The sequence below is a fragment of the Mesobacillus jeotgali genome, assembly GCF_031759225.1.
In the GTDB taxonomy this organism is placed as follows: domain Bacteria; phylum Bacillota; class Bacilli; order Bacillales; family Cytobacillaceae; genus Mesobacillus; species Mesobacillus jeotgali_B.
In genome coordinates this window covers 3179400-3640772 of sequence record NZ_CP134494.1, presented here as the reverse complement: position 1 = coordinate 3640772, position 461373 = coordinate 3179400, and the positions used below count along the sequence as shown (strand labels likewise).

The 461373-nt window shown below is 42.8% G+C and carries 447 protein-coding genes, 2 tRNA genes, 1 other RNA gene, 1 pseudogene, 1 riboswitch and 9 other annotated features (2 of these 461 running past the window's edge); of the genes and pseudogenes, 364 read left to right on the top strand and 87 right to left on the bottom strand.

All coding sequences use genetic code 11. From position 1 onward, the window contains the following. A protein-coding gene (gene pulA, locus RH061_RS18275; protein WP_311072260.1) for a type I pullulanase crosses the window boundary here: on the top strand, positions 1 to 2025 show its 3' portion. 126 nt of this gene lie to the left of the window's left edge; 2025 of the gene's 2151 nt are visible here — the last part of the coding sequence; its start codon lies beyond the left edge, outside the window; it ends in the stop codon at positions 2023 to 2025. 271 nt (positions 2026 to 2296) lie between these two features. Further along, the gene (locus RH061_RS18270; RefSeq protein ID WP_311072258.1) at positions 2297 to 3070 is read left to right on the top strand and encodes a phosphotransferase; all 774 of its coding nucleotides are present in this window, start codon (positions 2297 to 2299) and stop codon (positions 3068 to 3070) included. A 7-nt stretch (positions 3071 to 3077) separates the two neighbouring features. Here RH061_RS18270 and RH061_RS18265 read toward each other — a convergent pair whose 3' ends face one another. Beyond that, on the bottom strand, positions 3078 to 3356 hold the full coding sequence (locus tag RH061_RS18265) for a YtzH-like family protein (RefSeq protein WP_041964692.1): 279 nt from the start codon (positions 3354 to 3356) through the stop codon (positions 3078 to 3080). A gap of 147 nt (positions 3357 to 3503) precedes the next feature. On the opposite strand from RH061_RS18265, the gene trmB reads away from it, so the two are divergent. Continuing rightward, positions 3504 to 4148, top strand: coding sequence for a tRNA (guanosine(46)-N7)-methyltransferase TrmB (gene trmB, locus RH061_RS18260; RefSeq protein ID WP_311072255.1), 645 nt, complete (start codon positions 3504 to 3506; stop codon positions 4146 to 4148). A gap of 304 nt (positions 4149 to 4452) precedes the next feature. Further along, positions 4453 to 5292, top strand: a complete 840-nt coding sequence (locus tag RH061_RS18255; protein WP_311072252.1) for a YtnP family quorum-quenching lactonase — start codon at positions 4453 to 4455, stop codon at positions 5290 to 5292. A gap of 35 nt (positions 5293 to 5327) precedes the next feature. Here the strand turns inward: RH061_RS18255 and RH061_RS18250 are convergent, their stop codons facing one another. Continuing rightward, the gene (locus RH061_RS18250) at positions 5328 to 5642 is read right to left on the bottom strand and encodes a PepSY domain-containing protein (protein ID WP_311072251.1); all 315 of its coding nucleotides are present in this window, start codon (positions 5640 to 5642) and stop codon (positions 5328 to 5330) included. Positions 5643 to 5848: 206 nt separating this feature from the next. Between RH061_RS18250 and RH061_RS18245 the strand changes: the two genes are divergently transcribed. The 8 genes from RH061_RS18245 (at position 5849) to murC (ending at position 16119) form a co-directional block, all read left to right on the top strand. After that, positions 5849 to 6922: a M42 family metallopeptidase gene (locus tag RH061_RS18245; protein ID WP_311072249.1), complete on the top strand. Its 1074-nt coding sequence runs from the start codon at positions 5849 to 5851 to the stop codon at positions 6920 to 6922. A 66-nt stretch (positions 6923 to 6988) separates the two neighbouring features. Next, positions 6989 to 7516, top strand: coding sequence for a DUF84 family protein (locus RH061_RS18240; protein ID WP_311072247.1), 528 nt, complete (start codon positions 6989 to 6991; stop codon positions 7514 to 7516). A 666-nt stretch (positions 7517 to 8182) separates the two neighbouring features. After that, positions 8183 to 8686, top strand: coding sequence for a hypothetical protein (locus RH061_RS18235; RefSeq protein WP_311072246.1), 504 nt, complete (start codon positions 8183 to 8185; stop codon positions 8684 to 8686). A 120-nt stretch (positions 8687 to 8806) separates the two neighbouring features. Next, positions 8807 to 9121, top strand: coding sequence for a thioredoxin family protein (locus tag RH061_RS18230; protein WP_311072244.1), 315 nt, complete (start codon positions 8807 to 8809; stop codon positions 9119 to 9121). Between the two features lie 84 nt (positions 9122 to 9205). Next, positions 9206 to 10000: a DUF1444 domain-containing protein gene (locus RH061_RS18225; RefSeq protein ID WP_311072242.1), complete on the top strand. Its 795-nt coding sequence runs from the start codon at positions 9206 to 9208 to the stop codon at positions 9998 to 10000. A gap of 204 nt (positions 10001 to 10204) precedes the next feature. Beyond that, positions 10205 to 13339 (top strand): DNA translocase FtsK, encoded by a 3135-nt coding sequence (locus RH061_RS18220; protein WP_311072240.1) that lies wholly within the window; start codon positions 10205 to 10207, stop codon positions 13337 to 13339. Positions 13340 to 13422: 83 nt separating this feature from the next. After that, on the top strand, positions 13423 to 14523 hold the full coding sequence (locus tag RH061_RS18215; protein ID WP_311072239.1) for a nicotinate phosphoribosyltransferase: 1101 nt from the start codon (positions 13423 to 13425) through the stop codon (positions 14521 to 14523). 294 nt (positions 14524 to 14817) lie between these two features. After that, on the top strand, positions 14818 to 16119 hold the full coding sequence (murC, locus tag RH061_RS18210) for a UDP-N-acetylmuramate--L-alanine ligase (protein WP_311072238.1): 1302 nt from the start codon (positions 14818 to 14820) through the stop codon (positions 16117 to 16119). A 42-nt stretch (positions 16120 to 16161) separates the two neighbouring features. On the opposite strand, the gene RH061_RS18205 is transcribed toward murC, so the two are convergent. After that, positions 16162 to 17277 (bottom strand): aminopeptidase, encoded by a 1116-nt coding sequence (locus tag RH061_RS18205; RefSeq protein ID WP_311072237.1) that lies wholly within the window; start codon positions 17275 to 17277, stop codon positions 16162 to 16164. Positions 17278 to 18123: 846 nt separating this feature from the next. On the opposite strand from RH061_RS18205, the gene RH061_RS18200 reads away from it, so the two are divergent. From RH061_RS18200 to ytxJ, 3 genes are all read left to right on the top strand, one after another. After that, complete coding sequence (locus tag RH061_RS18200) at positions 18124 to 18603, top strand: DUF948 domain-containing protein (protein WP_167834588.1); 480 nt, start codon at positions 18124 to 18126, stop codon at positions 18601 to 18603. Between the two features lie 17 nt (positions 18604 to 18620). Then, entirely contained in the window at positions 18621 to 19100 is a 480-nt protein-coding gene (locus RH061_RS18195; protein ID WP_311072235.1) for a YtxH domain-containing protein, read from the top strand. A gap of 304 nt (positions 19101 to 19404) precedes the next feature. Beyond that, a complete protein-coding gene (gene ytxJ / locus RH061_RS18190) occupies positions 19405 to 19734 on the top strand; it encodes a bacillithiol system redox-active protein YtxJ (RefSeq protein ID WP_311072234.1) in 330 nt (109 codons plus the stop codon). Positions 19735 to 19760: 26 nt separating this feature from the next. On the opposite strand, the gene pilM (RH061_RS18185) is transcribed toward ytxJ, so the two are convergent. Further along, the gene (gene pilM, locus RH061_RS18185; protein ID WP_396654816.1) at positions 19761 to 21914 is read right to left on the bottom strand and encodes a pilus assembly protein PilM; all 2154 of its coding nucleotides are present in this window, start codon (positions 21912 to 21914) and stop codon (positions 19761 to 19763) included. Positions 21915 to 22269: 355 nt separating this feature from the next. On the opposite strand from pilM (RH061_RS18185), the gene RH061_RS18180 reads away from it, so the two are divergent. Then, positions 22270 to 23343 carry a bifunctional 3-deoxy-7-phosphoheptulonate synthase/chorismate mutase gene (locus RH061_RS18180; RefSeq protein WP_311072233.1) on the top strand — a complete coding sequence of 358 codons (1074 nt, stop codon included), beginning with the start codon at positions 22270 to 22272 and terminating at the stop codon, positions 23341 to 23343. Positions 23344 to 23632: 289 nt separating this feature from the next. Further along, positions 23633 to 24631: a catabolite control protein A gene (gene ccpA / locus RH061_RS18175; RefSeq protein ID WP_311072231.1), complete on the top strand. Its 999-nt coding sequence runs from the start codon at positions 23633 to 23635 to the stop codon at positions 24629 to 24631. A 926-nt stretch (positions 24632 to 25557) separates the two neighbouring features. On the opposite strand, the gene RH061_RS18170 is transcribed toward ccpA, so the two are convergent. The 3 genes from RH061_RS18170 to RH061_RS18160 are packed head-to-tail and all read right to left on the bottom strand — an operon-like array spanning position 25558 to position 28047. Continuing rightward, entirely contained in the window at positions 25558 to 26730 is a 1173-nt protein-coding gene (locus tag RH061_RS18170; RefSeq protein WP_311072230.1) for an acetoin utilization protein AcuC, read from the bottom strand. After that, positions 26727 to 27374, bottom strand: coding sequence for an acetoin utilization AcuB family protein (locus RH061_RS18165; RefSeq protein WP_311072228.1), 648 nt, complete (start codon positions 27372 to 27374; stop codon positions 26727 to 26729). The genes RH061_RS18170 and RH061_RS18165 overlap by 4 nt, the downstream gene beginning before the upstream one ends. A 40-nt stretch (positions 27375 to 27414) precedes the next feature. Continuing rightward, complete coding sequence (locus RH061_RS18160; protein ID WP_311072227.1) at positions 27415 to 28047, bottom strand: GNAT family N-acetyltransferase; 633 nt, start codon at positions 28045 to 28047, stop codon at positions 27415 to 27417. Positions 28048 to 28270: 223 nt separating this feature from the next. Between RH061_RS18160 and acsA the strand changes: the two genes are divergently transcribed. Continuing rightward, positions 28271 to 29989, top strand: coding sequence for an acetate--CoA ligase (gene acsA / locus RH061_RS18155; RefSeq protein ID WP_311072226.1), 1719 nt, complete (start codon positions 28271 to 28273; stop codon positions 29987 to 29989). 103 nt (positions 29990 to 30092) lie between these two features. Here acsA and RH061_RS18150 read toward each other — a convergent pair whose 3' ends face one another. Further along, the gene (locus RH061_RS18150; RefSeq protein WP_311072224.1) at positions 30093 to 33017 is read right to left on the bottom strand and encodes a transglycosylase domain-containing protein; all 2925 of its coding nucleotides are present in this window, start codon (positions 33015 to 33017) and stop codon (positions 30093 to 30095) included. A gap of 142 nt (positions 33018 to 33159) precedes the next feature. After that, positions 33160 to 33380: a binding site (T-box leader), on the top strand. A 70-nt stretch (positions 33381 to 33450) separates the two neighbouring features. Here RH061_RS18150 and tyrS point away from each other — a divergent pair. Next, positions 33451 to 34710 carry a tyrosine--tRNA ligase gene (gene tyrS, locus RH061_RS18145; protein WP_311072222.1) on the top strand — a complete coding sequence of 420 codons (1260 nt, stop codon included), beginning with the start codon at positions 33451 to 33453 and terminating at the stop codon, positions 34708 to 34710. A gap of 370 nt (positions 34711 to 35080) precedes the next feature. On the opposite strand, the gene RH061_RS18140 is transcribed toward tyrS, so the two are convergent. After that, on the bottom strand, positions 35081 to 36226 hold the full coding sequence (locus RH061_RS18140) for a tyrosine-type recombinase/integrase (RefSeq protein WP_031540525.1): 1146 nt from the start codon (positions 36224 to 36226) through the stop codon (positions 35081 to 35083). Positions 36227 to 36307: 81 nt separating this feature from the next. Beyond that, positions 36308 to 37240 (bottom strand): hypothetical protein, encoded by a 933-nt coding sequence (locus tag RH061_RS18135; protein ID WP_065429129.1) that lies wholly within the window; start codon positions 37238 to 37240, stop codon positions 36308 to 36310. Positions 37241 to 37537: 297 nt separating this feature from the next. Between RH061_RS18135 and RH061_RS18130 the strand changes: the two genes are divergently transcribed. The 4 genes from RH061_RS18130 to RH061_RS18115 all read left to right on the top strand — a co-directional run bounded on the left by RH061_RS18130 (position 37538) and on the right by RH061_RS18115 (position 41839). Beyond that, positions 37538 to 37810 carry a hypothetical protein gene (locus RH061_RS18130; protein WP_031540527.1) on the top strand — a complete coding sequence of 91 codons (273 nt, stop codon included), beginning with the start codon at positions 37538 to 37540 and terminating at the stop codon, positions 37808 to 37810. A gap of 300 nt (positions 37811 to 38110) precedes the next feature. Further along, complete coding sequence (locus RH061_RS18125) at positions 38111 to 40819, top strand: DUF927 domain-containing protein (protein WP_311072221.1); 2709 nt, start codon at positions 38111 to 38113, stop codon at positions 40817 to 40819. A 412-nt stretch (positions 40820 to 41231) separates the two neighbouring features. After that, a complete protein-coding gene (locus RH061_RS18120; RefSeq protein ID WP_031540529.1) occupies positions 41232 to 41600 on the top strand; it encodes a DUF2538 family protein in 369 nt (122 codons plus the stop codon). A gap of 101 nt (positions 41601 to 41701) precedes the next feature. Beyond that, complete coding sequence (locus RH061_RS18115; protein ID WP_155986811.1) at positions 41702 to 41839, top strand: hypothetical protein; 138 nt, start codon at positions 41702 to 41704, stop codon at positions 41837 to 41839. A 155-nt stretch (positions 41840 to 41994) separates the two neighbouring features. Here the strand turns inward: RH061_RS18115 and RH061_RS18110 are convergent, their stop codons facing one another. From RH061_RS18110 to RH061_RS18100, 3 genes are read right to left on the bottom strand one after another with little or no spacing between them, the layout of a single operon-like run. Further along, a complete protein-coding gene (locus tag RH061_RS18110) occupies positions 41995 to 42234 on the bottom strand; it encodes a thioredoxin family protein (RefSeq protein WP_311072218.1) in 240 nt (79 codons plus the stop codon). 39 nt (positions 42235 to 42273) lie between these two features. Continuing rightward, positions 42274 to 43281, bottom strand: a complete 1008-nt coding sequence (locus tag RH061_RS18105) for a permease (RefSeq protein WP_031540531.1) — start codon at positions 43279 to 43281, stop codon at positions 42274 to 42276. 25 nt (positions 43282 to 43306) lie between these two features. Continuing rightward, the gene (locus RH061_RS18100) at positions 43307 to 43663 is read right to left on the bottom strand and encodes an ArsR/SmtB family transcription factor (RefSeq protein WP_042354773.1); all 357 of its coding nucleotides are present in this window, start codon (positions 43661 to 43663) and stop codon (positions 43307 to 43309) included. A gap of 191 nt (positions 43664 to 43854) precedes the next feature. Between RH061_RS18100 and merR1 the strand changes: the two are divergent. Then, a pseudogene (merR1, locus tag RH061_RS18095) lies at positions 43855 to 44249 on the top strand (mercury resistance transcriptional regulator MerR1). Between the two features lie 56 nt (positions 44250 to 44305). Then, the gene (locus RH061_RS18090) at positions 44306 to 44764 is read left to right on the top strand and encodes a putative iron-sulfur cluster-binding metallochaperone (protein WP_031540533.1); all 459 of its coding nucleotides are present in this window, start codon (positions 44306 to 44308) and stop codon (positions 44762 to 44764) included. A 111-nt stretch (positions 44765 to 44875) separates the two neighbouring features. Here the strand turns inward: RH061_RS18090 and RH061_RS18085 are convergent, their stop codons facing one another. Then, positions 44876 to 45832 (bottom strand): arsenic resistance protein, encoded by a 957-nt coding sequence (locus RH061_RS18085; RefSeq protein ID WP_031540534.1) that lies wholly within the window; start codon positions 45830 to 45832, stop codon positions 44876 to 44878. 230 nt (positions 45833 to 46062) lie between these two features. Here RH061_RS18085 and RH061_RS18080 point away from each other — a divergent pair, with 230 nt between their 5' ends. The 12 genes from RH061_RS18080 to RH061_RS18025 all read left to right on the top strand — a co-directional run bounded on the left by RH061_RS18080 (position 46063) and on the right by RH061_RS18025 (position 59078). Next, complete coding sequence (locus tag RH061_RS18080) at positions 46063 to 46407, top strand: ArsR/SmtB family transcription factor (protein WP_031540535.1); 345 nt, start codon at positions 46063 to 46065, stop codon at positions 46405 to 46407. Further along, on the top strand, positions 46407 to 47717 hold the full coding sequence (locus RH061_RS18075) for an arsenic transporter (protein ID WP_031540536.1): 1311 nt from the start codon (positions 46407 to 46409) through the stop codon (positions 47715 to 47717). Before RH061_RS18080 ends, RH061_RS18075 begins: the two co-directional genes overlap by 1 nt. A 15-nt stretch (positions 47718 to 47732) precedes the next feature. Continuing rightward, positions 47733 to 48152, top strand: a complete 420-nt coding sequence (arsC, locus tag RH061_RS18070) for an arsenate reductase (thioredoxin) (RefSeq protein WP_031540537.1) — start codon at positions 47733 to 47735, stop codon at positions 48150 to 48152. A 96-nt stretch (positions 48153 to 48248) separates the two neighbouring features. After that, the gene (gene arsD / locus RH061_RS18065) at positions 48249 to 48611 is read left to right on the top strand and encodes an arsenite efflux transporter metallochaperone ArsD (protein ID WP_031540538.1); all 363 of its coding nucleotides are present in this window, start codon (positions 48249 to 48251) and stop codon (positions 48609 to 48611) included. Between the two features lie 24 nt (positions 48612 to 48635). Continuing rightward, positions 48636 to 50399: an arsenical pump-driving ATPase gene (arsA, locus tag RH061_RS18060; protein WP_031540539.1), complete on the top strand. Its 1764-nt coding sequence runs from the start codon at positions 48636 to 48638 to the stop codon at positions 50397 to 50399. Between the two features lie 18 nt (positions 50400 to 50417). Then, the gene (gene trxB, locus RH061_RS18055) at positions 50418 to 51365 is read left to right on the top strand and encodes a thioredoxin-disulfide reductase (protein ID WP_042354774.1); all 948 of its coding nucleotides are present in this window, start codon (positions 50418 to 50420) and stop codon (positions 51363 to 51365) included. Between the two features lie 13 nt (positions 51366 to 51378). Further along, positions 51379 to 51807, top strand: coding sequence for a protein-tyrosine phosphatase family protein (locus tag RH061_RS18050; protein WP_031540540.1), 429 nt, complete (start codon positions 51379 to 51381; stop codon positions 51805 to 51807). A gap of 24 nt (positions 51808 to 51831) precedes the next feature. Next, the gene (locus RH061_RS18045) at positions 51832 to 52107 is read left to right on the top strand and encodes an iron-sulfur cluster assembly accessory protein (protein WP_031540541.1); all 276 of its coding nucleotides are present in this window, start codon (positions 51832 to 51834) and stop codon (positions 52105 to 52107) included. A 277-nt stretch (positions 52108 to 52384) separates the two neighbouring features. After that, positions 52385 to 52960 carry a recombinase family protein gene (locus RH061_RS18040; RefSeq protein ID WP_031540542.1) on the top strand — a complete coding sequence of 192 codons (576 nt, stop codon included), beginning with the start codon at positions 52385 to 52387 and terminating at the stop codon, positions 52958 to 52960. A 45-nt stretch (positions 52961 to 53005) separates the two neighbouring features. Next, positions 53006 to 54784 (top strand): type I restriction-modification system subunit M, encoded by a 1779-nt coding sequence (locus RH061_RS18035; RefSeq protein WP_311072210.1) that lies wholly within the window; start codon positions 53006 to 53008, stop codon positions 54782 to 54784. Further along, the gene (locus RH061_RS18030) at positions 54777 to 56042 is read left to right on the top strand and encodes a restriction endonuclease subunit S (protein WP_031539228.1); all 1266 of its coding nucleotides are present in this window, start codon (positions 54777 to 54779) and stop codon (positions 56040 to 56042) included. Before RH061_RS18035 ends, RH061_RS18030 begins: the two co-directional genes overlap by 8 nt. Further along, positions 56043 to 59078, top strand: a complete 3036-nt coding sequence (locus RH061_RS18025; RefSeq protein WP_031539229.1) for a type I restriction endonuclease subunit R — start codon at positions 56043 to 56045, stop codon at positions 59076 to 59078. A gap of 113 nt (positions 59079 to 59191) precedes the next feature. Here the strand turns inward: RH061_RS18025 and RH061_RS18020 are convergent, their stop codons facing one another. Beyond that, positions 59192 to 61684 carry a Spaf_1101 family AAA-like ATPase gene (locus tag RH061_RS18020; protein ID WP_031539230.1) on the bottom strand — a complete coding sequence of 831 codons (2493 nt, stop codon included), beginning with the start codon at positions 61682 to 61684 and terminating at the stop codon, positions 59192 to 59194. Positions 61685 to 61889: 205 nt separating this feature from the next. On the opposite strand from RH061_RS18020, the gene RH061_RS18015 reads away from it, so the two are divergent. Then, positions 61890 to 62111 (top strand): DUF7695 domain-containing protein, encoded by a 222-nt coding sequence (locus RH061_RS18015; RefSeq protein ID WP_035416658.1) that lies wholly within the window; start codon positions 61890 to 61892, stop codon positions 62109 to 62111. Positions 62112 to 62696: 585 nt separating this feature from the next. Here the strand turns inward: RH061_RS18015 and RH061_RS18010 are convergent. Beyond that, positions 62697 to 63341, bottom strand: a complete 645-nt coding sequence (locus RH061_RS18010) for a hypothetical protein (RefSeq protein ID WP_051641008.1) — start codon at positions 63339 to 63341, stop codon at positions 62697 to 62699. 202 nt (positions 63342 to 63543) lie between these two features. Here RH061_RS18010 and RH061_RS18005 point away from each other — a divergent pair, with 202 nt between their 5' ends. The 3 genes from RH061_RS18005 to RH061_RS17995 all read left to right on the top strand — a co-directional run bounded on the left by RH061_RS18005 (position 63544) and on the right by RH061_RS17995 (position 64691). Continuing rightward, positions 63544 to 63762, top strand: a complete 219-nt coding sequence (locus RH061_RS18005) for a hypothetical protein (RefSeq protein ID WP_031539232.1) — start codon at positions 63544 to 63546, stop codon at positions 63760 to 63762. Between the two features lie 131 nt (positions 63763 to 63893). Beyond that, positions 63894 to 64112: a hypothetical protein gene (locus tag RH061_RS18000; protein WP_031539233.1), complete on the top strand. Its 219-nt coding sequence runs from the start codon at positions 63894 to 63896 to the stop codon at positions 64110 to 64112. 330 nt (positions 64113 to 64442) lie between these two features. Continuing rightward, the gene (locus tag RH061_RS17995; RefSeq protein WP_231512590.1) at positions 64443 to 64691 is read left to right on the top strand and encodes a hypothetical protein; all 249 of its coding nucleotides are present in this window, start codon (positions 64443 to 64445) and stop codon (positions 64689 to 64691) included. 512 nt (positions 64692 to 65203) lie between these two features. Here RH061_RS17995 and RH061_RS17990 read toward each other — a convergent pair. From RH061_RS17990 to RH061_RS17970, 5 genes are all read right to left on the bottom strand, one after another. Beyond that, complete coding sequence (locus RH061_RS17990) at positions 65204 to 66199, bottom strand: replication-relaxation family protein (protein ID WP_031539235.1); 996 nt, start codon at positions 66197 to 66199, stop codon at positions 65204 to 65206. An 889-nt stretch (positions 66200 to 67088) separates the two neighbouring features. Continuing rightward, the gene (locus tag RH061_RS17985; protein WP_311070899.1) at positions 67089 to 67325 is read right to left on the bottom strand and encodes a DUF5348 domain-containing protein; all 237 of its coding nucleotides are present in this window, start codon (positions 67323 to 67325) and stop codon (positions 67089 to 67091) included. Beyond that, positions 67322 to 68122 (bottom strand): ExeA family protein, encoded by an 801-nt coding sequence (locus RH061_RS17980; protein WP_311070901.1) that lies wholly within the window; start codon positions 68120 to 68122, stop codon positions 67322 to 67324. The genes RH061_RS17985 and RH061_RS17980 overlap by 4 nt, the downstream gene beginning before the upstream one ends. Then, positions 68115 to 69470 (bottom strand): DDE-type integrase/transposase/recombinase, encoded by a 1356-nt coding sequence (locus tag RH061_RS17975; RefSeq protein ID WP_311070902.1) that lies wholly within the window; start codon positions 69468 to 69470, stop codon positions 68115 to 68117. Before RH061_RS17975 ends, RH061_RS17980 begins: the two co-directional genes overlap by 8 nt. A 44-nt stretch (positions 69471 to 69514) precedes the next feature. Next, on the bottom strand, positions 69515 to 70045 hold the full coding sequence (locus RH061_RS17970; protein ID WP_311070903.1) for a DUF6431 domain-containing protein: 531 nt from the start codon (positions 70043 to 70045) through the stop codon (positions 69515 to 69517). A 361-nt stretch (positions 70046 to 70406) separates the two neighbouring features. Between RH061_RS17970 and RH061_RS17965 the strand changes: the two genes are divergently transcribed. The 6 genes from RH061_RS17965 to RH061_RS17940 all read left to right on the top strand — a co-directional run bounded on the left by RH061_RS17965 (position 70407) and on the right by RH061_RS17940 (position 75505). Then, on the top strand, positions 70407 to 71063 hold the full coding sequence (locus tag RH061_RS17965) for a CadD family cadmium resistance transporter (RefSeq protein ID WP_019381804.1): 657 nt from the start codon (positions 70407 to 70409) through the stop codon (positions 71061 to 71063). Positions 71064 to 71236: 173 nt separating this feature from the next. Next, complete coding sequence (locus RH061_RS17960) at positions 71237 to 71605, top strand: ArsR/SmtB family transcription factor (protein WP_019381805.1); 369 nt, start codon at positions 71237 to 71239, stop codon at positions 71603 to 71605. Further along, the gene (locus tag RH061_RS17955; protein WP_081836702.1) at positions 71598 to 73730 is read left to right on the top strand and encodes a heavy metal translocating P-type ATPase; all 2133 of its coding nucleotides are present in this window, start codon (positions 71598 to 71600) and stop codon (positions 73728 to 73730) included. Before RH061_RS17960 ends, RH061_RS17955 begins: the two co-directional genes overlap by 8 nt. A 163-nt stretch (positions 73731 to 73893) precedes the next feature. Then, entirely contained in the window at positions 73894 to 74514 is a 621-nt protein-coding gene (locus RH061_RS17950; RefSeq protein WP_019381807.1) for a class I SAM-dependent methyltransferase, read from the top strand. Between the two features lie 93 nt (positions 74515 to 74607). Further along, positions 74608 to 75003, top strand: a complete 396-nt coding sequence (gene merR / locus RH061_RS17945) for a mercury resistance transcriptional regulator MerR (protein ID WP_019381808.1) — start codon at positions 74608 to 74610, stop codon at positions 75001 to 75003. A gap of 43 nt (positions 75004 to 75046) precedes the next feature. Further along, positions 75047 to 75505 carry a putative iron-sulfur cluster-binding metallochaperone gene (locus RH061_RS17940; protein WP_019381809.1) on the top strand — a complete coding sequence of 153 codons (459 nt, stop codon included), beginning with the start codon at positions 75047 to 75049 and terminating at the stop codon, positions 75503 to 75505. A gap of 166 nt (positions 75506 to 75671) precedes the next feature. Here RH061_RS17940 and RH061_RS17935 read toward each other — a convergent pair whose 3' ends face one another. The 3 genes from RH061_RS17935 to rpsD all read right to left on the bottom strand — a co-directional run bounded on the left by RH061_RS17935 (position 75672) and on the right by rpsD (position 77549). Continuing rightward, a complete protein-coding gene (locus tag RH061_RS17935) occupies positions 75672 to 75890 on the bottom strand; it encodes a hypothetical protein (RefSeq protein WP_031539237.1) in 219 nt (72 codons plus the stop codon). Between the two features lie 368 nt (positions 75891 to 76258). Then, positions 76259 to 76726, bottom strand: a complete 468-nt coding sequence (locus RH061_RS17930) for a hypothetical protein (protein WP_031539238.1) — start codon at positions 76724 to 76726, stop codon at positions 76259 to 76261. 220 nt (positions 76727 to 76946) lie between these two features. Beyond that, positions 76947 to 77549 (bottom strand): 30S ribosomal protein S4, encoded by a 603-nt coding sequence (gene rpsD / locus RH061_RS17925; RefSeq protein WP_079510073.1) that lies wholly within the window; start codon positions 77547 to 77549, stop codon positions 76947 to 76949. 454 nt (positions 77550 to 78003) lie between these two features. Between rpsD and RH061_RS17920 the strand changes: the two genes are divergently transcribed. Together RH061_RS17920 and megL are read left to right on the top strand one after the other, a co-directional pair. Then, positions 78004 to 79899, top strand: coding sequence for a sensor domain-containing diguanylate cyclase (locus RH061_RS17920; RefSeq protein ID WP_311072199.1), 1896 nt, complete (start codon positions 78004 to 78006; stop codon positions 79897 to 79899). Between the two features lie 137 nt (positions 79900 to 80036). Further along, the gene (gene megL, locus RH061_RS17915; protein WP_311072197.1) at positions 80037 to 81248 is read left to right on the top strand and encodes a methionine gamma-lyase; all 1212 of its coding nucleotides are present in this window, start codon (positions 80037 to 80039) and stop codon (positions 81246 to 81248) included. A gap of 58 nt (positions 81249 to 81306) precedes the next feature. On the opposite strand, the gene RH061_RS17910 is transcribed toward megL, so the two are convergent. Next, on the bottom strand, positions 81307 to 81789 hold the full coding sequence (locus RH061_RS17910) for a GAF domain-containing protein (RefSeq protein ID WP_311072195.1): 483 nt from the start codon (positions 81787 to 81789) through the stop codon (positions 81307 to 81309). A gap of 153 nt (positions 81790 to 81942) precedes the next feature. On the opposite strand from RH061_RS17910, the gene refZ reads away from it, so the two are divergent. After that, positions 81943 to 82578, top strand: coding sequence for a forespore capture DNA-binding protein RefZ (gene refZ, locus RH061_RS17905; RefSeq protein WP_311072194.1), 636 nt, complete (start codon positions 81943 to 81945; stop codon positions 82576 to 82578). 25 nt (positions 82579 to 82603) lie between these two features. Here refZ and hisJ read toward each other — a convergent pair whose 3' ends face one another. Continuing rightward, positions 82604 to 83401, bottom strand: coding sequence for a histidinol-phosphatase HisJ (gene hisJ, locus RH061_RS17900; protein WP_311072192.1), 798 nt, complete (start codon positions 83399 to 83401; stop codon positions 82604 to 82606). 204 nt (positions 83402 to 83605) lie between these two features. Between hisJ and ezrA the strand changes: the two genes are divergently transcribed. The 9 genes from ezrA (at position 83606) to RH061_RS17855 (ending at position 93810) form a co-directional block, all read left to right on the top strand. Then, positions 83606 to 85297 carry a septation ring formation regulator EzrA gene (gene ezrA / locus RH061_RS17895; RefSeq protein ID WP_311072190.1) on the top strand — a complete coding sequence of 564 codons (1692 nt, stop codon included), beginning with the start codon at positions 83606 to 83608 and terminating at the stop codon, positions 85295 to 85297. A gap of 141 nt (positions 85298 to 85438) precedes the next feature. Then, positions 85439 to 86584 (top strand): cysteine desulfurase family protein, encoded by a 1146-nt coding sequence (locus RH061_RS17890; protein WP_311076448.1) that lies wholly within the window; start codon positions 85439 to 85441, stop codon positions 86582 to 86584. Next, a complete protein-coding gene (gene thiI / locus RH061_RS17885; protein ID WP_311072189.1) occupies positions 86581 to 87789 on the top strand; it encodes a tRNA uracil 4-sulfurtransferase ThiI in 1209 nt (402 codons plus the stop codon). Before RH061_RS17890 ends, thiI begins: the two co-directional genes overlap by 4 nt. Before the next feature lie 91 nt (positions 87790 to 87880). Continuing rightward, positions 87881 to 88087, top strand: coding sequence for an alpha/beta-type small acid-soluble spore protein (locus tag RH061_RS17880; RefSeq protein WP_023626976.1), 207 nt, complete (start codon positions 87881 to 87883; stop codon positions 88085 to 88087). Positions 88088 to 88272: 185 nt separating this feature from the next. Then, positions 88273 to 89853: an acyl-CoA synthetase MbcS gene (gene mbcS, locus RH061_RS17875; RefSeq protein ID WP_311072185.1), complete on the top strand. Its 1581-nt coding sequence runs from the start codon at positions 88273 to 88275 to the stop codon at positions 89851 to 89853. A 119-nt stretch (positions 89854 to 89972) separates the two neighbouring features. Next, complete coding sequence (locus RH061_RS17870; RefSeq protein WP_311072183.1) at positions 89973 to 90293, top strand: iron-sulfur cluster biosynthesis family protein; 321 nt, start codon at positions 89973 to 89975, stop codon at positions 90291 to 90293. A 487-nt stretch (positions 90294 to 90780) separates the two neighbouring features. Continuing rightward, complete coding sequence (gene rarD, locus RH061_RS17865; RefSeq protein WP_311072182.1) at positions 90781 to 91716, top strand: EamA family transporter RarD; 936 nt, start codon at positions 90781 to 90783, stop codon at positions 91714 to 91716. A 313-nt stretch (positions 91717 to 92029) separates the two neighbouring features. Beyond that, a complete protein-coding gene (locus RH061_RS17860) occupies positions 92030 to 93388 on the top strand; it encodes an IS1182 family transposase (protein WP_311072181.1) in 1359 nt (452 codons plus the stop codon). A 215-nt stretch (positions 93389 to 93603) separates the two neighbouring features. Continuing rightward, positions 93604 to 93810, top strand: coding sequence for a hypothetical protein (locus RH061_RS17855; RefSeq protein ID WP_311072178.1), 207 nt, complete (start codon positions 93604 to 93606; stop codon positions 93808 to 93810). An 81-nt stretch (positions 93811 to 93891) separates the two neighbouring features. Here the strand turns inward: RH061_RS17855 and RH061_RS17850 are convergent, their stop codons facing one another. Then, positions 93892 to 94692, bottom strand: a complete 801-nt coding sequence (locus tag RH061_RS17850; RefSeq protein ID WP_311072176.1) for an NAD kinase — start codon at positions 94690 to 94692, stop codon at positions 93892 to 93894. A 145-nt stretch (positions 94693 to 94837) separates the two neighbouring features. Between RH061_RS17850 and sppA the strand changes: the two genes are divergently transcribed. From sppA to RH061_RS17800, 10 genes are all read left to right on the top strand, one after another. Further along, positions 94838 to 95848 carry a signal peptide peptidase SppA gene (gene sppA, locus RH061_RS17845; RefSeq protein WP_311072175.1) on the top strand — a complete coding sequence of 337 codons (1011 nt, stop codon included), beginning with the start codon at positions 94838 to 94840 and terminating at the stop codon, positions 95846 to 95848. A gap of 162 nt (positions 95849 to 96010) precedes the next feature. Beyond that, the gene (locus tag RH061_RS17840; protein WP_396654902.1) at positions 96011 to 96541 is read left to right on the top strand and encodes an RDD family protein; all 531 of its coding nucleotides are present in this window, start codon (positions 96011 to 96013) and stop codon (positions 96539 to 96541) included. A 70-nt stretch (positions 96542 to 96611) separates the two neighbouring features. Continuing rightward, a complete protein-coding gene (locus RH061_RS17835; RefSeq protein WP_311072173.1) occupies positions 96612 to 97310 on the top strand; it encodes a DUF2953 domain-containing protein in 699 nt (232 codons plus the stop codon). An 18-nt stretch (positions 97311 to 97328) separates the two neighbouring features. Then, the gene (gene ytfJ / locus RH061_RS17830; RefSeq protein ID WP_311072172.1) at positions 97329 to 97835 is read left to right on the top strand and encodes a GerW family sporulation protein; all 507 of its coding nucleotides are present in this window, start codon (positions 97329 to 97331) and stop codon (positions 97833 to 97835) included. A 157-nt stretch (positions 97836 to 97992) separates the two neighbouring features. Beyond that, complete coding sequence (gene tpx, locus RH061_RS17825) at positions 97993 to 98493, top strand: thiol peroxidase (RefSeq protein ID WP_167832681.1); 501 nt, start codon at positions 97993 to 97995, stop codon at positions 98491 to 98493. Positions 98494 to 98706: 213 nt separating this feature from the next. Then, positions 98707 to 99702, top strand: coding sequence for a class I SAM-dependent methyltransferase (locus RH061_RS17820; RefSeq protein ID WP_311072170.1), 996 nt, complete (start codon positions 98707 to 98709; stop codon positions 99700 to 99702). Positions 99703 to 99949: 247 nt separating this feature from the next. Then, positions 99950 to 101137 (top strand): acetate kinase, encoded by a 1188-nt coding sequence (locus RH061_RS17815; RefSeq protein ID WP_311072169.1) that lies wholly within the window; start codon positions 99950 to 99952, stop codon positions 101135 to 101137. A 162-nt stretch (positions 101138 to 101299) separates the two neighbouring features. Continuing rightward, positions 101300 to 102136, top strand: coding sequence for an EcsC family protein (locus RH061_RS17810; protein WP_311072168.1), 837 nt, complete (start codon positions 101300 to 101302; stop codon positions 102134 to 102136). A gap of 4 nt (positions 102137 to 102140) precedes the next feature. Beyond that, positions 102141 to 102653: a MogA/MoaB family molybdenum cofactor biosynthesis protein gene (locus tag RH061_RS17805; RefSeq protein WP_311072167.1), complete on the top strand. Its 513-nt coding sequence runs from the start codon at positions 102141 to 102143 to the stop codon at positions 102651 to 102653. 664 nt (positions 102654 to 103317) lie between these two features. Further along, positions 103318 to 103842 carry a GNAT family N-acetyltransferase gene (locus RH061_RS17800; protein ID WP_311072165.1) on the top strand — a complete coding sequence of 175 codons (525 nt, stop codon included), beginning with the start codon at positions 103318 to 103320 and terminating at the stop codon, positions 103840 to 103842. A gap of 201 nt (positions 103843 to 104043) precedes the next feature. On the opposite strand, the gene RH061_RS17795 is transcribed toward RH061_RS17800, so the two are convergent. Next, a complete protein-coding gene (locus RH061_RS17795; RefSeq protein WP_311072164.1) occupies positions 104044 to 104361 on the bottom strand; it encodes a hypothetical protein in 318 nt (105 codons plus the stop codon). A 200-nt stretch (positions 104362 to 104561) separates the two neighbouring features. Between RH061_RS17795 and RH061_RS17790 the strand changes: the two genes are divergently transcribed. Beyond that, positions 104562 to 105767, top strand: coding sequence for an argininosuccinate synthase (locus RH061_RS17790; RefSeq protein ID WP_311072163.1), 1206 nt, complete (start codon positions 104562 to 104564; stop codon positions 105765 to 105767). Further along, positions 105764 to 107134, top strand: coding sequence for an argininosuccinate lyase (argH, locus tag RH061_RS17785; protein WP_311072161.1), 1371 nt, complete (start codon positions 105764 to 105766; stop codon positions 107132 to 107134). The genes RH061_RS17790 and argH overlap by 4 nt, the downstream gene beginning before the upstream one ends. A 61-nt stretch (positions 107135 to 107195) precedes the next feature. Here argH and RH061_RS17780 read toward each other — a convergent pair whose 3' ends face one another. Continuing rightward, positions 107196 to 107645 carry a universal stress protein gene (locus RH061_RS17780; RefSeq protein WP_214780695.1) on the bottom strand — a complete coding sequence of 150 codons (450 nt, stop codon included), beginning with the start codon at positions 107643 to 107645 and terminating at the stop codon, positions 107196 to 107198. Between the two features lie 105 nt (positions 107646 to 107750). Between RH061_RS17780 and RH061_RS17775 the strand changes: the two genes are divergently transcribed. The 3 genes from RH061_RS17775 to RH061_RS17765 all read left to right on the top strand — a co-directional run bounded on the left by RH061_RS17775 (position 107751) and on the right by RH061_RS17765 (position 110456). Further along, complete coding sequence (locus tag RH061_RS17775) at positions 107751 to 107906, top strand: hypothetical protein (RefSeq protein WP_311072159.1); 156 nt, start codon at positions 107751 to 107753, stop codon at positions 107904 to 107906. Positions 107907 to 108230: 324 nt separating this feature from the next. Next, positions 108231 to 109352, top strand: coding sequence for an alanine dehydrogenase (gene ald / locus RH061_RS17770; RefSeq protein ID WP_167832692.1), 1122 nt, complete (start codon positions 108231 to 108233; stop codon positions 109350 to 109352). A 174-nt stretch (positions 109353 to 109526) separates the two neighbouring features. After that, a complete protein-coding gene (locus RH061_RS17765) occupies positions 109527 to 110456 on the top strand; it encodes a manganese-dependent inorganic pyrophosphatase (protein ID WP_311076446.1) in 930 nt (309 codons plus the stop codon). Positions 110457 to 110507: 51 nt separating this feature from the next. On the opposite strand, the gene RH061_RS17760 is transcribed toward RH061_RS17765, so the two are convergent. The 3 genes from RH061_RS17760 to deoC all read right to left on the bottom strand — a co-directional run bounded on the left by RH061_RS17760 (position 110508) and on the right by deoC (position 112386). Next, the gene (locus tag RH061_RS17760) at positions 110508 to 111122 is read right to left on the bottom strand and encodes an AmiS/UreI family transporter (protein ID WP_311076444.1); all 615 of its coding nucleotides are present in this window, start codon (positions 111120 to 111122) and stop codon (positions 110508 to 110510) included. Positions 111123 to 111253: 131 nt separating this feature from the next. After that, a complete protein-coding gene (locus RH061_RS17755; protein WP_226085486.1) occupies positions 111254 to 111676 on the bottom strand; it encodes a cytidine deaminase in 423 nt (140 codons plus the stop codon). Between the two features lie 35 nt (positions 111677 to 111711). Beyond that, on the bottom strand, positions 111712 to 112386 hold the full coding sequence (gene deoC / locus RH061_RS17750) for a deoxyribose-phosphate aldolase (RefSeq protein WP_311072157.1): 675 nt from the start codon (positions 112384 to 112386) through the stop codon (positions 111712 to 111714). Positions 112387 to 112795: 409 nt separating this feature from the next. On the opposite strand from deoC, the gene queF reads away from it, so the two are divergent. Further along, positions 112796 to 113293: a preQ(1) synthase gene (queF, locus tag RH061_RS17745; RefSeq protein WP_167832694.1), complete on the top strand. Its 498-nt coding sequence runs from the start codon at positions 112796 to 112798 to the stop codon at positions 113291 to 113293. 280 nt (positions 113294 to 113573) lie between these two features. Here the strand turns inward: queF and RH061_RS17740 are convergent, their stop codons facing one another. Next, positions 113574 to 114671 (bottom strand): M24 family metallopeptidase, encoded by a 1098-nt coding sequence (locus RH061_RS17740; protein WP_311072154.1) that lies wholly within the window; start codon positions 114669 to 114671, stop codon positions 113574 to 113576. Positions 114672 to 114885: 214 nt separating this feature from the next. Between RH061_RS17740 and RH061_RS17735 the strand changes: the two genes are divergently transcribed. The 3 genes from RH061_RS17735 (at position 114886) to RH061_RS17725 (ending at position 117372) form a co-directional block, all read left to right on the top strand. Next, positions 114886 to 115566, top strand: a complete 681-nt coding sequence (locus tag RH061_RS17735) for a metal-dependent hydrolase (RefSeq protein ID WP_311072152.1) — start codon at positions 114886 to 114888, stop codon at positions 115564 to 115566. Positions 115567 to 115671: 105 nt separating this feature from the next. Then, a complete protein-coding gene (locus RH061_RS17730; RefSeq protein ID WP_311072151.1) occupies positions 115672 to 115920 on the top strand; it encodes a hypothetical protein in 249 nt (82 codons plus the stop codon). A 132-nt stretch (positions 115921 to 116052) separates the two neighbouring features. Continuing rightward, positions 116053 to 117372, top strand: a complete 1320-nt coding sequence (locus RH061_RS17725; RefSeq protein WP_311072150.1) for a DRTGG domain-containing protein — start codon at positions 116053 to 116055, stop codon at positions 117370 to 117372. 383 nt (positions 117373 to 117755) lie between these two features. Here the strand turns inward: RH061_RS17725 and RH061_RS17720 are convergent, their stop codons facing one another. Next, positions 117756 to 118052: a YtpI family protein gene (locus RH061_RS17720; RefSeq protein WP_167832698.1), complete on the bottom strand. Its 297-nt coding sequence runs from the start codon at positions 118050 to 118052 to the stop codon at positions 117756 to 117758. Positions 118053 to 118216: 164 nt separating this feature from the next. On the opposite strand from RH061_RS17720, the gene RH061_RS17715 reads away from it, so the two are divergent. Further along, complete coding sequence (locus tag RH061_RS17715; protein WP_311072148.1) at positions 118217 to 119152, top strand: DHH family phosphoesterase; 936 nt, start codon at positions 118217 to 118219, stop codon at positions 119150 to 119152. A gap of 48 nt (positions 119153 to 119200) precedes the next feature. On the opposite strand, the gene RH061_RS17710 is transcribed toward RH061_RS17715, so the two are convergent. The 3 genes from RH061_RS17710 to ytrH all read right to left on the bottom strand — a co-directional run bounded on the left by RH061_RS17710 (position 119201) and on the right by ytrH (position 121244). Then, positions 119201 to 119524, bottom strand: a complete 324-nt coding sequence (locus tag RH061_RS17710) for a hypothetical protein (RefSeq protein ID WP_311072146.1) — start codon at positions 119522 to 119524, stop codon at positions 119201 to 119203. Positions 119525 to 120358: 834 nt separating this feature from the next. Next, positions 120359 to 120874, bottom strand: a complete 516-nt coding sequence (gene ytrI / locus RH061_RS17705) for a sporulation membrane protein YtrI (protein WP_311072144.1) — start codon at positions 120872 to 120874, stop codon at positions 120359 to 120361. Next, positions 120867 to 121244, bottom strand: coding sequence for a sporulation membrane protein YtrH (gene ytrH, locus RH061_RS17700; RefSeq protein ID WP_311072142.1), 378 nt, complete (start codon positions 121242 to 121244; stop codon positions 120867 to 120869). Before ytrH ends, ytrI begins: the two co-directional genes overlap by 8 nt. Before the next feature lie 121 nt (positions 121245 to 121365). Here ytrH and dnaE point away from each other — a divergent pair, with 121 nt between their 5' ends. From dnaE to RH061_RS17650, 10 genes are all read left to right on the top strand, one after another. Further along, positions 121366 to 124716: a DNA polymerase III subunit alpha gene (gene dnaE, locus RH061_RS17695; RefSeq protein WP_311072140.1), complete on the top strand. Its 3351-nt coding sequence runs from the start codon at positions 121366 to 121368 to the stop codon at positions 124714 to 124716. Positions 124717 to 124917: 201 nt separating this feature from the next. Next, positions 124918 to 126156: an NADP-dependent malic enzyme gene (gene ystJ / locus RH061_RS17690; RefSeq protein ID WP_311072138.1), complete on the top strand. Its 1239-nt coding sequence runs from the start codon at positions 124918 to 124920 to the stop codon at positions 126154 to 126156. 67 nt (positions 126157 to 126223) lie between these two features. Beyond that, positions 126224 to 126787 (top strand): FadR/GntR family transcriptional regulator, encoded by a 564-nt coding sequence (locus RH061_RS17685; protein ID WP_396654901.1) that lies wholly within the window; start codon positions 126224 to 126226, stop codon positions 126785 to 126787. A gap of 174 nt (positions 126788 to 126961) precedes the next feature. Beyond that, positions 126962 to 127840, top strand: a complete 879-nt coding sequence (gene accD, locus RH061_RS17680) for an acetyl-CoA carboxylase, carboxyltransferase subunit beta (protein ID WP_311072134.1) — start codon at positions 126962 to 126964, stop codon at positions 127838 to 127840. Further along, positions 127825 to 128802, top strand: a complete 978-nt coding sequence (gene accA / locus RH061_RS17675) for an acetyl-CoA carboxylase carboxyl transferase subunit alpha (RefSeq protein ID WP_311072132.1) — start codon at positions 127825 to 127827, stop codon at positions 128800 to 128802. The genes accD and accA overlap by 16 nt, the downstream gene beginning before the upstream one ends. A gap of 298 nt (positions 128803 to 129100) precedes the next feature. Further along, positions 129101 to 130060, top strand: a complete 960-nt coding sequence (gene pfkA, locus RH061_RS17670; RefSeq protein WP_311072131.1) for a 6-phosphofructokinase — start codon at positions 129101 to 129103, stop codon at positions 130058 to 130060. Positions 130061 to 130092: 32 nt separating this feature from the next. Then, positions 130093 to 131853, top strand: a complete 1761-nt coding sequence (pyk, locus tag RH061_RS17665; RefSeq protein ID WP_311072129.1) for a pyruvate kinase — start codon at positions 130093 to 130095, stop codon at positions 131851 to 131853. A gap of 93 nt (positions 131854 to 131946) precedes the next feature. Next, positions 131947 to 132513, top strand: a complete 567-nt coding sequence (locus RH061_RS17660) for a hypothetical protein (protein ID WP_311072127.1) — start codon at positions 131947 to 131949, stop codon at positions 132511 to 132513. A 118-nt stretch (positions 132514 to 132631) separates the two neighbouring features. After that, entirely contained in the window at positions 132632 to 133018 is a 387-nt protein-coding gene (locus tag RH061_RS17655) for an FxsA family protein (RefSeq protein WP_311072125.1), read from the top strand. A 118-nt stretch (positions 133019 to 133136) separates the two neighbouring features. Further along, positions 133137 to 133694, top strand: coding sequence for a thioredoxin family protein (locus RH061_RS17650; RefSeq protein ID WP_311072122.1), 558 nt, complete (start codon positions 133137 to 133139; stop codon positions 133692 to 133694). 454 nt (positions 133695 to 134148) lie between these two features. On the opposite strand, the gene ytvI is transcribed toward RH061_RS17650, so the two are convergent. Further along, positions 134149 to 135276 (bottom strand): sporulation integral membrane protein YtvI, encoded by a 1128-nt coding sequence (gene ytvI, locus RH061_RS17645; RefSeq protein ID WP_311072120.1) that lies wholly within the window; start codon positions 135274 to 135276, stop codon positions 134149 to 134151. A gap of 357 nt (positions 135277 to 135633) precedes the next feature. Between ytvI and RH061_RS17640 the strand changes: the two genes are divergently transcribed. From RH061_RS17640 to thrS, 23 genes are all read left to right on the top strand, one after another. Further along, positions 135634 to 136092: a DUF441 domain-containing protein gene (locus RH061_RS17640; protein ID WP_311072119.1), complete on the top strand. Its 459-nt coding sequence runs from the start codon at positions 135634 to 135636 to the stop codon at positions 136090 to 136092. Between the two features lie 372 nt (positions 136093 to 136464). Then, positions 136465 to 137580, top strand: a complete 1116-nt coding sequence (gene citZ / locus RH061_RS17635) for a citrate synthase (protein WP_311072117.1) — start codon at positions 136465 to 136467, stop codon at positions 137578 to 137580. 197 nt (positions 137581 to 137777) lie between these two features. Further along, positions 137778 to 139046 carry an NADP-dependent isocitrate dehydrogenase gene (gene icd / locus RH061_RS17630; RefSeq protein ID WP_311072116.1) on the top strand — a complete coding sequence of 423 codons (1269 nt, stop codon included), beginning with the start codon at positions 137778 to 137780 and terminating at the stop codon, positions 139044 to 139046. A 91-nt stretch (positions 139047 to 139137) separates the two neighbouring features. Continuing rightward, positions 139138 to 140076: a malate dehydrogenase gene (gene mdh, locus RH061_RS17625; protein ID WP_226646424.1), complete on the top strand. Its 939-nt coding sequence runs from the start codon at positions 139138 to 139140 to the stop codon at positions 140074 to 140076. Between the two features lie 115 nt (positions 140077 to 140191). Then, positions 140192 to 140668 carry a MaoC/PaaZ C-terminal domain-containing protein gene (locus RH061_RS17620; protein ID WP_311072113.1) on the top strand — a complete coding sequence of 159 codons (477 nt, stop codon included), beginning with the start codon at positions 140192 to 140194 and terminating at the stop codon, positions 140666 to 140668. Positions 140669 to 140796: 128 nt separating this feature from the next. Next, entirely contained in the window at positions 140797 to 141513 is a 717-nt protein-coding gene (locus RH061_RS17615) for a response regulator transcription factor (protein ID WP_311072112.1), read from the top strand. Further along, positions 141510 to 143279: a two-component system histidine kinase PnpS gene (gene pnpS, locus RH061_RS17610; protein WP_311072110.1), complete on the top strand. Its 1770-nt coding sequence runs from the start codon at positions 141510 to 141512 to the stop codon at positions 143277 to 143279. Before RH061_RS17615 ends, pnpS begins: the two co-directional genes overlap by 4 nt. A 248-nt stretch (positions 143280 to 143527) precedes the next feature. Further along, positions 143528 to 145083 (top strand): IS3 family transposase gene (locus RH061_RS17605; RefSeq protein ID WP_311071301.1). Its coding sequence is split into 2 segments (ribosomal slippage): positions 143528 to 144167 and positions 144167 to 145083, totalling 1557 coding nucleotides; the frame shifts between segments, so codons are not numbered across the junction. A 217-nt stretch (positions 145084 to 145300) separates the two neighbouring features. After that, positions 145301 to 146269, top strand: a complete 969-nt coding sequence (gene hflK, locus RH061_RS17600) for an FtsH protease activity modulator HflK (RefSeq protein WP_311072109.1) — start codon at positions 145301 to 145303, stop codon at positions 146267 to 146269. Continuing rightward, complete coding sequence (gene hflC / locus RH061_RS17595; protein WP_311076442.1) at positions 146262 to 147194, top strand: protease modulator HflC; 933 nt, start codon at positions 146262 to 146264, stop codon at positions 147192 to 147194. The genes hflK and hflC overlap by 8 nt, the downstream gene beginning before the upstream one ends. A 55-nt stretch (positions 147195 to 147249) precedes the next feature. Continuing rightward, on the top strand, positions 147250 to 147435 hold the full coding sequence (locus RH061_RS17590) for a hypothetical protein (RefSeq protein WP_311072106.1): 186 nt from the start codon (positions 147250 to 147252) through the stop codon (positions 147433 to 147435). 177 nt (positions 147436 to 147612) lie between these two features. Continuing rightward, positions 147613 to 150243 (top strand): DNA polymerase I, encoded by a 2631-nt coding sequence (polA, locus tag RH061_RS17585; protein WP_311072105.1) that lies wholly within the window; start codon positions 147613 to 147615, stop codon positions 150241 to 150243. A 38-nt stretch (positions 150244 to 150281) separates the two neighbouring features. Next, positions 150282 to 151112, top strand: a complete 831-nt coding sequence (gene mutM / locus RH061_RS17580; RefSeq protein ID WP_311072103.1) for a DNA-formamidopyrimidine glycosylase — start codon at positions 150282 to 150284, stop codon at positions 151110 to 151112. Positions 151113 to 151412: 300 nt separating this feature from the next. Beyond that, entirely contained in the window at positions 151413 to 152045 is a 633-nt protein-coding gene (ytaF, locus tag RH061_RS17575) for a sporulation membrane protein YtaF (RefSeq protein WP_311072102.1), read from the top strand. Between the two features lie 25 nt (positions 152046 to 152070). Beyond that, entirely contained in the window at positions 152071 to 152679 is a 609-nt protein-coding gene (gene coaE, locus RH061_RS17570; protein ID WP_311072101.1) for a dephospho-CoA kinase, read from the top strand. A 222-nt stretch (positions 152680 to 152901) separates the two neighbouring features. Continuing rightward, complete coding sequence (locus RH061_RS17565) at positions 152902 to 153933, top strand: glyceraldehyde-3-phosphate dehydrogenase (protein ID WP_311072100.1); 1032 nt, start codon at positions 152902 to 152904, stop codon at positions 153931 to 153933. Positions 153934 to 154330: 397 nt separating this feature from the next. Continuing rightward, complete coding sequence (gene speD, locus RH061_RS17560; protein WP_041967626.1) at positions 154331 to 154711, top strand: adenosylmethionine decarboxylase; 381 nt, start codon at positions 154331 to 154333, stop codon at positions 154709 to 154711. A gap of 105 nt (positions 154712 to 154816) precedes the next feature. Further along, a complete protein-coding gene (locus RH061_RS17555; RefSeq protein WP_311072099.1) occupies positions 154817 to 155221 on the top strand; it encodes a hypothetical protein in 405 nt (134 codons plus the stop codon). Between the two features lie 126 nt (positions 155222 to 155347). Continuing rightward, positions 155348 to 155809, top strand: a complete 462-nt coding sequence (nrdR, locus tag RH061_RS17550) for a transcriptional regulator NrdR (RefSeq protein ID WP_102265147.1) — start codon at positions 155348 to 155350, stop codon at positions 155807 to 155809. Between the two features lie 129 nt (positions 155810 to 155938). After that, complete coding sequence (locus RH061_RS17545) at positions 155939 to 157348, top strand: replication initiation and membrane attachment family protein (RefSeq protein ID WP_311072097.1); 1410 nt, start codon at positions 155939 to 155941, stop codon at positions 157346 to 157348. Positions 157349 to 157353: 5 nt separating this feature from the next. After that, positions 157354 to 158286, top strand: a complete 933-nt coding sequence (gene dnaI / locus RH061_RS17540; RefSeq protein WP_311072096.1) for a primosomal protein DnaI — start codon at positions 157354 to 157356, stop codon at positions 158284 to 158286. Positions 158287 to 158420: 134 nt separating this feature from the next. Next, a complete protein-coding gene (gene ytxC / locus RH061_RS17535) occupies positions 158421 to 159296 on the top strand; it encodes a sporulation protein YtxC (RefSeq protein WP_311072095.1) in 876 nt (291 codons plus the stop codon). A 357-nt stretch (positions 159297 to 159653) separates the two neighbouring features. Further along, positions 159654 to 161585 carry a threonine--tRNA ligase gene (thrS, locus tag RH061_RS17530; protein WP_311072093.1) on the top strand — a complete coding sequence of 644 codons (1932 nt, stop codon included), beginning with the start codon at positions 159654 to 159656 and terminating at the stop codon, positions 161583 to 161585. 85 nt (positions 161586 to 161670) lie between these two features. Here thrS and RH061_RS17525 read toward each other — a convergent pair whose 3' ends face one another. Beyond that, positions 161671 to 161874, bottom strand: coding sequence for a hypothetical protein (locus tag RH061_RS17525; RefSeq protein WP_311072092.1), 204 nt, complete (start codon positions 161872 to 161874; stop codon positions 161671 to 161673). A gap of 253 nt (positions 161875 to 162127) precedes the next feature. Further along, positions 162128 to 162254, top strand: a sequence feature (ribosomal protein L20 leader region). A 132-nt stretch (positions 162255 to 162386) separates the two neighbouring features. Between RH061_RS17525 and infC the strand changes: the two genes are divergently transcribed. The 5 genes from infC to RH061_RS17500 all read left to right on the top strand — a co-directional run bounded on the left by infC (position 162387) and on the right by RH061_RS17500 (position 164493). Further along, positions 162387 to 162890 (top strand): translation initiation factor IF-3, encoded by a 504-nt coding sequence (infC, locus tag RH061_RS17520; protein ID WP_144477486.1) that lies wholly within the window; start codon positions 162387 to 162389, stop codon positions 162888 to 162890. Positions 162891 to 162906: 16 nt separating this feature from the next. Beyond that, positions 162907 to 163107, top strand: coding sequence for a 50S ribosomal protein L35 (gene rpmI, locus RH061_RS17515; protein ID WP_023627047.1), 201 nt, complete (start codon positions 162907 to 162909; stop codon positions 163105 to 163107). A 37-nt stretch (positions 163108 to 163144) separates the two neighbouring features. Then, positions 163145 to 163504 (top strand): 50S ribosomal protein L20, encoded by a 360-nt coding sequence (rplT, locus tag RH061_RS17510; RefSeq protein WP_102263819.1) that lies wholly within the window; start codon positions 163145 to 163147, stop codon positions 163502 to 163504. 83 nt (positions 163505 to 163587) lie between these two features. Then, positions 163588 to 163863 carry a DUF1294 domain-containing protein gene (locus RH061_RS17505; RefSeq protein WP_311072089.1) on the top strand — a complete coding sequence of 92 codons (276 nt, stop codon included), beginning with the start codon at positions 163588 to 163590 and terminating at the stop codon, positions 163861 to 163863. Positions 163864 to 163920: 57 nt separating this feature from the next. After that, on the top strand, positions 163921 to 164493 hold the full coding sequence (locus RH061_RS17500; protein ID WP_311072088.1) for a TVP38/TMEM64 family protein: 573 nt from the start codon (positions 163921 to 163923) through the stop codon (positions 164491 to 164493). A gap of 59 nt (positions 164494 to 164552) precedes the next feature. Here RH061_RS17500 and RH061_RS17495 read toward each other — a convergent pair whose 3' ends face one another. Next, a complete protein-coding gene (locus RH061_RS17495; RefSeq protein ID WP_311072086.1) occupies positions 164553 to 164954 on the bottom strand; it encodes a sigma-w pathway protein ysdB in 402 nt (133 codons plus the stop codon). Between the two features lie 290 nt (positions 164955 to 165244). Between RH061_RS17495 and RH061_RS17490 the strand changes: the two genes are divergently transcribed. The 3 genes from RH061_RS17490 (at position 165245) to RH061_RS17480 (ending at position 167498) form a co-directional block, all read left to right on the top strand. Beyond that, complete coding sequence (locus RH061_RS17490) at positions 165245 to 165508, top strand: hypothetical protein (protein WP_311072085.1); 264 nt, start codon at positions 165245 to 165247, stop codon at positions 165506 to 165508. 337 nt (positions 165509 to 165845) lie between these two features. After that, positions 165846 to 166337, top strand: a complete 492-nt coding sequence (locus RH061_RS17485) for a dUTP diphosphatase (protein WP_311072083.1) — start codon at positions 165846 to 165848, stop codon at positions 166335 to 166337. A 75-nt stretch (positions 166338 to 166412) separates the two neighbouring features. Beyond that, on the top strand, positions 166413 to 167498 hold the full coding sequence (locus tag RH061_RS17480; protein ID WP_311072082.1) for a M42 family metallopeptidase: 1086 nt from the start codon (positions 166413 to 166415) through the stop codon (positions 167496 to 167498). 121 nt (positions 167499 to 167619) lie between these two features. Here the strand turns inward: RH061_RS17480 and sspI are convergent, their stop codons facing one another. Further along, on the bottom strand, positions 167620 to 167835 hold the full coding sequence (sspI, locus tag RH061_RS17475; RefSeq protein WP_023627056.1) for a small acid-soluble spore protein SspI: 216 nt from the start codon (positions 167833 to 167835) through the stop codon (positions 167620 to 167622). A gap of 123 nt (positions 167836 to 167958) precedes the next feature. On the opposite strand from sspI, the gene RH061_RS17470 reads away from it, so the two are divergent. The 3 genes from RH061_RS17470 (at position 167959) to pheT (ending at position 172557) form a co-directional block, all read left to right on the top strand. Then, complete coding sequence (locus tag RH061_RS17470; RefSeq protein WP_311072081.1) at positions 167959 to 168714, top strand: TrmH family RNA methyltransferase; 756 nt, start codon at positions 167959 to 167961, stop codon at positions 168712 to 168714. A gap of 70 nt (positions 168715 to 168784) precedes the next feature. Beyond that, positions 168785 to 169030 (top strand) — a binding site (T-box leader). Between the two features lie 55 nt (positions 169031 to 169085). Next, positions 169086 to 170123 carry a phenylalanine--tRNA ligase subunit alpha gene (gene pheS / locus RH061_RS17465; protein ID WP_311072079.1) on the top strand — a complete coding sequence of 346 codons (1038 nt, stop codon included), beginning with the start codon at positions 169086 to 169088 and terminating at the stop codon, positions 170121 to 170123. A gap of 19 nt (positions 170124 to 170142) precedes the next feature. Beyond that, a complete protein-coding gene (gene pheT, locus RH061_RS17460) occupies positions 170143 to 172557 on the top strand; it encodes a phenylalanine--tRNA ligase subunit beta (RefSeq protein ID WP_311072078.1) in 2415 nt (804 codons plus the stop codon). A gap of 48 nt (positions 172558 to 172605) precedes the next feature. On the opposite strand, the gene rnhC is transcribed toward pheT, so the two are convergent. Further along, a complete protein-coding gene (gene rnhC / locus RH061_RS17455; protein WP_311072077.1) occupies positions 172606 to 173535 on the bottom strand; it encodes a ribonuclease HIII in 930 nt (309 codons plus the stop codon). Between the two features lie 142 nt (positions 173536 to 173677). Here rnhC and zapA point away from each other — a divergent pair, with 142 nt between their 5' ends. From zapA to polX, 3 genes are all read left to right on the top strand, one after another. After that, positions 173678 to 173938: a cell division protein ZapA gene (gene zapA, locus RH061_RS17450; protein ID WP_192471538.1), complete on the top strand. Its 261-nt coding sequence runs from the start codon at positions 173678 to 173680 to the stop codon at positions 173936 to 173938. A 7-nt stretch (positions 173939 to 173945) separates the two neighbouring features. Further along, a complete protein-coding gene (locus RH061_RS17445) occupies positions 173946 to 174488 on the top strand; it encodes a CvpA family protein (RefSeq protein WP_311072076.1) in 543 nt (180 codons plus the stop codon). Positions 174489 to 174716: 228 nt separating this feature from the next. Continuing rightward, positions 174717 to 176438 (top strand): DNA polymerase/3'-5' exonuclease PolX, encoded by a 1722-nt coding sequence (gene polX / locus RH061_RS17440; protein WP_311072074.1) that lies wholly within the window; start codon positions 174717 to 174719, stop codon positions 176436 to 176438. Between the two features lie 146 nt (positions 176439 to 176584). Here the strand turns inward: polX and RH061_RS17435 are convergent, their stop codons facing one another. Further along, positions 176585 to 176791 (bottom strand): hypothetical protein, encoded by a 207-nt coding sequence (locus RH061_RS17435; protein WP_311072073.1) that lies wholly within the window; start codon positions 176789 to 176791, stop codon positions 176585 to 176587. A gap of 86 nt (positions 176792 to 176877) precedes the next feature. On the opposite strand from RH061_RS17435, the gene RH061_RS17430 reads away from it, so the two are divergent. From RH061_RS17430 to RH061_RS17345, 18 genes are all read left to right on the top strand, one after another. Further along, entirely contained in the window at positions 176878 to 179235 is a 2358-nt protein-coding gene (locus tag RH061_RS17430) for an endonuclease MutS2 (RefSeq protein WP_311072071.1), read from the top strand. A gap of 114 nt (positions 179236 to 179349) precedes the next feature. Beyond that, positions 179350 to 179754 (top strand): DUF350 domain-containing protein, encoded by a 405-nt coding sequence (locus RH061_RS17425; RefSeq protein WP_192471451.1) that lies wholly within the window; start codon positions 179350 to 179352, stop codon positions 179752 to 179754. Between the two features lie 587 nt (positions 179755 to 180341). Then, a complete protein-coding gene (locus RH061_RS17420) occupies positions 180342 to 182045 on the top strand; it encodes a long-chain-fatty-acid--CoA ligase (protein WP_311072068.1) in 1704 nt (567 codons plus the stop codon). Between the two features lie 219 nt (positions 182046 to 182264). Further along, positions 182265 to 182867: a fatty acid metabolism transcriptional regulator FadR gene (locus RH061_RS17415; RefSeq protein ID WP_102263803.1), complete on the top strand. Its 603-nt coding sequence runs from the start codon at positions 182265 to 182267 to the stop codon at positions 182865 to 182867. 128 nt (positions 182868 to 182995) lie between these two features. Beyond that, the gene (locus tag RH061_RS17410) at positions 182996 to 183769 is read left to right on the top strand and encodes an enoyl-CoA hydratase (protein ID WP_311072066.1); all 774 of its coding nucleotides are present in this window, start codon (positions 182996 to 182998) and stop codon (positions 183767 to 183769) included. Between the two features lie 89 nt (positions 183770 to 183858). Further along, the gene (locus RH061_RS17405; RefSeq protein ID WP_214740293.1) at positions 183859 to 184632 is read left to right on the top strand and encodes an electron transfer flavoprotein subunit beta/FixA family protein; all 774 of its coding nucleotides are present in this window, start codon (positions 183859 to 183861) and stop codon (positions 184630 to 184632) included. Between the two features lie 38 nt (positions 184633 to 184670). Then, positions 184671 to 185648: an electron transfer flavoprotein subunit alpha/FixB family protein gene (locus RH061_RS17400; RefSeq protein WP_311072063.1), complete on the top strand. Its 978-nt coding sequence runs from the start codon at positions 184671 to 184673 to the stop codon at positions 185646 to 185648. A gap of 161 nt (positions 185649 to 185809) precedes the next feature. Then, positions 185810 to 186124, top strand: a complete 315-nt coding sequence (gene trxA / locus RH061_RS17395) for a thioredoxin (protein ID WP_023627075.1) — start codon at positions 185810 to 185812, stop codon at positions 186122 to 186124. Between the two features lie 243 nt (positions 186125 to 186367). After that, complete coding sequence (locus RH061_RS17390; RefSeq protein ID WP_311072061.1) at positions 186368 to 187582, top strand: hypothetical protein; 1215 nt, start codon at positions 186368 to 186370, stop codon at positions 187580 to 187582. Between the two features lie 90 nt (positions 187583 to 187672). Continuing rightward, positions 187673 to 188623: an NAD-dependent epimerase/dehydratase family protein gene (locus RH061_RS17385; RefSeq protein ID WP_311072058.1), complete on the top strand. Its 951-nt coding sequence runs from the start codon at positions 187673 to 187675 to the stop codon at positions 188621 to 188623. Continuing rightward, positions 188607 to 189527, top strand: a complete 921-nt coding sequence (locus tag RH061_RS17380) for a lysylphosphatidylglycerol synthase transmembrane domain-containing protein (protein ID WP_311072057.1) — start codon at positions 188607 to 188609, stop codon at positions 189525 to 189527. The genes RH061_RS17385 and RH061_RS17380 overlap by 17 nt, the downstream gene beginning before the upstream one ends. Further along, positions 189524 to 190999: an alkaline phosphatase family protein gene (locus RH061_RS17375; RefSeq protein ID WP_311072055.1), complete on the top strand. Its 1476-nt coding sequence runs from the start codon at positions 189524 to 189526 to the stop codon at positions 190997 to 190999. Before RH061_RS17380 ends, RH061_RS17375 begins: the two co-directional genes overlap by 4 nt. Next, the gene (locus RH061_RS17370) at positions 190986 to 191765 is read left to right on the top strand and encodes a glycosyltransferase family 2 protein (RefSeq protein ID WP_311072053.1); all 780 of its coding nucleotides are present in this window, start codon (positions 190986 to 190988) and stop codon (positions 191763 to 191765) included. Before RH061_RS17375 ends, RH061_RS17370 begins: the two co-directional genes overlap by 14 nt. Before the next feature lie 50 nt (positions 191766 to 191815). Next, on the top strand, positions 191816 to 192568 hold the full coding sequence (locus tag RH061_RS17365; protein WP_311072051.1) for a hypothetical protein: 753 nt from the start codon (positions 191816 to 191818) through the stop codon (positions 192566 to 192568). A gap of 35 nt (positions 192569 to 192603) precedes the next feature. After that, positions 192604 to 193533, top strand: coding sequence for an FTR1 family iron permease (locus RH061_RS17360; protein ID WP_311072049.1), 930 nt, complete (start codon positions 192604 to 192606; stop codon positions 193531 to 193533). A 102-nt stretch (positions 193534 to 193635) separates the two neighbouring features. Then, a complete protein-coding gene (locus RH061_RS17355) occupies positions 193636 to 195243 on the top strand; it encodes a glycosyltransferase family protein (protein WP_311072047.1) in 1608 nt (535 codons plus the stop codon). 15 nt (positions 195244 to 195258) lie between these two features. Then, positions 195259 to 197031, top strand: a complete 1773-nt coding sequence (uvrC, locus tag RH061_RS17350; protein WP_311072046.1) for an excinuclease ABC subunit UvrC — start codon at positions 195259 to 195261, stop codon at positions 197029 to 197031. A 69-nt stretch (positions 197032 to 197100) separates the two neighbouring features. Further along, positions 197101 to 197278: riboswitch (Lysine riboswitch) on the top strand. Positions 197279 to 197429: 151 nt separating this feature from the next. Further along, positions 197430 to 198662, top strand: a complete 1233-nt coding sequence (locus RH061_RS17345; protein WP_311072044.1) for an aspartate kinase — start codon at positions 197430 to 197432, stop codon at positions 198660 to 198662. A 271-nt stretch (positions 198663 to 198933) separates the two neighbouring features. On the opposite strand, the gene RH061_RS17340 is transcribed toward RH061_RS17345, so the two are convergent. Then, on the bottom strand, positions 198934 to 199392 hold the full coding sequence (locus RH061_RS17340) for a YslB family protein (protein WP_311072042.1): 459 nt from the start codon (positions 199390 to 199392) through the stop codon (positions 198934 to 198936). A 456-nt stretch (positions 199393 to 199848) separates the two neighbouring features. On the opposite strand from RH061_RS17340, the gene RH061_RS17335 reads away from it, so the two are divergent. The 30 genes from RH061_RS17335 (at position 199849) to yihA (ending at position 233012) form a co-directional block, all read left to right on the top strand. Further along, positions 199849 to 200457 carry a succinate dehydrogenase cytochrome b558 subunit gene (locus RH061_RS17335; protein ID WP_311072040.1) on the top strand — a complete coding sequence of 203 codons (609 nt, stop codon included), beginning with the start codon at positions 199849 to 199851 and terminating at the stop codon, positions 200455 to 200457. Positions 200458 to 200555: 98 nt separating this feature from the next. After that, on the top strand, positions 200556 to 202313 hold the full coding sequence (gene sdhA, locus RH061_RS17330; RefSeq protein ID WP_311072038.1) for a succinate dehydrogenase flavoprotein subunit: 1758 nt from the start codon (positions 200556 to 200558) through the stop codon (positions 202311 to 202313). A 6-nt stretch (positions 202314 to 202319) separates the two neighbouring features. Next, entirely contained in the window at positions 202320 to 203081 is a 762-nt protein-coding gene (sdhB, locus tag RH061_RS17325) for a succinate dehydrogenase iron-sulfur subunit (RefSeq protein ID WP_311072036.1), read from the top strand. A gap of 113 nt (positions 203082 to 203194) precedes the next feature. Then, complete coding sequence (locus RH061_RS17320; protein WP_311072034.1) at positions 203195 to 203776, top strand: class D sortase; 582 nt, start codon at positions 203195 to 203197, stop codon at positions 203774 to 203776. Positions 203777 to 204011: 235 nt separating this feature from the next. Further along, positions 204012 to 206309 (top strand): DUF8508 domain-containing protein, encoded by a 2298-nt coding sequence (locus RH061_RS17315; protein WP_311072033.1) that lies wholly within the window; start codon positions 204012 to 204014, stop codon positions 206307 to 206309. 112 nt (positions 206310 to 206421) lie between these two features. Further along, the gene (locus RH061_RS17310) at positions 206422 to 206889 is read left to right on the top strand and encodes an acyl-CoA thioesterase (RefSeq protein WP_311072032.1); all 468 of its coding nucleotides are present in this window, start codon (positions 206422 to 206424) and stop codon (positions 206887 to 206889) included. A gap of 138 nt (positions 206890 to 207027) precedes the next feature. After that, positions 207028 to 207252: a spore germination transcription factor GerE gene (gene gerE, locus RH061_RS17305; RefSeq protein WP_019154738.1), complete on the top strand. Its 225-nt coding sequence runs from the start codon at positions 207028 to 207030 to the stop codon at positions 207250 to 207252. A 187-nt stretch (positions 207253 to 207439) separates the two neighbouring features. After that, positions 207440 to 207898 (top strand): MarR family winged helix-turn-helix transcriptional regulator, encoded by a 459-nt coding sequence (locus RH061_RS17300; RefSeq protein ID WP_311072026.1) that lies wholly within the window; start codon positions 207440 to 207442, stop codon positions 207896 to 207898. A 10-nt stretch (positions 207899 to 207908) separates the two neighbouring features. Beyond that, complete coding sequence (gene racE, locus RH061_RS17295; RefSeq protein ID WP_311072025.1) at positions 207909 to 208706, top strand: glutamate racemase; 798 nt, start codon at positions 207909 to 207911, stop codon at positions 208704 to 208706. Positions 208707 to 209127: 421 nt separating this feature from the next. Continuing rightward, the gene (locus RH061_RS17290) at positions 209128 to 210198 is read left to right on the top strand and encodes a GerMN domain-containing protein (RefSeq protein WP_311072023.1); all 1071 of its coding nucleotides are present in this window, start codon (positions 209128 to 209130) and stop codon (positions 210196 to 210198) included. A 124-nt stretch (positions 210199 to 210322) separates the two neighbouring features. Beyond that, on the top strand, positions 210323 to 211078 hold the full coding sequence (gene rph, locus RH061_RS17285; protein ID WP_311072022.1) for a ribonuclease PH: 756 nt from the start codon (positions 210323 to 210325) through the stop codon (positions 211076 to 211078). Between the two features lie 13 nt (positions 211079 to 211091). After that, positions 211092 to 211697: an XTP/dITP diphosphatase gene (locus RH061_RS17280; RefSeq protein ID WP_311072021.1), complete on the top strand. Its 606-nt coding sequence runs from the start codon at positions 211092 to 211094 to the stop codon at positions 211695 to 211697. Next, positions 211690 to 212214: a metallophosphoesterase gene (locus tag RH061_RS17275; protein WP_311072020.1), complete on the top strand. Its 525-nt coding sequence runs from the start codon at positions 211690 to 211692 to the stop codon at positions 212212 to 212214. Before RH061_RS17280 ends, RH061_RS17275 begins: the two co-directional genes overlap by 8 nt. A 122-nt stretch (positions 212215 to 212336) precedes the next feature. Further along, positions 212337 to 212413 (top strand) — tRNA-Arg (locus RH061_RS17270). Between the two features lie 371 nt (positions 212414 to 212784). Further along, entirely contained in the window at positions 212785 to 213687 is a 903-nt protein-coding gene (gene ilvE, locus RH061_RS17265) for a branched-chain-amino-acid transaminase (protein ID WP_311072019.1), read from the top strand. Between the two features lie 33 nt (positions 213688 to 213720). Further along, positions 213721 to 213974: a binding site (T-box leader), on the top strand. An 85-nt stretch (positions 213975 to 214059) separates the two neighbouring features. Beyond that, positions 214060 to 215769: an acetolactate synthase large subunit gene (gene ilvB / locus RH061_RS17260; protein ID WP_311072018.1), complete on the top strand. Its 1710-nt coding sequence runs from the start codon at positions 214060 to 214062 to the stop codon at positions 215767 to 215769. Then, positions 215766 to 216281: an acetolactate synthase small subunit gene (ilvN, locus tag RH061_RS17255; RefSeq protein WP_102263773.1), complete on the top strand. Its 516-nt coding sequence runs from the start codon at positions 215766 to 215768 to the stop codon at positions 216279 to 216281. Before ilvB ends, ilvN begins: the two co-directional genes overlap by 4 nt. A gap of 146 nt (positions 216282 to 216427) precedes the next feature. Further along, positions 216428 to 217450 (top strand): ketol-acid reductoisomerase, encoded by a 1023-nt coding sequence (ilvC, locus tag RH061_RS17250; protein ID WP_311072017.1) that lies wholly within the window; start codon positions 216428 to 216430, stop codon positions 217448 to 217450. Further along, positions 217437 to 218975 carry a 2-isopropylmalate synthase gene (locus tag RH061_RS17245; RefSeq protein ID WP_311076441.1) on the top strand — a complete coding sequence of 513 codons (1539 nt, stop codon included), beginning with the start codon at positions 217437 to 217439 and terminating at the stop codon, positions 218973 to 218975. The genes ilvC and RH061_RS17245 overlap by 14 nt, the downstream gene beginning before the upstream one ends. A 33-nt stretch (positions 218976 to 219008) precedes the next feature. Next, entirely contained in the window at positions 219009 to 220121 is a 1113-nt protein-coding gene (gene leuB / locus RH061_RS17240) for a 3-isopropylmalate dehydrogenase (RefSeq protein WP_311072016.1), read from the top strand. An 84-nt stretch (positions 220122 to 220205) separates the two neighbouring features. Continuing rightward, positions 220206 to 221615, top strand: coding sequence for a 3-isopropylmalate dehydratase large subunit (gene leuC / locus RH061_RS17235; protein ID WP_311072015.1), 1410 nt, complete (start codon positions 220206 to 220208; stop codon positions 221613 to 221615). Positions 221616 to 221876: 261 nt separating this feature from the next. After that, positions 221877 to 222473 (top strand): 3-isopropylmalate dehydratase small subunit, encoded by a 597-nt coding sequence (gene leuD / locus RH061_RS17230; protein ID WP_311072013.1) that lies wholly within the window; start codon positions 221877 to 221879, stop codon positions 222471 to 222473. A 140-nt stretch (positions 222474 to 222613) separates the two neighbouring features. Further along, positions 222614 to 223636: a tetratricopeptide repeat protein gene (locus RH061_RS17225; protein ID WP_311072011.1), complete on the top strand. Its 1023-nt coding sequence runs from the start codon at positions 222614 to 222616 to the stop codon at positions 223634 to 223636. A gap of 157 nt (positions 223637 to 223793) precedes the next feature. Further along, positions 223794 to 225083, top strand: coding sequence for a trigger factor (gene tig / locus RH061_RS17220; RefSeq protein WP_311072009.1), 1290 nt, complete (start codon positions 223794 to 223796; stop codon positions 225081 to 225083). A gap of 55 nt (positions 225084 to 225138) precedes the next feature. Then, positions 225139 to 225324, top strand: a complete 186-nt coding sequence (locus RH061_RS17215) for a hypothetical protein (protein ID WP_311072008.1) — start codon at positions 225139 to 225141, stop codon at positions 225322 to 225324. 354 nt (positions 225325 to 225678) lie between these two features. Next, complete coding sequence (gene clpX, locus RH061_RS17210; protein ID WP_311072005.1) at positions 225679 to 226941, top strand: ATP-dependent protease ATP-binding subunit ClpX; 1263 nt, start codon at positions 225679 to 225681, stop codon at positions 226939 to 226941. A 98-nt stretch (positions 226942 to 227039) separates the two neighbouring features. Beyond that, the gene (locus tag RH061_RS17205) at positions 227040 to 227306 is read left to right on the top strand and encodes a hypothetical protein (protein ID WP_311072003.1); all 267 of its coding nucleotides are present in this window, start codon (positions 227040 to 227042) and stop codon (positions 227304 to 227306) included. A 757-nt stretch (positions 227307 to 228063) separates the two neighbouring features. Next, positions 228064 to 229731, top strand: a complete 1668-nt coding sequence (gene lonB / locus RH061_RS17200; protein ID WP_311072002.1) for an ATP-dependent protease LonB — start codon at positions 228064 to 228066, stop codon at positions 229729 to 229731. Between the two features lie 372 nt (positions 229732 to 230103). Continuing rightward, a complete protein-coding gene (lon, locus tag RH061_RS17195) occupies positions 230104 to 232431 on the top strand; it encodes an endopeptidase La (RefSeq protein ID WP_311072001.1) in 2328 nt (775 codons plus the stop codon). Continuing rightward, positions 232428 to 233012: a ribosome biogenesis GTP-binding protein YihA/YsxC gene (gene yihA, locus RH061_RS17190; protein ID WP_311071999.1), complete on the top strand. Its 585-nt coding sequence runs from the start codon at positions 232428 to 232430 to the stop codon at positions 233010 to 233012. Before lon ends, yihA begins: the two co-directional genes overlap by 4 nt. 52 nt (positions 233013 to 233064) lie before the next feature. Here the strand turns inward: yihA and RH061_RS17185 are convergent, their stop codons facing one another. Beyond that, a complete protein-coding gene (locus tag RH061_RS17185) occupies positions 233065 to 233550 on the bottom strand; it encodes a LiaI-LiaF-like domain-containing protein (protein WP_311071997.1) in 486 nt (161 codons plus the stop codon). 258 nt (positions 233551 to 233808) lie between these two features. Between RH061_RS17185 and hemA the strand changes: the two genes are divergently transcribed. From hemA to ysxE, 8 genes are all read left to right on the top strand, one after another. Beyond that, positions 233809 to 235155, top strand: coding sequence for a glutamyl-tRNA reductase (gene hemA / locus RH061_RS17180; protein ID WP_311071996.1), 1347 nt, complete (start codon positions 233809 to 233811; stop codon positions 235153 to 235155). Positions 235156 to 235169: 14 nt separating this feature from the next. Then, entirely contained in the window at positions 235170 to 236003 is an 834-nt protein-coding gene (locus RH061_RS17175; RefSeq protein ID WP_311071995.1) for a cytochrome C assembly family protein, read from the top strand. A 12-nt stretch (positions 236004 to 236015) separates the two neighbouring features. Continuing rightward, a complete protein-coding gene (gene hemC, locus RH061_RS17170; protein WP_311071994.1) occupies positions 236016 to 236951 on the top strand; it encodes a hydroxymethylbilane synthase in 936 nt (311 codons plus the stop codon). Further along, complete coding sequence (locus RH061_RS17165; RefSeq protein WP_311071993.1) at positions 236948 to 237724, top strand: uroporphyrinogen-III synthase; 777 nt, start codon at positions 236948 to 236950, stop codon at positions 237722 to 237724. Before hemC ends, RH061_RS17165 begins: the two co-directional genes overlap by 4 nt. 3 nt (positions 237725 to 237727) lie before the next feature. Beyond that, positions 237728 to 238708, top strand: coding sequence for a porphobilinogen synthase (gene hemB / locus RH061_RS17160; protein ID WP_311071992.1), 981 nt, complete (start codon positions 237728 to 237730; stop codon positions 238706 to 238708). Positions 238709 to 238777: 69 nt separating this feature from the next. Next, entirely contained in the window at positions 238778 to 240070 is a 1293-nt protein-coding gene (gene hemL, locus RH061_RS17155; protein WP_311071990.1) for a glutamate-1-semialdehyde 2,1-aminomutase, read from the top strand. A gap of 514 nt (positions 240071 to 240584) precedes the next feature. Further along, positions 240585 to 241748, top strand: a complete 1164-nt coding sequence (gene spoVID, locus RH061_RS17150; RefSeq protein ID WP_311071988.1) for a stage VI sporulation protein D — start codon at positions 240585 to 240587, stop codon at positions 241746 to 241748. 153 nt (positions 241749 to 241901) lie between these two features. Next, positions 241902 to 242939: a spore coat protein YsxE gene (ysxE, locus tag RH061_RS17145; protein ID WP_311071986.1), complete on the top strand. Its 1038-nt coding sequence runs from the start codon at positions 241902 to 241904 to the stop codon at positions 242937 to 242939. A gap of 18 nt (positions 242940 to 242957) precedes the next feature. Here ysxE and RH061_RS17140 read toward each other — a convergent pair whose 3' ends face one another. Further along, entirely contained in the window at positions 242958 to 243152 is a 195-nt protein-coding gene (locus tag RH061_RS17140) for a hypothetical protein (protein WP_167832796.1), read from the bottom strand. 179 nt (positions 243153 to 243331) lie between these two features. Next, positions 243332 to 243576: a binding site (T-box leader), on the top strand. A 58-nt stretch (positions 243577 to 243634) separates the two neighbouring features. Here RH061_RS17140 and RH061_RS17135 point away from each other — a divergent pair. The 3 genes from RH061_RS17135 (at position 243635) to RH061_RS17125 (ending at position 249451) form a co-directional block, all read left to right on the top strand. Next, the gene (locus RH061_RS17135) at positions 243635 to 246274 is read left to right on the top strand and encodes a valine--tRNA ligase (RefSeq protein ID WP_311071984.1); all 2640 of its coding nucleotides are present in this window, start codon (positions 243635 to 243637) and stop codon (positions 246272 to 246274) included. Between the two features lie 63 nt (positions 246275 to 246337). Further along, on the top strand, positions 246338 to 247651 hold the full coding sequence (locus tag RH061_RS17130) for a bifunctional folylpolyglutamate synthase/dihydrofolate synthase (RefSeq protein ID WP_311071981.1): 1314 nt from the start codon (positions 246338 to 246340) through the stop codon (positions 247649 to 247651). Positions 247652 to 247744: 93 nt separating this feature from the next. After that, on the top strand, positions 247745 to 249451 hold the full coding sequence (locus RH061_RS17125) for a sensor domain-containing diguanylate cyclase (RefSeq protein ID WP_463675600.1): 1707 nt from the start codon (positions 247745 to 247747) through the stop codon (positions 249449 to 249451). Positions 249452 to 249488: 37 nt separating this feature from the next. On the opposite strand, the gene RH061_RS17120 is transcribed toward RH061_RS17125, so the two are convergent. Genes RH061_RS17120 through RH061_RS17110 form a run of 3 tightly spaced genes read right to left on the bottom strand, consistent with a single transcriptional unit; the run spans position 249489 to position 251325 of the window. Then, entirely contained in the window at positions 249489 to 250463 is a 975-nt protein-coding gene (locus RH061_RS17120; RefSeq protein WP_311071977.1) for a hypothetical protein, read from the bottom strand. A 12-nt stretch (positions 250464 to 250475) separates the two neighbouring features. Then, the gene (locus RH061_RS17115) at positions 250476 to 250904 is read right to left on the bottom strand and encodes a PilW family protein (RefSeq protein ID WP_311071975.1); all 429 of its coding nucleotides are present in this window, start codon (positions 250902 to 250904) and stop codon (positions 250476 to 250478) included. A 4-nt stretch (positions 250905 to 250908) separates the two neighbouring features. Further along, positions 250909 to 251325, bottom strand: coding sequence for a type IV pilus modification PilV family protein (locus RH061_RS17110; protein WP_311071972.1), 417 nt, complete (start codon positions 251323 to 251325; stop codon positions 250909 to 250911). A 206-nt stretch (positions 251326 to 251531) separates the two neighbouring features. Between RH061_RS17110 and RH061_RS17105 the strand changes: the two genes are divergently transcribed. The 27 genes from RH061_RS17105 (at position 251532) to pheA (ending at position 275923) form a co-directional block, all read left to right on the top strand. Beyond that, entirely contained in the window at positions 251532 to 252881 is a 1350-nt protein-coding gene (locus RH061_RS17105; RefSeq protein WP_311071971.1) for a VanW family protein, read from the top strand. A 24-nt stretch (positions 252882 to 252905) separates the two neighbouring features. Beyond that, entirely contained in the window at positions 252906 to 254567 is a 1662-nt protein-coding gene (locus RH061_RS17100) for a GspE/PulE family protein (protein WP_311071969.1), read from the top strand. 13 nt (positions 254568 to 254580) lie between these two features. Then, positions 254581 to 255621: a type IV pilus twitching motility protein PilT gene (locus RH061_RS17095; RefSeq protein WP_311071967.1), complete on the top strand. Its 1041-nt coding sequence runs from the start codon at positions 254581 to 254583 to the stop codon at positions 255619 to 255621. A 2-nt stretch (positions 255622 to 255623) separates the two neighbouring features. Then, positions 255624 to 256829 (top strand): type II secretion system F family protein, encoded by a 1206-nt coding sequence (locus RH061_RS17090; protein WP_311071965.1) that lies wholly within the window; start codon positions 255624 to 255626, stop codon positions 256827 to 256829. Between the two features lie 125 nt (positions 256830 to 256954). Further along, positions 256955 to 257401, top strand: a complete 447-nt coding sequence (locus RH061_RS17085) for a type IV pilin protein (RefSeq protein ID WP_311071964.1) — start codon at positions 256955 to 256957, stop codon at positions 257399 to 257401. A gap of 36 nt (positions 257402 to 257437) precedes the next feature. After that, on the top strand, positions 257438 to 258187 hold the full coding sequence (locus RH061_RS17080; protein ID WP_396654900.1) for a prepilin peptidase: 750 nt from the start codon (positions 257438 to 257440) through the stop codon (positions 258185 to 258187). A gap of 12 nt (positions 258188 to 258199) precedes the next feature. Beyond that, positions 258200 to 259195, top strand: a complete 996-nt coding sequence (gene pilM, locus RH061_RS17075) for a type IV pilus biogenesis protein PilM (protein ID WP_311071962.1) — start codon at positions 258200 to 258202, stop codon at positions 259193 to 259195. Next, a complete protein-coding gene (locus RH061_RS17070) occupies positions 259195 to 259833 on the top strand; it encodes a PilN domain-containing protein (RefSeq protein ID WP_311071961.1) in 639 nt (212 codons plus the stop codon). The genes pilM (RH061_RS17075) and RH061_RS17070 overlap by 1 nt, the downstream gene beginning before the upstream one ends. After that, positions 259830 to 260645, top strand: coding sequence for a hypothetical protein (locus RH061_RS17065; protein ID WP_311071959.1), 816 nt, complete (start codon positions 259830 to 259832; stop codon positions 260643 to 260645). The genes RH061_RS17070 and RH061_RS17065 overlap by 4 nt, the downstream gene beginning before the upstream one ends. Positions 260646 to 260763: 118 nt before the next feature. Next, the gene (locus RH061_RS17060) at positions 260764 to 261885 is read left to right on the top strand and encodes an SPOR domain-containing protein (RefSeq protein ID WP_311071957.1); all 1122 of its coding nucleotides are present in this window, start codon (positions 260764 to 260766) and stop codon (positions 261883 to 261885) included. 172 nt (positions 261886 to 262057) lie between these two features. Further along, positions 262058 to 262630, top strand: a complete 573-nt coding sequence (locus tag RH061_RS17055; RefSeq protein ID WP_311071955.1) for a Maf family protein — start codon at positions 262058 to 262060, stop codon at positions 262628 to 262630. A gap of 83 nt (positions 262631 to 262713) precedes the next feature. Continuing rightward, on the top strand, positions 262714 to 263385 hold the full coding sequence (radC, locus tag RH061_RS17050; protein WP_396654899.1) for a RadC family protein: 672 nt from the start codon (positions 262714 to 262716) through the stop codon (positions 263383 to 263385). 160 nt (positions 263386 to 263545) lie between these two features. Continuing rightward, positions 263546 to 264568, top strand: coding sequence for a rod shape-determining protein (locus RH061_RS17045; RefSeq protein WP_192471515.1), 1023 nt, complete (start codon positions 263546 to 263548; stop codon positions 264566 to 264568). Positions 264569 to 264643: 75 nt separating this feature from the next. After that, positions 264644 to 265534: a rod shape-determining protein MreC gene (gene mreC, locus RH061_RS17040; protein WP_311071951.1), complete on the top strand. Its 891-nt coding sequence runs from the start codon at positions 264644 to 264646 to the stop codon at positions 265532 to 265534. Then, complete coding sequence (gene mreD / locus RH061_RS17035) at positions 265531 to 266049, top strand: rod shape-determining protein MreD (protein ID WP_311071949.1); 519 nt, start codon at positions 265531 to 265533, stop codon at positions 266047 to 266049. Before mreC ends, mreD begins: the two co-directional genes overlap by 4 nt. 363 nt (positions 266050 to 266412) lie before the next feature. Continuing rightward, positions 266413 to 267093, top strand: coding sequence for a septum site-determining protein MinC (gene minC / locus RH061_RS17030; protein WP_311071948.1), 681 nt, complete (start codon positions 266413 to 266415; stop codon positions 267091 to 267093). Next, positions 267094 to 267897, top strand: a complete 804-nt coding sequence (gene minD, locus RH061_RS17025) for a septum site-determining protein MinD (protein WP_311071947.1) — start codon at positions 267094 to 267096, stop codon at positions 267895 to 267897. 201 nt (positions 267898 to 268098) lie between these two features. Continuing rightward, positions 268099 to 268878, top strand: a complete 780-nt coding sequence (locus tag RH061_RS17020) for a peptidoglycan DD-metalloendopeptidase family protein (protein ID WP_311071945.1) — start codon at positions 268099 to 268101, stop codon at positions 268876 to 268878. After that, positions 268871 to 269737 carry a M50 family metallopeptidase gene (locus RH061_RS17015; protein WP_311071944.1) on the top strand — a complete coding sequence of 289 codons (867 nt, stop codon included), beginning with the start codon at positions 268871 to 268873 and terminating at the stop codon, positions 269735 to 269737. The genes RH061_RS17020 and RH061_RS17015 overlap by 8 nt, the downstream gene beginning before the upstream one ends. A 63-nt stretch (positions 269738 to 269800) precedes the next feature. Beyond that, positions 269801 to 271255, top strand: coding sequence for an Rne/Rng family ribonuclease (locus RH061_RS17010; RefSeq protein WP_311071942.1), 1455 nt, complete (start codon positions 269801 to 269803; stop codon positions 271253 to 271255). 88 nt (positions 271256 to 271343) lie between these two features. Then, positions 271344 to 271424 (top strand) — a sequence feature (ribosomal protein L21 leader region). A gap of 15 nt (positions 271425 to 271439) precedes the next feature. Then, positions 271440 to 271748 carry a 50S ribosomal protein L21 gene (gene rplU, locus RH061_RS17005; protein WP_023627147.1) on the top strand — a complete coding sequence of 103 codons (309 nt, stop codon included), beginning with the start codon at positions 271440 to 271442 and terminating at the stop codon, positions 271746 to 271748. Between the two features lie 15 nt (positions 271749 to 271763). Next, on the top strand, positions 271764 to 272096 hold the full coding sequence (locus tag RH061_RS17000) for a ribosomal-processing cysteine protease Prp (protein ID WP_214906371.1): 333 nt from the start codon (positions 271764 to 271766) through the stop codon (positions 272094 to 272096). A gap of 12 nt (positions 272097 to 272108) precedes the next feature. Then, positions 272109 to 272399, top strand: a complete 291-nt coding sequence (gene rpmA / locus RH061_RS16995; RefSeq protein ID WP_079509900.1) for a 50S ribosomal protein L27 — start codon at positions 272109 to 272111, stop codon at positions 272397 to 272399. A gap of 180 nt (positions 272400 to 272579) precedes the next feature. After that, a complete protein-coding gene (locus tag RH061_RS16990) occupies positions 272580 to 273122 on the top strand; it encodes a Spo0B C-terminal domain-containing protein (protein ID WP_311071936.1) in 543 nt (180 codons plus the stop codon). Positions 273123 to 273170: 48 nt separating this feature from the next. Then, positions 273171 to 274463, top strand: coding sequence for a GTPase ObgE (obgE, locus tag RH061_RS16985; protein WP_311071935.1), 1293 nt, complete (start codon positions 273171 to 273173; stop codon positions 274461 to 274463). 135 nt (positions 274464 to 274598) lie between these two features. Continuing rightward, positions 274599 to 275051: an ACT domain-containing protein gene (locus RH061_RS16980; protein ID WP_167832824.1), complete on the top strand. Its 453-nt coding sequence runs from the start codon at positions 274599 to 274601 to the stop codon at positions 275049 to 275051. Between the two features lie 29 nt (positions 275052 to 275080). Further along, entirely contained in the window at positions 275081 to 275923 is an 843-nt protein-coding gene (pheA, locus tag RH061_RS16975; protein WP_311071932.1) for a prephenate dehydratase, read from the top strand. Positions 275924 to 275961: 38 nt separating this feature from the next. Here the strand turns inward: pheA and RH061_RS16970 are convergent, their stop codons facing one another. Both RH061_RS16970 and RH061_RS16965 read right to left on the bottom strand, forming a co-directional pair. Further along, on the bottom strand, positions 275962 to 276501 hold the full coding sequence (locus tag RH061_RS16970) for a transcription repressor NadR (protein ID WP_311071930.1): 540 nt from the start codon (positions 276499 to 276501) through the stop codon (positions 275962 to 275964). 57 nt (positions 276502 to 276558) lie between these two features. Beyond that, a complete protein-coding gene (locus RH061_RS16965) occupies positions 276559 to 277698 on the bottom strand; it encodes an IscS subfamily cysteine desulfurase (protein ID WP_311071929.1) in 1140 nt (379 codons plus the stop codon). A 348-nt stretch (positions 277699 to 278046) separates the two neighbouring features. Here RH061_RS16965 and nadB point away from each other — a divergent pair, with 348 nt between their 5' ends. The 13 genes from nadB (at position 278047) to yajC (ending at position 290931) form a co-directional block, all read left to right on the top strand. Then, positions 278047 to 279657, top strand: coding sequence for an L-aspartate oxidase (gene nadB / locus RH061_RS16960; protein WP_311071928.1), 1611 nt, complete (start codon positions 278047 to 278049; stop codon positions 279655 to 279657). Beyond that, complete coding sequence (gene nadC / locus RH061_RS16955) at positions 279626 to 280507, top strand: carboxylating nicotinate-nucleotide diphosphorylase (protein WP_311071927.1); 882 nt, start codon at positions 279626 to 279628, stop codon at positions 280505 to 280507. The genes nadB and nadC overlap by 32 nt, the downstream gene beginning before the upstream one ends. Continuing rightward, complete coding sequence (gene nadA / locus RH061_RS16950) at positions 280479 to 281585, top strand: quinolinate synthase NadA (RefSeq protein WP_311071925.1); 1107 nt, start codon at positions 280479 to 280481, stop codon at positions 281583 to 281585. Before nadC ends, nadA begins: the two co-directional genes overlap by 29 nt. Positions 281586 to 281752: 167 nt before the next feature. Then, complete coding sequence (gene safA, locus RH061_RS16945; protein ID WP_311071923.1) at positions 281753 to 283816, top strand: SafA/ExsA family spore coat assembly protein; 2064 nt, start codon at positions 281753 to 281755, stop codon at positions 283814 to 283816. After that, positions 283806 to 284786, top strand: a complete 981-nt coding sequence (locus RH061_RS16940) for a phosphotransferase (RefSeq protein ID WP_311071921.1) — start codon at positions 283806 to 283808, stop codon at positions 284784 to 284786. The genes safA and RH061_RS16940 overlap by 11 nt, the downstream gene beginning before the upstream one ends. Positions 284787 to 284885: 99 nt before the next feature. Then, complete coding sequence (locus RH061_RS16935; RefSeq protein ID WP_311071920.1) at positions 284886 to 285596, top strand: YhcN/YlaJ family sporulation lipoprotein; 711 nt, start codon at positions 284886 to 284888, stop codon at positions 285594 to 285596. Between the two features lie 130 nt (positions 285597 to 285726). Next, on the top strand, positions 285727 to 286284 hold the full coding sequence (locus tag RH061_RS16930) for a BofC C-terminal domain-containing protein (protein ID WP_311071919.1): 558 nt from the start codon (positions 285727 to 285729) through the stop codon (positions 286282 to 286284). A 147-nt stretch (positions 286285 to 286431) separates the two neighbouring features. Further along, positions 286432 to 287040 (top strand): Holliday junction branch migration protein RuvA, encoded by a 609-nt coding sequence (gene ruvA / locus RH061_RS16925; RefSeq protein WP_311071918.1) that lies wholly within the window; start codon positions 286432 to 286434, stop codon positions 287038 to 287040. Between the two features lie 67 nt (positions 287041 to 287107). After that, the gene (ruvB, locus tag RH061_RS16920) at positions 287108 to 288109 is read left to right on the top strand and encodes a Holliday junction branch migration DNA helicase RuvB (RefSeq protein WP_311071917.1); all 1002 of its coding nucleotides are present in this window, start codon (positions 287108 to 287110) and stop codon (positions 288107 to 288109) included. After that, positions 288106 to 288312: a DUF2905 domain-containing protein gene (locus tag RH061_RS16915; RefSeq protein ID WP_167832836.1), complete on the top strand. Its 207-nt coding sequence runs from the start codon at positions 288106 to 288108 to the stop codon at positions 288310 to 288312. Before ruvB ends, RH061_RS16915 begins: the two co-directional genes overlap by 4 nt. Positions 288313 to 288356: 44 nt before the next feature. Next, positions 288357 to 289385 (top strand): tRNA preQ1(34) S-adenosylmethionine ribosyltransferase-isomerase QueA, encoded by a 1029-nt coding sequence (queA, locus tag RH061_RS16910; RefSeq protein WP_311071916.1) that lies wholly within the window; start codon positions 288357 to 288359, stop codon positions 289383 to 289385. Positions 289386 to 289444: 59 nt separating this feature from the next. Continuing rightward, positions 289445 to 290584 (top strand): tRNA guanosine(34) transglycosylase Tgt, encoded by a 1140-nt coding sequence (gene tgt / locus RH061_RS16905; protein WP_311071914.1) that lies wholly within the window; start codon positions 289445 to 289447, stop codon positions 290582 to 290584. Between the two features lie 71 nt (positions 290585 to 290655). After that, positions 290656 to 290931: a preprotein translocase subunit YajC gene (yajC, locus tag RH061_RS16900; protein WP_311071912.1), complete on the top strand. Its 276-nt coding sequence runs from the start codon at positions 290656 to 290658 to the stop codon at positions 290929 to 290931. Between the two features lie 193 nt (positions 290932 to 291124). On the opposite strand, the gene RH061_RS16895 is transcribed toward yajC, so the two are convergent. Continuing rightward, positions 291125 to 291511: a TIGR04086 family membrane protein gene (locus RH061_RS16895; RefSeq protein ID WP_167832839.1), complete on the bottom strand. Its 387-nt coding sequence runs from the start codon at positions 291509 to 291511 to the stop codon at positions 291125 to 291127. 187 nt (positions 291512 to 291698) lie between these two features. On the opposite strand from RH061_RS16895, the gene RH061_RS16890 reads away from it, so the two are divergent. Continuing rightward, positions 291699 to 292361, top strand: a complete 663-nt coding sequence (locus tag RH061_RS16890) for a DUF421 domain-containing protein (RefSeq protein ID WP_311071911.1) — start codon at positions 291699 to 291701, stop codon at positions 292359 to 292361. A 31-nt stretch (positions 292362 to 292392) separates the two neighbouring features. Here RH061_RS16890 and spoVB read toward each other — a convergent pair whose 3' ends face one another. After that, the gene (gene spoVB, locus RH061_RS16885) at positions 292393 to 293946 is read right to left on the bottom strand and encodes a stage V sporulation protein B (protein WP_311071909.1); all 1554 of its coding nucleotides are present in this window, start codon (positions 293944 to 293946) and stop codon (positions 292393 to 292395) included. Positions 293947 to 294069: 123 nt separating this feature from the next. Here spoVB and RH061_RS16880 point away from each other — a divergent pair, with 123 nt between their 5' ends. From RH061_RS16880 to dtd, 8 genes are all read left to right on the top strand, one after another. Continuing rightward, positions 294070 to 294366, top strand: a complete 297-nt coding sequence (locus tag RH061_RS16880) for a post-transcriptional regulator (protein WP_311071907.1) — start codon at positions 294070 to 294072, stop codon at positions 294364 to 294366. 618 nt (positions 294367 to 294984) lie between these two features. Next, positions 294985 to 297249, top strand: a complete 2265-nt coding sequence (gene secDF / locus RH061_RS16875) for a protein translocase subunit SecDF (protein ID WP_311071905.1) — start codon at positions 294985 to 294987, stop codon at positions 297247 to 297249. Positions 297250 to 297412: 163 nt separating this feature from the next. Next, positions 297413 to 298336 (top strand): cation diffusion facilitator family transporter, encoded by a 924-nt coding sequence (locus RH061_RS16870; RefSeq protein WP_311071903.1) that lies wholly within the window; start codon positions 297413 to 297415, stop codon positions 298334 to 298336. A gap of 21 nt (positions 298337 to 298357) precedes the next feature. Next, positions 298358 to 298672 carry a LapA family protein gene (locus RH061_RS16865; RefSeq protein WP_311071901.1) on the top strand — a complete coding sequence of 105 codons (315 nt, stop codon included), beginning with the start codon at positions 298358 to 298360 and terminating at the stop codon, positions 298670 to 298672. A gap of 155 nt (positions 298673 to 298827) precedes the next feature. Next, entirely contained in the window at positions 298828 to 301194 is a 2367-nt protein-coding gene (gene recJ, locus RH061_RS16860; RefSeq protein ID WP_311071898.1) for a single-stranded-DNA-specific exonuclease RecJ, read from the top strand. After that, entirely contained in the window at positions 301185 to 301697 is a 513-nt protein-coding gene (locus RH061_RS16855) for an adenine phosphoribosyltransferase (protein WP_167832846.1), read from the top strand. The genes recJ and RH061_RS16855 overlap by 10 nt, the downstream gene beginning before the upstream one ends. 405 nt (positions 301698 to 302102) lie before the next feature. After that, positions 302103 to 304295 (top strand): RelA/SpoT family protein, encoded by a 2193-nt coding sequence (locus RH061_RS16850; RefSeq protein WP_311071895.1) that lies wholly within the window; start codon positions 302103 to 302105, stop codon positions 304293 to 304295. Between the two features lie 33 nt (positions 304296 to 304328). After that, positions 304329 to 304769, top strand: a complete 441-nt coding sequence (gene dtd, locus RH061_RS16845) for a D-aminoacyl-tRNA deacylase (RefSeq protein WP_311071893.1) — start codon at positions 304329 to 304331, stop codon at positions 304767 to 304769. 416 nt (positions 304770 to 305185) lie between these two features. On the opposite strand, the gene RH061_RS16840 is transcribed toward dtd, so the two are convergent. After that, entirely contained in the window at positions 305186 to 306955 is a 1770-nt protein-coding gene (locus tag RH061_RS16840; protein ID WP_311071892.1) for an N-acetylmuramoyl-L-alanine amidase family protein, read from the bottom strand. Between the two features lie 427 nt (positions 306956 to 307382). Further along, positions 307383 to 307620 (top strand) — a binding site (T-box leader). 176 nt (positions 307621 to 307796) lie between these two features. Here RH061_RS16840 and hisS point away from each other — a divergent pair. The 3 genes from hisS to ssrS all read left to right on the top strand — a co-directional run bounded on the left by hisS (position 307797) and on the right by ssrS (position 311113). Next, positions 307797 to 309074, top strand: coding sequence for a histidine--tRNA ligase (gene hisS / locus RH061_RS16835; RefSeq protein WP_311071891.1), 1278 nt, complete (start codon positions 307797 to 307799; stop codon positions 309072 to 309074). A gap of 13 nt (positions 309075 to 309087) precedes the next feature. After that, on the top strand, positions 309088 to 310863 hold the full coding sequence (gene aspS, locus RH061_RS16830) for an aspartate--tRNA ligase (RefSeq protein ID WP_311071890.1): 1776 nt from the start codon (positions 309088 to 309090) through the stop codon (positions 310861 to 310863). A gap of 62 nt (positions 310864 to 310925) precedes the next feature. After that, a non-coding RNA gene (ssrS, locus tag RH061_RS16825) (6S RNA) lies at positions 310926 to 311113 on the top strand. Positions 311114 to 311179: 66 nt separating this feature from the next. Here ssrS and RH061_RS16820 read toward each other — a convergent pair. Beyond that, a protein-coding gene (locus tag RH061_RS16820) for an IS3 family transposase (RefSeq protein WP_311070725.1) occupies positions 311180 to 312360 on the bottom strand; the annotation gives its coding sequence in 2 pieces (ribosomal slippage) (positions 311180 to 312072 and positions 312072 to 312360; 1182 coding nt in all). 425 nt (positions 312361 to 312785) lie between these two features. Here RH061_RS16820 and RH061_RS16815 point away from each other — a divergent pair. After that, positions 312786 to 313547: a tRNA threonylcarbamoyladenosine dehydratase gene (locus tag RH061_RS16815; protein ID WP_167831662.1), complete on the top strand. Its 762-nt coding sequence runs from the start codon at positions 312786 to 312788 to the stop codon at positions 313545 to 313547. A 34-nt stretch (positions 313548 to 313581) separates the two neighbouring features. On the opposite strand, the gene RH061_RS16810 is transcribed toward RH061_RS16815, so the two are convergent. After that, a complete protein-coding gene (locus tag RH061_RS16810; RefSeq protein WP_311071887.1) occupies positions 313582 to 314856 on the bottom strand; it encodes a replication-associated recombination protein A in 1275 nt (424 codons plus the stop codon). Positions 314857 to 315065: 209 nt separating this feature from the next. On the opposite strand from RH061_RS16810, the gene cymR reads away from it, so the two are divergent. From cymR to recD2, 5 genes are all read left to right on the top strand, one after another. Beyond that, complete coding sequence (gene cymR, locus RH061_RS16805) at positions 315066 to 315488, top strand: cysteine metabolism transcriptional regulator CymR (protein ID WP_041967745.1); 423 nt, start codon at positions 315066 to 315068, stop codon at positions 315486 to 315488. Positions 315489 to 315768: 280 nt separating this feature from the next. Beyond that, positions 315769 to 316923 (top strand): cysteine desulfurase family protein, encoded by a 1155-nt coding sequence (locus RH061_RS16800; RefSeq protein ID WP_311071885.1) that lies wholly within the window; start codon positions 315769 to 315771, stop codon positions 316921 to 316923. 62 nt (positions 316924 to 316985) lie between these two features. Next, entirely contained in the window at positions 316986 to 318101 is a 1116-nt protein-coding gene (gene mnmA, locus RH061_RS16795; RefSeq protein WP_311071884.1) for a tRNA 2-thiouridine(34) synthase MnmA, read from the top strand. 159 nt (positions 318102 to 318260) lie between these two features. After that, the gene (locus tag RH061_RS16790) at positions 318261 to 318920 is read left to right on the top strand and encodes a tetratricopeptide repeat protein (RefSeq protein ID WP_311071883.1); all 660 of its coding nucleotides are present in this window, start codon (positions 318261 to 318263) and stop codon (positions 318918 to 318920) included. Between the two features lie 31 nt (positions 318921 to 318951). Beyond that, positions 318952 to 321411, top strand: coding sequence for an SF1B family DNA helicase RecD2 (gene recD2, locus RH061_RS16785; RefSeq protein WP_311071881.1), 2460 nt, complete (start codon positions 318952 to 318954; stop codon positions 321409 to 321411). Positions 321412 to 321461: 50 nt separating this feature from the next. On the opposite strand, the gene RH061_RS16780 is transcribed toward recD2, so the two are convergent. Beyond that, positions 321462 to 322472, bottom strand: a complete 1011-nt coding sequence (locus tag RH061_RS16780) for a LysM peptidoglycan-binding domain-containing protein (RefSeq protein ID WP_311071880.1) — start codon at positions 322470 to 322472, stop codon at positions 321462 to 321464. 199 nt (positions 322473 to 322671) lie between these two features. Between RH061_RS16780 and RH061_RS16775 the strand changes: the two genes are divergently transcribed. The 16 genes from RH061_RS16775 to RH061_RS16700 all read left to right on the top strand — a co-directional run bounded on the left by RH061_RS16775 (position 322672) and on the right by RH061_RS16700 (position 337887). Further along, a complete protein-coding gene (locus RH061_RS16775; protein WP_311071879.1) occupies positions 322672 to 323148 on the top strand; it encodes a PRC-barrel domain-containing protein in 477 nt (158 codons plus the stop codon). Positions 323149 to 323157: 9 nt separating this feature from the next. After that, positions 323158 to 323349 carry a hypothetical protein gene (locus tag RH061_RS16770; protein ID WP_023627194.1) on the top strand — a complete coding sequence of 64 codons (192 nt, stop codon included), beginning with the start codon at positions 323158 to 323160 and terminating at the stop codon, positions 323347 to 323349. 33 nt (positions 323350 to 323382) lie between these two features. Continuing rightward, entirely contained in the window at positions 323383 to 323508 is a 126-nt protein-coding gene (locus RH061_RS16765; protein WP_251027810.1) for a YrzQ family protein, read from the top strand. A 412-nt stretch (positions 323509 to 323920) separates the two neighbouring features. Beyond that, positions 323921 to 325000 (top strand): AI-2E family transporter, encoded by a 1080-nt coding sequence (locus tag RH061_RS16760; RefSeq protein WP_311076438.1) that lies wholly within the window; start codon positions 323921 to 323923, stop codon positions 324998 to 325000. A gap of 64 nt (positions 325001 to 325064) precedes the next feature. After that, positions 325065 to 325277: a binding site (T-box leader), on the top strand. Positions 325278 to 325352: 75 nt separating this feature from the next. Then, positions 325353 to 327986, top strand: coding sequence for an alanine--tRNA ligase (gene alaS / locus RH061_RS16755; RefSeq protein WP_311071877.1), 2634 nt, complete (start codon positions 325353 to 325355; stop codon positions 327984 to 327986). Positions 327987 to 328065: 79 nt separating this feature from the next. Then, a complete protein-coding gene (locus RH061_RS16750; RefSeq protein WP_023627198.1) occupies positions 328066 to 328335 on the top strand; it encodes an IreB family regulatory phosphoprotein in 270 nt (89 codons plus the stop codon). Position 328336: 1 nt separating this feature from the next. Beyond that, positions 328337 to 328753 carry a Holliday junction resolvase RuvX gene (gene ruvX / locus RH061_RS16745; protein ID WP_251612193.1) on the top strand — a complete coding sequence of 139 codons (417 nt, stop codon included), beginning with the start codon at positions 328337 to 328339 and terminating at the stop codon, positions 328751 to 328753. A 17-nt stretch (positions 328754 to 328770) separates the two neighbouring features. Beyond that, entirely contained in the window at positions 328771 to 329058 is a 288-nt protein-coding gene (locus RH061_RS16740) for a DUF1292 domain-containing protein (protein WP_311071875.1), read from the top strand. 579 nt (positions 329059 to 329637) lie between these two features. Beyond that, the gene (gene mltG, locus RH061_RS16735) at positions 329638 to 330780 is read left to right on the top strand and encodes an endolytic transglycosylase MltG (RefSeq protein ID WP_311071873.1); all 1143 of its coding nucleotides are present in this window, start codon (positions 329638 to 329640) and stop codon (positions 330778 to 330780) included. Positions 330781 to 331088: 308 nt separating this feature from the next. Continuing rightward, positions 331089 to 331727, top strand: a complete 639-nt coding sequence (locus RH061_RS16730) for an O-methyltransferase (RefSeq protein ID WP_311071871.1) — start codon at positions 331089 to 331091, stop codon at positions 331725 to 331727. Between the two features lie 5 nt (positions 331728 to 331732). Continuing rightward, complete coding sequence (locus tag RH061_RS16725) at positions 331733 to 332662, top strand: peptidase U32 family protein (protein WP_311071870.1); 930 nt, start codon at positions 331733 to 331735, stop codon at positions 332660 to 332662. A 27-nt stretch (positions 332663 to 332689) separates the two neighbouring features. After that, a complete protein-coding gene (locus RH061_RS16720) occupies positions 332690 to 333958 on the top strand; it encodes a peptidase U32 family protein (protein ID WP_311071868.1) in 1269 nt (422 codons plus the stop codon). A 4-nt stretch (positions 333959 to 333962) separates the two neighbouring features. Then, positions 333963 to 334598, top strand: coding sequence for a uridine kinase (gene udk, locus RH061_RS16715; RefSeq protein ID WP_311071867.1), 636 nt, complete (start codon positions 333963 to 333965; stop codon positions 334596 to 334598). 205 nt (positions 334599 to 334803) lie between these two features. Next, positions 334804 to 335280: a transcription elongation factor GreA gene (gene greA / locus RH061_RS16710; RefSeq protein WP_311071865.1), complete on the top strand. Its 477-nt coding sequence runs from the start codon at positions 334804 to 334806 to the stop codon at positions 335278 to 335280. 56 nt (positions 335281 to 335336) lie between these two features. Then, positions 335337 to 337121 carry a peptidoglycan D,D-transpeptidase FtsI family protein gene (locus RH061_RS16705; RefSeq protein WP_311071864.1) on the top strand — a complete coding sequence of 595 codons (1785 nt, stop codon included), beginning with the start codon at positions 335337 to 335339 and terminating at the stop codon, positions 337119 to 337121. Positions 337122 to 337206: 85 nt separating this feature from the next. Then, complete coding sequence (locus tag RH061_RS16700; RefSeq protein ID WP_311071862.1) at positions 337207 to 337887, top strand: DUF1510 family protein; 681 nt, start codon at positions 337207 to 337209, stop codon at positions 337885 to 337887. A gap of 38 nt (positions 337888 to 337925) precedes the next feature. Here the strand turns inward: RH061_RS16700 and RH061_RS16695 are convergent, their stop codons facing one another. Continuing rightward, positions 337926 to 338132, bottom strand: coding sequence for a YrzA family protein (locus tag RH061_RS16695; protein ID WP_311071859.1), 207 nt, complete (start codon positions 338130 to 338132; stop codon positions 337926 to 337928). 159 nt (positions 338133 to 338291) lie between these two features. On the opposite strand from RH061_RS16695, the gene RH061_RS16690 reads away from it, so the two are divergent. From RH061_RS16690 to RH061_RS16675, 4 genes are all read left to right on the top strand, one after another. Further along, on the top strand, positions 338292 to 339587 hold the full coding sequence (locus RH061_RS16690) for an amidohydrolase family protein (protein ID WP_311071857.1): 1296 nt from the start codon (positions 338292 to 338294) through the stop codon (positions 339585 to 339587). An 84-nt stretch (positions 339588 to 339671) separates the two neighbouring features. After that, positions 339672 to 340379 (top strand): 5'-methylthioadenosine/adenosylhomocysteine nucleosidase, encoded by a 708-nt coding sequence (locus tag RH061_RS16685; protein ID WP_311071855.1) that lies wholly within the window; start codon positions 339672 to 339674, stop codon positions 340377 to 340379. A gap of 254 nt (positions 340380 to 340633) precedes the next feature. Further along, the gene (locus RH061_RS16680; RefSeq protein ID WP_311071854.1) at positions 340634 to 340888 is read left to right on the top strand and encodes a YrhC family protein; all 255 of its coding nucleotides are present in this window, start codon (positions 340634 to 340636) and stop codon (positions 340886 to 340888) included. A gap of 355 nt (positions 340889 to 341243) precedes the next feature. Continuing rightward, complete coding sequence (locus RH061_RS16675) at positions 341244 to 341381, top strand: YrzI family small protein (RefSeq protein WP_214778704.1); 138 nt, start codon at positions 341244 to 341246, stop codon at positions 341379 to 341381. 455 nt (positions 341382 to 341836) lie between these two features. On the opposite strand, the gene sigK is transcribed toward RH061_RS16675, so the two are convergent. Beyond that, positions 341837 to 342559 (bottom strand): RNA polymerase sporulation sigma factor SigK, encoded by a 723-nt coding sequence (sigK, locus tag RH061_RS16670; RefSeq protein ID WP_023627218.1) that lies wholly within the window; start codon positions 342557 to 342559, stop codon positions 341837 to 341839. A 269-nt stretch (positions 342560 to 342828) separates the two neighbouring features. On the opposite strand from sigK, the gene RH061_RS16665 reads away from it, so the two are divergent. The 4 genes from RH061_RS16665 to RH061_RS16650 all read left to right on the top strand — a co-directional run bounded on the left by RH061_RS16665 (position 342829) and on the right by RH061_RS16650 (position 345362). Continuing rightward, the gene (locus RH061_RS16665; protein WP_167831642.1) at positions 342829 to 343230 is read left to right on the top strand and encodes a DsrE/DsrF/DrsH-like family protein; all 402 of its coding nucleotides are present in this window, start codon (positions 342829 to 342831) and stop codon (positions 343228 to 343230) included. 120 nt (positions 343231 to 343350) lie between these two features. Further along, positions 343351 to 343590, top strand: a complete 240-nt coding sequence (locus RH061_RS16660; protein WP_023627220.1) for a sulfurtransferase TusA family protein — start codon at positions 343351 to 343353, stop codon at positions 343588 to 343590. Between the two features lie 60 nt (positions 343591 to 343650). Then, positions 343651 to 344787, top strand: coding sequence for an NAD(P)/FAD-dependent oxidoreductase (locus tag RH061_RS16655; protein WP_311071851.1), 1137 nt, complete (start codon positions 343651 to 343653; stop codon positions 344785 to 344787). A gap of 14 nt (positions 344788 to 344801) precedes the next feature. Next, positions 344802 to 345362: a helical membrane plugin domain-containing protein gene (locus RH061_RS16650; protein WP_311071849.1), complete on the top strand. Its 561-nt coding sequence runs from the start codon at positions 344802 to 344804 to the stop codon at positions 345360 to 345362. 38 nt (positions 345363 to 345400) lie between these two features. Here RH061_RS16650 and RH061_RS16645 read toward each other — a convergent pair whose 3' ends face one another. Together RH061_RS16645 and RH061_RS16640 are read right to left on the bottom strand one after the other, a co-directional pair. After that, on the bottom strand, positions 345401 to 345757 hold the full coding sequence (locus RH061_RS16645) for a group I truncated hemoglobin (RefSeq protein ID WP_311071847.1): 357 nt from the start codon (positions 345755 to 345757) through the stop codon (positions 345401 to 345403). A gap of 91 nt (positions 345758 to 345848) precedes the next feature. Then, entirely contained in the window at positions 345849 to 346520 is a 672-nt protein-coding gene (locus RH061_RS16640; RefSeq protein WP_311071846.1) for a response regulator transcription factor, read from the bottom strand. Positions 346521 to 346695: 175 nt separating this feature from the next. Between RH061_RS16640 and RH061_RS16635 the strand changes: the two genes are divergently transcribed. Together RH061_RS16635 and RH061_RS16630 are read left to right on the top strand one after the other, a co-directional pair. Then, the gene (locus RH061_RS16635; protein ID WP_167831637.1) at positions 346696 to 346842 is read left to right on the top strand and encodes a hypothetical protein; all 147 of its coding nucleotides are present in this window, start codon (positions 346696 to 346698) and stop codon (positions 346840 to 346842) included. 202 nt (positions 346843 to 347044) lie between these two features. After that, positions 347045 to 348826, top strand: a complete 1782-nt coding sequence (locus RH061_RS16630; protein WP_311071845.1) for a M3 family oligoendopeptidase — start codon at positions 347045 to 347047, stop codon at positions 348824 to 348826. 86 nt (positions 348827 to 348912) lie between these two features. On the opposite strand, the gene pssA is transcribed toward RH061_RS16630, so the two are convergent. Continuing rightward, positions 348913 to 349452, bottom strand: a complete 540-nt coding sequence (gene pssA, locus RH061_RS16625) for a CDP-diacylglycerol--serine O-phosphatidyltransferase (RefSeq protein ID WP_311071844.1) — start codon at positions 349450 to 349452, stop codon at positions 348913 to 348915. Positions 349453 to 349642: 190 nt separating this feature from the next. Here pssA and RH061_RS16620 point away from each other — a divergent pair, with 190 nt between their 5' ends. Beyond that, positions 349643 to 350431, top strand: coding sequence for a phosphatidylserine decarboxylase (locus tag RH061_RS16620; protein ID WP_311071843.1), 789 nt, complete (start codon positions 349643 to 349645; stop codon positions 350429 to 350431). 82 nt (positions 350432 to 350513) lie between these two features. Here the strand turns inward: RH061_RS16620 and sda are convergent, their stop codons facing one another. Then, a complete protein-coding gene (gene sda, locus RH061_RS16615) occupies positions 350514 to 350654 on the bottom strand; it encodes a sporulation histidine kinase inhibitor Sda (protein ID WP_102265137.1) in 141 nt (46 codons plus the stop codon). A gap of 422 nt (positions 350655 to 351076) precedes the next feature. Between sda and RH061_RS16610 the strand changes: the two genes are divergently transcribed. From RH061_RS16610 to RH061_RS16575, 8 genes are read left to right on the top strand one after another with little or no spacing between them, the layout of a single operon-like run. Beyond that, positions 351077 to 351592 carry a YqeG family HAD IIIA-type phosphatase gene (locus RH061_RS16610; protein ID WP_311076436.1) on the top strand — a complete coding sequence of 172 codons (516 nt, stop codon included), beginning with the start codon at positions 351077 to 351079 and terminating at the stop codon, positions 351590 to 351592. A 3-nt stretch (positions 351593 to 351595) separates the two neighbouring features. After that, positions 351596 to 352699: a ribosome biogenesis GTPase YqeH gene (yqeH, locus tag RH061_RS16605; protein WP_311071841.1), complete on the top strand. Its 1104-nt coding sequence runs from the start codon at positions 351596 to 351598 to the stop codon at positions 352697 to 352699. A gap of 58 nt (positions 352700 to 352757) precedes the next feature. Beyond that, on the top strand, positions 352758 to 353588 hold the full coding sequence (gene aroE, locus RH061_RS16600) for a shikimate dehydrogenase (protein ID WP_311071840.1): 831 nt from the start codon (positions 352758 to 352760) through the stop codon (positions 353586 to 353588). Positions 353589 to 353591: 3 nt separating this feature from the next. Further along, a complete protein-coding gene (gene yhbY, locus RH061_RS16595) occupies positions 353592 to 353885 on the top strand; it encodes a ribosome assembly RNA-binding protein YhbY (protein ID WP_311071838.1) in 294 nt (97 codons plus the stop codon). Positions 353886 to 353903: 18 nt separating this feature from the next. Beyond that, entirely contained in the window at positions 353904 to 354473 is a 570-nt protein-coding gene (locus tag RH061_RS16590; RefSeq protein ID WP_311071836.1) for a nicotinate-nucleotide adenylyltransferase, read from the top strand. Beyond that, positions 354463 to 355029, top strand: a complete 567-nt coding sequence (gene yqeK / locus RH061_RS16585) for a bis(5'-nucleosyl)-tetraphosphatase (symmetrical) YqeK (RefSeq protein WP_311071834.1) — start codon at positions 354463 to 354465, stop codon at positions 355027 to 355029. The genes RH061_RS16590 and yqeK overlap by 11 nt, the downstream gene beginning before the upstream one ends. Before the next feature lie 4 nt (positions 355030 to 355033). Further along, a complete protein-coding gene (rsfS, locus tag RH061_RS16580) occupies positions 355034 to 355387 on the top strand; it encodes a ribosome silencing factor (protein WP_311071832.1) in 354 nt (117 codons plus the stop codon). After that, positions 355387 to 356133, top strand: coding sequence for a class I SAM-dependent DNA methyltransferase (locus RH061_RS16575; protein ID WP_311071831.1), 747 nt, complete (start codon positions 355387 to 355389; stop codon positions 356131 to 356133). Before rsfS ends, RH061_RS16575 begins: the two co-directional genes overlap by 1 nt. Before the next feature lie 92 nt (positions 356134 to 356225). Here RH061_RS16575 and comER read toward each other — a convergent pair whose 3' ends face one another. Continuing rightward, positions 356226 to 357047 carry a late competence protein ComER gene (gene comER, locus RH061_RS16570; protein WP_311071829.1) on the bottom strand — a complete coding sequence of 274 codons (822 nt, stop codon included), beginning with the start codon at positions 357045 to 357047 and terminating at the stop codon, positions 356226 to 356228. Between the two features lie 88 nt (positions 357048 to 357135). Here comER and RH061_RS16565 point away from each other — a divergent pair, with 88 nt between their 5' ends. The 3 genes from RH061_RS16565 to RH061_RS16555 all read left to right on the top strand — a co-directional run bounded on the left by RH061_RS16565 (position 357136) and on the right by RH061_RS16555 (position 360645). Next, positions 357136 to 357753 (top strand): helix-hairpin-helix domain-containing protein, encoded by a 618-nt coding sequence (locus RH061_RS16565; protein WP_311071828.1) that lies wholly within the window; start codon positions 357136 to 357138, stop codon positions 357751 to 357753. Positions 357754 to 357863: 110 nt separating this feature from the next. Further along, positions 357864 to 358277 carry a deoxycytidylate deaminase gene (locus RH061_RS16560; RefSeq protein WP_311071827.1) on the top strand — a complete coding sequence of 138 codons (414 nt, stop codon included), beginning with the start codon at positions 357864 to 357866 and terminating at the stop codon, positions 358275 to 358277. Positions 358278 to 358299: 22 nt separating this feature from the next. After that, positions 358300 to 360645, top strand: a complete 2346-nt coding sequence (locus RH061_RS16555; RefSeq protein ID WP_311071825.1) for a DNA internalization-related competence protein ComEC/Rec2 — start codon at positions 358300 to 358302, stop codon at positions 360643 to 360645. A gap of 108 nt (positions 360646 to 360753) precedes the next feature. Here the strand turns inward: RH061_RS16555 and RH061_RS16550 are convergent, their stop codons facing one another. Next, on the bottom strand, positions 360754 to 360888 hold the full coding sequence (locus RH061_RS16550; protein ID WP_023627242.1) for a YqzM family protein: 135 nt from the start codon (positions 360886 to 360888) through the stop codon (positions 360754 to 360756). A gap of 350 nt (positions 360889 to 361238) precedes the next feature. On the opposite strand from RH061_RS16550, the gene holA reads away from it, so the two are divergent. Continuing rightward, positions 361239 to 362261, top strand: a complete 1023-nt coding sequence (gene holA, locus RH061_RS16545) for a DNA polymerase III subunit delta (RefSeq protein WP_311071822.1) — start codon at positions 361239 to 361241, stop codon at positions 362259 to 362261. 70 nt (positions 362262 to 362331) lie between these two features. Here holA and rpsT read toward each other — a convergent pair whose 3' ends face one another. Beyond that, entirely contained in the window at positions 362332 to 362592 is a 261-nt protein-coding gene (rpsT, locus tag RH061_RS16540; protein WP_214704594.1) for a 30S ribosomal protein S20, read from the bottom strand. A gap of 223 nt (positions 362593 to 362815) precedes the next feature. Between rpsT and gpr the strand changes: the two genes are divergently transcribed. From gpr to RH061_RS16525, 3 genes are all read left to right on the top strand, one after another. Next, entirely contained in the window at positions 362816 to 363940 is a 1125-nt protein-coding gene (gene gpr, locus RH061_RS16535; protein ID WP_311071820.1) for a GPR endopeptidase, read from the top strand. 106 nt (positions 363941 to 364046) lie between these two features. Beyond that, a complete protein-coding gene (gene spoIIP, locus RH061_RS16530; protein WP_311071819.1) occupies positions 364047 to 365252 on the top strand; it encodes a stage II sporulation protein P in 1206 nt (401 codons plus the stop codon). A 21-nt stretch (positions 365253 to 365273) separates the two neighbouring features. After that, positions 365274 to 365606: a YqxA family protein gene (locus tag RH061_RS16525; RefSeq protein WP_311071817.1), complete on the top strand. Its 333-nt coding sequence runs from the start codon at positions 365274 to 365276 to the stop codon at positions 365604 to 365606. A 594-nt stretch (positions 365607 to 366200) separates the two neighbouring features. Here RH061_RS16525 and RH061_RS16520 read toward each other — a convergent pair. Beyond that, entirely contained in the window at positions 366201 to 367106 is a 906-nt protein-coding gene (locus RH061_RS16520; RefSeq protein WP_311071816.1) for a nuclease-related domain-containing protein, read from the bottom strand. A gap of 192 nt (positions 367107 to 367298) precedes the next feature. Between RH061_RS16520 and lepA the strand changes: the two genes are divergently transcribed. The 9 genes from lepA to mtaB all read left to right on the top strand — a co-directional run bounded on the left by lepA (position 367299) and on the right by mtaB (position 378888). Beyond that, positions 367299 to 369134, top strand: coding sequence for a translation elongation factor 4 (gene lepA / locus RH061_RS16515; protein WP_311071815.1), 1836 nt, complete (start codon positions 367299 to 367301; stop codon positions 369132 to 369134). A 94-nt stretch (positions 369135 to 369228) separates the two neighbouring features. Beyond that, positions 369229 to 370371 (top strand): radical SAM family heme chaperone HemW, encoded by a 1143-nt coding sequence (gene hemW / locus RH061_RS16510; protein WP_463675595.1) that lies wholly within the window; start codon positions 369229 to 369231, stop codon positions 370369 to 370371. Positions 370372 to 370447: 76 nt separating this feature from the next. Continuing rightward, positions 370448 to 371479, top strand: coding sequence for a heat-inducible transcriptional repressor HrcA (gene hrcA, locus RH061_RS16505; RefSeq protein ID WP_311076434.1), 1032 nt, complete (start codon positions 370448 to 370450; stop codon positions 371477 to 371479). A 163-nt stretch (positions 371480 to 371642) separates the two neighbouring features. Beyond that, entirely contained in the window at positions 371643 to 372230 is a 588-nt protein-coding gene (gene grpE / locus RH061_RS16500; RefSeq protein ID WP_311071812.1) for a nucleotide exchange factor GrpE, read from the top strand. 35 nt (positions 372231 to 372265) lie between these two features. Then, a complete protein-coding gene (gene dnaK / locus RH061_RS16495) occupies positions 372266 to 374098 on the top strand; it encodes a molecular chaperone DnaK (RefSeq protein ID WP_311071810.1) in 1833 nt (610 codons plus the stop codon). Between the two features lie 446 nt (positions 374099 to 374544). Beyond that, positions 374545 to 375672 (top strand): molecular chaperone DnaJ, encoded by a 1128-nt coding sequence (gene dnaJ / locus RH061_RS16490; RefSeq protein ID WP_311071809.1) that lies wholly within the window; start codon positions 374545 to 374547, stop codon positions 375670 to 375672. A gap of 19 nt (positions 375673 to 375691) precedes the next feature. Continuing rightward, a complete protein-coding gene (prmA, locus tag RH061_RS16485; RefSeq protein WP_311071806.1) occupies positions 375692 to 376630 on the top strand; it encodes a 50S ribosomal protein L11 methyltransferase in 939 nt (312 codons plus the stop codon). Positions 376631 to 376780: 150 nt separating this feature from the next. Further along, on the top strand, positions 376781 to 377530 hold the full coding sequence (locus tag RH061_RS16480) for a 16S rRNA (uracil(1498)-N(3))-methyltransferase (protein ID WP_311076433.1): 750 nt from the start codon (positions 376781 to 376783) through the stop codon (positions 377528 to 377530). A 5-nt stretch (positions 377531 to 377535) separates the two neighbouring features. Continuing rightward, positions 377536 to 378888 (top strand): tRNA (N(6)-L-threonylcarbamoyladenosine(37)-C(2))-methylthiotransferase MtaB, encoded by a 1353-nt coding sequence (gene mtaB, locus RH061_RS16475; protein ID WP_311071805.1) that lies wholly within the window; start codon positions 377536 to 377538, stop codon positions 378886 to 378888. A 51-nt stretch (positions 378889 to 378939) separates the two neighbouring features. Here mtaB and RH061_RS16470 read toward each other — a convergent pair whose 3' ends face one another. Further along, a complete protein-coding gene (locus RH061_RS16470) occupies positions 378940 to 379863 on the bottom strand; it encodes a Na/Pi symporter (protein ID WP_311071804.1) in 924 nt (307 codons plus the stop codon). A 210-nt stretch (positions 379864 to 380073) separates the two neighbouring features. Between RH061_RS16470 and rpsU the strand changes: the two genes are divergently transcribed. From rpsU to RH061_RS16340, 26 genes are all read left to right on the top strand, one after another. Continuing rightward, a complete protein-coding gene (gene rpsU / locus RH061_RS16465) occupies positions 380074 to 380247 on the top strand; it encodes a 30S ribosomal protein S21 (RefSeq protein WP_015595024.1) in 174 nt (57 codons plus the stop codon). Positions 380248 to 380263: 16 nt separating this feature from the next. After that, positions 380264 to 380710, top strand: coding sequence for a GatB/YqeY domain-containing protein (locus RH061_RS16460; RefSeq protein ID WP_214704579.1), 447 nt, complete (start codon positions 380264 to 380266; stop codon positions 380708 to 380710). 213 nt (positions 380711 to 380923) lie between these two features. Then, positions 380924 to 382261: an NfeD family protein gene (locus RH061_RS16455; protein ID WP_396654812.1), complete on the top strand. Its 1338-nt coding sequence runs from the start codon at positions 380924 to 380926 to the stop codon at positions 382259 to 382261. A 153-nt stretch (positions 382262 to 382414) separates the two neighbouring features. Then, complete coding sequence (floA, locus tag RH061_RS16450) at positions 382415 to 383410, top strand: flotillin-like protein FloA (RefSeq protein ID WP_311071769.1); 996 nt, start codon at positions 382415 to 382417, stop codon at positions 383408 to 383410. Between the two features lie 34 nt (positions 383411 to 383444). Continuing rightward, complete coding sequence (locus RH061_RS16445; protein ID WP_311071768.1) at positions 383445 to 384017, top strand: hypothetical protein; 573 nt, start codon at positions 383445 to 383447, stop codon at positions 384015 to 384017. Positions 384018 to 384133: 116 nt separating this feature from the next. Then, positions 384134 to 384418 carry a sporulation protein YqfC gene (yqfC, locus tag RH061_RS16440; RefSeq protein WP_167831603.1) on the top strand — a complete coding sequence of 95 codons (285 nt, stop codon included), beginning with the start codon at positions 384134 to 384136 and terminating at the stop codon, positions 384416 to 384418. A gap of 15 nt (positions 384419 to 384433) precedes the next feature. After that, positions 384434 to 385672, top strand: a complete 1239-nt coding sequence (yqfD, locus tag RH061_RS16435; RefSeq protein WP_311071765.1) for a sporulation protein YqfD — start codon at positions 384434 to 384436, stop codon at positions 385670 to 385672. Then, positions 385623 to 386582: a PhoH family protein gene (locus RH061_RS16430; RefSeq protein ID WP_311071763.1), complete on the top strand. Its 960-nt coding sequence runs from the start codon at positions 385623 to 385625 to the stop codon at positions 386580 to 386582. The genes yqfD and RH061_RS16430 overlap by 50 nt, the downstream gene beginning before the upstream one ends. 583 nt (positions 386583 to 387165) lie before the next feature. Then, a complete protein-coding gene (locus tag RH061_RS16425) occupies positions 387166 to 389349 on the top strand; it encodes an HD family phosphohydrolase (RefSeq protein ID WP_311071761.1) in 2184 nt (727 codons plus the stop codon). Then, a complete protein-coding gene (ybeY, locus tag RH061_RS16420) occupies positions 389346 to 389816 on the top strand; it encodes an rRNA maturation RNase YbeY (RefSeq protein WP_311071759.1) in 471 nt (156 codons plus the stop codon). Before RH061_RS16425 ends, ybeY begins: the two co-directional genes overlap by 4 nt. After that, positions 389806 to 390183 carry a diacylglycerol kinase family protein gene (locus tag RH061_RS16415; protein WP_311071757.1) on the top strand — a complete coding sequence of 126 codons (378 nt, stop codon included), beginning with the start codon at positions 389806 to 389808 and terminating at the stop codon, positions 390181 to 390183. The genes ybeY and RH061_RS16415 overlap by 11 nt, the downstream gene beginning before the upstream one ends. A 272-nt stretch (positions 390184 to 390455) precedes the next feature. Next, a complete protein-coding gene (era, locus tag RH061_RS16410; RefSeq protein WP_311071755.1) occupies positions 390456 to 391385 on the top strand; it encodes a GTPase Era in 930 nt (309 codons plus the stop codon). 170 nt (positions 391386 to 391555) lie between these two features. Then, a complete protein-coding gene (locus tag RH061_RS16405) occupies positions 391556 to 391699 on the top strand; it encodes a YqzL family protein (RefSeq protein WP_311071753.1) in 144 nt (47 codons plus the stop codon). 31 nt (positions 391700 to 391730) lie between these two features. Further along, positions 391731 to 392483 (top strand): DNA repair protein RecO, encoded by a 753-nt coding sequence (gene recO, locus RH061_RS16400; protein WP_311071751.1) that lies wholly within the window; start codon positions 391731 to 391733, stop codon positions 392481 to 392483. A 110-nt stretch (positions 392484 to 392593) separates the two neighbouring features. Further along, positions 392594 to 392764: a binding site (T-box leader), on the top strand. 105 nt (positions 392765 to 392869) lie between these two features. After that, positions 392870 to 393760 carry a glycine--tRNA ligase subunit alpha gene (gene glyQ / locus RH061_RS16395; RefSeq protein WP_311071749.1) on the top strand — a complete coding sequence of 297 codons (891 nt, stop codon included), beginning with the start codon at positions 392870 to 392872 and terminating at the stop codon, positions 393758 to 393760. After that, entirely contained in the window at positions 393753 to 395828 is a 2076-nt protein-coding gene (glyS, locus tag RH061_RS16390; RefSeq protein ID WP_311071747.1) for a glycine--tRNA ligase subunit beta, read from the top strand. The genes glyQ and glyS overlap by 8 nt, the downstream gene beginning before the upstream one ends. Positions 395829 to 396077: 249 nt before the next feature. After that, entirely contained in the window at positions 396078 to 396710 is a 633-nt protein-coding gene (locus RH061_RS16385) for a transcriptional regulator CcpN (protein ID WP_311071745.1), read from the top strand. 29 nt (positions 396711 to 396739) lie between these two features. Then, a complete protein-coding gene (locus tag RH061_RS16380) occupies positions 396740 to 397558 on the top strand; it encodes a pyruvate, water dikinase regulatory protein (RefSeq protein WP_311071744.1) in 819 nt (272 codons plus the stop codon). 261 nt (positions 397559 to 397819) lie between these two features. Continuing rightward, positions 397820 to 398305: a YaiI/YqxD family protein gene (locus tag RH061_RS16375; protein WP_311076430.1), complete on the top strand. Its 486-nt coding sequence runs from the start codon at positions 397820 to 397822 to the stop codon at positions 398303 to 398305. Positions 398306 to 398320: 15 nt separating this feature from the next. Next, entirely contained in the window at positions 398321 to 400126 is a 1806-nt protein-coding gene (dnaG, locus tag RH061_RS16370; RefSeq protein WP_311071741.1) for a DNA primase, read from the top strand. A 44-nt stretch (positions 400127 to 400170) separates the two neighbouring features. Next, positions 400171 to 401301, top strand: coding sequence for an RNA polymerase sigma factor RpoD (gene rpoD / locus RH061_RS16365; RefSeq protein WP_311071739.1), 1131 nt, complete (start codon positions 400171 to 400173; stop codon positions 401299 to 401301). Between the two features lie 106 nt (positions 401302 to 401407). Then, positions 401408 to 401938, top strand: coding sequence for a hypothetical protein (locus tag RH061_RS16360; RefSeq protein WP_311071737.1), 531 nt, complete (start codon positions 401408 to 401410; stop codon positions 401936 to 401938). 98 nt (positions 401939 to 402036) lie between these two features. Then, positions 402037 to 403176 carry an acyl-CoA dehydrogenase family protein gene (locus RH061_RS16355; RefSeq protein ID WP_102263620.1) on the top strand — a complete coding sequence of 380 codons (1140 nt, stop codon included), beginning with the start codon at positions 402037 to 402039 and terminating at the stop codon, positions 403174 to 403176. A gap of 183 nt (positions 403177 to 403359) precedes the next feature. Next, on the top strand, positions 403360 to 403722 hold the full coding sequence (cccA, locus tag RH061_RS16350) for a cytochrome c550 (RefSeq protein ID WP_311076429.1): 363 nt from the start codon (positions 403360 to 403362) through the stop codon (positions 403720 to 403722). Between the two features lie 117 nt (positions 403723 to 403839). After that, positions 403840 to 404550, top strand: a complete 711-nt coding sequence (locus RH061_RS16345) for a tRNA (adenine(22)-N(1))-methyltransferase (protein WP_311071734.1) — start codon at positions 403840 to 403842, stop codon at positions 404548 to 404550. Then, entirely contained in the window at positions 404547 to 405662 is a 1116-nt protein-coding gene (locus tag RH061_RS16340; RefSeq protein WP_311071733.1) for a Nif3-like dinuclear metal center hexameric protein, read from the top strand. The genes RH061_RS16345 and RH061_RS16340 overlap by 4 nt, the downstream gene beginning before the upstream one ends. 74 nt (positions 405663 to 405736) lie before the next feature. Here the strand turns inward: RH061_RS16340 and RH061_RS16335 are convergent, their stop codons facing one another. Next, a complete protein-coding gene (locus RH061_RS16335; protein WP_311071731.1) occupies positions 405737 to 406690 on the bottom strand; it encodes a 4-hydroxy-3-methylbut-2-enyl diphosphate reductase in 954 nt (317 codons plus the stop codon). A 108-nt stretch (positions 406691 to 406798) separates the two neighbouring features. Further along, positions 406799 to 407356, bottom strand: coding sequence for a VrrA/YqfQ family protein (gene vrrA / locus RH061_RS16330; RefSeq protein ID WP_311071729.1), 558 nt, complete (start codon positions 407354 to 407356; stop codon positions 406799 to 406801). A gap of 325 nt (positions 407357 to 407681) precedes the next feature. On the opposite strand from vrrA, the gene RH061_RS16325 reads away from it, so the two are divergent. The 3 genes from RH061_RS16325 (at position 407682) to RH061_RS16315 (ending at position 411955) form a co-directional block, all read left to right on the top strand. Continuing rightward, positions 407682 to 408998 carry a DEAD/DEAH box helicase gene (locus tag RH061_RS16325; protein ID WP_311071728.1) on the top strand — a complete coding sequence of 439 codons (1317 nt, stop codon included), beginning with the start codon at positions 407682 to 407684 and terminating at the stop codon, positions 408996 to 408998. A gap of 21 nt (positions 408999 to 409019) precedes the next feature. Beyond that, complete coding sequence (locus RH061_RS16320) at positions 409020 to 409910, top strand: deoxyribonuclease IV (RefSeq protein WP_311071726.1); 891 nt, start codon at positions 409020 to 409022, stop codon at positions 409908 to 409910. Between the two features lie 491 nt (positions 409911 to 410401). Then, positions 410402 to 411955, top strand: a complete 1554-nt coding sequence (locus RH061_RS16315; RefSeq protein WP_311071725.1) for an IS1182 family transposase — start codon at positions 410402 to 410404, stop codon at positions 411953 to 411955. 126 nt (positions 411956 to 412081) lie between these two features. Here the strand turns inward: RH061_RS16315 and RH061_RS16310 are convergent, their stop codons facing one another. Further along, a complete protein-coding gene (locus RH061_RS16310; RefSeq protein ID WP_102263613.1) occupies positions 412082 to 412336 on the bottom strand; it encodes a DUF2624 domain-containing protein in 255 nt (84 codons plus the stop codon). A gap of 144 nt (positions 412337 to 412480) precedes the next feature. Here RH061_RS16310 and RH061_RS16305 point away from each other — a divergent pair, with 144 nt between their 5' ends. The 3 genes from RH061_RS16305 to RH061_RS16295 are packed head-to-tail and all read left to right on the top strand — an operon-like array spanning position 412481 to position 414533. Beyond that, the gene (locus RH061_RS16305) at positions 412481 to 413272 is read left to right on the top strand and encodes a metal ABC transporter ATP-binding protein (protein ID WP_311071724.1); all 792 of its coding nucleotides are present in this window, start codon (positions 412481 to 412483) and stop codon (positions 413270 to 413272) included. After that, positions 413265 to 414107 carry a metal ABC transporter permease gene (locus RH061_RS16300; protein WP_311071723.1) on the top strand — a complete coding sequence of 281 codons (843 nt, stop codon included), beginning with the start codon at positions 413265 to 413267 and terminating at the stop codon, positions 414105 to 414107. The genes RH061_RS16305 and RH061_RS16300 overlap by 8 nt, the downstream gene beginning before the upstream one ends. A gap of 12 nt (positions 414108 to 414119) precedes the next feature. Beyond that, positions 414120 to 414533: a zinc uptake transcriptional repressor Zur gene (locus RH061_RS16295; protein WP_311071722.1), complete on the top strand. Its 414-nt coding sequence runs from the start codon at positions 414120 to 414122 to the stop codon at positions 414531 to 414533. A 45-nt stretch (positions 414534 to 414578) separates the two neighbouring features. Here the strand turns inward: RH061_RS16295 and RH061_RS16290 are convergent, their stop codons facing one another. Next, positions 414579 to 415148, bottom strand: coding sequence for a 5' nucleotidase, NT5C type (locus RH061_RS16290; protein ID WP_311071720.1), 570 nt, complete (start codon positions 415146 to 415148; stop codon positions 414579 to 414581). Between the two features lie 403 nt (positions 415149 to 415551). Between RH061_RS16290 and RH061_RS23100 the strand changes: the two genes are divergently transcribed. After that, positions 415552 to 415854, top strand: coding sequence for a hypothetical protein (locus tag RH061_RS23100; protein ID WP_396654898.1), 303 nt, complete (start codon positions 415552 to 415554; stop codon positions 415852 to 415854). A 63-nt stretch (positions 415855 to 415917) separates the two neighbouring features. On the opposite strand, the gene ispG is transcribed toward RH061_RS23100, so the two are convergent. The 3 genes from ispG to RH061_RS16270 form a co-directional block, all read right to left on the bottom strand. Next, complete coding sequence (gene ispG / locus RH061_RS16280) at positions 415918 to 417006, bottom strand: flavodoxin-dependent (E)-4-hydroxy-3-methylbut-2-enyl-diphosphate synthase (RefSeq protein ID WP_226646815.1); 1089 nt, start codon at positions 417004 to 417006, stop codon at positions 415918 to 415920. Between the two features lie 126 nt (positions 417007 to 417132). Then, complete coding sequence (locus RH061_RS16275) at positions 417133 to 417483, bottom strand: hypothetical protein (RefSeq protein WP_311071716.1); 351 nt, start codon at positions 417481 to 417483, stop codon at positions 417133 to 417135. Between the two features lie 277 nt (positions 417484 to 417760). Further along, on the bottom strand, positions 417761 to 418537 hold the full coding sequence (locus RH061_RS16270; protein ID WP_311071714.1) for a DUF1189 domain-containing protein: 777 nt from the start codon (positions 418535 to 418537) through the stop codon (positions 417761 to 417763). Between the two features lie 219 nt (positions 418538 to 418756). Here RH061_RS16270 and RH061_RS16265 point away from each other — a divergent pair, with 219 nt between their 5' ends. Next, positions 418757 to 420388, top strand: coding sequence for a Na/Pi cotransporter family protein (locus RH061_RS16265; protein WP_311071712.1), 1632 nt, complete (start codon positions 418757 to 418759; stop codon positions 420386 to 420388). 64 nt (positions 420389 to 420452) lie between these two features. Continuing rightward, positions 420453 to 420932, top strand: coding sequence for a DUF456 domain-containing protein (locus tag RH061_RS16260; RefSeq protein ID WP_311071710.1), 480 nt, complete (start codon positions 420453 to 420455; stop codon positions 420930 to 420932). A 377-nt stretch (positions 420933 to 421309) separates the two neighbouring features. On the opposite strand, the gene RH061_RS16255 is transcribed toward RH061_RS16260, so the two are convergent. After that, positions 421310 to 422002: a Crp/Fnr family transcriptional regulator gene (locus RH061_RS16255; RefSeq protein WP_311071708.1), complete on the bottom strand. Its 693-nt coding sequence runs from the start codon at positions 422000 to 422002 to the stop codon at positions 421310 to 421312. 421 nt (positions 422003 to 422423) lie between these two features. Here RH061_RS16255 and RH061_RS16250 point away from each other — a divergent pair, with 421 nt between their 5' ends. From RH061_RS16250 to phoU, 8 genes are all read left to right on the top strand, one after another. Beyond that, positions 422424 to 423032 (top strand): superoxide dismutase, encoded by a 609-nt coding sequence (locus tag RH061_RS16250; protein WP_311071706.1) that lies wholly within the window; start codon positions 422424 to 422426, stop codon positions 423030 to 423032. A gap of 129 nt (positions 423033 to 423161) precedes the next feature. Continuing rightward, the gene (locus tag RH061_RS16245) at positions 423162 to 424382 is read left to right on the top strand and encodes an MFS transporter (protein ID WP_311071705.1); all 1221 of its coding nucleotides are present in this window, start codon (positions 423162 to 423164) and stop codon (positions 424380 to 424382) included. A 320-nt stretch (positions 424383 to 424702) separates the two neighbouring features. Beyond that, entirely contained in the window at positions 424703 to 426880 is a 2178-nt protein-coding gene (locus RH061_RS16240) for a peptidoglycan D,D-transpeptidase FtsI family protein (RefSeq protein WP_311071703.1), read from the top strand. A 221-nt stretch (positions 426881 to 427101) separates the two neighbouring features. Further along, complete coding sequence (locus RH061_RS16235; RefSeq protein ID WP_311071701.1) at positions 427102 to 428055, top strand: PstS family phosphate ABC transporter substrate-binding protein; 954 nt, start codon at positions 427102 to 427104, stop codon at positions 428053 to 428055. Between the two features lie 113 nt (positions 428056 to 428168). Beyond that, entirely contained in the window at positions 428169 to 429143 is a 975-nt protein-coding gene (pstC, locus tag RH061_RS16230) for a phosphate ABC transporter permease subunit PstC (protein WP_311071699.1), read from the top strand. A gap of 1 nt (position 429144) precedes the next feature. Further along, on the top strand, positions 429145 to 430029 hold the full coding sequence (pstA, locus tag RH061_RS16225; RefSeq protein ID WP_311071697.1) for a phosphate ABC transporter permease PstA: 885 nt from the start codon (positions 429145 to 429147) through the stop codon (positions 430027 to 430029). A 63-nt stretch (positions 430030 to 430092) separates the two neighbouring features. Continuing rightward, the gene (gene pstB / locus RH061_RS16220) at positions 430093 to 430866 is read left to right on the top strand and encodes a phosphate ABC transporter ATP-binding protein PstB (protein ID WP_225649973.1); all 774 of its coding nucleotides are present in this window, start codon (positions 430093 to 430095) and stop codon (positions 430864 to 430866) included. A 38-nt stretch (positions 430867 to 430904) separates the two neighbouring features. After that, a complete protein-coding gene (phoU, locus tag RH061_RS16215) occupies positions 430905 to 431564 on the top strand; it encodes a phosphate signaling complex protein PhoU (RefSeq protein WP_311071695.1) in 660 nt (219 codons plus the stop codon). Positions 431565 to 431640: 76 nt separating this feature from the next. Here the strand turns inward: phoU and RH061_RS16210 are convergent, their stop codons facing one another. Both RH061_RS16210 and RH061_RS16205 read right to left on the bottom strand, forming a co-directional pair. After that, the gene (locus RH061_RS16210) at positions 431641 to 432117 is read right to left on the bottom strand and encodes a hypothetical protein (RefSeq protein ID WP_311071694.1); all 477 of its coding nucleotides are present in this window, start codon (positions 432115 to 432117) and stop codon (positions 431641 to 431643) included. Continuing rightward, entirely contained in the window at positions 432114 to 432488 is a 375-nt protein-coding gene (locus tag RH061_RS16205) for a hypothetical protein (protein ID WP_311071693.1), read from the bottom strand. Before RH061_RS16205 ends, RH061_RS16210 begins: the two co-directional genes overlap by 4 nt. Positions 432489 to 432817: 329 nt before the next feature. Here RH061_RS16205 and RH061_RS16200 point away from each other — a divergent pair, with 329 nt between their 5' ends. The 9 genes from RH061_RS16200 to RH061_RS16160 all read left to right on the top strand — a co-directional run bounded on the left by RH061_RS16200 (position 432818) and on the right by RH061_RS16160 (position 440118). After that, on the top strand, positions 432818 to 433261 hold the full coding sequence (locus tag RH061_RS16200; protein ID WP_311071691.1) for a DUF4912 domain-containing protein: 444 nt from the start codon (positions 432818 to 432820) through the stop codon (positions 433259 to 433261). Next, positions 433258 to 434469, top strand: a complete 1212-nt coding sequence (locus tag RH061_RS16195; RefSeq protein WP_311071689.1) for a glycosyltransferase family 4 protein — start codon at positions 433258 to 433260, stop codon at positions 434467 to 434469. Before RH061_RS16200 ends, RH061_RS16195 begins: the two co-directional genes overlap by 4 nt. Beyond that, positions 434466 to 435098 carry a hypothetical protein gene (locus RH061_RS16190; RefSeq protein ID WP_311071687.1) on the top strand — a complete coding sequence of 211 codons (633 nt, stop codon included), beginning with the start codon at positions 434466 to 434468 and terminating at the stop codon, positions 435096 to 435098. Before RH061_RS16195 ends, RH061_RS16190 begins: the two co-directional genes overlap by 4 nt. Before the next feature lie 56 nt (positions 435099 to 435154). After that, on the top strand, positions 435155 to 435304 hold the full coding sequence (rpmG, locus tag RH061_RS16185; protein WP_084221782.1) for a 50S ribosomal protein L33: 150 nt from the start codon (positions 435155 to 435157) through the stop codon (positions 435302 to 435304). Between the two features lie 139 nt (positions 435305 to 435443). Next, the gene (locus tag RH061_RS16180; protein ID WP_311071685.1) at positions 435444 to 436013 is read left to right on the top strand and encodes a 5-formyltetrahydrofolate cyclo-ligase; all 570 of its coding nucleotides are present in this window, start codon (positions 435444 to 435446) and stop codon (positions 436011 to 436013) included. After that, positions 436003 to 436791 carry a DUF92 domain-containing protein gene (locus tag RH061_RS16175; protein WP_311071683.1) on the top strand — a complete coding sequence of 263 codons (789 nt, stop codon included), beginning with the start codon at positions 436003 to 436005 and terminating at the stop codon, positions 436789 to 436791. Before RH061_RS16180 ends, RH061_RS16175 begins: the two co-directional genes overlap by 11 nt. A gap of 129 nt (positions 436792 to 436920) precedes the next feature. Continuing rightward, positions 436921 to 437865, top strand: coding sequence for an L-lactate dehydrogenase (locus RH061_RS16170; RefSeq protein ID WP_311071682.1), 945 nt, complete (start codon positions 436921 to 436923; stop codon positions 437863 to 437865). 369 nt (positions 437866 to 438234) lie between these two features. After that, positions 438235 to 438432 (top strand): hypothetical protein, encoded by a 198-nt coding sequence (locus tag RH061_RS16165; protein WP_311071680.1) that lies wholly within the window; start codon positions 438235 to 438237, stop codon positions 438430 to 438432. 138 nt (positions 438433 to 438570) lie between these two features. After that, the gene (locus RH061_RS16160; protein WP_311071679.1) at positions 438571 to 440118 is read left to right on the top strand and encodes a rhomboid family intramembrane serine protease; all 1548 of its coding nucleotides are present in this window, start codon (positions 438571 to 438573) and stop codon (positions 440116 to 440118) included. On the opposite strand, the gene RH061_RS16155 is transcribed toward RH061_RS16160, so the two are convergent. After that, positions 440090 to 440971 carry a hypothetical protein gene (locus tag RH061_RS16155; protein WP_311071678.1) on the bottom strand — a complete coding sequence of 294 codons (882 nt, stop codon included), beginning with the start codon at positions 440969 to 440971 and terminating at the stop codon, positions 440090 to 440092. The genes RH061_RS16160 and RH061_RS16155 overlap by 29 nt on opposite strands. Positions 440972 to 441233: 262 nt before the next feature. On the opposite strand from RH061_RS16155, the gene RH061_RS16150 reads away from it, so the two are divergent. The 4 genes from RH061_RS16150 to RH061_RS16135 all read left to right on the top strand — a co-directional run bounded on the left by RH061_RS16150 (position 441234) and on the right by RH061_RS16135 (position 446412). After that, entirely contained in the window at positions 441234 to 442694 is a 1461-nt protein-coding gene (locus RH061_RS16150) for a spore germination protein (RefSeq protein WP_311071676.1), read from the top strand. A gap of 361 nt (positions 442695 to 443055) precedes the next feature. Then, positions 443056 to 443262, top strand: a complete 207-nt coding sequence (locus tag RH061_RS16145; RefSeq protein ID WP_167831552.1) for a YqgQ family protein — start codon at positions 443056 to 443058, stop codon at positions 443260 to 443262. Between the two features lie 16 nt (positions 443263 to 443278). Next, on the top strand, positions 443279 to 444256 hold the full coding sequence (locus RH061_RS16140; RefSeq protein ID WP_311071674.1) for an ROK family glucokinase: 978 nt from the start codon (positions 443279 to 443281) through the stop codon (positions 444254 to 444256). A 272-nt stretch (positions 444257 to 444528) separates the two neighbouring features. After that, a complete protein-coding gene (locus RH061_RS16135) occupies positions 444529 to 446412 on the top strand; it encodes an LTA synthase family protein (protein ID WP_311071673.1) in 1884 nt (627 codons plus the stop codon). A 67-nt stretch (positions 446413 to 446479) separates the two neighbouring features. Here RH061_RS16135 and RH061_RS16130 read toward each other — a convergent pair. Then, positions 446480 to 447660, bottom strand: a protein-coding gene (locus RH061_RS16130; protein ID WP_311070725.1) for an IS3 family transposase whose coding sequence is annotated in 2 segments (ribosomal slippage) — positions 446480 to 447372 and positions 447372 to 447660 — 1182 coding nt in all. Because the reading frame shifts where the segments join, the coding sequence is not laid out codon by codon here. 311 nt (positions 447661 to 447971) lie between these two features. On the opposite strand from RH061_RS16130, the gene RH061_RS16125 reads away from it, so the two are divergent. Next, a complete protein-coding gene (locus tag RH061_RS16125; RefSeq protein ID WP_311071671.1) occupies positions 447972 to 449132 on the top strand; it encodes a YqgU-like beta propeller domain-containing protein in 1161 nt (386 codons plus the stop codon). Between the two features lie 25 nt (positions 449133 to 449157). Further along, positions 449158 to 449475 carry an MTH1187 family thiamine-binding protein gene (locus RH061_RS16120; RefSeq protein ID WP_311071669.1) on the top strand — a complete coding sequence of 106 codons (318 nt, stop codon included), beginning with the start codon at positions 449158 to 449160 and terminating at the stop codon, positions 449473 to 449475. A 45-nt stretch (positions 449476 to 449520) separates the two neighbouring features. Here the strand turns inward: RH061_RS16120 and RH061_RS16115 are convergent, their stop codons facing one another. Together RH061_RS16115 and RH061_RS16110 are read right to left on the bottom strand one after the other, a co-directional pair. After that, positions 449521 to 449694, bottom strand: coding sequence for a DUF2759 domain-containing protein (locus tag RH061_RS16115; protein WP_311071668.1), 174 nt, complete (start codon positions 449692 to 449694; stop codon positions 449521 to 449523). Between the two features lie 111 nt (positions 449695 to 449805). Next, the gene (locus RH061_RS16110; protein WP_311071667.1) at positions 449806 to 450285 is read right to left on the bottom strand and encodes a hypothetical protein; all 480 of its coding nucleotides are present in this window, start codon (positions 450283 to 450285) and stop codon (positions 449806 to 449808) included. Positions 450286 to 450472: 187 nt separating this feature from the next. On the opposite strand from RH061_RS16110, the gene RH061_RS16105 reads away from it, so the two are divergent. Together RH061_RS16105 and RH061_RS16100 are read left to right on the top strand one after the other, a co-directional pair. After that, positions 450473 to 451108 (top strand): MBL fold metallo-hydrolase, encoded by a 636-nt coding sequence (locus RH061_RS16105; RefSeq protein ID WP_311071665.1) that lies wholly within the window; start codon positions 450473 to 450475, stop codon positions 451106 to 451108. 168 nt (positions 451109 to 451276) lie between these two features. Then, entirely contained in the window at positions 451277 to 452368 is a 1092-nt protein-coding gene (locus RH061_RS16100; protein WP_311071662.1) for a class I SAM-dependent methyltransferase, read from the top strand. Between the two features lie 67 nt (positions 452369 to 452435). On the opposite strand, the gene RH061_RS16095 is transcribed toward RH061_RS16100, so the two are convergent. Together RH061_RS16095 and RH061_RS16090 are read right to left on the bottom strand one after the other, a co-directional pair. Then, positions 452436 to 452681, bottom strand: coding sequence for a DUF2626 domain-containing protein (locus tag RH061_RS16095; RefSeq protein WP_023627332.1), 246 nt, complete (start codon positions 452679 to 452681; stop codon positions 452436 to 452438). Between the two features lie 79 nt (positions 452682 to 452760). Then, positions 452761 to 453462 carry a helix-turn-helix transcriptional regulator gene (locus RH061_RS16090; protein WP_311071656.1) on the bottom strand — a complete coding sequence of 234 codons (702 nt, stop codon included), beginning with the start codon at positions 453460 to 453462 and terminating at the stop codon, positions 452761 to 452763. A 193-nt stretch (positions 453463 to 453655) separates the two neighbouring features. Between RH061_RS16090 and RH061_RS16085 the strand changes: the two genes are divergently transcribed. Continuing rightward, positions 453656 to 454009 carry a Spx/MgsR family RNA polymerase-binding regulatory protein gene (locus RH061_RS16085; protein ID WP_311071654.1) on the top strand — a complete coding sequence of 118 codons (354 nt, stop codon included), beginning with the start codon at positions 453656 to 453658 and terminating at the stop codon, positions 454007 to 454009. Between the two features lie 35 nt (positions 454010 to 454044). Here RH061_RS16085 and RH061_RS16080 read toward each other — a convergent pair. Next, positions 454045 to 454116: transfer RNA gene (locus RH061_RS16080), tRNA-Gln, on the bottom strand. A gap of 135 nt (positions 454117 to 454251) precedes the next feature. Here RH061_RS16080 and comGA point away from each other — a divergent pair. The 9 genes from comGA to RH061_RS16035 are packed head-to-tail and all read left to right on the top strand — an operon-like array spanning position 454252 to position 459007. After that, positions 454252 to 455328 carry a competence type IV pilus ATPase ComGA gene (gene comGA / locus RH061_RS16075; RefSeq protein WP_311071652.1) on the top strand — a complete coding sequence of 359 codons (1077 nt, stop codon included), beginning with the start codon at positions 454252 to 454254 and terminating at the stop codon, positions 455326 to 455328. Beyond that, positions 455315 to 456346 carry a competence type IV pilus assembly protein ComGB gene (gene comGB / locus RH061_RS16070; RefSeq protein WP_311071650.1) on the top strand — a complete coding sequence of 344 codons (1032 nt, stop codon included), beginning with the start codon at positions 455315 to 455317 and terminating at the stop codon, positions 456344 to 456346. Before comGA ends, comGB begins: the two co-directional genes overlap by 14 nt. A gap of 39 nt (positions 456347 to 456385) precedes the next feature. Continuing rightward, positions 456386 to 456712, top strand: coding sequence for a competence type IV pilus major pilin ComGC (gene comGC / locus RH061_RS16065; protein ID WP_311076428.1), 327 nt, complete (start codon positions 456386 to 456388; stop codon positions 456710 to 456712). A gap of 20 nt (positions 456713 to 456732) precedes the next feature. Continuing rightward, positions 456733 to 457149 carry a competence type IV pilus minor pilin ComGD gene (comGD, locus tag RH061_RS16060; RefSeq protein ID WP_311071648.1) on the top strand — a complete coding sequence of 139 codons (417 nt, stop codon included), beginning with the start codon at positions 456733 to 456735 and terminating at the stop codon, positions 457147 to 457149. After that, positions 457133 to 457468: a hypothetical protein gene (locus RH061_RS16055; RefSeq protein WP_311071647.1), complete on the top strand. Its 336-nt coding sequence runs from the start codon at positions 457133 to 457135 to the stop codon at positions 457466 to 457468. The genes comGD and RH061_RS16055 overlap by 17 nt, the downstream gene beginning before the upstream one ends. Continuing rightward, on the top strand, positions 457350 to 457895 hold the full coding sequence (gene comGF / locus RH061_RS16050; protein WP_311071646.1) for a competence type IV pilus minor pilin ComGF: 546 nt from the start codon (positions 457350 to 457352) through the stop codon (positions 457893 to 457895). Before RH061_RS16055 ends, comGF begins: the two co-directional genes overlap by 119 nt. A 59-nt stretch (positions 457896 to 457954) precedes the next feature. After that, positions 457955 to 458266 (top strand): competence type IV pilus minor pilin ComGG, encoded by a 312-nt coding sequence (gene comGG, locus RH061_RS16045; RefSeq protein WP_311071644.1) that lies wholly within the window; start codon positions 457955 to 457957, stop codon positions 458264 to 458266. A gap of 16 nt (positions 458267 to 458282) precedes the next feature. Further along, entirely contained in the window at positions 458283 to 458783 is a 501-nt protein-coding gene (locus RH061_RS16040) for a shikimate kinase (RefSeq protein ID WP_311071642.1), read from the top strand. Between the two features lie 41 nt (positions 458784 to 458824). Further along, complete coding sequence (locus tag RH061_RS16035) at positions 458825 to 459007, top strand: YqzE family protein (protein WP_311071641.1); 183 nt, start codon at positions 458825 to 458827, stop codon at positions 459005 to 459007. Between the two features lie 52 nt (positions 459008 to 459059). Here RH061_RS16035 and RH061_RS16030 read toward each other — a convergent pair whose 3' ends face one another. Together RH061_RS16030 and RH061_RS16025 are read right to left on the bottom strand one after the other, a co-directional pair. Beyond that, on the bottom strand, positions 459060 to 459848 hold the full coding sequence (locus RH061_RS16030; protein ID WP_311071639.1) for a YqhG family protein: 789 nt from the start codon (positions 459846 to 459848) through the stop codon (positions 459060 to 459062). Further along, a protein-coding gene (locus RH061_RS16025) for a DEAD/DEAH box helicase (RefSeq protein WP_311071637.1) crosses the window boundary here: on the bottom strand, positions 459826 to 461373 show its 3' portion. It continues 141 nt past the right edge of the window; only the last 1548 of its 1689 coding nucleotides appear in the window; its start codon lies off the right edge, out of view — the gene reads right to left on this strand; its stop codon occupies positions 459826 to 459828. The genes RH061_RS16030 and RH061_RS16025 overlap by 23 nt, the downstream gene beginning before the upstream one ends.

Genomic DNA, 461373 nt, shown 5'->3' with positions numbered 1-461373 from the left:
TTGCCATTGGCGATCCAGGAGAAGGTATTGCTTGAGGATGCAGTAAAATACATTTGCTTGTGTAGTATCAGCCCTGATTTAGGAAAAACATATACGATTTTAGATGAGCACGGCGGTCAAACGGACCTCCAAATCGGAGCAGTCATCCGAACGGAGGAATTTGATTCATTATTTTTTTACGGCGGGAATGACCTCGGTGTCAGTTACACCCCTGAAAATACAAGTTTCAAGTTATGGGCTCCCACTGCTACAAAAATAAAACTGAGGCTTTTTAAGGAAGATGCCCAAAACCCCGAGATATTCGAGATGGACCGGGGAGATAAAGGCGTATGGAGTGTAAAGGTAGATCGGAACCTGGAGCTGTATCGGTATTCATTCCTCGTTTGTATCAACCTGGAATGGAGAGAAGCAGTCGATCCATATGCAACGGCATTATCGGTCAATGGGGAATATGGTGTTGTCATCGATCCAGCAAAAGCGAAAGTAAACGTTGATAATGGCCCGAATTTACTGCACCCTGTTGATGCTGTCATCTATGAAGCCCATATCAGGGATCTGACGATGCACCCGGGCAGCGGGGCTGTCAGGAAAGGAACTTATCTGGGCGCGGCAGAAACGGGAACCCAAAGTCCAATTGGGGTGGAAACTGGCCTTTCCTATATTAAAAATCTCGGTATCACACATATAGAACTTCTTCCATTCCACGATTTTGAGGGAGTGGACGAATTGGATAGGGAACGTGACTATAACTGGGGATATAACCCTGTTCATTACAATGTCCCGGATGGGAGTTATGCGTCTGATCCCAGTGCCCCCTATAACCGGATCATCGAGCTGAAGCAGTTGATTTCTGCGATACACTCGCACGGGATGGGCGTTATTATGGACGTGGTCTATAATCATGTTTACATCCGCGAGGAATCTCATTTTGAAAAAGTCGTACCCGGCTACTTTTTTCGCCACGATGCACATGGCCTTCCTTCGAATGGAACCGGAGTGGGGAACGATATTGCCTCTGAAAGGCTGATGACGAGAAAATACATTGTCGACTCTATCATGTACTGGCTGAATGAATTTCAAGTCGATGGCTTCCGCTTTGATTTGATGGGTATTTTGGATATCGACACAATGACGGCAGTCCGGGATGCAGTGAATAGCGTGCGGCCCGATGTGTTGATCATAGGGGAAGGCTGGGACCTGAATACTCCCCTCCCCCCTGATCAGAAGGCCAATATCTCGAATCAGGGAAAACTCCCTGGAATCGGCCAGTTCAATGATTGGTTCCGCGATTGTATCAAGGGCAGCACCTTTAACATTTATGATAAAGGCTATGCTTTAGGAAATGAGCGTTACCTGGAGGCGGCAAAGCAAGTAATGGCTGGCAGCATAGGAATAGGCAAGGTGAAACAGGGACTTTTCTTGCAGCCGGGACAATCCGTCAACTACATTGAATCGCATGATAACCATACATTGTGGGATAAGCTGAAAATCATCGAACCTGACCAAGATGAAGCTTTTTTAAAGAAGCAGCACAGGCTGGCGACTTCGATGGTCGTGCTGGCCCAGGGTATTCCCTTTCTGCACAGCGGCCAGGAATTTTTCAGGTCGAAAAAAGGAGTTGGCAACAGCTATCGGTCACCTGATGAAATAAACTGGCTGGATTGGGACCTGCGGGATGAAAATCTTGATAATGTCGAATACATTAAAGGGATCATCGATATTCGAAAATCGAATGAGGCATTCCGCCTTCAGGATAATGAACAAATCCGCAGGCATATGGAATTATTGCAAGTGCCGGGCCCGCTAGTGTGCTATTCGCTGAAGGATATAAATCAAAAAGGGCATTGGGAAAAAATATTGGTGTTCATTAATCCATCACCGGATCAACAGCTTGTCGAGCTGTCGGAGGATGGAAAATGGAATGTTCTCGCTGACCATGAAAAAGCTTCAGCCCAGCCATTTCGCCATATTGAGGGCGATAAGGTCCTGCTTGAGCCATGCTCGTTGTTTGTGCTGGCAAAATGATAAGCAGCCGCTGCTGAGAACATGGGAGTTGAAGTATTCCAGATGAAAGGCTTAAGCTTTATTTCTTGATAACTTTTTCACAATATTAATTTAGACACGATGGGGTTGACGTACGAAGCCTCTAGGAGATAAAATTTATAAGATAGCTATTGTATGTATTTTACTATCAATAGCTGTCTTTTTATTTCCGATAATAAAGACAACAGTGATTATAGAATCCATTTCCGGTTTTTAGCATAAGGGAAATAGTGATAAATGAAGGTGACTAACTTTGGAACATTTATTTGGACAGGATTGGGAGATCGTTCCTGCAGGCGGTGCAACCGGTGCCGCTTATTTTGCGCAGCATGAAGAACAAAGGCTGTTTCTAAAACGTAATTCATCCCCTTTTCTTGCTGTTCTCTCCGCAGAAGGAATTGTACCCAAGCTTGTTTGGACGAAAAGGTTAGAAAACGGAGATGTCATTACGGCACAGCAATGGATGAACGGACGAGAGCTGAAGCCCGGGGATATGAACAATGACCGTGTGGCCAAGCTATTGAAGAAAATCCATGCGTCGGAACCCCTTCTTGGGATGCTTACCAGGCTGGGGAAAAGTCCGCTGAAACCTGAGATGTTCCTTCATGCCCTGAACGAGGAATTGGATGAGGAGCTTCGTACGAAGCAGGCTGTCATAGATTCAATGGAGTTTTTGACTGCAAACGTTGGACAAATTGATGTTGACGAAAAGGTTGTCTGCCATTGCGATGTGAATCATAACAACTGGCTGCTTACTGAAGACAACCAGTTGTATTTAATCGATTGGGATGGAGCGATGATCGCCGACCCTGCCATCGACCTTGGACTTCTACTGTATTCGTATATACCTGTAGAAGAATGGGAGGAGTGGCTGGATAAGTACGGCATCATCCTGACCGAAAATCTCAAGCAGCGCATGAAATGGTATGCACTTGCACAGTCACTTTCAGCGATACAATGGCATAAAAACCAGAATCGCATTCCAGAAATGGAAAAATGGATTGATTTTTTAAAAGCACTTATTTAATCTATTTTCAAGAAAATTGTCCAATGTCATTTACCCATTGGGATAACTGGCCCTGATTGGTCTGGATATGCTGTTCCAGGTCAGAGGCATTGACGCCATTTTGACTATACTGGTAAACATCCTGCAGAATCGATTTGATGTTGCCGTCGACATTCGTATTGACCATCAAAGATTTGATCAGGCGCTCCAATTGCTGATACTCCGCAACAGAACCGCAGCAGTCAGTCTGCTGGTTGCTTAATATATCCTTTAATAAATTTACCTGGTCATGGTGGCTTAAAGGCACAATGATCACCCTTTCTTTTAAAAGGAATTCACCTATAGATTGTGGATTCCTTTTTGTGTTTATGCAGCGCCGATAAATTTCACCTTGAAAACATATGGGTTGCATGATATTGTTTGAAACGAATGAAAATAGTACAGAGGTGTCAGTATGAGACTAAGAAACAAGCCTTGGGCTAAAGATAAATTACTTCAGTATTCGAATTTTGTAATCCATGAACCTGAACAGCACCGTGGAAATTGGGGAAAAGTATTTGAAAAGGATCAGCCCCTCCACATTGAGATTGGTACGGGAAAAGGGCAGTTCATCACAGGAATGGCAAAAGCCAATCCGGACATTAACTATATTGGCATCGAACTGCAGGAAAGTGTCATCGTCAGCGCGCTGGACAAGCTGATTGAAGAAGATTTGCCAAACTGCAAGCTGATGAGCGTTAATGGAGCAGAGCTTGCCAAGTATTTTGAGAGCGGAGATGTCAGCCGTGTCTACTTGAACTTCTCTGATCCTTGGCCAAAAACCCGCCATGAAAAGAGAAGATTGACATTCAAGTCGTTCCTTGAAGTATATGAATCCATCCTTGTGAAAAATGGAGAAATCCACTTCAAGACAGACAACCAGGGATTATTCGAGTACTCCCTTGTCAGCTTCTCACATTACGGAATGAAGTTGAACTATGTCAGCCTCGACCTTCACAACAGTGATTATGAAGGCAATATCATGACCGAATACGAAGAGAAATTCTCCTCACTCGGCAGCCGCATTTACCGCTGTGAAGTACAATTCATTTCTGAATAAGAGAGACGAACTAACCGGCCGATTCTTTTGCATCGACCGGTTTTTTTATTGAAAAAAAAGAGCGATAATTTCCAGTTCGCCAATAAACATGTGAAAATCGCCAGAAAAAGAGATTTTCGCCAATAAAATCTTATTATCGCCAATAAAAATAAAATATCGCCAATAAAATTGTGAACTTCGCCAATAAAATAGAATTCATGATAAAAGTATGGCCTTATTGTTCTGTGACTGATCAAAAAAGAAGCTGAATTATTTAAAAATTTCAAACTCGAGTGGTACAATCAAGAAAAAAGGAGGCTGAAAGATGGAAAAGCTTGAACTTCGGAATGTAAAACTGCAATGGTTGAACGGCGGGGTCACTCATCTTGATGGCGGCGCGATGTTCGGGGTTGTCCCGAAAGCATTATGGTCGCGAAAATATGCTGTGAATGACAAAAACCAGATCGAGCTGCGAACGGATCCAATCTTGATTCAGGCGGAGGGAAAGAATTTCCTTGTTGAAAGCGGCATGGGCAATGGAAAACTGAATGAGAAGCAAAAACGCAATTTTGGGGTCCTCGAGGAATCAAGTTTGATCTCTGAGCTGGAAAAGTTGGACTTGAAGCCAGAAGATATCGATTACATATTGATGACCCATATGCATTTTGACCATGCCTGCGGGTTGACCAAGGATTCAGGTGGGGAGCTTGTTTCTGTTTTCCCGAACGCGAAAATCATCACTTCGCAGGTCGAGTGGGATGAGATGCGCAATCCGAATATTCGGTCCAAGAGTACATACTGGAAAGAAAACTGGCAAGGTATAGAACATCAGGTCGAGACTTTTGAGAAGGATTGGTCTTATGGTCCAATCAGAATCATTCATACCGGTGGCCATAGTGATGGTCATTCCATCCTGATCATTGAAGATGAAGACTTAACAATTGTCCATATGGCTGATATCATGCCTACCCATGCTCACCAAAACCCTCTTTGGGTAATGGCGTATGACGATTATCCGATGGATTCGATTTTTGCCAAGCAGAAATGGCTTGAATTCGGAATCAGCAATGACGCCTGGTTCACTTTTTACCATGATGCAGTCTATCGTGCAGTAAAGTTTGATCAGGATGGGAAAATAACGCAAACAATTGAACGAAAAAAATAGACCTGCGCTAAGCAGGTCTCGAATTTCAACTGATATTAATTTAGCGGATAGGCATCAAGAATGGCTCCTGTGGCAGCATCCGCGATGAATTCATATTGTTCCACCTTGCCGTCGACATTGCGGGAAATACCGCCTTTGTATACCTGGTAATCAATAGGTGCTTTTGAATAAGGTTCAGCCGTCATATTAATCCATGAGCCACTGATTGGCCCTGATTTTTTAAACGCTGCCTTCGCTTGATTGAGTACTTTATCAGCTGAAACGGTTTCTTTTTGTGACGCAAGTTCCTTTACAGCATACGCACCAGCCAGTCCGGCGCCAACGCCAATGAAAAAGGCTTTCCAGTTCATAGTCAAGGACCTCCAAGGTTATATATATGGAATTTCAAGTTAACTTCATCATAACAAATCACACACTTGGAGCAAAGGGATAATGCCCGCAAAAAATGCGTATCGCAGGAATAAGACTGGCAAGCATAATGAATGTTCTGTAAAATGGAATTTATAAATACATAATCTTTAGTAAAACTAAATTTTTCGCGAGAAGGAGAAGTTAAATGAACGAGCAAACTTTGAGTCTGTTTAAAACACTGACAGAATTACCTGGGGCTCCAGGCAACGAGCATGCAGTCCGCAAATTCATGCGCGAGCAATTGGAACAGTATTCTGATGAACTGATCCAGGATAAACTGGGCAGTGTGTTCGGCGTTAAAAAAGGTGATCCCAACGGTCCGAAAATCATGGTTGCCGGTCATATGGATGAAGTTGGCTTCATGGTCACATCCATTACAAAAAACGGGATGATCAGATTCCAGACTCTTGGCGGATGGTGGAGCCAGGTGCTTTTGGCACAGCGCGTGCAAATCATTACGAACAATGGACCGGTAACAGGTGTAATCGGTTCGATTCCGCCTCATCTGCTGGATGAGTCAAAGCGCAATAAGCCGATGGAAATCAAGAACATGCTGATTGATATCGGTGCAGATGATAAAGAAGATGCCATCAAGATCGGCATCAAGCCTGGCCAGCAAATCGTGCCAATCTGTCCGTTCACTCCAATGGCAAATGAGAAGAAGATCCTTGCTAAAGCCTGGGATAACCGATATGGCTGCGGACTGGCAATCGAGCTATTGAAAGAAACGAAGGACATTCAGCTGCCAAACATGCTGTACTCAGGCGCGACTGTCCAGGAAGAGGTCGGCTTAAGAGGTGCGCAGACAGCGGCTAACATGATCGATCCGGATATCTTCTTCGCACTGGATGCAAGCCCGGCTAATGATATGTCAGGCGATAAGAATGAGTTCGGCCAGCTGGGCAAGGGAACTTTGTTGAGAATCCTTGACCGCTCGATGGTCACGCACAGGGGCATGAGAGAATTCATCCTCGATATGGCGGAAACTCATGATATTCCTTACCAGTACTTCGTCTCCCAGGGCGGAACGGATACAGGAAGAGTTCATACATCCAATCAGGGAGTTCCGAGTGCCGTAATCGGCATCTGCTCACGCTACATCCATACAGCAGCATCCATGATTCATGTCGATGACTATGCAGCTGCCAAGGAACTTCTAGTCAAGCTTGTAAAAGCAGCTGATAAAACAACTGTGGAAACAATCAAGAATAATAGCTAATAAAAATAGGAATGAGGGGCAGGTGAAAACTGCTCCTTTTTCATGGAATGAAAGGCGGCACAAATTATGCGAGTTGCAGTAGGTTCAAAGAATCCAGCTAAAATCAACGCGGTGAAGGCTGCGTTCATGGACGATCCGTACGAAATCGTTCCTGTTGATGCTGAGTCAGGTGTCAGCGAGCAGCCGATGTCTGATGAGGAAACCATCAAAGGAGCGGTCAACAGGGCCATACAGGCTGCAGAAAGAGCTGGAGCTGATATAGGAATTGGCTTGGAAGGCGGCGTCCAGCAGACTCCATACGGACTGATGCTTTGCAATTGGGGAGCTCTGGCTGTCAAAGGGATGGACCCCATCATTGCCGGCGGCGCAAGGATTCCTCTTCCTGACGAGATTGCCAGGCAGTTATTGCTGGGTGCCGAACTGGGACCTGTGATGGACGAGTATGCCAAAAAACAAAATGTCCGCAAAAACGAAGGGGCAATCGGTATTTTCACAAATGGACAAATCAACAGAAGTGACATGTTCACACATGTCATGAAATTGCTGGCCGGACAATATGAATATCAAATGGGGCAAGGGAAAAAGACAGTCTAAACAGGCTGTCTTTTTTGGGTTTACTCCTTTTACTGCATTCAGACTCTTGATAAAAGCTCCGAATCCGTATTGGTGCCCTAAAAATCCGGATAATGAAAAAACAGGTCACCAATGAGGCGTATTGGCGCCCTAAAAATCCGGATAATGGAAAAACAGGTCACCAATGAGGCGTATTGGCGCCCTAAAAAATCCGGATAATGGAAAAACAGGTCACCAATGAGGCGTATTGATGCCCTAAAAACCCGGATAATGGAAAAACAGGTCACCAATGAGGCGTATTGGTGCCCTAAAAACCCGGATAAATGAAAAACAGGTCACCAATGAGGCGTATTGGCGCCCTAAAAACCCGGATAATGGAAAAACAGGTCACCAATGAAGCGCATTGGTGCCCTGAAAAACCAGATATCGGAAAAACAGGTCACCAATGAAGCGTATTGGTGCCTAAAATATCCGGATGATGGAAAAACAGGTCACCGATGAAGTCAATATTGGAAAGTGAACTCTAACAGATTTTCCAAAATAGTCCCCTAAACGAAATTTCTCGACAAATTTCTGAAAAATGTCTTAATTTCCAACAAAAAATGCTTGCGAAGCCTTGTCACCCATCAAATAAGAAAGGTATGATAGAAAGGGAGTGGTTAAGTCCTTAGCAAGGGGGAAAATAGTATGATAAAGTTCAGAAGGGCATTTGGGCTTATTATTGCAGGAGTATTCCTGCTGAGCGCCTGTTCTGCCTCATATTCCGAACAAAAGGCTGAAATAAAAAAAGAAGTAAGTTCTACCTTTGAAAGCCAACCAGAAAAAACAAACAATAGTACAAAAGATATAGAATATTACTTGCCGTCAGGTGTCAATGTTGAAGAAGAAACGCCTAATAATGTATTGCTCAAAGATGGGGCAAAAACATATATCCTTTTTTATAATCAGCATGAAAGTGAAGACAGTAAAGTCGTTTATGAGTCTACTGTAGTGCAGCAAAAGGAATGGGACGCTAACGAGACCTTCAGCAAAGATGGTAAATTCGGCTATATGCTTGTTAAGCAGCTGAAAGAAGACCAATATCAGCTGATCGTCGGAATTGGCGGAGTTAAATTGACTACCGAAACGGAGAACGTTAAAGAAGACGCAGAAGCGATGATGGAAATTGCCAACTCTGTAAAAATCAAGTGACGCCCATTCAATGATGGCGTTTTTTTTCATTCTTGGCCTTTAGGTCAGATTAGTTTCTTTTTTGACAAAGCATGGGTAAAATAAGTGAAGTAAAATGAGATTTTCCCAGGAGGATTCGTAATGAAAAACTTAGAAACAATGGAACAGTTTGAAGCGTTGAAAAACGACGGTAAACATATATTTTTATTTACGGCGGGCTGGTGCCCGGATTGCCGTGTGATCGAACCAGTGCTGCCTGAAATCGAAAGCAAATACAGTGATTACGAATTTGTATCCGTTGATCGTGATGATTTTATCGATCTTTGCATACAGCTTGATGTTTTCGGGATCCCAAGCTTTGTCGCTTTTGAAAATGGCAAAGAGCTTGGCCGTTTTGTCAGCAAGAACAGAAAGACACAGTCTGAAATCGAAAACTTCATTGAAGGTCTTGCTTAAATCTTTCCCTCCATCTTTTGAGGTGGAGGGAAAATTCATGTAAAATGAGTGGCAGAAACTCCTGAAGAAATGGAGGGGAGCAGTATGGATAGCAGAAAAATGCGAAAAGAGCTGGAAAATCGCCTTCAACATCCCGACCGTACTTTTTCCTATGACCGGGAAAAGGACCAGCTGAGAATTGAAAATAAAAATACGGGTCGCGGCATCACCATCGCCTTGCCTGGGATTGTTGCCAAGTGGCAGGATCAGAAGGAAAAGGCGATTGATGAGGTGGTCTATTATGTATCAGAGGGCCTGAATGCCATGGAAAGCCAGCTCGAGCTGTCAGGAAAGGAAAAAAACATTTTTCCTGTCATCCGTTCGACGTCATTTCCATCGGAAGCCGAGGAAGGGGTCCCTTTCCTCTACGATGATCATACCGCGGAAACTAGGATCTATTATGCTTTGGATTTAGGCACAACATATAGGCTGATTGATTCAAAGCTATTGAAAAAAGAAGGATGGACAGCGGACCAGGTTCGCGAGACAGCTTTGTTCAATGTCCGTTCACTCTCCGTCAAACTGAAAGAGGACCGTGTGGCAGAGAACACCTTTTATTTCCTCAATTCAAATGATGGTTACGATGCGAGCAGGATTTTAAATACGAGCTTCTTGAATGAAATGAAGAAAAGGATGAAGGGAACTATGGCTGTGGCCGTTCCCCATCAAGATGTCCTGATCATTGCGGATGTGGAAAATAACACAGGCTATGATATTTTGGCCCAGATGACAATGAGCTTTTTTGCGAGTGGAAGAGTCCCAATTACGGCCCTGAGCTTCCTATATGAAGATGGAGAATTGGAACCGGTCTTTATTTTAGGAAAAACAAAAAAGGAATAGCAAGAAAAGAAGCGAAAGCCCGGAATTAACGGGCTTTTTTCCTTTTTGTCCATCTGATGGCATGTTTTGTAAAAAACTGAGCCTAAAGTTGATTGTTCCAATAAATTTCTTCTCGTAAAAAATGCTCATTCTTTCAATTTATCTCGAAAAATATGGATTTACTGTTAAAATAATAATGAAATGCGAAAGAAAGAGTGATTTAAATTGAGTTGGATTAAAAAGATATTTACCATGTTCCAAAATGATAACGAGGATGAATTTACTGATATCGATCAGAATAAGCCTGCCTCAAAGCCGTTAAAAAGAGAGCAGAGTGAAAAAAAAGATATAGAAGCAAAAGTATTATACCAATATCCAAAAGGGCAGTTTCGCTTCCCATTGATTCCGGATGAAAAACCGAAACCCGCTCCAGAAAAAACAAAACCGAGAAAAGGGCGACAGGAAAAAGCCAGCCAAGTTGATGAAATCAAGCCTTTCACTAAAGAGCAAGGCTCATTGAGAATGATGAATGAACGTCAATCTAAAAATGATGGATTTAAAGATTTGCACCGGGATCCTATCGTGGATACTAGAAGCACTTTCAAACGTGAACCTGTCAGGAAGAAGAATGATGCATCCCGCCCGAAAAAAACCGAGGACCCTGCACCGAAGTTCCATTACGAAACAAGGAAGGACAGCGGTCCTAAATTCCGGCAGCCCTTCAAGCCAACTGAAATTCCGTCACCAATTTATGCATTTAACAGGCCTCCTAAAAAAATTCAGACTCAAACAGACCTGGAGGATGTTGAGTATGAACTGACAGGTTTTGAAGGAAGTCAGGCCAGTCTGGTTGGACCATCCATTCAAACTAATAACCATAGCATGACGCCAGCTCCTGCTATTCAAACTAATACCAATAGCATGACGCCAGCTCCTGCTGTAGAGGAACATCCTCAATCAACTCAATTGCACAATGAGGAACTGACGCAAGAAATATACATAGAAGATGATCTTGCTGAAACACAGGATCCAGCAGTCAGTGAAATTGAGGAACAGCTAGAACAGGCAGACCTGGAAACTGGGGCACTCGATCTCATTCTCAATGATGATTTTGTGATTAGTAGTGAAGAGCCACAAATGGAAACACCGAATGTTGCCGAAAATGAGTTATTGGTCAAAGAGCCAGAAACAATAACCTATCAACATGAACAGGAAAAGATAGAAGTGATTGAGCCACAATATGAATCGGAAGAAACTGGAGTAATTGGCGCTCAGCAAAGCGGGATAGAGTCAGGTGCGAACGGGTCTCAAGATCGTCTTGGGAAACCAGAAGTGAATGACTCCCTGCAAACCGAAGTAATCGAAACAATAGATTTCCAACAAACCGAGAAAGAGCAAGAAACAATAGACTACCAACATAGCGTGGATGAAGAAGCAGAAGATATTGACCACCAACAAACCGAGGAAGATGTAAATGTCCAATCTTCAAATGGGAATACTGAAGAAATTCAGGAAATAGAAGTTTCAAATGAGGAGCCACAAACAGAACAAAAACTTGAGGCTGAACCATTAGAAACCAAATCTGCAGAACCAAAAAGGCAGCTTCCTTTTAATGTCCTCATGCTTAAGCAGGACAAGAGGAAGTGGGAAGCGCGTAATATGTCTAAATATCCGTCTTTTATGACGGAAGAAAGAAAGTCGGGGGCAACTGAACAGCCAGAAAAGGGTCATCATTCTGATATTGAAGAGACCTCAGTTATGGATCAGGAGCATTCATCTGCAGGCAAAAATTCATCAGATGTTCAGCCTATTCAGCATGAAGAGCCATCAATGGCAGGTCCGTCTGCTGTACCAATGAAAACTAAGATTGAAACAGAAGAAATCGGTTCATATACTCAAGCTGAGGCGCTGCATACAGAAGTACATCCAGCTGCAGTATACGATTTCCCGCCACTGGATCTATTAAGCCCTCCTGTGTTCAAAGCACCTGATCCTGAGTGGCTTTCGGAACAGGAGCATATGCTCAATGAGACCCTGAGGAATTTTAACGTAGGCGCCAGGGTGGTCAATGTGACACAGGGACCATCTGTTACCCGTTTTGAGGTACAGCCGGAGCCTGGAGTGAAAGTCAATAAAATTACCAATCTATCAGATGATATTAAACTAAGCCTGGCGGCGAAGGATATCCGGATCGAAGCACCAATTCCCGGAAAGCATACCATCGGGATTGAAGTGCCGAACCATTCGAGCAGGCCGGTATTATTGAGTGAGATTTTACAGTCTGCAGGCTTCATGGACCTTGAATCACCGTTATCGGTGGCCCTGGGACTTGATATCGCCGGAAATCCGATTGTCACTGACTTGAAAAAGATGCCTCATGGATTGATTGCCGGTGCCACTGGATCGGGAAAAAGTGTCTGCATCAATACGATGCTTGTCAGCTTGCTTTATAAAGCACATCCAGATGAAGTGAAGCTGCTGCTGATCGATCCGAAAATGGTTGAATTGGCACCATATAACCGAATTCCGCATCTTGTCAGCCCGGTCATCACGGATGTAAAAGCAGCGACAGCTTCGTTGAAGTGGGCGGTTGAGGAAATGGAACGCCGATATGAATTGTTCGCTCATACCGGTGTCCGTGATATCAGCAGGTTCAATGAACTTGCCGAGAAGCATCGCAGATTTTCTGATAAGCTTCCATATGTCGTCATTGTGATCGATGAGCTTGCAGATCTGATGATGATGGCGCCAGGTGATGTAGAGGAAGCTATTTGCCGGATCGCCCAAAAAGCACGTGCCTGTGGCATCCACCTGATCATAGCGACACAGCGTCCATCCGTTGATGTCATAACTGGATTGATTAAAGCGAATGTTCCTACAAGAATTGCCTTCTCTGTTTCCTCACAGGTGGATTCAAGGACGATCATAGATATCAGCGGGGCAGAAAAGCTTCTGGGCCGTGGCGATATGCTGTTCCTGGAAAATGGATCATCCAAGCCATTCCGTCTGCAGGGAACCTATGTGACCGACAATGAAATTGATGATATTGTTGCCTTTGTCAGGGAGCAGCGGGCACCGCAATACTTGTTTGAACAGGATGAACTGCTCAAGAAGGCTCAGGTGACGGAAGACGAAGATGAACTTTTCTATGAAGCCTGTGAATTTGTCATTGATCAGGGCGGCGCTTCCACTTCAAGCGTCCAGCGCCGCTTTAAAATCGGTTATAACCGTGCGGCGAGACTGATTGAAATGATGGAGCAGCAAGGATTCATTTCTGAAGGCAAGGGAAGCAAGCCTAGGGATGTCCTGATCACTGCCGCTGACCTGGAGGCCCTCCAGGAAACTAGTGCATTCAATTAATAAATGGTATTCTTTATTTGCATGTACTTATAATAAAGATAAATGCCTATAGATGTTGGGTTGTTATTGAAGGAGCTTTTTGGATGAAAGAAATAGAATTGAAAATGCAGGGGAAAATCAGCCGCCTGACCAATCATACATTTAAATTTGATGAAAGGATCCGGGATGGCTGGTTCTCAGCTGTGTATTTTCTGAAGACTCGGGAGCTTGTGAAGAAATACCAGGAAGACAATGTCATCACCATGCAGTTTTTCCAGAAGGACGAAGCTGTTTTGTGCGGCACAGATGAAGTGATCGCCCTGGTAAAAACATTCGCAGATTCCCCCGAGGAACTCGAGATCCATTCACTTAAGGATGGAGATAAAATCTCTCCATTTGAAACGGTTTTGACCATTACAGGCCCTTATCAGAGTTTTGGCTATCTTGAGGGAATTATCGATGGCATTCTGGCCAGAAGGACTTCTGTCTCGACGAATGTCTATAATGTCGTCAAAGCAGCGAGTTTTTCAGGCCAGCAAAAGCCGGTCATTTTCATGGGAGACCGTGACGATCATTATACTACGCAGGCTGGTGATGGGTATGCTGCCTATATTGGCGGCGCTACTGCCCAGGCCACACATGCGATGAATGAATGGTGGGGCAAGCATGGTATGGGAACGATGCCGCACGCTTTGATCCAAATGTTCAATGGTGATATCGTGGCAGCAACCCGTGCTTACCACGAAACCTTTCCGAATGATGATTTGATCGCTCTTGTTGATTATAATAATGATGCGATTACTGACTCCTTGAAGGTGGCAAGAGAATTTGGAGCAAAGCTGAAGGGTGTCAGGGTAGATACATCCCGTACTCTGATCGACCAGTATTTCCTGCGCAACCAGCACTTGCTCGGAACATTCGACCCTCGCGGTGTGAATGCAGAATTGATTTTCGCGCTAAGAAAAGCACTAGATGCCGAAGGTTTTGACCATGTGAAAATTGTGGTCAGCGGCGGCTTCAGTGAAAAAAGGATCCTTGAGTTTGAAAAGCAAAATGTGCCTGTCGACATGTATGGGGTAGGCGGCAGTCTGTTAAAATTACAAATAGGCTTTACTGGTGATAATGTCATGTTAAACGGAAAGCACCAGGCAAAGTCAGGCAGGAAGTTCAGGCCGAATCCGCGACTTGAAAAGGTCGAAATTTAATAAGTTTGAAAGCAACTGACAAAGGGAATATGTACTTTTATTCATGATTGCGGTTTTAAACGGTGAGCATTCCCATTATTGGATATGATTCGGCAGAAAAGCTGAACCATTCGGAAGCAGCAAGGATGAAACTGTGTTATTTACCGTAATGATGTTATAATGATTCAATACATGAAAGACAGATACAAATTTTCATTGAATTTGCTCTGTTTGATACAGTGAACAGGCGAATGAGCAAATCAGGATATCTGTCATATACTGTGTTACATACAGACGTTGTTGGAGGTTCTTTATATGACTATTTACCATTTTGTAGGTATAAAGGGGTCTGGAATGAGTGCGTTAGCTCAAGTTCTCCATGATATGGATTATCAGGTACAGGGCTCCGATTATGATAAGCACTTTTTTACCCAGGTAGCCCTTGAGAAATCTGGAATAAAGATCCTTCCGTTTAATAAGGAAAATATACAGCCTGGAATGACGATCATTGCAGGCAATGCCTATCCGGATACACACGAGGAGATTCAGGAGGCAATGAATCTTGGCCTTCCAGTCATCAGATATCACCGATTCCTGGGTGATTTCATGCAAAACTTTACGAGTGTGGCGATTACAGGGGCTCATGGAAAAACTTCGACTACAGGATTGCTTGCGCATGTTATGAGGGGCGCAAAGCCTACATCCTTCCTGATTGGCGATGGAACAGGAAAAGGTGACAAAGATGCTCAATACTTTGTGTTTGAAGCTTGTGAGTATCGCCGTCATTTCCTTTCCTATTTCCCGGATTACGCCATCATGACGAATATCGATTTTGACCACCCGGATTACTTTGCCAATATCGAGGATGTTTTCTCTGCATTCCAGGAAATGTCATGGCAAGTCAAAAAGGGTATTTTCGCATGTGGTGACGATGAGCAGCTGCAAAAAATCCAGGCCAAGGTACCGGTAGTATTTTATGGCTTTGGCGAAGAAAATGATTTCCAGGCTCGCAATATCGTCAAATCCACTGAGGGCACTACATTTGATGTTTTTGTGCGGAATACATTCTATGATACGTTCTCGATTCCGGCTTATGGTGACCATAATGTCCTGAATTCACTGGCTGTTATCGCTTTATGCCATTACGAAAACATCGAATCCAGAGTGATCCAGGCCCAGCTTGAAACATTCGAAGGCGTGAAAAGGAGATTTTCTGAAAAGAAAATTGCCGACCAGGTCATCATTGATGACTACGCGCATCATCCTACAGAAATCAAAGTAACAATCGAAGCGGCAAAGCAGAAATATCCTGATCGTGAAATCGTCGCGGTCTTCCAGCCGCACACCTTCACGAGGACCCAGGCATTCCTGAATGAGTTTGCAGAAAGCCTGAATAAAGCCGATAAGGTGTATTTGTGTGAAATCTTCGGGTCAGCCCGTGAAATTCATGGGAAGTTATCGATTACCGATTTAAAAGAAAAAATCGACGACGCAGAAATCATCGCTGAGGAAGATACATCACGTCTTAAAGAGCATGAAAATGGCGTCATCCTCTTCATGGGCGCTGGTGATATCCAGAAGTTCCAGGAAGCATATGAAAAGCAATTACAAGTTTAAAACAAAAAAGGATGCGGCCTTGTGGCTGCATCCTTTTTATATTTACTTTAAGTTCTCAGGGTTCAATCCTTCAAGTTCAGCAATGACAAAGCGTCCATCTTTACGAATCAGTACGTCATCGAAATAGATCTCACCGCCGCCGTATTCAGGGCGCTGGATGTTGACCATATCCCAATGGATATTTGAATGATTTCCATTGAAAGCATCGTCGTAGCACTGACCAGGTGTGAAATGGAAGCTTCCATCGATCTTCTCATCGAACAGGATGTCCTGCATTGGATGGAGGATATATGGATTTACGCCAATCGCAAATTCTCCGATAAAACGAGCCCCTTCATCTGTATCGAAAATCTTATTGATGCGCTCTGAATCATTTGCAGAAGCTTCAACAATTTTTCCATCCTTGAAAGTCAGCTTCACATTTTCAAAAGTGAATCCCTGGTATGGGGACGGCGTATTGTAGGTAATGACACCATTGACTGAATCACGGACAGGGGCAGTGTAAACTTCGCCATCAGGGATATTTAGCTCACCGGCACATTTCACAGCCGGGATATCTTTGATGGAGAAAGTCAAATCAGTACCAGGTCCGGTGATGCGGACCTTATCTGTACGGTTCATGATGTCTGCCAGGCTGTCCATTGCCTTATCCATTTTTCCATAATCAAGGTTGCAAACATCGAAGTAGAAATCTTCGAAGGCTTCTGTACTCATCTTGGCAAGCTGTGCCATAGCTGAGTTAGGGTAGCGAAGGACAACCCATTTTGTTTTTGGAACACGAATGTCCCTGTGGACTTTTTTGCCGATCGTATTGCCGTGGATTTTCATTTTGTCAGCCGGAACATCCGCATGTTCATTTATGTTATCTCCAGAACGAAGGCCTATGTAAGCATCCATTTTACTCATCACATTTGCTTCAAACTCAGCTATCATCTCGAATTGCTCCTCCTGGGCACCCATGAGCAAGGAACGATCCACCTGGTGGTCCTTCAAGGACACAAACGGATAGCCGCCAGCTTCATATGCTTCTTTCACAAGAGCCGTAACAAGCTCGCGCTGAAGTCCAAAATTCTCAATCAGGACTTTTTCCCCTTTTTGAAGCTTGACCGAGTAATTGATCAGATTCTTAGCCAATTTTTGAATACGAGGGTCTTTCATCGAAATCACTCCTATGTAAAAAAATAAAACACATAACCATATTGTAACCGAAACGGTGATGTTTGTACTCATTTCCTTAAGTACATGGAGAATAATCATTTTGGTTAGCTTCTAGAAGCAATGATCGATTGGTGGCCGGGGAAAGAAAAATTATGGAAAAACAGTTTAACTTCAATAAGGGGACTGTTCAAGGAGAAAGATCCCCTTATGCGAGCCCTTTTGCCTCTATAAGGGCCCTGTTCAAGTGGAAAGATCCCCTTATGCGAGCCCTTTTGCCTCTATAAGGGCCCCGTTCAAGGAGAAAGATACCCTTATGCAAACAATCCTGCCTCTATAAGGGCCCCGTTCAAGGAGAAAGATACCCTTATGCAAACAATCCTGCCTCTATAAGGGCCTCGTTCAAGGAGAAAGATACCCTTATGCAAACAATCCTGCCTCTATAAGGATCCCGTTCAAGGAGAAAGATATCCTTATGCAAGTAATTCTGCCTCTATAAGGATCCCGTTCTAGGAGAAAGATACCCTTATGCAATCAATTCTGCTTCTACTAATGAAGTTGATTTGTGCCAGTAACAATGCTCTAGGAAGCATGGATGTTTACTAAGTATGAGAGGAGACTTAGTTAGTATTGGTTGTGCCAAGAAACTGCGGGCCATCGAGCTTTTCCATCAGATTTACTAAACCATCCACTATAAAGGCTATGAAATGCTGGACTTATAAATTGTAGAAAGATATTCTTATTCAGGAAGGAAAAGGGTATGATTATATTGAAATACATATTAGACAAGGTGGTTTATGTCGCTAACTGCGGGGTAAAATGTACATATGCTAACGGAGGTGTTTAACAGTGGAAATTATTTTGTATTTAAGTGTTGCTGTTATAGCAATCGCATTTTTGGTTTTGGTAGTGTCATTGTCCAAAACTCTTAAATCTTTACAAACAACTTTAGACAGTGTATCAGGCACACTTGATGGCCTTGAGAAGCAGTTGGATGGAGTGACTCGTGAAACGACGGAGCTTCTGCACAAAACAAACAATTTGGCAGACGATATATCCAGAAAATCTGAGAGCTTGAACGGTGTTGTTAATGCTGTTAGGGATGTAGGGAATTCTGTTCAGAGATTCAATCAATCTATTCATAATGTCCAAACAATGGTGGATCTTCAGATTGACAAGAATAAGGACAAGATTTCACAGGTTGTTCAGTGGAGCAACGTATTCCTTGAGTTGAAGGATAAGTGGCAATCAAAAAAAACAGCCAAGATTGACCATCAGCTAGAAGGCGAAGAGATGGTTACCAGGCAGCGTGAACGTGTTCGGTATTAATGAAAGGTGGAGATAATATGAACAGAGAACAAAGCCAGTATGATGTAAATGGATCAATGAGGGAGACAAACAGCAATTCAAAGGATTTTGTAGCCGGAGCCATTGTTGGCGGGCTAGCCGGGGCACTGGCAGCACTATTGCTTGCTCCTAAATCAGGAAAAGAGTTAAGAGGCTCTCTCAATGAGCAAACTTCTACACTCAAGAACAAAAGTGTGGATCTTGCTTCTGTAGCCAAGGAGAAGGCAAGCGGCTTAAAAGACACTGTTTCTCAGCAGTCTTCTACCATTGTCAACAAAGTGAAGGATATGAAGAGCAAGAGTGAAAATACTTCATCGAATCCAGATGGCGATGCGGAAGTGCTTGAAGAAGTACCAACTTCAATGGCAGAGACAAGCTCTATGGAAAACACGCATACTGCCACTGGCGAAGAAATCCAAAAGAAACTTGAAGAAACACAAAAAGCTTTCGATGAAACTGAAAGCAAGCTGAATCAGTAAAATTGTCAATGAAACGGTGAAGTGGTAAGATAACTTCACCGTTTATTTTTTTCTTGGGAATCGTTCACGAAGGAAAAATAACAATATTATTATAAAGGCTCTGTTATAGCAAAATGTTGTTTTCAATTCCTGTTGATTGTAGTGGAAGGCGCGAAGACTCCTGCGGGATGAGCAAGTCATGGGGAGACCCCGCAGGCGCATAAAGCGCCGAGGAGGCTCCCCGACTGCCCGCGGAAAGCGAAGCGCCTGGAACGAAAATCAACAGCCGTGTTTAACAGAGCCATTTTAAAAAGGAGGAATTGGGATGAAAAAGATTGATTCAATTGAACAATTTGACCAGCTTGTCGATTCTGGTGAAACATTCTTTATGCTTAAGCACAGCACGACTTGCCCAATCAGTGCCGCAGGGCATGATGAATTCGCGAAGTTCGAAAACAATGGAAACGATAATTTATACTATTTAACAGTCCAGGATTCACGTGACCTATCCAACCATATTGCTGAGAAATTCCATGTTAAGCATGAGTCTCCGCAGGCTATTTTATTTGTGAATTCCGATGTTGCCTGGCATGCTTCCCATTTTAAAATCACCGCAAAATCATTGGCGGCAGCTAAAGAAGAAAATGCAAAGTAAAAAAAACATCCGTGCTGGATGTTTTTTTACTTTAGGACTATAGGGCTTTCAAAGGTAATATTCAGTTCATCGCCCGGTGCCAGCCGATCGTCAAAAGCCGCTTTTTCGCCATTTCTTGATAAGGAGAATCCCCGGCTGTCCTTTGGGATGTCAAACTGAACAAAGTTGAATACATCCTGGAAGATGAAGTGCTGAATATCCTTCAGTTTAGTGGATATCTCGTCCCCGCTATGTATGCGATCGTCCATTCTGAGTTTAATGCCCTCTCGGGTGAATTGGATTAATTCCTGCTGAAGCTGGATCTGCTGGCCGTTGAAAAAGATCGGCATGGATTCAGAAGCCTGTATCCCCAATATTTTTACTAGACTTCTAAGTGAAGGGTCCATTCCTTTTTCAATCCGGATATCGTCGAGATGGTCTATTTTAGTTTGCAGATTTGCTGCCAAGCCGTTTACATACATTTTGCCCATGAAATCTGCGAGCTTATGTTCAGTTCCATCGATCTTCATGAAAAATGGGCGAGCGTCACTTAGCATTTCTGCGAGGTTCAATTCCTTCAGGACGCTTTCAATTGTATCTGGCATTTCAAAAATGATCTCATCCCTATCCTCAATAGGCTTTGACAAAGATGCAGGGAGGCTATTGCAGGTCATCTTCGCGCTGACTTCATACCTTTGGCCATTGATTATCACCGTTTTGGATGGAAGTTCGCCGATTAGCTCGCCAAGAGTCAATTCCGGTCTGACTCCATCCTCTCCCTTTTGGACAGTCAGTTGATCTCCTCCATCCACATGATCATCGAATGAGCAGGGAATCCCATTTTTCAATAACATAGGCTGCTGTCCATGCTTGCCTGGTATCGTCACATTTTTTCCGTTCAGGCTGACGATCATGGCGAGTCCAGGCCTGCCGTAAAGCCTGTTCATTTTTATTCCGGCAGCGAGCAGACAGTCACCTACAGTCAATTTGTTCACTTCGAAAAGCCTTACCGGCTGGCCATTCACATAAACAGTATGATATTGGACAGGGGATTGCTTGGCGGCAATGGCGATTCCGATTGGGGTGACAAGTTCAGGCCCTTTCGTAATATGTTCTGCAAATGAAACCGAGTTTATGGCATCAAGCCCTCGGATGGCGGCCCTGTTTTCCGGGAGGTTCAACATAGCGGCAAGCCTCCTGGGTAAATCGGGCGTAAGGCTTCCCCCACCCACAAGCATGACTGCTTTAGGGGGCTTATTGCCATTCAACTTCAGGATTTCTTCTCCAATAGTTGCTGCCAAACGGTCAATCGCTGGGGCGATTCGTTCAACGGCTTCATCTTTGCTGACCATTGTTTGAAAGCCTAGTATGTCTGTAATCGTGATTGATTGGTTTTCTAGCAGATCCCGCTTTGCTTTTTCAGCAAGAGGGAAGTCAAGCAAAAACTCATCACTGACAGCTTCAGTGATTTCATCTCCTGCCACTGGGACCATTCCATATGCAATCACTGTTCCAGAGTCGGTAATCGCGATATCGGAAGTCCCGGCGCCAATATCCACAAGAGCAACATTCAATCTCCTCATCGAGGCAGGGATCAGAACATTGATCGCAGCAATCGGTTCCAGAGTAAGTGCGTCCATTTCAAGTCCGGCCCTGTCCAGAGCAGCCAGCAATGATTCAACGACTACTTTAGGCAGGAAGGTGGCGATGATTTCCACAGAGGCTTCATTTCCTCGCTGATCAATCAGGCTTCCAATCACTTCTCCATCAAGCTGGTAATAAAGAACGGAGTATCCGACACAATAATAGTGATGCTCATTGTTTTTTTCACCAGCAACTGTGGCTTGTGCCTGTTGGACTGCACTTAATTCTAGATGGAGGATATCTTGCTTCGAGAACATCGGCTTACCGGAAATATCGATTGCTGCTTTTGTCTGTTCTGTTTTCAAAGCGCGGCCGGCCGCAGCGACACAGACCTTATTCAAGGGACCATGTGTAACTTCCAGGGCCTCTTTAATTTCAGTGATGATTTCCGATACTGACAAAACATCATGGATCTGGCCGTCCAGCATCGATCTTTCCTTATGTTCCCGGACCACTATGTCGACTGCTTCATAGTGGCCATCTGATTCTTCCAGGATGATGCCTACAACAGACCTGGTTCCTATATCCAACGCAAACAACTTATTATTCACATGCACTTCATGCACCCTCTAACTTAAGTTCTCATACGATGCTTTATCACTTAAAAGCGTTTAATTATTAAAGAATTTTACGTGACAATCCAAATTATTTCAGATATAATTACCCTTATCATATTATACAGCTTGATTTATCGCACTGTAACTGCATTCTTTCACCCTTGGCTACTATTCTAATATCGGCTTTGCGTGTCATTGCTTTAGGCTGGAGCCAGAGAAAGCTGATTTTTAACTCGTGATGCGAAAAAATCAGGTTACACAATATTCCTTAGTGCAGTTAAAGTATTTCGTACCTCTTTGTTTGAAAAGTCTTGGTGTCAGGGCTAAAATGTAATCCGAAAGGACGGGACAGAAAATGAGTAAAAATCTTGACCAGCTTAGAAATCGTGTGGATGAATTGAATTTAGAGCTTCTATCATTAATTAATGAAAGAGCCCTGCTCGTCCAGGAAATTGGCCGTGCAAAAGAAACTCAGGGTGTGTACCGTTATGACCCTGTGCGTGAGAGGGAAATGCTCGATTTGATCAAGGAGAAGAATAACGGTCCTTTTGAAAATTCGACAATCGAACATATTTTCAAAGAAGTTTTCAAGGCAGGGCTGGAGCTTCAATCTGATGACCACCGCAAGGCACTTCTCGTTTCCAGGAAGAAAAAGCCGGAGGATACCATCATTGATATTAAGGGGTTAAAAATCGGCGATGGAACACCAGACTTTGTTTTTGGTCCTTGTTCAGTTGAATCGTATGAACAAGTGGCAACTGTGGCTGAAGCAGTTAAAGCGAAGGGCTTTAAATTGCTGCGTGGCGGAGCCTTCAAGCCTCGTACTTCACCATATGACTTCCAGGGACTAGGTGTAGAAGGACTTAAAATTTTGAAGAGAGTCGCAGATGAGTATGATCTTGCTGTCATCAGTGAAATTGTCACTCCTGCTGATATTGAAATCGCTGTCGACTATCTTGATGTTATCCAGATCGGTGCCCGCAATATGCAGAATTTCGAGCTTTTAAAAGCTGCTGGAGCCGTGAATAAACCCATTTTACTAAAACGTGGACTTGCCGCTACAATTGAAGAGTTCATCAATGCGGCTGAATATATCATGTCACAGGGCAATGGCCAGATCATCCTGTGTGAACGCGGAATCCGGACGTACGAAAGGGCTACACGGAACACACTTGATATTTCTGCAGTGCCAATTTTGAAAAAGGAAACACATCTGCCAGTCATGGTTGACGTTACCCACTCAACAGGCAGAAGAGACTTGCTCCTGCCGGCTGCCAAAGCTGCACTTGCCATTGGAGCAGATGGAGTCATGGCAGAAGTTCATCCGGATCCTGCAGTTGCATTATCCGACAATGCCCAGCAGATGGACCTAAAACAGTTCGATGAATTTTTAGAAGGATTAAAATCCACTCCATTCGTGAGAGTATAAAGTTTTGGAACCTTCCTTTTATAAGGAAGGTTTTTTTATGGCCTATTTCAGGGTAACTTAAAAGAAGAGGACAAAACTGCAGGGGAGTAGTTGGGTTTTAACAGGCTTTTATAATAAAAAAAAGCATTTATTTAAGATGTTCAGATTGCGGGATTGATAAGGATGTCGTATGATTAATAACATAATTATCCTTGTACATATAATCACAAACTTAAAATATGATTATTGTGGCAATATTTGCTGTAAACTAACTGAAAAGCGCCGTTTATTACCTGAAGGAGTGAAATAGATGAATATTACAATATATGATGTAGCACGGGAAGCGAACGTTTCAATGGCAACGGTTTCACGTGTTGTCAACGGAAATCCCAATGTGAAGCCAGCTACAAGGAAGAAAGTCATGGAGGTCATTGACCGTCTCGGATACCGCCCTAATGCAGTAGCAAGGGGACTTGCCAGCAAAAAGACAACGACTGTCGGCGTCATCATCCCAGATATTGCGAGCCCGTTTTTTGCTGAGCTGGCAAGGGGAATTGAAGATATCGCAACGATGTACAAATACAATATTATCCTGAGCAACTCTGACCAAAATATCGAAAAAGAACTTCATTTGCTGAACACAATGCTTGGCAAACAGGTTGACGGAATTGTCTTCATGGGCGGCAATATCAAGGCCGAGCATGTGGAACAATTCAAGAAGTCTCCTGTGCCAATCGTCCTGGCTGGATCAATCGAGGAAACAGGTGAAATCCCATCCGTCAATATTGATTACGAGCAGGCAACTTTTGACGCTGTATCCACTTTTATCGAAAAAGGCCATAAGGATATCGCCTTCGTTATTGGGCCGCAGCTCGAGCCAATCAACAAGGATAAAAAGCTCGAAGGCTATAAGCGTGCATTAAAAGATGCGGAAATTCAGTACAACGAAGAGCTTGTGGTCGAAGGAGATTACACATATGACTCAGGTCTCGAGGCAATTGAAAGGATCCTTGAGCTTGATACGAAGCCAACAGCCATTCTTGTCGGTTCGGATGAGATGGCACTTGGAGTCATCCATGGAGCATTTGACCGCGGCTACAGCGTCCCTGATGATTTCGAAGTAATCGCTTCCGACAACACTAGACTTACTCTTATGGTACGTCCACAGCTTACAACAATTGTCCAGCCGTTATATGATATCGGAGCAGTTGCCATGCGTTTATTGACGAAGTATATGAACAAAGAAAATGTAGATGAGAATATCGTCGTCCTTCCGCACCGAATCGAAAACAGGAATTCAACGAAATAACAGAGCAGCCCCTTGCAGATGATGCAAGGGGCTTTTTACGGGGGAGCAACGATCATAATTAGGAAAACAGTAGAACCTGATGTCACTTAATAAATCAAAAGGTGAAGCCGTAACTTTGTTGAACCAGTGATGACTTCGGACAAAATCAGGAGGGAAACCCGTAATATTGTCCGAACTAGTAGTCCCTTCGGACAAAATCATTAGGAGAGGCCGTGATTTTGTCTGAACCTGGGATCACTTCGGACAAAATCAAGAGTAAAACTCGTAATGTTGTCATAACTTGGGGTCACTTCAGACAAAATCAAGAGGAGAATCCGTAACTTTGTCTGAACCTAAGGTCAATTCAGACAAAATCAAGAGGAGAAGCCATAATTTTGTCTGAACCTGATGCCACTTCAGACAAAATCAAGAGGAGTAGCCGCAACTTTGTCTGAACTCGATGCCACTTCAGACAAAATCAGGAGGAGAATCCGTAACTTTGTCTGAACCCGGGGTCACTTCAGACAAATTTGGGAGGGAAACTCATAATTTTGTCTGAACCCGGGGTCACTTCAGACAAAATCAAGAGGGGAATCCGTAACTTTGTCTGAATCTAAGGTCACTTCAGACAGAATCAAGAGGAGAAGCCATAATTTTGTCTGAACCTGATGCCACTTCAGACAAAATCAGGAGGAGAATCCGTAACTTTGTCTGAACCCGGTGTCACTTCAGACAAAATCGGGAGGAAAACTCATAATTTTGTCTGAACATTGGATCACTTCGGACAAAATCAAAAGGAGAAGCCGTAACTTTGTCTGAACCAATGGCCATTTCGGACAAAATTAGCAGGGGAAGCGCAACTTTGTCCGAACCCAGTACGACTTTACTGCCCCTTTTAAAAACAAACATAAGAAAACCGGGCCCAAGTAATGCTCCCGGTTTAAAACTTACACAGTTTCTGATTTTTTATTAGAACGGATCGGATACAATGCTTTCTCCACTGTCTGCGCATTCTTTTCCGTGATTTCAGGTTTTCGCGGGATCGGCGGATACAAATCTTCAGGATCGTCCCATTCCTTTGGCAGTTCGACTGGTGCCTGATCCTTCCATTGATCTAGCCATTCCTGCGGCAAGCTGCCATAACAGTTTGAGTTTTCAATCATTTCAAGCCAGATCAGTGACCAGGCTCTTGGGACTACACGCCAAATATCGTAGCCGCCTCCGCCTACGGCAATCCATTTGCCGCCGCAATATTTATGTGCGACTTCATGCGCAAGCTTGGGGATTTCCCGGTAGATTCTCATCGTACTCGATAAATGCGTCAATGGATCGAGATAATGTGCATCTGCGCCATTTTGAGTCAGAATCACGTCGGGTTTGAAAAACTCAGCCACTTCCATCAGTGCATGTCTATAGGCATCCAGCCATGAGTCATCCTCTGTGAAGGCATCGACAGGGATATTGAATGAATATCCATAGCCTTTGCCCTGGCCGCGCTCATTCACATTGCCAGTCCCCGGGAAAAGGTAGCGTCCCGTTTCATGAATCGAAAGAGTGCAGACATTAGGGTCATCGTAAAATGACCATTGGACACCGTCGCCGTGATGGGCATCTGTGTCGACATATAATACGCGGGCATTGTATTTCTCCTGCAAATACTTTATCGCCACAGAGCTGTCATTATAAATGCAAAAGCCTGATGCTTTTCCACGGAAGCCATGATGGAGGCCGCCGCCAAGATGAAGTGCGTGATTGGCCTTGCCGGTCATGACATAGTCTACGGCTGTCAAGGTACCCCCGACAAGCAGAGCGCTTGCTTCATGCATATTTGCAAAAATCGGTGTGTCTTCCGTTCCCAATCCATAGCCTTCCGCTGATTCACCCTTAAGCTTTCCCTGGCCAGCAAGCTTAACAGCGTTTACAAAATTGGGATCATGAACGAGGTGCAGTTCCTCATCCGTTGCCATCCGAGGCGCAACAATCTGTTGATCTTCAATTGCGCCAATCTTGCGCAGCAAATCCAGCGTAAGCTTCAACCGCATCTGGTTGAAGGGATGGTGGCTGCTGAAGCGATAGTTCAGCAGCTCTTCTGAAAAGACGAATACAGAGCGGTCGCTCATGATGAGACACCCGGCAGATTCGGCCAGAGTACATGATGTCCGGCTTTCTTCAAGTCCTTGATCACCGCGATTGGATTCATCGTCTGGATCCTCACAACGAGGATTTTGTAACGTTCATCCTTTTGGTCAGGGTATACAAGCACGCTCTGGATATTTGCTTTCCTCATGCTGATGACAGATGCGATTTCACAAAGCATTCCCGCTTTGTTTGGCACTTTTACTTCTATTTGCGATCCCGGCTGGTGGGCACCTGTAAGCTCAACAAGAGTATGGAGCAGGTCTGTTTCAGTAACGATGCCCACCAGTTTCTTATCCTTGATGATTGGCAGGCAGCTGATATTATGTTCATAAAAGATTGCCGAGATTTCCTCGACAAAATCGAGTGGATGTCCAGTGATTACATTAGTCGTCATAATCGACTTGACTGGGTTCTCAAGTTCACCCTTATGCTCATCCCAATGGAAAACGGACGGAGCGGCATCCTTGATGTCCCGGTCAGACACCAGGCCGATGACACCCTGGTCCTTATCTACAATCGGGATATGGCGGATTTTTTTATCTGCCATTAGCTTGATTGCATCCGCGATTGTATTCTCAGGGAAAAGCGTCGTGACCTCTCTTTTCATAATTTCCTCGACGATCATGATTCCTTCCTCCTTGCATGATGAGGCTTCTTATTAATCATCAATACATAAAACGGTTCATGAACCGCAGCTGGTCGAATTTTTGGACGGACTCAGGCGGAATTCTTTTTCCGATACGTGCCATCAGGCAGTTTGCTGGATGGGAACTGATTTCGGGATCGTCTGTCGCGTACCAGGTAAGGCCGCCGGCATTCATCATTTTTTCCATGACCTTGCGATATTCCCAAACATTCAAGCCGGTTCCTTTTAGGTCCCAATGCCAGTAGTATTCAGTCGTGATAATGATATAATCTTCCATTGCGTCATCCATCATGGAAACCATCAACAAATTCTTGCCAACTCGGCTGCCGCGGAATTCTGGAATGACCTCAATTGCACCAAGTTCGATTAAATCTTCCATTTTTCCTTCAGACCATCTTTCGAGTGGGTCAGGATATAGATAAGTAACATAGCCGACAATCATATGGCCTGAGCGAGCTACGATGATCCTGCCCTCCGGCAGTCCGGCAATCTCAACCAATGCCTTGTGCTGCTGGGCAGGGGGACGGAATGCCACTAAATCTTCGTGGAATTCATAGCTTGCCAGTTTTTCCGGAGAAATAGGGCCTTCAATGATCAAACGGCCATGAGGAGTCTTTAATTCTTTTGCGTTATAAGTCTTTTTATGTTCCATTCAGTCACCACCCGTCAACATTTCAAACGATAATTCTATTATACATAAAATCTAACAAATAAAAGCGCTTTCACAAAATTTTCTGTATTTAGTTTATGACTTTTCGGTGGGGGATAGCAAACCAAAAATAGTCTTTTATCTTCTATTAATATTTTAAAAATTGAGAAAATCGAATTTTTATACTATAATGTATTTTAAATATAAAGCCAAGGGGGATGGATATATGAAAGTGGAAGCGCTACCAGTTACACAAGGGGATCATAACTTAAAGAATTATCAAGAGCTTCATGGCCAATTTGATTGGAGTGAAGCGGAGAAAGAGTTTTCCTGGTCTGAGACAGGCAGAGTCAATATGGCTTATGAAGCGATCGACCGCCATGCTGAAGGATTCAGGAAAAATAAAGTTGCGCTTTATTATCAGGATGGGGTGCGCAAAGAAAAATATACTTATAAAGAAATGAAGGAGCTTTCCAATAAAGCGGGCAATGTGTTTAAAACTTATGGTGATGTCGAAAAAGGCGACCGCGTGTTCATCTTCATGCCTCGTTCTCCAGAACTATATTTTGCTGTTCTCGGGGCGGTCAAGCTAGGCGCAATTGTTGGCCCTCTTTTCGAAGCATTCATGGAAGGCGCTGTCCGTGACAGACTTCAGGACAGCGGGGCAAAGGTACTAGTAACGACGCCTGAGCTGCTTGAGCGTGTTCCTGTGGATGAACTCCCTGACTTGAAGCATATTCTTCTTGTTGGTGACAATATTGAAGAAAACGATAAGTATGTTGATTTCAAGGAAAAGCTAGCTGAAGCCAGCAAAAAGCTTGATATCGAGTGGGTTGACCGTACAGATGGCCTGATCCTGCATTATACTTCCGGTTCGACTGGAAAGCCTAAAGGCGTACTTCATGTACATAATGCGATGGTCCAGCATTATCAAACGGCCAAATGGGTACTTGATCTTAAAGAAGATGATGTCTACTGGTGCACCGCGGATCCAGGCTGGGTAACAGGAACATCATATGGGATTTTTGGCCCGTGGCTTGCAGGAACATCCAATGTCATCATTGGCGGGCGTTTCAATCCGGAGACATGGTATAAGATGATCGAAGAGTACGGAGTGACTGTTTGGTACAGTGCTCCTACAGCATTCAGGATGCTAATGGGTGCAGGGGATGAAGTAGTGAAGAAGTTCGACCTTAGCTGCCTTCGCCATATCCTGAGTGTCGGTGAACCGTTGAACCCTGAAGTTGTAAGATGGGGAATGAAGGTGTTCAACCTGCGCATCCATGATACATGGTGGATGACGGAGACAGGAGCACAATTGATCTGTAACTATCCAAGCATGGAAATCAAGCCTGGATCAATGGGTAAACCAATCCCTGGCGTAAAAGCTGCGATTGTCGATGATCAGGGCAATGAATTGCCGCCATACAGAATGGGCAATCTGGCGATTAAAAAGGGCTGGCCATCGATGATGCATACAATCTGGAACAACCCGCAGAAGTATGAATCTTACTTCATGCCTGGTGACTGGTACGTTTCCGGTGACTCAGCGTATATGGATGAAGATGGCTACTTCTGGTTCCAGGGACGAATTGATGATGTCATCATGACTTCTGGTGAGCGTGTCGGACCATTTGAAGTTGAAAGCAAGCTGGTTGAACACCCTGCAGTAGCTGAAGCTGGTGTCATTGGCAAGCCAGATCCGGTCCGCGGTGAAATCATCAAGGCGTTCATCGCATTGCGTGACGGTTATGAGCAGTCGGACGAATTGATCGAAGAGATTCGCCAATTCGTTAAAAAAGGCCTTGCTGCACATGCTGCTCCACGTGAAATCGAATTCCGCGACAAGCTTCCTAAGACACGTAGCGGTAAGATCATGCGCCGTGTATTGAAGGCATGGGAACTTGACCTCCCAACCGGTGACCTTTCTACAATGGAAGACTAATAGGAAGGTTGAAAGAGCGTGAAACCAGGTTTCACGCTCTTTTTGCGCCTGAAAAAAATGAACACCGCTCCAATAGGGAAGCGGTGTTCTTCTTGCTTATATGCTAATTTCCATTGCCATTCCCGTTTCCATCGCCATTACCATTTCCGTCACCATCACCATCACCATCACCATCTCCTGGAGGTGGCGGCGGTGGTGGCTTAGGTGGATCCTTTGGCTTAGGGTCAGTTGGCGGAGGATCTTTCGGTTTAGGGTCGGCCGGAGGATCCTTAGGCTCTGGCTTCTGTCCAATTTCAATGATATTGGAAGGTGCTGATTCTTTCCCGGCAATATCGACTGCCGTTACATAGAATGATCCGTCACCTGCATTGAAACTCAGAGCTTCCCCTGCCTTGATGCTGCCGACTTTCTTCTTGTTGTTATAGACCCTGTAGCCGACAATGTCATTATCCGGGTGCTTGCCCCATGTGATGGTCTTGCCGGAAAGCTTGATTCCCAATGCTCCAGGAGTCTTGCCATTTTCACTCAGCTTATCATTCGCAACAAGAATCTTGTTCCATGCATCCTTTTTAGGGATCAACTGCTGAGGGTTCCTGATTTTATGGCCGATAATGCTTTCCATATACTCTGGATTCAAAATGACACCTGTATCTGTGAATTCTGCTGGTGTGGAATCAAGGGCAATATAGCGCTTGTCTCCTACAGTAACAAATTTATTTTCAACCAGGCTGTCATCTACCTTAGTTGGAGCATATTTGGCAATAAAGTAATCCGATTCAACAAGTCCTGCTTTCGAACATGCACTTGAAGGCAGCAAACCGGAAACTGCACAATATGATCGCTTGACGATTCCGCCAGGCATCTTGAATCGTTCTTCAGGGTCGACTAACTGAGGAGCAACATCATAAGCGTCATTCATCAGGTCTGCCCAGATGTATTGGGTTCGGACTCCGTAACTTAGCCCTTTGTAACTTCTTTCAAGTGCTTTTGGCGTATCGTATCCAAGCCACACACCGAAAGACACATTAGGGTTGGTAGCTACAAACCACGAATCTATATATTCATGACCTGTACCTGTTTTACCAGCCCAATCAGAACCGAATTTCAATCTGCTTTTAACAGCTGTAGCTGTACCTCTGTTAATAACGTCACGCATCATATCAATCGTTAAGTAAGAAGTCTGTGGACTGAACACATCTACTGGTTCAGATTTATGCTGGAATACGACTTCACCATTTTTGTCGACTATTTTCTCAATCATATAAGCATCAATGAACTTCCCGCCATTAGCGAATGTACCGAATGCGTTGGTGTTTTCTTCGACAGTAACACCTCCGCGTAATGAACCGATAGCGGTAGCTTTGTTGGTATAATCATCTGGTTGCAAATTCGAAAATCCCATTTTATCAAGGAAGTTAGCAGGTCGCTGATTCAGTATATTTTTATATGCAAGAACCGCTGGTACATTATAGGATTTTGTTAGTGCATGTCTTGCTGTTGTCAATCCGCTGTATCTCATATCATAGTTATTAGGCCATGCCTTGTTAGGTCCATTTAAAAATACCTGCACGTCTGGAAGGATTGAACCAGGATGCAATGTCCCGAGCTCCATAGCCGGAGCATAAACCAGAAGTGGCTTCATTGTAGATCCATTTTGTCTTGGAGCTCTTGAAGCATGGTTCGTCTGTTCACGCTTAAAGCTTCGGCCACCAACAAAACTAATGATTTTACCCGTTTTGTTCTCAATCAGAGTAGCACCGATTTCCACCGGCTCTTTGACAACGGTTGTTTTATTCGGATCATCCGGATCCGGAACTTCCTGAGGTTTGTCGCTTCCATAGTAAGGGTAATTCTTTGCAGTTTCCTGCATCTTTTCATAAATTTCTTTATTGATGGTCGTGTAGATCTTATAACCATTCTGGCGGATATCACGGTCTGCAAGCGCCTCGTATTCTGCCATCAATTTATCGTCTTTTTTCAAATCTTGCAGTTCATAGCCATCACGCTCGGCTAAAATTTTCGCCAGGATCTCAACAGAACGGGCCTCAATTTCAAACGTCAAGAAAGGATATTCTTCAACGGTATTATCACTTGGGACCTCTTTTACAAAGTCTTTAGTGATATCATAGTTGATCGCTTCCTTAAACTCTTGATCAGAAATAAATCCAGCTCCATGCATTCTCGAAACAACTGTCTTGTACCTGGATAGGCCAGGCTCAAGCCCAGCTGGGTCCTTCAGCTTGCCGTGGTCGCTGCTGAATGGCGTATAGCCGAATGGACTTTGTGGAAGTCCGGCAATGAAAGCGGCCTGAGGCAAGGACAGATCCTTCGCGTCTTTACCGAAGATTCCTTTTGCTGCAGCCTGTACACCGGCAATGTTGCTGCCGTTCGCGTTGCGTCCAAATGTAGCGACATTCAGATAGGCTTCAAGGATTTCTTTTTTATCAAAGAATTTCTCGAGACGAAGTGCGAGCAGGATTTCTTTCGCTTTTCGCTCGAATGATACTTCATTCGTCAGGATTTGGTTCTTGATTAGCTGCTGTGTCAATGTACTTCCCCCGGAAGATGTCGCTGAGTTTGTGACCTCCTGGAAAAGTGCACGCAAGATAGCTTTTGGAACAACTCCATCATGCTCGTAAAAATACTCATCTTCCGTTGCGACTACAGCATTTATCAAATGCTTTGACATATCGTCAAGCTTGACTTCCTCACGGTAGAGATCTGTTCGGAGCTTGCCAAGATAGACATCATTATCAAAATATAAATCCGAGGTTTCTTCATAGTTGTAAATATCTTTCCTCATGTTTTCATAAGGTCGGATTTGTTCATCTTTGACAAGGGATGCGAAGTAGCCGGCACCTGCTCCTGCGGCGAAGCCGCCGCCGAGAACCAATACAATGATCAATAACAACAGCATGTTCCAGACAACCGAATAAGTAATCCGGGCTCCTTTTACGGTCTTTTTATTCGTAAAAAAAGCACCAAAGGATTTAAGCTTCTCTTTCCAAGCCTGTTTTCCTTCATGCATTCATATCATTCCCCCTAAAATCACATACATTATAGCATAAACATGCTGTCGAATAGATGTTAATCTGAATTTTTCTGAAAATTTATGTCGAATTTGACAACTATTAGTCCTTTATGGTAAAAATGCTTTATTAACTTTATAGCAAAAAGCTGTGAAGGGAATGAGTAGTGCTTCTGTCAATGTTCCAGAAAGCCGGCGGGTGCTGTGAGCCGGTACAAACAGAAGGACGAATTACCTCCCCGAGCGCCGCAGTGAACAGAGAACTTAGTAGCCGCGGACGGTTTAACCGTTATTTTATTGAGTGGAAGACATTTTTTATTTTGTTTTCAAGCCGGGTGGTACCGCGCATACAGCGCCCCTGCATTTATTGCAGGGCGTTTTTTATTGGGCGAAAATCCGGTTGCGAAATATATTTTGAATGGAGGAAGAAGAAATGGAATTACTTAAAGATCTCGAATGGCGCGGGATTATTTACCAGCAAACAGATGAAGAGGGAATAAAGGACCTGCTATCCAAGGAGAAAATTTCACTTTACTGTGGTGTTGATCCAACAGCGGACAGCATGCATATTGGGCATCTTCTTCCGTTTCTAACATTGCGCCGCTTCCAGAATGCAGGTCATCGCCCGATCGTCCTGGTTGGAGGAGCGACTGGTCTGATTGGTGACCCAAGCGGAAAGAGTGAGGAACGTAAGCTGCAAACCCTGGAACAGGTTCAGTTGAATGTAGACGGAATCAGAAAGCAGTTGGAGCAAATTTTCAGCGTGGAAGGTGAAAACGGTGCGCTGATGGTCAACAATTACGATTGGGCCGGGTCCATGGATGTCGTTACATTCCTGCGTGACTTCGGTAAGCATGTTGGCGTAAATTACATGCTGGCCAAGGATACAATCGCTTCAAGGCTTGAAACAGGTATTTCGTTCACAGAATTCACTTACACGATCCTGCAAGCGATGGATTTCTTCCATTTATATGAAAAACACGACTGTAAGCTCCAGATTGGAGGAAGCGACCAGTGGGGCAATATTACGACTGGTCTCGAATTGATCCGTAAAATGTCTGCAGAAGGATCAAAGGCTTTCGGCCTGACAATTCCGCTTGTCACGAAAGCAGATGGAACGAAATTCGGTAAGTCAGAAAGCGGCGCTGTATGGCTTGACCCGGAAAAAACGTCACCATATGAGTTCTACCAGTTCTGGATTAACACAGCTGATGCTGATGTTGTGAAGTACTTGAAATTCTTCACTTTCTTAGAAAAAGAAGAAATCGAAGCGTTGGAAAAAGCGGTAGAGGAAGAACCACATCTTCGCAAGGCTCAAAAAGCTCTTGCAGAAGAAATGACACGCATGATCCATGGTGAAGAATCCCTTCAGCAGGCAATCAGGATTTCAGCAGCCCTTTTCAGCGGTGATATCAAAAACCTGAGCGCTGATGAAATCAAGCAAGGCTTCAAGGACGTTCCCTCTTTTACAGTTGAAGGGGAAGAAGAACAAGGTCTAGTCGACTTGCTCGTTGCAGCAAAAATCTCGCCATCCAAGCGCCAGGCGCGTGAAGATGTATCAAACGGCGCTGTCTCCCTGAACGGAGAGCGTGTAACCGATACGGCATATGTACTTGGCGGTGCAGACAAGATCGATGGACAGTTCACGATCGTTCGCCGCGGCAAGAAGAAGTACTTTATGATTAAATACTAGAGTTTGATGTGGAAAACCAGCTATATATATGAAGAAAACAGCCATCCTGGAACCCAGGTGGCTGTTTCTTTTATAAATAAGATATCAGTTTTTAGCTTTTTCGATCACATTTTCGAATATATCAGCGGATTTTCGAATATATTGACCACTTTTTCGAATATATCGACCACATTTTCGATTATATCGACCAACTTGGAAGAACAAAGGCTAGGAGATGAGGAATAGAAAAAAACAAAAACCCCAGCCAAATCGGCTGGGGTTCTTTATGCACTCTATTAACGAGAGTAGAACTCAATAGTCCTACAAACCCTAGTGTTTTCAAGGCTTGAGGCGGTTATATTGAAAACCTCCCCCAAAACCTCCCCCAATATTAGAAATGTAATGCTTGGCTGAATGCAATAACTGATTCTTCTTCCATCTCTTTAAAGATGTGACCGTAAGTATCCCAAATCATTTGGGGTGTATTACCTAACCGATCAGCAATAACATTAACAGGTTGTTTCTGGCTAATCAAAATAGTTGCATGGGTATGACGTAATCCATGTGGAGTAATTCGTTTTAACTTCGTTTTTTTGATGATTCGGTCAAAACTATATTTTAATGTGTTTTCTCCGGTTGGAGTACCAGATTGATATGAGATAAAAACAAAGTCATCGTCTGAAATGTGTTTACCGAATGATAGCTTTGTCATCTTGCACCAAGTACGGTACAGTTTTAATTGGCTTACTAAAATATTATCAACTCTGATAGTCCGGTAACTATTTTTCGTTTTAGGAGTACGGGCCCCTTTTTTATCTCTAGTACGTTCAACGGTAATTTTATTATTTTCTAAGTCTATATTATTCCACTTTAACCCTAAAGCTTCACCTTTCCTCACACCTGTATATGCTAAAAGTAAGATGAGTGTGTAATTAGTAATATTCTCTAATTCCTTAGCAGCTTTAAGAAATTCATTCAATTCCTTAGCTGTGAGAAAGTTATCGTTTACCTCTTCAACTGGAATGGTTATTTTCTTGAAACGATTGCGTGGAATAATTTCATCATCCACTGCTGCGTTAATCGCAACCTTAAAGAGCCGATGAAATAATTGTACTGTACTAGGTTCATAATAATCCAAAAGTTTATTAATATATACTCGTTTATAGGTGGTCTTGTCTAATTCGGCTAACTTATATTTTCCAAGCATCGGCTTCATTTGATATTTAATAGCATTTTCTCGTTGCAATTGTGTTGTAATTTCCCAGTCATTTTTATGAGTTTCAAACCAAATATCCAGCCACTCTGAGACTGTTAAATTCGAATTCTCCACTTGCTTTACTTCACCATTGAGAATACTAGCCTTTACTTCAAGTAAGGCACGGTATGCAACTTTTTCGGACTTTAATCCCTGTTGAGACTTTTCTCTCCTTTTTCCGAGAGCATCATAATATCGATAACGGTATCCCCATAATTTTTCATTTTTAACATTAAAGTAATAGTATAAATCATTATCTTTTTTGGACTTGTATTTTTTCATGAATATCTTCCCTTTCAAACGTGGACAGACGCTTATGGGGGATTGATATTAAACGGCATCACCTCCTAAAATTTAATAATGTCATTCAAAACCATTTTCATTAACTTTTAGATTAATGGCTTTAATAGCATTTTCAATTATATTTATTATGTTTTCTGCGGTCTTTTTTTCTGTTTTAGCTAAAGGGTTAGCAGGTTGCTTCCTTAGTTTAATAATGTTCACTAAATCCGTATAAAATGATTCAGCAGTAATATCATAACCTAAATGTATTTTTAGATCAGACTCAAGCTTTTCTCTTAATGAAAGACCTTCAATGTATTCTGTAGCCCATTCAGGTTCAGCACCGTTTCTTATTATAGAGTTTGCTATTATTTGGTCTAATCTTAATTCAAGGGCATGAAAGGCTTCTGTATATACATTAAAGAATGTAACATCATCTAGTAGTTGGTCAGGAGTTTTATTTATAGTTTTCTTAGCATGATCTAGATAAGCCTCATATAGATTAATTTGAATAACTTTTCCCTTTTCTAATGGTGGTTCTTCTTTATATATTTCCTCATATTCCTCTTTTGATATAGGGTTTTGATTCTCTTTTTCTATGCCTTCAATAAAAGCTCCAAATAAATCGTAAAACTGCTTAAACTCTTCGGAATACATAATCTCTTTGGTAAGATTACTACCTTTATATTTACCCTCTAAAAATCCGGGGAATTTTTCTTCTACTTTTAATAGAGAAAACATTAATGGATTTTCTACTAAAGTAAAGAACCTTTTAACATCTTCTGGCGCCTTTTCAACAAATGAGGCCCACTGTAACTTTTTGGCATCTCCATCTGTGATTTCTGCAAGTGCCTGATTCAATTTATCACTTGCTGGAGGGGTTTTTCCATTTTGAAGTTTACTTAAATAAGGTTTTGTTGCTGCTATTCCTTGTTGTCTAAGTTTTAATGATATTTCATCTAAAGTTAATCTTGATTTTTTAATATAACATCTTAATAAATCTGCATAATTCATATCCCCACCTCTTTGATAATTATTATCTAATATTGATATAAAAATAGCAACTTTAAATGTTTGAAAAATTTCCGAGGGTTATTTTTTGCCTGATAAAACAAAGTGTTGTTATTATAAGTTTAACAAAAGTTTGATTTGTTTGTTTAATAATTAACGAATGCATTAAAAATCAATCAGAATGTTAAACAAACTATATTAACTTACGAATATGAAACAAATTAAGTCCATTTAAAGTTTTACGAGAAAATGGAGAAATAATTTGTTTTAACAAAAAAACAAAAAGCGGAGGAAGATTACATGCAAATGGCACAGATAAAAGTTGATGTTAATCAAGATGAGGTTAGAAATTATATTAATCAAAAACTAGAAGAGTCTATAGAAGAAGCGTTATTTATTTGGGATGTTGATCAAATGTCTAAACGAACATGTATGAGTAGATCAACCTTAGAAGTTGAGTTTTTACGTGATCCACGAATGAAATTATTGGAAAGAAGAAAAGAAAAAGGTAAGAGGTACTGGTTTTATGAAGAATCGAAACGTGTGATAAGAGAAATTATGAACGAATGGTAAAAAGAAGTATAGACAACTAGTTATAGAGGTAAATAGATAAATAAAAAAATAGTAGTGGACAGACGCTTAATCTATTTGCTAGTTTCAACCATTTATACTGAAAAATAAACTAAGTTTTTAACCGAATTTAATTAATTGTAATCAAGCAGAACAACAGATTATTACAAAGGTCGAATTCAATGCTCCAACATTGATTTTTAAAAATTAATACACTACCAATATATCAAAAGACCATAATTTTGATCTAGAAAATTTAAGTAGATTTTAACAATTAATACTGTACGAAATGATGGTGATATTATGAATGAAAGCCAAAGCATAAAACTAGCAAGTGATTTTTTTAATGCTTTATATGGCAAAATTAATAATGGTTTTCTACCTTTGTGGACTTCTGAAAATAAAGAAACTAAATGGTATGAAGTTAAGGAAATAGAAACAGCTGCTTTTGATTCAACGATGTTAGCTAAGGAATATAACGTATATATTGGTGTGGGTTTACGAAAAGAACGACTTGGTAAGTATGAGAGAGGTAGAAACACGGATATTTTATATTTACCCGGTGTGTGGGTGGAAATTGATATAAAGGGTGGAAAACATGCAGCTAAGAACCTTCCAAATGAACAAGAAGCAAAAGTTATATTAGATACATTTCCTTTAGAGCCGTCTATTATGATTAATAGTGGTGGTGGATGGCATTGTTATTGGTTGTTTGATGAAGCAGTACGTATATTAACGGAAAATGATCGTGAAAGTGCTGATAGAATGCTGAAGAGATTTCAATCAGTATTCATTCGATTAGCAAAAGAAAAAGGACTTCACATTGATAATACAAGTGACTTAGCAAGGGTTTTGAGGGTTCCGGGTACATATAATCGTAAGGAACAACCGAAGTTAGTAAGCACCTTGAAAATGTCTGATCACCGCTATTCATTAATGGAATTGCGCAATGCAATCGAAGAATTGGAAATAAAAAACCCTTCAAATAACAATCATGGGATAAAAGATAGAAAGCCTCAACTGCCAGATGCAAAAGTTAAACCCATTATAGAAGGTTGTAATTTCATTCAATCTTACTTAGATAACAAAGAGAGTGCTACATATTCCGAATGGATGGCTGCACTTTCAATCGGCGCTTATTGTGAAAGTTATGAAAAGATTTGTCATGAATGGAGTGTGGGACATCCAAGTTACACAGAAAGTGAAACGAATCGAAAAATAACAGAAATTCGCTCAAAAATGAAACCAAGAACCTGCAGTTCAATTAACGAAGAGTTTGGTGTATGTAACGGTTGTAAATATTCTAATATCATTAACAGTCCTATCGCAATCGGAATGAAAAATAATATCGCTGATGCACATTCTTCCAATACAATGGTCCCATTACCTTATTTCATAGCTGGTAACAAGCTATTTAAGACTGTGACCAGAAAAGTAAAAGGGGTGGAAGTTGAAGAAGAGGTAATAGTTTCACGTATGGCTCCAAAGATAATAAAAGAGTTTTCAAATATCGAAAGAAACAGCGTTCATTATGAGATAACGTGGATGAATCGGGGGCAAGAAAAACATGAAATTGTACCGGCCAGTACTCTATCCACTAGAAAAGAACTACTAACATTAGCAGATAAAGGTTTTTCTGTAAACGATATAAATTACAAAGATTTGATTAACTATTTTGATAAGTATTTATCATTCAATGGGTTGGAACATTGCCATATGGTTGAGAGGTTAGGCCGTATTAAGAATAACTTTATTCATCCATTAGAGTCTTGTGGTGTGGAGATTGTACCTAACGACATTGGAGAACGCCAGTTACTTGAAGGGTTCGAAATAAAAGGGACTCCAGAAACTTGGAAAAATGAAGTATTGGATCGAATTAAGGCGTACCCCAAAGTGCTATTTATTGTTTTGGCTTCTTTTGCATCAGTTATTTTACACGATTTAGAAGTAAGTCCTTTTATTATAGACCTATCCGGGCCAACTTCACAGGGGAAGTCAACATCCTTACAGGTTGCTAGAAGTGTTTGGGGCAGTGAGAGCTTAATAAACGAATGGAATGCAACCAGAGTTTCCATAGAGCGTAAGGCTGGGTTCTTAAATAGTTTTCCTTTATTTATGGACGATACTCGAAAGGCTGATGAACGAATATTACAATCAGTTATTTATATGTTTAGCGGTGGTCGCTCTAAAGGTAGAGGAAGTCTAAAGGGATCACAAAGAGAAGCGACTTGGAACAATATTTTGATAAGTACTGGTGAAGTTTCCTTAGCGGATTACGCTGCAAAGGCGGGGGGTGCGGCGGCAAGGATTATCTCAATTGTAGATCAACCGTTTGTTAAAGTCGATCATCAATTTTTTTCGGATATATATAAGGCAATGAACGAAAATCATGGGGCTATTGGTGTTGAATTTATAAAATATTGGCGGGAGAAAAGGAACATTTTCATTCGCGAGTTTTATAAATTCAAAGAATTATATATGAAAAAATCGAAGGATAACGAAGTTTTAACAAGGTTAAGTCTATACTATGCATCTGTTCATTTTACAGGTTCAGTTTTAAATAAAGGTTTTAATTTTGATATAGATTTAAATACACTAGTCTGCCTTTTTGATGAAATAGCAAAGGAAAATCATGCACTGGATAAGCCTAAAGAGATACTTGAACAAATGTTATATGAGTTAGATAGTACAAGAAATGATATCTATTATGATAATCTACCTAATGATATAAAGGCCGTTTATCATCACAACACGATTTGCTTGATGCCAAGTTTCTTAAAGAAATTTCTTGGACCTGAAGAAAAAATGATTAGGCGTGAGTGGGCAAAGAGAGGGTATACCCAACAGTTTACACGAAATGAAAAAGTTGTTGATTATAAACAAATCAAGCATGGTAATAATAAATTCACTGCAGTTGTTTTGAATCCGTCTTGTATTAAGGAGTTAGGGTTTGATTTTACAATTGAAAATCCTTGCAGTACCCAAAGTACGCAAATGATTCAACAAAGTTAGATTCTGTGTACTGCAATAGATGTTGATAAATAAAGTATTTAAACATATTGGTACTCAAAGTACTCAAAGTACTCTAAATAATAATGTACATGTAATTCTCCGGAAAATGTTCTAATAAAATAATATTTTTTTATTTAGTAGAGTGATAATTAAATTAGAGTACTCTGGGTACTTTCTGTACTTTGACGAAGAAAGACTGTAACAAAAGGGTTTCATAATACTAAAATAATAAATGACTGTGTACTTTTGTGTACTCAATAGTGAATTTTAATTATTCCCAGAGAAAGTGTAATGGTAGTTTGTGGATAATTAATAGAATTGTAGCAAAGTCATTTTTATATAGAAGAAATGAATTGATATTTTTGTTGTCGGTAGTAGTTATCTTATTTTTGAATAAAGGAAGGGGAATAATATGTATTTTGCTAACGATGAACATTTAGAAAATTATAAATGGCTGATGCAATTATATGCTTTAAGCCACGGTAAAGATTTAGAGTATGAAGCAAATATTTATATCGCTTCATACCCCGAAGTATTTAAATGTTTTTGTAAGGATAATATTGATCTAAGCTGTGGTCCCCTTGCTGATATTTTTGACGATGAACGTGGTCATAATGCTGCTGCGTTGACAGGTTCAACCATAAGAATGGTTGATTTAGGAATGTCTCTTTATAATGATTATAAGGTTTCGGTAGCGGAAATCATTTGTGCTGTGAACGATGAAAAGTTAGTAGATGTATGTATTGAGGCTATACGTATTAGAGCAGGAAAGTATCGATAATGACTTTATAACAAGGAATATTAATAAAGCTTTTTATATAAAAAGTAAGCGAGATTTAGAGACACGTTTTGAAAACTTTATGATTAAGGAGTTGTTTTAAAATGATTGTTATTGTTGATAAAATTGGAACTGGTTCTGAATGTGATCCAATCAGACCAGACACAACTGCTTCTGATTGGCAAGTTGTTGAAGAGCTTGAGACAAAATTTGTTATTGAAATATTAGATGATAACGTCTGACTAACGGATTTCATTATAAGAGGGGGTTAATTATGCCTTGTGTAAGCTTAGCTCATTACAGAATCACAATTACTCCCCCAGACCATTTACTCATTAGAAGGATAAAAAAGGATCGGTTGTTTATTTTTACGAATAACCGATCCTTTTATTTAAATCTATTGTAGATACTTTTTTATTTCCTCAGATTTAGGCACTTTTCCTGAAACTATTAACTGTTCGTCAACAACGAGTGCAGGTGTACTCATAACCCCATATTTTGCAATTTCCTTAAAATCTGTTACTTTTTCAATAGCAGCATCTATACCAAGTTCTTCAATTGCTACTTCTACATTGTTTGCTAATCTTTTACAATTTGCACAACCGGGTCCTAATACTTTAATAATCAATTTAAGCATCTCCTTAACAATATAATATGGTGAAAAATATGGTAATCCCTATGAAAATAGGAAATCCAGCGAATTAAATGTGTAACCAATAATAATAATTCCTAAAGCACATATAGCGATAAAAGTAGCTAATAATTTTGGCTTCACTACTTTACTTAACATAATTAGAGAAGGCAGGGATAAAGCTGTAACGGCCATCATAAAAGAAAGGATGGTTCCTATTTCTACACCTTTTCCAAATAAAGCTTCTGCAATTGGTAAAGTTCCAAAAATATCAGCATAAATAGGTATGCCAACAAGGGTTGCAATTAAAACAGCAAATGGGTTGTTCTCTCCGATAACTGTTTCAATAACCGATTGTGGAATCCAATTATGAATCAATGCACCAATTCCAACACCAATAAGAATGGCGTACCAAACCTTTTTATAGATGGACTTTACCTGTTCAACAGAATAGTTGATTCTGTCCTTATAAGTTAACTCTTCTATTTGTCCATCTATGTTGCTGTGTCCTGATGTTACAAAGGATTCTACCTGATTTCCTAAATTCAATTTATCAATAAGTGTACCGCCAATTACGGCAAGGATTAAACCAACAATTACGTAAATGGCAGCGATTTTCACTCCGAAGAATGACGTTAATAAAAGAAAAGAAGCAAGGTCTACCATCGGTGAAGAAATTAAAAAAGAAAAAGTGACACCTAATGGTAAACCTGCAGATGTAAAACCGATAAAGATGGGTATACTGGAACAACTACAGAAGGGAGTAATCGTTCCAAGTAATGCACCGAGAATATTTCCTTTTATCCCTTTGATCCCGCCCAAAAGTTTTTTTGTCCTTTCAGGTGGAAAATAACTTTGGATATAGGATATGAAAAAGATTAAAACAGTCATTAAAATAAAAATTTTAATGGTGTCATAGATAAAAAAATGTATACTTCCTCCGAGTCTTTCTTCAATAGGAAGTTGAAAAACTCTTTGCACAAGCAATTTGACTAGATCAGAAAGCCATTCCATTTTGAGAAGCTGGTCATTCAGCCACGAAAATATCTCCATAATATTTTCCTTCTTTCTATTGTTCTTACCTTAAATAAGGAAGAACCTTTTCTCTTTGCAGACGATAGACGGTGAAACGTCCTTCTTTCCGAGACCTAATCACATTTCCTCTTTCTAGGAGTTTCAAATGATGTGAAACAGTAGAGGTTGGAATATCCAAACCAGATACTATTTCACACATACATAAGTCATCAATCGCTAACATCCCAATAATTCTTAATCGCGTCTCATCCCCCAACGCTTTGAAAAACTCTGCTTTTTCCATTCGTTTATCATTTTCTTTTAAAAATGGTAGTTCTTCTTCAGATTGATTTACAATGTTTTTTGTTTCTTGATTATCTTTTACAGTTGTTTTTGTTGAAAGTGGTATTTCCATATGCATATGTTTCAACCTCCTACTATAAGTATAAAACTAGTTTTATAGTTTTGTTGTTTTTTATTATTAACTTTTTGTGAACAATAATTAGGTTTATTGAAAAATAGCAGTTGGAAGTGGTCGATACTATAGTAAATAGAACTTCCCTTGACCCTGTACTATGGTACAGGGTTTATAATATATTTGAGGTGAGATAGATGCGATATCGTATTGGGGGACTAGCTGAAAAGTGTGGTGTTAACAAGGAGACTATTCGGTATTATGAGCGTTTAGGTTTAATTCCAGTGCCAAATCGTACCGAAAAAGGATACAGAATGTATTCTCCACAAACGGTTGATCGATTACATTTCATAAAACGGATGCAGGAATTGGGTTTTACCTTAAATGAAATTGACAAATTGCTAGGGGTTGTTGATCACAACGAAACAAAGTGCCGTGACATATATGATTTCACTGTTCTTAAATTAGGGGACATCCAGCGTAAAATTGAAGATCTAAAAAAAATGAACAAATGTTGATAGACCTTAAAGAAAGATGTCCTGAAAACAAAAATATTTACGAATGTCCTATTATCGAGGCTTTAATGAATTAAGAAAAGAAAACAGTAGAAAATTTACGAAATAATAAATTTTTAAAGGTAGAAGTATTATGGGGGATTGTTGTAGTAACGTCAAAGAAATAAAAGTTGAAAATAATGGTAGTTGTCCATCATGCAAAAATAAGGCTAAGAATGTAAAGTTAATTACACTAAAATCATTACTTAAACCATCTGCATTAGAAACATTAAATGCTAAAGAAAATCATTATTTTTGTTCAAATAAAGTCTGTGATGTAGTCTATTTTGATACGAATAATAAAAAGTACCTTGTATCTGACTTGAAGGTAGCTGTACATCAAAAAGATGAATCAGCAACTACACCAATTTGTTATTGTTTTGATTGGACAAAAGAAAAAATTAAACAATATGTGGAAAATGGACTTACTCCTAAACCAGTAGAACATATTCGCGAAAACATAAAAGAAAACCGATGTGGCTGTGAGGTAAACAATCCACAAGGTAGTTGTTGTTTAGGGAATGTTACAACTTATATAAAAAACATATCTTAATAAAAAGAGCTAGATATAAATTTTCACTGCTTTCGTTTTCAACAAATAAAACAAGATGCAGTAATAAAACATAAAGCACACATCTATTTAAAATGATATGTGCTTTTATGATTATGATGTTTGTTTATCTTTGGAAATAAATAGTAAAAGCTGAGTAACAATAGCAAGAATAGGCAACTCTAACAGAGGACCAATAACGAGTGTTAAAGCAATTAAAGGTTGGTCTGGGAATGCAGTCATGGCAATTGCTAAAGCGATTGGAGAATTTCTTGCTAGAGTAGTTAAACCCAGACTTGCTCTGTCCTTGTATGGAAACTTCATAAGCTGTCCAACCTTTTGGCCAACAACAAAATTAATGATGAAAAATAAAAGGATCGGAATGGTGATTTGCCACATTAAATCTAGGTTATCAAGCAATAGTTGTCCTTGCGAAGCAAACATCGCAACGATAGCAAGACTAAGAAAAATAATAGGTAACACGCTGAGGTTAGAGATAAGGTTGTCTCTTAACTGTTGTTTGTTTCTCAAGACCATTTTTGTTAGAAAAGCTAAAACTAAAGGTAAGAATAGAGCAATTAAAATACTATCCATCAGAAATGAAAATTCTATAACCCCTGTTGTTCCCCCAAAAATAAGAAGATAAATAGGCAACAAAATGACCTGTAAGATTAAGTTTAGAGGTAAGATAGCTGTTGATAATGCAACATTTCCTTTTGCGATCCCTGTGAAGATTAAGTACCAATCAGTACATGGTGTAACCATCAGCATAATGAATCCAATATATAATGCTGGATTGTCACCTAAAAAACCTAATGCTAGTAGCCATGCTAAAATAGGTGTCCAAACAAAGTTTATAATGATTGAAGTATATGTAAACTTAATGTTTTTAAAAGCTATCCATATTTCTTCAATAGGAATTTGTAAGAAAGTAATATACAACATAGCTACTAGTATAGGGACAATAAAACTTTCCGCATTAGCTCGTATTAGTTCTACTTGTCCTATGCTTAAACCAATAATTACAGCTAAAAAAATAATAAAAGTATATAACTTTTCGATTAAATTCATTGTAATCTCCTAACAATAATAAATAAAATACAATCGTTACTTTATCATAAATTGATGCGTATAAGAATTAATTGTTTTGATATTACAAAGGTTTTTGTTTTCATTTTTTCTTAATAAATTAATAAAAAAACAGTTGCAAAACATATATAAGTGAAATATTATATAAGTAAATTATTATATAAGCGAATTGTTATTTGTTTATATTTAGGTCAATGTGGGAGGTGTACATCTTGCAATTAGCCACGGTAGAGATTGAAAAAGTTGCAGCTATCTTAAAGCTCTTAGGTGATAAGACAAGATTAACGATGGTAAAAATGCTGGCCACGAATGATTATTGTGTTTGCGAATTTGTTGAAATTTTTAAAGTGAGCCAACCTGCTATTAGTCAGCATGTTCGTAAATTGAAGGATCTTGGAATTGTTACGGAAACTAGAAAAGGGCAATGGATTATTTACTCATTGAATAAAGATAGTGACTATTATCCATTAATCACAGATTTACTGCAACGTCTTCCCAATCAAGATTATAAACTACAGGAATTAGAGGAACAGGGGTTACGTATCTCGTGTGACTAATGGAGGTAAGGAATTTGATAACTGCAATATTAGCATCAGTCATTTTTTTGGCAACACTCATTTTAGTTATTTGGCAGCCTAAAGGATTGAATATCGGTTGGTCTGCCTGTGGTGGAGCCATCCTAGCTTTACTAGTGGGTGTAGTCGGTTTTAACGATGTGTTCGAAGTTATCGGCATTACTTGGAACGCAACATTATCTTTTGTCGCTATTATCATTATTTCATTAATCTTAGATGAGATTGGATTATTTGAATGGGCCGCACTGCATATGGCAAGAGCTGCTAAAGGTAATGGAGTAAAAATGTTTGTCTATGTCAGTATTTTAGGAGCGATTGTTGCTGCATTATTTGCTAATGATGGCGCTGCCTTAATCCTGACACCGATTGTCCTAGCGATGGTGCGTAATTTGAATTTTAAAGAAAAACTAGTGTTTCCTTTTATTATGGCAAGTGGATTTATCGCAGATACAACTTCATTGCCATTTGTTGTCAGTAACTTAGTTAACATTGTATCTGCCGATTTCTTTGGAATTGGGTTCGTAGAATATGCTTTTAGGATGGTTATACCGAACTTATTCTCATTGCTTGCAACGATTACGGTGTTATTAGTGTATTTTAGAAAAAACATTTCAAAAACGTATGATTTATCTAAATTAAGACAACCGATAGATGCCATTAAAGATCCAAAAATGTTTCGTCTCTCATGGGTTGTTTTGGGGATATTACTAATTGGATACTTTTCAAGTGAATTCATTAATATTCCTGTTTCAATTGTGGCAGGGATAATTGCTATTGTCTTTTTATTGGTGGCTCGAAGGAGTAAAGTCGTTAATACAAAAGCAGTTATTAAAGGCGCTCCGTGGAATATCGTGTTTTTCTCAATTGGAATGTACATTGTTGTATATGGTCTAGGAAATGCATGGCTAACCAATTCATTAGCTAGTGTTATTCAGGCAACTGCCGAGCAAGGGTTATTTGTTGCGACGATAGGAATGGGCTTTATTGCAGCTTTCCTATCATCCATCATGAATAATATGCCAACGGTTATGATTGATGCATTAGCCATTGCTGAAACCAATACTTCAGGTGTTATCCGAGAGGCGCTGATTTATGCGAATATCATTGGATCTGATTTAGGTCCAAAGATTACACCAATTGGTTCTCTTGCAACTTTAGTGTGGCTCCATGTTCTATCTCAAAAAGGGGTTAAAATTTCATGGGGAACTTATTTCAAGACGGGTATTGTTTTAACAATCCCAATCTTATTTATCACTTTACTAGGTCTGTTTTTAACTTTATTAATTATCTAAAAGGAGAATGATATTATGTCTAAAAAAACAATTTATTTCTTATGTACAGGTAATTCATGCCGTAGCCAGATGGCAGAAGGATGGGCTAAAAAGCATCTCAGTGATGAATGGGAAGTAAAAAGTGCCGGAATTGAAGCACATGGATTAAATCCAAATGCTGTTAAAGCCATGAGTGAAGTAGGTATTGACATTTCAAATCAAACTTCAGACATTATAGATCCTGAAATTCTAAATAATGCGGACTTTGTTGTAACTTTATGTGGAGATGCTGCGGATAAATGTCCGATGACACCACCACACGTAAAACGTGATCATTGGGGCTTTGATGATCCCGCAAAAGCAGAAGGTACAGAGGAAGAAAAGTGGGCTGTATTCCAACGTGTTCGTGATGAAATTGGTGAAAGAATCCAACGCTTTGCGGAAACGGGAGAATAAGCAGACAATAGAATAACCAAGAGGATTTCCTCTTGGTTTTCTTTAAATAAACAAATAAGTAAATGCTTATTTAATAATATATTGGGAGGCTTTTACATGAATAAAGTTGAGATTTTTGATCCTGCAATGTGTTGTTCCACGGGAGTATGTGGACCAAGTGTTGATCCAGAGTTAACTAGAGTAGCGTCTGCTGTTTATTCATTAGAGTCAAAGGGCTTTAATATTAAACGATACCAACTAACAAGTGATCCTGATAAGTTTGCGGAAAATGAAGAAATAAACCGTGTATTTATAGAAAAAGGACCGAATGCCTTACCAGTGGTTTTAGTTAATGACAAGTTAGTAAAAGTGGGAAGCTACCCTACAAATGAAGAATTTGCAGAATGGTTTGGAGTAAAACCAGAAGAATTATATGAAAAACCAAAATCACGAATTTCGTTTAATTTAAATCAACTATAATCCATTCGAAAGAAGGCAAAAGATATGTATCCATTATTTAGTCCGAATCATGTTGATACTCAATTTTTATTTTTAACAGGAAAAGGCGGAGTAGGAAAAACATCGACAGCTTGTGCAACAGCAGTAGCATTGGCGGATAGTGGAAAAAGTGTATTGTTAATAAGTACAGATCCTGCTTCTAATCTGCAAGATGTATTTGGAATCGAACTTACAAGCACCCCAAAAGCAGTGCCAGCCGTTGAAAATTTATTTGCAAGCAATATTGACCCAGAAGCATCCGCAAAAGCTTACCGTGAAAGTGTGGTTGGTCCATATCGTGATAAATTTCCAGAAGCAGTAGTGGCTACGATGGAAGAACAATTGTCAGGTGCTTGTACGGTTGAAATTGCTGCATTTGATGAGTTTACGGGTTTTCTTACAAATAGTGAAATTACAGATCAATATGACCATATTATTTTTGATACAGCGCCAACTGGTCATACGTTACGCCTTTTACAACTCCCAACAGCTTGGAATGGATTTTTAGAAGAAAGTACGCATGGCGCATCCTGTTTAGGCCCTTTATCTGGGTTAGCAGATAAAAAGAGTCTTTATTCAAACGCAGTATCTGCCCTTTCTAACCCTTCTAAAACGACGCTTATATTGGTAACCAGACCAGATGTTTCATCTCTTTTAGAAGCAGATCGTGCTTCAAAGGAACTGAAAGAAATTGGAATTAAAAACCAAATGCTCATTATAAATGGCCTTCTTCAAAATCACAATGAGAACGATGAAATCTCATCTGCTTTTTATCATCGACAAAGAGATGCGTTAAAACAAATTCCGGATAATTTACATGAGACTATTACGTACTCGTTACCGTATGTTTCCTATTCTTTAACAGGTGTAGAAAACCTTCGAAACTTGTTTAAACCATCCAAAGTTTTAGCAACTTTGAATGAAGAAATTCCATCCGTAAATCTTCCGGGATTACAAGCTGTCATTGATGACTTTTCAGTAAAAGGTACAAAGTTGATTTTTACAATGGGTAAAGGTGGTGTTGGAAAAACAACTGTTGCATCAGCTATCGCAGTTGGCTTAGTTGAAAAAGGACATCAGGTCCATTTAACCACTACAGATCCGGCAGCACATTTGGACTATCAATTCCAAAGTGGTCATCTAAATCAAAACCTAACCATTAGCAGCATTAGTCCGAAAAAAGAGGTTGAAAAGTACAAAGCTGAAGTGCTTTCGAAATCGAGTAAGGATTTAGATGAAGCTGGACTTGCTTATTTAAGAGAAGATTTAGAATCACCATGTACAGAAGAAATTGCCGTTTTCCAAGCCTTTGCAGAAGTTGTAGCTAAATCGGAAAATGAGATTGTCGTCATTGATACAGCACCCACAGGGCATACCTTACTATTATTAGATGCCTCAGAGTCTTATAGTAAAGAAATCGAAAGGTCAACAGGAGAAGTGCCAGAAAGTGCAAGAAAACTGTTGCCACAAATTCGAAATCCAAAAGAAACATCTGTAGTGATTGTCACACTGGCAGAAGCGACACCTGTTTTAGAAGCATCTAGATTACAAGACGATTTAAGACGGGCAAGTATAAATCCAAAATGGTGGGTCATTAATCAAAGTTTATCTGCCACTAATACAAACGATCCTATTTTAAAAGGGAAAGCATTGGCAGAAAAAGAATGGATTCAAGAAGTGAGGGATAACAAGTCTGAAAAGTGTGCCGTTATTCCGTGGTTACCAGAAGAAAAAATTGGGTACAACAAGCTAAAAGATTATATTCATTAATCAGTGGGGGAATCGAGTATGGAAAAAGTGGTGATTTTAGGAACAGGTCCAGCAGGGTTAACAGCTGCTATTTATCTTGCAAGAGCAAATATGAAACCAGTTGTGATTGAAGGTGATCAACCGGGCGGACAGTTGACTCTTACAACAGAGGTTGAAAACTTTCCGGGTTTTCCTAACGGAATCATGGGACCAGAATTAATGGAGAATATGAGAAAGCAAGCAGAGCGTTTTGGGGCTGAATTTAAAAGAGGCTGGGTTACAAATATAGATTTATCAAAGAAACCATTTTGCTTAGATGTTAACGGTATTGGTGAAATTGAAACGGAATCACTTATCCTTTCAACAGGTGCTTCCGCAAAACTTTTAAATATACCGGGAGAGAGAGAGAACATAGGTCGCGGAGTTAGTACATGTGCCACTTGTGATGGGTTTTTCTTTCGCGGTAAAAAAGTGATTATCGTTGGCGGTGGGGATTCTGCTATGGAAGAAGCGAATTTTCTAACAAAGTTTGCAAGTGAAGTCATCATTGTCCATAGAAGAGATGAACTCCGAGCTTCAAAAATTATGCAGGATCGTGCGAGAGAAAATGCAAAAATATCTTGGAAACTTAATAAAACACCACTAGAAGTAATGGCAGGAGAAAATGGTGTTACAGGGTTAAAAGTGAAAAATAATGAGACCAATGAAGAAGAGATTATTGAAACGGATGGGATTTTTGTCGCTATCGGACATAAACCAAATACATCATTTTTGAATGGTCAGATAGATACAGATGAAACAGGGTATATCAATGTTGTACCCGGTACTACTGAAACCAATGTTCCGGGGGTATTTGCTTGTGGGGATGTACAAGACAAAAAATACCGTCAAGCGATTACTGCCGCCGGTACGGGATGTATGGCAGCACTAGATGCGGAAAGATATTTAGAAGGAAATGCAGTTCATGATTGGAGTAAATCATCATAGCAGGAGGGAAAACATGACAACAAAGAATTATCAAGAATTAGTAAAGGAACGTATTTACATCGGTGGTGCAGATGATGTAGAAGATATGATGAAAAATGAAAAAGTAGATGTCATCTTTGATTTAAGAGCAGAATCTCCAAAGGCTAGCTCTAATTATAATCGTATACACAGCCCTATTGTGGACGATGCTGAACGCCAAGATGAATCTGTTAAGAAATCCATTGAACAGGTTGTGAATGCGTATAATGAAGGGAAAAACGTTTATTTCCACTGTCAAGGTGGGAGTAACCGTACAGGTACTGTTGCAATCGGTACATTATTGGCTTTGGGAAATGCAAGTACAATCGAAGAAGCAGAAGAGATGGCTAAGAACGTACGGCCAAAAATTAGTGTGAAACCAGAGATGAAAGAGACACTGAGAAGAATTTATCCAAATGCATAGTAAATATAAAGGGAGAGAAATAAAATGAAAATTACAGATGGGGCTAAACAACTGTTAGAGAACTTTTTACAAGAAAAAGGAGCAGAAGGAATTCGTCTTTCTACTGTTGCGGGATGTTGTGGCCCGCAATTTACGATCACCTTAGATCCACCGATAGAATCGGATAAGATCGAAACGATTAATGGAATTAAAGTAGCCTTCGATTCAAAAGTTACGGGTACTGAAGAATTAACATTAGATATAGAGGAAAATCAAAATGGTGCTGGATTAGTTTTAATCGGTGCTAGCAGCTGTTGTTAAAGGAAAAAAATTAGAGTGGCAAAATAATAATAGTCGAAGCTGTCATTAGGCAGCTTTTTTTTGTTGTAATTACAGTTTCAGTACCTCGTCATTTTACGACGAGGTACTTCTCTATATAAATAAAGTGACAATTTCATGGATAAGTTCAAGTTGAAAGATTGTCAAAACTTCAAAGTATTGAACATGATACCATAGTACTATAAAATAGGGGTATCAAGCTTAATCAATACTTATGTTCATAAATATATCTCAAATTTTAATGAAAAGGGGTGGTTATTTGAAATATGGGTATGCAAGAGTAAGTACGATGCATCAGGATTTACAGGTTCAACTGAAACAGTTAGAGAATGAAAACTGTGACAAAATATACTCAGAAAAATATTCAGGGACAAACAAAAAGCGACCTGAATTTCAGAAGTTGATTGATATGTTACAAGAAGGAGATACGTTGGTTGTTACAAAACTAGACCGTTTTGCTCGGAGTACACAAGATGCTCTTGAAATCATTAAAGATTTATTTGAACGGAATATTAAAGTTCATGTATTGAATATGGGAGTTATCGAAAATACACCCACTGGAAGGTTAATTTTCACGATTTTCTCAGCGTTTGCAGAGTTTGAACGAGATATGATTGTAGAACGAACTCAAGAAGGGAAAATGTTGGCAAAGCAGAATCCTGACTTCCGAGAGGGGAGGCCAAAAAAATTTTCAAGGCAGCAAATTAATCATGCATTATCATTACTAGATAATCATTCGTATAAACAAGTGGAAGATATGACTGGGATTTCGGTATCTACGCTTGTTAGGGCTAAAAAGAAAAATAAAGCCGAGCAAATCAGAACAAAGATATAATAAATAATAGAAGCATAATGGATTATATATATGGAGGATAAATCAATGAATGAAGAATTAAGACATATTCAAACAGGCACAAATATACAGGAAAAAGCAAATTTAATCTGGAGCATTGCTGATGCTCTAAGAGGCTTATACAAGCCACATGAGTATGGCGAAGTGATTTTACCAATGACAGTAATTAAACGCTTTCATGACACTTTATTACCTACGAGGGATAAAGTTTTGGAGACATATGAAAAGGTGAAACACTTAGAAGTAAAAGGTGGATTTTTACAAAAAGCATCTGGTTATGTTTTTTATAATATCAGCAATTATACATTTGAAAATTTATTATCGGATCCGAACAATATTGAAGAAAATTTCCTTGCTTACTTACATGGGTTTTCCGAAAACGTACAGGATGTTTTGAAGAACTTTGACTTTGAAAGAGAAATCACAAAATTAGCTAATAATGATAAGTTATTTTTTATTATTCAAGAATTCAATTCAGAAAAAGCCTATATGGGACCAGACAAAATAACAAGCACGGACATGGGGTATATCTTTGAAGAACTAATTAAGAAATTCTCAGAGAGCTATGATGAAGAAGCTGGTTCCCACTTTACAAGTAGGGATATTATATATCTCATGACAGACCTACTTATTGCAGAAGAAAAAGACGTTCTTATTGATGAGGGTGTTGCTAAGACAGTATATGACCAAACAATGGGTACATCTCAGATGTTAAGTGCTATGGAAGAGCGATTAAAAGCATTAGATGCAGAAGCAGAAGTGACTACTTTCGGTCAAGAAATAAACGAACAAACTTATGCTATTGCAAAAGCAGATATAATGGTTCGGGGTGGTAATCCGGAGAATATGAAATTAGGAAATACATTAAGTAATGACATGTTTGAAGGTTTTACTTTTGATTATTGTATTTCGAACCCTCCATTTGGAGCAGATTGGAAATCGGAATATAAAAAAGTTAAGGAAGAGCATGATAAGGGTAAACATGGCCGTTTTGGAGTAGGTTTGCCGAAAAAAAATGATGGACAACTCCTATTTTTATTAAACGGTCTTAGTAAATTAAAGAATACTGGTAGAATGGCAATAATTCATAATGCTTCGGCTCTATTTACAGGTGCTGCTGGCAGTGGAGAAAGTGAAATTCGTCGTTACGTTATTGAGAACGATTGGCTTGAAGCAATAATACAATTACCGAATGATTCATTTTACAATACTGGAATTGCAACGTATATTTGGATACTGACGAAAAATAAACCAAAGCATCGAATCGGAAAAATTCAATTGATAGATGCATCTAATATGTATATGTTGAGACGTAAAAGAATTGGGAGTAAACGAGTTGACATTACTCCTGAATGTAGAGAAATTATAGTTCATGCATATGGAGAATTCTTAAATAAAAAGTATTATCTCAACGAGAAATCTGTAGAGTCGAAAATTCTTGATAATATTGAATTTGGATACTATAAGGTCACTGTAGAGACACCTCAGTATGATGATTTTAGTAATTTAATCATGAAAAATGGAAAAAAAGTACCTGACCCTACAAAAAGAGATACTGAAGAAATACCATTAAAAGAGGATATAAAAACTTATTTTGAAAAGGAAATAAAACCTTTTAACTTAGATGCTTGGATTGATGAAAAGAAAACGAAAATTGGTTATGAGATACCTTTCACTAGATTGTTTTATAAATTTACTCAGCCTGAAAAAACAGAGGATATAGCTACAAGAATTAAACAACTAGAAGAAGAAATACATAAAGACTTCGAGATATTGTCTGGTCAGGAGGTGGTAATAGATGAGTAGACCAACGAAAGATAGTCGAATAGAGTGGATTGGTGAGATTCCCGTACATTGGGAGGTAGGTAAGGTAAAACATTTATTCTTTAGAAGTAAAGAAATAAATAATGAGAACAATCCTAAAGTACTTTCTCTTGCAAGAAGTGGTATTAAAGAGAGAAATATTTCAAATAATGAAGGCCAACTAGCTGCTAGTTATGACAACTACAGTATAGTAAAAGAAGGCGATTTATTGTTAAACCCTATGGATTTAACAAGTGGAGCTAATTGTAATTACTCATTTATAGAAGGCGTTATTAGTCCTGCATATATCAATTTAAGAAGCAAAAATGAATGTTCTAGTAAATATTATGATTACTATTTTAAGTTACAATACTGGTCTTTAGTTTTCTTTGCACATGGAAAAGGGGTTTCATTTGAACATAGATGGACATTAAATAATGAAACTTTAATGAACTTTGCTATTCCAATTCCACCAGTGGAAGAACAGGTTAAGATATCAAATTACTTAGATAATAAGGTTTCTCAAGTTGAGAACCTAATTGACAAAACCAAACTTTCTATTATTGAATTAAAAAAATACATGCAATCACTTATAATCGAAGCTGTTACTAAAGGGTTAACTCCAAATGTGGAAATGAAAGAGACTGGTGTGGAATGGCTAGGTAGCATTCCATTTCATTGGAAAGTTAGTAAGTTGAAAAACATCTTTGAAATAAAAAAAATTATTGCAAATGATTTAGGTTATGATGTTCTATCAGTAACCCAAAAGGGATTGAAAATCAAAGATATTCAAAGTAATGAGGGTCAGCTTTCCTCTGATTACAGTAAATACCAAATTGTAGAGATCAATGATTTTGTTATGAATCATATGGACTTATTAACTGGTTGGGTTGATTGTTCTAAGTATATTGGTGTAACAAGTCCTGATTATCGCGTGTTTAGATTTAAAAACAATATTGATTTTAATCATGAGTATTTTAAATACTTGTTACAGGGCTGTTACTTAAATAAAACCTTCTATGGATTTGGTCAAGGAGTGTCAAATCATGGTAGATGGAGATTGCCGACAGATGAGTTTTTGAATTTTTATTTTCCTATTCCTAGTATTGAAGAGCAAAATCAAATCGTTAATTTTTTAACAAGGAAAATACAAAAAATTGATGAACTCATTGATAGTAAAGAAGAGCTTCTTAACGAAATGGAACAATTTAAGAGGTCACTCATTTATGAATATGTCACAGGTAAAAAGGAGGTCATTTAATTGACTATCCAAGATAATGAAAAACGTTTTGAAGAAGATATAGAGTCATATCTCTTAAATAAAGGTGGATACATAAAGGGAAATCAAGTAAATTACAGTAAAGAAAAAGCGATTGATATAAGTCAGTTATTAGAGTATATCAGGGAAACACAAGAGAGAGCTTGGACACGGTATGAAAAAATTTATAAGGATGAAACAGAGAAAAAGCTATACAAGCGACTTAATGATGAAATAGAAACCAATGGGTTACTTCATGTTCTTAGATATGGAATTACCGATCGTGGAGTTAAGCTTAAAGTAGCTTCATTTCGACCTGAATCAACCTTAAACGAGAAGATAATTAAAGATTATAATTCAAATCGATTAACAGTAACACGTCAATTTGCTTATTCAACTGAGAATAATAATACATTGGACATGGTCCTATCTTTAAATGGAATTCCAGTTGTAGCTTTAGAATTGAAGAATCAGATTAAAGGACAATCTGTAGAAAATGCTAAAAAACAATTTATGTATGACCGGGATCCACGTGAACAAATTTTTCAATTCAATAAACGTGTGTTGGTATATTTCGCGGTAGATTTGTATGAGGTATGGATGACAACTAAATTAAACGGTAAAGATACTTTCTTTTTGCCGTTTAATCAGGGTTCTAACGGTGCAGGTGAAGTGGGTGGAGCTGGAAACCCTGTTAACCCGGAAGGATACGCAACAGCATATTTATGGGAAAAGGTTCTCGCAAAAGATAGTTTGATGGATATTTTGCAAAGATTTATGCATTTGGATGTAGAAAAGAAAAAGGTAATAAAGAATGGAAAAGAAACAACTAAAATCTCTTCAAAACTAATTTTCCCACGATTTCATCAGTTGGATGTTGTAAGGAAATTAGTGAATCATGTTCGTATAAATGGTAGTGGTGAAAATTATTTAATCCAGCATAGTGCAGGTTCAGGAAAGTCAAATAGTATTGCTTGGCTGGCTTATCATTTATCAAGTTTGCACAATGAAGAGAATAAGTCTATTTTTTCTTCGGTAATTGTTGTGACTGATAGAACCGTATTAGACAGACAGTTACAAGATACAATTTCAAGCTTTGACCATGTTACCGGGCTTGTAGAGACTATCGGTGAAAATAAATCCTCAAAGGATTTAAAAAATGCAATTAACGATGGGAAAAGAATAATCATTACTACTCTTCAAAAGTTCCCTGTTATTTATGAAGAGGTTGAAGTAAATAAAGGTAATAACTTTGCCATTATCGTTGATGAGGCCCACTCTTCTCAAACAGGGACAAGTGCTAAAAAGTTAAAGTCAGCATTAGCTGATACTGAAGAAGCATTAAGAGAATATGCGGAGATTGAGGGAGAACTAGAAGCCAATCAATTGGATCAAGAAGATAAACTTGTTAAAGAATTGTTAACACATGGAAAACATAGTAATCTTAGCTTCTTTGCCTTTACTGCTACGCCGAAAGAAAAAACATTAGAGATGTTTGGCACAAAACAATCGGATGGTTCATTTAAACCATTTCATATCTATAGCATGAGACAAGCTATAGAAGAAGAATTTATTTTGGATGTCCTACAAAACTATATGACTTATAAAACATCATTTAGAATTGCTAAAGATGCACCAGATAATCCAGAACTCCCGGCTTCACAGGGGGTTAAAGCAATTCGTAGATATGAATCATTGCATCCACATAATTTGCAGCAAAAAACCGCGATTATGATTGAGCAATTTCGTGACGTAACGAGAAATAAAATTAAGGGAAGAGCAAAAGCAATGGTTGTTACAGCCTCCCGATTACATGCAGTACGTTACTTTCACGAGTTTAAAAATTATATAAAGAAAAAAGGCTACACTGATATGGATGTTTTAGTGGCATTTTCAGGTGTAGTTAATGATAGAGATGAAGAGTTCCGAGAGTCTAGCTTGAATAAAACCAAAGATGGAAAAAGAATTTCTGAAAACCAGCTAAAAGAAGAGTTTCATACTGACAGCTTTAATGTGTTGATTGTTGCTGAGAAATATCAGACAGGCTTTGATGAACCATTACTGCACACGATGTTTGTTGATAAAAAGTTATCGGGAGTAAAGGCTGTTCAAACATTGTCCAGATTAAATAGAATGCATCCTGATAAAGAGGATACCTTTATTTTGGATTTTGTTAATGAAGCGGAGGATATTAAAAAAGCCTTTGAGCCGTACTATGAAGTAACTTCTTTAGATAAAGAAATTGATGTTAACTTGATTTATGACACTAAAACGAAATTACGTAATTTCAAGGTTTATAATGATCAAGATATACAGCAATTAGTAAAGATGTATTTTAAAGAGGGGAAACAAACAGATACGGATTTAGGAAAAATGGCAAGTGCTTTAAAGCCGATCATTAATCGTTATCAGGAGCTTGATGATGAAACTCAGTATACATTTAGAGTAACTGTCCGTAATTTTAATAAGTGGTATTCCTATATTACACAATTAACTCGTATGTTCGATAAAGAATTACATGAAGAATACGTATTTACTTCTTACTTAATTAAATTTATTCCTAAGAATAAACGGGAAAATATAAATATTGAGGATAAGTTAAAACTTGAGTATTACAAATTGGAACGGACTTTCGAAGGTAACATTGCGTTAGAAAAAAATGCTGGTTATAATGTATTGAAAAATCCTGAATCCATTGACACTGGGGTAAAGCCTCTAGAAGAAGATGAGCTATTGGAAAATATAATTAAACGTGTGAATGAGCGATTTGAAGGTAAATTTACAGATTCCGATAGGGTTATAGTAGAAGGAATTTACAAAAAAGCGGTTAGAGAAAACAAGAAGCTAAAACGATTTGCACAAAATAATGATGCAGAGATATTTGAAAAAAGTATTTTTCCAGATGTATTCGAAAGAGTGGCTCAGGAATTATATTTAGAACAAATGGGATCATATTCAAAACTTTTTGAGAACCGTTCATTTTACAATACTGTATTAGAAGAAGTGGCTAAAGAGGCCTATAAAGAGTTGAGAAAATGATCTGGAAAGTATGAAAAAAGCCCCGATACACAAGGTATATTTATTGCGTATTGGGGCTTTTCAATATTCAACAATTAACAAATAGAAATGATAAATTAATGTTACTGTTAATTTTATTTCCCAATTAAAATATCTTGATAAAGAAACTGTTTATGTTTGAAGGATTCGACCCCACCTTCAAGTAAATTTACAATGTGTAATAAAATTGATTTTTCGGTAGGATATCCAGTTGCTTCTACCCAGCCATTAGTGTTATTTGATGCCATGACAATTACCTGTTCCGCTTTGGAATTTGTAACAATTGTAGAGTTATGTGTTGCGATTATTACCTGCCGTTTTGATTTGGCTTTCCTTAAATCGCTTACCAAATTTTTATAGATATATCTATTATCTAAATTGTCTTCTGGCTGATCAATAATTAGTGGCGTATAATCATTTGAAAAATCACTGTAAGATAAAATGAATGATAACATAGCAACCACTTTTTGGCCTAAAGATAATTCTTTAACGCTTTTAAACATCTTTCCAACTGACCTGTTTGTTTCCATGTTATTTATATTAAATTCTAAATCAAATTCATCAATATCCAGTAAGTAGTTTTTTATTAGTTCGACTGCATGAGGTAATCCGTTTTCCAGTACTCTTCGGCGTATAATATCAAAAAATGTTGTTACATTATTACTCGATATATCAATAATTCCCTCGTCTACTTGTTTTTTAGATAGGGAAGAAGTATGTTTTTTGATATTCTCCAAATCTAATATTTTATTATAATTCTTTTCGCTAAGTAATAAAAAAACATTAATAGGATCAGATTTTTCACTTAAAAGAGATAAATATTCAATTAAATCTTCAATTTTTATGTTGAATTTCTCAAAATAATTATCTGAATTTTCCATTTTTACTTCTAAAATTTCAACCCAGTTAAGCATTAACTCATTAATATTTTTTTGGTAGTAGGTGATTTTTAATTGATTTACATGGTTAGCATTAAAACTGTCAAGTGTATTATATACAGTAATCTTCCTGTCTTTTAAGATAGCTGGTAACTCTTTGTATTTCTGTTTTAAACCTTTAATAGTAGTGATATTACCAACCCTCCTTTTGTCGGAAAGTACTTCATTTTTGAACATCATTTCTCGGATAAAATCAGTAATTTCATCTGAGCTGGAGGTTCTTACCAACTCATTCACAGAATATCTTCTATAAAAAAAGTTTGAAAGGAGACTTTTCTTATTCTTTGTTATTTCCTCAATATACTCTTGGTTTTGAATGATGGTTTTTTTAAAGAGCTGAATATACATTTCTAATGATATATCTTTTATTTTCTTAGGTTCAAAGATAAATTTCTTGTCATATTTATAATTGTCAAGGTCATTGTTAAAATACCCTAAGATAGAAGTATACTGCTTTTTATCCATTTTAGGAGTATTGAAAATAATATAATAATCCTCACTATTGTATGAGCAAACAACACAAACCCTTCCTTGTTTACAAATATTTTCCAAAGTTTTCTCGTCGTAAACATTTTGAGAAAGGACAAAATTGATGGTATTTAAAACAGTACTTTTTCCTGTTCCTCTACCGCCTATAAAACAATTAAGTGATTCAGAAAATGATATACTAAAATTTCCGTTTCCATTTATTCCTGAGAGAAATCCATCTTCTTCAACCACAATACCTTTAATGAATACATTTGGTTTTTCAGGTTCCTTATATTCGGTTGAAATCTCGAAGTCTCTGATTGCATTTTTTAACATTGTAAAGTTGACTTTTTGTCCTTTAATCCAAAAGGGCTTAGTTGCTAACGCATCTAAACTGTGTGAATCCTCATCTAATACAAAATTATAATCCTCATTGGTGTATCTTTTTAAATTTTCTATCACTCTCGGAATTTTATCTAAATAAGACACACCTAATAATTTATTATCTATTGAATTAAACAAACGATCTTTGTATCCACCACTTAGAAAGTCCGGCTTAAAGATATCTGAACTATTTATATGGGCAATATAGCCAATTCCGCCAAGTTCATTTATTTTTGTTAAGACATTCAAGCTTGTTTGGTATGTCCCTGATATACAATCCATTATGTTACTAGAAATCCAATTGTTTAGGAGATTAATTGTCTCTTGCTTAGCATCAAATATACCTACAACGTGACATTTATCAGCACAGGAAATTTCAATACCTAATAAAGTATCTGTATATATTTTATAAGAAAAAGAATTATTAATAATATTTATAGCCTGAACGAGCTTTTCATACCCTAAGATGGTATTGTGATCAGTAATAACAGCTAATTTTACATTCTCATCCGCCAATTTTTTGGCCATTAATAAGTATGTTAAATATTCTTTTAATGTTTCAAAATATTTATTTTGGTTTGCAATTTCCATTGCTTCTTCAAAAGTTAAGCTGTTTTCAGGAAATAGGTGTTCCTTTATGGCTATGCTAAATAAATCTTCATTTGACATTTCCGTATATTTTTCAGCTGTTAAACTTTCAAATAATCTATAATCATGAGAAGCTGGTGTATGAATATGGAATACTGATTTATGATAATCTGCGTATTTTTTTCTTTTTGAGTTGATTGCTAAATCAATATCATTAACAAAACTGTTTTTTACGAGTGTTTTATTGTAGGTTAAATTTATTTTAATTGCCTCCTAACTATTAACGCAATCCACGATTGAACACGATTATAGTATAATTTTACTAGATATTTAATAGTTCGGATAGATGGAGTAAACAAGAAAAACAATTGAAAATGATGGATCCTATATCAAGAAACCGGAAAGGGATGATCCAATGAAAAAAATACTTATAAACAAAGTACGCTGCAAAAAGTGCAATGACATCATCGAGTCAAAACATAGCAATGATTTTAAGCGATGTAAGTGTGGTGCAATTTTCATAGACGGTGGTCAGGACTTTCAACGTTACGGATGGGGAATCAATCATTCTGAAGAAAAAGCTCATCTAGAGGATTATATTGATTTTAGTTACTCTGTTTATGAAGAAAATAGTTGAATAGCTGCTAGGCAGCCTAGCGTGAATTAATAATGGGTAAGATAGAGAGTGTTCGCTTTGATAAATGGTGAATTATAAGGTAAGTAAGTAAAATCATCCTTGATATTTATGGATTAGTTTGGAATAATATATTTGCATGAAGCGGCCTCTGGCCGGAAATTTTTATGGTTTTTGGTAGGAACCATAAAAAATTAGGTCCCCCAGTTCAAAACTGTGTGGACCTTTTTACATTTTAGATTCGAATCTTACGTTAAATGAAAAGCTTTATACAATCGGGTCAGATTGTGGAGGAACTCAGGTATTTGTAGTAGACTAAATGACGCGCAATAAACAATCTCTTTTTCAGAGCATTTTGTGAAGAATTCCGCTTAAACAAACGGATAGAAGCTTAATAAGCTAATCTATAAAGAGGCATAGAACCATAAGGGTTTATGTCCTTATTAATTGAATATTCGATTGTGTAGACAAAAAACAAAAATGGCAACGTTCAATATGATTAATTAAATGCCAGCATAGTTCATCCAAGATAACTTGGTATTTTGTTGTGTTGGAAACCTTTGAATATACTAATATAAGTTATATTTTTCATTCTTTTATGTTCAAATCTACTTGTGGCTGGTTAGAGTATAATTCATTAACTAGTAGTATCAGAGCTTCATTCAATTCATATCGTGCAATTTTCCCTTTGAACTCTAAACCACGGATGTAGTCTATTTCACTATCTTGGGTGTCGAATACGCGATTCTCTTGATTTGGTAATATAGATGCAAGGTGAAGATCATGTAGCCTATCAAAAAAATTAGGAAAGCCCTCTGCTGAAAGAAACTTGTTAAAAGACTCTCTCATATGTTTCCTCATGTAAGATGCTTCATTTTCAGGGTGAGTAATTTCTCTTATGGCTTTTATCGCTTCGCCATTCAAGCCCATATAAGAACACGCCTTCTCCACTGAAAACGAGGTCTCATCAGTTTCACCAATGAGATAGCCAACATCTACACTAAAGAAATCTGCAATTAGATGCATAGTATCGAATTTTGGAAAGCCAACTTCTCCATTTTTATTTTTGGCTCCTGTATTCATCCATCGGCTGACATCTTTTTGGCCATAACTAGTTCCATATTTATTGTTTAGGGCTTCAGCAAAGGATGCTTGAGTATATCTGCCTGCATCCATACACTTTTTTAATCTAATTTTCCAGTACGTTTCCTTTTCTTTTAATAAGTCATCCATGTTATAGAGAACCTCCATTCGAGATGAATTATATACCTTGCGTAAGTCTTGTACAACCTAAAATTACGCGCTATCATTATGTTAGAAAAGCCAAAGGAACAGCAGAAAAACGAGAAAAGAAATTTTTTCATGCAAAGGGCGTATTAACAAAAAAAAGAGACTAACTGAGGTAAATACTTTATGAGAATGTCTGTTGGAATAATTGGAAAAAATAGGAATTACAGTTAAAGAAGTATATTTGTTTTTGAAAGACAAGGGCTTCCTCGATGGCGAAGAAGGCAATTGGTCCTTAACGGAACTAGGTAAGCAAGTTGGTGGTCAAATTAGGCAAAAAGATAATGGAGAGGGTGGGTTCTGTAGACGCACATGGTCAGTTTTATCGTGGGATGAAAAAATAGTCAATAAATTGAAAATGAAATAATCCAGTAGCAGTTACAACTTTATTTGCAACTATGACAATCATCCCCGTTGTTAGAGCGGAAGTAAATTAATACTGGATTAAAGCAAATTTACAAGAAATACTAAATCAAATAGCTAAGGGTGATGATTAAAATGGAAAATAACAAAAATGAAAAAGATTATGCCGAATATAACCATAATAACAAAACGGTTAGATTTGGTGGCAAGCCAGCAATTATTGTTTCAGTATTTGCAGGTGTAACTTTAGTAGGACTTGCAGGTGGAATTACATACATCATGACTAGAAATCCAGAAGCAACAAAAGAGGTAGCAACTAAAGTATTAAAGGAAGTAACGAAACACGCAGCATAAAAACATCAGTGATAACTTTGGAAAATGCACTAAGCATTGTAGCGGCTTTTTTCATTAACTTCTTAATTTATGTGATATAGATCAGACCCAATCGACTTTTCATAAGTAAATTTGTTGTTTTTAATGAAACGGCTTAAAAAGGGGTAATGCGTAAGATAAAATAATAATGTATGATAGATTTTATTTTCTTTTTCTTTTATGAACTAATTTAATAGAAGGGCCTTTTGGTCAAGGTATCAGTTAAAAATCATCGGTAAGATGCGTGACGAGAACAATCGTTGGCATTCTTAGCGATGTTTTTTTATATAAAAAATTAATGGAGGGGTCCAAATGAATCAAATGGAAACGTATTATGTAGTAAGAAGAACGGAAAAGAAAGATGAGGAATTTGCTGTGATTGATGCAATGTCACTGGATGAAGCGAGGGCGATCTTTGGAGTTCGGCATAAAGCCGATAAAGAGGCAATGACAGAAGGAGAGGCATTTTACATTTTTCAAACAAACGAAATGCTGATGTTGGATGAAAATCATCGGCTAGTATTTCCGAAAGGTTTAATGAGCATTATTGAAAAGTGGTAGCAATGAAGGGTTAAAGATATGAAAAAGATGGCTTCTGTTGTTCTAACAGAAGTCATTTTTTTGTAATCATTACTTGCTACCAAGTGGATAATTGTATGACAGTTTAAACTTATGTCCTAAACAAGTGTTTCAAGTATAACTAATAATATATAGTAACGATTAATAGTAACTAATATTAGATACTAGATGGAAGAATAAAAATACAATTTAATAAAATGCAGAGTTTCCATATGTTCTTCATGGTATCTATTATTAGTTACCAATTTCCTGATAGGCAGTTTTGGAGCGAATAAAGATCGTAAAAGTATATTACTTTGTATAATGGTTACCATTCATCGTAACGAATTGAAAAAAGGAGAAAAAATAGAAAGTATGGGATGATGAATATATTGATGCAACTAGGTTTCGTCATGGTATCTACTAATAGTAACGAGGAGCTTTTCTGTGAGGTATTTTTTAAAACTTATGTATGCGAGTCATTCAAAGGGAATGACTGCGAGGAACAGTATTTATTAAAATCTACATAATACATCGTGGACTGCATTTTCATTTTGTAGTAACGGATGAATAATGACCTTCAAATTAGATTGTTTCAATCGGTCACTTACAGCAGAATCAGCTGCAAATTGATTAATAATATTTTTACCTCTTTTGATTCCATCCGTAAATTGAGAACGATTAGAAAAACTATTATCTGTAATAACAATATCCATAATGTGAAGTTGTTCGGGGTTCTTTTCCGCCCATTTTGCATATTTAAAAACTTTTTGTATTAATGTTTCGATTGGTTCTGTTCCCATATCCATTTCAATATTAATATAGGCATCCTTTGCATAATTAGATTTTACCTCAATTATCCAATCTGGTTTTACAAAAGTCATTGTTTTCCCTATTATATTACTTCTAGATTTATTTTCTGTCATATACCTACCAATTTTTGCATGATAAGCTCCGTTATTCTGTTTGTGTAAATTATTAAAATTAGGTATCCACTCCGTATATGGCAGAAGTGAAGGTGATAAAGAGTAATATGTTTCATTGTACAAAAAAACATATTTTGTTTTCTTCTGATTTTTGTGTTTGATTACCTCAAAATTTAGATTGCATAATATATTGATTGCAGCTTGTTGTGTGGCTAAGAAGTGTAACAAATTTTGCTTTTGATTAAATTTATAAATCTTTGATTTGTTATATGAGCTAACTAATAAATTGTTTTCTATTAGTAAGTCTATAGCTTTACTACCAATACAAAGATATTTAAAACGCTCTCCATTAAAACCTTCGTTAAATTGGCTGCTACGAATTAGATGATATTCTTCATATTTCCGGATTCGATTTTTAAAGCTATACTCTTTAATTTTCATTTCGAATAAAAATGTTGCAGCTTGATAGAATTGCTGCAATGTTAATAATCGTTGTTGTTCTAGAAATTCCAATAGCTTTAGATCTACTTTGGAAAGTTCTAATCGTTGTCTTGCATTTTTCTTTAATACAATTTTGTCCAGCATTGTTTTTTCTCCTTTCTTTAGGGTGAATGATATTTGTTTGACAGAACACCTTTGGAGTATTATTTTTCACTATTATTGTCAGCACAAAAAAACTCACTCCAAACATTGCCAATAACGTGAGTAATAGACTTTTCACAAGTAATATACTTTGACGGATCAATCTTACTCGACAAAGTATATTACTCGTGCATTACTTTTTATTAAAAAGTGTTCTTTAAATAGTGTACTTTTGGATTTTGATATTTCTAGTCATTAATGTACAACTTGGAAAAAATTAAAATATCGTAAGGAAACGGAAATTATAAAAGACAATTTTTATTGGCAAAAAATGAATTTTTGAAAGGCATTAGAGAACAAGGTTTAAGATGGAATGCCAAAGCAGTCGGTTTATACAGATTTTATAAAATGGACTTACTAAACAATCGGGCCATATAATTGAGTAACACCTATAAAGAAAGTTATTGATAATACATAGTAAGTTAATTAACAATGTTATTGTGAAATATAGGAGAAATTATGACTGATAATTGTTGTACACCCAAACCAAACCTAACGGAACGTTCCCAATTAGATATAAACAATACCAAAAATCCCCAGAATAGATGGTCCGGATACTCAGAAAGAAGCAATAAAAATCGACTCTTATGATCCTGACAGTCCAGAGGGTTACATGGTATTTACAGTAACAGTTCATAATAAATAATGGTTGGATAACCAAAAAGGATGATTACCTAATAGAAAAGTAATCATCCTTTTTTAGTTTCAAAGTGCTAATTTTGTTAATGACGTTCTACAATGTCCAGAACTTGACGATGTTAATTGTCCTAAAACTGACGGAACTACTGTCCAAAATTGAAAGGGAAGCAGTTCACATGCTTCCCAAAAGTTTTTACAAATCAACTTGATAGGTCTCATTTTTCTTAAGATAGAATCTAACGTCATTTCGGCCGGTAAGAATATACCAATCTCTGCCCAGCTCCAGGCGGCAGGAAAGGGTCCGACCATTTCCTAGATGTAAATCAAACCATTCACCACATCGCATCTTATAGCCGGAGTTCTCTCCCCAAAACACAACCCAACAATCCAATTCTTCATTATAATTCATCTCTTTCCAGCGGGTTTTCATGAAAGTTCCCCCTGGATGACTTGCTTGATCATATGATCATCAATGATCCTTCGGCCATTTTGTGAACCATAGAGAAGACTATGTGTACAGAGCTTATTAATGAGCCTTGCGGCACCACCAGAGAAGCGATGAATCTCGTCAAGTGCTCCATCAGAGAATATTGGTTGATCAACACCGGCATATCGAAGGTGCCTAGAAACATATTCTTCAACCTGGGCACGGTCGAGATGTCCTAGCTGAAACTGGATATCGATTCTTTGGCGTATGGCTGCGTATGATTGGAGTCGAAGCCGATCCCATAATTCACTTTGACCGACCAGGATAAGCGCCATCGGGCTTTGCGAATCCATTTTGAAGTTCAGTAGGAAACGAACCTCTTCAAGCATTTCCCGGTCCAGAAGATGAGCTTCATCCACTACCACTACAGGTTGTAGCCCTCGTATGCCTTTCATTAATTCAATCTCACGATGAAGCTGCCGTTTTGCATCTCCTCGATAAAACTTCGCTTCAGAGCCTAACTGTTCCAAAAGACCTTTGTAAAAATGACGAGGCGTTAACTTAGAGTCGGACAGGTAAAGGATATGGAATTTCCCTTTATCCAATTTGTCCACAAACTTACGGATGGTTGTGGTCTTTCCAGTACCACTATCCCCACTCAGAACGGCAAAAAGCTGTCTTTCAGCTGTGTACTTCAGCCTACCAAGGATTTCTTGCACCATGGAGGAATCATACAATTGATCAGTCGGAAGATCTCTGGCGAAAGGAGTGTTGTCCATTTCATAGAATGCTTCAAACACGGGAATCTTCCTCCTTCCAAACGGCACGGAAGGTCACGGCAGGTTTCTGTTCGGTTAGGCGTTCCTGGTTCTTTCGTTCAGCTGCCTTTAATAGTCTTGAAGATTCTACACCCTGCACCTGCAGGTGCTCAGGTAATGCAGGACGCTTCCCAGCTCTTTCCCCAATGACAAGTTTCTTGGCTTTCCAAGGAGTATGATCCTCGAACTCAATGGTAAGCTCCTCGATATTCGCAGGATCATAAACCACCTCAACCTGTCGTCCAATGAAAGCCAGGCCGACCTCATATTTTTGATCCATGAAACTTATGCATCCTGATTTATCGACTTTCCTTGTTTCACAATGGAGGAATGCATTACTCAAGGTATCAGGATCGATGAACCTAATCGCTTTTTTATCTGAACGAAATGCCGTTTCCGGGCTGATTTTCTCCCCAAGTGCAGAATGAGGCTTATTCTGATAACACTCTGTGAGCCACACTTGGAAAAGCTCATTCAGACGATCAAGTGTATTGGGCTTTTCGATGACAGCCTCACTAATGAATGAATCTATGATTCTATTGAAGCGTTCAATTTTCCCTTTTGATTCAGCTGAGTACGGCCGTGTGTAAGTAAGGCGGGTGCCTATTTTTGAGCAGGTACGCGACATCCATTTGGTTCGATATTGCTTTCCATTATCAAAATAAACAGCCTCTGGAACACCATACTTCTGGATAGCCTGGCGGAAGGCATCCTCGATGATCCTTGAATCCAAGGTAGGATAGAAAGCTGCGTGAAGCACAAACCTGGTGGCGTCATCGATAAAGGCGACAAGATACACTTGTTTCTTTATTCCATTCGGACCAATCGGCAAGTAGGGACCATACTTGATATCTGACTGCCAGAGTTGGTTGCGATGTCGCTTCTGAAATCTTCTGGCAGCTACTCCTGTCTGGGAATAGAGTCGCATATGCCGGGTGCTGTAACCTTTTTCAGCGAGCTTTTCCTGGAGCGTTGATCTTTTGATCTGCCCTGGTTCAGCCAACCCTTCCCATTCGAGTATCTGTATGATTTGAGCCACGCTCCGGCTCGGCACTTCCTTACGCAGAAGGATTGCCTGTTCCAATAAATGAGGAGGGATAGCCTCAGACTTTCGAGCACCTTTTCTTCCTTGTGGCTTTAGTCCCCCAAACCCATCTTCCTGAAATTGAGCCAAATATCGCCTGATGGTTCTTTCTGAAAGACCGCTGGCCTTCGCTATCTGGTCTCTTAATTCCTTTACTTTCCCAGCGTCAAGCCCCTCTGCTAATAAAGGGGATATTAGCTGAAAACGATGCACTGCCAATTCTTCTGATTTCTTATGATCACTCATGATACACTCTCCTCTCTGTGTCTATCACGAGTGTAAATCAGGTGCTATTGGACAATGAATGCGGAACGGGTATGTATCCATAAATTAATATTTACGATGGGCCGGACAATTCTTGTCAGCCATCCATTGGCATCTCCTGCCAAGCGTCCTATCCTTTGAAGTGCGGTCCCTGAACATTTGGACGTGACATCCTGGGGGATATTTCCCTGGTTGGTCCTGATCATGATGGAATTCAAACAGCCAATCCAATAATCCACAAATTGATGAAACCAGCCGTGCCATCTCGAAAGAGTGGAATCATCGGCAGCAACAATATGGGCGGACGGGTTCGTAAGAACGTCTTCGATACATTCAGCCTCATAGCGTTTATAAGGAATCAATAAATCTGGAAGTTCATGATGGATGGTCTGACAATTGGTGCACTGCAATCTTCGGATGTTATATGTTTTACTCTGACCTGTATGATCCTTGGCTTTTCGATTCTTTGTACCTCTAACCAACATGTCTTTACCACAGCATGGGGAAGGAATCCTCCCCGCACCCCTAACTAAAAACTCCAGTATGAGTGTTTTCAATCAGCTGATAATCTGATACAATAACCATATACTTTTTGGTGGGACGTCTCCTGTATAACTGTTGGCGCAGTTATACATTTATGGGGGACGTCTTTTCCTTTCTCCAGAATAAATGTCGAAATGTTTCGAATTATATACGGACATTATAATCGACTAATTCTGGACAGGCAATACCGTCAACTTTCGGATAATTAATGGCGTCAAAAACACTAATTTCATGTCGATTTATTCTTTATTCAAATATCCATTTGACTATTTGTTTATGTAAACGTAAAATAGAAAATGAAATTTAACATTCAAATAAATATTTGAATGTTAATGAGTATTAAATTATTAATAAAAAATAAAGGGGTTGAATCAGGTGGATTTAATTTTAATAATCATCTCTGCTCTTGGTGCTTTTATTGTAACCAATATTGATGATATTTTTGTCTTGATGATGTTATTCTCTATGGCAAGGTCACAATCTAAAACAAGTAATGGTCAAACGGTTAACAAGGTTTCGAAACGTATTAACTCAAGAGATATAGTAATTGGTCAATATCTAGGTTTTGCACTTCTAGTTTTAATCAGTCTTTTAGCAACCTTTGGGATAACACTTCTTGCTGATCAATGGGTTGGTTTACTTGGCCTAATTCCAATGTATTTAGGAGTTAGACTGTTCATCAAAGGTGAAGATGATGATGATGATAATATTCTTTCTAGGTTAAACAAATTTAATAAGTTTTATTTAAGTGTAGCCTTTATCACTTTTGCTAATGGTGGAGACAATATTGGAATTTATGTTCCGATTTTTTCAACGTTAGAAACAAATCAATTAATTATTACTGTAGTTACATTCTTTATAATGGTTGCAATTTGGTGTTTACTGGGTTACCGTCTTGCGAGATTCAGATTTGTTTCTGAAACACTTGAGAAATACGGGCGATGGATTATTCCAATTGTATTTATAGGATTGGGAATATATATCATGCTAGAAAATGAACTATTTACTTCTTTGATAAATCTATTCAAATAATGTAACAGTTTTGATCGTTATGATCATTTGCTAATATAAGTAGGTTTGGATATGGAATTTATTGAGTTATTTAATTTTTTATCCATTATTCAAATAATCATTTGAATAATGTTAGGGTAATAATATATAATATATTCAAACATACACTTGAATAAAAGGAGGGATAATGAGTAATGAGTAAGAAAGATACTTGTGATATTTATTGTTATGACGAAGCAAAAGTCAAACGAATACAAGGTGAGATGCAAAAAGAAGATATATCTAGTGTTTCCCAATTATTTAAAGCACTTGCAGATGAAAATAGGGCAAAAATTTCCTATGCATTATGTCAAGATGATGAACTTTGTGTGTGTGATGTAGCTAATATCATTGGGGCTACTGTTGCAACGACATCTCACCATTTAAGGACCCTTCATAAACAAGGGATTGTAAAATACCGAAAAGAAGGCAAACTAGCCTTTTATTCGCTTGATGATGAACATATTAGACAGTTAATGGTTATTGCATTAACTCATAAAAAGGAGATGAAAGTCAATGTCTGAACAAGCTAAAATAAACAACCAAGAAGCTAAAACTTACAGAGTTCAAGGACTCACCTGAGCAGACTGTTCAAAAACGTTCGAAGAGAACGTGAAACGTCTGGATGGCGTTTTGGATGCACAAGTTAATTTTGGTGCTGCTAAAATAACAGTTGTAGGAAATACAACGGTTGAAGCGCTTGAAAAAGCAGGAGCTTTTGATAACTTAAAATTACGAGATGAAAAAGCACAAAAAGTAGAACGTGAACCTTTTTGGAAGCAAAAAGAAAACGTTAAAGTGTATATTTCAGCCCTATTATTAATCGTTAGTTGGTTATTAGGAGAACAACTCGGAGAAGGTCATATTGTACCAACAATCGGATATGCGGCATCTATATTAATTGGTGGCTACTCCTTATTTATTAAAGGCTTTAAAAATCTAAGCAGATTTAAGTTTGATATGAATACTCTTATGACAATCGCTATTATTGGGGCTGCATTAATTGGTGAATGGGGAGAAGGAGCAACAGTTGTTATTCTCTTTGCCATTAGTGAAGCTTTAGAACGCTATTCTATGGACAAAGCTCGTCAATCCATTGAGTCCTTGATGGATATAGCTCCAAAGGAAGCTTTAATACGACGTGGAAATCAAGAGTTAATGATTAGCGTTGATGACATTCAAGTAGGCGACATTATGATCGTGAAACCGGGTCAAAAGTTGGCTATGGATGGAATCGTTGTAAAAGGGACATCTACCTTAAACCAAGCTGCGATTACAGGTGAATCTGTCCCGGTGACAAAGACCATTGATGATGAAGTATTCGCTGGTACTTTGAACGAAGAAGGATTATTAGAAGTAAAAGTAACTAAATTAGTGGAAGATACTACTCTTTCGAAAATAATTCATTTAGTAGAAGAAGCTCAGGCAGAACGCGCTCCTTCTCAAGCATTTGTTGATAAATTTGCCAAATATTATACTCCGGCAATTGTTGTATTAGCCTTTTTAATCGCTATTGTCCCACCATTATTTGGCGGAGATTGGAGCGAATGGATATATCAAGGGTTATCCGTACTAGTCGTTGGTTGTCCTTGTGCATTAGTTGTTTCTACGCCTGTTTCTGTTGTGACCGCAATAGGAAACGCAGCAAGAAATGGTGTTTTAATCAAAGGTGGAATCCACCTAGAAGAAGCCGGTGCATTGAAGGTTATTGCTTTTGATAAAACAGGAACATTAACAAAAGGGGTTCCAGCAGTAACAGAAATCGTAACATTTGGCGGAAATGAAAATGAGTTATTGACCATCACAGCAGCGTTGGAAAAAGGATCACAACATCCACTTGCTTCAGCAATTATGAAAAAAGCAGAAGCAAACGGATTAAATTATAATGAAGTATCTGTTGAAGATTTTCAATCTATAACTGGTAAGGGTATAAAAGCAAAAGTTAAGGACGAGATGTATTATGTAGGAAGTCCTAGTATGTTTGAAGAAATTCTTCCAAATGGTATAGATAAAACCATTTCTGAACAAATTTCAACCCTACAAACACAAGGAAAAACGGTCATGATTCTTGGAACCGTCAACGCAATTCTCTGTTTAATTGCTGTGGCTGATCAAGTAAGAAAAACATCTAAAGAAGTTATTCAAAAACTTCATCAACTAGGAATTGAAAAAACTGTTATGCTTACTGGTGATAACCAACGTACAGCAGAAGCAATTGGTAAAGAGGTTGGTGTATCTGATATTAAGGCCGATCTCCTTCCAGAAGATAAATTGAACTATATTAAACAACTTCGCGAAAAGTATCATAGTGTGGCGATGGTTGGAGATGGAGTAAATGATGCTCCAGCTCTTGCGGCATCAACAGTTGGGGTTGCAATGGGTGGAGCTGGAACGGATACAGCACTTGAAACAGCCGATATTGCTTTAATGTCAGATGATTTAAGTAAATTACCGTTTACGATGAAACTAAGTCGAAAAGCATTGAGAACCATTAAGCAAAATATTACCTTCTCTCTAGTAGTTAAAGCTATTGCTTTACTTTTAGTTGTACCGGGTTGGTTAACGTTATGGATAGCTATATTTGCCGATATGGGGGCAACATTGCTTGTAACTTTAAACAGCTTACGATTATTAAAAGTTAAAGAATAAAATACTGTTTCATATAAAGGGATAATGGTTTTATTATCCCTTTATATGATTTCTTACTGAATGAAAAGGTATGATGCTTCAATGTGATTTTTCGCCCTTCTTGTTTTTAAAAAAGGGATACTCTTAAAGGATATTTAAATTCAGTCATTCGGAAGTGAAGATAATGAATAATTCTTGGAATCGAGTGATTTATAAAATTTGGTCTCCAATTTATGATAAGATTTTTAATTCGGGTGTTTTTTTAAATGCACGCAGACAAATATTTCTAGATATCCCCTTTCATAGTAATCAAAAGGTACTTTTTGTTGGTGTAGGAACAGGTGCTGATTTAGAGTTAATAACTCAATCTGATTTAGATATAAAGGCAATTGATTTTTCACCTGATATGCTTAAAAAGGCAAGTGCGAAATTTAAAAATTCACCTATTAAATTCATAGAAATGGATGCTCAAAATATGGAGTTTGATAATGAAACATTTGATTATGTAGTTGCTAGTCTAATTCTTTCTGTAGTGCCTGATGCAGATAAGTGTTTAACAGAAATGACGAGGGTTTTAAGAAAAGGAGGCAAAATAATTATTTTTGACAAATTCGTATCTGAAGAACATAAATTATCTTTTTCAAAAAAGCTTCTTAGACCACTAATAAAAGTATTAGGAACAGATATTGGATTGAATTTTGAAGATCTGTACCGTAGAAATAGTATAAATCTAATGATAAACGAAGATAAAAATGTAATGATGAATGGAATGTACAGAAAAATAATAATTAGTAAAGTTAGTTGATTATGTTTGAGCAAATTAAAAATTTCAAAATTACCTTTTACTCTTTACCCTGTACTATGGTACAGGGTTTATAATTTATCTGAGGTGAATGAAATGAATTATCGCATTAGTGAACTTGCAGAAAGGTGTGGGGTCAATAAAGAAACTATAAGATATTACGAAAGATTGGGTCTCCTTTCGGAACCTTCTCGGACAAAAGCTGGATATAGGATGTATCCAGAAGAGTCTGTGGATCGCCTACAATTTATTAAACGAATGCAAGATTTAGGTTTTTCTTTAGCCGAGATCGATAAACTACTTGGAGTTGTTGATAAAGACGACGAACGATGTAAGGATATGTATGATTTTGTTGTTCATAAAATTGATGAAGTTCAAAAGAAAATTAAGGATTTAAAAAGAATCGAACACATGCTAATTAATTTAAAAGATTGTTGTCCTGATGAAAAATCTCTACATGAATGTCCTATTATTGAAACTTTGATGAATTAGAAAAGATAGCACAAAATATGTATCATAATAAGGTGGGAGAATGATGTCAGATTGTTGTAATAACACTAAAGAAATTAAAAATGAAAATGTTGTAAAGTGTCCATCTTGTAAAAATAGATCTAAAAATGTAAAGTTGATAACATTAAAATCAATGCTTAAACCATCTGCATTAGAAACATTAAATGCTAAAGAAAATCACTATTTTTGTTCAACCAAAGATTGTGATGTAGTCTATTTTGATACGAATAATAAAGAGTACCTTTTATCTGACATAAAGGTGGTCGTTCATCAAAAAGATGCCTCAGTAACTACACCAATTTGTTATTGTTTTGATTGGACAAAAGAGAAAATAAAGGAATACGTAGAAAAAGGCCTTACTCCTAATCCAGTAGAACATATTCGAGAGAACATAAAGGAAAACCGATGTGGTTGTGATGTGAATAACCCTCAAGGTAGTTGTTGCTTGGCAAATGTTACAAGCTATATCAAAGAACTAACCTAACCTGTATATACTCAATTAAAGGGCGCTTTGTTTCAACTGGATGTAAGGCATTTTTTCTAATTCAAATAACAGGGGTAACTTATATAACACAATAGGACTTGGACAGGTCTATTTAAAAACTTACTAGAATTAACAAAAAATGTCTACTAATCGGGATTAATGGACACTAGTTATCGTTAAATTCTACCTCACTAATATCTACCTCTTTAATGATAACATCTTTATTCGGATCTGGATCATAGTCTAAAAGAAGAAATAAAAGCAGTATTAAGATAAGGATAAGAGCAGTGAAAATTATCTCCTTAGTATTTTTTTTCGAATCGTTATCTTGTTGTTGCTTTCTATAATTCGACTGAATTTTTTTTGTGTTATAATCTTGTTTCATAATAATCCCACCTAAAGATATATACAGATTAGTAAGTATTTCTCCATTTGATATAACAAACCCTTTAAGGACAAAAAATTTTCAATAAATGCATTAACAGAACATAACGTCAAAAATATCAAGGAAGTATTAGCACAATAAAGAAATATTCTTTCTTTTATATTAAGATTTCCCACAATCGGGCGCTTTAATGAAGTAACTAAGGCCAAATTTCTCAATTACAATACTGAGAAATTTGGCTTTTTATATTTTAATTACCATAACTTTGTAAATTATTATTCTCCTTACTCTGCCATTCCCTTACAATAGAGAATTAGATAAGAACTTTACAAAGTGCAGAAAAATGATTGTCAAAGACTGACACAAAATTATTTATACACCCTTAAATTCTCTTTTTTATATTCAATACTTTCCTTTCTATATTTAATCATATCCCGTAAACTTATTAATTCTTTAATAACAAATTCATAGTTGCCCGTGGGTTCACCCTTAGTAGCAGCATTTGCTGATTTGTATAAAAAGTGATTGATACGAGTATATATTTCATTGTCTATGATGCTTATAATTTCTTGACTCCGTTTTTCATTTTCTACTGCTTTTTCGTACAAATCTTTGGGAATTGAATTGGCTAATTCTTTATGTAATTGAGTGGTCTCGTTTTTATAGTACTCGTTTGATTCATTAAAAGCATCGAAATATTTTTTAATCAAGTTTGAATGGTTATTTTGAATTTCAAGTATCATTGCATTTATTTGATTACCTAATTTCAATGCATATTCTTCTTCTGGTGTTCCTTTATATAAGTTGAGGAATTTATCGAGAATTTCATTTTCCATTTTACTGATCTCCTTTAGATAATCTACATTTTTAAATTTAGTTAAGCGTCTGTCCACAAATGTTTTTATTTTTTTTAAAAACGTCCCCCCAAAACCTCCCCCAGATCGTTGGGGGAGAATACATTATTCTACAAAGCAGAAAATAAACAAAAAACCCTAGAACCATTGATATATCAAGGTTTCTAGGGTTTTTGAATATGCTATTTACAAAGCATATTAATTAACGAGAGTAGAATTCAACGATAAGAGCTTCGTTGATTTCAGCTGGAAGTTCTGAACGCTCAGGCATACGAGTGAAAGTTCCTTCTAGCTTGTCTGCATCGAAAGTCAAGAAGTCAGGTACGAAGTTGTTTACTTCGATTGCTTCTTTAACTACATCAAGGTTGCGAGACTTTTCACGAAGTGTGATTGTCTGGCCAGGAGCTACGCGGTAAGATGGGATATCTACGCGTGCGCCATCAACCATGATGTGGCCGTGGTTTACTAACTGGCGAGCTGCACGACGTGTGCGAGCAAGACCAAGACGGTAAACAACGTTGTCAAGGCGAGCTTCAAGAAGAATCATGAAGTTTTCGCCGTGCTTACCAGGCATTTTGCCTGCTTTGTCGAACAAGTTACGGAACTGGCGCTCAGTAACTCCGTACATGTGGCGAAGCTTTTGCTTCTCTTGAAGTTGCAATCCGTATTCGGAAAGCTTTTTACGCTGGTTAGGACCATGAGGACCTGGTGCGTAAGGGCGTTTTTCTAATTCTTTACCTGTACCGCTTAGTGAAATTCCAAGACGGCGGGATAGTTTCCAGCTTGGGCCGGTATAACGAGCCATGAATGACTCCTCCTTAGTTTTTATTTTGTAAAATAAAAACAGATTGTGATTGAACATTTATGGGTATTTTGTTTTCATGTACCTTCGCCCTAGCAGCAGCGGGTTACGAGATACACCATCAAACCTGGTTTGAGGAACAAAATACATACATAATGTAGACCACATAGGCTGCGATATTTTACACAAAGAGTATTATATAATTTTTGTTCGGGAAAAGTCAAGGGTATATTAAAATTCATTCCTTTTTTATCTAGCTTTCTTTGCTAAAAAGTTTGCCTTTTATATCATACTATTTTACTAGGTCTATGGTATAATGAATAGTAATTGTTTTATTTTTCAAATATTTGGATATTGCCTTGCCACGTGATGGATCATGTTCGTTTATTCAGGCTGCTGCCTGTCAAAACAGCTACTTACAAATCGCTGTTAAGTGATTTTAAAACAGGTGATATATATGGAAGAATTATTAGAACGGGAAATTATATTAGAACTGAAAAGCAAATTTTTCGATTTGATCAGCACTGGCAGATTCTCTTTTTCTTCCTCAGAGGTTCTCTCGCAAATGATGGCTATTTTGAAAGAACTCCTGAAAGCACATGAGGTCGACTTTTACAGCTGCCAGGAATGGAATCAAGAGATGTACCTGGAGACAACAACCCGCCTATCGAGTGATGACAGGGTTTTGGAAACCTTTCCTCATTGTCTTGTGAATGAACTCGCAGCTAAACCTTATGCCTTCATTAAATATCCAGAATCCATGCCCGAGCATGAATTGCTGCTCGTTTTAAAAGCTAATGAAAAACCAATGGGGCTGTTCGGATTTCAAATGAACAGTGACACCCTAAACTCTTTATCAGATCGCTTCCTCGATAAGCTATCATCTGAATGCAATGTGTTCATTGAGAAAGTGCGAAGCCAGGCTGAAACATTGGAGGAAGAAAAACGGTATAAGCAATTATTCAGGGTGACGAAGAAATTCCATTCAACCATGGATATGGATGCCGTGCTGGGTGAAATCATCTCCACCCTAAGGGAAGTATATCCCTCCTTCACCTATTACCTGCTGTTGTCCCATGACCATAAGGGATATGGTGGACTGCCGGTTAGAGACCTTGAATATGATAGCGATAACCTTACGGCGATGCAATCATATGTAAGCGGGCAGATTCAGTTCGAGGATTCAGTCATCGATAAAAATTCAATCATGTACGCCCCTTTAAAAGGAAAGCAGGGGGTTTACGGTGTTTTGCAGGTCATTGCCCCTAACTCACTCGTTTTCCCGCAAAATGAAGTAGAGTTTATCAAGCTGCTCGCCAATACTGCAGGGAGTGCGCTCGAAAATGCCAAGCTTTATGAGCAATCCAGGAAATTGATTGCCGATTTGCAGCTGATCAATGAAACTTCACACCAGCTGAATACGAGTTTGCGCCTGACAGATACGATGAAATTTATCTGCGGGCAAATCATTAAGTCCTTTAATGCCCAGGAAGTCGGATTCATTATGCTAGATGAAGAGCATGATGATTACTCCGTCCTCAAAGGAAGCACCAGCTTTTTCTTTTCAAAAGACGCTTCCAACTATATATTGAGGGTCGCAAATCAAATCAGGCAGGGTATGGAGCCATTATTCCTTGGAGATATATCTGATGATCGCGAAGACTCTCCCCTGCACTTCCACTCGATAATGGGTGTTCCGATGATCCAGAGCGGTGAATTAAAAGGATTTGCGCTCGTCATGCATGAAGACCCTTATCACTTTGCGTTTGATACATTTAAGCTGCTCCAGTCTCTCATTCACCATTCAACTCTTGCTTTCACCAATTCAATGCTTCGGGAAGAGCTGGAGAAAATGGTAGTGACCGATCATTTGACGAAGCTGTATTCTCGCGGATATTTGGATGAAAAAATGAATCTTTCCATGCTTGAAGACCAGCAGGGAACCTTTATTTTAATCGATATCGATAATTTTAAAAGTGTGAATGATCAGTATGGCCATCAGATTGGAGACGAAGTGCTCATTCAGCTGGCTCGACAGATTGCCAATAATATCCGCGGCACGGACATTGGTGCGAGATGGGGAGGAGAAGAGCTGGCGATTTATTTGCCGGGAGCCCCACTTGAGACCGGTGTGATGATCGCGAATAGGCTTGTAGATAAAGTAGAGAAGAACACGAACCCGAATGTCACTGTTTCATGCGGTGTATCCACATGGATCAGGGGACAGGAGGACACAACCAAGACTGTGTTCAAAAGGGCCGACCAGGCTTTATATGTTGCAAAAGGATCTGGCAAAAATAAAGTTGTCGTCCAGAATGAAAACAATTTTGATTTTAGTGGCACTCAGGAATGAGTGCTTTTTTCATTTAATGAGTCACAGTACTTTTTGCTGAGGTGTGAGAGAAATTACTTTCATTAAACAGGCAAATATCATATCCTGATTATGGGGGTAAATTGTAAGCGTTTACAGAATATATAGGAGGAATCATAATGGGAGAGAAAAGATTCGAAACAGAAGTAATCCATTCCGGATATAAATCGGACGAATTCAGGGGGAGTCTTGCACCTCCATTATTTCAAACTAGTACGTTCACTTTCGATAGCGCTGAACAGGGTGAAAGGCGCTTCGCGGGCGAAGAGGAAGGGTTCATCTATTCACGTTTAGGCAACCCTACCGTCGCAATGCTGGAAGAACGGATGGCGACGATTGAAAAAGGGGAAAAAGCCCTTGCGTTTGCATCAGGGATGGCTGCTGTCTCTGCGATATTGGTAGCACTGACACGTACCGGAGACCATATTCTATGCTCACAGGGAGTGTATGGGTGTACGTTCGGACTTCTTCAGCTGATGAAAGAAAAATATGAGATTAACCATGATTTTTCAATGATGTCGACGAGAGAAGAAGTATTGGCTGCCATTACCCCAGAGACAAGAGTCATCTATATCGAGACACCGATTAACCCAACAATGAGACTTGTAGACCTGGAAATGGTCGCGGATGTAGCGAGGGAAAAAGGAATTCCGGTGGTTGTTGATAATACATTCAGCTCGCCTTATCTGCAGAACCCGCTTGAGCTTGGATGTGATTTTGTTATCCATAGCGCAACGAAGTATATTTGCGGACATGGTGATGTCATTGCAGGGTTAGCAGTCGGACCGAAGGAAATCATGTCTAAAATTGCCATGACGACGCAAAAGGACATTGGCGGTGTCATCTCACCATTTGATGCATGGTTGTTGCTTCGCGGCCTGAAAACATTGCCAGTAAGGATGGACCGCCATTGTGACAATGCTGAAAAATTGGCAGAGTATCTTTCTGGCCATCCTGCGGTTGAAGAAGTCATTTTCCCTGGCGATCCCAAGCACCCTGATTATGCAATCGCGAAAAAGCAAATGCGCAAGCCGGGCGGCCTTATTTCCTTCAAAATCAAGGGAGGACAAAAGGAAGCGCAGGCCTTCATCAACAAGCTGAAACTGATTAAAATTGCGGTTAGCCTTGGGGATGCAGAAACATTGATCCAGCACCCGGCGACAATGACTCATGCCGTGGTACCGAAAGAAGCAAGAGAAAAAATGGGTATCAAAGACAATATGCTCAGGCTTTCTGTCGGATTGGAAGCATGGCAGGATATCAGAGATGACCTGGAGGCGGCATTCGAGGCTGTCAGGAAAGAAAGTACCATGGAATCAGGATCGATTTAGTTCTTTAACAAAACCCTCCCGGAAGACGGGAGGGTTTCTCTATGGTCTATGTTAAAAACTAATTTATATACTGTACCAGCACTTCAACGAATTCCTCGAGTTTTTGCTGATCCAGCTCATCAAAGCGGTTTTTTTCCGGTGAATCAATATCAAGGACGCCGATGATTTGCCCGTCTTTGATCATTGGAACGACGATTTCCGATTGTGAAGCGGCATCACATGCGATGTGGCCAGGGAATGCATGGACATCTTCAATTCTCAAAGTTTCCTTCCTGGATGCGGCTGTTCCGCAAACTCCTTTGCCGAGCGGGATTCTCACACAGGCAGGAAGGCCCTGGAATGGTCCGAGGACAAGCTCTCCATCCTCCATCAGATAAAAGCCGACCCAGTTGACGCGATCGAGAAATTGGTTCAATAAAGCTGAAGCGTTGCTGAAATTCGCAATCGCATTCTTTTCATCCTCTATCAAAGCTTTAAGCTGCTTGATCAATAAATCGTAATTTTTTTCACGGCTGTCGCTGTATGTTTCGACTTTAAACACAGTTTTTCCCCCTCATTCCTGAAGTTTTAATCTACATTGTATCAAAAAACAGCGAAACAATGGAGACTTTGTCGAGTTTTTTATAAAGGAAATTTAAATCATTTCCAGAAAGGTAAACAGTAAGGTTAATTGCGGAAAGTGAGGGGCGGAGCAATGAGAAAAAATTCAAAAGCTGCGATTATTGATGCGGCCATCTACTTATTCAACACGAAGGGGTTCAATGGGACATCAGTAAGGGATATTGCAGCAAAGGCAGACGTGAATGCAGCGAATATCTCATACTACTTCCGGAATAAAAATGGACTCCTCGAAAAATGTTTCACCGTTTTTTTCGAAAGCTATCTTGAAGAATTGGAAAAAGGCTTTTCACTGCTGGAATGCGGTGCGGAGTTATCCCTGAATGCCATGGTAGACAATGTATTAAGATACCAATGCCAGAACATCCAATTGACAAGATTCATATTAAGGGAGATGACGATCGATTCCCAGATTGTCAGGGAAATCATGTCCACCTACCATGTAAAAGAACGCTATATGTTTAAAAAGGTCCTTGAGGCTGGGATGGAGAATGGGGAATTCAAGAAGCATTCCATCCAGTTCAGCATTTTACAGTTAAAAGGACTGCTATCGATGCCATTCTTGAACACCCATTATGTGACAGAGGTTCTGCATGTGCAGCCGCATGAAAAATACTTTGCGGATAAGTACAGCCATGAGCTCTCACAGTGGATCAAGGGAACCCTTGGTACAGGCCATCAAATCCAGGAGAAAATGTTGATCAATATATAGGAAACCGGTCAAAATGCCGGTTTCCTTATTTTTTTACTAGCATCCTATCAAGCCCTTGTCCCAGCTCCTTCGCCTGGTGCGCATCAGATCCATATACAAGCTTGATTCCGAGCTTTTTAGCCTCCCTGACTACCCAGTCTGGCGGGTATGGCTCACGGCATAATGGTTTTGCAGTTCCCGCCCCGTTATAATCCAGTTCATAGCCTTGCTTCGAAACTGTCTCCAGGATATCAAAGATCTCATCAGCACAATCCTTTTCAATTGGATATTTAAGGCGGAACTTATTCGCCAGGGTAATATGCCCGATTCTTTTTGGCTTATATGGTCCCAGGTCAGCATGTATGGATTTCAAAACAGTTTGATAGTAGTGTCGATGAATATCTTTCACTGATCCGTATTCTTTCACCATTTCCCCGAAGTTGTCTGGACTGTAATCAAGGCAGCTATAACTTCCATCAGGATTTTTCAAAAAGTGTACCGATAGAACGGCATCATCCAGGCGTGGTCCGAATTTATTAAGCAAATTGGCTGTTTCAATTTCGTATCCTTCGATATAATCTATTTCGAAGCCAGTATTAATCTTTATTTTTCCTCGGTAGCTTGCCTTTGCTTCCTCGATACTTTGAAAATATCGGTCCAAATCCTCATAACGCATTGCGCTATCTTTCATCGGTGTAGGATCAAGGAATCCTTGTGGCAAAGGGGCATGCTCTGCGAAGGTGATTTCCGTGTAGCCAAGCTCCAGTGCTCTCTGGATATAATCATCTAATGAATCTTTCGTTCCATGCGGGCAAAAAGATGTGTGGACATGGCCATCTTTCATGACTCCAGGCCTCCTATCGTAAGATCTTATGCAAGATTTCAAGTTAAATCGGCTTAATTCGGATAATTTCAACAAAAAATATGAATTTAATAGTCAAAAATTGTCGTTTACATGGTAATATAAATACATTATACACGCATTTATCCATTCATTTTATATAGAAGAATTCAGAACTTGGAATTTGTGAGGCCAGGGGGATAACAAATGGAGTACATAATTGGCGGAATTATTTTATTAATAATGCTTTTTTTAGTCGGATATTTTATGAAACGAAAGTATTACAGCGAGGTCGATCGGTACGAATCATGGAAAATAGATATCATGAACCGGCCGGTAATGGATGAGATGTCAAAAGTGAAACAGCTGAACATGACAGGCCAGACTGAGGAGCTTTTCGAACGCTGGCGCCAGGAGTGGGATGAGCTCGTGACATCCAAGCTGCCGGGCATCGAGGATTATCTGTTTGACGCGGAAGAATATATCGATAAGTACAGATTCAAAAAGGCGAAGGAATCTCTGGCAGTCATTGACCGCAAGCTGACGGAAACGGAAGATAAAATCAAGAAGATTCTCGGTGAATTGAATGAGCTTGTCGGAAGTGAAGAAAAGAACCGCGAAGAAATCGATGGCCTGAAGGAGCAATACAGAGAAAATAAGAAAAATCTTCTTTCACACCGCCACAGCTTCGGAAGCGCGGAGGCAAGTCTGGAAGAGATGCTTGAAAACATCCAGGCTAAATTCATTGATTTTGATGAGAAAACAGAGAATGGCAACTACCTTGAAGCAAGGGAAACGGTTCTGTCTATACAGGCAATGCTTGAAGAGGTATCCAGGAAAATGGAATCCATTCCTGCGCTGCTGCATGATTGCCAATCGGCGATTCCGGCACAGGTTAGCGAGCTGAAGGACGGAGTCAGAGAAATGACTGCGCAAGGATATGTTCTTGACCATCTGAACGCAGACAAAGAAGTTGAGGCAATCAGCAAAGAATTGGCTGATCATAAGACATCACTTGAAAAAGGCGATGTCGAAATTGCTGAACAGGGCATCCAGGGGTTAAAGGAACGTGTTGAGAAGCTATTTGACCTCCTTGAAGAGGAAGTACTGGCTAAGCAATACATTACGCAGACGGAGCATGAGGCAAAGGAAATCCTTGTAAAAGCCATAACTGAAAGCAAGACGCTCAAAGAAGAGACAAAGCATATCCAGGAGAGTTATCACCTTAATGATAAAGAGCTTTCAGCGCAGACAAATGTGGAGCAGCAGCTCAAGGGCCTTCTAAAGCGATTTGAGCTGATCGACCACAGAATAACTGAAAATGATACAGCTCAAAGCTTGATTAAACAGGAGCTTGAAGAAGCGAAAGAGCAGCTTGATCAACTTGTCGAAGAGCAAAAAGTATTGATGGAAAAGTTGAGTGCCCTCAGGAAGGATGAAATACTGGCCAGGGAAAAGGTTAGGGACCTGTCTAAAAAGATCTCTGAACTGATCCGCACCGTATCCAAAAGCAATATGCCTGGATTGTCCCAGGACTACAAATATCTTCTTGAAGATGCCAATGAAAGCATCAAACAAGTCAATGAAAAGCTTGAGGAAAAGCCGCTTGATATCCCTGTTCTCCAGCAGTACCTAGAAATCTCTGTGCTGACAGTTGATAAGCTGGAAGCGGCGACTGAAGAAATCGTCGAGACCGTCATGCTGGCCGAGCGGGTCATCCAATATGGAAACAGGTACCGAAGCCGATATCCTTCGGTTGACCGCGGTCTTCGCGAAGCAGAGGAGCATTTCCGCAATTACGATTATCGTGACGCACTAGAACAGGCGGCCACTGCAATTGAGGAAGTGGATCCTGGTGCCCTGAAGAGAATTGAGCAAATGTTATCTGAAAAAGAGTAATGTAAAACATGGGTCTCCGAAATGGAGACCTGTTTTTTTGGCAGATAGGGTGACTCAGGGCATACTACAAAATATTAATCATGTTTATTTTTCATTCTTATGATAAGATTTTTAGTTAGCATTAACGACAGGGGGGATATGATGATTTATTTAGACAACAGTGCCACAACCAAACCCTATAAAGAAGTATTGGATTCATTTTTAAAGGTATCAGAGGAATTTTTCGGAAATCCTTCCTCTCTTCATAAAATCGGCGGACAGGCAGAGAAGCTGCTTCAGCAGGCACGTTCCCAGGTGGCCAAGCTCCTGAATGTAAAAGAAACGGAAGTCCTGTTCACGTCTGGAGGAACAGAAAGCAATAATCTTGCGATAAAAGGGATCGCGTTGGCCCACAGGGAAAGAGGCAGGCATATCATTACCAGCGGCATTGAACATGCTTCAATCCACAATGCCATGGTGCAGCTTGAATCGCTCGGCTATGAAATAACCTATGTAAAACCCGATTCTGATGGCTTCATCTGTGCGGATACGATAGAGAGAGAAATGCGTGATGATACCATCCTGGTGTCCGTGATCCATGTTAATAATGAAGTCGGCACGATTCAGCCAGTAAAGGAAATTGGAAAACTTCTTAAGAAGTATCCTAAAGTGTTCTTCCATGTTGACTATGTTCAGGGAGTAGGAAAGGTGCCTTTAAACTTTTATGAAGCCGGAATCCACTTGGCTACCATTTCAGGCCATAAGTTCCACGGACTGAAAGGGACTGGTGCATTGTTCATAAAAGAAGGCGTCACTTTGTCACCATTGTTCTCCGGCGGGAATCAGGAATGGAAGCAGCGCAGCGGAACAGAAAATGTAGCGGGCATGGTTGCGATGGCAAAGGCGCTGAGGATGACGCTTGAACAGAGAAAAGAAAAGCTGAATCAAATGGTGGCAGCTATGGAAAGATTAAGAAATGGCATCAGCCAAATCAAGGAAATAACCATCCACACGCCAAAGGAAAATCATGCACCCCATATCCTCAACTTTTCAATCAAGGGATTGAAGGCGGAAACTTTCGTGCATGCGCTGGAAGAAAAAAATATATATGTATCGACGACAAGTGCTTGCTCATCGAAAAAGAAGGCTGCGAGCAAGACTTTGCTGGCAATGGGAGTTCCTCAGGATGAAGCGGAAAGCGCAATCAGGGTCAGCCTGACATTTAGCAACACAGTAGAAGAAGCAGAAATCGCCGCAAAGGCAATTGCAGATACAGTAAAACATTTAAGCGAGGTAGTAAAGAAATGATGTATGACCGTATATTGGTTCGGTATGGAGAAATATCGACTAAAGGAAGAAACAGAAATAAATTCATCGATCGTTTAAGAAAAAATATCAAAAGGGCATTAAGCGACTTTCCGAATGCAGCCATCAAAGCAGAACGAGATCGCATGTTCATCCTTCTGAATGGTGAAGATAGCGACGGGGTTGGAGAGAAGCTGAAAGGAATCTTCGGAATCCAATCCTTCAGCCCGGCAATGAAAGTCGAGAAAGATCTCGAAAAAATGAAAGATGCGGCACTCGAGCTTTTCAGGAAAATCCATAAGCCTGGCCAGACCTTTAAAATAACTGCTAAACGGTCGGACAAGACATTTGAGCTGGATACGAATGGAATCAATTCAGAATTTGGCGGCCATATTTTAAGAAATATGGAAGGTTTGAAAGTAGATGTACGGAAGCCGGATATAAACCTCCAGATAGAGATCAGGAAAGAAGCTGCATATATCTCAGCTGAAACGATCAAGGGTGCCGGGGGGCTTCCTGCTGCATCCGGTGGTAAAGGGATGCTGATGCTTTCCGGTGGGATTGACAGCCCTGTTGCCGGCTACCTGACCATGAAAAGAGGACTAGAAGTGGAAGGTGTCCATTTTTTTAGTCCGCCTTTTACAAGTGAACGCGCCAAGCAAAAGGTAATCGACCTTTCTGAAAAGCTTGCCGAGGTTAATGGCCATTTTGCGCTTCATATTGTTCCATTCACAGAAATCCAGCAGGCCATCCATAAGCAAATTCCGGAAAACTATACGATGACAACAACAAGAAGGCTGATGCTGCGCATAACGGATGCCATCAGGGAAAAGCAGGGCGGCCTTGCGATCATCACTGGTGAAAGCCTGGGGCAGGTGGCCAGCCAGACGCTTGAAAGCATGTATGCCATCAATGAAGTGACTACAACGCCAATCATTCGGCCTTTAATAACAATGGACAAGCTGCAAATCATGGACATCGCCCATGAAATCGATACACATGATATTTCCATTCGACCATATGAGGATTGCTGTACCGTATTTGTTCCTTCTTCTCCAAAAACAAAGCCTAAACTGGATAAGGTCCAGAACTATGAGAGCTTTTTTGACTTCGAGGAAATGGTCCAGAGGGCAGTCGAAGGAACAGAAAGAATCATCCTTAAACCGGCTTCTGAGCGTGAAGATAATTCCATGAATGACCTATTTTAAAAAATGATAAATTTGTGAACAATTACCAATTAAAGTTTTGAATTAAGCCATGTGTTTCTACACATTCTATACTCACAAGGAGGTGAAACACATGGCAAACAACAACAGCTCAAATCAACTTCTAGTACCTGGAGTATCACAAGCTCTTGACCAAATGAAGTACGAAATCGCTTCTGAATTTGGTGTACAGCTAGGCGGAGAAACTACTTCTCGCGCTAACGGTTCTGTAGGAGGAGAGATCACTAAGCGTTTGGTTCAAATGGCTGAACAACAACTTGGTGGCGGATTCTCTCGCTAATTAAAAAATGAATAATATGGCTACAAGGAGCGGGGCAGATGCCCTGCTCTTTTTTTATGCATAAGGAAATTTATTATTCTAAAAAAGTGTTATCATATAATTTTAAATTTTTGAATAATTTTGTATAATGGTAAGTGGGGATAGACAAGGCATAGCAGCCTTAAAAAATTTTGAGGGGGAAGAGTATGAACAGAGAACAATTGATTGCGCCGCAGAAGTATAATCTCGTGTCTGAAATGGAGCGTTTCGCTCAGGATCAGGAAAGAAAAGCGATTATCTGGGAAAATGAGGCGGGCAGTACAAAAGAGATTACATACCGGGAACTACTAAATAATGCGAATAAGATTGGAAACGTTTTCTCGAAGCATGGCTTGCAGCAGGGGGATGTCGTACTGGTCGTTGTGCCAAGGTTGATTGAGGCCTATCAGGTATATATTGCGTCATTGAAAATGGGATTGGTCGTCATTCCAAGCTCGGAAATGTTGAGAACGAAAGATTTCCAATATCGGATCAATCATGGCGATGTTAAAGCGATTGTCAGCTATGCTCCTTTTACAAAAGAATTCGCTGGTATCGAGGAAGCTGATCATCTGCCGAAGTTCGTGATTGGAGATCAAAAAGAAGGCTGGATCCACCTTGATGAAGAAATGAAAACGGCATCGAAGGAGCTTCAGCTAGCAGATACACAGCGCGATGATATGGCTTTCCTCAGCTATACTTCCGGCACGACCGGCAATCCAAAAGGAGTTGTCCACACGCATGGATGGGCATATGCGCATCTTCGCACAGCAGCGACAACCTGGCTTGGCATCGAGGATGGGGACACTGTTTGGGCCACTGCAGGTCCGGGCTGGCAAAAGTGGATCTGGAGCCCGTTTTTATCCGTTATGGGTACAGGGGCAACCGGCCTTGTTTACCAGGGGAAATTCGAGCCGCAAAAATACTTGTCACTTCTACAAAAGTATAATGTAAATGTCCTTTGCTGCACACCGACGGAATACCGTCTGATGGCGAAGGTGGAAAACTTAAGTGATTATAATCTGCCAGGACTGCACAGTGCCGTTTCGGCAGGAGAACCGCTAAATCGTGAAGTAATCGATACATTCAAAAAGCATTTCAATGTCGAGGTGCGCGACGGTTATGGCCAGACGGAAAACACTTTGCTGGTCGGCGTAACGAAAGGCATGGAATTAAGGCCGGGATCGATGGGCAAGCCGACACCGGGAAATACCGTCGAGATTATCAATGAAAATGGAGAGCCTTGTGCTCCCGGCGAAGTCGGCGATATTGCTGTCCATGTTGATACACCGGCATTGTTCAAGAACTATTACAAAGACCCAGAACGGACCGCCATGCAGTTCCGCGGCGATTACTACGTAACAGGGGACAAAGCCAGCAAAGATGAAGAAGGCTATTTCTGGTTTGAGGGCCGCGGCGATGACATCATCATCAGTTCCGGATATACGATCGGGCCTTTTGAAGTTGAGGATGCACTTGTCAAACATCCATATGTAAAAGAATGTGCCGTGGTCGCATCACCAGATGAAATCCGCGGACATATCGTCAAAGCTTTTGTTGTCCTGCGTGACGGTGTCAGTCCTGATCAGGAGAATCTTGTCGCTGAGCTTCAACAGCATGTGAAGGATTTGACAGCACCTTATAAGTATCCAAGGAAGATCGAGTTCCTGGAAGAACTTCCTAAAACCACTTCCGGTAAAATTCGCCGCATCGAACTACGCAAGAAGGAATTGGAAGGCGCAAAATAAATAGTGAAAACAAAAGGCAGGCCATTGTGCCTGCTTTTTGTATTTAATTATGTAAAAATCAAAGAATGCGTTGAAGATGAAAACTTGGGTATATTTTAAAGTAGAAAGGGTGATCATCAATGGAAATCGAAATCAGGGAAGCTGCATTGGAAGAGTTAAGTAAGGTCCAATTCGGCGAAAGTGAAGGAATCAGAATTCTGGCGGAGTTTGTTGGTACATGTTCAATCGCCACAGACATCCAGCTGCAAGTCGAGGAAAAGCAGGCTGATGATGAAGTCATCACAGAAAACGGCATTCACTTCTTCGTGCCGGAAAAATCGCTGGAATCCCTGCCTGCTAAAATATTCCTGGATTTCAAACCAGGTTTCGGCTATAAAATCTCCTCAACTGAAGAGACATTTGGTTATAACTTCAAACTTAAACCAAGACAAGAGAAATAACCCAGGGTGGGTTATTTTTATGTAAATAATCACATCCATCCCCATTATGGAGGCACTAAAAGGTGCTGAATCAGGAAAAAGCGCCATCCATAGTGCTTGTGGAGACGCGAAAGGACGGAGGGTCCGAAAAAAGCGTCATCCATCCACCTCATGGAGACACCAAAAGGGGCTGAATCAGGAAAAAGCGTCATCCATAGCGCTTATGGAGACGCGAAGAGACGGAGGGTCCGAAAAAAGCGTTATCCATCCACCTTATGGAGACATCAAAAAGCGTAGGATCAGAAGAAAGCGTCATCCATCTGCTTTATGGAGGCGCAAAAAGGGGCAGGATCAGAAAAAAGCGTCCTCCATAAGCCTTATGTAGAGGCGAAGTAGCAAGTCTGCATAATTTGTCTGTTATTGGTCGTAAAAAAAGATTGTCAGTCCGCAGCTTCCACATTTATAATGGATATTATTTCGAGTCTAGAAAGATTAGGAGGCTGTCCTGATGGATAAAAGGACTGAACAACAAGCTGGAGTTCTTTACGCAGCTTTTTCTTATATACTATGGGGTGTCCTCCCTGTTTATTGGAAACTTTTGCATCATGTAAATGCAGATGAAATTCTGGCTAACCGGGTATTCTGGTCGTTTTTCTTCATCGCTGCCATTTTAGTTCTTAATAAGAAATGGGGCCTTTTCACAGGGACCTTGCGCGGACTGGCCCAAAACAAGAAACAATTAGCTGCCCTCACCGTGGCATCCATGCTGATCAGTGTCAACTGGTTCATGTATATCTGGGCAGTCAATACAGATCAGATGATCGAAGCAAGCCTTGGGTATTATATCAATCCGCTCGTAAGCGTCCTGCTGGGAATGATATTCTTGAAGGAACGTCTTTCCGTACTCCAATATCTATCATTTGCGCTGGCGGCAATCGGCGTGCTGGTTATGACGATTTCTTATGGGCAATTTCCGTGGATCGCACTATCTCTGGCAATCTCCTTTGGCCTTTACGGATTGGCAAAGAAATTGATCAAGGTGGATTCTGCTGTAGGGCTCGCGCTCGAAACACTGGTCGTCATGCCTCTAGCAGCTATCTATATTGGCTACCTTATGATTCAGGGGACGAACTCATTGTTCGCTAGTTCCTTGTCGACTACCCTGCTGCTGGCAGGTGCAGGCGCGGCAACCGCAGTTCCTCTGCTGTTTTTTGCAAAAGGTGCGCAAAGGATCCCGCTGGCAACACTAGGAATCCTGCAATATATCGCACCAACATTGACGCTCATCCTTGGGGTTTTCGTCTATCACGAAACATTCTCGACAGTCCACTTGCTGGCCTTTACTTTTATCTGGTCTGCCTTGATTCTCTATTCCTTATCAAGGACAAAGATGGCGGCAGCACTATCAGTGAAATGGAAAAAAGAAAAAGGGTTGCCTATGTAAAAGAAGAGAGCTGCGGAATTTTCCGCAGCTCTCAGACTGTAGACAAACTCGATGAAAATCCTGTTTGTTTACAGTCTTTTTTTGGATGGTGCTGGAATGGGGCTGTTGATTTCCGTTCCAGGCGCTTCGCTTTCCGCGGGGCCGGCGGTGAGCCTCCTCGTCGCCGTTGGCGCCTGCGGGGTCTCACCTGTCCGTCTGATCCCGCAGGAGTCTACGCGCCGTCCACTCCAATCAACAGAATTCCTCAACTTAGTGTGGAACTAACCATAAGTCTCTTTTAAAATAGATATATATAACGCTTGAGGTGATAAATATGCTTTCGAAAAATAATCCAATCCAACGAGATCAATTAGAAATGGTTGCTTTAGACCAACTGGTTCCTCAGGAACATTTAGTCCGCAAGATGGAAGCAGCCCTTGATTTTACTTTCATCTATGAATTGGTGAAGGATGTGTATTCGGAAGTAGGGCGCCCAAGCATTGACCCTGTGATTTTAATTAAACTTACCTTCATTCAATATACCTTTGGCATCCGTTCCATGCGCCAGACCATTGCCGAAGTAGAAACGAATATGGCCTACCGCTGGTTTTTGGGTTATGGATTCCATGATAAAGTGCCCCACTTCTCCACCTTCGGGAAGAATTACGAACGCCGTTTTAAAGATACAGATTTGTTTGAACAGATCTTCTATCGAATTCTTAAGACCGCAGCTGATAAGAAACTTATTAGTGCTGAACATGTCTTTATTGATTCAACCCATGTAAAAGCAAGTGCGAATAAGCATAAATTCGAGAAGAAAGTGGTGCGTAAGGAAACACGAGCGTATCAGGAGAAACTCCAGGAAGAAATCAATTTGGATCGGGAAGACCATGGGAAGAAGCCATTTCCTCCTGATAAATTTGACAAGGAAGAGTCAAAGGAAATCAAGGAAAGCACGACCGATCCGGAGAGTGGATACTACGTCAAAGACGAGCGCACAAAACAGTTTGCCTACTCCTTTCATGCGGCATCAGACCGTAACGGATTTGTCCTGGGTACAATTGTGACACCTGGTAACACGCATGACAGCCTGATCCTTGAGCCACTGGTAGAACAAGTGATAGAGAAAGTCGGAAAGCCCAAAGCCGTTGCGGCCGACGCAGCCTATAAAACTCCAGCTATTACGAAGTTCCTGATGGAAAACGAAATGACCCCGGCTTTGCCTTATACACGACCGCGAACGAAGGACGGATTCTTCCGTAGATATGAATATGTATATGACGAATTCTACGACTGTTATTTGTGTCCTGCCGGTGAGATCCTGAAGTATTCGACCACCACAAAAGAGGGGTATCGTGAATATAAATCCCCAAAACACATCTGTGCAACCTGCCCGTTTTTAGCGCAATGTACAGAAAGCAAGGATCATCAAAAGGTGGTAACTCGCCATATCTGGCAGGAGTATGTGGAAGAAACGGACCACTTGAGGCACAAGCAGGAAGTAAAAGAAATCTATGCGAAGCGTAAGGAAACCATAGAGCGCGTATTCGCAGATGCAAAAGAAAAGCATGGCATGCGTTGGACAACCCTAAGGGGGCTTAAAAAATTGTCGATGCAGGCGATGCTTACTTTCGCTGCCTTGAACTTGAAGAAGATGGCCAACTGGACTTGGAGAAGTCCAGTAATGGCCTAAAAGTATAGCGAAGAGAGTCTATTTTCTTTAAAACATCCGACGAAATCCAAAAGGGGGTTCGGAATGAGACCATTCCGAACCCCTTTTGTCGACAAACTGAGAGCTGCGGAATTTTCCGCAGCTCTTTCTTATAGGTAAAACACATTAAGGAAAAATATGTTAAACTAGTGGTGAGTTCTTTATAACGGAATCGTTAGCTGGAAGGGAGTGGTGAAATGAAGGAAAATATAAGGTTTGCTTGGTTTGCTACTTGGTTTGCACTTGTTGGACAGCTCGTATTTTTTCTTGGTGTTTCCATTTTTACAGGTGAATGGAGATATGCAATGTGGAGCTTCATGGTGAGTTTATTAGCCGGAGTCCCTAGCCTGGTCAATACCTGGCAGGCACAGAAAAGAATCAATCTTAGTAAACTCGATCAATAGTATTGTTCCTGGAAGGTTACCAGTTCCATATCAAAAAGCCCAGAGATCACTCTGAGCTTTTTTTACCCTAAAATCTTTCGATTATAGGAATGTCCTCTTCACTTTTTCCCAGAAGGAGTTGTCCTTGAGCTTGACTGTCTTGATGATTTTGTTGCTCAGCTTGACGTCGAATTTCTCGACATGCTGGATGCTTAGTGCTTCGTTATCCATTCCCATGATCGGATAATCGTTGCCGTCCTGGGCAACCTTGAAGGTAAGCTTCCTGTCACCGCTGAGGATGAATGATGACCCAAGCGTGCGGAAGTCATTATTGTTCACTGAAGCAAGCTCGCTCACCTGCATGCAAGGAAGCAGCGGGTCGACAACTGCGCCGTTGACTGATTTATTATAAGCGGTGCTTCCCGTAGGAGTTGCGACGATCATTCCGTCACCACGGAAGGTTTCGAAGTGCTTGTCATCGATAAAGACATCCATCACAAAAGCCTTGATGATCGCTGAACGGACGCTGAACTCGTTCAGGCAGCCAAATGTTGTTTCCTCATCGATCGTAACTTCGATGGTCGGATAGCGTCTGACCTCGATTTGTGAATTTGTGATTGCTTCGATCATTTTATCCGTATCTTCTAGATGGAAATCGCAGTACATATTCAAGGAACCGGTGACCGAAATGCCGGCATACAGGCAATCATCACGGAAGCCGGTTTTTCTGACGGCCTGCAGGAATGTACCGTCATCACCAACGCTGACGATGATATTAGCGGTACGATGATCATTCACGATATTGAAATTATACTGTTGTGCCAGTTTATAGAGAGGTTCAACTTTTTCCAGCATGGTTGTGTCTGGCGTATGGTGAAAATAAATATTGCGGCGATCTGGCATTATAAATTCCTCCAAACATTGCGTAATTCTTCCATATTTTTACCCACTTTTAAAAACTTTTGCTAAAATAAATGTTATTGACATCAGTTTATCATTTTTTCATAAGGTTTTGAAAGTAAAGAGAAATTCATAAGGGGGCTTCAAGATGAATGGGAAAAGGTGGGCGGCTTTAGGAATAGCCGTCGGATTGTTCATTGCTTCAATATTTATTAATTTTCTGTCGACAGTCGCTTTCAGTGACGCAGAAGATGCGTTTACAGATATGTTTGCTGTATCGGAAGAAATGTTTGCGGAAGAGATTATCGAAGAAGGTGACATGCTGAGCAAAATTGCAGTATTGTCCATCAATGGAGTGATTCAGGATACAGGGGATGCGGAATCATTCTTTGAAAGTCCGCTCTATAATCACAGGGCGTTCATGGAACAGCTTGATTATGTAAAAGAAAACGATGATGTGAAGGCCATCATCCTGCAAGTGAACTCGCCTGGTGGCGGCGTCGTGGAAAGTGCGCAAATCCATGACAAGATCAAAGAAATCCAAAAGGAAACGAAAAAACCGGTTTATGTATCGATGGGGTCAATGGCCGCTTCTGGTGGTTATTATGTGTCTGCTCCTGCGGATAAAATCTTTGCAAGCCCTGAGACGCTTACCGGATCGCTGGGTGTCATCATGCAGGGAGTTAACTATGCTGGCCTTGCAGAAAAGTATGGAGTTGAATTCACGACAATCAAAAGTGGACCATACAAGGATATCATGAGCCCATCAAGACCGATGACAGAAGATGAGCGCAAAATCCTCCAATCCATGATTGACAACTCGTATGAGGGATTCGTAAAAGTCATTTCGGAAGGACGCGGTATGTCTGTTGAACAGGTCAAGGATATTGCGGATGGCCGTATTTATGATGGTCGTCAGGCAAAGCAGCTGAAATTGATCGATGGATTTGGATATCTTGAGGATGTCATCGAGAGTGTCAGGAAGGATGAAAACCTCGGTGACGCTACTGTCGTCAAGTACACAGAAAGCATGGGATTTGGTTCGTTTTTCAGCATGAGCGCACAAAAAATCATGGGCAAAGACGCAGAAATGGCAGGATTAATGAAGATATTGTCCCAGCCTAACTCTCCACGCCTCATGTACTTATATGCGGAATAAGGAGGGGAAGAAATGAATTCGGATGATTTTAAAGATCGGGACAATGAATCCTCTCAAGCAAAAGGTGGAATCGAAATCACGGATAGTACCGAAACCCCTGAAAAAGGATCGGATATTCAAGAGGAAACAGACACACCAATAGAGCAGATTGAAACTAGGAAGATACAAGTTAATGGCAACCCCGAAGCTGATGTTTTTGTATATGGGAAAGTTCAGGGCAATACCGATGCCGATGTTTATGTAAATGGGAAGAGTGAACCCGGAAACCATTTATACTCCGGTCTCTATGCCGGATTCTGGACACGTTTCTGGGCCTATCTGCTTGACCTGATTGTAATCGGAAGCATCAACCGGATGATCATCAATCCAGTGTTCAGGGCGCTGGATGTGTCCTTGATCGAAGATGGCATTTTTTCACCGGTGTCTATTGCGACCGCAATCGTCTTCTACTTGTATTTTGTGTTAATGACAAAGTACCTCGGCCAAACTCTCGGAAAAATGGTCTTTGGCTTGAAAGTAGTGGAGCTGGATGGCAAGGGACTTACATGGGGAACCGTTATTTTCCGCGAATGGATTGGCCGTTTCATTTCAGCAACCATCATGGTTTTGTATGTGGTCGTTGCCTTTACAAAAAAGAAACAAGGTTTGCATGACCTGTTTGCTGATACAACCGTCATATATGAACCACGTTAAATGAACCTGCTGCGGCAGGTTTATTTTTTTGCCTTTTTGTTGATAATAATAAGCTGAAAGGTTGTGGAGGATGATGAAATGGGTGCTGCTTGCCATACTGCTTCTCACGGTGCTTGTACTTATAATCCTTTTTACTAAAGTTAAGATTTTTTTAGATTATTTCCACGGCAATGATAATGATCATTTCAAGGTAACGATTAAAGCCTGGGGCGGATTAATCAAGTTCAAGATCGAAGTACCGGTTGTGAAAATCGATGATGATTCTCCCACCATCATTGCCGAGCAAAAAGTCAAAACAGGGCCCGATGAAAATATGAAACAACAAAAAACCACTCAGGTTGATAAAAATGACTTACTAAGCAGCCTTCATGATTTCAAGCAGCTGATCAATCACATCGCCGGACTCCATAAAATCATCCGGAATTTTTTAAAGAAGGTGACGATCAGGAATATTGAGTGGCATACGATGGTGGGCGTTTCTGACGCTGCAGCCACTGGCGTATTGACGGGTGCCTTTTGGGCAGTCAAAGGAGGGGTCATTGGAGTACTGAGCAACTATATGAAAATGAAAGAAATGCCTGTCATGACGATTACACCAAGCTTCCAGCAAACCGTATCAATTACTAGTTTTAAATGTATGATACAAGTAAGAGTCGGGCATGCTATTTTAGCAGGTATAAAGCTGGTTAAATATTGGAGAGGCGGCTGGCCTGAATTTAAATCAAAGCCATTATCCGCTCTTTCCGGTGAAAATACTAATTCTGTCTAAAATAAGGAGGAAACAGGAATGTCCGACCATCCAATTCAAGGATTAATGACAACTGCCATGGAAAGCTTGAAAGAAATGATTGATGTCAACACAATCATTGGGGACCCCGTAGAAACACCGGATGGAAGTGTAATCCTGACAGTTTCTAAGGTAGGGTTCGGTTTTGCTGCAGGTGGAAGTGAGTTCGTGCTGGAAAGCTCGAAGGGAGGTTCCGGAGGCTCAGGCGGCTCTGGAGGATCTGGAGGACAATCCGGAGGAGCACAGCATCCATTCGGAGGAGGTAGCGGTGGCGGTGTTTCCATCACGCCAATTGCTTTCTTGATTGTCAGCTCCAGGGGTGTGAAAATGCTTCATCTGGATGAAAATACGCATTTGTATGAGAAAATTCTTGACCTTGCCCCTCAGGCAGTCGAAAAAATCCAGCAAATGTTGTCCAAGAAGGACCAGAACAGCCAGGACAGCGGCCAGAACAAGGATCAAAAGCAAAATGACTACAATGGACCGAAAACGGATCTTGATATTTAGGACCATGCTGCCTTTTCACCATGAAGAGGCAGTTTGCTTGTGTCAGAGACTGGCAGGGCCGAAGCAATTTTGTGCTTTATTTTAAAATAATTGCAAAAAAATTCTTTAAAAGATATATTAACACTGTACATATAATGGACAAGGAGGATGAGCAGGTATGGCATCTGTTACATTTAAGGGGAACCCAGTTACATTGCTAGGAAATGAAGTAAAGGTAGGAGACCAGGCACCAGACTTCAAAGTGCTTGCAAACGATCTTTCTGAAGTAACTCTTCAAGATTCAAAAGGACAAGTACGTTTAATCAGCGTTGTCCCCTCATTAGACACAGGAGTTTGTGACGCGCAGACTCGCCGTTTCAATGAAGAAACTGCCAACCTTGGCAACGTGAAAATCCTGACAGTCAGCGTGGACCTTCCTTTCGCTCAAAAGCGCTGGTGTGGAGCGGCTGGAATCGATAAAGTCCAAACTCTATCTGACCACCGCGAGCTTTCCTTTGGAGAAGCATACGGCGTAGCAATCAAAGAACTTCGCCTGCTTGCTCGCGCAGTATTTGTTGTTGACTCAAACGACAAAGTCACATACGTTGAGTATGTAAGCGAAGCAACAGACCACCCTAACTACGAAGCAGCAATCGAAGCTGCAAAACAAGCGAACTAAACACAACTTTGGAAACAAGCCGCAGAAAATACTGCGGCTTGTTTTGCTTTGAGGATCGATTACTATCGGACGAATGGAGTACAAGAGCGGAGAAAGTGTCCGATAGAATCCCAACCTTAATCCAGTCCAATTCCTTTCCAGCCATATGCCTTGTACACAAAGCAAAACAGGGCTAAAATATATAAATATCCATTGAAATCAGGAGGAAAAAAAGTGAGTGTTACTCCGGTAGAACAATTATTTACTGCATTCAACACGAGTGCAGATATTTTAAAAGAAGAGTTGTCATGTACATATTTGGAAGCGCTGGCTGAAAGCGGAGAAAACATGTTCCAGGGTACAGTGCTTCAGGATGAATTGAATGAAGTGACAAAGAAACGACTTGAAAAAGTATACAAAGACATCAACCTTGACTCCTTTAGCAAAGAAGAAATCCGCAAGGGCTTCCAGCTTGCGATCTTGAAGGGCATGAAGGAACATGTGCAGCCGAACCATCAAATGACACCTGATTCTGTCGGCATGTTCATCGGCTACCTGGTCAATAAGTTTGTCGACAAGAAGTCATTCAGGCTTCTTGACCCTGCGGTCGGAACCGGAAACCTGCTGGCGACGGTTTTGAACCAGCAGACAGACAAGGAAATCGATTCAATCGGAGTCGAGATTGATGACCTGCTGATCCGGCTGGCCTTTGTAAATGCCAACCTTCAAAAGCATCCAGTGGAATTTTTTAATCAGGACAGTCTTGAACCACTGTTTGTCGATCCGGCAGATGCCGTCATTTGTGATCTTCCAGTCGGGTACTACCCTAATGATCTTCGAGCGGAGCAATATGAGGTAAAAGCAAAAGAAGGCCATACGTACTCCCATCACATGTTCATCGAGCAAAGTACAAAGCATGTGAAAGAAGGCGGGTACATGTTCTTCATGATCCCTAATGGTCTTTTTGAGAGTGAACAAGCTCCGATGCTTCATGAATTCATTAAAAACCATCTCATTGTCCAGGGGGTTTTACAGCTTCCGGCGTCTTTGTTCAAAAACAAGCAGGCAGCTAAAAGCATTCTTATTCTGCAAAAGAATGGTGAAGAAGTGAAACCGCCAAAACAGGCACTCCTTGCAGAGTTACCAAAACTATCGGATGGTGCAGCAGTGAACAGGATGCTGAATAAAATCGATCAATGGTTTACCGAAAATAAATCGACACAGAACTAGGACCGGATCTTTTCCGGTTCTTTGCATTTGTTTCGGGTATATAAACCATGCCAATATTTTTTTCTAATCCTTAGAAGTATCTGAATAAAAACTCATTTCCAATTTGGAAAAGCTTTGCTTGAAATGTGAAAAAGACAGTGTTTAAATGGGAAAATGAGAGATATAATCGCAGCCTGTGGCGCACAATAAAGGTGTACTATTTCACTGTATTTTTAATCAGGTTGTTATATAAAAGGAGCGGTACAAAATGTCTAAAATCATTGCAATCAATGCCGGCAGTTCGTCACTTAAGTTTCAACTGTTCGAAATGCCTAGCGAAGAAGTCATCACTAAAGGTATCGTTGAGAGAATCGGTCTAAAAGATTCCATCTTCACTATTTCTGTTAATGGTGAGAAGAACAAGGAAGTTACTGATATCCCGAATCATGAGGTTGCGGTAAAAATCCTTCTTGATAAACTGACAACTTTGGGAATCATTCAGTCTCTTGATGAAATCGAAGGAATCGGGCACCGTGTTGTTCACGGCGGAGAGGAATTCAGTGATTCTGTATTGATCACAGAAGAGGTTTTACAAAAAATCGAAGAACTTTCAGAGCTTGCACCACTGCATAATCCAGCTAACTTGACTGGTATCCGTGCATTCCAGCAAGTACTGCCGAATGTCCCTGCTGTTGCTGTTTTCGATACAGCTTTCCACCAGACAATGCCTGAAAACTCTTTCTTGTACAGCCTTCCATACAATTATTATAAAGAGTACGGAATCCGTAAGTACGGTTTCCATGGAACTTCACACAAGTATGTTTCCCAACGTGCAGCGGAAATGCTAGGACGTCCGGTTGAGCACCTGCGCCTGATTTCCTGCCACCTTGGAAACGGTGCAAGTATCGCTGCAATTGAAGGCGGTAAGTCAATCGATACATCGATGGGCTTCACTCCGCTTGCAGGCGTGACGATGGGGACTCGTTCAGGTAACATCGATCCGGCCTTGATTCCATACATCATGGAAAAGACCGATAAATCTGCCGATGAAGTATTGGATGTCCTTAATAAAGAAAGCGGTATGCTTGGTGTATCCGGATTCTCAAGTGACCTTCGTGACATCGAAGACGAAGCAGAAAAAGGAAATGAACGTGCTGAGCTTGCATTGAAAGTTTTCGCAGACAGAATCCATAAATACATTGGTTCATATGCAGCACGCATGTGCGGTGTTGACGCGATCATCTTTACGGCAGGTATTGGTGAAAACAGTTCGGCAATCCGTGCCCGTGTCCTGCAGGGCCTAGAGTTCATGGGAATCTACTGGGATCCAGCATTGAACAAAGTGCGTGGTGAAGAAGCATTCATCAGCTACCCGCACTCTCCGGTAAAAGTAATGGTTATCCCGACAGATGAGGAAGTCATGATCGCCCGTGACGTTGTGCGTTTGTCAAAATAAATCACGACCCCAGGCAGAAGCGAAGAGGCTTCTGCCTTTTTATGATGTTTAGCGGGAAATGGATTTGTTTTTAGCTGCATGCGCATGTCGGGGGTGACCGAGGCGTTTCTGCTTTTCTTGTGCTATACTGGAAGAAAATTCAGATAAGCTGGAGGTTTTTCTATGCCTTTGACTCAACGGGAACAAAAGGTGCTGGATGAATTAAGTGCTTGGGAAAACAATCTTTATGACTATGAACCGAACGACTTTGAGTTGGCGTATGACAGATATCTTGAACGGTCTTTTTCACTTTTGCCAGAAGAAGTGCAGGACCGCTTTTTCACCTTGTTCGACAGCTGGCTTTTCCATCTTCACTCCTTAATCCAGGGATCACAGCTGCAGATGGATGCCAAAGAACGGATTTTATCTGCCGGGCGCGTTTTCCAGCCGGAACTTGAAACAATTGAGGATTTGAGGGAGCTGCCGATTGAACAGCTTGAGTTCATTGCCAAGCAACAAATCGCCCGACACAGGCTCTATTCCTTTGTCCAGGGCGGCATGTCGGGAAGCGGTGGAAATCTTGTGCTCGGAGCTGATATGCCCGCGATAGCCGTCATAAATTTGCGGATTGTCCAGCTGGTTGCAATGACGTATGGATTCGAAGTGAATACACCATTTGAGATGATGGTCGCTTTGAAGGTTTTCCATACGGCGACAATGCCCTCAAGGATGCAGAGTGCGGGCTGGGAAGAGCTGAAGAATGACATCGAACAAGCAGAGGACTTTTATTTCTACGAAGGCAATGATGACCTGACAGACGTGACATGGCTTGAACAGCCAATCAAACAGATTTTCAAAGGAATGGCAATCCTGATGTTCCGCAAAAAGCATGTCCAGGGCATGCCGTTGATTAGCATGGGGATTGGCGCGGGAGCGAATTATCAATTGACGAGAAGAGTTACGGATTTCGCCCATAAATTTTACCAGATGAGATATTTCAAAGAAAAAGGAGCTCTATAGGCTTATGAGTACACAGGAACACAAGCAGGCTGCACCGAGCCAGGTGCGCTGTAAAGTCATAACAGTAAGCGACACAAGAACCCCCGAAACAGATAAAAGCGGCAAGTTAATGATGGAAATGCTTGAGGCTGCAGGGCATAAAATCGTCGATTACGTCATTGTCAAAGATGAGGCAGATCCGATTAAATCTGAAGTCTTGAAGGGCTGCAGCAATCCAGAAGTTGATGTTGTGCTGACAAACGGCGGCACAGGGATTGCCAAACGCGACGTAACAATCGAAACAGTCCAGAGTATTTTCGAAAAAGAAATACCAGGATTCGGTGAGATATTCCGCATGCTCAGCTATACAGAGGATATCGGTTCGGCTACGTTGCTATCGCGTGCCGCAGCCGGAGTCGTGAATGACCGGGCTGTGTTCTCGACACCAGGATCAACAGGTGCCGTTCGCCTGGCAATGGAAAAACTGATCATCCCAGAGATAGGACATGTGGTAAGGGAACTGACAAAGGATTTATAAATGAAACTCGAGATGGAATCTTAACAGATTTCATCTTTTTTTGTTTTTCTAAAAGGAATCTGGGTTGATTGCTTGAATAACTATAGGGAGTTTCCAGAGAAAAGGAAGATGCTCTGTTAATTGCAGCTTCAGGTTCAGACAGATTTAAGTGAAAAACAAGAAAAGCTGTCAAAAGAAGAGCCAACTTCAGACAGGTTTAAGAAGAAAACAAGAAAAGCTGTCAAAAGAAAGAGCAACTTCAGACAGGTTTAAGAGTAAAACGAGAAAAGCTGTCAAAAGAAAGAGCAACTTCAGACAGGTTTAAGAGTAAAACGAGAAAAGCTGTCAAAAGAAGAGTCAACTTCAGACAGGTTTAAGGGAGAAACAAGAAAAGCTGTCAGAAGAAGAGCCAACTTCAGACAGGTTTTAGCGGAAAACGAGAAAAGCTGTCAAAAGAAGAGCCAACTTCAGACAGCTTTGACAGGAAAACAAGAAAAGCTGTCAAAAGAAGAGCCAACTTCAGACAGGTTTGAGAGGAAAACAAGAAAAGCTGTCAAAAGAAGAGCCAACTTCAGACAGGTTTGAGAGGAAAACAAGAAAAGCTGTCAAAAGAAGAGCCAACCTCAGACAGGTTTGCGGGAGAAACAAGAAAAGCTGTCAAAAAAAAAGGGGGAAGCCTAAAAAGATGTTCGAGTATAGAGAAATTAATAAAGACGAAGAGTTATTGAACCACGTAACGGACTTATACCAACAAGTATGGGAACAAGAAGATAGTTCCATTAGAGATCGAGTGATGAGGCATGCAGGATATGACGGCTATAAAGGTTTTGTGGCTATTTCTGAGCAGGGGGAAGTGGCTGGTTATGCTTATGGTTACTTTTCACAACCGGGTCAATATTATCACGGGTTGCTGTCGAAAGCGTTCAACCCAGAAGAGTATCAAAACTGGTTAGCGGATTGTTTTGAGTTCGTTGAATTGGGGGTGCATCCAGCATTTAGGAATCAAGGATTGGCAAAACAATTGGTAACTGTGCTGGTAGATGGTGTGGAACAGCAGACAGCGGTTTTAACCACTCAACGCAATAATGCTCCTGCCCGCAGTCTATATGAAAATCTGGGTTGGACCGTTTTGAATGATACCTTTTATCCAAATGGTGATGAAGAGCCTTATGTCATTATGGGGAAAAAACTTCAAAAGGAATATACATGAGGTTATTAATCACGATTTTTTTAATTTTCATTGGCAGTATTCTAGTTAGCTTAACCATTGATCAACTCAGTGCATTCGGGAATGGTGTGCTGAGATTAACAGGGGCTGCTTTGATAATAGGTTCCGTTTATTCTTTTCATAAAAGTAAAAACAAAAAATAGCTTGGAACTGCTCCAGGCTATTTTTTATGCAATGAAAGTATTATCGATGCATTTTCTCGGATGAAATGTCCTGCTGGGTGCGGTACCAGAGCCAGAGGTCATTGATGATGGACGCCAGCTCGGAAATTTCACTGTTCAGTTCGCATGAGCGGATAAAGTTGCTTTCATCGTTAAGTTGGGCTTGCTTTAGGTTGATTGTTTTTTCAAGCTCAGCAATCCGGTCGGGAATGCTGCCGCGAATTTTTTCCCAGTGGAGGAGAATGCCGTGCCTTGTTTCCAGGTCATACTCTTCCCAGTTTTCTGTTAGGTCTGGCAGGGGAATGCCAAGTCGGCTGTTAAAAAGAAAAAATTGTTCCATTTCTGATGGTGCCCCCATTCCGGTAATGTTGCTTACATTCTACTATACTTTTAAGTCATCTTCCATTCTAGGCGAATTCACGAGATCAATAAAAAAACATATTTTATCTTGAAATGTGCCCAAAAACCTGTTAACTTTATAAACATGAATAAAAATTTATATTTATGAATAAATATTCGAACACAAAGGAGTATGAAAAAATGGCTGAAAATAAAGTGGTGCTTGCCTATTCCGGCGGGCTTGATACATCTGTTGCAATTAAATGGCTGAAAGATCAGGGATACGCGGTAATTGCGTGCTGCCTTGATGTTGGTGAAGGAAAAGATCTTGAGTTCATAAAACAAAAAGCTTTGAAGGTTGGCGCGGTTCAATCATACGTATTGGATGTCAAAGAAGAGTTCGCCAATGATTATGCACTTTATGCCCTCCAGGCCCATGCACTTTACGAAGGAAAATATCCGCTCGTATCTGCGTTGTCGCGTCCATTGATTTCTAAGAAACTAGTAGAAATAGCAGAAATGGAGGGAGCAACAGCTGTTGCACATGGCTGCACAGGAAAAGGAAATGACCAGGTGAGGTTTGAGGTTTCCATCAAAGCATTGAATCCGGATCTTAAGGTCATTGCTCCTGTCCGTGAGTGGAAATGGTCACGTGAAGAAGAAATCGCTTATGCAGCCAACAATGGCATTCCGATTCCAATCAATCTCGACAGCCCGTTCTCCATCGACCAGAATCTTTGGGGAAGAAGCAATGAATGCGGAATATTAGAGGATCCATGGCAGGCGCCTCCAGTAGAGGCCTATGAACTGACAGCCGAGCTTGAAGACACGCCGGATACACCGGACCTCATCGAGATTGAATTTGTTGAAGGTGTTCCTACCGCGATTAATGGTAAATCATATCCTTTATCAGAATTGATCCTGGAGCTTAACACTGTTGCAGGCAAGCATGGCGTGGGAAGGATTGACCATGTGGAAAACCGTCTTGTCGGCATCAAGTCACGTGAAGTATATGAAGCTCCTGCCGCAATGACATTGATCAAGGCGCATAAGGAACTGGAGGATATTACGCTCGTAAAAGAGGTAGCCCATTTTAAGCCGGTAATTGAGAAAAAGATGACCGAATTGATATACGAAGGGCTATGGTTCTCTCCGCTGAAAGATGCTCTGGCAGCGTTCCTGAAATCAACACAGAAGCATGTAACAGGCACAGTTCGAGTCAAGCTTTTTAAAGGGCATGCGATCATTGAAGGCAGAAAATCTCCGTACTCTTTATACAATGAAAAACTGGCCACTTACACTGCTGACGATGAGTTCGACCATAATGCTGCTGTTGGATTCATCAATCTGTGGGGACTGCCAACAGTTGTCCACAGCATGGTCCAGGGCAAGAAGGTGACAGTGTGAAGAAATTATGGGGAGGCAGATTCACCGGATCCGCTGAAGATTGGGTAGATGAATTCGGTGCATCTATTGGTTTTGACCAGGAGCTGGCTGAGCAGGATATTGAGGGAAGTATCGCCCATGCAACAATGCTGGCAAAGTGCGGAGTCATAACACAAGCTGACGCAGAAAACATCATTCAAGGATTACAAAAACTGAAACAGCAAGCAGCAAATGGCGAACTTGAATATTCAGCCAAACTTGAGGATATTCATCTGAATATCGAACATCACCTGACTGAATTGATTGGTCCAACTGGCGGCAAACTTCACACGGCAAGAAGCAGGAACGACCAGGTGGCGACTGATATGCATTTGTACCTGAAGGAGCAGGTATCGGAAATCATTGAGTTGATCTCTGAGTTCCAAAGAACCTTGGTAGATCAGGCAGGACAAAACATTGAGACACTGATGCCTGGATATACTCATTTGCAGAGGGCACAGCCGATTTCTTTTGCACATCATCTCATGGCGTACTTCTGGATGCTCGATCGGGATAAACAGCGTTTTATGGATAGTATGAAAAGAATCAATTTGTCACCGCTTGGTGCTGGGGCGCTTGCGGGAACTACTTTTCCGATTGACCGCCATATGACAGCAGAAATTCTCGGGTTAGAGGGGATCTATGAAAACAGCCTGGATGCTGTGAGTGATCGTGACTTCATTCTTGAGTTCCTTTCAGACAGTTCGATTTTAATGATGCATCTTTCACGATTATGCGAGGAACTTATCCTTTGGTCGAGCCAGGAATTCCAGTTCATCGAGCTTTCAGATGCTTTCACGACAGGCAGCAGCATCATGCCGCAGAAGAAGAATCCGGATATGGCTGAGTTGATCCGCGGTAAAACTGGCCGTGTCTATGGAAGCCTGATGGGCCTCTTGACGGTTTTGAAGGGATTGCCTCTGGCGTATAACAAGGATATGCAGGAAGATAAAGAAGGCATGTTTGATACTGTGAAAACAGTGAAGGGTTCCCTGAAAATTTTCGCTGGCATGGTCAGTGAGATGAAGGTGAAATCGGAGGAAATGGCCCAATCAGTCAAGAAGGATTTTTCTAATGCGACGGAGCTGGCTGATTATCTGGCAGCAAAAGGCGTACCTTTCCGTGAAGCACATGAAATCGTGGGCAAGCTTGTCCTAGAGTGTATCCAAAAAGGCTGCTATCTCGCAGACCTGCCACTAGAAGCTTACAAATCGACGAACTCATTGTTTGAGGAAGATATTTTCGAAGCATTGAATCCGTATAACGCTGTAAAAAGAAGAAACAGCGCTGGAGGCACCGGTTTTTCACAGGTGAAACTTCAGATCGAAAAAGCAAGAACATCATTATAAATGGAAAAAGCACGAAGTATCACTATTAAGATACTTCGTGCTTTTTGTATATTCAGTAAGGTTAGTTCTCTTTGTCAGTCCGGACAACCAGGACATCACAGGATGCATAGCGGGTGATATGCTCAGAGACACTTCCAATGAAGAAGCGTTCCACTGCGTTCATTCCTGTTGCTCCGCAAATAATAAGGTCGGCGTTGTATTTTTTTGCAACATCTTTAGCAATCTTGACCTTTGGTGAACCATAATCGATGTCATACTCTACGTCTTTGATACCGGCTTCAATTGCCTGCTGCTTGTAGCTTTCCATCAACTCTGTAGCGAACTGCGTCGCACGCTCTGAGATTGTACGGTCATATGCCTCGACAGTAGCAAAGGTGCGTAAATCGATTATGTGGGTCATGACCAGACTCGCGTCGTTTCTTTTTGCGATCTCAATGGCTTTTTTAAAAGCCCATGCTGCTTGTTTAGAACCATCAACGGCAACTAAAATGTTCTTATAGTAAAGTGCCATAGTTCTCGCCTCCTTTACCTATATTATACAACAGTTTCCTTGGTATAGCTGTGACAATCCAACGAAAACTATAGATGCAAGCATCATATTGAAGGAGGATTTTACATGGATAAAAAGCAACAGCGCGGCCAGTCATTTTATGATTACGATGATCAAGGTGTCATGCAGGTAAGCCAGCAAATCATGGATTCATACAACAGCGGAGTTGTACCGCAGGAACAGATGAAGGCTGCAGCAGAAAACAACGAGGAACATAGATAAAGCTGTTCTGGCAGGCTCTGAAAACTCCTGCTAACATATCTATTAAAATGGAAAATAGAGTGGAGATGAGAAGAAGGCTTGCTAAGAACCAACGCTTGGCAAGTCTTTTTCTTATTTTAAAGCTACTTCCTTAAAAATTAAAAATATACAGAATAGTATATTTTAGGGAAATTTGTACGAATTGTTTTGCCAAATGTATCTTTTTCTACTAAAATGAAAGTGTTTTCATCTTGCCTTCAGTATTTTTATACTCACTGGAAAAATGATATAGTGGTGGCATGGCTGAAATGGTAGGGCAATTATTATAATAGGAGGTATGCAATAATGCGTATCGGTGTACCTAAAGAGATAAAAAACAATGAAAATCGTGTGGCTATGACGCCTGCAGGTGTAGTTAACCTTGTAAATTTCGGGCACGAAGTTTTTATTGAGACTGGAGCTGGAATTGGCTCAAGTTTTACAGACGAGGACTACAAAGCTGCTGGTGCTCTAATCGTTGGAAGTGCTGAAGAAGCATGGGCACAGGATATGGTCATGAAGGTAAAAGAACCTCTTGCAGAAGAATACGGTTATTTCCGTGAAGGCTTGATTTTATTTACATATTTGCATCTTGCTCCAGAACCAGAACTGACTAAGGCTTTGATCGAGAACAAGGTTGTCGGCATTGCTTATGAAACGGTACAGCTGGCTAACGGTTCTCTTCCATTGCTTACACCTATGAGTGAGGTTGCAGGCCGCATGTCCACACAAATCGGTGCGCAGTTCCTTGAAAAAGTACACGGTGGAAAAGGAATCCTGCTTGGAGGCGTTCCAGGTGTACAAAGAGGAAAAGTGACAATCATCGGCGGCGGTGTAGCTGGCACAAACGCAGCGAAAATGGCTGTCGGCCTAGGCGCTCAGGTTACAATGATCGACTTGAACCCAGACCGTCTTCGTCAGCTTGATGATATCTTTGGCTCTGACATTACAACGCTAATGTCTAATCCTTTGAACATTGCTGAAGCAGTGAAAGCATCTGACCTTGTAATCGGTGCTGTATTGATTCCGGGTGCGAAGGCTCCTAAGCTTGTGACAGAAGAAATGATCCAGTCGATGAACCCAGGTTCAGTCGTTGTCGATATCGCTATCGACCAGGGTGGAATCTTCGAAACAACAGACAGAATCACGACACATGACAATCCTACTTATGAAAAGCATGGCGTTGTTCACTACGCAGTTGCCAATATGCCTGGTGCTGTTCCTAGAACATCAACAATCGCACTGACGAACGTGACAGTGCCTTACGCTGTCCAGATTGCGAACAAAGGCTACAAGCAGGCTTGCCTGGACAATGAAGCATTGCTGAAGGGAATCAACACACTCAACGGCTATGTGACTTATCAGGCAGTAGCAGAAGCGCATAACCTTGTATACTCTGAAACAAAAACGTTATTAGAGCAAATTTAATTTTTCTGGATCCGGATGAAATATTCCGGATCTTTTATTGTTGATACAGGTAAAGCAACTCTATTTAACACAAAGCTGTTTAAAATCTTTCAATTTTAGCGTATATTATTTATGGGATATACGGGTTCTAGTCGCTAGAATATCCGTGTTAATTTGTTATTGAGGAGTGTCATGATGGAAAAAGTACTTGTTTTTGGACATAAAAATCCTGATACGGATACAATTTGCTCTGCCATTGCCTATGCTAACTTGAAGCAAAAGCTTGGTGTCGAAGCGGAAGCCGTGCGTTTGGGCCAGGTTAATGGAGAAACTCAGTATGCTCTTGATTACTTCAAAGCTGAAGCACCACGCCTTGCAGGAAGAGTTTCAGAGGAAGTGGACAAGGTCATCCTTGTTGACCACAATGAACGCCAGCAGAGCGCTGATGATATTACAGATGTACAAATCATCGAGGTCATCGACCACCACCGTGTGGCGAACTTTGAGACGAGCGATCCGCTATATTTCCGTGTTGAGCCAGTAGGCTGTACGGCGACAATCCTAAATAAAATGTACAAAGAAAACAATGTAGAGATCGATAAGAATGTCGCAGGACTAATGCTGTCAGCGATCATTTCTGATTCATTATTATTCAAGTCCCCGACTTGCACAGACCAGGACGTTGCAGCGGCACGTGAATTGGCTGAAATCGCAGGTGTGGATGCTGAGGAATATGGCCTTGAAATGCTGAAGGCTGGCGCGGATCTCAGCAGCAAAACAATCGAAGAGCTTATCTCACTTGATGCCAAGGAATTCCAAATGGGTGAATCCAAGGTTGAAATCGCACAAGTAAACACAGTTGATGTCAATGACGTCCTTTTACGCAGAGTGGAGATTGAAGAAGCATTGATCAATAAAGTGACAGAAAAGAAGCTTGACCTATTCTTGCTTGTCATCACAGATATATTGACAAATGATTCTGCAGCGCTTGCGATTGGTGAAAAGGCTGCAGCTGTTGAGGAAGCATTCAATGTTACACTTGAAAACAATACTGCGACCCTAAAGGGCGTAGTATCACGCAAGAAGCAGGTCGTTCCAGTATTGACTAACGTACTTGCGAAGTAATGCCTAACAAAAAACCGTCCTGGCCGATTTGGCAGGACGGTTTTTTGGATCTTATGCGAATTTCTCGGTTCTGGCAGAAGCTTTCTTAAGCCTTAATGTTATATAAGCAAAGTATAGAAAAGCGGCAATTGAGAAGTAAATCCAGGCATTGGCAACCTGATCCGTCTTCCATAGACCAGTCATCGACAGCAGGGCCGGGAAGGTCAATGTCAGCCATGACTGGACCATTGCAACCTTTCCAATATAAACGTCAATTTTCTTGCCCATTCCCATTGATAAAAAGAACAGGAACCATAGATATGCCCACATCAGCCATGTAAGAGCGTTGACAATGTCATCAAAATGGACAAAGGCAACCGCCGCATAAATGACGGCAAGGATCGCAACCCAGAGGGAATACCATCCAAGGCCGGTGCCATCAAGCTCTTTCCACAATGTCAACCCGACATATAAATAGGTGAAACCAAATAGAAAGATGCTTGCAAGGCTGTAGACCGTCCAGTTATTCTGATCTGATACAGCAATCAAGTAAAAGGGCACGATGACTTGCAATGCCCCGATGAATAGATTGAATACTGCCACGCTTTTCGCGTTAGCCTTCCCTAAAAGCATCAAGCTGTTCAGGAAAAGTGCTGCGCCTGATAATAATAAACCTGCGTCTCCCATGATGTAATGCCGACCAAGTCGATCAGCTCTTTCCTCCTTTATCAAGCAAAAATAGGGTGAATAAGAAAGAGCAACCCCGTTATCCATTCAGGATCACGAAATTGCCCCTTGTTAATTTTCAAATAATCACATTAAACCATCTTCTTTGACATATCTACCTTATCCATATCCTTGGAAGTAAAATAGCCAGGAAGAATTTCATCGATTGTCGTTTCCTTAACATCCCCGTTAAGGTTGGCAAGGTAAATCTTTGTATCGTCAGTTGCGAATTCCGCAATTACCTGGCGGCAGGCACCGCAAGGAGAAACAGGACCTTCTGTATCAGCGACTACTGCAATCGCCTTGATTTCTGTATCCCCTTCAGAAACGGCCTTGAAAATGGCTGTTCTTTCGGCACAGTTCGTCAGGCCAAACGAGGCATTTTCAATATTGCAGCCAAGATAGACATGATCATTACTTGTGATAATTGCAGCGCCAACCTGAAACTTAGAATATGGAACGTATGCTTTGCTTCTTGCATCAATAGCTTTTTCAACAAGCGTTTTTTTATCCATCGTCCATTCCCCATTCCCGTTTGATATTTTTATGCTTAGTAAGAAGAGTCTGAAGACAGGCCGTTGACGATTGCCACACCAGAGCTTGCGCCAATTCTTGTTGCGCCAGCTTCGATCATGTTCTGTGCATCTTCAAGGCTTCTGACTCCGCCTGAAGCCTTAACGCCAAGATCAGGGCCAACTGTTTTTCTCATTAGGGCGATATCTTCCACCGTAGCTCCGCCTGTTGAGAAACCAGTTGAAGTCTTCACGAAATCTGCTCCTGCATTGACAGAAAGTTTGCATGCCATTTCTTTTTCCTCATCAGTAAGAAGGCAAGTTTCAATGATGACCTTAGTCAATGCTTTGCCTTTTGCAGCGTCAACTACCGCTTTGATATCTTGTTCAACCAAGTCGTATTGCTTGTCTTTCAATGCGCCGATATTGATGACCATATCAACTTCAGTTGCGCCATTTTCGATTGCATTCTTAGTTTCGAATGCTTTTACCTCAGATGTTGAAGCGCCTAGAGGGAAACCGATTACAGTACATACTTCTACACCCTCAACATCCTTAAGGATTTCAGCTGCCTTCTTTACCCAAGTTGGGTTAACGCAAACAGAAGCAAATTTATATTCTTTTGCTTCCTCAGCCAGCTTTACAATCTCCGCTTCGGTTGCATTTGCTTTAAGTAATGTGTGGTCGATCATTCTTGCTAGTTCATTCGTCATTTAGTTCAAACCCTTTCTGTATAAAAAATAGTTGAAACGCTTTCATCAATTAGAAAAAATATATAACCTCAATTTATTATGTGTCACTTACATGAATAATATATCAGGTGGGTGAACATATGTAAATAACCATATGAACATATGTAAAAATAAAAAATGGAAATACATGAATTTGTCATATTTCCATTCAAAATTTTCTTTTGACTTTAATAGGGGTTTTCATTATAGTTGCTATATAAAATTCAATAAAATCATCCTGCATTCGCGGGAGAGGTTCATAGCGGACACCCTCTATAAAAAACTATGGCTTTGAAAAATTTCAACCATATCCCAGAGGATATGGTTTTTTATTTGATAAGCAAAGTTCCTGGGCCTCGAAAGCGTGCAGATTAAATAGGAGGCTTTTATCATGGCTGGAAGAAAAGATGAAGAAATGAAAGATTTGACATTGCTAGGCAATCAGGGAACAAAATACTTGTTTGAGTACTCTCCTGAAATCCTTGAAACCTTTGAAAATAAACATCCGTACCGCGATTATTTTGTAAAATTCAACACACCGGAATTCACGAGTCTTTGCCCGATTACAGGACAGCCTGACTTTGCATCGATTTATATCAGCTATATTCCAGACAAACTAATGGTCGAGAGCAAAGCGCTGAAATTATATCTGTTCAGCTTCAGGAACCACGGGGATTTCCATGAAGATTGCATGAACATCATCATGAATGACCTGATCAAACTGATGGACCCAAGGTATATCGAGGTTTGGGGCAAATTCACGCCAAGAGGCGGCATCTCCATCGATCCGTACACCAACTACGGCAAGCCAGGAACGAAGTATGAAGAAATGGCAAACTACCGGATGATGAACCACGATATGTATCCGGAAAAAGTCGATAATCGCTAAAATCTGAAAAGAGCAGCTTCGCATGCTGCTCTTTTTTAACTGGAAAAAAAACTCAGATATTTTCCGATTCGCTATAAAAAGTCGAAACTCGCTATAAAAAATAAAAAATCGCTTTAAAAAATTGAAACTCGCTATATAAACTAAAAACTCGCTATATAAAAATAAAAGTCGCTATAGTCGCTATATTAAATTTGCAGCGTTAAATGCGCTATGGAAATTAGCCTTTTCAACCAAAAACAAACCGCCTGGATCAAGTGACCCAGGCGGTTTTGTGTTTATTTTACGATACAAATACCAATTCTTTAGGGAATTTCGTCAGTATTTCGATTCCGTCCTCTGTGATGACGACATCATCCTCAATCCTTACTCCGGCGACGCCTGGCACATAAATTCCTGGCTCAGCGGTGAACACCATTCCTTTTTCCATCACTAAAGGATTGGTGCTGGTCAGTGATGGATACTCGTGGACGCTGACTCCGAGTCCGTGTCCAAGGCGGTGAGGGAAGTAGTCGCCGTATCCAGCCTCTTCAATCACACGGCGTGCAGCAAGGTCGACCTCTGAGCAGGCAACACCAGCTCGTGCGGTATCAAGGGCTTTCAGCTGTGCTTTCAATACGGTGTTATAGATTTCTTCCTGCTGTTTGTTGATCTCACCGTAAGCAACAGTCCTTGTGATGTCCGAGCAGTAGCCATCCATCACAACACCTAGGTCGAACAGGACAAGATCGCCTTTCTTGATCTTTGTCAGTCCTGGTGTGCCATGCGGAGCTGCTGCATTTGCACCTGTAAGGACCATCGTTGAAAACGACATCTGCGTTACGCCTTTTTTCTTCAATTCGTATTCAATCGCTGCAAGTACGTCAAGTTCGGTTTTGCCTTCCTGGATTTCGCTAACTCCTGTCTGGATGGCAAAGTCTGCTAGCTCACACGCTACTCTCAATTTCTGCAATTCTTCTTCACTTTTGATCATTCGCATCAGGCGAAGTTTTTCTTCTGCCGAAACAAATTCTGAGCCGCCAAACAAGGCAGACATCTTTTCATAGCGCTCTACATTCAATTGTTCCTTCTCAATCGCTGTTTTCTTGATAGAAGGAACGCGATTCTTGATTGCATTGTAAGCAAGCTCCATTGAATCATCGGTATCGCTGTACCCGATAATCTCAAGCTCCCATCCTGCATTTTTCGCGTTTTCCTTATCCATCGCCGGGCAAATCATGAAAGGCTCGGCATCCTGGAATACCGCAACCGCCAGCAGTCTTTCATGGGGATCGCTTAAAAATCCGCTAAGGTAAAATACATTGTCAGGTGATGTAACAAAAGTGACATCGACACCATTGTCCTTCATCCATCCTGATAACTCAGCCAATCTTTCAGTCATATAAATTCCTCCTCTGATATGTACATCACACTATGAGAGTAGCAATTCGCTGGTGAAAAGTAAAACTTTTAACGAAAGAGGCTGTTGGGTATAAAGAAATTGGAAGAAGGAGATAGACAAAGGGTGTTGAAATAATTTAGTAAGATGGCTTTTTTCGCAAAGGCTGCAGGAGAAGTCTTTAGCCAGAAAAGCCTTAGATGAAAGGAGAGAGAATATGAAAGTATCTTATCACGGACATTCTGTTGTTAAAATCGAAACAAATGGAAAGACCATTCTGATTGATCCATTCATTACAGGCAATGATCTGACCGATTTAAAGGTGGGAGATGTGAAACCTGACGTCATCATCCTGACCCATGCCCATGGCGACCATCTTGGGGATACGGTCGAACTGGCGAAGAAGCATGATGCGCTTGTAATCGCCAACTTCGAAGTGGCTACATATTTAAGCTGGAAAGGCTTGAACACTCATGGCATGTCGATAGGCGGAGCGTATGAATTTGATTTTGGCAAAGTCAAAATGACACCTGCCTTCCATGGAACAGGCATGATCACTGAAAACAATGAAATCATTTATGGCGGCATGCCTGCTGGAATTCTGTTGATGGCAGAAGGGAAGACGGTGTTCCATGCAGGTGACACGGGTCTGTTTTCAGATATGAAGCTGATTGGGGAGAGACATCCAATTGACCTGGCATTCCTGCCGATCGGCGACAATTTTACAATGGGCCCGGAGGATGCAGCATTGGCTGCGGAATTTCTGGATGCGAAGCAAGTGGTGCCAATCCACTTCAATACATTCCCGCCAATCAAGCAGGATCCACATGCCTTTGTAAAAATGCTCAAGAAAAATAAAGGCACTGTTCTTGAAGCAGGAGAGGCAATTGAATTATAGGAGTCAAAAGCTGCACATGAACTTGTGCAGCTTTTTCTATTTAATATGCTAATTTTAGCTTAGGAAGCATAGATATAAACTAAGACAACCTGTAGGAGGGAAAAAATGAAGAAGAACCGTTACTTGCTATACCTGCTGTTATGCGGCATGATGCTTTACATAGGAATGCCGGAGCTCAACTTCCAGATGGGAGGGAAAGAAGCTTTGTTTGCCGGTTCCTGGCTCTTCCTGGCCCTGCTAGTCTTCGCAGGGAACCTGGCAGCTTTTTTATACACGCCAAAAAAACGATCACAGCCAGGCAGCAGGAAGATGGAAAACAGCTTGAAGAGAAAATCACGCGTTTACACTGGCTGATATGGTTCAGCCAGTTTTTCTTTTATATAAAGGACTTCCTTCCTAATTAAATTGAATCCCTCCCTTATAAACCTTATAATAATAATGGATAGAACTACTTTGAACGGAAAATTATTAAAAAGGGTGAAAGTCTTGGCAACTAAGCATGAACAAATACTTCAATATATAGATGAATTGCCAATAGGAGAAAAAATATCGGTACGCCAAATCGCCAAGGCGCTGAACGTAAGCGAAGGAACTGCATATAGAGCCATTAAGGATGCTGAAAATAAAGGGTATGTCAGCACGATTGAGCGTGTTGGCACTATCCGTATTGAACGGAAAAAGAAAGAGAACATAGAGAAGCTTACCTTTGCGGAGGTTGTCAATATTGTTGATGGCCAGGTACTCGGCGGACGTGCTGGTCTTCATAAAACATTGAACAAATTCGTCATCGGGGCGATGAAGCTTGAAGCGATGATGCGTTATACGGGTGCGGGCAATCTGCTCATCGTCGGGAACCGCGACAAAGCTCATGAGCAGGCGCTCAGGGCAGGGGCAGCTGTTTTAGTGACTGGGGGCTTTGATACCGAAGACCATGTGAAAAAGCTGGCAGACGAACTGCAGCTCCCGATCATTTCAAGCAGCTATGATACTTTTACAGTCGCCACCATGATCAACCGTGCGATTTACGATCAGTTGATCAAAAAGGAAATTATCCTTGTTGAGGATATCCTGACACCAGTTTCTGAAACGATTTTCCTTAAGGCCAATGAGCGTGTATCAGATTGGTACCGCCACAAGGATGAAACACTGCACAGCCGCTTCCCGGTAGTGGACCAGAATATGAAAGTAATCGGCATGATCACATCGAAGGACGTTATGGGCCATGAACAGGACACCTTGATTGAGAAAATCATGACAAAGAATCCAATGACCGTTAGCGGGTCGACGAGTGTCGCTTCATCCGCCCATATGATGGTGTGGGAAGGGATTGAAGTCCTGCCCGTTGTGGATGATGCCAACAGGCTTCAGGGCATTGTCAGCAGGCAAGATGTGTTGAAGGCCCTCCAAATGATCCAGCGCCAGCCTCAGGTAGGGGAAACCCTCGATGATACCGTTACAAACCAGCTCGTCCTGGCAAAAGGAAAAACAAAGGATGAAGACATTTTCCGCTGCCAGGTGACTCCGCAGATGACGAATCATCTTGGTACGATTTCATATGGCGTGTTTACAACCATCGTCACAGAAGCCGCAAACCGCGTGCTGAGGGGCTATAAAAAAGGTGACCTGGTTGTCGAGAATATGACGATCTATTTTATAAAGCCAGTGCAAATTGACAGTGTCATAGAGATTTATCCGAAGGTGCTTGAAGTAGGAAGGAAGTTCGGGAAGGTCGATATCGAAGCCTTCAATGACGGAATTCTTGTAGGCAAGGCGATGATGATGTGCCAGCTGATTGATAGGCATTAATGGGTGTGGAAAGGCTGATCGACCGGCACTAATGGACTTGCAAGTTAGTAGATAGGCAATAAAAGATGTATAAAGCCGATCCTGAACCGGATTGGCTTTGGCTTTAGTAATAACTGAAAGTTGATTTTTACGGTGATTGAAAAATAAACGGAAAAATTTCGCTTAAATTGGAAACGACCCTTATTTTCTTAAAAATAAGGGTCGTTTTTCCGTTTATTTAATCCAAATCGTTGAATTTTGTCTTGTTTTTAATAGTTAACCGGAATATCTCCGCTTATTTCAGCTTCATTAGTGTCCACTAAATACAATAGCCGGAAATCCTCCGCTAATGAATCCTCAACCTACAGGAGAATCAACAATGAATGAAAACAGAGCCTTGTCTTTTAGTTTTCCTGTGCTTCTTTCGCAGCGTGCGGAAGGTAGAACTTATATGCTTTGATTCCCGCCCAAACACTCATTGAACCCATAATAATGAAGATGGCACTTACGATGTAGGTGACAGTCGTTTGGAAAAGGAATAGCTGGTTGATTCCGAAAAGTCCGACGAACAATCCAAGTGCGATGCTTGATTTGGCCGAAAGCCAGCTGCGTTCTGCAGGCCTTTTACTGCGGACATATTTAATCTTGTAAAAGATATAGAAGACAAAAGAAAGTACGATCAAAAATACGAGAATAGGCATTGCAATTCCTCCAAATTCATAATCTACTCTATTTTACAGCTTATCGAGGGGTATTGCCAAGCAAAGGTTAGAGAATGACAGAAACTTTGCTAGATGATGTTCTGCTTTTCTTTTCCAAAAAATATGTTCATAATTAAGATATGAAAAAATGGAGGAGCATTTTGATGAAAGAGCAAATACTTGAGGCAATTGAAAATTACGAAACGATCATTATCCATCGTCATGTGAGACCAGACCCGGATGCATACGGTTCACAGGGAGGGCTGGCTGAAATCCTGGAGGCTTCGTACCCTGAAAAGACGATTTATACTGTCGGCGAAGAGGAGCCATCGCTTCATTATTTGAGAAGGCTTGATTCTATCTCGGACGATACTTTTAAAGGCGCGCTGGTCATTGTCTGTGATACAGCGAATGCCGAGCGAATATGCGATGATCGTTATGGTTTAGGAGAGCAGCTTGTGAAGATTGACCATCACCCGAATGAAGATCCGTACGGTGATCTTCAATGGGTGGATACTTCGGCAAGCTCTACGAGTGAAATGATTTATGAGTTTTACCTGACTTTCAAGGATAAAGGACTGAAGATGTCTGACGAAGCAGCCAGATTGCTGTATGCAGGCATCGTTGGCGACACTGGCCGCTTCCTGTATCCGAGCACGACTAACAAAACTTTTGCCTACGCAGGAGAATTGATCCATTATAACTTCTCGCGGACAGAGCTTTATGACAGAATGTATGAGTTGGCGCCGAATGTGGTGAAGTTGAACGGATACATCCTCCAGAACTTCGAGCTGCTGGAAAATGGTGCGGCCAAGGTCGTGATGAAGCAGGAGCTGCTTGATCAGTACTCCGTCAAGCCATCTGAAGCATCATTGCTTGTGAGTGAGCTGGGGAATGTCAGGGGAATCAAGGCCTGGGTATTTTTCATTGAGGAAGAAGATCAAATCAGGGTTCGCCTTCGTTCCAAAGGACCTGTAATCAATACGATCGCCAGGAATTACAATGGCGGCGGCCATCCGCTCGCTGCGGGAGCGTCCATTTATTCATGGGACGATGTCGACCGTGTTCTTGATGACCTGATTAATGCATGCAAGGAATAACATCATAAAGGTGCGCTTCAGCATGGAAGCGCACCTTTTCAATCCAAATTATCTATTATTGAAATACACCTGTAAGGCACCCGTGATTTCCGCATTCGAACCATCTGTTTTGATATGATAGTGATCACCATCTAGGGAAGCAGTAAAATCGGTGATACCTTGCTGTTTTAAGAAGTCATCGATGTCGGAAAGATTTTCACCCTGATTTTTAAGGCTTTTTTGACCGACAAAATCATCATTCACATACACATCGTATTGGTCCTCATTTAATTTCACCTGGTTATCAGAGTTAGCATTATTTATCGCGTAAGGCGGGAATAAGCCACCTCCGACGCCGCTGCCGCTATTTCCTGCCCCATTGTTAAAACTCATCTGAATCCCTCCTGTTTTATACCTTTGCATATGCTTTATAATTCCCGTATTTTTCAGGAGTCACACAAACAGATAATAACTGGAGTGAATTACCTGTGATCTGATTCAGACAGCTTTCGTGTGGCAAGCTCAAAAGCTATCAAGAAAACACGGTTATTGTGACAGGTTTCAGAGTTCAGAGCCCAAAGCTGTCAAGAAAACGGAGTTATTGTGACAGGTTCTAGAGTTCGGAGCCCAAAGCTGTCAAGAAAACGTGGGTATTGTGACAGGTTCCGGTGTTCAGAGCCCAAAGCTGTCAAGAAAATGGAATTATTGTGACAAGTTTCAGAGTTCAGAGTCCCAAGCTGTCAAGAAAACATGGTTATTGTGACAGGTTTCAGGGTTGAGAGCCCAAAGCTGTCAAGAAAATGGAATTATTGTGACAGGTTTCAGAGTTCAGAGCCCCAAGCTGTCAAGAAAACGGAGTAATTGTGACAGGTTCTAGAGTTCGGAGCCCAAAGCTGTCAAGAAAACGTGGGTATTGTGACAGGTTCCGGTGTTCAGAGCCCAAAGCTGTCAAGAAAATGGAATTATTGTGACAGGTTTCAGGGTTCAGAGCCCCAAGCTGTCAAGAAAACATGGTTATTGTGACAGGTTTCAGGGTTGAGAGCCCAAAGCTGTCAAGATAAAGCTTTAATCATGACAGCTTCCATATGAAACGCTTGAAAGCTGTCAAAAATAGCTGGGACATGACAGCTTTCAAGCAGAACTCTCCAATACTGTCAGAGAGAAGCTTAACTCGAGCAAGAGTTCCGTTGCTCTCTACCAAACAAGCGAAGATAACCGGCTCACCAATCAATCCAGGCTAATCTCCACCTGGATGCTGACGGAAGTATAGATGACCATCGATTTGATTTTCAGTTTATATCGTTTGTCGCTCACTTTGATGGATTTGTTTTCAATGACTTTGGTGATCAAATCCCTGCTTTTGAAAACGGAATCCAAGTCCTTGGCTAGCAGCATGTTCAACTGCCCTTTGATTTCTTCCTCTATCTCATAGATGCTGAGTGTATCAAGATATTTTTTATATTTTTGATCGTTAACAATCTTTACTTTAATCTCCTGGACGGTCAGTTTTTCCTGATTTTTTTTATTTAATTCCGCGTAATCATCCATCCAGATTTGAATATCACTTTTTAATTCAGCAATCTCATCTTTTTGTTCATGTATAGTCTTCGCATTTTTTTCAAGGGATGCTCCATTGATATATAGGAACACACACCAGCTCAAGACAGCGCCTATGGCCATGCCAGAAAAGAATCTTTGCCATTCAGGTTTGCGGTAATAAGGGGGGATCCTCATTTTAGACATGCTCCTGCGTCAGCCAGTTGATCAGCAGTGCTCCTGTCTGTGCACCGCCCATGGCTGTGAGGATTAAAAGGAATTGCTTGAAAATATCTTTTGTTTCACCGTTTAAAAGCCCTCGTTCAAAGCTGTATACGGTATCAAAGGTACCGCCTATGGCAGCGATGATGGCCCAAATCCGGATGGAACTTGAGAAGCGGGCGATTTCCGTCATTAAGGGCTGTCCTGTCAAAAAAGCGGCCAATCCCCCAATAAGAGAGCCGCCAAGCAAAACACCGAGCGCGATAAAATAGGCTTCGAATAGATGGGAAACAAATGGCTGATTCACATAAAACACCCTCAGTAAATGATAGATTTTTTCCTCGTAATTCATCATATGGACAATCTGCATGCAATATGTTTAAACTTCCATGAACAAATGAGAACATATTTTCTTTTTTTGCCTAAAAAGCCTATAATGAAAGAAGATGAACCTAACCTTTAAGGGTGTGAGAGAAATGCCATTTATTCACCTTCATGTCTATAGTGCATACAGCCTGCTCACGAGTACGGCGACAGTAGAGCAGTTAGTCCGCGATGCCAGGGCAAAAGGATTTTCCGCACTCGCACTGACGGATCGCAATGTAATGTACGGAACAGTCGCTTTTTACAAGGAATGCCTCAGGAACTCGCTCAAACCTTTGATGGGCCTGACGGTTGACGTGGTCAGCCCGACTTTGGAACACGAGTCCTTTCCGCTTGTGCTGCTCGCGAAAAACAACGAGGGATTCCAGAACCTGATCAAGATATCAAGTGCTGTACAGACGAAATCACCTGAGGGAATACCGGTGAAATGGCTGAAGCATTATGCTTCTGGATTATTTGCGCTTACTCCTGGGACTCAAGGAGAAATAGAGTATTTTTTAACAAACGGTGAAAAAGAGAAAGCGCTAAAGACGCTGGATCTATATAAGCAGATATTCGGCAGTGATCATTTTTACCTGGCCATTCAGGACCAGGACCTTCCAGGACAAAGGGAGCTGGTTGAACAGCTGGCAAAACTAGGGGCGGAAACACACACTCCACTGGCTGCTTCCAACCAGGTGCATTATCTGGAAAAAGAAGATGCGTTTGCACAGGAGTGTCTGCTCGCGATCAGAAACGGGGAGAAACTCCAGGATGATGCCCGTGAGAAGCTGGGCAGCAGCGAGTTTTACCTAAAGCCGGCAAAAGAAATGGGCGAGCTGTTCTCGGAGTATCCTGAAGCATTGGAGAATACCCTGAAAATAGCGGAGAACTGCAATGTCATGCTTGACTTTGAAACTAGGCACCTCCCTAAGTACCCAGTAGAACCGGGAAAAAATGCGGACGGAATGCTCGAGGAACTATGCTTTCAAGGACTAAAAGAAAGGTACGGAAGTCCGTCCCAAAAGCATATAGACCGACTGAAATATGAGTTATCGATCATTAAGAAAATGAATTTCAGCGATTACTTCCTGATCGTCTGGGACTTCATAAAATACTCTCGTGAAAGAGGAATCCTCATCGGCCCGGGCCGTGGGTCAGCGGCTGGTTCGATTGTTTCCTATGTCTTGTACATAACCGATGCCGACCCGATAGAACATAATCTTCTCTTTGAAAGATTCCTGAATCCTGAACGTATATCAATGCCAGATATCGATATCGACTTCCCAGATAATCGCAGGGACGAAGTGATTGAATATGTTGCATCCAAATACGGAGAGCTTCATGTAGCACAGATAGCTACTTTTGGAACACTTGCTGCGAAGGCAGCAGTAAGGGATGTAGGCCGCGTATTCGGCTTGAACGCGAAGGAGCTCGATCGATTGTCAAGGCTAGTGCCATCGAGGCTTGGCATTACCCTGAAAGATGCAATCAAGGAATCTGCCGGGTTAAGGAGTTTTATTGAAGAATCTCACAAGAATAAAAGAATCCTTGAAACGGCGATCAAACTCGAAGGCTTGCCTCGTCATACTTCCACACATGCTGCGGGTGTCGTGATCAGTGAACAGCCGCTTACCAGTGTCGTGCCGATCCAGTCTGGCCAGTCGAAAGTGTTCCTTACCCAGTATTCAATGGACCATCTTGAAGAATTAGGATTGTTGAAGATGGACTTCCTTGGCTTAAGGAATCTGACTTTAATAGATTCGATCCTTCAGTCCATCAAGCAGAAAACAAGGCGCGAACTGGACATCCATGATATTCCTTCTGAAGATAAAGAAACATTCGAGATGCTTGGCAGAGGAGAGACGACAGGTATTTTCCAGCTTGAATCGGATGGGATGAGAAAGGTACTGACAAGGCTGGAACCAACGAGATTTGAGGATATTGTCGCAGTCAATGCACTTTATCGTCCAGGCCCGATGGAGAATATCCCATTGTTCATTGACCGCAAGCACGGAAGGCAGCCGATAGACTATTATCATAAGGACCTTGAACACATTCTCCGTGATACATATGGAGTCATCGTCTATCAGGAGCAAATCATGCAGATTGCTTCCCAGATGGCTGGGTTTTCCCTGGGGGAAGCGGATTTGCTGAGGAGAGCCGTTTCAAAGAAGAAGAAGGAAGTCCTTGCCCAGGAACGTGAACATTTTGTGAATGGCGCTTTAAGGAAGGGATATGATGAGCATACAGCGAATCTTGTCTATGATTTGATTGTCCGATTTGCCAACTACGGCTTTAACCGCAGCCACGCGGTCGCATACAGCATGATTGCCTACCAGCTCTCGTACCTCAAAGCACATTTTCCACTCTATTTTATGGCGGCGCTGCTTACGTCGGCAATCGGCAATGACGTGAAAATTGCACAGTATGCAAGAGAGCTGCAGCAGATGGGGATCAAGCTTCTTCCTCCTTCGATCAATAAAAGTGCATTCAGCTTCCAGCCAGAAGGGGATGGCGTCCGGTACAGCCTTGCTGGAATCAAAGGAGTCGGAATTGCCTCCCTTAAGGAGATATTCCAGGCGAGGCGAAACCAGCCTTTTAAGGATATATTTGATTTCTGTATCCGCGTGCCTCAAAAGGCTGCCTCAAGAAAAGTGCTCGAAGCATTGATTTATTCAGGCGCTTTCGATGAATTCGGCCAGGACCGCGCTGTCCTTTTAGCCACGGTTGATGTAGCGATTGAACATGCACAGCTTGTGGCACCAGATGACTCCGGCCAGATAGATATGTTCGCGGAAGCAGAGTTTACCTTGAAGCCGAAGTATACTGAGGTCGACCCGATGCGGATAGAAGACAAGCTCAGCCTGGAAAAGGAGGTACTCGGAGTCTATTTATCAAAGCACCCTGCTTCCATTTATGAAAAGGAATTCAAGGCAGCTGGTGTTAAAAAAATCAGCTTGAAATCTCCGGGTAGCAACGTGAGGCTTGGCGTCTATATCACAGATGAAAAGAAGATCCGGACGAAAAAAGGCGAAGCAATGGCCTTCCTTACCATTAGCGATGCAAGCGGGGAAACAGATGCTGTCGTCTTCCCATCCGCATACAAGCAGTATGCAAATGTACTTAGCCAGGGGCAAATGGCACTGCTGGAAGGTAAGTTCGATGAACGGGAAGGAAAGAGTCAATTTATCGTGAACAAAGTTCTCGAACTTGAAAAAGAGGCCAAAAAAGAACCGGTTTTATATTTGCGGATCGCAAAAGGGACGGACAGCGCCAGAAAGATGAAAGAACTCAAAGCTTTATTGAAAAAACATCGTGGCGAAGTACCGGTAATAGTGTATAACGAAGAGACCGAAAAATCGCTGCTGCTGCCAGAAGACTTCAGCGTGAACACAGAACGAGGAAGTATGGAAGAGTTAAAGAAGGTATTGGGTGACAATCATGTCGTGCTGAAAAATTAGTTCTTTACAAGTATAATAGATGTGTTATATTGGAAAAGGATATGTGTGGTCAGACCACTGAAGACTTTTTCCATAACCAGGCATTTTTACTATTCTCATTTTTGGCGGAATTACTGCCTTCTCCGGTTCATAGCTGGATTGAGCAAGGCGGATACTCCATGATTTGACGAAGAAAGCCTATTACTAAGGAGTGGACCTGAGTTGACTTTACGTGAAGAAGCTTTGCACATGCACCGTGTAAACAAAGGAAAATTAGAGTCAAAATCAAAAGTACCTGTAAGGAATGCCAGGGATTTAAGCCTTGCTTATTCTCCAGGAGTGGCAGAGCCTTGCAAGGAAATATATGATAAGCCGGAGACTGTTTTTGATTATACAATGAAAGGCAATATGGTTGCCGTTGTTTCTGATGGCACAGCAGTTTTGGGACTCGGAAATATCGGTCCTGAAGCGGCACTTCCAGTTATGGAAGGGAAAGCAGTTCTTTTCAAGAGCTTTGCTGGTGTCGATGCCTTCCCAATCTGTTTGAACACAACAGATGTGGATAAGATTGTCGAGACTGTAAAGCTGCTTGAACCAACGTTCGGCGGAGTCAACCTCGAGGATATTGCAGCGCCAAACTGCTTCGCTATCGAAGAACGCTTGAAAAAAGAAACGAATATCCCGGTATTCCACGATGATCAGCATGGAACTGCGATTGTGACCGTAGCGGGTCTCGTGAATGCCTTGAAAATTGTCGGCAAAAAGATGAATGAAATTAAAGTGGTCGCTAACGGAGCAGGAGCTGCGGGAATTGCGATCATTAAGCTTCTTTATTCTTACGGAGTCCGTGACATCATCATGTGTGATACAAAGGGTGCGATCTACGAAGGCCGCCCTAACGGAATGAATGCCATCAAGGACGAAGTGGCTAAATTCACGAACCGTGACAATGTAGAAGGGTCCCTTGCTGATGCCATCAAAGGTGCAGATGTTTTCATTGGAGTATCTGTCGCAGGAGCACTGACTGCTGAAATGGTACAGACAATGAACAATGATCCGATCATCTTTGCGATGGCAAATCCTGTGCCGGAAATCATGCCTGATGAAGCGAAGGCAGCAGGTGCGGCGGTTATTGGTACTGGCCGATCCGATTTCCCTAACCAGGTAAATAATGTTCTTGCATTCCCGGGGATCTTCCGTGGTGCATTGGATGCCAGGGCTACCCATATCAACGAAAAGATGAAGGTAGCTGCTGTTGACGCAATCGCTAGTCTGATTGAGGAATCTGAGCTTTCAAGTGATTACGTCATTCCAGGACCGTTTGATCCGCGTGTGGCACCTGCTGTTGCAGCCGCTGTTGCGAATGCAGCGATGGAAACCGGCGTCGCACGTATTAAAGTAGATCCGCAAGAGGTAAAAGAGCGCACCGAGCGCCTTGCATTGATTGGAAAAGGTGAGTGATCACTTAGTGGGACAGCCTGAAAAAAACACAAAAGTCTATGTGGAGATCGTCAGGCAGCTAAGGGAAATGATTAATAAAGACGGCTTAAAGCCAGGAGATAAAATCCCATCCGAACGTGAACTTTCAGAGCGCCTGAATGCTGGGCGCTCCTCCGTTCGCGAGGCATTGCGTGCCCTCGAACTTCTCGGACTGATTGAGACGAGAAGAGGAGAAGGTACGTTTATCAGGGACTTCCGCGGCAACCAGCTTGTCCAATTATTAAGCACCTTTATCCTGCAGGATGAAAAAGCAAAGGACGATGTAGTTGAAACAAAAAATATGATTGAGGTTGATTGTCTATACCTGGCAGCTGAAAAGTTGCAGGAGGGGGGAATCAGCAGATTAAAGGCTTGGATAGATGACCATAATTTTGAGGACGAGGAATTTTTCAGGAAAATCGCCGAGCTTGCCGACAATCATCTTTTTTATCGGATTTGGTATATATTGAATGATTATTATGATGCCCTTCAGCTGAAGGTATCACCAGCTGAGAAAGCAGATTATCACAAACTGGTAGACTCACTTGAAACAAAAAGAGGAGATTTGATCCTGGAAAGGTATCGCATGCTGCGGAAAATGTCGACAGACTGACGACAGGAAGTAACATCTTTTGATGATAGGATGTTATATACTTGTGGACATGCCTAAGATGCCAGGAGGGCCGTCTCTCTTTCTTTTTTGGAATAGTGGTCTGGGCACTTAGTGCTTTATTCCTAAATTTAGGATATTACAAAACAACCAGTATTATTCGGAGGGGGTTTTAACTTGCTTAAGGAACTTTTTACTAAAACGAAAAAGAAAAAGTACGCGACAATTCCTTCTGAAGCAGCGAAGCAGGATGTTCCTGAAGGAATCATGACTAAATGCCCGAACTGCAAGAAAATCATGTATACGAAAGAACTGAATAAAAATTGCAAGGTATGTTTGCAGTGCGGATATCACCATCAGATGAATTCAGCGGAAAGGATCGATAGCTTTCTCGATGCGGGAAGCTTCCGGGAACTGGACCGCGAAATGGTATCAGGCAATCCATTGGGCTTTCCAGAATATGTGGAAAAACTTGACAGGGACAGGCAAAAGACTGGACTGAATGAAGCAGTGGTAACTGGGTTAGGCAGTGTGAACGGTTATGACGTCTCGATTGCCATCATGGATGCGACTTTCAGAATGGGAAGCATGGGTTCCGTTGTTGGGGAAAAGATTACGCGGGCGATTGAAAAGGCCGATGAGCTGTCAGTTCCATTCATCATTTTCACTGCTTCAGGCGGAGCGAGGATGCAGGAAGGTGTCCTAAGTTTGATGCAAATGGCCAAAACAAGTGTCGCCTTGAAAAGGTTCAGTGATAACGGCGGGTTGATCATCTCGATCATGACTCACCCTACAACAGGAGGAGTCTCCGCGAGCTTTGCTTCGCTTGGAGATTACAATCTTGCTGAACCGGGAGCTTTGATTGGCTTCGCAGGGCGAAGGATCATTGAACAAACGATCCGCGAAGAGCTGCCTGAAGACTTCCAGACTTCTGAGTTTTTACTGAAGCACGGCCAGCTTGACGCCGTGATCTCAAGAACGGAATTAAAGGAAAAAATCGCGGGAATACTTGAAATCCATCAGCCAGGAGGGACATTCGAATGGCAGGAGAACTAGAATTTGAGAAACCGATATTGGAATTAAGAAAAAAAATCAGCGAGCTTAAGGAATTTACCAAGACGGCGGATGTGGATCTCACTTCCGAAATAGATAAACTTGAAGCAAGGCTCCAAAAGCTTGAATCTGAAATATACGAGAACATGAAACCTTGGGACAGAGTGCAGATTGCCCGTCATCCCGATCGCCCGACAACGCTTGAATACATCTCTTTGTTATTCACAGACTTCTTTGAATGTCATGGTGACAGGACATTTGGAGATGACGAAGCAATTGTTGGCGGTATTGCGAAGTTTCATGGCTATCCTGTGACCGTCATAGGCCATCAGCGCGGAAAGGATACTAAGGAAAATATCCGCAGAAACTTTGGCATGCCACATCCTGAAGGGTACAGGAAAGCTTTGCGTTTGATGAAGCAAGCAGAAAAATTCAATCGTCCAATCATTTGCTTCATTGATACGAAGGGAGCTTACCCGGGAAAAGCGGCAGAAGAGCGTGGACAGAGTGAAGCGATCGCCCGCAATCTATTCGAGATGGCAGGACTTACGGTCCCGGTAATCTGTGTCGTTATAGGAGAAGGCGGAAGCGGCGGCGCGCTGGCTCTTGGAGTCGGCAATTACATTCACATGCTGGAAAACTCCACCTACTCCGTCATTTCACCTGAAGGCGCAGCGGCCATTCTTTGGAAAGATTCATCTTTGGCGAAAAAGGCTGCTGAAACGATGAAGATTACAGCTCCAGATCTGAAGGGGCTTGGAATCATTGATCAAATCATTCCGGAAGTAAAGGGCGGGGCCCATAAAGACTTAAAGCAGCAGGCGAAGTATATGGATAAAATTCTAAAAGATTCAATGTCCGAACTGCTTGTACTCGATGAAGAAGCACTGCTGAGCCAGCGATACGAAAAATACAAACGAATTGGAGAGTTTTCGTTTCCAACTGAGTTTATAGGGGTAAAATAAAACGTGCCATTTAGCACGTTTTATTTTTTACTTTATAAAATCAAAGCTTGACAACTCGGATATGTACCTGAAAGCAGTCAATAATCCGGGGGCAGAAGGGCTAAAAATCCTATTGAAGCGCTTGCAATTACGTGATAATTCCGTCTTATTGTCAATATTGAGGATTCAGTTGAGATACGGTATTCTACGTGGTATTTTAGAAATATTCCCGGGTATTCTGTTTATAATAAGATAAGCTAATAACAGGATACTACAGTGATTAGTTTTTGGTACAGTACATACTGAATGAGGTGAAAAGATGAAAAGAATTGGTGTTTTGACGAGCGGCGGGGATTCGCCCGGCATGAATGCGGCCGTACGTGCGGTTGTCAGGAAAGCGATTTACCATGATGTAGAGGTATATGGTGTATTTGGCGGTTACGCTGGCTTGATGAGCGGAAATATTAAAAAGCTGGAACTTGGATCAGTTGGTGATATCATCCACCGTGGCGGAACATTCCTTTATTCTGCAAGAAGCGAAGAATTCAAGACAAAGGAAGGCCAGCAAAAAGGGATTGAGCAATTGAATAAGTTTGGCATTGACGGACTTGTCGTCATTGGCGGAGACGGTTCTTACAGAGGAGCTAAAGCGTTGACAGAACAGGGATTCCCATGTGTTGGTGTTCCTGGAACGATTGACAATGATATCCCAGGTACTGAATTCACAATCGGATTTGATACAGCACTTAACACTGTCATCGATGCAATCGATAAAATCCGTGATACTGCTTCTTCCCATGAAAGAACGTTTGTTGTCGAAGTAATGGGACGCAACGCTGGAGATTTGGCATTATGGGCTGGCCTGGCAGGGGGTGCTGAAACAATCCTGATTCCTGAGGATCCGCATGACATGAAGGATATAGCTCACCGTTTGAAAAAGGGACATGAACGCGGTAAAAAACACAGTATCATTGTGGTAGCTGAGGGTGTCATGAACGGTTATGATTTCGCGAAGCAACTGCAGGAAGAGACTGATTTTGACACACGTGTAACGGTCCTTGGCCATGTTCAGCGCGGCGGAACACCTACAGCATTCGACCGCGTACTAGCAAGCAGACTGGGAGCACGGGCAGTAGAGCTTCTATTGGAAGGAAAAGGCGGACGTGCCGTAGGAATGGAAAACAATCAACTAGTTGATTACGATATCATTGAAGCTTTGGCTAAAGAGCACACTGTTGACTTGAACTTATATAAATTATCGAAAGAGCTTTCTATTTAATCTCTTTACAGTAAACCAGGAGGTTGCAAGCTATGCGCAAAACGAAAATTGTTTGTACAATTGGTCCCGCTAGTGAAAGTGTAGACAAATTGGTTCAATTGATTGAAGCAGGCATGAATGTTTCACGCCTTAATTTTTCTCACGGAAATCATGAGGAACACGCAGCACGTATCAAGAATATCAGAGAAGCTGCATCTAAAACAGGGAAGAATGTTGGTATTCTTCTTGATACAAAAGGCCCTGAAATCCGTACGAATGATATGGAAAACGGAGCAATCGAGCTGACAACTGGCCAGGAGTGCATCGTTTCGATGACAGAGGTTCTAGGGACTGCAGAAAAGTTTTCTGTAACTTATGACCAGTTGATTGATGATGTACATCCAGGGGCGAAAATCCTCCTAGATGATGGTTTGATCGGGCTCGAAGTCATCAGCATCGACAAGTCTAGCAATGAAATCAAAACTAGGGTTCTAAACAGCGGAACGCTTAAGAATAAAAAAGGCGTCAACGTTCCAGGTGTATCTGTCAACTTGCCAGGAATCACCGAAAAAGACGCAAAGGATATCCTCTTCGGTATCGAGCAGGGCGTTGATTTTATCGCAGCATCTTTTGTACGCCGTGCGTCAGACGTATTGGAAATCCGTCAACTTCTTGAAGAAAACAACGGATCTAACATTCAAATCATCCCTAAAATTGAAAACCAGGAAGGCGTCGACAACATCAATGAAATACTTGAAGTTTCTGATGGCCTGATGGTTGCCCGTGGAGACCTTGGTGTTGAAATCCCGGCTGAAGAAGTGCCACTTGTGCAAAAAGATCTGATCAAAAAGTGCAATACACTTGGCAAGCCTGTTATCACGGCAACTCAGATGCTTGATTCCATGCAGCGCAACCCTCGTCCTACCCGCGCGGAAGCAAGTGACGTAGCGAATGCGATCTTTGACGGTACAGATGCCATCATGCTTTCAGGCGAAACAGCTGCTGGTCAATATCCTGTTGAAGCTGTACAGACAATGCATAATATCGCATCACGTGCGGAACAAGCACTTGATCATAAAGAACTTTTATCAGCTCGCAGCAAGGACACGGAGCACAATATTACTGATGCTATTGGACAATCGGTTGCACATACAGCTTTGAATCTTGAAGTAAATGCAATCATCACGCCGACTGAAAGCGGCCATACAGCACGTATGATCTCCAAATACCGTCCGAAAGCGCCAATCATTGCAGCAACTTCGAATGACCATGTTCTGCGCCGCCTGGCTCTTGTCTGGGGAGTATATCCACAACTTGGCCAGAAAGCAGAAACAACAGACGAAATGCTTGCAGTCGCAGTAGAAGAAAGTGTGAACAGCGGACTTGTTTCCCATGGTGACCTAGTAGTCATCACTGCTGGTGTACCAGTTGGAGAAGCAGGCACAACCAACCTGATGAAAATCCATGTAGTAGGCGATATCCTTGCAAAAGCTCAAGGTATCGGACGTAAATCTGCATACGGAAGAGTAGTCGTAGCAAAGGATGCACAAGAAGCAATCAGCAAAGTAAAACAAGGCAGCATCCTCGTAACAATCGGCTCAGACCGTGAAATGGTTCCTGCACTCGAAAAGTGCAGCGCCTTGATCACTCAAGAGGGCGGTTTGACAAGCCATGCAGCAGTAGTCGGACTAAACCTAGGAATCCCAGTCATCGTTGGCGTTGAAAACGCAATGCAGCTATTCGAAGATGGCCAGGAGATTACGGTTGACTCAGCAAGAGGCGTCATCTACAAAGGACATGCCAGCGTTTTATAATAGAAGATAAGTTACAAAATAAAGCGTGGAATCATCATTGATTTCACGCTTTTATTTATGTTTCTGGAGTGGTTATGGCAGGTTTGTTGGGGATTGAGGAAAAGCTGTCCGAAGTCGAGCCAAGTTCAGACAGGTTTCACGGGCAAGGAGGAAAAGCTGTCTGAAGTCGAGCCAAGTTCGGACAGCTTTCATGGGCAAGGAGGAAAAGCTGTCCGAAGTCGAGCCAAGTTCAGACCGGTTTCACAGAAAACGAAGAAAAGCTGTCCGAAGTCAAGCCAAGTTCGGACAGGTTTCATGGGCATGGAGGAAAAGCTGTCTGAAGTCGAGCCAAGTTCTGACAGGTTTCATGGGCAAGGAGGAAAAGCTGTCCGAAGTCGAGCCAAGTTCAGACCGGTTTCACAGAAAACGAGGAAAAGCTGTCCGAAGTCGAACCAAGTTCAGACAGGTTTCATGGGCAAGGAGGAAAAGCTGTCCGAAGTTGAGCCAAGTTCAGACAGGTTTCACAGAAAACGAGGAAAAGCTGTCCAAAGTCGAGCCAAGTTCAGACAGGTTTCCCTGGCAATGAAGAAAAGCTGTCAGAAGTCGCGCCAAGTTCAGACCGGTTTCACAGAAAACGAGGAAAAGCTGTCTGAAGTTAATACAGTGTCAAACAATCTTTGATTGATATCATTACAAGCATTGAATCCTAAAGGAATCCCCGGTAATCATATTATTGTATTCTCTTCAAGTGGGCACGTATAATAGAAGGACACGCTATTTCAAAACAATGAGGTGGAGAATGAGATATATTTTTTTATTTTTAGTTATTGTTCCGGCTGCTGAGATTGGCGTCCTGCTTCTCTCAGGTCAGACCATCGGCATTTGGCCGACAATCATGATCATCATCCTCACAGGTTTCCTCGGGGCTTTTTTAGCGAAACAGCAGGGGTTGGAAACGATAAGAAGAACTCAGGACCAATTAAGAAGAGGCATGATGCCTGGGGATGTCATCCTCGATGGCGTGAGCATTCTTGTTGGCGGTACCCTTCTGCTCACACCTGGTTTCATTACTGACGCTCTTGGCTTTTTACTGCTGGCACCACCGACCAGGAAGTTTTTCAAAGCAATTATGATGAAATTATTCCGTAACTGGATGGATAAAGGTACGATCAAGGTCATTCGTTAACATTGAAAGGCCTGCTCGGTTTTTATTTTGAAAAATAATATGTCATGTAGCAGTCCAACTAGCAATTAAAATTGGATTGCTCTTTTTTTGATATACATTGTAAGGGGGAGTATTTTAGATGAAAACTGAACAACAGTATTTTGAAGAGGGAAAATCAATACAAACTTATATGGCTGAAATGTCCGTATTAAAAGAGGAAAGTTTCAGCGTTTATGAAAAATTTCATCTCCCTGCAGATGGATTTGCTGAAAAGTTAAAGCAAAATCAACTTCATTTCCTAACGATCACAGAAGATTGGTGTGGAGATGCCATGATGATTAATCCTGTTATTCGCAAATTAGCTGAAGCTGCTCATATTGAAATGCGTGTCGCATTACGAGATGCAGATACGGATTTGATTGATTCTTACTTAACAAACGGTGGACGTGCAATTCCAATTATTCTAATTTTTAATAGTCAAGGACAAGTAATCGAAAAGTGGGGGCCGCGTGCACCGCAAGTTCAGCAAATAGTTGATGAAGTCCGTGCGGCATTGCCATCAAAAGAGGATCCCGCCTTTGCCGAGAAACAAAAAGAAGCCTTTCGTTCTTTAACCAAAAGGTATACAGAGGATCAAGTTCTTTGGTCATATGTTTATGATAGTTTTAAGGAGACAGTATTAGGTATTTTGAAGTAGGGGATAGGAATCAACTTCCTTCAAGTCCTTTGTTGGGTACGGTCTTATTAAGTAAGTAACCTGCTCAATTTAAGCGGAAAATTTCCGGTTAGACTGCAAAATAGAACTCGGTTTGGGGCAAATAGGCGGAGGGTTTCCGATTAAGCACAATAAAACAACCGATTTTTACGTTTTTTGAGTTATTAGTCGGAATCTTTCCGTCTATTACAGCTGTTTTGAGTGCAATTTCATAATTAGGAGAAATTTCTCCGCTTTTTTTTATCCCAATGTGAATTCTTCCTTTTCAGATGCAGTTAATTGTTAAACACGAAAAAACTAGTTTTGCACGCTTATCGAATTGATGCCAATTTTAAAGATAAACTTAAAAATGCTTGGAGCAGTTCAATTGTGAACTGCTCCAAGCATTTTTCTAAGCGAATTGGTATTCATATGATTTCATGTCATAAATATAGTCCTACTTTATAATGACTTCGTCTTTTCCTTTTATGAATTTCCAAATGTCCTGGAATACATTCGCTCGCTGTAGGGTATTGAAAATCACCAGTATGACTGGACCGACAATCAGTCCCAGGAAGCCGATGGTTTTGAAGCCGACGAACAGGGCGATCAAGGTCGCGAGCGGGTCAAGGCCTATGCTTGATGATAGGATTTTCGGTTCCATGATCTGTCTCTGGACCAATACAACGACATACAAGATACCTAGACCAATCGCCGTACTCATTTCGCCGGCAATTGCTTCATATATGATCCACGGGACGAAAACAGCACCCGTACCGAGATAGGGGATGATATCCACTATACCGGTAACCAGGGCGATCGTGATCGCATAATCGATACGAAGGATCAACAGACCGATCAGGATGATGACGGTGGTGATCGAGACCAATGTTGCCTGCGCCCTGACAAACCCGAATAATGCTTTTTTTAGATCATCAAAAACGGTTTTGCTGCTTGTCCTGGCCCGATTAGGCAGAAACTTTGTCCCCATTGCCGATAATCGATACCAGTCCTTACTGATAAAGAAAGTACCAAGCAATGAGAAAATGAGGACAGTTGCTGCGTTAGGGAACCAGGACAAAATGTTGGGGATTTTTTCAAAGAAGTCCTTAATGAAATTTCCTGCTGTTGTCCCGATGGTGGCGCCCACATTCTGGATGTTATCCATGATCGTATCCTGCTGGCCTGATTCAAGGCTTTGGAACATACCGGTCAGCTGGTTGTAAATGGGAATGAGCTGTGCGGCAAATAAATGTTCAATATAATCAATTAAGGTAATCAGATGTTCAGGGACTACCTTGGCAAGATATTCAGCGCCTGAAGCGATTTCGACCACAAGCAGTGTGATCAATCCCGCGAACACCAGCATGATCAGCAAAAGGGCAATGAATACTGCCAGGGACCTGGGCATTTTTGCGCGCTCCTGGAAAAAGTTGACGAGAGGATTCATCATGAAGGCAATAAGAAAGCCAATGATGAATGGATAAGTTACCTTAGATACGAAAAAAAGTGCAAACACTCCGGCCACAACAAGGCCGATTACAAATAAGAAACGCAAAGTTCTATGCAGGTAATTGGGATTCAAGCGGGTTCCTCCTTTTGGGATTCGTACATCGCAACATTGGAGCCTGTCCTGAGAGTCTCTTAAAATATACGGCTAATCTTTTTAAAAGATTCGAGTTAATTTTCGAAAATCCTTTAAAGCCGCCAAATACTTGTAGCTGTCTTTCTCAGGAGCCGGAGAGGACCCTTTCTTCTATTGAAAAGGAAATACTAAATAATGAATTTTACGGAAACAGTAGTATATAAACGAGAACATTGGAATTAATACAAACACCTGGTGCGTATAATCAGCAGGAGCAGCACTCTAAATCCTACTTACTTGGTGTAATATTTTTAATTATGTTACAATAGTTTTAACCGTGGAAGGATGTCAAAAATTATGATAGAGCCTATGCTTTTTTTACTAACTTTATTGGCAATTGCTTTTCTGGCAAAGAACCAATCATTGATCATTGCGGTGCTGGTCTTGCTAGTAATGAAGATTGCCGGATTTGAAGCCAAGACATTCTCGCTGCTGCAGGGAAAGGGAATCAATTGGGGTGTAACTATTATTACGATTGCTGTCCTTGCACCAATCGCCAGCGGTGAAATTGGTTTCAAAGATTTAGGCGGTGCTTTCAAGTCACCTTATGCATGGATTGCCCTGATTTCCGGAATGGCAGTTGCTCTGCTTGCAAAAGGTGGAGTTACCTTGCTGGCTGAAGACCCCCATATAACGACTGCACTTGTGCTGGGAACAATTTTGGCCGTATCATTATTCAAAGGTGTAGCAGTTGGCCCTTTGATTGGTGCTGGTATCGCATTTGCAGCTATGAAAATCTTTGAATTATTCAAATAGCCTTTTTGTAAAATAATATTTTATATTGATTTAAGTTGTTTTCATTCACAAATGTCAGATAATTGTTTATAATAGGACTTGTAACTGCTTCCATCCCTTTACATAGGCTTGGGGTGGAGTGAGTATCCACGGTTTTTTAATATTATAAAATGTAAGCATTTTCTTTTTGCCGGCTGCCTGAGCAAGCGCTCGATACCCATAGCATCATCTGGAAGGCATTTCGGCTGGAATCGGTCTGTCGCCGGCGAATGCTCCGGCTTTTCGTATAAAGTGTCAGAAATTTCTATTTTCTGATATCGCTGTTTTCAACAGCAATCTATCATACAGACAAAATGGGATATGGGGAAATTAACTACAAAGGAGAGATTGAGTATGACAGTAACACGTGGTCTTGAAGGGGTAGTGGCAACAACATCTTCTATCAGCTCTATTATCGATGACACGCTGACTTATGTCGGCTATGACATTGACGATCTAGCTGAAAATGCTAGTTTCGAAGAAGTGATTTACTTATTATGGCACCGCAAGCTTCCGACAGCGGCAGAATTGGACGAATTGAAGAAGCAGCTTGCAGAGAATGCGGCATTGCCGAAAGAAGTATTGGAACATTTCAAGATGTACCCGATTGACAAAGTCCATCCGATGGCTGCAGTTCGCTCAGCTGTATCTCTTTTAGGATTATATGATGATGAAGCGGATGTAATGGAAAAAGAATCGAATTACCGCAAAGCGATCCGCCTGCAGGCTAAAATGCCAGCTATCGTTACAGCTTTTGCAAGAGTAAGAAAGGGTCTTGAGCCTATCGCGCCAAGGGAAGACCTGAATTTCGCGGCTAACTTCCTGTACATGCTGACTGGCGACGAGCCTGATGAAGTAGCCGTAGAAGCAATGAACAAAGCATTGGTCCTTCATGCCGACCATGAGCTTAACGCTTCAACATTCACTGCACGTGTCTGTGTGGCGACACTTTCTGATGTGTATTCAGGTGTCACGGCTGCGATCGGTGCATTGAAAGGTCCTCTTCACGGAGGAGCAAATGAAGCAGTTATGAAAATGCTCACAGAAATCGGCACTCTTGAAAATGTAGCGCCGGCAATCCGCGGAAAGCTTGCGAACAAGGAAAAGATCATGGGCTTTGGACACCGCGTATACCGCCTGGGAGATCCTCGTGCCAAGCATTTGAGAGAAATGTCCAAGAGGCTGACTGAACTGACTGGCGAACCTCACTGGTACGAAATGTCCACAAAGATCGAAGAAATCGTGACAGGCGAGAAGAACCTTCCGCCAAATGTTGACTTCTACTCAGCATCTGTTTATCACAGCCTTGGAATCGACCATGATTTGTTCACGCCGATTTTTGCTGTAAGCCGCGTTTCCGGTTGGCTTGCGCATATCCTTGAGCAGTATGACAACAACCGTCTGATCCGCCCTCGTGCTGATTATACTGGTCCTGGCAAACAAGAATATGTTGCCATTGAAATGAGATAATTTAAGAGATAGAGGAGCAATATTTTACTTTTCAGTGAAAAATTGCTGTAATAGGAGAGTAAGGAAGTTAAGCACCCTTTTCAATACTGTTATAGGTGAAAGGGTGCCTGGCTTCGGAGTGCAAGGTTAGTGGCAACCAGGCCTGCTGACCTTTGATTAAATGTCTGGCTCACATGATTTTGGAGGGAGAGAATAATATGCAAGGTGAAAAAATCACAGTAAAAGATGGAGTTTTAAACGTACCAAACAATCCAATCGTTCCTTTTATCGAAGGTGACGGTACAGGTCCTGACATCTGGGCAGCTTCTGTACGCGTCCTTGATGCAGCAGTTGAAAAAGCATACAAGGGTGAGAAAAAGATTGTCTGGAAAGAAGTATTAGCTGGAGAAAAGGCGTTCAACCAGACTGGTGAATGGCTGCCAAGCGAAACTTTAGAGTTGATCAATGAATACTTAATCGCGATCAAAGGTCCTTTAACAACACCTATCGGCGGCGGAATCCGTTCTCTTAACGTTGCATTGCGCCAGGAATTGGATCTATTCGTGTGCCTGCGCCCTGTTCGCTGGTTCGAAGGTGTTCCTTCTCCTGTAAAACGTCCACAGGACACTGACATGGTTATTTTCCGTGAAAACACTGAAGATATCTATGCTGGTATCGAGTATGCAAGCGGATCTGACGAAGTCAAGAAGCTTCTTGCATTCCTGCAAAACGAAATGGGCGTAAATAAAATCCGTTTCCCTGAAACTTCAGGTCTCGGAATCAAGCCTGTTTCAAAAGAAGGAACAGAGCGCCTTGTACGTTCAGCGATCAATTACGCCATCACTGAAGGCCGTAAGTCAGTAACGCTTGTACATAAAGGCAATATCATGAAGTTCACAGAAGGCGCATTCAAAAACTGGGGTTATGAACTGGCTGAGAAGGAATTCGGCGACAAGGTATTCACATGGGCTCAGTATGACAAAATCAAGGAAGAACAAGGTACTGATGCAGCGAACAAAGCTCAGTCTGACGCAGAGGCTGCTGGCAAAATCATCGTGAAAGATGCGATTGCGGATATCTTCCTACAGCAAATCCTTACACGTCCGAAAGAGTTCGACGTTGTTGCAACAATGAACCTTAACGGCGACTACATTTCTGATGCACTTGCAGCACAGGTAGGCGGTATCGGTATCGCTCCTGGAGCGAACATCAACTATGAAACTGGCCATGCTATTTTCGAAGCTACGCATGGTACTGCTCCGAAATATGCTGGTTTGGATAAAGTTAACCCATCTTCTGTTATCCTTTCAGGCGTTCTTATGCTTGAGCACCTTGGCTGGACAGAAGCAGCTAACCTGATCGTCAAGTCAATGGAAAAATCAATCGCTTCAAAGGTTGTAACATATGACTTTGCTCGTTTGATGGATGGCGCTACAGAAGTCAAAACTTCTGAGTTCGGTGACGAACTAATCAAGAACATGGGCTAAAAATGTGCGGAAGGCTATCCTTTTTCAGGATAGCCTTTACATAAATAACATATATTTTTAAAAAATATATTCGTTCTGAGGAGGAAGCCTTATGTCATTGAAACGCAAAAAGATTTCCGTCATTGGTGGAGGATTCACAGGAGCAACAACAGCATTCTTGTTAGCACAGAAGGAACTTGGGGATGTAGTGTTAGTCGATATCCCGCAAATGGAAAACCCTACTAAGGGTAAAGCGCTTGATATGCTTGAAGCGAGCCCGGTCCAGGGATTTGACGCGAACATTACAGGGACTTCCAGCTATGAAGATACGAAAGACTCAGACATCGTTGTTGTAACAGCTGGTATTGCGCGCAAACCTGGCATGAGCCGTGATGACCTTGTCCAGACGAACCAAAAAATCATGAAAAGTGTGGCCCAGGAAATCGCCAAGCACTCTCCTGATAGTTTCATCGTGGTATTGACGAATCCTGTTGATGCGATGACATATACTATTTTCAAAGAGTCCGGATTTCCTAAGAATCGCGTAATCGGCCAATCGGGCGTATTGGATACTGCTCGTTTCCGTACTTTCGTAGCCCAGGAATTAAACCTGTCAGTTAAAGATGTTACAGGTTTCGTTCTTGGAGGCCACGGCGATGACATGGTTCCGCTTGTGCGTTATTCATATGCAGGAGGCATTCCTCTTGAGACACTTATTCCAAAAGATCGCCTTGATGCCATTGTAGAACGGACGCGCAAAGGCGGCGGCGAAATCGTCAACCTGCTTGGAAACGGCAGCGCCTACTATGCGCCAGCAGCTTCCCTCGTTGAAATGTGTGAAGCGATCCTCAAAGACCAGCGACGTGTACTGCCTTCTATTGCTTATCTAGAAGGAGAGTATGGATACGAAGGCATTTACCTGGGAGTTCCTACTATCCTTGGCGCTGGCGGTATCGAGAAAGTAATCGAACTTGAATTGACTCCGGAAGAAAAAGCAGCACTTGATAAGTCTGCAGAAGCAGTCCGCAACGTCATGGCAGTTCTTGCTTAATCGTTAACAGATTACTAGTAATTAAAAAAATCGGGGATATTCCCCGATTTTTTTACAAAGATTATAAGGTATATGATTTTGGGACCTGAACTTCTATTGCAAAGGGGTAAATGCTATGCTGCTTGGAAGAAAACGTAAGCTTGGCAGGAAAATAGAAGAAATCACTGTCGGAGAGAAATTGACACTAACCGAAAAAATCGAAGATAAAGACCTTCTGTTATATTTGGGATTGACGAATGATGCTAATCCTTTGTATATCCAGCATGATTACGCGTCACAGACGCCTTACGAAAAACCGATTGTTCCTGCAATCATGCTGAATGGAATCATCACTTCGGCTGTTTCTAAATACCTTCCGGGACCTGGAAGCCATATTCTAAGACAGGATATTGAGTATGTGAAACCTGTTTACCATTACGGAACAGTCCAATTCTTATTTGAAGTAACCGAGGTAATCAAAAGCAAGCATAATATTGAAATCTCGGTTATAGGAAAGAATGAGGAAGAAGAGACAGTTGTATCGGGGAAGCTGCTTGTCTGCCCTCCATATCCGGTCCAGCGTATGGACGGGAAAGCATTAGAAAACTTTTAAGCTTTTGGGATGTACAATAATTGTGCATCCCTTTTTGTTTTATATTTGATTTTACAGGCTGAGTTGATATTATAATGTAAATAGAGCTATTGGATGAAACAGGGGTAATAACTTTTTTGGAGGCTCATATGAACAAGAAGGTCTTGGTTGTGGATGATGAACAATCGATTGTGACACTGCTGAAGTATAATCTCGAACAGGCTGGTTATGTCGTGGTAACCGGGATGGACGGTGAGGAAGGGATCCGTCTTGCTGCTGTTGAGAAGCCGGACTTGATGATTCTGGACTTGATGCTTCCGAAGCTGGATGGAATGGAAGTATGCAAGCAGCTTAGGCAGCAAAAAATCAATGTGCCAATTTTGATGCTTACCGCTAAGGATGATGAATTTGACAAAGTGCTAGGACTGGAGCTTGGCGCGGATGATTATATGACGAAGCCATTCAGTCCGCGTGAGGTTGTAGCCAGGATAAAAGCTATTCTCAGAAGAACGCAGACCCAGCATGAAGCCGTGGAGGAAAAGCCGGAGGATGAGGGCCAGATTAAAATTGGCGATGTTAGGATCATTCCTGATTTCTATGAAGCTTACTTTATGGACGACTTGCTTGAATTGACTCCAAAGGAATTCGAATTGCTGCTGTACCTCGCAAAGAATAAGGGCAGGGTGCTGACCCGTGACCAGCTGCTAAGTGCTGTTTGGAATTATGATTTTGCAGGGGATACAAGAATCGTAGATGTACATATAAGCCACTTACGGGAAAAAATTGAACGGAATACGAAAAAGCCATCATATATCAAGACAATAAGAGGCCTTGGATATAAGCTGGAGGAACCAAAGGGAGAATGACAAAGTACCGGACACGTCTCTTGTTTGCCCTCATTACCCTGATCATCATCGTATTGGTGGGCCTGGGCCTGCTTTTAGGGCAGTTATTCAAGAACTACTATATTAATTCATTCAATGAACGGCTGAGGATTGAAATGAATCTCTTAACCTCCAATATTGAACAAAATGGAGGGCTCGCATCACTCAACACAGAAGAAATATCGAAGATGAGCGGGTTGCTTAACGCTAGAATCACAATCGTTGATCTTGAGGGAGATATCCGGTATGACACGGGTGAACTATCAAGCACGAAGATTAGCAGGCACCGGGATATTATTGGCGATATCGTCGAAGATGAACCTGAAGAGGAGAGCGATCTGGAAGTTGGCGGAGGTTTTGATCTGCATTATTATTGGAATCCGCTGATTCATGATGGTGAAAAAGAAGGCTATGTTTTTTTAACAACAAAGATCGATGAACTGCAGAAGGCTTACCGGCAAATCTGGTGGATTCTGACGGTCAGCCTGGGAATGGCATTGGTCGTCATCATCCTGCTTGGAACAAGAATCACAAACCGCTATACGAAACCGATTGAGTCTGCAACAAATGTGGCGATTGAGCTGGCAAAAGGGAATTATCGGGCGAGGACTTATGAAGATCATATCGATGAAACAGGCATGCTCAGTTCGTCGATCAACATCCTTGCCAGAAACCTTCAGGAACTGATGAAGCTGAAAGAGTCCCAGCAAGACAGGTTGAGCACCCTGATTGAAAATATGGGCAGCGGCCTGATCTTGATTGACAGCAGGGGCTTTATCAACTTGATTAATAAGCCATACAAGGAAATTTTCAATGTTAAGGCTTCCGAATACCTCTACAAACTTTATTATGAAGTAATCGACCATGATGAAATTACCCAGATGGTAGAAGAAATCTTCATGACCGAGCAAAAAGTCCGGAAACAGGTAGTCTTGCCATTGGAAATCGAAAGACGCCATTTCGAAGTATATGGAGTGCCGATTATCGGAACAAACAATGTCTGGAAGGGCATACTTCTCGTCTTCCATGACATCACCGAGCTGAAGAAACTGGAACAGATGAGGAAGGACTTTGTGGCAAACGTCTCGCATGAGCTTAAAACACCGATAACCTCGATTAAGGGTTTTTCAGAAACGCTGCTGGATGGAGCGATGCATGACAAGGCTACACTGGAAGCGTTCCTCGAAATCATTCTAAAAGAAAGCGACCGTCTTCAGGTACTGATCCAGGAATTGCTTGACCTTTCAAAGATTGAGCAGCACGGCTTCCGGTTGACAAGGGGAAGCGTGGATCTCGTAAAAGAAGCCAGTGAAGTCATTGAGATATTAAAACGCAAAGCTGCACAAAAGGATATCCTTCTGTCACTTAAACAGTCAACCAGTGAGGAAGCGGTTATTGAAGGTGATTCAGACAGGCTCAAGCAAGTGCTGATCAACCTTGTCAGCAATGCCATCACTTATACACCGAATGGCGGCAAAGTGGATATTTCGTTAACTGTCCAGGAAGATTCAGTTTTGGTTGTGGTCAAGGATTCTGGTATAGGCATTGAGAAGAGTGAGATAACGAGGATATTCGAGCGCTTTTACCGGGTCGATAAGGCAAGGAGCCGAAACTCCGGGGGAACAGGACTAGGCCTTGCCATCGTCAAACACATAATTGAAGCTCATAAAGGCCATATCGAAGTCGACAGCCAGATCGGAAAAGGGACAACCTTCACAATCAAGCTTTTTAAAAAGCTGCCTCAGTAGCAAAAGAGTGCAAATTCAATAAGCAAGCCATTGCAGCCCAATTCGAAACTGAATTGGGCTTTTTCAATAAGAATTTACATTCATTTAACAATAGGTTTATTTTTCCTTAACACTGCCTTGCTACAATCTTTATGAAAACCCCTTCATCCAAGGAGTGAGAAAGAAGCACAAGCTGACCCTGATATGCTCCCCTTTAGGTAGACAGATTAAAAAATAAAAATCTGTTTACTTAAAGGGGAGTATTTTTTATGTCAAAAAGGACATATTCATTCCAAGATAAAATCAAGATCGTAGAGGCGTTAAAAAAGGGTAGCCATTCTATTTCAGAGCTGAAGTTTATATACAAAGTAAATGATCATGCAATTTATGATTGGGTCTACAGGTATGAAAAATACGGAGCAGAAGGATTAAAGAAGTCTTCTACCTGGAAGAGGTATTCTAAGGAACTTAAGCTGGCGGCTGTACAGGACTATCTTAGTGGGGACTACTCTCAAAATGATGTTATCAGAAAGTATGAAATCTCATGTAGACGAGTCCTCCAGAAATGGATTAACAAGTATAATAGTCATAGAGAATTAAAGGACACTTCCAAAGGAAGGACAAACACTATGACTAGAAGAAACACTACCATAAATGAACGAAAAGAGATTGTGCTCTATTGCCTTGAGAACGGCAAGGATTATCAGAAGGCAGCTGAGACCTTTAAGGTCTCTTACCAACAAGTATATCAATGGGTTAAAAAGTATGAGGATGGCGGCGAAGAAGCCCTTCGGGATAAGCGAGGGAGGAAAAAGGAAGAAGTTGAACTCTCCCCAGAACAGAAGATGAAATTGGAGATGAAGAGGCTTGCGAGTGAAAATGAGCGATTACGCGCAGAGAACTTATTCCTAAAAAAGTTAGAGGAGATCGAAAGGAGGCGAAGATAAGCCAGATACGCCTTGAGGAGAAATATATCGCTATCAAGGAACTTCACGAAGAAGAAGGATTCTCTTTCGTTATGCTTTGTGAAATTGCGGGGTTGGCCAGGTCTGCATATTATAAATGGCTGAAGCGAACACCTTCCAAGCGTGAATGTCAGAATGTGATACTTGTAGAAGAAATGAAGGCTCTCCATGAGGAGGTTAAAGGAATCTACGGCTACCGCAGGATTACGATGACTTTGAATAGAAGGTTGAGCAAGAGCTTCAATGAAAAGCGAATCTATAGGCTGATGAAGATTGTCGGCATTCAAAGCGTTATTCGGAAAAAGAAAAATCGATATAAAAAGTCAACCCCTCAACACGTCGCAGAAAACGTGTTAGACCGTAATTTCCAAGCCGAAAGTCCTAATGAGAAATGGGTAACTGATGTGACTGAGTTCAAGTATGGAGAAGCAAAAAAGGCTTATTTGAGTGCAATTAAAGACTTACATGATGGAGCCATCGTTAGTTACGTATTTGGACATTCCAACAACAATAAACTGGTGTTTGATACGCTGGATCAGGCCACGGCCCTACTGAATGGTGACCGCCCACTTATACATAGCGACAGGGGCTTTCAGTATACCCATTTTGGATTTAAACAAAGAATAGATCAAGCACAGATGACTCAAAGTATGTCCCGAGTCGGAAGATGTATTGACAATGGTCCAATGGAATCCTTTTGGGGATCACTGAAAAGCGAGAAATATTACATGGAGAAATATAAGACCTTTGAAGAGCTTTCTGCGGCGATTGATGAGTACATATACTTTTATAATCATGAACGTTACCAAAAAAGATTAAACGGCCTTAGCCCCTTAGAATTCAGGGCTAAAGCCGCCTAGATTGTTTTTATTATTTCCACTGTCTACTTGACGGGGAGCAGTTCACCCCGCTTGTGCTTTTTTCATTTGCTTTCTGCCACAGTTATTGAACCCTTTCTTAAAAACCAAAAAACACCATTGTATCTAAACTGTTACTCAATTATCATTCTTTTGAAACTTTTACGGTTTTTAAACGTAAAAACAAACATAGATAGAAACATAGGAAGAGGGGGATGAAATGGTGAGCTTAAAGCAAATTTACGTGACGAGCGGGATTGTCGTCCTGGCCATTATTTTAGGTATTTCTGCATTCACGACCTGGTATACGGTCGATGAATCGGAACAGGCTGTCATTTTGACGTTTGGTAAAGTCGAGGAAGGAATCAGCGAACCTGGCTTGCATTTTAAACTGCCTTGGCCAATCCAGAGTGTCGAGAAATTATCAAAAGAAACGTTCAGCCTCCAGTTTGGTTATGAGGAAAAGGATGGAGAAATCAAGGAGTTTCCTGATGAAACCAAAATGATTACGGGTGATGAAAACATCGTCCTTGCCGACCTGGTTGTTCAATGGAAAATAACCGACCCTGAAAAATATTTATTTAACGCTGATAATCCGAGAGAAATCTTGTACGATGCGACTTCGGCATCTGTAAGAAGTATTATCGGTAGTTCCGAAATTGATGAGGCCCTGACATCAGGGAAAGCAGAAATTGAAGCAGAAGTCCGGGACTTATTGTCTTCGTTGATTGGAAAGTATGATATGGGTATTTCTGTTCTTGGTGTCAAGCTGCAGGATGTCGAATTGCCAAATGAAGAAGTGCGCAAGGCTTTTACCGATGTAACGGATGCACGTGAAACAATGAACACGAAAATAAATGAAGCAAAGAAATACCGTAATCAGAAGCTGAATGAAGCGCAGGGGGAAAAGGATGCGCTCATCTCCAGAGCTCAAGGGGAAAAAGCTGCGAGGATTGAACGTGCTAGAGGTGATGTAGCGGTATTTAACAAGCTGTATGTTGAATACAAATCCAATCCTGATATTACAAGACAGCGATTGATTCTGGAAACGCTTGAGCAAGTCTTGCCTGGTTCGGAGATTTACATCATGAACGATGATGGCAACACAATGAAGTACTTCCCGATCCGCCCGCTTGAAGCAGATAAACCGAAGACAGAGAAGGAAGGCAGTGAGAAGAATAATGGCTGATCAAAACGTGATTGATATAAATGAACGCAGTGGTGGCGGATCCTGGCGTAAATATACCAAAATCGGAATCTTCCTGGTCATTCTTATTGCCTTGCTTGTCTTTATTTTTACGAATGTTTTCATCGTGAAGCAAGGCGAGTATAAAGTAGTCAGGCAGTTTGGAGAGGTTGTTAAAATCATTGAAGAGCCTGGCTTGAATTACAAAGTCCCATTTATCCAGAGTGTCACGACCTTGCCTAAATACCAGCTGACCTACGATGTTTCCCAGGCGGAAATCAACACAAAGGATAAAAAGAGAATGCTGATCGACAATTATGCCATCTGGCGGATTGAAAACCCTAAGAAAATGATCTCGAATGCCAGGACGCTTGAAGGTGCCGAATCCAGAATGGAGGAATTCATCTATTCGGTTGTCCGTTCTGAGCTTGGTAAGCTGGACTATGATGAAATCATCAATGATGAAAAGTCATCCCGCGGATCCTTGAATGACAGGGTGACAGAAAAAGTCAATGAGCTGCTTGATGATGGGAATTATGGTGTGGTTGTGACAGATGTACGCATGAAGAGGACCGATCTCCCGGCAGAAAACGAAAAATCCGTTTTTACAAGAATGATTTCCGAGCGTGAATCAAAGGCTCAGGAATATCTTTCAATGGGGGATGCTGAGAAGAACAGGATCATCGCCCAGACGGACAGGGAAGTACAGGAATTGCTCGCAAAAGCAACGGCGGATGCTGAAACGATCCGAGGCGAAGGGGAAGGGGAAGCTGCTAAAGTATACAACCAAACATTCTCCAAAGACCCAGAGTTCTACTCCATGTTCCGCACACTGGAATCTTATAAAAAGACAATCAATGGCGAAACCGTCATAGTCCTCCCATCTGATTCACCATACGCAAGAATGCTGATGGGTTACACAAATTAAGAACAAAAAGCGCAAGCGCCTTGTTCAGCCCCGACAAGCGCTGGAGAGCCTGCCAGTGAAGTCGTTTTTTGACTTCACTGGCAGGATCGAAATCGAAATGTATAGCCGACTGTACAGAAACGCAGAAACTGGAGACACCGACAAAGAAGCGCTTTTTGCTTCTGCCGGCGGAGTTGAAGTTTCGGAGTTTCTAGGAGGCGACACTAGACAAGCGACTCGAGGGGCTAGGCGCTGGAGCTAGATTAAGAATACCAATTTATCTACAACTAACATTCTACCATTTCGAATACAATATCAAAAAAGCAGCTTAAGGCCGTTATTTTTCTTTCTATCATCTCTCATGATAAAATAGGAAGGAATCTAACGGTCTTTTTTCTATATAAAAATTTGCGCCTTTCTAAAATAGAGGAGGAATGACATGTCTAAAAAGCTTGTGTTGATAGATGGCAACAGTATTGCCTACCGTGCGTTTTTCGCTTTGCCGTTGTTGAATAATGAAAAAGGGATACATACCAATGCTGTTTATGGTTTTACGATGATGCTGATGAAAATCCTTGAGGATGAGAAGCCTTCGCATATTCTTGTTGCGTTTGATGCCGGGAAAACGACCTTCAGGCATAAAACCTTCAGTGAGTACAAGGGCGGAAGGCAAAAGACACCGCCTGAGCTTTCTGAGCAGTTTCCGTTCATCCGTGAATTGCTGACGGCCTATGGCATCTCCCAGTACGAACTGGAGAATTATGAAGCTGATGATATTATCGGTACATTGAGTTTGCTGGCTGAAAAAGAAGGCTTCGAAACAAAGGTTATTTCCGGTGATAAGGACTTAACGCAGCTGAGTTCTGACAAGACGACGGTCAGTATCACAAGAAAAGGGATTACCGATATTGAAGAATATACACCTGAGCATATCAAGGAGAAATATGGCCTGACTGCTGAGCAGATTATTGATATGAAAGGTCTCATGGGTGATGCATCCGATAATATTCCTGGTGTTCCTGGTGTAGGTGAAAAGACGGCAATCAAGCTGTTGAAGGAATATGGCACACTTGAGAATCTTTTAAATTCGATTGACCAAGTCAGCGGGAAAAAGCTTAAGGACAAGCTGGAGGAATTCAAGGACCAGGCAGTCATGAGCAAGGAGCTTGCGACCATCACTCGTGAAGCACCTGTTGGAATAGAGTTGAGTGAGCTTGAGTATGAAGGTGCGGAGAATGAGAAGCTAGTGAAAATGTTCAAGGAGCTAGGTTTCAATTCCTTGCTGGACAAGCTGGGAGCAGTTGCAGAAGCAGAAGAAGCGGAGCTTGAAGACATCGAATTCCAGCAGCTGGATAAAATCGAAAAAGATATCTTCGCAAAAGAAAACGGCTTCTATGTTGAGGTGCTGGAAGATAATTACCATTATGCCGACATTATCGGTTTTGGAGTTGTAAATGAAAACGGCAGTTTCTTCCTGCCAGTAAAAGTAGCCCTTGAATCTGAAGAATTCAAGAAATGGGCGGAGGATGAGTCCAGTAAAAAAACAGTCTACGATGCGAAACGATCTGAGGTGTCATTGCGCCATCATGGCATCCATCTGAAGGGTGCTGACTTCGATGTGTCACTGGCATCTTATATCATCAATCCTTCCGAGTCGCCGGATGACCTGGCAGCAATCGCGAAACAGCATGGCTTCAGGAGCGTGCAGGCAGACGAAACAGTCTATGGAAAAGGTGCTAAACGAAAAATTCCCGAGGAAAGCATCCTGGGTGAACATCTGGTGCGCAAGGCGGCTGTTCTTGTTTCATTAAAAGAGAAGCTCGAGCAGGAGCTTTGGGACAACGATCAGCATGATTTGTTCAGCAGCCTGGAAATGCCATTATCACTGGTACTTGCCGATATGGAATACCAGGGAGTTAAATTGGATATGCAGCGCCTGGATCATATGGGTGAAGAGATCAAAGGCCGGCTTGCTGAAATCGAAACAAAGATCTTCGAAATGGCAGGAGAACAGTTCAATATCAATTCTCCTAAACAATTAGGTGTCATTCTCTTTGAAAAACTGGGACTGCCTGCTGCGAAAAAGACGAAGACAGGCTATTCAACCTCAGCAGACGTCCTTGAAAAATTGGCATCTAAACATAAAATCATTGAAGAAATCCTGAACTATCGCCAGCTGGGAAAGCTGCAATCCACCTATATTGAAGGGCTGCAAAAGGTCGTCAATAAAGAGACTGAAAAAGTCCATACAAGATTCAACCAGGCTTTGACAGCAACTGGAAGATTAAGCTCAACAGATCCTAACCTGCAGAACATCCCAATCAGACTTGAAGAAGGCCGGAAAATCAGGCAGGCTTTTGTCCCTTCGGAAAAAGGCTGGGTCATATTTGCAGCTGATTATTCACAAATTGAACTGCGTGTTCTCGCCCATATTGCGGGCGATGAAAAACTGATTGATGCCTTCCAGAATGATATGGACATCCATACGAAAACTGCGATGGAAGTGTTCAATGTAGGGAAAGACGAAGTCACTTCCAATATGCGCCGACATGCAAAAGCGGTTAACTTTGGGATTGTGTACGGCATCAGCGATTATGGATTATCCCAGAGCCTGAATATCACAAGGAAAGAAGCGGGCGAATTCATTGAGCGCTACCTTGAAAGCTATCCTGGTGTGAAAGAATATATGGATGAGATCGTCAAGGATGCAAAGGCGAAGGGTTATGTCCAGACATTATTGCATCGCCGCAGGTACATTCCTGAGATTACGGCCCGCAACTTCAACTTAAGGAGCTTTGCCGAGCGTACTGCCATGAATACCCCGATCCAGGGAAGCGCTGCAGACATTATCAAGAAAGCAATGATTGATATGGCAGAAAGACTCCGTGAAGAGGGCGTTAAGACAAGACTGCTGCTTCAAGTACATGATGAATTGATTTTTGAAGCACCTGAGGATGAAATTGAACTATTGAAAAAAATAGTGCCAGAGGTTATGGAAAATGCCATTGAATTGAAGGTGCCGTTAAAGGTGGACTTCTCATATGGCCCAACCTGGTATGACGCAAAATAGAGTCACCATAGGATTTTTACAGAGAAAGGCGGGATTATATGCCTGAACTACCAGAGGTCGAAACCGTCAGACGAACATTAGAGGTCCTGACGATCGGAAAGATAATTAAGGAAGTCTCTGTTTCCTGGCCAAAGATGATCAAAACTCCGACTGAAGTAGAGCAGTTCAGTGACGCACTGAAAGGGCAGACGATAAATGAAATCGGCCGGAGGGGAAAATTCCTGATCCTTTACACGGAATTTTTCGCTCTCGTTTCCCACTTAAGAATGGAAGGGAAATACGGTTTATTCAGTTCTGAGGATCCTGTAGATAAGCACACGCATGTCATTTTCCATTTTACCGATGGAACGGAATTGCGTTACAAGGATGTCAGGAAATTTGGCACGATGCACCTTTATGAAAAAGGGAAAGAGTTCGAAACCCAGCCACTTGCCGATTTAGGGCCTGAACCTTTTTCGGAAGATTTTACAGTGGAATGGCTGTCGGGAAAACTGAAGAAAACGAATCGAAAAATAAAGCCGGCGCTGCTTGACCAGAAAATCCTTGTTGGCCTCGGAAACATCTATGTAGATGAAGCGCTATTCCGTGCAAAGATCCATCCTGAAAGGATTGCTAACTCTTTGACTCCAGAAGAGGAAGCAGTGCTTCACAGGGAAATTGTCAGCACTCTGTCCGAAGCTGTTGAGAAAGGCGGCAGCACCATCCGTTCCTACGTGAACTCACAAGGACAGATTGGCATGTTCCAGCTGCAGCTTTATGCTTATGGGCGCAAGGGTGAACCGTGCAAGACTTGTGGAACACCATTGGAAAAAACCGTCGTTGGCGGACGGGGAACGCATTACTGCCCGTCGTGCCAGAAGCTTAAATAATAATATCAGAATTTATATCATTTCAACTTCGAGAATTGTCCAGCTCCAGCGCCTAGCCAGTTTCCGACCCTGAGTCGTCTTCCTCGAGTATCTTGCGAGAAGCGTTAGCTTTGAGCAGCTCGAGACGTTTCGGTCCGCCCAATGAAGTCAAAGAACGACTTCACTGGTCGGCCCTCCAACGCTTGTCGGGGCTTACCAAGGCGCTTGCGCTTTTCTTGTATATTGGCTTGTTGATTTCCTCACCATAACTGGGCTCCTTCCATATACTAACGTAGCGATTGACAGGAAGGAGCTCAGTTTATGGCACAAACAATTTCCCTGCTTTTACTTGCATTCGCTGTCAGCCTTGACAGTTTCAGTGTAGGGTTAACGTATGGATTGCGGAAAATGAAAATCCCGATTAAATCTATCTCTGTTATTGCGGTTTGTTCAGCTGTCGTCCTGATGGCCGCTATGATGATCGGGCATTTTCTCGAGAGCTTTTTTTCACCAGGAATGGCAGAGACACTGGGTGGCACTGTCTTGATCGTTTTAGGAGGATGGGTACTATTCCAATTTTTCCGCGAAGACAAAACAGAGTTGCTCTGTCATGAAAAAATCATTTTGAACCTTGAAATCAAATCACTCGGTATCGTCATCAATATTTTGAAAAAGCCAATGACAGCTGACTTTGACCGATCGGGCACGATCAATGGAATTGAAGCTGTCATGCTTGGGCTTGCCCTGTCGCTAGATGCATTCGGTGCAGGGGTGGGGGCGGCATTTCTAGGCTTCTCTCCAGGTTATCTGGCATTGACGGTTGCCTGCATGAGTTCATTATTTGTGTATGCCGGAATGAGAATGGGCAGTTATTTTTCCGGGAGCGGATGGATGCAAAGGTTTTCCTTTGTACCAGGAATCTTATTGATCATAATCGGGCTGTTGAAGCTTTAATGGCCCTTGAAAGGATAAAATGAGAATGTCATTAGTTATCGGATTGACAGGAGGTATAGCAAGCGGGAAAAGCACGGTATCCGCCATGTTCACTGATATGGGCATCACTGTGATTGACGCAGATATCGAAGCAAGGCTTGCTGTTGAGCCAGGAGAAAAGGCATATAATGAGATTGTCAGCCATTTTGGCAAGGATATTTTAGAAGAAGATCGTACGATAAATCGCCCTAAGTTGGGTGAGATCATTTTTAACAATGAAGAAAAGCGATTGCTGCTTAATTCGATTGTCCATCCAGCCGTAAGGGAGCGGATGGCAGAGAAAAGAAAAAAAGCTGAAGCAGATGATGAAAAGGCAGTCGTCCTTGACATTCCGCTTCTGTTTGAAAGCAAACTGACAGGACTCGTCGAAAAAATCATCGTTGTATACGTGGATGAGCAAACACAGCTTGAACGGCTGATGAAGAGGAACGGGTTCTCGGAAGAAGAAGCTTCATCGAGGATTAGGTCACAAATGCCGCTGAAGGACAAAGTTGGTTTGGCAGACGCAGTGATTGATAACAGCGGCAGCATCGAAGAATCGAAGCAGCAGCTGATGGATATTTTAAGTGAATGGGGAATTTTAAGAGCCGACTAGGCTCTTTTTTTGTTTCCTTGAGTGGACGGGCATGCATATCCGGTTATTAGCCGATTTAATCTCGGTACCTCAATTTGTTACCTTCTAAATGAATATTATTATCAGAATTATTTTATATTTTAAATGTGTGCATTTATTTATCACAAATAAATTTTAATATGTTATACTAATACCATACAAAGGGGTTATTGAGTATAACACTAATTCGGAAGGGGCCGTACAATGAAGGCGAAAATTGCGATTAACGGTTTTGGGAGAATTGGAAGAATGGTATTCAGAAGAGTCATTCTTGAAGAAAATCTTGAAGTTGTTGCGATAAATGCGAGCTATCCAGCTGAAACTCTGGCGCATTTAATAAAATATGATTCTACTCATGGACAATTTGCTGGTGAAGTGATTCCGGCTGACGATCACCTGATTGTCAACGGAAAGACTGTTAAGCTATTAAGCAATCGAAATCCTGCTGAGCTTCCATGGAAGGAAATGAAGATTGATATCGTCATAGAAGCTACAGGCAAATTCAACTCACGTGACAAGGCGGCTCTTCATCTAGATGCTGGTGCTAAGAAAGTCATTTTGACAGCACCTGGTACAAATGAGGATATCACGATCGTCATGGGTGTAAATGAAAGCGCATTAAATATTGAAGAACATGATATCATTTCGAATGCATCATGCACGACAAACTGCCTGGCACCTGTTGCGAAAGTTCTTGATGATACTTTCGGTATCGAAAACGGTTTGATGACGACAGTGCATGCGTATACGAATGACCAGAATAATATTGATAATCCGCACAAGGACCTGCGCAGGGCACGTTCTTGTGGTCAATCCATCATCCCGACCTCAACTGGAGCAGCAAAGGCACTTTCACTTGTGCTTCCTCAGTTGAAAGGAAAGCTGCATGGCATGGCGTTGAGAGTACCTACTCCAAATGTTTCGCTAGTTGACCTGGTGGTCGACCTGAAGCGTGAGGTAACGGTGGACGAAATCAATGACGCATTCTATTCAGCATCAAAAGGAAAGCTCAAAGGCGTTCTTGATATCACGACAGATCCGCTTGTATCAATCGACTTTAACACGAATGAACATTCTGCGATCATTGATGGCCTGTCTACAATGGTCATCGGTGCCAATAAGGTTAAGGTTCTTGCCTGGTATGACAATGAATGGGGTTATTCAAGCAGGGTTGTAGACCTGACAAAGTATGTAGCACATGCAATGTCTAATTCTGCTGCTGTAAAAGTAGGATAAACTTAATTCCGTAAAAAGCTTGCTCATTGGCAGGCTTTTTATTTTTGTCTTTTCCTTATTTCCATATAATGTTCAAGCTGTTTTTTTGCTGCTGGCTAACGGAGATCACGGTTTGAAATCCAAAGGTTTTTTTAGGTGAAGACCCTCGAAAAGGCTATGGTATAGCTATCTAACAAACTATAAGAATGGCAGTTTAAAAATCATGAAAAAAATTTGTTTTCATGTGTTGCAAAAAAAATATAAACAAAGTATACTAGTCATCGTGAACTTCTTAATAACGGTACCAATTGGCTACTTAAAGGGTTAGGACCTCTCTGGACTAACTTTCCCCCGTGGTAGTTAAGATACCATTGAAGCTAAGAATTCATTCTAATATTGTTAGAGGGGGAAATTTAATATGGAAACAATGGGACGTCATGTAATTTCTGAACTTTGGGGTTGCGATTTTGAAAAATTGAATGATATGGATTTTATTGAACAAACTTTTGTAGGAGCAGCATTGAAATCAGGTGCTGAAATCCGCGAGGTGGCTTTCCACAAATTTGCGCCACAAGGTGTAAGCGGAGTTGTCATTATTTCTGAATCTCATTTAACTATTCATAGCTTCCCAGAACACGGATACGCCAGCATTGATGTATACACTTGCGGCGATCTGGATCCTAACATTGCAGCTGACTATATTGCAGAAGCTCTTGGCGCTCAAACTCGTGAGAATATCGAAATTCCACGCGGCATGGGTCCTGTGCATGTGAAGCAAGCACAAGCTAAAGCTCTATAATTGAAAATATGAAAAATTCACAAGAGGTGTAGCGATACACCTCTTTTTATTTTATCTGTAAATAAGGTAAACTGTTAGTAGAAATAACTTGCAGGAGGATTTTTGATGTCATTGTTAAAATCCATATCAGGACGGTACGAGAAATTCAGCGGAACAAGTGAAAACAACAGGGATGAACTGCTTAAAACTCATTATTATAAAACGAACTTCAACCAGATGTTCCAAAGTGTCGAAGACTTGCTGAAGGCAGACTCCTCATACAAGATTACGAGTGTTTCAAAGGAGCATGGGGAAATATCAGCCGAGTTGACAGGAAAGCTTCCTGCCTTTTTAACGGCCACAGTGGTTACGACAAAACCGTTTGAGACAGCGGTCGACTTACATATCTCTACGGAGAAGTTTTCTTTTGGGGGCATCAACCCTGCTTTGAGGCAGGAGCTGGTGAAGATTTATGAAAAGCTAAACTCCACACATACTTTTATTGGTTCAGGAAAATACGGGAACCAATAGTTCCTCTTGTCCAGTTCCAATCTTTTTTATAAGATAATATTAGGATAATGCTTAGGGACGTATTGATGGAAAAAGTGAATGGACCTTCGCTATTTCTATATTTCAAAATATTCGGAGCTGATCGAGATGAAATGTCCAACTTGCCAAAATAACTCTACCCGGGTTCTTGATTCAAGACCGGTTGACGATAGCCGATCAATTCGACGCAGACGCGAATGCGAAGCTTGCGGATTTCGCTTCACCACATTTGAGAAGGTTGAAGAAATTCCTTTGATTGTCGTAAAAAAAGAAGGTACACGCGAAGAGTTCAATCGGGAGAAACTCCTTCGCGGTCTGATTAAAGCCTGTGAAAAGCGGCCAGTTGCTTTGAAGGAGCTTGAAGATTTGGTTTCCGAAGTAGAAAAAGAACTTCGCAGCCATGGAGTTTCAGAAGTTAAGAGCGAAGCCGTTGGTGAGATGGTGATGGACAGGCTGGCTAAGATTGATGAAGTCGCCTATGTCCGATTCGCGTCTGTTTATCGCCAGTTTAAGGATATCAATGTCTTTATTGATGAATTGAAGGAGTTATTGAAGAAAGAGCAATCATAATATAGCTGGAGTTCTGGGCTCCGGTACGATCCTGAAGGAGCTGAAGGGAACTTCAGCTCTTTTTAAGGCTGTCTTATGAAGCGATTTGTGAACATTGTTCTTTTTGCAATTTAGAATGGAGGGAATAGGATGGCTCAGCATTGGCAAGAGACTTTGCCTGTGGACCAATATATTGTTGCGTCCGGCGGCTTATTGCATGACTACGATCGCAAGGTGCTTACTTTCTTATACCAGCCTTTGATTGGGCCAGCTTGTTTAAGCCTTTATATGACCTTATGGGCGGAATTGGAAGAGAACCGGCTTTGGTCCCAGCCTGTCACACACCATAATTTGATGACAATCATGGATATGAACCTGAAGGATATTTACCATGCCCGCCAAAAGCTTGAAGGCATGGGATTGCTGAAGACCTATATGAAAAATGAAGAGGGAGGGCGTTCATTCATTTATGAATTGCAGCCGCCCCTGACTCCTGAACAATTCTTCCTTGATGGCATGTTGAATGTCTATTTATATCGCAAGGTCGGCAAAAATCAGTTTTTGCGGCTCAAGCGATTTTTCAGCGATAAAACTGCTGGATCAGAGCCTGGATATGAGGAAATTACAAAAGCTTTCCAGGACGTGTTCCTGTCTGTACCTCCACGGGCACTCATCCATAATGAGGATTCAGCTGCCGACCTGGATGCGGAGGAAGGCAATGTTTTTATCGGCAGGGAGGAAGCTTCCAAAATACAGATCGATCCTGCTGAGTTCAACTTTGATTTACTACTGGGAGGGCTTCAGGAATCTCTTATCCCCAAAAAAGCTTTTACCTCGAAGGTTAAAGAAGCAATCAGCAATCTTGCCTTCCTTTATGGAATTGATGCCATCAAGATGAAGAATATTGTCCTGGGAGCTGTAAATGCTGAAAATGAAATCGATATTGAGGAATTGCGAAAGGCAGCCCGTGACTGGTATCAATTTGAGCACCAGGACCAGCTTCCTGCACTTCTGGATCGAACACAGCCTTTCCAGCATCAAGCCGGGATTGACAAACCGAAAACGCAGGAAGAGAAATTGGTCGTTTATCTTGAAAAAACATCCCCTCGCCAGCTGCTGATTGATCTTACAGGTGGTGCCGAGCCATCAAAAGGGGATCTGCAGATCATCGAGGAGGTTATGTTCAAGCAAAAGCTGCTGCCGGGAGTCGTGAATGTTTTAGTTCAATATGTTATGCTCAAGACGGATATGAAGCTGACAAAAGGTTATATCGAAAAGATTGCCAGCCATTGGTCACGGAAAAAAATCTCGACGGTCAGGGATGCGATGCAGCTGGCTAAAAGCGAGCACAAGCAGTATCTGGAGTGGGCAGAAGGCAAGAAATCTCCTTCTTCATCCGGAAAAAGAAAGCCAGTCCGCAAAGAAGTATTGCCGGATTGGTTCGCGAAAAAGAACGAGGGTGAACCTCAAGGTCAAACAGGTTCAAATACAGATCCTGATTTTGAAATAGAAAAGAAAAAGCTTGAAGAAGAACTGAAGAAATTCAAATCTGGGAGGTGATCCTTTTGCAAAACATTAATGAAACATTGAAGAAGCTGGCGAATAACCAGAACTTCCAGGAGCGCTATGAAGCGATTAAGAGGCAGGTCATGCAGGATAAGCATATCAAGGAATTCCTGGATGAGAATGCGGATTATATCACCCGGGAAATGCTCGACGGCAGTATGTCAAAGCTGTATGAGTTCTCCAACCAGAGCAAAGGCTGTGAAGATTGCGAGAGCCTCGCAGGCTGTAAGAACATGATCAAGGGTTATGAACCGGAGCTTTTCATAAAAGGAAACTTCATTGATATAAAATATGACCGCTGCAAAAAGAAGGTCATGCATGATGAGCAGCAAAAGAATGCACGCCTGATCAATAGCATTTTTGTGCCTAAGGAAATTCTGAAGGCATCGTTCGGAGATATCGAGCTGGATGACGCCGGAAGGTTCAAAGCGATCAAAATGGCAAAGGACTTTGTTGAGAATTATGAGGCGGGCAAAAAGCAAAAGGGCTTGTTCCTTCATGGACCGTTCGGCACGGGTAAGTCCTACTTGCTTGGTGCAATCGCCAATGAACTTGCACAAAAACAAATCAGTTCCTTGATTGTCTATGTACCGGAATTTTTCAGGGAAATGAAGAATGCAATTGGAGACCATACTGTCAATGACAAGCTGGAAGCGATCAAGAAGGCGAATGTCCTTATGCTTGATGACATCGGAGCAGAAACGATGAGCAGCTGGGCAAGGGATGAAATCCTCGGAACAATCCTGCAGTTCAGGATGCTTGAGAACCTTCCGACTTTCTTTACTTCTAACTTTGACCTTAAAGGACTGGAGCATCATTTAACGCACAGTCAGCGGGGAGAAGAAGAACAATTGAAGGCGGCAAGGATCATGGAACGAATTAAATATCTTGCTGAGCCGGTAAAAGTCGAAGGCAAGAATCGCAGAATATAAAAATGTGCCGCGGCTAATCAAGCTGCGGTGCATTTTTTTTGCACTTATAACCATTTATACATCGTATGGATACTTCTAAATTGTCCAAGTCCCCCATATATATAATCAGGGATTATTTAAGAGGGGGGATATGGTTGATTGAAATCATCTTCCAAAAAAAGCAGGATGCCTGGAATTTGTATCAGCATTTAGTTGCCAGGCTTGCTTCGTGGCAAGAAACGAATTCAATTCTTCTTAATGAAGATCGAAATAGAGTTTTAATTCCAGAAGAGTTTTATAAAAAGGAAACATTGCCGTTACTCAAAAAGAGTGTTTATGAATTTATATTAAAGGTGAAACGTGATGACTGGCTTAGGGCAATCCTTGCAGAATCCTATTTTTATTGTGACAGTGAAGAACAGGATCATATCCTTGATATCATCTATTCCGTCATCGAAGGCAACCGTAAAGAACTCGTTCCTTTCATGGAAGGTGTCGAGGAACAAGGGATCATACAGAGCTGCATCAATGAAATCTTTAATGAAAAAGTTTCATTCTCTTTTGATTCCTTTGTGATGTTCAGGCTGAAGGCGTATACTGAACAGCTTTCCAAATGGGTGGAAATTGCGATTGATGAATATAAGATGGAACAGGAGTACCAGGTTTTCCTGCATACACTTAGGGGGTTCCTTGATGATCGAAAACCGCAGATGTCCCATTTATATTTAGTGATTGATGAGAATATGGTCTTTTACAATCAGCAATTCGCTGAAATGAAGCGAAGCGAGTTGTTCAGGAGTATTGACCGCAAGCTGCTTGTCAACCACCCTGTCTATGTGGATTCAGGGACGATTGCCCCGTTGCTGTCGATTGCACCTGAAACGATCTATTTGTATACTGACGATCCCCACCAGCCGTTAGTGCGGACAATCATCAATCTTTTTGAAGAACGTGTCAAAGTCAATCCGATAACTGCATTTCAAGATGAAAGAGCAAACTTTTTTAAAGAGAATCGTGAAAATATACAATAGCCCACTTGATTTTCAAAACATTACAAACTATAATTACGTACATACTAAATCAATAGTAAATGTAATGATGAGGATATGGGCATTCTTGAAAGGTTTGCAGAGAGGGAAGGCTAGGCTGAAAACTTCCTAACACTAAAGAAACGCTTACCACCTCTGAACTCCAGCTGTGAACGCCTATTGGCAAGTATTGGCTGGCGGCAGAAGCCGTTACCGCAACCAGAGCCATTTCTGCGTGATTTTGCGCATGAATGGGAATTGGGTGGAACCACGTGTGATCAAACTCGTCCCTGTTTCAGGGACGGGTTTTTTTATTTTTGCGCCAATAATCGCGCCACATTTTAAAAGGAGGAAAAGCCAATGGCAGACATGTTAAAAATATCGTTTCCAGATGGAGCAGTGAAGGAGCTTCCGGCAGGCACAACAACTGAAGATATCGCCAGCTCAATCAGCCCGGGCCTAAAGAAGAAAGCCATTGCCGGTATGGTCAATGGTCAGCCATATGATCTCAAGAGACCAATCGAAGAGGATGCAGCGATTGAAATCGTCACTCCAGACCATCCTGAGGCCCTAGAAATCCTGCGCCACAGTTCTGCACACTTAATGGCACAGGCAATCAAGCGACTTTATAAAGATGTCAATCTTGGAGTAGGACCAGTAATCGAGGGCGGCTTCTACTATGATATCGATATGGAACATTCTTTATCTCCGGAAGACTTGCCGGAAATCGAAAAGGAAATGAAGAAAATCATCAATGAGAACATTGAGATTGTCCGTAAAGAAGTAAGCCGTGATGAGGCAGTGAAATTTTTCAAAGACCTCGGCGATCCTTATAAACTTGAACTGATCGATGCAATTCCGGCTGATGAAAAAGTCACTCTGTATGAACAGGGAGATTTTGTTGACCTTTGCCGCGGCGTGCATGTTCCATCAACTGGAAAGCTGAAGGAATTCAAGCTGCTGAGCATTGCCGGTGCTTACTGGCGAGGCGACAGCGATAATAAGATGCTCCAGCGTATCTATGGTACTGCTTTCTTCAAGAAGGAAGACCTGAAAGAGCACTTGAGGCTGCTGGAAGAAGCGAAGGAACGCGACCACCGCAAGCTTGGCAAGGAACTTAACTTATTCACTAACTCTCAAAAAGTCGGCCAGGGTCTTCCTCTTTGGCTTCCAAAAGGTGCGACAATCCGCCGCATCATCGAACGCTATATCGTCGATAAAGAAGTCAGCCTGGGTTATGACCATGTCTATACTCCGGTAATGGGAAGCGTCGACCTTTATAAAACTTCCGGACACTGGGATCACTATCAGGAAAATATGTTCCCTGTCATGGAAATGGAAAATGAACAGCTCGTTTTAAGGCCAATGAACTGTCCGCACCATATGATGGTGTACAAAAACAGCATCCACAGCTACAGGGAGCTTCCGATCAGGATTGCCGAGCTTGGAACAATGCACCGTTATGAAATGTCAGGCGCATTGGCTGGTTTGCAGCGTGTACGCGGCATGACTCTGAACGATGCTCACTTGTTTGTCCGCCCTGACCAGATCAAGGAAGAGTTCAAACGTGTAGTAGAGCTTGTACTTGAAGTCTACAAGGATTTTGACATGAATGATTATTCGTTCCGTTTATCCTATCGCGATCCTGAGGACAAAGAGAAATATTTCGATGATGACCAGATGTGGGAAAAGGCTCAAGCCATGCTTAAGGAAGCGATGGATGAAATGGGTCTTGATTACTTCGAAGCTGAAGGCGAAGCGGCATTCTACGGACCGAAGCTTGATGTCCAGGTCAAGACTGCACTTGGCAAAGAGGAGACTCTATCAACTGTCCAGCTGGACTTCTTGCTTCCTGAACGCTTTGACCTGACTTATATCGGTGAAGATGGAAAGCACCACCGTCCTGTCGTCATCCACCGCGGTGTTGTATCGACAATGGAACGCTTTGTTGCCTTCCTGATCGAAGAATACAAAGGGGCGTTCCCGACATGGCTGGCTCCTGTTCAGGCACAAATCATCCCGGTTTCACCTGCAGTCCACTATGACTATGCAAGAGAAATCAAAGAAAAGCTTAAAGCAGAAGGCTTCCGTGTTGAAATCGATGGCCGTGACGAAAAAATCGGCTACAAGATCCGTGAAGCGCAAATGCAGAAAGTTCCTTACATGCTTGTTGTTGGTGACAATGAAGTCGCAGACAAAGCAGTAAACGTCCGTAAATACGGCGAACAGAAATCCGAAACAATTGCCTTTGATGAATTCCTGGAGTCATTCAGGAAGGAAGCGAAGAAATAAGAAAAGCGGATGCGCTTCGAGATCCTGGCGCTTAAGCTGGATATAAAATAAGAGGAGCCAGATGGCTCCTCTTATTTTTATGGAATTATTCAATAGGTTTGGAACACGTTGGACACAGATTTTTTGTATAGCTGCGCTGAATTCTTTCCCCGCAATTCCGGCAGGATTTTATGTTAACAGGCGTATTGTCAATATCATTTGAAAAACCATAGCCAGTCCTGAAAAACTTCAATGCAGTGCCAGCGAGCAGTCCAGTGATCACACCTGTAATGATAATCGCGATCAACATTTGTACACCAGCTTTCTTGTCTATTTCTACCAATAATTATAGCAAGAAATAAGCAATTAGGCAGTGACAATTTATCATATGGTTATGATTCCGCGACATGCTTTTTGCAGATAAATTTAATTCTGCCTGAAAAAAGTATTGCAGCCTGTATTTCTATCTGATAAAATACTTTTTGTTGCAGTTAACGAAAGTGATTCGTTTGACACATCAATTTCTTTATGCTATATTAGCAAGAGTGAACTGAATACAAGTTTTAGGAAAGAAGAAGCACCCGCTTCTCACCTGGCTGACGCGTTTAAGCTGTTGGCAGGTAATACGTAAACGTCTAATTATTTTGTTTCCGTAAGTGTGGGTGTCGTCGCCTGCACTTTTTTTATTGCAAAATAAAAATTGGACTATATCGTATGTCATTGTGTGAGCAAGATAAGGGCTTTGTCCTTGCAATGTACTTCTTCTCCTTGACAATGTATTCGATAAAACCCTGGAGGTGGCTAATTATTAGCAAAGATGCGATGTTACTAAACGAGGGAATTCGTGCTCGCGAAATTCGTCTGATCGATCAAAACGGCGAGCAATTAGGAATCAAATCCAAAGCTGAGGCTCTTGAGATCGCAGCGCGCGTCAATCTTGATCTTGTGCTTGTTGCTCCGAACGCGAAGCCTCCTGTAGGCCGAATCATGGACTACGGAAAATTCAAATTCGAACAGCAAAAGAAAGAGAAAGAAGCACGTAAGAACCAAAAGATCATCACAACAAAAGAAGTACGTCTTAGCCCGACAATTGATGAGCATGACTTCAACACGAAGTTGCGCAATGCTATCAAATTCCTGGAAAAAGGCGATAAAGTTAAAGCATCAATCCGTTTTAAAGGCCGTGCTATTACACATAAGGAAATCGGTCAGCGTGTTCTTGATCGCTTCTCTGAAGCTTGCAAAGATGTAGCGACAATCGAATCGCATCCAAAGATGGATGGCCGAAGCATGTTCTTGGTACTAGCACCTAAAACTGAAAAGTAACGAGGAGGAAGTCCCTATGCCAAAAATGAAAACACACCGCGGCACTGCCAAGCGTTTCAAGAAAACTGGAACTGGCAAGCTTAAGCGTTCACACGCTTACACTAGCCACTTATTTGCTAACAAGTCTACAAAAGCTAAGCGTAAGCTTCGCAAATCTGCAATTGTTTCAAAAGGCGATTTCAAACGTATTCGTCACATGCTTGACAACATTAAGTAAACTCGAGGAATCTCGATTTATATAGGAGGGAAATTACATGCCACGTGTAAAAGGCGGTACAGTTACGCGCAAGCGTCGTAAAAAAGTCATCAAATTAGCAAAAGGTTATTTCGGTTCAAAACATACATTATACAAAGTTGCTAACCAGCAGGTTATGAAGTCCCTAATGTATGCATTCCGCGACCGTCGCCAGAAGAAGCGCGACTTCCGCAAACTTTGGATTGCTCGTATCAACGCAGCAGCTCGCATGAACGGTCTTTCTTACAGCCGTATGATGCACGGCCTTAAGCTTGCAGGTATCGAAGTAAACCGCAAGATGCTTGCTGAACTAGCAGTAAGCGATGCAGCAGCATTCGCTCAATTGGCTGAAACAGCTAAGCAACAATTCAACAAGTAATCAAGATGACCATTCTCTCCGGAGGATGGTTTTTTCTTTTTTAAGCTATATGATTCCATACTACAAAAAGAGGACGTGAAGATGTGGGGATATGGATTTTAGCAGGGTTGATCATCATCATGAATCTTGTGGGCTTTTTCATCATGGGAATGGATAAAAAGCGTGCAAGGCATAATCATTATCGAATAAGCGAAAAAACATTATGGAATGTTGCTTTTTTAGGAGGGGCAATCGGTGCAGCGGCTGGGATGAAGCATTACAGGCATAAGACGAAGCATGCTCAGTTCAAGTATGGACTGCCCGTTCTGGCTATTATAGAGATTGGTATAATTACATATATATTTAAGCTTTTGGCATAACAGCTTGGTTGATTTTATATGCTAGTAGCATCAGAGACTCGCAGGCAGGTGATAAGAATGGATGATGCGTGGTCAATGCTGCTGGTCGTGATTGAAGCTGGTGGCTGGTATGCACCAGTTATATTCATCTTGTTCCATGTTTTCCGCCAATTTGTATTCGTGCCGCCAGCAGTCGTCTGTATTGCGGGAGGGTTGATGTTTGGGATGATTCCCGGCATCGTCTATTCACTGCTCGGCTTATCCGGAGCAAGTATTTTATTTTACATGCTCATGAAACAGATTCCGGAGATGATGAACAAGTTGAGCAGGCTGAAAAAAAAGCTGGTAGGGCGCTTCAGGGATTTGACCGTTGCCCAGGTCGCACTGTTGAGGCTCGTTCCGATGATTCATTACCAGCTGCTGAGCTTTTGCGTTTATGAGCGAAAAAGTAGTTTTAAAGACTTTATGTTTGCTTCATTCCTTACGAATATACCATTCGTTATCTTTTATACTATATTCGGCGAATATGTCGGTGAATTTGACACAGTAACAGGTCTCATTTTGATAAGTGTCTTTCTGCTGTTAGCCTATTTGTTGCGAGAGAAAATTACCTTTATTAAATGGCGTGAGTTTTTTGATAGTACACCATAGAGTTATATGAGTTTGAAGGCATAAGAAAAAGCGTCCGGTATCGTTCGGACGCTTTTAATCTATAACTCCTGGTCCTCGTCATGATTTGCCATGAACTCCTTGATCGGGCTTTTCCAGTCAATTTTAGCCACCGGGTAGCTCTCGCGGATTTTCCGTTCAATGAACTGAAAATCTTCGAGGACAAGCCCTTTCAAAGCAGAGGTCTTTTTAGGCCAGATGAAAATCGAAACAACCTCAAAAGCAGACGGAGTTGTGCCTAAGTACTTTTCACCTTCAAATAAAACACCCTTATATGTTAACAAGAAATTCTTCCGGACATTGTCTGGATCATCCAATAAGAAATAGCGCTTCTGCTCATGAGCATGCTCCAGCTTCCTTTTCGGATGGAATAAATATTTCACAGCGCTGTATATGAGAAAAATAAATAAAAGCAAGATAATAATACGTAAAAGCAGGATCATGACTGCCCCTCCAATGCGAACTTTCCTTATTTACGGATGAGATTGCAAATAGTTTCAACAAATTTATAATTGTTTTATACTTTTTTTATGTGGAGGATGAGTGTGGGTCGAGGTTTGATCAATCTTAAAGGAGTAAATGGTGAAAACTAAGATTTACATATAGTAATGGGGGGAGTTCTGACAGCTTTACTGTAAAACAAGAGAAAGCTGTCAGAAGTAGGTCCAACTTTAGACAGGTTGAGCATTAAACCGAGAAAAGCTGTCAAAAGAAGGGCCAACTTCAGACAGGTTTGAGGGAGAAACGAGAAAAGCTGTCAGAAGAAGAGCCAACTTCAGACAGGTTTGAGGGAGAAACGAGAAAAGCTGTCAGAAGAAGAGCGAACTTCAGACAGGTTCGAGAGAAAAACGAGAAAAGCTGTCAGAAGAAGAGCCAACTTCAGACAGCTTTGAGAGGAAAACGAGAAAAGCTGTCAAAAGAAGGGCCAACTTCAGACAGGTTTGAGGGAGAAACGAGAAAAGCTGTCAGAAGAAGAGCCAACTTCAGACAGGTTTGAGGGAGAAACGAGAAAAGTTGTCAAAAGAAGAGCCAACTTCAGACAGGTTTGAGGGAGAAACGAGAAAAGCTGTCAGAAGAAGGGCCAACTTCAGACAGGTTTGAGGGAGAAACGAGAAAAGTTGTCAAAAGAAGAGCCAACTTCAGACAGGTTTGAGGGAGAAACGAGAAAAGCTGTCAGAAGAAGAGCCAACTTCAGACAGCTTTGAGAGGGAAAACGAGAAAAGCTGTCAGAAGATTAACCAAGTTGAGACAGGTTGGGAGTAAACAAGAAATACCTGTCTGAATCTAGAAGCAGGATTCTGTAAAAATGCTAAAATGACTAGTGGAGTTGAACAATGAATACACAAACACTTTTTAAAATGCAAAAAGCGCTGGATGGCCATATTGAATCTCAGCATAATTTAGAGCATGATGATCTTTTTGACAGGAAGGTCCTTGCACTGCTTGTTGAAATTGGCGAACTTGCTAACGAGACGAGATGTTTCAAGTTTTGGAGTGTGAAGCCTGCCTCTGAGAAGGACATCATCCTTGAGGAATTTGTGGATGGAGTCCATTTTATATTGTCCTTAGGGATTGAGTGCGGTTTTCAGGACCTGGAGACAATCCCGCAAAGCCAATCGGAGGAGCTGGATGCTACCAAGCAGTTCCTTGCTATTTACGAGTACGCACAAAAATTCAGGACCAGCCGCAGCAAAGAAGATTACTTGCGATTATTCCAAAACTACCTTAAACTCGCTCAGCTGCTTGGTTTGAACGATGATCAAATTGAAAAGGCATATATTAAGAAAAATGAAGTAAATTATGAGAGGCAGCGAAAAGGCTATTAGGCAGAATTTTTTGTACAATAACCTGTATGTCTAGTATAATAGGTTACGAAACTACATATTAAGGGAGTCGAAATAATGGCGAAATTAGATGAAACATTAACAATGCTCAAAGATTTGACCGATGCCAAAGGCATTCCCGGTAATGAGCGTGAGCCTAGAGAAGTAATGAAGAAATACATAACCCCATTCGCTGATGAAGTAACGACGGACGGCCTTGGCAGCCTGGTTGCAAAGAAAGTCGGCAATGAGAATGGACCGAAAATCATGGTTGCCGGCCACCTAGACGAAGTTGGCTTCATGGTGACAAGCATCGACGACAAAGGATTCATCCGCTTCCAGACAGTCGGCGGATGGTGGAGCCAGGTCATGCTTGCACAACGCGTGACAATTGTTACCCGCAAAGGGGAAATCACTGGGGTCATCGGTTCTAAACCGCCTCACATCCTTCCTGCAGAAGCACGCAAAAAGCCAGTGGATATCAAGGACATGTTCATTGATATCGGTGCTTCAAGCCGTGACGAAGCAAAGGAATGGGGAGTCACTCCTGGCGACATGGTCGTGCCTTACTTCGAATTCACTGTCATGAACAATGAAAAGATGCTTCTTGCTAAAGCATGGGATAACCGAATCGGCTGTGCGATCGCTATCGATGTCCTTAAGGGCCTTAAAGATGCGGAACATCCAAACGTCGTATATGGCGTTGGAACAGTTCAGGAAGAAGTCGGCCTTCGCGGCGCGAAAACTTCCGCACAAATGATTGAGCCTGACATCGCTTTCGGAGTTGATGTAGGAATTGCAGGCGACACTCCTGGTGTTACGGAAAAAGAAGCACTAAGCAAAATGGGTGACGGCCCACAGATCATCATTTATGATGCATCAATGGTGTCACACAAAGGACTTCGTGACTTTGTCACAGACCTTGCTGATGAATTGAACATTCCATATCAGTTCGATGCAGTAGCTGGCGGTGGAACGGATTCTGGTGCTATCCACCTGACACACCGCGGTGTTCCAGCGCTGTCCATCACAATCGCAACACGTTACATCCACTCACACGCAGCGATGCTTCACCGTGACGACTACGAAAATGCTGTAAAACTGATCGTAGAAGTCATCAAGCGTCTTGATAAAGAAACAGTTGAAAAAATCACTTTTGAATAAGCAATAAAGAGGGAGCCAGCGGCTTCCTCTTCTTTATTTTTATAATATAGGTTAAGAAAACAATAATTTTTAAAAAAGAGCCCAAAAAAAGAACTCCTCAATGAAAGGAGTCCTTCCTTAATTATTGCTTACCTTTCAATCCATCTTCCAATGCGTTCAGCATTTCCTGCTTTTCTTCTTCAGATGCGTTCTGCCAGATGACTTCGAACAGGACTCCAAGTCCTGGAAGCATCTTTTCCTCGCCATTCTGGATTGCATCGACAATCGTATCTTTCAGCTCATCCTGTGAATTTCCTGCTACATTTGAAATGACAGCATTCCTAAGGTTTAAGTTCATCCTTGCTCAAACTCCTTTCAAATTTCCATTACTGTTTATAGGTTTCACAATTTTGGTTTTATTATGTATCTGTTTTGAGCTATAATAGTAAAATTGACAAGCCATATTAAAGGAGAGCCAGAGTTGAAGTACATTCAATCTGATAAAAATCCGCAAGTGAAACAATGGAAGAAATTGCTGACACGCAAGGAACGCGACAAGACCGGTCTGTTTCTTGTCGAGGGCTTCCACTTAGTTGAAGAAGCACTCACGAAAAAAGAAGATGTTGAAGAAATCATTCTAAGTGAAAAAACGGAGTTGCCGCCAGGACTCGATTACGGCTCGATACCTGTGACGGTTGTGACGGATGAAATCAGCAGGCAGCTTGCTGATACGGAAACGACTCAAGGGATATTTGCTGTATGCCGTCAGCTGAAGCAGAAACTGACAAAAGGGAAAAGCTATTTGCTGATCGATTCTGTCCAGGATCCGGGCAACCTCGGTACGATGATCAGGACAGCCGATGCAGCCGGGATTGATGCAGTCATTGTCGGAAAAGGCAGTGTCGATATGTATAATCCCAAAGTATTGCGTTCAGCGCAGGGAAGCCATTTCCACTTGCCTGTTTTAAGTGGCGATCTTTCCGCGTGGATCGATGAACTTCAGGCTGAAAACATCCCGGTCTATGGAACAGCCCTTGAAAATGGGGTAGCTTATACAGAGGTATCCAGCAGCGAAGCATTCGCCCTCCTCGTTGGGAATGAAGGAAGCGGTGTTAACAAAGAGCTTCTGGCGAAAACTAAGCAAAACCTCTATATCCCAATCTATGGCCAAAGCGAGTCCCTGAATGTCGCAGTTGCCGCAGGTATCTTGCTATATTATTTGAAAACAGCAAAATAGGCCCGTTTTTTCTCAAAACCATTTGATACTGCGCCAAGATTATAATATAATAAACAGCAAAATTAATATTTCAAAAACGATGACGGAGAAAAGTAGCTTGAGGATGGCCATCCAGGGAGAAAATGCCGGTGACTGGAAGCATTTTTATGGAACAGACAAGCGAAGTTCACCTCCAGAGTTGGCATCGGGACCGCTTTTAAAAGGCGTAAAGATGCATCGGCACAAGCCGTTATCTCAATGAAGCGAACACGTAATACATAACTGTATTGCCTGTTAAAAAGGGTGGTACCGCGAAACCATAGACCTCGTCCCTTTATCTGGGATGAGGTCTTTTTGTGTTCAAAAAAGAAGAAATTGAAGGAGGATTTAACATGCAGGATCGTTTAAAAGAACTGCAGGCTGAGGCACTTGAAAAAGTGGCTGCAGCAGCTGACCTTAAAGAATTGAATGATATTCGCGTTTCCTATCTTGGAAAGAAGGGTCCAATCACTGAAGTTTTAAAAGGAATGGGCAAATTATCGGCTGAAGAAAGGCCGAAAATGGGTGCCCTGGCCAACGAAGTCCGCGATGCCATTTCAGGCCAAATCGAAGTGAAGCAAAAAGAGCTTGAGGAAGCAGCTGTCCAAAAACAATTGGCAGCTGAAGAAATTGATATTACCCTTCCTGGCAGACCTGTGAAGACTGGCAGCCATCATCCGCTTACGAGCATCATTGAAGAAATTGAAGATCTTTTCATCGGCATGGGTTACACAGTGGAAGAAGGCCCTGAAGTTGAAAAAGACTATTATAACTTTGAAGCATTGAACCTTCCTAAGGGACATCCAGCGCGTGATATGCAGGATTCCTTCTATATCACAGAAGAAACATTGATGCGCACACATACATCCCCTGTTCAGGCAAGGACGATGGAAAAGCATCAGGGAAAGGGGCCTGTTAAAATCATTTGCCCGGGCAAGGTATATCGCCGTGATAACGATGATGCGACACACTCTCATCAGTTCATGCAGATTGAGGGACTTGTCGTCGATGAGAACGTGAGAATGAGCGATCTTAAAGGTACACTAGAAGTTTTTGCAAAGAAAATGTTTGGCGAAGACCGCGAAATCCGTCTGCGCCCAAGTTTCTTCCCTTTCACTGAGCCATCTGTCGAAATGGATATTTCCTGCAAAATCTGCGGCGGATCCGGCTGCAGTGTATGTAAGGGAACTGGCTGGATTGAGATCCTCGGAGCAGGGATGGTCCATCCGAACGTATTGGAAATGGCCGGCTATGATTCGAAGAAATACACCGGATTTGCATTCGGAATGGGACCTGAGCGTATCGCGATGCTCAAGTATGGAGTAGATGACATCCGTCATTTCTATACAAACGATGTCCGTTTCTTGAAGCAATTTTCAGTTGAAGAATAAGTATTAGGAGGGTAAAACCATGTTGGTATCATATAAATGGCTGCAGGAATATATCGATTTGGAAGGCGTATCTGCTGAAGAGCTCGCTGAAAAAATCACGAAAAGCGGTATCGAAGTAGAAGGCGTTGAAAAATTAAATGAGGGTTTGAAGGGCGTAGTTGTCGGCCATGTGCTTGAATGCGAAAAGCACCCAAATGCAGAAAAACTTAACAAAACACTCGTTGACCTTGGAAACGGTGAGACAGTCCAGATTATCTGCGGCGCGCCAAATGTCGGCAAAGGACAGAAGGTAGCAGTTGCAACAGTTGGTGCAGTTTTACCAGGGAACTTCAAAATTAAAAAGGCAAAGCTTCGCGGTGAGGAATCCCATGGGATGATTTGCTCGCTTCAGGAGCTTGGTATTGAAGGCAAACTTGCGCCGAAAGAGTATGCTGAGGGTATTTACAATTTCACTCCTGACACAGAAATCGGCCAGGACGCGCTAGAAGTCCTTAACAGAGATGACGAAATCCTTGAGCTTGGCTTGACGCCAAACCGTGCTGATGCGATGAGCATGCTTGGTGTTGCATATGAGGTTGGAGCGATTCTTGGCAAGGAGATCAAGCTTCCTAATCCACAGCCTGAAACTTCTTCAGAGCAGGCTAGTGACTATATCAGCGTAAATGTCGAAGCGAAAGAAGATAATCCTCTATACGTTGCGAAAGTAATCAAGAATGTCAAGGTTGGTCCTTCACCGGTCTGGCTGCAAACAAGATTGATGGCTGCAGGCATCCGCCCTCACAATAATGTAGTTGATATCACGAACTTTATCTTATTGGAGTACGGCCAGCCGCTTCACGCATTCGATTACGATAAATTGGGATCAAAAGAAATCCTGGTCCGTCGCGCAAAAGATGGCGAAGTGATCGAAACGCTGGATGATGTTAAACGCACTTTGACACCTGATCACCTAGTTATCACGAACGGATCAGAGCCAGTGGCACTTGCTGGTGTCATGGGCGGAGCGAATTCCGAGGTAGGCAACGATACAACGACTGTCCTGCTTGAGTCCGCTTATTTTACAGGCGGGGCGATCCGCAAGGCTTCGAAGGACCATGGTTTACGAAGCGAAGCAAGCTCACGCTATGAAAAAGGTGTAGATCCAGCGAGAGTGCGCCCAGCGGCAGAACGCGCTGCCCAGCTTTTGATTGAACTGGCTGGAGGAGAAGTACTTGGAGGCAAAGTCGAAGCAGATTCGCTTGATGTGAAGCCAGCTGTTGTTTCAACCACCCTGGGAAAGATCAATAAAGTATTGGGAACAGACCTTGAAATGAAGCAGGTTGAGGATATTTTTGCCCGCCTGAAGTTCGAAACATCTGTTGATAATGACATCATTACAGTAACAGTTCCTACTCGCCGTGGGGATATCACGATTGAAGAGGATTTAGTCGAAGAAGTTGGCCGTCTATATGGATACGACAATCTGCCGACAACCCTTCCTGAAGGTCCATCAACGCCAGGGCATTTATCGGAGTACCAGAAAAAGCGCCGTGTTGTCCGCCGCTACATGGAAGGTGCGGGTCTTTACCAGGCCGTTACGTATTCCCTGACTAGTGCAGAGAAGGCAACCCAATATGCATTGGATAAGCGCGAGCCTGTTGAACTGGCGATGCCAATGAGTGAAGATCGCAGCCTGTTGCGATTGAGCATCGTGCCCCAGCTGCTTGAAGTATTAAAATACAATAATGCCCGCCAGATTGACAGTGTAGCTGTATATGAAACTGGTGCTGTTTTCCTGAAAAACAACAGTGAAGAGCTTCCAGAAGAGCGTGAACATCTTGCTGCAGCCATTACTGGCCTGTGGGAAAGCCATCCATGGCAGGGAGAAAAGAAGTCTGTTGATTTCTTCGTCCTTAAAGGCATCGTTGAAGGCTTATTCGCAAAGCTGGGCCTCGAGCGCCAGTTAGGTTTCGTGAAGGCTGAGCTTGACGGATTGCACCCAGGGCGTACCGCTGAAATTCTGCTTAATGGCAATGCCATCGGTTTCATCGGCCAGGTTCATCCAACTCAGCAGAAAGCACTTGACCTGAAAGAAACGTATGTATTCGAGTTATCCCTAAAAGCATTATTAGAAGCAGAAACAGCGCCGCTTCAGTACACAGCAATCCCGCGCTTCCCGTCCATCACAAGGGATATTGCCCTTGTTGTTGAAAAAGGAACTGCTGCCGGCGATCTGGAGAAGATCATCACTGAAGCTGGTGGATCTTTATTAAAAGAAGTAAATGTTTTCGACCTTTACGAAGGTGAGAAAATGGAAGAAGGCAAGAAATCACTGGCATTCTCCCTGAAATACTTCGATCCGGAAAAAACACTGACAGATGAAGACATTGCAAAAGCACACAATAAGGTACTTGCAGCTCTTGAAGAAAAAGCTGGGGCAGTATTAAGAGGATAAATTTAAAAGGCAGCCCGCGGGCTGCCTTTTTCATATGGTTCAAATCGTTTATATTCTCGCAATCTTCTTCGCTTTTTCCGTATTGGCGAAATGAAGTTTAACGAATTCTGGCAGTACATCTATACCTTTATCGAGGATGAGCCGTGCTGCTGCTTTATCGACAGCTGCGCCAGCACCTTTTGGAATCGTGAAGCCTGCGCGTTTGCTAAGGTTTTCGAAATGGCGGACAAAGGCGTAGCGGGCGATCATCGACGCTGCCGCGACACCTAGATGGATTCCTTCTGCTTTTGTGCTGAACAGCACGTTTTCCCTGATAATCTTTCTTTGACCTTTCAGGTGGGCGTAATAGATCTGCTCTTTTGCAAATTCATCGATCAAAATCGCTTCAGGCTTTTCAGGGGCAATTTTATCAAGCACATGGTTGATTGCCTGGTTATGCAGTAAAGCTTTCATTTTTCCCTGGGACATGCCTTTCATCTGCATCTGGTTGTACTTTTCATTATGCAGAGTCAGCAGGCTGTGGGGCAGAAAGGTGACAAGCTGCCTGGCAATCTCGATGATTTTGTCATCCTTGAGATTTTTTGAATCCTGGACACCAAGTTCCTTTAATACGGGGATATCCTGCCGCCTGACGTAAGCTGCAACAACAGTGATAGGGCCGAAAAAGTCGCCTGTGCCAACCTCGTCCGAACCTATGATGGACATATCGCTGATATTTTTGGGTAAATGGGAACCTGGCACCGGTGCTGCTGTTTTTTTAACAGAAGGCGCCAGAGCCGTTCCCCACCTGGCTGCCTCGGCCTCTCCGTCCTTACCCTGGAACAATACTTTTCCTGATTTATAGGCAGTGATGGCACAGGAAGGTGTTTTTGCGGCAAAGACGCTGCCAGGCGGAAGCTTATCAATTAGATATTTACTATAAAATTCTTTCATCTTTTTGACTTCTTCCGGACTTTTCTGAAGGACACTATTTCCCATTGCTCTACACTCCCTGTTTTACTTTTTCAAAGTTAGACATTTTCTTCCAAAAATCATATAGATCTGACAGGCAAATACTTCCCAGCCTTTTACGTTCATGTTATAGTATAAAATAGGATTCTTATGAATGGGGGCATAAATGTTGTCAGACACAAAAAAAAATCGGTCGACTGTCGATATTTACGGACAGCAGTATACAATAGTCGGCTCAGAAAGCACCAGCCATATCCGGCTCATTGCCTCGATGGTAGACGATAAAATGCGTGAGATCGGCTCAGCGAATCCTTCACTTGATACTAGTAAATTAGCCGTATTAACTGCTGTGAATGCCGTTAATGATTACATAAAAATGAAAGATCGTGTTGAATCGCTCGAAGCGGAAATTAAAAGGTTAAAGGACTGAAAAATGCATGCTTGATCTTGCTGTATTAGCTATTTTGCTTATTGGCTTCATTGTAGGATTGAAAAGGGGGTTCATCCTGCAAACCATCCATTTGGCTGGATTCATCGCTGCCTTCATCGTGGCCTACATATATTATGACCAGTTGGCGCCAAAGCTGACTTTGTGGATTCCATATCCGAACCTTGGCAGCAATTCGACTTTGAATCTGTTATTTGAGAATGCCAATTTAGAAGATGCATATTATCGGGCAATTGCTTTTGCGGCCATCTTCTTCGCTGTGAAAATCCTGCTGCAGATCATCGGTTCGATGCTCGATTTTGTGGCGCACCTTCCAGTACTTAAGCAATTGAACGTCTGGGCAGGCGGTTTCCTTGGTTTTGTTGAAGTATACCTGCTCTTGTTCATCGTGCTGTATATCGCTGCCTTATTGCCAATACAGGCAATACAGGGGCCGCTTAACGATTCAATTTTAGCCGAAAATATCATAAAAAATACCCCAGTATTTTCTCAGCAAATCAAACAACTTTGGATTGAATACATGGCTGCATAACTTCTCTGTTGCGGAGAAGTTTTTTCTTTTACATGGGGATGTTCATATGCCTGGCCATTGTGCGGAAGAAATGATCATACCGAAAACCGCTAAATAACAGGATGTTTTAAAACTTCACCCCGAAATTTTTCATTTGATTTCACAGCAGGGCTTGTTTTCTATAAAATAGAAGACAATGACTGCGTCCGGCATATTCCGGTCGAGAAATTTAAAAGGCAGGTGGACATCATGTCTGTTAATAAAAAAGATATCGTACAATTGCTTGAAACGATTGCTATATATATGGAATTAAAAGGTGAAAACCCATTCAAGGTCTCTGCTTTCCGTAAGGCTGCGGCAGCTCTTGAGGGAGATGAGCGGAGCATGTCCGAGATGGGCGAGCTTACTGAGCTAAAAGGAATCGGAAAGGGCACAGCAGGTGTCATTCAGGAATTCATGGAAACAGGCCAATCAACCGAACTCAAGGAATTACAGGAAGAAGTACCGAGCGGCCTAATCCCGCTTCTTCAGCTGCCAGGAATGGGCGGCAAAAAGATTGCCAAGCTGTATAAAGAATTGGGTGTAGAGAATATCCATGATCTTGAGGAGGCGGCAAAGACAGGGAAAATTCGTGACCTTGCAGGCTTTGGCAAGAAATCAGAAGAAAAGATTTTGGCTGCAATCGAAAACTTTGGCACTAGGCCAGATAGATTGCCGCTAGCCTATATGCTTCCTGTTGCGGAATTAATTGAATCATATCTTCAAAAGATAGAGGATATCGAACAATTTTCAAAAGCTGGCAGCCTGCGCAGGATGAGAGAGACGATCAAGGATCTGGACTTTATCATTGCTTCGAAAAAACCCCTGGCTGTAAAGGATGAACTGGTCAAGCTGCCGAACATCAAAGAGATAATTGCAGCGGGGGATACGAAGGTTTCGGTCACTCTTGGCCTGGATTACGATGTGAACGTTGACTTCCGTCTTGTTGATCCAGAGGAATTTGCAACTGCCCTTCACCATTTCACCGGCTCAAAAGATCACAATGTGAGAATGAGGCAGCTTGCGAAGGAAAAAGGAGAGAAGATCAGCGAATATGGGGTAGAGAATGTAGAAACAGGTGAAATCACCACTTTCAAATCGGAAGAGGACTTTTACCAGTATTTCGGTCTGCCCTTCATTCCGCCTGAGTTAAGGGAAGATGGCTCAGAAGTCGAATTATATAAAGAAGACCTGAAACTCATAACCCTGGATGCCATAAAAGGCGATCTTCATATGCATTCAACATGGAGCGATGGCGGCCATTCAATCGAGGAAATGGCCAGGGATTGTATCGCAAGAGGCTATAAATACATGGCGATTACTGATCATTCCCAGTATTTGAAGGTAGCGAACGGTCTGACGCCGGAACGCCTCAGGAAGCAAATTGAAGAAGTGAAGGAACTGAACAAGAAATTCGATGATTTCACGATTTTGACAGGGATTGAAATGGATATCCTGCCGGATGGTACATTGGATTTTGAAGATGATTTGCTTGCAGACCTTGATTTGGTCATTGCATCGATTCACTCTTCCTTTTCCCAGCCAACCGAAAAAATCATGAACCGTTTGAAGACGGCGCTTGTCAATGCCCATGTTGATATCATTGCTCACCCGACTGGAAGGCTGATCGGAAGGCGTGAGGGATATTCAGTTGATATCGACATGCTGATTCAGCTGGCAAAAGAAACGAATACAGCTCTCGAACTGAACGCAAATCCGAACAGGCTTGACCTGGCATCACAACATTTAAGAAAAGCACAGGAAGAAGGAGTCAAGCTTGTCATCAATACGGATGCCCATAAAGTGGATACACTGGAGCATATGGGAATAGGCGTAACAGCCGCAAGAAAAGGCTGGATCAAGGAATCATCCGTTCTGAATGCACTGGAACTGAATGAACTGCTTGATTTCCTGCATGGCCGAAATCAATAAAGAGACTACTAAACAAGGGATATAAAATGCTCTTAGAGTAATGTCCAGATCCAGCGCCTAGCCCCTCGAGACGCTTGTCTAGCTGCGGCTCCTAACTCCTCGAGACGTTTCGGTCCTGCCAATGAAGTCAAAGAGCGACTTCACTGTCAGGCCCTCCAACGCTTGTCGGAGTTGGGCAGTCGCCTCCGCTTTTCGAATTGTCTAGTGTCGCCTCCTAGTAACTCCGAAACTTCAACTCCGCCGGCAGAAGCAAAAAGCGCTTCTTTGTCGGAGTCTCCAGTTTCTGCGTTTCTGGGCAGTCGGCTATACTTTTCGATTTCGGTCCTGCCAATGAAGTCAAAGAACGACTTCAATGTCAGGCCCTCCAGCGCTTGTCGGGGCTGACCAAGGCGCATACGCTTTTCTAATAACCTTCGCTTGAGAAGAAGGAGGAAATTTTGTGCAGCAGCGAGTTTTGAAAACACTTGAATTTGATAAAATCAGGAACCAACTGATTGAGCATGCCTCATCCTCGTTAGGACGGGAGAAAGCAATTGCTTTGATGCCTTCGGTGGATTACGCAGAAGTATCCCGTTTACAGGAAGAGACGGATGAAGCAGCCAAAGTTCTAAGATTGAAAGGGAATGTACCGTTAGGCGGCATTCATGATATAAGGCCACATGTGAAAAGAGCCCAGATTGGCGGGATGCTAAGTCCTCTGGAACTAGTGCAGGTGGCAAGCACCGTGCACGCAAGCAGGCAAATGAAACGCTTTGTTGAAGATTTGCAGGACGTGACCGAAGTCCCTATTTTATTGAGCTATACCGAGGGAATCATCGTGCTCGCTCATTTGGAAGAATCGATCCGAAATGCAATCGATGAGGGAGGCGAAGTTCTTGACGGAGCGAGTGAAGCACTAAGGTCACTCCGCCAGCAGATGCGTACGCGAGAAGCAAGGGTTCGTGAAAAGCTGGAGAGCATGATCCGTTCATCCAACGCATCCAAAATGCTCTCCGATGCCATCATCACCATCAGGAACGACCGATTTGTCATTCCTGTAAAACAGGAATATCGCGGGCATTACGGCGGGATCATCCATGACCAAAGCTCATCAGGACAGACGCTGTTCATTGAGCCCCAATCTGTCGTCCAGCTGAATAACGAACTTCAAAGCATCCGTGTGAAAGAACAGCAGGAAATCGAAAGAATCCTGGCAGAACTTTCTGACCTTACTGCCGAAAATCATGATGAGCTTCTTGATATTGTCAGCATCATGGGTGAGCTTGACTTCATGTTTGCAAAGGCACGATACGGTAGCAAGATCAAGGGCTCGAAGCCAACCGTCAATGATGAGGGGCGTATCAACCTTTTTCAGGCAAGGCATCCATTGATTTCGATGGACGAAGTAGTCCCTAATAGCGTCACTTTAGGCAGTGATTATACGACGATTGTCATCACTGGTCCGAATACCGGCGGTAAAACCGTGACTTTAAAGACAGTTGGACTTTGTACGCTGATGGCGCAGGCCGGCTTGCAGATTCCCGCTCTCGACGGCTCTGAGGTAGCTGTTTTTGGATCAGTTTATGCCGATATCGGTGACGAACAATCGATCGAGCAAAGTTTGAGTACTTTTTCATCCCATATGGTCAATATCGTGGAAATCCTTGAAAAAGTTGACCACAATAGCCTTGTATTATTCGATGAGCTGGGTGCGGGAACGGATCCTCAGGAAGGAGCCGCCCTTGCAATCTCTATACTGGACGAAGTGTACCAGCGCGGGGCAAGAGTGATCGCGACTACTCACTATCCAGAGTTAAAGGCATATGGCTACAACCGGGAAGGCGTTATCAATGCCAGCGTTGAATTTGACGTGGAAACACTGAGCCCGACCTATAAATTATTGATTGGAGTACCGGGCCGAAGCAATGCCTTCGAAATCTCCAAGAGGCTCGGCTTGAGAGAATCTGTCATCAATACGGCAAGGTCCTATATCAGTGCCGACAGCAATGAAGTTGAAAATATGATTGCTTCCCTTGAATCCAGCCGGAAGCAGGCAGAACGAGAACGTGAAGAGGCACACGAGCTGCTGAAGGATGCCGAAAAGCTGCATAAAGATCTGCAAAAACAGATGGCCGAGTATTATGAGAAGAAAGAGCAACTAGCGGAAAAGGCAAAAGGAAAAGCAGCATCCATTGTGGAAAAAGCGAAGGAAGAAGCGGAAGAAATCATCCGCGACCTTCGTAAGCTGCGGCTTGAAAAAGGAGCGGAAATCAAAGAGCATGAATTGATCGACGCCAAAAGGCGCCTTAGCGAGGCGACTCCTGAGCTAAGCCAGGTGAAGAAAGGCAGCGGCAAAGCGAAACCTGCAAAGCACGAGTTCAAGCCTGGGGACGAGGTCAAGGTTCTGACATTTGACCAGAAAGGCCATCTTGTCGAGCGCGTTAATGCGAAAGAATGGCAGGTCCAGATCGGCATCCTCAAGATGAAGGTGAAAGAGTCTGATATGGAATATATCAATACTCCGAAGCCGGTTGAAACAAAGCCAATCGCAATCGTGAAGGGCAAGGATTTCCACGTTGGCCTTGAGCTAGACCTCAGGGGTGAGCGATATGAAGATGCACTGATGAGAGTGGAGAAATACATCGATGATGCCTTGCTGGCAGGCTATCCGAGGGTCAATATCATCCACGGAAAAGGAACGGGTGCCTTAAGACAGGGAGTCCAGGAATACCTTCGCAACCATCGCTCCGTCAAGAAAATAAGGTTCGGAGATGCAGGAGAAGGCGGAACAGGTGTGACAGTAGTAGAATTTAAGTAGTTTACGCTCTTTGTAGTGTTATTAAGGCTTTGAAAAAATCCTAAATAGATGCAAATTCATGTGTGAACACTTTATAATAGGCATTGGGGTAAATCTTTATCAGGGAGAATGGGTATGGATCATTTTTGGGAAAATGAATTTATAGTGACAGCTGGTTATTACAGTGTATCGATTCTCTGTATCGTTGTATTCCTTGCTGTTTTTGAACTAGTGACCAAATATCGCAATTGGGAAGAAATCAAAAAGGGCAATATTTCCGTCGCGATGGCCACTGGCGGAAAAATCTTTGGTGTAGCTAATATATTCCGGCATTCCATCAATCAGCATGATTCACTGCTCACGATGATCAGCTGGGGAGTATTTGGCTTCATCCTGCTTTTGATTGGATACTTTATCTTTGAATTCCTGACACCAAAGTTCAATATCGATAAAGAAATAGAAAACGACAACCGTGCAGTAGGCCTGATCTCCATGGTCATTTCAATCGGCCTGTCTTATATCATCGGCGCAGGAATTTAACAGGGGGATCTAGAAGAGTGGAAAAACTGGCTAAAATATTGCTGATTCTATGTGGAATATTCCTGTTAGTCGGCATTATCTATATGATGTTTTTTGTATAAAAGATTTAAAGCCGCCTTAATATAATTGGCGGTTTTTTTTTTGCTTTGCTAAAGCTAAATTTCGTTTATACATCCTGTTGATTGGAGTGGAAGGCGCGAAGACTCCTCCGAAAATGCTAACGCATTTCCCTCGTGCGTGGGCAGGTTCGAGGAAGCAGAATCAATGTCCTGCGGGATCAGCTGGACAGGTGAGACCCCGCAGACGCCGAAGGCGGTGAGGAGGCTCACCGCCAGCCCCGCGGAAAGCGAAGCGCCTGGAACGGAAATCAACAGCCTCATTTTTCCTCCAATTAAGTTAAAAACTCTAGAAAAGATAGGTTTTATTTTTCGCATTATAGAAGAAATAGAAAGAAGCAGACCCAGGCGCTTAAATTAGGAGTTTGTCCCTATAATCCTCCAAAAAACTATTCTAATTGTCATAAAAAGACCATTATATTATAATGAGAGATAGAATTTTCAAAAAATTTTAAATAAGGAGGCAACAAGATGGAAGTTGAAAAGCCATGGCTGTCGCAATATCCTCCAGAAATCCCTGCTCATTTGGAACTTAAGGAGGCAACCGTCCAGGACTATTTGAAGCATACTGCTGAAAAATACCCTGAGAAGATTGCAATCCACTTCATGGGCAAAGAACTGACGTATAAGCAAGTCTACAACTATGCGAAAAAGCTGGCTGCTTATTTGCAGGAACTGGGAATCGAAAAAGGGGACAGGGTAGCGATCATGCTCCCGAATACTCCTCAGTCTATCATCAGTTACTATGCAATCCTGATGGCCGGCGGAATTGTCGTCCAAACAAACCCTCTGTATATGGAGAGAGAGCTTGAATACCAGATGAAGGACTCTGGAGCTAAAGCCATCATCACGCTCGACATTTTATTCCCTAGGGTATCAAAGGTCATCGCAAACACGGATTTAGAGAATGTAATTGTAACCGCTATCAAGGACTATCTTCCTTTCCCTAAAAGTCTTGTCTATCCATTCATCCAGAAAAAGCAATATGGAATCATCGTGAACGTGAAGCATGAAGGCCAGAATCATCTTTTTACCGAAATCATGAAAAATCCGGCTGGAAATATCAAAGAATATGAGATGGATTTTGAAGAAGACCTGGCACTTTTGCAATATACCGGAGGAACGACTGGGTTTCCGAAAGGGGTCATGCTGACTCATAAAAACTTGATTGCGAATGCGGCAATGAGCAATGCATGGCTTTACAAATGCAAAGAAGGTGAAGAGACCGTCCTGGCAATCCTGCCTTTCTTCCATGTCTATGGAATGACAGCCGTCCTGATACTATCGGTAATGCAAGGGTCGAAAATGGTCCTATTGCCGAAGTTCGATCCTGAAACCACATTAAAGACAATTCAGAAGCAGAAGCCTACACTGTTTCCGGGGGCACCTACCATCTATATCGGTCTGCTGAATCATCCGGACTTGAAAAAATATGATCTATCGTCAATTGATTCCTGTATTAGCGGTTCAGCTCCACTGCCGGTCGAGGTACAGGAGAAATTTGAACAGATCACTGGAGGAAAGCTTGTTGAAGGATATGGACTAACTGAATCATCCCCAGTCACTCATGCGAATTTCCTTTGGGACAAAAAACGTGTGAAAGGGAGCATTGGCGTACCTTGGCCAGATACCGATTCTGTTGTTCTATCAATGGAAACTGGTGAACCGCTGCCTCCTGGAGAAGTTGGAGAGATAGCAGTCAAAGGTCCGCAGGTAATGAAGGGCTACTGGAACAGGCCGGAAGAAACAGAGCAAGTGCTCAAAGATGGTTGGCTGCTGACTGGCGACCTTGGCTATATGGACGAGGAAGGATATTTCTACATTGTCGACAGGAAGAAGGACATGATCATTGCCGGAGGCTTTAATATTTATCCGCGTGAGATCGAAGAAGTTCTTTATGAGCATCCAGCTGTTCAGGAAGTAGTGGCGGCAGGAATACCGGACCCTTATCGGGGTGAAACGGTAAAAGTATATATCGTTCTCAAGGATGGTGCCCAAGCGACAGAAGAAGAACTGAATGAATATTGCCGAAAACATCTTGCAGCATACAAGGTTCCAAGATTATATGAGTTCAGGACAGAACTTCCAAAGACCGCGGTAGGTAAAATTCTCAGAAGAGCATTGGTAGATGAAGAGAAAGCAAAGAATCAGGAAGACGAGCAGAAGCGAGCTTAATTATAAAAAGCCGGCTCCCAATATCGGCTCTTTCTTTTTGAATAAGAAGGCTTGTCCAAATGAAACACATTTCCTTGACAGAAGTGTGAGTGAATACTATTATAAAAATATGAATGACGATTCATTCAGTAAATAGTATTGCAGACAAAAAATCGTAAACGGGAGTGTGCCGCTGTAGCATTTAATGCTTGTGCTTTTCCTGGAGCGGGAGTGAAAGAAATGAAGAAGAACAGGCCGAAATATATGCAAATAATTGACGCAGCAGTGGTCATTATCGCAGAAAACGGCTACCACCAGGCGCAGGTGTCTAAAATAGCAAAGCAGGCTGGAGTGGCTGATGGGACCATTTATTTGTATTTCAAGAATAAGGAAGACATACTGATTTCTCTGTTCCAGGAGAAAATGGGTTACTTCGTGGGAAGTATTGAAGAAAAAATTGCAGGAAAACAAACAGCGACAGAGAAATTATATATGTTGGTCGAAACACATTTCAAGATTCTATCAGATGACCGGCATCTTGCAATTGTAACCCAGCTGGAGCTAAGGCAGTCGAATAAGGATCTCAGGCACAAAATCAACGAGGTGCTTAAGGGCTACTTAATGCTGATCGACAAAATCATTTTGGAAGGCATAGAGAATGGCGAGTTTTCAAGCTCCCTTGATTTGCGTCTTGCAAGGCAGATGATTTTTGGTACAGTAGATGAAACTGCGACTTCATGGGTAATGAATGAACAGAAATACAGTCTTACTGACCTGGCTAAAGCGGTACACCAGCTGCTGATCAACGGCTGCGGTTACCAGGACACCAAACCGGTCCTTTAATCACGTCTTTTTCGACTTTCCGGCACTTCGAATGCCTGGAAGCGGAAAGGCAGGGTGAAAAGGCATGTTTCGCAGAAAGGAGTGATCCATGATGCGAAACCTGCCTTCATGTAAAAGGAGGGGAAAATGTGGAATATCTTAAATGGTCTGCGGAGGACAGGATCGCAACGATTACGATTGACCGTCCGCCGGCGAATGCCCTTGCATCCGGGCTGCTGAAGGAGCTTTCAGGAGTATTGGATGAAATCGAGGGGAATGAAGGAATCAGGGTAGTCTTAATTCATGGTGAAGGAAGGTTCTTCTCTGCAGGAGCGGATATCAAAGAATTCACCACCATTAAAACCGGAGAAGATTTTGCCAAGCTTGCTGAGTATGGCCAGGACCTTTTCGAGCGCATGGAGCATTATCCAAAGCCGATTATCGCTGCCATCCACGGTGCGGCATTGGGTGGAGGACTGGAGCTTGCAATGGCATGCCATTTCCGCCTGGTAGCTGAAAATGCGAAATTGGGATTGCCAGAGCTGCAGCTTGGATTGATTCCAGGCTTTGCAGGCAGCCAGCGTCTGCCACGATATGTGGGTGTTGCAAGAGCGGCCGAAATGCTGTTTACGAGCGACCCGATCACAGGTGTGGAAGCTGTCCAGTATGGATTGGCCAACCATGCTTACCCAGAGGAGCAGTTGCTTGAAAACGCATACAAGCTTGCTGGGAAAATTGCAAAAAAGAGTCCAGTTTCCCTGGGGGCAGCTATTAAATTATTAAACTATTCCAAGCATGAATCCTTTTACAAAGGAGTTAAGGAAGAAGCCAAGTACTTTGGCGATGTCTTCCTGTCTGAGGACGGCCAGGAGGGAATCCAGGCATTCCTGGAAAAAAGGTCGCCTGATTTTAAAGGCAGATAAGCAAACCTTTTAGCAACAAAATTTTTTTGAAATAAATTTTTCTAATCTTTAGAACAGCTAAAATGTTTGAATACTTAGGAGGGGAACAAATGAATATCTACGTTCTAATGAAAAGGACATTCGATACAGAAGAAAAAATCACGATCGCAAACGGCAAGATCAATGAAGATGGCGCTGAGTTCATCATCAATCCTTATGATGAGTATGCGATTGAGGAAGCAATCCAGGTAAGGGATGCTCACGGCGGCGAAGTTACTGTCGTTTCTGTAGGCAATGAAGAAACAGAGAAGCAGCTGCGAACAGCGTTAGCTATGGGAGCGGACAAAGCAGTATTGATCAATATCGAGGATGACGTTGAAGATGGTGACCAGTTCACAACTGCAAAAATCCTTGCTGAATACCTAAAGGATAAAGAAGCAGACTTGATCCTTGGCGGAAATGTCGCAATCGATGGCGGATCAGGCCAGGTAGGACCGCGTGTTGCTGAACAGCTTGGAATGCCTTATGTAACAACGATCACAAAACTAGAAATCAATGGAACTACTGCTACTATCACCAGAGACGTAGAAGGGGATTCAGAAGTCATTGAGACAAGCCTTCCTGTTCTTGTAACTGCACAACAGGGGCTGAATGAGCCTCGCTATCCATCTCTTCCAGGAATCATGAAAGCAAAGAAAAAGCCGCTTGATGAGCTTGAACTTGATGATCTTGATCTGGATGAGGACGATGTAGAAGCTAAGACAAAGACAATCGAAATTTATCTTCCTCCGCAAAAAGAGGCAGGAAAGGTCCTTCAAGGCGAACTTGCTGACCAGGTTAAGGAACTTGTCAACCTGCTTCACACTGAAGCGAAAGTCGTTTAACACATAAAGGAAGAATAAATACGCAGGAGGTAAATCAAATGGCGAGAAAAGTATTAGTATTGGGAGAAGCACGTGACGGACAACTTAGAAACGTTTCCTTCGAAGCAATCGCAGCTGCAAAAACAGTAGCTGAGGGCGGAGAAGTAGTTGGAGTATTGATCGGAGAGTCTGTAAGTTCATTAGGTAACGATCTATACCAGTATGGTGCTGACAAAGTAGTGGCAGTAGAAGATGCCAAGCTTGCACAATATACACCAGATGGTTTTTCACAAGCATTAATGGCTGTGATTGAACAGGAAAACCCGGAAGGTATCATTTTTGGCCATACATCACTTGGAAAAGACCTTGCACCTAAAATCGCAAGCAAATTGGGTTCCGGCCTGATTTCGGATGCGGTAGCGGTTGAAGAAGCAGGCGGCAACCTTGTTTTCACTCGTCCAATCTATTCTGGTAAAGCTTTTGAAAAGAAGATTGTTACTGATGGACTAGTGTTTGCGACAATCCGTCCAAACAACATCGCTCCATTGGAAAAAGATGCAGGTAAATCCGGAGAGGTTTCAACAGTCTCTGTAGAAATCAAAGACTTGAGAACGATCATTAAAGATGTTGTCCGCAAAGCGACTGAAGGTGTAGATCTTTCAGAAGCAAAAGTTGTCGTAGCAGGCGGCCGCGGTGTGAAGAGCGAAGAAGGCTTCGAGCCGCTGAAGGAACTCGCTGACGTTCTTGGCGGAGCTGTAGGAGCTTCACGTGGTGCATGTGATGCTGACTACTGTGATTATTCTCTGCAAATCGGACAGACGGGTAAAGTCGTAACTCCAGACTTATATATCGCTGCGGGTATCTCAGGAGCAATCCAGCACCTTGCCGGAATGTCCAACTCCAAGGTCATTGTCGCAATCAACAAAGATCCTGAAGCAAATATTTTCAAAGTTGCAGACTACGGTATCGTAGGAGACTTATTCGAAGTCATTCCAATGCTTACTGAAGAATTCAAAAAACTTAAAGTGAATGCATAAAATAACACATGAAAACGGACGTCAACAACGTCCGTTTTTCATTTTTTACAGGAATATTCAATTGCAAAGAGGGTAAATTACAACAAGAGCAGATAAATAGCATCAATTGGTAAACGATGATATACTGACGTTAGTATTCAGATTATTTAGGAGGCATTCAAATGGCTATTACACATGCTACTGACGCAACTTTTGCTAACGAAACAGGATCAGGCCTAGTGCTTGTTGACTTTTGGGCACCTTGGTGCGGCCCATGTAAAATGATCGCTCCTGTACTTGAAGAACTAGATTCAGAAATGGGCGACAAAGTAAAAATCGTAAAGCTTGATGTTGATGACAATCAGCAAACAGCAGCTCAATATGGCATCATGAGCATCCCGACATTGCTTGTCCTTAAAGATGGCCAACCGGTTGATAAAGTAGTCGGTTTCCAGCCTAAAGAAGCACTTGCAGGACGTCTTCAGCAACACATCTAATCCTTCAGAAAAATCCCGCCATTCCTTTGAATGGCGGGATTTTTTTGTTTTTGACACCATTCAATCAAGAAATTCTCCCGTTTGGGACATAATAAATGCGGTGTTCAAAACTTTGTCAAAGTTTTCTCATAAAGATTATTGACAGTGAAAATCATTCTCGATTATAATAACAACTGTCAATGAAAATCATTATCAATTATAATCTAGCATCGTAAAAAACATTTACATTGGGGGACTTCAACAATGAAGAAGAAGCATTTAAAAGCGGTTTTTGCAAGTTTTTTAATGGCGAGTACAGTACTTGCTGCTTGCGGAGGAGACGAATCAGCTGAAAAGCCAGAGGAAAACAAACAAGCAGAAACTGATAAAGAAACAGAAGACAAAAACACAGAAGAAACAAAAGAAGTAAAAATAGAGGATACGGATGCTGCAAAGCAGGCTGCAGCTTATGCTGACATGATGGCAGAGCTTGTGAAGGCAAAGGAAGACCAGGAAGTAAACTGGGACACAGTCCAGGAAAAATATGAAGCAGGTCTTCAAAAAGACGTAGCAGAGCTTGCTCCTGAATTTGATCAAGCCATCCAGGCAGCGCTTGCAGCAGGTAAAAACGGCGAGATGGAGCCAATCATCTCCGTTCAGTTAATTGATAAGACAACACAATCTTATTTCTATCAAAACCAAAAAGCGCTTCAAAAGGAAGCAGCTGCTGCTCTAGCAGAGGATAAAAAGGAAGAGGCGAATCTAGCATTCGTTCAAATCCAGCACTTAGCTGAAAAAGTGTTCATCCCAACTGCTGAGAAACGTGATAATTATTATGAACTCAGCGGAGATTCAAGCCTTGTGGAAAACATCAATTCAGGATTAAGCGCACAGGAGGAAGCCCTTAATTCAGGAAATGCAGAAGACTTCCAGGTATTCCTTCAGGTGACCGATAAATCAATCTACAGAAGCTACTACCTTGCATCAAAATCATACGCTGAGAAGATGGAAGTAGGAGCGAAAGAAGGAAAAGATTCAAAAGAATTGTCCATCATGCAGGCAGAAGCATGGGGCTTTTATCAGGCAATCAAAGGATCTCTTGGCGGTGGAGATGAGGCGGCTGCTGCAGAGCTAGACAAACTCTTCACGCTTAACACGACCGATCCTGCTACAATCAAAGCTGCAGAGACAAACGCGTTATTCGCAAAGGCTATCGCTGGTAAAATCAAAGGCTACTATGAAAAAGCTCCAAATCTTGTTGCTGAGGGCAATGCGGTAGAAGCTAAAGTAGGCGCAATGGAAGGCAATATGTTCCTGAAGATGCTTCAAGGCCAGATGACTGAAAAACTAGGTGAAGAAAAAACTCAGGCAGTTTTTGCAGATGCCGAAGCATGGTATAATGCGATTGCGGAAAATAAGCCGGAAGATGCAAAAGCTAAAAGCGACGCAGTAATTTCAGCAATAAATGGTTTGCTTTAAAAAAATGGGAGCCGCAGCGATGCGGCTCTATTTTTGCTTTCTCCATGAAATACTATGATAAAATGGCTTGAGGAAGAAAGAGGTGTGGTCTTGAAGATATTAATTACAGGCGGAGCAGGTTTCATCGGCAGCCATTTTGCTGTCAAAATGCTCAAGGAGCAGCATGAAATAGCAATCATCGATAACTTGCATCCCTACTATTCTGTCGATAGAAAAAAACAGCATCTAGAGGTCATTAAAGAAGCTGGCGATTTTCAGTTTTATCAAACGAATCTCCTTGATCGTGATGAAACGATCAACATCATCAAAGAAATTTCACCGGAAGCCATTGTGCATCTGGCAGCATTGCCGGGAGTCGCCTATTCAATTCTTCGTCCACTGGAATACATAGATTATGATGTGAAGGCTACTGTTAACGTACTTGAAGGTGCCGGGATGGCTGGGGTGAAGCAGGTCATTTTTGCTTCTTCATCCTCTGTGTATGGAATGATGAAGAATGTACCGTTCAGGGAAGAGATGGCCGCAGGCAAACCTATCTCACCTTACGCAGCTTCAAAATACGCCGCTGAATCCTTTTGCCATGTGTATGGCCATCTTTATGGGATGAATGTTAAGATCCTCAGATTTTTTACGGTATACGGTCCATGGGGAAGGCCGGATATGGCAATCGCCAACTTCATTAAGAAATTGAAAAACAATGAAGAGATTACGATTTTTGGCCAGGGCGGTTCACGTGATTATACATATGTAGGTGACATTGTGAACGGAATGGGCCTTGCTCTGAAAAATTTGAAGCAGAGCGCCATTATCAATATTGGATCAGGCAGGCCAATTTCAATGGACCAGCTTCTGGACGAGCTTAGGGTTTACTATCCTGATATGAAGATCAGAACTGAAAAAAATCGTGCCGGAGACGTGGATAGGACCTGGGCTGATATTTCCCTGGCGCGTGAATTGCTTGATTATGAACCAGAGGTGGACTTTAGCAAAGGAATTGCAGAAACTGTGGCATGGGCAGAGCAACATGAAGACTTCCTTTAAGAAATTGATCTCCATACTGCTGATCATCGCATTTCTGATTATGACGTTTTACTTTCTTGATGCGGGCATGATCATGGGACAAATAAATGCCATTTTAACCAAACCTGGGATCCTGCTGTTCATTTTCACCAGTTATTTCTTCGCTTTTTTTACAAGAGGGGTTGCATGGAAGCTTTATTTGAATAATAGAGTAAAGCTTTCAACCTGCATGTACGGTTTGTTTTACAGCTTATTGCTGAATCACCTCCTCCCTGTCAAAGCGGGAGATTTTGCACGGATAGGGGTCATGAAAGCAAGGGAGCCTGACATTACCGGACAAGAAGCGTTTAATTCTGTGATTGTCCTCCGGGTAATGGATACGGTCATTTTATTCGGAATGGCTTCAGCAGGTTTGGCTTTTCTTAAGCTGCCTGTGAATGGAAAGCTGCTGTTATGGATCGGAGCAATTGGCTTTGTTGTCACAGTCCTTCTTTACTATAGATTCCAAGCTTTCTTTAAGAGGCAATTAATCATCATGAAAAATGCTTTCACAGGCTGGCGTGGAATCTGGATCATTGGATTGACCCTGATAAGCTGGATCCTGGAAGCTGCAGTGATTTATGGTGTCGTACTGAATGGGGGCAGCATCATCAGCTTTGTACAGGCAATTTGGGTAAACAGCATTACCGTTGCCGGGCAGATTTTCCAAATCACCCCCGGAGGGATTGCCAGCTATGAGGCCATTATGGTTTTTGCGTTAGGAGCAAATGGAATGGCTGCAGAGAATGCCTATTCAGCAGCGGTCATCACACATGGGTTGAAATATTTATTTTCTTTCATAGTCGGAGGGATTGCATTGGCAGCTTACCCTGTACCGGCGCATTTATTGAAAAAATGGACTAGAGAAAGGGGCAACGAATCATGAAAAGTGCTTCAAAGTTTGAGAAATTCGCGGCCCGAAGCTGGAATTTGCTAAATGAGGGGAAGCCTTTTACGCCAATTTTCACAGTTGGCACAATGGTATTATTTCATCTTGGGGAGTTTGGGAGTCCTGAAAGTTTGGTGGAGTTTTTACTAGCCTTCCTTACTGTACTTCCACTATTCATTATCTATTTTATTTATGATTTTCCACTTTTTTTGAGAAACTATTTGTGGATACCATTCATCGTTTTTGTGATTATCTGGCCAGGACTCAATGTTCATTTGCTGCTTTTCGCGGCTGGACTGTACTTTTTCTTTACTGTATTTTTCTGGGGAACGCTTTACTATCACTTAAGGATCGGTACGTCATGGCTTAACTTCACAAGATTTTGGAAGCTTGTTCTGAAGAATAGTGACTCCACCAGCGGGAATGCCCAGGAACAGCTCCCGAAGGTATTCCTGCTGCTCTCTATTTGGGAAATGTCGTTCAGAACTCTAACCGCCGATGCAAATGTGCCGTTCTTTGATATTGCAATATTTTACGGCTTTGTTCTTCTTTTTGCCTTTATCCTGCACCGATATTTATTCGACTGGAAGCCAAAGGGATATGAAAGCTATACGAAGGACGTTGGACCTGAAGTGCCAGAAAATGGCCTGTCGGATAAGGTCATTGTCATCGTGATTGATGGAATGCGCAAGGAACGCTTTTATGAAGCAAATACACCGTTTCTCGATCAGTTAAAAGAAAATGGTACTGAGTATTTGAATATGGAAACTGTATACCCTGCTAGGACTGTTGTTTGCTTTAGTTCGATGTTCACTGGAACCTATCCGTTTGAACATGGCATTAAATCGAATATGGTCTACAGGCTGGGAGTTAATACAGAAACAATATTTGACTCGCTTCGCAAGGTGGGCAAAAGAGGGCGGCTCCTTGGCATTGCTCACCTCGTTGATGCGATGGGCAGTGATGTCGAGACCGTGACTGCTGTCATGCATAAGGATAAAGCGGACACAAACATGCTTGCGCGGGCAAGAAAGATCATGGATGAACAGGATCCAGATTTATTTATCGTCCAGATGATCGGTACGGATCAGGTTGGCCACAGCCGCGGCGTTCTTTATGATGATTATATTGAAAAAATCGAAGAGGCTGATGCGCTGATCAAGGAGTTTGTTCAATGGCTGGAAGCAGAAGGGAAGATGGAGAACACGACACTTGTTGTCTGTGCGGACCACGGCCAGGCTGATGGCATCGGCGGTCACGGACACCTGGATGAAGGAGAAAGGTTTGTTCCATTTTTCATGCATGGACCGCATATTGCCAAAGGAAATAAGGTGCAGGAAAAGCACAGCCTGGTTTCACTGGCACCAACGATTTCCTACTTGATGGGTGCACCTTATCCAGCCAGCAGCAGGGGAAAGGTTTTAATGGATGCAATAAAAGCAGAGAAGGATGAGAATGCAAGTGAGTAAAGTTATCGTATTTTTGCCAGCTTTCAACGAAGAAGAATCCATTGCGGAAGTAATTGAAAATATCCCGCGCAGTTTCGCAGGAGCGGACAAAGTGGAGGTTTTGATCATAGATGATGGTTCGACGGACGGTACTGTAGCGGAAGCGAAAAAAGCTGGCGCCGACCATATAATAAGCTTTGAAGAAAACCGCGGCCTGGGCGCCGCGGTCCGTAAAGGGATAGAAGAATGTTACCTCATGGGGGCTGATGTCGGGGTGATGATCGATGCAGATGGAGAGTACCCGGCATGGCAGATTCCTGACATAGTCAAACCCATCCTTAATGGGGAAGCAGATTATACGATGGGTTCCCGATTTATGGGCAGTATAAAAGGGATGAAATTTCACCGCAGGATGGGGAACTATTTTTTCACCTTCCTGCAAACATTCTTGTTGAGGAAGTGGCTGTATGATGGCCAATCCGGGATGAGGGCGTTTTCGCGAAATGTGCTACAGCATGCCGAAATCATCCATGATTACAATTACGCTCAAGTGTTGACGCTGAACCTTGTCAGAAAGGGATTCAGGGTTCTGGAAGTACCAATACAATACAGAGTAAGGACAACTGGGACATCGTTTATCTCATTCAAAAAATATATGACGAATGTCGTGCCCGCCGTGTATCGGGAAATGGCCAGGCCGGTTTCAAAAGTTGCTGGAGAAAAGAAATCTCAACTTAGAAGCAGTGAAAATAGTGACAATAAAGTGACGGTTATCAAATATGATTGACAATCAAAATGATAATCATTATCATTATCATTGTAGGAGGGAAACAGCAGATGAAAAAAGTTATATTTTTTTGTTTTTCATTGATATTAATTCTCATTAACGGCATTCCACAGACTGCCAGTGCTTATTCATATGGTGATCCCAATGAAGAGAAAGTCGCGGAGGTCTATAAGGAAATGCAGTTGAAGCTGGATGAAAACCCTCCAAACTTCTCGGCGGCGAAATCCCTGTTTGAAACGGTTAAAGAAGAAGTTGATATGCACATGGGAACTGAGCCAGGTGAAGTGATCTTGGAAAGTATAAATGAAGAAGATAAAGAAGCAACGATTCAGAATATGGAAAAACTACTTGTATTGAATGTTGCGAGAAGACTTGAAAGCATCGAGAAGAGCTTTGAGGAGTATGATACTTCAAAGAAGCTTCTTGCGAAGGGATATGCTACATATCAAGCGTTATCACCAAAGGTTGAGGCAAATAATCCTGAAGCAGACAAGGAAATAAAAGCCGACTTTGATGCTGCATTAGAAGCACTAGGAAATCCAGGACTCTTTGGAGTCGGGAAGAAGCCCTCTGATATAGAAGTTTTTAAAGAAAAGAAAGAGGCAATCCTGAATTCCTTGCAAGCCGAATTCGATCTTCCCAGCCTGGAAGTAGGCCATTTTACAGAAACAGAAGAACAAGAAGGCACTGGGAAAAAGGACTGGACAGATCGATCGAATATCCGTAACTGGATTCCATTGATCCTGATAGTTGCAGTCATTGGTGCGATTGTTGTTATTGGTATAAAAAGAAGAAGACCATAAATCTAGATGACACCTTGGAGAGGGGAGAATCAGCGATGGAAGTTCAAGCTTTACTGATCACATTTCGTGAAGTATTGGAAGCGCTATTAATCATTGGAATCATCACAACATACTTAAAGAGGACAGGTAATCCCAAGTATACGAAGTATGTATGGCTAGGGGCAGCACTTGCAATCCTTGCAAGCATCGGGGTAGCGATCCTGTTCCAGGTAGTATTCACCGGATTTGCAGCGATGGGCAGTGAGATTTACCTGAAAATAGGGATCATGATTGTGTCGACCGTCCTCTTGACCCAGATGGTATTCTGGATGGCAAGCCACAGTAAAGATCTTAAAGGCAATATGGAAGGCAAAATGAACAAGTTCATTTCTACTGGTAACATTGTCGGCATGGTCATCCATTCATTCCTTGTCGTCTTGCGTGAAGGTATCGAGACTGTATTCTTCTTTGCAGCAATCACTGGAGGTAACATCGGTGCTGCCATGCAGGGATGGGGAGCAATCACGGGAACACTGATTGCGTTCGCCGTTTCATACATGTTCTTCAAAGGAACGATGAAGGTTAAGCTTAAGACCTTCTTCCAGATCACTGGCGCATTCATCATCCTGATTTCTGCCGGGTTGCTTGTTCAGGCGATCTCAATGATGCAGGATGTCAACATCATAGGCAGCGTAATGTACCATGTGTACGATATTACATGGCTATTGCCTGAACACCCGATCGATTATGCACATTATCTGCGTGATACTGGCGTCGCACCGCTTATCTCAGGCGATGTGGGCATATTCCTGAAGGCGCTGTTCGGATACTCATCAATGCCTTCAATTGAAGAAGTCATTGCTTATATCGGATACTTTGCTGCAATCTTCCTGCTGACTTCATCACGCAGCTCTAAGAAAGAAAAGGCTGTTGAAAAGAAGGCTGCTGAGAATAAGAAAGTAGTTTTGAATCCACAAGTTAAATAGACCATTCTATTCGAGGCTTTACGCTCCTCTCTCCGGAAAAGTACAGGGAATATCCTTGTACTTTTTTCATACGTAAAAAAGGTGGAAGTTAGTTGGTGTAAAATGATGAATTCAGAAAAAATGAAAAGAGTGGTCATTCCTGGACTGAGTTCATTGGCGGTCCTTTACATTTTCGTCCTCCAGTTGAACTCACTTAATCCATTTGTCGCCTCATGGGATCAAGTTGACTTTACCCTGGCTTTGGAAAGGTTTGACCTTCGCGCAATGCAGCCGCATTTCCCGGGATATCCCTACTTTATATTGGGCGGAATGCTCCTGAAGTATTTGGTCAACCAGCCAAGTCAGGCTCTGGTTCTTTTCAATGTGTTAGTGTATGCCAGTTCCATCCTGCCTGTGTATTTAATCGGGGCAAGAAGCTTAAGCAGGACAAATGCGATACTTCTTGCGGCTGTCCTGTATACTGCCAGTTATCCTCTGATCATCGTGAACCAGCCAATGTCGGAGGGGGCGGCACTTGCTGCGTTTTGGTGGTACTTCTGGAGTATCACAGCCGCTGAATCCAGACCGGCAGGGAAATGGATGCTGCTTCCCCTGATTTTATTCAGTATCCTTTTGGGGATCAGGCTGAGCTATATTCCAATGGGAATCGGAATCCTTTATCTACTGTATAAAAAATATACAAAACAGGAGATTGCCTTTGGCGGGGTAATCAAATATGTGATCATTGCTGGATTGTTCCAGTTGATCTGGGTCGGCGGCCTGGTTATTTCCGAAGGAGGATTAACCAGCTTCCTGGAGTTGGCTTTTGGATTTACCGGCGGGCATTTCCAGGAATGGGGCGGTACCTCCGCAACAAATGAACTCTCTTTCCTGGCCAGGCTGAAAGCATTCCTGTTTACCAACATATTATGGTGGGGAATCTTTTCACGAACAACTGTTTTGATGGTATTATATATAGTTATCGGCATAGTTCTATTTTTGCCGGCATTAAATAAAAAAGATTATAAGAAAAACAGCGTTCAAAAAGAATACACTGTTCATAAAGAAGATACTTTTCAGAAGAAAAACGCGGATCAGAAGGAAAATACTGTACAGAAGGAAAACATTTTTAAGAGGGAAGAAACCTTTCAGACGAAAGACATCGTTCAAGGGAAAAACACTCTTCTGCTCGGGATGTTACTGCTCCTCGCTTACAGTGTTTGGGCTTTTTTTGCCCAGAATATCGATAAGCCAAGGCATATACTGCCGCTGGCGCTATTGCTGGTGTTTATTGGCCTTATTGTCTTTTTTAAAAAAAGGGCAGAGACATACGCGAGCCTTCTCGTAGTTTTGGTTATCATTGCCCAGGCAATTTTCTCTTCAAGTTATATACAGAATCAGGTCGCAAACGAGCCGGCGGTCTATCAGCTTGCTCATTATCTGGAGGAGCAACCGGGGGATTTCATCCTGTATACATGGGAAGAAACGAGAGTGCTTCAGTATCTCGAAATGCCTTATCTCCATAAACGAATCTATACATACAGGAATTTCCTTCATGACAAGGGGTTATATAAAGGTAAGACAGTTTATCTTACCAACAGTGTTGTAGACGGATTCCGTTCCCAGGGTTATGACCTAAGCGGAGAGCTCGAGAAGGTAAGAACATTCACATCAGATGAAATTTATGACCCAGTCTATCATGAGATTATTTTATATAAATGGACACCGTAACAGGAGGTGAACGGCATGAATGAACAGATCAGGAATAAGCTTGCCCTTCTCCCTGCTCAGCCTGGTTGTTATTTAATGAAGGACAGGCAGGGGACCATCATTTACGTTGGGAAAGCCAAAGTTTTGAAGAACAGGGTGCGCTCTTATTTTACAGGATCGCATGACGGCAAAACGCTACGACTCGTCAACGAAATCGAGGATTTTGAGTATATCGTCACGTCCTCCGATATGGAAGCTTTGCTGCTGGAGATCAATCTAATCAAAAAGCATGACCCGAAATACAATATCATGCTCAAGGATGATAAATCATATCCGTTCATCAAGCTGACTGCTGAACGGCATCCAAAGCTGATCATTACCAGGAAGGTCAAGAAGGACAGCGGCAAATACTTTGGGCCATATCCGAATGTCCAGGCGGCGAACGAGACGAAGAAGCTGCTAGACAGAATTTATCCACTTCGGAAATGCTCGACACTCCCAGACCGCGTCTGCCTCTATTATCATATGGGGCAATGTCTTGCGCCTTGTGTCAAGGACATCAGCAAAGATGAGTATAAGCAGATCACTGATGAGATCACGAAGTTCCTGAATGGCGGCTACAAGGATATCAAGGAAGATTTGACGGCTAAAATGGCTGCCGCTGCTGAAGAGCTGGATTTTGAACGAGCGAAGGAATTTCGGGATAAAATCGCCCATATCGAGGCAACGATGGAAAAGCAAAAGATGACGACGACAGATTTTACAGATAGAGATGTGTTTGGCTATGCTTTCGACAAAGGCTGGATGTGTGTACAGGTCTTTTTCATCCGGCAGGGAAAATTGATTGAACGAGAAGTTTCCATGTTCCCGATCCACAATGAACCTGAAGAAGATATCCTCACATATCTGGGGCAGTTTTATTCGAAAAACGAGCATTTCAAACCGAAGGAAGTTTTGGTGCCTGAGGGCGTGGATCTTGAACTGGCAGAAGGTCTGCTTGAAGTAAAGGTTCTAAAACCGCAGCGCGGAAAGAAGAAGGAGCTTGTCCACCTGGCATCCAAGAATGCAGGGATCGCCCTGAAAGAAAAGTTCTCGCTGATCGAGCGCGATGAGGAACGGACCATCAAGGCTGTTGAAAATCTTGGCCAGCAAATGGGCATTTACACTCCTCATCGGATCGAGTCTTTCGATAACTCCAACATTCAGGGAACAGATCCGGTATCGGCGATGATTGTTTTTATCGACGGTAAGCCGGAAAAAAGAGAATATCGCAAATATAAGATTAAATCGGTCAAGGGCCCGGATGACTATGAATCAATGAGGGAAGTCGTAAGGCGCCGGTATACCCGTGTCTTGAGAGAGGGACTGCCACTGCCGGATTTGATCATCATTGATGGCGGAAAAGGACATATCGAATCCGCACGGGATGTACTTGAAAATGAACTGGGACTTGATATTCCGATCGCCGGACTGGCCAAGGATGACAAGCACAGGACCTCCCAGCTGCTCTATGGCAATCCGCTGCAGGTGATCGAACTGCCGCGTAACAGCCAGGAGTTTTACCTGCTGCAGAGAATCCAGGACGAAGTCCACCGGTTCGCGATTACCTTCCACCGCCAGCTTAGAGGCAAAAGTGCCTTTCAGTCATTACTCGATGATATTCCAGGCATTGGCGAAAAGCGCAAGAAGGCCTTGTTGAAGCATTTCGGCTCGGTGAAAAAAATGAGGGAAGCCTCTGTGGAAGAGTTGAACGCAGCCGGTCTGCCGGCAAATGTCGCAGAGGAACTCTTTCAGAAATTACAGAATTAATGTAGCATTCTATTTTTAGGTATGCTATAATGATAAAAATTTCATATAGCTATCACTTTAGAGCATTAAAGTGAAGATAGAGGTGCGAGCTTCAAGAGTAAAAGTCTGGAGAATTGTAGGATTCAGAGATGGGCTTTGAAAGGGAATGTTCGCCGAAGTGGGAAAATGCCTATCCATTTTCACGCTGGTCCTTCGTTGAACAAACGCTGGATTGTCAAGATTGCCATCTTGGAGTGCTATCTCATGTTGCAGCGTATATACACGTTTATCAAGCAATGGGAGCCACTTCCATTGCTTTTTCTGTTTTTTAGGGCTATTTTTGACAGAATTACATATGCGGCGAAGTCATGGAAACTCTATTAGAGGCAAAATACAGAATGAAGAGGCAGGGGAAACATATGGGATTGATTGTACAAAAATTCGGTGGAACATCGGTTGGCAATGTCGAAAGGATCAGGAACGCGGCAAGCAGGACAGCAGAAGAATTGCAGAATGGCAATAATGTGGTCGTAGTCGTATCAGCAATGGGCAAGACGACAGACCATCTTGTCGATATGGCGAATGATATCTCAAGCGCACCATCAAAAAGAGAGATGGATATGCTGCTGACAACAGGCGAGCAAATTACGATCGCACTATTTTCAATGGCATTGGCGCAGAATGGCATCGAGGCCGTTTCCTATACAGGCTGGCAGGCTGGAATCAAAACAGAAGCTGTCCACGGCAACGCCAGGATTGTCGATATCGAAACGGACAGGATTGCCAGGGATTTAGAGGCTGGCAAGGTAGTCATTGTCGCAGGATTCCAGGGTGTTACGGATGACGGTGAGATTACGACACTTGGCCGCGGCGGCTCAGATACAACGGCAGTTGCTTTAGCGGCGGCACTGAAAGCTGATAAATGCGATATCTACACAGATGTGACCGGTGTGTTCACGACTGATCCACGATATGTGAAAAGCGCAAGGAAGCTGCTGAGCGTTTCCTATGATGAAATGCTAGAGTTGGCCAATCTCGGGGCAGGCGTGCTCCATCCGCGTGCGGTGGAATTCGCGAAAAACTATGGATTGCCACTTGAAGTAAGATCCAGCATGGAAAAAGAAAGAGGCACGATCATCGAGGAGGAGAATGAAATGGAACAGAATCTAATCGTACGCGGAGTAGCGTTTGAAGACCAAATCACGAGAGTATCAGTCCTTGGAGTCAGCACTTCACTTAAAGGACTTTCAACCATATTCACAACACTTGCACAGAACCACATCAATGTCGACATCATCGTCCAAAGCCGTACAGAAGCAGGGTTAGCCAATATTTCGTTCTCCATTAAGAGCAATGACCTATCAGAGGCGCTTGACGTATTGGAACGCAATAAAGAAACATTGAACTACCAGGCGGTCGAATCCGAAACAGGCCTCGCAAAAGTGTCAATCGTCGGTTCAGGCATGGTCTCCAACCCTGGCGTGGCCGCAAAAATGTTCGAAGTCCTAGAAGGAAACGGCATCCAGGTGAAAATGGTAAGCACATCCGAAATCAAGGTTTCAACTGTTGTCGACGAAAAACAAATGGTAAACGCAGTAGAATCACTGCACGAAGCATTTGAGCTATACTCAGAAGCAGTTAAGACGAATTAATAGAGGAATGGTAAAAGCTTTCCTGGTGTACCGGGAAGGCTTTCTATCGTTAGGTGAATGTGATGAGTTTCGGTAAGAAGAAAGAGGAACATGTGCCCGAAGTTCGGTGAATGCGAGGATTTCGGTAAGAAGAAAGAGGAACATGTGCCCGAAATCGGAGAGAGTGAACGATTTCGGCGCTTGCCAAGCAGTAAAAGGGTTTTAAGCATAGTAAAAAGACACAGCCAATATTTGACTGTGTCCTGTCACCTAAAATCCCGGAGTAGGTGAATCAAAACTCGCATACAGGATCACTCTTATCCCATTTGATCGTGAACATAATTTTCGCTGATTTTTTATTGGGGTGTTCGAAGGCTTCGGTTGTTACTTTTTTCTGGTGTTCCATTTGCTGGGCTATGAAACCTGCTTCTAGCTGGAATGTGGTGTTTGGGTTGTTTTTCAGTCGGGAGGAAATGAGCTCGCTGCTAAGTTCAAGCACCATTTCTCTTCGGGATTCTTCTTTGATGGATAGTGTGCCCCAGCCTGCATCCCGGAAAAAGCGGATGGTTTCGTCTAGGGTTGATAATGGATATTTTCGGGCGAGGCGTTTTCCAGCCCAATAAAGGATTTCTGCTGTGTCTTTGCCAAGCAATTCCGGCAGGAGGACTTCCCTGATCAATTCATATCCAAACGCAGGGACAGCCAGTGGATCGCTCTCGGTTTTTTGTTCAGAAGTAGTTATTTCACTCATGTTCTCCCCTCTTTCTATCACTCTATTATAAACAATTTGCCGCGAAAACATTAAATTAAAAAGTTGTTAAATTTTGCATGGCATAAGAAATTCTATAAATTTTTTCCATGTTTATACCATACCCGAAACTGAGTTATTCAAAATTATTGAATCGGGAAATTTTTAATCAGTCGGTTCCTATAGGCAATAGTATTATTTTAATATACTCTTTCCTGTGTTGGAATAATTAGAAAGAGGGATTTTTACAATATCAATATATTTTAAAAATTTTATTTATATAAGCATTTTTATGTATCCGTTTTCTTGACGCTCTATTATGATGGGAGTAAAATGAACATGTCACATAATTGTAAGAAATGCTTATTTTTTTGATGTTGGGTTGAATCAATCTGTTAGATTAGTAGGGATGGGGAGAAAAACCTTAACATCACGGCCAAATTTCAGGGGGGTATACTTATGGCAGGTAGACAAGAGTTTTATTGGCGGAGGCTGCATTCTTTACTGGGTGTCATTCCAGTGGGTCTTTTCCTCATGCAGCACCTTGTAGTCAACCATTTCGCTACAGGGGGAGAAGAATCATTCAATAGCGCAGCACATTTTATGGAGCAGTTGCCTTTCAGGTATTTTCTAGAAGTCTTCATTATCTTCTTACCATTATTATTCCATGCAATTTACGGTCTTTATATTGCTTTTACGGCTAAGAACAATATAGGCCAATATAGCTATTTCAGAAACTGGATGTTCATGCTTCAGCGTGTGTCTGGTGTTATCACATTGATTTTCGTAGCTTGGCATGTATGGGAAACACGTATTGCCGCAGCATTTGGTGCAGAAGTTAACTTCCAGATGATGGAGACAATCCTTTCATCTCCATTCATGCTATGGTTCTATTTAATTGGTGTCATCTCTACAACTTTCCACTTTGCGAACGGATTATGGTCATTCTTCGTTAGCTGGGGAATCACTGTAACACCGCGTTCACAAGTTATTTCTACTTACGTCACGATCGGAGTTTTCATTGCGCTTTCCATCGTAGGTGTCCGCGCAATCCTGGCATTTGTATAAGCCGTTTTCAGGGGCTGCAGTCCGAAGCCTATGCTGGAAAAAGAGTTACTATTGAACGGATATGAAAGACAGACATGGATTTAAGGGAGTGAGTCACGATGAGTAAAGGTAAGGTGATCGTAGTCGGCGGCGGTTTGGCTGGCTTAATGGCTACAATTAAAGTTGCAGAAACAGGAACTCCTGTTGAACTGTTTTCTCTTGTGCCGGTAAAACGTTCCCACTCTGTATGTGCACAGGGCGGAATCAATGGTGCAGTAAATACAAAAGGTGAAGGTGACTCTCCATGGGAGCACTTTGACGATACAGTATACGGCGGGGACTTCCTTGCGAACCAGCCGCCAGTTAAGGCGATGGCTGAAGCAGCGCCTGGAATCATCCACCTTCTTGACCGTATGGGTGTCATGTTCAACCGTACGCCGGAAGGTTTGCTTGATTTCCGCCGCTTTGGAGGCACACAGCACCACCGTACAGCATTTGCTGGTGCGACAACTGGACAACAGCTTCTATACGCTTTGGATGAGCAGGTTCGCCGCCATGAAGTGGCTGGTTTGGTCACGAAGTACGAAGGCTGGGAATTCCTTGGAATAGTTAAGGATGAGGAAGGCGTGTGCCGCGGAGTCGTAGCACAGAACCTGACTTCTATGGAAATCAAATCATTTGCTGCTGATGCTGTCATCATGGCAACTGGCGGCCCTGGTATCATTTTCGGTAAAACAACGAACTCTGTTATCAATACGGGTTCGGCTGCTGCGATCGTTTACCAGCAGGGCGGATACTATGCAAATGGTGAATTCATCCAGATCCACCCTACAGCAATCCCCGGGGATGACAAACTCCGCCTGATGAGTGAATCTGCCCGCGGTGAAGGTGGACGAGTATGGACGTATAAAGATGGTAAGCCATGGTACTTCCTTGAAGAGAAGTATCCTGCTTATGGAAACCTTGTACCGCGTGATATCGCTACACGCGAAATCTTCGACGTGTGCGTTAGCCAGAAGCTAGGCATCAACGGTGAGAACATGGTTTATCTTGATCTATCACATAAGGATCCTAAAGAGCTTGATATCAAGCTTGGCGGTATCATTGAAATCTATGAGAAATTCATGGGCGATGACCCAAGAAAAGTTCCTATGAAAATATTCCCTGCAGTTCACTATTCTATGGGTGGACTATGGGTTGACTATGATCAAATGACAAATATTCCTGGCTTGTTTGCTGCAGGTGAGGTTGATTATTCACAGCACGGTGCGAACCGTCTTGGAGCCAACTCATTATTGTCAGCAATCTATGGAGGAATGGTAGCAGGTCCAAATGCAATCCGTTACATCAACGGCCTTGAGAAGAGCTCTGACGCTGTTTCTTCTGCTCTATTCGATGACGCTGTCAAGATGGAACAGGAGAAATGGAACAATGTCATGTCACTTGATGGCACTGAAAATGCATATGTCCTTCACAAAGAGCTTGGCGAGTGGATGACGGACAATGTAACTGTTGTTCGCTACAATGACAGACTTCTGAAAACAGACGAGAAGATTGTCGAGTTGATGGAGCGCTATAAGAATATCAATATCAACGATACTGCAAAATGGAGCAACCAGGGTGCTGTATTCACACGCCAGCTTCAAAACATGCTTCAACTTGCACGTGTTATCACAATTGGTGCTTATAACCGTAACGAAAGCCGTGGGGCTCACTATAAACCGGAATTCCCTGATCGTAATGATGAGGATTTCTTGAAAACTACGATGGCGAAGTTTGTTGACGCAAACTCTGCTCCAGCATTCCATTATGAAGAAGTAGATACTTCATTAATCAAACCGCGTAAGCGCGATTACTCTAAGAAGAAGGGGGAGTAATAAGGCATGTCAGAGAATAAAACTGTTACTTTTGTAATCAGCCGTCAGGATACTCCTGATTCCGCCCCTTATGAAGAAACGTTTGTATTAGATTATCGTCCAAATATGAACGTCATTTCGGCACTGATGGAAATCCGACGTAATCCTGTTAACTCAAAAGGTGAAGCAACGACTCCTATCGCCTGGGATATGAACTGTCTTGAAGAGGTTTGTGGTGCATGTTCAATGGTCATCAATGGCCGCCCGCGCCAGTCATGCTCTGCGCTAGTTGATCAGCTTGAGCAGCCGATCAGGCTTGAGCCTATGAGAACATTCCCGGTTGTCCGTGACCTTCAGGTTGACCGCAGCCGTATGTTCGATTCATTGAAGCGTGTTAAAGCATGGGTACCAATCGATGGCACTTACGATCTTGGACCTGGACCTCGTATGCCAGAGAAAAAGCGCCAGTGGGCTTATGAACTTTCCAAGTGTATGACTTGCGGTGTCTGCTTGGAGGCTTGTCCTAACGTAAACGACAAGTCCGATTTCATTGGGCCGCAGCCATTATCACAGGTACGTCTTTTCAACGCCCACCCAACAGGTGCTTTGAATAAAGGCGAGCGACTTGAAACAATCATGGGAGACGGCGGACTTGCGAACTGTGGAAACTCACAGAACTGTGTCCAGTCTTGTCCTAAAGGCATTCCATTGACTACATCAATCGCAGCTTTGAACCGCGATACAACATTGCAGGCATTCAAAAACTTCTTCGGAAGCGATCAAGTATAAAAACGAACCTCCTTTCACTGGAAAGGAGGTTTTTCCTTTTAGCTAAAATAGTGCTTTTTCCAGTCTGGTTCTCTTGATATACTTTTCTTAAAAGCCATAAATAGGAGCGGTATATGAAATTTACAAAGATATTGGCAATTGTGATTGTCATTAGTGGAGTGATTGTCCTTGGGATTGGATTATTTCAGTTGTGGGACATCAGACAGCAGGAGAAGATTTCCCTTGCAGCGGCGAAAGAATTGGTTAAGGAAGATAAGCCAAAAGCTTCAAAAGAAGAATTCAAGCCTGAAACCGGAGAGGCTTCCGGATTGCTGTTGATTCCAAAAATAGAAGCTGAATTGGCTATAGTGGAGGGAACGGATGCTGACGACCTCGAGAAGGGGGTTGGCCATTATAAAGGCTCCTTCTACCCTGAAGAAAATGGGCAAATTGTTCTCTCAGGCCACCGTGATACAGTATTCCGAAAAGCAGGTGACCTGGAATTGGGAGATCACCTGACAATGAAAATGCCTTATGGCGATTATACATATGAAATTACTGGCACAAAAATCGTCAGCGCAGATGATACCAGTATCATTACGCTCCAAAACGACGAAGAAGAGCTCGTTTTAACCACCTGCTATCCATTCAGCTATGTTGGCGATGCTCCCGACCGATACATTATTTATGCCAAGAGGACATCTGATAACGATTAAAGCTAAAATATATTATAGAAAGTTAAATGGTAAGCCGGGGCCAATAGTCCTGGCTTATTTTCTTTTTCTCTAGTAAATAAGTTTGCCTCTTAGGAAAACGTTTACAGACTATAGATTCATTTTTCAGTTTTTAACAAAAAACTTACATTCACTTTATGAAAAGGCGGATTTAACCATGTTATATTTCTCTTGACGGAAGACAATAAATTCCGACAAAAACGGAGGAGGAATAAATGTGGGAAATCTTAAGCGTAAAACTTTTTCCTGGCTGGCAGCAGTTATTTTACTAGTAAGCTATGCTATACCTTTTTCTGGTGGTCAAGCATCCGCTGAAACCGTTATGACCGTCCAGCAGGCAATTGAGAATAATAGTGGAACTGGTACAGTAGAAGGATACATAGTAGGACATACAATAAGCACCAATTCATATGACCATGAAGCACCATTTGGAAATGATTATAACTTTGCGCTGGCAGATAATCCTGAAGAAACAGACCCTTCAAAGATCCTGCCAGTCCAACTTAGTTCCTCTTTTAGGGGTACATTCGGTTTAGGGACTAATCCGGATATCCTTGGAAAAAAAGTACAGGTTACAGGCTCATTGGAAGCGTATTTCACTGTTCCGGGTCTTAAGTCACCTTCAGCGATCCAGTTTTCTGACGGCAGCGGAGGGGAGCCAGGTGAACCTGGCGAACCAGAGCCACCGGCAGTAACTGGCCTGAAAATCCATGATATCCAGGGTGAAGGCCATGTTTCTCCATACAAGGATCAGCAGGTAGCTCAAGTTGCGGGTATTGTAACAAAGGTGGAAGGTAACAGCGCTTTCTTCATGCAGGATCCTGAAGAGGATGGCAATCCCAATACATCTGAAGCTATCTATGTATATAAAAAGAATCATGGTCTTACTGAAGGTGATCAAGTTGAAATTGATGGCCTTGTAAAGGAATGGGTACTTGATGGTTACAGTGAAAAGCTGCAAACCGACCTTGCCATGACTGAAATCAATGCTACTGAAGTGACAAAGATTGCTACAGGCGTCGAGCTTCCAGCGCCGGTTGTCATTGGTGAAGATCGTATCCCGCCAACGCAGGTAATTGATAACGATCAATTTAGCGTCTTCGATCCATCAGAGGATGGCATTGATTTTTATGAAAGCCTAGAAGGAATGAGAATCGGAGTAGAAAGCCCACAGGTAATTGGCCCTCAAAAGTATGGTGAAGTACCGGTCATCGCCAATAAGGTCGAAGGCAAAGTTTACAGCCCACAAGGCGGTATCCTGCTAACTGAAGAAAGTTCTAATCCTGAAAGAATGTTCCTGCTGATCGATCGTGATTTTATAGCGAAAGCAGGCGACCAATTTAACGGCCTGGTCACTGGTGTTGTGAGCTATGGTTTCTCTAATTTTAAAATCCTCGTTGACCAGGAAACTCTTCCTGAATTAATTGAAAGTGAATTGGTTGAAGACTATGCCACTTTTGATCAAAAAGAGAATAAACTGACCATTGCCAGCTATAATATTGAGAACTTTTCTGCGGAAACTGATCAATCAAAGACTGCTAGAATTGCAGAATCAATGATCAATAATCTAAAGACTCCAGATATCATAGGTTTGGTAGAGGTGCAGGATAATGATGGCCAGACTGGCAGCGGTTCTGCAGATGCATCACAAAGCTACCAGGCTTTAATCGATGAAATTGTTGCACAAGGCGGGCCAGCATACAACTGGACTGATATTGCTCCTGAGTACAATCAGGATGGTGGTGCTCCTGGTGGCAATATCCGCGTTGGTTACCTATATAACCCTGAACGAGTTCAACTAAAAGAAGCTCCGAAAGGAACAGCTACAGAAGCTGTTGCCTATGAAAATGGCGATCTTACCTTGAATCCAGGAAGAATTGATCCACAGAATCCTATTTTTGAAGATACTAGAAAGCCATTGGCAGCAGAGTTTGTATTCAAAGGACAGGAAGTAATTGTGATTGCGAATCATTTTAACTCAAAGGGCGGAGATGATCCTTTATTCGGGGTTACCCAGCCACCAGTATTAGATAGCGAAGTCCAAAGAATCGAGATTGCAAAATTGCTCAATGAATTCATTGCAGGCATACATGCGGAAGATCCAAAAGCAAATGTTGTTGTTCTAGGTGATTTGAATGACTTCGAATTTTCCAAGCCAATTGAGGTTCTCGAGAACGGTCAATTGACTAATATGATCGAGACTTTGCCAGAAGGCGAGAGGTTCACTTATAACTATCAAGGGAATTCACAGGTATTGGATCATATCCTTGTCTCTAACCATCTTGCTGATCAAGCAGAGGCTGATATTATCAATATCAACTCCTTATATATGGAAGAGCATGGAAGAGCAAGTGATCATGATCCTGTTATGGTGCAACTTCATTTGAATAATGGGCAAAGGCAGTGTCCGGATTCAAGTGGCAACAAAGGATCAGTAAAGCAGAATGAAGATAACGGAAGGCATTTAGGGCACGAGAAAAATGCTAAAGCCTGTGGTTATGACAAGGCTAGCTGACCTATCAGAAGGATTGGTAATTCCAATCCTTCTTTTTTATTTCCAAAACGACTAAATAAATTTATAATAGAGAAAAGAATGAATGTTCATTCATTTTACGGGAGGTTTCAGCATGAAAAAGATGGATTACATTAATGAGATTGTAAGCTGGGAACAGGAGTTTGAATTTTTTTATCCGGTGAAGGTTCGGTTTTCTGAAACCGATATGTTCGGGCACTTAAATAACACTGTACCGTTTACATATTTTGAACAGGCGAGGATTGAATACTTCAAAAGCCAGGGATTCATGCAGGATTGGGTTAAACCAGAGAATGAGACGATTCCGGTCGTTGCCGATCTGCAATGTGATTATTTGAGCCAGATTTTCTTTGATGAAGATCTTAGAATATTTGTGAAAGCCAACTCAATTGGAAATTCCTCAGTAGACCTGCACTATATGGTCAAAAAAGCCGATGGTTCGATCTGTCTGACTGGCAGGGGGACAATCGTACAGATTTCCAAAAGGACAGGAAAGGGAGTATCCTGGACAGAGGAAATGAGGCACTTATTTTCAGAAAGCAAAAAATCAGTTTTTAAATAAGATTTACGTCTAAAAAAAATTGGCATGAAGTCCCTTAAATGTTGTCACTACACCTCTTTCCTTCACATATGATATTTTGACTAAATTTATACCCACCCCGCAGTTCACAGCTGGCGAAGGCAAGGAGGGTTACAATACTTGAAGGAAAATGAATATACTCACAAGCCATTACTCACTAAACGCGAAAGAGAAGTTTTCGAACTGTTAGTACAAGACAAAACAACAAAAGAGATCGCTAGTGAATTATTTATCAGCGAAAAAACGGTTCGGAACCATATTTCAAACGCCATGCAAAAGCTTGGTGTAAAGGGGCGTTCCCAAGCTGTTGTAGAGCTCCTGCGTATGGGAGAGCTAGAACTTTAATCATGACCGGCCGACCCGAATGGGGGGGGCCGGTTAAGATGTTTAAAGGGGTGAAAACTGGCTGGAACTTAATTCTGTCTTGAAATTTGCTCGAAAAAAGTAGAAAATAAGGGCAATAGATAAAATCTTCTCAGCTTGGAAACAAGTTTTATGATAAAGGAAAAAGAATTCTTAGGAGTTGTTACGGATGAAACTTGAAGGGGTAGAAAAAAATCAGGGGCTGGAGACAGTAGCTGATATCGAAAAGGATTTACGGTACATATCAGGCATCATTAAGCAAAAGGGACGCGAGCTCCTCAGCAATTACACAATCACTCCCCCCCAGTTCATTGCACTGCAATGGCTATTTGAGGACGGGGATATGACAATCGGGGAACTGTCCAATAAAATGTTCCTTGCCTGCAGTACAACCACGGATCTGGTAGACAGGATGGAGAAGAATGAACTTGTCGTCAGGGTGAAGGATCCCAATGACAGGCGTGTAGTCCGTATCCATCTTCTGGACGAGGGTGAAAGGATCATCGATGAAGTGATCAAGAAACGACAGTTATACCTTCAAGAAGTATTGAAGGACTTTTCAGGTAAAGAAATATTGTCCCTTAAAGAAGGCTTAGCGAAATTACATCAAGAAATGCGAGAAGAATGAGGCGAGTTTTTTGAATCGACCAATCGGAATCATTGATTCAGGAGTAGGTGGGTTAACGGTTGCCAAGGAAGTGATGAGACAGCTTCCGTATGAACAGATTATCTATGTCGGTGATACAGCACGCTGTCCATACGGACCACGTCCGGTTGAGGAAGTAAAGAGATTCACCTGGCAAATGACCCGGTTCCTGCTTGAAAAGAATATTAAAATGCTTGTCATTGCATGCAATACGGCGACTGCAGTCGTCCTTGACGAAATAAGGAATGAACTCTCGATTCCAGTGTTAGGTGTCATTCAGCCTGGTGCGAGGACAGCGATCAAGGTAACAGAGAATTATAAAATTGGTATTATCGGAACTGAAGGCACGGTGAAAAGCCGTGCGTATGAACATGCATTGAAATCAATCAATCGCCGGACTGCAATTGAAGCACTTGCTTGCCCTAAATTCGTGCCGCTTGTTGAAAGTGGAGAATACGATGGCCGTGTTGCAAAGAAAGTGGTAACCGAAACGCTTCAGCCATTGCAGGGTCAGGGGCTGGATACATTGATCCTGGGCTGCACCCACTATCCTTTGCTCGAGCCGCTCATTAAAGAAGTGATGGGGCCTGAAGTCAAGGTGATCAGTTCGGGCGAGGAAACAGCGCGTGAAGTGAGCACCATTCTCGGCCATAACGATATGTTTGCCGACAGGGAAGAACTTCCGGAGCACTATTATTACATGACAGGTTCAAGGACGATTTTCTCATCCATAGCATCACAGTGGCTCGAGAGGCCGATTGAACATGTCGAAAAAATTAGATTGAGTTAACAAGGCTTCCGGAGACGGAGGTCTTTTTTTAAATTTCTTGGCTTGTTATCATTCAAAGTTGATTTTCGTGTGGGTATGAGAGTTCATAAACGGAGGATTTCCGGCTATTGTGTATAGTGGACGCTTTTGCAGCAGAAATAAGCGGAGAATTTCCAGTTAACTGCACTAACTAAGACGAATATTCACCGATTTGGATTAAATAAACGGAAAACCTCCCTTTATTTTTAAGGAAATAAGGGTATTTCCCAATTTAAGCGGAATTTATCCGTTTACTTTTCGAACACTGTGAGATCAACATTCGGTTATAACAGAGCTGTTTTCTTTATAATCAATTTTAATTACTAAAATCTTCTTAAAGGCGGTCTAAAATATCCAGAGGCTCGTATACATATTAGTACAAACTGTCTTTGGAGGGATTTATATGTCAAAAAATAAAAAGGCTGTGGTCGTTACAGCTGCTACACTGGCAACTACGGTATTCCTATCTGGCTGTGGACTGTTCGGGGGCGAGGAAAAGAAGAAAATTGATCCTCCTCAGGATGTCACGTTCATGGAAGAGGGAGAGGCGCTTGATGAAAATGTTACTACAGAAACAGCTGAGGATGGAAAAGAAGCGGTTGAAACATCCATTCAGACAGAATTGTATTTGATCGATAAAAATGGCTATGTCGTCTCACAGACAATGGAACTTCCGAAAAAAGAGGGAGTCGCCCAGCAGGCTCTGGAATACCTAGTTGCGAATGGACCTGTCGAACAAATGCTTCCAAATGGCTTCAGGGCCGTCCTTCCAGCTGACACACAAATGACAGTGAACATCAAGGACGGAACAGCGACAGTTGATTTTTCAAAGGAATTTGCATCCTATAAAAAAGAGGATGAAAAGAAGATTCTTCAGGCAGTAACTTGGACGCTCACACAATTCGATACAATCGATGAAGTGAAGCTTCAGATGAATGGCACCCCTCTTGAAGCAATGCCTGTAGGCGGCACTCCGATTGGAGGAGAGCTGAGCCGTGCGGATGGCATCAATGTGGACAATTCCGATGTCGTTGATATCACAAATACGAAAGCAGTCACGGTCTATTATGTTGGCGGCGAAGAAGGCGCGTATTATTATGTGCCAGTAACGAAGCGCGTCAGCAATGCTGTTAAGGATAATATCACCGCAATCGTCAATGAGCTTGTTGAAGGGCCGGCATATGCATCCAATCTTCTGTCAGACTTCCAGTCAGGCGTGAAGCTGCTTGACGCACCTAAGGTTGAGGATGGCAAGGTGACATTGAACTTCAATGAATCCATTTATGGCAGCTTTGAAGAAAAAATGGTCTCGGAACACCTGCTGAATTCGCTTGTGCTTTCACTTACTGAACAAACAGGTGTAGAGAGTGTAGCCCTTACGGTGAACGGCAAGGCTGACGTCCTTACAGAATCGGGAGAAAAACTCGCTGAGCCGGTTACAAGGCCTGAAAAAGTAAACACAGGTAGTTTTTAATAGCCGGATTTTGATATACTAATTAAAGACATCCAAAGAGGCAGGCGTATTTCCTGCCTCTTATTTATATTGTGGTTCAAAGGCAGGCTGCCTGCCTTTTATCATGCTAAGGAGGACACTTATAATGCGATTTGATGGGCGTGAACCATTGCAATTAAGACCAATACATATTGAAACGGATTATCTGAAACATCCAGAAGGATCAGTACTAATTTCTGTGGGAGATACGAAAGTGATTTGTACTGCGAGCATAGAGGACCGTGTTCCACATTTCATGCGCGGCGAGGGTAAAGGATGGATTACGGCGGAATACTCGATGCTCCCGCGTGCTACAGAACAGAGGAACATTCGTGAGGCGGCAAAAGGCAAGATTTCCGGAAGAACGATGGAAATCCAGCGTTTGATTGGAAGGGCGCTGCGCGCAGTCGTAAATCTTGAGGCGATTGGCGAGCGTACTGTTTGGATCGATTGTGATGTCATCCAGGCAGACGGGGGCACTCGTACTGCTTCCATTACAGGAGCTTTTGTTGCGATGGCTATGGCTCTTGAGAAGCTGAGCAAGCAAAAGAGGCTTTCTGGATATCCTGTGACAGACTTCCTAGCTGCCACAAGTGTTGGCGTTTTGGAGAACGGAGAGGCTGTGGTAGATTTGAATTATGTCGAGGATTCTGCTGCCCATGTCGATATGAATGTTGTCATGACCGGCAATGGAGAATTCGTTGAGCTGCAGGGTACTGGGGAAGAAGCGACTTTTTCATACAGCCAGCTGCAGGATCTTTTAAAGGCTGCACAAGATGGTATCTCAGAACTTTTCGAAAAACAAAAGGAAGCTCTGGGAGAAGAATTGACTGCCAAAATTGAGGGCGGAAAACGGAGATAGGAGAGATCTCAAAATGGAATCAGTCATAATTGCAACAAAAAATAGCGGAAAAGCTAAGGAGTTCGAGAAACTTTTTTTGCCAAAAGGCTTTGCCGTGAAAACTTTGCTCGATTATCCAGAGCTTGAAGATGTGGAAGAAACAGGTTCAACTTTTGAGGAGAACGCCATCTTAAAAGCTGAGACGATTGCTAATACCCTTGGTGTGAGAGTGATCGCGGATGACTCCGGGCTTGAAATTGATGCATTAGATGGCCGGCCGGGTGTGTATTCGGCACGATACGCAGGTCCTGAAAAAAATGATGAAAACAATATCGACAAAGTTCTCGATGAACTTCAGGGTGTCCCGGAAAGCGAGCGAACTGCAAGATTCTGCTGTGCTCTCGCGATGGCAGAGCCTGGCAAGGAGACATTGACTGTATTCGGGACGTGTGAAGGAAGGATCCTTGAGGAGAGACGCGGTTCCAATGGTTTTGGCTATGATCCCATTTTCTTAGTAGAAACGAAAGGGAAATCGATGGCTGAATTGGCTTCAGACGAAAAAAATAAGATCAGCCACCGGGCCAATGCGATCAGGAAGCTGGATGAGCTCCTTAAAGAGCGTGAGGAACGCCATGAGTAGGGTGCTGATTGTCAGTGACAGCCACGGCTCAACTGAGGTGCTTGAGGGAATTGAAAAGCTGCACGGGAATGATGTGGACTTAATGATACACTGCGGAGACTCAGAGCTTTCGGAAAGCGATGCTGCGATTGTGAATTTCAGCTCGGTGAAGGGAAATTGCGACTTTTATGGCCATTTTCCTGATGAAGAGATGCATGTGATAAATGGCGTTAGAATTTTCGTGACACATGGGCATCTTTACTCTGTAAAGTCTACACTCGTAAACTTGTACTATAAGGCAAAAGAACTGCAGGCTGATATCGTCTGCTTTGGACATTCTCATTTGCTGGGAGCAGAAATGGTGGATGATGTACTGTTCATCAATCCTGGAAGCATCAGGCTTCCACGAGGCAGGACTGAAAAGAGTTATGCCATCCTCGAGCTGGAAAATGGTAAAGCAGTATTGCGGATCTATGACTTTGGAAATGGTGAGATTTCTGAGCTGAAGCAAGAGTTTTCACTTCACAAAACAAATTAAAACTACTATAATGTTTTTCTGAGGGGAGCCAGCAGGTTTCCCTCGGAAAAAAGTTTTTGATTTTTTATTGACATTTAGTTATTTGGCTAATATAATAAATCTTGTCTTTAAAAAACAACCAAGTCCCAGTAGCTCAGCCGGATAGAGCATACGCCTTCTAAGCGTACGGTCGGGAGTTCGAATCTCTCCTGGGACGCCATCTAAACTACATACTTTAACTCACCTTTTGGGTGAGTTTTTTTTTATGCCTAAAAGTAGTGCCTACTCTCGGGAACGGCAGACAAAATACTCGGGCTGAATAAAAAATTTGATTTTTTGTAAATGTGAATATATCAACAATGTAAGCGGATACAAATTAACTAACTAATCTAAATTATCAAATAATTTAGAAAAAGGGTGTTGACGAGGGTTTGAATTGGGCGTAAGATAATCCTCAAATAAAAAAAACAAGTTGAATGCATCGAAAGTGAGTCATAGTTTTATATTTATTTTTGGATAATGTAAAACTGTATTTTTTTAACCTATGAATTTAATAATTTAAAGCGTCTATTTGTTAAAGGAGTGTTTATTGTGCCCGATCAATGGATTTACTTAAACGGGGAATTCGTCACCAAGGAAAATGCTAAAGTTTCAGTATATGATCATGGATTTCTATACGGAGACGGTATTTTTGAAGGGATACGGGTATACAGCGGCAATATTTTCAGGATGGAAGAACATATGGACCGACTTTACCGGTCAGCTAAGTCCATCATGCTGAATATGCCACACTCCAAAGAGGAGTTCACCGGCCTGGTTGTTGAGACGGTGCAACGGAATCAATTGAGAGATGCTTATATCCGGATTGTTGTTTCCAGGGGTGTCGGGGACCTAGGGCTTGATCCTTTCAAGTGCCCGAACGCGAATGTGGTCGTCATCGTAGAGCCACTGGCTATTTTCCCGAAGGAGCTGTATGACCGAGGTTTGGAAATCGTAACAGTCGCGACAAGAAGAAATCGGCCAGATGTATTGAGCCCGAAAGTGAAATCGCTGAACTATTTAAATAATGTTCTTGTAAAAATCGAAGCTCATCTGGCAAATGTAAGTGAAGCACTTATGCTGAATGATCAGGGATATGTTGCAGAAGGCTCCGCTGATAATATTTTTATCGTGAGAGGCAATACATTCCTCACACCGCCAGGTTATGTAGGTGCTTTAGAAGGAATCACCAGGAATGCAGTTATCGACATTGCTAAAGACCTTGGGTACGAGGTGAAGGAGGAACCATTTACCCGCCATGATGTATACACAGCCGACGAGGTATTCCTTACAGGGACGGCAGCAGAAGTGATCGCGGTCGTCAAAGTGGATGGAAGGGTCATCGGCGATGGAGTACCAGGAGAGCATACGCAGAATATCCTGCGTGAGTTCAGGGCGAAAGTAGTGGCAGACGGAATTCAGGTTTATTCGGAAAAAGCGCATCAGGTCAGTTAATAATCGAAAAGCCAAACCCAATAATTGAATAAGGATAAAGCGAGGACAGGGACAAGTAATTTATTGCGATCAGCATGCACAGAGAGCCGGGGTAGCTGGAAGCCGGTGATGCCGCAATAAGTGAACTCACCTTGGAGCGCCAGTTTGAAAGGAATCCTAGTAAAACTGGTCGAGTGCTTGGCACTTGTTATCAAAACCGGCAGCTGAGGCTGTCACGAGCGCACGCATTATGCGTGAAGAAGGGTGGTACCGTGGAACAAGGAGATAAAGCCTATTCCATCCCTTTGTCTAGGGCAACCTTAGGCATATGGAGATGGATGGGCTTTTTTATTTTGTAAAAATCAAGTGAGTACACAGTGGGAGGTTCGATAAATGGAAGCTGCCTTGAAGGAAACAAAGGCGAAATTGAAAGAGGTTAGCGGTGCAGATTTGCTGATTCAGGCTCTGGAAAAGGAAAACGTCGAAGTCATTTTCGGCTACCCAGGAGGAGCGGTCCTGCCGATTTACGACAAACTCTATGATTCTAAGATTCTTCATGTGCTGCCACGGCATGAACAGGGAGGGATCCATGCAGCGGAAGGATATGCGAGAGTCAGCGGAAAACCGGGCGTGGTGATCGCAACTTCTGGACCGGGAGCGACCAATATCATCACCGGCATTGCTGATGCGATGATGGACTCCTTGCCGCTGGTCGTCTTCACTGGCCAGGTTGCGACAGGGGTAATTGGTACAGATGCCTTCCAGGAAGCAGACATCCTGGGGATTACCACACCAATAACAAAGTACAACTATCAAGTAAGGGATATAAAAGACATTCCGCGGATTATAAAGGAAGCATTTTATATCGCGACAAGCGGAAGACCTGGTCCTGTCGTCATCGATTTTCCTAAAGACCTTGCAGCGGGTGTAGCGGCTGTACCAGCTGAGGAGGAGATCCACCTTCCAGGTTACCAGCCGACGACAGAGCCGAATTTCCTTCAGGTAAGAAAACTATCCGAAGCAGTAAGCAGGGCAAAACGGCCGGTCATTCTCGCAGGGGCAGGTGTCCTCCACGCAAAGGCTTCGAATCTTTTAAAAGAATATGCAGAGCAGCAAAACCTACATGTTGTCCACACACTATTGGGGTTGGGAGGCTTCCCGGCCAACCATGAACTGTTCCTTGGAATGGCGGGGATGCATGGCTGCTATACAGCCAATATGGCGCTTTATCATTGTGACCTGCTGATCAATATCGGAGCCAGATTCGATGATCGCTTGACTGGAAACCTGGAGCATTTCGCTCCAAAAGCTGCTGTTGCCCATATTGATATCGACCCGGCTGAAATCGGTAAAAATGTGCCAACGCAAATTCCGGTCGTCGGCGATGCAGGAGAGGCGTTAAGACAGTTACTAGTTCTCGAAGGCAATCCGCCTGAACAGGAAGATTGGGCAGAAACGCTGTCAGCCTGGAAAAAGGATTTTCCTTATCATTACGAAAACAGCGAAATACTTAAACCTCAAAAGGTGATGGAACTCCTTTACGAAAAAACGGAGGGTGAAGCGATTGTCGTGACCGATGTCGGCCAGCATCAGATGTGGGCGGCCCAATATTATCAACTTCAGCATTCAGATCGATGGGTGACATCAGGAGGGCTCGGGACAATGGGGTTCGGCCTCCCTGCCAGTATCGGCGCACAGCTGGCAGACCCGAAAGCCTGTGTTGTAGCCGTGCTGGGAGATGGCGGCTTCCAAATGTCAACACAGGAGCTCGCGGTCATCGCTGAATTTCAGCTTCCTATCAAAATAGCGATATTCAATAACAAGGCGCTCGGGATGGTTAGGCAGTGGCAGGAAATTTTTTATAAAGAAAGATATTCACATAGTAAAAATCCGGTACAGCCATCTTTTGTAAAACTGGCCGAAGCCTACGGAATCAAAGGGTTTGAAATCCACACCGAAGCAGAAGCGCACTCGATCCTGGATAAGGTCCTTCATGATAAAGAACCGGTGCTGCTCGATTTTAGGGTGGATGGAGCTGAAAATGTCTACCCGATGATCGCACCCGGGAAAGGAATCCACGAAATGGTGGGAGTGAAGAAATGAAAAGAATCATAACAATGACGGTGTTGAACCGGCCAGGAGTACTTAATAGGATTACGAATCTATTTTCTAAGAGGAACTACAATATTGAGAGCATATCGGTTGGCCTTACCGAACAAGAGGGAGTCTCGCGCATTACCTGTGTTGTCCATGTGGAGAATGACGGAATGGTCGAACAAATCACGAAACAGCTCAATAAACAGATTGATGTCCTAAAGGTGGCGGATATCAGCGACCAGGCGATTGTCGCCCGAGAACTCGTTCTCATGAAGGTGCCCGTCCTGCCGCACAATCGAGCAGAGATCTATTCGATCATTGAACCATTCCGGGCCTCGGTGATTGATGTCAGCAAGGATAGCATCATCATCCAATTGACAGGTGAAACGGAAAAAATCGAAGCATTTATTGATTTGATTAAACCATATGGAATCAGAGAGCTGGCTCGTACTGGAACGACAGCATTCCCAAGGGGGAACCAGCGAACCGGCCAGCAAAAATCGTTTTCCTTTGTATGATGGAACACTTCGGTAAACTTGGGATTTCTCAAACCTAGTATTAACTCTCAAAAAATTTGAAATTTCATTGCAAAACTGATTAGCAAAGCGGCTATGTATCAGAAGCAGCTATAAATTAATTTTTTATTAGGAAAGGGAGAGGTAAAATGGCGAAAATGTACTATAACGGTGATGCAAATGAGGCTTATTTTAACGGAAAGACAGTGGCGGTAGTTGGTTATGGATCACAGGGTCATGCACATGCCCAGAATCTTCGTGACAGTGGCGTTGAGGTCGTCATCGGATTGAGGCAAGGGAGGTCATGGGAGAAAGCGGAACAGGATGGCTTTGAAGTTAAGACAGTTGCCGAAGCTGTTGCAGCAGCAGATGTAGTCATGGTTCTGCTGCCGGATGAGAGGCAGACTGCTGTATATAAAAATGAAATCGAGCCTCAGCTGTCAGGCCAGGCGCTTATGTTCGCCCACGGTTTTAACGTGCATTTTAAACAGATTGTCCCTCCTGAAAGCTGTGATGTCCTCCTTGTCGCTCCAAAAGGACCCGGGCATTTGGTCAGGAGGACGTATCAAGAAGGTGCAGGCGTGCCGGCATTGTTCGCGATCCATCAGGATGTGTCAGGAAATGCACGGGAACTTGCACTTGCTTACGCGAAAGAGATTGGTGCTCTGAGGGCTGGGGCACTTGAGACAACCTTCAAGGAAGAAACCGAAACAGATCTATTCGGTGAACAGGCTGTATTATGCGGCGGTTTGACATCGCTAGTGAAAGCAGGCTTCGAAACACTTGTCGAGGCCGGCTACCAGCCGGAACTGGCCTATTTTGAAACAATGCATGAACTGAAGCTGATCGTCGACTTGATGTATGAAGGCGGACTCGAAGGAATGCGTTATTCGATCTCCGACACTGCTCAATGGGGAGACTTTGTCAGCGGCCCGAGAGTGGTAAATGAGCAGGTGAAAGAGGAAATGAAACGAGTTTTGACTGACATCCAGGAAGGGACTTTTGCCAAGGGCTGGATTGAGGAAAATGAAAACAACAGACCGGTCTTCAATAGCATCAATGAAAAAGAAAACCGCCACCAGATTGAAGAGGTGGGAAGAGAACTGAGAAAGATGATGCCGTTTGTCAACAAACAAAAGCAGAGAGAAGTGGCTGCCAGTGCGAAGAATTAAAATATTTGATACGACATTGAGGGATGGTGAGCAGTCAGCCGGGGTCAATCTGAATTTTTCCGAAAAGCTTGAAATTGCCAGGCAGTTGGAGAGGCTGAATATTGACATCATTGAAGCAGGATTTCCGGCTGCATCCAAAGGGGATTTTGCTTCCGTAGCAGAAATCTCCCGTCAGATCCAAGGGTGTTCTGTTACTGGGCTGGCAAGGTCGGTTACAACAGATATCGACGCGGCATGGGAGGCATTGAAACATGGAGCAGAGCCAAGGCTGCATCTGTTCATCGCTACTTCGCCGATCCACAGAATCCACAAGCTAAAGCAGACAAAAGCTGAGGTAGTTGAAACAGCGATAAGAACAGTGAAATATGCGGCATCCAAATTTCCGGTCATTCAATGGTCTGCAGAGGATGCCTGCCGAACGGAGCTTGATTTCCTGGCTGAAATCGTGGAAGAGGTGATCAAAGCCGGTGCAAAGGTGATCAATATTCCTGACACTGTCGGCTATATATCACCGCAGGAATACGGCCAAATATTCACTTACTTGCGAGAGAATGTTCCTTCTATTAGTAAGGTCGAACTTTCGGCACATTGTCATGATGACCTCGGGATGTCGATTGCCAATTCACTTGCAGCAGTGTCAGCAGGGGCTTCGCAAGTCGAAGGAACGATCAACGGGATCGGTGAGAGGGCAGGAAACGCAGCACTCGAGGAATTTGCCGTTGCACTTCATATCCGCAAAGATTTTTACCAAGCTGAAACGGGACTGAACCTTAAGGAGATCAGCAGAACAAGCAGCCTTGTCAGCAAGTTGACGGGTATGGCGGTACCAGCCAATAAAGCAGTGGTTGGCAGGAATGCCTTTGCTCACGAGTCAGGTATCCATCAGGATGGGGTCCTGAAGGAGAAAACAACCTATGAAATCATCTCACCGGAACTTGTTGGATTACAAAATAACTCGATGGTTCTTGGGAAGCATTCCGGACGCCACGCTTTCCGGAACAGGCTGAACGAAATCGGGCTGTCAGTTCCGGAAGATGATATCAATCGATTATTCTCCGTATTCAAGGAACTGGCAGACAGGAAAAAAGAAATGACGGATGACGACCTCGTGGCCATCATCCTTGAAGAGAAGCTGTCAAAGGAGCAGCAATATTATCGTCTAGACTCCATCCAGGTCCAGTATGGAACGAACCAGGTTCCTACCGCTACTGTCACCTTGTTTGGCTGCCAGAATGAAAAAATCCAGGAAGCGTCCACAGGTTCTGGCAGTATTGAAGCTTTATACAATACGCTTGAAAATTGCATGAAAGAAAAAGCTAGATTGCTTGATTACAGGATTCAGTCTGTTGGAGCCGGCAGGGATGCCCTCGCCCAGGTGTATGTAAAGCTGGATTTCGGCGGGATCGAGACGAGTGGCAGAGGCCTTGCACAGGATGTTCTTGAAGCTTCAGCAAAAGCATACTTAAATGCAGTCAATAGAGTTCTATATATGGAAGAAACGAAGAAAGTCGCAGTCAACGGTTAAAAAAATACATTTAAGAATTCGGAGGCGAATGTAATGGAAAAAAGGATCGCAATCCTGCCAGGAGATGGCGTAGGTAAAGAAGTAAGCAGGGGGGCGGTTACCATCCTCCAGGCAGTTGCCGAGCTATTCAACCATAAGTTCCATTTCACCTATGGGGAAATCGGCGGAGCAGCAATCGATGAATTTGGAACCCCGCTCCCGGAGCATACCCTGGATCTTTGTAAGGGAAGTGATGCGGTTCTGTTAGGCGCTGTTGGCGGCCCTAAGTGGGATGTGATGCCTGGTCATATTCGCCCTGAAAAAGGACTGTTGAAAATCCGGAAAGAGCTCGGGCTTTATGCAAATGTCCGCCCGGTTCAATACTACTCTAGTATTTCCGGGATCTCGCCGCTGCGCAAGGAAGTCGTTGAAGGAGCTGACATGGTAGTGGTCAGGGAATTGACCGGCGGACTCTATTTCGGAAAACCGAGTGAAAGATCTTTCAAAAAAGGCGAGGCTTCTGTTGTAGATACACTGTATTACCAGAAAAACGAGATGGAGAGAGTCATCCGCTATGCATTTGAGCTAGCTGCGATGAGAAAAGGAAAGGTCACTTCTGTGGATAAAGCAAATGTTCTGGAATCGAGCCGAATGTGGCGCGAAACAGCTGAAGAAGTGGCAAAGGATTTTCCAGCTGTCCAGCTTGAGCATATGCTCGTCGATAATGCCGCGATGCAGCTAATCAAGAATCCGCGCCAGTTCGATGTGCTGGTCACAGAGAATATGTTTGGTGATATTTTAAGCGATGAAGCATCCGTACTGACCGGCTCGCTAGGCATGCTGCCATCTGCCAGCGTTTCGCTTACAGGACCATATCTGTATGAGCCAATCCATGGTTCTGCACCGGATATCGCCGGTATGAATGCCGCTAATCCAATCGCGATGATCCTGTCAGCTGCGATGATGCTCCGGCTGTCCTTCGGTCTTGAAGAAGAAGCCGAAGCAATCGAGAATGCGGTACAGCAGGTGCTGGACGCTGGCAGCAGAACCCGTGACATTGCCGTATTTGGCACACCATTTTTAACAACTGAAGGAATGGTCGAAGAAATCAAAGCCGCACTGCTGGACAATGAAGCGATTCTGAATATCATGAGTGCTTACGCATGATGAAAAAATCTCACTGGAAACAGCGATGCTATATAGCAGGCAATACTTTTAAATAAAAATGCATTTAAAAAGGGGAGGGTATTATTGGGGAAAACGATCATCGAAAAAATTTGGGAGAAGCATGTAGTGCGCCGGGAAGAAGGAAAACCAGACCTGATGTATATCGACCTTCATCTTGTTCATGAGGTAACCTCCCCGCAGGCTTTTTCGGGGCTGAGGCTGAAAAATAGGTCTGTTCGACGGCCGGATTTGACGTTTGCGACCATGGACCACAATGTACCGACCGTCAACCGTCTTGAGATCAATGACCCTGTTGCCAAAACCCAGATGGATACTTTAAGGAATAATTGCCTTGAATTCGGCATTACCCTGGCCGACCTTGACAGTCCTGAACAGGGCATTGTCCATGTCATCGGGCCAGAACTGGGGCTGACTCAGCCTGGAAAGACGATTGTATGCGGGGACAGCCACACTTCGACGCATGGAGCGTTCGGAGCCCTGGCATTCGGAATTGGTACGAGTGAGGTTGAGCATGTGCTGGCTACTCAAACGCTCTGGCAGACGAAGCCGATGACACTGAAAGTTGAGGTTACCGGCTCGCTTGCACCGGGGGTAAGCGCCAAGGATCTTATTTTATATATTATCAGTAAGTACGGAGTCAATTTCGGTACTGGTTATGTCATTGAATTCTGCGGCGAGGCCATCAGGAAGATGTCGATGGAAGAAAGGATGACCATCTGCAATATGTCGATTGAAGGTGGAGCCAAGGCTTCACTCGTCGCCCCTGATGACAAAACCTTCGCCTATTTAAATGGAAGGAAATATGTTGAGCAGGGAGACGACTTTCTCGATAAGATTCTTGAATGGCAGCAGCTCAGCTCTGATGATGACGCTGAGTATGACCATACCATCACTGTGGATGGCGATTCCATTGGGCCGATGGTCAGCTGGGGTACCAACCCATCAATGACTGCGCCGGTGAACGACAGAGTGCCTTACCTGGCTGAATGTGCAAGTGAGGCAGAAAGAAAGTCCGTACAAAGAGCGTTTGAATATATGGGGCTGACGGAGGGTCAGTTGATTACAGATATAAATGTTACCAAAGTCTTTATCGGTTCCTGCACGAATTCAAGAATAGAGGATCTCAGGGCAGCAGCAGAGGTGGTTAAAGGGAAAAAGGTTGCCCCTGGAGTCAATGCGATAGTGGTACCTGGTTCCCAGCAGGTAAAGAAGGAGGCAGAAGCAGAAGGCATTGCCCAGGTTTTTATTGAAGCAGGATTTGAATGGCGCGAATCCGGCTGCAGCATGTGCCTGAGCATGAACGCTGACATTGTACCAGCTGGCGAGCATTGTGCATCCACTTCAAACCGCAATTTTGAAGGCAGACAGGGTGCCGGAGCACGAACCCACTTAGTCAGCCCGGCAATGGCTGCAGCTGCCGCTCTTCATGGACATTTTGTCGATGTCAGGTCAATGGCCGGCATGACGGTTTAGTGATTTTTCCAGATTTAGGCTAATTGTGCAATTAATACGATGGATGGTGCAATTAATGTAGATATTCGTGCAATTAATAGCCTTAAGCGTGCAAATAACGGATTATTTCGTGCAATTATCTTGATTGAATAAGAGAATAATTTTTCCAGCAAGAAATTTAGGCGGTAAAACAGACCCGAAACGGTATCTTTCGGGTCATTTTACTACTAAATTACTGAATTAGTATTAGAAAAATATATTTTGCCATGAAAGGAGCCTGAAATGTCCGGATTTACAGAACTAAAGGGAAAAGTCGCTGCAATGGACAGGACTAATGTGGACACGGATCAAATCATTCCAAAGCAATTCCTAAAGAAAGTCGAAAAAACGGGTTTTGGCCAGTACCTGTTCTATGACTGGCGCTATCATTCAAACGGAGAGCTTAATGAACAATTCGAACTCAATCATCCAGATAACGAAGGTGCATCCATTTTAGCAGCGAATGAGAATTTTGGGTGCGGTTCTTCCAGGGAGCACGCGCCATGGGCTTTACTGGATTACGGATTCAAGGTTGTGATTGCTCCGTCATTTGCTGATATTTTTAAACAGAATTGTCTGAAAAACGGAATCCTGCCGATTGAACTGCCATTGGAAGAGGTATCCTATTTGCTGGACAAAGCAAGCGGCCAGGAGTATGAACTGAATGTATCGCTGGAACAGAAGCGGGTTTATGACAATCAGGGATTTGAGGCGAATTTTGATATCAGTCCATACTGGTATAATATGCTGCTGAATGGCTGGGATGAGATTGAACTCACCCTCCAGCTGGAAGACAGTATCAGAGAATATGAGAAAAAGCATATAGAAAAAGTAATTTAATACGATTGATTCACAGGCGATGCTTGTGAATCTTTTTGTTTTTTTAGGGATTCGTGCTAAACTTTCTAAAAAAGCTGAACAAATGAAAAATAGTATGTGGAATTCATAGAGTGAATTAATAAAATTAAGGCGGTATGTGTATGAAAAAACAGGAATCAAACAAGGATAATGTGATCCTGTTTCCCGGTCTGGAAAAGCGTTTGTTGGAAAAGGGCCTGGATTATTTAAAACAGAAAAAGTACAGGGATGCAATACAGTATCTTGAACAGGCCTTGGAGCATGATCCAGAGAATAGTGACGTATTCGTTGGCCTTGCTCTTGCAAATTATGAAGCCGGCAATGCGCTACAGGCGAAGGAGGTCGTTGCGAAGATGCTCCGGGGAGGGCTGGGTGATTACATACAGGTGATAGACATGTATCTCATGATCCTTGTCCAGTTGAATGAGTACAAAGAAATTGTTACCACAATAGAAGCTCTTCTGGAAGAACGGGAGATCCCGGCCGAAAAGCATGAGCATTTCATCACTATGCTTGAATTTGCCAAGCGGATGCAGAATGGCGAAACAAAAATGGAGCCCTTTGATAGTTTTGAAGAGGAGCCTGAAGAGGAAGAACTTAATCTGTTTGAATACAAGAATCCGAACGATCAAGTTATGGTAGCTGCGAGTCTCGCAAAAGTAAATATCCGTCCCTATATTACAAAGGTAAGGGAGTATATCGCATCCGAGGAAGGTCATCCTTTCTTGAAAACCATGCTGCTAAATATATTGAAAGAACAAGAGTACACCGAAGATATTCCGGTCCATAAATTAGGTTGGGCAGCATCCTTCCGTCCAGATAAATTACCCGAACTGAAGGATTATATCGAGACCAGTGGAGTCATCCAGCTATTAAGCGACGAAATCGAAAGTGATGATCCTGTTTTATTTGAAAATGTCCAAAGATTAATCGAGCGCTATTTCTTTTTGGTTTATCCTTTTGAATTGCCGGTCGGCAAGGCTGCGTCATGGGCCGCTACCTGCCATTATATCGCCAATGAGTATTACGGATTTGAAGACCCGCTAGAGTCATTTGCTGAAATTTACAACAGCCCGGTTGAGGAGACAGTGCATGTTCTCGACTTTATTCGGAAGCTAGAAGAAATTTCTTACCCGATAATATAGTCCAGGCTGTTGAAACGAAATAATCCTGTGTTATAATGTAGTGGTTGTATTATGTAAAAATCATTCTATTTTACATTTAATCTGGAATATTGCTTGGTAAACAAGAGTATTCATCGTCGAATGAAAATGACAATAGATTATTGTTGGAGGGAACTGTATGTCTGCAAAGGTAGAAAAAAGAGAAGGGAACCAAACGGTTCTAACAATTGAAGTTGATGCAGAAAAGGTCAACCAAGGTCTTGACGCTGCATTCAAGAAAGTCGTTAAGCAAATTAACGTACCAGGATTCCGTAAAGGAAAAATGCCTCGCCAAATGTTCGAAAAGCGTTTCGGCGTAGAGTCTTTATATCAAGATGCAATTGATATCCTTCTTCCAGAAGCATATGCAAATGCAATCGACGAAACTGGAATCGAACCAGTTGACCGCCCGGAAATCGATGTAGAACAAATCGAAAAGGGCAAGAGCTTGATCATCAAGGCAACTGTTACAGTTAAGCCTGAAGTGAAGCTTGGCGAGTACAAAGGACTTGAAGTAGAAGCATTCGACACAAACGTAACAGATGAAGAAGTAGAGAACGAATTGAAAGCAATGCAAGAAAAGCAAGCTGAACTTGTTGTTAAAGAAGAAGGCACAGCTGAAAATGGCGACAGTGTTGTCATCGATTTCGAAGGATTCGTTGATGGCGAAGCTTTCGAAGGCGGAAAAGCTGAAAACTATGCACTTGAACTTGGTTCAGGTTCATTCATCCCTGGCTTCGAAGAACAGCTAGTTGGAACAGCTACTGGCGAAGAAAAAGATGTAGAGGTTACTTTCCCTGAAGAGTACCATGCAGCTGAACTTGCTGGTAAGCCTGCAACTTTCAAAGTAAAAGTTCACGAGATTAAAGGAAAAGAACTTCCAGCTCTAGACGACGAGTTCGCTAAAGACGCTGACGAAGAAGTTGAAACTTTAGATGAGCTTAAGACGAAGATCAAAGATCGTCTTGCACACGATAAAGCACACCAAAAAGAGCATTTCGAACGCGACACTGTTGTAGAAAAAGCAGCAGCTAACGCTGAAATCGAAGTTCCTGAATCAATGATCAACACTGAAATCGACCGCATGGTTAACGAATTCGAACAGCGCCTTCAAATGCAAGGCATGAACCTTGACCTATACTACCAGTTCTCTGGTCAAGACGAAGCTGCTCTTCGCGAACAAATGAAAGAAGAAGCTTCTACACGCGTTCGTGTGAACCTGACTCTTGAAGCAATCGCAAAAGCTGAAAACATCGAAGTTACAGATGAAGAAGTAAATGCAGAGCTTCAAAAAATGTCTGAAATGTACAATATGACTGCTGATCAAATTCAAGCAGCACTAGGCGGAAGCCTGGACGGAATCAAAGGCGACCTTCAATTGAAAAAAGCAGTTGATTTCCTTGTAGAAAACAGCAAAACTGTTGCATAATAAGAGAAAAGCGGAGGCGACTGCTCAACTCCGACAAGCGCTGGAGGGCCTGACAGTGAAGTCGTTCTTTGACTTCATTGGCAGGACCGAAGTCGAAAAGTATAGCCGACTGCCCAGAAACGCAGAAACTGGAGACTCCGACAAAGAAGCGCTTTTTGCTTCTGCCGGCGGAGTTGAAGTTTCGGAGTTTCTAGGAGGCGAAACTAGACAAGCGTCCCGAGGAGTAAAGAGCCGCAGCTAGACATTTCTCGAAGTGAATTTTATACTTAGTTTATAATATAGAAACAAGGCGCGAGTATATCGTGCCTTGTTTTCTACAATTAACACCGATATACATACATAATTTTTTAGCAATTTGCTCTAAGTCGATTTAACGGCTCGATTTATGGATAAGATGATTTAGTACATATTTTTTTCGGTTCATAAGCGCGAACAAAAAAACCGCCGAGGGTTATTATTTCCTGTACTATGGCAAAATGTGATACAATGCAATACATACCTGCTCGAAAGCAGCAGAAAAACTGTTACTTAACTTATCGTTTGCTTATGAATCGCAGCTTTATATATGTTTAGAAGTTCTCAAGGGGTGAAGGCATTGTTCAAATTTAATGATGAAAAAGGACAGCTCAAATGTTCTTTCTGCGGCAAGACGCAGGATCAAGTCCGCAAATTGGTAGCAGGGCCAGGCGTCTATATCTGTGACGAGTGTATTGAATTATGCACAGAAATCGTTGAAGAAGAACTTGGCACTGAAGAAGAAGTTGAGTTTAAGGATGTTCCTAAGCCACAGGAAATCCGCGATATTCTTAATGAGTATGTAATTGGCCAGGACCAGGCTAAGAAAAATTTATCTGTAGCCGTTTACAATCACTATAAGCGTATCAACTCGAACAGCAAGATCGATGATGTCGAACTGTCAAAGAGTAACATTGCGATGATTGGGCCGACAGGAAGCGGTAAAACTTTACTTGCCCAAACATTGGCGCGCATTCTTAATGTTCCGTTCGCAATCGCGGATGCAACGTCATTGACAGAAGCAGGTTATGTTGGAGAAGACGTTGAAAACATTCTTCTAAAACTGATCCAATCAGCTGATTACGATGTAGAGAAAGCCGAAAAAGGAATCATTTACATCGATGAAATCGATAAAATCGCCAGAAAATCCGAAAACCCTTCTATTACTAGAGATGTTTCCGGTGAAGGCGTACAGCAGGCACTATTGAAAATCCTTGAAGGAACCGTTGCGAGCGTACCGCCACAAGGTGGACGAAAGCATCCACATCAAGAATTCATCCAAATCGATACGACGAATATCCTGTTCATTTGCGGAGGAGCATTCGACGGAATCGAGCAAATCATCAAGCGCCGCCTTGGCCAAAAAGTAATTGGCTTTGGCTCTGAAAAGAAAGAGGAAGACTTGGATAAGAAGGAATTGCTGTCTAAAGTGCTTCCTGAAGACTTGCTGAAATTTGGGTTGATCCCTGAATTCATCGGTCGTCTACCAGTAATTGCTAGCTTGACTCCGCTCGATGAAGAGGCGCTAGTCGAAATCCTGACAAAACCGAAGAACGCACTTGTAAAACAGTATCAAAAAATGCTTGAGCTGGATGATGTCGAGCTTGAATTCGAAGATGACGCCCTGATTGAAATTGCCAAGAAGGCAATTGAGCGCAAAACAGGTGCGCGTGGACTTCGTTCAATCATCGAAGGCGTCATGCTGGATGTCATGTTCGACCTTCCTTCACGTGAAGACATTGTTAAATGCATCATCACAAAGGAAACAATCGAAAACAACATGCCTCCAAAGCTAGTGCTAGAAGACGGTACAGTCCTTAAAGACGAAAGAAACTCAGCGTAATACACAAATCCCGGTGATTGTTCACCGGGTTTTTTATTTGTGGAGATTGCTCTGAAGTTGCTAATGTTGTTGGAAACCAGGGGGAACTTCGGACAGGTATGATAGTGAAAGGTGAAAAGCTGTCAGAAGTAAGGGCAACTTTAGACAGGTTTGGTGTAGAAAGAGGAAAAGCTGTAAGAAGAAAGGGCAACTTCGGACAGGTTTGGTGTAGAAAGAGGAAAAGCTGTCAGAACAAGAGCCAACTTCGGACAGGTATGATAGTGAAAGGTGAAAAGCTGTCAGAAGTAAGGGCAACTTTAGACAGGTTTGGTGTAGAAAGAGGAAAAGCTGTCAGAACAAGAGCCAACTTCGAACAGGTTTGGTGATGAAAGGCTAAAAGCTGTCAGAAGTAGGGGTAACTTTAGACAGGTTTGGTGTAGAAAGAGGAAAAACTGTCTGAAGGAAGGGCAACTTCGGACAGGTTTGGTGTAAAAAGAGGAAAAGCTGTCAGAACAAGAGCCAACTTCGGACAGGTTTGGTGATGAAAGGCTAAAAGCTGTCAGAAGTAGTGGTAACTTTAGACAGGTTTGTTGTAGAAAGAGGAAAAGCTGTCAGAAGGAAGGGCAACTTCGGACAGGTTTGGTGTAGAAAGAGGAAAAGCTGTCAGAAGTAAGGGCAACTTCGGACAGGTTTGGTGTAAAAAGAGGAAAAGCTGTCAGAACAAGAGCCAACTTCGGACAGGTTTGGCGATGAAAGGCTAAAAGCTGTCAGAAGTAGGGGTAACTTTAGACAGGTTTGGTGTAGAAAGAGGAAAAACTGTCTGAAGGAAGGGCAACTTCGGACAGGTTTGGTGTAGAAAGAGGAAAAGCTGTCAGAACAAGAGCGAACTTCGGACAGGTTTGATAGTGTTAGAGGAAAAGCTGTCAGAACAAGAGCCAACTTCGGACAGGTTCACCAGGAAAGGAAAAAAAGCTGTCCGAACATGAGCAACCCTTTATACATAATACCGATAAACTCGTCAATTTTCTGTCGTAACAGGACCATTCCAGGTGGTAAAATTCACTTGAAAATATTGTTTATTCCAACACTCTCAGGGAGATACTAGGTTAAAGCCAATAGTATCAACTTAGGGAGGGAATATAATTGAGTTGGACCGGAATCGCCTTATTCATACAGCTGTTTTTTGGAATCATCATCGGGCTGTATTTCTGGAATTTACTTAAGAATCAGCGAACTCAAAAAGTATCAATTGATCGGGAATCCCGAAAGGAAATGGAACAGTTAAGGAAGATGAGATCGGTTTCGTTGAGTGAACCGCTAGCTGAAAAAGTCAGGCCTTCAAGCTTCAGGGACATTGTTGGACAGGAAGATGGAATCAAGGCACTAAAAGCTGCTTTATGCGGGCCAAATCCGCAGCATGTCATCATTTATGGCCCCCCGGGAGTAGGGAAAACAGCTGCGGCCAGGCTTGTATTGGAAGAAGCGAAACAAAACGAAAAATCCCCCTTCAAAAAATCTTCGGTATTTGTTGAGTTAGATGCCACGACGGCGAGGTTTGATGAGAGAGGAATCGCCGACCCGTTGATCGGATCAGTTCATGACCCAATCTATCAAGGAGCAGGAGCGATGGGACAGGCTGGTATACCTCAGCCGAAACAAGGTGCTGTTACCAATGCGCATGGCGGCGTATTATTCATTGATGAGATTGGTGAGCTGCATCCCATTCAAATGAACAAGCTTTTAAAAGTACTGGAAGACAGGAAAGTGTTCTTGGAGAGTGCGTATTACAATGAAGAAAACACGCAAATACCAAGCCATATCCACGATATCTTCAAAAACGGACTCCCGGCAGACTTCCGTCTTGTAGGTGCGACGACGAGAACTCCTAGTGAAATTCCTCCGGCAATCAGGTCGAGGTGCATGGAAGTGTTTTTCCGTGAACTTTCCCAGGAGGAAATTTCTGAAGTAGCAAGGAATGCTGCTGAAAAAGTACAGTTGACCATGAGTGAAAAAGCGATTGAGATTTTATCGAATTATGCCCGAAATGGCCGTGAAGCCGTTAATATGGTTCAGATTGCCGCAGGATTGGCAATAACAGACGAACGTACTTACATTAAAGAAGAGGAAATTGAATGGGTGGTCCATTCAAGCCAGCTGTCGCCAAGGATGGAAAGACGGATTAATGAAAAATCAGCAATCGGCCTAGTCAATGGCTTGGCCGTATATGGCCCGAATACAGGAGCACTTCTTGAAATCGAAGTGACGGTCATCAAAGCTAAAGAAAAAGGTTCTATCAATATCACGGGCATCGTCGATGAAGAGAGTATTGGCGGACAAGGAAAATCAATACGCCGAAAGAGTATGGCACGAGGCTCGATTGAAAATGTTATCACAGTCCTCAGATCGATGGGTGTTCCGGCAGATGAGTTCGACATCCATGTCAACTTCCCGGGGGGTACCCCAATAGATGGTCCATCTGCGGGAATCGCAATGGCGACGGGGATTTATTCAGCCATCTATAAAATCCCGATGGACAATACGGTCGCGATGACAGGAGAAATCAGCATTCATGGCAATGTGAAGCCGATTGGCGGTGTCTTCCCTAAAGTGAAGGCCGCGAAAAAAGCAGGTGCCAAAAAGGTCATCATTCCAAAAGAAAATGTCCAGACCATCCTGAATGAAATCACCGATATTGAGATCATTCCTGTCACCCACCTGAGTGAAGTCTTTGAAGTCGCCCTTGTAAAAGACCACCCTAGAGAGCAAATCATAAAGGCAACCGAGGAATTGACTCAAAAAGAGACGAGCTAATATCGTAAAAAAAGAACGCTTGCCGGCGTTCTTTTTTTGAGTTTTTTACTTATTCATTACTAATACCATTAAGCTAGGCACCGGGAGGAACTTCCTTTCAATAAGCCTTCACCTGAAAAAAAGGGTTTATTTTTCCCTGGGAAAGGAAAGAGGGTGTATGGGAAGGCATATTAGAGCCTTCCAAAAAATAAACTTGCCTGCTATCGAAAGTAACTTCAGAAGTGGACATATTTTCACAGGAATATCAGGATACTAATCAATGAGGCTTATCGGTGCTGATATTAGACACTTGAAAATAAATACGATAGAATTGAACAACAAAGTATTATTATACTTATGGTTTGATACAATGCATGTTGGAGGTGCAATGTCATGGCGAATAAAAATGAACACACTGTCCCTCTCCTGCCGCTGCGCGGTTTACTTGTGTATCCGACGATGGTCCTGCATTTGGATGTAGGGCGTGAAAAATCGGTACAGGCACTGGAGAAGGCAATGGTGGATGACCATTTGATCTATCTCACAACCCAAAAGGATATATCCATAGATGAACCAGGCGAAGAGGATTTGTACCAAATGGGTACACTGACTCGCGTCAAGCAAATGCTGAAGCTCCCGAACGGAACGATCCGCGTATTGGTTGAAGGCTTGTCGAGAGCTGAAATCGTTGAGATTTTTGACGAGAATGACCATTACTCCTGTAAGGTAAGAACGTTCGAGGACGATGAATCCAAGGATGTCGAAGATGAAGCATTGATGAGAACAATGCTTGAGTATTTCGAACAATACATAAAAATGTCCAAGAAGATTTCTGCGGAAACGTATGCATCTGTTTCAGACATTGAGGAGCCAGGAAGGATGGCGGATATCATCGCGTCCCATTTGCCTCTTAAGCTAAAAGAGAAACAGGAAATTCTTGAGACGATTGAAATCAAGGAACGTATGAATCGTGTCATCGAAATCATCCATAACGAAAAAGAAGTGCTTGGCCTTGAGAAGAAGATTGGCCAGCGGGTTAAGCGTTCGATGGAACGTACCCAAAAGGAATATTATTTGCGTGAACAGATGAAGGCGATCCAGAAGGAGCTTGGTGAAAAGGAAGGGAAGACAGGAGAAATTGCTGAGCTGACCGAAAAAATCGAGCTTGCCGGCATGCCTGAAAATGTGAAGGAAACAGCCTTGAAGGAACTTGACCGTTATGAAAAAGTCCCGACGACATCTGCAGAAAGCGCCGTAATCCGGAACTATATCGAATGGCTTGTTGCTTTGCCATGGTCAAAATCGACAGAGGATGATCTTGATATCAGCAAGGCGGAAAAAATCCTTGATAAGGACCATTATGGATTGGAAAAGGTAAAGGAAAGGGTTCTTGAGTATCTGGCGGTCCAGAAGCTGACGAACTCATTGAAGGGGCCAATCCTTTGTCTCGCTGGACCTCCAGGAGTCGGTAAAACGAGTCTTGCAAGGTCGATTGCAAAATCCCTGAACCGTAATTTTGTAAGGGTTTCTTTAGGCGGAGTCCGTGATGAGTCAGAAATCCGCGGCCACAGAAGGACCTATGTCGGCGCTATGCCAGGACGGGTCATCCAGGGAATGAAAAAGGCAGGTACGATCAACCCTGTGTTCCTTCTCGATGAAATAGATAAAATGTCCAGTGATTTCCGCGGTGATCCATCTGCTGCGATGCTTGAAGTATTGGATCCGGAACAGAACCATAATTTCAGCGATCATTATATTGAAGAGGCATATGACTTATCAAAGGTAATGTTCATCGCTACAGCCAATAATCTTTCGACTGTACCAGGCCCATTGCTCGACAGGATGGAAATCATCAATATTGCGGGCTATACTGAGCAGGAAAAGCTGCATATTGCCAAAGACCATTTGCTTCCACGACAAATCAAGGATCATGGTCTATCCAAATCACAGCTGCAGATGAAGGATGAAGCCATCACAAAGGTAATCCGTTATTATACCCGTGAATCAGGTGTACGTTCTCTTGAGAGGCAGCTTGCTTCCATCTGCCGGAAAACGGCGAAAATCGTTGTTTCCGGAGAGAAAAAGCGTGTGATTGTCAGTGAAAAGAATGTTGAAGACTTCCTCGGAAAGACTAAATTCAGGTATGGGCAGGCAGAGCTGGAAGACCAGGTGGGCGTTGCCACTGGACTCGCTTACACAACAGTCGGCGGTGACACACTCCAGATTGAAGTCTCCCTGTCACCAGGAAAAGGGAAGCTTGTCCTCACGGGTAAACTCGGGGATGTCATGAAGGAATCCGCGCAGGCTGCTTTCAGCTACGTGCGTTCAAAAGCGAAAGATCTGGACATTGATCCTGATTTCCATGAAAAGAATGATATTCACATCCACGTACCTGAAGGTGCTGTACCGAAAGATGGCCCTTCAGCGGGGATTACCATTGCTACTGCCCTCGTTTCTGCTTTATCAGGAAAGCCGATTCGCAGGGAAGTAGGAATGACAGGGGAAATAACGCTTAGGGGCCGTGTACTGCCAATTGGCGGGCTCAAGGAAAAGTCCTTGAGTGCACACAGAGCGGGTCTTACCAAGGTTATTTGTCCAAAAGATAATGAAAAAGATATTGATGATATTCCTGAAAGTGTACGTAAGGAGCTCGAATTTGTGTTAGTATCCCATGTTGATGAAGTATTGAAGCACGCTCTTGCTAGTGGTGATTCTCAATGAAAGTAAATAGTGCAGAAATCGTGATCAGTGCTGTAAGGCCGAATCAATATCCGGAAGGGAATCTTCCGGAATTCGCCCTTGCAGGCCGGTCGAATGTTGGTAAATCTTCATTTATCAATAAAATGCTTAACAGAAAAGCCCTTGCAAGGACTTCCTCCAAGCCGGGCAAGACACAGACCCTCAATTTTTACCTGATCAATGAAATGCTTCATTTTGTTGATGTTCCAGGATACGGGTATGCCAAGGTTTCCAAATCGGAACGGGAAGCCTGGGGCAAGATGATTGAAACTTATATCACCTCACGCGAACAGTTGAGAGCGATGCTTCTGATCGTTGACCTGAGGCATCCGCCTTCAAAGGATGACGTGATGATGTATGATTTCCTCAAGCATTATGATATCCCGGTCATTATCATTGCGACCAAAGCGGATAAGATTCCGAAATCAAAGTGGCAAAAACATTTAAAGATTACAAAAGAAACTCTTGATCTGGATCCGGATGATACCATCATTCTTTTCTCTTCAGAAACTGGTGAAGGAAAAGACAAAGCCTGGTCAGTATTGGGAAGTTTCATGAGATAATATCTTTCCATAAAGAAACCCGCACCGTGATTCGAACACAGTGCGGGTCTTCTTATTTCTTTTTAATAAATAACAGGTAAACTCCAATTAGTACAAATGCGGCCGGCCAAAATCTCCATGCTGACGAAACCCCATTTTCCAATAAACCAAGCCATCCGCTGATTCTGTCATAAAACAGCAGCAATGCTGCTAAAATGAGAAAGAGGACACCGTGGAACAAGCCGTTGCCCGTTTTCTGATATCGCAGCAAAAAGCCAAGGGCAATGATCAAGATGAAGGCTCCGAGGTGATCCGGCCAGAGTGAGAATTTATTGACCACATGGAAGTGGACACCGAATCCAACGAGTATCACGCCTGGGAAAATCGATTCATGATCCCTGCCCCAATATCCCTGCACTAAAAAGGCGACTCCAACGATGATCAATAGTGTCGGCCACGTATAAAATTCATTGAACAACGAAACATTTTCTTGCTGAAGATAAAAATAGATTCCAAATCCAATCAGTATCATTCCGGGGATAATTCTTTGATTTTTCATTCTTTCACCACTTCCAGAAAGGCTCACTTGAATTAAAGGACAAACTTTGATAAGGTACATTAGGGAGTATGTTTATTTGCTTTTGATATAGTATAAAAGTATAACAAATAAACAGAAGAGATAGTTCAATTTAATCAATGCATTTATATATATGTTTTTTCGAAAGTTGTTCACATTTACAACGTAAGAAGTAAAAAAACGTCATGTATAATTGCCTTAGCCAATTATGCAATTTCTATGTGGGGGTGTCAATTCATAATGCATATTATCGTTGTCGGTCTAAACTATAAAACTGCCCCTGTCGAAATCCGCGAAAGATTGACATTCAACGAGGCGAACCTTGGTGAAGCCATGAGTGCCCTTCAGGAAAAGAAGAGCATCCTCGAGAATGTCATCGTATCAACTTGCAACCGTACAGAAATATATGCTGTCGTGGACCAGCTTCATACAGGCAGATATTATATCAAAGAGTTTCTATCTGAATGGTTCGGGATCCCTCAGGCAGAATTTACTCCGTTCCTGTTCATTTATGAGCAAGACGGGGCAATTGAACATTTATTCAAGGTTTCATGCGGTTTGAATTCCATGGTGCTGGGTGAAACTCAAATCCTTGGGCAGGTTCGTTCAAGCTTCATGCTTGGCCTTGAAAAGAATACGACTGGGACAGTCTTCAACCAGCTGTTCAAACAGGCAGTCACGATTGCCAAGCGCGGCCATTCCGAAACAGATATCGGCGCAAATGCTGTTTCTGTAAGTTATGCGGCTGTTGAGCTTGCCAAGAAGATTTTCGGGACACTGGACCAGAAGCATGTCCTGATTCTTGGTGCCGGGAAAATGGGTGAGCTTGCGATCCAGAACCTCCATGCAAATGGTGCGAAAAAGGTGACGGTCATCAACCGTACTTACCAGAAAGCCGAGGATTTGGCGAATCGTTTCTCTGGAATGGCAAAAACTTTGGATGAACTTCAAACTGCGCTCGTGGATGCGGATATCCTCATCAGTTCCACAGGTGCGAAGAACTTTGTGGTCACAAAGGATATGATGGCAAAGGTCGAGCAAAAGCGAAAAGGAAAACCATTATTCATGGTTGATATCGCTGTTCCGCGTGACCTTGATCCTGAAATCGCGACACTTGAAAATGTATTTCTTTATGATATAGACGATCTAGAGGGTATTGTGGAAGCCAATCTGCAGGAACGCCAGAAGGCAGCGGAGAAGATCCTGATCATGATTGAAAGCGAGATCGTCCAATTCAAACAGTGGCTAAATACACTTGGTGTCGTTCCAGTCATCTCAGCGTTGAGGGTCAAAGCCCTTTCAATCCAGCAAGAGACGATGAACAGCATCGAACGCAAATTGCCACATCTATCTGATCGTGATATTAAAGTCCTTAACAAGCATACAAAGAGCATTATCAATCAGCTCCTTAAGGACCCAATCCTGCAGGCGAAAGAGCTTGCGGCTGGTCCGGACGCAGAGGAAGCACTCGATTTATTCGTGAAGATTTTCAATATTGAACAGCTCGTCGCTGAACAAGAAGGAATGAAAACGGCTGAAACCAAGCAGGTAAAAGTTCCTTCGCCTCAGGCTTCTTTTCAGCCGTAGGAGAGGTGGTGCCCATGGGTGATCTTTATATTACGCGTCTCCATGAAATAACCATTGTGATTTATGCGGCCAGCGTGCTCTTATACTTTATCGATTTTCTTAACAGTAACCGGAGGGCGAACAAAATTGCTTTCTGGTTACTTGCATTTGTTTGGGGATTCCAGACGATTTTCCTGTTATTTTACATGGTCGATAAAGGCCGGTTCCCAGTGCTGACCCTCTTTGAAGGGCTTTACTTTTATGCATGGGTGCTGGTTACACTGTCGCTGGCAATCAATAAACTCTTAAAAGTAGATTTTATCGTCTTTTTTACAAATATCCTTGGATTCATCATCATGGCGATCCACACATTCGCGCCCGTGCAATATGATTCCAATGTGATGTCCGAACAGCTTGTGTCGGAACTGCTGCTCATCCACATCACAATGGCAATCCTGTCATATGGAGCATTTTCGATTTCGGTTGTCTTTTCACTGCTATATCTCATTCAATATGACCTTTTAAAGAGGAAAAAGTGGGGTAAGCTGTTATGGAGGATCACGGATTTAACAAAACTTGATTATTGGTCATACATATTGAATGTCATCGGAGTGCCGATGCTGATCCTGAGCCTGATCCTGGGGCTTCAGTGGGCGTGGATCAAGGTGCCTGACCTTGCCTGGTATGATGCCAAGCTGATAGGGTCATTCATCGTACTCGCTGTCTATAGCATCTACCTTTATCTAAGGGTTGGCAAAGAGATGTATGGAAAATCGCTTGCCCTGTGGAATGTCGCATCGTTCCTGATTGTCTTGATCAACTTTTTCCTTTTCGGAAAACTATCATCATTCCATTTTTGGTACCAATAATAGGAGGCTGTCATGAGAAAAATTATCGTTGGCTCCAGACGGAGTAAGCTAGCATTGACACAAACAAACTGGGTAATAGAGCAGCTGAAAAAACTAGGAGCTCCTTTTGAGTTTGAAGTGAAAGAAATCGTTACAAAAGGAGACAAAATTCTTGATGTCACTTTATCAAAGGTTGGCGGGAAAGGTCTTTTCGTAAAAGAAATCGAACAGGCAATGCTGGACAAAGAAATTGATATGGCTGTCCACAGCATGAAAGACATGCCTGCAGTTCTGCCGGAAGGACTTGTCATCGGCGCGATTCCTGAGCGGGAAGATCACCGTGATGTCCTGATTTCCAATGGCCAGGTTGCTTTTAAAGATCTGAAACCAGGCTCAGTCATTGGAACAAGCAGCCTGCGCAGAAGCGCCCAGCTGCTGGCTCAGCGCCCGGATCTTGAAATGAAGTGGATCCGCGGAAATATCGATACAAGGATCGCTAAGCTTGAAACAGAGGACTATGATGGTATTATCCTTGCTGCTGCTGGCTTGAAGCGCATGGGATGGGCCAGTGATACAGTAACCGAGTTCATCGATGAGGATATTTGTGTACCGGCTGTTGGCCAGGGCGCGCTTTCAATCGAGTGCCGCGGTGATGACAAGGAGCTGCTACAGCTTCTTGAAAAATTCACATCACCTGAAACAAGTGCGACAGTAAGGGCTGAAAGAGCATTCCTTCATAAGATGGAGGGCGGCTGCCAGGTACCGATTGCCGGATATGCACATCTTAACGATAACGAAGAAATCGTCCTGACTGCACTAGTCGGTTCTCCGGATGGAAAAACGATCTTCAAGGAGATTGTAACTGGAAAGAATCCAGAAGAACTTGGGGAGCTTGCAGCTGACAAACTAATCAGCCAGGGAGCGAAGGACCTGATCGACAGGGTCAAACAGGAGCTTGATAGTGAATGATTCCAGCGCATTCGCTGCAAAATAAAACGGTCATGATTCCAAGGGGAAAGGCTCACGCGAAGTCTTTCTCTGAATTGGTTGTCAGTAATGGAGGGGTTCCAGTGGAAATCCCTCTTATTGCCTTTCAGCCGGTCAAAGCATCTGAAAAACTACTTAAAACACTTACTGATTTACATACGTACGATTGGATCATTTTTACGAGTAATGTGACAGTGGAAACCTTTTATTCCTTTTTAAAAAAGGGAGAGGTCACTTTGCCCAAAATTGCCGTGATTGGCGAAAAGACAAAAGAAATCCTCGTGGACATGGGTGAAAAGGTCGACTTTGTACCAGGAGAATATGTTGCCGAAGGATTTATTGATGAGTTTTTACCACATGTTAATCATGGTGAGAGGGTCTTGATCCCAAAAGGGAACTTGGCCAGGGATTATATCTCGTCCGCTCTAAAGGAAAAAGGCGCGATTGTTGATGAGATCATCATCTACGAAACATTCCTTCCTGAAGAAAGCAGAGGAAAGCTCGTTAAGATGCTAACTGAGGAAACTCTTGATATACTTACATTTACAAGCCCATCTACGATTGATCATTTTATGGAAATCGTAGAGGAACATAATTTAGGGGGCAAGCTGGAGCATTGCATTGTTGCCTGCATCGGTCCTGTATCAAAAAGGAAGGCAGAGCAACGGGGATTGAAGGTCCATGCCATGCCGGAAAAATATACCGTTGAAGAGATGCTGAAAAGCATTGCCAATTTTATGAATATTGGAGGGTAATCCATGAAACACCTTGAATTCAGCCGTCACCGCCGTCTTCGCCAAACAGCGAATATGCGCGCACTTGTACGTGAAAACTATCTTCGCACTGAAGACTTGATCTACCCGCTTTTTGTCGTTGAAGGAGAAAATGTGAAAAAAGAAGTTTCTTCCATGCCGGGAGTCTATCAATTATCCCTTGATAACTTAAAAGAAGAAATGACTGAAGTTGATTCTTTAGGCATTAAATCCGTTCTTCTTTTCGGCGTTCCTGACGAAAAAGATGAAGTAGGCTGTCAGGCTTATCATGACCACGGAGTTTTGCAGGAAGCAATCCGAGTCATCAAAAAAGATTTTCCTGATATCGTCGTCATTGCTGACACATGCCTTTGTGAATACACAAGCCATGGCCACTGCGGCGTCATCGAGGATGGCAAGATCCTGAACGATCCATCCCTTGAGTTGCTTGGAAAGACGGCTGTCAGCCAGGCAAAAGCCGGAGCCGATATCATCGCGCCATCCAATATGATGGACGGGTTCGTTACAGCGATTCGTTTTGCTTTGGATGAAGCAGGATTCCACGATGTGCCAATCATGTCATACGCAGTAAAATATTCTTCTGCCTTTTACGGTCCATTCCGTGAAGCGGCCGAGAGCACACCGCAGTTCGGTGACCGCAAATCCTACCAGATGGATCCGGCAAACCGTATCGAAGCGATGCGCGAAGCTGAATCAGATGTCATGGAAGGAGCAGATTTCCTGATCGTCAAACCGGGTATGCCTTATCTGGATATCGTCCGTGACGTGAAAAATAACTTCAACCTGCCTGTTGTCATCTATAATGTCAGCGGAGAGTATTCAATGGTTAAAGCTGCAGCACAAAACGGCTGGGTTGACGAGAAGAGCATCGTGATGGAAATGTTGACAGGCATGAAGCGTGCCGGGTCAGACCTGATCATCACTTATCATGCAAAGGATGCAGCTCGCTGGCTTAAGGAACAATAATTTTAAAGCTGTCTTTTTGAAGACTGGAACTGAAACGCCAGAGTCTATTAAATGGAAATGAGGGATATTATGCGCTCATATGATAAATCGATTGAAGCTTTCAAGGAAGCGACGGAACTTTTGCCAGGGGGAGTTAACAGTCCCGTTCGCGCATTCAAGTCTGTCGATATGGATCCTATTTTCATGGAAAAAGGAAAGGGTTCAAAAATCTATGACATTGATGGCAATGAATATATTGACTATGTATTGTCATGGGGACCACTGATCCTTGGGCACACGAACGAAAAGGTTGTTGAAGGAATCAAGAAAGTGGCAGAGCTTGGGACAAGCTTCGGAGCACCGACACTTGTCGAGAATGAGCTTGCACAATTAGTCATTGACCGAGTGCCATCAATCGAAATGGTGAGGATGGTATCTTCGGGAACTGAGGCAACGATGAGTGCATTGCGCCTGGCGCGCGGGTATACAGGCCGCAATAAGATTCTGAAATTTGAAGGCTGCTACCATGGACATGGGGACTCATTGCTGATTAAAGCTGGCTCAGGCGTCGCTACACTAGGATTGCCAGACAGCCCGGGTGTTCCTGAGGGCGTTGCCCAAAACACGATTACAGTACCTTACAATGATCTTGAAAGCGTCCGTTACGCATTCGAACAATTTGGTGATGATATCGCTGGTGTGATCGTGGAACCAGTTGCAGGTAATATGGGAGTCGTTCCTCCTGTTGAAGGCTTCCTTGAAGGCTTGCGTGAAATCACGGCTCAGAATGGCACAGTACTTATTTTTGATGAGGTCATGACAGGCTTCCGTGTAGGCTATAATTGTGCACAAGGTTATTACAATGTAACTCCGGACCTAACTTGCCTTGGAAAAGTAATCGGCGGAGGACTTCCGGTTGGCGCATATGGCGGCAAGAGAGAAATCATGGAGCAGATTGCTCCAAGCGGTCCGATTTACCAGGCAGGCACACTATCAGGCAATCCGCTGGCAATGACTGCCGGCCTCGAGACATTAAAGCAGCTCACTCCTGAATCATACAAAGAGTTCGAGCGCAAAGCTGACATTCTTGAAAATGGCCTGAAGGCTGCGGCTGAAAAGTACGGAGTGCCGCATACAGTCAACCGAGCAGGCTCGATGATCGGCATCTTCTTCACAAACGAAAATGTCATCAACTATGATGTGGCCAGACAATCAGACCTGGAATTCTTTGCAGCCTACTACCGTGAAATGGCAAACGAAGGAGTATTCCTTCCGCCATCACAGTTCGAAGGATTATTCCTGTCCACAGCTCACACAGACGAAGACCTGGAAAAAACAATCCAAGCAGCCGAAAAAGCATTTGCAAAGCTGCAGAATAAATAAGCTGTTTAGACACTCTTCGATGGAAGGGTGTCTTTTTATTTTGTGGGAAGTGAGGAGTTGGAAATTTAATTGGTTGGTTTTTAAGGTATATATTAATTTTTTGGGAATACGCCTTTAAAAAATGGCTCTGTTAAAACTAAATGTTGTTCTTACATCCTGTTGATTGTAGTGGAAGGCGTGAAGACTCCTCCGAAAATGCTACCGCATTTCCATCGTGCGTGGGGCCATTCAAGGGAGCTATTCAGTGTCCTGCGGGATCAGCAAGTCATCGGGAGACCCCGCAGGCGCTTGAAGCGCCGAGGAGGCTCCCGGACTGCCCGCGGAAAGCGAAGCGCCTGGAACGAAAATCAACAGCCTTAATTAACAGAGCAAAGAATACTTATCATTCTATGTGTCAAACACTTCCCCCACCAGCTCCTTTTTATGTTCTAAATTATCATAAAAGTAAATACAGACTCATAAAGTGTTAATGACATAGTGATTTTACGTTTAAGGAATGAAAGGAGGAGTCGCTTTGTCTCAGGGGAATCAATCGTGCCTGCGATTTTCATTAGAAGAGTCTGTGTGGTTTCAAAGAGGACAGGAAGTCGCGGAGCTTGTCTCGATTTCACTCGATCCGAATATAACCATCCAGGAAAATGAACAATACGTATCCATTCGCGGATCACTGGAGTTGACTGGGGAATATACATGCCGTGAACAGCAGCAAGAGGTGGATGATCAGATTGCAGCTCTTAAGTATGTGCATTCTGTGATGGAGAGGGAAGAAGGAGTCTATGAGTTCCTTCATCGTTTCCCGGTGGATATCACAATTCCTAAAAACCGGATTGAGAGCATTTATGACATTGATATTCAAGTAGAAGGATTTGATTATGAGTTTCCAGAAACAGACCGATTGAAGCTGAATGCTGACCTAGCCATCACGGGCCTGTATGGGGAACAGCAGCATGAAGCCGAAGAGGATGGTGATAGTGAAGAGGCACAGGAACTGGAAGTCAGCTACAGGGAGGCTACTGCAGAAGGTGATGTTGAAATTGAAACAGAAGCAGTTGCAGAAAATCATAGCCTCAAAGAGAGAGAGGAACATGACTTCCCGGAAGCTCCAGCCTATTCATTTGTCCAGCAAAATGAGACTTTGAATCATCAAGAAGAAGATTCCTATGAAGAAGAACTTTATGCCCCGTTCAGGGCTGAGGCTAAGAAAACGGCTGCAGCAGAGAACGCCTCGGAACCTGAACAGCAGGCTCAGCGGGAACCAGAGCTGGAATATGCTCTAAGCGATTTCAGAGGTGAGCAGGAGCCTGTAATGGAGGTCGAGGTTGAGGAAGAGGAAGTGGACGTCGAACTGGAGGCACCACAAGAGCCAGTCTCAGAAAGCATGCCTGCCGAAGTGGAAGAGGCTCCGGAAAGCTCATCCTCTCCAGTTATGAAAAAGAAGAAGCCGAATATGAAACAAGGCATTTCCATCGCCGAATTCCTAGCGCGTAAGGAAGAAGAAACAGAAGTTGCTAAAATAAGAGTTTGCATCGTCCAGCAAGGCGATTCGCTACAATCGATCTCAGAACGCTATGATGTCCCAGTCCAGCAGCTTCTGCGTGTGAATCATCTGAGTATCGACCATGAAGTTCATGAAGGCCAGGTATTATATGTTCCAGGTGTAGCGGTTCATAATAGCTAACATTTTAATTAACAACCTTGTCCAAATGCAGGCTAGTTGTCAGGGTTGGCTTGGCTGCTGGCTGGGATTGCTATAGCTTTCAGCATGGGCAGGTGTCTGACACCTGCCCAGCTGTATTTATCGATTTGAAATCCAGAAAGTAGGCGAGATCCGATGGATGATCGCAATTTTTTAAAAGAAGAATCGGCAGTGTTGAAACAATACCCTATTAATCCGTATTTTGCAGAGGATTTTGGTAAAGTGAAGAAGGTCTATACGAATACAGGCACTTACGCTTTAAAGAAAATCCACCCTCATGAGTCGACGGATTTCATTAGGCATATCCAGCACCTTTATCAAAAAGGCTATAACAGGATTGTTCCAGTCTACCCGGCAAATGACGGACGTTATGCCGTTTTGCATAATAAGTCACTGTATTATTTAATGCCGTGGATGCCCAATGAAACAAGGGAGGACCAGTCACAAAGGCACCAGCAGCTGTTCAGGGAATTGGCCAGAATGCATACTTTGTCAGTCAAGGAACTGGAAATCAGTGCGGAAGTGAAGCAGGAGCATTATGAAAAGACGCTAAAAGAATGGGAAAAGGAAGAAGAATTCATCAACGGGTTTCTTGAAAGCTGTGAGGACAGGGTATATATGTCACCATTTGAACTGACATTTTGCCTGTATTATATCCAGATCAGCCAGGCTATACAGTTCGCCAAGCAAAAACTTGAGTCATGGAATGAAAAGACGAAGGAGCAAAAGAAAACGAGGACGGTAACTCTTCACGGCAAGGTCTCTCCTGAACACTTCCTGTTTGATGAAAGAGGATACGGTTATTTCATCAATTTCGAGAAGGCCCGGCAAGGCTCGCCAATCCAGGATTTGCTACCCTTCCTGGCAAGGTCGCTGAAGACTCAGCCAAAGTATGGAGATGAAATCATAGACTGGATCTATGTCTATTTAAAATACTTTCCTTTTCGAGAGGATGAAATGCAGCTGTTCATGAGTTATCTTGCTTTCCCATCAGGCATTATCCGTGTGGCGGAAATGTACCATCAGCGCAAGTCTGAAGTGGATGAAAGAAAGTTTGTCCAAAAACTGCAGCGGCAGTATTGGCTCTTAAGCAATACAGGTTACGTGGTGACCAAGATCGACGAAATGGAAAAACAAAAAGAGCAGGCAAAACAAGAAGGAGCCCAGAGCTAAAAGATGCTCCAGGGCTCCTTAAATCATTTCGAATTTTATTGCCAGTGCAATCAGGATGAAAATCGATAGCAAGAATACATCAAATGTCGACGGAAAAAACAGGGTTCGTATTCCCTGGAAAACGCAAAAAGGAATAATGAGCTGAGCGCAAACTGCCCGTGCCGTCCTCGCCCACTTCGGGAGTGTATAAGGATTATACCTTCGTCTCTTCATCGCCATCCCTCCAAACAATCAGGTATCCCTTTTTCCATTCTATGAGTGACTTGCCCAAAATGTGCTTATTGCTCGCACATTAAGCATCAAAAAGTATAAAATAATAAAAAATAGGAAATGATGATTGACGTCAATCCACTTTTTTGGGTAGTATATCTAATATACAAAACACATAATAAAGCAAAGCTTTGACAGGGAAGAGTACATGAGCATCCAGCTTGAAGAGAGGGAGTCCATTAGCTGGGAGGACTTCTAAGCCGGAACCATGGAAGGTCGCCCTCGAGCATCGCCTGGGAACGGATGTCTCTCAGTAACAGGCGACGGTGAAGAACCGTTATCCGTATTTGAGCCAGCAGCAAAACTCAGTTTTTACCGTTGCTGGGAAAAAAGGTGGTACCGCGAACAAACTCCATTCGTCCTTTTATGGCGAATGGGGTTTTTTATTTTTTAAAAGGAAATGCATTTGAATGGAGGAAAAACTGATGGAAGAGAATTTGTCTATGCCGACTAAATACGATCCGTCTTCAATTGAACAAGGACGTTATGAATGGTGGATCAATGGTAAGTTTTTCGAAGCGAAGGACGATGAAACGAAAAAGCCTTACACAATCGTAATCCCGCCGCCAAACGTAACTGGAAAGCTGCATCTTGGCCATGCGTGGGACACAGCGCTTCAGGATATCCTGACACGAATGAAGAGAATGCAGGGCTATGACGTACTATGGCTTCCTGGAATGGACCATGCGGGCATCGCAACACAGGCAAAGGTTGATGAAAAACTGCGCAGCCAGGGCATCAATCGATACGAACTGGGCCGTGAAAAATTCCTTGAGGAAGCTTGGAAGTGGAAAGAGGAATACGCACAGCATATCCGTACGCAATGGTCAAAACTCGGATTGGGACTGGATTACAGCCGCGAGCGCTTTACATTGGATGAAGGATTATCAAAGGCTGTAAAAGAAGTTTTCGTTTCTTTATACCGCAAAGGCTTGATCTATCGCGGCGAATACATCATCAACTGGGATCCGGCAGCGAAAACCGCTCTATCTGATATCGAGGTAATCCACAAAGATGTCCAGGGTGCTTTCTACCATATGAGATATCCTCTGGCAGACGGCAGCGGACATATCGAGATCGCAACGACAAGACCGGAAACGATGCTCGGAGATACTGCTGTTGCTGTTCATCCGGAAGATGACCGCTACAAGCATATGATTGGCAAGAGTGTCATCCTGCCGATCGTTGGCCGCGAAATTCCGATTGTGGGTGACGATTATGTCGATATGGAATTTGGTTCAGGCGCAGTTAAAATCACTCCTGCACATGACCCTAATGACTTTGAAATCGGCAACCGTCACAACCTTGAAAGAGTCCTTGTCATGAACGAAGACGGCTCAATGAATGCTAAAGCCGGCAAGTATCAGGGAATGGACCGCTTCGAATGCCGCAAGCAAATCGTCAAGGATCTTCAGGATGCTGGCGTATTGTTCAAGATTGAAGAACACATGCACTCAGTAGGTCACTCTGAGCGCAGCGGTGCTGTCGTAGAGCCATATCTATCGACTCAATGGTTCGTAAAAATGCAGCCGCTTGCTGATGAAGCAGTCGCTCTCCAGAGTAAAGAAGAGAAGGTCAACTTTGTCCCTGAGCGCTTTGAAAACACATACATGCGCTGGATGGAAAATATCCGCGACTGGTGTATTTCCCGTCAGCTATGGTGGGGCCACCGCATCCCTGCCTGGTACCATAAAGAAACAGGCGAGGTTTACGTTGACCACGAACCGCCGGCAGATCCCGAGAACTGGGAACAGGATAATGACGTTCTTGATACATGGTTCAGCTCAGCGCTATGGCCATTCTCGACAATGGGCTGGCCGAATGAAGAAGCAGCTGATTACAAGCGCTATTACCCGACAGCAGCACTAGTAACAGGCTATGATATTATCTTCTTCTGGGTTTCAAGGATGATCTTCCAGGGATTAGAGTTCACGGACCAGAGACCATTCAAGGATGTATTGATTCACGGACTCGTTCGTGCAGAAGATGGCCGGAAGATGAGTAAGTCACTTGGAAATGGTGTTGATCCGATGGATGTCATCGACCAGTACGGAGCAGACTCACTTCGCTACTTCCTGACAACAGGAAGCTCACCGGGGCAAGACCTTCGTTACAGCACCGAAAAGGTTGAGGCAACATGGAACTTCGCGAATAAAATCTGGAACGCATCCCGATTTGCGTTAATGAATATGAATGGCCTGAAATATGAAGAAATCGATTTGAGCGGCGAGAAGTCAGTTGCTGATAAGTGGATTTTGACAAGGCTCAATGAAACGATCGAGACTGTTACAAGACTTTCAGACCGTTATGAGTTTGGTGAGGTTGGCCGAGCGCTTTACAACTTCATCTGGGATGACTTCTGTGACTGGTATATCGAGATGGCAAAGCTACCGCTATACGGCGAAGATGTAGCAGCCAAGAAGACGACAAGATCCATCCTTGCATACGTTCTAGACAACACGATGCGCCTGCTGCATCCTTTCATGCCATTCATTACCGAAGAAATCTGGCAGAACCTGCCTCATCAAGGGGAGTCCATCACGGTTGCAAGCTGGCCGAAGGTTGACACTAATTTAACTGATAAAGAAGCGGCAGATGATATGAAGCTTCTTGTTGAAGTCATCCGTGCTGTGAGGAATATTCGCTCTGAGGTGAACACACCACTAAGCAAGAAGGTAGATATGTTCCTGAAGGCGAAGGATGAAAAGACATTGAGCATGCTTGAGAGTAACCGCGGCTATATCGTCCGTTTCTGTAATCCAGAGAACCTGGAAATCGGGCTAGAAGTCAATGCTCCTGAAAAAGCGATGACAGCAGTTGCTACAGGACTTGAAATCATCATGCCCCTTGAAGGCCTGATCAACATTGATGAAGAAATCGCCCGCCTTCAAAAAGAAAAAGAGAAGCTGGATAAAGAAGTAGAACGCGTCCAGAAGAAGCTGGCTAACGAAGGCTTCGTCAAGAAAGCTCCTGAAAAAGTCATCGACGAAGAACGCGCTAAGGAAAAAGACTATCTGGAAAAACGTGCAGCGGTCGAAGCGCGCATCAATGAATTAAGAAACTAATAATAAGAATTCTGAAGACGAACCATTTTGGTTCGTCTTCATCTTGAATTGAGGTGTTTATATATGTTTGAAACATATGAGCAAGCAATTGAATGGATCCATGCAAGGCTACGTCTGGGAATGAAGCCGGGACTTTCGAGAATGGAATGGATGCTTGTAAGGCTGGAGCATCCTGAAAGAAGGATCAAAACCATCCATGTTGGCGGCACGAATGGAAAAGGATCGACAGTCACCTTCCTTCGCTCCATCCTGCAGGAAGCAGGATTCAGGGTCGGTACGTTTACTTCGCCCTATTTTGAACAATTCAATGAGCGAATCAGTATTAACGGCCAACCTATCAGTGATGAGGAATTGGTTGAACTGACGAATGTGATCAAACCCCTTGCAGATGAACTGGATCATACAGAGTTGGGCGGACCGACTGAATTTGAAGTGATCACCGCGATGTCGATCTATTATTTTGCCAGGATGTCTCCTGTTGATGTTGTAATTTATGAAGTTGGGCTTGGCGGGCGCTTCGATTCCACGAATGTCATTCATCCGTTGCTTTCAATCATCACCAGCATCGGCCTGGATCATACGGCAATCCTCGGTGATACATATGAACAAATAGCTTTTGAAAAAGCAGGTATCATCAAGAACGGTGTAAGCGTGATTACAGGAGTGAAACAGCCTGAAGCACTAGATGTTATCGAAAGAAAAGCTCTGGAAGGCAAGTCACCTATCTACCATCTAGGAAATGAATTCACAGCAGGTTCAAGAGAACCTTTGGAGCGGGGTGAAAAATTTACTTTTTCAAGCATGTTCGGCCAGATTGAGGACCTCAGAACCACCATGATCGGATCATATCAGGTGGACAATGCCGCCTGTGCTGTAATGGCCAGCCAGATCCTTGCAAACTATTATTCATTTATGATCGAGAATGAGCATATCAGGGAAGGGCTGATTCAAGCCTATTGGCCTGGAAGGCTTGAAGTTTTAAGTGAGGATCCTTTAGTCCTGATCGATGGTGCTCATAATGAAGAGGGAATAAATGCGCTGGCAAGTGAAATTAATTCTCGATTTGCCGATAAAAAGATTAGTATCTTATTTGCGGCTCTTAAAGATAAGAAGTTGGACAAGATGATTGCCACTCTCGAAGAAACTGCCGACCAGCTGACTTTCACCACCTTCGACTTTCCTCGTGCAGCTTCTGCGGAAGATTTAATGGAAGTTGGAAGAAATGATGGAAATAACAATATCGCAATAGATTATCAAGACTTTCTATCTAAGAAAATAAATGAATTGAATAAAGAAGAAATACTGATTGTCACAGGCTCTCTTTACTTTTTATCAGAGGTAAAGCCTTTCATGATGAATGTGTTGAAAAATAAATAAGAAAATTATGACATTGCAGAAAAAGTTTGCTAAACTATTTAAAAAGTGCGACTTTTTTCCTAGGAAGGAGGTGGATAGATAAAGATGACTCCAATGATCAAAAAATCAATATGGTTCAGCTGGCTGCTGTTCGTGCCGGTTGGGCTCTGGGTGACCTATCAAGTCTATCCGCCTCCAAGTAATCTACCGGTGTGGGAAGTTTTCGCCTTCCTCTTATTGATGGTTGTCGTGGCTGCCATGCCAATGGTCGTCAACAATACGCCAATCTTCCTGATCCAATGGGTGTCGCTGGCAGTATTCCTGACATACGGCATCTTTGTGGAAATGGTTTTGATGCAAATTTCTGTGCTGATTTTGTTAATGCGGCTTCGAGTCCAAAAGTCTGATATATACAGGTTTCCGCTGAATTCGTTAATGTTCTTTATCGTATCATTAGGGAGCGGATTGATCTTTTACGCACTCGGAGGAACACATGGAGCACATTTGGCCGATGATCCATACACTTATATTTTAGGAACCGTCTATGGAATTAGTAATTATGGAGTGAATACTTTATTCCTGATCCTGCTGCAAGCAGTCGTCCTAAAACTGAAGGGGCCTTATTTCGGAAAAGATTTCATTTGGGAAACCGTAACGACTTTGATTACATTCCCTGTAGGCTTCATACTGTATGAACTATACCAGAGTGAGATGGGACTTTATTCATTGCTGTTTGTCGGCATTCCGTTCGCCAGTCTGTCTATCATTCTCAGTCTCTATTATTCGAGCGGAAAGGTGAACCATTTTTTACAGAGTGCAGCAGAGATTGGTCATCAGCTTGCGGAGAGACTGAAGTCGGATGATGTTCTTGACCTCTTTGTTCAAAAAGTGATCGAGATGCTTCCTGTTGACTATGCCTACATTTTGGATGTAGTGGATGACAAAGAGCTAAAGCTGATTCATAAGGTAGAGTTCGGCGAAATGATGGAGCCAGTTGCCGATCCTCTTGGAAAAGGCAAGGGAATAAGCGGGCTTGTCTGGGAAGAGAAAAAGCCTGTACTTTTCCATTCAAAAAAACAATGGAAGCATATTAATTCAGGTTATATTCCAGCAGGTGCCGAAAGTATTCTTGGTGTGCCAATCGTCAGGAACAACCAGGTGATCGGTGTCCTTGTCCTGGCTGCAAACAAGAAAAGGGCATTCGAAAAATCGCAGCTGATGATTATCGATATCCTTTGCTCCCACTTTGCGATTGCCGTGGAAAACGCCAGGCACCATGAAAAAACAAAGGAATACAGTGAACGCTGCGCTTTGACTGGACTGTACAATTACCGCTACTTTGAAAACATGCTGACTGCCGAATTCGAAAAACTGCAATTTGGCCACAGGGACCTACTATCACTCATCCTGCTCGACATCGACCATTTCAAATCCGTCAACGATACATACGGGCACCAAAGCGGAAATGAGATTTTAATCGAGTTGGCAGAACGACTCAGGAAAAGAATCGGAAGCATGGGTACCGTGGCACGTTACGGAGGAGAAGAATTCGTCATTCTCCTGCCAGACATGATGAAAGGCGATGCCCTTAAACTCGCAGAACAAATCAGGCTGATGATCGCCAACGAGCCATTTACACTTCTGCAGTCGATGGATGAAGAAGGAAAACAGCTCCTGGTTAATATCACAGCCTCGATCGGAGTCGCAACAGCACCACAAGATGCAGACGACTCACTAGCATTGATCAGGCATGCAGATAGGGCTTTATATGTTGGTGCGAAGCGATCTGGTAGGAACCGGGTTGCGGAATATGTGAAATGAGAAAAGGCTGACTCGATCGAGTCAGCCTTTTCTCTTCCTAGTATTGCACTTGTATGCCATCATCAGGATTGATGTACCATTCATCATCTGCCGGCCGTGGGCAGGACTTATTTTTGCCAGAAGGGAAATCTGCATACTCAGTCAAATTTCCCTGGTTATCAATCTTATAGACATTGCCGTATATACAAAAAGAATAAGCATTTCCATTAAATTCAGGTGAAACAGTAAAAATAGCATCTCCGAAAACAAAAATGTCAGCTGTGCCTGAGAAGATAATTCTATCTTTAAAAAAAGCATTTCCGTTCACGTTAATAGTGCGATTACCCCGGACTTCAATACTTTTTTCAAAGTAAGTAGATGAGTCAAAGGTCAGGTGTTTATCCTGTCCTTTCAAGTTTATCGCTGTTGTATTAACAATATCAGCAGGTGTTGGTTCTGGTTTGGGTTCTCCAACTAGACTTTCACCGTTCTTTTCGATTGTAATTGTACTTTCTAAAACCTTATTTTCATCCCCAGTTCTTCCATGACTTTTGAATTTGACTACTATTGTATCATCAGCCTGAATTTCTGAAATAGTGATGTCTCTGACTTCGTATAAATTAACACCTTCAACAGTTCTTAAAATTGAATTGTTGAGTGAACCTATTCTAATTTTAAGGTCTTTCAGGAAGTACTCGTCATACTCGGCAGTACAGCGGATTGTATTTTTTTTGCAAGTTTTTACTTTGCCTTGAGAATGTGGTTTTTTGCTTCCGCCATTGTTCTTAATGACTGTATCGGCTTGGGATTCTGCATAAGTGTTAGCTTGGCTGACAGCATTGGCAAGCCAGGCTTCATAATGAGCCACTCCCATCTCAGCAAGGTCGGTTGCCTTGTTCATCTCATCTGTCTTATTGAATTGCTTTCGGGCAGACAGCGCCATACCGCTCATGGAAAGGGCCATGGTGAAGGTGATAGTAATAATGACTAATACAAGGACAAGTGCATAGCCTTTTTCATTTCTCAAATTCAAAACTATCCCTCCTTAATACCTTTTAACTGTCGTTTCAACTTCATATTTCTGCCCTTTTTGATCAGTTAAGGTTAATTGAACTGAAAGCGGCTGCTGTGAATCTATCTTTAAGTTACTAATGGCTGTTGTTGTTGGGTAACCAACTTTTATCTCCATCTCATATAGGGAATCCCCCAGTAAATGGTTAGCTGTTTCTTGGCCAATGTAAGCTTTCTTTCCTGATTGGTCATATTTGATCCAATAAGAATCATTTGTTTGGTGATACTGTTTAATGGTCCCCAGCACTAGATTGGCAGACTGGTCCATGCTGCTTTTATGCGAAATGCGATCGTAGTTGTTATTGAAAGTAAAAAAGACTCCATAGATAATTCCTGAAATGATAAAAAGTATGGCAATTACTGCAAGAAGCTCGACTAGTGACATTCCTCTTTGGTTGTTCATTTGCTCACCTTCTTATATATGTGAATGTTTCCGAAGAACTTTCAGGATCATCACTGTCAATAATTGCTACCTTGGCTAGAATTAAGTTCTCTTCACCAGGGGTGAAAATTGCCGATATAGAATATGTACTATTAATGGTTTGACCGGAAAGAAATTCTAGGTCGTCCTCATTTAATGTGCATTTTAAATCAGCACAATCTGAAATCGTTTGTAATTTGCTTTTTGTAATGTTGAGTTCTATTAGATTTACAATCTTCTGGCTGGTCTGAGAAGTACTGAGTTTTTCTTCATTTTTCTTTACAAACATTGCTGATTGGCTGAAAAAGCTTGCAAAGGATGTTAGTACTATGGAAAGAATTACAATTGACAGTAATACTTCCAGTAAAGTCAATCCATTTTGGTTATCCAACTTATTACCCAATACTATTGGCCTCCATCTTCTAAATCTACTAAATCTATTATACAATAGGTAATAGGGAAAATTGTCACATGATGTAATGAAATTTTGTCGTAAGATATAAGGAAATGGTATGGTTTTTAAATAAATTTCATCCATTTTATCTAAGACGTACTATCAATTTTTAGCAAGAGGTAAATTACCAATTATTATGCTTGGAGGACTACATAGTGAAAAAACAGCAAATAGTAAAGTTTTCACTGATCCTTTCTGTTCTTTCCATCTTTATATTCAGCTTTACATATTTTGGCTCGGACATATTCAGCGCACGGACGTCAGCGAAGCAAGCATTCTCTGAAAATACGACAATAGGAAATTTCGATGTTTCAAACAAGTCACAAGACGAGGCAACGACTTACATTCAAACACAAGTAGATAGTTGGTTGGCTGAGGCCAATATAAGGCTTGTTTATAAAGGCCAAAACTATCCTGTGAATACGGACAGTTTTGTTTTTGGGGTTGAGGATTCAATTTCATCAGCCACCAGTGGAGCACCTAATGAACTATACGTTCATTGGGAAGGAGAAACAATAAATAATCTGAACTTACCTTCTTCAATTGTTCCCAAACTTGATACTGAAAAACTTACTATTGAAATGCAAGCTTCTGCACAAAAACTGATTCCAGAAATTGCAGTCAAGCTTGAGGACTTTCTTCCTACTGAAGATCCAGTCATAATCTCGACCGCCTTAGTGAAACTCACTTCTGATGCTGAATCAGAAAACATTGAAAAACTAGTTGAAATTGAGATATTGCCAGATTCAATGTTTTCGCTTGCTGGGTATGCAAATGAAAACGGCCTGGCAAATGTTTCGGCTTCAACCTTCAGTCAAATCGGTTCTGCCTTATATAAGGCACTCCTGCAATCTGACATTTCAATCGTCGAAAGGCACTTAAGCAGCCAGCTGCCAAAAAATATTGAGCTTGGTTATGAAACTAAAGTGGATTTTTCCGAAAATCTTGATTTGAAATTTTATAACCCAAACGGTACGTCTTATAAGGTAGAGTGGAATCTACATGGGCAGGAACTGGAGGCGGTGGTGACAGGGGCACTACCAATGTATGAATACAAGATAACTGCCACAGATAAACAGGAATTTAAACCAAGGATTATCAAGCAATATTCTCCTCTTTTGAAGCAAGGACAAAAGTCTGTCCAGACAGAAGGCAAAGCGGGCTTGATGATAAAAATTAACAGGGAGATCTACGGGGAAAACGGAGAGCTTTTAAAAACGGAATTCATATCTGAGGATTTTTATCCGCCTAGCCACCGAGTAGAAGTGCTTCCTTTAGCACCAGCAGTTATTCAAACTGTTCCAGATTCAACAACAGGATCGGATAATGTTACGGTTCCTGGAGTTGATCAAAACGACAGTAATCCGGGACAACCAAGCGGAACAAATCCAACTGTGCCATCCAACGACGGTGAACAACAGCAGCCAGTTGACAAACGAGCTAATGATGAACAAGACACCGATGATGGCGGTCTTTGGGGTAAACCGAATGAACAGCCAAAATAATCATTTGGGACAGGAGTGATAATAATGAGACAAACACGTAAGCGGCTGGGGGACCTGTTGGTTGATACAGAGCTGATCACAGCTGAACAACTGCAGGAAGCCTTGAATAATAAAGCTGAAGGCCAAAAACTCGGCGATGCTTTACTTCAACAAGGTTTGATTACAGAGCAGCAGCTAATCGAGGTACTGGAATTCCAGCTAGGCATTCCTCATATCAGCTTGTATCGTTATCCTTTCGATACTAAGTTACTCACCTTGGTCCCAAAGGACTTGGCGAAAAGGAATTTAGTCATTCCTTTGAAAAAAGAAGGAGATAAACTGTTTGTCGCCATGGCTGATCCCATGGATTTCATTACAGTTGACGATTTAAGGCTCTCAACAGGTTTTCATGTTGAAACAGCTATAGCTACCAAGGATGATATCCTCAGGGCAATCAATAAATATTACGATAGCAATGAAGGCTTTGAAGATTTGTTGGAGTTGAATGCTCCGATGGAAACAATCAAAGAAGAAACACTTAATGAAGCAGATTCTCCGATCATCAGGCTGGTGAACCAGCTGCTTTCGAATGCTTCTGCCAGCAAGGCAAGCGATATCCACATTGATCCTCAGGAAACAAAGGTAATTATACGATATCGGGTGGATGGTATCCTCAGGGTTGAACGAGTACTCCCCAAACATATGCAAAATGTTCTGATCGCAAGGATCAAAATTATGGCAAACCTTGATATTACAGAAAATCGTATTCCTCAGGACGGACGCATGAAGGTCAACATCGACTTCCATCCTATCGATTTGCGCGTGTCTACCATGCCAACGGTTTTCGGGGAAAAGGTTGTCATGCGTATTCTGGATATGGGCAGCTCATTGAATGATGTTGAAAAGCTTGGTTTTAACCAACACAATCTGGAACGCTTTAAGGATATGATCAGCAGGCCGAATGGAATTGTTCTAATCACTGGTCCTACTGGTTCAGGTAAGTCTTCGACACTGTATGCTGCCCTCAACAAGCTGAACAGTGAAGAAGTGAATATCATTACAATTGAGGACCCGGTTGAATATCAATTGGAAGGAATCAACCAAATACAGGTCAACACGAATGTTGGCATGACTTTCGCTGCAGGGCTGAGGTCAATCCTGCGCCAGGATCCTGACATCATAATGGTCGGGGAAATTCGTGATAAGGAAACTGTGGAGGTTTCAGTCAGAGCCTCTTTGACCGGCCATCTAGTGTTAAGCACAATCCATACCAATGATGCGCTCAGCTCCATAACAAGAATGATCGATATGGGAGTGGAACCTTTCCTGGTAGCTTCTTCATTAACCGGCATCGTGGCACAGAGACTTGTCAGGAAAGTCTGCAGGGATTGTGCAGAGGTACATGAACCGACGAAACGGGAGATCGACATCTTTTCAAAAAGAGGCATTCAGATTGATAGAGTGTGGCGAGGAAGTGGCTGTTCTTCCTGTAATATGACCGGGTATAGGGGGCGTATTGCTATCCATGAAGTGCTGCAAATCAATGGAGAATTACGCAAGGCAATTATGAACGAGGAACCTATCAACATTCTAAGGGAGATAGCTGTCAACAATGAAACGATCTTTTTGATTGATGATGGTCTTTTGAAGGTCAAACAAGGCCTTACAACTACAGAAGAAGTTTTAAGAGTGGCAATCACAGAGTAAACGGGGAGAAAGAATGAAAGATAAAATCGATCACTTGTTAAGTTCAGGCTTTGAACAAAAGGCTTCCGATATCCATATAACTGTCGGCATACCGCCGATCATGAGGATCAACGGTGACTTGAAAAGGTTTGGAAGCGAAGTAACTGTCCCAGAAGATACGGAAGGAATGGCAAAAGCAATCATTCCGGAGAAGTTATGGGATCAATTCAAGTCAAAAGGCGAACTCGATTTTTCCTATGGTATACCCGGAGTTTCAAGGTTCAGGATCAATGCTTATCACCAGCGAGGCTGTGTGTCACTCGCTGCGCGTGTTGTGCCGACGAGGATCCCTACACTTGAAGAGTTGGAATTGCCTTCTATCTTGAAAAAAATCGCCGAAAAGCCCCAGGGCCTGGTGCTTGTAACTGGTCCGACCGGAAGTGGCAAATCAACCACACTAGCGGCTATGATTCAGTATATTAATAAAAATATGAGCAAACATATCGTCACACTTGAGGATCCGATTGAATATCTCCACAAACACGGAAATAGTATTATCGACCAACGCGAGGTCGGATTTGATACAAATAATTTCGCAAATGGCCTGCGGGCAGCACTCCGTCAGGATCCTGATGTCATCCTTGTTGGTGAGATGCGTGACCTTGATACAATCCAGACAGCGATCACGGCAGCTGAAACAGGTCATCTTGTGCTAGGTACACTACATACCTCAAGCGCACCGGCAACGATCAACCGGATTATTGATGTATTTCCTTCTGGCCAGCAAGCGCAAATCCGCATCCAGTTGGCATCTGTCCTCGTTTCCGTCATTTCGCAACGGCTTTTTCCGACGGTCGATAAAAAGAGCCGCAGAGGGGCAACAGAAATACTAATCAACAATGCGGCGGTGGCGAATTTAATTCGCAATGAAAAAATCCACCAAATCATGAGTATCATGCAAACTTCCAGGATTTATGGCATGCATACGCTTGAAATGAGCATAAAAGAATTGCTTCAGCAAGGGATTATTTCAAGAGAGGCCGCTGAACCTTACTTACAGGAGAAGTTGGTGTAAAAATGGCACGGTTTAAATACTCCGGTCGGGACCGGACGAAGAAACGATCGGGTACAATAACAGCTGGTTCCAAACGTGAGGCACTGGCAAAGCTGCGTGATGAAGGGATCCGGACAACAGAAATATTCGAGGTCCCGGAAACTTTGCTGACTAAGGAAATCAATATTGGGAATCCGGTCAAACTTCAGCATCTTGTCATTTATCTTCGCCAGTTTGCCACCCTGTTGAAAGCTGGTGTATCCGTTGTTGAGTCTACAAATATTCTTGCCAGACAGACAGAAAGCAAGGCATTAAGGAAAGCGCTGCTCGATATTGAAGCGGAACTGAGGGAAGGAAACCAGTTATCCCAGGCTTCTGGCAAACATGACAAAATCTTTTCACCGATGTATATCAATATGGTGAAAGCGGGCGAGGCAGGCGGAAATATGGATGAGACACTCGAACGCCTAGCCGACCATTATGAAAAGCAGCATATCACTCGCCAAAAGGTCATAGCGGCATTAACATACCCTGCCGTCATCGGTCTGATTGCAATAGGTGTCGTCATTTTCCTTCTGGTATCAGTCGTTCCTACATTTGTCGACATGTTCGCTGATTTCGGGGGGGAATTGCCGGGAATCACTAAATTTGTGCTCGGTGCAAGTGAATTCATGCAAGGATACTGGTGGCTGATCCTTCTATTCATCCTGGCTGTCGTGATCTCGTTTAGCTTTGCTAAAAAAAACAAGAAATCAAAATACTATCTTGATTACGCTATTTTAAGAATGCCGATTTTTGGAAAACTGATGCAAAAAGCAGTGCTCGCCCGGATGACAAGGACATTAAGTTCTTTATTCACTAGTTCAGTACCCATTCTCCAGGCATTATCGATAGTGGAAAATGTTGTCGAGAATGAGGTAGTTTCAAGGGTAGTGCGCGAGTCGAGGGACGCACTTGAAATAGGACAATCAATGACAGGACCGATGATGAACCACTGGGCTTTCCCGCCTCTTGTCACCCAGATGATTTCAATCGGGGAAGAAACAGGCTCACTGGATTCTATGCTAGGAAAAGTGGCTGAGTTTTACGAAAAAGAAGTAGAAACAAGCACTGACCAGCTAAAATCACTAATCGAACCAATCATGATCGTCATACTCGCCGGACTCGTAGGCACAATCGTCACATCCATCATGATCCCAATGTTCGACATCTTTAATCATGTGAATTAAAAACTAACAAAAAGAGACAAAAACTACGATAATCTTATATGAAACTAACAATCTATCCATTATAATATTGGTAGATACATATAACTTAAGTCATAGGTAAATATTACTAATGAGGAGATGGAGACATGTTGAAGGCAATTAAGAAAAAAATGAAGGATCAGAGAGGTTTGACACTGGTTGAACTTCTTGCAGTTATTGTTATTTTGGGGATTATTGCAGCGATTGCTGTGCCGAGTATTGGGAACGTAATTCAAAAATCTAAAGTGGATGCTGTAAAGGCGGATGCTTTAAACGTATTAAATGCTGGTAAATTATATCTTGCAGCTGTAGGCGAAGATAACGATGGAACAATTTCTTCAACAGAGCTAGCACCTTACTTTGAGAATGGAAAGTTAACAAATGTTTCAATAACGATTAATGCGAATAACAAATTAGGTCTAAATGCTACTGGTACTGCAGGAAAGATTACTATTACTTATACGAATTCGCCTATTGAAGTTGTAAATAACGATGCTAAATATACTGGAACAGAGGCTGCACCGAATACTTATGCGATTGGGTCAACAAACTAAAGTCAAAATTTCAATTCAAAGAGAGGGTAATAATTGATTACAGTATTTGCAATGGCTTACGGCCTCATCCTAGGCTCCTTCTACAACGTAGTAGGCCTTCGAGTCCCAGAAGGAAAATCAATCGTAGCACCGCGCTCGTCTTGTCCGAAGTGTGGGCATCAGCTTACAGCGTTTGAGTTAATACCAGTTTTGTCATATGTCTTTCAAAAAGGGAAATGCCGCCAGTGCAAGGTCGGCATTTCTCCTGTTTATCCATTGTTTGAGCTTTTGACGGGTGTGCTTTTTGCGGGCGCATTTTTTTTAATAGGCTGGGACTTTGAGCTGGTCATAGCCCTTACACTTATTTCCTTGTTCATGATCATCACTGTTTCTGATCTTGCGTATATGATTATCCCTGATAAGGTACTGATTGTGTTTGCTATCATTTTTGCAGCGTTGCGAATCTATCAACCTCTTACTCCTTGGTGGGATTCTTTAATAGGTGCAACGGCGGGATTCGTTCTTCTCCTATTGATCGCCTTTGCCAGCAAGGGTGGCATGGGCGGCGGTGATATCAAGCTTTTTGCGCTGATTGGTTTTGCTGTCGGTTTTAAGACAATGCTGCTCGCTTTCTTTTTCTCCACCTTTTTTGGCGCTTTTTTTGGCATCATTGGACTGATCACGGGAATGGTCAAACGGAAACAGGCAATCCCTTTTGGCCCCTTTATTGCCATAGGCACACTTGTTGCTTATTTCTTTGGAGAACGAATTATTGATTGGTACTTAAATTTTTTACTAACTGTGTAAGGAGTTTTCAAAATGGCGTTTTCCCTTTTTTCGGGCAGTAACAAGGTTGTCAATCTTGTTCTCAATGATCATTCAGTCCGCTATGTTGAATTAAAACAAAAGAATCCGCCCATTCCACTTCACTATGGACAGCGGATTTTGCCCAATGGAATTATTATGGATGGCAAGATCCAGGATATTGATACATTGATGACCATTCTGGATGAGTGTATTGATGACTGGAAGATTGCCAAAAGGGAAATCCGCTTTACCGTGCCCGATTCACTAGTCATTATCAGGAAGATTTCTATTCCGGCTGATGTTAAGGAAGATGAAATCCATGGTTATTTGTATTTGGAGTTAGGTACTTCGATTCACTTGCCTTTTGAGGACCCAGTGTTCGATGTCATCACTTTAGGTGTTGAAGGACAAAAGCAGGAGATCCTTGTCTTTGCTGCACCAGAACAATATGTAAATGAGTATGCAGATTTGTTCAAGAGCCTCAGGCTTAAGCCGATTGCTGCAGATATCTCACCTTTGGCGATTTATCGCCTTTATCACCAGCTTGATATGCATCAGGCAAAAGAGATATTGCTTTCCGTCCAATTTGACCTGGATGTTGTCAGCATGTGTATATTTGAGGAGCATATTCCCGTCTTCATGCGCCATATCCCAGGTGATTTGAAAGAAAATTGGAGCGTGAAGTTTGGAGAAGGTGGCAACCACCCTGAGCAACAAATGGTCTATGTTGGAGAACTACCGGAGTTGACTTATCAATTCGAGGAGATTTATCGGGATATAACTAAACTGATGGATTTTTACCGCTATTCCCTTACCCATGGCAAAAAAGAAGTAACCAGAATTCTGTTAAATGGGGATCATCCAATGCTCGAGCGTGTACATGCTGATATGAAAGAGCTGTTTGAAATTCCCGTCGATACTTTAAATGTCAACATGCCTGGCATTGAGCAGGAATCATTGCCGAGTTGCTACAATCTGGCTCTTGGTCTTGGATTGAAAGAGGTGTAATGATGCTTGTAGAGATTAACCTACTACCCAAAAAAGAACATAAAAAATCCTCCACGCTCATTATGGCCATTGCAGGAGTCCTTTTATTTACCATTTCTGTCTCGATTGTCTTCTTCCAGGGGAACAACTATGAGAAAAAAATGGCTTCCATTGATAAACAAATAGAGAGTATACAGAAGTTGAATGAGGTTCAGCAGTCAAAGCTGGCAGAAGGGGAAAGTGGCAACTCAGCAGTAAAGCTTCAAGAAGCGGTCAACTGGGCTCAGCAATATCCGTTTGATACTGTGCCACTTTTGCAAAATATAATTGCCCTTTTACCTGAGCGTGGATTTATTCAAGAATTTGAATATAGTAACACGGATTCTGTAATTATCAAGATTCAACTTGATGCCTCAAGAGATGCTGCTTTTTACTTAAGTTCATTAAAAGGTTCCGATTGGGTTGAGGATGTTAATCTATTGAATATTGTGGCAGAAACGAAGAATGAAGAAACTTCAGTGTCAACTACTGATACCTCAACTGAGCAGGAGGAAGTAAAAGTTCTACCACGTTACAGTGCAGAATTCGAAATTACATTCAAGCCTGAATTTTTCAAAGAAACTAAGGGGATTGCATCAAAAGGGGGAGATGGAACATGAACCTCCAATTAGAAAAGAAACAAATAATCATCCTTATTTCTTTGCTAGTGTTCTCGGTATTACTGTATTTTGGCGCACACTTCCTTTATATATCCCCTATGAAAGATAGTTTTGCTCTGAAAGAAAGCCAGCTTAAAACGGAGCAACAGTTGAGCAAGACATTGGAAACTCGTTTGTCGACTGCGAGTTCAAGTGATTTTAACAGTACAATGGAATTACAAAAAACTCTACCAGTTGATCCGATGACAGAACAGCTCGTGCTTGATCTGGAAAAAGCAGAAGTGGTATCAAACAGCTATATAACTGCAATGGAATTCAGCAAAGACGGTCAGGTTGTCGATAGGGAACAATCTTTTAGCAACGGACAGGAGACTACAGAGTCCGAAACTGCTGCTCAGGGTACTGAAACTGTCTCAGAGGTTGATATTCACCCTATCCAGATGCCAGATGGAGTCTCTAAAACATCTATAATGGTCACTGTTGAATCGGCGAGTTACTTTGAACTTGAAAAATTCATTGAAACGCTGGAAGAATTACAGCGAATTGTCATGGTCGAATCGATTTTATTCAGCGGTCCCGGAGAAATCCGTTCACTATCTGATGAAGAGAGCAGGATTACGATGGAATTGACTATTAATGCATTTCACCTATCAGGTTTCGATGATTTAAAGGGTGACAACCCAAGAATCGAAACCCCAGCCCCAGCCAATAAACGCAACCCATTCCCAACTTTCGGTGACTATTCAGAGGATAACCTCGTAGAACCAGAGGAGTCGGAAGCTGATGAAACACAGAGTACCGACGAAAACTAAATCTAGTAAAAAAATTGACGAAAGCATTCTATAACAAGACGACAAAAGTCTTGTTATTTTTTTTTGCCACTATGATAGGATGGAGCAAAACACGAACGGGCAGGGGGAGGTACAAGCATTGGACAAGCAAGGAAAGACCATCACTATCAAGATTAATGGCAAGGACCGTCCGATTCAGGCTGACAAAAAGGTACTAAATGATAATAGTAAAAAGAAATATAATCAAGAAGGTCCTATTGAGAATCGACAAATTGATCAACCAAAGAGCAGTAACTATCAAATCAACAATCTTCGCGAAGACCGAAGCAAGGTCTATCCTTTGGAAAATGAGGCAGCGTTGAATGAAAGTGCAGCTGCACAGGAACAAACTGAAGAGAGTTTTGATTGGATTTTGCCTGATCCCGTCGAAGAGGAAATCGTCAAAGAATATAAAATAGCACCGACAGAGAAAAAAAAACAGAAAAAGAAAAGCATTGGCATTTCTGTATGGAATCCTAAAATTAAACGTAATAATCGCCTTTATACGACAATCATCATGAATATCCTATTTGCCGTTTTGATTGGAACAGCATTTGGAGTGACATTCCTTAAGTTCCTGCCGGCAGAGTCAGATACGGCAACACCAGCAGTGACCCAGCCAAAAGCGGGGCAAGCAGAAGAAAAACCGGCAGGCGGGAAGGAGTCATTAGAGTTAAAACCAATTCCTACCTTCATCGTTCAGAATGGCATTTTCACGACAGAAGCCGGAGCGAAGGAAAGGGTGGACCTCCTTGCCGGACAAGGAGTCACAGCTGAATTATTTCCTGTAAATGGCCAGTTTGCTGTTTATTTAGGGGCTTCCGGAAGCATTGAGGCTGCCAAACAACAGGCAGAAGCACTGAAGGCTAAAGGTGTTGAAGTGTTCGCCAAACCGTTTGAAATTGCAGGCGGAACGGCAGCTGGATTGACAGCAGCTGAATCAGAATTCCTCAAGCAGGCTCCGGAAATCTATTCGATCCTTTTGAACGGTTCCGCAGCTGGAGCGGAGGATGTAAAAATAGTTGAAGATTACCAGGCGATGCTATCCAAGATTGAAGACAAGAGTGTAGCAGATAAAGCCGTTCTTAAGGCTAAGGCTAGCATGGAGAGCGCAAGTGGTGCTTTTGCAAGCTACCAAAAAACGAAGGATGCCAACCAGCTAGGAGAAGTGGAAAAAAGCCTTCTGGCATTCCTTTCTGCATATCAGACTATAGGAAAGTAATATACCAGAATATTTTCCGGGAAATTGTACAAATTAACAGAGCCTTCGGCATCATGTGCCAGGCTCTGATTTTTTTTGCGAAACCGATGACTAAAGATTGTTACAATTGGTGAACTTTGATAGTATTAGCTTGTATCTCCCTTTGATGCAAAAAGTAAAGAAAGGTGATCTTATGCAACGCCTCATTTTAGCCTCTTCTTCTCCACGGCGAAAAGAACTTCTTGAAAACCTCCGCTTGAATTTTGAAATCTCGAGCAGTGATGTAGACGAAAGTTTCAGTGAGACATTGAGCCCTGCCGACGCGGTAATGGAGCTTGCTTCCAGAAAGTCGGGAACGGTGGCGCAAAATTTTCCTGATTGTTTCGTGATTGGATCAGATACTGTTGTCGTCCATGACGGCATGATCCTTGGGAAGCCTGAAAGCGGACAAGAAGCCTTGAAGATGCTCAAAAAGCTGTCTGGGGATACCCATTCAGTCTACACAGGAGTATCGATTATCTCCCCTGAGAAGGAAACGCGTTTCTATGAAAAAACAGATGTGACGTTCTGGGAATTGTCAGATGAAGAAATCGACACCTATATAAAGAGCGGTGAACCATTCGATAAGGCGGGCGGCTACGGGATCCAGGGATTCGGCAGCATGCTAGTCAAAGAAATCAGTGGGGATTATTACACAGTTGTTGGACTGCCTGTATCAAGATTGATCAGGGAGTTAAGAAAAATCGGATACAACCTTCCTTATTAAAAGAAAACCACAGAAACTTCTTCTACACTTCCCTCGTCATTATCCATGACTGGGAGGAAAATGTATTGTCTACACATTCATTAATGATCAGAGATTATCCGCAAAATGAGCGGCCGCGGGAGCGATTTGTCCAAAATGGCCCACAGAGTCTCTCCAATCATGAATTGCTTGCCCTGCTGTTAGGAACTGGATCGCGGGAGGAATCAGTGCTCCAGCTTGCAAACCGAATGCTTTCCCAGTTTGAAGGTCTCCGGCTTCTTAAAGATGCAACGCTGGAAGAGTTGACACAAATTAAAGGAATCGGACAAGCAAAAGCGATTCATGTCCTAGCTGCTGTTGAAATCGGCAGGCGTATCGCCAACCATACCCTTGATGAACGATATGTGATTCGCTCACCGGAAGACGGTGCGAAATACTTGATGAATGATATGCGCTTCCTGACACAGGAGCACTTTGTCTGCCTGTACTTGAATACGAAAAATCAGGTGATTCACAGGCAGACGATTTTCATCGGCAGCCTTAACGCTTCAATTGTCCACCCAAGAGAGGTGTTCAAGGAAGCTGTCCGCAGATCGGCAGCATCAGTGATTTGCGTCCACAATCATCCATCGGGTGATCCGACTCCGAGCAGGGAGGATATCGAAGTCACCAAGCGACTTGCCGAGTCCGGGAAAATAGTCGGAATTGAATTGTTAGATCATTTGATCATTGGGGAAAATAAATATGTTAGTTTGAAGGAAAAAGGGTATGTATGATACTAGGATTTTGATTGACGTTACGATATAATATAATTTATGATTTTTGCGGAACAAGTTAAAATTTTGTCGGAAAATCTGACTATGAACATTCAACTAATTTTGTTATAGATTGCCTGTTCTTTTATTGCATTTTTTGTTAAGAAAGGGAGATACAACTATGTTTGGGATTGGTACAAGAGACCTTGGAATTGACCTTGGTACTGCTAATACACTTGTTTATGTTAAAGGAAAAGGAATCGTTTTAAGAGAGCCTTCGGTTGTGGCGCTTCAGACTGATACAAAAAATATCGTTGCAGTCGGTAATGACGCAAAGAACATGATCGGTCGTACACCTGGAAATGTCGTAGCATTAAGGCCGATGAAGGATGGCGTCATTGCTGATTACGAGACAACAGCGACAATGATGAAATACTACATCAAACAGGCTACGAAGAATAAAGGCTGGTTTGCCGGGAAGCCATATGTCATGATATGTGTTCCATCCGGAATCACTGCGGTTGAAGAGCGTGCGGTAATTGATGCGACTCGCCAGGCAGGCGCAAGGGATGCGTTTACCATTGAGGAGCCATTTGCGGCAGCAATCGGAGCAAACCTTCCTGTATGGGAACCGACTGGCAGCATGGTTGTCGACATTGGCGGCGGGACGACAGAAGTCGCGATCATTTCACTAGGCGGGATTGTAACATCTCAATCTGTCCGTATTGCTGGTGATGAGATGGATGACGCAATCATCAATTATATCCGTAAAACTTACAACCTTATGATTGGTGAAAGAACAGCTGAAGCGATTAAAATGGAAGTAGGTTCAGCAGGAGATGCGGATGGCATTGAAAATATGGAAATCCGCGGCCGTGACTTGCTGACAGGACTGCCTAAGACAATTGAAATCACGGCTGAAGAAATTGCTAAAGCATTGCGTGACACCGTATACGCCATTGTCGATGCAGTCAAGCTGACACTGGAAAAAACACCGCCGGAACTTGCTTCTGACATCATGGACCGAGGAATTGTCCTTACTGGCGGAGGGGCGTTGCTGCGTAATTTGGACAAGGTCATCAGTGAAGAAACAAAAATGCCTGTCTTGATTGCCGAGGACCCGCTGGACTGTGTTGCAATCGGTACAGGAAAGGCATTAGACCATATCGATTTATTCAAAACTAAAGCAAAAGAATCAAGGTAATAAGGAAGGGAAGCGGGGATCATCCACTTCCCTCCTCTTCTGTAATCCATTTTTTTAGATTAGAGGTGTACATCCATGCCACAGTTCTTTTTTAATAAACGCCTGATAATGCTGCTTGTGAGCATTATAGTCCTCGTGGCATTGATTGGATTTTCTTTAAGGGAAAGAGAAGAATTGACATGGCCCGAGCAGTTTATCAAAGACTCGACAAGCTGGGTACAGTCTGTTGTTTCAAGGCCTTCGAATTATATCGCTGGTTTGATTGAAAACCTTCAAGACTTGCAAAATACATATCAGGAAAACAAAGAGTTGAAGAAACGCGTTGATGATATGGCCCGCCTTGAAGCGAAAGTATACTCCCTTGAAAAAGAAAACGAGGAGCTTCAGGAAATTTTAGATAAGAAAGAATCACTAGCAGACTATGAGCCAATCCAGGCTGTCAGGATCGCCAGAAGCCCTGAACGGTGGAATGAGCTGATCATCATCAATAAAGGCGCCTCCAATGGTGTTGAAAAAAATATGGCCGTCATCACTTCAAAAGGATTGATTGGCAAAGTCAAGAGTACGACTCCATTTTCTGCAACTGTGCAGCTCATCAGTTCGATCGACCCGACCAACAGGATTTCTGCCATCCTGCAGGCCGATAAGCCACTTTACGGCACGATCGAAGGATATGACAAGAAAAATGAGCTTCTATTATTAAAAGGATTGCCATATGACGCGGAAATTGAAAAAGGACAAAATGTCGTTACTACCGGAATGGGTGGGATTTTCCCGAAAGACCTTCCTATCGGCAAGGTTGTCAAGGTTGTTCCTGATCAATTTGGCTTGAATCAAACCGCATATATAAAACCAGAAGCAAATCTTTATGACCTGGAACATGTCATGGTTGTAAAAAAATCCATGATTTCAGTTGATATAGAGGAAAGCTTGGAAGATAGCGAAGGCGAGGAGGAAGGCAATTGATCCGATTCCTGCTCCCTGCTCTTTTCGCTTTTTTATTCATTCTGGAAAGTTTATTTGTAGAGTTGCTGCCTGCCGAGTTATTTAACAGTGACCGGATTCTTGTACCGCATTTCCTTATGGCCGGGATCTTGTTTTTGACGGCCTACCTGAGTCCAAAGCATGGAATCCTTTACGGAATCATTTTTGGACTTCTTTTTGATATCGTCTACACCGAGATCATCGGGATCTATCTATTCATGTTTCCGTTCATTGCTTATTTGATCGCGAATATGATGAGGATCTTACAGACCAATATTTTGATCGTGTCAATTTTATCCCTTCTTGGCATCACACTCCTGGAGGTAGGGGTTTACGAGTTGATGCTGTTGATAAAAATTACTGACCTGGACTTTTCGACCTATGTTAGAATAAGACTAGTCCCTACATTGATTCTGAACCTTGCTTTCATCATATTGGCTGCCTATCCATTTAAAAAGCAGTTCGAGAATGCTGCAGACCGGTTAAGGCTCGATTAAATTCGCTGCTAAACTTATATCGGAGCTATAAAAATATTGTACATGCATTCCGATTAAAGGAATTTGGCGGCGGGATGTCGAATTTCTTTCAGGTAAAATGATTTTATTACAATACAGCAGATAAATGTCCAGCTCCAGTGCCCAGCCCCTGTGACCGTTTTGAGGCTGAAGGCGCTTGCGCTTTTCGTATTAGAAATGTTTAGACTTTTTACACTTAGATTAGTGTCTAGCTCCAGCGCCTAGCCCCTCGAGACGTTTCGGTCTTGCCAATGAAGTCAAAGAACGACTTCATTGTCAGGCCCTCCAACGCTGGTCGGGGCTGACCAATGCGCTTGCGCTTTTCGTATGAGGTGAACATCCAGTATGAAGAAATCACAAAATGTGACGATAAAAGGAACAAAAGATGGGCTTACGCTCCATTTGGATGATAATTGCTCCTATGATGAACTTAAGAAGGAGCTCGACAGGAAACTCTCGAATTCTTCCCGTGTCCAGGAAGAGCAGCAGCTGCTTTCGGTAAAGGTTAAGGTAGGTAATAGGTACCTTACAAAAGCTCAAGAAGAAGAGCTGAAAGACCTGATCCGGCAGAAGAGGAACTTGATCGTCGAGGATCTGGTGACCAATGTGATCACCAGGGAGGAGGCTGACAAGCTTCGCCAGGAAACAGAAATCGTGCCTGTTGCCAAAGTGATCCGTTCAGGACAGGTTCTTGAAATAACTGGGGACTTGCTGCTCATTGGAGATGTCAATCCCGGAGGAACGGTCAAGGCGACAGGGAATATCTTTATCATGGGCGCTTTAAAAGGGGTTGCACATGCAGGTTCGGAAGGCAATGATGAAGCAGTCATTGCGGCATCTGTCATGAAGCCGTCTCAACTACGGATCAGTGAATGCATCAACCGCGCCCCGGACCATGTTCCTGATGAAGAAAAACGTGTGATGGAATGTGCATACATATCAGACAGTCAACAGATTGTAGTTGATAGATTACAAGTTTTAATGAAGAAAAGACCTAATTTAACTAGATTCGAAGGAGGCCTCTAAATGGGAGAAGCGATAGTGATTACATCCGGAAAAGGCGGAGTTGGCAAAACGACAACTTCTGCTAATATTGGTACAGCTTTGGCCCTTCAAGGCAAAAGAGTCTGCCTTGTCGATACAGATATCGGCTTGCGTAACCTGGACGTTGTCATGGGGCTTGAAAATCGCATTATTTATGATCTTGTCGATGTAATCGAAGGAAGATGCAAAATCCATCAGGCACTAGTAAAAGATAAGCGCTTCGATGACCACCTATATTTGCTTCCTGCTGCACAGACTAGTGATAAAACTGCGGTCCAGCCGGAACAAATGAGGAAATTAGTGAATGAACTGAAGCAGGATTATGATTACATCATCATCGATTGCCCGGCAGGAATCGAGCAGGGCTATAAAAACGCGGTTGCAGGTGCTGATAAGGCAATTGTCGTCACAACACCAGAGGTTTCCGCAGTCAGGGATGCTGACAGGATTATCGGACTGCTTGAAAAAGAAGAGAATGTTGAATCACCAAAGCTTGTCATCAACAGGATCCGCAGCCATATGATGAAAAATGGCGACATGCTTGATGTCGATGAAATCACGACACATCTATCCATCGATTTAATTGGGATTGTGGCCGATGATGATGAAGTCATCAAAGCTTCAAACCACGGCGAACCAATCGCACTGAATCCAAATAGCAAAGCATCTATTGCGTACAGGAACATCGCCAGGAGGATTCTTGGTGAATCGGTCCCATTGCAGCAATTGGATAATGAAAACAAAGGCGTATTTTCGAAGATCAAAAAATTCTTCGGCGTCCGCTGATCACAAGGCATCTCCTCTCACTTGTTCGAGGGCAGGTGCTTTTTTTATATCAACCCTGGCTACTGAAGTCTTTCTGTATTGCCGCCCTCGTTGTTCTCTTCAATCCTCATCACATTTTCCATTCATCGAATTTGTCATACTCTCGTTGGACAGGTCATAGACTTGTACTAACTTAGAGTACAAGGGGAATGGTGGGATTGGATGAACTCGAGAGCTGATGATATACGCAGAAGGATGATGAAGAGGAAAAGAGAGCGGGATAGAATGGAGAAGATGAACCATAATCGCTTTTTTTCGACGGAGGAGGAGCGGCATGGTTTTGACCGGATTCCATCTTATGACATGGGGCCGGGGGAAGGCGGACATCCTTTATTCAAGAAGGAAGTATTTTTATTCAAGGTGCTTGCTTCGGCGTGCCTCGTTTTGATCATTGCGATCATTTACCGCAGTCCATCTGAAAAAGCAGAAACAATCCAGCAATACGTGAAGCATACGATGGAACAGGAATTCCAGTTTGCTGCCGTTTCGAACTGGTATGAAGACCAATTCGGAAAGCCTTTGGCTCTGCTTCCAGCCAAAGAAAGTACTGAGGAAGAAAACAAACAGGAGCTGGCTCCAGACAATGAGTATGCACTCCCTGCATCAGGGAAGATCCTTGAAGATTTTGGCGATAATGGCCAGAGAATCATGATTGAAACCGGCAAAGGTGCCGGTGTAGAAGCCATGGATGAAGGTCTTGTCCACTTCGTCGGGATGAAGGAAGGGTTCGGCAAAACGGTCATTGTGCAGCATGCAGACAAGAGTGAAACATGGTACGGAAATCTTGATGAAATCGACGTAAGCCTCTATGAATATATCTCCAAGGGAACGAAGGTTGGAAGTGCGATGGACAGTACGGATGGCATTAAAGGTTCGTTTTACTTCGCTATAAAAAAAGGGGATGACTTCGTTGATCCTGTCCAGGTGATCAAGTTTGAATAAAGCCATTGAATTATTGCGAAAAATACACATCCATCCATTGTTGTGGGTGATCATCGCCCTTGCTGTTGCGACCGCGCATTTCATAGAGCTGATGATGGTGCTGCTGATTATTTTTGTTCATGAAATGGGACATGGTGCTGCAGCTTCTTTTTTTTCGTGGAGAATCAAGAAAATCGCCCTGCTGCCATTCGGCGGTGTAGCGGAAATGGATGAGCACGGGAACAGACCGTTAAAAGAGGAACTGATCGTCGTTCTTGCAGGTCCTCTGCAGCATGTCTGGATGATGGCCCTCTCCTATTTGCTGTTTGCCGCAGGGCTAGTTCCGGAAAAATGGCATATGTTATTCATCGAATACAATATGATGGTGCTCTTGTTCAATCTGATCCCAATCTGGCCGTTGGATGGGGGCAAGCTGTTGTTCATCCTGCTATCGATGTCCACTTCCTTTCAGGAAGCCCATGTGCGGACGCTGTATGTCTCAGCAGGAACACTTGCGATATTTTCAGCCATCCTCATCGTCATGGCACCAATGACATTGAATGTCTGGGTCATCATCGGTTTCCTGGCTTTCTCCCTGTACTTTGAATGGAAGCAGAGACGGTTTACATTCATGCGCTTTTTGATGGAAAGGCATTATGGAAAGCAGCTGGATTTGAGAGAGCTGAAGCCGATCAACGCAACCGAGAATGAAATGGTCGGGCAGGTACTGGGAAAATTCCAGCGCGGCTGCAAGCATCCCATCATCGTAAAGCAGAAGGACGGCAAGGAAATGGTCATGGATGAGAATGAATTGCTCCATGCTTTTTTCAGTGAGAAGCTATTATCAGCCAAAATTGGAGATTTGCTTTACACCTTTTAAAATAGGATAATGAATGCAGCGCAGATACCTTTTGCGCTGCATTTTTTTGCGTGAGGAGAAACAATGAACAAGTTAATCATTAATGCCAATTCGAGAGAAAAGCGCTTCGCTATGGTCAAGGATGGCGAAGTCGAAAAAATATATATTGAACAGCCTGGCCAGCAATCGCTAGTCGGGAATATTTATCTGGGCATCGTCGAAAAAGTCATCCCTGGAATGAACGCCGCCTTCGTCAATTTTGGCGAAGAAATGAGCGGCTTTCTTCAAAAAGAGAAGCTCCCTTCCTATGTACTTTCAGATGACGAGAAGAAAAATAGCCGCTCGATTTCTTCCTATGTCCATCAAGGTGAAAAGCTGCTAGTCCAGGTTGAAAAGGATGCGGCCGGAACAAAGGGGGCAAGGCTGACGGGAGTCATTGAGTTACAGGGTGAGAACCTTGTCTATATGCCTCACGGAAAATACATAGCTGTATCTAAAAAGGCAGAATCACCAGAAACCAGGGATAAATGGAGAGAATTTGCCAGCCAGGTTAAGACGCCCGAAGAAGGCCTCATTTTCAGGACTGAAAGCCTGAGTCAGACAGAGGAAGTCATCATGAGTGAGCTGGAGCAGCAGCGGGATCAATACGCTCAAATGGCAAAGTCCATGTCAGCCATGAAGAAGCCAGGGGTTGTTCATAGTCGTGACTACTTTTTTGAGCAGGCGATGTCAGCCCTTCTTTCTGTTGAAAATGTTGAAGTGATCACAGATTGCCTCGATATGAAAAAAAGAATCCAGCAGCATCATCCAGAGGGGATAGAGTCAGAGTTTTATAATGGCAAAGAAAATATCTTCTTTTTTTATAAAATCGAGCAAGAAATCGAGCGGTTGCTTAAAAGGATGGTCTGGCTCGAAAAAGGGGCCTACATGGTCATTGACCAGGGTGAGGCACTGACGATGATCGATGTGAACACAGGGAAGTTTTCCGGTAAGAGTGATTTGCGCGACACCGTCATGAAAACGAATATGAATGCTGCAGCCGAAGCGGCAAGGCAAATCAGGCTCAGGGATCTTGCGGGCATCATTTTGATCGATTTTATTGATATGAAGAGTCAGAGTGAGAGGGACAAGGTGTTGAAGCACATTCAAAAAGAATTGCTTCTGGATGGGCGCAGGACACGGATCATCGGATTTACAGAGCTGGGAATCCTTCAGTTGACAAGAAAGAAGACGAAGCAGTCGATGGCCGAGACCCTGACTGAAAAATGCTGGACATGCGGAGGCACCGGGCAGGTACTCAGCTCAGAGACTGTCGCGTACCAGCTCGAGCGCGCGCTATGGGAATACAAAAATTCAGATTATGATGAAGTTCTCCTTGCCGCAACGGATGAAGTCATCAAGCAATTTTCCGGTGAGGCTGATATCCATAAATTGAGGCTTGAAAAAGCATTGGGCTTTAAGATAAAATTCTCGTTGTCAGATGCGGCGAAACCTTTTTACGAAATCCTTAAGGTTGGTGCTTCGACAGAATCCGGTTGAGCCAAGCTGGCCATTAAAAGAACATATATTATTATGTTGACACTTTCGCTGAGCATATGATAGTATTTTAATGTTATTGTTTGTAGCACCCGTGCTACAACCGCACACTTCAGGTATCTAAGCTTTGCAAATACGCAAACGCCTGCGGTTGGCGAGTCTGAGTCTAATGAGGAGGTGCACTGGAATGTACGCAATTATCGAAACTGGCGGCAAGCAAGTAAAGGTAGAAGAAGGACAAGCAATCTACATTGAAAAGCTAAACGCTGCTGAAGGCGAAACTGTAACTTTTGACAAGGTTCTTTTTGTAGGTGGCGATAACGTTAAAGTTGGTAGCCCAGTAGTTGAAGGCGCAACTGTTACTGCTAAAGTTGAAAAGAACGGCCGTCAAAAGAAAATCATCGTTTTCAAGTACAAAGCGAAAAAGAACAATCGTAAGAAGCAAGGTCATCGTCAGCCTTACACTAAAGTTGTTATCGAAAAGATCAACGCTTAATTAAGGCGGATTGCCATGATTCGTGCAACGATTAATCGTACAAAATCCGGAAGCATCCAATCGTTTACGATTAGCGGCCACGCTGGGTTTGCTGCCCATGGCAGCGACATTGTCTGTGCAGGTGTTTCGACCATCTCGATCGGAACTGTCAATTCCATCATTGGTTTGACAGGAGTCACCCCGGACATTGAACAAGGCGCCGATGGTTTTCTCCGCTGTGAAATTCCCGACAATTTGCCGGAGGATACACAGGAGAAGATTCAACTGCTCCTCGAAAGCATGGTCATTACATTGCAATCGATGGAAAAAGAGTACGGAAAGCACATAAAATTAACCTTCAAACAGTAGGAGGTGGAACAAATGTTAAGATTAGATCTTCAATTCTTCGCTTCTAAGAAGGGTGTAGGTTCAACTAAGAACGGACGTGACTCTATCGCAAAGCGTCTAGGCGCTAAGCGTGCAGACGGTCAATTCGTAACTGGTGGTTCTATCCTTTACCGTCAGCGCGGAACTAAAATCTACCCAGGTGTAAACGTGGGTAAAGGTGGAGATGACACTCTATTCGCTAAGGTTGACGGCGTCGTTAAATTCGAACGTCTTGGCCGTGATCGCAAGCAAGTAAGTGTTTATCCAGCAGCTCAAGAAGCGTAAGCTAAAGAGAAGCCCTAACCACTGCGGTTAGGGTTTTCTTGTATTTATGGCTATGCAGCTTCAGGGTATGAATAGGATCTTTAAAAAGCAATCCAACCAATTTTAATACATAATTAGCTTACGCAGAATGGCTTTTTTGTTATACTTACACCAAGCAGTCTTATGAGTAGGAGTATGTGTATGAAAAAAGAGTGGGATACAATCGAGGTTTTGCGCCATGCACGCCATGATTGGATGAATCAGCTTCAACTAATTAAAGGGAATTTATCGCTGAATAAAGTGGACCGGGCTAAAGAGATCATTGAAGAAATTATCATGGAAGCCAGGCAGGATGCAAAGCTATCTAATTTAAATCTTCCTCAGTTTGCCTCTACCTTGTTAACCTGCAATTGGGGGAACCATCATTTCCAATTGGAATATGAAGTAATGGACTCCCAGAACTTCCACAACAGATTAGATGACCAGCTGTTGACTGGCTGGACAGAGCAGCTTTTTGATACATTGAATTCTTCGATTGAACCGTATCAGGAAAATCATCTCTCCGTCACAATTGAACCGCAGGAGAAAGGAATCGGGTTCTTTTTTGATTTTAGCGGAATAATAAATGATAAAAATCGCTTAGAAAGCTTCCTCGACCAGCAGCACGGTGAAAAATTGAAAGTGATGTCAGATGGCGTGGTCGATGGGGAATTGACAATAGAAGTTTTTATGGAATCACTCTAGGGAAACATATTAAGCGATAACAAATTTCAGACAGGTGGTAATGACATAATGTTTGTCGATCAGGTTAAAATTTATGTAAAAGGCGGGGACGGCGGCGATGGAATGGTCGCGTTCCGACGTGAAAAATATGTACCGAAGGGCGGACCGGCTGGAGGCGATGGCGGTAACGGTGCAAATGTGGTCTTCCAGGTGGAAGAAGGACTACGCACGCTGATGGATTTCAGGTATCAGCGCCATTTCAAGGCACCTCGCGGAGAACATGGAATGTCTAAAAACCAGCATGGAAAAAATTCCAAGGATATGATCGTAAAGGTTCCACCAGGGACAATCGTGTCCGATGCTGAAACTGGAGCAATCATTGCTGACCTGGTAGAGCATGGCCAGAAAGCGGTTATCGCCAGAGGCGGCCGAGGCGGCCGTGGTAACTCACGCTTTGCTACACCAGCTAACCCTGCACCAGAGCTTTCCGAAAAAGGGGAACCAGGACAGGAAAGAGAAATCGTCATGGAGTTAAAACTCCTTGCGGATGTAGGTCTGGTAGGATTTCCTAGCGTAGGAAAATCGACGTTATTGTCTGTTGTTTCTGCAGCTAGACCGAAAATTGCGGAATATCATTTCACTACGATTGCACCGAACCTGGGAATGGTTGAAACAGAAGACGGCCGAAGCTTCGTTCTTGCAGACTTGCCTGGACTTATCGAAGGTGCACATTCAGGTGTTGGCCTTGGGCATCAGTTCCTGCGCCATATCGAACGTACACGAGTGATCATCCATGTAATTGACATGGCGGCAACTGAAGGCCGTGATCCTTACGAGGATTATCTGACAATCAATAATGAATTGAAGGAATACAATTTGAGGCTGACGGAAAGACCTCAAGTCATCGTCGCCAATAAAATGGACATGCCAGATGCGGAAGAAAACCTGAAAGTGTTCCAGGAAAAAGTCGGGGATGAACATCCTGTTTTCCCAATTTCGGCTGTGACGAGAGAAGGTCTGCGTGAATTATTATTCGCGGTTGCTGATCTGATCGAAAAGACGCCGGAGTTCCCCCTCATTGATGAAGAGGTATTGGAAAAAGACGAAAACCGCGTAATGTACAAGCATGAAAAAGCAGAACAGGAATTCCAGATTACCCGTGAGTCGGATGGAACATTCGTCATTTCTGGTGATAGCATCGAAAGACTGTTCAAGATGACTGATTTTTCAAGGGATGAATCTGTCCAAAGGTTTGCCCGCCAGATGCGCGGCATGGGCATTGACGATGCACTCCGTGAAAGAGGCGCGAAAGATGGAGATACAGTCAAGCTGCTTGAATATGAATTTGAATTCGTGGAATAGCCTTAAAGGATTTGGAAGGTCGATTAGCCAGAAACAGGTTAATCGGCTTTCCTTTATAAAAAATGGCTGTTTTCGCCGATTAATTAAGATCCAGCAGCAAAATATAGAAGCTTGCAATCTGATGGGGTGGTGGAGATGAAGCAAAATCAAGATCGGAAGTTTTACCTTGTTCGTGAAGATGTCCTGCCTGAAGCGATGAAGAAGACACTCGAAGCAAAGGAAATGATCGAGCGCGGTAAGGCAGAGTCAGTCTGGGATGCAGTTCAACGCGTCGATTTGAGCCGAAGTGCATTTTACAAATACCGAGATACCGTGTTTCCGTTCCATACGGTTGTGAAGGAACGGATCATTACGCTGTTTTTTCAGCTTGAAGATCGGTCTGGTACGCTTTCTGAACTGCTGAGCACCGTTGCGGCAGCAGGCTGCAACGTTCTGACCATCCATCAGACCATTCCTTTGCAAAGCAGGGCGAATGTAACTCTGAGCCTGAATGTCACCGAAATGAGTGTCGAAATGGACGAATTGCTCGCGAGACTGAAAAGACTGGAATTTGTAGAAAAAGTAGAAGTGCTCGGATCAGGTGCTTAAAGCTGAGTGCAGCAGCAGGGGGGATTGACATGAATATTGGATATCTTGGGCCGGAAGCGACATTTACAGATTATGCTGCCCGGCAATTGTTTAAAGAGGCTAAGAGAATTCCATTTGTGAGTATACCAGAATGCATGGATGCCGCTTCAACAGGAGAAATTGACGCCGCCATCGTTCCGCTGGAAAACTCAATCGAGGGTTCAGTTAACCTTACCATCGATTATTTGGTCCATGAAACAGATCTTCAGATTGTTGGGGAAGCGGTTGTGCCGATCAGGCAGCATTTGCTGGTTCATCCGGACAATATGGAAAAGTGGAGGGGAGCTGAACAAATTTTCAGTCATCCACACGCGCTTGCACAGTGCCATAAATTTTTACATAAAGAATTCAAAGGAATCCCTCTAGAAAATATGTCCTCTACAGCCGCGGCGGCAAAATATATAAAAAAACATCCAGAACGAAACATCGCCGCCATCGCAAATAGCCTCGCTGCAGAGGAGTACGGGTTAGTGGCGGTAACGCAAAATATCCATGATTACAGCTATAACCATACCGTCTTCGCTGTGCTGGCAAAGGAAGGTCATGAGTTTCCTATGTCTTCAACTCAAGAGTCCAAGACAAGTCTGATGATTACATTGCCATCAGATCGGGCTGGTGCGCTGCATCAAGTGTTATCAGCATTCTCTTGGCGCAAGCTCAATCTGTCAAAAATCGAATCACGCCCGATGAAGACTGGCTTAGGAAAATACTTTTTCATTATCGATATCAATTTAAAAATGGATGATGTATTGATTCCGGGTGCGATTGCAGAACTGGAAGCATTAGGCTGCACAGTGAAGCTGCTCGGAAGCTATTCAAGCCATAAGGTATAAAAAAGATCCATCGCATATGTGATGGATCTTTTTGCATTTTATTCCAGGTCAATCAATAATTTTTCTTTTCTTAGCGTTTCTTCTGCTTCATCCAGAGCTTTTTCCGTCGGAGCGGTGATTGTGTGCAGGTGGATTCCGCCGGTCAACTCTGATAAATATGCGGCATTTGTTGCCCTGATTTTTTCCATGAATTGTTTTACTTCGTTCCGGTTTGAGACCATGATGGATGCAGTTAGATCCCCATAAACAGGATGCTCGATTTTAACGTCCTTAACTGTGACACCGTGATCGACAAGAAGCAGGAGTTCTTCTTCTGTCCTTTCAGGGCCGTGGGAAACGGCAATGATCCTTTCCGCAACTGAAGGACGAGAGGTATTCATATATAAATATCCCTGGCTGGTCGCAATGATTGGTTCGTTTTTAGCTTTAAGCAAGGTGATATCGCCAACAATGACCTGTCTGCTTACATTCGTAATGGTCGCAAGCTCGCCTCCAGTGATAGGCTCACTGCTTTCCTGCAGACGTTTAAGGATATAGGCCCGGCGTTCGTCTCCGAGAATTTTCGTAGGTTCCTTCATTCCGATCTCTCCTTCGACTTCTTCATTCGAGAATTTTACCATAAAATCAGCTGGAAGTTAAACGGCCGGGACCTGTTTAGTGATGGCGGCAAGCATTTTCCCAAGGTCGACTGCATCTTGATGAGTGGTATCCCTCCCGAATGAAATCCTGAAAAATTCCTTTGCCTCTTTTCCTGTGATTCCCATCGCAGACATCGTCTTCGCTGGTGTCAGCATCCCCGTATGACAAGCACTACCAGTAGAAATCGCAAATCCTTTGGAGTTGCATTCAAGCAAAACAAATTGCCCCTCGATGCCTTTAATCCCCATTCCGAGGATTCCTGGAAGCTGTTCGTCACCCTTTGTGCCGAAAATCTCGAATGAGTCTTTGACATCTATAAAGGATTCAATGAAAGCAGTCCTGAGCTTACTAATTCTTTCTGCCTCAGCTGCCATGATAGAATGCGCTTTTTGCGCTGCAGCTGTCATGGCAGCGATTCCCGGGACGTTCACCGTGCCTGGCCTGAAGCCCTTTTCATGCACAGTTCCTTCAATGTATGGCCTCAGGACAAGCTTCGGATTGACATATGCCACTCCGGTTCCTTTTGGCCCATAAAATTTATGGCCGGAAATGGAGAGGGCATCTACTGTGTGTGCCAGTGGAGCCGTCGGGATTTTTCCGAAGGTCTGCACGCAATCAGTGTGAATCAGGATATCTTTCGACCTGCAGAAGTCAGCAATTTTTTTTACCGGCTGAATAGTCCCGATTTCCGGGTTGCCGTGGTGGATTGAAACAAGCACAGTATCCGGTCGGGCAGCTTCTGTAAAACTGGAAAACTCTATTATGCCGTCTTTGTTCAATGGCAGGTAAGTAATTTCCCATCCCTCTTTTTCAAGCTTTTTCATCAGATTGTAAACAGAAGAATGTTCAGATGCCCCGGTAATAATGTGATTACCTTGTTTCTTTTTTGCAGAGAGCAGCGCCATAATGCCGAGGTAATTCGCTTCAGAACCTCCGCTTGTAAAATATATCCCCGCGTCTTTGACATCAAGCAGGCGCGAAAATTCCTGCCTGCAGCTCTCGAGGAGATTGGCAGCTGCACTGCCAGCATCATGTATGCTCTGGCTATTGCCAAAGTACTTTGTCGACGCTTCGATGAAAATATTGGCCGCGTCCAGGTCAAGAGGGCAAGTTGCCGCATAATCGAAATATTTCATAGTTTCGCTCCAGTCCATTATTATTACGGGATGCCTATCCCCGTGAGGCTGATTTCATTAGATTCTCGGTCACAATTTTGGGTAACATCTGCCCGAAAACAGCTGTAAGAACGGATCTCGGTAAAAAGTTGAGGCAACATGTGCCCGAACACAGGCATTCGAATGGGTTTCGGTAAAAAGTGAACTAACATCTACCCGAAAACTAGCTATCTTCTTCGATTGGGTCACATTTTGAGCTTCATGCTATTCTTGCTAACTTCAATGTAAAAATAAAAGTTCTTGTCAACAGTGTAAAACTGTGTAAATATAGATGTCAAGACACCTGTTAAACCAGGAGGCTATCATTATATGAATCAATCAGATGTCATCATTGTTGGCAGCGGGATTGCCGCACTGCAATTGGCCAATAAATTATCGAAGGAATTAAATGTGATAATTCTCACAAAGGATGAAATGACAGCGGGCAATTCTTACCTGGCACAGGGCGGGGTTGCGGCGGCGGTTTCTCCGAGTGATGATCCGTACTTCCATTATCTCGACACAATGGAGGCTGGGGCTCACCATAATAACGTAGAAGCTGTATTTGAAATGACCAAAAAAGCGCCGGAATTGATAAAAGGATTATGGCAATCAGGCTGTCGCTTTGATGAAGATGGAAATGGGAAATTGCTTCTGGGAATGGAAGGCGCTCATAGTGAAAAGCGGATTGTCCACAGCGGCGGGGATGCGACTGGTAAGCATATGGTCGACTTTTTGCTGACGGATCTGGGTGCGAAGGTTTCAATAGGACAAACCACATTAGTTTATGAACTGATTTTAAACAGTGAGGAAACGCGCTGTATCGGAGTAAAGGCAAAGCTGGCGGATGGGACCAATGAAGTTTATTTGGCACCTCATGTTGTCCTCGCCACTGGCGGCTGCGGTCAGATTTTCTCCCTCACCTCGAATGCCGAGACGGCAACCGGGGATGGAATGGCGCTGGCCTATAGAGCAGGTGCGGAGCTGGCCGATATGGAGTTTATCCAATTTCACCCTACACTCCTTTATGTAGATGGAAAGACGAAAGGCCTTATTTCGGAAGCCGTAAGAGGTGAGGGGGCCGCGCTTGTGACTGCAGAGGGAAAACGGATCATGGATGGAGTACATCCATTGAAGGACCTGGCACCTCGGCATATCGTTTCCCAGACGATTTATGACTATTTGCGAAGAGGAATACAAATCTTTTTAGATATTACCAACCTCCAGGATTTCAGTCGCAGGTTCCCGACGATCAGCAGCCTGTGCACACAGCATGGGATTGATATTGAAAAAGGACTGATACCTGTCGTCCCTGGGAGCCATTTTATCATGGGCGGAATCAAGACGGACTTGCAGGGCAGGACCAGTATTCCAGGATTGTATGCAATTGGAGAAGCGGCATGTACAGGTATTCACGGTGCAAATAGACTGGCGAGCAATTCCTTATTGGAGGGGATGTTTGTTGGCGGAAACCTTGCGGAGTGGATCAACAGGCATCCTGCAGCGAAAGAGCAAGAATTGGTGTTCTATAATCGTCCCGCTGAAAGTTTTACAGGTAACCGTAGTCACACATTATTCAGCAGTGAACTTCCTGACATCGCCATGCTAAAACAGACAATGATGGACCGAACGGGGATTGTACGGTCAAAAGATTTGCTGGTGAAACAGAGTGAGTGGCTTGCCCAGTTCAACATCGAAGAATGGCTTGTGGCCGAGCTGGACCACATGCAGCCATCACAATTAAACACTCTATTCATGTACATTACCGCTACTTTGATCACACAATCTGCTTTGGAAAGGACGGAAAGCAGGGGCGGGCACTACCGAAAAGATTTCCCGCTTGAGGATAACGCCAATTGGATGAAAAAACAAATCATTCATCAACGAAAAAAAGTAAAGGATGGTAAGCATGAATACAATCAAACTGCGCTTGCTACTTGAACAATTCTTTATTGAAGATATAGGTGAACGTGATGTCACCAGTGAACTGATATTCGGAAAAGAAAACAAAGGAAGCATGGTGTTCATCGCCAAGGATGAAGGGATTTTCTGCGGGGAACAAATCATCCAAACAGGATTCAGGCTGCTTGATGAAAACAGCCAAATCATCCTGAAAGTAAAAGATGGAGAGAAAGTCGCCAAAGGCCAAGAACTAGCCATAATCACCGGCAGGGTTTCAGACCTGCTGAAAGCGGAAAGGGTCGTCCTAAATCTTGTACAGCGGATGAGCGGGATCGCGACGAAAACCAATGAAGCTGTCTCCGTACTGAACAGCACGAAAACAAGAATCTGTGATACACGTAAAACGACTCCGGGCCTCAGGATGCTTGAGAAATATGCAGTTCGTTGCGGAGGCGGATACAATCATCGTTATGGGCTGTATGACGCCGTGATGATCAAGGACAATCACATCTCATTCGCAGGCTCGATCAGTCATGCAGTAGATGCAGTAAGATCCAATCTTGGGCATATGGTGAAGGTTGAGGTAGAGATTGAAACAAAGGACCAGCTTCTCGAAGCGATTGAAGCAAAGGTTGACTGCATCATGTTCGACAACAGACATCCTGAACAGATCAAGGATTGGATCAATAATGTGCCGGCAGGAATTTTGACAGAGGCATCTGGAGGCATCACCCTCGATAACCTCCATAGCTATAGTGATTGTGGTGTTGACTATATTTCGCTTGGGTTCCTTACCCATTCCGTAAAATCTTTGGATATAAGCGCAAAAGTGATGGCAGATATGAAAGGGGATGTACAATATGAATATATTGGAGACGCTCGAAGCTAAGGCAAAGATGCTTCCTGAAAAATACAGGAATATGTCCCATGAGGAGCTCGAGAGCATGATCAGGGACATCAAGGCAAAAATGGGCAAGAAACTGTTCATACCAGGCCATCATTATCAAAAAGATGAAGTGATACAATTTGCTGATGCGACTGGTGATTCTTTGAAGCTCGCCCAGCTTTCTGCGGATAACAGGGAGGCTGAACATATCGTTTTCTGCGGAGTCCACTTCATGGCGGAGACAGCGGATATTTTAACAACTGAAAGCCAGAAGGTCTATTTGCCGGATATGAGAGCTGGCTGTTCAATGGCGGATATGGCGGATATATACCAGACGGAAAGAGCATGGGAGTTCCTTCAGGTGTTGTTTGGTGACACCATTTTGCCGTTGACGTACGTGAACTCGACTGCAGCGATTAAATCCTTTGTCGGAGCGAATGGCGGTGCGACTGTGACTTCCTCCAATGCCGAGAAGATGGTGAGATGGGCTTTTTCAAAAAAGGAACGCCTGCTTTTCCTTCCGGATCAGCATTTAGGGCGAAATACAGCTTTTAACATTGGGATCGGCCTTGACGAAATGGCCGTTTATAATCCGATTGAAAATATTCTAGAGTACGATGGCCCGCTTGAAAAAGTGAAGGTAATTCTTTGGAAAGGGCACTGTTCGGTCCATGAGAATTTTACCGTAGAGAATATAGCGCAGGTGAGGAATGCTTACCCGGACATGAAAATCATTGTCCATCCTGAATGCACACGCGAGGTTGTTGGTCTATCTGATATGGCTGGCTCTACAAATTATATTATTGAAAACATCGAAGCTTCTCCTGCAGGTTCCTCCTGGGCAGTAGGGACAGAAATGAATTTGGTAAACCGCCTGATTTCACAGCATCCTGATAAAAAGATCATTTCGTTGAACCCTCATATGTGTCCATGCCTGACAATGAACAGGATCGACTTGCAGCATCTTGCCTGGAGTCTCGATTCAGTTTTTCAGGGGGAGGAAATTAATCTTATAAAAGTGGATGAAAAAACAGCATTAAACGCGAATCTTGCCCTGAATCGCATGCTTGAGCAGTCATAATTTTGAATCCTTCCCTGGACGGGGAGGATTTTTTTTATGGGAAAAGCTTAATCTCCCGCAGAAAAACATAATTATTTACATAGAAGCATAAGTTTTTTTGAAGATTGTTAGCAATTTGCCCACACCAACATAGAATATATGGACTTATGCCATAGGAGGGAATCAGAGTGAAAATCCATATCGTACAGAAAGGGGATACTCTTTGGAAGATCGCCAAGAAGTACGGCGTGAACTTTGAAGAGCTGAAAAAGATGAACGCGCAGCTCAGCAACCCTGATATGATTATGCCCGGTATGAAAATAAAAGTTCCAACTGCTGGAGGAACAGTAAAAAAAGAAGCTCCAATCGCAGGTGGAACGCCTCAAGCAAAAATCAATATGGGTGGCAAAAAGGAAATGCCGATTGCCAAAGAGAAACCAATGCCAATGCCAGAAGTGAAAAAAGAAGTTCCGAAAGAGGCTCCAGTTAAGGAACAGCCGAAAAAGGAAATGCCTAAACCTGTTCCAAAGGAAGAGCCGGTTAAACCATATAAACCGAAAATGCCAGTGCAAATTAAGCCTGAGATTGACATCAATAATTACTATATGATGAATATGGCCAATATGCAGATGCCGCCGCAGCCGAAACCACAGCCGAAGCCCCTGCCAAAAGCACAACCCAAGCTACCGCCTAAACCAGACAATATATTCCCGGAAGTCAAACCAGAGGTAAAGCCAGAAGTCAAAGCTCCTGTAAAGCAGCAGGTCAAGCCAGAAATGAAGCCAGAGGTAAAACCACAGCTGCCGAAAACTGAGATTAAACCAAAGGTGAAACAGGAAATTAAACCAGAGATAAAAATTGAAAAGAATGATTTTATGGATGAATCGCCATCCATGATGCCATTCATTCAAGGAGGTTACCAGCAGCCGATGATCCCTTACCCTTATAACTGTTATCCAGGGGCGCCTTCCATGTCAGGTCCGGCTTATGGTTATCCAGGAGCCCATCAAATGCCTTATCCTCAGGTACAGGGAGCTTCACAGTATCCAGGCATGATGCCGAATATGGCACTGCCGGCAGAAGATATGGAATCTTCATCCTTTGCGAACATGCAAATGCCGTTGAGCCCGGCTATGGAAAATATGCCTCATCATGCTTCTCCACAAATGACCGGTCCTGTCTTCCATGGTATGCCGATTTCGCCGGTAATGCCTGGATCAGGCTACTGCCCGCCGTATGGGCAGGGATACCCGCAACAAATGCCATACATGCCACAAGTAGCAGGTGCGATGGAGGACCAGATGCCAATGCAGCCGCAAGTTGGCGGAATGATGGATAATCAAATGCCTCAGGTCGGTGGTATGATGGATAATCAGCAAATGCCACAAGTCGGAGGTATGATGAATAATCAGCAAATGCCTCAGGTCGGAGGTATGATGGATGAAGAATCTTCGGAAATGCCAATGCCTCAGATGCCGCATGTTGGCGGGATGATGCAGGGCCAGATGCCAATGATGCCACAAGTCGGCGGAATGATGCAGGATCAGATGCAGATGATGCCGCAGGTTGGCGGAATGATGCAGGATCAGATGCAGATGATGCCGCAGGTTGGCGGAATGATGGAAAATCAGATGCCAATGATGCCACAGGTTGGCGGAATGATGCAAGGGCAAATGCCAATGATGCCGCAGGTTGGCGGAATGATGCAGGGCCAGATGCCAATGATGCCGCAAGTGGGCGGAATCATGCAGGACCAGATGCAGATGATGCCGCAAGTTGGCGGAATGATGCAGGGCCAGATGCCAATGATGCCGCAAGTGGGCGGAATGATGGATAATCAAATGCCGCAAGTCGGAGGGATGATGGATAATCAAATGCCGCAGGTCGGCGGAATGATGGATAATCAATTCCCGCAGGTTGGCGGAATGATGGATAACAAAATGCCACAAGTCGGAGGTATGATGCAGCCTCCAATGATGCCTAAGCAGGCAGTCCAAGGCGCAAGCAATGATTGCGGCTGCGGAGGCCAGATGGGCAATCCGTATGGTTTGATGGGAGCAGGCATGCACCATCCTCACCACATGCATCAGGGGTTTTATGGTGCGCCAGGTATGCACCCGCATCCGCACTACGGGTATCAGATGGGCATGGGTCCTCAGGGATTCATGAACCAATATGGACCAGGTCCGATGGGCGGAGGTTATGGTATGCCGATGCCTCGGTTCGAAGATGAAGAGAGCAATGAATATTAACATCAACCGAGGGAGAGACGATTATTTTTTCAATCGTCTCTTCTCTTATTTAACCAGGAAACTCAAAGTTGAAATCAAAGAAATGACCCAATTAAGAGGAAATGTTTATCTCGTTGAAACAGGCAAGCATCGGTTTATTTTAAAAGGGTATAAAGATCTTCGGAAATTAAAGATTCAAGAAGCATTCGCTTCTTCTTTAAGAAAATCTGGTTTTGATCAATCTTACCGATTTTATTATCAAGATAGAGATCCTCTTCATTTCGATGGATCATACTATGGGTGTATAGAATTTATTGAGCATCATGAGAAGCGTTTCGATTATGGAATGCCTTCAGACAGGGATGAAGGCATTGAACTGCTGAATAGATTCCATGACCATACCACGGTTCTTCTTCCTTCATATGCAAGCATGCTGCCGAAAACTGATTTACCAAGAAAATGGCATCATCGCATGAATGAATTCACAGAAAACCTCCCTGTAGTAAATGGCTATGTAAATAAAGCCTTTACCGAAGAGCTGCTGAAGTGGGCAGATTTTTCCTTGAGGAATTTCTCGAATTCAAAGAAAAAGCTCGAAACAGAGCCTCCAGCCATCCTCCATGGGGATGTGGCCCATCACAATTTTCTGCGTTCGAACGATGGAAAGTTGAACTTAATTGATTTTGATTTGATCAGCTCTGGATCAAGGGCATTTGATATGCTGCAGTATGCTAATCGGATTCTGCCCTTTTTGGATTGGCGTTTTGAATCACTGGAAAAAATAAATCATTTGAACAAATGGCTGGATACTGATGCTTTCCTCTTTGGGCTTCTATACCCTGCTGATATTTTAAGGGAGTGGAACCGCTTAGTGAGAGATCGAGATCATTCAAATCCGTATAGACTGGCACCAATCGTGGAAATGACTGTCAGCCAATTTCAGCAAAGGAAACAGTTTCAAGAAGATGTGAAATCCAGACTTGGTTTTTAGGTTTTGGACGTATCTGTCAGAATGAAAATCCAGCCCCATCCGCACTCTAATAATGAGCATGTTAAAGTGCTCATTATAGCTAGGATGGGGGTTTTTTGATTGGACAGGAGAATGTTGTTCTTACCTATAGCTTCCCTGCTTACGATCGGGCTTGCGGCCTGTAATGGGAATGATGATGCCGCTGTACAGGACAGGAATGCCGACCGTGGGCAGCCACTTGGCTATTACTCGAATGAAAAAGGAAATGAAATTGATGTGATGGATGACCGGGAAGGTGCGATTACGGAAATTTTTGACCACAATTTCGGTAAAGAGGGTCTAGTCGCAGACACTCGGAAACGGTCGATGCTCCAATCCAGAGATGAAAACGGCAACCCTCCGAATCCAACTGTCCCGCGTTCAGACCATGACCATAACTTTTTCCAGAGAGACAATAAATACAGTCGCGGTGATTTGAATTACCATGGACATTTAAGCGAGCATAAAGGCAGCGGCAAAGCACGCACCTATTCGAACAACGAACAGGATAACGAAATGGCCCGCAAAGTCGGGATTGCTGCTGAATCGGTTGATAATGTCGACAAGGTAAGATCTGTTTTATTCGGCAGGGAAGTAGAAATAGCGGTGGCCTATAAGGATAAGTCCCAGAAAAAACAGACAGACAAGAAAATCAAAAAGGCTGTCCTTCCATATACTGAAGGCAGGGTGCTTCGCATCATTGAGGATGAAGGTACCTTCAGCAGATCAAGGAATATAGATTATGACCGGAGAAATGGAAATCCAAGGGAAAGCATCAACATCAACCCTTAAACTTGATAGAAGGCAGAGTAACCTCTTGCCTTCTATTTTCATGTATTTATTTAAAGGATAAATAAGTTCATTTTGGCTACACTATTAGTGAAAAAGAACAAATTTTAGCAAATAAGAGAGGTGGACAGCAATGGCTTCAACTAAATTATTAAAAGTATTAAGCTCAGCTGTTATTCTCCTAATCAGTCTATCGGGATACAGTTTAGTACTTCAGACAGAGCCGGTTTTTGCTGAGAAGCCTGAAGAAGCAGTCGATGAAAGCAAACCTCTAAAAGTCACCCTCATTCTGCAAAGAGTCTATCTTGATGGTGAAATGAGTGAGGAACGGATTGTGGAAACTATTTGGTCCATGGAAGACTTCTGGGCCAAATATGACGAATGGCAGCTAGTGGATATGGAAGCCAATAAGGCGGTGTTCAGGCAGGAATATGATGATATCTCACCGCTATTGAAGGCAAATGGTTATTTCGGGTTATCGGATGAAGGGGTCCTTACAATTTTTAATGGTAGGCCGCAAGGTTCGAATATTATCCAATCGTTCTTCCAGATTGATCTTGGCAGACTTGAAAGTATAAAAAGAGATCAATTGAAGAAAGGCATTCCAATCCGCAATAAACAGTGCTATGAAGAGGTATTGGAGACTTTTAAACCATATACAGTGATTGAAAACAGTGAAGAGCCGGGCTGACTGGCTCTTATTTGTATTTCATCAGGTTTTTAGAAAGGCCAGCTTCCATAAAAAATGATCATACGTTCGCCTTTTTGCATATTTTTATTCATACCTTTAAAAGGAGTATGTTAAAATGAGTTACAGCAAAGCAGAGGGGCGAGAGTATTGTATGAATTCATAAAAGGTACCGTCGATTTCGTCGGTCCTGAATATATAGTGATTGAAAACAGCGGGATTGGATACCAGATCATGACACCAAACCCATTTGTATTTACAAAAGAAGCAGGGAAAGAGGTTTGTATTTATACATATCATTATGTCCGGGAAGACCTCATGGCTCTTTATGGATTTAAGAATCGAGAGGAAAAGGCACTTTTCACAAGGCTATTGAATGTTTCGGGAATCGGTCCGAAAGGGGCATTGGCCATACTGGCGTCAGGAGAACCCGGTCAAGTGGTCCAGGCAATCGAAAATGAAGATGAAACGTTCCTTGTCAAATTCCCTGGGGTAGGCAAGAAGACCGCGAGACAAATGATCCTTGATTTGAAGGGTAAACTGCATGATCTTGTTCCAGATTATTTCCCTAATCTGTTCAATACGGACGAGGTAGCAGCAACCATAAGCCAGTCGACTGAGTTTGATGAGGCGGTGTTGGCACTGAAGGCACTTGGTTACTCTGAAAAAGAGATACGCAAAATCACTCCTGATTTGAAGAAAGAAACATTGACGACAGACCAATATATCAAGAAAGCATTACAGAAGCTATTAAGATAATGCTGAGGTAAAATTGACTGGTACGATTAGGTGCGGTCACTCAGCTTATTAGAAAGGTGAGAAACTGATGGAAGAACGAATCATCTCCAGTGAAGCGGGCGACCAGGATGTTTCATTTGAGCAGAGCCTGCGTCCGCAGACACTCAGGCAATATATCGGCCAGGATAAAGTGAAAGCAAATCTTGAAGTGTTCATTGAAGCGGCCAAAATGAGGCGGGAAACGCTGGATCATGTGTTGCTCTACGGACCGCCTGGTCTGGGCAAGACGACACTGGCGGCCATCATCGCCAATGAAATGGGCGTTAACCTCAGGACCACCTCAGGACCAGCCATTGAGAGGCCTGGTGACCTGGCAGCCATCCTGACGGCCCTGGAACCGGGGGATGTTCTGTTCATAGATGAAATTCACAGGCTCCCAAGAACGATTGAGGAAGTACTCTATCCTGCCATGGAAGACTTCTGCCTGGATATCGTCATCGGCAAAGGGCCAAGTGCCAGATCTGTCAGGCTGGACCTCCCTCCGTTCACACTTGTCGGTGCGACGACTCGTGCCGGTTCGTTGTCAGCTCCTTTAAGGGACAGGTTTGGAGTTCTTAGCCGTTTGGAATACTATAATGAGAAACAGCTTACTGATATTGTCGTCAGGACAGCTGAGCTTTTGGAAACCGACATTGACTGGCCAGCCGCACAGGAGCTTGCGAGAAGGTCTCGAGGTACACCGAGGATTGCAAACCGCCTCTTGAAGAGAGTGCGCGACTTTGCCCAGGTGCGCGGAAATGGAGCAGTAGAGGAAACTCTTGCCCAGGAAGCTTTAGAGTTGATGCAGGTAGACACCCTGGGTCTTGACCATATAGACCATAAACTGCTGAAAGGCATCATTGAAAAATACCGCGGCGGTCCCGTCGGGTTAGAGACGATCTCCGCAACCATCGGAGAGGAATCGCAGACAATTGAAGATGTATATGAACCATATTTATTGCAGATCGGGTTTTTGCAGAGGACTCCTAGGGGAAGAATTGTAACGGAGGCCGTATACCGACATTTTGAAATGAAGGTGCCTGAACGATGACAGGTGCAGCTAAGTTCGTGATGATCGCCGGTGCAGTGATTTTCGTCATTGGGTTCATCATGCAGTTTGTCAATTTGGGAAGACTGCCAGGAGACATCGTCATTAAAAAAGGCAATACAACCTTTTACTTCCCCATTGTAACGTCAATTCTTGCCAGCATCATCTTATCTGCAATCTTTTACTTTATGGGCCGATTCAGATGATTGGTCCATGAACAAATAAATAGAAACTTAGTAAGGGTGACAACATGAAAGTAGATTTGTTTGATTTCCATTTACCTGAGGAACTGATTGCCCAGACTCCGCTTGAACAGAGAGCGGAAAGCAGGCTGATGGTCTTAAATAAAGAATCGGGCCATTTAGAACATGATATTTTCAAGAATATCAAAAGCTATCTTAAACCGGGTGATTGCCTCGTGCTGAATGACACGAAAGTTCTTCCGGCAAGGCTTTTTGGCATGAAAGAGGACACGGGTGCCAAAATTGAAGTCCTTCTTCTGAAGCAGCTTGAGGGAGATGAGTGGGAAACACTTGTGAAACCCGCAAAGAGAGTAAAGGAAGGCACGAAAATTATCTTTGGCGACGGCCTATTGACCGCGGAATGCACCGGGGAAGCAGAACACGGCGGCAGGAATCTTAAGTTTTCATATAGCGGCATTTTTTATGAAGTGCTTGAACAGCTGGGTGAGATGCCTCTTCCTCCTTATATTAAGGAGCAGCTGGAGGATAAGGACAGATACCAGACTGTGTTCGCGAGAGAAAGAGGCTCGGCCGCAGCTCCAACTGCAGGCTTGCATTTTACCGAGGAATTGCTGGAAGAACTCAAGGAAATGGGCGTCCATATCGCCTTCATTACCCTTCATGTCGGGCTGGGAACATTCAGGCCTGTCAGTGTGGATTCCATTGAGGAACATGATATGCATTCTGAATTTTACCAGGTGACTGAAGGAACGGCATTGCTGTTGAATACAGTCCGCGAACAAGGAGGCCGGATCATCACGGTTGGAACGACTTCGACACGGACCCTGGAGACGATTGCAACTGCCAATGATGGTAAATTTGTCGCTGAAAATGGATGGACGAATATCTTCATTTATCCTGGCTATGAATTTAAGGCAATCGACGGCATGATTACGAATTTCCACTTGCCAAAGTCGACATTGATCATGCTTGTAAGTGCTTTGGCTGGACGGGAAAATGTCCTTAGTGCCTATAATAAAGCAGTAGAAGAACGGTATCGCTTTTTCAGCTTTGGCGATGCGATGCTGATTTTATAGTTCTATCTTTGTAAAATAAACACTTAATTGAAATTGGACTTCTGGAAGGAGCTTAAACATTGTCAGCAATCCGTTATGAATTAATTAAAACCTGTAAGCAGACAGGAGCAAGGCTTGGGCGTGTCCATACACCGCACGGTTCTTTTGAAACTCCAGTCTTCATGCCCGTTGGTACACTGGCAACAGTCAAAACGATGTCCCCTGAGGAACTGGTCCAGATGGGTGCAGGGATTATCCTGAGCAATACCTATCATCTGTGGCTTAGGCCGGGACATGAGATCGTCAAGGAAGCAGGCGGCCTGCATAAATTCATGAACTGGGACCGTGCCATCCTTACCGATTCAGGCGGTTTCCAGGTATTTTCCTTGAGCGAGTTCAGAAAGATCGAAGAAGAAGGCGTCCATTTCCGCAACCATTTAAATGGGGACAAGCTTTTCCTGTCACCGGAAAAGGCAATGGAAATCCAGAACGCTCTAGGTTCAGATATCATGATGGCATTCGATGAATGTCCTCCATACCCTGCTGAATATGATTACATGAAGAAATCTGTAGAGCGGACTTCACGCTGGGCAGAGCGTTGTCTGACAGCCCATCAGCGTCCGCAGGACCAGGGGTTATTCGGGATTGTACAGGGCGGAGAATATGAAGAACTGCGAAAGCAGAGCGCCAAAGACCTTGTTTCAATGGACTTCCCGGGTTATGCAGTTGGCGGACTGTCAGTCGGCGAACCGAAGGATGTCATGAACAGGGTTCTTGATTTCACCACTCCATGGCTGCCATCCGATAAGCCGCGCTATTTGATGGGAGTAGGTTCTCCGGATTCCTTGATCGATGGGGCCATTCGCGGAATCGATATGTTCGACTGTGTATTGCCTACACGTATCGCTCGAAATGGTACATTGATGACGAGTGAAGGAAGGCTGGTTGTCAAAAACGCGAAATTCGCGCGCGACTTCGGACCATTGGATCCAAACTGTGATTGCTATACTTGCAAAAATTACAGCAGGGCATACATCCGCCACCTGATCAAAACAGATGAAACCTTCGGAATCAGACTTACTTCTTATCATAATCTACATTTTCTGATAAACTTAATGGAGCAGGTCAGACAGGCGATCCGTGAAGACCGTCTGGGGGACTTTAGGGATGAGTTTTTTGAGCAATACGGTTTCAATAAGCCGAACGCCAAAAACTTCTAAATAAACTGCTCTTCAATAAGGCTGTTCTCGCATGGCGTCAACAGCCCATTACATGAAAGGAGGGGAAATGAATGGAAGGATTAGTAGGTACAGTATTCCCGCTATTGCTGATGTTTGTACTATTCTATTTCTTGTTGATCCGCCCTCAGCAAAAGAGGCAGAAAGCGGTTCAGCAAATGCAAAGTGACCTTCAAAAAGGTGACAAGGTAGTAACGATCGGCGGTCTGCATGGAATTGTCGATGCACTTGATGAAGGAACTGTTGTCATCAAATGTGGAGACGGAAGCCGTCTTACATATGACCGCGCGGCAATCCGCGACGTCAGGGAATCAGCAGCAGGGGTATAACACGAAAAGTGGAAGCGCCTTGGTCAGCCCCGACAAGCGTTGGAAGGCCGACCGGTGAAGTCGTTCTTTGACTTCATTGGGCGGACTGAAACGACTCGAGGGGCTAGGCGCTGGAGCTGGACATTTATCGAAGTGTAAAATGTACTAGCAATTTTACTACCAAAAAAAGAAGCGAACCCGGTTCGCTTCTTTTTTATGCCTTCGATGGCCCGCCTACGATGTTTACACCAAGTATGCCGCCCATCATTGCTGTAAGAATATAGCAGATATGATAGATGATTTGTTCAACTGAAAACAGGCTGTCATAACCCAGGTATTGGAACAGGAAAATAATTAAAGAATATACCAGGCCTGTAGCTCCTCCAATCATCCAGCCTTTTTCTTTTCCATTCCCGCCAGTGATAAAGCCGCCGATGAAAATGGATAAAAAAGAAATGGATGTCATGACGTACTGAAGTGAAGATTCCTGGACGGAAGTGAACTTTAAAAGAAGAGAAAATATCAAACTGCTCACGATTGCCAGAAGAAATATGGCGATCACCCCGTACAGCACGGCCCTTCCTAAACTTTTGGATTCCATTAACCCCTCTCCTCTCTGATCTAATCCCTCTAAACGAGAATTGCCTAGTACAAGCATATTCACAGAAAAGGACAAATAGAATCAGTTTTTATTCAAGAAATCCGTTAAAAAAATCCGAAAGGATAAGTATTTTTTTAGTTGTAAGTTAAAGACTAAAGAGGAATGCTGTGTGAAGGGCGGGGGAAAGTTGGAACATTATTTCATCATCCTTTTTAGGACTGTTCTCCTTTATTTATTGATTTTGTTGATTTTCCGCTTAATGGGAAAAAGAGAAATCGGTGAATTAAGCATCCTGGATTTGGTTGTCTACATCATGATTGCCGAAATGGCTTCCCTGGCCATTGAAAACACAAAAGACCCATTAGTTAACACTCTTCTTCCAATTAGTGTGCTTGTCATCATCCAGATCACATTGGCGATGTTGTCTCTTAAAAGCAAAAAGTTCAGGGATATCGTCGACGGGAAGCCGACAATCATCATCAATGATGGAAAAATCGATGAGAAAGCAATGCGGTCGCAAAGATATAATTTTGACGATCTGCTTCTTCAATTGCGAGAAAAGGATGTAGGCGATATTGCCGATGTAGAGTATGCCATTTTGGAGCCATCAGGGACCTTATCCATTTTTCAAAAGAATCAGGGAGAACAGGAAGGGCAGCAGGACAGCAGCAGCCTCGCACTTCCGTTAATCATCGATGGCGAGGTCCAGGAAGATAATCTCGGAATGATTGATAAATCGAGTTCCTGGCTGCTGGAGCAGCTGAGTAAACAGGGTTATAAAGATCCAGGAGAGATTTCTTTTTGCAGCTACCAAAATGGAAAATTCTATATTGATTTAAAGGACAAATAAAAACGTGGAGACAATGTCCACGTTTTTTTATTTACTTCTTTAAAAATGATATTAATACAGATTTCAATTTAGAAAGCTCATTTCTCCTGATCAAACCAAGTGCTACTGAAAGGGAAATGTATAGGATGCTTACAGTCCCTGCATTAATAAGAATCCTTACTGCCAATGAAAGATTTTGATCCAGCCAATCCCAGAGCATGAAGCCTAGTAAACCTGAAAGAATGATAACTGCCAACACTTTTATATAATCTTTTACATAAAAGGTGAAAGAAACAGCCTTAAGCATGGTAGCGAAATGGAGGAGGGTGATGAGCACGATTCCCATGACCATACCGAGGGCTACGCCATTGATACCAAAAGCAGGCTGGCTTGCCAGCAGGAAGATGACAGCCGTCTTGGCCAGATTTCCGATCAAGCTGTTGATCATCGCAGCTCTCGCCAAATCAAGAGCCTGCAACGCTGCCTGCAGCGGCCCCTGGAAATAGTAGAACAAGAAGAATGGCGCCATCAGCTTGATGAATTGGGAACCGTTTGATGTGCCGTACATCAATGTCATTAGCGGTTCAGCCAGTACATATAAAACGACAATCGCCAGGCCGCCTGTCAAAAGAGAAAAACGCAAAGATTGCTGCAAAAGATGTTCGATCACCTTCATTTTCTTTTGGGAGTTCGCTTCACTGATTGCCGGTACAAGTGAGGTGGACAGCGAATACGTGATGAATGATGGTAACAAAAGCAATGGCATCGCGAAACCAGTCAATGCGCCATATTGTTTGGTGGCAGCCACGGCGGCCACACCGGCGATCGCCAGACTGTGCGCCACCACGATTGGTTCAAAAAACCATGAAACTGAGCCAATCAATCTTGATCCAGTAGTAGGCAGCGCAATTTTCATTAGGTCATTAAAAGTGGATTTGCCGGAATTGACAAATTGAAAGAAATTTTTCCGAAGGCGGAAACTTTTCCTGAGCTTAAAGGTTGTCATCAAGTAGATTAATGAAATGAGCTCTCCAATTACAGACGCAATCATGGCGCCTGCTGCAGCATATTCTATACCATACGGCATGAAGGCTTTTGTCAATACAGCAATCAAGGTAATCCGGACAAGCTGCTCGATCACCTGTGATATCGCAGAAGGTCGCATATTCTGCCTTCCCTGGAAGTATCCGCGCAGAACAGATGAGATTGCTACGATCGGAACAATTGGAGCGATAGCAAGTAGCGGCCACTGCGTCCTTGGATCCGTGAACAATGTCTCGGATAAGTACGGAGCAAGGAAAATCAGCGCCGGTGTAAAGATAATCGATAAAGATATAGTGGTTGCAAGGGAAACGACAAGGATTTTCTTGATTTTGCGGAAGTCGCCTTTTGCCTCAGCTTCAGCCACATTCTTTGATATCGCAACTGGGAGTCCCAGCTGAGTAATCGTCACGACAAGCACCATTGTAGGGAAGGCCATCATGTAAAGACCAACACCTTCCTCCCCGATGAAACGGGCGATGACAATCCGATTTATGAAACCAAGCACCCTCGTGACAAGCCCGGCTATAAGTAAAATAAATGTTCCTTTTAAAAACTTTGACATTCCGCTCCCTGCCTTCTCAAAAATGCTTATTTCATATACAATTAACTATATGCAAGAAAGTGGACAAAGCATGACAAGGTTAAAACATTAAAAGACTAGAAAATTGGACGAGGAGGCCAGGGGATGAATCCAAATCATCAATACGGGCGGTTTTACAAACAGATAAAACCGGCTCTGGTAAGTAAAATTGAAGAATTCAAAATATTCGGATACGAGCAAGTTGGAGAAAAAGAATTATGGGATTATCTCACGAAGAAAAAGTGGAAAAAACCTAAAGATGAAATACAAATGTACGAATTAGTAGCTGACATTCTATCAGCCAAAATTGGCGATGTCATGAACTTCACAACTGTTGAAGCATTTAAATTAGGTGATTTTACGATGGATGATGAAGAAGAACGGAAAGAGTTGCTTAAATGATGGGCTTTTTGTTCCTGAGATTGTGCTGATATTTCCTCCCATAGTTTAATGGACATTTGGTGCGAGGGATATTATTGAAATGTCTAATAAATGGACTATTATAGACAGTTTGAGTGTTGGACACTTGCGAAATGTGTGAAAAGAAGGGATTAATAGACATTTTGAGCAAGGGATATCTGAGAAATGTCAATAAAAAGGGTGTTAATAGACATTTTGAGTAGGGAATACCTGAGAAATGTCTAAAAAGAGGGGATTAATAGACATTTTGAGTAGGGAATACCTGAGAAATGTCTAAAAAGAGGGGATTAATAGACATTTTGAGCAGGGGATATCTGAGAAATGTCTATAAAAAGGGTGTTAATAGACATTTTGAGAAGGGAACACCTGAGAAATGTCTAAAAAGAGGTTGTTAATAGACATTTTGGGCAGGGGGCACCTGTGAAATGTCTAAAATGAGAGATTATTCCCTGTGTAGGAACGGAAAAAGCTTAATTGACAGTTTTTTTAAACTGTTACATAATTAGAATGCTATAAATTGGCTACTTTCTATTTTTTAGTCTTATTGTTTAATTTGTCTGGCAGCATGTTTGTGCGAAGAATAAGGAGGATTTATACATAATGGTAAAACGCAGCCGCATCGTGGCCTTCTTTTTGCTGGTTATTTTAATCGGAAGCGCCATGGGTGCAACAACCCAGAATATATTGAAAGATATCAAGCTCGGCCTTGATCTGCAGGGTGGTTTTGAGGTTCTTTATGAAGTGACGCCACTGGAGAAGGGGCAGGAAATCGACCGGGAGACGTTAACAAGTACAGCTGAGGCGCTTGAGCGAAGGGTCAACGTCCTTGGAGTCAGTGAACCGAATATCCAGATTGAAGGGGATAACCGGATTCGTGTGCAGCTAGCTGGTGTAAAAGACCAGAATAAAGCGCGTGAAATCCTTTCTACTGAAGCGAACCTTACCTTCCGTGACGTGAACGACCGCGTCATGATGGATGGCGGTGACTTGGAGGAAAATGGTGCAAAGCAAAGCTTTGACCAGCAGAACAAGCCAAGTATCTCGATTACGTTAAAAGATGGGGACCAATTCGGTGAAATCACGAAGGAAATCCGTGATATGGCCCCTGAGAACCAGCTGATCATCTGGCTTGATTTCGAAGAAGGAAAAGATTCCTATAAGGAAGAAAGGATGAAGCCTGATCCTAAGTTCCTTTCCAATCCGAATGTTGATAAGATCCTGAACCAAAAGAATGTTGAAATCACTGGTAATTTTACAATCGAAGAAGCCCAGCAGCTTGCTTCACTGCTTAACGCCGGATCACTGCCGGTTAATCTAGAAGAAACTTACTCTACTTCTGTAGGAGCGAAGTTCGGTGAACAGGCTCTAAATGAAACGATTTTCGCTGGAATCATCGGTATTCTTGCAGTTTTCGTCTTCATGCTGGCTTTATACCGTATCCCTGGTATTGTTGCCGTTATTACGTTATCAATTTACGTTTACCTCATCCTGCTAGTCTTTGACTGGATGAATGGTGTCCTGACATTGCCTGGTATTGCAGCATTGATTCTCGGTGTCGGTATGGCGGTAGATGCCAATATCATCACGTATGAGCGGATTAAAGAAGAATTGAAGGTTGGCCGCAATATTAAAGCGGCATTTGACGCGGGAAGTAAAGGCTCATTGTCTACAATCTTTGATGCCAACATCACGACATTGCTAGCGGCTATTGTTTTATTCGCATATGGTACAAGCTCTGTAAAAGGCTTTGCGACCATGCTGATCATCAGTATCCTGGCAAGCTTCATCACCGCAGTCTTTGGTGCACGCTTGTTCCTTGGTTTACTAGTGAACAGCGGATTATTCAAAAACAAGCCAAGCTTGTTCGGCGTGAAGCCTAGCGAAGTCCATGATATTTCTGAAGGCTTGGATTCACTTGATTTAAAAACTAGATTCGATCGTTTCGATTTCATTAAGACCCGCAACAAATTCTTTACGGCATCAGCCGTATTGATCGGACTGGGCTTGATTGCAGTCCTCGCATTCCGCCTAAACCTTGGAATTGATTTCGCAAGTGGAACAAGGGTGGAAGTGCTGTCTGATAATAAGCTAACAGCCGAACAATTGAAGGATAAACTGGCGGAAGTCGACCTGGAAACAGATGATATTGTCATTTCCGGAGAAAACAATGAAATAGGGGTTGCTAGGTTTAAGGGGGTTTTATCCAAGGATGAGATTTCTGAGCTTAAATCCCACTTTAAAGAAGAATTCGGAGCCGAGCCCAATGTAGGAACTGTTTCACCAACAATCGGTAAAGAATTGGCGAAAAATGCAATGATTGCAATTGCAATTGCTTCCGTAGGGATCATTATCTACGTAACGGTCCGATTTGAGATTTACATGGCACTTGCTGCTATTATCGCATTGCTCCATGATGCCTTCTTTATCATTGTTCTATTCAGTCTCACGAGGCTTGAAGTGGATATTACCTTCATAGCTGCCGTCCTGACAATTGTTGGTTATTCAATCAATGATACGATTGTTACTTTTGACAGGATGCGCGAGAATATGGAGAAGAAGAAACGTTTGAAAACACCACAAGACATTGCGGATGTTGTAAATACTGCTCTACGCCAGACGCTCGGCCGTTCAGTCAATACAATCCTGACTGTTGTCATCACAGTCGTGGCTCTGTTGATCTTCGGCAGTGCATCGATCTGGAATTTCTCTTTCGCTCTCCTGGTCGGCCTTATTGCCGGTACGTATTCCTCCATTTTCATCGCAGCACAGCTGTGGTATGTATGGAAAAATAAAGAGCTTAAGAAGAAAGGCACTATCAAGACTTATAAGGAAAAGAAAGTCTACTCAGATGAGCCTCAAGTATAAAATAAGCACATTCGAAATACCACGGATTTTTCCGTGGTATTTTTTATTTCTGGTTAGAACACCCATTTTTCAGGATAAAATAAAAGGAATGCCGCCAGACTAAACATGCTGAGAAAAAGCATGAGATCATCATATAACCTTTGCAAGGGGAGGGATTTTGCTATTGGAAAAAGATGTTCGTTTTAAGAAAGCCGAATTTGCAGCAATGGTTGGCGTAGTGGGAAATATCGTACTGGCAGGGTTGAAGTGGGGTGTCGGGATTTACGCGAACAGTAAAGCGCTTGTAGCGGATGCTGTCCATTCTGCTTCAGATGTAGCTGGTTCATTAGCTGTATACATAGGTCTCAAGGCTGCAAAAGCACCGCCAGATGAAGACCATCCATATGGCCATGGAAAGGCCGAATCCATTGCTGCAATCATTGTAGCAGTGTTATTGATGCTTGTTGGTGTAGAGATTGGCAGATCTTCGATAGAATCATTCTTTCATCCTATTGAACCCCCGAAATCAATAGCAATTGTTGCTGTTGTTGTTTCAATTATCGTAAAAGAGGGAATGTTCAGGTACAAATTCAAATTGGGTAAACAATTGAAAAGTGATGCCCTGATCGTCAATGCATATGAGCATCGTTCGGATGTCTACTCTTCGATAGCAGCACTTATTGGGATTAGCGCTGCCGTCCTGGGAGGAATATTTGAAATAGGATGGCTTGTATACGCCGACCCGGTTACCGGTCTGCTTGTTGCATTGCTGGTCATCAGGATGGCATGGAAGCTTGGCAAGGAGTCGATTCACAACACGCTTGACCATGTCCTGCACGATGAGGATACGGAAGAATTCAGGACGGTTGTACAGTCCATACCAGAAGTGAAAAAATTGGATGAATTACATGCCAGGGAACATGGCCATTACGTTATCATTGATTTGAAAATATCTGTTGATCCACATATTACCGTGGAGCAGGGCCATCGGATTGGTAAAAGTGTAAAGAAGAAACTGATGGAAAACAAAAATGTCCAAAATGTTCTGGTCCATATAAATCCGTTCAGTGAGAATGGAACTTCCGAAGATGGCGTAGATATTCAATAATTCTCGGGGGGAGGAGATTCTATGAAGTTTCAATGGACGTTACTGCTGGGGCTAGCTTTTGCATTGATTGTTGCTGTATTTGCCGTCATCAATGTCGACTCAGTAACAGTAAACTATTTATTCGGGGAATCTGAATGGCCGTTAATTTTAGTGATCTTAGGTTCTGTCTTGATGGGCGGGATCATCGTTGGCTCTGTCGGCCTGTTCAGGATGTTTGTGCTTCAACGCGAAGTAAAATCATTGAGGAAGAAAAACAGTTTATTAGAACAGCAGCTGGCACAAAAGGAAACAGCCCAGGAAGATACAGCACAACATCAAATAGAAGATATCCATTAGACCAGTTAAAATGGCAGCATTCAAATGTGCTGCCATTTTATTATATTTTATTACTCTTCCATTAGTCCCAAGAATTTTAAGCCCCTTATTAGCATTCATTGTCATTGAAACCCTCTCTCTGCTTTTGTATAATGAAAAAGCTGAGAGGTGAACGTATGTTAAAGCCAAAATCAAGGTGGATTGTGAAAAAATCCGACCAGACAATAATAGATTCACTCGCCAAGGACTTGAACATAACTCATCTGACTGCTTCTCTGTTAGTCAATCGCGGACTGGATACCGTGGAAGATGCCCGGTATTTTTTATTTGGAGCAAAAAGCGAATTCCATGATCCCTTTTTGCTCAAGGACATGGATAAGGCAGTTGAGCGGATCAATGAGGCTATCAAAACGCAGGAGCCCATTTTAGTATTCGGTGATTATGATGCAGATGGAGTGAGCAGTACGACGGTCATGATGAAAGCCCTGGACGAGCTTGGGGCGAATGCCGACTACTACATACCGAACCGTTTTACAGAAGGATACGGTCCTAATGAAAAAGCGTTCCGCAGTGCCGCAGACAGCGGAGTTGGTTTGATCATCACTGTTGATACGGGCATTTCTGCTCTTCATGAAGCTTCTGTTGCCAAAGAGGTAGGCATCGACTTGGTTATAACGGACCATCATGAACCTGGACCGGTTCTGCCGGATGCATTTGCGATCATCCATCCAAAGCTGGAAGACAGTGTATACCCTTTCAAGGATCTGGCTGGAGTCGGAGTTGCCTTTAAGGTAGCGCATGCACTGCTAAAAAGGGTGCCGGAGCATTTGCTGGAATATGCGGCTATCGGGACAATTGCCGACCTTGTACCGCTCATGGGAGAGAACAGGCTGATTGCCACGAGGGGAATTGAGAAATTGAAGTCGAGCCAGACGCCTGGTTTGAATGCACTGCTTAAACTCGCTAAGACGGATAGATCTTCCATTGATGAAGAAACGATTGGGTTCATGATAGGGCCGAGGGTTAACGCCGCGGGTAGACTTGGCAGCGCGGATCCTGCTGTCCAATTAATGATGACACAAGATCCGGAAGAAGCGATGATGCTTGCGGAAGAAATTGATTCAATCAATAAAGAGCGTCAAAACATAGTCTCACAAATTGCTGAAGAAGCAGTTGCTGAAGTGGAAATGAATTTTCCTATAAAAGATAATTCAGTCCTAGTCGTCGGCAAAGAAGGCTGGAACGCAGGAGTCATTGGGATCGTAGCATCCAAGCTGGTTGAAAAATACTACCGGCCAACGATTGTTCTTAGTTTTGACAATGAAAAGGGACTTGCCAAGGGTTCAGCACGCAGTATTGCAGGGTTCGATCTCTTTAAAAATCTATCAACCTGCAGAGACATCCTGCCGCATTTTGGCGGACATCCGATGGCTGCGGGCATGACATTGAATTTAAGTGATGTGGATGAATTAAGGAAAAGATTGAATTCACTCGCAAAAGAGCAGCTGAAAGAAGAAGATTTAATTCCTGTATCCCATATCGATGCCAGTATAGAAGTTAAAGAGATTACGATTGAAACCATAAATGAACTCGGAATGCTTTCACCATATGGTGTCAGCAACCCTAAGCCCAAGGTCATGATCGAGGCGGCTAATATTTCAACCCTCAGAAAGATCGGGGCGGATCAGTCACATTTAAAGCTGGCGCTGGAAGAGGAAGGCAATGTGATCGATGGAATTGGCTTCGGTTTTGGCCATCTTCATGATCATATTTCACCTAGTTCCAAGCTGTCGGTCATTGGCGAACTGTCTATCAATGAATGGAACAATATCAAGAAGCCGCAGATCTTCCTCAGGGATGTAGCGGTCAAATCCTGGCAGCTATTCGATTTCCGCGGACTTAAAAGACTGGACAAGCTTCCTGACATGATTCCAGGGGATCATATCAAATGGATTCTCTTTAATCCCGACTTGAAAAATAAGTTTTCACCTATTATCGGAGACTCATTGGAAGTGGTAACTGCCGAGGATCAGGCTCAACAGATCGAACTTGATCAATCATATGTTGTTTTATTGGATCTGCCTCCTTCCAAAGAGATTCTGGAGAATTTATTTTCCGGGAAAAATCCGGGAAGGGTATATGTCCATTTTTACAAAGAAAGCAGCGATTTCTTCACGACGATGCCAACCCGTGAGCACTTCAAATGGTTCTACGCGTTCCTTGCAAAGAAAGGGCCATTTGATCTGAAAAGGTATGGCGACGATCTGGCCAAGCATAGAGGGTGGACAAAAGAAACAGTAGATTTCATGTCGCAGGTGTTTTTTGAACTAGATTTTGTTAAAATAAACAATGGGTTTATTTCACTAGAAGAAAATGTCCCCAAAAGGGATCTGACTGAATCCAAAACATATCAGCACAAGGTGCAAGCATTCACTCTTGAAAATGAATTGCTCTACTCTTCGTATGAGCAATTGAAGAATTGGTTTGACCAATTCATCCAAGAGTCGGTGAAAAATGAGGAGGCAATTATTCAATGGATTTGAAACAATTTGTAACAATCGTTCCCGATTGGCCAAAGCCCGGCATTAAATTTAAGGACATCACAACCTTAATGGACAATGGTGATGCTTATAGATATGCAACAGACCAAATCGTGGCCTATGCCCGTGAAAAGCAAATTGACCTTGTAGTCGGACCTGAAGCTCGCGGCTTCATCATCGGTTGCCCGGTTGCCTATGCACATGGAGTAGGTTTTGCTCCTGTAAGGAAGGAAGGAAAGCTTCCGCGCGAGACAATCAAAGTCAACTATGGTCTTGAATATGGCAGTGATGTGTTGACAATCCACAAGGACGCGATCAAGCCAGGACAAAGAGTCTTGATCACCGACGACCTGCTGGCTACTGGCGGAACGATTGAAGCGACGATCAAGCTAGTCGAAGAACTAGGAGGAGTTGTAGCAGGAATCGCCTTCCTGATCGAACTTACTTATCTTGACGGCCGTAATAAGCTAGATGGCTATGATATTCTAACCTTGATGCAATATTAAACAGACAGGGTGCTTCATTGCGAAGTGCCCTTTTTTTATAGAAAAAGGTATAAAAAAGAATTTTTCCAGAAATGCGCTACGATGAAATAAACTCTTAAAATTTATGGAAATAAAATATCTTTCGACAATTTTTTTAATTTCTGCTGTAAAATCTCTTCCTTTCTCTTTACATCTTCGATTTTTTCTTTGATAATAGTAACAATCCTTTATAAGAATAATTATTGTATATAGAGGGTTTTGCTTTTAAAAATAAGATAGCATTATTCACTTAGAGAATTGTCCAGCTCCAGCGCTTGTCGGGGCTGAACAAGGCGCTTGCGCTTTTCGTATTTTGTCGACCATTCCTTGGTTCCCGCTGGAGAGAAAATGCGGGTTAATATAAAGAAATTTAAATAAGGTGATCCTATGGCGAATGACCAGGTAATGACCGCAGAACAAGTCATTGACTGTACAAAATCATATTTGAATGATGAACATGTTGAATTGGTAAAGAAGGCATATGAGTTCGCCAGACAGGCTCATCATGATCAATTCAGGAAGTCGGGTGAACCGTACATCATCCACCCAATTCAGGTGGCAGGCATCCTGGCAGACCTCGAGATGGACCCGGCGACAGTTGCAGCCGGTTTTCTTCACGATGTCGTAGAAGATACGGATGTGACTCTTGATGATATTAGAGAGGCCTTCAACGATGAAGTGGCCATGCTTGTTGATGGCGTCACGAAGCTTGGAAAAATAAAGTACAAGTCGCATGAAGAGCAGCAGGCAGAAAATCACCGCAAGATGTTTGTAGCAATGGCTCAGGATATACGTGTCATCCTCATCAAGCTTGCTGACCGTCTTCATAACATGAGGACATTGAAGCATTTGCCGAATGAAAAGCAGCGGAGAATATCGAATGAAACGCTGGAAATTTTCGCGCCGCTGGCTCACAGGCTCGGTATATCAAAAATTAAATGGGAACTTGAAGATACGGCATTGCGCTATTTGAACCCCCAGCAATATTACCGCATTGTCAACCTGATGAAAAAGAAAAGGGCGGAGCGCGAGCAATATCTTGTTGAAGTCATTGATGAAGTTAAGGAAAGGCTGAAAGAAGTTTCAATCAAGGCTGAAATTTCAGGAAGGCCCAAGCATATTTACAGCATCTACCGTAAAATGGTACTGCAAAACAAGCAGTTCAATGAAATCTATGATCTGCTGGCTGTCAGGATAGTCGTCAATAGCATAAAAGACTGCTATGCAATCCTGGGTATCATCCATACATGCTGGAAACCGATGCCTGGCCGATTCAAAGACTATATCGCGATGCCAAAGCCGAATATGTACCAATCATTGCACACGACGGTAATTGGTCCTAAAGGCGATCCACTGGAAGTCCAGATCAGGACAGATGAAATGCACAGGATTGCTGAATTCGGGGTTGCCGCCCACTGGGCATATAAAGAGGGCAAACCAACGGATGCTTCCAACTTTGAAACGAAGCTATCATGGTTCCGGGAAATCCTTGAATTCCAGAATGACACTGCGAATGCAGAAGAATTCATGGAATCTCTTAAAATCGATCTTTTCTCGGATATGGTATTTATTTTCACGCCTAAGGGCGATGTGATCGAATTGCCTTCAGGCTCAGTACCAATCGATTTTGCCTATCGGATTCACTCTGAAATCGGCAATAAGACGATTGGTGCCAAGGTCAATGGCAAGATGGTCACTCTAGATTACCAGCTGAAGACGGGGGATATCATTGAAATCCTCACTTCCAAGCATTCCTATGGACCAAGCAAGGATTGGTTAAAGCTTGCTCAGACGTCCCAGGCCAAAAACAAGATTCGCCAATTCTTCAAGAAGCAGCAGAAGGACGAAAATGTTGAAAAGGGCCGGGAGCTTTTAGAAAAAGAAATTCGCAATATGGATTTTGAGGTTAAAGAAATTCTGACATCCGAGAACTTGAAAAAGGTTGCGGAGAAATATAATTTTACCAATGAAGAAGATCTGTTCGCTTCAATTGGGTACAATGGAATAACAGCTCTACAGGTAGCGAACAGACTGACAGAAAAGCTTCGCAAGCAGCGTGACATGGAACAGGAAAAGGATATTTCAAATGCCGTTTCCGAGCTTAAGGCATTTGCACCTGCCAAAAAGCGAGAGTCAGGGGTCCGAGTGTCGGGCATTGATAATTTGCTGATCAGGCTATCCCGCTGCTGTAATCCTGTACCTGGGGATGATATTGTAGGTTTTATCACAAAAGGCAGGGGTGTATCCGTTCACCGTTCTGATTGCACGAACATCCACACTGAGGATGCTCAGGCCAGATTGATACCGGTAGAATGGGAGACCGGCTTGAATGACCGCAAAGAGTATAATGTGGATATTGAAATCAGCGGTTATGACCGCCGAGGATTGCTGAATGAAGTCCTGCAGGCGGTTAATGAAACAAAAACCAATATTACCGCTGTTTCTGGGAAGTCTGACAAAAATAAGATGGCAACCATCAATATGTCCATCGCCATCCATAATGTCAGCCACCTGCAAAGAGTCGTCGACCGCATCAAGCAAATTCCGGATATCTATGCTGTCAGAAGGGTAATGAGTTAAGCATATTTTTTGAAAAGTGTTAGGAGATTACCGATGCGTTTAGTGATACAGAGAAGCAAAGAAGCAAAAGTGACAGTTGATGGGGAAGTAACAGGCTCCATTGATAAGGGATTTGTCATCCTTGTGGGTGTTACCCATGATGATACCGAAAAAGATGCAGCTTTTCTTGCCGAGAAGGCCGCCAATCTCAGGGTGTTTGAAGATGATGAAGGGAAGATGAACTTGTCACTCCTCGATGTAGGGGGAGAGATACTTTCAGTTTCCCAGTTTACCCTGTATGGTGACTGCCGCAAAGGCCGCCGCCCGAACTTCATGGATGCAGCGAAGCCAGCTCATGCAGAAACTGTCTATGAAGCCTTCAACACCTTCCTTGCCGAAAAAGGAATCAAGGTCGAAACCGGTGTATTCGGTGCAATGATGGACGTTCAATTGACAAATGACGGTCCAGTTACATTGATTGTCGACAGTAAATAAGTAAAAAGAGAAGGAATCCCGAGAGCGGGATTCCTTTTTTTGTTTGTGGAATCTTGCAGTGTATATAAATACCCTTATGTACAAGATTTCGATGGCAAAAGGGTATCTCTCACTCGTAAAGATACCCTTATGAAACAGGTACGTAAGTCGAAAGGGTACCTCTTGCCTGAAAAGATACCCTTATGAAACAGATACGTAAGTCGAAAGGGTACCTCTTGCCTGAAAAGATACCCTTACGAAACAGATACGTAAAGGGTAAGGGTACTTTCGCATTCTTTTGTGCAGACTCCGATGCAAAACGGTACTATTACTGTCGTTAATCCTCTCTCTGTCCACAAAAAAACTGAAGACAGCTGGGCTGTCTTCAGTCGGATTCTTCTTTAACAGATTATTCTAAAGGCTTATGGATGGTCTTCTTAATTATTCTTAAAATAGCGGGCAAGTCCTTCAAAGATCCCGTTAGCTACTGCTTCCTGATATTGAGGTGTATTGACAAGCACCTCTTCAGTAGGGTTGCTTAAATAGCCTAATTCCAGGAGGACAGCTGTCTGCTTGTTTTCCCGGATCACGTGATAGTCGCCAAATCGGGTGCCGCGATCCTTCAACATGGTTTTGCTGACGACCGATGAGTGAATTTGTTCACCCAAAGGTTTTTGTTTTGAATTGTAGTAGTATGTCGTCATGCCCCTGACAGACCGGTCATTGATGCTATCGTAATGGATACTGATAAATGCATCGGCATTATGGTAATGGGAGCTGCTGACTCTTGAGGCGAGCGAAATATATTGATCATTGTTCCTGGTTAAGATCACGTTCGTGCCTGCAGCTCTGAGCTTGTCATATAGAAGCTGAGACGTTTTTAAGGTGAGCGTCTTTTCCAAGGTACCTCTTGCACCAGTAGTCCCATTATCCCGGCCGCCGTGCCCCGGGTCAATGACAACTGTTTTATTTTTTGTGTGCTTCTCCGCTCCCGGCCTCTCTATTTGCGGCGCAGTACCTTTTACAGAAACGATCCATCCGGCTACAAACCCGCTTGTCCCATTTGGCAGCGCAATCTTATACCAATCTTTTTCGACGCTTATGATTTCAAAGCTGTCACCTTGATTGGCACGGTAAATAACTGCTGTGCCTGTGCTTGGTCCTTTACGTATGTTTGTTCCATTATGGAGCATGGAGACGCTGCTGTTTTGAACTGACTGGCTAGGTGCAGCTGCTGGTCCGTTTTTCTTTTTTTCGAAAAACCAGCCAGCTGCCCAGCCTGTTTTTCCAGCTTGATATTCAATTTTGACCCAATTATTTTGTTCATCGAGAATCTTGAAGCTTTGCCCCTTTGAAACAGAACCAACCACGCTTCCATTCAGCGAGTTTTTATCCCGAACATTCAGCTGTGAAGCAGTTACCGTGCCTGTGAACTGATCGACAGGGGCTGCTGGCTTGCTGCTGTCAGTTGTTTGTTTTCCTCCGATCTTCAAGTACTGAGCACTTACCCAGGCATTTTTCCCTGCGTATGTGATCTCGGCCCAGCCATTGGATTGGGAATGGACTGTCACAGCGGCACCATAACTTAATTGACCAACTTTACTAGAGTTCAATGAAGGCTTTTCTCTTACATTCAAGGAAGTAGCGGTGACCGTCCCGCTTGTTTTAGCACTCGCTGCCGGTGCTTCTGCAGCCTTTCCTTCTTTTACAGATATGTATTCTATTGAAACCCAGCCTCTTATATTATTAGTGCGCACTTCCGCCCAATTTCCATTGTAGCCAAGAATTTCGACAGCTTGTCCACTGTTAAAAGACCCTATTACCTGGTGGATGGTGCCTGGCCCTTTTCTTACTCTCAAACCATTGGCGTTAACGCTCCCCGAACTTTTGGAATTTGCCGAAACAGCCGGTGAAACTGCCGTCTTTGGTGATTCTTTGGCAGTAAACCATTCAGCAACCCATCCCTTCTTGCTGCCGCCAAGGCTGATCTGAATCCAATCGCCTTCTTCCTTGACGATTGAATACTTTTCTCCTTTTTTCACTGACCCTGATATCGGGTAACTTAATCCTGGCCCTGATCTTACATTCAAGCTTGTTGCCGTAATTGAGACGCTTCCGTTATCTGCTTGAGCAGAATCAAAAGCTGGAAGGCTCCCAAAAATGAGCATCAAGCAAAGAATGATAGGAACCATTTTATTTCTGGGCAATGATCTCCCTCCCTCTCATTCTCTATAAAAAATATCTTACCTGATTTTTCCGGTAAAATCACGAGGACTTTTCTCTTATATCGGTATAAACCGAAAAAAATTCAAGTGAAAAAGAATATCTTAAAATCATGAAAAATTTATACAGTCGCTGGGAAGAATAGTAAGCAATAAACATTGGAAGGTGATACCATGCGGTTCAGTGAAAAAGGAAATTCTGCATCATTTGGGGAGAATCAATTATTCGGAGTCGATTTCCACGATTTTATCCAGAAAGAACAGAGCGCCAACACGGTAGAATTAGCTTCAGAATTTGGGCTTTCTCTCCGTGATGTTAGAAAACTTAAAAAACAGATTGAACGTTCTTGAATTGTGCTTGACAAGGCCATTTGTACTCCGTATTATAATATAAATAAAATGTTATATAGAAAACATACCGTTGATGGAGCAGAGTAGCCGTGAAACAGGTGAAAAGAGAGGAAATGCCCTGGCTGAAAGCATTTCTGCACGATGACTTGGTGAATGAACACTCCGTAGGATTTTCTCTGAACATGGGCAAACCCATTATTAGGAGGAGACGTAATCAGGCGTTAACTGTTAAAGAGGAAGTGCATTCATGCGCTTCAATTAGGGTGGCACCACGGGAATACAAAGCTCTCGTCCCTTGTTATTATAGCAAGGGATTGGGGGCTTTTTTGTATTCTTTTTTTTACATAAGGCTGGTTGCATAGGAATGTTGCTTTTTGAAGGGGGCTTCATTCGTGAAGCTTCGTGCAGGATTAAAGTAAGGAAAAAAGTAATAGCCATATAAAAATGATTCGAAATGAATGGAGGAGGATGCACTGTGTCTAATCAGATCAATATCCCACGCGGAACACAGGACATTTTGCCAGGCCAGACAGAGAAATGGCAGCTCATTGAAGCGAAGGCGAGAGAACTTTGTGAAAGATATCAATATCGGGAATTAAGGACACCGATTTTCGAGCATACAGATTTATTCAAACGAAGCGTTGGCGATACAACAGATATCGTCCAGAAAGAAATGTACACTTTCACTGACAGGGGTAACCGCAGCCTGACGCTTCGTCCAGAAGGCACGGCAGCGGCTGTACGCTCTTTTGTTGAAAATAAAATGTTCGGAAGCCCTAATCAGCCAGTGAAACTCTATTACATGGGACCAATGTTCCGCTACGAACGCCCACAGGCTGGACGTTTCCGCCAGTTTGTACAGTTTGGTGTCGAGGCGATGGGAAGCGCAGACCCAGCAATCGATGCTGAGGTAATTTCCCTTGCCATGTCGCTGTATAAGGAACTTGGCTTGAAAAAGCTTAAGCTGGTCGTAAACAGCCTGGGCGATAAGGAAAGCAGAAAAGCTCACAGGGATGCTTTAGTCAGCCATTTTCAACCTCGGATCGAGGAATTTTGCGGCGACTGCCAGAACCGACTGGAAAAGAATCCGATGCGTATCCTGGATTGCAAGGCAGACCGTGACCACGAATTGATGAAATCAGCACCATCCATCATCGATTATCTGACAGATGATTCTGCTCAATATTTTAATAAAGTCACAAAGTACCTGACTGATCTTGGGATTGAATTCGAGGTCGACGCGAATCTAGTGCGCGGTTTGGATTATTATAATCACACTGCTTTCGAAATTATGAGCGATGCTGAAGGCTTTGGAGCCATCACGACGCTTTGCGGCGGCGGCAGATACAATGGTCTTGTCGAAGAAATCGGCGGACCGGAAACACCTGGGATCGGATTTGCGTTAAGCATTGAAAGATTGCTTGCAGCATTGGATGCAGAAGGTGTTGAGCTTCCTGTCAATGAAGGAATCGATTGCTATCTTGTTGCCTTGGGAGAGGAAGCGAAGGATTATACTGTGGGCTTGCTCCACAATTTGAGAATGGCAGGATTCTCTGCAGAAAGAGACTATCAGGATCGTAAAATCAAAGCCCAGTTCAAGGCTGCTGACAGAATGAATGCAAGATATGTGGCAGTGTTGGGTGAAGACGAATTAAAAGAGAAGAAGATTAACCTGAAATCAATGGCGGATGGAGAGCAAATCCAACTGCCGCTTGAGAGTTTCATTGAAAAATTCAAAGACATTTGTAAGTAGAGGGGGAGTTTCGATGTTTGGGAGATCATATTTTTGCGGTGAAGTAACGGAAGAGGCTATCGGTGAAAAGGTAACGTTGAAAGGCTGGGTGCAGAAACGCCGGGATCTTGGCGGTCTGATTTTCATCGACTTGCGTGACAGAACTGGACTTGTTCAGATTGTCTTCAATCCTGATGTGTCACCAGAAGCGCTTGCACTCGCTGAAAAGGTGCGTACAGAATACGTTCTTGATGTAAAAGGAAAGGTCATTGCCCGCAGTGAAGGAAGCGTCAATGAAAATCTAAAGACTGGAAGGATCGAAGTCCAGGCTGAAGAGCTTACAATCATCAATGAAGCGAAAACGACTCCTTTCGTGATTGCTGATAAAACAGATGTATCTGAAGATGTCCGTTTGAAATATCGTTATCTTGACCTGCGCCGTCCGGTCATGTTCGAAACATTCAAGATGAGGCACCAGGTAACGAAGGCGATCCGTAACTTCCTAGACGGAGAAGGCTTCCTTGATGTGGAAACACCGATTCTAACAAAAAGCACCCCGGAAGGAGCACGTGACTATCTGGTACCAAGCCGGGTCCATCCGGGTGAATTCTACGCTCTTCCTCAATCACCCCAGATTTTTAAACAATTGATGATGGTTGGCGGCTTTGAGCGTTATTACCAGATTGCCCGCTGCTTCCGCGATGAAGACCTGCGAGCTGACCGCCAGCCGGAATTCACGCAAATCGATATCGAAACGAGCTTCATGAGCCAGGAAGAAATCATGGGCCTTACTGAAAAAATGATGCAAAAGGTCATGAAGGATGTAAAAGGCCTGGATGTGACAGAGCCATTTCCTCGCATGAGCTATGAAGAGGCAATGAGCCGCTTTGGTTCTGATAAGCCAGATACCCGTTTTGACATGGAACTGATTGACCTTTCTGAAACGGTGAAAGAATCAGGATTCAAAGTCTTTGCTTCGGCAGTCGCGAATGGCGGTCAGGTTAAGGCAATCAATGTTAAAGGTGCGGCAGCGAACTACTCCCGAAAAGATATCGACGCTTTGACAGAGTTTGTTTCTGTATACGGTGCTAAAGGTCTAGCATGGCTGAAAGCGGAAGAAGATGGACTTAAAGGGCCTATCTCCAAGTTTTTCGGGGAAGAAGAACAAGCGGCGCTCAAGACAAAGCTTGAAGTGGAAGCTGGAGACCTCCTTCTTTTCGTAGCAGATAAAATGTCCGTGGTGGCAGACGCACTTGGAGCATTGCGCTTAAAGCTTGGTAAAGAGCTTGGCCTTATTGACCAAAGCAAATTCAACTTCCTTTGGATCACAGATTGGCCGCTATTGGAGTTCGACGAGGAAGCGGATCGTTATTTCGCTGCTCACCATCCATTCACGATGCCAGCCCGCGAAGACCTGCCTTTACTCGAGAGTGATCCTGCAAGTGTCAAGGCACAGGCATATGACCTTGTACTGAACGGCTATGAACTAGGCGGCGGATCTCTAAGGATTTTTGAGAGAGATGTTCAGGAAAAAATGTTCTCTGTCCTTGGCTTCACAAAGGAACAGGCAGTCGAGCAGTTTGGGTTCCTGCTAGAGGCGTTCGAATATGGAACCCCTCCACATGGCGGGATCGCTCTCGGTCTGGACAGGATGGTCATGCTTCTTGCTGGCCGTTCAAACCTGCGCGATACAATCGCATTCCCGAAAACAGCAAGCGCAAGCGATCTGCTGACAGAAGCTCCTGGCGAGGTAAGCGGAGCACAGCTTGATGAATTACATTTGTCACTAAATGTTAAAAAAGACCAGTAATATCCAGTGGCCATATTCTTGAACTTCATTCGAGGCTGTGGTACTATAATAACAACAAAAGAAGAGTCCTGATGTGTTCGTTGTTTAACCTGAAGTTTTGACCTAACATCTATCCTTCGGGAGTTCGCGTTTTCGGGCCGCGTAAATGCCTCTGGCTAGAGGACTTACAGAAATCCGGAACAGGGCACCCACCTGCTGAGAGCGGGTTCAAGACGAAGGCAACCAACACGACGGCACGATTGGGACTCTTCCTACATACGTAATTAAAACCATGCAGAAATGGTCATGACCCCGTCAAGTAGACAAGACAAAAAAGCTACGCAGCTAACGCGTGTCGATACTCAATCGGCGCGCGTTTCTTTAATTTCTTTTGAGTCCGTTTGTAATTGTAATGATAGATGAATTCTTCGATTGCTTGCCGTATTTCCTCTTCTGATTTACACTGTGCTATATACAACTTTTCGGATTTGAGATGTGAGAAGAATGATTCTACGCATGCGTTATCAAGGCAGTTTCCTTTGCGAGAGTGGCTGCCCTTGACGCCGAATGTCTCTAACCTATTGTTGTATGTCTTGGACGTATACTGGAAGCCTTGATCCGAATGGAGAACGGCTCCAGCTACGTCCTTTTTATTTGTCCATTCATCAACAGTTTTTAATACGAGTTCTAAATCATTTCGTTTGGATATTTGCCATGCCACGATTTCATTGTTGAATAGATCTTGAATGACCGACAGGTAATAAAACTCTTTGCCGTCAGAAACATATGTGATATCTGTTGCCATTTTCTGATTTGGACCCACCGCTTTGAAATTTCTCTTTAGGCGATTTGGACATATAACTGAAGGTGTATGGCCATGGCGTTTCCTTTTCTTCCGGATCACCGACTGTATGCCCATCTCCTTCATCAACCTGTACACTTTTTTATGGTTGATCAAAAAGTCACTTTCCTTTAACCAATCTGTTATTCGAGGACGCCCGAACTCTGGATGAATAAAATGAATGGCCATTATATGTTCTCGTACATCCTGTTCTTGTTTGAACCTTTCCTCGCGTTGTGGCAGAGTTGCTTTCCACTTATAGTAAGAGGCACGCTTGATTCTGGCGATTTCCATTAACCAGGTGACAGGGTATTTCCCCCTTAACCCTTCAATGATTTCATATTTTGCCTGACGGGTGATGTCTTCTCCTCCTTTACCAGATTTGGATACTGCTTTTTTAAGTATTCTACCTGTGCCTTCAAATAATCTCTTTCTTCTTCCACCGTTTTAAAGTTAGTACGTGGCCTTCCTTTTAAAGGGTTTGATACTCCACGCCGCTCATCAAATGACTGTCCGTTCATCCACTTCTTTACCCATACTTTAAGCTGTGTACAATTGCGGATCCCTAACTCTTCGGCCACTACCTTATAACTTTTAGATCCATTAACGTATGTTAATACTGCTTTCTGTTTGAATTCATTTGTATAACGTTGAAACTGTTGTCCTTTCTTAGCCATAGAAAAATCCCCTCCAAGTATCCATTCTTACCTCCATGGTACCATGGAGGTTTTTTTGAATGTCTACTTAAAGGGGATAATATCAGAAATGCATGGTTTTTTTGATGTCTCAACCATGTTAAGGACAAATTTGTATATGGATCTTGATGAAAATTTCATAACGGACAGTTTTTATCATTTGAGTCTTTAGTTTGTCCGATAGGGGCCTTCTAATGGACAAATATTAGAAAATCAGCCATCGGTTTGTCTGATAGAACTCCTCAAACAAACACTTCTTAGTGCTTCAGCCTTTTTTTATAAGTAGCACTACCAAGACTTACATACACATTAATTCCTATAAAAATACTTGAAATTGATGGCGGGTATGTTATATTCAAAAGCGGGTATAGATAGTAACATTAATCTTAAATTTGGAGTGAGTATGGATGCTTCATCAATTTTCTCGTAATGAATTGGCCATTGGCAAGGAAGGCCTCGATATAATGAAGAATAGTACCGTCGCGGTTTTAGGAATAGGCGGGGTTGGTTCGTTTGCGGCAGAAGCTCTGGCAAGGTCTGGAGTTGGCAAGCTGATTTTGATTGATAAGGATGATGTTGACATCACGAATGTCAACAGACAGCTAATCGCTCTTCTTTCAACTGTTGGCAAGCAGAAAGTGGAAGTGATGCGCGACAGAATCATGGATATAAATCCTGAATGCGAAGTCATTGCGTTGAAAATGTTTTATACAGAAGAAACCTATGAAGAGATTTTTGGCTATGACTTGGATTTTATCGTTGATGCATCGGATACGATCTCTTATAAAATCCATTTGATCAAGGAAGCGATCAAGCGCGACATCCCAATGATTTCTAGCATGGGAGCAGCTAATAAGATGGACCCGACCCGGTTCCAGATTGCTGATATTTTCAAGACCCACACTGACCCGCTTGCTAAAGTGATTCGTACTCGTCTGCGAAAAGAAGGCATCAAGAAGGGGATTCCGGTCGTATTTTCAGATGAAAGCCCAATCGTGATCCGCGAAGATGTCCGAAAAGAGGTCGGCAATGATAATGCGGAAATCCGGAAAGCGAAAATGCCGCCATCATCCAATGCTTTTGTTCCATCAGTAGCAGGGCTCATCATGGCAAGCCATGTTGTCCGAGAGCTGTTGAAGGATATTGAAATTGAACGTGTAAATAGTTAAAAATAAGCGGAAGAGCCGTAATTGGCACTTCCGCTTATTTTTTTTGCCCTGTGATTCTTTCGTAAATCGCAGCAATTGCCTGTTCGAATTTACCTGTTTTCTTTGGCTTGTAATAGACCTTGTTCTTGATCCTGTCCGGGAGATACTGCTGTTTGACCCATCCTCCTTCATAATCATGAGGATATAAATAATCCACGCCTCTTCCCAGGTCTTTGGCGCCTTTATAATGGGCATCCTTTAAATGGTCAGGAACTTCGCCGCTGATTCCAGAACGGATGTCAGCCAGTGCCAAATCAAGGGCAACATAAGCAGAATTGGACTTTGGTGACAGACATAGTTCTATAACTGCATTGGCCAATGGTATCCTTGCTTCCGGAAAGCCAACCCTTTCCGCTGCTTCTATGGCGGCCAGCGTCCTTTGTCCAGCCTGAGGGCTTGCCAGTCCAATATCTTCATAGGCAATCACAAGGAGCCTCCGGTTAATGCTGACGAGGTCACCTGCTTCGATCAATCTTCCAAGATAATGGAGGGCGGCATTCACGTCGCTGCCCCTGATGGATTTTTGGAAACCTGAGAGCACATCATAGTGTGCATCACCGTCTTTATCGTGTGAAAGGCTTTTTTTCTGCATGCATTCCTCTGCAGCGGCCTCATCTATATGAATGACACCATCTCCATCTGGTTCGGTGGAAAGCACAGCGAGTTCAAGAGCATTCAGTGAGCTTCTCACATCTCCTCCTGAGGCTGTGGCAAAATGGGTGAGCGCCGATTCGGTAATCTCAATCTTCAAGTCCCCAAGGCCTCTTTCGTCATCGGAAATGGCCCGGCGCAATGCTTTTTTAATATCCTCTGGTTCAAGTGGCTTCAGTTCGAAAATCTGGCATCTTGACCGGATTGCGGGATTGATTGCGTGATAAGGATTACTTGTCGTCGCTCCAATCAAGACAATCATCCCGTTTTCAAGATAAGGAAGCAGGAAGTCCTGTTTCGCCTTGTCAAGGCGGTGAACTTCATCAAGAAGAAGGATTACCTTACCTGACATTTTCGCCTCAGCGGCGACTACTTCCATATCTTTTTTATTATTGGTAACAGCATTCAGTGTCCTGAAAGCGAAATTCGTGCTTCCTGCAATGGCGCTGGCAATCGAAGTTTTTCCGATGCCAGGCGGACCGTAAAGGATCATCGAAGATAATTGCCGAGCCTTGACCATCCGATTTATGATTTTTCCTTCAGCTACAAGATGGGACTGGCCAATCACTTCCTCAATTGTCCTCGGCCTCATCCTGAAAGCAAGAGGTTTAAGATTCATGCTCATCGCTCCAATAACGCATATTTCGTATATATACAATAACACGAACGGGGGACTTGCGCATGGTACACGCAATTTGTGCTATAATTGCAAAAGCCTACCTATTAACTAAGGATTTTGATACTATTTATAGTGAGAGAATGCCTTATGGGGCATTTAAATATATCTGATAAAATAACACACTTTAAAAAATGGAATAGAGGTGCAATATGAAAATATCGACGAAAGGACGCTATGGATTGACGATCATGATCGAGCTTGCCAAGAAATATGGAGAAGGCCCGATATCACTGAAATCCATTGCGCAAACTAATGACTTATCAGAGCATTACCTGGAGCAATTGGTTGCACCGCTCAGGAATGCCGGCCTGGTGAAAAGCATCAGAGGAGCATATGGAGGTTATATACTCAGCTCAGAACCTTCTACCATCTCAGCTGGGGACATCATCCGTGTCCTCGAGGGGCCCATCAGCATTGTCGAAGGGATAGAGGACGAGGAACCAGCCAAACGTGAACTCTGGACAAGAATCAGGGATGCGGTCAAGGACGTACTCGACAATACCACAATCGAAGACCTCGCCAACCACTCCGACAACTTTGGCGAGTCTGACGCTTATATGTTTTATATATAAAATCCACACATTTTGAATGCTGCTGGAGTGAGTATGTAGCACAGTTTATGAAAGTTAGTGGCTCTGTTATAGCCCATCGAGGTTTTATATAACCTGTTGATTGGAGTGGAAGGCGCGAAGACTCCTGCGGGATGAGAAAGTCATGGGGAGACCCCGCAGGCGCTTAAAGCGCCGAGGAGGCTCCACGACTTCCCGCGGAAAGCGAAGCGCCTGGAACAGAAATCAACAGCCAAAATTTACAGAGCCAATTTAAAAAATCTTCTGAAGAGAGGGTAAGACTTTGGAAAGAATCTATTTGGACCATGCAGCCACAACACCGATGCATCCGGATGTTCTGGCTGAAATGGTCAAGGTAATGGAAGCGGAATTCGGCAACCCTTCAAGCATCCACCATTTTGGTCGTGAAGCGAGGAAAATCCTTGATGACACCCGCGATGAACTGGCGAAGAGCATCGGGACGAAGGGAAACAATATTATTTTTACGAGCGGCGGCACTGAAGCAGATAACCTGGCCATCATCGGTTATGCGGAAAGCAACCGCTCGAAAGGACAGCATATCATCACAACGCAGGTTGAACATCATGCTGTCCTTCATAGCTGTGAGGAATTGGAGAAGCGTGGATTTGAGGTCACGTATCTGCCGGTAGATGAAAATGGACTGGTTTCTCTTGGGAAAATAGAAGAAGCGTTACGGGACGATACAATTCTTGTGACAATCATGTATGGAAACAATGAGGTGGGCACGATCCAGCCTATACAAGAGATTGGTGGTATGCTAGCTGATCATCAAGCGGTTTTCCATACAGACGCTGTCCAGGCTTATGGCATTGAAAAATTGGATGTCGAAGAACTGAAGGTTGACCTTCTTTCTGTCTCAGCCCATAAAATCAATGGTCCCAAGGGGATTGGCTTTCTTTATATCAGGGAAGGGATCAAGCTGTCAAGACAGATTTTCGGTGGTGAACAAGAAAGGAAACGCCGTGCCGGTACAGAAAATGTCGCGGCAATTGCCGGGTTCCGCAAAGCCGTTGAGCTATCTCAAAAGGAGCTTGAAACGAAGCGCCGCTTCTATAATGATCTAAGGAATCTGTTCATCGATAAACTCGAAATGAGCGGAATCTCTTTCCAGCTGAACGGATTGCTTGATAAATCACTTCCTCATATTTTAAACTTAAGCTTTCCGGGTACGAATGTCGAAGCGATGCTTGTCAATCTTGACCTATCTGGCATTGCTGCTTCTAGCGGCTCGGCCTGTACTGCTGGGTCAATCGATCCTTCCCATGTGCTGGTCGCGATGTTCGGAAAAGAAGCTGATAAGCTGACAAATTCCATCCGCTTTAGCTTTGGCTTGCACAATACGAAGGAACAGATTGAAAAAGCAGCCGAGGATACTGCGAAAATTGTCCGCCGTCTTGCGAAAAGTAGCCAGGTTTAGAAAAATAACCAGGTTTGAGGGAAGAATAAGTTTTTAAAGGAAGAGAAAAGAGGTGAAGCATAATGGAAAAATCACCTAAGGATACAAGAGTGGTGGTTGGGATGTCCGGGGGTGTTGATTCATCAGTTGCTGCGCTCATTCTGAAGGAGCAGGGCTACGATGTGATTGGCATTTTCATGAAGAACTGGGATGATACCGACGAAAACGGTGTCTGCACGGCTACCGAGGATTACGAGGATGTGATCCGCGTCTGCAACCAGATCGGCATTCCATATTATGCGGTCAATTTTGAAAAACAATATTGGGATAAGGTTTTCACTTATTTCCTGGATGAATATAAAGCAGGCAGAACGCCGAATCCAGACGTCATGTGCAACAAGGAAATCAAGTTCAAAGCATTCCTTGAGCACGCTATGAACCTTGGAGCGGATTATTTGGCGACAGGCCACTATGCACGAGTCGAAGATCGGGACGGGGAACGCAAGATGCTCCGCGGCCTTGATGAAAACAAGGATCAGACCTATTTCCTGAACCAGTTGAGTCAAAGCCAGATTGAAAAAGTTCTGTTTCCGATCGGCAATCTGGAAAAATCCCGAGTCAGGGAGCTTGCCAGAGAAGCGAACCTTGCCACGGCAACCAAAAAAGACAGTACAGGCATCTGCTTCATTGGTGAAAGGAATTTCAAGGAGTTCCTTGGAAATTATCTCCCGGCACAGCCAGGCAATATGGAAACGATGGATGGCCAGGTAAAAGGGAAGCATGACGGCTTGATGTATTACACGATCGGTCAGCGCCAGGGTCTTGGCATTGGCGGCTCGGGCGAACCCTGGTTTGTTGTCGGCAAAGATCTTGAACGTAATGTTTTGCTGGTTGAACAAGGCTTCCATAATGAGCTGCTGTACTCGGACAGCATCACAGCTGTTAATGTCGGTTTTGTATCTGACAGGGAGAAGCCTAGGGTTTTCGAATGTACAGCAAAATTCCGTTACCGCCAGCCTGATAATGCTGTAACGGTTGAGCTTCAGGATGATGGAACAGCGAAGGTTCTGTTCAAAGAACCAATTCGCGCCGTGACACCAGGACAAGCCGTCGTTTTCTATGATGGTGAAGAATGTCTGGGCGGCGGTACGATTGACGAGATTTTCAAGAATGGAAACAAACTGACATATGTCGGCTAATCCTGATCAAATCCCCGGCGGGACAGCTTCGCCGGGGATTGCTTTTTGATCAGGATCTTTCAGGGATTTTTTACGCTTTTCACTCTTTGAAAGGCACCCACTATAGAGTCTAAATCCCCCTTGATATGGTATACTTTCATGGAGAATGGAGTGTTAAATATGGATAAAAATCAGACAGGTATTCAGTTGATGCAAGAAGGAAAGTGGGAAGAGGCGGCCAAGACATTCGCCGAAGCGATAGACGAACAGCCAAAGGATCCGGTTGCATACATAAATTTTGGGAACGTTCTTACCGCGGTAGGTGACACGGAAAGGGCAATGAATTTTTTCGATAAAGCAATCAGCCTTGATGAAAATGCTACAGCAGCATACTACAGCAAGGGCAGCGTTTATTACGATAACCAAAGCTTCGATGAAGCCAGAAAGATGTTTGAGCTGGCCATGAAAAAAGGGCTGGACAATGGAGACAACTTTTTTATGCTAGGGATGAGCCTCGCGAATATGGGCAGCAGCAAATTGGCTCTGCCATACTTACAGAGGAGCACCGAGCTCCTCGAAAATGATGCTGAAGCCCATTTCCAATATGGACTATGTCTTGCAAGGGAAGGATTTATCGATGAAGCGATTAAAGCACTTGAACAGGCAATCGCACTGGACCCGGAGCATGCAGACGCCCTCTATAATCTTGGGGTAGCATATGGCTACAAGGAAAATGGAGAAAAGGCACTTGAAATGTTCAATCGGGCATTGGAAATACAGCCAGACCATCTGCTGGCAGGGCACGGCAAGAAATTGATTGAGGGTCAGGACCTTCAGTAATTAAAAGTCATTGGCGGAAGGGGGAAGTACTTTGGACAAACAGGACTCGCTTGATTTGTTTTCAGAACAGGGGAAGTTCATGAAAGGAAAACATCTTGTTACCATTTTTCATAATGAACAAAATCTTTACACAGTCCTGAGGATCAGGGTCGAGGAAACAAATGAGCAGTACGAGGATAAAGAAGCGGTCATAACAGGGTATTTCCCCCGGATTCATGAACAAGAGTCTTACATTTTCTTCGGTGAGATAAAAGAGCATCCTAAGTTCGGTGCACAATTCCATGCGACTCATTTCCGCAAGGATTTGCCACAGTCAAAGCAAGGGATCATCAGCTACCTTTCAAGTGATCTATTCAAGGGGATTGGAAAGAAAACGGCTGAGAAGATTGTCGATACGCTCGGGGAAAAGGCGATAACCAGGATTATCGAGAACCCGTCAGTCCTTGACCAAATTCCGAAACTGGCACCTGAAAAAGCTAAGGAACTGTATGACACATTGATGGAGCATCAGGGCCTTGAACAAGTGATGGTGGCATTGAACGAATATGGTTTTGGCCCTCAGCTGTCGATGAAGATTTATCAGGTCTATAAAGAAAATGCGATTGAAGTGATTCAGAACAACCCTTATAAGCTCGTGGAGGATATCGAAGGCATCGGTTTCGGCAGGGCGGACGAGCTAGGGAGTCAGCTCGGCCTTACGGGCAACCATCCGGATCGGATCAAGGCGGCCTGTCTATATACCCTAGAGAGTTCTAGTATCCAGGGCGGACATGTTTTCATGGAAGCAGAAGAGCTGCTCGTCGATGTGAAAAAACTGCTTGAGGACAATCAGAATATAGAAATAGAATTCACTGATATCTCGAACGAAATCATTAAGCTTGGTGAAGAAGGTAAGCTGGTTGCCGAAGAGCAGAGAGTCTATTTGCCGTCCCTTTATTATTCGGAAAAAGGCCTGGTTGTGAATATCAAAAGGATTCTTGAGCAAACAGAATATGAAAATCAATTTCCTGAATCGGAGTTTCTTCTTGCACTTGGAGAGCTTGAGGAGCGTTTGGGTGTCCAGTACGGACCAAGCCAGAAGGAAGCGATCCAGACAGCGCTGATGTCACCAATGATGATCCTGACAGGCGGCCCCGGCACGGGGAAAACGACGGTCATCAAGGGGATCGTAGAGCTATATGCAGAGCTTCACGGTTGTTCGCTGGACCCAAAGGATTATAAAAAAGAAGAGCCGTATCCCTTCTTGCTTGCAGCTCCGACCGGCCGGGCGGCTAAGAGGATGACTGAGTCAACCGGGCTGCCTGCCGTGACCATCCATAGGCTGCTGCGCTGGAATGGTGCGGAAGGATTTGACCATGATGAAGACCAGCCGCTAGATGGGAAGATTCTGATTATCGATGAAACATCAATGGTTGATATATGGCTGGCACATCAATTGTTCAAATCGCTGCCTGACAATATTCAGGTCATCGTGGTGGGAGATGAAGACCAGCTCCCATCTGTAGGTCCTGGCCAGGTACTAAAGGATCTATTGGATTCAGGAAGGGTCCCGACGGTCAGGCTGACGGATATTTACAGACAGGCTGAAGGCTCTTCAATCATCGAACTTGCACACCAAATCAAAAATGGATCCCTGCCAGAGGATATTTCCGCACAACAGCCAGACCGTTCGTTTATAAAGTGTACAACGAGCCAGATTCCCCAGGTAGTTGAAAAAGTTGTCGCAAATGCCAAAAAGAAAGGGTATTCTCCAAGGAATATCCAGGTGCTGGCGCCAATGTACCGGGGCCCGGCTGGCATTGACCGTTTGAATGAACTATTGCAGGAACTGTTCAATCCGAATGATGATGGTACCAGGAAAGAGCTTGCATTCGGCGATGTAAAATACCGCATCGGCGATAAAGTCCTCCAGCTGGTCAATCAGCCTGAAGCCAATGTTTTCAATGGTGATATGGGTGAAGTTGTCGCGATATTTTACGCAAAGGAAAACACCGAAAAACAAGATCAGCTGATCGTTTCCTTTGACGGAATTGAAGTCACCTATAACAGGCCGGACCTGTCGCAAATCACCCACGCATATTGCTGTTCCGTGCATAAATCCCAGGGCAGTGAATTTCCGATCGTCGTTCTGCCGGTGGTAAAAAGCTACTACAGGATGCTGCGCAGGAATTTGATTTATACCGCGATTACCAGGAGTAAGCAATTCCTCATACTGGTTGGCGAAGAGGATGCGCTGAAAATGGGGATTGAACGTGGTGAAGATACTGCAAGGAATACTACGCTCGTTGAAAAACTTGTACAATTACTGCCTGAACTGCAAGGTGAAACAGAAACAAACGAACTAAGCATGCGACAGCCAGAACCTAAGCTACAAAGCGAACATTCCGATAAAGACGAAGAAGTCGATTATCTCGACATCATCAAAAAAGCTGACCCGATGATCGGGATGGGAAACCTGACTCCTTATGATTTTATGGAGGAAGGGAGCTAATCAGAAGAACCCACGTTAAGTAGCGCGGGTTCTTTTTTGGCTTATCTTCATTATCTCATGGTTGCAGAAATTTCCTGCATTTTGCGAGTAACCATAGGATAAAAGTGACTTTTAGCGTCAGCAGTGGAATTGCCGCCGAAGAAGTCTGTTCCTGGGCAGGTTTTTACCACATGGCCTTGCCCTTCATCCAAAACTCTTTCTCCTGAGTTGATATCCCACCAGTGATGGTACGTAATTGTGTCAATTGAAGGACTGAGGCCGAATCGCATCATCAGCAGTGCAGTGACGGTAAGGATCGTTTCCCTTTGCTCAGCAGTCATTTGGTTATTCCCGGCATCAAAATTCCCTACATTCTCGATTGCCAATGCATCTGCTTCTATCTCGCGCATGACTGATTCATTTAACAATCCAAATGATCCTTCAGGGGGGATGTTAAATGACCTGCCTACAGCTACCTTGCCATCAGGGAATGTCGTCAGCTGCTGGCTGATGGTGCTCCATTTCATAGAGTTTACATGATAATCTTCCATACCCTTCAATAAGGTGAAGTGGTTGTTGCCATTAAATTGCTGATAGGATGGCTGATACGTATGGTGCTGCTGGATTTTTCCGATTTTTCGTGTGAAAAGATGGTTGAAAACCCAATCCCTGAATTCATCTCTTGTCATCAATACATACTGGCCTTGCATGTCCAATTTTTTAGGCGGAATCCTTAATTTCTGTCCCACATAAATCATATTCGTGTTCAAGCCATTGGCTGTTTTGATTGATTGGACAGTAGAATTAAAAGAGACTGAAAGCTTCCATAATGTGTCACCGGGAACGACCTCATACTCGATGGGAACTCTCAATTTTTGGCCAACCAGGATCAAGTCAGATTGCAATCCATTGATTAGCTTGAGATCTGCTACTGATGTTTTATAGGTTGACGCTATCTTCCATAAATAATCTCCTGGCTTTACTTCATAGGTATTTCTTGGATTATTGACTGCTAATGCAGGAGATAGGTTCATCAAAAGGAAGATGAAAGTGATGGACAGTATTGCAAAACATTTTCTCATGCTGTAGTTCCTTTCGTGTTATATTTCACCCTACGGTATTCGGGCTTGACCACTTTCCTTCTCAATTAGTTTGTTATTCTGCATAAGATTTAAACGGATTTTAGTCTTTAATTTCAAACCGATGAATGGAAATCCTTACACCACATGAATTTAGTAATGCGGTGGAAACTAAGAGTGTTCGGAAAGGCGGGACACACTTTTGCGGACATTTTCACTTTTAAAGGGACTGCCTGTATATGAATTGGCGAGTGGTCAAAAACTGGGCGAAGTTTGTGATGTGAGCATTTCTGGCAATGGAAGCGTAGTGGGCTTACTTGTAAAAAAGGGTGCGTTCATCAAGAAAACGTTTCAGGTGAAAGTGGATCAGGTTTCATCCTTTGGTGAAGATGGGGTCATGGTGGAAGACAAATCAGCCTTGGAGCGATTGGAGACAGAGCCTGAATATACATTCGAGCATAATGAGGGCCTTGCAGGGAGAAAGCTCCTGTCGAAAGAGGGGGAGCAGCTTGGCTTATTGGAAGATGTATATTTTATGGAAGAATTGGGCACGATTGTAGGGTACGAATTAACGGATGGCTTTTTTTCGGATATCGCGAATGGGAAGCGTGTCATTAAGACCTCTGGTCCGCCTGCAATCGGAAAGGATGCCATCGTCGTCACTGTCAAATCGAGATGAGGTGTCCTTATGTTAAGTTGTCCCAATTGCAGGAGCAAGGATATCGGTAAAATTGGCATCAACCAATATTACTGCTGGAATTGCTTTATCGAACTGTCTCTGAACAAAGGCTTGATCCATACCCATCAAGTCGAAGAAGATGGAACATTGAGCTCACTTGATGATTTATTTGAAGAAGATCAACGTCAATACGGCATATAAAATAAATCGAAGAGGTGAAGCACATTGAATAAAATGTTAACCTCCATAATCGCTTTTGGTGCTGGCATGGCAGCTTACAACTATACGTCCAACAATAATATGATGTCAGGCAGAAAAATGAAGAAGCTTGGCAGGAAAATGACGAAAGCTTTATTTTAATATGCTGCGACAGTCTTGACGATTAACCCCTGTAATTTTTGCAGGGGTTTTTACTGTGTAAGGAAAGTAATTGGATATTATTTTTCCATTAATATACATATTACGCGATAAGTCGCTTTTCTTACTCAATTAAGCATCATCTTTAAGAAATTATTGGAGTTTATTGCGCAATTTTTCAATTTCTTAAGAGAATAATTTTTCCAATTGTACTTTGTTAGAAGTATTTAACATATACCCTTGCATGGATAACAAGAAAATTCATTACATTAATAAAAATTAATCGTAACTGGAGGATATAAAAAAATAAGCCATGAAAAATGCTCAAATCAGCATGGTAAATTCCCTCTATTGTCTAAAAATGCATAATCCACCACCTTTCTTTCAAGAATAAACAGGAAGGAGGGTGAAGATGATGAATATCCAGATGAAATGGTTTTACCGGCTTGGATTCCTTCTCCTTTTATTCATTGTGCTTTTTGTTTTCATCAAATTACAGTCCATCTGGGTTCCGTTTTTGGAAATTTTGATTTCGCTGCTTGTGCCTTTTTCAGTGGCTGCGTTCATTACATATTTGCTCCACCCGATTGTTGAGACGCTTCATCAAAGAGGGCTTCACCGCGGAATCTCGATCTTGATCATTTATATTTTATTTTTTGGCGGAGCCGGCTTTGCTTTTTACAAAGGAATACCAGCAATGATCCGCCAGCTGGGTGACCTGGCGGAGAATGCCCCGTATTTTGCCGAGCAATATAGGCAGATGGTCAATAATATCGTTGATCAGACCTCGACTTGGCCGGCTGGTATCCACGAGAGAATCGAGGATGGAATTACCCGGATGGAACAATGGCTTGATGGAGTGCTCGCAGGTGCAATGACATTCCTGATGGATATCATTAATTCAATTTTTACGATTGCGGTAATCCCGTTCATTGCTTTTTACATGCTGAAGGACTTCGAGGTCATGAAAAAAGCGGCCTGGTATCTGACGCCCCGGCAGTGGAGACAGCCAGGCACAAAGTTCCTGCATGAGGTCGATAAGTCTCTTGGAAGCTATATCCGCGGGCAACTGCTCATTTGTCTGATCATTGGTGTCCTTTCCTCATTGTTTTTTTGGATGGCTGGCATCAAGTATTCACTGCTGCTAGGTGCGATTGTCGGGATTACAAATGTAATTCCATATTTCGGGCCGATTATCGGAGCGATTCCGGCTGTCATCATTGCAGCGACAATGTCGGTGAAAATGGTGCTTCTGTCACTCGTGATTGTCTTTTCCCTGCAGTTCCTCGAAGGAAATATCCTGTCACCGCTGATTGTCGGCAAAAGCCTGCATATGCATCCGCTGATGATCATGTTTGCACTGCTGGCGGGAGAAGAGGTTGGCGGCATCCTTGGCCTTATTCTTGCCGTTCCGGTCCTTGTGGTATTAAGAGCTGCGCTAATCCATGCAAAAGACCATATCATACTTGAAAGAAAGAAAGAACGGCCGTCGTAATTTTTGCCAAGTCGTTTGACAAAGTGCAACAGGCTATATATAATTCGGCTATAGATTAATAATTCGAAAAATGTAGAAGGAACGAGTATGTTATAGACCATCGTCCAGAGAGGAATTCACAGGCTGAGAGAATTCCCGGTGAAGGATAACAGAAGGCTATTCCGGAGTGCAGGCAAAACCTGCCGTAGCAGCTGCGTTAAAGCGTTTTTGAGAGATGGGCGCCGAGTCTTTGCGTCCATAATCAGGGTGGTACCGCGAGCAAGCTCTCGTCCCTGTCCAGGGATGAGGGCTTTTTTTGTTGCCTAAAATCCCTGAAAGCTTAAATTTCATTTAGGTTTAGGAGGTTAGTTTTATGAAAAAACTGACAGGTGCTGAAATCAGAAAAATGTATCTTGATTTCTTTAAGGAAAAAGGCCATGCAATTGAGCCGAGCGCATCGCTCGTACCTCATGATGATCCTTCCCTTCTTTGGATCAACAGTGGTGTAGCAACTTTGAAAAAGTATTTTGACGGCCGTGTAATCCCGGCAAATCCGCGAATTACAAATGCGCAGAAATCGATCCGTACAAATGATATCGAGAATGTCGGCAAAACAGCGCGTCACCACACGTTCTTTGAGATGCTAGGAAACTTCTCAATCGGCGATTACTTCAAGGTAGAAGCGATTGAATTCGCGTGGGAATTCCTTACGGATGAAAAATGGATCGGTTTTGATCCTGAAAAGCTTTCCGTAACCATTCACCCGGAAGATGACGAAGCTTTCAATATCTGGAGAGAGAAAATCGGTGTTCCTGAAGATCGAATTATCCGCCTTGAGGGGAACTTCTGGGATATCGGTGAAGGTCCAAGTGGGCCTAACACAGAAATCTTCTACGACAGAGGTCCTGAGTACGGCAATGATCCTGAAGATCCGGAACTGTACCCTGGCGGAGAAAATGATCGTTATCTGGAAGTTTGGAACCTTGTGTTCTCCGAGTTCAACCATAATCCTGACGGAACCTATAGTCCGCTGCCAAAGAAAAACATCGATACAGGCATGGGACTGGAACGTATGGCTTCTGTAGTCCAGGACGTTCCGACAAACTTTGAAACAGATTTGTTCATGCCAATCATCAACGCGACTGAAGAAATCTCCGGTGAAAAATACGGACAGTCCAAAGAGAAGGATGAAGCATTCAAAGTCATTGCAGACCACATCCGCACGGTAGCTTTTGCTGTAGGTGACGGTGCACTTCCTTCGAATGAAGGCCGCGGCTATGTACTTCGCCGTTTATTGCGCCGCGCTGTACGTTATGCAAAAAAGCTGAACATCAACCGTCCGTTCATGTACGAACTTGTTCCTGTTGTTGGAGAAATCATGCATGACTTCTATCCGGAGGTAAAAGAGAAGACAGACTTTATCCAGAAGGTCATCAAGAATGAAGAAGACCGTTTCCATGAAACGCTCAACGAAGGCCTTGCAATCCTTTCTGAATTGATCAAGAAGGAAAAGGAAAAAGGAAGCGGCATGGTTCAGGGTGGTGATGTCTTCCGTCTTTATGACACATACGGATTCCCTGTTGAATTAACAGAAGAGTATGCGGAAGAAGAAGGCTTGAAGGTCGACCATGAAGGCTTTGAAAAAGAAATGGAGCTTCAGCGTGAAAGAGCACGTGCTGCACGTCAGGATGTCGGTTCCATGCAAGTGCAGGGCGGAGTTCTCGGGGATATTAAAGAAAATAGCGAATTCGTCGGTTATGACAATTTTGAAACAAACAGCAAGATTGTTGCTTTGGTAAAGGAAGGCGAGCTTGTTGAAGAAGCGAACGCTGGTGATGAAGTCCATTTCATCCTTGATGTAACACCTTTCTATGCGGAGAGCGGCGGCCAGATCGCTGATAAGGGAACGCTCGAAGCAAATGGAGTGATGCTATCGGTCAAGGACGTAAAGAAAGCTCCAAACGGCCAAAACCTTCACCATGCAGTGGTAGTAGAAGGAACTGTTACAAAAGGACTTGAAGTGACAGCTAAAGTTGACCAGGATAATCGCGCGAGAATCATTAAGAACCATACAGCAACACACTTGCTGCACCAGGCATTGAAGGATGTACTTGGCGGTCATGTCAACCAGGCAGGGTCTCTTGTCGAGCCTGACAGACTGCGTTTCGACTTCTCTCATTTTGGCCAGGTGACTGCAGAAGAACTTGAGCAAGTTGAAGCAATCGTCAACGAAAAAATCTGGAGAAGCATCCAGGTCGAGACGAGCTTCAAACCGATTGCAGAAGCGAAAGCAATGGGTGCAATGGCATTATTCGGTGAAAAATACGGCGATATCGTCCGCGTTGTAAAAGTTGGCGACTACAGCCTTGAGCTTTGCGGTGGCTGCCATGTTCCAAACACATCTGTCATCGGGTTGTTCAAGATTGTATCCGAAGGCGGTATCGGTGCAGGAACGAGAAGAATTGAAGCAGTAACTGGAGAAGCAGCATACAAAGTACTGAATGATCAGATCGGCATCCTGAAAGATGCTGCAGCGAAACTTAAGACTTCTCCTAAAGAGGTTGCAAACAGAATCGATTCTATGCTTGCTGAAATGAAGCAGCTTCAGCGCGAAAATGAATCTCTATCAGCAAAATTGGGTAATATTGAAGCTGGAAGCCTTACGTCCAAGGTCAAAGAAGTCAATGGTGTCCAGTTGCTGGCAGCCCGTGTCGAAGCAGCTGATATGAACAGCCTGCGGAATATGGCTGATGACTTGAAGCAGAAACTTGGTTCAGCGGTCATCCTGCTTGGAATGACTGACGGCAGTAAAGTGAACCTGATTGCAGCTGTGACAGATGACCTGATCAAGAAAGGCTATCAGGCTGGAAAACTGATCAAGGAAGCAGCAGCAATCTGCGGCGGAGGCGGCGGAGGCCGTCCTGATATGGCCCAGGCTGGAGGAAAGGACCCATCAAAACTCGACAATGCGCTTCAATTTGCCGAAGAATGGGTAAAATCAATTTGATATAAAAGTAAAGTAGTGTAGAATGAAGGTATCTTGAAGAAAATTTTACCGGCCATTTTTTAAAAGTGAGGTGCATTCGATGAGCTCTTTTGACAAGACGATGAGATTTAATTTTCCCGAAGAGCCTTTTGAGCATGATGCAAATGAAGTCCTGCTGCAGGTGTATGAAGCATTGCAGGAAAAGGGATATAACCCGATCAACCAGATTGTCGGTTATTTGCTCTCTGGCGACCCGGCCTATATTCCCCGCCATCGGGATGCCCGCAATATCATCCGCAAGCTGGAGCGGGATGAAATTATCGAGGAACTGGTTAAATCCTATTTAAGGAACCATCGAGAGGGGAAATAAATTGCGGATCATGGGACTGGATGTCGGCTCGAAAACAGTCGGCATTGCCCTGAGTGATGAGCTAGGATGGACTGCTCAGGGTCTTGAAACATTGAAAATCAACGAAGAAGAAAATGTGTTTGGTTTTGATGAAATTGGTAAAATAATAAAAGAGTACGAAGTCGGCAAAGTTGTCGTCGGGCTGCCTAAAAACATGAACGGCACTATTGGCCCGCGCGGAGAGGCCAGCCAATTCTATGCACGTGAATTGGAGGAAAGGTTCGGAATCCCCGCCATCCTTTGGGACGAGCGCCTGACGACAGTGGCTGCAGAGCGGGTTTTGCTCGAGGCAGACATGAGCCGCAAAAAAAGGAAAAAGGTCATTGATAAAATGGCTGCAGTAATGATTTTACAAGGCTATTTAAACAGCCAAAATTAAATTGAGGTGACTACACAATGGATCACGGAGAAAACAACATCACAGTAGTAGACGAAAACGGCAACGAACAATTATGCGAAGTACTTTTCACATTTGATTCCGAAGAATTCGGCAAGTCATATGTGCTTTATTATCCAGTAGGTGCAGAGGATAACGATGACGAAGAAATCGAAATCCACGCATCTGCATTCACCCCTTCAGAAGACAACGAAGATGGCGAACTAATGCCAATCGAAACGGACGAAGAATGGGACATGATCGAGGAAATGCTAGAAACATTCCTTGCTGAGCAGGACGAAGAATAAAAGTGCAATAAGGACCAGGCGGATCCATTGAAGCCTGGTCCTTATTTTTTTGGATAACCTATCGGCCAAGCAGGGGGAGAAATCCCTGGCTGTGTCCGATAAAAGGGCTATATCGGACAAACAGGGGAGAGAATCTTCGAAAAGTGTCCGATAGAAGAGTTCTATTGGACAAACAGAAGTAAAAAATCCAGGGAAGTGTCCGATATAAGGGCTCTATTGGTCAAACTGAGTGAAGGAATCCCGGAAAGTGTCCGATAGAAGAGCTCTATCGGCCAAACAGAAAGAAGAAATCCTAGAAATTGTCTGATAGCAGGGCTTTATCTGCCAAACAGAGGGAAAAAGCCTTGGTAATTGTCCGATAGACCAAATTAAACCCACAGTATTGGCTTCCCCCACGAACAAGCACTGGCAAGTATGTGTTCCCCTCTTGTTCTGCTGTCGAATCCTCAGTTTATTTGTCGTCGAGAGTATTTTTTCGTAATTATTTGCAAATAAAAATAGAAAATATAGTATAATGATTCGAGATGTGAAAATAGGGAGTATCCAGGAAATTCTTATTGTTAACTGGAGGGGGAACTTATGTCTGACGAAAAAAATATAAAAACAGATAAAAAGAAGCTGATTGCTGAGAAGTTAGTCGAGCAGCAAAAGGAAGCGAGAATCGTGAGAAAGATTGTGTTCATCACTTCAATCATGGCAATTCTGCTCATTGGAGCGATTGGCGGGGGCGGCTATTACTATATTAAAGAAGCCCTGAAGCCGGTGGATGAAAACAGCAAGAAAACAGTTGATATCAATATTCCGATCGGTTCGTCAACAACTGGAATCGGACAGATTCTAGAGGATAAAGGAATCATCCGAGATGCTCGAGTCTTTAAATATTATGTGAAGTTCAAAAACGAAGCTGGCTTTATGGCCGGCGACTATAAAATGAAGCCTTCCATGACGCTTCCAGAAATCGTCACAAGCTTGAAAACCGGGAAGGTCATGCAAGAAGTTGTCATGAAAATCACGATTCCTGAGGGTAAGCAATTGAAGCAGATTGCTGGGATTATTGCTGAAAAGACACAGCAGGATGAGGAAGAGATTTTCAAACAGCTGAACGATAAAGAATTCATCAATAAAATGATGGTCAAATATCCTGATGTTCTTACAGAGGACATCCTGAAAGAAAATGTGAAATATCCACTTGAAGGCTATCTGTTCCCGGCAACCTATCCATTTTACTCTGAAAAGCCGACTGTCGAGGAAATCGTGACGGTCATGCTGACAAAGACAAAAGAAGTACTTGGTGAATTCAGGGGCCAGATGGAAGAAAAAGAAATGACAACACATGAATTGATGACGATGGCATCACTGATTGAAGAGGAAGCAACAGAGAAAGTAGACCGCGATAAGATTGCAAGCGTCTTCTACAATCGACTGGAAGATGGAATGATGCTGCAAACAGATCCGACTGTCCTGTACGCACATGGCGAACATAAGGAACGGGTATTCTATAAGGATCTGGAAATTGACGACCCTTATAATACCTACAAAATACAGGGTTTGCCACCCGGTCCAATCGCCAATCCCGGGGTAATGTCAATCGAAGCCACACTGGCTCCGGCTGATACGGACGATATGTATTTCCTGGCAACCTCTACCGGAGAAGTGTTATTCTCCAAGACACTTGCAGAGCATAACCGCAAAGTCGATGAACATATCACAAATAAAAAATAACCGTAAAATAAAGGGAAATGCAGAAAGGTTAGCATTTCCCTTCTTATTGTGATAAAATAATACAAGTGTTTTTTTCTGTGTCCAATAGTATGTCATTGTCTAGCAAAAGCTCATAATGTGAGCATAGATCTATTTGATAGCGTGTATTGCAGTAATAGGAGTTATGGCTTTTACCTTATGAACCTGTAAGGCAACATGGCCTGATGGTGTGCCCTCTTAAACTGTGAACGCTATTTTTTCATGCTTGGACAGTCATTCTAAATATCTACTCTGGCTGAGATAGAGCCATTGAATAGAGGTGAAGCAGCTTGCTTAGTCAAGAGCTGCAAAGTTATATAGATTCTTTAATACAGCCCAGGAATGGTCTCCTTTCAGAGATGGAAGAGTATGCAGAACAAAATGGTGTACCGATCATGGAGCCCGCAGGTATTGAAACCATGCTCCAGCTCTTGAGAATCCAGCAGCCGCAAGCGATCCTGGAGGTAGGAACAGCAATTGGCTATTCCGCACTAAGAATGGCATTCTCGCTCCCACAAACAAAGGTAATCACTTTGGAGCGTGATGAGGAAAGGTTCGAGCTTGCTGTTGAGTATATTAAGCGAGCAGGCCTGCAGGAGCGGATTATCCAAATTCAAGGAGATGCCCTTGAGCTGGAAGAGGAAGTCGCCGGCCATGGTCCCTTTGACGCCATTTTTATTGATGCAGCCAAAGGGCAGTATAAGCGCTTTTTTGAAATATACTCCAGGTATTTAAAACCGGGAGGAATGATCATTACGGATAATGTCCTATTTAAAGGGCTTGTATATAATCAGGAAGCAGATAGCAGAAGGTTACGCAGCCTGGTAAAAAAAATAGACGAATTCAACCGCTGGCTTGCAGCCAATCAGGAGTATGATACTGTCATCCTGCCGATAGGCGATGGTATAGCGGTTAGTAAGAAGAGGTGAACGGAATGAATAAACCTGAATTATTGGTAACTCCAAAGAGCGTTGAGGATATTATTCCACTGTCAGAAGCAGGAGCAGATGCTTTCTTGATTGGTGAACAGAAATTCGGACTGCGTCTTGCTGGCGAGTTTAGCCGTGATGACGTGAAGCAGGCAATCGAATTGGCACACTCCAAGGGCAAGAAGGTTTATGTGGCGATGAACGCATTGTTCCACAATGAAAAAATTGATTTGCTAGGTGATTATCTTACATTCCTTAAGGATGTCAATGCGGACGGAGTCACTTTTGGCGACCCGGCAGTACTGATGGCTGCAAAGGAATATACACCGGATATGAAGCTTCATTGGAGCACGGAAACAACAGGCACAAACTGGTATACTTGCAACTATTGGGGCAGAAAAGGTGCAAAACGCGCCGTTCTTGCAAGGGAAATCAATATGGACGCGATTGTTGAAATCAAGGAAAATGCTGAGGTTGAAATCGAGGTACAGGTTCATGGAATGATGAACATGTTCCAATCTAAGCGGCCACTGCTTGGACATTATTTTGAATACCAAGGCAAGGCGCTTGAAGTTGAGAATCGTAAACAAGAACGCAATATGTTCCTTCACGATAAAGAACGTGAAAATAAATATCCTATTTTCGAGGATGAAAATGGCACTCATATCATGAGTCCTAACGATATTTGCATTATTGATGAACTAGCGGAGCTTGTGGAAGCTGGGATCGATTCTTTTAAAATTGATGGCATCCTGAAGAGCCCCGAATATATTCTTGAAGTCACGAAGCTGTACCGCAAAGCCATTGATTTGGCTGTTGAGAATCCAGAGCAGTACGACGAAGAAAAGGATGGCTTGCTGGAAGCGGCGGAAGAACTGCAGCCGCCAAATCGCCCGCTGGATACAGGATTCTTTTTCAAAGAGACGGTTTATTAAAAGTAAGAACTATGAGGAGGTTGCGTAATGGCAGCAGTAGCAGATAAAATCTCGCAAATTGTTGACGGTAAACGTGTTATCGTAAAAAGACCAGAACTGCTTGCGCCAGCCGGAAATCTTGAGAAATTGAAGATTGCCGTCCATTATGGTGCAGATGCCGTTTTTATTGGCGGACAGGAGTATGGCCTGCGCTCGAACGCAGATAATTTCACTTTTGAAGAAATGAAGGAAGGCGTTGAATTCGCCAAGAAATACGGTGCAAAAATCTATGTCACTACAAACATTTTTGCCCACAATGAAAATATCGATGGTCTTGAAGACTATCTATTAGGCTTGAAGGGAGCAGGCGTGCACGGCATCATCGTCGCTGATCCTCTGATCATCGAAACATGCCGCAGGGTCGCTCCAGAGATTGAAGTCCACTTGAGCACACAGCAATCCCTTTCAAATTGGAAGGCTGTCCAGTTCTGGAAGGAAGAAGGACTTGAGCGTGTCGTTCTTGCTCGTGAAACAAGTGCAGATGAAATCAAGGAAATGAAGGAAAAAGTAGACATCGAAATCGAAACCTTCATCCACGGCGCAATGTGTATTGCCTACTCAGGCCGCTGTACATTAAGCAATCACATGACAGCACGTGATTCAAACCGTGGCGGCTGCTGCCAGTCTTGCCGCTGGGATTATGATTTGTACACACTTGAAGGAAATGAAGAGAACGCATTGTTTGCTGAAGGCGACTCACCTTTCGCGATGAGCCCTAAGGACCTTAAGCTGATCGAGTCCATCCCTCGCATGATCGAGCTTGGAATAGACAGCTTGAAAATTGAAGGCCGCATGAAGTCAATCCACTACATTGCAACAGTAGTAAGTGTATACCGCAAAGTGATTGATGCTTATTGCGCAGATCCTGAAAACTTCGTCATCAAGCAGGAATGGCTTGAAGAATTGGACAAATGTGCGAACCGTGAAACAGCAACTGCCTTCTTTGAGGGAGTTCCTGGGTATAAAGAGCAAATGTTTGGAAACCATAGCAAAAAGACAACTTTCGATTTTGCTGGTCTTGTGCTTGATTACAATGCTGAGACACAAATGGTGACACTTCAGCAAAGGAACTACTTCAAGCCTGGCGACGAGGTTGAATTCTTTGGACCAGAAATCGAGAACTTCACACATGTGATTGATAAGATCTGGGATGAAGATGGCAATGAACTGGATGTTGCCCGCCATCCGTTGCAAATCGTGAAGTTCAAGATGGACAAGCCTGTCTACCCAAATAACATGATGCGGAAGGAGAAGTAAAAACATGGACCGCAAACCTGTTGTAATTGGTGTAGCCGGCGGCTCCGGCTCAGGAAAGACTTCTGTAACAAAAGCGATTTATGATAGCTTTAAAAGCCAATCAATCTTGATGATTGAGCAAGACTACTATTATAAAGACCAAAGCCACCTGCCAATGGAAGAGCGTTTGAAGACAAATTACGATCATCCACTGGCATTTGACAACGATCTGTTGATTGAACATATCCAAAAGCTGCTCCGCCATGAAGCGATTGAGAAGCCAGTCTATGATTATGCGATCCATACACGGTCCAGCGAAGTTGTACATGTTGAACCGAAGGATGTCATCATCCTTGAGGGGATTCTCATTCTTGAGGATGAAAGATTGCGGAACTTGATGGATATCAAGCTCTATGTTGATACAGACGCTGATTTGCGGATCATCCGCAGGCTCCTTCGTGACATCAAGGAGCGCGGACGTTCAATGGACTCGGTCATCGAACAGTATGTGAATGTCGTCAGGCCGATGCATAACCAGTTCATCGAACCGACCAAGCGCTACGCTGATGTCATCGTCCCTGAGGGCGGCCACAACCATGTGGCGATTGACCTGATGGTAACAAAAATTCAAACAATTCTTGAACAAAAATCATTTTTGTGACACAATAGCATAGATAATGTGGACATGGAAGTACTTGAATAAAGTGCTTCCTTTTGTCCAAGGAAAAATAAATGGTCCATAACGGCCATATTTAACACGCGCGCCCTTGTAAGGTCGCGCTCCTGTATATTTTTCAGGATACATAATATAATATTACACAATCTATTTTTTGGGGAATTGTGAAGACTAGAAGGAGTGAAGTATTTTGGCTACAGAAAAAGTTTTTCCTATGACACAGGCAGGAAAAGAAAAGCTGGAACAAGAATTGGAGCAATTGAAAACGGTAAAACGTAAAGAAGTGGTTGAAAGAATCAAGATCGCACGCAGCTTTGGCGACCTTTCAGAGAACTCTGAGTATGATTCAGCCAAAGAAGAGCAAGCCTTTGTTGAAGGCCGTATCACCACTCTTGAAAATATGATCCGCAACGCAAAAATCATCCAGGAAGATGAGTTGAGCACAGATGCAGTCAGCCTTGGCCGCACAGTGACATTCATCGAGCTTCCTGATGGCGATGAAGAATCCTACACAATCGTCGGAAGCGCTGAAGCTGATCCATTTGAAGGCAAAATCTCGAACGACTCTCCGATCGCGAAAAGCCTAATGGGCAAAAAAGTAGGAGACGAAGTGACTGTCCAGACTCCTGGCGGTGAAATGAACGTCCGCATTACAACTATTAAGTAATATCCATAGGTTTGAAAATTCGGCACCTCGTCAACACTTTTGACGAGGTGTTTTTTATGCGTAAAAAAAGAATGGTGGTGTCGATCTCTATTTGTATAGCTGCCTTTGGCTTGCTGATGTTACGGTTGGCCCAACTGCAATTATTTGATACAGAGTCCTTTTCCAAGCATGAAATAAATTTGATAGAAGCGAGTGTCAAGCAAAGGTCACAGGAAATGGTCGTTGACAACGGCCGTGGGAATTTTCTAGACAGGAAAGGAGACCCATTATCCTTTGAAACCTCATCCGTTCTGGTCTTATTCCCATTTTTGAAGAAGATGGACTGGGAAGCCGATAATGTGGCAAGGACAATAGGTGTATCTGCATACTCTTTAAAAAATGCAGTGGAAAAGTCCAAAGAACCATTTGCTTTTGGCGACCCGGATCCGGTGATTTTGACGAAGAGTCAAATGGAAACCATTAATGAAATGGAAATACCGGGAGTTTTTGCTGTTGAGCGAAAATACCCAATGGAGAAAGTGCCGGCTGCCCAGCTTTTAGGAATCATAGGGGAGAATGAGACTCTTATGAGGTCAAGATATGGAGACAAGGATTTGCTGCCAAGGACCTTGATTGGTCTATCTGGTCTGGAAAAAAGCTTTGACGAGTTTCTCGTTGCTGAAGGGAAATCGAAACTGGTTTACCATGTCGACGGAGAAGGAGCGCCACTATTCGGGATCAATGTTAAGTACATAGACCCTGCCAACCCATTCTATCCAATCAATCTGCAGACTTCGATAGACAAAGACCTGCAAATGCTCCTGGAGGAAAAAGTGGATCAGCACAAGATCAACAGAGGCGGCGTAGTGCTGCTGGATATTGAAACAAACAGTATACTGGCAATGGTGTCAAGGCCTGTCATTGACCGCAAAAAGCCTTTTAACGACGAGGGAACTGAAAATATGATGGTCAAGCAGCATATCCCTGGTTCCGTCTTTAAAACAGTTGTCGCAGCAGCAGCGATTGATCAGGGGCTTGATGATCCAGCCAGGGAATTTGATTGCAGCAAGACGATCAGCGGGGCACCAGATTTAAAATATGACTATGGAATGCTTAATTTTAATGATAGCTTTGCAGTGAGCTGCAACAGGACTTTTGGTGAAGTGGCCCGGGAGCTGCAGGAGCAGGATCCCAATATCCTTGAAAAATACGCTGAGAAGCTGTCGATCACTGGAGGTGTCGGGTGGAAAGGAGACATTTTCCATCTGGAAGATTTCAGCCAGATTCAGGACGAGGAAAAAGGCAGGGTATTTTTATCGGATGAAGCGAGGAAGGATAAGAACTTTGCGGCACTATCCGGAATTGGCCAGCATGAAGTTAGGGTGTCTCCTCTTGCTGTGGCAAACATGATGGCAACGATCGCCAGGGGCGGGGAAAAGGATATGGTCAGGGCAGTACTGTCGATTCAGTATCAAAATGGCGCTGAAATGACGGCATTTCCTAAACAGAAGCTTGAAGGGGAAAAACTATCACCGTTCACCGCGATGAAACTCCAAAAACTTTTACGGGAGGTCGTTGTGAACGAGCAAGGTACTGGAAGATGGTTCAAGGACTTGCCATATGCTGTGGCAGGAAAGTCTGGGACTGCAGAAACCGGGGTTTACAAAGATGGCGACAAACAGTTGCACAATAAATGGTTCGCCGGCTATTTTCCGTACGAAAAACCAAAGTATGCACTGGTAACGGTCAACTTAGGGGTTTTAGAAAATGAAGGCGGGGTGAATCCTCTTTTTGCAGATATAGTAAAAGAGGTCTATGCATTCAACCATGGTACCTCGGCTGAAGGTCCTGAAAACAATTGAACCATGATTAGATGAATATAAAATCCTTCAAGTTTGCCCCCAGTCATGGTAGAATGTTGACAACCTTATAAGGGAGGGAAAGATCTTGAAGCACGATGATTATGAAAACCTAAATGAGGGGTCACGTTCTCAGATGAGGGCAAAACGCAGAAAAACGAACCTTGTTTTAAATAGCTTGATTGTTGTCGTCATCCTGTTGATTGGAATAGTCTCATTTAACATTTTCTTTAGCAACGATGAAGGGGTTGCCGACCAAAACGATGTTGGTGCTGAGAAAGACCAGGCCGCTGCCTCTCCGGATAAAAAAGATGACAGCCAGGATTCCGACAAAAAAGACGATAGCCAGGATTCCGATAAAAAGGATGAATCAGCATCAGATGAAGCAGACGAGGAATCTGCAGAGGATGAAGAATTGGCTGATCCAATCGTGACAGAGGGCGGCAGTGATGCCAATGTGAAGCAAACAATTGAAAATCCTGAGTGGAAACCGGTTGGTACTACCCAATCCGGCGAACATAACACCGTATTCGACCAGAATGCGGTAGACTGGCAGGAAATGATTCTGGCCTATTCTTATGCTACAGGAATCGATAAAGATAACATGACAGTATGGTGGAATGAAAATGGCGGTGCGCCTAATACAGCGGTCGGAACGGTCTCCCAGAAGGGCAGTGACCAGACATTCAGAGTTTGGGTTGAGTGGGTTGACGGCGAAGGCTGGAAGCCAGTAAAAGTGGAAGAACTCATTCAAAATGATAAAAGATAAAAGGAAACTCGGAAAGGGGCTTGTAAGCAGCGGCCCCTTTATTTTTTTGCCTTGAAGTGGACCACTGCGGAATAGAACAGCCTGCCTTTATCATCTAAATGCATCTGGTGGGACACATGGTGAACTGATAGCATGATTGCTTTATTGATTTCGATTTGCTTATTGATTTTTTGTTCCAGAGATTTCAGGTCGACTGCTTCAAAAAATTCAACCTTGTCTTCTATTAGTTCAAATTGGAAGTCCAAAGATTCATTCTCCTTTCGTATACAACTTATCGCCACAAATAAAATAGCAGATTCTCTATAAAAATGATACATTTTTTGATAAATTAAAACGATAGGCATATTTCCGGGATTACCACCGAATTCTAGTAAGTAAGTGTTTTTACATAGGAGAGATTTAATATGACAAGAAAGTTATTCTATAATGGCACAATTATTACGAGTAATACAGAGAATGAAGTGTTTGCGAACGGGGCAATCGGCATCGAAGGAGAGAAAATCATCTATGTGGGCACCACGCCTGAAGATGTTGCTTCATATGATGAAAAAATAGATTTAAAAGGGAATATCCTGCTCCCTGGGCTCGTCAATACGCATGGACACACGCCAATGTCATTGCTGAGAGGCTATGCGGATGATTTGCATTTGCAGACATGGCTGCAGGACAAAATTTGGCCTCTTGAAGCCAAATATACACCGGAGCATGCAAAATGGGGTACAAAGCTATCCATCCTTGAAATGATCCGCACAGGTACTACCACATTTGTTGATATGTATGACAATATGGATGAAATCGCCAAGGCTGTTGAGGAAGCAGGCATTCGCGGAGTGCTGTGCCGGGGAGTAATCGGCTTTGGTTCGGAGGAACTTCGACAGAGCAAGCTTAAGGAAGCAGCAGATTTTGCGAAAAGCTGGAATAATGGTGCGAATGGAAGGGTCACGACGATGTTGTCACCGCATTCTCCTTATACTTGCTCACCAGAATATATCTCCCAGATCATTGACAAATCGATCGAGCTGGATGTTCCGCTGCATACGCATATGTCGGAAACGAAATTCGAAGTAGAGAAGAATATCGAGGAATATGGTGCTACACCGGTTCGTCATCTAGAGAAACTTGGATTCTTTGACCGACCTTCGCTTGTTGCCCATGCGGTCCATGTGAATGACGAGGATATTCAAATCCTGGCGGAAAAAGACGTGAAAGTATCACATAACATCATCAGCAACCTTAAATTGGGCAGCGGCATTGCCCCGGTTGGCAAAATGCTGGAAAAGGGAGTCACCGTCAGCCTTGGGACAGACAGTGTTGCTTCCAACAATAACCTCGACTTATTTGAAGAGCTGAAAGCAGCCGCAACAGTCCATAAAGGGGTTGCCCAGGATGCGACGGTCATCACCGCTCAGGAAGCTTTGAGGATGGCAACGATCAATGGTGCAGAAGCCCTCTGGCTGGAAGAACGGATTGGATCTCTTGAAGCAGGCAAAGATGCAGATTTCATTGTCGTGAACTCCAATCAGTCGTTCTTTTATCCTAAGCATAATCCAGTATCCCATCTTGTTTATTCTGGATCTGGGCGGGATGTAAGGGATGTCTATGTCCAGGGGAAACAAATTTTGGACAATGGGCAATTCAAAACGATTGATGAAGAAAAAGTCCTTTATGAAGCAAATCGAATGTCTAAGCTCCTTTCGTAGGGTTTTTATAAAAATAAAGTCCGCAGTCTGTAAAGATTAGCGGAAAGTTAAAATCAGAATGTAATAAGAACATTGGAGGTCTCAATGATGAGCAGAATTGGTATTATTGGTGCAATGGATGAAGAAATACAGCATATTCTTGACGCCATGAAAGGCTATGATGAAAAAAAGAAGGCAGGCATTACGTTTTATGTCGGCACTTTCAATGGATATGATGTTGTTCTGTGTAAATCTGGCGTAGGGAAAGTGAATGCAAGTGTGTGTACTCAAATCCTGATCGATGAATTTGCTGCATCCCAGATAGTTTTCACAGGCGTAGCGGGTGCTGTGAACCCTGATCTGAAAATAGGCGATATCGTCATCTCCACTGATTGCGTACAGCATGATATGGATGTTCGTGCGTTGGGCTTTAAACTAGGGGAAATCCCTTACACAGAAGTATCTGTATTTAAAGCAGATGAGAAATTGGTAGACTTGGCAATTATGGCAAGCAAAGAAATAGTCGAGGACAAGAAAATCGTCAGCGGCAGGATTTTATCAGGCGACCAATTCATCGCTGACCGTGATAAAGTGAAGTTCCTGTATGAGGAGCTTAATGGTTATTGTACAGAGATGGAAGGCGCAGCAGTTGGACAGGTCTGCAGCATGAACAACATCCCATTCGTGATCATCCGGTCAATGTCCGACCAGGCAGATGGCTCAGCAGACGTAAACTTCCTGGAATTCACAAAACTCGCGTCAAAGAATTCTTATGAAATCGTCAATGAGATGGTCAAGAACTGGAAGCTCTAATTACCCAGCGCGGAATTCATTCCGCGCTTTTTTTATTTTTATTAAGTAGTCTTAGGTTCGGACAAATTCCCGAGGAGAGAGGCTCAATTTGTCTGAAGTAGCATCAAGTTCGGACAAAATCCCAGGATAAGCAACTTGTTTTGTCTGAAGTAAAAATCAAACTTATCTTTTTCCCAGAATTTACATACTCATAAGACGTTTAAAAGATGTTAAAGTAGGGTTGTGGTTAAGTCTATTAAATGCAGGTGATAATAATGAAGGCTAGACAACTCTATGAAAAAATGATTGATTTTAAACAGTTTGCTACAGTCCTGCTTGCTGTAGGAGTGTTCTTTTATCTTGGCACGATCATTCCGTCTGAAACGAAAGTGATGACAGATATATATATTGCTACTGGTGCTTCCGCTGGATTTCTTGCTGGTTCCATCGTATTCTTTTCTTTCGCGAAAAAATACCGCAATCTGCTGATTGAGTCAGAAGAAGGCCAGGAAATGCTGATGAAGAAATAAACGTCCTTCCGGGGCGTTTTTTTTTGTTGGAATTTGACGAATCTTTTTTTGGAAAAAACGACCAAAAAAGGTTTACAAACCAACATCAAGTGGATATACTTACCATTGTGGTTAAATAATTCAAAAGGAGGTCGAGTGAAATGATCATGAATGGATACTGGAATAACGCACAAACTTCATATCGCAATACACATTCGACCGGATCGGACTGGATTATTTAAGCTGTTTTTTGACACTTATACATCCATGGCCGCAGGGAGAATCGTGCCCTGTGGCTTTTTTGTGCCCGTTTTGCCGCAGGGGAGGAATCCTTGCGGCTTTTTGGGGTGGAAATTAAAAAGGAGGTGAACTCATCATGACCTTAAATATCTTGTTTTTTACAATAACGATTAACAAACGCCAAATGTCTTTAGAAGAAATTCGCCATAATGAAATGGTTGAAAAAATGGTTGAAGACAATAAAACTCGTCAAACAATGCTGCGCCTGTTTTAATTCATTTGAATAATTAACTTAAGAAAGGTGGAAAGAAGATGATTTATTTAATTCAAAGAAGACTGGCTAGCTTATGGGTGGAGAAGGACACCACCTAACGACGGAGTCGGGAGGTAAAATGTATGTCACTGCATGTCTTGCTTTTAACGCTGATTTTCAAGAAAAAGAAATCCCATCGTTAACAAAATGTTCACAACCTCTTCCTTTTAGCACCGTTATTATATGATAAATTTGGTGTAAGTAAGGGTGAATGCTAAAAGGGGTGATAGGCATGTTCTTGATTGTCATGGGATTGGTAATCTGTGGCGCTGTCGGTCTGGTAGTGGCGGCTGAAGTGAGCGTAGAATAGTGTTTTTGAAGGTATCAATCAATCAGGTTGATGCCTTTCTTTTTTTCGCTGGACAATTTGATACCGAAAAAAGAAACCCGGAGCGTCAAGCCCGGGTTTCTGCATTTTATTGCCCCTTATTCTTCTTCTTTTCCTTCTCTGCGCGATAAAATTCATGAAACATCTTCATCAATGCCCGTTTCTCGATCCTGGATACATAACTTCTTGAGATGCCGAGTTCTTTGGCAATCTCACGCTGCGTTTTTTCCTTTTTCAAATCAAGGCCAAAGCGGCCAACGATAACCTCTTTTTCTCGTTCATCGAGGACATCGATATATTCTTTCACTTTTTCAAGCTCCATATTGAGTTGGATGGTATCAATGACATCTTCTGATTCGGACTTCAGGACATCGATCAGTGAAATCTCGTTTCCTTCTTTGTCCTGGCCGATTGGATCGTGCAAGGATACATCCTTCTTGGTTTTCTTTAATGCTCTCAAATGCATGAGGATTTCATTTTCAATACATCTGGCAGCATAGGTTGCCAGTTTGGTGCCTTTGCCTTCCGAATAGCTCTCGATAGCCTTGATGAGGCCGATTGTTCCAATAGAAATCAAATCCTCTGAATCCTCGCCGGTGTTTTCGAATTTTTTCACAATATGTGCGACAAGTCTCAGGTTGTGCTCAATCAGCATGTTTCTTGCATGTGGGTCGCCATTGGCCATCAACCTTAAGTATTTTCGCTCATCAGCTGCAGATAACGGTTGAGGAAATGCATTGTTTTTTACATACGAAACAAGAAGGATCACTTCTTTAACTAAGTACCCGAGTGCTGTAAGTATGCCCGACATGTTTCCACCCCCGCTTTTTTAGGCTTTCGCCTATAATAAATTCCTATGTCTGAAGGGGGACGATTGTGTCTGTCCTTATAAATATTTTATATTGGGAATTTAAGGAAGCGTGTAGTTCTGAAGAATCAAGAGTTAATTCTATGAACACCTTGTTTTGTCACTTTTTGGACCAAGAACGTTCACATAAAAGAAACAGACATAGATATGGGGGTATGGGTATAATTCAGGTGTAAGGTAAATCATTCGATTTCATTAGGAGGAAATAAATTATGGAACAACAAGCTCCATCTTTAGCCGTTATTTTATTATCTGAGGATCTTGAAAAGTTACACGCTGGTGCATTGGTAGGATCGGTGGCATCAATGTCAGGCATGACTGTGAATGTCTTCGTCACAATGAATGCACTGAAATCTTTCCGCAAAGACAGCTTTGAAAGCACTGATTTCATCACTGGAACGATTGGCAAGGAAATGCTGGCTAAGAAAATCCCATTATTTGATTCACTTTTACAGGAAGGAAAAGACATGGGAGAACTTAATATTTACGGCTGCGCACTTGCGATGGACATCATGGACTGGCAAGAAGAAGACATGATCGATGTGTTCGATGGAGTGATCGGGGTTACTAAATTCCTAGGAATGACTCAAGGAGCAACAGTTATTACGATGTAAGATGCATAAAGGGAAAAACTGATGTGGCGTGCAGGCCTTTCAACCATTTCCCCTTCATGCAAAATTAAAAAATCTTTTCTTATTCTAACATAAAACTTAACTATACAGGAGGAAAAAATCATGAGTGAAGTACAAGTAACTAAATCAATCGATGCAAGAGGAGCTTATTGCCCGGGACCACTAATGGAATTGGTAAAAGGAATTAAAACAGCACAAGTTGGAGATGTGGTAGAAGTACTTTCCACTGATAAAGGTTCAGCAGTTGATATACCTGAATGGGTCAATAAAATGGGCCACGAAATTGCCTACCTCGAGAATGAAGGCGATGAATTCAAGATCGCAGTCAAAAAGGTAAAGTAAATAAGTGCTGTTTGTTCAGTAACAGCCTTCATCAAAGAAACCAATAAAGAGGTGGACCAAATGACAAAGAAAATTGTTGTTCTTGGGGCCGGCAGCGCGGGTACGATGGTCGCAAACAGATTAGCCCGCCAGCTTGGAGAAGAGATAAAAAAGCGTGAAGTCGAAGTGACTTTGATTTCCAATACAGAAAAGCATATCTACCAGCCAGGATACTTATTCATCGCTTTCAATGAAAAGCCATCCGAGCACTTCATCAGAAAACAGGAGACACTTGTTCATCGACATGTGAACCTTGTATATGATGACGTTGAAAAAATCGACGTCGAGAAGAAGACAGTCAAAGGAAAGAAGCAGTATCAGTATGACTATCTTGTCATCGCAACCGGATCGCATCCTGATTTCGATAGCGTACCTGGCTTAAAAGAGGGAGCGCATAACTTCTATACACTTGATGGTGCTGAACGTCTGCGGAAAGATCTTGCGGCGATGGAAAAAGGAAGAATCCTGATCACCATTGATGTTCCGCACAAATGTCCTGCTGCTCCGCTTGAGCTGGCATTGATGCTGGATGACTATTACCGCAAGAATGGCCGACGCAAGGATATCGAAATCAAATACGCTTATCCGATCGGCCGTATCCATTCATTGGTTCCAGTTGCAGAATGGGCTCTTCCGCAGTTTGAGAAGCGCGACATAAAATATGAAACATTCTTCAACCTTGAAGAAGTCGATCCAAAACGCAAGGTTGCGATCACGATGGACGGTTCAGAACACGAATATGACATGCTTATTACGATCCCGGCACATACTGGCGCTAAAGCAGTGATTGATTCAGGTATCGGAGATGAGTCCGGCTTCATTCCGACACATCGTACAACATTGAAAATGATTGGCCAGGACGATGTTTATGTTATCGGTGATGCTACGAACCTTCCAATCAGCAAAGCTGGTTCAACTGCGCACTATCAGTCTGAATCGCTTGTTGCCAACATCATTAGCAGATTGACTGGCCGGCCAGAGACTGCAGTGTACAACGGCAAGGTAGCTTGCTTCCTTGAAAACAGCCTTGAAGATGCCAGCATGATTACATTCGATTACAATAACCCGCCGCAGCCAGCAGAAACTTCTGACCTGCTGCACTGGTTCAAAGCAGTATACAATGAGCTTTACTGGTTAAATGCCAAAGGGATTTTATAGAAGGGGTGGTTGAGATGGCTACAGAAACACCTCAGGCTCAACAAAATGCTCAACATAAACTCGTCAGCTTCACAGATGCAGCCATGAATGCCGTAACCGGCGAAATGGTCTCCACGATTGCCGAAACTGGCGTCAAATTGGTCGAAATGGCCGATGATTTGCTTCAGCCTGAAACACTTTCCTTATTAAAGACACTACCTGAGGTGGCGGAGAACCTCGAGCGTACTTTGATGGAAGTAAAACGGATGGAAGAAACAGGAGTTTTGAAATCCTTGATGCAGCTTGCGGATATGGCAGCTGCCATGAAGGGGGCGATGACTGGCCCGATGGTGACAGATATGGCCGAAAAGGCAATCAAGGGTGTAGAACTTGCTGATTCATTCGTCCAGCTGGGTGCCATTGACCTGGTTGAAGGAATGCTTACTGCATTCAACAATGCTCAAGAACAAACAAAGAATAAAGAACCGCTGTCATCCATTCAGCTGATGAAGGCTGTTACGCAGAGAGAAACAAGAGAAGGCATGACATTGATGATCTCATTCCTGCAAAACCTGCCTAAACAATTGAATAAATAAAAAAAGGAGAGGGGGATTCCCTTCTCCTTTCTTCGTGATCACTTATAAAGTATATCGTTTTTCATTGTTGTCAACTTTTCGAGAACTTCATTGATGTCTTGTTCCGGGACATCAAATTCCCTGAGGCTGGCAGCCAGGTGGTTAGCGATTGCCCCAAAGTGCTCGTCATTCAGGTTCATCCCTTTATGGGCGAGTTCCATGCTTCTTCCTGAATATTGGTTAGGTCCCCCTAACGCCCAGCTGATAAACAAAGATTGGTGGCGGCGCTGTTTTTCCATGTCCGTTTCCTCGAAAAACTTGTTGACTGTTTCATCAGCCAGTACCTTTTCGTAAAACACATCCACAACTTTTGAAATGGCATCCTGTCCGCCCAGACGATCATATAAAGTATCCATCTGATAATCCTCCTGTCTATAAGTTAACGTCCCTATTATCTCTCTTTAACCAAAAGATTATGAACGAAACCCAATAGCCAGAAAAACAAACTTAATCAATCCATTTATAGCCTACACCCCAAACAGTAGACAGGTAATCGTCCACGGCAAAACCAGCTTTGCGAAGTTTATCCCTAAGATTCCGTACATGTGAATCTATCGTACGGTCTTCGGTATCGACACCATAGCCCCATATAGTGGTGATTAAATGTTCTCTCGTGAAGACCTTATTGACGTTTTGCAGGAAAAGGCTGAGCAGGGCAAATTCCTTTGGGGTAAGAGGAATTAAAGCTCCATTGAACTGAACATCATAGGAATCTAAGTTCAGTTTCAAACCATTGAAAGAGAGAAGGGGGCTTTTGCTAGTTTGTCTCCTCAGTACGGCCTCAATCCTTGCAACCAATTCTCCTTCATCAAACGGCTTGGTGATATAGTCATCAGCGCCGATTTTTAAGCCTCGCACAATGTCAGGCTTCTCACTCCTGGCAGTAAGCATGATGACGGGAATATCCCAGTGTCTGCGAATTTCATTGCATGTCTCCCAGCCATCCATCTCAGGCATCATGACATCAAGCAAGACGAGATCGGCATTGTGGTCCTCGAGAAAGCTGATGGCTTCAGTACCGGAAGTCTTTTTGATGCATTTATATCCTAATGGGGTTAAATACAGCGCAAGCAAATCAAGCATACGCGTTTCATCATCTACTAACAGAATCGTAGCCATATAAAAACTCCTTGCAATATGATTGTTAAGTTCATCCTACATCAAAAGTTAGGAAAAACTGTGCATGTATAACGAGTTTTATTTAAAATTTTTGAAAAGGTTCGCTAAAAGCCCAAACCAAAATGGACAGATCCCCATAAAGTAATAATAGGATACAGAAAAGGAGTGTGAAAGTATGCCTTACGGTTACTATCCACCATACGGAGCCCCTTATGGAGGTTATCCGGGTTATTACGGCGGAAGTGGTGTATGGTTTGCGCTGTTCATCATCCTGCTGGTCATCGTCCTGATCTTTGGCGGATGGTGGTATTTTTACAGTTAGAAGTTTCGAAGGTTTATCCTGAATAGGGTAAGCCTTTATTCTTGCTTCTGCCCTTAAATTCCCCTTTACGATTCATAATATATCTTGGACAAGGCCGTAACTATAGAAGCCAAAAATATGAGACTCGGAAAACCTTCCGAAAAGATAGAAATTTTAGAAAAATAACATTATAATAATATAATAGAAAAAAGGGGGAAAATCAATGTCGAATACATACTCAGAAGTTTGGGACTTAGACGTATTTTTTGAAGGAGGAAGTGCTTCTCCGGAATTTGCTGCCCACCTAAAGGCAGCAGGAGCGGAAATTGAACAATTTAAAAAGGAAGTGGAAAGCTGGCAGCCTGCTGACCATAAAAGCGAGGGATCCAGGCTGGAGAGCCTCGTTGGAATGTTTGATAAAGCGGCAAGGAAGGTAAGGCAGGCAGGAGCTTTTGTCAGCTGCCTGCATGCTCAAAATACAAATGATAAGAAGGCTGGTCAATTAAAAGCAGCTGTCACAGAGCTAAGTGCATCTTTGCAGACAGCACTTACCATTTTTGACCAGAAGCTATCTGGTTTTTCGGATTCTGTCTGGAGTGAACTTGTCCAGGAAGGACTTTTACAGGAGCTGCGTTTTGTGCTTACGGAACGTCGCGAGCGGGCAGCGGAAAGGCTATCGGAAAAAGAAGAGTCGGTCATCAATGCATTGAGTGTGGACGGCTATCATGGCTGGGGCCAGATGTACGACCTTCTTGTAGGCAACACGAAAATCAAGTATAACGGGGAAAGTCTATCAGTAGGCCAGGCAGCCAATAAGCTTTCTAATGCTGACCGATCAGTCCGTAAAGAAGTGTTTGCTCAATGGGAAAAAGCATGGGGAGAGAATGAGGAAGCCTTCGCGAAGACGCTTAACCATCTTGCAGGCTTTCGTTTGAATGTCTATAAACTCCGCGGCTGGGAAGATGTATTGAAAGAGCCGCTTGACATTAATCGAATGAAAAAGGAAACACTTGAAGCGATGTGGGAGGTCATTTCCGACAATAAGGAGCCATTTGTTCAGTTCCTTGACCGTAAAGCAAAGCTTCTTGGACTGGAAAAGCTGAGCTGGTACGATTTAGATGCGCCGATTGGCAGTACCGAATCGAAAATGTCCTATCAGGAAGGTGCAGATTTCATCGTTAACAACTTTGAACAATTTGGCAAGGAGAATGCTGACTTTGCGAGAATGGCGTTTGAAAATAACTGGATTGAGGCGGAAGATCGTCCTGGTAAGGCTCCAGGCGGATTCCACACCTTCTTCCCGGAGAGCAGCCAATCACGGATTTTCATGACCTACTCAGGCACTCCATCCAATGTTTCTACACTTGCACATGAGCTTGGACATGGTTTCCACACTTATGCGATGAGGGATTTACATTTGTTGAATCGTAATTACGCGATGAATGTAGCAGAAACTGCGTCTACCTTCGCTGAAATGATTGTTTCCGATGCTTCTGTCAAGAACGCGAAAACAAAAGAAGAAAAACTCAGTCTGTTGGAAGATAAAATTCAGCGGTCAGTTGCGCTCCTGATGAATATTCATTCGAGGTTCCTTTTTGAGACGAAATTCTATGAAGAACGGAAAGAGGGAGTTGTCACCACAGAAAGACTGGGAGAATTGATGAAAAATGCTCAGACAGAAGCATATGGTGGTGCACTGGATGAATATCACCCATTATTCTGGGCTTCAAAGCTGCACTTCTTTATCACTGGAGTACCATTCTATAACTTCCCGTATACCTTTGGATACTTATTCTCTCTTGGGATTTATGCATTGGCACAGGAAGAAGGCAAAGGGTACGAAGAGAAATATATCGCTCTATTGAAGGACTCCGCTTCTATGACAGTTGAGGACCTTGCCCAAAAGCATCTGAACGTCGATCTCACGAAAAAGGAATTCTGGGAAAAAGCTGTCCGTATGTGCGTGGAGGATGTCGAGGAGTTTATAGCTTTGACAGAGGAGTAATCGGCTTGCCAGAGATGTAAAATCAGGTTTCAGGTTCCAATATCTTTAAAAAATACGAAAACCCAGCCATGATGGAGGCTGGGTTTTTATACTTTTCTCAGCTTGAAGGGACTGACCATCAACAGGCTGAGAGCCATCATAGTGAACAGGAATGTCTGAGGCGGTACGTGAGGAATGGCTAAGAAGCTAAGCGTTGCCAGCACTCCTGCTGCAGTTATCGGCAATCCTGTGAAATACCCTGAATTCTCGGTAATATTGAATCGTGCAAGGCGGAAGGCCCCGCAGCCTATATAGAAAACGATGAAGAATGCACCAGGTGCGCCAAAATCGGATAAAATTCCCTGATAGATTAATAATGCGGGCGCAACGCCAAATGATATAATATCACTCATGGAGTCTAACTGCTTTCCAAGTTCAGATTCAATGTTGAGTTTTCTTGCGACCATGCCATCGAAACGATCGGCGAGGGCGGCTATGAAGATCAGCAAAAGGCTTAAATTCAGATTGCCGTTAATGGCAACAATGATTGCGAATCCGCCTAGAGATAGATTCGCCAATGTCAGCAGATTGGCTGTCTGGGATTTTACTTTCTTGACAGTTGTGTCAAGTACATCATGTAGAAACATATATATTTCACTCCTCATAATCGGAAAGGGAACTAGCACATTGGGTTATTATATAATAATATATAATTCTAAGCTGATTATGCTTTTTCGTAAAGATTTCTTATGATACTTTTCGAAATGTTTGATGTATTCCGGAAATCCAAGACACTTTATCGGATGCGAACCATAGATAAAATCGGAGGTATGATCATTGTTTCAATCACTATATCGTATTCTTATAGAATTGACGAACGGGAAGTGGAGTTCTGCCATTTTGCATAAATTCGCAAAATCCAGAAGCAGTAAGAGGATTATTCCTTCCTTTGCTAAAACGTATAACATCAACCAGGAGGAAATGGAAAAGCCAATTGGGGAATATGAAAGTCTTCATCACTTTTTCATCAGGAATCTTAAAGAGGGCGCAAGGAAAATAGATCAGGATCCTCTGTCAGTCGTTAGTCCGGTAGATTCGGTCATCGAAGAGGTGGGTGAAATCGCGGCGGATAAAACGATTACGGTAAAAGGCAAGGTTTATTCTATTTCCGAAATGCTCGGCAATGATGATGCGATGGCAAGGTATGAGCAGGGAACTTATATGATTTTTTACCTGAGCCCAAGCCATTACCATCAAATTCACAGCCCGGTAACTGGAGAGGTAACCAATCAATGGACTTTGGGATTGAAGTCATACCCCGTAAATAAAATGGGGTTGAAGTATGGAAACTACCCGTTGTCTAAAAACTACCGAAAGATTACTGAAATCAGGCATAATGCTGGCATGGCTGCTGTCATTAAAGTAGGAGCCATGTTCGTCAATTCGATTGAAACGACACATGACGGATCGAAGCTGGAGAAAGGTGATCAAATGGCATACTTCACCTTTGGCTCGACTGTAGTATTACTGTTCGAAAAAGATACTGTTAACCTGCTGCCGCAAATCTCTCCTCCACATCATATTAAGTATGGCGAGATAATCGGCACATTAAATGGACAAGACTGAAAAGATAAAGGCACAGGCTGAATCTGTGCCTTTATCCTTTTCTATACGTTTAACTCGAAAAAAAAAAGCCCTTTAGGGGCTGTCAGGATGAGGCTTTAATTCGGTTAGATAATGAACGCCGGTGGATTTCCGTTTCAATCAAACGAATAAACTCATAGCTTAAATTTAACTCTCTTGCTTTAAAATATGACTCGATCAACAGCTCGTCCGACAGTTTACGCATTCCAGTCATTCACCCCCAAAAAGGTTATACTAAAACAGATGTTAATTGCATATAATTGTAAGTTGTTTTGTTCTACCCTTACTCTATCAGAATGAAACTTTGAGAACAACTGTTCTAATTATCCACAAACAACGGTGGATAACCTGTGATTAATTTGTTTATAAATGGGAAATTAGTAATAGAATCAATGTGTGTTTTGTGCATAAGGTTATCCACAGGTCTGGAAAAGCTTGGATTTTGTCGAAAAGTTTTTTGGGATATTTTTAAAAAATATGAATTTAAAGCGAATTGAGTTTATTCTTGTCATCCTATAGAGTTAGTTTATTTTTACATTCACTACAATGTTTGTTTTGAATACGAGGATAAAATTGGGTATGATGTTAACGGTATGATAGGAATTTAATTAATGAGGTGTAATGAAATTGCTAAAGCATTTTTTACCGGATCAGCATGTTAAGAATATTTTTGAAATCACCCCCGAAAGCCTGCAAGAAAAAGGTGTGAAGGGTATAATCACAGACCTTGACAATACACTCGTTGAGTGGGATCGTCCCTATGCGACGCCGATGCTGATCGAGTGGTTTGATAATATGAGGAAAAATGAAATACTCGTAACGATTGTATCCAATAATAATGAGAAAAGAGTGAGGGCATTTTCAGATCCTTTGCACATTCCATTTATTTTTCAAGCGAGAAAACCGATGACCCGTGCATTTAATAAAGCATTAAAGGAAATGGGATTGCGAAAAGAAGAAACGGTCGTGATAGGTGACCAGCTTTTAACCGATGTACTTGGCGGCAACAGAAGCGGTTTCCATACTATTCTCGTTGTTCCAGTTGCCCAGACAGATGGGTTTGTGACTAGATTCAACAGGAAAGTGGAAAGAAGAATCTTAAATTGGTTCAGGAAAAAAGGAAAGCTGAATTGGGAGGACTAAGATTTGAGTGAGCAATTAAATTGTACAGGCTGTGGTGTCATCATCCAGACGGAGAACCCAGAGGAGTTAGGCTATGCTCCGGCTTCTTCATTGGAAAAAGAGGTGGTTGTCTGCCAGAGATGCTTCCGTTTAAAAAATTATAATGAAATCCAGGATGTAAGCCTGACGGATGACGATTTTTTAAAAATATTGAATGAACTAGGCAGCAGGGATGCCCTTATTGTCAAGATCGTCGATATTTTCGACTTCAATGGGAGCTGGCTGCCAGGCATCCATCGTTTCGCCGGTAAAAACCCGGTATTATTAATCGGCAATAAGGCCGATCTCGTACCTAAATCAGTCAAACAGCAAAAATTGATTGACTGGATGAAAAAGGAGTCCAGGGAACTGGGGCTCAATCCGATTGATGTATTCCTCGTCAGTGCAGCTAGAGGCTTCAATATAAAGGAAGCAGCTGCGGCAATAGATGAATACCGCAATGGCAAGGATGTTTATATTGTAGGCTGTACAAATGTAGGGAAGTCTACTTTTATCAATAGAATCATCAAGGAAGTGACAGGCGAAGGTGATATCATCACCACTTCACACTTTCCTGGAACGACCCTTGATATGATTGAAATTCCGCTTGAGGATGGCAAAGCGATTGTAGATACACCAGGTATTATCAATCATCATCAGATGGCGCACTACGTGGATAAGCGGGATTTGAAGTTCATTACGCCAAAAAAAGAAATCAAACCGAAGGTGTACCAGCTGAATGAACAGCAGACGCTGTATTTCGGCGGCCTGGCCCGTTTCGATTATATATCAGGAGGCAGAAGGTCTTTCTCCTGCTATGTACCGAATGAAATTAACATTCACCGGACAAAGCTTGAAAATGCGGATGAGCTGTATAAAAATCATGCCGGTGAGCTGCTTACACCTCCTCGTCGTGAGCAAATGGATGAGTTCCCTGAACTTGTCCGTCATGAGTTTACCATCAAGGAAGCTAAAACAGATGTTGTTTTTTCAGGGCTTGGCTGGGTAACGGTCAATGATGCAGGCGCGAAAATTGCCGCGCATGTCCCTAAAGGCGTCAATGTAATGCTAAGAAGGTCACTTATTTAGGAAAAAGCTTAATTGCTTGAAGCGGACCTCAAAATAAAACGGAAGGGCGGGAGATGAATTGAAAAAATTATTCGGTGTCATTGGAGATCCTATTGCGCATTCGATGTCTCCTGCCATGCACAATGATTTATTTGAGCTTTATGGAATCGATGCCGTTTATCTGCCTTTCCATGTGAGCAAAGGAAATCTTGAGGCAGCAGTTAAGGGATTGAAAGCGCTTGGTGTGAGCGGATTCAACGTGACAATTCCGCATAAAACAGATATCATCCCTTATCTTGATAAAGTTGATCCACTAGCAAGGGCTATTGGAGCGGTCAATACAGTCAAGAATGAAAATGGCCTTCTGGTAGGCTATAATACCGATGGTCCTGGTTTCGTTAAGGGGCTTGAATCAATGGCTGCTGATCTTGCTTCAAGATCAGCTTTGATTATTGGTGCGGGTGGTGCTGCAAGAGCCATTTATTTCTCGATGGCACAGGCTGGTATTGAGAAGATTGATATTTACAATCGGACCACTGATAAAGCGGAAGAGCTTGTCAGCTCCTGTCCATACAAGGTGGAATCAAAGGTGATTGGCCGGGTAGCTGCTGAAAAGTCACTGGCGTATTATCAGCTTGTCATCCAGACAACTTCAATCGGGATGGTGCCTGATACAGAAAACTTGCCTCTTCTGCCAGAAAACTTAACGCAGAATAGTATCGTTAGTGATATAATTTATAATCCATTGCAAACAAAGTTCTTAAAAGAAGCAGCCAAAAGGGGAGCCGCTGTCCAGAATGGTGTAGGAATGTTCGTTTTCCAGGGTGCGCTTGCTTTTGAAATATGGACGGGGATATTTCCGGATATCGAAAGAATGGAAACAAATGTTTTAAGAAATTTAGGAGGTTAACATATGTTAACAGGTAAGCAGAAACGTTTTTTAAGATCGAAAGCCCATCATCTTACGCCAATTTTTCAAGTTGGTAAAGGTGGGGTAAATGAGAATATGGTCAAACAAATTGCAGACGTGCTTGAAGCAAGAGAGCTGATCAAGGTGAGTATCCTCCAGAATTGTGATGAGGATAGGGATACTGTGGCTGATCAGCTGTCTCGCGGTGCTAAGGCAGAGCTTGTCCAGGTAATCGGAAACACCATTGTTTTATATAAAGAGTCTCGTGAAAATAAGCAAATCGTTCTTCCAAGATAAAAACTGGGAGGTGCCTGTTTGAAGAAAGTTGGCATTTTAGGCGGAACCTTCAACCCGCCGCATACCGGACATTTAGTGATAGCGAATGAAGTGCAGCATGCCTATGGACTTGATGAGGTTTGGTTCATGCCGAATCAGGTGCCGCCTCATAAAACAGTGGACGTGCCCATCAGCCAATCAGACAGGCTGGCTATGCTCGAGCTTGCGATTGCTGATAACAAGCAATTCAGGATTGAAAAAGCAGAACTCGAGAGAAGCGGTCCATCTTACACGTATGAAACGATGAAAATATTGAAAGATATGTATAAAGAAATTGATTTTCATTTTATCATTGGCGGCGATATGGTCGAATATCTGCCCAAATGGCATAAAATTGATGAATTAGTGAGAATGGTCAAGTTTGTCGGTGTCAGCCGGCCTTCTTACAGCACTGAATCATCTTATGATATTCTTTACGCAGAGACACCGCAGATGGATATCTCATCTAGTATGATCAGAGAAAGAGTAAAGGGCGGCAAAAGTATTCGCTATCTGCTGCCCGATCCGGTCAGGGTTTATATAGAGGAGCATGGTTTATATGGAACGTGAACAAGCGCTTCAAATTGTAAAGCCGCAACTAACTGAACATCGCTACCAGCATACTCTTGGCGTGATGGAAACAGCCATCAAGCTTGCAGGGAAATATGGAGCAGATATAAAGAAAGCGGAACTGGCTGCTATTTTTCATGACTACGCAAAATTCCGCCCAAAGGATGAAATGAGGCAGATCATCGAAGAACAAAAAATGCCGGCAATCTTGCTCGAGTTCAACAGCGAGCTATGGCACGCCCCAGTAGGAGCCTACCTCGCAGAAAAGGAAGCGGGCATTGACGACAAGGAAGTTCTTGATGCGATCCGTTATCATACATCAGGAAGGATCGGCATGTCGCTCCTGGATAAGGTCATCTATCTGGCTGATTATATTGAACCAGGACGTCATTTTCCCGGTGTTGATGAAGTCAGGAAAATGGCAGAGGAAGATTTGGACAGCGCATTGGTCCAAGCGATGAAAAATACGATCCAATTTTTAATGAAGAAAAACCAGCCGGTCTTTCCGGATACATTCAATGCATACAACAGCATCGTACAAAATTCAGGAGGTTGATTTAATGAGTGATCGCGCATTATTAATGACAGCGGTAAAAGCAGCGGACGATAAAAGAGCAGAAGATATTATGGTACTGAACATGAAAGGCATCTCATTGATAGCAGATTATTTTATCATTTGCCACGGTAATTCAGATAAACAGGTTCAGGCGATTGCCCGTGAAATCAGGGAAAAAGCAGAAGAACAAGGATATAGCATTAAGAGGATGGAAGGCTTTGATGAAGCAAGATGGGTGCTGATCGATATCGGTGATGTGGTTGTCCATGTCTTCCATAAAGAAGAGCGAAGCTACTACAACCTGGAGCGCCTATGGGGAGATGCTCCAATCGAAAACGTGCAGAGTGAGTTAAATTAATGTCTTACGAACGTTTCGCTTATTTGTATGACGAACTCATGCAGGATGTTCCCTATGATGAATGGGTTTCGATTGTAGAGGCATACAAAGGAAAATATCAAGTGAACGGAATGAAGCTCCTCGACCTCGCATGCGGAACCGGGGAGCTGTCTGTTAAATTTGCGCAAAAAGGCTTTGAAGTGACCGGCGCGGACTTATCAAGTGATATGCTTTCCGTTGCCCAGGCAAAAGCTCAGGCAAAATCATTGCGCATACAATTTTTTCAACAGGACATGACCGAGCTTGATGATTTAGGTGAATTCGATCTCATTGGCATCTTTTGTGACTCACTGAACTATCTGGAGAATGAACAGGCAGTCCAGCAGACCTTTAAAGGTGTCCACCGCCTTTTGAAAAAAGGGGGCTTATTCCTGTTTGATGTCCATTCAGTCTATAAAATGGAGCAAATCTTTGCTGATGCGACCTTTACCTGGGATGATGAAGAAATCACGTATATTTGGAATAGCTTCAAGGGAGAAGGAACCCACAGCGTGGAACACGAGCTCACCTTCTTCGTCCTTGATGAATCAACCGGAAAATATGACCGAGTCGATGAATTGCATTACCAGCGTACATATCCCGAGGATACTTATGTAAAATGGTTAGAGCAGGAAGGCTTTGGAAATATTGAGGTTACAGGGGACTATACGATGAAAACTCCCGAGCCAACAGCAGAGCGGTTGTTTTTTGCTATGGTAAAAAAGTGAATTAGAAAGGCTCCCAACTTTTTGGGAGCCTTTCTTGTACTAAATTTGTCACATTTATAAGGAAGGATTCTAAAGACTAATAGCGAAAACTTTTAAGGACCGAATTGTTCCTTTGTTTTTTTCAGTTCTTCTGCAAATTTCTTATGTGTAGCCTGAAAAATCTTTTCAAACATATCTCCCGTTTCACTTTCGAGCACCGTGATTCCTTCTCCTGTTATGCCGCCTTTCACGCAAACCTTTTCCTGTAATGTTTGTAGAGTATAATGATTTTGCTTCAGAAGTTCTCCTAAGCCAATGAGCATCTCACTTGAAAGCTTGGTGGCAGTTTCCTGGTCAATTTCCGTTTCCTTGACAGCGCCATTAATAAAACTCTGGACAAGATGACTGAAGAAAGCTGGACCGCAGCTGACAATATCAGATGCCACTCTAGTGATCTTCTCCTCGATTTCCAAAGGTACGGAGACCTTCTTGAAGAGGGTAAACAGTGCTTCCCTCCATACTGTAGTGCACCGGCTTCCAAATGAGAATAGTGAAACACCGGCAAGCGCCCTGTTCGTTATGCTTGGTATTATTCTCATGACAGAACAATCCACTTTGCTTTCTATCTGCTCCACACTGATTGGACTCGTTATCGAAATCACACATTTATCACTTGTGAGCACAGGATTAATGGTCTCGAGTACTCCCAAAACATGATGAGGCTTCACACAGACGAAAATGGCGTCAGCATTTTCAGCAACTTCTGCTGCATTCTTTCCAACTGATAAGCCTGGATATATTTTTTGAATCTCTATAGCTTTTGATAATGTCCTATTTGTGATCATCATTGAAGAAGGGGAAACGGCATTCCCATCAATGAGAGCTTCGGCGAGAATTCTCCCCATATTCCCTGTGCCTATAATCCCTATTTTCATAACCCTTCCCTCCTTCATACATTTATTCTCCTATATCCATATGATTTTAAATTTTAGATTATGACATATAGAAAGGTGTTGACCGTCTGTGGACTGGATCAAGGAAAACAAAATCTATATTATTGCCGGATTGAGCGCTTTATTATTTTTTCTTTATTCATCCTTTGATAAAGGAGCAGAAATGACTGAAGTGAATGAAGGAGCATCGCCTATGGTTGATATTGAGAAGATGGAGACAGAAGACTTTGACAAAGCCAATGTCGCAGAAGAAGCAATAACCATGATGGCTGATATCAAAGGAGCTGTCGTCAACCCGGGCGTTTACCAAATTGAAGAAGGGGGAAGGGTTATTGATTTAATTGAACTCGCAGGAGGTCTTAAACCGGATGCTGATACAGCTGCGATCAATTTTGCTATGCATGTACATGATGAAATGGCGGTATACGTACCGAGGATTGGCGAGGATGTGAATGTTGTTTTGCCAGCACAGTCGGGTGAGGGTGCAGGAAAAGGCACAGTGAACCTGAACTCTGCGCAATCCAGCGAGCTGCAGACATTGCCGGGGATAGGTCCTGCTAAAGCAGAAGCTATTATTGAGCACCGCGAAACAATCGGTCCATTCAAATCCATTGATGATTTAAAAGAAATCAGCGGGATTGGCGATAAAACTTTTGAAAAATTGAAGGATCTGATTTCGGTAAAATAGCTGCATTGAAATTGACTCTTTTAAGATAAGTATTAAAATTAGAGAAAGGAAAGAGAAGTTTCTTTGCCAAGTCTGTACATATTTAGAGTCTTCAAAAGGGGGAAAACAGCATGGAAAGAAAGAGTTGGGATCAGTACTTCCTTGATATTGCTGAAGAAGTTGGCACACGCTCTACCTGTCCAAGACTGCATGTAGGATGTGTCATTGTAAAGGACAAGCATATTGTATCAACTGGCTACAATGGATCCATACACGGACATGACCATTGTGAGGATGTCGGATGCCTGATCAACGAGCAAGGCCGATGCATCAGGACCTTGCATGCAGAAGAAAATGCAGTCATCCATGCCGACAGAGGTCTTCTAAAAGGAGCAACAGCCTTTGTTACCCACGAGCCTTGTGAAAAGTGCTCTAAGACACTCGCACAGGCAGGCATTGCAAGAATCGTATACCGCAGCGCCTATCCAAACAAGTATAATGAGCTTTTCTTAAGGGACGTTGAGGTTGTGCACTTATCTAAATAACAAGATTAAGGAATAAAAAAATATGAAGCCAATTAAATTTGGGTCATTCAAGGGGCAGCTGTTTTACCTTGCAGCTGCCTCCTTAATGGGTCTGTTGACAATCACCGGAAATCAGTTCGTATACAGTTCAATATTCCTGCTTGTCATCCTTCTTTTAATAAAGCTGAAGAACCTTCCTGGTGCCAATCTGCTGTTAATGATAAGCTGCTATCTCTTATTTATGGCTGCAGGATACATTGATTCTGTTCAATTTGAAACAGAATTTACCGGCAGAGAAAAAAGCTTTCTTCTCCTTTTTGATGACGAAATCCAATTGGAAGGGGACCTGCTCTTTGCATATGCTAAAGCAATGCCCACCAATGAAAAGCTTGCTGTAAGATACAGAATCAAGTCAGTGACAGAACAACAGTCACTTCAAGAACTCCTCATTCCCGGAATGTCTTGTCAAGCTTCAGGGAGCCTCAATAGTCCATCACCTGCCAGAAACCCTAATGCGTTTGATTACAAAAATTATCTTCAGCATAATAAGATATCCTGGGCTTTGGATGCCGATACACTTTCTTTGAAAACCTGCTCTGAACAAACAAGCATATTAACACCCTTAAAAGCATTCAGGCACAAAGAAATTGCCAGGATTAAAAATACCTTGCCTGAGGAGACGTCTGCCCTTGCAGCAGCGCTCATCTTTGGTGAAAGAAATCTCTTTGACCCCGAAACAGAGCGCTCATATCAGAAAATCGGAATCGTTCATTTGCTTGCGATTTCCGGCCTTCATGTCGGCTTGCTCACCGGAATGTTGTATTTTATTTTTATCAGGGTGGGGGTGACAAAGGAGAAAACGGATATCTTGTTAATGGCTTTCCTGCCAGTTTACGCTATAATGACTGGGCTTGCTCCTCCGGTAGTCAGGGCGGCTGCGATGCTGATGATGCTGATCGGCTCACGGCGTTTGGCGCTTCGAATGACGCCGCTCGATGCAGTATGTGCTGCTTTCATGATCATGATGCTCGTCCAGCCCGCTATAATATACGATACTGGATTTCAACTCTCTTTTGCAGTCAGCTTCTCCCTGGTCATTTCCGCACCTGTCATTCTGAAATCCTTTCCCACCTTCTTGAAACAAACAGCTGCGGCCTCATTTATAGCCCAGCTCTCAAGTCTTCCAGTCATCCTTTCAACCTTTTACGAAATTTCCCTGATCTCGATTTTCGCCAATCTCCTGTTCGTGCCGCTGTTTTCATTCATTCTATTGCCAATCTTGCTGATTTCCTATATGGTTTTATCTTTCTTAGGAGTGTTGCCTGCATTCTATTTACATTTACTGGAGAAGCTGATACATGGTGTCAACCTTCTGGCCATGAAACTATCTGAACTACCCATGTCGACACTCATCATAGGGGAGCTGGAACCATTTTTGCTGTTTTCGCTAATCGCTCTCATACCCGTATTTTTTTACAAGTGGGAAGGATTTGTTATTAAAGAATCAAAGCCGCCATCATGGCTATTTGCTCTGCCATTAATCCCGCTGTTTTTACAAATGATCTTGCCCTATTTAAATCCATATGGGCAGGTTGTATTTCTCGATGTCGGTCAGGGTGACAGCATCTTCATTCAGATGCCGTATAATCAGGGGAATTATCTTATAGATACAGGTGGTGTCACTCCTTTTGTAAAAGAAACCTGGCAGCAGAGAGGTAATCCTTATGATCCAGGCAAAAAAATTCTCGTTCCATATTTGAAAAGTGAAGGGATCAGGACTGTGGACAAATTGATTTTGACCCACGGAGATGCAGACCATATAGGTGGAGCAAGTGCTTTATTGGAGGAAATACGTGTTAAGCAGCTGATCATCCCGCGTGTGTCTGAACGATCAGCGTTAGAGCAAGATGTCATTAACAAAGCAAGCGTGAAGGGAACTGAAATTTATTTAGGCGGAATGGGGACGGGATGGAAAACTGGCCAAGGTGAATTTCTCATTCTTAACCCAAGTGAAAGCATTGGGGAGCGAAACGACCAGTCCATTGTTCTGCTCGCAGCTATCGGCGGGAATGAATGGCTTTTTACAGGGGATTTAGGGATTGAAGGAGAAAAGTTATTAACTGAGAAAATAAAGGAAATCGATATTGATGTTTTAAAGGTTGGCCATCATGGCAGTAAATATTCCAGTTCAGATCTATTTCTGGAGGAGACAACCCCTGATACTGCAATCATTTCTGTCGGGGAGAAAAATCGGTATGGTCACCCAGGGAAGGAAGTCATTACAAGGCTGGAAGAACACGGCACCCGGATCTTCAGGACTGATGAAAATGGGGCAATCATTTATAAGTTCAAAGGAGATTCAGGAACCTTTACGACTCAACTTCCATAGTATATAGAAGAACGAACCGTTCTCTCCCCTGATAATCACAAAAACATGAAAAGAGACTGCATTTTAAATGAAATGCAGTCTCCATGACTTTATCCTATGTAGCCGTGATTAACTCCCGATTAACTGCACGACTGTCGCAATAATGAACATTGTTGCAAAGAATCCAAAAGAAACGATGAATCCAACACCTGAGTCAACAGCGTCATTACGATTGCTTTGGACATTTTCTTCGAATTGATTCACAGTCAATCCCCCCTATTAATTCTATAATAGTATAAGCGATTCAAATTAAAAAATCCAGTGTTTGTCTGCTTGCAGTGCTATTGGAAATTTCAGAACAAATTTGGCGGCTTCCTATATTGTGTGCCATGTACCAAGAGTTGTCACAAATACTTTTCCCGCCTGAGGCTAAAATAACCTTAACTTCGATGCACCGCTGCGATATAAGTATCCTAGGTCTTATACCGCAGCGTTCAATATAAATAGGGGAATTGGCCCGAATCGAGGGTCAATTCCCTTAGAATGCTTGTCAAAATGTCCAAGCTTCTTTACGATAGATATATGGCAAAACTGGATTGAACGGAGCGAAAACAGTGGTATTGGACATTTGGAAAAAAATCAGCAAAAAACAGGTGGACCCTGTCTATTTAATGTTTGGAACAGAAACCTTCCTGATCAACGAAACAAAACAGCTTCTCGTGGACAATGTATTGGACGAAGAAGAAAAAGATTTCAATTTCTCGGTTTACGACTTAGAAGAAACACCAATAGAGGCGGCGCTGGAGGATGCAGAAACTTTTCCTTTCATGGGAGAAAAGCGCTTGGTCATCCTGCAGAATCCAGTATTTTTGACATCAGAAAAGTCAAAAGGAAAGGTTGAACATAATCTGGCGAAACTGGAAGAATATCTTTCCCAGCCAGCACCCTATTCTATTGTTGTTTTTGCTGCTCCATATGAGAAATTGGACGAGCGAAAAAAAGTGACAAAGGAATTGAAGCGGAAAGCTACTGTGATTGAAGCAAAGAAGCTGAGTGAACAGGAAACAAAAGCCTGGGTTAAGGAACGCGCTGCAGCAAACGGAGCTGAGATTGATAACGATGCAATTGAGCTTCTATTGACCCTCGCAGGGACGAACTTGTTCATGCTGACTTCTGAAATTGATAAATTGGCGCTTTATGCAGGTGAGAACCAGCCAATCAGCAGGGAGATAGTCGACCGCCTGACTTCAAGATCATTGGAGCAGAACATATTTTCACTCGTTGACAAGGTTGTTCACCGAAATGTTGAGTCTGCTTTAAGGATTTATTATGATCTGCTGAAACAAAATGAGGAACCGATTAAGATTCTTGCCGTGATTACAGGGCAATTCAGGTTGATTTATCAGGTGAAGGAGCTGGCACGCAAGGGTTATGGCCAGCAGCAGATTGCCGGGGTTCTGAAAATCCATCCGTTCAGGGTGAAATTGGCAGCAGGGCAGGCTGGGGCATTTTCAGATGAGGAATTGACCAGGATCATGAAGCTTCTTGCCGACGCAGATTATCAGATGAAAACCGGCGGCATGAAAAAAGAAATGCTGATTGAAATGATTTTATTTCAGATCAATGGCAGGAAATGACCAATTACATAGGGACAAAATAAAAAAACGACCGTGGCAGGTCGTTTTTTTATTTGCTGTATGAAAAAAATTAGCCGTTAGCATTCAATTTTTTCATAAGACGGGCTTTTTTGCGGGCAGCTGCATTTTTGTGGATAAGACCTTTAGCTGCTGCTTTATCAAGCTTGCTTGCTGCTTGAGCGTAAGAAGCTTTAGCCTCAGTGTCGTTGTTCACGATAGCTGATTCAGCTTTTTTAACTGCTGTACGCATAGTAGATTTAACAGTGATGTTGTGAGCTCTGCTCTCTTCACTTGTTTTTACTCGTTTAATTGCAGATTTAATGTTTGGCATTCCGTTCACCTCCTAAAAAGCATCGAGATTTTATGGAACTCGACATTTCCAGTACATTTCTTATTTATTAAGAACAAATGATATTTTATCAAACAGGGGTTAATAATGCAATACTCTGCTTTAATTTAAGTCTAGTGTATCGTGAATGTTTTTTTATGTAAAAGGAAAAGATAGGCAATAGTATGCTGTTTAACAGCGAAACTGCGTTGGGAGGAATGCGACAATGAAGGAACCAGTAGACTTGAGCATGTATTCAATCAGGACTGACCTGGCTGTGGAAGCAAGGGAGATGGTGCTGGCAGATCAGGGAGCAACCGTCCACACCCAGGAAAATCTCTCCCATATTGAAGGCGTCATTATAAAAGAAAAAGAAGAAAATGATATAAAAATATCCCTGGTAGAGGTGACTGCAGAGGGTGAAAAGAACCTTGGAAAAAAGCAGGGGCAATATTTGACGATCGAAGTGGTCGGCATTCGCCAGCAGGACACAGAGCTGCAAGGGAAAGTAGAAAAAGTTTTCGCGAACGAATTTGCCCATTTCATCAAACAGGCCGGAATCAAGGAGGATGCATCCTGCCTTGTTGTTGGTCTTGGGAACTGGAATGTGACTCCCGATGCTTTAGGGCCGCTCGTGTGTGAGAACTTACTGGTTACTAAGCATCTGTTCGATCTCCAGCCTGAGAGCGTCGAAGAAGGCTATCGTTCTGTTAGCGCCCTATCTCCGGGAGTCATGGGTCTGACTGGGATAGAGACTTCTGATATTATTTTTGGCGTCGTGGAGAAAACGAAGCCTGATTTCGTCATTGCAATCGATGCTCTTGCTTCCCGATCCATCGAAAGAGTAAATTCTACGATTCAGATTTCTGACACAGGAATCCATCCTGGATCAGGCGTAGGTAATAAAAGGAAGGAAATAAGCAAAGAAACATTAGGCATTCCAGTGATTGCGATTGGAGTTCCTACCGTGGTCGATGCGGTTTCAATTACAAGTGATACGATAGATTTCATTTTAAAACATTTTGGCAAGGAAATGAGAGAAGGAGATAAACCTTCGAGATCTCTTGTGCCGGCCGGGATGAGTTTTGGCAAAAGAAAGAAGCTTACTGAAGAAGACCTCCCGGAAGAAGAACATCGCAAAACCTTCCTTGGAATGATCGGAACACTCGAAGACGAAGAGAAGCGAAAACTGATTTATGAGGTACTATCCCCTTTAGGCCATAACCTGATGGTGACTCCTAAAGAAGTCGACGTGTTCATAGATGATATGGCCAATCTGATTGCCAGCGGTCTCAATTCAGCGCTCCACTCGAACGTCGACCAGGACAATACAGGCATGTACACGCATTAGGCAAATTTACCAGCTTTATTTCAAATTCGTTACGAAGGGATTCGTAGTTCTATCTTTTCTAGCAAAGTCATAACATTTACTAGACTTGCACTAGAGAGGTGGAACAATGAGACTTAATAAACGATCTGGAATAATTGTAGCAGTCCAAGGGACTCAAGTTGTAAAAGCAGCCTTAGCATTTGTGTTCTTTCTCATTGGAATTTTTTCAATAAGCGGAGCGATGACTTCACTAAGGCCTGAATATCGGATCACTTCCGATTCTGTTAACCAGGCCGCGAATAACCTGAATGGCCAGCTGCTGTTCAGTCTGATGGGTTGGGAAAACCATCAGTTCCTGCAGGCACTGCCAAAGGACTATAAGACACCGAAGCTGTCGAATGTTATGTTCAAGCTTTCTACTAATATCAATTTGGACGACCCTCGCAGCTTGCTTGGAAGGGAGCTTCCGGGATTCTCCCTTTTTGATGGAAAAATATTAGTAGCAGGTGAGGGGACGAATTATACGAATATGCCGATGGAATCGGCTCCTCCTGTGGATGTGTTGAAGGCAGAGCAGGAAGCAGCATTGCAAAATACCGAAGACCTCACATCAGGGTCCCAGGAAAATACGGCAGCACCGCCTTTATCCACCGGAGACCGTAAAGCTGTCTATATTTACTTTACCCATACTAGAGAGTCGTACCTGCCATATTTAAAAGGAGTGACAGATCCGAATAAGGCATATCACTCACAGGTTAATGTCACGAAAATAGGCGACCAGCTGAAGTCAAGCCTGGAGCAGCGGGGAATCGGCACAACCGTTGATAAAACCGATGTAATGGCAAATCTCAGCAAGAAAGGGCTTGGGTTTGGAAAAGCCTATCAGGAATCACGGCCAGTTGTGCAAGCTGCGATGGCTGGAGACCGGAACCTTCAATACTTTATCGATATCCATCGGGACGGATACCGCAAAGATAAAACGACGATTCAAATCAATGGCAAACCATACGCAAAACTGGCATTCGTCATCGGCGGGGAAAATGCCAATTATGAAAAGAATCTTGCGCTCGCACGCGAACTGCATAATCTCCTTGATAAAAAATACGGCAAGGGCTTAAGCAGAGGAATCATCGAGAAAAAGGGAGCCTCCACAAATGGGAAGTTCAATCAGGACCTGTCCGGAAATGCGCTCTTAATAGAGTTTGGCGGCGTTGACAACACCTTCGAAGAGTTGAACAGATCTGCGGATGCACTTGCGGATGTGTTCAGTGAATTCTACTGGCAGGCGGAAAAAGTAGATGCACAATCGCAGGAATCAGCTGACAAACAATAAAAAATCGGTAAGGTGATCGAGATGAAAATGTTTATGCTCAAAAGCTTTATGCTTGCTTCTTTAATGTTCTTATCCGTCTTGTTCGGTATGCAACAGGCAAACGAAGGCATCCATAAAATGAAAGGCTACGAAGACCCTGAATTCAAAAGCGCATTCAGCGTTAACGAAAAGGAAAACGGAAGCTTCGAAACCGCCATCTTAGGAAACGAAATATCCAGCCATGACCTCGAACAAAAACGGAAAAAACTTGAAGAAATGAAAGCATTCAATCTCTTCTCATCACTAGGAAAAAAGCTGGCAGACGGAATATCCTCCGTTGTCGAGAAAACAGTAGATTTGATTGCAGGGAAGTGAATAGTAGGACAGCGGGCTTTGGCCCGCTGTTTTACTTTTAGGCACTTGAAGAATCTCATTGGTGCCCTAAAAAATCGAGATTCTAAAAAGAGAGGTTACCAATAACCCGCATTGGTGCCCTAAAAATCGAGATTCGAGAAAGAGAGGTTACCAATAACGGGCATTGGTGCCCTGAAAATCGAGATTCGAGAAAAAGGGGTCACCAATAGGCCGCATTGGTACCCAAAAAATCGAGATACCGGAAAAAGAGGTCACCAATAACCCTCATTGGTGCCCAAAAAATCGGGATACGGGAAAAAGGGGGTCACCAATAGGCCGCATTGGTGCCCAAAAAATCGGGATACGGGAAAAAGAGGTCACCAATAACCCTCATTGGTGCCCAAAAAATCGGGATACGGGAAAAAGAGGTCACCAATAGCCCTCATTGGTGCCCAAAAAATCGAGATACGGGAAAAAGAGGTCACCAATAGGCCGCATTGGTTCCCAAAAAATCGGGATTCGAGAAAAAGGGGTCACCAATAGGCCACATTGGTGCCCAAAAAATCGAGATTCAATAAAAAAGTCACCAATAAACCACATTGGTGACCAACATCTTCATTCATAAATGGACCATTGCCCATAACCTGAAATAATGTAATTTTCTTTCATTACCTGCCTGATTGTCTTCTTTGGAAATACCCCTCCACACCATTCGTAGATCAAATTAGTAGACAGCTTTTCTAGAGGATATAAAATGTTAAATTCCTTAACACTTCTTAACAGTGCTTTTTTTGTATTCTCTTTCACCGAACAGGATTCGCACGTTATTTCTCGACCGCGATACTCCTCCATAACCGTCCCGCAAGAATGGCAAAAGACTCCTTTTCGCAACTCTGCATACTCGTATGGTGGTATTTTTGTGAATGGAGATTTCGTCAAATGAGATGATAGTAATCTTTCGGACAGTCTGGAATGTTGATTATTTAAAATAGACCTCTGATGATTCATTTGGAGGATAAAACGGTTTATATTGGTCGGGAGGATGATTCTCTTGTTAAGAGGGGCCTGGTATAAGGTAAAATCGGGATTAACAAAAACGAGATAGGGTTCAATGGGGATTTTATATCCGATACTTTTGAAAAGTTGTCTTAGGAGAGATGCATTCCTTTCAAGTTGTAGCAGCGGATTCTTAACTTCAGTCCCATTAATTTTCTTGAATGTTTCACCGTCAAAATAATACTCACCTTCAAAATTTTTCACCTCAAATAAGTAAATGAGACTCTGTGAAATCATCAGTGAGTCAATTTGGAAATGAGAATGGTTCTGTTCAAATAGCAAATCACTAAGGATCAGTGATTGAATGACTATTCGTTTGAGATGCCCATCGAACACAACCTCTCCTTCAAATCCTTTTTTGAGATTGAAATAATATTGTTTCTCCTTTTCAGCTAAATCCATTCTCGAATTGAGCGCGTTCAAAACTCTCAATTCTTCCGATTCATAGCGATTCTTTAAAAACATAAGCCACATCCTTTCTACCAACCATTCTACCTAATGAGTTCCCAATATTCTGTGAACATTCTGTGGACTTATAGTCCTGGCCAGTTCATGCCTCCCTCCTCCGCTCTTCCTCTTAAATTTATTGAATCTTGATATTCCTGCTGATATAATCAACAATAGTGTACATGCGCGAGTATAGTAGGAGTGAACGCAATGAGCAGAGAAGATAGACTTAATAGACAAAGTAAAATACGAAATTTTTCGATTATCGCCCATATTGACCATGGTAAGTCCACTTTGGCTGACCGGATCCTTGAAAAGACGAATGCATTGACTGCGCGTGAAATGAAGGATCAGCTTCTGGATTCCATGGATCTTGAGCGTGAACGTGGAATCACGATAAAGCTGAATTCCGTCCAGTTGAAGTATAAGGCGAAGGATGGGGAAATCTATACCTTCCATTTGATTGATACTCCGGGACACGTCGACTTCACATATGAAGTATCCCGAAGCCTGGCAGCCTGTGAGGGAGCAGTCCTCGTTGTTGACGCTGCTCAGGGGATTGAGGCTCAAACATTAGCGAACGTTTACCTTGCTATCGACAATGACCTGGAAATCGTGCCGGTCATCAATAAAATCGATTTGCCAAGTGCGGATCCTGAACGTGTCAGGAATGAAATTGAAGAAGTGATCGGTCTGGATGCTTCTGAAGCTGTTCTTGCGTCTGCAAAAGCAGGGATCGGTATTGAAGAGATCCTGGAGCAGATCGTCGAGAAAGTTCCTGCACCGCAGGGAGACCCTGAAGCTCCTTTAAAAGCATTGATTTTCGACTCTTTGTATGACGCCTACCGAGGAGTAGTCGCATATATCCGTGTCGTTGACGGTACGGTAAAAGTAGGCGACAAAATCAAGATGATGGCGACAGGCAAAGAGTTCGAGGTGACAGAAGTCGGCGTATTTACGCCAAAAGCGACGCCTTCAGCAGAATTGACTGTCGGTGATGTTGGCTTCCTGACTGCCGCGATCAAGAACGTCGGCGACACACGTGTAGGTGACACCATCACCAATGCGAAAAATGGAGCCTCTGAGCCGCTGCCAGGTTACCGCCGCTTGAACCCAATGGTATATTGCGGTCTTTACCCGATTGACTCAGCGAAATTCAATGATCTTAGGGAAGCTCTTGAGAAGCTTGAGTTAAACGATTCGGCGCTTCAGTTCGAACCGGAAACATCCCAGGCATTAGGCTTCGGTTTCCGCTGTGGATTCCTTGGACTTCTTCACATGGAAATCATCCAGGAGCGCATCGAGCGTGAATTCAAAATTGATTTGATCACGACTGCGCCAAGTGTTATCTATGATGTCATCATGACTGATGGAACTGAATTGAAGGTAGACAACCCGTCTAACATGCCTGATCCTCAGAAAATAGACCGTGTGGAAGAGCCTTATGTAAAAGCAACAATGATGGCGCCAAATGACTATGTCGGCGCAATCATGGAGCTTTGCCAGGAAAAGCGCGGCATCTTCATCGATATGCAATACATGGATGAAACGCGTGTCAGCATCGTGTATGAAATCCCGCTGTCAGAAATCGTCTATGACTTCTTCGATCAGCTGAAATCTAGCACGAAAGGCTATGCTTCATTCGATTATGAATTAATCGGCTACAAGCCTTCAAAACTTGTTAAGATGGATATTTTGTTGAACGCTGAGAAAGTGGACGCATTAAGTTTCATCGTTCATAGAGACTTTGCATATGAGCGCGGCAAAGTGATCGTTGATAAGTTGAGAGACCTGATTCCGCGCCAGCAATTCGAGGTGCCTATCCAGGCGGCAATCGGCCAAAAGATCGTTGCTCGTTCGACAATCAAGGCAATGCGCAAGAACGTATTGGCAAAATGTTATGGTGGGGATATCTCGCGTAAGCGTAAGCTTCTTGAGAAACAAAAAGAAGGTAAGAAGCGCATGAAGCAGGTTGGTTCTGTTGAAGTGCCGCAGGAAGCCTTCATGGCAGTCCTCAAGATGGACGATAACAATACGAAGAAATAAAATAGCAGGGGAGGCTGGATGTGCTTGATTAAACAAGCGATTCTGGCCTCTTTTTTCAATAATCATGGCAAAATTGCCTCATAGGAAGTGAATCTTGATGAAATCAGCTTATATCCATATACCATTCTGCCATCATATCTGCCATTATTGTGATTTTAATAAAGTGTTCATGAAGGGCCAGCCTGTAGATGACTACCTAGATGCCCTTGCAAAAGAAATGAAGTTGACTGTACAAGACGATCGGGAAATCCTCGATACGATATTCGTGGGCGGCGGGACCCCGACCGCGCTTGATGAAAGGCAATTAGGGAAATTGGTTCAGTCGATCCAGGATCAGCTGAACTTCAACAGTGAATCGGAGTATACATTCGAGGCTAATCCAGGCGATTTGTCAAAAGAAAAGCTGGCGATCCTGAAAGATGCCGGAGTCAACCGCCTGAGTTTTGGAGTACAGACTTTTAATGATGAGCTTTTGAAAAAAATTGGCCGCAGCCACCGTGCTAAAGATGTTTTTGAATCGATTGAAAATGCAAAAGCTGCTGGCTTCGAAAATATTAGCATTGATTTGATCTACAGCCTTCCCGGCCAGACAAAGCAGGATTTCATCGAGTCCATTCAAACTGCTTTTTCCCAGGGACTTGTCCATTACTCTGGCTATTCACTGATCATTGAACCAAAGACCGTGTTTTACAATTTAATGCAAAAGGGTAAGCTGCTGCTTCCTGGTGAGGATGCAGAAGCGGAAATGTATGAGACACTCATGGAGCATATGGAAAAAAACGGCCTTCATCAATACGAAATCAGCAATTTTGCAGTTCCAGGTTACGAAAGCAGGCATAATCTAACCTATTGGAATAATGAGGAGTACTACGGTTTCGGAGCAGGAGCCCACAGTTATGTAAAAGGGATGAGACAGTCGAACTATGGACCGCTCAAAAAGTATATGGAACCTATCTCCAGCGGTGAACTTCCGATTATGGATGCCCATAAGGTGACGCTTGAAGAGAAGATGGAAGAAGAAATGTTCCTAGGTCTAAGAAAGACAAAAGGTGTCAGTGTTCGACGATTCGAAGAAAAATTCGGACGGAACCCCATGCAAATATTCTCCAGTCAACTTGATGATTGGACGAAGAAAGGCCTGCTGAAAACCGATAATGATACCATCTGCCTAACAAGACAGGGACGCCTTCTAGGCAATGAAGTTTTTCAATCTTTCATCGGGGTATCAAATCATTGACATCCTCAGCGTTTATTGATAAATTATTTTTAGAATTAGCACTCGTTCTTATAGAGTGCTAACAGAGGTGATGATGTTGTTAACAGATCGTCAGGTGCTCATTTTGCAGGTGATTGTTGATGACTTTATTCGTTCAGCTCAACCGATAGGTTCAAGGAGCTTGTCGAAAAAGGAAGAAATTAATTTCAGTTCGGCGACAATCCGAAATGAAATGGCGGATTTGGAGGATATGGGATTCATTGAAAAGACCCATACATCTTCTGGAAGGATCCCTTCCGAGAAGGGATATCGATTTTATGTAGATAACCTTCTGCTGCCACAAAAAGTGAATCGTTCCGATATGGCGGCGATCAAATCGATTTTTGCTGAACGTATATACGAACTGGAAAAAATCGTCCAGAAATCAGCGAGGATTTTATCCGAAATGACGAATTACACGTCGATTGTTTTAGGGCCGGCTGTTAAGGACAACAGGCTGAAAAAATTGCAGATCGTCCCCTTGAATACGGACACGGCTATCGCCATCATCGTAACCGATACAGGGCATGTAGAAAACAGGATGTTCCATTTTCCGACCAGCATTGATCCATCAGATGTTGAAAAAATGGTCAATATCCTGAATGATCGACTGGCCGGCGTTCCGCTTACCAATCTGAATTCAAAGATCTACAAGGAGATTGCTATGCTGCTCCGCCAGCATATCAGCAGTTATGACACTCTCCTGAATACGATCATGGATACTTTGAACATGCCGGCAAGTGAAAAGGTGTTCTTTGGCGGGAAAACGAATATTCTCAGCCAGCCAGAGTTCAATGATGTCGATAAAATTCGCAACCTGATGAATATGATCGAACATGAAGATGGCTTATACCATCTGATCAGGCAAAATCCGGCCGGAATCAATGTCAAGATTGGCACGGAGAATGATAACTCTGCAATGGAAAATTGCAGCCTGATCACGGCGACGTATTCAATGGGTGAGGAGAAACTCGGGTCCATCGCGGTTTTAGGGCCGACACGAATGGAGTATTCACGAGTCATCAGCTTGCTTCAATTGATCAGTACAGATTTGTCCAAGGTGCTGACACAGCTGTATCAAAATAAATAAGCATGGAAATATTGATTAAGGGTGGAGCAGCCTGTTCCATCCTGAATCGTCATGTGTTTTCTACTGAAGCATGTTTGCTTAAGTTGAAATATAAATCAATCCCGGGCACAGCCTGGGAGAATGTGGCATCTATGCCGCGATACTTTTAGGGAGGTGAGTTAACGTGACAGAAGAGAGAAACACTGAGCAAGAATTGAACAGCCAGACGGAAGAAGAAACGGTTGAAGAGGTTTTTGCCGAAAACGAAGCTTCTGGCCAAAATGAAGAAATTCCAGCTCAAGAAGAGCAGCAAGATCCAATGGAGCAGAAAGTGGCTGAATTGGAAGGCAAGCTTGAGGAAGCTGACAACCGTTACTTGCGCCTTCAGGCTGATTTTGACAACTTCCGCCGCCGTTCAAGGATTGAACTTGAAGCGAGCGCTAAATATAGAGCCCAAAGCATTATTACAGATCTGCTTCCGGCAATCGATAACTTCGAACGTGCTTTGAAGATGGATGTTGATAATGAACAGGCGAAATCCCTCAAACAGGGAGTGGAAATGGTATACCGCAGCTTGCTGGACGCCCTTAAGAATGAAGGCGTTGAAGTCATTGAAGCTGTAGGCAAAGAATTTGACCCGCACCTTCATCAGGCAGTGATGCAGGCTGAAGATGAAAATTACGGCCCTAACATTGTTGTTGAAGAATTCCAAAAAGGCTATATGCTAAAGGACCGCATCATTCGTCCAGCAATGGTAAAAGTGAACCAATAAAGAGCCTACATAAAAGATCCAGGAGGTAATTGATAATGAGTAAAATCATTGGTATTGACTTAGGAACAACTAACTCTTGTGTAGCCGTTTTAGAAGGCGGCGAACCAAAGGTAATCCCGAATCCAGAAGGAAACAGAACGACTCCTTCTGTCATCGCATTCAAAAATGGCGAACGCCAGGTGGGTGAGGTAGCAAAGCGCCAGGCAATCACTAACCCAAATACAATCATCTCCATCAAGCGCCACATGGGAACAGACCATAAAGTGGAAGTTGAAGGCAAAGAATACTCACCACAGGAACTATCAGCTGTCATTCTTCAATACTTGAAGTCTTATGCTGAAGACTATCTTGGTGAGCCAGTAACGAAGGCTGTCATCACAGTACCAGCTTACTTCAATGATGCAGAGCGTCAGGCAACAAAGGATGCAGGAAGAATCGCAGGTCTTGAAGTTGAGCGTATCATCAACGAGCCAACAGCTGCAGCACTTGCTTACGGCCTTGATAAAATGGACGAAGACCAGACAATCCTAGTTTATGACCTTGGTGGTGGTACTTTCGACGTTTCCATCCTTGAATTAGGTGATGGCGTATTTGAAGTTAAATCTACTGCAGGTGACAACCGTCTTGGCGGTGACGATTTCGACCAAGTTATCATTGACTATTTGGTAGAGCAATTCAAAAAAGAAAATGGCATCGACCTTTCAAAAGATAAGATGGCCCTTCAGCGCTTGAAGGATGCTGCAGAGAAGGCGAAGAAGGATCTTTCTGGTGTAACTTCTACACAGATTTCACTTCCGTTCATCACTGCAGGAGAAGCTGGACCGCTTCACCTTGAATTAAACCTGACTCGCGCTAAATTCGAAGAACTGTCTGCAGATTTGGTAGAGCGTACTATGGGACCTACTCGCCAGGCACTTAAAGATGCTGGCTTGAGCCCATCTGAACTGGATAAAGTTATCCTTGTAGGTGGATCTACTCGTATCCCGGCTGTTCAGGAAGCAATCAAGAAGGAAACTGGAAAAGACCCTCACAGAGGTGTGAATCCTGATGAAGTTGTTGCAATGGGTGCAGCAATCCAGGGCGGTGTCATCTCTGGTGACGTTAAAGACGTTGTTCTTCTTGACGTTACTCCGCTTTCACTTGGAATCGAGACAATGGGTGGTGTGTTCACGAAGCTGATCGACCGTAACACAACAATCCCTACTTCAAAATCACAGGTATTCTCTACAGCTGCTGATAACCAGACTGCTGTTGATATCCACGTGCTTCAAGGTGAGCGTTCAATGGCTTCTGCCAACAAGACACTTGGCCGCTTCCAGTTGACGGATATCCCGCCGGCACCACGCGGAGTACCTCAAATCGAAGTAACATTCGATATCGATAAGAACGGTATCGTAAATGTACGTGCTAAAGATCTTGGCACAAACAAAGAACAGCAAATCACTATCAAGTCCTCTACTGGCTTGTCTGATGAAGAAATCGACCGCATGGTAAGAGAAGCGGAAGAAAACGCTGAAGCTGACAAGAAGCTGAAGGAAGAAGTAGAACTTCGCAACGAAGCAGATCAGCTAGTCTTCACTACTGAAAAGACTTTGAAGGACCTTGAAGGCAAGGTAGATGAAGAAGAAGTCAATAAAGCAAACGAAGCAAAAGAAGAGCTGAAGGCTGCAATCGAAAAAGGCGAAATTGAAGAAATCCGCACTAAGAAGGACGCTCTTCAAGAAATCGTTACAAACCTAAGCGTCAAGCTTTACGAAGAAGCTGCCAAGCAACAACAGGCACAGCAAGGCGCAGAAGGCCAAGAAGGAACAAAGAAAGACGACAATGTCGTAGACGCAGAATTCGAAGAAGTCAACGACGATAAATAAATTATAGATAATTAGAGGCTCTGTTATTTACAGTCTATTTTTTAAACCTCTGTTGATTGTAGTGGAAGGCGCGCAGACTCCTCCGGAAATGCTAACGCATTTCCATCGTGCGTGGGCGAACTCGAAGAAGCTTTTCAAAGTCCTGCGGGAGCATGGGTCAGGGGAGACCCCGCAGGAGTGAAACGACGAGGAGGCTCCCCGAGCCACCGCGGAAAGCGAAGCGCCTGGAACGAAAATCAACAGCCTTGTATAAAGAGCCAACCCAAAAAGTCAAAGTCAGGTCATACTTGGCTTTGGCTTTTTTAATGTCACCAAACTAAATTAATAAAGCTAATGAAATAAAAAAGAGACACAAAATACTGCATATCAGATATTTTAAATATTGCGTATGAATGTACGGGAATGTTAGAATTATCTTTATGTGAAAAGATTCGGGAGTGGTAATCATGAGTAAACGGGATTACTATGAAGTCCTCGGAGTCAGTAAATCGGCTACGAAGGATGAATTAAAGAAAGCCTATCGCAAGCTTTCTAAACAATTCCATCCGGACATCAACAAAGAGCCGGGAGCAGATGAAAAATTCAAAGAAGTGAAAGAAGCATACGAGGTATTAAGTGACGACCAGAAGCGCGCTCACTATGACCAGTTTGGCCATGTCGATCCTAACCAGGGATTCGGAGGCGGCGGTGATTTCGGCGGCGGTTTTGGCGGCTTCGAAGACATTTTCAATTCCTTCTTTGGCGGCGGAGGCGGCAGACGCCGTGACCCTAACGCGCCAAGGCAGGGTGCCGATTTACAGTACACGATGACCTTGAAGTTCGAGGAAGCTGTATTCGGCAAGGAAACGGATATCGAAATCCCTCGTGAAGAAGAATGTGATACATGTGACGGAACTGGTGCTAAACCAGGTACTAAAGTGGATACATGTAAACACTGTCACGGCAGCGGCCAGATCAGTGTGGAACAAAACACGCCATTTGGACGTATTGTTAACCGCAGGGTGTGCCATCACTGTAATGGATCAGGTAAGGAAATCAAAGAAAGATGTAAGACATGTTCCGGTACAGGGAAAGTTACAAGAAGGAACAAGATTCATGTTAAGATCCCAGCCGGTGTCGATGATGGCCAGCAGCTGAGAGTGGCAGGAAAAGGAGAAGCCGGTATCAATGGCGGACCTCCAGGCGATCTTTACATTGTCTTCCACATCAGGTCACATGAATTCTTTGAGCGTGACGGCGATGACATTTACTGTGAAATGCCGATTACATTTGTCCAGGCAGCGCTTGGTGATGAAGTTGAAGTCCCTACACTGCATGGTAAAGTGAAATTGAAAGTTCCTGCTGGAACACAGACAGGTACAAAGTTCCGCCTGAAAGGAAAAGGTGTACCGAACGTCCGCGGGTATGGTACAGGTGACCAACATGTCCTTGTCCGTATCGTGACTCCAACTAAACTGACTGAAAAGCAAAAGCAGCTTCTCCGTGAGTTTGCCGAAGTGAGTGGCCAGTCTCCTCTTGGAGAGCAGGAAGAAGGCTTTTTTTCCAAAGTAAAACGTGCCTTTAAAGGTGATTAATCGAATGGAGTTGGTATAAATGAAATGGTCTGAAATCAGCATTTTAACTACAAATGAAGCGGTTGAGCCGATTTCCAATATCCTGCACGAAGCAGGCGCGAGCGGGGTCGTAATCGAAGATCCGCTGGAGCTTGAGAAGGAAAGAGAGGACCAGTTCGGAGAAATATACCAGCTTAATCCAGACGATTATCCGGAAGAAGGAGTTATTGTAAAAGCTTATCTCCCGGTGAATAGTTTCCTTGGAGAAACAGTCGATGAGATCAAAGAAGCGATCAATAACCTGATTATCTATAATATCGATATCGGGCTGAATAAAGTATCAATCAGTGAAGTGAATGAGGAAGAGTGGGCAACTGCCTGGAAGAAATACTATAACCCTGTGAAAATTTCCGAAAAGTTCACGATCGTTCCAACCTGGGAGGATTACACGCCAGTCAACACAGATGAATTGATCATCGAGCTAGACCCGGGAATGGCATTCGGCACAGGAACACACCCGACAACGGTCATGTGTATACAGGCCCTTGAAAGAACGGTCCAGCCTGGCGACCGGGTTGTGGATGTCGGTACAGGTTCAGGTGTCCTCAGTATTGCAGCAGCTAAGCTGGGGGCAGGAAAAGTGGAAGCGATGGACCTGGATGATGTGGCAGTGCAGGTGGCAAAACTCAACCTCAAGCTCAACAAAGTCCACGATGTCGCAACCATTTCACAAAATAACCTTCTGGACGGAGTTGAAGAGGGTGCGGATATTGTGGTTGCGAATATCCTGGCAGAAGTGATTTTGCGCTTTGCCGATGATGCAGGCCAGGTCGTGAAGAATGGCGGGTACTTCATCACTTCTGGCATCATCCAGCAGAAGAAAGAAGTCGTCAAGGATGCAATGATCAATGCTGGCTTTGAAATAGAGGAGATTATATCTATGGAAGACTGGGTTGCGATCATCAGCAAAAAGAAATAATGGAGAAAAAGGGGAACGGTTTATCCCCTTTTTTCTGTCTTAATAATTCTTATGTATCAAATCTGAGAAATGTCTAGCTCCAGTGCCTGGCCTCTAAACGCTTATCGGGGCGGTCAAGGCGCTCGTGCTTTGCAGAAAGCAGGTGCTGTGGTGCAGCGGTATTTTATTGATGAACAAGTGGATATGGAACAGTTCAATATTAGCGGCGATGATTATCATCATATTGTACGTGTCATGAGGATGAAGGCTGGGGACGACATCATCTGTGTCACGCCCACGGGAAAAAGCGCGGTTTGCCAGATTGCAGAAATTACCGATGAAATCGTTGTGGCAAACGTTGTAAAATGGGAGGAAGGGACCACTGAGCTTCCGGTCCAAGTCGTGATTGCGAGCGGTCTGCCCAAAGGGGATAAGCTCGAATTGATTATTCAGAAGGGCACTGAACTAGGTGCTTTTGAATTTGTCCCTTTTACCGCATCCCGCTCAATTGTCAAATGGGACGGCAAGAAGGCTGCCAAAAAGGTTGAACGCTGGCAGAAGATTGCCAAGGAAGCCGCCGAACAGTCACATCGCAGCCATGTTCCAGATGTAAGAGAGCCAATTAGTTTTAAAGAATTGCTGAAAGCGAGCAATGAGTATACTTATAAACTTGTTGCCTATGAGGAAGAAGCGAGGGAAGGCGAAGCTTCGGTCCTTTCCTCCACTCTCTCAAAATTGAAGGAAGGCGATAGCCTCCTGATTGTATTTGGTCCTGAAGGAGGACTTACCTCCGAGGAAGTTGCCCTTTTAAATGGGAATGGATTTTTAGCATGTGGTCTCGGGCCGCGAATTTTGCGTACAGAAACAGCACCGCTATATGCCTTGTCTGCTGTTTCCTATCATTTTGAATTATTGAGGTGAAGATAATGCCTACAGTTGCTTTTCATACATTAGGTTGCAAGGTTAACCACTACGAAACAGAAGCCATCTGGCAGTTATTTAAGGAACAAGGATACGAGAGAGTAGAGTTTGAATCTACCTCGGATGTTTATGTCATCAATACCTGTACGGTAACGAACACAGGGGACAAGAAGAGCCGCCAGGTCATTCGCCGGGCTGTGCGCAAGAATCCGGACGCTGTTATTTGTGTTACCGGCTGTTATGCACAGACTTCTCCTGCAGAAATCATGGCGATTCCTGGAGTTGATATCGTCGTCGGCACACAGGACCGCGTTAAAATGCTTGAGTATATCGAACAGTACAAGCAAGAGCGCCAGCCAATCAATGCTGTCGGCAATATCATGAAAAACCGTGTTTATGAGGAGCTTGATGTACCGGCATTTACTGACCGTACAAGAGCTTCATTGAAAATCCAGGAAGGCTGCAACAATTTTTGCACTTTCTGTATCATTCCATGGGCACGCGGTTTGATGAGATCACGTGATCCACAAGAGGTCATTCGTCAGGCTCAACAGCTTGTTGATGCAGGCTACAAGGAAATCGTTCTTACAGGTATCCACACAGGGGGCTATGGTGAGGACATGAAGGATTACAACCTTGCAGCACTTCTCAGAGATCTTGAGGCTCAAGTAAAAGGCATAAAGCGCCTGCGCATTTCTTCTATTGAAGCTAGCCAAATCACAGATGAAGTGATCGAGGTAATTGATCAATCAAATATTGTCGTCCGTCACTTGCACATCCCGCTTCAATCTGGATCTGACACAGTACTGAAGCGTATGCGCCGTAAATACACAATGGAATTTTTCGGAGAGCGTCTTGACCGACTGAAGGAAGTATTGCCAGGTCTTGCCGTTACATCTGATATCATTGTCGGTTTCCCTGGTGAAACGGAAGAAGAATTCATGGAAACCTATAATTTCATCAAGAAGCATCAATTCTCAGAACTGCACGTCTTCCCTTATTCAAAACGGACAGGTACTCCTGCTGCGAGGATGGAAGACCAGGTGGATGAGGACGTGAAAAACGAACGCGTCCACAGATTGATCGAGCTATCCAACCAGCTTGCAAAGGAATATGCTTCTCAGTTTGAAAATGAAGTGCTTGAAGTAATCCCTGAAGAGATTTACAAGGAAAATCCCGATAGCGGACTTTATGTAGGTTACACAGATAACTACTTGAAAGTGGTTTTCCCTGCTACCGAAGATATGGTCGGAAAAATCGTGAAGGTCAAGATCGCAAAAGCAGGCTATCCTTATAATGAAGGACAATTCGTCCGCGTACTGGATGATGAAACTGTAGCTGAACATGCTGTTATATAAAGTAACCTGTTAGAGCTGGCAATGGCGCCAGCTCTTTTTTGTATCTAAGTTTTAGACCCTTCCATGGAAGAATTCAATCATCCTGCCGAATTTCTCGGCAACAGGAAGTACGAGCAAGGAAGCGATTATATTGTAAATGACACTGACATGCGCAAGTTGGACTTCTGGTCTTGTGGCAGTCAAGGCAGCCAAAGAGGCTATTTGGTCAATGAATGGATAGAAGACTGCCGCCCCAGCGACATTCAGCCATACATGGGCCAATGCTGTAAGCCTGGCCTCTTTTCCTGCTCCAATCGACGCCAGCATGGCGGTAATGCATGTTCCTATATTGGCACCAAGCATAGCGGCTATTGCTGAATCCATGCTTAGAGTCCCTTCAGACAGAAATCCCATGATGATTCCAGTCATTGCGGTACTGGACTGGATCAGGGCTGTTACAGCCATGCCTGTAAATATGCTTATTAAATGGCTGTTGTTGAGGTTGGCGAGGGCAAGCTCAACAATTGGAAGGCTAGTGACAGGGTCAGCTAGGAAAGTGAAGCCTTGCATTGCTGCAAAAACAGCTGCAATCCCAAATGAAATGGCTCCAATGTTCTGCCAGGTTTTATTTTTCATTACCATTAAAATAGCGCCGATGACAGCAAAAGGCACGATAAATGCGTCGATATTGAAGGTGATGATTTCAAGGGTGAAGGTTGTCCCGATATTCGATCCAAGAATGATACCGATTGAATTCGAGAACTTCAGCAGGCCTGCAGAAATTAGGCCGATCGTGATGACCATGACAGCCGAACTGCTGTGCAGAAGGGCTGTAACGATGGTTCCGGCAATCAACCCTTTTAATGGGGTATCGGTCATGTGGGCCAGCCAGTTCTTCATTCTGCTTGCGGATAAATCGAATAAGCCTTTTCGAAGCAATGTCATCCCGCCGATGAAAACGGCAAGGAATAATAGGAAAAATAATAGATAGACCATCGGACTCCCCCTCCCATTTATATGTATGAAAAGGAGGACAGGACATGCTAATAAAATTTGCTGACAGTATGTTATCGTGCAAAAGTACATATTCTAAAAACAAGGGCTAAATACAGTTGACCTCCTGCCAGTGTTATATTATAATTGCAAGGTACATGGTTTCCATGTGTTTTGGTGTTAGTGTGTTGTGCTCGGAGGGAGGGAAAGAGAATGTCTAAAACTGTCGTTCGTAAAAACGAATCGCTTGAAGATGCTCTTCGACGCTTCAAACGTACTGTATCTAAATCAGGTACTATCCAAGAAGCTAGAAAGCGCGAATTCTACGAAAAACCTAGTGTAAAGCGTAAGAAGAAGTCTGAAGCTGCTAGAAAACGCAAGTTCTAAGAGAGGGTGGAATAACTTGAGCCTGCTCGAGCGTTTAAATAATGATATGAAACAAGCGATGAAGAACAAAGAAAAGGACAGACTCACGACGATTCGGATGGTCAAAGCGTCCCTGCAAAACGAAGCAATCAAGTTCGGCAAGCAGGAATTATCCGAAGAAGAAGAGTTAACTGTACTTTCTCGTGAAGTGAAACAACGCAAAGATTCCCTCCAGGAATTTGAAAAAGCTGGTCGTCAAGACCTCGTTGAAAAGATACAAACAGAACTAAAGCATGTCGAAGTTTACATGCCACAGCAGCTTAGCGAAGAAGAAGTGACGGAAATCGTCAAAGAAGCTATCGCGGAGACCGGTGCGGCATCGAAAGCCGATATGGGTAGAGTAATGGCTGTCCTTATGCCTAAAGTAAAAGGTAAAGCAGACGGATCTCTCGTTAATAAACTTGTACAACAACACCTTTCATAAAAAGCTCGAAGGCCGCAGGATATTCTTGCGGCCTTTTTAGCGCATAATAAAAGATGTCCTGTCACGAAGCTTTATGGTATGTTGATTTATATACATATAGTTATTTGAAAAAAGTGAACATGAAATAGTCTTCAATAATAATTTCATAATCTGCAAAAATTCAATGAAACTTTTTGTGGTTCAACTGCGTATTACCACTATGGCCTTATTTTAATGAATGGAGGTGGCGAATTGAATATAAAATCAGTGATTGCGGGCATCATCATCCTCTTGTCACTGGCCAGCTGGATCAATCCGTTCACTGCAGATGCTGATCAAAAAGTAGTCTATGTGGTGCCGATTGAAGAAACAGTCGAAAAGGGCCTGCTTGCCTTCCTGGAAAGAGCGGTGGAGGAAGCGGAAGAGGCTGGTGCGGAAGCAATCATTTTTGATGTAAATACACCTGGCGGGGCGGTAGACGCAGCCGGAGGCATCGGTAAGCTGCTGACGGGCACTGATTTGAAAACTGTGGCCTTCGTCAATAAGCAGGCATTATCAGCAGGTGCCTATATCTCCCTGAATACCGATGAGATTTATATGGTTCCCGGATCTACAATGGGATCAGCTGCAATCATCGACCAGCAAGGCAATACTGCTGGAAAGAAAGCGGAGTCATACTGGTTTGCTGCCATGAAGGCGGCAGCTGTTGAAGGTGGAAGGGATCCGATATATGCCCAGGCAATGGCTGATGACAGCATCGATCTTCCGGAACTAGGGGCAGGCAAAGGAAAGCTCCTGACACTTACGGCAGATCAGGCACTTGAAGTCGGGTATTCGGAAGGAACGGTTAAAAACCTCAATGAGTTATTGGGAAAACTGGGTTATGAGGATGCCGAAATCAGGAATGTGAATGAGACGTTCGCGGAAAAACTGGCGAGATTCATCACGCATCCTGTTGTGATTCCGATCCTGATGACAGTCGGAAGCCTTGGTTTGGTTCTGGAGCTGTATTCTCCTGGATTTGGACTGCCGGGTATAGCAGGTTTATCAGCACTGCTATTATTCTTCTACGGGCATATGGTAGCTGGCCTCGCTGGTTTTGAGACATTGATACTATTCGTACTTGGCCTTGGCCTCATCTTGCTTGAGTTCTTCATACCAGGTGGAATAGCTGGAGTTATTGGCTTACTAGCTATCATCGCGAGCTTTTTTATGGCATCGGATAATGTGATTCATATGGGGATATCATTACTGATCGCATTGACTGCGTCCATCGTTTTATCTATTCTGATGATAAGGGTGTTTGGAAAAAAGATGAAATTTTTCAAAAGAATCATACTGACAGATTCAACAAGCACTGAAAAAGGTTATGTATCAAATAAAAATCGCCTGGAATTGATAGGTGTCGAAGGTATCACATTGACTCCCCTCAGGCCATCTGGAACGATCATTGTTGAGGATGAACGCATAGATGCAGTCAGTGAGGGTGGCTTTATAGCAAATGGGAAGAGAGTCAGGATTGTGAAAACCGAAGGCTCGAGGATTGTGGTTAGAGAAATTGAAGATATCTAGTTTGTTCTTTCATTATACTCTGTTCATTGAGGTAATCTTACCGCAACGAATCGATGAAGCAACAAGTAGAGATAAAAACCAGAGGTCTTTGAATTGAACTAGTGAAAGTAGAAGATTCAAGGACCGAGGAATATCATTTAGGAGGCAGTTCATATGGAAGCAGGTACAGCATTTGTTTTAGTTGCCATTGCACTTGGGATCATTTTCCTTGGTGTTTTACTGACATTCGTACCGGTAATGCTATGGATTTCAGCATTAGCAGCAGGTGTCAGGGTCAGCATTTTCACGCTGATTGGTATGAGGTTGAGAAGGGTTATTCCAAGCAGGGTCATCAATCCGATGATCAAGGCGCACAAGGCAGGTTTGAATGTGACAACGAACCAGCTTGAAAGCCACTATCTTGCAGGAGGTAATGTTGACAGGGTAGTAAACGCCCTGATTGCAGCGCACCGTGCGAATATTGAGCTTTCATTCGAAAGAGCCGCAGCGATTGACCTTGCTGGCCGTGATGTACTGGAAGCAGTGCAAATGAGTGTAAATCCAAAGGTAATTGAAACACCATTCATCGCTGGTGTGGCCATGGATGGAATCGAAGTAAAGGCTAAAGCCAGGATTACAGTAAGAGCGAACATCGACCGCCTTGTCGGGGGTGCTGGTGAAGAGACAATCGTGGCCCGTGTAGGCGAGGGGATCGTATCGACGATCGGTTCTTCTGACAACCATAAAAAAGTGTTGGAAAATCCGGATATGATTTCGCAAACAGTTCTTTCCAAAGGACTGGATGCAGGTACGGCTTTTGAAATTCTATCGATTGATATTGCGGATGTTGATATCGGCAAGAATATTGGTGCAGAGCTTCAGACAGAACAGGCAGAAGCAGACAAGAAGATTGCCCAGGCAAAAGCCGAAGAGCGCCGCGCTATGGCCGTAGCTCAGGAACAGGAAATGAAAGCGCGCGTCGAGGAAATGAGAGCGAAGGTCGTCGAGGCCGAAGCAACTGTCCCATTGGCAATGGCGGAAGCACTGCGTGAAGGCAATATTGGTGTAATGGACTATATGAATATCCAGAACATCGAAGCAGACACAGATATGAGAGGCTCCATTGGCAAGCTATCAAACAATAAAAAAGATGACAAAAATAATAATTGATGCGAGAACCCGGTAAAAGAAAGGGGGGCTCCAGATGGAATTTTTATTTGAAATATTGAGTAACCCAATAGCCCTGTTTGTTCTAATCGGCGTAATCTCCAGTCTGTTCAATCAAAAGAAGGACGATGGCAAAGGGCCACAGCGCCGACCTGTGAGGCCTCCTGGTCCAATGCAGCACCCTGGACCATTGAGGCAGCCAGCTCCTGCTCCTGCCAGGAGGCAGCCGGCAGAGGCAAGGGTTGAGCCTGCTCCTGCAATCGAAAAGGATTATGATCCTCGTCAGGATCCTCACAGGGAAACAGAGCAAAGCCGGGAATCTGCAAAGCGCAATTCTGGTGAAACTGGTGTTGAAATCATGAATGATCTCCAGCAGGTTTATCTAGAGAGAAAGCTACAGGCAGAGGCTCTTACCAATAAAGAGAGATCAAGTAAAGGCAGGATGTCTGCTGGTGAATCATCGGGCAGATTGAAGCAAAAGAGAGAACAACAAGAACATGAAGGGATCCTCCAGCCAGACAAAGATACCCTGGTAGAGGGTATAGTATGGGCCGAAGTCCTGGGGAAACCAAGGGCAAAAAGGCCATACAAGCCTTTAAGGAGAAATTAGGCAAAGATTCGCCCTCCTGCTCTTGTTTTGTAAGAATGCATATCCATAAAGTTAAAAATGGTGCTAGAACCTCCTTTTTTCTCATACATATGAGATGAAAGGGGGTTCTTTTTTTTATGGCAAAAAAATGGGGCCAGTATGTACGCAAATGGATGACACAAAAGATGGATCTTCCTCAAGATGTCATGATGGATCTCCCTAGAATCACGATGATTGGGCAAGTCCATATTTATATAGAGAATCACCGGGGTCTGCTTGCGTTTTCGGATGGAGAGGTGCGCTTGATGATCAAAGGGGGCCAGCTTCTCGTCAAGGGAAAAGCATTTGTGATCAAGACAATATTGCCTGAGGAAATCTTGCTCGAAGGGAAAATAGATCAGGTTATTTATATAAATGATTGATTGAGGGGGAGCACAATGAAAAACCAATGGATTCATAGCTTTTCTGGCACAGTAAAAGTGAAATTGACCGGAAAGGGCATAGAAAGATTCTTGAATCAGCTGACACGAAATGGTGTTTCGATATGGAATGTAAAAAAACATGGATCAGAGGCTGTCACCTTTTATGTCAATCTTCAGGATGTGAAAAAACTCAGGATACCGGCAAGGGACAGCAACTGTAAAATCAGGTTTTTAGAAAGGGCAGGGGGCCCTTTCTTTTTAAAGAAATTATGGACAAACAGTGGTTTTTTGGCCGGGGCATTCTTATTTTTAGCTTTAATGATACTTCTGTCCAACATGGTTTGGGGCATTGAGATAAAAGGAGCGAGCCCCGCGACAGAACACCAGATTCGCAAGGAACTGGACAGGATGGGGATTGGCGTCGGCAAATTGCAGTTTTCCCTAGATAGTGTGGAGAGCATCCAGAAGGAGCTCACAGATAAAGTAGGGGCCCTTACGTGGATTGGTGTGGAGCTGAAAGGGACGACCTACCATTTTCAGGCGGTAGAAAAGAGTGAGCCGAAAAAAGCAGAAGTCGCAGGACCAAGGCACCTGGTAGCAAAACGTAAGGCAGCCATCTACAAGATCTTCGTCGAAAAAGGGGAACCAGTTGTTGAAGTGAATGATTATGTTATGCCTGGACAGCTTCTTGTTTCCGGTCTCTATGGGAAAGAGGATGATTTGAAAGTAGTTGCGGCCGAAGGCAAAATTCTTGGTGAGACATGGTATACAACCAAGGTGGAATTGCCGTTGAAGAGCACGTTTCAGGTTTATAACGGTAATGAAAAAAAGAAATATTCGCTTATCGTGGCTGGCAAAGGTTTGCCTTTATGGGGATTCGGAAAACCTGAGTTCAGTGAATATGAAACAGAAGTGAATGAACAGCCAGTGAAATTTTTCAAGTGGGAACTCCCTATAAAGGTTGAAAAAAAGACCCTCAGGGAGCGGGAGCAGGTGACACGCGTCTATTCGAGGAAAGAAGCAATCGAAAGTGCAAAAGATTTAGCGAGAAAGGATATAAAAAACTACCTTCCTGAAAATGCTATCATTAAAGGGGAAAAAATTTTACATCAGTCAATTGAGAATGATAAAGTAAAGCTAACAACACATTTTACGATCATTGAAGATATAGCAGTAGGACAACCAATTATCAAGGAGACTGAGAATGACAGAAGACTTAAAAACGATGGAAATACAACTGGCGAACCCAACTGAAGCCATATCATTATTTGGCAATGCAGATATGAACCTTAAACTGATTGAACAGGAACTAGGTGTCTCGATTGTGACCAGGGGAGAATCAGTAGGCATCTCCGGACCTGAGGACAAGGTGGAGATGGCTCAGGATGTTTTGGATAATCTGCTTGCTGTCATCCGCAAAGGGATCAGTATCAGCCAGAGAGAAACTGTATACGCGATTCAAATGGCTGAAAAGGGTACCCTGGAATATTTCAGGGATTTATATGATGAAGAAATCAGTAAGAATGTTAAGGGTAAATCGATCAGGGTCAAGACTCTTGGCCAAAGGCATTACGTGAATGCGATCAAAAGCCGCGATTTGGTCTTTGGCATTGGCCCAGCTGGTACTGGTAAGACGTATCTAGCGGTGGTAATGGCAGTCACAGCACTTAAAAATGGTTCAGTGTCCAAAATCATCCTGACCAGACCGGCAGTAGAAGCAGGAGAAAGCCTTGGATTCCTTCCTGGAGACTTAAAGGAGAAGGTGGACCCATATCTTCGCCCATTATATGATGCCCTTCACGATATTCTTGGTACGGAACACACATTGCGCTTGATAGAAAGAGGGACAATTGAAATTGCACCCCTTGCCTATATGAGAGGCCGAACACTTGATGATGCATTTGTGATCCTGGACGAGGCGCAGAATACGACTCAAGCCCAGATGAAGATGTTTTTGACTCGATTGGGATTTGGGTCTAAAATGATCATTACTGGGGATACCTCACAGATTGATTTGCCAAAGGGTGCTAAATCAGGTCTGGTTGAAGCAGAAAAAGTGCTGATGAATGTCTCTGGAATTTCCTTTGTTCATCTTGAACAGGCTGATGTAGTACGACATCCACTTGTCGGCAAGATCATCGAGGCATATGGTAAAAACGAATAAACAACTCAGTCCGCTCTTGATAAAACGAGGGCGGACTTTTGCTATTATTGTGGATGAAACTGTTTGAGAACTGATATTGACAGACGTAATCTCAAATAGTGGTGAAAATTCCCGGGAAAACTGATATGATGGAACATAAAGTTAGTATATTTCCCAGTTATTCTCAAACTTGTTCCAATTTTTTTGACAATAACTATTTTAGAAAGTCTATATTTCGCATTGAGAAGTGTCTAGGTAAGGTCAAGGAATGTCCTCGTTTGTCGGGGCTGCCCAAGGCGCTTGCGCTTTTCGCTTTATAATTGTATAAACTTTTGAACTAAGACTAGTGTCTAGCTCCAGCGCCTAGCCCCTCGAGTCGCTTGTCTAGTTTCGCCTCCTAGAAACTCCGAAACTTCAACTCCGCCGGCAGAAGCCAAAAGCGCTTCTTTGTCGGAGTCTCCAGTTTCTGCGTTTCTGGGCAGTCGGCTACACATTTCGATTTCGGTCCTGTTAATGAAGTCAAAGAACGACTTCACTGTCAGGCCCTCCAGCGCTTGTCGGGTCTGGTCAAGGCGCTTACGCTTTTCTTATAGGAGGGCTGTAAATGGAAAAGCTGCAGGTCCAGTTAACTGCCATATTGAATTTGTTGAATATAAAGATTTTCCGGGTTTTGTTATTTTTGCTGATTGGTATTGTGATGTATTCAACGATGTATAGCAATGTAAAACCTGAAAAGCTTAATTTGGAGTTATTCTCTGTGGCGGAGAAAACCATCCGGTCGCCTATCACTATTGAGGATAAGGAAAGCACGGAAGCGAACCGCAGGGAAGCTGTCGAGAAAGTCAATGATGTTTACAGAGTCAAAAGTGAATATGCTCAGAACAGGGTTGATTTAGTCACTTCCATTTTCGGTTCGGTTTCAGAAGTCAATAATGAAGTGCAGGAAGAGATCGACCAGAAGAAGAAAACAGCTGAAGAAGCGGATGTGGAAGATGCTCCTGCTCCTGAAGGTCCTTCGAATGAAGAAAAACTGGCAATGTTAAAAACGAAGTTGACCGAGAATGAAACTAAAAGCTTATCAGACGAAGTTTTCATTGCTTTGCTTCAAGCACCGAAGGAAGAATTGCTGGTTGCCAAGGACCTTACGGTTACGGCGATTAATAATACGATGAAGCACAGCGTTCCCGCTGATGAGGTGGAGAATGCGAAGTTAAATGTTGAGGAAGAATTGAAGTATACAAGTTTAAGCAGCAGTTTAAAGAAAGCTGTTATTGAGCTCGGACGCTATGCAGTCGTCCAGAATGAGTTCTACGATCCAGAAGCAACCGAGGACCAGCGCCAGCAGGCTATGGACAGTGTTGAACCTGTCAGGATCCTCGAAGGGCAAATTCTTGTCGACGAAGGGCAGCTCATCAGCAGGGATGTCTATAAAAAGCTTCAGCTAGTGGGCCTGTTAGAAAGTGAGAACTCCTATAAGCCTTTCATCGGGCTAGCTATGCTTGTAGCTTTGATCCTTTTTTCCTTGTTTGTCATCTTTAACGAAATGGAAAACGGGGATAAAAAGCAGAAGAATCTTTTGATTTTCAGCATCATATTCATTACCTCGATTTTGTTGATGAAGCTGGTCAGCCTTTTCGATGAATTTGAATACTCGGAGATTGGCTATCTTTTCCCGGCGGCAATGGGAGCAATGCTGATCAAGATGCTGATCAATGAAAGACTGGCGTTGTTTCAAATGGCTATCCTGGCTGTTACAGGGTCGATCATCTTTAATGAAGGAATAACTGGAACGCTGAATGTTACCATCGGGATTTATATTTTGATCAGCGGTCTGGCAGCCATTTTATTCCTGCAAAAACAGAATCGCCGTTCAAAAATCCTGCAGGCGGGGATTTTTGTATCTCTGGTTAACCTGGTTGTGATCATTTCAATTCTGTTTTTAAGGAACAGCCAGTATTCTGGTCTGGAATACGGTTTTTATTTTATTGCTGCATTTGTGTCCGGAATTGTTTCAGCTGTATTGACAATCGGTTTGCTGCCATTTTTCGAAGCAGGATTTGGCATTTTATCAACATTAAGGCTGATTGAACTTTCCAATCCAAACCACCCGCTTTTAAGAAAAATTCTCACAGAAGCTCCAGGTACTTATCATCACAGTGTAATGGTGGCTAATTTATCCGAGGCGGCGTGTGAAGCGATCGGAGCTAATGGGCTTCTGGCAAGGGTAGGATGCTATTATCATGACATCGGGAAAACGAAACGCCCGCAATTCTTTATTGAAAACCAGATTAATATGGATAATCCACACGACAAATTGCCGGCGTTGACAAGCAAAAACATTATAATCGCCCATGCTACCGACGGAGCTGAGATGCTGCGAAAGCACCGGATGCCTAAAGAGATCATTGATATCGCAGAACAGCACCACGGTACAACATTATTAAAATTCTTTTATCATAAGGCAAAGCAAGGCGGGCATGAGGTAAAAGAAGAGGATTTCCGTTATCCAGGGCCCAAGCCGCAAACAAAAGAGTCTGCGGTCATCGGGATTGCGGATAGTGTTGAGGCTGCCGTGAGATCGATGGCGCACCCGACACATGAGCAGATTGAAACGCTAGTGCATAATATTATTGGGGACCGGCTGCAGGATGGCCAGCTGGGTGAATGTGATATCACTTTGAAGGAACTGGATACCGTCGCTGAGACACTTTGTGAAACACTAAAGGGAATCTTCCATTCGAGAATTGAATATCCAGAAATGAATAAGCAGAAGGTGAAGCAGGCATGAGTTTAGAAATCGATTTTTTGGATGAAGTAAATGAATTATCAGATCACGAAATAAATGAAATAGAAAAATTGTTGAACTATGCGGCAAGTCAGGAGAATGTCCAGGATGGCAGTGAACTTTCCATTACATTCGTATCGAATGAAAGAATTCAGGAAATAAATCGTGAATATCGTGACAAGGATCGTCCGACAGATGTCATTTCTTTTGCTCTCGAGGAAATGGGTGAAGGGGAATTGGAGATTGTGGGAGAGGATATTCCTAGGATCCTTGGTGACATCATTATTTCAATTCCAAAAGCAAGGGAACAGGCAGAAGAGTATAACCATTCCTTCATGAGGGAGCTTGGATTCCTTGCGGTACATGGGCTCCTGCATTTATTAGGCTATGACCATATGAATGAACAGGATGAAAAACAGATGTTCGACAGACAAAAAGAAATTCTGGATGGGTTTGGACTTGGCCGCTGATAAAAAGAGGAAGCATACACTTGCTTCCTCTTTCAAATTCGGTTTCGAGGGAATTGCGGCAGCTGCAGTGAAGGAGCGAAATGTCAAAATCCATATAGCTATTTCCGTTTTTGTCATTTTATCTGGGTTTGTTTTTTCCATCAGCAAGTACGAATGGATTGCCATTATTTTATCCATTGGCGGAATGATTTCGATGGAAATGATGAATACGGCAATTGAAAGAACCGTAGATATGTACACGAAAGAATACCACCCGCTAGCCAAGCAGGCAAAAGATATTGCCGCTGGTGCCGTCCTGGTTTTTGCGATTTCCAGTGTCATCATCGGATTCATTATTTTTCTGCCAAGATTATTAGCATGGTTTTAGCCAGTTGTCCGTTCAGGGCAACTTTTTTTGGCTGGGCAGCCTTAGAAAAACGGGATTAAAAAGGGAATTATCTTTAAAAGAGCTGGGCAGTTTTCTTACTCATGTTTGAACCAATTTGAAAACAGGGAAAAACTTAAGTAAAATATCATAACAGTGTAAAAACAATGCTTGTATGTTTTTAGAAAATTTAAAATTTTATATTTCATTTTTGCTACAAACGATGAAATCACACTGAAAATAAGTTAAAATAAAGTGGAGAAGGGAAATACAGTATGAATTTTAATAATCAAGGCAGTAACAACAAATCTCACAAATCAGGCTTCATTTCCATTATTGGAAGACCTAATGTAGGAAAGTCGACCTTTCTTAACAGGGTGATCGGGCAAAAGATTGCGATCATGAGCGATAAACCGCAAACGACCCGTAATAAGGTGCAGGGTGTCCTTACGCTTGATGATTCCCAGTTGATATTCATAGACACACCAGGGATCCATAAACCAAAACATCGTCTTGGCGATTTCATGATGAAGGTAGCGCAGAACACATTGAAAGAAGTCGACCTGGTATTGTTTATGGTCAATGCCCAGGAAGGATATGGACGTGGTGAAGAGTTTATCATCGAGAAACTTCAGAATGTAAAAACACCGGTATTCCTTGTCATCAATAAAATCGATAAGATCCACCCGGATGAGCTGATCAAACTAATTGAGTCCTACAATGAAAAATTTAACTTTGCTGAAATTGTTCCGATATCTGCTCTAGAAGGTAATAATGTCGAAAAGCTCCTGGAGCAAATCAAGGAGAGAATGCCGGAAGGTCCTCAGTTCTATCCCGCTGACCAGGTGACGGATCATCCTGAACGTTTCATTGTTTCTGAATTGATCAGGGAAAAAGCACTGCATTTGACAAGGGAAGAAATTCCACATTCGCTTGCTGTTGTAATTGAAAAGATGGAACGCCAGCCTGAAAAGGAAATGGTGCATGTCATGGCTACAATCATTGTAGAAAGGGATTCCCAGAAGGGCATCATCATTGGCAAGCAGGGCAGTATGCTGAAGGAAATCGGAAAAAGGGCACGTCATGATATCGAGAATCTGCTTGGTACGAAAGTATTTCTGGAATTGTGGGTAAAGGTGCAGAAGGATTGGAGAAACAAAGCGACACAGCTTCGTGACTTTGGATTCAGGGAAGATGAGTATTAAGCCTGTTTGGCGAATGCTCCCTCATTAACATATTAACGGGTTGCAAAAATTATTCATTAATAGGATTTACAATTTTTACGTGACATGAAAATCTGATTGACAGGCTATGATATTCATAAGGATTTGGGATAAATAAGTTGCTAGTGAAAAAACGAAAGGTGGGGTTTTCGATGTTGGATTTTACCTGGAAGGTGTTTTCTCAGACAGGTAACATTGACACATATCTTCTCTTTAAGGAATTAGAGAAAGACAATCATGAAATACCCGGTTATCAGGAGGAAGAACTAGCAGAAATTGATTTTCCAATCTCATAGGTTTGTCTGTAGTGATGGATGGTGACAAAAAATGCTGCAGAAATGTGAAGGCATTGTCATTAGAACGACAAATTATGGCGAGAACAATAAAATAGTTACCTTATATACAAGGGAATTTGGTAAAGTTGGTGTGATGGCAAGAGGGGCTAAAAAGCCTAATAGCAGGCTTTCTGCTGTCACCCAACTTTTTACTTACGGGCAGTTCCTTTTTCAGGCAAGTTCAGGCCTTGGCAGTCTTCAGCAGGGGGAAATGATTTCTTCAATGAGATCGATCAGAGAAGATATATTCCTTACCGCGCATGCCAGCTATATTGTCGATTTGACTGATAAAGTGACTGAAGAAAAGAGATCCAACCCTTTTCTGTTTGAATTGCTTCTCCAGACGCTGAACTTTATGAATGAAGGCTATGATATGGAGATTCTCACTTTTATTTATGAAATGAAAATGCTGAATGTCCAGGGGCTTTATCCCATCCTGGACAAGTGTGCAAATTGCGGCAATACAAAGGGTGAGTTCAATTTTTCAATCAGGGAAGGCGGTCTGTTGTGCCATCGCTGTTTTGAAATCGATCCGTACAGGATCAAGACCTCGCCAGGTACTGTGAGGCTGCTGCGCTTATTTTACTTGCTCGACTTAAGCCGCCTTGGCAATATATCGGTTAAGCCAGAGACGAAACTTGAGCTGAAAAAGGTTATTTCTGCTTATTACGATGAATATTCGGGACTTTACTTAAAAACAAGGAAATTCCTGGATCAAATGGATTCTTTCAGGGACCAACTGTAACTATTGACATTGCATTCTGTTTTCGCTATCATTCAAATCAAAGCTTTTCATATTTGCCGGTGGATAAGTGTAAAGCCATCGTGCAGGGAAAAGCGATCATCATAATTACATATGTTGCGGTGAAGGAAAAGAGTACTTAAATCCCTCTGTATTAGCGAGTCCGGGTATGGTGTGAGCCGGATTGCAGAAATTAAGGAAGGCGTTCCGGAGCGACATCAATTTAAAGAGGCTGCTCTTTGCAGCAAATAGGGTGGAACCGCGGGTAAACTCTCGTCCCTATGCATGAATTAGATGCATAGGGGGCGAGAGTTTTTTTATTTTAATATAGGTAATCGTAAGTTGATGTTGATTAGAATATTCGATTCAAAATTTTCGGAGGTGTAAAGATGAATATCCAGAATATGATTTTAACATTGCAAAAACACTGGTCTGAACAAGGGTGCGTCCTGATGCAGGCATATGACACCGAAAAGGGTGCCGGAACGATGAGTCCTTACACGTTTTTAAGGGCTATTGGACCTGAGCCATGGAATGTCGCGTACGTTGAGCCATCACGCCGCCCGGCTGACGGCCGCTACGGAGAAAATCCGAACAGGCTTTATCAGCATCATCAATTCCAAGTGATCATGAAGCCATCACCGGATAATATCCAGGAACTATACCTTGATTCGCTAAAAGCATTGGGAATTGATCCCCTCGAACATGATATCCGTTTTGTAGAAGACAACTGGGAAAATCCATCTCTTGGCTGCGCTGGCCTTGGTTGGGAAGTATGGCTGGACGGAATGGAAATTACGCAATTCACATATTTCCAGCAGGTAGGCGGCCTGGACTGCAAACCGGTATCCGTAGAGATTACTTATGGGATCGAGCGACTCGCATCCTATATCCAGGACAAGGAAAATGTCTTTGATCTGGAATGGACAGAAGGTTTTACTGTAAGGGACATATTTGGTCAGCCAGAGTATGAGCATTCAAAATATACTTTTGAGACATCCGATAAAGATATGCTTTTTAATCTTTTCAGCATATATGAAAAAGAAGCGAATCGCCAGATGGACGAAGGGCTTGTCCATCCTGCGTATGACTATGTCCTGAAGTGTTCCCACACTTTTAACATTCTAGATGCTCGCGGAGCGATATCCGTAACTGAAAGGACCGGCTATATAGCGCGTATCCGAAATCTTGCGAAAAAAGTAGCGAAAACCTTTTACGAGGAAAGAGAGAAATTAGGCTTCCCAATCATCAAACGGAAGGAGCAGGTGGAAAATGACTAAACGGGATTTATTGCTTGAAATCGGTCTGGAGGAAATGCCTGCAAGATTTATGACTGACTCCATAAACCAGCTTGCTTCCAAGGTCGAGAAGTGGCTGGAGTCGAATGATATCGGATTCGAAGAAATCACGCTTTATTCCACACCGCGCAGGCTTGCATTGCTTGTCCTGAATGTCGATGAGCGACAGGAAGACAGTGAGGAAGAAGCAAAAGGCCCTGCTAAAAAAATCGCTATTTCTGAAAGCGGAGAGTGGTCCAAAGCAGCAATCGGCTTCACACGAGGCCAGGGATTGAGTGTTGAGGATATTTATTTTAAAGAAATCAATGGTGTTGAATATGCTCATGTTAAGAAATTCATTAAAGGGCAGGAAACTATTGAATTGCTTGCAGAGTTGAAAGCCATTATTTCCGGATTGACATTCCCGAAAAACATGCGCTGGGCAGATCTTGAACTTCGTTATGTTCGTCCGATCAAATGGCTTGTTGCGATGTTTGGAAATGAAATCATCCCTTTCGAAATCGCTGGTGCACAAACTGGCAATACAACTAGAGGTCATAGGTTTCTTGGAGAGGGCGAGATTGTGCTATCGAATCCTAAGGAATATGAAGAAGCATTGTTAGGGCAATATGTAGTTGCTGATGCGCAAAAGCGTAAAGATGCGATTATATCTCAGCTAGAAAAAATCGAGGAGGAGAATGGCTGGGCAGTTCCGGTTGATGAAGACTTGCTGGAAGAAGTCAATAACCTCGTCGAATATCCAACAGCCTTATATGGCCGTTTCGAAGATGAATTCCTGGAAATACCGAGTGAAGTCCTGATCACTTCCATGAAGGAGCACCAACGGTACTTTCCGGTGAAATCAAAGAACGGCGACTTGCTGCCTCATTTCATTACGGTCAGGAATGGTGACCATCTCCATATTGAAAAAGTTGCCCGCGGGAATGAGAAAGTTCTTAGAGCCCGATTGGCCGATGCGGCATTTTTCTACAAAGAGGATCAAAGAATGCAGATTGATGCGGCATTGGAAAAGTTAAAGAATGTTGTCTACCACGAAGAAATCGGAACGATTGCTGAAAAATCAGAACGTGTTCGCAAGCTTGTAGGCTTGATTGCTGGTAGAATGGAGTTTTCGCCAGAGGTCTTGAAAAATGCAGATCGGGCAGCCCAAATCAGCAAATTCGACTTGGTTTCTCAAATGGTATATGAATTCCCAGAACTGCAGGGGATCATGGGTGAAAAATATGCCCTGCAAAAAGGTGAAAACCCAGAGGTAGCTGCGGCAATCAATGAGCATTATATGCCTCGTAACGCTGAAGATTCAATTCCAGGTTCTCCAGCTGGCGCGTTGGTTGCAATCGCTGATAAACTGGATACCATCGTGGCGTTCTTCTCACTTGGTATCATCCCAAGTGGCTCACAGGACCCTTATGCTTTGAGAAGACAGGCAACAGGGATTGTTCAGACACTGATTGAAAAGAAATGGAACATCTCACTGGAGAACCTTGTAGGCCTATCACTGAATCTTGTGTCAGAAGCAGGAATCATCAAACGCAATGACGAAGAAGTGTACCATGATCTTATCCAATTCTTTAAGCTGAGAGTCAAGCATTTGCTGCAAGAGCGAGGCATTCGCTACGATCTAATCGATGCAGTGCTTGGCGGTGAAATAGGTACGGTATCGGAACTTATTGAAAAAGCGACTACGCTTCAGGATGCCAGCAGGAATGAAGGCTTCAAAGAAAGCATTGAGGCATTGAGCCGGGTTCTTAACATCGCAAGCAAGAAAGATGTTCTGGGTGATATCGATCCTGAGCGATTCGAAACACAATATGAACAAAAGCTGTATGAAAAGTACCTGGAGCTTGGAAAGAAGGCTGAAGACGGAATGGATGCAGCCTCCTATTATCAGTTGCTGGTTGACATCAAGCCGGAAATCAATGACTATTTTGAGCATACGATGGTCATGGCAGACCAAGCCGAAGTACGTGAAAATCGCCTGAATCAAATGGCGGCACTTGCGGTGTTAATCATGAAACTTGCTAAGGTAAATGATATTGTAGTCAAATAACCAGCCATTACTGATAAACAGTGCAATGAGTGCCTTCCTCCAGGGGAAGGCACTTTAACAAGTATTGTGATCATGAAAAGCGTCATAAAGCTGTAAAAAAGGTTTTGAGAATTATTTTCTTCTGTTTACCTCTTGTGGTATATAATTATTATTATAGTCAATCTCAGTTAGCATGAATTAATGATTCCATGAGGTTATGAGATTTGAGAAGCAATGCGAGAACCAGCTTAAAAAAAAATCTCCCGATGGGTGGTGAGGACAATCGAACTGAATAAACGCCAGGAGCAAATTTTGCAAATCGTAAAAGATAATGGACCAATCACAGGGGAGCATATAGCTGAAAAGTTAAATCTGACAAGGGCTACGCTCAGGCCAGACCTTGCCATCCTGACAATGTCGGGATATTTGGATGCCAGGCCACGTGTAGGTTATTTCTATACAGGCAAATCTGGAAATCAGCTGCTTTCAGAGAACCTAAAAAAGATTCTCGTCAGGGATTATCAGTCCATCCCTGTAGTCGTCCCTGAAAATGTATCTGTATACGATGCGATCGTCACGATGTTCTTAGAAGATGTAGGCACTTTATTTGTTGTCGATAAAGGTTCAAAGCTAGTAGGTGTCCTTTCTCGCAAAGATTTATTGAGAGCAAGCATCGGAAAACAGGAGCTGACGACCTTGCCGGTTAATATCATCATGACAAGGATGCCAAATATTACTATTTGCCGCCGTGATGACCTGCTTATTGATGCTGCCAATGAATTAATTGAAAAGCAGATTGATGCCCTTCCAATCATTAAAGATACAGATGATGGATACGAGCTAGTAGGAAGGTTGACCAAGACAAACATTACGAAGGCTTTCGTGGCCTTGGCTGAAGAATAAGGAGCAAATAGAGAAGGGGTTGGTCAAAGATGAGTAAAACACCTATTATTTATGTGGTTTCTGATTCAGTCGGCGAAACAGCTGAGCTTGTTACGAAGGCTGCCATCAGCCAGTTCGAACATTTGGATGTTTCACTTAAAAGGTTTCCTTATGTAGAGGATAAAGTACATATTGATGAAGTTATTGCGTTGGCAAAGCATGATGGAGGAATGATCGCTTATACACTGGTCAAGCCAGATATCAGCGATTATCTTCAGGAATCCGCTGCAAAAGTGGGAATCCATGCGTGTGACATCATCGGCCCGCTCATGCATCAAATCCAGGTCCTGAGTGGCGAGACCCCTTTGTATGAACCTGGTCTTGTCCGGAAACTTGATGAAGATTATTTCAAGAAAGTCGAAGCGATTGAATTTGCCGTGAAATACGATGATGGGCGAGATCCAAGAGGTATACTGAAAGCGGATATCGTCCTCGTTGGAGTATCGAGAACTTCAAAAACCCCGTTATCACAATACCTGGCTCACAAGCGCTACAAAGTCGCGAATGTGCCGCTTGTCCCTGAAGTGGATCCCCCTGAAGAACTTTTTCTTGTTCCAAAGGAAAAATGCTTCGGCCTAAGGATCACACCGGATAAGTTGAATCAAATCCGCCGTGAGCGCCTGATTTCGCTTGGTTTAAACGATCAGGCAATCTATGCAAATATCGAAAGAATCAAGGAAGAGATTGAATATTTTGATGGGATCGTTGAGAAAATAGGGTGTCCGGTCATTGATGTAACAAACAAAGCAGTTGAAGAAACAGCAAATGTCATCCTGAATATGGTCCGTAACAAGAAAATGGACGAATAGCACATATTTTTTATGTGCTTTTCTTTTTGACAGTTCTCTTCATTGAATTAATGCATTAACCGAGAAAAAATAATGGAAAAATAGGCTTTCTTATACTATAATAAAAAATTGTGATAAAAATGTATCTGTTTAGGTTTAGACTGGACAGATTACGAATAAACTATTTACTATCAGTTGTCAAGATATTGACCGCGAAAAAATTCGACAAAATTCCCTTGAAAAAATCCATTCCTTAAGAAGGAATATGCGGAGTGATGTAGAATTAATACTAGTAAAATCAACAGTCAGATCCTTTTTGTTGATGCTGACTCTTGCCCGGTCATTAAGGAAATTGTCGAAATTGCTTCGAAGTATTCCATCGAAGCTGTTTTTGTGGCCTCATATGCTCATATGAAGAACGATCTTCAAGGGCAGAACTGGGTTTTTGTCGATTCTCATAAGGAGGCTGTAGACCTTTATTTAATGAACCACGTAAAAAAAGGTGATTTTGCGGTGACGCAGGACATTGGTCTTGCTTCTACGCTTATTGCGAAAGGGGTTTATGCCATCTCTCCAAGGGGAAATTTATTTGAAGAAAAGGACATTCAGACTGCTCTTGACTTAAGATATCTTTCTGCGCGGGCACGAAGGCAGGGATCCTATGGAAAAGGGCCAAAACCCTTTACTGAAAGAGACAGGGAAAAGTTTATAAAGGAATTGAACAGGCTTTTATTGAATTTTAAGGTATGTTCAACGAATCACAACTAATTAGAGGTCATGCTTATGGCAGAGAGGATTGCCGAGGAAAAAGTAAATGAAATCCGGCAAGCGGTTGAAATAGTCGATGTCATTGGTGATTATGTCCAATTGAAAAAACAGGGCCGCAATTACTTTGGGCTTTGTCCATTTCATGGGGAAAACTCTCCGTCATTTTCAGTTTCACCTGATAAGCAGATTTATCACTGCTTTGGTTGTGGAGCCGGTGGGAATGTCTTTTCATTCCTGATGGATATCGATGGCCTGTCGTTTCAAGAAGCTGCAGTTAAGCTCGCGGAAAGGGCCAACATTGAGCTGAAACTTGAAGGTCAGGCTGCAGGCAGAAATCCACAACTGCCTGAAGGCTCTAAGCAAATGATTGAAGCGCATGAACTATTGCGTAAATTCTATCATCATTTGCTTGTAAACACAAAAGAGGGCCAGGATGCCCTGGAGTATCTACTTAACAGAGGATTCACCCAGGAATCAATTGACCGCTTCCAAATTGGCTATGCACTCCCTTCATGGGATTTTGCGGTTAAGCTTCTGGAAAAACGGGGATTCTCTCTGGAGCTGATTTCCAAAGCAGGATTGATCATTCAGCGGGAAAACGATGGTACCTACTTTGACAGGTTCCGGAACAGGATCATGTTTCCAATCCTGGATCATCAGGGAAATACGATTGCGTTTTCAGGGAGAGCTATGGGGGACGAAGAGCCTAAATACCTGAACAGTCCCGAAACGCAAATTTTCAATAAAAGTAAAATTTTATATAATTTCCATCTTGCCCGCGGCTCGATTAGGAAGCAGCAGCAGGCTGTGCTTTTCGAAGGCTTTGCCGATGTTATTTCCGCTAACCGTGCAGGCGTAGAAAATGGTGTCGCCACGATGGGGACATCTTTGACTGAGGAACATATTTCCTTGCTCAAAAGAAACGTTCAAGCTGTAACGGTTTGTTACGACTCTGACAAAGCTGGTATTGAAGCGGCATTCAGGGCGTCAAACATGCTGTCAAAAGCAGGAATCGCTGTCAGGGTTGCCATGATGCCGGATGGGATGGATCCTGATGATTTCATAAAAGTGCATGGCGAAGAAAAATTCAGGAACGATATCATTGGCTCCAGCGCCACATTGATGGCATTTAAATTAATATATTATCGCCGAGGGAAAAACCTTCAGAATGAAGGAGATCGCCTTCAATATATCGAAGAAGTACTTAAAGAAATCAGTACACTCGATAAAGCAGTAGAAAAGGATCTGTATTTGCGACAGCTTGCGACTGAGTTTTCGCTTTCCCTGGATGCATTGATCCAGCAGCTCAACCAGTTGGTTCAGTCAACGGCTCCAAAAAAGCAAAATCAACCGCGAGCGGAATCAAGACCTGTAACTTATACAAGGAAGACAGAACTAAAGCCTGCCTACCATACTGCAGAGAGGCGAATGATCTTTCATATGATGAAAGATGCAGACGTGGCGTATAAGGTTCAGGGTCTGCTTGCAGGGAATACATTGAACATTGACGAACACCAGGCTATTATTACTTATTTATTTGCATACTATGAAAAAGGACATGATCCTGACCCGGGAGCGTTCTTAAATTATCTTCACGATAATAAGCTAAAAAGGGTCGTTGCTGATATAGAAATGATGCCTCTTAACGAGGAAATCAGTGACCAGGAATTATCTGATTATATCAAGCAGGTCTTGAATTATCAAAAAATGTTAAAAATAAAGGAAAAAATGGCAGAACAAAAACAGGCAGAACGACAAAACGATTTCTTGCGCGCTGCGGCGATTGCCACGGAAATTATCCAATTGCGCAAGACCTTATAAAAGCTTATGCTGATTGTTTTTGATTTTTGGAAGGAGGGGGACATATGGCTGAAAAGTCAGCCCGTTCTAAAGAAGTCACCGAAAATGAAGTGACAGTTGAACAAGTGAAAGACCAGTTAACAGCAATTGGCAAGAAAACAGGTGTCCTTGCTTATGATGATATCGCAGAAAGGCTCTCTAGCTTTGACCTTGATTCCGATCAAATGGATGAATACTATGAGTTCCTCGGTGAACAAGGGATTGAACTCGTAGGTGAAAGCGATGAGGTTGATGACCCTGACATCAAACAGCTTGCTAAAGACGATGAAGAATTCGATTTGAATGACTTAAGTGTGCCTCCGGGAGTAAAGATCAATGACCCGGTAAGGATGTACCTAAAAGAGATTGGCCGTGTCGACCTGCTCTCTGCAGAAGAAGAAATCAATCTTGCAGAAAGAATCGAACAAGGCGATGAAGAAGCGAAAAGACGGCTCGCGGAAGCTAACCTTCGACTGGTTGTAAGTATCGCGAAGCGTTATGTTGGCCGTGGCATGTTATTCCTTGACCTGATCCAGGAAGGAAACATGGGCTTGATCAAGGCCGTAGAAAAGTTCGATTACCGCAAAGGGTTTAAATTCAGTACCTATGCAACATGGTGGATCCGTCAAGCCATTACGCGTGCCATCGCTGACCAGGCAAGGACAATCAGGATTCCTGTCCATATGGTGGAAACAATCAACAAATTGATTCGTGTACAAAGGCAGCTCCTTCAAGACCTTGGACGCGAACCGACACCTGAAGAAATCGGTGAAGACATGGATCTGTCCCCTGAAAAAGTACGTGAGATCCTGAAGATTGCCCAGGAGCCAGTGTCCCTTGAAACACCAATCGGTGAAGAAGATGATTCCCACCTTGGGGATTTCATCGAGGACCAGGATGCTACCTCTCCTTCAGAACATGCTGCATACGAGCTTTTGAAGGAACAGCTGGAGGATGTCCTTGACACGCTAACAGATCGTGAAGAGAATGTCTTAAGACTCCGTTTCGGTCTTGATGATGGACGTACACGCACATTGGAAGAAGTGGGCAAAGTATTTGGCGTTACACGCGAGCGTATTCGCCAAATTGAAGCGAAAGCACTTCGAAAGCTGAGACACCCAAGCCGCAGCAAACGATTGAAAGACTTTTTAGAATAGGATTGCCAAGGAATAATTTACTTTTTAAAATAAAAGTAAATTATTCCTTTTTTCATGAGCTAATATTCTAAGTTGTGATAAACCAAAAGACAGGATGTGCCCAAATATGGATGACCATCGCCGGAAAATCATCACCAATGAGATTAAGTACTGGAAGCAAAACAGGATGCTGCCAGAGCACTATTGTGACTTCCTTTTGAACTTGTATACAGAAGGAAGTACTGAAGGTGACATACCTCAGGAAAAAAGATCGAAAGGCATTAAAGGATTAATCAGTTTTATTTTAATTGCTTTGTTATCGCTTTCAGTTTTTTTATTTTATTTTACTGAATTGTCGCTCTTTTTGCAAACTGCCCTCATCATTATTTTTGGAGTTACTACCCTTACAGTTGTCCTATATATGTTGAAAAAAACTTTTTTTGATCTGATCCCAATACTGGCTGCTGCACTACTGTTATTGATCACATCTGTTCAGGCGGCGGAAATAATATTTCCAGAGCAACCCATCTTGTTGTACATCGTGGCAGGCCTGAACTGTATATTGTGGATTGCTGCTGGGACGAAGTGGAATATGGTGAGCTTCAAACTTTCAGGGATCATCGGGTTGATTGTCCTGTTAATTGCTATATTCATATAATTTTTAACAATTTTAAAGTTTTTAAATGTTGAGAAAATTGTTTATTCACCTTTATAATGAAGAATGTAAACGCATTCAATGTTTTAAGGGGGATGGAAATGAATTTTGATTTAACATCAGAACAGGCAATGATTAAAAGGACGATTAAAGAGTTTGCGGAGGAAGAAGTTGCTCCAGGAGCGATTGAAAGAGATAAAACAAAACAATTCCCGACAGAAATCTTCAAAAAACTGGGAGAACTAGGGATGCTGGGTTTGCCATTCCCTGAAGAATATGGCGGAGCAGGAGCTGATACGGTCAGTTTTGCAATTGTAACCGAGGAATTGAGCAAGGCTTGCGCCTCAACCGGGATTACATACTCTGCCCACATATCTCTTGGAGGCGCTCCTATCAATCTATTTGGCACAGAGGAGCAAAAGCAAAAGTATCTGGCACCAATCTGTACAGGAGAATCACTGGGAGCTTTCGGACTGACCGAACCTAATGCTGGCTCAGATGCTGGGGGGACCCAGACAACAGCCAAAGAAGTGGATGGAGAGTACATCATTAATGGCAGCAAGAACTTTATCACGAATGCAAGCTATGCCAAACATCTCGCAATGACAGCGATCACGGGCAATGTCGATGGAAAAAAGGAAATCAGTGCGATTATCGTGCCGACCGATGCACCAGGGTTTTCTGTCATTGACAATTATGAAAAGATGGGGTTGAATGCTTCGAATACGACTCAGCTGGTGATGGAGGATGTCCATGTTCCGGTTGAAAACCTTCTTGGGAAAAAAGGGGAAGGCTTCAAGCAATTCCTTGTGACGCTTGATGGGGGCAGGATAGGAATCGGTGCTATGGCTGTCGGAGTGGCTCAGGCTGCATATGAAAAAGCCTTGCAATATGCTAAGGAAAGGCAGCAATTCGGCAGGCCGATATCACAGTTCCAGGCTATCCAGTTCAAGCTAGCGGACATGGCAATGAAAATTGAGCTTGCGCGGAATATGGTCTATAAGGCTGCCTGGCTGAAGGATCAAGGGCGCCCATTCTCAAAGGAAGCTTCGATGTGTAAGCTGTATGCTTCAGAGATTGCGATGGAAGTGGCTGACCAGGCTGTCCAGATCCATGGCGGCTACGGCTATATGAGAGAGTACGAAGTAGAACGTTACATGAGGGATGCGAAGCTGCTCGAGATCGGTGAAGGCACATCAGAAGTCCAAAGAATGGTGATTGCAAGATTAATTGGCTGCTAAATGGGTATCCTAAATATGCTTTGTACAGAAAACTTCATCAAACGATGGAGTTTTTTGTCTAAATTGTGAACAAGTGTGACAAAGTTTGCTTTTTTACTTTCCCTGTAAACGTTTTTCAAGTAAAATAATATCTGTGTGAAATCATTATTTAAGTTTGATGTTGTACATAAAGGAGGGTATATGATGAATCGTAATCCAATTATCCCGTTCGTGTTGATCATGGTGATGGGGATCGGCTTGATGTTCTTGCTTTCTTTCAAGGGTGTAGGGGATTCCAAGGATCTAGCAAAGGAAAAAGAAGGCGGCGAAAAGACCGAAGAAACAGCTGAAGTGAACCCTGAGGATTTCTACCAGCAATCATGCGCAGCTTGCCACGGAAACCAGTATGAAGGTGTATCTGGTCCTGCTCTAAAAGGTGTTGGCAGCAAGTACTCACAGGATGAAATCAAAGACATCCTGGTAAATGGTAAAGGAGCAATGCCTCCTGGTATGGCTGCTGGCAAAGAAGATCAAATGGCAGAATGGATCGTCAATGAACTGAAGTAACATTTAAAGGCTCTTTGCTACCGCAAAGGGCCTTTACTATTTTCCTGGTTAATTGGACAAGAAGCATGGTGTTTCATATACTTAAAAAAGCAAAATACGATTTAGTAGGTGACTCGAATGAATACTGAAAAACTCTCAGACCGGCTAGAAGCCGTTGCAAATAATATTCCCCAGGGGGCGAGGCTGGCGGATATCGGTTCCGATCACGCCTACCTTCCTTGTCATGTTGTAAGGAAGGGAATTGTTCCAATGGCGATAGCTGGCGAGGTCGCCCAAGGGCCTTTCCAATCTGCCATTGATCAGGTTAAGGAAGAAAAACTTACCGACAAGATTTCAGTCCGTAAAGGGGACGGACTTGAAGTTATTGAACCCGGAGAGGTGGATTGCATCACAATCGCCGGTATGGGGGGGACATTGATTTCTACGATTCTTGAAAAAGGGAAATCAAAATTAGAAGGAGTCAGCAGGCTTGTCCTCCAGCCTAATGTTGGCAGCTTTGCAGTACGCAGATGGCTGATTGACAATGGCTGGGAGCTCATTAAAGAAGAAATCCTTGAAGAGGACCGGAAAATTTATGAGATCCTTGTAGCAGAAAAGGGTGAACCACTAAAGCCATATCAGCAAATGAACCTTGATTCTGGCATTCTATTTGGTCCATTTTTGCTAAAGGAGCAATCCGCAGTATTCCAGGATAAGTGGAATGCAGAAAAGCGGAATTGGGAGCGCATCCTAAAGCAGCTGGATGAGGCTGTACAAAATGATGATACAGAAAGCAAAAGGCAGGAATTGAAAGCTAAATTGAAAATGGCAGAGGAGGCGTTACAGTGAAAAAAGTGAATGGCCATGAAGTGATTCAGCTATTTGAACAGTTTTCACCTAAGGCATTTGCGATGGAAGGTGATAAGGTCGGCCTGCAAATCGGGGCTTTGAACCAGTCGGTCGAGAACGTCCTAGTAGCACTTGATGTAACAGAGGAAGTGGTGGAGGAGGCGATTGCCAAGGACGTTCAATTAATCATTGCTCACCATCCGCCAATCTTCCGGCCAATGAAAAAAATCGCGACCGACACTCCTGCAGGAAGAGTGATTGCCAAGCTGATCAAACATGACATCGCGGTTTATGCAGCACATACAAATCTCGATGTGGCAAAAGGCGGAGTAAATGATCTGCTGGCTGCTGCCCTAGGGCTAAAAAACCCTCAAGTGCTTGTACCTACCTATGAGGATCAACTGAAGAAGCTTGTCGTTTTTGTACCTGAGGAGGATGCTGAAACTCTCCGCGAAGCTTTAGGACATGCAGGGGCGGGAGCAATCGGCAACTATAGCCATTGTTCGTTCTCAGGAGCGGGAGAGGGACGTTTCCTGCCGGGAGAAAATACAGACCCTCATATTGGCGTACAGGGAAGGCTTGAAGCTGTCAATGAAGTTCGCATAGAAACTGTTTTTCCGGAAAGTATTGAAAAAAAGGTCATCCAGGCTATGATCAAGACCCATCCTTATGAGGAGGTCGCCTACGATGTATATCGACTTGACAATACAGGTGAACAGCTGGGACTTGGAAGAATCGGACAGGTGGAAGAGACGACTCTTTCTGAATTTGCCAAAGTTGTAAAGAAAGCTTTAGGAGTCGATAAAGTACGTGTCGTCGGCGACTTGAACGCAAAGGTGAAAAAAGTAGCCGTCCTTGGCGGTGATGGAAACAAATATTACTCACAGGCAAAATTTCGTGGAGCAGACGTGTATGTAACAGGGGATATTTATTACCATACAGCACATGACGCCCTTATGGCCGGATTGAACATGATCGACCCGGGACATAATGTCGAAAAGATCATGAAGCAGGGAGTCGCCGCCGTGATGGAAAGGCTCAGCCAGGAAAAAGGGTATGAAGTCAAATACATCCCATCAGAAATAGAGACCGACCCTTTTACTTTTATATAGGTTGAACATTTATCGAATTTAGCGAAATAAAAAGAAAGCAGCCTGTAATCTCAATTCAGGCTGCTTTCCCTTTTTTATACGTTTGCCTCGGTCTTCTTGACCTTTGGCAGGATTTTATGAAGGGGTACTTTTTTCTCTTTTACCCAGGTTGCTTCGTTTTCTTTATCAAACTGTTCGAGGAAAGTAATGACCTCTTTCGTGATCGGAGTCGGAGTCGATGCTCCTGAAGTGACTGCGACTGTGTCAGCATCCTTCACCCATTCGATATCCAGCTCGGTAATATCAGCAATCCGGTATGCTTTTGTTCCGGCTATTTCTTCTGATACCTGTGCGAGACGATTCGAATTATTGCTCTTAGGGTCACCGACGACGATAAGGACATCTGCTTCCTTGGCCTGCTCCGCGACTGCCTCCTGGCGCACCTGTGTTGCCATGCAGATTTCTCTGTGGACCTCGGCATGAGGATACTTTTCTTTCACTTTTTTCATGATGTCGGCAACGTCCCACTGGCTCATCGTTGTCTGGTTAGTGACGATTAACTTTTCAGCCTGCAGATTCAGGGCATCCACATCTGCAGCTGTTTCCACAAGATGGACGATCCCTGGTGCGACACCTACTGCCCCTTCAGGTTCAGGATGGCCTTTTTTGCCGATGTAAATGACCTCAAAACCTTCCTTTTCTTTCTCCCTGATCAGGTTATGGGTGTTTGTCACGTCAGGACATGTTGCGTCAATCGAAACTAGCCCTTTTTCCTTGGCAAGCTCCCTGACTTCCGGTGAAATGCCGTGTGCTGTGAAAATAACTGTTCCGCCATCAACTTTTTCAAGGATTTCCTTGCGGTTGTTTCCATCTAATGTAATGATGCCTTCTTCTTCAAATGCATCAGTGACATGCTTATTATGGACAATCATTCCAAGTATATATATTGGACGCGGCAAGCTTTTATCCAATGCAGCATTGCGTGCAATGACCATGGCATCAACAACACCATAGCAGTATCCGCGCGGCGATATTTTAATTACATTCATTGAGTCATCCTCCTAAGAATACCTCTGATTCCTTCTTTTATTATATAAGACTTGCAGAAAGAATACAAAAGCGACTTTCCAGAAGGAATGAATTAACTGTTTTCCGATTTATATGAACAGTTTGGGAGAAGAAGCTGAGTTATTGCTTTGTTTTTTTACTGGTTTTTTGTGTGATGGGGAACCCGGACCATTCTTTTTTGATTTTGGTGTTTTTTTCTTTTTCTCAACCTTTTCATTCGTTTCTGTTTCAGCAGTTTGCTCTTCAGCATCCGGGAGGTCTTTCAAACCTCTGTACAACTTCCACATTGAAGGCAGATTACGGACAAGTGGACCGTATTGCTGGATCATCGGTCCGAATTGCTGTGCAGTGCTAAGAACTTTTTGCGTGTTGGTGAGAAATCCATTCAATGCAGACGGATCAGCGAGAGTTTTCAGGATTCCGCCGCCTGAGCCTGCTCCCCGTGCTGCCGGATTTCCTCCAGATAACAAACCTGAGCTACCATTCCGCTGGTTATTGCCCTTTCCGAGGATTTTCGAAAGCAGTCCGCCGCCTTGCCTTGAGCGTTGATTCCTGCCCCCCATCCGCGGCATCTGTCCCTGTGGCATCATGGGGCCGGGACCAGGACCAGGACCAAATGGATTCGAATACATCTGATGCTGACCCATTCGGGGGCCACCCATCCTTCGGGGGCCCTGGAAGCGATTGTGCATCCCGTGCATATTCATACGGGGTCCTTGTAGCATCGTGACCCCTCCTTTCCCAATATTTCATCTCCTACTAGCGTATGCAAAAAGTCAGGAATGGTTTAAGGAAAAAAAGTATGCTGCCAACAGGTTTGTTTTTTTTGTGGGAAAGGTTAAGATAGTACTGATTGGAGATTTTCTGCAATCTTTATTATAATTACAGGATGAACCTGAAAAAGAACAGCTTTCGGAACAGGCTGTACTCCCGGATACACTGGCGGGACAGGGTAAAAGAAGGAGATTTTCAATGAGTGAAACAAAATTTGAACGTTATGAACTGAAGCCGTTCATTATAGATGCAATCAATAAACTAGGCTTTTACGAGCCGACTGAGATACAGGAACGACTGATCCCGACTGTGCTGAAGGGCGATAGCGCAATCGGTCAATCACAGACAGGCACTGGAAAGACGCATGCCTATGTATTGCCGATCATGGACAAGCTCGATCCGTCACGAAATGAAGTACAGGCCGTCATCACAGCTCCAACACGTGAGCTTGCGAACCAGATTTACCATGAAGTACTTAAAATTGCGGAACACGCTCCGGAGGGCGAGCAGATCACTGCCCGCTGCTATATTGGCGGAACGGACAAGCAAAGAACAATTGAAAAACTTAAGACACAGCCGCAAATCGTAATTGGCACACCTGGGAGAATCAATGACCTGGTGCAGGAAAATGCCCTATTCGTGCATACAGCCAACATTCTCGTTGTTGACGAGGCGGATTTGATGCTTGACATGGGATTCATCGAGGACATTGATCAGTTTGCATCCCGCATGCCAGAAAAGATTCAAATGCTCGTCTTTTCAGCGACGATTCCTGAGAAGTTAAAACCATTCTTAAAAAAATACATGGAAAACCCGAAATATGTTCAAGTCGACCCGAAACAGGCTACAGCAGAGAAAATTGAACATATCCTGCTGCCTGCAAGACACCGGGATAAAATCGGGCTTGTTCATTCAGCTCTCCTTGCATTCAACCCATATTTGGGAATCGTCTTTGCCAATACGAAGAAAAAGGCTGATGAGATTGCCGATGGTCTGATCCAAAAAGGGATGAAGGTTGGCCGTATCCATGGTGACCTGAGCCCGCGTGAACGCAAACGGGTCATGAAGCAAATCAAGGATCTCGAATTCCAATATCTAGTTGCGACTGACCTGGCCGCAAGAGGAATCGATATCCAGGGAATCAGCCATGTCATCAACTATGAGCTGCCGACGGACCTCGATTTTTATATCCACAGAGTAGGAAGGACTGCACGTGCCGGCTCATCAGGAATCGCACTGACTATATATGAGCAGAGCGATGAGGATGCATTGGTGCGTCTCGAAAAGATGGGCATCGCTTTTAAAAACATCGATTTGAAAAAAGGCGAGTTCACCGAAATCGAAGAGCGGAACAGACGCCAGAACAGAAAAAAGAAGGAAACGGCAGGCGAGGCGAAGGCAAAGTCGCTTGTTTCCAAGCCTAAAAAGGTAAAACCAGGCTATAAAAAGAAAATGAAATATGAAATGGACAAAATCAAGAAACGCGAAAACCGAATTCAGAAGAGAAATAAATAAGGGACTTAGGGAGAGATCAAGATGTTAATTGGCTCACACGTTTCCATGAGCGGTAAAAAAATGTTGCTGGCAGCCAGTGAGGAAGCTGTATCTTATGGAGCAAACACTTTCATGATCTATACCGGGGCACCTCAGAATACAAGAAGAAAAAAGATTGAGGACCTGAATATAGAAGCAGGCCGCCTGCATATGGAGCAGAACGGCATCCATGAAATCGTCGTCCATGCTCCTTATATCATCAACATTGGGAACACACAGAATCCGGATACCTTTGATTTAGGTGTAAGGTTCCTGCGGAGCGAAATCGATCGCACAGAAGCAATTGGAGCCAAGCAAATCGTGCTGCATCCAGGTGCACATGTTGGGGCAGGAACTGAAGAGGGCATTAAGAAAATCATCGAGGGACTGAATGAGGTCCTGACAAGCGATGATAAAGTTCAGATCGCACTTGAAACGATGGCAGGAAAAGGGTCAGAGTGCGGAAAGTCCTTCGAAGAACTAGCGATGATCATGGAGGGCGTCACCCATAATGATAAGCTGTCCGTCTGCTTCGATACTTGCCATACACATGATGCCGGATATCCAGTCGTTGAAGATTTTGATGGAGTCCTGAATGAATTCGATAAGATCATCGGTCTGGACCGATTGAAGGTGCTTCATATCAATGACAGTAAAAATGAAGTCGGCATGAGGAAAGACCGTCATGAAAATATCGGATTCGGACATATCGGCTTTGACGCATTAAACTACATTGTCCACCATCCGCAATTGACACATGTACCTAAAATTCTCGAAACCCCATATGTCGGTGAGGACAAGAACAATAAAAAAGCGCCTTACAAACATGAAATCGATATGCTGAGAAGCAAACAATTCGATGAGAACCTGCTTGAACTCATCAGGAATAGTTAATTGAATGAAATCAAAGCTGTGGATTATTCCACAGCTTTGATTTGTTTAATAAAGGGTGCGAGCAAATTGACATGCCTGGTTTGATGAAAACATCAATTAGGAGATGACGGACAAAAAATGTTTCTTAAAAGGATCAAAGTGTCCGTCATAGGGGTGATGATGAACAAAAACGCGCTACTGAAAGAAAAAAGTGAGGGTGTCCCAAAAGTATAAACTTTTGGGCACCCTCTTTATTTTTGAGACTACTTGTAAAAATGGTCCGTTGATTTCCGTTCCAGGCGCTTCGCTTTCCGCGGGGCTGGCGCTGAGCCTCCTCATCGCTTCGCTCTTGCGGGGTCTCACCTGACCAGCTGCGCCCGCAGGAGTCTACGCGCCTTCCACTCCAATCAACTCAGGTTTCTAAATTCATTTTTTGTGCAAAAAAATACAAGAAAAACCTCTTTTGTTATAATTAAGTCACCACAACCAACTATACAAAAGGAGAGATTTTCTTGTATAAAAATTATAACACAAACCAATTGACCCTTCCAATGGACATTCAAGTTTTGATTCCTCAACAGCACCTTGTTCGATTGATTGATTTTGCCGTCGACCAGATGAACCCCAATATCTTTCTCTCTCTTTATCCTGGTGGAGGACGGCCGCCTTACCATCCTCAAATGATGTTAAAAGTCATTCTTTATGCATATGCCAACCGTATTTATTCCTCTCGACAAATCGCGAAACAGCTAACAGAGAATATTATGTTCATGTGGCTCTCCGGCGAACAGAAGCCTGATTTTCGTACCATCAACCGTTTCCGTTCCGAACGCATGAAAGATGTCATCTATGAGACGTTCTTTTCCATAGTCGACCTCCTTCGGGAGGAAGGACTTGTGAAGCTAGAAGACTATTTCCTGGATGGGACCAAATTGGAGGCAAACGCCAACAAGTATACTTTTGTTTGGAAGAAGTCCACTGAAAAATACGATAAAAAGTTGGACGAGAAATTCCGCCAGATTGTCTTTGGGATTGAACAAATCACCAAAGAAGATGAAGAAGCAGAAAGGGAACAAGATTTTCAGGAAAAGCTCGAAGAGACACCCATCTCTTCTGCAAAAATTGAAGAAACCATTAAAAAGCTGGAAGAGAGACTGGAACAGGATCCAAAAAACAAACCTTTAAAGAAGGCAAAGCGCCAACTGGAAAAAGACCTTCTACCTCGAAAGCAGAAGTATGAACTTCAGAAACAGACTTTTGGAGAGAGAAACAGCTTTTCTAAGACGGATACCGATGCCACTTTTATGCGAATGAAAGAGGACCACATGATGAACGGGCAGTTAAAGCCTGGATATAATGTTCAGATTGGAACAGAAAATCAGTTCATCACCAACTTCAGCCTCCATCAACGGGCTGGAGATCCTGGATGCATGATTCCCCATCTTGAACTTTTGGAAAAACATAACCGCCCGAAGCCAAAGGCCGTTATTGCCGACTCTGGTTATGGAAGCGAAGAGAACTATGCACATTGTGAAGAACAGGAAATAGAAGCGTACATTAAATACAATACTTTTGACAAGGAACAGACAAAGGCATGGAAGGAACAAATTGGCCGAGTTGAAAATATGGAGTATGACGAAGAGCTAGATGAATGGATTTGTGCAAACGGAAAACGCCTGGTTTTCCAGTATGAGAGTCAAAGAAAGTCCGACAACGGTTACGATTCCGTGAAGCGCACGTACCGCTGTACCGATTGTATGAACTGTCCATTCCAAACAACCTGTGCCAAAGACAAAAATACAAAGACCGTACAGGTCTCAGTGAAAAACCAACAACAACGAAAAGAAGTTCGGGAACGCTTGGCTGCGGAAGAAGGAAGCCAAAGATACAGGCAGAGAAAAATAGATGTCGAGCCAGTATTTGGGCAGATTAAACACAATCGAGGGTTTAAAAGATTTGGGTTAAGAGGCCTCTCCAAAAATACCACGGATTGGGGTCTTATTTGCGCTGCACACAATCTTTTGAAGTGGGCAGCCAACAAGGAAAGCGAACATAAATTAGGGTAACTAAGGGGAGGAATATCCCTCTTTCCTTATAAATCCATCAAATCCAAACCCATAAATTAGATAAAAAGTAAAAGAGGCGACTCTCAGGTCGAATTTATTCAACCTTTTGAGTCAGCCTCACATGTCTTATTTAGTGAATTTAACAAACAGCTTGTTGACTTCTTTTGCTGTTTCAGGGCTGGTGATTCTGGCAATTTGTTTGATCAGGGCGGTTCTTTCTGAATCAATAAAGATGTTCACTTTTTTGCCTTTTAGGTATCCGGCGATTTTCTCTGCTTGTGGCCTGGTTATGGAGATGTTGAATTGCTTTGCATACTTCAGCAGTTCATCAGCCGTAATATTGCCTATTTTGTGATTAATGATATTTTCAAAAATAGCCAAAGATCATCACTCCTTCATAGTAGGGTATGTGCCCAATTCGGGATTCGTGACAATTTTCTTGAGTTCTTTTGTTTACAATATGGTCTGTAAGAGATATACTACTAAAGGTAAATCGGAATGATTCTTATTTTTCGGGTGATAAAAATGGACTCTAATAATTACATCGTCCAGGTACAGGATCTTTATTATCGTTATGATAAAGAAAATGTTCTTGAAAATATAAATCTGTCTATTCAAAAGGGAAGTTTTTTAGCGATTGTCGGTCCCAATGGTTCGGGCAAGTCGACACTGCTTAAGCTGATGCTGGGACTGATCAAGCCGCAGCAAGGCACGATCTCCCTGTTTGGACATGATATCAGCAAATTTAAGGACCAGCATAAAATCGGCTTCGTTTCCCAGAAGGCCAATTCTTTCAACACAGGCTTCCCTGCTACTGTTTTTGAGGTCGTGGCCAGTGGACTGACGAAGAAGCTGGGTCTTTTCAACTTTTTAAAGAAAAGTGATCATGCAAGAATAAATCAAGCTATCGAGTCAGTGGGGATGGCGAAATTTTTTGACAGGAATATTGGAGAGCTATCTGGCGGCCAGCAGCAACGTGTGTTCATTGCAAGGGCGCTGGTTAGTGAACCTGAATTGCTGATTTTGGATGAACCAACGGTAGGTGTAGACGTTCAGAACGTCAACTCTTTTTACGGAATGCTCGAAATACTCAATAAAGAAAAAGGGATCACTTTGCTATTGGTCACTCATGATATAGGTGCAATCTCAGAAAAGGTCACTAATGTAGCCTGTCTGAATAAAAACATGCATTTCCACGGAAGCGCTGAAGAATTCGAACAGCTGAAAATTAATGAGGTTTCAGAGATTTATGGCCATGATGTCCATGTTTTGACACATGATCACCACCATCACGGAGGAGGGCACCTTCATGATTAGCGGATTGTTGCAATATGAATTTTTGCAGAATGCTTTTTTGACAGGTATGATCATTGGAATCATTGCTCCGCTTCTCGGTGTCTTTATCGTAGTCAGAAGGCTTTCGCTTATAGCTGATGCCCTTAGTCATGTTACATTGGCGGGAATCGCAGCGAGTCTGCTGCTCGAGAAAAAATTCATGATGTTCAGTGGCCTGAACCCGCTCTACATGGGGATGGCTTTCTCAGTCGGCGGCTCATTGTTCATTGAAAAGCTGCGTTCAGTATATAAACATTACCAGGAATTAGCAATCCCTATCATCCTGTCCGGGGGAATCGGGCTTGGGGTTATATTCATTTCGCTAGCTGATGGCTTCAATACAGATTTGTTCAGTTATTTATTCGGCAGCGTGAGCGCAGTAAGCAGGGCTGATCTATGGACAATCCTCATTATCAGCATCCTGGTCATAGCGCTTGTTGTATTATTGTATAAAGAACTTTTCCTATTATCATTTGATGAGGAATATGCGAGGGCAACAGGAATTGCCGCAAAGACCCTTCACTTTATTTTCATCGTCATGGTGGCATTGGTGATTGCCGCATCAATGAGAATTGTGGGTATCTTGCTGGTCTCTTCCCTGATGACACTGCCAGTTGCTGCGAGCATCCGTTTCGCGAAGGGCTTCAAGCAAACCATTTTCTACTCCATCCTATTTGGTGAGGTATCAGTATTGGGTGGCTTGTTCCTGTCATATTATCTGGACCTTGCTCCAGGCGGAACGATTGTGATGATAGCAGTACTCATCCTTGTGCTGGCGATTTGGCTAAAAAAACGTGCAGCAACAAGATCCATTTAATGGGGTGATTTCATGAATGTGAATGAAGCAATGAACCTGTTGAAGGAACAGGGTTACAAACATACCGGTAAACGTGAGGATATGCTCCAGCTGTTCTCGGATAATGACAAATATTTGACTGCTCGTGATGTACTTGAACAGATGAAGGGAAATTATCCAGGCCTTAGCTTCGATACCATCTACCGCAATTTAAGCGTTTTTGCCGAACTGGGAATCCTCGAAATGACAGAGCTATCTGGTGAAAAGCATTTCCGCTTCACCTGCTCACATAAAGAGCATCATCACCACTTCATTTGTCTTGACTGCGGCAAAACGAAGGAAATCGAAACCTGTCCAATGAGGAATATCGAGTCAAGCTTCAAAGGCTATGATATATCTGGACATAAGTTCGAAATATATGGACGATGCCCTGATTGCGTACAATAACTCATTAGTAAGAAATATTAAAAAACGGCCATGCAAATGGCCGTTTTAACTATTTTTATACCAATATTCCACCCATTCATTTGCTTCCTGCCAGTTATTGACGCGAATTACTCCATCAGGAATCGGTTCCTGGTTATAAGGAGTGTTGAAAAGGATAACGGGGATACTTAATTCTTCATGAAGGTTGACTGCATTATCGTGTTTATCTTCGAAGAATATATCCACTTCGTATTTGCGGGCTGCCTCGATTTTATCATGTGAGCCAATCAGGTGGATGTCATGATATTTAAGTTCATTGGCGCTGAACCATTCTTTCGTCAGGTCGAGTAAATGTCTGCCTCTTGCACTGATAAAATATAGTTCATGCTCATTCTCCCAGCTCTTTAAAATATCTTTGGCTCCTTCTGCTAACGGAGATTTAGAATAAATGACAGGTTCCATTTTTTTGAACCAGGCTGCGAATTCTTTTTCGGAAACTGATACCAGGGGCATAAAATCATATTGCTTGATATCATCCAGTGTAATATTCAAATCGAATCCTTCATTTAAATAAGGTACAAATGTAGTGGGACAAGTGACTGTACCGTCAATATCTATGCCAAAACGTTTTTTCATCAATCTTCTCCTTAAACATTCTTCTTTCTTTCATCTTACCAAAGATGGATAGTCCACAAAAGATTTACTTTCTCAACATTTAGTCAAACATTGCCATGATGAAATCCTCGCTCCTCGTAAACAATAATAAATGCTCCACTTAAGAAAGCGAGGGATTAAAGTGGCAGACCAAGAACGAAAACAGAGAGGTACCGAATATATCACTGAACCTAAGCAGGATGTCATCACGATCAGGGATGCGCGTGATGAAATATACCAGGAAGAAACAGCAACAGAACTGTACTCTCCTGCACGTGATGAGCATTACCAGGAGATGACCGCGATAGCTGGACCTGAACGCGAGGAACACTATCAGGAAATGACGGCAATCGCTGGACCTGGCCGTGATGAGCACTATCAGGAGATGACAGCCATTGCCCGGCCTGGACAATACCAGGAAGAAACAGCTGCCGAAATTGCTGCTCCTGCCCCACCTGCGATTACCAGAAGGTCAGAAGAGGAAAGTACAACTGGAGGACGAGGGCTCGCATACTCAGCTCTTGCTCTATCGATCTTGTCGCTGTTTATTTTACCTGTTCTTTTTGGAGCAGCAGGAATTGTCCTTGGTTTCATGGCTCGCAGAAGAGGCTCCTCTATCGGAACCTGGGCCATTGGGATCGGGACAATTTCAATCTTAGTCGGCATCTTTATCTTGCCGTTCTTCTGACGGTGAATATAGAGTGCCAACAAAAAAATGCCCGGGGATTGATTTCCCGGGCATTTTGTTTGTTTATTGCTGGAGAGCAGCTTCACGGATCTTTTCCTCAGCAATTTTATCGATTTCCTTCTTAAGTTCTTCAACCATTGTTTCTTCAGGCACTTTACGGACAATCTCTCCTTTTCTGAAAAGAAGTCCCTCTCCTCTTGCTCCTGCAATGCCGATATCGGCTTCACGTGCTTCGCCTGGGCCGTTAACAGCACATCCAAGGACGGCTACCTTGATCGGCGCCTTAATCTTTGAGATATACTCTTCCACTTCATTGGCAATGCTGATCAAATCGATTTCAATTCGTCCGCATGTCGGGCAAGAAATCAATGTTGCAGCATTGGCTGCAAGGCCGAATGACTTTAACAATTCTCTCGCTACCTTGACTTCCTCCACTGGATCAGCGCTTAATGATACCCTGACAGTGTTTCCGATTCCTTTGCTGAGAATCGCTCCAAGGCCAGCAGCACTTTTCACAGTTCCTGCGAATAAAGTCCCTGACTCCGTGATCCCCAGATGAAGCGGATAATCAAAAGCCTTTGCTGCTTTTTCATATGCTTCAATCGCCAGGTTTACATCAGAAGCCTTCATTGACACGATGATATTGTGGAAGTCAAGGTCCTCAAGGATTTTAATATGGTGCAAGGCACTTTCTACCATGCCATCCGCTGTAGGGTAGCCATATTTTTCGAGGATCCTTCTTTCAAGAGAGCCTGCGTTTACACCGATTCGAATCGGAATACCACGCTCTTTTGCCGCCTTTACGACAGCCTCTACCTTCTCCCGCTTGCCGATATTTCCAGGATTGATCCTGATTTTATCAGCTCCGCCCTCAATCGCTTTAAGCGCAAGGCGGTAATCAAAATGGATATCTACAACAAGAGGTATGTTAATTCTTTTTTTGATTTCAGATATAGCATTTGCTGCTCTTTCGTCCGGACATGCAACACGGACAATCTGGCAGCCCGCTTCTTCAAGGCGCTTGATTTCAGCGACGGTCGCTTCAACATCATGCGTCTTGGTTGTCGTCATACTCTGGATGACAACTTCATTGTTGCCTCCAATGGTTAAATTCCCTACCTTAATTGGGCGGGTTTTGGTACGATGTATAATTTCACTCAACAGTGATTCGCTCCTTTGAAAAATGGAATTCATGAAAATGTTCCTAAAGTTGCATAACCCCATTTTATCAATCTTTTGCTCAAATTGACAAGGAAAGACTTCAATTGTTAGCCTTTGCTAATTTTGGCTGCTGTAGTCCGGGAATTTATAGATGTTTCCGAACTTGATTTTTTGGGGATCTGTTCCATTGTTTAGCTTTTTGAAATCCTCCACCGCTTGTGAGACGGGGACGTCAAGTGGACTGTCCAAATAACTGTCAATTACAGATAGAACCGTATCACCAGGCAGCACTTCATGCTCAAAAAAAGGTATCTCCTGTGTGGTCTGTACTTCTGCCTTCTCTGCCTTTTGTGTTGTCGTTATTTCAGAATCCTGCATTTTTGCCGCTGGAAGTGTCCCTATACTTAAATCATTGTAGACTGCGTAAGCTATGATCAAGAAAAGAAATAAACCTGCCAGTTTTTTCATAGGAGCCTTCCTCCTTTATTGCTTATATCAATATTTATGAAGCTGAAATAGAGTTCAGAACCTTTTGATAGAAAAAATGAAAGTTTTTAAAGAGAAAATTGGAAAAGTAGGAGGCATTCTAGTTGAGAGACTTCATTGGTAGGCTCATTTCGTTAGCGCAATTACGCCGCCACAATCAGGTGCGGGAAAACCCTTTGTTTATGAAGGTGAATAAGGGGTGAAAGAGAGAAAAGCATATACAAAGGCATAAACAAAAAAATGCGCCAGAGGCGCATTTTTAACTTTCCGTAGGGTTCTTTGCTGGTATTTCTTTAATGGCTAATAGCAGCATCATGGAAGCAACAAACCAATTGACAGAGAAACTGAAGGGCACTTCTGTTTTTAAAAATGCCATAATCGTAAAAAATATGGTAGGGAGTGTTGTACTATATGCGGCCATTCTCCATAGATGTCTGTATTGCAGCTTTCTGCCAGCAAGGTTTTTTAAAAGAAGACCAAATAGTGCTAGTAAAGATACCTCAATGAATTTCATCCCGCTTGAAAAAACATAGACGACAATAAACAATAAGCCGAGCAACACGGGAAGGGAAGATTCAGCTGTATCGACAAGCGAAATGAGGTCATCCTTTGTCATCATTTCACTAGAGAACAGAGAGTAAGGAACAGCATTGGTTTCTCCGCCGGCAGCAAGAACGATTTCTTCCTTAAGCATTGCAACATTCGCATTCATCCCAGTCAACTCACCTTGATCAATTGCACCGGTGGGGTCAAAAATTAACGTGAAATTTCCATTCTTGATGGTTAAAGGTGCTTTAAGGTCGGATTGCAGTACACCCTCTTCTATTTTGAAGGAGGGAAGGTCTTCTTGGATTGATTGCTTTACCGAGCCTACAGCTTCTGAGATTCCAACAGACATATAATAGACAACAGGAAAGATAGAAATAAGTGTTAGCAAGAAGACGAATAAGATGGTTTTGCCAATTCCCTGGAATCTTGATTCCGTTATTACCTTGGGGGAATATATGCTTTTTGCGATTTGTGTGAAAATATTCATAGTTACACGTCCTTTAATAGAGATACTCTCACTATTTTAGCTTTTGAAGCCGCTGAATAACAACCATTTTAAATTTGTTTCGTAACATCTTTGTAACATAACGAAGAAATGTTAAGGTATTGTAAATTCACAGCTCAAATAGTTTACTTTTCCTTAATATTTCCTTCATAATAATCATGTTTGTAGATGTTTGTCGAAATAAATCTAGGGGTTGAAAAAATGGAATTGAATTTACAAGAAATGCTGTTTGAGTTCTTTGGTGGACTTGGTATCTTCTTATACGGCATTAAATTTATGGGTGATGGTTTGCAGAAGTCTGCTGGGGATCGTTTACGTGATGTCCTTGACCGCTTTACGACCAATCCTATCATGGGTGTTTTAGCGGGACTTATTGTTACTGTATTGGTTCAAAGTAGTTCTGCCACCACGGTCATTACGGTAGGACTTGTTAGTGCAGGTTTCATGACGCTGCGCCAGGCGATCGGGGTAATCATGGGCGCAAACATCGGTACAACAATTACTGCGTTTATCATCGGTATTGATGTTGGAGAATATTCTTTGCCAATCATTGCAGTTGGTTCTATTCTTTTGTTCTTCTTTAAAAATAAAAAGGTGCATAATGTGGGACAAATTGTGTTCGGTTTTGGTGCCTTATTCTATGGTTTGGAATTGATGAGCGGAGGGATGAAGCCGCTTAGAAATCTAGAATCATTCCATGATTTGACAGTGGAACTTAGCTCAAACCCGATACTTGGAGTAGTAATCGGGACCCTTTTCACAGTAATCGTACAAAGTTCAAGTGCAACGATTGGAATTCTTCAGGGATTGCATGCTGAAAATCTAATCAACCTTAATGGAGCGCTGCCAGTTTTATTTGGAGATAATATTGGAACCACTATTACTGCAGTCCTTGCTGCAATTGGCACTTCTGTAGCAGCAAAAAGAGCAGCTGCAACACATGTATTATTCAACTTGATAGGTACAACTATCTTTTTAATTTTATTGAAGCCCTTTACGATGTTGATTGAGATTATTAGGGATAATCTTTCACTGAATCCTGAAATGACTATTGCCTTTGCACATGGGATTTTTAACTCTACTAATACACTGATCCAGCTTCCATTTGTTGCAGTGCTTGCCTTGATTGTAACAAAGCTGATCCCTGGTGAAGATTCGATCGTTGATTATAAGGCTCAGCACCTTGACCCTGTTTTTATTGAGCAATCTCCATCTATTGCTCTTGGCCAGGCAAAGGAAGAAGTCCTGCGTATGGGTAAGTTCGCGTTAAAAGGACTTGAAGAAACGAATGAATTCTTAAAAACAAAAAATACAAAGCATTCCAATAATGCTATACAATTGGAAGAAGCTATCAATAATCTTGATAGGAAAATTACAGATTATCTAGTAGATCTGTCAACAAGCTCTTTATCAGAGCATGAATCAGAAGAGCATAGTATGCTGATGGACACTGTTCGAGATATTGAAAGAATCGGAGATCACTTCGAAAATATTGTAGAACTGATTGAGTACCAGCAGGCGAATAAAGTAAAAATGACTAATACAGCAATGGAAGATCTCGAAGTAATGTTCAACCTGACTGTAAGTACAGTTGAAGAGGCACTTCAGGCATTGGATCAGAAGAATTTTGATGCTGCCAGAGCCGTTGTCACTAAAGAAGATGAGATTGACAGAATGGAACGTACGCTTAGAAAACAGCACATCCTTCGCATGAACGAAGGCCAGTGTACAGGACAGGCTGGGATTGTTTTCGTTGACATCGTCAGCAACCTGGAGCGAATCGGTGACCATGCAGTAAACATTGCTGAGTACGTTTTAGGCGAACAGAAATAGTGGTAAAATAAGCAAAGGGAAACCTTTGCTTATTTTTATTTCACAATCGAAAAGGATGGATTTAATGGAGTTTGTTTATTGGATAATCATTGGAACTTTATTCGTTGGAGCTTTTGCAAGTTTGGTAGTGCCTATCTTGCCTGGTGTTCTTTTAATGTTAGGCGGTTTTATCCTTTACGGCTTGTTCTTTTCATTCGAGCCTTTTAACTGGTTATTCTGGTCAATTCAAGGGCTCTTTGTGGCTTTGCTGTTTGGAGCTGATTATATTGCCAACATCATTGGTGTAAAAAAATACGGCGGCAGCAAGGCAGGCATGTGGGGAAGCACAATCGGTCTATTGGTTGGTCCATTTGTCATTCCCGTCCTCGGTATCCTCGTCGGTCCATTTTTAGGAGCTGCACTTGCGGAATTGCTCGTGAATAAAAAGAATCTGAATGAGGCGATTAAAGTCGGCTTCGGTTCTGTAGTGGGTTTTGTAAGCAGTGTAGTCACAAAAGGAATCATCATGACCATCATGATTGTTTATTTCTTCATACTTATATAAAAAAATCGTGCTGCAACTGCACGATTTTTTTATATACCTTTATGCAGGAGTTACGACTTCCTATTAGGATGGTTTAAAAAGGGTTACCATACGCTTTTGCGTCAGGATAGCATCCCCCATAAGGTAACAATAAATGGCTAATCATACCCTTATGAGTCAGCATAGCATCCCATAAGGTAACTATAAAGGGCTTATCATACCCTTATGAGGCAGCATATCATCCTATAAGGTAACAATTAAAGGCTAATCATGCCCTTATGAGGCAGCTTAGTATCCTATAAGGTAACAATAAATGGCTAATCATACCCTTATGAGGCAGCCTAGTATCCTATAAGGTAACAATTAAGAACGTATCATTATGCTAATGTGGCAATTTTTTAGTTAAGCCCGCAAATTTCGAAGGAGCAGTTCTGGCAATCGACTTCTCTTTTTAAATAGGCGAGGTTTTTTACTGTAAATTTAAGCTGATCGTAAGCGATGATGTCTTTTTCGCGTAATTCCTTGAGCATCCTTTGGATTACTTCGCGGGTTCCATATGTGAGATTCGCCAGCTCCTGATGGGTGAGGGGCAAATCGATCAGGATGCCTTCGTCTGTCATTACGCCATAACTGTTGCACAGTCTTATCAGAATGGAGTACAAACCGCCTTTTTTTCCGTTCATGATCAGATCCTGGCACTTCATCTGGGCTTTGAGATACCTGGTACTGAGCCAGTTGACCATTGCATTCATAGCAGTTCTATCATTGGTGATGAATTCCTCGAATTGCTCTCTTTTAATCATGAGGATTTCGCATTCTGTAAGAGTCTTGGCTGAAAAATGATAACGCGGATTATGTTTGAACAGCTCATATTCTATGATCATTTCTTCGCCATTCAGGATTTTCAGAATGAATTCCTTTCCTTTCATATGGATACGGCCCACCGAAACACTTCCGCTCAAGATGACATAAACATTCTCTACTTGCTCATCCTCCTGAAAAAGTATCGTGTCTGGCTTGATTTTTTGGATTGTTTCCCGGTCAATGAAGTTCTGCAAAATTAAGCTGTATAATGATATATTTTTGTCCATCAAGGTCGTCTCCTTATTAAACCTTTCTATACTTTTGATTTAAAAGAATTGTTGTTACTGTGTCAATGGTGTATTGGGAATAAATGGGATAAAAAACTTAGAGATGCGACTTATATCGTTGACAGTACGGCTTTTGGGCAATATTGACGATTTTCTGAAACTTTAACAGGAAAGAGGATTGCACACTCTCACGGAGAAAATGAAAGACCACATTTTCATTGGTTAGGATGCCAATGAAAATAAAAGGCATAATCTTCGAAGGAAAGGGGATATTAAATTCGTTCTATAAAGCATTTTATTTGAAACGATTACCGTTCTTTGGTAATCTAAACAAGAAGCACTTTTAGAACAATTCTAATTACTGAATTGTAAGATAGATTTGTTCAAAAAGTGAAACACGATACATAGGAGGATGTTAAAAATGGCATTTGAATTACCACAATTACCTTACGCATATGATGCACTTGAGCCACACATCGACAAAGAAACAATGAATATCCACCACACGAAGCACCACAACACTTATGTGACAAACCTTAACAACGCTTTGGAAGGAAACGAAGAGCTTCTTTCTAAATCTGTTGAAGAAGTCGTTTCTAACCTTGATGCGGTTCCTGAAGCTGCACGCACTGCAGTTCGCAACAACGGAGGCGGACATGCGAACCACTCTTTATTCTGGCAAGTGATTTCTCCAAACGGAGGCGGCGAGCCTACTGGAGAATTAGCTGAAGCAATCAACTCCAAGTTTGGCGGCTTCGAAGGATTCAAAGAGGAATTCTCTAAAGCTGCAACTACTCGTTTCGGATCAGGCTGGGCTTGGCTTGTTGTTAACAACGGAGAGCTTGAAGTAACTAGCACTCCAAACCAGGACTCTCCATTAATGGAAGGCAAGACTCCAATCCTTGGACTTGATGTTTGGGAGCATGCATACTACCTTAACTATCAAAACAGAAGACCAGAATACATCGGTGCATTCTGGAACGTTGTTAACTGGGAAGAAGTTAGCAAGCGTTATGCTTCTGCAAAGTAATAATGTTTGAATCAAGAGAGGCTGCGATTATTGCTGCCTCTCTTTTTCATGTCCTTAAAGACTGTCGGAAAAACTGAATAACCCCCTTTACTTTGTTAGAAACTACCCAAGAGAAAAGGGGAGTCGATCATGAGCAAAGTAAACAGATTATTAGGAGACATTGAACTGACAAAGGATTTATCGCTCCTATTGATTATTGGGGGATTATACTCATTGAGCATTGCCCTTTCGAATACCTTTGTTAACATTTACTTATGGAAGCAATCAGGTGAACTGGCGGATCTCGCAATGTATAATTTATCGATTGTCGTGGCCCAGCCGCTCACTTTTATACTTGCTGGAAGGTGGGCTAAGAAAGTCGACAGGGTGATAGTACTCAGAATCGGTGTCATCTTTCTGGCGTTGTTTTATGTAACAGTTTTGCTTGTTGGCACAAAAGCCTCCGAATTTTTGCTGCTATTAGGGGTGCTGCTCGGGATAGGGTATGGTTTCTATTGGCTGGCCTACAATGTCCTCACTTTTGAAATCACTGAACCGGAGACTAGAGATTTCTTTAATGGTTTTCTTGGCATCCTAGGTTCAGTCGGCGGCATGATTGGACCGGTAGCTGCAGGATTTATCATCTCAAGGCTTGAAAAGTTGACCGGCTATACAGTAGTATTTGGACTTTCGCTTGGACTGTTTTCAATCGCTGTATTGCTAAGTTTCTTCCTTAAGCGCAGGCCAGCACACGGGAAGTACTGGTTTCAGCGAATCATAGCTGAAAGAAAGCATGATAAAAATTGGCGAATGGTTACGAATGCTCATTTTTTCCAAGGTTTGAGAGAAGGTGTATTTGTCTTCATTGTATCGGTCTTTGTATTCATTGCCACAGATAGTGAAATGGCGTTAGGCACTTATGGTCTGATCAATTCGGGGATTTCATTTCTTGCCTACTATTTTGTCTCAAGAATGCTGAAAAAGGAATACAGGAAAAAAGCAATCCTTGTTGGAGGTATCATTCTTTTCCTCGCCATATTCCTGATCGTTTTCCAGGTCACCTATTTCCGTCTGTTGCTGTATGCGGCTCTGATTGCAGTCGCTTATCCATTGCTTCTCGTCCCGTATGCTTCTATGACCTATGATGTTATAGGGCGCGGCTGGAAGGCGGCTGAAATGAGAATCGAATATATAGTTGTCCGCGAATTATTCTTGAATCTTGGCCGAGTTACTTCTATTTTATTATTTCTGGCTTCGATTCGCATTTTCAATGAAGAGCAGGCAATACCGATCCTCCTTGTCATTCTTGGGAGCGGCCATACATTGATTTACCTTTTCATCAGAAAGATCCAATTGAAAGCTCCAGCATAACCGGGATGACTCCCGGTTTTTTTATGAAAAACAGTAATTTGTAAAGTTATTGAGTTGTGGAGAACTTTATGTTGTTTTCATAATCCAGCTCCAGCGCCTAGCCCCTCGAGTCGCTTTGGTCCTGCCAATGAAGTCAAAGAACGGCTTCACTGTCAGGCCCTCCAGCGCTTGTCGGGGCTGAACGTGGCGCCTGCGCTTTTTGTTCTTATTAATGGAAAATATTTCTGAGACAGTTTATTGATAGAAAAAGACATCCATTTTCGATAAAATAATCTATAGTGCATATTTTTGGACATACAGACTGAAGAGGTGGGAGAGGCTTGAACAAAAAGAAAAAAAAGACGCATGTGCCATTCAGGCTGAATATGGTTTTTTTCGCGGTTTTTGTTTTATTTTCAATGCTGATTTTAAGGCTTGGCATTGTTCAAATTGTTTATGGTGAGGATTTCAAACGGGAAATAGAGCGAACGGAAGATGTGACCGTGAACAGTCCTGTTCCTAGAGGGAAGATGTATGACCGGAACATGAAGCCGATTGTTGATAATACGCCTAGTAAGGCAATAACGTTTACAAAGAGCCAGAGCACTGATACAAAGGAGATGCTGCTGGTAGCAGAACGACTGGCAAAATTAATATCAAAGGATTCCGAGGATGACTTAAAGAAAGTCAGGGAGCGGGATAAAAAGGATTACTGGATTTTAAGGAATGAAGAGCGTGCCCGAGAAAAAATCAAAGAAAAAGAATGGGCAGAGTATGATGAAAAGAAACTGGATGATAAAGCAATTTATAATCTCCAGCTCGATCGAATAACGGAAAAAGAGTTGAATGAACTAACGAAGGATGACCTGGAGATTCTCGCTATTTTACGTGAGATGATGAGCGGATACGCACTATCTCCGCAAATTGTCAAAAAGGATGTAACACCTGAGGAGTTCGCTATTGTCAGTGAGAATCTCGAAATGCTGCCAGGCGTTGACACAACAACGGACTGGGAGCGCCAATATAGCTATGATAAAACGCTGAAATCCATTTTAGGAAAAGTAAGTGACTCCGAGAAGGGTCTCCCGAAAGAAAAGCTCGAGTATTATCTGGCTCGCGGATACAGCAGGAATGATAGAGTGGGTCTAAGCTATATCGAGCAGCAATACGAGGATGTGCTGCACGGACAGAAAGCAAAGGTGAAAAACATCACCGACAAAGGCGGAAACGTTCTTGACACACAAGTGATTACGGACGGACAGCGAGGCAAGGACCTTGTGCTGACGATCGATATGGACCTTCAGCTTGCTGTTGAGAAAATCATTGAAGAAGAATTGGCGAATGCTAAGCAGCAGCCTAGAACAGGCCTTCTGGACAGGGCATTTGTTGTATTAATGGACCCTAATACAGGTGAGGTCTTAACGCTGGCTGGTAAGCAGATCGTTAAGGATGAAGATACAGGCAAAACAGTGATGCAGGATTTTGCTAGCGGAAATTTTACAACTTCCTATAATGTTGGATCCGCTGTTAAAGGAGCAACGATTTTAACAGGATTCAATACTGGGGCAATCAGTCCGGGTACACAGTTTTACGATACACCAATTAAAATTGCAGGCACGAATCCGAAAAAATCATGGAAAGCTGGCCTGGGTACACTTGATGACCGCAATGCCCTAAAGGTGTCATCGAACGTATACATGTTCAGGACTGCGATCAATATCGGCAAAGGGAACTATAAATATGATCAACCGCTGTATCTTGAGCCAGAGGCCTTTGATACGATGAGGAATTATTTCAGCCAATTTGGCCTTGGCACAAGGACAGGAATAGACCTGCCAAATGAAATGGTCGGTTTCAAGGGCGGAGATACGGGACCAGGTCTTTTGCTTGACTTTGCAATCGGCCAGTATGATACGTATACAAACCTGCAATTGGCACAATATGTTTCAACGATTGCCAATGGAGGAAATAGGCTTCAGCCAAGGATCGTCAAAGAAATCAGGGAGCCTGTTATGAAAAATAATGAAGTGGGTCCGGTGCTGAATGAATTCGAACCCGTCATCCTGAATAAGGTCGATGGCAAACCAGAATGGTTTGATAGAGTCCAGGAGGGTTTCAGAAGGGTTATGCAAGAACGTGGCGGTACAGCCTACGGAGCATTTTATACGGCCGATTACAAACCGGCCGGCAAAACGGGCACTGCGCAAGCTTATTATGATGGACCAAAAAGAAAGAATTATGATCAGCCACCCGAAGTAATGAACTTAAGTCTGGTTGCGTATGCTCCATTTGAAAATCCGGAAATCGCCATGGCTGTCATGGTACCATGGGCATATGAAGGAAATCAGGGGCATCATGCGAATAACGATATCGGACGCAGGGTCCTTGATACGTATTTCGAGTTGAAGAAGAAACGACTTGAAGGAAATATGAATCCTGAACAGCCAGTGCAGGAAATCGAAGAAAAAGAAGAAGGCACAGAGCTTTTAGAGGAAATCGAAGACGAAACAGAACAATAATGAATGATTTTAACTGTCTCTTTTGAGGCAGTTTTTTTTATTCATGCTGGGTATACTAACAGCAACCGGACAAGCCTTTGTAAATATAAATCGTCAGAATCACTTAAAAAATCACCCGAATTTACAAAACCTTTACATTCAGTTAAAACAACGTTAAAAGAAAAAAAGTATTCTTATTTATGTAGGACATAACATCCACATCTCTTAGGGGGAATTAAAGAATGAAGAGTCTTAAAAAAACGAGCCTGTTTTTAATGCTGGCAGCTTTAATGGTATTCACTGCTGCTTGTGGTGGTGGAGATAATGAAGGTGGAAACGGTGAAGAGCTAGAAGGCAGCGTGGTCATCGACGGTTCTGGGACAGTTTATCCATTTATGGCACGTATGGCTGAAAACTATATGGGCGAACAAGAAAATGTATCAGTTGAAGTAAGCCGCTCTGGAACATCAGCTGGCTTCAAGAAATTCCTGGCTGAAGATGGTACAGACTATAATAATGCTTCCCGTCAGATTAAGGATGAGGAAAAAGCAAAAGCAGAAGAGCTCGGCATCGAAGTACAAGAAATGAAAGTTGCTCTTGACGGAATTACGATCGTTATCAATAAAGACAATGATTGGGCTACAGAACTAACTGAACAAGAAGTTAAAGATATATTCCTGGCAAGCGCAGGAAAGAAAAAATGGTCTGATGTCCGTGCTGACTTCCCGGATGAAGAAATCAAGACCTATGGCCCAAATGAAAACCATGGAACATACGAGTTCATGTTTGAAACAATCCTTGAAGAACAGGATCTTCCAGAAGACATTAATCTTCAGCAAGACTACTCAACTCTAGTTGACCTTGTTTCTAAAGATAAGAATGCAATAGGTTTCTTTGGTTATGGTTATTATGAAAGCAATCAAGACAAGCTTTCTGCGGTAAAAGTGGATTTCGGCAATGGCCCTGTAGAGCCATCTCTGGACACAATCAAAGAAGATGGTGATTATGCTGCATTCACTCGTCCAGTGTTCACATATCTAAACGTGAATAATGGGAAAGAAAAGCCTCAAGTATTGGACTATGCTATTTACACAATGAACAATGCACAGGATGTTGCGAAAGAGACTGGCTTCGCACCATTATCTGACGAAGATGTAAAAGCTGCTCTTGATACATTAAATGGCTTGAAGAAGTAAACCAGGGCAATGAGGAGATGAGAGGTTTAACCTTCTCATCTTCTTGCGTGTGAATATGTTATTTTATTTACCCTTGGGTACTATAAGGAAAAGTTCTTCCTTGGATGAGAAGGATGAAAGGGGTTATTCGCGTGGCAAAAAGTGTTGTCCGAGATCACGGCCAAAAGTTGAATGTTCGTGAACTCATACAGGAAAAGAAAAGGACAAAGAGCATCACCAATACAACTGAAAAATTAATACCCAAAATATTATTTGGTATTGCAGCAATCTCAGTTTTTACGACAATTGGAATTGTACTTACATTATTGACCGAGACGATCGCATTTTTTAAGGATGTTCCTTTTATAGATTTCTTTACAGGCACTAAATTGAGGCCACTCGGTGAAAATGCTGTATTTGGCGTATTGCCTTTACTTACTGGTACACTCATATCCACTGTAATTGCGATGCTTGTAGCCATACCGGTTGGACTGATGACAGCGATTTTCCTGAGTGAGTATGCATCTGAGAAAACTCGCAGGTTTTTAAAGCCAATCCTTGAAATTTTGGCAGGTATTCCGACAATTGTTTATGGTTTCTTTGCTTTTACTTTTGTAACACCACTGCTAAGATCATTTATTCCTGGTCTTGAACCAACAAATATATTGAGCCCGGGTATCGTTATGGGTATCATGATCATTCCGATGGTTGCCTCTTTATCAGAGGATGCGATGAGTTCAGTGCCAAATGCGATGAGGGAAGGTGCATTGGCTCTCGGTGCCACTAAGCTTGAGGTAACGTGGAAAGTTGTCATCCCGGCAGCTATTTCAGGAATCATTGCCTCATTTGTGCTTGGAATTTCTAGGGCGATTGGCGAAACGATGATTGTTGCGATTGCCAGCGGCAGCTCAAAGAACTTCACCTTCGATGTTACACAATCGATGCAGACAATGACGGCTTATATTGTTGAAGTAACTGGCGGCGAGGCGGCTGCTGGTACAACTTTATACTACAGCCTTTATGCTGTTGCGATGACATTGTTTGTGTTCACACTGATCATGAACCTTGTAGCTCAGTATATCTCTCGCAAGTTCAGGGAGGAATATTAAGATGAAATATGTAGATTCAACTCAAGTCCAGAAAAAAATGGGTTCCAGGTTATTGGCAAACAACCTTGCAAAAGGACTATTCCTGCTGGCCACTCTTTTTGGCCTGATTGTTTTGGTTGTCTTAATTTACCGTGTTTTAAAAGATGGATTACCATGGATTAACATGGACTTCCTGATGAATAGACTATCGACTGACCCTGAAAGAGCCGGTATATGGGGAGCGATCACTGGAACACTCTGGTTGATGGTAGTGGTGGCTCCTGTAACAATGCTCCTTGGAATCGGAACAGCGATTTATCTTGAAGAATATGCAACAAAAGGCCGTATTTCTTCTTTCATTAAGACGAACATCTCTAATCTGGCAGGGGTTCCCTCCGTGGTTTTCGGTATTCTTGGTCTAACTGTGTTTGCAAGGGCCCTGGATTTAGGATCAGTCGTATTGGCCGGCGGCTTGACGATGGCATTGCTCGTGCTGCCAGTCGTTGTGGTGGCAAGCCAGGAAGCGATTCGGGCTGTACCACAATTCCTCCGGGAAGCATCTTATGGCATGGGCGCTACTAAATGGCAGACAATTAAGAACGTTGTGTTGCCAGCTGCACTCCCTGGGATTCTTACTGGTGTTATTCTTGCCCTGTCACGTGCTATTGGGGAAACTGCACCACTTGTCGTTATAGGCATTCCTGCACTGTTAATTCCTATTCCAGACGGAATCTTTGATAAATTCACGATATTGCCAGTTCAAATTTATTACTGGACAATTGACTCTGCACTAGTTGCTGAGTATGCTAACCTGGCAGCTGCAACAATTGTCATTCTGTTGCTCGTTTTGTTTGTGATGAACTCAATTGCCATTTTAATCCGTAATAAATTCCAAAAGAGATATTAGTCTGGGAGGTTTTAACTTATGTCATTAGTAACAGATAAGGCGAAGACGACTGTAAATACAAACATGGTGAAAGAAGATGCTCAAAAGGTTGTATATGAAACAAAGGATCTTAACTTGTGGTATGGTGAAGGTCACGCGTTGAAAAACATTAACCTGGCGATAAATGAGAATGAAGTAACAGCTATCATCGGACCATCGGGCTGTGGTAAATCGACCTACATCAAAACATTGAACAGAATGGTTGAGTTGGTCCCTACGGTTAAGATTTCCGGAGAGATTTTATACAGAGGCCGAAATATCCTTGAAAAGTCCTATCAGGTTGAGGATTTGAGAACAAGTGTCGGTATGGTGTTCCAAAAACCAAATCCGTTCCCTAAATCCATTTATGACAATATCGCTTACGGACCTAAGATCCATGGAATCCGTGATAAGAAAATCCTTGATGAAATTGTGGAAAAGAGCTTAAGAGGCGCTGCCATCTGGGATGATGTAAAAGATCGTTTGAACCAGAATGCCTACGGCTTGTCTGGCGGACAGCAGCAGCGTATCTGTATCGCGCGTGCCCTGGCCATTGAACCGGATGTCATTCTGATGGATGAACCTACATCTGCACTTGACCCGATTTCCACCTTGAAGGTCGAGGAGCTGGTACAGGAATTGAAGAAAGACTATAGTATCATAATCGTTACACATAACATGCAGCAGGCTGCCCGTATTTCTGACAAGACTGCATTCTTCCTGAATGGGGAAGTCATTGAATTTGCCGAAACGGATAAGATCTTTTCTAATCCATCAGACAAGAGGACTGAAGATTATATCACTGGACGATTCGGTTGATTTTTTATCTTGAAATTTCATTGGAAGGATGAGGATGCATGGTAGTTAGAGGGAAGTTTGAAGAAGATCTGAAGACATTGCATGAAAAATTGCTGGAGCTCGGAAACTTTGCGGTCACCGCACTTAACCAGTCGCTCGAAGCTCTGGAAAATAAGGATATTGAACTGGCTTTGAAAATTCTTGAAGATGATGCGGAAGCTAATATACTGGAAGAAGAAATCAATGATTTTGCGATTTTATTGATTGCTAAACAGCAGCCAGTTGCTGTAGATTTAAGACGTTTGATTGTTGCAATCAAAATTGCGACTGATATCGAGAGAATGGCGGACTTTGCTGTCAATATCGCCAAGTCAACAATCAGGATTGGTAAAGAACCGCTTGTTAAGCCAATTGAGCACATCAAACAGATGCATCAGTTATCTGTTGAAATGCTGAAACTATCTCTGGAGGCCTATAACGAAGAGGATCTAGGAAAAGCAAGACAGGTTGCCCAGATGGACGATCAGGTAGATGACCTGTACGGACAGACGATCAAGGAACTGTTAAGCCTTGCGCAATCGAAGCCAGAGCAGTTGGCCCAAATCACTCAGTTGTCATTTATTAGCCGTTATCTTGAACGTGCAGCTGACCACGTGACAAATATCGCTGAAAACGTCTTTTACCTCGTAAAAGGGAAGAGATATGATCTTAATCAATAAGAATGAAGGAGCAGGGGATCCCTGCTCTTTTTTTAATACAAAAACAAAGACCCTCCGAAAAGAGGGCCTTCATTCATTATCTGTTCTTTGTGATGATTTTCGCGATTTGGTGATAATCCAGGCCAGTAGTCAATTCATATTTTCCGATTTGTACCTTTGTGTGGTAACCCTGGTCAATCAGGAATCGCTCGAATTTTGTTTCGTCGTCGATGATCCCCTGGCTTTCCAGCATCGTCGCGACATCACCTGGTGACATACCGCCGGCGATTACGAGGGTGAACTTCTTTTCTTCCTTTACTTCTTCTGCTTTTTCAGCAGGTGCTTCTTCTTTCGGTTTTTCTTCTTTTACAACTTCTGCTTTTTTCTCGTTAAGCTTGGCGAATTCGTCGCTGCTCAACACCTTATAGCCTTTTTCTTCAAGAATCTTCTTGGCGTCTGTAACGCCAACTTTCTTCTCCGGCTCTTTCTCGGCGATCACGCTGCTGCCCGCCCAGAGAAAAATCGCTGCAAAAATAAGTCCTAATGCGAATGCTTGAGCTGTTCGTTTATTCATACGATCTGTCCTTTATCAACGAATTCATTAATGATTTCCTGGACTTCCTGGTTGGTGAGAGATGATTGCTTTGCAATTTGGTTTATATCCATCCCTTGCTGGGCAAGTGACCAGACTTGGTTTTTAATGATTTCGTGTATTTGCTTTTTGCCAGTATGAAATGAGGATTGCTTTTCCAGAGTTGTATCACTGACAAGCAATTCTTCCTCCAATACTTTAAGCTTTTTCTTAATTTGGTATAGATCCTGGATTTGTTGGATTGTCAGCTGGTCGATTTCTTCTCGCAATTCTTTGTAAGGATCCTTTAAAAAGAAAGAAAGGACGAAAAGAAGCACGGCCAGGACAATAAGACTGGTGATTATATAGCCCATCTGTTATTCCTCCCGAGCTGTTATTAGAACACATAGAATTAGTTTACCATTCAAGTATGGATAATTCGATTGATATTTTTTTCCTGAAAAAAAATGATAGTTTTGTCTTATTATGATTTCCAATCGTTGTAAAGGCTGTCGAATCCCCTCCATATTTGTAATCCTAAAAGACTATTGAAAAATAATTGAAGAGTTCGGCGCAGAGTACCCAGCAAGCTGCAAATTGCGACAATTTGCGTTCATTGTGGCTGGGTAAGGAACATGCTAACATGAATTTAACGAATATATTTCCATTTCTATTCATATAATGGTTCATTTGGGGGTGCATCGTGACAGAGAGACAACATAAATTATACAAGCTTCAGGACCAGTTGGTTGCGAAAAGCCTTTCGCCTGGAAAGCTGTTGGTTTACTGGCAGCTGCAAGAAGAGAAAGTCAGGTTCATTGCCGATTACTTTTATATACCGGAAGACAAGATCATCAAGAGCCTGCGCTTATATGAACACAATTCCAGAAGGGTCCTCCAGGAAATCATTTTTCGTCCTGGTGTATCAAGTTGGATGTTCAAGGGAATCAAGCCACACGGTAATTATTATGTTGAGCTGGGAGTTAAACGCAGTCCGGATACGTTTTTGCCATTATTAAAATCAAATTTGATTATTCAGGATACCAGCATACACTTAACAACAGTCCAGCCAACCAAACCTGGATGGGTTGGTAAGGTGAGCACTTACACCTATTATGAGAATCTGGAAGGGAGCATCCACAAGTGAAAGGCATCGAGAATAAAAATAAAACTATTTTGATGCTTTCATGGGAATATCCACCTCATATAATAGGCGGGCTTGCCAGACATGTACACGCACTGTCAGAAGAGCTTTCCAAACGAAATCAGCAAGTACATGTTTTAACAAGTAAACCGAATGATAGCACAGACTATGAAAAACAAGGCAATGTTCATATTCACCGCGTTAATCCAATCAATGAACAAGACCCAGATTTCCTCTCCTGGATGGCCGGGTTGAATGTTGCCATCATCGAAGAGACATTAAAAATCGCAAACCATATTGAATTCGATATTGTTCACACCCATGACTGGATGACTGGAGCTGCAGCAGCTTTTCTGAGCAAAAAATTGGAGATCCCACTGATTGCAACAGTACATGGTACGGAATTTGGACGAAATAAAGGAGTTTTTTCGGATCTCCAACAATTTATTTCCAAGAAAGAGGACGAGCTTTGCCATGATGCAGATGAAATCATCGTATGCAGTGATTTTATGGAAGCGGAGGTCATCTCTTTATTTAAGGTCCCCGCTGAAAAAGTTACTGTCATACCGAATGGAGCAGTGTCAGGCCAAGTGGGGAAGCCGGTTTTCGATATAGAGGAATTATATCCATTTTTAAAAGGAAAGAAAGTGATTTTCTCCCTAGGAAGAATCGTGAAAGAAAAAGGGTTCCAGACCTTGATTGCTGCTGCAGACCTGTTGAGGCATAAGCATGGGGACTTATGTTTTGTGATTGCTGGTAATGGCCCGCTATTAGACTGGTACAGGGAAAAGGTTAGGGAAATGGAACTTGATGGATTTGTCCATTTTATCGGTTTCATCAAGGAAGATATTCGGACAAGCATGATGAAGAGGGCTGATCTCGCTGTTTTTGCCAGCAGCTATGAACCATTTGGACTTGCTGCTGCTGAGACGCTTGCTGCAGGTGTGCCGACCGTCGTGGCGAAAACCGGAGGAATGCAAACCTTGATCGAGGATTATCAAACTGGATTCTATATGCAGCCAGAGGATGAAAGAAGTCTTGTCCACATTATAGAATGGATCCATGAAAATGAAGCTTTGACTAAAGAAATCGGGAGAAATGCTATGGAATCAATCAAGGAGAAGTTCAGCTGGGAACAAAATGCAAAGGCTACAGATTCACTGTATATAAGAGCGTTATCAAAGATTTGCCATAAGGAGGGTATTAGATGAAGGTGAATGCTTATCTCCAGATCGAAAATGAAGAGAACTACGAACGGAGCAGGAAACCACTGATCTTTAGTCCAGGCATATGGGTGAATGGCAAAGTATATTGGCTTGGGAATATGACAGAGAAACTTCTGCCACAAGAAGACCTATCGATACGAATCAAACAGGCAAATGTCCATTCAAAAGTTGATTTTTTCGACCTATATGTGACCAACCATTCGAAAGTTGACAAAGAAGCGAGGCTAATTTTGATGCAGCGCCATGCTGAAAGTGCCACCGAACAATTCAGCTTTGTCTCACCAAATGAAAATGTGATCTTTCATTTTGCGGATAAAAGAGTTTACCTTGTAAACGGATTGAATGGCAATGGAAAGATGAAGCAGTGTACAGTCCAGCCAATATGGAATATAAGCACTGAACGGCTTTGGAATTGCCGGAAATCGGGGAAGCTTAATTATCAGCCAATGGCAAAAGGGTCTGCAGCCAGCCTATTCTCACTTGATCTGAAAATGAACCCTCGTGAAACACAAAAAAGCAGCTGCTGGATGATTGAAGGAAATGAAAAAAATACAGTGGTAAGTCTCAATACAATGCTTTTAAAAAACACACTAGCAATTCCCGACAAAAAGTGATATTATAGAAAAGTCGTATGCACGAACCTAGCTTGAATAGTTTGGAGGGAAATTACATGCGTGTAAATATTACATTAGCTTGCACAGAATGCGGAGAGCGCAACTATATTTCTAAAAAAAATAAGCGTAACAACCCAGATCGTCTTGAGCTTAAGAAATACTGCTCTAGAGATAAGCGCGCAACAGTACATCGCGAAACAAAATAAGCAGCGGGATTTTTCCCAGCTGCTTTTTTGTTTGCCTAAAATCATATAAATCATTTCTCCGATGCTGCCAGGAATGGTATGGTTAATATATAAGGGATCAATACATATATGAGCCGATAACGTTTGGGGGGAAACATGAATGGATGCAAAAAAAGACCTGAGAAAAAGCATAAAAGCAAAATTATCAGAGTTGAGCCTGCCGCAATATGAAGACTTGAGCTATAAGGTTGCTCAGCAGCTATTTGATACTGAGGAATGGATTGATGCTTCAACAATCGCGGTAACTGTTTCGAAAGCTCCGGAAGTCGATACTTTCCAAATCATCAGGAAGGGCTGGGAACAAGGGAAAAGGATTGTTGTCCCAAAATGCGAACCAAAGTCACGTCAATTGAACTTCAGAACATTGAAGAGATTTTCTGAACTCGAATCAGTCTATTATGGCTTATTGGAGCCGATTGTTTCCGAAACGGAGTCAGTAAGCCCTGATGAAATAGACTTAGTGGTTGTGCCAGGACTAGCTTTTTCAAGAGACGGTTATAGGCTCGGGTTTGGGGGAGGATACTATGACCGATTTCTGGCAAACTATCAGGGAAATACGGTTTCCCTGGCGTTTAAAGACCAGGTTGTTCCTGAAGTTCCCGTTGAAAGCCATGATATACCGGTACGAAAAATAGTAAGCAGTGAAGGAGTCATCATCATTGGGGATTGACCAGCTCTTGGTAATTGGGTTTATTGCCATATTCTCGACAGCTTCAGGGTTTCTTAAATTATTGAAACCATCGGGAGCAATTGCTGCTTTTTTAACCGGTTTCCTGGTATGGGCAGGGTTCGGTTTGAAGGGACTTATCTTAATGGGAGTTTTCTTCCTTACCTCCAGCCTCCTTTCCAGGTATAAAAGTAAAGTGAAGGAACAGCTGGGAGAAATACACGAAAAAGGCTCGGCAAGGGATTGGGCCCAGGTAGCTGCAAATGGAGGGACCGCAGCGTTTGCAGGCCTGGCCAATTTCATTGCACCTGATTCGGTTTGGCTCCTAATACTTGCCATCTCCCTAGCCAGTGCCAATGCAGATACATGGGCATCAGAACTCGGTGTATTAAGCAAACAGCAGCCAATATCGATCAAATCTTTTAGAAGGGTGCCACGAGGAACTTCAGGTGCAATCTCTGGTTTTGGTACGGCAGCATCAGCAGCAGGTTCCTTGTTGATAGCTTTAACTGCTTTTTTACTTTTCGGCGGGGGCCCTGGTTGGGTTTTATTCGTGTTTATATTCGGGTTGGCAGGGTCGTTGGTAGACACATTGCTAGGTGCCTATATTCAAGCTGAATTCAAATGCGTTCGCTGCAATGTTCTTACTGAAAAACTGACCCATTGTTCGATGCCAACCAAGAAGGTTTCAGGTTTTAGCAGAATGAACAACGACGCTGTAAATTTTATCTCATGTTTTACAGTGGCTATAATGGGAATGTCATTATATAGCATGCTCTAAAAGCAGCCGAATTGAATTGTAACAAAATGTTTATAATGATAACGTTTGCTTAGAAGAAAAGCCATGTATTCAGCTGAGAAGAAAAAGTACAATCTAATTAACAAATAATTTTACAAGGTGGGACCCTAGATGAAAAATCACGTAAATCGTGTTGTCCTGGTTGGAACAGGCTTCGTTGGATCAAGTTATGCATTTGCAATGGTCAATCAGGGAGTAACTGAAGAGCTAGTGCTAGTTGACCTTAACAAGGAAAAGTCTGAAGGGGACGCGATGGATTTAAACCATGGTATGGCATTCGCTCCCTCCCAGACGAAAATATGGTTTGGCTCATATGCTGATTGCAAGGATGCAGACTTGGTAGTTCTTTGTGCAGGTGCCAATCAAAAACCAGGAGAAACAAGGCTTGATCTTGTGGAAAAAAACTCAAGGATTTTTAAGAGCATTGTTGATGAGATCATGGCAAGTGGTTTTGATGGGATTTTCCTTGTGGCAACAAACCCTGTTGATATCCTTACATATGCTGTATGGAAATACTCCGGCCTGCCAAAGGAACGAGTCATCGGTTCTGGGACGATTCTGGATACAGCAAGATTCCGATTCTTGCTCGGAGACTATTTTAAAGTGGATACCCGGAATGTCCATGCCTATATCATAGGAGAACATGGGGATACGGAATTGCCTGTATGGAGTCATGCTGATATAGGCGGAAAGCCAATCGCAAAAATGATGAAAGATCAGGAGCATTTTAAACATGATGATCTTGAGGAAATTTTCACAAATGTTCGTGATGCTGCCTATCATATCATCCAGCGTAAAGGCGCTACCTATTATGGGATTGCCATGGGTCTTGTCCGCTTGACCAAGGCGATACTACAGGATGAAAACTCGATTTTGACCGTTTCGGCACAACTGGACGGCGAATATGGCCATGAAGATATCTACATCGGAGTGCCAGCTATCGTTAACCGCAGCGGAATCAGGGAAATCGTTGAACTCTCCCTGGATGAAGATGAACAACAGAAGTTTGACCATTCTGTGGGTGTATTGAGGAAAGTGATGGACTCGATCATATAATGAAAGATGGATGGGCTGCAGATCAATGCTGCCCATTTTTCTAGCTTTTAAAAAAGTATAAACTTCGTGCACATAAATTATTGTCCAGCTCCAGCGCCTAACCAGTTTTCATCTTTGCTAGTGCTTCTTCGAGTATCTTGCGAGAAGCGTTAGCTTTGAGCAGCTCGAGTCGCTTCGGTCCGCCCAATGAAGTCAAAAAGCGACTTCACCGGTCGGCCCTCAAGCGCTTGTCGGGGCTGATCAAGGCGCGTGCGCTTTTCTGATGTAACCGCTTTCTTCTATTATATATGCATCTTTTTTCAGTAATTCTTAAAAGATGAGTGGATAAAAAGTTGGGTTAATTACCAAAATAGTAAGGGAGGGATTTATATGGCTAGGAAAATGGTCTCGATCTTTATGCTTGGATTGGCTGGATATTTTGTTTTTGAGAATAGGTACAGGCTTATGAATATGCTTCTAGGCAACAGGTTCTTACGCCGGGTGGCTGTGGGATCAATCATGGGAATGCCTGGTATCAGAAGCAAAATGATGGATTCATTATTCTCAGGACCTTCAGAGTTTCAGTAAAAGACCTTGTGAGGTCTTTTTCTGTTTCAAAGCGTTCATGATATCTTGATGACGGACCTTTAGTTTATAATGATTTTATAGAGGAAAAACAATATACATATTAACGGCAGGGACCGGAGCAGGAAAGTAGGGGAGAAGTTGGCTTTTTTGGAAGAGTATTTGTTTTGGAAGGTCGCGGAATTCCTGATTGTGAAAAAGGAGTATCGTATCCTCCAGCTATCGCAGGACCATGGGGAGCTATGGCTGGAAAAGACAGAAAACAAGCATTCGCAGGTTGTTCGCCTGCTGAAATATAATCTTGATTGGAGCAACTGGCTACACCGCGATATCAGAATGACTTCGGAGAATGGGGACAGAATCCGCAGGAAACTAGCTAAAGGAGACTTGAAGATTCTTAATCTATACTTTAGCGCTTATCCTCCTGTGGACGATTATGAGTTCAGGATCGAAGAACCGGCTCTCTCGGAGAATGGCAAGGTGACGGTTGAATCCATACTAGTGGAAAGAGCAAATGCGTCTGAAGCATTAAGTAAAATAGAAAAAAGGTTCGATGATGAAATAGAGGTTGAACTGGCAGAGGAATTTTCAATTGATGATATAGAGTCCATCAAGAAAAATGCCCTGTCCAAAGCGGTAGGCCGTGCTAAAGAGGAGCAATCCATATTTAATTATGGGAAGCCTTTTTTCACCTATATATTCATAGCAATCCAGGTATTAATGTTCCTTGTTCTTGAGGCAGCTGGAGGCAGCACGGATACATCGACATTGATTAAATTCGGTGCCAAATTCAACCCGCTCATCCTAGAGGGAGAATGGTGGCGCTTCTTTACACCAATTATCATCCATATAGGGCTGCTCCACTTGTTTATGAACACCCTGGCTTTATATTACTTGGGTACGATGGTTGAACGGCTATACGGAAACATGAGGTTTTTATTTATATATATCATTTCTGGATTCAGCGGGGTGCTGGCCAGTTTCATTTTCAGTCCTAATCTTTCGGCCGGGGCGAGCGGCGCGATCTTTGGCTGCTTTGGCGCATTGCTCTACTTTGGTGTTGCGAAGCCGAGGCTATTTTGGAGGACATTGGGGCTGAATATCCTTGTAGTGCTTGGCATCAACCTTGCCTTCGGTTTCACGATTCCTGGAATCGATAATGCCGGACATATAGGAGGACTTGTTGGCGGATTCGTCTCAGCAGGCATTTTCCACCTTCCAAAAAAGAAACGTCCACTGCTGCAAACTGCCTTTCTTCTCGCTGCGGTTGCAGCAATAGTTTTATCATTGCAATATGGTTTTAGCGGAAAAGCAAACTTAGTGGATGAAAGTTCGATCTTGGTGCTTGCCCAACAGCATATTAAAGAGGAAGAGTATGAGCGGGCTAATGAGCTGCTGTCAGACTATGGACGGTCGGAGACACTTTCGGCCGAATCATTATTTATGCTTTCCTACACTGAAATAAAGCTGGGCAGGCTTGAGGATGCTAAAAGCAATCTTCTTAAGGTAGTTGAATTGGCTCCGGATTTCCACGAAGCTTATTATAATCTCGCTTTGATTTACTTAGATGAAAAAAGCCTGGAGGAAGCCCGGACCTACGCAGAAAAGGCAGTAGAGTTAAAACCTGGGCAGGAAAGCTACCGCCAAACACTTGAACAGATCAATCACTACCTTGAAGAAGCTGCTTGAGCACGATGCTCTCGCCTGCATCAGTTTGTGTCACAACCAGCAGATGGCTTTTATCTTTTGAAACCAGGATCAAAGGCATGGTACTGTCAATCGGGTCAACGACAGTGCCATCGCTTTTTTTTATGCCCAGGTAATAATTTTTATATAACCCCTCCCAAAGCTTTCCGATTATATTGGCAGTCTCCTTTTGAGTAAATCCCCTCAGTGGCTGGTCTTCAAACTGTCTGATTGTATCGAGTGGGACCACAATATAATCGCCCGCCCTAAACCCATAATTTTTTTCAGCCGTTTGCAGGCTTTTATTCAGTCTGTTCCTTACACTCTGATCCAGTACCTTTTTCCATTCTTTCTCCTGGTTGCTTTTGGCGACCGAAAAGGACTGTAGTGGGCTGAATGGTGAATCAATCACATACAGCAAGTCATCAGACATCCTTTGCACGCTTGTGATTCTGTCCCCGTCCCCATGAAGTTCTGAATAATGAAAAGTGATGGCGTCATATTTTGCACTTTCCCCGCTTGAAACGTAGTCCTGCTGCTCTAAAGCTGCAGTCTCCTGATCCCATTTGGCCAACTTACCTTTCAAGAGACCGTTAACAAACAAGAGACCCATATCCTGTCTCAAGTATGCCTCCTGCTCTAAAGTTGACTGTACCTTCCAATCAACTAAATGTTTATTATTCTCTTTATCTTTTTCTAAGTTTAAAGATGTGCTTGCACTTTTGTACTTTACTGCCTCATTCAAGGGAAAAAAAGTGATGGTCTCTTCCGTACTGTTTATATTCTGAAGCTGGATCATTAGAGCTGAGACTGCTATAGCCAGTACACTAATCCCCAAAAATAAATACTTTTTCATTAGCTCACCCTTTTCAAATTATCAGGAGTCGGTATAACCACTATATGATACTTGTCCGGAACACATGCAATTAAGTATGATTTTCCCTTAATTTGTCTAAGATGGTGAAAGAAGTGGGCAGGAAAATATTGGACTGCATGATTTGTAAGGCGGATTCCTGCTTTTGTATGCATTCATTTCAATTTCATCCTGCTCCCAAAAGAATGATATAGAAATGGAAAAAGTTTGCAATAGAGCTGTTATGAAAGGTGTTTGAATAGATATGGCAGAAAAACCGAAGCATCCCGTACACGAAAGCCTAAAGAAAAATATTGAATTTTTAAGAGAAGAACTCGGAATTGGCAAGAGCTTTGATGTCATCCAGCTGGATGTAGAGTACGCTGGCAGAGAAATGGCGTTGTTTCTGGTGGATGGATTTGTAAAGGATGATATCCTGCTCTATATCATGCAATTGCTTGCTAAGCTCGAGGAAGGAGCACTGGACGTTGAAACCCTCAAAAAGCTGGTTAAGACGTACATACCTTATGTAGAGGTAGAAACGACTAATGATCTTGATAAAGTTGCGGATATGGTACTCGCTGGTCCAACTGCGCTGGCTGTGGATGGCGTGGCAGAAATCATCCTGATCGACGCAAGAACATATCCTGTCAGGGGACCGCAGGAACCTGATACCGAAAGGGTTGTCAGAGGTTCGAGAGATGGTTTTGTGGAGACATTGGTTTTCAATACCGCCCTTACTAGGAGGAGAATTCGCGACCGCACCTTGAGAATGGAGTACATGCAGGTTGGCAGGAGATCCCAAACGGATATCGTAGTCTGTTACATAGAAGATATTGCTGATTCCGATATGGTCAAGAAAGTAAAGGACTCTATCAGTAAAATTGATACCGATGGATTGCCGATGGGGGAGAAGACGATCGAGGAATTCATTTCTGGCCAGCACTGGAATCCATTTCCGACCGTACGATATACAGAGCGGCCGGATACGGCTGCAACGCATCTGTATGAAGGACATGTCTGCATCATCGTTGATGGCTCACCCAGTGTCCTGATTACTCCGACGACCTTTTGGCACCATTTGCAGCATGCCGAGGAGTACCGCAATAAACCGCTTGTGGGAGCTTACCTGCGAATGGTAAGGTTCCTGGCTGTGTGGGCGTCCTTGTTCTTGCTGCCACTATGGTATTTGTTCGCAGTCAAACCGGAATTGCTGCCAGAGAAGATGGCCTTCGTTGGCCCTAATGATCCAGGACAGACTCCTTTATTTCTACAGTTTTTCCTGATTGAAATTGGAATCGATGTACTCAGGATGGCCGCGATCCATACACCGACCTCCCTGGCAACGGCGCTTGGACTTGTCGCGGCCCTTATGATTGGACAAGTGGCGGTCGAGGTAGGACTTCTTACGAATGAAGTCATTCTTTATCTTGCGATTGCGGCAATCGGAACCTTTGCTACGCCAAGCTATGAAATGAGCCTTGCCAACCGGCTTGTGAGGATATTCCTGTTAGTGTTGACTGCAGCATTCCAACTTTACGGATTCCTGATTGGTGTCGTGCTGTTCATCATCCTGCTCGCAAGAATGAAATCCTTCGGTGTACCATACCTATGGCCATTCATTCCATTTAACCCAAGGGCGTTCCGAGACGTACTCGTCCGGTCACCCATCCCATTAAAAAACAGGCGGCCGAGAATACTCAAACCACAGGATCCAGATCGGTAGGATGCACCTAATAGTATTCCCGTTATTCATCTGAACACCTGACATCATTGTCAGGTGTTTTTTATATCGACAAGATATACATATAGACGAGAAACGTACCCTTATGAGGGGTTAACAGATTCCATAAAGGTACATTTAGAAGAAAAACGTATCTTTTTCCGGTTCAATTCCTGTAGGAGCACAATGAGCAAATGTATAGCATTCAAAGATCATCTCAACTCCTATTTATTTTAAAAACAGATGAAACGCTTTCGTAATTGTCATAAAATCTTCTCCTGCATACTTGAGGAGGCATAGAGTATCCTTTATACTAAAGTAATGTAAGCATGTTCTTATTTTCACAAACATTGAGGGGATTACGTTGAAGACGATTTATGACATCCAGCAGTTCCTGAAAAAATTCGGGACAATTATTTACATAGGTGACAGGGTGGCGGACTTAGAGCTGATGGCCGCTGAACTTAAGGAACTTTATAATTCCCAATTGATTGAGACAAAAGATTACCAGTCTGCGATTTTGCTTTTGAGACAAGAAATCCGGCTGGAAACAGAAAAAAAACGCAAATGAGAAAAGGTGACAGATAATGGCTGAAAAATGGCTTGTAGGTGTAGATTTAGGTGGAACAACAACCAAACTTGCGTTCATAAGCATGTATGGTGAAATCCTTCATAAGTGGGAGATTCCAACAGATGTTTCAAACGAAGGGAAAAATATAACAGTCAATATCGCTAAGGCTATTGACGCAAAACTTGAGGAGTTAGGCCATTCAAAAAGTGAAATCATCGGGATCGGCATGGGCGCTCCTGGTCCAGTTGACCTTGCGACCGGCGTGATTTTTGAAGCAGTGAACCTTGGATGGAGAGAGCCTTATCCTTTGAAAGACTTGCTTGAAGTCGAAACCTCGCTTCCAGCTGTTATCGATAATGATGCTAACTGTGCCGCACTGGGTGAGATGTGGAAGGGTGCTGGAAATGGTGCCAAAGATCTTGTTTGTGTCACCCTGGGAACAGGTGTAGGCGGAGGTGTCATCACAAATGGGGATATCGTTCACGGAGTGAGTGGTGCTGCAGGAGAGATTGGCCATATCACTTCATTGGCTGAAGGCGGAGCGCCGTGTAACTGCGGCAAAACTGGCTGCCTGGAAACCATAGCATCTGCAACCGGAATTGTCAGGATTGCTACTGAAGCCTTGAACAAGGAAGCTTCAACCGGAGAACTGGCCGCAGTTTATAAGGAAACAGGCTTTGTAACGGCTAAAGATGTTTTCGATTCTGCAAAAAGAAACGATCAATTGGCGTTGAAAGTCATTGATTCAGTGGCTTTGCATTTAGGAATTGCACTTGCGAATATCGCCAATACTCTAAATCCGGAAAAGATCGTCCTAGGCGGCGGAGTTTCCAAAGCTGGGGATGTCCTACTTAATCCGATAAAAGAACAGTTTTTGCGCAATTCATTTCCTCGTGTAGCTCAATCAACCGAAATCAGTATCGCCACATTGGGAAATGATGCTGGTGTGATTGGGGCTGCATGGCTGGTCAAGAACAAAATTGGCCAAGAATAACTAGCTGCAGGGAGTTTTCAGTGAGAAAACTCCCTGTTTTTTATGAGGAAAAAGTTTCAATTTTCAGAATTTGGACATTCCTGAAACCTTTTAAGGTTTAATTCGTCTAAAGTAGTGGAAAATCACAATAATTGGTCTATCCTTTTTTACTTTGATTTTGTTTGCTTTTTAGAAAAAAAAGTATTAAGATTATCTTTGATTCTCGAACGAGTGGAAAAAATAACCTAAAAATTCCCACATCTGTTATTTTTGACAGGGAGGTAACAAGCAAAATGAAGAAAAATACATGGACTAAAGCATCCATTGTTGCTATTGCGACGATCCTGCTTTGGCTAAAGACTTATATTGCCTATAAAACTAGCTTTGATATAAAGATTGAAAACTGGAGACAGGAACTCATTTTGCTAATAAATCCCCTAAGTTTCCTGATGATCATCCTGGGGATCAGCATGTTCATGAAGGAGAAGGCCCAGAAACGCTACATTTTAATAACAAGTTTCATAGTTTCAGCTATCTTGTTCGCTAATGTAGTGTTCTACCGTTTCTTTAATGACTTCCTGACGATACCTGTGCTTTTCCAGACGAGTAATATGAGTGATTTGGGCAGCAGTGTCACCGAATTAATCAACATCAGCGATCTGTTTTATTTTGCAGACTTGCTTGTACTGGCACTTCTTTTAAAATTCAAACCAAATGTAATAGAATTTCGTGAATATACAAAAGTGGACCGCAGATCTTTCTTTCTTGTCGCGATTGCGATTGCTTTCTTTAACCTGGGAATGGCGGAAACTGAGCGGCCTCAGCTGTTGACAAGAACATTCGATAGAGAAATGCTTGTTAAAAATATCGGAACGTACAATTACCACCTATATGATGCTTACTTACAATCTAAGTCTTCCGCACAGAGAGCAATGGCTGATGGCAGCGAGCTTGCAGACATCGACAACTATGTGCGTGCAAACTATTTACCGCCTAACGATGAGATGTTTGGTATTGCAAAAGGGAAAAATGTCATTTTGATATCGATGGAATCCACCCAGAACTTTGTCATAAACCAAACTGTGAATGGACAGGAAATTACGCCATTCCTGAACGATTTCATCAAAGAGAGTTATTACTTCAATAATTTCTATCATCAGACTGGCCAGGGAAAAACTTCTGATTCTGAATTCCTGGTTGAAAATTCACTGTATCCACTAAGCCGAGGCGCTGTTTTCTTTACCCACTCTGGTAATGAATATACAGCGACACCTGAAATCTTGAACGAAAATGGCTATTTCACTGCTTCTCTGCATGCGAATAATAAGAGCTTCTGGAACCGGGATATCATGTATCAATCACTGGGCTATGAGCGATTTTACTCCTTGCCGGATTATGATGTAGAAAAAGAAAATTCAGTAGGCTGGGGCATGAAAGATATTGAGTTCTTCCAGCAGTCAGTTGACCATTTGAAGGCTATGCCAAAGCCATTCTATTCGAAGTTCATTACATTGACGAACCATTTCCCATTCGAACTGAATGAGGAAGATCGCTTTATCGAGCCTTATACGTCAAATGATAAGACAGTCAATAATTATTTCCCAACTGTACGTTACCAGGATGAGGCTCTAAAGCTATTCATCCAAAAATTGAAAGATGAAGGTCTTTACGAAGACTCAATCATCATTTTATACGGTGACCATTATGGGATCTCAGAGAATCATAATAAGGCGATGAGTGAATACCTTGGCAAGGATATCACACCTTTTGAAAGCACTCAGCTTCAGCAAGTGCCGTTAATCGTCCATATTCCTGGGCAAGAAGGCAAGATAATGCCTACCGTTGGCGGACAGATTGACTTGAAGCCGACCATCCTTCACCTGTTAGGAATCGATTCAAAAAATAACATCGATTTTGGTTCCGACCTATTCTCGAAGGACCGAAATGATTTCGCTGTTCTGCGTGATGGCAGCTTCATCACAAAGGATTATGTATTCACAAGAGAAACTTGCTATGATAAGGCAACTGGTGAACCGACCGAAAAAACAGCTTGTGAACCTTACTCTGATCAAGCAAAGAACGAGCTCGAGTACTCCGATAAAATCATTTACGGTGACTTACTGAGATTTTATGAAGATGAAGACAAAGAAAATGGTTCTTCAAAATCAAATGAGTGATATAGAAAAACCTGTGCCTTAATATGATTAGTGGTCATGACCCCGTCAAGTAGACAAGACAAAAAAGCTACGCAGCTAACGCGTGTCGATACTCAATCGGCGCGCGTTTCTTTAATTTCTTTTGAGTCCGTTTGTAATTGTAATGATAGATGAATTCTTCGATTGCTTGCCGTATTTCCTCTTCTGATTTACACTGTGCTATATACAACTTTTCGGATTTGAGATGTGAGAAGAATGATTCTACGCATGCGTTATCAAGGCAGTTTCCTTTGCGAGAGTGGCTGCCCTTGACGCCGAATGTCTCTAACCTATTGTTGTATGTCTTGGACGTATACTGGAAGCCTTGATCCGAATGGAGAACGGCTCCAGCTACGTCCTTTTTATTTGTCCATTCATCAACAGTTTTTAATACGAGTTCTAAATCATTTCGTTTGGATATTTGCCATGCCACGATTTCATTGTTGAATAGATCTTGAATGACCGACAGGTAATAAAACTCTTTGCCGTCAGAAACATATGTGATATCTGTTGCCATTTTCTGATTTGGACCCACCGCTTTGAAATTTCTCTTTAGGCGATTTGGACATATAACTGAAGGTGTATGGCCATGGCGTTTCCTTTTCTTCCGGATCACCGACTGTATGCCCATCTCCTTCATCAACCTGTACACTTTTTTATGGTTGATCAAAAAGTCACTTTCCTTTAACCAATCTGTTATTCGAGGACGCCCGAACTCTGGATGAATAAAATGAATGGCCATTATATGTTCTCGTACATCCTGTTCTTGTTTGAACCTTTCCTCGCGTTGTGGCAGAGTTGCTTTCCACTTATAGTAAGAGGCACGCTTGATTCTGGCGATTTCCATTAACCAGGTGACAGGGTATTTCCCCCTTAACCCTTCAATGATTTCATATTTTGCCTGACGGGTGATGTCTTCTCCTCCTTTACCAGATTTGGATACTGCTTTTTTAAGTATTCTACCTGTGCCTTCAAATAATCTCTTTCTTCTTCCACCGTTTTAAAGTTAGTACGTGGCCTTCCTTTTAAAGGGTTTGATACTCCACGCCGCTCATCAAATGACTGTCCGTTCATCCACTTCTTTACCCATACTTTAAGCTGTGTACAATTGCGGATCCCTAACTCTTCGGCCACTACCTTATAACTTTTAGATCCATTAACGTATGTTAATACTGCTTTCTGTTTGAATTCATTTGTATAACGTTGAAACTGTTGTCCTTTCTTAGCCATAGAAAAATCCCCTCCAAGTATCCATTCTTACCTCCATGGTACCATGGAGGTTTTTTTGAATGTCTACTTAAAGGGGATAATATCATAGGGTGCAGGTTTTTTATTATAAAAAATCTAATTTTTTAGTAGCAATTTACCTGAATCAATGAGATATTACATAGTGCAGAATAACAGTATTTCTGGTTTCAAAATGGAGTAAAAAACTAATTTTCAAAGTCAGTATATGATGATATTATTTATTAATTTTTCATAATTCATTGAAACATTTAGGCGTTTCTAACGTACAGATATATACAAATGGGGGTGCTGAGGTGAAAAACATTAAGGAAAGTACATATCGTGTACCTTATGTTATAGGTGTGATCCTGATCATCATCACTTCTGCATCAGCCCTTTCTGGCTGCATTCAGAAACTTGAAAGTTCATTACATAAAAGAGCTGGGCACAGTCTAGAGAGGATGAAAGAATTGCCATCTCCATCGTTTTTGGGGGGAGAAATCATTCCTATTCATATTGGTGAGCAGGAGGAATTCTATAAATCAGCAGGGTGGCTTAGTGATTCAGAAATCCTTTATGTTTCAAATAAAGATGAAAATACTTCTTTATTATATTCATACAACCTTGGGACAGGAAAGGCAGAATTGCTATATAGAAGTTCCCAGCCAATCACAACAGCGGTACCAAGTCCAGATAAGAAAAAGGTGTTGATCCATAGCGCTGCATCAGGAGAAGGCCTCCTTACTATAATTGATTTGTCAGGTGCAGAATTGTATTCAACAAGCATTCAATCATATGAACTAACTTTTGAATGGAATCCGTTCGATGAAAATTTGATAATGGTATCCGCATTTACAGAAGAATGGGATTTCAGCAGTTATTTGCTGGATTTGAGGAACAATAAGCTTGACGAGATTCAACTGCCAGAGCCTTTTGTCAGATGGATTTCTAAGGATGTACTTGTTTACCAGGATTGGGACGAAGAAGGGATGGAGCTAACGGCACCATTGAAATCCTTATCACTTAATGAAAGCAAGACTGAAACCTTGTTTGAGGATATTTATCAGTTCGATTCCATAGAGCCTTATTTAATGACTGTCAAAGTGAATGATAAAGAAGATCAAGGATTGGGATTATATTCATTCATCAGGGACGGCGATAAACCGGTGGCCAGTTTTTCAGCACCTTTACTGACCTCTTTTTCTGGATGGGTCGTTCCGTTTTATGATTTAATGGAAAATGGGAAGAGCTTTATTTATTTGAAGGCAAATAGGCAGGGAGACGCCGATCTATATGATGGCGGATTTAATTTGATGCGTTATGATTTAGAATCCCAAAAAGAAGAAATGGTGTTCAGCGAGCTGGCCAATGAGCCACTTTCCTGTTCACCTTCGGGAGAGATGTGCCTGTATGGATTCCAGCTCGAAAAAGTCTTGAATATCGAGACAAACGAGATTTTTGATCTCGTTTACTAATTGATTTTGCAAGGAGAGATAATAAATGGCAATTGTCGATGTAACCGTTATACCAATTGGAACACAGACACCAAGTGTGAGTTCTTATGTAGCGGATATCCAAAAGATTCTTAAGCAGTATGAGGAAAAAGGCGATATCCAGTATCAGCTTACGCCGATGAATACTTTGATAGAAGGAGAACTGCCAGTCTTGTTTGAGGTGATCCAGGCAATCCACGAAGCACCTTTCAATGCAGGGATCCATAGAGTAGCCACAAATATCCGGATTGACGACAGGCGTGACGTGAAAAGAAGGATGCAGGATAAGGTAAACAGGGTAAACGAATTATTGAAAAAGCAGTAAATGAAAAAGACCACCTGCAATGGTGGTCTTTCTCTGTGTCTAAAATTAGTGCGCTACTGGGAATCCGTTGTAAAGGACTGTCATGACTGTGAACCAGCCAATAACCAAGAATGTTCCCCCACCAAAGACGATACCAAGAATGTTCTTGTTTTTAAGCGCCGAGAAAGTTGCATAACCGGCAAGCAATGTGACTAAAGCCAAGATAATTGCCAATCCCATGATAAAAGCCCCCTTCATAATTAGGCAGACATAAGCCTGTTTGTTGAATAAGTTGATTGAATTTAGGCGGCAGCCTGTTATGTAATGACAAGCATACACTCGTTTTATATTTTATATTTTTTTACACCATTTGTCGAGGTCTAAAAACTCAACTTTCACTTCATATGCCTTTACTATACCCAATACCAAGTCAGTATAATGGTTTATGGTAAAATAAATATCTTCTGAAGATGTGTAAACGAGATGTTCTTCCAGCTGAAAAAGAGCCATTTCAATCTGGGTATCGCTGCCATCTGTAATCGTGAAGGCTGAAAGATCATTAGTGTATAAATAAGTATCGGTACCAATGTGAAATCCGTAATCATAAAATTCAGCACCAGCAGATCCTTCCACTTTTATCAGTTGATGTGTATCCTCATCTAGGTCAGCTTCTGCCAGCAATGCAGAGGCTGCTTCCGCCATTGCCAGCTGTCCATAAATATAAAGAGTTCCATGGACAAGCTGCGGAGGGGCTTCTGTCCGAAGTAACTGTTCGAATTCAGGCAGTTCCTTGATTATGGGGTTAGCCTCAATAGCAAAGAAAACTTGCATTATATCGTCTCCTTCGTGTTTTAATGGAGAACACCTAACCATTTTGGTGAAGTCGATTCAGGTTTTAGTTCGTGTTTGTACCGAAAAGGGCTCACAAGCTTTTTCAATCGCAAACCCTGAAAACTTGCCTGACAATAGTGTAAAATAAATATATTAATAATACCACTAGAAGCTGGAGGCTATTTAGATGAAATGGAAACAGATCCCCCTAGGTCCTTTGCAAACAAATTGCTATATCGTATATGATGAAAACCAATCATGCCTGATTGTGGACCCAGGAGATAATCCGAAAAAGCTGGCAACAGTGATTAAACAGCTTGAATTAAAGCCGGAAGCAATTGTGCTGACACATGCTCATTTCGATCATATTGGTGCGGTCGATAGAATAAGGGATAAGTATGGTATCAAGGTCTATATTCATGAAAACGAGAAAGACTGGTTACCAGATCCTGCCTTGAATGGTTCCCGGCATTTTATGCTGAACGAGCCGATTAAAGCCCGCGCTGCTGACTACTTGATTAAAGATGAGGGCGTTATGTCAATTGGCAGTTTTAAGTTCGAAGTATATGAAACGCCAGGGCATTCTCCAGGAAGTATCTCAATATATTTTCCAGAAGGAGAATTTGTACTGGCAGGAGATGCCCTTTTTAATGGAAGTATCGGAAGGACAGACTTGCCAGGTGGTAACCATAATCAATTAATCAGAAGCATTCATGATAAGCTCCTGGTACTGCCAGAACAAACAGAGGTGCTTCCCGGACACGGACCAACGACTACGATTGGTTTAGAAATGGATTCCAATCCGTTTTTAAACGGATTTTAAAGAGAGAAGAATGATTAAGAGACTAGGAAAGCCCTTCTCAAAGAGAAGGGCTTTCCTGGGGGATGTTCTATTCATATCATGGGAGGGGATATAGTTAAGCTACTACTAAAACAATATAATATCGAAAACACTATGTCAATAGTGAAAACTTTTTTTCAAGGAGTTATTATGAAAGAAATAATCAAACAGTTTATTGAAGCGTCCCCGGAAAAAATGATCTCTTATGCTGAGTATATGGAGCTTGCACTTTATCATCCAGAAGAAGGCTATTACATAAAGGAACGCAAAAAAATAGGCAAAGAGGGGGACTTTTATACATCGAGCAATGTAGCTGACATTTTTGGGAAATTGATCGGGAAATGGTTTGCGAAAAGCTTCAAATCCCTCGACTTGCCGCCTTCTGTTTGTGAAATAGGTGCTGGCAATGGGCGATTTGCCCGGGCATTCATTCAAGGCTGGAATGAAGTGAATGAGGAAACACTTAGCTATTGGATTGTGGAAGCAAGTCCGTATCATCGAAAGCTTCAAGCGGCAGAGTTAAATGGCTTGGAAAATGTGGACATCCTTTATGGAGAGGCATTTGAAAACACAGGAATGAAGCAAGGGATGGTTTTTTCAAATGAATTATTTGATGCTTTCCCAGTCCATGTTGTCGAAAGAAGTGAGAGTGTACTCTACGAAGTTTTTGTAAGCTATGAGAATGGACAACTTAAAGAGGTCATGGTCCCGGTAATGAATGATGAAATTTTTAGATTTATAAAAGATCAGGGAATTCAATTGGCTGAGGGACAAAGGATTGAGATACCGCTTACGTATGAACCTTTCATAAAATCGATCGCAGAGAATTTGACAAAGGGAATTATGTTGACTGTGGACTATGGTTATACGAAAGAAGAATGGATGCACCCATCGCGCAGGCATGGTAGCTTGAGGGGGTATTATCAGCACCAGATGCATCATGATATTTTACAGCATCCAGGGAAAATGGATCTTACAAGCCATGTGCATTTTGATGCACTTAAATCCATTGGTGAAAAATACGGCCTGAGCTTTGTGCAAAAAACGAGACAGGATGAATTCCTGATGGCTGCAGGGATATTAGAAGAGCTTGCCGAGCACAACGATCCTAATCCTTTTTCTGAAGCAAGCAAGCGCAATCGAGCTATCCGAAGCCTGATCCTGCCAGGCGGAATCAGCCAGTCATTTCATGTTCTCGTGCAGGCTAAAGGAATGGGCGGCCTGGATGGGAAACTATTTTAATATATGCGAAAGTAAATAAAAAAAGCGATGGAAACCATCGCTTTTTTTATTTGAACGAAACAATTGATCAATGCCCAGTTCCACCTAATGGCATCATAAATGTTGACCAGTAAGTAAATCCAGCAAAGAAAATCGTTAAGTATGCGCCGAAGACGTAAATGTACATACGCTCAGACAGTTTCAAGTAGCTTAATAACAAGAAAAATCCAGTTTGACCAAAGAAAATCAAGGACGTCGTATACATGTCACCCAAGAAAAACATGACAGCAAAGATTCCCGTCCAGAATCCTAAAACTCTGTACATACGATCCAAAGATATCCCTCCTTTACCCTACAAGTCCATCACTATCATATTATAAAGTAAAGTGGAGTGAAAAGTAAACAAGGATTGATTATTGTGCAATAACTGCTTGATATGAACAAGAGTCACAGCCTGTGAACATATTCTCTTTTTCGATCAATTCGATCTCGCCAAAGAGGGATTCGAACATTCCGCGTAAAAATTCATAGTGCATATTGCAGACTGTTTCTGTATGCTCCATTGCCACTTCCTTGAAAGGGCAATTGAAGATCTGGAAGTAAATCTTTGTCTTTTCACTGTTAGGTTCGAATTCAGGATAAAAACCAGCAAGAGTTGCAGCATTTTTGATCGAATTTAACTTATGTTCAAAAGTCATTTCAGCCGACATTTGTGGATGGCGGGCAAGTTCCTGATCCATCAGTTCTTCACCGAAGCGTTTACCTGTCATGTACAATGCCTTTTTTCCAGCTTCCCCAAGCGTCATCATGGTTGTCATTGCGATTTTGGACAATAGCTGATAATCGCGGAATGGGAAGTGCAGCTGGATCACTTCATCTGATAGACGGTATAGCCTGCTTGGGCGGCCGCCCTTTCCAGTCTTTTTCGTTTCAGATATCAGCATGTTGACATCTTCAAGTTTTGATAAATGCAGCCTAGCTACATTTGGATGGATATCAAAATTATCTGCGATTTCCTGGACAGTTACATCCTTATGCCTTTTTGTAATGTATTGATAAATATAATAACGCGTTGGATCAGACAAGACACTTGTGATTTTTAATGTTTGCTCCACCTTAGTTCACCTCAGACCACTAATTTGCCTTCATTATAATACAGAGGAAAATAAGGTTTACACTGTTTACACCATATGTTTAGAAAATGTTCACAACTAAATGGCGAAATGATGACAAAATAGTATACAAATGTTATACAAAAGTTATACAATATGTATATAAGATAATTTTGTTCGCCAGGAGGTTAACTTTATGGAAGAGCTGACGTTTTATTCATATCCAAGCTGTACTTCATGCCGTAAAACAAAAAAGTGGCTGGTCTCTAACAGCGTGAAATTCAAGGAACGTCATATGTTCAAAGATACTCCATCAAAAAAAGAATTAATGCAGATTTTATCACTGACGACCGAAGGCTTGGATGAACTGATCGCCACAAGGGGAGAAACTTATAAGAAACTTGATATGGATATGGAAGACCTGCCACTTTCAGAGGTCATCAAACTTGTCATTGAGGAACCGAAGCTGCTTAGACGACCAATCTTGACAGATGGGAAAAAGCTTATAGTTGGTTTTAACCCAGATGCATTGAAAAAAATAGCTAAATAAAAAAACGGAAGCGCCTGCTTCCGTTTTTTTACGAACTGGGCTAGCTGGATTCGAACCAACGCATGACGGAGTCAAAGTCCGTTGCCTTACCGCTTGGCTATAGCCCATTGATATGACTTGTTGACGTTACGGTAGTTATTATAAATAGAACTGTCACTATTTATACATATTTAAGGTTAATTTTTTGCAGGAAGAGAAGAGGGGGTGGCGAATTCCTTTTCTATAACCCAAAAAGGTGGTGCATGATTATTGTCAAATCAATTGAACAGCTAGCGGACAATGTCCTGAAAGATGCTCTAAGAAGTGGCGCGTCGGATATTCATATCATCCCCCGTGAAAAAGACACACTTATAAAATTCAGGCTAGGCAATCAGCTTCTCCCCCGGTATACGCTTGAGCAGGCAGATTGTGAACGGCTCATATCCCACTTCAAATTCACAGCTTCCATGGATATTGGTGAAAAAAGACGTCCTCAAAGCGGTGCTTTTACTTATCAATTCGAAGAAACGAAGACTGGCTTAAGGATTTCCACGCTCCCAGCCTACCAGAGCGAAAGCATGGTCATTCGACTCCTTCCCGAGCAAAATCAAACTCCTTCTTTCCAAATCTCATTATTCCCATCCACATCAAAAAAACTGATTTCCCTTTTAAAGCATGCACATGGCTTGATCATTTTTACTGGACCTACTGGAAGTGGTAAGACGACTACCTTATATTCCATGCTTTCTGAAACCTCGGAATTAGTCAATCGCAATGTAATCACCCTAGAAGATCCGATTGAAAAACCGAGTGACACAGTGCTGCAGGTCCAGGTCAATGAACGGGCAGGCATTTCATATTCTGCCGGCTTGAAGGCTATTCTGCGGCATGATCCGGATATTATCATGGTTGGGGAAATTCGGGATAAAGAGACAGCCGAAACGGCTATTAGGGCTTCGCTGACAGGTCATTTAGTTCTGACCACTATGCATACACGTGATGCAAGGGGAGCGATATACAGGCTGATTGAATTCGGGATCAATTGGCTTGAGATTGAACAGACATTGATTGCAGTAACGGCACAGAGGCTCGTTGAATTGACGTGTCCGTACTGTGAAGGAACTTGCTCGCCATTTTGCTATTCATCAGGAAGCGGAAAAAGAGGAAATGTTTTCGAAATCCTGACGGGGAAGGATTTATCTGCCGTACTGAAGGAAGCAAAGGGGGAGAGCCAAAGCTATCACTACAAGACGCTTAAAGATGCGATCCGGAAAGGAATCGCACTGGGGTTCATCAAGGAGTCCGAATACCAGAGGTGGGTTCTCAATGATGGAGAGTAAATGGCCTGTCGCTGAACAGGCCAGGTTCCTCAAAAGGACTGGCGAATTGCTGTCGCGCGGTTATTCTCTCGCTGAAGCGATTGAATCGATGACTTTTTATCTGGAAAAGAAGAGAAAGGCCGAGGTTAGGGAAAGTCTTGAAAAGCTGCGTGAAGGATTTCCACTATATCTGATTCTGGAAGAATTGAATTTTAAAAGGGATCTTGTCAGCTATGTTTATTTTGCAGAACAGCATGGGGGACTAGCACGCACCCTGATCGAAGGCAGTGACATGGTCATTAAGCGGGACTCAGACTACCAAAGATTAAAAAGGCTTGCTGCTTATCCATTACTGCTTTTGATGCTTACATTCAGCCTATTCTTTTTCGTCAACAGGATCTTGCTTCCGAAATTCAACTCACTATTTTTAGACATGAACCTGGATCCGAATGTCTTTATGAAAATCATCGGGGCAGCAGCCTCTTTTCTCCCAAACTTGCTCTATATTCTTCTTAGCCTCCTCACATTGTTTGTTTTATACTACTTCTCGAGCTTTAAAAACATCCATCCATTGAAACAAAAAATGATGCTTGTCAGGCTTCCGGTTGCCGGGAAATTTATCATGCTTCTGTACTCCCACTATTTCTCCGTCCAGTTAAGCTATTTATTTTCTGGCGGCCTTTCCGTGCTTGCGGCATTGAAGGTGTTTGAGCAAAACATACATGAACCTTTTGCCAGGGAAATAGGGAGGGATTTGATTTCAAAACTGGCTGCCGGCCAGGATTTTGACAAAGCAGTTGGAGAGTATCTGTTTTTTGAAGCGGAGCTGCCGAGGATTATTAAGCATGGGCAGGAGAACGGAAAGCTCGACCAGGAACTTTATTTTTACAGCAGGCATTGCCTGAAAGAACTTGAAGAAAAATCGGAAAAAGCGATGAAGATAGTGCAGCCGATTTTGTATAGCTTCATAGGCTTGCTCGTCGTTTCACTGTACCTCGCCATATTGCTGCCGATGTTCCAGATGTTGAAAGGGATTTAAGCATCTATATAATTCGGAAAAAATAAAGGAGAATACATGATGAAAAACCAGAAAGGTTTCACTTTGATAGAAATGATGATTGTTTTGCTCGTGATCTCTGTTCTGCTAATTATTACAGTCCCGAATATCGCTACACATAGTTCAAATATCAATTCAAAGGGGTGCGAGGGCTATATTAAAATGGTTGAGGCGCAGGTGCAGGCGTACAAAATAGATAACAATGCCATTCCTTCCTTTGACCAGCTTCAAACTGACAAGTACCTAAAAAACACGGGCTCTACTTGTCCTGATGGTAAAACTGGACTTGTAATAACTTCTGAAGGTGCAGTACTTACAGAAGAAGAGTTCAATGCAACCGGCCAATGAACCATTCTGGTGGTTTTACCATGGTCGAAATGCTGATTGTGCTATCAGCCTTCTTGATGCTCTCCCTCACATCTGCTTTTCTGTTTTCACCTCAAAAAGACTTGCTCGAAAAGGAGCTATTCTTTTCACAATTGAAATCCGACCTTCTCTACGGCCAGCAATACGCGATGTCCCACCAAGAGACCATCACGGTTCATATCATGCCGGAAAATAATTACTACTATATCCGCGGAATGGATTATACTGCGCCATACTTGGCCAAAAGACATTACTCACCTAATATCATCGTGGAAAAAGGAACGATGAAATTGATGTTCCAATATAAGCCGGATGGGAATATCGATAGTTTTGGGTCTATTTATATCGTTGCAGGGTCGAAAAAATATAAGATGATGTTTCAGATAGGAATGGGCAGATTTTATGTTGTCGAGGAATGATGGATTTTTTCTCAGTGAGATGCTGCTGTCACTGGCCGCGTTCTTCATGGGTGCTGCCATTCTGCTGCCGATTGCCATACAAGTTGTCAATCAGACAATAGACTCCGAAAAAAGTGTTGCAGCCGGCCATTTATTATATGACGAACTGATGTATCTGAAAATTAATGGAACATATTCGGGAAGAGAATATTTTATTCAGAATGGTGACCGCTATGATATCAAGGTCACAAAGAATGAGGGAGATTCCTCGTGGGAGGTTTGCATCCAATATGTTGATAATGCTCATCAGCAGCAAAAAAAATGTGCTTCTTCAGAATGAACGGGGCTTTACCATGGCTGAGATGCTTTTATCTGTTCTTCTATTCTTACTGATCGCCTCGATGCTGCCTTTAGGCATGAAAATCATCCTTGATCAACGTGTTGCTGAGAGTATGGAGAGACAAATGGAGTGGGAGGTCTTCAGCAGCCAGGTGAAAAGAGAAATCCGTTCTGCAGAGCAAATGACTGTCCAGCCAGACAAATTGCTGATGAAGGTGGATGAGCAAATTATTCTTTATGAAAAATATGCTAACAGTATGCGCAGGAGGGTGAATTACCAGGGACATGAAATCTTGATGCAAAACCTTTCAAGCTTCAGTTTTGGCAAAATAGCAGATGGCGTAGAGATAAAAGCAAGGGATTTAGAAGGTACCGATTACTGTGTCAGGGTCCATCGATTTTATCCAACTGGGGGTGTGGAACCATAAATCAAAAAGGGTTTGTCTATCCACTCACGATGATTTTTTTACTGTTGCTGTCACTTTCTATGCTGATATTGACAGAGAATTATGTCGCTGGGAAAAAATTCGCGAAGGAAATAGAGACGATCCAGCTGCAGGAGTACTATATGCTTTGCGCGGTCAAACAGACGGAGAACATGAGGAGCGATGGCTCTTTACCTGCTACAGGTATATTGAAGTATAAGTTAGGAGAGGTTAGCTTTCAAAAACGGGATATATCAGGCAGCGAAGAAGAAGTGATTTTTAACCTTAAGCTCGAAGGAGGGGAGAAAGCTCTGGGTATCGGGCAATATGACAAGAATACTTTAGCAATGATAAGATGGAGAGAAAAGAAATGACAGGTGATAAAAAGATATGGAAGCAATCTATCTGATTGGGTTCATGGGTTCAGGGAAAACTACTGTATCAAAGGCATTGGCCAAAAAGCTGGAAGTGGATGTATACGATACGGATATGGAAATTGTCAAGAGAGCTGGAATGACAATTAATGAAATTTTCTTCCATAAAGGGGAAGAGCAATTTCGTAGTCTCGAGTCAGAGGTATTACACTCAATGCCGGTAACAGATGCCGTTGTGGCCACCGGGGGCGGAATTATTGGGTCAGAAAAGAACAGGGGATTTTTAAAAGGAAAAAAGAATGTTGTCTTCCTGCAAGCAGATTTCGGCGCTATTATGGATAGGCTCAAGGGAGACGACACCAGGCCTTTATTGAGCGAAAACAAAATGGAAGCAGCGGAAGAACTGTACAGAAGCAGGCTTCCTTTATATCAAGAGACGGCAAAAATCGAAATTGATACTTCGGGAAAAACTGTTTCAATGATTGTCGATGAAATCATCCAGCGTATGAAAAAGTGACTCATGGTTATACTTGTTAACGTACGAAGGATGGTGTAGCGATGAAAACAAATGATTATGTGAAGTACCTTACCCAGACTGTTGTAAAATATATTGACCAGCCTAAAGAAGAACGCCAGAAGATCAAGCAGGCAAAGAAAGACGCAGAAGCAACCTTTATGTTCAGGTGGTTCGGCATCCTGCCATTTATGCTGATGTCCAGTATCAAAAAGAAAAAGAAATAACTTGTAAACCCGGCTTAAACCATAGCCGGGTTTGTTTTTTAGAGACTACTCATCATAAAGCACTATCGGTTAAGTAAAATAATCCTCCATTGACGATTTCGATATTAATTTTGGGTTCATATTGCTCCTGTAATGCGGCTTTTTCGGTTTTATAGCTATCAGACTCTTCTTCTTCATTTTCATAAAAATGATGGAGCAACTCCAGATCCTTCTGCCAGCGTTTTCTTGCGTCTTCTGCCCAGGTATGGTCCTCTTGTTCAACCCTGGTGTTCAAAAATGACTGGATTCTGTTTACGCCGCTTTTTGGCTTGATGAGTGGAGAAAGTGTATAAGCGTAGTCCGGTATTTTTGAACTGAGCGGCAGCTTCAATAATTTCTCATGAAAGTCTTCCACCATCCTGCCGTTGATCAACTGAAGGCCGATTGAATGGAAAACATCACGCTTTCTGTCGCACTGATAGGATATTTTCATATTCAGTCCTATCCAGGGGATAAGCGGTGTCTGTACAGGAAATTGGTTATTTTGATATAACCGGATATATCCGGCCAGGTTTTTGGTCGATGCAAAGATTTGATGAAGCCGAGGAGAGCCAAAATGGATGATCTCGCCTTTCATATCGTCTGGCGCCTGCTGTTTATTGGTTATGAAGGTCAGCTTCATTGGGTTGGGGACTCCGCCAGTCTTCTCAAGATAATGCCAGTAAAACGGTCGGTTCATCAACTCTTTGTCAAGGTCCACCGTCAGCTGCACTGTCATATAACCTTTATTATTTTCAACCAATTCACAGTTATTCGCGGTAAAATATCTTTCGAGAAAATTATGAATTTCCTGTTGCTGCACGCTGAGTTCCCTCCTTCATTTCCTCTGCGAACTGAATCATCGATGTCAGGTTTTCCATCTTTATGCGAATCTCACCTTCAGAAGCCGACTTTCCAAAAATATCGGTTAGATGATCTTCAATATTGCCAAACTCCAATTTAGTCAGGATGTCATCCAGTTCCCCGATGACTTTTTCAAACAAGTTGATCTTTTCATATAGCAGTTTCAATACATGTTCTTCGACTGTATCTTTTGTCGCGAAATTATAAATTTTTACATCCTTCTCCTGCCCGAGGCGGTGAATCCTTCCGATCCTCTGCTCAAGTCTCATCGGATTCCACGGAAGATCAAAGTTGATGATATGGCTGCAGAATTGCAGGTTGATCCCTTCGCCACCGGCTTCCGTGGCAATCAGGACCTGGACATTCTTCTGGAAAAGCTCCCTCATCCAATCTTTCTTGCCTCGTTTGAATCCACCTCGAAAGGGCACAGATGTTATGCCATTTTGCTTAAGGAACCATTGAAGATATAGCTGGGTAGCCCTGTACTCGGTAAAAATAATGACCTTGTCATTAATTTGCTGAATTAATTCCAGCGCTTTTTCAGCTTTGGAATTCTTTGTTACTGCCTCTACACGCTTGATTAGCTGTGCGATGGTGTTTTGGAAACCGACTGATGGATTCTCCTGTCTTTGAAGCATGTTCCTGAGTGTATAGAAAACGGCTTCCCTGCTGCTGCAAGCTTCCCGCTGAAGTGTCATTAACGAGAATTGGCTTGAGCTGAGCCCGCTTTCAGAACCTCTTAATGACTGAATCGAGTCGTAAAGTGCCCGTTCTTGTTCCGAGAACTGAATAGGAATGGTTTCGACATGACGCTTCGTCCATTCGATTCCAGTGTCAGCCCGCCTGTTGCGGATCATCACTTTATTGACCAGTTCCCGGAGATGTTCATCATCGTTTACTGTCCTTGCGTCCTTTTTATATTTATCAAAAAAGGCTGTTTCACTGCCTAAGTGACCGGGTTTTAAAAGTGAAACAAGATTGAAAATTTCTTCGATCCGGTTTTGTATTGGTGTTGCAGTCAGAAGCAGACAAAACCTTTTCTTGAGATTTTGGACAAATTCATAGTTTTTTGTTTTATTATTTTTAAGCTTGTGAGCTTCATCAATAATGATAAGGTCATAATTTAAATTATTGATGATATCCCGGTGAGGCGCTCGTTTAGCTGTGTCGATTGATGAGACAACAACATCACACTGTTCCCATACGTAACTTTTCTTCTGGGCAATGGCGGGGATATGGAATTTTGTATTCAGCTCCATGGCCCATTGTGAAACAAGGGAAGCTGGAACTAGAATCAATACTTTTTTGACAAGGCCTCTTATCATATATTCTTTCAGAATCAACCCCGCCTCGATTGTTTTCCCTAGACCCACTTCATCTGCCAGTATTGCTTTTCCGTTCATGTTTTCAACGACCTGCTTCGCTACTTCCAGCTGATGCGGCAGGGGAGTGAGTTCAGGAAGATGCGCTGGTGCCTGAAGGCC

Bases quoted from the DNA above. Each gene is read 5' to 3' on its own strand.
- trmB (WP_311072255.1), top strand. From the start codon at position 3,504: ATGAGACTAAGAAACAAGCCTTGGGCTAAAGATAAATTACTTCAGTAT.
- RH061_RS18255 (WP_311072252.1), top strand. From the start codon at position 4,453: ATGGAAAAGCTTGAACTTCGGAATGTAAAACTGCAATGGTTGAACGGC.
- RH061_RS18250 (WP_311072251.1), bottom strand. From the start codon at position 5,642: ATGAACTGGAAAGCCTTTTTCATTGGCGTTGGCGCCGGACTGGCTGGT.
- RH061_RS18245 (WP_311072249.1), top strand. From the start codon at position 5,849: ATGAACGAGCAAACTTTGAGTCTGTTTAAAACACTGACAGAATTACCT.
- RH061_RS18240 (WP_311072247.1), top strand. From the start codon at position 6,989: ATGCGAGTTGCAGTAGGTTCAAAGAATCCAGCTAAAATCAACGCGGTG.
- RH061_RS18235 (WP_311072246.1), top strand. From the start codon at position 8,183: ATGATAAAGTTCAGAAGGGCATTTGGGCTTATTATTGCAGGAGTATTC.
- RH061_RS18230 (WP_311072244.1), top strand. From the start codon at position 8,807: ATGAAAAACTTAGAAACAATGGAACAGTTTGAAGCGTTGAAAAACGAC.
- RH061_RS18225 (WP_311072242.1), top strand. From the start codon at position 9,206: ATGGATAGCAGAAAAATGCGAAAAGAGCTGGAAAATCGCCTTCAACAT.
- RH061_RS18215 (WP_311072239.1), top strand. From the start codon at position 13,423: ATGAAAGAAATAGAATTGAAAATGCAGGGGAAAATCAGCCGCCTGACC.
- murC (WP_311072238.1), top strand. From the start codon at position 14,818: ATGACTATTTACCATTTTGTAGGTATAAAGGGGTCTGGAATGAGTGCG.
- RH061_RS18205 (WP_311072237.1), bottom strand. From the start codon at position 17,277: ATGAAAGACCCTCGTATTCAAAAATTGGCTAAGAATCTGATCAATTAC.
- RH061_RS18195 (WP_311072235.1), top strand. From the start codon at position 18,621: ATGAACAGAGAACAAAGCCAGTATGATGTAAATGGATCAATGAGGGAG.
- ytxJ (WP_311072234.1), top strand. From the start codon at position 19,405: ATGAAAAAGATTGATTCAATTGAACAATTTGACCAGCTTGTCGATTCT.
- RH061_RS18180 (WP_311072233.1), top strand. From the start codon at position 22,270: ATGAGTAAAAATCTTGACCAGCTTAGAAATCGTGTGGATGAATTGAAT.
- ccpA (WP_311072231.1), top strand. From the start codon at position 23,633: ATGAATATTACAATATATGATGTAGCACGGGAAGCGAACGTTTCAATG.
- RH061_RS18170 (WP_311072230.1), bottom strand. From the start codon at position 26,730: ATGAGCGACCGCTCTGTATTCGTCTTTTCAGAAGAGCTGCTGAACTAT.
- RH061_RS18165 (WP_311072228.1), bottom strand. From the start codon at position 27,374: ATGATCGTCGAGGAAATTATGAAAAGAGAGGTCACGACGCTTTTCCCT.
- RH061_RS18160 (WP_311072227.1), bottom strand. From the start codon at position 28,047: ATGGAACATAAAAAGACTTATAACGCAAAAGAATTAAAGACTCCTCAT.
- acsA (WP_311072226.1), top strand. From the start codon at position 28,271: ATGAAAGTGGAAGCGCTACCAGTTACACAAGGGGATCATAACTTAAAG.
- RH061_RS18150 (WP_311072224.1), bottom strand. From the start codon at position 33,017: ATGCATGAAGGAAAACAGGCTTGGAAAGAGAAGCTTAAATCCTTTGGT.
- tyrS (WP_311072222.1), top strand. From the start codon at position 33,451: ATGGAATTACTTAAAGATCTCGAATGGCGCGGGATTATTTACCAGCAA.
- RH061_RS18140 (WP_031540525.1), bottom strand. From the start codon at position 36,226: ATGAAAAAATACAAGTCCAAAAAAGATAATGATTTATACTATTACTTT.
- RH061_RS18135 (WP_065429129.1), bottom strand. From the start codon at position 37,240: ATGAATTATGCAGATTTATTAAGATGTTATATTAAAAAATCAAGATTA.
- RH061_RS18130 (WP_031540527.1), top strand. From the start codon at position 37,538: ATGCAAATGGCACAGATAAAAGTTGATGTTAATCAAGATGAGGTTAGA.
- RH061_RS18125 (WP_311072221.1), top strand. From the start codon at position 38,111: ATGAATGAAAGCCAAAGCATAAAACTAGCAAGTGATTTTTTTAATGCT.
- RH061_RS18120 (WP_031540529.1), top strand. From the start codon at position 41,232: ATGTATTTTGCTAACGATGAACATTTAGAAAATTATAAATGGCTGATG.
- RH061_RS18115 (WP_155986811.1), top strand. From the start codon at position 41,702: ATGATTGTTATTGTTGATAAAATTGGAACTGGTTCTGAATGTGATCCA.
- RH061_RS18110 (WP_311072218.1), bottom strand. From the start codon at position 42,234: ATGCTTAAATTGATTATTAAAGTATTAGGACCCGGTTGTGCAAATTGT.
- RH061_RS18105 (WP_031540531.1), bottom strand. From the start codon at position 43,281: ATGGAGATATTTTCGTGGCTGAATGACCAGCTTCTCAAAATGGAATGG.
- RH061_RS18100 (WP_042354773.1), bottom strand. From the start codon at position 43,663: ATGCATATGGAAATACCACTTTCAACAAAAACAACTGTAAAAGATAAT.
- RH061_RS18090 (WP_031540533.1), top strand. From the start codon at position 44,306: ATGGGGGATTGTTGTAGTAACGTCAAAGAAATAAAAGTTGAAAATAAT.
- RH061_RS18085 (WP_031540534.1), bottom strand. From the start codon at position 45,832: ATGAATTTAATCGAAAAGTTATATACTTTTATTATTTTTTTAGCTGTA.
- RH061_RS18075 (WP_031540536.1), top strand. From the start codon at position 46,407: ATGGAGGTAAGGAATTTGATAACTGCAATATTAGCATCAGTCATTTTT.
- arsC (WP_031540537.1), top strand. From the start codon at position 47,733: ATGTCTAAAAAAACAATTTATTTCTTATGTACAGGTAATTCATGCCGT.
- arsD (WP_031540538.1), top strand. From the start codon at position 48,249: ATGAATAAAGTTGAGATTTTTGATCCTGCAATGTGTTGTTCCACGGGA.
- arsA (WP_031540539.1), top strand. From the start codon at position 48,636: ATGTATCCATTATTTAGTCCGAATCATGTTGATACTCAATTTTTATTT.
- trxB (WP_042354774.1), top strand. From the start codon at position 50,418: ATGGAAAAAGTGGTGATTTTAGGAACAGGTCCAGCAGGGTTAACAGCT.
- RH061_RS18050 (WP_031540540.1), top strand. From the start codon at position 51,379: ATGACAACAAAGAATTATCAAGAATTAGTAAAGGAACGTATTTACATC.
- RH061_RS18045 (WP_031540541.1), top strand. From the start codon at position 51,832: ATGAAAATTACAGATGGGGCTAAACAACTGTTAGAGAACTTTTTACAA.
- RH061_RS18035 (WP_311072210.1), top strand. From the start codon at position 53,006: ATGAATGAAGAATTAAGACATATTCAAACAGGCACAAATATACAGGAA.
- RH061_RS18030 (WP_031539228.1), top strand. From the start codon at position 54,777: ATGAGTAGACCAACGAAAGATAGTCGAATAGAGTGGATTGGTGAGATT.
- RH061_RS18015 (WP_035416658.1), top strand. From the start codon at position 61,890: ATGAAAAAAATACTTATAAACAAAGTACGCTGCAAAAAGTGCAATGAC.
- RH061_RS18010 (WP_051641008.1), bottom strand. From the start codon at position 63,341: ATGGATGACTTATTAAAAGAAAAGGAAACGTACTGGAAAATTAGATTA.
- RH061_RS18000 (WP_031539233.1), top strand. From the start codon at position 63,894: ATGGAAAATAACAAAAATGAAAAAGATTATGCCGAATATAACCATAAT.
- RH061_RS17995 (WP_231512590.1), top strand. From the start codon at position 64,443: ATGAATCAAATGGAAACGTATTATGTAGTAAGAAGAACGGAAAAGAAA.
- RH061_RS17990 (WP_031539235.1), bottom strand. From the start codon at position 66,199: ATGCTGGACAAAATTGTATTAAAGAAAAATGCAAGACAACGATTAGAA.
- RH061_RS17985 (WP_311070899.1), bottom strand. From the start codon at position 67,325: ATGAAAACCCGCTGGAAAGAGATGAATTATAATGAAGAATTGGATTGT.
- RH061_RS17975 (WP_311070902.1), bottom strand. From the start codon at position 69,470: ATGAGTGATCATAAGAAATCAGAAGAATTGGCAGTGCATCGTTTTCAG.
- RH061_RS17960 (WP_019381805.1), top strand. From the start codon at position 71,237: ATGAGTAAGAAAGATACTTGTGATATTTATTGTTATGACGAAGCAAAA.
- RH061_RS17950 (WP_019381807.1), top strand. From the start codon at position 73,894: ATGAATAATTCTTGGAATCGAGTGATTTATAAAATTTGGTCTCCAATT.
- merR (WP_019381808.1), top strand. From the start codon at position 74,608: ATGAATTATCGCATTAGTGAACTTGCAGAAAGGTGTGGGGTCAATAAA.
- RH061_RS17940 (WP_019381809.1), top strand. From the start codon at position 75,047: ATGTCAGATTGTTGTAATAACACTAAAGAAATTAAAAATGAAAATGTT.
- RH061_RS17935 (WP_031539237.1), bottom strand. From the start codon at position 75,890: ATGAAACAAGATTATAACACAAAAAAAATTCAGTCGAATTATAGAAAG.
- RH061_RS17930 (WP_031539238.1), bottom strand. From the start codon at position 76,726: ATGGAAAATGAAATTCTCGATAAATTCCTCAACTTATATAAAGGAACA.
- rpsD (WP_079510073.1), bottom strand. From the start codon at position 77,549: ATGGCTCGTTATACCGGCCCAAGCTGGAAACTATCCCGCCGTCTTGGA.
- RH061_RS17920 (WP_311072199.1), top strand. From the start codon at position 78,004: ATGGAAGAATTATTAGAACGGGAAATTATATTAGAACTGAAAAGCAAA.
- megL (WP_311072197.1), top strand. From the start codon at position 80,037: ATGGGAGAGAAAAGATTCGAAACAGAAGTAATCCATTCCGGATATAAA.
- refZ (WP_311072194.1), top strand. From the start codon at position 81,943: ATGAGAAAAAATTCAAAAGCTGCGATTATTGATGCGGCCATCTACTTA.
- hisJ (WP_311072192.1), bottom strand. From the start codon at position 83,401: ATGAAAGATGGCCATGTCCACACATCTTTTTGCCCGCATGGAACGAAA.
- ezrA (WP_311072190.1), top strand. From the start codon at position 83,606: ATGGAGTACATAATTGGCGGAATTATTTTATTAATAATGCTTTTTTTA.
- RH061_RS17890 (WP_311076448.1), top strand. From the start codon at position 85,439: ATGATTTATTTAGACAACAGTGCCACAACCAAACCCTATAAAGAAGTA.
- thiI (WP_311072189.1), top strand. From the start codon at position 86,581: ATGATGTATGACCGTATATTGGTTCGGTATGGAGAAATATCGACTAAA.
- RH061_RS17880 (WP_023626976.1), top strand. From the start codon at position 87,881: ATGGCAAACAACAACAGCTCAAATCAACTTCTAGTACCTGGAGTATCA.
- mbcS (WP_311072185.1), top strand. From the start codon at position 88,273: ATGAACAGAGAACAATTGATTGCGCCGCAGAAGTATAATCTCGTGTCT.
- RH061_RS17870 (WP_311072183.1), top strand. From the start codon at position 89,973: ATGGAAATCGAAATCAGGGAAGCTGCATTGGAAGAGTTAAGTAAGGTC.
- rarD (WP_311072182.1), top strand. From the start codon at position 90,781: ATGGATAAAAGGACTGAACAACAAGCTGGAGTTCTTTACGCAGCTTTT.
- RH061_RS17860 (WP_311072181.1), top strand. From the start codon at position 92,030: ATGCTTTCGAAAAATAATCCAATCCAACGAGATCAATTAGAAATGGTT.
- RH061_RS17855 (WP_311072178.1), top strand. From the start codon at position 93,604: ATGAAGGAAAATATAAGGTTTGCTTGGTTTGCTACTTGGTTTGCACTT.
- RH061_RS17850 (WP_311072176.1), bottom strand. From the start codon at position 94,692: ATGCCAGATCGCCGCAATATTTATTTTCACCATACGCCAGACACAACC.
- sppA (WP_311072175.1), top strand. From the start codon at position 94,838: ATGAATGGGAAAAGGTGGGCGGCTTTAGGAATAGCCGTCGGATTGTTC.
- RH061_RS17835 (WP_311072173.1), top strand. From the start codon at position 96,612: ATGATGAAATGGGTGCTGCTTGCCATACTGCTTCTCACGGTGCTTGTA.
- ytfJ (WP_311072172.1), top strand. From the start codon at position 97,329: ATGTCCGACCATCCAATTCAAGGATTAATGACAACTGCCATGGAAAGC.
- tpx (WP_167832681.1), top strand. From the start codon at position 97,993: ATGGCATCTGTTACATTTAAGGGGAACCCAGTTACATTGCTAGGAAAT.
- RH061_RS17815 (WP_311072169.1), top strand. From the start codon at position 99,950: ATGTCTAAAATCATTGCAATCAATGCCGGCAGTTCGTCACTTAAGTTT.
- RH061_RS17810 (WP_311072168.1), top strand. From the start codon at position 101,300: ATGCCTTTGACTCAACGGGAACAAAAGGTGCTGGATGAATTAAGTGCT.
- RH061_RS17805 (WP_311072167.1), top strand. From the start codon at position 102,141: ATGAGTACACAGGAACACAAGCAGGCTGCACCGAGCCAGGTGCGCTGT.
- RH061_RS17800 (WP_311072165.1), top strand. From the start codon at position 103,318: ATGTTCGAGTATAGAGAAATTAATAAAGACGAAGAGTTATTGAACCAC.
- RH061_RS17795 (WP_311072164.1), bottom strand. From the start codon at position 104,361: ATGGAACAATTTTTTCTTTTTAACAGCCGACTTGGCATTCCCCTGCCA.
- RH061_RS17790 (WP_311072163.1), top strand. From the start codon at position 104,562: ATGGCTGAAAATAAAGTGGTGCTTGCCTATTCCGGCGGGCTTGATACA.
- RH061_RS17780 (WP_214780695.1), bottom strand. From the start codon at position 107,645: ATGGCACTTTACTATAAGAACATTTTAGTTGCCGTTGATGGTTCTAAA.
- RH061_RS17775 (WP_311072159.1), top strand. From the start codon at position 107,751: ATGGATAAAAAGCAACAGCGCGGCCAGTCATTTTATGATTACGATGAT.
- ald (WP_167832692.1), top strand. From the start codon at position 108,231: ATGCGTATCGGTGTACCTAAAGAGATAAAAAACAATGAAAATCGTGTG.
- RH061_RS17765 (WP_311076446.1), top strand. From the start codon at position 109,527: ATGGAAAAAGTACTTGTTTTTGGACATAAAAATCCTGATACGGATACA.
- RH061_RS17760 (WP_311076444.1), bottom strand. From the start codon at position 111,122: ATGGGAGACGCAGGTTTATTATTATCAGGCGCAGCACTTTTCCTGAAC.
- RH061_RS17755 (WP_226085486.1), bottom strand. From the start codon at position 111,676: ATGGATAAAAAAACGCTTGTTGAAAAAGCTATTGATGCAAGAAGCAAA.
- deoC (WP_311072157.1), bottom strand. From the start codon at position 112,386: ATGACGAATGAACTAGCAAGAATGATCGACCACACATTACTTAAAGCA.
- queF (WP_167832694.1), top strand. From the start codon at position 112,796: ATGGCTGGAAGAAAAGATGAAGAAATGAAAGATTTGACATTGCTAGGC.
- RH061_RS17740 (WP_311072154.1), bottom strand. From the start codon at position 114,671: ATGACTGAAAGATTGGCTGAGTTATCAGGATGGATGAAGGACAATGGT.
- RH061_RS17735 (WP_311072152.1), top strand. From the start codon at position 114,886: ATGAAAGTATCTTATCACGGACATTCTGTTGTTAAAATCGAAACAAAT.
- RH061_RS17730 (WP_311072151.1), top strand. From the start codon at position 115,672: ATGAAGAAGAACCGTTACTTGCTATACCTGCTGTTATGCGGCATGATG.
- RH061_RS17720 (WP_167832698.1), bottom strand. From the start codon at position 118,052: ATGCCTATTCTCGTATTTTTGATCGTACTTTCTTTTGTCTTCTATATC.
- RH061_RS17715 (WP_311072148.1), top strand. From the start codon at position 118,217: ATGAAAGAGCAAATACTTGAGGCAATTGAAAATTACGAAACGATCATT.
- RH061_RS17710 (WP_311072146.1), bottom strand. From the start codon at position 119,524: ATGAGTTTTAACAATGGGGCAGGAAATAGCGGCAGCGGCGTCGGAGGT.
- ytrI (WP_311072144.1), bottom strand. From the start codon at position 120,874: ATGTCTAAAATGAGGATCCCCCCTTATTACCGCAAACCTGAATGGCAA.
- ytrH (WP_311072142.1), bottom strand. From the start codon at position 121,244: ATGATGAATTACGAGGAAAAAATCTATCATTTACTGAGGGTGTTTTAT.
- dnaE (WP_311072140.1), top strand. From the start codon at position 121,366: ATGCCATTTATTCACCTTCATGTCTATAGTGCATACAGCCTGCTCACG.
- RH061_RS17685 (WP_396654901.1), top strand. From the start codon at position 126,224: ATGATTAATAAAGACGGCTTAAAGCCAGGAGATAAAATCCCATCCGAA.
- accA (WP_311072132.1), top strand. From the start codon at position 127,825: ATGGCAGGAGAACTAGAATTTGAGAAACCGATATTGGAATTAAGAAAA.
- pfkA (WP_311072131.1), top strand. From the start codon at position 129,101: ATGAAAAGAATTGGTGTTTTGACGAGCGGCGGGGATTCGCCCGGCATG.
- pyk (WP_311072129.1), top strand. From the start codon at position 130,093: ATGCGCAAAACGAAAATTGTTTGTACAATTGGTCCCGCTAGTGAAAGT.
- RH061_RS17655 (WP_311072125.1), top strand. From the start codon at position 132,632: ATGAGATATATTTTTTTATTTTTAGTTATTGTTCCGGCTGCTGAGATT.
- RH061_RS17650 (WP_311072122.1), top strand. From the start codon at position 133,137: ATGAAAACTGAACAACAGTATTTTGAAGAGGGAAAATCAATACAAACT.
- RH061_RS17640 (WP_311072119.1), top strand. From the start codon at position 135,634: ATGATAGAGCCTATGCTTTTTTTACTAACTTTATTGGCAATTGCTTTT.
- citZ (WP_311072117.1), top strand. From the start codon at position 136,465: ATGACAGTAACACGTGGTCTTGAAGGGGTAGTGGCAACAACATCTTCT.
- icd (WP_311072116.1), top strand. From the start codon at position 137,778: ATGCAAGGTGAAAAAATCACAGTAAAAGATGGAGTTTTAAACGTACCA.
- mdh (WP_226646424.1), top strand. From the start codon at position 139,138: ATGTCATTGAAACGCAAAAAGATTTCCGTCATTGGTGGAGGATTCACA.
- RH061_RS17620 (WP_311072113.1), top strand. From the start codon at position 140,192: ATGCTGCTTGGAAGAAAACGTAAGCTTGGCAGGAAAATAGAAGAAATC.
- RH061_RS17615 (WP_311072112.1), top strand. From the start codon at position 140,797: ATGAACAAGAAGGTCTTGGTTGTGGATGATGAACAATCGATTGTGACA.
- pnpS (WP_311072110.1), top strand. From the start codon at position 141,510: ATGACAAAGTACCGGACACGTCTCTTGTTTGCCCTCATTACCCTGATC.
- hflK (WP_311072109.1), top strand. From the start codon at position 145,301: ATGGTGAGCTTAAAGCAAATTTACGTGACGAGCGGGATTGTCGTCCTG.
- hflC (WP_311076442.1), top strand. From the start codon at position 146,262: ATGGCTGATCAAAACGTGATTGATATAAATGAACGCAGTGGTGGCGGA.
- polA (WP_311072105.1), top strand. From the start codon at position 147,613: ATGTCTAAAAAGCTTGTGTTGATAGATGGCAACAGTATTGCCTACCGT.
- mutM (WP_311072103.1), top strand. From the start codon at position 150,282: ATGCCTGAACTACCAGAGGTCGAAACCGTCAGACGAACATTAGAGGTC.
- ytaF (WP_311072102.1), top strand. From the start codon at position 151,413: ATGGCACAAACAATTTCCCTGCTTTTACTTGCATTCGCTGTCAGCCTT.
- coaE (WP_311072101.1), top strand. From the start codon at position 152,071: ATGTCATTAGTTATCGGATTGACAGGAGGTATAGCAAGCGGGAAAAGC.
- RH061_RS17565 (WP_311072100.1), top strand. From the start codon at position 152,902: ATGAAGGCGAAAATTGCGATTAACGGTTTTGGGAGAATTGGAAGAATG.
- speD (WP_041967626.1), top strand. From the start codon at position 154,331: ATGGAAACAATGGGACGTCATGTAATTTCTGAACTTTGGGGTTGCGAT.
- RH061_RS17555 (WP_311072099.1), top strand. From the start codon at position 154,817: ATGTCATTGTTAAAATCCATATCAGGACGGTACGAGAAATTCAGCGGA.
- nrdR (WP_102265147.1), top strand. From the start codon at position 155,348: ATGAAATGTCCAACTTGCCAAAATAACTCTACCCGGGTTCTTGATTCA.
- RH061_RS17545 (WP_311072097.1), top strand. From the start codon at position 155,939: ATGGCTCAGCATTGGCAAGAGACTTTGCCTGTGGACCAATATATTGTT.
- thrS (WP_311072093.1), top strand. From the start codon at position 159,654: ATGGCAGACATGTTAAAAATATCGTTTCCAGATGGAGCAGTGAAGGAG.
- RH061_RS17525 (WP_311072092.1), bottom strand. From the start codon at position 161,874: ATGTTGATCGCGATTATCATTACAGGTGTGATCACTGGACTGCTCGCT.
- infC (WP_144477486.1), top strand. From the start codon at position 162,387: ATGTTACTAAACGAGGGAATTCGTGCTCGCGAAATTCGTCTGATCGAT.
- rpmI (WP_023627047.1), top strand. From the start codon at position 162,907: ATGCCAAAAATGAAAACACACCGCGGCACTGCCAAGCGTTTCAAGAAA.
- rplT (WP_102263819.1), top strand. From the start codon at position 163,145: ATGCCACGTGTAAAAGGCGGTACAGTTACGCGCAAGCGTCGTAAAAAA.
- RH061_RS17500 (WP_311072088.1), top strand. From the start codon at position 163,921: ATGGATGATGCGTGGTCAATGCTGCTGGTCGTGATTGAAGCTGGTGGC.
- RH061_RS17495 (WP_311072086.1), bottom strand. From the start codon at position 164,954: ATGATCCTGCTTTTACGTATTATTATCTTGCTTTTATTTATTTTTCTC.
- RH061_RS17485 (WP_311072083.1), top strand. From the start codon at position 165,846: ATGAATACACAAACACTTTTTAAAATGCAAAAAGCGCTGGATGGCCAT.
- RH061_RS17480 (WP_311072082.1), top strand. From the start codon at position 166,413: ATGGCGAAATTAGATGAAACATTAACAATGCTCAAAGATTTGACCGAT.
- sspI (WP_023627056.1), bottom strand. From the start codon at position 167,835: ATGAACTTAAACCTTAGGAATGCTGTCATTTCAAATGTAGCAGGAAAT.
- pheS (WP_311072079.1), top strand. From the start codon at position 169,086: ATGCAGGATCGTTTAAAAGAACTGCAGGCTGAGGCACTTGAAAAAGTG.
- pheT (WP_311072078.1), top strand. From the start codon at position 170,143: ATGTTGGTATCATATAAATGGCTGCAGGAATATATCGATTTGGAAGGC.
- rnhC (WP_311072077.1), bottom strand. From the start codon at position 173,535: ATGGGAAATAGTGTCCTTCAGAAAAGTCCGGAAGAAGTCAAAAAGATG.
- RH061_RS17445 (WP_311072076.1), top strand. From the start codon at position 173,946: ATGCTTGATCTTGCTGTATTAGCTATTTTGCTTATTGGCTTCATTGTA.
- polX (WP_311072074.1), top strand. From the start codon at position 174,717: ATGTCTGTTAATAAAAAAGATATCGTACAATTGCTTGAAACGATTGCT.
- RH061_RS17425 (WP_192471451.1), top strand. From the start codon at position 179,350: ATGGATCATTTTTGGGAAAATGAATTTATAGTGACAGCTGGTTATTAC.
- RH061_RS17420 (WP_311072068.1), top strand. From the start codon at position 180,342: ATGGAAGTTGAAAAGCCATGGCTGTCGCAATATCCTCCAGAAATCCCT.
- RH061_RS17415 (WP_102263803.1), top strand. From the start codon at position 182,265: ATGAAGAAGAACAGGCCGAAATATATGCAAATAATTGACGCAGCAGTG.
- RH061_RS17405 (WP_214740293.1), top strand. From the start codon at position 183,859: ATGAATATCTACGTTCTAATGAAAAGGACATTCGATACAGAAGAAAAA.
- RH061_RS17400 (WP_311072063.1), top strand. From the start codon at position 184,671: ATGGCGAGAAAAGTATTAGTATTGGGAGAAGCACGTGACGGACAACTT.
- trxA (WP_023627075.1), top strand. From the start codon at position 185,810: ATGGCTATTACACATGCTACTGACGCAACTTTTGCTAACGAAACAGGA.
- RH061_RS17390 (WP_311072061.1), top strand. From the start codon at position 186,368: ATGAAGAAGAAGCATTTAAAAGCGGTTTTTGCAAGTTTTTTAATGGCG.
- RH061_RS17380 (WP_311072057.1), top strand. From the start codon at position 188,607: ATGAAGACTTCCTTTAAGAAATTGATCTCCATACTGCTGATCATCGCA.
- RH061_RS17375 (WP_311072055.1), top strand. From the start codon at position 189,524: ATGAAAAGTGCTTCAAAGTTTGAGAAATTCGCGGCCCGAAGCTGGAAT.
- RH061_RS17370 (WP_311072053.1), top strand. From the start codon at position 190,986: ATGCAAGTGAGTAAAGTTATCGTATTTTTGCCAGCTTTCAACGAAGAA.
- RH061_RS17365 (WP_311072051.1), top strand. From the start codon at position 191,816: ATGAAAAAAGTTATATTTTTTTGTTTTTCATTGATATTAATTCTCATT.
- RH061_RS17360 (WP_311072049.1), top strand. From the start codon at position 192,604: ATGGAAGTTCAAGCTTTACTGATCACATTTCGTGAAGTATTGGAAGCG.
- RH061_RS17355 (WP_311072047.1), top strand. From the start codon at position 193,636: ATGATGAATTCAGAAAAAATGAAAAGAGTGGTCATTCCTGGACTGAGT.
- uvrC (WP_311072046.1), top strand. From the start codon at position 195,259: ATGAATGAACAGATCAGGAATAAGCTTGCCCTTCTCCCTGCTCAGCCT.
- RH061_RS17345 (WP_311072044.1), top strand. From the start codon at position 197,430: ATGGGATTGATTGTACAAAAATTCGGTGGAACATCGGTTGGCAATGTC.
- RH061_RS17340 (WP_311072042.1), bottom strand. From the start codon at position 199,392: ATGAGTGAAATAACTACTTCTGAACAAAAAACCGAGAGCGATCCACTG.
- RH061_RS17335 (WP_311072040.1), top strand. From the start codon at position 199,849: ATGGCAGGTAGACAAGAGTTTTATTGGCGGAGGCTGCATTCTTTACTG.
- sdhA (WP_311072038.1), top strand. From the start codon at position 200,556: ATGAGTAAAGGTAAGGTGATCGTAGTCGGCGGCGGTTTGGCTGGCTTA.
- sdhB (WP_311072036.1), top strand. From the start codon at position 202,320: ATGTCAGAGAATAAAACTGTTACTTTTGTAATCAGCCGTCAGGATACT.
- RH061_RS17320 (WP_311072034.1), top strand. From the start codon at position 203,195: ATGAAATTTACAAAGATATTGGCAATTGTGATTGTCATTAGTGGAGTG.
- RH061_RS17310 (WP_311072032.1), top strand. From the start codon at position 206,422: ATGAAAAAGATGGATTACATTAATGAGATTGTAAGCTGGGAACAGGAG.
- RH061_RS17300 (WP_311072026.1), top strand. From the start codon at position 207,440: ATGAAACTTGAAGGGGTAGAAAAAAATCAGGGGCTGGAGACAGTAGCT.
- RH061_RS17290 (WP_311072023.1), top strand. From the start codon at position 209,128: ATGTCAAAAAATAAAAAGGCTGTGGTCGTTACAGCTGCTACACTGGCA.
- rph (WP_311072022.1), top strand. From the start codon at position 210,323: ATGCGATTTGATGGGCGTGAACCATTGCAATTAAGACCAATACATATT.
- RH061_RS17280 (WP_311072021.1), top strand. From the start codon at position 211,092: ATGGAATCAGTCATAATTGCAACAAAAAATAGCGGAAAAGCTAAGGAG.
- RH061_RS17275 (WP_311072020.1), top strand. From the start codon at position 211,690: ATGAGTAGGGTGCTGATTGTCAGTGACAGCCACGGCTCAACTGAGGTG.
- ilvB (WP_311072018.1), top strand. From the start codon at position 214,060: ATGGAAGCTGCCTTGAAGGAAACAAAGGCGAAATTGAAAGAGGTTAGC.
- ilvN (WP_102263773.1), top strand. From the start codon at position 215,766: ATGAAAAGAATCATAACAATGACGGTGTTGAACCGGCCAGGAGTACTT.
- ilvC (WP_311072017.1), top strand. From the start codon at position 216,428: ATGGCGAAAATGTACTATAACGGTGATGCAAATGAGGCTTATTTTAAC.
- leuB (WP_311072016.1), top strand. From the start codon at position 219,009: ATGGAAAAAAGGATCGCAATCCTGCCAGGAGATGGCGTAGGTAAAGAA.
- leuD (WP_311072013.1), top strand. From the start codon at position 221,877: ATGTCCGGATTTACAGAACTAAAGGGAAAAGTCGCTGCAATGGACAGG.
- RH061_RS17225 (WP_311072011.1), top strand. From the start codon at position 222,614: ATGAAAAAACAGGAATCAAACAAGGATAATGTGATCCTGTTTCCCGGT.
- tig (WP_311072009.1), top strand. From the start codon at position 223,794: ATGTCTGCAAAGGTAGAAAAAAGAGAAGGGAACCAAACGGTTCTAACA.
- RH061_RS17205 (WP_311072003.1), top strand. From the start codon at position 227,040: ATGATAGTGAAAGGTGAAAAGCTGTCAGAAGTAAGGGCAACTTTAGAC.
- lon (WP_311072001.1), top strand. From the start codon at position 230,104: ATGGCGAATAAAAATGAACACACTGTCCCTCTCCTGCCGCTGCGCGGT.
- yihA (WP_311071999.1), top strand. From the start codon at position 232,428: ATGAAAGTAAATAGTGCAGAAATCGTGATCAGTGCTGTAAGGCCGAAT.
- RH061_RS17185 (WP_311071997.1), bottom strand. From the start codon at position 233,550: ATGAAAAATCAAAGAATTATCCCCGGAATGATACTGATTGGATTTGGA.
- hemA (WP_311071996.1), top strand. From the start codon at position 233,809: ATGCATATTATCGTTGTCGGTCTAAACTATAAAACTGCCCCTGTCGAA.
- RH061_RS17175 (WP_311071995.1), top strand. From the start codon at position 235,170: ATGGGTGATCTTTATATTACGCGTCTCCATGAAATAACCATTGTGATT.
- hemC (WP_311071994.1), top strand. From the start codon at position 236,016: ATGAGAAAAATTATCGTTGGCTCCAGACGGAGTAAGCTAGCATTGACA.
- RH061_RS17165 (WP_311071993.1), top strand. From the start codon at position 236,948: ATGATTCCAGCGCATTCGCTGCAAAATAAAACGGTCATGATTCCAAGG.
- hemB (WP_311071992.1), top strand. From the start codon at position 237,728: ATGAAACACCTTGAATTCAGCCGTCACCGCCGTCTTCGCCAAACAGCG.
- hemL (WP_311071990.1), top strand. From the start codon at position 238,778: ATGCGCTCATATGATAAATCGATTGAAGCTTTCAAGGAAGCGACGGAA.
- ysxE (WP_311071986.1), top strand. From the start codon at position 241,902: ATGGATGATCGCAATTTTTTAAAAGAAGAATCGGCAGTGTTGAAACAA.
- RH061_RS17140 (WP_167832796.1), bottom strand. From the start codon at position 243,152: ATGAAGAGACGAAGGTATAATCCTTATACACTCCCGAAGTGGGCGAGG.
- RH061_RS17135 (WP_311071984.1), top strand. From the start codon at position 243,635: ATGGAAGAGAATTTGTCTATGCCGACTAAATACGATCCGTCTTCAATT.
- RH061_RS17130 (WP_311071981.1), top strand. From the start codon at position 246,338: ATGTTTGAAACATATGAGCAAGCAATTGAATGGATCCATGCAAGGCTA.
- RH061_RS17125 (WP_463675600.1), top strand. From the start codon at position 247,745: ATGATCAAAAAATCAATATGGTTCAGCTGGCTGCTGTTCGTGCCGGTT.
- RH061_RS17115 (WP_311071975.1), bottom strand. From the start codon at position 250,904: ATGAACAACCAAAGAGGAATGTCACTAGTCGAGCTTCTTGCAGTAATT.
- RH061_RS17100 (WP_311071969.1), top strand. From the start codon at position 252,906: ATGAGACAAACACGTAAGCGGCTGGGGGACCTGTTGGTTGATACAGAG.
- RH061_RS17095 (WP_311071967.1), top strand. From the start codon at position 254,581: ATGAAAGATAAAATCGATCACTTGTTAAGTTCAGGCTTTGAACAAAAG.
- RH061_RS17090 (WP_311071965.1), top strand. From the start codon at position 255,624: ATGGCACGGTTTAAATACTCCGGTCGGGACCGGACGAAGAAACGATCG.
- RH061_RS17085 (WP_311071964.1), top strand. From the start codon at position 256,955: ATGTTGAAGGCAATTAAGAAAAAAATGAAGGATCAGAGAGGTTTGACA.
- pilM (WP_311071962.1), top strand. From the start codon at position 258,200: ATGGCGTTTTCCCTTTTTTCGGGCAGTAACAAGGTTGTCAATCTTGTT.
- RH061_RS17070 (WP_311071961.1), top strand. From the start codon at position 259,195: ATGATGCTTGTAGAGATTAACCTACTACCCAAAAAAGAACATAAAAAA.
- RH061_RS17065 (WP_311071959.1), top strand. From the start codon at position 259,830: ATGAACCTCCAATTAGAAAAGAAACAAATAATCATCCTTATTTCTTTG.
- RH061_RS17055 (WP_311071955.1), top strand. From the start codon at position 262,058: ATGCAACGCCTCATTTTAGCCTCTTCTTCTCCACGGCGAAAAGAACTT.
- radC (WP_396654899.1), top strand. From the start codon at position 262,714: ATGATCAGAGATTATCCGCAAAATGAGCGGCCGCGGGAGCGATTTGTC.
- RH061_RS17045 (WP_192471515.1), top strand. From the start codon at position 263,546: ATGTTTGGGATTGGTACAAGAGACCTTGGAATTGACCTTGGTACTGCT.
- mreC (WP_311071951.1), top strand. From the start codon at position 264,644: ATGCCACAGTTCTTTTTTAATAAACGCCTGATAATGCTGCTTGTGAGC.
- minC (WP_311071948.1), top strand. From the start codon at position 266,413: ATGAAGAAATCACAAAATGTGACGATAAAAGGAACAAAAGATGGGCTT.
- minD (WP_311071947.1), top strand. From the start codon at position 267,094: ATGGGAGAAGCGATAGTGATTACATCCGGAAAAGGCGGAGTTGGCAAA.
- RH061_RS17020 (WP_311071945.1), top strand. From the start codon at position 268,099: ATGAACTCGAGAGCTGATGATATACGCAGAAGGATGATGAAGAGGAAA.
- RH061_RS17010 (WP_311071942.1), top strand. From the start codon at position 269,801: ATGAACAAGTTAATCATTAATGCCAATTCGAGAGAAAAGCGCTTCGCT.
- rplU (WP_023627147.1), top strand. From the start codon at position 271,440: ATGTACGCAATTATCGAAACTGGCGGCAAGCAAGTAAAGGTAGAAGAA.
- RH061_RS17000 (WP_214906371.1), top strand. From the start codon at position 271,764: ATGATTCGTGCAACGATTAATCGTACAAAATCCGGAAGCATCCAATCG.
- rpmA (WP_079509900.1), top strand. From the start codon at position 272,109: ATGTTAAGATTAGATCTTCAATTCTTCGCTTCTAAGAAGGGTGTAGGT.
- RH061_RS16990 (WP_311071936.1), top strand. From the start codon at position 272,580: ATGAAAAAAGAGTGGGATACAATCGAGGTTTTGCGCCATGCACGCCAT.
- obgE (WP_311071935.1), top strand. From the start codon at position 273,171: ATGTTTGTCGATCAGGTTAAAATTTATGTAAAAGGCGGGGACGGCGGC.
- RH061_RS16980 (WP_167832824.1), top strand. From the start codon at position 274,599: ATGAAGCAAAATCAAGATCGGAAGTTTTACCTTGTTCGTGAAGATGTC.
- pheA (WP_311071932.1), top strand. From the start codon at position 275,081: ATGAATATTGGATATCTTGGGCCGGAAGCGACATTTACAGATTATGCT.
- RH061_RS16970 (WP_311071930.1), bottom strand. From the start codon at position 276,501: ATGAAGGAACCTACGAAAATTCTCGGAGACGAACGCCGGGCCTATATC.
- RH061_RS16965 (WP_311071929.1), bottom strand. From the start codon at position 277,698: ATGAAATATTTCGATTATGCGGCAACTTGCCCTCTTGACCTGGACGCG.
- nadB (WP_311071928.1), top strand. From the start codon at position 278,047: ATGAATCAATCAGATGTCATCATTGTTGGCAGCGGGATTGCCGCACTG.
- nadC (WP_311071927.1), top strand. From the start codon at position 279,626: ATGAATACAATCAAACTGCGCTTGCTACTTGAACAATTCTTTATTGAA.
- nadA (WP_311071925.1), top strand. From the start codon at position 280,479: ATGAATATATTGGAGACGCTCGAAGCTAAGGCAAAGATGCTTCCTGAA.
- RH061_RS16940 (WP_311071921.1), top strand. From the start codon at position 283,806: ATGAATATTAACATCAACCGAGGGAGAGACGATTATTTTTTCAATCGT.
- RH061_RS16930 (WP_311071919.1), top strand. From the start codon at position 285,727: ATGGCTTCAACTAAATTATTAAAAGTATTAAGCTCAGCTGTTATTCTC.
- ruvB (WP_311071917.1), top strand. From the start codon at position 287,108: ATGGAAGAACGAATCATCTCCAGTGAAGCGGGCGACCAGGATGTTTCA.
- RH061_RS16915 (WP_167832836.1), top strand. From the start codon at position 288,106: ATGACAGGTGCAGCTAAGTTCGTGATGATCGCCGGTGCAGTGATTTTC.
- queA (WP_311071916.1), top strand. From the start codon at position 288,357: ATGAAAGTAGATTTGTTTGATTTCCATTTACCTGAGGAACTGATTGCC.
- yajC (WP_311071912.1), top strand. From the start codon at position 290,656: ATGGAAGGATTAGTAGGTACAGTATTCCCGCTATTGCTGATGTTTGTA.
- RH061_RS16895 (WP_167832839.1), bottom strand. From the start codon at position 291,511: ATGGAATCCAAAAGTTTAGGAAGGGCCGTGCTGTACGGGGTGATCGCC.
- spoVB (WP_311071909.1), bottom strand. From the start codon at position 293,946: ATGTCAAAGTTTTTAAAAGGAACATTTATTTTACTTATAGCCGGGCTT.
- RH061_RS16880 (WP_311071907.1), top strand. From the start codon at position 294,070: ATGAATCCAAATCATCAATACGGGCGGTTTTACAAACAGATAAAACCG.
- secDF (WP_311071905.1), top strand. From the start codon at position 294,985: ATGGTAAAACGCAGCCGCATCGTGGCCTTCTTTTTGCTGGTTATTTTA.
- RH061_RS16865 (WP_311071901.1), top strand. From the start codon at position 298,358: ATGAAGTTTCAATGGACGTTACTGCTGGGGCTAGCTTTTGCATTGATT.
- recJ (WP_311071898.1), top strand. From the start codon at position 298,828: ATGTTAAAGCCAAAATCAAGGTGGATTGTGAAAAAATCCGACCAGACA.
- RH061_RS16855 (WP_167832846.1), top strand. From the start codon at position 301,185: ATGGATTTGAAACAATTTGTAACAATCGTTCCCGATTGGCCAAAGCCC.
- RH061_RS16850 (WP_311071895.1), top strand. From the start codon at position 302,103: ATGGCGAATGACCAGGTAATGACCGCAGAACAAGTCATTGACTGTACA.
- dtd (WP_311071893.1), top strand. From the start codon at position 304,329: ATGCGTTTAGTGATACAGAGAAGCAAAGAAGCAAAAGTGACAGTTGAT.
- aspS (WP_311071890.1), top strand. From the start codon at position 309,088: ATGTTTGGGAGATCATATTTTTGCGGTGAAGTAACGGAAGAGGCTATC.
- RH061_RS16815 (WP_167831662.1), top strand. From the start codon at position 312,786: ATGCTTCATCAATTTTCTCGTAATGAATTGGCCATTGGCAAGGAAGGC.
- RH061_RS16810 (WP_311071887.1), bottom strand. From the start codon at position 314,856: ATGAATCTTAAACCTCTTGCTTTCAGGATGAGGCCGAGGACAATTGAG.
- cymR (WP_041967745.1), top strand. From the start codon at position 315,066: ATGAAAATATCGACGAAAGGACGCTATGGATTGACGATCATGATCGAG.
- mnmA (WP_311071884.1), top strand. From the start codon at position 316,986: ATGGAAAAATCACCTAAGGATACAAGAGTGGTGGTTGGGATGTCCGGG.
- RH061_RS16790 (WP_311071883.1), top strand. From the start codon at position 318,261: ATGGATAAAAATCAGACAGGTATTCAGTTGATGCAAGAAGGAAAGTGG.
- RH061_RS16780 (WP_311071880.1), bottom strand. From the start codon at position 322,472: ATGAGAAAATGTTTTGCAATACTGTCCATCACTTTCATCTTCCTTTTG.
- RH061_RS16770 (WP_023627194.1), top strand. From the start codon at position 323,158: ATGTTAAGTTGTCCCAATTGCAGGAGCAAGGATATCGGTAAAATTGGC.
- RH061_RS16765 (WP_251027810.1), top strand. From the start codon at position 323,383: ATGTTAACCTCCATAATCGCTTTTGGTGCTGGCATGGCAGCTTACAAC.
- RH061_RS16760 (WP_311076438.1), top strand. From the start codon at position 323,921: ATGAATATCCAGATGAAATGGTTTTACCGGCTTGGATTCCTTCTCCTT.
- alaS (WP_311071877.1), top strand. From the start codon at position 325,353: ATGAAAAAACTGACAGGTGCTGAAATCAGAAAAATGTATCTTGATTTC.
- RH061_RS16750 (WP_023627198.1), top strand. From the start codon at position 328,066: ATGAGCTCTTTTGACAAGACGATGAGATTTAATTTTCCCGAAGAGCCT.
- RH061_RS16740 (WP_311071875.1), top strand. From the start codon at position 328,771: ATGGATCACGGAGAAAACAACATCACAGTAGTAGACGAAAACGGCAAC.
- mltG (WP_311071873.1), top strand. From the start codon at position 329,638: ATGTCTGACGAAAAAAATATAAAAACAGATAAAAAGAAGCTGATTGCT.
- RH061_RS16725 (WP_311071870.1), top strand. From the start codon at position 331,733: ATGAATAAACCTGAATTATTGGTAACTCCAAAGAGCGTTGAGGATATT.
- RH061_RS16720 (WP_311071868.1), top strand. From the start codon at position 332,690: ATGGCAGCAGTAGCAGATAAAATCTCGCAAATTGTTGACGGTAAACGT.
- udk (WP_311071867.1), top strand. From the start codon at position 333,963: ATGGACCGCAAACCTGTTGTAATTGGTGTAGCCGGCGGCTCCGGCTCA.
- RH061_RS16705 (WP_311071864.1), top strand. From the start codon at position 335,337: ATGCGTAAAAAAAGAATGGTGGTGTCGATCTCTATTTGTATAGCTGCC.
- RH061_RS16690 (WP_311071857.1), top strand. From the start codon at position 338,292: ATGACAAGAAAGTTATTCTATAATGGCACAATTATTACGAGTAATACA.
- RH061_RS16685 (WP_311071855.1), top strand. From the start codon at position 339,672: ATGATGAGCAGAATTGGTATTATTGGTGCAATGGATGAAGAAATACAG.
- RH061_RS16680 (WP_311071854.1), top strand. From the start codon at position 340,634: ATGAAGGCTAGACAACTCTATGAAAAAATGATTGATTTTAAACAGTTT.
- RH061_RS16675 (WP_214778704.1), top strand. From the start codon at position 341,244: ATGACCTTAAATATCTTGTTTTTTACAATAACGATTAACAAACGCCAA.
- sigK (WP_023627218.1), bottom strand. From the start codon at position 342,559: ATGTCGGGCATACTTACAGCACTCGGGTACTTAGTTAAAGAAGTGATC.
- RH061_RS16665 (WP_167831642.1), top strand. From the start codon at position 342,829: ATGGAACAACAAGCTCCATCTTTAGCCGTTATTTTATTATCTGAGGAT.
- RH061_RS16660 (WP_023627220.1), top strand. From the start codon at position 343,351: ATGAGTGAAGTACAAGTAACTAAATCAATCGATGCAAGAGGAGCTTAT.
- RH061_RS16655 (WP_311071851.1), top strand. From the start codon at position 343,651: ATGACAAAGAAAATTGTTGTTCTTGGGGCCGGCAGCGCGGGTACGATG.
- RH061_RS16650 (WP_311071849.1), top strand. From the start codon at position 344,802: ATGGCTACAGAAACACCTCAGGCTCAACAAAATGCTCAACATAAACTC.
- RH061_RS16645 (WP_311071847.1), bottom strand. From the start codon at position 345,757: ATGGATACTTTATATGATCGTCTGGGCGGACAGGATGCCATTTCAAAA.
- RH061_RS16640 (WP_311071846.1), bottom strand. From the start codon at position 346,520: ATGGCTACGATTCTGTTAGTAGATGATGAAACGCGTATGCTTGATTTG.
- RH061_RS16635 (WP_167831637.1), top strand. From the start codon at position 346,696: ATGCCTTACGGTTACTATCCACCATACGGAGCCCCTTATGGAGGTTAT.
- RH061_RS16630 (WP_311071845.1), top strand. From the start codon at position 347,045: ATGTCGAATACATACTCAGAAGTTTGGGACTTAGACGTATTTTTTGAA.
- pssA (WP_311071844.1), bottom strand. From the start codon at position 349,452: ATGTTTCTACATGATGTACTTGACACAACTGTCAAGAAAGTAAAATCC.
- sda (WP_102265137.1), bottom strand. From the start codon at position 350,654: ATGCGTAAACTGTCGGACGAGCTGTTGATCGAGTCATATTTTAAAGCA.
- yhbY (WP_311071838.1), top strand. From the start codon at position 353,592: ATGTTAACAGGTAAGCAGAAACGTTTTTTAAGATCGAAAGCCCATCAT.
- yqeK (WP_311071834.1), top strand. From the start codon at position 354,463: ATGGAACGTGAACAAGCGCTTCAAATTGTAAAGCCGCAACTAACTGAA.
- rsfS (WP_311071832.1), top strand. From the start codon at position 355,034: ATGAGTGATCGCGCATTATTAATGACAGCGGTAAAAGCAGCGGACGAT.
- RH061_RS16575 (WP_311071831.1), top strand. From the start codon at position 355,387: ATGTCTTACGAACGTTTCGCTTATTTGTATGACGAACTCATGCAGGAT.
- comER (WP_311071829.1), bottom strand. From the start codon at position 357,047: ATGAAAATAGGGATTATAGGCACAGGGAATATGGGGAGAATTCTCGCC.
- RH061_RS16560 (WP_311071827.1), top strand. From the start codon at position 357,864: ATGGAAAGAAAGAGTTGGGATCAGTACTTCCTTGATATTGCTGAAGAA.
- RH061_RS16555 (WP_311071825.1), top strand. From the start codon at position 358,300: ATGAAGCCAATTAAATTTGGGTCATTCAAGGGGCAGCTGTTTTACCTT.
- rpsT (WP_214704594.1), bottom strand. From the start codon at position 362,592: ATGCCAAACATTAAATCTGCAATTAAACGAGTAAAAACAAGTGAAGAG.
- gpr (WP_311071820.1), top strand. From the start codon at position 362,816: ATGAAGGAACCAGTAGACTTGAGCATGTATTCAATCAGGACTGACCTG.
- spoIIP (WP_311071819.1), top strand. From the start codon at position 364,047: ATGAGACTTAATAAACGATCTGGAATAATTGTAGCAGTCCAAGGGACT.
- RH061_RS16525 (WP_311071817.1), top strand. From the start codon at position 365,274: ATGAAAATGTTTATGCTCAAAAGCTTTATGCTTGCTTCTTTAATGTTC.
- RH061_RS16520 (WP_311071816.1), bottom strand. From the start codon at position 367,106: ATGTTTTTAAAGAATCGCTATGAATCGGAAGAATTGAGAGTTTTGAAC.
- lepA (WP_311071815.1), top strand. From the start codon at position 367,299: ATGAGCAGAGAAGATAGACTTAATAGACAAAGTAAAATACGAAATTTT.
- dnaK (WP_311071810.1), top strand. From the start codon at position 372,266: ATGAGTAAAATCATTGGTATTGACTTAGGAACAACTAACTCTTGTGTA.
- dnaJ (WP_311071809.1), top strand. From the start codon at position 374,545: ATGAGTAAACGGGATTACTATGAAGTCCTCGGAGTCAGTAAATCGGCT.
- prmA (WP_311071806.1), top strand. From the start codon at position 375,692: ATGAAATGGTCTGAAATCAGCATTTTAACTACAAATGAAGCGGTTGAG.
- mtaB (WP_311071805.1), top strand. From the start codon at position 377,536: ATGCCTACAGTTGCTTTTCATACATTAGGTTGCAAGGTTAACCACTAC.
- RH061_RS16470 (WP_311071804.1), bottom strand. From the start codon at position 379,863: ATGGTCTATCTATTATTTTTCCTATTATTCCTTGCCGTTTTCATCGGC.
- rpsU (WP_015595024.1), top strand. From the start codon at position 380,074: ATGTCTAAAACTGTCGTTCGTAAAAACGAATCGCTTGAAGATGCTCTT.
- RH061_RS16455 (WP_396654812.1), top strand. From the start codon at position 380,924: ATGAATGGAGGTGGCGAATTGAATATAAAATCAGTGATTGCGGGCATC.
- floA (WP_311071769.1), top strand. From the start codon at position 382,415: ATGGAAGCAGGTACAGCATTTGTTTTAGTTGCCATTGCACTTGGGATC.
- RH061_RS16445 (WP_311071768.1), top strand. From the start codon at position 383,445: ATGGAATTTTTATTTGAAATATTGAGTAACCCAATAGCCCTGTTTGTT.
- yqfC (WP_167831603.1), top strand. From the start codon at position 384,134: ATGGCAAAAAAATGGGGCCAGTATGTACGCAAATGGATGACACAAAAG.
- yqfD (WP_311071765.1), top strand. From the start codon at position 384,434: ATGAAAAACCAATGGATTCATAGCTTTTCTGGCACAGTAAAAGTGAAA.
- RH061_RS16430 (WP_311071763.1), top strand. From the start codon at position 385,623: ATGACAGAAGACTTAAAAACGATGGAAATACAACTGGCGAACCCAACT.
- RH061_RS16425 (WP_311071761.1), top strand. From the start codon at position 387,166: ATGGAAAAGCTGCAGGTCCAGTTAACTGCCATATTGAATTTGTTGAAT.
- ybeY (WP_311071759.1), top strand. From the start codon at position 389,346: ATGAGTTTAGAAATCGATTTTTTGGATGAAGTAAATGAATTATCAGAT.
- era (WP_311071755.1), top strand. From the start codon at position 390,456: ATGAATTTTAATAATCAAGGCAGTAACAACAAATCTCACAAATCAGGC.
- RH061_RS16405 (WP_311071753.1), top strand. From the start codon at position 391,556: ATGTTGGATTTTACCTGGAAGGTGTTTTCTCAGACAGGTAACATTGAC.
- recO (WP_311071751.1), top strand. From the start codon at position 391,731: ATGCTGCAGAAATGTGAAGGCATTGTCATTAGAACGACAAATTATGGC.
- glyQ (WP_311071749.1), top strand. From the start codon at position 392,870: ATGAATATCCAGAATATGATTTTAACATTGCAAAAACACTGGTCTGAA.
- glyS (WP_311071747.1), top strand. From the start codon at position 393,753: ATGACTAAACGGGATTTATTGCTTGAAATCGGTCTGGAGGAAATGCCT.
- RH061_RS16380 (WP_311071744.1), top strand. From the start codon at position 396,740: ATGAGTAAAACACCTATTATTTATGTGGTTTCTGATTCAGTCGGCGAA.
- dnaG (WP_311071741.1), top strand. From the start codon at position 398,321: ATGGCAGAGAGGATTGCCGAGGAAAAAGTAAATGAAATCCGGCAAGCG.
- rpoD (WP_311071739.1), top strand. From the start codon at position 400,171: ATGGCTGAAAAGTCAGCCCGTTCTAAAGAAGTCACCGAAAATGAAGTG.
- RH061_RS16360 (WP_311071737.1), top strand. From the start codon at position 401,408: ATGGATGACCATCGCCGGAAAATCATCACCAATGAGATTAAGTACTGG.
- RH061_RS16355 (WP_102263620.1), top strand. From the start codon at position 402,037: ATGAATTTTGATTTAACATCAGAACAGGCAATGATTAAAAGGACGATT.
- cccA (WP_311076429.1), top strand. From the start codon at position 403,360: ATGAATCGTAATCCAATTATCCCGTTCGTGTTGATCATGGTGATGGGG.
- RH061_RS16345 (WP_311071734.1), top strand. From the start codon at position 403,840: ATGAATACTGAAAAACTCTCAGACCGGCTAGAAGCCGTTGCAAATAAT.
- RH061_RS16335 (WP_311071731.1), bottom strand. From the start codon at position 406,690: ATGAATGTAATTAAAATATCGCCGCGCGGATACTGCTATGGTGTTGTT.
- vrrA (WP_311071729.1), bottom strand. From the start codon at position 407,356: ATGGGTCAGCATCAGATGTATTCGAATCCATTTGGTCCTGGTCCTGGT.
- RH061_RS16325 (WP_311071728.1), top strand. From the start codon at position 407,682: ATGAGTGAAACAAAATTTGAACGTTATGAACTGAAGCCGTTCATTATA.
- RH061_RS16320 (WP_311071726.1), top strand. From the start codon at position 409,020: ATGTTAATTGGCTCACACGTTTCCATGAGCGGTAAAAAAATGTTGCTG.
- RH061_RS16305 (WP_311071724.1), top strand. From the start codon at position 412,481: ATGGACTCTAATAATTACATCGTCCAGGTACAGGATCTTTATTATCGT.
- RH061_RS16300 (WP_311071723.1), top strand. From the start codon at position 413,265: ATGATTAGCGGATTGTTGCAATATGAATTTTTGCAGAATGCTTTTTTG.
- RH061_RS16295 (WP_311071722.1), top strand. From the start codon at position 414,120: ATGAATGTGAATGAAGCAATGAACCTGTTGAAGGAACAGGGTTACAAA.
- RH061_RS16290 (WP_311071720.1), bottom strand. From the start codon at position 415,148: ATGAAAAAACGTTTTGGCATAGATATTGACGGTACAGTCACTTGTCCC.
- RH061_RS23100 (WP_396654898.1), top strand. From the start codon at position 415,552: ATGACAGCCATTGCCCGGCCTGGACAATACCAGGAAGAAACAGCTGCC.
- RH061_RS16275 (WP_311071716.1), bottom strand. From the start codon at position 417,483: ATGAAAAAACTGGCAGGTTTATTTCTTTTCTTGATCATAGCTTACGCA.
- RH061_RS16270 (WP_311071714.1), bottom strand. From the start codon at position 418,537: ATGAATATTTTCACACAAATCGCAAAAAGCATATATTCCCCCAAGGTA.
- RH061_RS16265 (WP_311071712.1), top strand. From the start codon at position 418,757: ATGGAATTGAATTTACAAGAAATGCTGTTTGAGTTCTTTGGTGGACTT.
- RH061_RS16260 (WP_311071710.1), top strand. From the start codon at position 420,453: ATGGAGTTTGTTTATTGGATAATCATTGGAACTTTATTCGTTGGAGCT.
- RH061_RS16255 (WP_311071708.1), bottom strand. From the start codon at position 422,002: ATGGACAAAAATATATCATTATACAGCTTAATTTTGCAGAACTTCATT.
- RH061_RS16250 (WP_311071706.1), top strand. From the start codon at position 422,424: ATGGCATTTGAATTACCACAATTACCTTACGCATATGATGCACTTGAG.
- RH061_RS16245 (WP_311071705.1), top strand. From the start codon at position 423,162: ATGAGCAAAGTAAACAGATTATTAGGAGACATTGAACTGACAAAGGAT.
- RH061_RS16235 (WP_311071701.1), top strand. From the start codon at position 427,102: ATGAAGAGTCTTAAAAAAACGAGCCTGTTTTTAATGCTGGCAGCTTTA.
- pstC (WP_311071699.1), top strand. From the start codon at position 428,169: ATGAAAGGGGTTATTCGCGTGGCAAAAAGTGTTGTCCGAGATCACGGC.
- pstA (WP_311071697.1), top strand. From the start codon at position 429,145: ATGAAATATGTAGATTCAACTCAAGTCCAGAAAAAAATGGGTTCCAGG.
- pstB (WP_225649973.1), top strand. From the start codon at position 430,093: ATGGTGAAAGAAGATGCTCAAAAGGTTGTATATGAAACAAAGGATCTT.
- phoU (WP_311071695.1), top strand. From the start codon at position 430,905: ATGGTAGTTAGAGGGAAGTTTGAAGAAGATCTGAAGACATTGCATGAA.
- RH061_RS16210 (WP_311071694.1), bottom strand. From the start codon at position 432,117: ATGAATAAACGAACAGCTCAAGCATTCGCATTAGGACTTATTTTTGCA.
- RH061_RS16205 (WP_311071693.1), bottom strand. From the start codon at position 432,488: ATGGGCTATATAATCACCAGTCTTATTGTCCTGGCCGTGCTTCTTTTC.
- RH061_RS16190 (WP_311071687.1), top strand. From the start codon at position 434,466: ATGAAGGTGAATGCTTATCTCCAGATCGAAAATGAAGAGAACTACGAA.
- rpmG (WP_084221782.1), top strand. From the start codon at position 435,155: ATGCGTGTAAATATTACATTAGCTTGCACAGAATGCGGAGAGCGCAAC.
- RH061_RS16180 (WP_311071685.1), top strand. From the start codon at position 435,444: ATGGATGCAAAAAAAGACCTGAGAAAAAGCATAAAAGCAAAATTATCA.
- RH061_RS16170 (WP_311071682.1), top strand. From the start codon at position 436,921: ATGAAAAATCACGTAAATCGTGTTGTCCTGGTTGGAACAGGCTTCGTT.
- RH061_RS16165 (WP_311071680.1), top strand. From the start codon at position 438,235: ATGGCTAGGAAAATGGTCTCGATCTTTATGCTTGGATTGGCTGGATAT.
- RH061_RS16155 (WP_311071678.1), bottom strand. From the start codon at position 440,971: ATGAAAAAGTATTTATTTTTGGGGATTAGTGTACTGGCTATAGCAGTC.
- RH061_RS16150 (WP_311071676.1), top strand. From the start codon at position 441,234: ATGGCAGAAAAACCGAAGCATCCCGTACACGAAAGCCTAAAGAAAAAT.
- RH061_RS16140 (WP_311071674.1), top strand. From the start codon at position 443,279: ATGGCTGAAAAATGGCTTGTAGGTGTAGATTTAGGTGGAACAACAACC.
- RH061_RS16135 (WP_311071673.1), top strand. From the start codon at position 444,529: ATGAAGAAAAATACATGGACTAAAGCATCCATTGTTGCTATTGCGACG.
- RH061_RS16120 (WP_311071669.1), top strand. From the start codon at position 449,158: ATGGCAATTGTCGATGTAACCGTTATACCAATTGGAACACAGACACCA.
- RH061_RS16115 (WP_311071668.1), bottom strand. From the start codon at position 449,694: ATGGGATTGGCAATTATCTTGGCTTTAGTCACATTGCTTGCCGGTTAT.
- RH061_RS16110 (WP_311071667.1), bottom strand. From the start codon at position 450,285: ATGCAAGTTTTCTTTGCTATTGAGGCTAACCCCATAATCAAGGAACTG.
- RH061_RS16105 (WP_311071665.1), top strand. From the start codon at position 450,473: ATGAAATGGAAACAGATCCCCCTAGGTCCTTTGCAAACAAATTGCTAT.
- RH061_RS16100 (WP_311071662.1), top strand. From the start codon at position 451,277: ATGAAAGAAATAATCAAACAGTTTATTGAAGCGTCCCCGGAAAAAATG.
- RH061_RS16085 (WP_311071654.1), top strand. From the start codon at position 453,656: ATGGAAGAGCTGACGTTTTATTCATATCCAAGCTGTACTTCATGCCGT.
- comGA (WP_311071652.1), top strand. From the start codon at position 454,252: ATGATTATTGTCAAATCAATTGAACAGCTAGCGGACAATGTCCTGAAA.
- comGB (WP_311071650.1), top strand. From the start codon at position 455,315: ATGATGGAGAGTAAATGGCCTGTCGCTGAACAGGCCAGGTTCCTCAAA.
- comGC (WP_311076428.1), top strand. From the start codon at position 456,386: ATGAAAAACCAGAAAGGTTTCACTTTGATAGAAATGATGATTGTTTTG.
- comGD (WP_311071648.1), top strand. From the start codon at position 456,733: ATGGTCGAAATGCTGATTGTGCTATCAGCCTTCTTGATGCTCTCCCTC.
- RH061_RS16055 (WP_311071647.1), top strand. From the start codon at position 457,133: ATGTTGTCGAGGAATGATGGATTTTTTCTCAGTGAGATGCTGCTGTCA.
- comGF (WP_311071646.1), top strand. From the start codon at position 457,350: ATGGTGACCGCTATGATATCAAGGTCACAAAGAATGAGGGAGATTCCT.
- comGG (WP_311071644.1), top strand. From the start codon at position 457,955: ATGCTGATATTGACAGAGAATTATGTCGCTGGGAAAAAATTCGCGAAG.
- RH061_RS16040 (WP_311071642.1), top strand. From the start codon at position 458,283: ATGGAAGCAATCTATCTGATTGGGTTCATGGGTTCAGGGAAAACTACT.
- RH061_RS16035 (WP_311071641.1), top strand. From the start codon at position 458,825: ATGAAAACAAATGATTATGTGAAGTACCTTACCCAGACTGTTGTAAAA.